Raw genomic sequence first — 461,373 nt, 5'->3', positions numbered from 1 at the left:
TTTCAAGCGCAGTTTAAACCAAGCCCACCCCACTCGCCTAATGCCCCTTCGCTTCGCTCTGGGTCATAAGGCTCCGTTGCCCCTCCCGCAGGCGGGAGGGGACGGGGGACGGCCTGTTTGAAGGGATGAAGGTGCTCGTTCAAACGAACCTCTCTCGCATATCTTGCCTCTCCTCGCTCAATGTAGTAACGTTGCTACATTGAGCGAGGGTGCAGGCAGGAGGAGGCCGGTTATGGGCAAGATTATATCCAGCCGCGAATTTAATCAGGACGTATCGCGCATCAAAAAAGAGGCCCTCAAAGCTCCAGTCATCATCACCGACCGCGGCAAACCCGCCCATGTGCTGATGAGCATCGAAGAATATCGCCGCCTGCGCAACGAATTGGGTAAGAGCGGCAAAAAGCGATCTATTATTGACGCGCTCAGCCATCCCGCGTCAGCGGAAATTGACGTTGAATTTCCACGCTCGCGCAGCCTCCCCCGCGAGATGGATTTCGATTAATGTATCTGCTCGATACCAATATCCTGTCCGAACTCCGCAAGATCGAATCGCATCGTGCGGATGCGAATGTGCGCAACTGGGCTGCGCAGGAAAATGTCGAACATCACTATATTTCGGCGATGACAATGTTCGAAATCGAGATGGGCATTCTACGGCTTGCCCGCAAGGATCCGGAGCAGGCGACCTTGCTGCGCGATTGGCAGCAAAACTATATTCTTCCCGAATTTGAAGACCGCACGCTGGCGATGGACACGGATGTGGCGTTGCAAGCGGCGGCCTTGCATGTGCCCGACCCCAAGCCGGAGCGCGACGCGATCATCGCTGCCACGGCGCTCGTGCATGACATGGTGCTGGTCACACGCAATGTCGCGGATTTTGTCGCAACGGGCGTGCGGCTTCTCAACCCGTGGGATGCGGCGGAAAGTTAGCTCCCCTCCCGTAAACGGGAGGGGCAACGTAGCCTTAGGAATTTGAAGCGTAGCGAAAATTCTTAGGCGAAGTCGGGGAGGGCAGGTTTACGCTGACTATTGACAGACCCTCCCCGAACCCAGTGAGCTTGAAACTGCCCCCGGCCGTTTCAGATTATGCCGGGGGCATAATCTCGCTCACTCGCACGCGGGAGGGGAGTGGATTTTACCGCGTCGGGACCGGCGCCTCGCCCGAATAATCGTAAAAACCGCGGCCCGTTTTGCGGCCATACCAGCCCGCTTCGACATATTTGACGAGCAAGGGCGCGGGGCGGAATTTGGGGTCGCCGGTGCCTTCGTGGAGCACGCGGGTGATTTCAAGGCAGGTGTCTAAGCCAATAAAATCGGCGAGCGTCAGCGGCCCCATCGGATGGTTCAATCCCAGCCGCACGGCGGTGTCGATATCGGTCACATTGGCGACGCCCTCGCCCAGCGCGAAACAGGCTTCGTTGAGCATCGGCATCAAGATGCGGTTCACGATAAAGCCCGGCGCGTCATTGGCGAGGACGATTTCCTTGCCCAGACTGCGGCCATAATCCTGCACCTTGGCGAGCGTGTCGTCCGATGTCGCCAAGCCGCGGATCAGCTCGATCAAGCCCATAACCGGCACCGGATTGAAGAAATGGACGCCCATGAAACGCGCCGCATCGGGCGCGGCTTGCGCGAGCCGCGTAATCGGGATCGACGAGGTGTTCGACGCCAAAATCGCGCTGTCCGATAGATGCTGGCCGACGCTTTCAAAGATTTTGCGCTTGATGTCCTCGCGCTCGGTCGCCGCCTCGATGACGAGATCGGCAGGCGCGAAAGCGGCATGGTCGGCGACCGGTGTGATGCGCGCCAATATCTCGTCGCGCTGGGGGGCGGTTATCTTTTCCTTGTCGACAAGACGGTTAAGCTGTTTGGCGATCCCCGCCTTGCCCTTTTCCGCCTGCTCCAAGCCAATGTCGCCGAGCAGCACCTGATAGGCGGACGCCGCCGAAACCTGGGCGATCCCCGCCCCCATCTGCCCCGCGCCGATGACACCGATGATTTTCACACTAAATTCCTTCGCGTTACGTACGGACCCAATCGCTTGAATCGCCATGAATCGTCGCCTCCGCCTCTAGCGCCAAGCGCAGACGGACGCCAGCCTGCTTGCGCGCCTTAGGTAGCGGCGAAGGGAGGATGCACGTGCATCCGCGCCGGAAGAGTTGCACACTCTTTCGTATCTCCACGTCTTCGCGTCTTCGCGTGCATTTCCCATTTTTCGATGGCCTCGAACGTAGCGATATAAGGAATCACGCGGAGGCGCGGGGGCGTGGAGCTTTTTTAAGTTCACGCGAAGACGCGAAGATTTTTTGGTTAGCGCAGAGGCGCAGAGATTGAGGAGGCGCAGAGGGGAGAGCTTAAAAAATCCGTTCGTGCTGAGTAGCGGCGAAGCCGCGTATCGAAGCAGTTTGTTCCTCCAAACGCCCTTCGATACGGCCTACGGCCTACTCTGGGCGAACGGGGTCGGGGGAGGCCCCCAGTTTTTTTCCAGCATCCTGCACCGCACATTCCAACACGCCCTCTACCCACCAAATCTCCGCGCCTCCGCGCCTCCGCTCGAACCTTTACAAAAACCACGCCTGATGCGGGGCACGAGCATAGCGGTTCGTGAAGCCCCTCTGCGTCTCCCCAACCTCTGCGTCTCTGCGTGAACCCCTTCCCATTTCTGCATCGCGCGCGCCCGACCGCACACTCCTAATCTTCGCGCCTCTGCGGAAATTTCCCGCTTTCCTACACAAACAATCTTTGTTCCATCCTTTGAAATGGAACAGAAATATCTCCCTTCACCCCGGGCGGCTGTTACGGATGGCGGCCCTTCCTTTCCTCTTGATGGCTTTGCTCTTGATGAAACGGGCGTAACTGGTCCCGACCATGGGGCCGATCCGCACGCGCGCGCCAATGGCTGGAGCGGGGCGCGGCAGCGGCGCTTTTGCGAATATCTGGCCGAAAGCGGCAATGTGTCCGAAGCCGCCCATGCGGCCGGCATGAGCCGCGAGGGCGCCTATCGCTTCCGCCGCCGCGCCGCCGGTCGTGCATTTGGCGTGGCGTGGGAGGCGGCGCTACGCCTTGCGCGCAAGCGGCTGGTCGATGATGTGTTCGAATTGGCGCGCACCGGCATCCACGAAACCGTTTACAAGGATGGCGAGATTGTCGCCGAACGCCGCCGCCGCGACCCGCGCGTGCTGCTCACCACGATCGAACGGCTCGCCAAACTGGAAGCGCGCGAGGATCATGTGACCAAATGTGTTGCCGAAGAATTTGACGGCTTTCTCGATTGCCTGTCGCCCGAATATGGCGAAGCGGCGCAGGGCCCGCGTGATGGTGCCCCTCACAATATCGACCCGTCTGATGCCGACTTGTGTGATGCCGACCCGTCTGATGGCGGCCCGTGCGCCCCCGCGCCCGTCCCCGAAGCTGCGAGCGAGGAGGACCGCACGGTCGCGCGCGCCGCTGCCCGCTTTTTCGAAGCGCATATGCCGTGCAAAGGCACCGACTATTATGCCGCGCAGGCGTTTGAAACATTGGTCATCGCGCTGGAAAGCTATGGCGGCGACAAGGCGGCGGCGGCGCGGGTGCGGCAACGCTATCCGGACTTTAACAATATGGGCGCGGGCATGGATATGAGCATGATGCCCGACTGGCTCGCCGCAGATGCGGGGGAGGAGGAATGAGCGTGGCGCCACGCCGGTCGCTGCGGGACACGTCACCCGCCCGCATCCCCCGCACAAAAAGCGCTTAGCGTGTGACTTATGTGAATTTGTAAAATCGAAAGGCCTGCCTACCGTCCCATAGCCGCTTTTCCTTTAGCGCATTTTCCCCCTTGCCGTCCGCGTGCGCGCGCCGCACTGTTGCGTCCGGTATCAGGGAGCCTGTGTTGTTTATGAAAAAATCCATTGCCTTGTCGGCATTGTCTGCGTCGTCCGCGTTGCTGGTCGCCGCGTCTTTCCTCATGGGCGCGCCCGCCGTGCTGGCGGCCCCCAAAGCCCCGAAAGCTGCAACACAAACAGCAGGAACGCTTAAGATTTTCACCGACTGGGCGGTCGGGTGCGACAATGAAAAAGCCTGTCAGGCCAATGGCATGATGCAGGTCGATCAAGACCCCACCATCTGGGTCGCGCCCAGCGTCACGCGGGCAGGCGGCGCCGATGCGGCGGCGGTCTTGCGGCTCGTCATGACCGATGGCTGGCCCGATACTTTCCCGCCGCGTGGTGCCGTGCGCTTCATGACCGATGACGGCACGCCGCTGGCGATTCGTCCGATGGAGGGGGAAGCGGAAGGGCGTCAACAAGGCTGGACCGTGGCGCTCGATGCGGCGCTGGCGGCACAGTTGCGCAATGCCAAGGAAATCTGGTTGCAGGGCGATGATGGCCGCACCCACGCCAAAGCCTCGCTTGCCGGGCTTAATGCGGCGCTCGTCTATATGGATGACGAACAGGGCCGCGCCGATGGTGTGACCGCGTTGGTCGCGACCGGTCCCAAGCCCGCAAGCACGGTGCCGACCCCGCGCACCGCCCCCCGCTATAAGCGCGCGGCGGCTTCATCGGCGGCCGCCTATCAACCAAGCGCGGCGGAATGGGACGCGCTCGCCGCCCGTGCGGGCTGCGAAAAGCCCGACACTTCGGCGGGGCCGGACCATTATGAGCGCAACAGCTATCGCCTTGACGCCAAGACCAGCCTGCTCGCCATCGGCTGCGGCGCGGGGGCCTATAATGTGGCGGACGCTTATTATCTCGCGCGCGGCAAAGCGGGCGCGATGCGCTTTACGCCCGCCCCGTTCGACCAGGGCCTGGGCGAACTCAAGGCCGGAGGCGACGCGCCAGTGCTGGTCAATAGCGGCTATGATGCGGCCACCGGCCTCATCACGCACGACAATAAAGGGCGCGGCATGGGCGATTGCGGCACCAAGGCAAGCTGGCTGTGGGACGGCACCCGCTTCCGCCTTATCCGCCTCGCCAAAATGGATGAATGTCGCGGGGTGCGCGATTGGCCTTCATTGTGGACGGCGGCTTATTGAGGGGGAGCGGAGACGGCTGCGTATAGGGAGCGGAAATGTGCGTCGGCCCCCGTTCGCCCTGGTTCCGGACGCGCCGCATCCCCGCCTCTGCGCCATGTCTAAATCTGCGTCATCCCCGCCTTCGCGCCACGCCAAAACATTCGTCATCCCCGACTTGATCGGGGATCCATCTCCCGACCGGCCGGTTTGCGGAAAATGTCAGGAGATGGATTCCCGCCTGCGCGGGAATGACGAAGGTTTTGGTTGTAGGGGGTGATTATTATTGTGAGGGATTTCCGGAATCAGAGTCTCAGAAAGATGGCCCACACCCCTCTATTACCCTTCCGGCTTGACCTTCAGATCGTGATAGGCTTGCGGCTTCTTCCTTGCGCGGGCAGCGACAAATTCGCGCACGCTCGCCAGCCCGAACAGTGCGGTCGCCCCCCATTGCCATGTTTCGACCGCCACATGTCCCTGCCGCGCATAAGCGAGCATCGCACAGCAGCAGGCGAATAAAATATAAACGACCGGTCCCATAACGCCTCTTTTTTTGTGCGGGTTCGGGCGCAAGTGTAGGCGGCGAGTGGTGAAGACGGGGTTAAGATATTGGCGGCAAAGGAAGACGGAGGCGCCTTCAATATCCTCCCCTGACAAGGGGAGGTGGCGCGCGCGCAAGCGCGTGTCGGAGGGGTATTCCCCTCTCGATAGCGCGTCATCCCTCCGTCATATGCGAGCGCAAATGCCACCGCCCCAAAACAAGCTTGGGGCGGAGCTGGCGTGCCTCAACATTATCAGAATTTTACCGCGATGCGCCGGGCACCCATAAAATATCGCCGGAGCCTTCGGCGTTGATCGCGCGGGCCATGACGAACAGATGGTCGGACAGGCGGTTGATATAGCCGAGCGCCGACGGATTGAGCCGGTGGCTTGCGCCTGCCGCAACAATCGTGCGTTCGGCGCGGCGCACGGCGGCGCGGGCGATGTGGACCGATGCTGCCGCTTCGCTCCCGCCGGGGAGGATGAAGCTGCGCAGCGGCGGCAGATGTTCGTTCATCGCGTCAATCTGGCTTTCCAGCCGCTCAATCTGCGTCGGGATGATACGCAACACCATTTCGGACGGGGCGAAATCATCGCCCTCGCCCGCAGGGGTCGCCAGATCCGCACCCAAATCGAACAGGTCATTCTGCGCCATTTTGAGCATCGATCCGAAGATCGGATGATAAGCGAGATGGACGACCGCCAGACCGATGGCGCTATTGGCTTCATCGACCGCGCCGATGGCTTCCATCAGCGGGTCGGCTTTGGCAACGCGCGAGCCATCGACAAGGCCGGTGGTGCCGTCATCGCCGGTGCGGGTGTAGATTTTGTTGAGCTTGACCATGAACAGGGACCGGAAACAGGGACAGAAAAAAGCGCGGGCGAAAAGCGGGCTTAATTGCTGCCGCCAGCCGCGAGCATCCCCAGCACGATCAGCAACACGATGGTAATCGCCTGCCATTTGACGCGCGCGAACATCATCTGGTTCTGCTTATGGTGCATGGCCATGATATCTTCGCCGTTGCGCGCCGCTTCATTGGTCTGGACGAACGCCATCAGGCCGCGCGCGAGCGCATAAACGACCATCAGCGCCGATCCGATAATGGCGATAACAAAGAGGAAATTCATAAGCGTCGCGACTCCTTAAGCGCCCATATAGGCATCAGGCGAGCGAATATCCAGCAGGAAGAACACCGCGTCTTAAGTCTTCGACCAGCGCCCAGCCTTCAAAACCCTGCGCACGCAAAGCGGCAAGTTCGGTCGCCTGATCGCGCTTGGCGAGCCGCTTGCCCATACTGTCCACCACCAGCGCATGATGGTGGTAGAGCGGGGTCGGCAGGCCCAGCAAAGCTTGCAACAGCCGGTGGATATGGGTCGAGGCGAACAGGTCGCGGCCACGGATCACATGGGTGACGCCCATATCCGCATCATCAATGGTCGACGCGAGATGGTAGGAAGCGGGCGCATCCTTGCGCGCCAAGATGATGTCGCCCGCTTTTTCCGGCATGGCAAGGATGATGCCCTCGCGCTCGTCTTCCCAATGGAGCGGACCGGCCAAAGCCACCGCCTTGGCCATATCGAGCCGCCAGCTATGCGGCTGGTGCGCGCGCGCCAGCCTCTCCGCGTCACTTAAAGACCGGCAGGTGCCGGGATAGACCGGCCCGAAATCGCCATGCGGGGCCGACGCGCTCGCGGCGACCTCGGCGGCAATATCGGCGCGTGTGCAGAAACAGGGATAGATAAGCCCCGCCGCGCTCAACCGGACGAGCGCGGCTTCATAAAGGGCAAGCCGCGCCGATTGATAGACCGGCGCATCGTCCCACATCAGCCCGAACCAGCGCAAATCCTCCATCGCAGCGGCAACATAATCATCGCGCGAGCGCGCGCCGTCTATATCGTCGATGCGCAGATAAAAGCGCCCGTCAGCGCCGCGCGCACGGTCATGCGACAAGAGCGCCGACAGCGCATGGCCCAGATGGAGCCGCCCCGTCGGGCTTGGTGCAAAGCGGGTGATAATCGTCATGCCCTCATCGTCCGTTCCTATCCTTCGCCCGCGCAATCCACCTAGCGCCAACCACCCTATATAGTGGTGCCATCGCGTCACAGCCCCCACAATATGCGCATCGGACCGCCGCACCCGACAAAATTTATCCTTGACGCCCTTTCCCGATCGCGGTGTAACAGGCGCGTCATCTTTTGACGCCAGGAGAGGCTCAATAGCAAGGCCCGCATGATCGCCCTTACCGGTCCATCGTGCGGCGGTATCGACAAAATGGACGAACAAGGGGGACTATGTATCATCCCGACCTGATCCGCCATCCAGACGCCGGGGTCCGGCACCCCGATAGCTGTCCTGCGCTGGTCCTTAATGCGGACTATACGCCCTTATCCTATTATCCGTTGAGCCTGTGGCCGTGGCAGACCGCGATCAAGGCGGTGTTTCTTGACCGTGTCGATGTGGTCGAAAGCTATGAGCGCGAGGTGCATAGCCCTAGCTGGGCGATGCGCATCCCCAGCGTCATCGCCCTCAAACAATATGTGAAGCCATCCGAATATCCCGCATTTACAAGGTTCAACCTGTTTTTGCGGGATCGTTTTTGCTGCCAATATTGCGGGACAAGCAAAGACCTTACCTTTGACCATGTGGTCCCGCGGCGGCTGGGCGGTAAAACGACATGGGAAAATGTCGCGACCGCCTGTGCGCCGTGCAACCTCAAAAAAGGCGGGCGCACCCCCAAGCAGGCGCATATGCCGCTCCACGTCCAGCCGATCCGCCCGACAAGCTGGCAGTTGCAGGATCATGGCAAAAGCTTCCCGCCCAACCATCTCCACGAAAGCTGGCGCGACTGGCTTTATTGGGACGTGGAACTTTTACCCTGACAACGCGCTTTTGCGTCATATGCTGATGCGCTCCGCACCGGATTGCCAAGGCGTTCCGCTGCCCGCTCCGTCTATAGCATATTTATATGGAGGAAAATTATGACCCGTATTGCCCCTATGCTTGCGCTGGGCGTGGCCGCGATGACGCTGACCGGCTGTGCGACGATCATGCCGACCGAACAGGCCGTCACGGTGCAGGGCGAAATCGCCTATCGTGAACGCATCGCCTTGCCGCGCACCGCGCAAATCGAAGTGAAGGTGGTTGATGTGAGCCTTGCCGATGCGCCTGCGCGCACCGTTGCGGAACAATCTTTTTCCGCCAATGGCCAGCAAGTGCCGATCCGCTTTTCGATAACCGTGGACCAGCGCCGCATCGACGCGCGCGCCCGCTATGCGGTGTCGGCGCGCATCACCGATTCCGCAGGCCGCCTGATGTTCATCACCGACACCCATAATAATGTGCCGTTCGATGGCCGCACGGTCGTCGATATGGGCACGATCAATCTGGTCAAGACGCGGTAGGAGACTAAGGGCGCGCACAACCCGCCCTATATCGCCCCTATAATGTCACGTCCCCTATCGTCATTGCGAGGAGCGTAGCGACGAAGCAATCCATAAGCGGTGCAATCCATAACGGTGCTATGCGACTCTGGATTGCCGCGTCGGCTTCGTTTCCTCGCAATGACGGATTTGGCTTATGCCTCTGCCCCTTACTAGAGGGCCTTAACTCGCAGGCGTTGCGAACTTCATTACGGCAATGCCGGTAACGATGAGCGCGGCGGCACCGATGCGCATTGCATTGGCCGGTTCATTCAGCGCGACCACGCCATAAATGAATGCGCCGATTGCGCCGATTCCGGTCCAGATCATATAGGCTGTGCCCAGCGGTAACTGGCGCATCGCGGCGGCGAGCAGGCCGAAGCTGATAATCATCGCGCCGAGGGTAATCGCGCTCGGCCCCAATTTGGTAAAGCCTTCGGAACGTTTCATTGCCGACGCCCAAATGATTTCAAAAATGCCGGCTACTACAAGTAAAATCCAGGCCATGAAGCGGCCCTCCTTTCAAAAGGGCCGGGCCGTCCCGGCGGTCAATAATCCCCTTGGCGGGGAAGAGGTCGTCCTCTTGTCCAGCGCAAATAAGGGGCCGATGCGCCAAGGTCAACTGCTGTAACGCCCCTTTTCCGCCGGTACGCGAGGGACGCGCGCGGGGGCAGCGTCAATCCTTGTCGGTAATCACCACATGGCCATTGGCCTTGCCGCCGCCAAGGTCGGAAATGGTGAGCGTGAACGCATCGCCATCATCGGTGGTGCCGCTGAGCGTATAGCCCGAACGGGTGAAGGTAAATTTTTCCTTCTTCATTTCCGCATCGAACCAGTCGGCCAGCGTCTTGGCGTCGGTCGGGCTTTCAAAGCTCGCCTTGACCGTCGAGATTTTGGCTCCGCCCTTGTTGACCGCATCCACATTCATCGCGCGGATATGCGATCCGGGATAGAGGTCCACGCCGTCAATGTCGAAATCATCGCCGTCAATATCAATGCCCGACGCGCTCGCACCCACCGCGCCATTGGTGGAACTGGTAGCGGTCGCGGTCGCGCCTTGCCCCTCGCGGGCGGCAGGTGCCTCGCCCGCAGGCTGTTTGTTGCACGCAGTGAGTGCAAGGACGGCGGTGAGTGGGAAGGCAAGCAAAATAGTGCGGTTCATGGGACGACTCTCCGTGGGATAATGCCCAGTGTAGCGAAGAGAGAAACCCTGTCCATCCTCTCTCTCTCCTTCGTCATCCCCGGCTTGACCGGGGATCCATCTCCCGACCGTCCGGTTTACGGGCTCGGTCGGGAGATGGACTCCGCCCTGTGTAACGAATTTTGTGTAGCGAATTTCGGGCTAGCCTGTCCAATTTTCCGTAAGGCGGAAAAAACATATCGCGTCATTCCCGCAAAAGCGGGAATCCATCTGCTGCCCTGTAATTTTAAGCGTCTGGAGATGGATTCCCGGTCAAGCCGGGAATGACGAAGGTGTGAAATCCATCCTCAGGCGTCGATACTCGTCTTTAAATCCGCGCTGACCAGCCCGCCATCAATGGTAAGCGTTTCGCCGACCACATAATCGCCCGCGCGACTGGCGAGATAGACCGCTCCTGCGGCCATATCTTCTGCCGTGCCGATGCGGCGGGCGGGGATGCGTGCGCCGACGGCTTCGGCATGGTCGCGCGCGGCCTTGTTCATCTCCGACTGGAACGCGCCCGGCGCGATTGCCGTCACGACAATATTGTCGGTGATAAGCCGCGCGGCGAGACGCTTGGTGAGATAGAGGATCGCGGCCTTCGACGCATGATAGCTATAGGTTTCCCACGGGTTCAAACGCTGGCCGTCAATCGAGCCGATATTGATGACCTTGGCCGGACGTCCGTCCGCGCCGCCCGCTTTGAGGAGGCCATGCAGCGCCTGCGTCAGGAAGAAAGGCGATTTGACGTTGAGGTCCATCACCTTGTCCCAGCCCTCTTCGGGAAATTCTTCGAACGGAACGCCCCATGCCGCGCCCGCATTATTGACCAATATGTCGAGCTTGCCCTCGCGCGCGGCGATGTCGGCGGCGAGAGCGCGGCATCCTTCGACGGTCGAAATATCCATGGGCACGCCGATGACCTTGCCGGGGTAGCGATTGTTAAAATCCGCGACCGCCTCTTCAACCTGCGGGATTTTGCGCGCGCTGATATAGACGCGCGCCGCACCGGCGGCGAGAAAGCCTTCGACAATCATCTTGCCAATCCCGCGCGATCCGCCGGTGACAAGCGCAATGCGGCCATGGAGTGAGAAAAGGTCGGTGAGGTTCATGGGGTTACTCCTTTCGATCATATCTCCCCTCCCGCTTGCGGGAGGGGTCGGGGGTGGGTGTGGTCGTAATGTCGGTGCTAACCGGCCCATCCCGCTCGCCTAATTTCGTTGACGCTCATTTAGCGCCGTAAAGCCCCTCCCCTTTAGGAGTTTATCTCCTGCGGGTCGGGACTGCCCCCGGCAGTCCCTCAAACAAGCTGGGAGCTTGTTTGACCCGCCGGAGGTAAACTGGGTTGGGGTGGGGGTTGTCCACATCGGGCAATGTGTGTGCTGCAAGACCCCACCCCGCTCGCCTAATTCCCCTTCGCTTCGCTTCGGGTCATAAGGCTTCACTGCCCCTCCCCTGAAGGGGAGGGGTTGTTTAATATCCGCTCAATTCCGCCACGCGATTGGCGTGGTAGTTCGCATCGCCGAAAAATTCGGTGAGCGCGCGTTCGCGTTTCATGTAGAGGCCGATATCATATTCGTCGGTCATGCCGATGCCGCCATGCATCTGCACGCCTTCGCGCACAGCCAAATTGGCGGCCTTGGCGGCTTTGGCCTTGGCGACCGAGACGAACAATTCGGCCTTGGCATCGCCTTCGTCGAGCAGTTGTTGGGCTTTCATCACCGCCGCGCGCGCAATTTCGATTTCCGAATAAAGATGTGCAGCACGGTGCTGGAGCGCCTGGAATTCACCGATCAGCCGGTCGAATTGCTTGCGTTGCTTCAGATAATCGGTGGTCATGCCGAACGCGCCAAGCCCGACGCCGACGCTTTCCGCCGCCGCGCCGATGCGCCCCGCCGCAAGCATTTTGGTGAGCGTGGTCCAGCCGCCATCGACGTCGCCGATGACCGCACCCGCATCCACCTCGACATTGTCGAAGGTAACATGGGCGGCCTTGCTTGAATCGACCAGCGCCGCATTGTCGCGGGCCAGCCCCGCTGCATCGGTCGGCACGGCAAAAAGGGTAAGACCATCGGTTTCGCCCGCAGCGCCAGCGGTACGCGCGGCAACGATGAGCATATCGGCCGAGCCGCCCTGCACAACAAACTGCTTCTTGCCATTAAGTTTGAAGCCATTGCCCGCGCGCGCCGCTTCCATTGCGATATGCGCAGGGCGGTGCTTGGCGCCTTCATCAATCGCAATGCCGAGCACCGTATCGCCCGCAATAATGCCGGGAAGCCAGCGCGCCTTGGTGTCGGCATCGGCGGCCTTGAGCGCCGTCACGCCGACCACGCCGGTGGTGAGGAAAGGCGAAGGCGTCAGATTGCGGCCGATTTCTTCCAGCACAATCCCCGCTTCGACATGGCCCATGCCAAGCCCGCCATCGGCTTCATCGGCGAGCATCCCGGTAAAGCCCATTTCGGCAAATTGTTTCCACAAGCCGTGGCCGAAACCATCCTTGCAGTTAATGTCGCGCCAGTGGCGTAGCTGCTTTGCGATACTGCCTTCTTCGGCCATGAAAGGCTTTGCGGTGTCGGCCAGCATCGCCTGATCGTCGGTATGATATAAGGGCATTATATTGTCTCTCCAACTTAAGCCCCTCCCCTTCAGGGGAGGGGTTGGGGTGGGGTCTGTCCGTCTGGCACAGCCAAGGCCGAAAAACCCCACCCCACTCGCCTAATTGCTTGCAGCAATAAGGCTCCGTTGCCCCTCCCCTGAAGGGGAGGGGGTAATATGTTTTACGCCCCCGGCAAATCGAGGATGCGTTTGGCGATGACGTTGAGCATGACTTCGCTCGTGCCGCCTTCGATGCTGTTGGCTTTGGTGCGCAGCCATGCGCGCGGTTTGCCGCCGCCGCCCGATGCTTCGCTATCCCATTCCAGCGCGTCCGAACCGCCCGCTGCCATCACCAGTTCGTGACGCTGCTTGTTGAGTTCGGTGCCTGCATATTTCAGCATATTGGGCTGGGCGGGATGGCCTTTGCCGACTTTGATTTCGTCGATGAATTTTTCCATCATCGCCGCAAAGGCCAGCGCATCCACGTCGAAATTCGCCATTTGCGCGCGCAGCATCGGGTCGTCAGCGACCACCGCTTTATAGGCTTTGCCGAGCGAGCCTGCGCGGTCGCCGCCGCCGGTCGCGGAAATCATTTCGCGTTCATGGCCGAGCAGATATTTGGCGACGTCCCAGCCGCGGTTCAATTCGCCGACAATCTGGTCCTTGGGGACTTCCACATTGTCGAAGAAGGTTTCGCAGAAAGGCGAGTTGCCGGAGATTAGCTTGATCGGCTTGGTCGAAACACCAGGGCTTTCCATGTCGAACAGCAGGAAGCTGATGCCCTGATATTTATTGCCCTTGTCGGTGCGCACGAGGCAGAAAATCCAGTCGGCCTTATCGGCATAGCTGGTCCAGATTTTCTGGCCATTGACGACCCAATGGTCGCCTTTGTCTTCGCCAAAGGTTTGCAACGATACGAGGTCCGATCCGGAGCCAGGTTCCGAATAGCCTTGGCACCAGCGGATTTCGCCGCGCGCAATCTGGCCCAGATAATGGACCTTCTGTTCTTCGGTGCCGAATTTGAGCAACGCCGGGCCAAGCATCCAGATGCCGAAGGAGGACAATGGCGAACGCGCGTTAATCCGCGTCATTTCCTGCTTCAAAATTTTGGCTTCGGCGGGCGACAGCCCTGCGCCGCCATAAGCTTTGGGCCAATCGGGAACGGTATAACCCTTTGCGACACAGGCTTCGAGCCAGGCTTTTTGCGCATCGCTCTGGAACGTCCAGTTGCGCCCGCCCCAGCAGGCATCGCCTTCCTCGCGCATCGGCTCGCGCATTTCGGGCGGGCAGTTCGCCTCCAGCCAGCTACGCGTTTCGGCGCGAAATTGTTCAAGATCACTCATCGGCTTTATCCATCTCCCGTTATAATTCCGGTCTTGTCCCCGCCACTATCCGTTGCGGGGCGACCTTGTGGCAAGGCTTTTGACTCGATTCGGGGACAGGAAGCAAGAAAAGTTTCGATTCGCAACCTAAAACACTGGACCCGCCCGTCGAACCTTGGTTTAAGGGGGCAAGAGCAGACACAAGATTCTGCCCGTCCGCCGCTAAACCGGCATCGGACATGACGCGACAAAAGGAGGCACAGATGGATTTTGATCTCACCGAACGGCAGACGCATTGGCGCGACCGTGTGCGGGATTTTATCGAAAGCCATGTGCGCCCCAATGACGCGCTTTATCATCAACAGCAACTTGAAGGCGGGCGCTGGAAGGTGCTGCCGGTCATCGAAGAGGCCAAGGCCAAAGCCAAAGCGGCGGGCATTTGGAACCTGTTCATGCCGCCTTCGTCGGGCCGCCCTAATGTTGATGACAGCGTGGCGTTTGAAGGGCCGGGCCTCACCAATCTTGAATATGCCCTCTGCGCCGAAGAAATGGGCCGGATTGAATGGGCGAGCGAAGTGTTCAACTGCTCCGCGCCCGATACCGGCAATATGGAAGTGTTCATGCGCTATGGCACGGCGGCGCAAAAGGCCAAATGGATGGTGCCGCTGATGAATGGCGAAATCCGCTCCGCCTTCCTCATGACCGAACCGCAAGTGGCCTCGTCCGACGCGACCAATATCGAATGTCGTATCGAACGCGATGGCGAAGATTATGTGATTAACGGCACGAAATGGTGGTCGTCGGGCGCAGGCGATCCGCGCTGTGCGGTGACGATCCTCATGGGCAAGACCGACTTTGAAGCGAAGAAGCACCAGCAGCAATCGATGATCCTTGTGCCGATGGACGCCAAGGGGCTGACGGTCAAACGGCCGCTCACCGTGTTCGGTTATGATGATGCGCCGCACGGCCATATGGAAATCGAATTGAAGGATGTGCGCGTCAATGCCGAAGAAGCGATGCTGCTCGGCGAAGGGCGCGGCTTTGAAATTGCACAAGGGCGGCTTGGGCCGGGCCGCATCCACCATTGTATGCGCACGATTGGCGCTGCGGAAAGCGCGCTGGAAGCGATGACCAAGCGGCTCTTGTCGCGCGTTGCGTTCGGCAAGCGCCTCGCCGACCAGAGCGTGTGGGAACAGCGGGTTGCCGAAGCGCGCATCGACATTGAAATGACGCGGCTGCTTTGTTTGAAAGCCGCCGACATGATGGACAAGGTCGGCAACAAGACCGCGCAGGGCGAAATCGCGATGATCAAGGTGCAGGCCCCGCGCATGGCGCTGCGCATCATTGATGACGCTATCCAGGCGCATGGCGGTGCGGGCGTAAGTCAGGATTTCAACCTCGCCAAAGCCTATGCGGGGATACGGACATTGCGCTTGGCGGATGGCCCCGATGAAGTCCACAACCGCTCGATTGCCCGCATTGAGTTCGGCAAATATGGCGATATAGCCGCCAAACTCCCCTCGTCGGGTGATATGGGCGTTGCGCGGTGAGTGGAGGCAGCCCTTCCTCCTCTTATTTTTTCCCGTCATTCCCGCGAAAGCGGGAATCCATCTCCCGACCGATGATGAAAATATCAAGCTCCGGAGATGGATCCCCGATCAAGTCGGGGATGACGAACGCCAAATTCTCCCCTCCCGTTTATGGGAGGGCTCGGGGGTGGGTCTGAAATATCGCCTCCCGCTTCCTATACACCCACCCCTAACCCCTCCCGCAGGCGGGAGGGGAATTATCGGTCCTTCAACGGAGTTCGCTTACCCATGAAAGCCGCTGTCCTTACTGCCCCCGGCCAACCGCTGGCCATTGAAACGCTTATGATCGACAAGCCGGGTCCGCATGAGGTGCTGATCCGCACCGCCGCGTGCGGATTGTGCCATAGCGACCTCCATTTTCTGGAAGGCACCTACCCTCAGGCGCTGCCTGCTGTGCCGGGGCATGAGGCGGCGGGGATTGTCGAGGCGGTCGGCTCCGAAGTGCGCACCGTCAAGGTTGGCGATGCGGTGGTCACCTGCCTGTCCGCCTTTTGCGGCCATTGCGAATTTTGTGTGAGCGGAAGGATGTCGCTATGCCCCGGCGGCGATACGCGGCGCGCGAGTGATGCGCCTTCGCGGCTGTCGCGGCCCGATGGCAGTCCGGTCGCGCAAATGCTCAACCTGTCGGCCTTTGCCGAACAGATGCTGGTCCATGAACATGCCTGTGTCGCGATTGACCCCGACATGCCGCTCGACCGCGCGGCGGTGATCGGCTGTGCGGTGACCACCGGCGCGGGGACGATATTCAACACCTGCAAGCTGACGCCCGGCGAAACCGTGGCCGTGGTCGGGTGCGGCGGGGTCGGGCTTGCCACGATTAACGCGGCAAAAATTGCCGGTGCTGGCCGCATCATCGCCGCCGATCCGGTGCCGGAAAAGCGCGAACTCGCCAAAAAGCTTGGCGCAACCGATGTGGTCGATGCGTTCGCTGAAGATGCCGCCGCGCAAATTGTCGAAATGACCAAGGGCGGCGTCGATCATGCGATCGAAGCGGTCGGGCGCGCTGCCTCCGCCAGTCTGGCCGTCAGTGCATTGCGCCGGGGCGGCACCGCGACGATTTTGGGGATGCACCCTCCAGCGGAAAAAGTCGGCTTGAGCGCCATCGACCTTCTCACCGGCAAGAAATTGCAAGGTGCGCTGATGGGCGGCAACCGCTTCCCCGTCGATATTCCGCGGCTGGTCGATTTCTACCTGCGCGGGCTGCTCGACCTTGATTCGATCATTGCCGAAACCATTCCGCTGGAGGCGGTCAATGACGGCTTTGAAAAGATGAAGCGCGGCGATGCGGCCCGCAGCGTGATCGTGTTCGGGTGAGGGCCATAGATGATGCCCCACCTTCCTCCGTTCGTGCTGAATAGGGTTCGCAGAACCCGTATCGAAGCACCGGCGACACAAGGCCCTTCGATACGCAGCTTCGCTGCTACTCAGGGCGAACGGTAGGGGATAATTGGATGCCGGATGACAAGGATAAAATGGACAAAGACCATATCGATGAAGCGGCGCTGACCCGCTGGATGGAGGCCCATGTGGCGGGGTTCCAAGGCCCGCTGACATTGGAAAAATTTGCAGGCGGGCAATCCAATCCGACCTATCGGGTGGATAGCCCGGGCGGCGCTTATGTGCTGCGCCGCAAGCCGTTCGGGCCATTGCTCCCGTCCGCCCATGCGGTCGACCGCGAATATCGGCTGATAGCGGGGCTGCACCCTACCGGCTTTCCCGTCGCCAAGCCTTATGGCCTCTGCGGAGATGATAGCGTCATCGGCGCGGCTTTTTATGTGATGGAGATGGTCGAAGGGCGCACTTTCTGGAACGGCGCAATCCCCGAAGCGGCCAATAATGCCGAACGCACTGCGCTTTATGAAGCGATGGTCGATACGCTCGCCGATCTCCACAAGGTCGATTATCAAGGCGCGGGGCTTGGCGATTATGGCAAGCCCGGCAATTATTTCGAACGGCAGGTGGGCCGCTGGACCAAACAATATCGCGGGTCGCAAACCGATGATTTGCCCGCGATGGAAAAGCTGATCGCCTATCTTCCTGCTTCGCTCCCCGAACAGAAACGCACTGCGATAGTTCACGGCGATTTCCGCATCGACAATATGATTTTCGATTCCCAAAGCCCGCGCGTGCTGGCGGTCCTCGATTGGGAATTATCGACCCTCGGCGATCCGATGGCGGACCTTGCCTATCTGATGATGAATTGGGTGACGCCCGCCGATGGCCGTGCGGGGCTTTCGGGGCTGGATTTGGACGCGCTCGGCATCCCGCCAATGCAGGCGATGATCGAACGCTATGCGGCGCGCACGGGGCTTGACGATGTGCCGGACATGAACTGGTATTTCGCGTTCAACCTGTTCCGCTTGGCCGGGATTGTGCAAGGCATCAAAAAGCGCGTGATTGACGGCAATGCGTCCAATGACAAGGCGGCGGAAATGGCCGCGAAAGTGCCGTTCCTCGCCGATTCTGCCTGGCATTTCGCCAAGGCAGCGGGCGCGGCAGACTGACGTTTCAAAGGAGACAGGATATGGCGGGAGAATTGGACGGACAGGTCGCGATTGTGACGGGAGCCGCTAGCGGTATCGGCCGCGCCACCGCGCTTTTATTTGCAGAACAAGGCGCGCAGGTGGTGGCCGCTGATGTCGGCGATGCGGTCCATGAAACCGCCGCGATGCACGACCATATCGAAGGCGTGCTGTGCGATGCCGGTGATGAAGCCGCGGTTGCAAAGCTGGTTGCCGATGCGGTTGCCAAATATGGCCGGCTCGACATTTTCTTTGCCAATGCGGGGGTTTCGGGCGGGCTTGCCGGAATCTTCGAACAAAGCGCCGAAGATTGGGCGGAAATTTTGCGCGTCAACCTTATCGGGCCATTTCTTGCGATCAAATATGCAGGCCAGCATATGGCCAAGACCGGCAAGGGTTCGATCATCTGCACCGCGAGCGTGGCAGGCTTGCGGTCGGGCGCGGGCGGTCCGGCTTATTCCTCGTCCAAGGCGGGTGTCATCAATCTGGTGCGGGTCGGCGCGCAGCAGCTTGGCGGGCATCAGGTGCGCGTCAATGCGATCTGCCCCGGCCTTATCGAAACCGGCATGACCAAGCCGATTTACGACATTGTTCGCGCCAAGGGCAAAGAGGAATTGCTCGGCCAGCTCAACCCGCTGCAACGCGGCGGGGAGCCAAGCGAAATTGCGCAAACCGCGCTGTTTCTGGCATCGGACCGCGCTTCCTATATTAATGGGCAGGCGATTGTGGTCGATGGCGGCCTGTCCAGCTCGCATCCGGTCAACCGGCAGATTTTCGGCCAGACTGCGGCGTGAGAGGCAGCAACGTGAAAGGTGGTGGCGTGAAAGCCAGCAGCATGAAAGGCAGCGCGTTCACCCCCTCGACTTGTCGGCGCGCGCATTGATAAGAATAAGACATGACACATAACCTCACCCCCGCATCCGACCCGCGTGACTTGGGCTTTGACCCTGCGCGCCTTGCCCGTATCGACGCCCATTTGAAGGCCAAATATCTCGACACGGGCGCCTTGCCCCACAGCGCGCTCCTTATCGGGCGCGGCGACGAGGTTGCGCATCTCTCGCTTCAGGGCGATGCGCGCAAAGGCGAGGCGCTGCAACAGGATGCGATTTTCCGGATCGCGTCGATGACCAAGCCGATCACCTCGATTGCGTTCATGCAACTGGTCGAAGAGGGCAAGCTTGCGCTCACCGATCCGGTCAGCAGCATCATTCCGGAGTGGAAAAATCTGGGCGTGTTTGTCGCGGGCGGCGGCAATGTCCCGTTCGTATCGCGCCCCGTGCGCGAACCGATGCGGATGGTCGATTTGCTGCGTCACACGGCGGGCCTCACTTATGGCTTTCAGGAGCGCACCGCGATTGATGCGGCCTATCGCAAGCAGAAACTCGAAGCTTTTGAAGGGCCGGACCTCGAAGAATTTATCCGTATCCTTGCGGATATTCCGCTGCAATTTGATCCCGGCACAAGCTGGAACTATTCGATTGCGACCGACATATTGGGCGCAATCCTCCAGCGCGTCGATGACAAGCCGCTCGACCAACTGATTGCCGCGCGGGTGACGCAGCCTTTGGGCATGGACGACACGCATTTTCAGGTGCCCGCCAATAAACTCCACCGCCTGCCCGATTGCTATGCGTTCCACCCGCAGCAGAAAATGAAGCTGTTTGACCCCGGAGAAGGCAGCGCGTGGGGCAAGCCGCCGCGCCAGCTTTCGGGCGGTGGCGGCATGGCGTCCACCTTGGCCGATTATCACCGTTTCTGCCGGATGCTGCTCAATGGCGGCGAACTGAACGGCGCGCGCATCATCGCCCCCAAGACGCTGGAACTGATGACCGCCAACCATTTGCCCGGCGGCGCGGACTTGGCGACATTATCGACCGCGCTTTTTTCCGAAGCGGAAAATGCGGGCGTCGGCTTCGGCCTCGGCTTTGCGACCACGATGGACCCGGCCAAGGCGATGATGAACTGTTCTGCGGGCGATTTTTTCTGGGGCGGGATGTTTTCCACCGCCTTCTTCGTCGACCCGCAAGAAGACATCATCATGATTTTCATGACGCAGCTCATGCCGTCGTCAACCTATCCCGTGCGCCGCGAAATCAAGACCATGCTCTACGCCGCGCTGACGGAATAAAAGTCCCCCTCCCGCTTGCGGGAGGGGCTAGGGGAGGGCCTGTAACTCTCCCGCAACACACCGACCCCTCCCGCAAAAGGGAGGAGCTATTTTTGGAGAGAAAGATGACCGAAACCGCCCCGCAAACCGTCACCACCGAACGTCATGACGATGTGCTGGTTGCCATTGTCGATAACCCGCCCGTCAATGCTTTGTCCTGGCATGTGCGCGAGGGGATTTTGAACGCGGTGGAAGAATTACAGCGCGACGACAGCCTCAAGGCGATGGTGCTGCGCTGTGCAGGCGCGACCTATATTGCGGGCGCGGACATTACCGAATTTGCCACCGGCATGAAGGGGCCGGATTTGAACAGCGTCATCAATGCGATGGAATCTTCGCCCAAGCCGGTCATCGCTGCAATTCACGGCACGGCCCTTGGCGGAGGGTTAGAAACCACGCTCGGCGCGCATTATCGCATCGCGGTGCCGTCGGCCAAATTGGGCGTACCCGAAGTCAAGCTTGGCCTGCTCCCCGGCGCAGGTGGCACGCAGCGCCTGCCGCGCCTTGTTGGGGTCGCGCTTGCCGCCGAAATGGCAAGCGGCGGCGCGCCGATTTCGGCGGCCAAAGCCAAGGAAGCAGGCCTTGTCGATGAACTGGCAGGCGAAACCAGCCTTGCCGAAGACGCGATTGCCTTCGCCCGCGCCAAAATCGCCAAAGGCCCGCGCCCGACGCGCGATTTGCCCATTGCGCCCGATGCGGACGCGATAAACGCGCTCAAAACCGCCAATGCGCGCAAGTGGCGCGGCTTTGATGCACCTTATGCCAACCTCGCCTGTGTCGAGGCGGCCACGCGGCTACCGTTTGATGAAGGCATGACGTTCGAACGCGCCGAATTTATGAAGCTGATGATGGGCACCCAATCGGCGGCCCAGCGCCATATCTTCTTTGCCGAACGCAAAGCCTCCAAAATTGACGGCATCGCCAAAGATGTCGCGCTGCGCCCTGTCGCCAAAATCGGCATTATCGGCGCAGGCACGATGGGCGGCGGGATTGCGATGAATTTCCTGTCCAAAGGCCTCCCCGTCACGATGATCGAAACCGCGCAAGAAGCGTTGGACCGGGGCGTTGCCACCATCCGCAAAAATTATGAATCCACCGCCGCCAAAGGCCGCATGACCTCCGAACAGGTCGAAGGCGCGATGGGGCTATTATCCACCGCGCTGGACCTTACCGAACTTGCCGATTGCGATCTCATCATCGAGGCTGTCTATGAAAATATGGAGGTGAAAAAGGAGATTTTCACCAAACTCGATGCGATTGCCAAGGACAGCGCCATCCTTGCGTCGAACACCAGCTATCTCGACATTGACGAGATTGCGAGCGTGACCAGCTGCCCGGAAAATGTCCTTGGCCTCCATTTCTTTTCGCCCGCCAATGTGATGAAGCTGTTGGAAGTGGTGCGCGGCGCCAAGACCGCCGACGATGTGCTGGCCACCGCGATGGCGGTCGCCAAAAAAATCGGCAAGGTCGCGGTGGTTGCGGGCGTGTGCCACGGCTTTATCGGCAACCGGATGCTGACGCCGCGCCAAGTCGAGGCGATGAACCTCCTCATGGAAGGCGCAACCCCGCAGCAAATCGACAAGGTCCATGTCGAATTCGGGATGCCGATGGGACCGTTCCAAATGTCCGATCTTGCCGGTGTCGATATTGGCTGGCACCGTGACCCCGCGCGCATTGAAAGCATCCGTGATGCGCTTTGTGCCGAAGGACGGTTCGGGCAGAAAACGGGCGCGGGCTTTTATGATTATGACGATAAGCGCAATCCCAGCCCGTCGGCGCGGGTGCAGGCGATTATCGACGAATTTGCCGCCAAATCGGGCAAGCCAAAGCGCGACATTAGCGATGAAGAAATCATCGAGCGCACGCTTTACCCGATGGTCAATGAAGGCGCGAAAATCCTCGCCGAAGGCAAGGCCCAGCGCGCGAGCGACGTGGATGTGGTTTGGATTTACGGCTATGGCTGGCCCGTCTATCGCGGCGGCCCGATGTTCTGGGCGGACCTTGAAGGCGCGGACAAAATTGTCGCTGGCCTAGAAAAGCACGGGCTGGAGGTCGCGCCCTTGCTCAAGGAAAAAGCGGAAACAAAAGGCCGGTTTAACTGATAAAAAACGCCCCTCCTTTTTCCGGAAGGCGGGGCGTTTGTTCGGTTAACCAGCTTTTGATCGGGCGGCACCCAATAGCACCATAAGGTCGCGTCTTGCATCTTGCACTTCGCATCGCTCTTGCCATATTCTGCCCATCATGATTTTCCACAATGTATCAACACCCCCTCCGCATGGCATGGCAGGGCCGGACAAGACCCGCGAGGGCGCACCGGCGACCCCCTCCACCGGTCTCGCCACCAAAACCCGTGCGCGTACCAAAAAGCCGCAGCTTTATAAGGTGCTGATGCTCAACGATGATTATACGCCGATGGAATTTGTCGTGCTGGTGCTGCAACAATTTTTCCGCATGGACATCGAAGAAGCGACCCGCGTGATGTTGCAGGTCCATCAAAAAGGCATCGGTGTGTGCGGTGTGTTCAGCTATGAAGTCGCTGAAACCAAGGTCAATCAGGTGATGGACTGCGCGCGCGCGAACCAGCATCCGCTGCAATGCACATTAGAAGTCGCCTAAAACCGGCACAATAAGGGGGAAAGTGACATGACACGGCCCAAGGAAATTTACTGGTTCGCGTGGATCCAGATTGCATTGCTTGCCTTCGGCCTGTTCTCTATCCTGACCAACTGGGACGTGTTGGTCACCAATGCCAATGCAGGCAGCGGATTGTCGTTGGAAACCGCCAAAACCATCACCATCATCGGGCTTTTCTTCGGGTTCGCAGTTAATCTCTTGCTGCTCTTGTTCATCTGGAAGCGCAGCAATGTCGCGCGCTGGATTTATATCATCCTGTCAGGGGCGGGTCTCGTGCTGGGGATACTCGGCCTGTTGCAAGGCGAAGGCACCGGGCCTTTATCCGCGACCATGGGGCAGCATCTCGTCGGCACCATCCTCCTTATCCTGTTATTCCTGCCAAATGTGCGCGCATGGTTTGCCGGTAAACCGGTGGACGAAACCACTTTTAGCTGACGCCATTTCGCACGCCCTCTTGCGCGGATTCACGCTTGCGCTAAGAGAAAGCGGATGGACCAGATTGTCATCCGTGGAGGCCACACGCTCAAGGGCCGCATTCCCATCTCCGGCGCAAAGAATAGCGCGCTCACCTTATTGCCATGTGCGCTGCTGACCGACGAGCCGCTCACCTTGCGCAACCTCCCGCGCCTTGCGGATGTGGACGGCTTTGGCCATTTGCTCAACCAGTTCGGTATTTCGACCACGATTGAAGGCTCGAACCCCGGCGATTTCGGCCGCGTAATGACCGCGCGGGCGAACAAGATTACCTCGACCGTCGCGCCCTATGACATTGTCCGCAAGATGCGCGCGTCGATCCTCGTGCTGGGGCCGATGCTCGCGCGCGCGGGCGAAGCGACCGTCTCGCTTCCCGGGGGTTGCGCGATCGGCAACCGCCCGATCGACCTCCATTTGAAGGCGCTCGAAGCCTTGGGCGCGGAAATCGAACTGGCCGCAGGCTATGTGAAAGCGGTCGCGCCCAACAAAGGCCGCCTCCCCGGCGGTGATTATACCTTTCCCGTCGTATCGGTCGGTGCGACCGAAAATGCGCTGATGGCCGCCGTTTTGGCGAGCGGCACGTCGGTGCTGCGCAATGCCGCGCGCGAGCCGGAAATTGTCGATCTGTGCAACTGCCTCGTCGCGATGGGCGCAAAGATTGACGGTATCGGCAGCGAAACCTTGACCATCGAAGGCGTGGCCGACCTCCACGGCGCGACCTATCGCGTGATGTCCGACCGTATCGAAGCGGGCAGCTATGCGTGCGCGGCGATCATCACCGGCGGCGAACTCGACCTCGTCGGCGCGAACATCGACGAGATGGAAGCGACCGTTGCCGCGCTGCGCGAAACCGGTGCGAGCGTTGAAATGGTCGGCGATGCGATGCGCGTTTCGGCCAATGGCCGCCCCAAAGCGATCACGCTATCGACCGCACCCTATCCCGGCTTTGCCACCGATATGCAGGCGCAATTCATGGCGATGCTGGCGCTGGGCGATGGCGCGTCGATGCTCACCGAAACCATTTTCGAAAACCGCTATATGCACGTCCCTGAACTGGCGCGCATGGGCGCCAATATCGAAGTGCGCGGTCGCACCGCGGTCGTCCGCGGGGTCGACAAGCTGGTCGGGGCCGAAGTTATGGCCACGGACCTGCGCGCTTCGATGAGCCTCATCCTTGCAGGCCTCGCCGCAGAAGGCGAATCCAAGGTCAACCGCGTCTATCACCTCGACCGCGGCTATGAACGGCTCGAAGAGAAGCTCGAAGCTGTCGGCGCCGATATTGAACGGGTAAGCGACGGGTAGGTCGCAGTTTTCTATCCCCGTTCGTCCTGAGTAGCAGCGAAGCTGCGTATCGAAGGACTTTGCGCACGCAACCTGTCCCTCGGCAACCTGTGCTTCGATACGGCGCTTCGCGCCTACTCAGCACGAACGGTGTGGGGAGCAGGCGATATTTTACGGGTAGAGTGGGCGCTATTCCTTCCCCCTAACCGCCAACACTAACCCCGCGATCACCAATATTGATCCCGAAATCGCGAGGCCTGACCAGTGATAGCCTTCAAAGGCGGTCGAGATCAGCATGGCGATGACGGGGATGAGGACGCTTGACCAGGCGGCTGGTCCCGGCCCTACAGCGCGGATGACGGTGTAATAAAGCGGGAAGGTGAGGGTGCTGCCCGCAATCGCGAGATAGGTGACGCCGCCCCAATAATAAGGGTCGCGCGGGAACACGGGCGACCCTTGGGTGATGAGGGCGAAGGTCGCATCCATCACCGCGCCGATCAGCATCGCCCAGCCGACCAGCGCCAGCATCGGCTGGCGGCGCGCGGCGTCTATCCCCTGGACGACATTGGAGACCGAGGCGGAGCAAACGGCGACCAGCGTCAAACCGATGCCGAGCATCACGCTCGCTCCGCCGCCGACCTTGCCGATGCTTTCCGCGACACGATATTCGTGGAGGAGCAGCAAGGCGACACCGCCGACCGCGATACCGCAGCCGATGAGGAAAGCACGGCTTAACGGCGTTTTGAGCCACAAGCGCGCAAACACACTATTGGGGATAATGAGCAGCGCGAACACCACCGCAACCAGCCCCGATGTCACATATTTTTCCGCCGAATAGACGAAATTATAATTGAGGACGAATTGGGTCAGCCCCATCATCGTGGCGATGGCCCACCCCGCTTTGTCGAGCCATAAGGCTTCGCGGCGCACCAGAATCAGCGCGATCATGGCCGCGCCTGCGATGACGAAACGGTAAGTGACCGACCAGACCGGCGGCGCTGCTTCCAATTGCTCGCGAATGACAAACCAAGTCGACCCCCAAATCAACGTCACGATGATGAACGGGATAAGGACGCGCGGCGTCAGGAGCGTTGCGGGGGCCTCGGCGGATTTGGTCATGGCCTAGGCCTTGGCAGAAACATATGGGCGTCACCAATCAAAAATGGCGCAAATATTGATAAGCCTTGCTTATCAGTCTTATAGCGCGGCAATCGCGTCGACGAGCGGACGCACCGCGTCTGCGCCTTGGTCCCAGCTTGTGACCAGCCGCGCCGCGCCTTCTCCCCAATCATAAAAGTCAAAGCCTTGGGCGCGCAAATGGGCGGCTTCTTCAGCGGTGAGGCGGAGGAAAATTTCATTGGCCTCGACCGGATAGAGCAAGCGGTCGCCCGCTGCGGTTGCAATGAGGGCGGCGCTCGCATTGGCGGTGCGGGCATTGTCGCGCCAAAGATCGCCCGCGATCATCGCGAGCAATTGGGCTGCCAAAAACCGCCCCTTGGATTGCAAATGGCCCGACCGTTTGCGCAATTGCGGCGCAAAGCCTGCATCTTCGCCGAAGAACAAGATGGCTTCCGCGCCCATGCCGCCATTTTTGATGCAGCCGAACGACAGCGCATCCACGCCCGCGCGCCATGTGAGGTCAGCGGGCGATGCGCCGTCGCTTACGTGACTTACGACCGCATTGGCAAAGCGCGCGCCGTCCATATGGAGTTTAAGCCCGTGGGCGCGGGCGATGTCACCGATGGCGGCAACCTCGTCGGCGCGCCACACCAGCCCATATTCGCTCGCATTGGTGATCGAGATGGCGGCGGGCTGGACCTGATGCACATCGTTGCGGATGCCCGCAAGCCGCGCTTCCAACGCGCCCGCGTCGATTTTTGCGCCTTCACCGGGAAGCAGCATCAGCTTGGCCCCGCCCGAAAATAGCGCGGGCGCGCCGCACTCGTCGACCTCGATATGCGCTTCTTCATGGCACAAAATGGCGCGGTGTGCCGGTGCAAATTGGGCGAGCGCGATGCAATTCGCCGCCGTCCCGCTCGCGACCCACAGCGTCGTCACCCGCGTTTCAAACAGGTCCGAAAAGGCCGCGTCCAGTTTCTGCGACAGCGCATCGCCATCATAGGCCGTGTCCTGATGATTGGCGGCAATCACCGCCTCCATCACCTTGGGGTGGACGGGCGCGGCATTGTCGGAAAAGAAACGCATGGATTTATCCCCCTTCGCGGGGACACGGTGGCTTACCGGTCCCGCTTGGCCAGCAATTTCAACCGCAGCGCATTCAATTTGATAAAGCCCGCCGCATCCTTCTGGTCATAGGCGCCGGCATCATCTTCAAACGTCACATGGCGTTCGGAATAGAGGCTGTTGGGCGACTTACGTCCGACCACCGAGGCGTTGCCCTTATAGAGCTTCAACCGCACCGTGCCGCTGACCTTTTCCTGACTTACGTCGATGGCGGCCTGCAACATTTCGCGTTCGGGCGAATACCAGAAGCCGTTATAGATAAGCTCGGCATATTTGGGCATCAGCTCATCCTTGAGATGGGCAGCCCCACGGTCGAGCGTAATCTGTTCGATACCGCGATGCGCGCGCGCATAAATTTCACCGCCGGGCGTTTCATACATGCCGCGCGACTTCATGCCGACGAAGCGGTTTTCAACGAGGTCGAGGCGGCCAATGCCATGCTTGCGGCCCAACTCGTTCAACGCTTCAAGCAAGGTGGCGGGCGACATTGTTTCGCCATTCAACGCCGTGCCATCGCCCTTTTCAAAGTCGATGGTGATATATTCGGGCGTATCGGGCGCCTCTTCGGGATTGACCGTGCGCGAATAAACATAATCCGGGGTTTCCTCCCACGGGTCTTCCAAGACTTTGCCTTCCGAAGAGGTGTGCAGCATATTCGCATCGGTCGAAAAAGGCGATTCCCCGCGCTTGTCCTTGGGCACCGGAATCTGGTTCTTTTCGGCATAATCAAGAAGGGCTGTACGGCTGGTCAAATCCCAATCGCGCCAAGGCGCAATCACCTTGATGTCGGGATTGAGCGCATAGGCCGACAGTTCGAAACGCACCTGGTCATTGCCCTTGCCGGTCGCGCCATGCGCCACAGCATCCGCGCCGGTTTCCTTGGCAATTTCGACCAAACGCTTGGAAATAAGCGGGCGCGCAATCGAGGTGCCGAGCAGATAATCGCCTTCATAACGCGCATTGGCGCGCATCATCGGGAAGACGAAATCGCGGACAAATTCTTCGCGCAAATCGTCGATATAAATATGTTCGGGCTTTACGCCCATCAGTTCGGCCTTGGCGCGCGCAGGCTCCAATTCCTCACCCTGTCCCAAGTCGGCGGTGAAGGTCACGACTTCGCAATTATAGGTATTTTGCAACCATTTCAGGATGACGCTCGTATCGAGCCCGCCCGAATAAGCCAAAACAATACGCTTGATCTCGTCTGCCATCTGCACTTTCCTTGGAGAAACAGGGGAAAAAATTTATCGAGTCGCCCCTATGCCGACTGGGCCGATGTTGCAACCGCGAAGGGGAGAAGATGACCGAAACCAAGACAAGAGCGACCGAAATCGACCCGCGCGATTATATCGGCGCGATAACGGATGCTACGAAACGCACAGACGCACAAACATTGCTTACGCTCTATGAGCGGGTCACGGGCGCACCCGCGACCATGTGGGGACCGTCGATGATCGGCTTCGGTTCTTATGACTATGTCTATGACAGCGGCCATAAAGGCACCGCGATGCGGGGCGGTTTTGCGCCGCGCAAAGGCAATATTGTGCTTTATGTGCTGGATTATCAGCAACCCGGCCAAGACGAACCGCTCCTTGCGCGCTTGGGCAAACATAAGGTCGGAAAATCCTGCCTCTACATCAACAAGCTGGCCGACGTTGATATGGAGATTGTGGAACAATTGGTGCGCAAAAGCTGGGAGACAATGAACGCGCGTTATCCGGGATAATATTCCGGTATCAGCCTGCGCCATCCGGCATCGGCCCTTACCCTCCGTTCGCCCTGAGTAGCAGCGAAGCTGCGTATCGAAGGGTGTTTGCGCAAGCCGGCGCTTCGATACGGCTCTAACGAGCCTACTCAGCACGAACGGATTATTTATAGTCCGGAATAATCCAAACCCTTCAGCGTCGTCAGAACCCATTAGTTAACCCGCACCCCTCAACCCAATCCATACCCCTCTGCGCCTCTCCAATCTCTGCGCCTCTGCGCGAACCCCTTTCTCGCCGCCAAGACACGTAAAATCGCCGCCCCTAAACCCCCGCCGTTACAAGGTAACCTTATATCATGGGTGGACAAAAGGACGGTTTTGGCTAGGGTGCCCGCCATCACGTCCGCTAATCAAGCAGGACGGTCCCCAGGAGATATTGGTCCCATGATGAAGCAAATTTTATACGCCACCACCGCCGCTGCGCTTGCATTGGCGTCCACCGCCGCGCGTGCGGATGAAGGGATGTGGACGTTCGACAACTTCCCTGCTGAAAAAATGCGCAAAGATTATGGCTGGGCGCCCGACCAAGCCTGGCTCGACAATGTGCGCGGCGCGGCGGTGCGTTTGACCGGCGGCTGTTCGGCAAGCTTTGTGTCCTCGACCGGCCTTGTGCTCACCAACCATCACTGTGTGGTAAGCTGTTTGCAGGACCTGTCGACCGGCGATAGCGATCTTGTCGCGAACGGCTTTAACGCCCAAGGCGACCGCGCGCGCGAACGCGCTTGCCCCGGCCAACAGGCCGAGGTTGTGACCGCGATCACCGACGTTACCAAGGATGTAAAAGCCGCCTTTGCAGGTCTCAGCGGTGAAGCGCTTATCAAGGCGCGCGACGCGCAAATTGCCAAGATCGAGCAGGAAAATTGCACCGACCGCGACAAGACGCGCTGTCAGGTCGTGACGCTCTATGGCGGCGGCGAATATAAGCTTTATAATTACCGCAAATATAGCGATGTCCGCATCGTGTGGGCGCCCGAATTTGCGGCGGCTTTCTTTGGCGGCGACCTCGATAATTTCAACTTCCCGCGCTATGCGATGGATGCCGCGTTCCTGCGCGCTTATGAAAATGGCAAGCCGGTCGCGACCCCTGCGCATCTTAAATGGGACGCCCGCGCGCCCAAGGATGGCGAAGCGACTTTTGTGGTCGGCAATCCCGGCTCCACCTCGCGCCTTTACACCACCGACCAGATTGCGTTCGAACGCGAAGTGCGCCTGCCCGTCACGCTCACCACGATGAGCGAATTGCGCGGGCGGCTCATCACCGCGATGGAGCAAAGCCCCGAGAAAAAGCGCGAGGGCGGCGATACTTTGTTCGGCATCGAAAACAGCCTTAAAGTCTATATCGGTCGGTCGAAGGCGCTGAATGACGCGACCTTCCTCAAAACGCTCGCTGACAATGAAGCGGCGTTGAAGGCCAAGAGCGCCGGAAAGCTGGGCGATCCGTGGGGCGATATCGCCGCCGCAATGGGCAAATATCGCGACAATTATATGGCGGTGCGCTTCTCCAGCCCGTCGAGCGACCTTTACAGCTATGCCAAGACGCTGGTGCGCGCCGCCGAAGAGCGGACCAAGCCGAACAGCGAAAGGCTGCGCGGCTTTACCGACAGCGCGCTGCCGTTGACGCAAAAGACATTGCTTGATGCGAAGCCGGTTTATCCTTGGCTTGAAGAACTGACCTTGGAATGGTCGCTGTCCAAAGCGCGTGAATATCTGGGCGCCGACAATAGCCAGACGCAACTTATGCTCGGCAAGGAAAGCCCCGAAGGCTTGGCCAAGCGGCTGGTGACCGGCACCAAGCTCGCCGACCCTGCTTTCCGCAAGCAGCTTTGGGAAGGCGGCGCGGCGGCCATCAAGGCATCGGATGACCCGATGATCCAATATGCGCTGAAGCTCGACAAGATGGACCGCGATTTGACCAAGCTTATCGACGAGCAGGTCAATGGCCCCGCAACGGCAGCGGGCGCAAAGCTGTCCGACGCGCGCTTTGCCGCTTATGGGTCGACCCAATATCCCGACGCGACCTTCACCCTGCGCATCAGTTACGGCAAGGTCGAAGGCTGGAAGGAAAATGGCCAGATGGTCCCGACCACCACCAAAATGGGCGGCACCTTCACGCGCGCGACCGGCAATGAGCCGTTCGCGGTCGCCAAGGCGTTCGCGGCCAATGAAGCCAAAATCAACAAGAACCGCGTCTATGATTTTGTCACCACCAACGACATTATCGGCGGCAATTCCGGCTCCCCGGTCATCGACCGCAACGGCCGCGTGATCGGCACCGCATTCGACGGCAATATCCACTCGCTCGGCGGCAATTACGGCTATCAGGGCGAAGTGAACCGCACGGTCGCGGTATCAACCGACGCGATTCAGGAAGCGTTGACCAGCATCTATCCGGCCCCGGCGCTGGTGGCGGAACTGGCCGGTAAGGGTAAGAAATAAGCCTCAATCGGCTTTGAAAGCCGAGGTTATGACAAAGGCGGGCGGGACAGCAATGCTCCGCCCGTTTTTTGTGGGTCCGTTATTTTCCCACCCCGTATTTTTCTACCCCGCATTTTACCACATACGTCATCCCCGACTTGATCGGGGATCCATCTCCCGCCCCCGCCGAAAACCGGACGGTCAGGAGATGGACTCCCGCTTTCGCGGGAGTGACGAGGCTTTTTGGCCTCTGCCCGATTTTACAAATTCACATAGTTCACACCCAAACGCAGTTTATTTTCACAAGCGTGTGGTCGGTCACGCCGCAGGCCGTCCCTTCCACATATTCAGAAATCGACTGTGGCGGCATCTGGATTGTGTAGGACAGCGGGAAATATAGGGTGTGACTTCTTCTCCCTTGATGGGAGAAGGATACGTAGTCTTGGCGACGAAGGAGCCTAGACGTAGTTGGATGAGGGTGTGCTCTCCACCAAACACCGTGCCAGACGGAGAGAACACCCTCATCCAGCTTCGCCTAAACTCAACTTCGTTTCGTTAAGGCTCCACATCCTTCCCCCATCAAGGGGGAAGGATTAACCGATTCACCCCATCGCGCGATACTTCAATTCCGCCTCGGCGATATAGTCGCGCGTTAGCGGAAGCGCGTCGCGGCTGCGGGCGAATTGATATTGGTAATTGACCATGCCGCCGCTTTCGAACGCCGCCGTCGCGCCTGCAAGGTAGAAGGTCCACATCCGGTAAAAACGCTCGTCATAGAGCGCGACAATCGCGTCCTTGTTCGCGACGCAGCGTTTATACCATTCGCGCAGCGTAAACGCATAATGGCGGCGCAGCGTTTCAAGGTCGGTCATGATCAGCCGGTTGGGTTCGGACGCGGCCAAGGTTTCCGACACCGACGGGCTATAACCGCCGGGGAAGATATATTTGCGCGTCCAAGCGTCCGTCGTCCCCGGAGGATTGATGCGGCCAATGGTGTGGAGCAGCATCACGCCGTCTTCGGTCAGTAAATTATGGCATTGGCGGAAAAATTCATTGTAATTGGCAGGGCCGACATGTTCGAACATGCCCACGGATACGATGCGGTCAAATTTGCCCTGAACGTCGCGATAGTCGATCAGTTCAAATTTCACCTTGTCGGCAACGCCCGCTTTTTCCGCCCGCTCGCGCGCGACTTTAAGCTGTTCTTCGGACAGGGTGACGCCGAGCACCTCGACACCCGCGACGCGGTGCAAATAGAGCGCCATCCCGCCCCAGCCGCAGCCGATATCCAGCACCCGCTGCCCCGGCTTCAGCGCCAGTTTGGCGGCAATATGCGCTTTCTTGTCGCGCTGCGCTTCTTCCAGAGTTTCGTCTTGCGGATGCGTCCAATAAGCACAACTATATTGGCGGTCGGCGTCGAGGAACAGGTCGTAAAGCCGGTCGCTTAGATCATAATGATGCGCGACATTGGCTTTGGCGGCGGCGTGGCGGTTGATGCGGTTGACGCGCCCGACCACGGCCTTGCCGAGCTTTTTGAGCGGGCCGTCATCTTCCAGCTCCTTATTTTTTTCCCACGGATTATTGGCGCGGATGAAGGTGACGAATTCCATAATATCGCCGCCTTCAATGGTGAAGCGCCCGTCCATATAGGCTTCGCCCGCGCCTAGCCGCGGGTTGCGCGCGATGAAATTTGAGACTTTATCATCCCCAAGGCGCAAGATGAGGTCGGGCCAGCCGGGTTCGGCCTTGCCATAGACATGGGATTTGCCGGACGGTTCGATCACCGTCAGCGTCCCGTGCTGGACCAGTCGCTTCAACGCCTTGTCCATCAACCACATAAGCGCCTCCTTGGATTATGCCCCTGTCCCGATATGCTTTGGCACAGTGGGACAGGAAAGGGCAAGGCGCGCACCAGCCGCGTATCACATTTCGGCGGCTTCAATCCCTTTGGCTTCGAACAAGGCGCGGAAGCGGTTGCGTAGCGCGACCTTGTCGATCTTTTCGGTGCCGAGGCGCGGGAGCGCGGTTTCGGAAATCCAGATATGCTGCGGCACTTTGAATGCGGCGACATGGCTTTTGAGGAAGTCGCATAATTCCTCGCTGGTCATATGCGTGTCGGGATGGAAGTGGACGACCGCGCCCGGAATTTCGCCAAGCCGCTCGTCGGGAAGCCCGAATACCGCACATTCGGCGACATCGGGATGCGCATAAATCGCCGCTTCCACTTCCTGACAGCTTATATTTTCGCCGCCGCGGATGATGATGTCTTTCTTGCGGTCGACGATGAACAAATAGCCGTCTTCATCGACATAGCCCAAATCGCCGGTGCGGAAATAACGGTCCTTGGTGAAAGCTGCGTCGGTCGCTTCCTGATTATTCCAATAGCCTTCGAAATTGGCAATCGAGCGGATGCACACTTCGCCGACCGATCCTTGCGCGACCTCGTTGCCCGCTTCGTCCATGATGCGCAGATCAACCAGCGGCTTGGTGGCGGGGCCGGTGCTGGTCGGTTTGGCGAGATAATTTTCATTGATATTACCGCAACCGATCGCGTTGGTTTCGGTGAGACCATAGCCGAGCAACGGCTGGCCTCCGCCCATCCCTTCGGACAATTTCTTGACATGTTCGGGGGGACGCGGCGCCCCGCCAGCGGCAAAGCTGGTGCAGCTCGACAGGTCATAATTGCCGCGATTGGGGTGGACCAGCATTTCATAGCTCATCAACGGCACACCGACAAAATAGGTGACTTTTTCTGCCTCGATAAGCCGCATCGCTTCTTCGGCATCCCATTTGGGCATCATCACCAGCTTGCGGCCCATCGCAAAGCTTTGCAGCATGACGGGGATTTCGGCGGTGACGTGGAATAACGGCACATTGAGCAAGGTCGAAGGCTGGCCGGTCGGGGCCTGACCCGCCTTGGTCAAAATGGTGAGGACCGAAAGCGTTTGCACCAGATAGTTGAAAATCCCCTGAGTCACCGCGCGATGGGTGGACCAAGCGCCCTTTGACTGGCCGGTCGAACCGGAGGTGAACAGGATGGTCGCCAGATCATCGCCCAAAATCATCGGCAGCGAGGAATCGACGCTACCGCCGCGTTCGGTGAGCGGGGCAATCGCTTTCATGATCGGCAGCGATACGTCGATGGTCACGACCTCCGCGCCATGATCGCTGCCGCTCGTCGCCAGACGCTGGGCGCGCGGCGAATCAGCCAGCACCAGCCTTGTTTCGGTGTCGGCTATGCCGTCGGCCAGTTCTTCGCCCTGCCACCAGCCATTGAGCAAGGTCGCGACCCCGCCCGCCATCACCACGCCCATATAGGTCACAATCCACGCAGGCGCATTGCGCATCGCGATGCCGACCCGCTCGCCGCGCTGGAGGCCGAAGCCGTCGACAAGCGCACCCGCAACCGCGCGCGCCGCGGTATAAGTGTCGGCAAAGCTTAAACGTTCATCGCCGTCGACCAGAAAAATCGCATCGCCATGCTGCGCACAAAAATGCGCAAAATAGAAAGGAAGCGACGGCGGAGCATTGGTGATAATCGGCACTTTATGGCCATGATAGTCGACCTCGCCGACCTCGATCTGGCCGCCCGGACCGGTGACAATCTGGTACGCTTCTTCAAGTTTGCGATCGAGCTCCGTCGCCATTGTTTCTACTCTCCTATTGGTTCTCGTGTTTCTTGACACTATGGAGGGGAAAATTCGAAGGGAAAAGCCTTGTTTCTGACATTCGCGAGTGCCGTCGCCAGTGCCGCTACGGAATATACCAATTTTGCCAATCTCGGTTTGGATCCGGTCGCGCTGCAACTGGGTCCGCTGTCGATCAAATGGTATAGTTTGGCCTATCTGGCGGGGATTTTCCTCGCTTATTGGCTGCTCCTCAAAATGATTGCACAGCCCGGTGCGCCGATGGCCCGGCGCCATGCCGACGACCTGTTATTCTATGGAATGTTGGGCGTCATATTGGGTGGCCGGTTGGGCTATGTGCTTTTTTATAATCCACAATATTATGCCTCCAATCCGGCGGAGATTGCCAAATTATGGGATGGCGGCATGTCGCTCCACGGCGGGGTCATCGGGGTTTTGCTCGGCATCCTGATTCTCGCGCGCAAAAACGGCCTCAGTTTCCTGCGAATCTGTGATTATGTCGCCTGCACCGTGCCGTTCGGTCTGTTTTTCGGCCGCCTCGCCAATTTTGTGAATGGCGAATTATGGGGCCGCCCGACCGATGTGCCTTGGGCGATTATCTTCCCCACCTCCGGCACCAATGACCCGCGCCACCCCAGCCAGCTTTATGAAGCGGGGATGGAGGGCATCATCCTGTTCCTCATCATGAGCTTTCTGTTCTGGAAAACCGGTGCGCGCAACAAGCCGGGGCTGCTCGTGGGCGTCGCTGCGGTCTGGTATGGCATTTCGCGCTTCACTATCGAAAATTTCCGCGAGCCGGACGCGCATCTCGGCACCATGTCCTGGGGGCTGACCATGGGGCAGACCCTGACCGTGCCGATGCTGCTCATCGGCATCTGGCTGATCTTCACCGCGTCGCGGCGCAAGCCGATCAATGTGGCACCAGAGGGCGATAGCACGGGGGGCGACAGCGCTGGGGGAGAAAGCGCAGGCAGGCGTGCTTGAACGCCAAGCGCTGGCCCGCAAACTATTACGGCTGATTGACGCGACCGGCCCGATTTCGATTGCCGCTTTCATGGCCGAAGCCAATGGCCATTATTATGCGACCCGCGACCCGTTCGGTGCGGCGGGCGATTTCATCACCGCGCCCGAAATCAGCCAGATGTTCGGCGAGCTTATCGGCCTGTGGTGCGCGGATTTATGGCTGCGCGCGGGCAAGCCTGATCCCGTCCATTATGTCGAACTCGGCCCCGGACGCGGCACGCTCGCCAAGGATGCGTTGCGCGCGATGCAGCAGGTGGGGCTCAGCCCTTCGGTCCATTTTGTCGAAATGAGCCCGGTGCTGCGCGGGCTACAGGCCGAAGCGGTGGCGGATGCGACCTTTCATAATGATGTGGCGAGCCTGCCCTCCTCCGGCGCGCTGCTCCTCATCGCCAATGAATTTTTCGATGCGCTTCCCGTGCGCCAGTTGGTGATGACCGGACAGGGCTGGCGCGAACGGATGGTGGCCGAACAGGAGCGCCATTTCCTCCCCGTTGCGGGGCAAATCCCGATGGATGCCGCCGTGCCAGCGGACCTTAGACGCGCGGCGGTCGGCACTATTTTGGAAACCTGCCCCTCGGCGAGCGCGATCATGCACGACCTTGCCGCACGGCTGGCGGTGCAGGGCGGCGCGATGCTGACCATCGACTATGGCTATGAAGGGCCACAGGCGGGCGACACGTTGCAGGCGCTCTACCGGCATAAAATGGTGTCGCCGTTCGACAATGTCGGCGAGCAGGATTTAACCGCCCATGTCGATTTTTCGGCGCTTGCCGATGCGGCCAGAAGCGGCGGGGTGCAGGTGGCAGGACCGGTCGAACAGGGCGCATGGCTCAAGACACTCGGCCTTGAAGCGCGCGCGCAAAAGCTGATCGCGGCACGGCCCGATCAGGCCGACACGATCAACGGCCAAGTGGCGCGGCTGGCTGGCGGCGACCAGATGGGCCGCCTGTTCAAAATCCTTGCAGGCTATGCTCCGCGTTGGCCCGCCCCCGAAGGCTTTGGCTTATGACTATCCAGTTTGAAGCGCCGCTGATGGCCGATGCGACGGCCATTTCCACGCTGGCCGAAACCACGTTCACCAAGACCTTCGCGCATCTTTATCCGCCGGAGGATTTGCAAAGCTTCCTCGCCACATGGATGCCGCCCGCCAAGGTCGCCGCGCAAATCGAAAGTCCCGATTGGACGTTCCGCATCGCGCGGGGCGGTGATGGCAGTCTGCTCGGCTATATCAAGCTCGGTCCGGTCGAATTCGATCTCCCCGACAGCGAACCCGATCCCGCCGACGCGACCGAATTGCACCAGCTTTATGTCGCCCCCGCCGCGCAAGGCAGCGGCGTTGCGGCATCGCTCATCGGCTGGGCGCTCGACCATGCGCGCGAACAGGGCAATCGCCGCATCTACCTATCGGTCTATATCGACAATCTGCGCGCACAGCGTTTTTATGCGCGCTATGGCTTTTACGAAGTCGGCAAGAATCCGTTCGAGGTCGGCAGCACGATTGACGATGACCGGATATGGAGATGCGATCTGTGAGCGAGGCCCTCACCCTTACCCGCGCGGCCGCTTTGGACGGGGTAGCGCATGGCTTTTTGGGGCGCACCGGCGGCGTATCGACCGGCGGCTTTGCGAGCCTCAATGCGCGGCTGGGGTCGGGCGAGGACCCGGCGACGATCGCGGAAAACCGGCGCATCGCGGGCGACGCGGTGCTGCCCGGCGCGGCGCTCGCCTCGCTCTATCAGGTCCACAGCAATATCTGTGTGACGGTCGAGCGCGGCAATGCCCCCGATGACCGCCCGCAAGCCGATGCGCTGGTGACCGCAACCCCGGGCCTGCTCCTCGGCATCCTCACCGCCGATTGCGTGCCGGTGCTGTTTGCCGACCGCGACGCCGGTGTGATCGGCGCGGCCCATGCCGGATGGAAGGGCGCGCTTGCAGGCGTCACCGACAGCACGCTTGCCGCCATGGAAAGCTTGGGCGCAGACCGTAGCCGTATCCGCTGCGCCATCGGCCCGTGCATCGCGCGCGCCAGTTACGAGGTTGACCAAGGCTTTTACGAACAGTTCATGGCGTCGGACGACGCCAATGACCGCTTCTTTTCCGCCGGAAAGCCGGGGCATCACCAGTTTGATGTCGAAGCCTATGTCGTCCATCGGCTGGCATTGGCAGGCGTGCGGGTGATCGAGGCGGCAGGCATCGACACCTATGCGAACGAGGACCGCTATTACAGCTACCGCCGCGCCTGCCATCGCGGCGAGGCCGATTATGGCTGCCAGATTGCGCTAATCGGGCTGGGATAAGTCCGGTTGGATAAGCCCGATGGGGATAAGCCCGGTTGGATAAGCTGGGTCGGGGCGAACGGCGGGTTGGAAACGCCGCCTGTCTCTACCGCAGCCTGTTGGCGGGAAAGGCTTAATTTTTAGGCGGGACCGGTGCGGGGGCAGGGGCGGTTTGTTGCTCCGCCTTGGCCTTTTGCCGTTCCTCTTCGGCGCGGACGCGCGCTTCGATGGCTTCGGCTTCGGCGTCGATTCTGTCGAGGCGCTTCTGGCGCTCTTCGGCGGTCAGCTTGGCCCAATCGACATTATCCTGTTGCCGTTTTTCGGCATAGGCGCGGTTGATAAGGTTGCGGGTGCAACCGGTAAAACCGCCCATCCCTGCGGGCGAGCAGCTATCGGTGCCGAAAGCGCCAGCCCGTTCCAGTGCGACCACACGGTTGGTCCAGGCCTGTTCGGACGGCTTGTTGGGATCGTTGCGGAACATTTCGGGGATGCGGTAGCGTTCGCCTTCGGGCATCCGCGCGCACACCACAATTTCTTCGTCATTCGCGCTTTGCGGGCAGGGGTCTTCGCCATAGACGATGACCTGGCTCACTTTGTCGCCTGCACTATCCTGCGCTGCGGCAGGGGTTACGCCCAGCGCCGCCAGTGCGGCAAGCGGGGACAGGAGGAGCGAACGGGAGAGAATCTGGTGCATGGCGCATCCTTAGCAATAATGACCCTGTCCGGGCAATGAACGAGCAGATTAATAACGACCGGATTAATAACGAAGCGCGCGGATAAAGGCTCCGCTCATATCCGTTTGGAAATTTCGATGGCCGCACGGCATCCGATGCGGATCAGCCCCGCAAGCAGCGGATAAGCGGGCGCGCGTTCGGCCCCTGCGGCGAGCGCATGGTCGCGATGCTCCAGCTCTTCGTCACGGAATTGCGCGATTTTTGCGGCAAGTTCGGGTTCGTGTGCGCCTAGCTCTTGCAATTGTTCCTGATAATGTTTGTCGATTTCGGTTTCGACCGCCGCGGTGCAGGCCATCGCCGCTTCCGGTCCCAGTGCCGCCGTGGTCGCGCCGAGCGCAAAGCCTGCGACATGCCAGAAAGGCTGGAGCGCGGTCGGGCGCACGCCGCGCTTGGCGACCTCGGCATTGAACCAGGCGAGATGCTCTTCTTCCTGCGCCAACATTCCGGCAATCGCGGCAGAGCCGGGCGCACGGTCGCCCATCACCGCGCGCTGCCCGGCATAGATGCGGGTTGCGCCAAATTCTCCGGCCTGATCGACACGCAGCATCGCGTGGAGCGCCTTGCGGCTGGGGGGCATCGAGCGTTTACGCGGCATAAACAGGGGCCTTGTTTTTCATAAGCAGCACGGCAATCCAGACCGCGCCTGCAACCGAAAAAATCGCGTTGAACCCGGCAAGCGAAATCCCCGCCAAGGTCCAAGGCGCTACATCACAGCGCACAAGTGGCGCGCTCATAATATCCTTCATAAAGTCCCCGCTGCTGCCCGCATTGGAGGTGCATTGGGTAAAGCCCTGCCACCACTGATATTCGACGCCCGCATGGAACAGGCCGATTGCACCGCTCACCGCTATCGCCAGCGCCGCCAGTGCAACGAGGAGGCGCGACACCGGCTGGTTGCGCACCAGCAAAGCGATCAGCCCCAAGGCCAGCGCCGCCATATGCGGCCAGCGTTGCCACATACACATTTCGCACGGGAACAGCCCGAACCAGCGCTGGGCGACCAAAGCCGCGCCGCCCCACAGCAAAGCGGGGATCGCTATTGCGGAAAAGAGCGCGGTGCGGCCCGCTTTATCTGCCATCACTGCCTGCATCGCTTTGCCCTTTTAGTATCGCGTCAATATTTATGGCGTCAGTTTTTCTTGGCCGGAGCCGCAGGCACAGGGGCCTTGGGCGTCGGCACTGCAGGCGCGGCGCCGCTGGTTGCCATTTTCGGCCCCGCCGCAATGCGCGTCAGCGTTTTGAGCGCATAATCAAGCTGGAAATCTTCGATGCCCTGCTTTTTAAGCTGCTCAGCGGTCATGTTGAAGCGCGGATCTTCCTTGGTGTCGGATTCGAGCACACTATTATCCACCTTCTTTTCATTGATGAGGTGGCGCTGCAAATCGGCTTCGCGGAATTTCGGGCGGTTCTTATAATCGGGGTCCGAAATTTGCGGCACCTTCACATCGGGATCAATCCCGCCTTCCTGCACCGAACGGCCCGAGGGCGTGAAATAGCGCGCGGTAGTGAGGCGCAGCGCGGTGGTTTCGGTAAGCGGCAACACGGTCTGGACCGATCCTTTGCCGAAACTACGCTCGCCCATGATGAGCGCGCGATGCTGGTCCTGCAATGCGCCCGCGACAATTTCCGATGCCGACGCCGATCCTGCATCAATGAGGACGATGATCGGGCGGCCCTCCGCCATATCGCCTGCGCGCGCATAATAGCGTTCGATATCATCGGCGCGGCGGCCGCGTTGCGACACGATCTCGCCCTTGTTGAGGAAAGTATCCGACACGCCAATCGCTTCGTCGAGCAAGCCGCCGGGGTTCGAACGCAGGTCGATAATATAGCCGGTCGGCTTGCGCCCGCCCAAACTTTTGTCGATGGCGGTCATCGCGCCGCGCAAATCGCGCGTCGTGGTTTCGGAGAAGCTCGCAATCGAGATGACCCCGATATTATTCTTCACTTCCCATTTGACCGGCTTGATGATGATGACCTCGCGGGTCAACGTCACATCAATCGGCTTGTCGCGGCCCGGACGCACGAGCGTCAGGCTGATTTTGGTGCCGGGCGTGCCGCGCATCTGGTCCACCGCTTCATCGAGCGAGGAGCCGAAGATAAGTTTGCCATCCAGATGGGTGATATAATCGCCCGCCTTGATGCCCGCGCGGTCCGCAGGAGTATCGGCGGTCGGCGCGATGACCTTGACCGCACCATCTTCCAACGTGACGCTAAGGCCAAGCCCGCCATATTCGCCTTCGGTCTGGGTGCGCAGCTGTTCAAAATCGCGCGCGTCGAGATAGCCCGAATGGGGGTCGAGGCTGGACAGCATCCCCGAAATCGCGCCGTCCATCAGCGTATTGGCATCAACCGGCTCGACATAATTGGCGCGCACTTCTTCGAATACTGCCATGAAGCGGGCAAATTCATTCTGCGTCTTGGCGTCCATCGCCGCAATTGCGCCGGTCGTCACAGGAATAAGCGCCAGCACGCTCGCCGCAACCGCGGTCCGTGCAAAGGCAAGGCTATTGGCACCGAATTTTTGAGCCATAAGATATTCAGTCCGTCCAATCGTGCAAGGCGGCTTGATATAGCGGCCTTCTCTTTCCTTCCCTATGATGGAAAGCGCGGCAAAACGCAAAGCGGATAACGCGGTTTCCCCAAGAGTCGGAACAAGATTTTTCATGGGGCTTGCAAGCTTAACGTCCGATGGCCGGAGCCTTGGGAGGCCTTGCGAGTCTCACTTGTTACTGCCCTTATATTTATCGGGAATCCGCGCCGGTTTTTCAACCTCTGCTTCGGGGTCGACGATTTTGGTGATGAGCTTGATGACGGTTCCGGCGAGCGACATCGCATTCAGCCCGCCTGTGCATTGGTTGGTCTGACCGACGACCGAACAGCCATAGGTGGACGGCGCATTGGCATTGGCGCGTGGAATATCGCCGCGCACCCGCTTTCCGGCCAAATCCTCGCGCTCGTCGGGGAGGGGCAGGCGATTGGGATCTTCCCCGCGCCGCCCGCACACGATAATCGCGCCATCCGCGTCCGCCTTGCCGCAATCTTCGCGCACGGTGAGCCCCATATTGCGCTTGGCCTGACGGATATAATCCTGCGCCATATCCGCCTCTGTTTGCGTGCCCGCATCTATGCCCGCATCCGCGCCCACATCCGTTATGCTTTGCGCATAGACCGGCCCCGCCGCCGCCAGCGCAAAAACCGTCCCCATAAGCATCGCTGCCCCCGCAACATCTCTCGACATTCGCGCCTCCCTCGCCTAACGGAGCGGCATCTTTTGAAATTCCCGCTATGCTGCCCGCCAGCATGAGCATTTCAACCAATGAGGATGGCCAAATTATGACTGCCACGCAAACCGCATCGAACAATCTTGACCGTGTGCTCGTGCTTGAAATGGTCCGTGTGACCGAAGCGGCGGCGATTGCTGCCTCCAAGCTTATCGGGCGCGGCGACGAAAAGGCCGCCGATGCGGCCGCCGTCGAAGCGATGCGCACCGCGTTCAACAATCTCTATATGGACGGCACGGTCGTCATTGGTGAAGGCGAGCGCGACGAAGCGCCGATGCTCTATATCGGCGAAAAGGTCGGCAATGCGCCGGGCAAAGGCCCGAAAATCGACATTGCGCTTGATCCGCTGGAAGGCACGACCATCACCGCCAAGGCCGGTCCCAATGCGCTCGCGGTGCTTGCCATTGCCGAAGAAGGCAATCTGCTGAACGCGCCCGATGTCTATATGGAAAAAATCGCGGTCGGCCCCGGCTATGACGAAGGCGTTATCGACCTCAACAAGAGCGTCAGCGATAATGTCAAATCGGTCGCCAAGGCCAAGGGCGTCGAACCGTCCGACATCATTGTGTGCGTTCTCGACCGTCCGCGCCACGAAGCGATTATCGACGAGTTGCGCAGCCTTGGCTGCGGCGTGATGCTGATTCCCGATGGCGACGTGGCGGGCGTGATTGCGGTCACCAACCCCGACACCACCATCGACCTTTATATGGGCACCGGCGGCGCACCCGAAGGCGTGCTGGCGGCGGCGGCGCTGCGCTGTGTCGGCGGCCAGTTCCAGGGACGTCTCGTATTCCGCAACGAAGATGAACGCGCCCGCGCCCGCAAATGGGGCGTCGAAGATCTCGACAAAATCTACAAGCTTGAAGAATTGGCCAAGGGCGACGTGATTTTCGCCGCCACCGGCGTCACCGATGGCTCGCTCCTCGAAGGCGTCAAGCGCCTGCGCGGCGGCACCATGACCACCGAAAGCGTCGTCATGCGCGCCTCGTCCGGCACCGTGCGCTGGGTCAAGGGCGAACATCGCGGCTAGGGTGAAGATCGCGGTTGGGGTGAAGATCGCGGCTAGGGTGAAGATCGCGGTTGGGGTGAAGATCGCGGCTGGGGCGAACATCGCGGCTGGGGCGAACATCGTAGCTAGGGCGCACCCTAAGCTGCTGCGGGATGCCCGATATCAAACCGTCATCCACTTTTCCCATATGTGTCAGGAAAACAGGCCGGAAAGATGGTGTCCCACCTCCCGGCCCATCCGGATAATTAGTTGATCGTCGTCTTGGGCGAGACGGTCAGGGTGCCGTTAAATTCGCACACCGGCGGGATAAAGGTGCCGACTGGAAAGGTCACGCTGGAAGGCGTGTCGTTTGTCGCGTTTACCCAATCGAGTACAAGATTGTTCACCGAACAGTTGCCCAGACGGGTTGCGATGGTGAGGCTTTGTACTTTGACTTTGGTCGGAGACACAGCATCAATCCGGACCGGAAAAACGATCGAATCTTCGCAAGCGAGCGGACCACCATTGATGTTGGTGCCAGTGTAAGAAGTCAAGGTGAAGCCGGTTGCATCGGCGGTACCCTGAAACACAACATGGCATTGGGTAGGATATTGCCCCCCAACAGCGATTGATTGAGCGTGCCTTCAACGCTGATAGCGCCGGTCGGCGAAACGGTCGGGGTCTGTGCCGAAACAGCGGTAGCGCCCGTCATCGCCACAGCAGCGGCAATCGCGAAAACAGCTTTAAAGATAATTTCCATTATATTAATCCTCACAATTAGATTGAAAAGAAAAATGCAAAGAATCCAAATACGACTCGATGCGATTCATTGTGTAACGGGCGAATGTTTCAATAGTGATATTGCGAACAATAATGATTATATGATAGATATGACAAAATATTCCACGCAAATTATGCGCAGAATATTTCGCCTGATATGAAAATTACTTTAGAATTTCTTCTTTGCGGACAAGCCTATAATACGAGGGTCGAGTGTAAATACATTGGTAAAATTGCCTAGCTCGTCCGGTCCTGTATAAGCGTCGGTAAGCGGGGTGTGGTTGAAGATGTTTTTCACATAGAGTTGAAGCGACACACCCGCATCGCGGCCCGACAGGGTCATCGCCATATTGGCATTGCTCCACCCTTTGAGCCGGTCATAATCACTATTATAGACGCGGGCGAAGCTGGAGGATTGGTGATAAAAATCGCCGCGCACGGTAAGGTCCCACCCTGTCCAAAGGGCAAAGCGTTGCTGCGCGCCGACATTGAAAGTCAGTTTCGGCGCATTGGGCAGGCTATGGCCACTCAGGTCAGCAGAAAAGCCGCGTCCCTGATTGGGGCCATCTTTGACCGGGTCATAGAGGAGGGAACCCCATTTATCTTTTGTAAATGTGCTGATCAGGGAGCCGGGAAGGAATCCGCCGCCAAAGGAAAGGGGGCCGGGGCAGAGCATCGAAATGAAAGCGCTGCCGATACCCTCGCGCTGGTCATATATAGACATAAACCGTCCGAGTACTTCATTCGGTACGACGCAATTTGCCGGACTGGTCGGCCAGGAATGGAGCAAGGTATAGTCGGTACGACCCTGAAGCCGGTCCATTACGTCAAGGGACGATTCTCCGTCGGCGAGCCGGGTCTTGAGCAGTCCTAGGGTCGCATCCAGACGGAAATTGCGGGTAGGCGCCCAAGCCGTTTCAAATTCGACGCCATAAATATTGGCGTTGAAATTTTCCGTATGGTTCATCCGGTCGATAAGCTGTGAAATCTGGTAGCCTTTATAATCATAGAAAAAGCCGGTGGCATTGAACATCAGCTTGCCGTTGGCGGCACTATTTTTTATCCCCACTTCAAAGGCGTTGACATATTCGGGCGCGAATTTGTCGCCAAGCAACGGATAATTAGAGATGGCGGGATTAGCGTCTGCGCCGACCGGATTGACGCCGCCCGCTTTATAACCGCGCGAATAAGAAGCATAAATCAAGCTATCGTCGGTGAAGGAAATATCCGGTTTCCAATCAACCGAAAAACGACCGGTAATTGCCGCCCATTTTTGGGTAACATCCGGGTCTTGTGGATAGCCTTTTCCGACTTTAGCGCCGCTCAATACATGGCTTGATGCAAGAAGCTGTGACGGAACAGGCGTGGTTATTTTGGTGTCATCGGTAAAACGGAGGCCCATCGTCATCCGCACCGTATCGGTCAATTTCATATAGGCTTCACCGAACGCAGACCAGGATTCTATCTTTGACGGGCTGAGTTTGCGGTAATAATTATGCCCCTTATTATCTAAAGAATCGATCGGGTTAGGATCGATGTGAATACAGGCATTCGGGTCAGGTTTGCTAAACCCAAGGTATTTATTACATTCTGCATTCCAAGCGGCTGCTCCGTTTTGTGCAATCGCAATAATTGTAAAGGCATTGCTGAAAACATAATAATTTTCTTCGGTTTTGAACCGGAGATAATTTGCGCCAAGATTGAAATTGAACGGCCCGTCAAAAGACGAGGTCATGCGTATTTCTTGCGAAAACTGGTTGCTTTTCGACTGGCTGATATCGACAGCGGCGAGACGATCCAACTCGCCCAATTGAGGGTCTTTGAATGTGCCATGCCCCGCAGGAGAAACGCCTAAATAAGCATCCCATGCGGCATTTACGACACGCGGTTTTCCTGAAATTTTGCCGATTTGGGCGCGGCTGTACATCAACCCCGGATCAGGGCTGAAACGGAAAAAATCCTGCGACCCGTAATAGCTATCCTCCATATAGAGGGACTGGGAATAAAAAGTGACCTGACCCGGAATATCATATTCCAGATTGAGCTGGAAAACGTCATTTTCGGCTTTGAATTTGGGATCATAGAAAGTCGCGATTTCGCGTAAATTGGCGGACTGCCTATTGCCCTTAACCGCAAACGGGTCAATATCGGTCGGCATAATATAATTGCCGTCATATCCGTTGCCCGGTGCGTTCCGGTCATTAAAGGGTGTGGCCAGAATAAGCCCGATCACCACCGGGAAACCGCGCCCGTTCGGAATGCCATAGGCATCGTCCGTATACAGGCTTTTATTCTGGCACCCGCTTGACAATAAAGCGGTCGTCCAACGGGTATGGACCGCGTTGCTGCGTTGGTTGCCGTCGGGGTCGGTCCAGTTGATGTGCGAAGGGGCTTCGCCGCGCGTACATAATTGTTTGCCGGTGCGTGAGCGGTTATCATCTTCGCGGAACCGTTCCCAGATGGCATGGGCTTTGAACCGGCTGGTCGGCTCCCACAATAAGGAACCACGGATCGAATAAAGGTCGCGCCCGTTGACGCGCTTTTCGGTGAATGTGTTATAATCAAACCCGTCGCGCTTGGTATAGGCGCCGGCAAAACGCAACGCCAATGTATCGCCTACGGGCAGGTTCACATAACCGCGCGCACGGCGGGTGTTGAAATTGCCGCCTTCAATCTGGAGGTCGCCCGACAGATCTTCAAGCTTGGGCAGGTTGGGCAGCATATTAACGACGCCCGCGGTCGCGTTGCGGCCATAAAGTGTGCCTTGCGGCCCGCGCAGCACCTCGACGCGCTGGACGTCGAAATATTCCTGCTCGAACAAGCGGTTGCGCAGCAAGGTCGTATTGTTGAAACTGATCGCAACGGCGGGGTCGGTCGTCACCGAAATCGCCTTGGTCCCGATGCCCCGGATCGAGAAATTATAGCCGGTGAAATTATCCTTGGAAAAGGACACGTTCGGAATGGCGCGCAGCAGTTCCGAACCGCCCTCGATTTTAAGATCGCTCAGCCTTTCTGCCGAAAAAGCGGAAACGGACACCGGCACGTCGATAATCTTTTCGGTGATGCGCCGCGCGGTCACAACAATGTCCCCGCTGACATCCCCCGTCGGCGCGCTCACCGGCGGTTTGGGCTGGGCCTTATCCTTTTGGGCCGCATCTTTCTGGATTGCCGCGCTATTATCCGGGGCCGTTTCTTGGGCAGCGACGGGCGCGGCGACAGGCAACAGCATGAAAAAAGCGGCACTTGCGTACAAATAAAACTTTGAACGGGCAAAATAATCAGTCGGTTCAGGTGTCACGTCTATCCCCTTTTTGATGGAAAAATCAGGATTTGGGGGGGATAGGCGGCAATGATTTCATCGTAATTACATTGTTGTTAAAATTAAACTACGTGTATGCGAAAGCCTTATGACAAAATTACGGAAATTTTCGAGGAGTCATCATTGTTAATAATAAGGGTAACATGGATAAAGACCGTAACTTCAATAAGAAGCTGCAATGACGTTACGGTTTTCGGTATTTTATGCGGCGGCGCCCTCGGTCAAACACGCTTCGCGCGACAGGGCGGCGAGCAGGGGTAGCGGCGGGCAATGCGCGACTCTGCGGCGCGCCGATCCCCGCCCCTACTTCCACCACCATGTTCCCCCGCGAAGGCGGGGGTCCAGTGTTGCCCAGCGCCTAGCTACCCTAGGCCCCCGCCTTCGCGGGGGAACAAGCAGAGGTAAGGACAAAGTTGCTCATCCCTCCTCCGCACAGCGCGCGATAATTGTGTCGAGGAGCCAGCTTGTGGCGGGGCCGGGGCGGGCGTCTTTGCGCCATAGGGCATAGAGGCGGTAATGGACGGGACCGGCTTCTGGGAGCGCGAGTTCGACCAGCCGACCGGCGGCGAGATCCTCTTCGACCATATGGCGCGGCATATTGCCCCAGCCAATGCCTTCGAGCAGCAGCGCATGTTTGGCACCAAGGTCGGCCAGCCGCCAGGTGCGTGGACTTAGCACCGAAAAATCGCGGCCCTCGGTGAGCGGGGAGCGGTCGGTCAACACCAGTTGCAGATGTTGCGCGGTCGCCCCCGGCGCAATTCGGTCTTCCTTTCCGGCGCGCGCAAGCGGATGGGTCGGGGCGGCCACCGGCACCAGTTCGACCGCGCCGACCTGACGCCGGTCCATGCCCGCAATCGCGATCATATCGGGGCCGGAGATGGCGAGATCGGCGCGGCTTTCCGCTACCAATGCCGCGACCGCGCCCAAGGCTTCGACATGGAGCCGCAAATTGGTGATCGGGAAGGCAAACTGGAAATCGCGCATCACGCTCGCAATCATCTTCATCGGCACCATGACATCGACCGCAAGCGAGACTTCGGTTTCGAGGCCCTGCCGGATGCCGCGTGCGCGCGCGACCAGCCCGTCGGCCTCGTCCTTCACCCCGCGCGCATCGGCTAGCAGCGCGCGGCCCGCATCGGTCAGCACCGGACGGCGCGACCCTTCACGGTCGAACAGCATGACGCCAAGCTGCGCCTCCAGGGTCGAAATGCCATAGCTTACGACCGACAGCGCCCGGCCGAGCTTGCGCGCGGCCGCGTTGAAACTCCCCTCATCGGCAACAGTGAGGAAGATGCGCAATTGGTCCAGTGTGGGTTGGCCGACATCCATGGATTCACCTATATTCTACTAATTTGAACATTATGTCCCGTTTTATCGCAGTTTTCAGATTGCTCATCAACTGCCAATTAGGGGCCAACACAAGCCACCCCGATGATGAAGGGGAGGCACAACAGCCCCTCCTCCTTCAGGGGAGGGGCAACGTAGACTTAGGTCTTGAGCGATAGCGAAAGGCCTTAGTCGAAGTGGGGTGGGGTCTATCTGTCTGGCGTTGTGCTTGCGGACAGGCCCCACCCCAACCCCTCCCCTGAAGGGGAGGGGCTTAGTAAGGAGCAATATTATGATTGAACATCGCCCTTTTAACAGCCTCGGTGCGGCCAATCATGGCTGGCTCGATGCCCATCACCATTTTTCTTTCGCCGATTATCATGATCCGGCGCGGACCAATTGGGGGCAGTTGCGCGTGTGGAATGATGACACGATTGCGCCCAAGACCGGCTTTCCGCCGCACCCGCACCGCGACATGGAAATCATCACCTATGTCCGCAAAGGCGCGATTACCCATGAGGATAATCAGGGCAATAAAGGTCGCACCGAAGCGGGCGACGTGCAGGTCATGTCGGCAGGCAATGGCATCGCCCATTCGGAATATAATCTGGAAGATGAAGATACGCAGATTTTCCAGATCTGGATCATTCCGGACGAGCGCGGCGGTGAACCGCATTGGGGCGCACAGCCTTTCCCCAAAGGCGACCGCGCCGGCAAATTTGTAACGCTGGCATCGGGCATCGAAGGCGACGACAGCGCGCTCCCGATCCGCACCGACGCCCGCGTTCTGGGCGCGACCATCAAGGCGGGCGACAGCGTCACCTATGACACCAATGCCAGCCGCCACCTCTATCTGGTGCCCGCGACCGGCAAGGTCAAAGTGGCCGATGTCGAAGCGGTCGCCCGCGACGGCATCGCCATCACCGGACAGGCGAGCGTCACCATCACCGCGCTGGAAGACAGCGAACTGGTATTGGTGGACGCGCGGTAACGCAAATCTCCCCTCCCGCTTGCGGGAGGGGTATTTGAGACAGCCCCTCCCCTGAAGGGGAGGGGAGATGTTGCCACTCAAAACTTTACCTCTAATCAAATTCCACCTTTCTTCCATCCTCTCCCAACCATAACAACACCAAGGAACTTCATCCCATGTCGAACGCCGTCAAAATCGCCGTTGTCATTGGCAGCCTGCGCAAGGACTCTGTCAGCCGTAAGGCTGCGCAGGTGCTGGCGAAGCTTGCGCCCGCTTATGCCACGCTCGACATTGTCGAAATCGGCGATCTGCCGCTTTACAATGAAGATGTCGAAGCCGCGGGTGCGCCCGAAAGCTGGACGCGCTTTCGTGAAGAGATTGCCGCGCATGATGCGGTGCTGTTCGTGACGCCCGAATATAACCGCTCGCTCCCCGGCGCGCTCAAAAATGCGATTGATGTCGGATCACGGCCTTATGGCGAGGCGGTGTGGAACGGCAAGGCCGCTGCGGTCATGAGCCTGTCCCCCGGCGCGCTCGGCGGGTTCGGCGCGAACCATCATGTGCGTCAGGCATTGTCCTTCTTTGAAATGCCGGTAATGACCCAGCCCGAAGCCTATGTCGGCAACGCGTTCGGCCTGTTCGATGACAGTGGCGAATTTGTTTCGGACAACAGCAAAGCCTTCTTCCAGCTTTTCATCGACCGCTTCGTCGAATATGCCGGGCGTCACCGGAAGGCGCACGCCTGATCAGCGGATAAACGGGCATAATCCCCGTCAAAAGGGGCGCAGAGGCAACAGGCTTCTGCGCCCCTTTTTCATATGCCCCCAACCGGACAAGTGAATATGTCCGGACAACTATGGGTAAAATATATTTTTACGTACGCTTAAAAACAGGCAATTTTCCGTGCAATTCCTAACGGAAACTATCCATTTTCAGCTCCTATATTTTGGCATCATTTTGATGCGACGGGTTGCGAAGCAGGGGCTTTATGGTCCAAAGGGCGACCGAATCTTATCGTTTGGAGGTCGTTTTGAGCAAGATTGATGAAAAATTGCAGCCCGTTCTGGACGAAGTATTACGCCGAAATGCGGGCGAGGCGGAATTTCATCAAGCGGTGCGCGAAGTGCTGGAAAGTCTGGGCCGCGTCGTTGCCAAACATCCCGATTATGCCGACCATGCGCTGATCGAGCGGATTTGTGAACCCGAACGCCAGATTATTTTCCGTGTGCCGTGGGTCGATGATGCAGGGCAGGTGCAGATTAACCGCGGTTTCCGCGTGCAGTTCAACTCCGCGCTCGGCCCCTATAAGGGCGGCATCCGGTTCCACCCGTCGGTCAATCTGGGCATCATCAAATTTCTGGGCTTTGAACAGATTTTCAAAAATGCGCTGTCGGGGATGCCGATCGGCGGCGGCAAGGGCGGGTCGGATTTCAACCCGCGTGGCCGCTCGGATGGCGAAATCATGCGCTTCTGTCAGGCGTTCATGACCGAATTACAGCGCCATCTGGGTGAATATACCGACGTTCCGGCGGGCGATATCGGCGTTGGCGGGCGCGAAATCGGTTATATGTTCGGCCAGTATAAACGGCTCACCAACCGCTATGAAGCGGGCGTCCTCACCGGCAAAGGCCTGGTCTATGGCGGGTCGCGCGCGCGCACCGAAGCGACCGGATACGGGCTTGTCTATTTCGTCCAGCAAATGCTTGCGACCAAGAAGGATACGATGGAAGGCAAGCGCGTGATCGTTTCGGGATCGGGCAATGTCGCCATTTATGCTGCGGAAAAAATCCTCGAATTTGGCGGCAAGGTTATCGCTTGCTCGGATTCCAACGGCTATGTCGTTGATGAAGACGGCATTGACCTCGACCTCCTTAAAGAAATCAAAGAAGTGCGCCGCGAGCGGCTCTCCGAATATCCGGCCTTACGCGGCGGCCGCGCCCATTATGTCGAAGGCGGCACCATCTGGGATGTGCCGTGCGACATTGCGCTCCCGTGCGCGACGCAGAATGAACTGACCGGCAAGGATGCTGCAACGCTTATCAAAAATGGCGTGAAGGTGGTCGGCGAGGGCGCAAACATGCCCTCGACCCCTGATGCGGTCGAACTGTTCCAGCAAGCGGGCGTGATGTTCGCGCCGGGCAAGGCCGCCAATGCGGGCGGGGTTGCGACTTCGGCGCTCGAAATGCAGCAAAATGCGTCACGCGATAGCTGGTCGTTCGAGCAGACCGAAGAAAGGCTCGCGCAGATTATGCGCGACATTCATGACCGCTGCTGGGAAACCGCCGACGAATATAGCTCGCCGGGCAATTATGTGCTGGGCGCGAACATCGCCGGTTTCGTGCGCGTTGCCGAAGCGATGCGCTCGCTGGGGGTGATTTAGGACGGGTATTTTGACAGATAGCGGCACGCCCGCGTCCTCGGACGCTTATGGGCCAGGATGCTGCTAAGTCATGGATTCCCCGTCATAAAGGCGGCATAATGTCGCTTTTATCCTATACAGGCGGGCAGCAACTGGTCATGCTTCCCGACAGCCTGAATGGAGACGAAAACCAAGAGCGCACCCACCTTTTTTGCGCTCTTTTTTCCGGACAGGGGGATCCGGTGGCGGACAGGGCCAACGCCTGTCCGCCACCATTTATTTCGGGTAAGCTTGCCGCCAAGGCGCTGACCTTGTTTGCCCGATGATGGCACTCCCGATGATTACGCTAAGGTGCTGCCGCGCTGCCCGACCAATCGGCGCTAACTGTCGATGGCGCGCAGAAACAGGCTGTTGAGCACGCGCCGCTTTGCCTGTGAGACATCATAGTTTTTGTCATATTCTATCAAAGCGGCGCAGGAAAATTGCGTGCTGCGATCGGATGCGTCCTTGGCGCATTGCTTGAGCCAGCGCGCGTTGCGCGCGGCTTCCCGCTGGTAGAGCGCGCGCCCTTCCGCGCACACGGTTTGCGCATTGTCGCTGCACCCCATTGCGAGCGCAATATAGGCCGCATAATTGGCCATATCGCGATGTCTGGGGGCCTGCCCGTATTTTTCCAATGCGGTTTGCGCGAAGAAATGACAGCCTTCCGCGTCGATCATCAAAACATCATTATGGAGAAAACAGGCTCGTGCGAGCAGGCTCCATGCCTTGTCATAATCGCGCGGCATCCCGGTGCCGGTAAGCGCCATCCAGCCAAGATATTTACACGCATAAGGGCCTTCGCCGGGATCGGTTCCGTCGCATGCACGGGTAAAGCGATCCTGCGCGCGGGCATAATTGCGCAGCTGCCGGTTGTGCAAATAAAATTTGCCCGCATCATAGCAACCCGCCGTGTTAAATTTGGCAGCGCAGGACATATCATAATGGCCCAAGGCGGCGGCGAGGTCGCCCGACCGCTCCATTTCGGCCCCGCGGCTCCAGCAGCTATCGACGTTGAACGTCTGTTCGCATGGCGGCGATTGGCGCGCGGGTGCGGGATATTGGATCGTATAATTGGGGAAGGTCTCCCCGGTCGAATCGGTCTTGCGGCCCTCGGCAATCATGACTTGCGTCAGTTTTTCGGGGATACGCTCGATAGTCGCTTCGCGGCAGACAAGCTTGGCCAATATTTTCCCCGCACGGCTGACGGTCACATGACCGAAGCGGTGGTAAGCGGTCGGGTCGGGTTGAAGCTTGTCCCGGAATCCGGTGGTGAAGCGATAAAAAGTGTCGTGGTTGCGGAATGTGATGGTTTCATCAATCGTCGAACCGATACCCCGCGCGCGGCGATAGTCCAGGTCCATCAGCCGCTCGCGCAAGGTTAATTCGGGCGCTTGTCCCGGCGTGCCAAAGCGGTAAACGGCCTGCGTCCCGGCAAGGGCAATCGTGGCTTCCCGGCTGCTGCCCTCCATCTGGCAGCGCAGGATGACCTGCTCCGTTTGAGGCGTGTCCGCCCGCGCGGGCGTTCCTGAAAGGAATGTGGCAATCAGCATCAGCATCAGCACCAGCGCCAAGCCCAGTCCAAGCCATGCGCTGCTTTTGTCCGCTCCGTGGGCAATATATCGCATCCCGTCCCCTCCGCCTTGGCTATGCTAGCGCGAATTATGGCGACGGACATGGCAACGGGCAAGCGTCATTTGATGTTTTGCATAGCCCTTCCACGTTCTTAAATCCCTGAAACAAAATAGCAAAAAAGGCCGCCTCCTTTGCGGGAAGCGGCCTTTTCTTTAGCGATGATGCGTGCAGAGTTTAGAAGTGCATCACCACGCCGCCCATCGGGCGGATCGAGTTAAAGTCGGTGGTATTGGCTTCAAGGCGCAGGCGGATGCCCGAATTGCCCGTCACCCCGCCAAGGCCGATATCCTTGGGGCCGACTTCGACACCCACGCCATAAACGGGGTTGCCGATCGACTTTTCGCCGGGTTTCATAGCGGGGCGACCAACATTGTCGCGGTCGAACGTCACCCATTCGCGGCCATATTTGCCGTAGATCATGCCGCTTTCGCCCGCACGGACACCGGCACGGCCAGCAACGCCATATTGCCAGTTAATGTCGCCAGCGACGCCCTTGGCAACACTACCTTCCACGCCGACAAAGACGGGACCAAGCGGCACGTTCACACCAGCAACGCCTTCGACCAAGGTGCCGCTATATTTGCCGCCATTAGCCTTGGGATAAATGTCCGATCCCGTGGTATCGCGGTCAAACATCGCATGGCCGCCCTGAATGCCGATATAGGGTTCAATGCCGAACGCCTTGGTGCCGTCGGGAGCGGTCGGTTCGGCTTCATAGGTGGTAGCGGTTTCAGTAGTATCCTGGGCCATTGCTACGCCCGGCACAGCAAAAGCAAGCGTTGCAGCGACGGCCGAGAGCGGAGCCAAAAATGTCTTACGCATAAAAATATCCTTATACTTTCTTCATCGTAGCGGGCGCTGATCCGGCTTTCGGACCGGGCGCCCGGTTAGCAAGCACAGCTCTCCCGTCCGCCGGAACGCCCTTTTAAAAGAGCCTTCCGGCGCCACTCTTTTGGCGAGTGACAGAAGAACCATAGTCGCCGCCGACCGTTAGTTGGCGCGGGGATAAATTGCGCACCAAGTGTCACGGCGGTCGATACTGTACAAACGATATGGGGCTGCGGAAGTTTCCTTCAACCCGTCGCATTTATTGCATTGCAGCAAAAGCGGTGAAACTGTCTCTTTAGGGCAACAGTTTCTTAACCTCACATAAATCTGCGATAAACGGAAGATGAACAGAGGGGGGCTTGGCTTAACGCAGATTAATATTGTGCAAGGCAGCATGAGACGGATGGGGTATGGAGAGCGATGGGCCGTGGACTTCGATAAACGGAAATGGCGGGGTGACCGGCAAACAGGAGGGTCGTCGGCGTCTCCATTTTATGTCGATCGAGACGCTTTATAATGCGGTGGACGGAGCGGGAATATGCGCCGAACGAGCGCCGATATGCGGGAACCGCGTGCGCAGAGCAATCGTTGAAGCCCCATGACCAGAATCACAGCCCCGCCCGCTTTTTCTCGCCCTACGCCTTATCCGGATGGCCGTGCGTTGCGGCGCTTGGCGCTGCTCGGCATCGCGGCATCAAGCAGCCTTGCGCTTGCCGCCTGCCAGCAGCAAGCCGCGCCCGCACCGGACGGGTCGGATGGCAGGGGCGATACGCCCGATACTATAGCGCCGGATACGGCAACCCCTGCCGCCTCGGTTGGCGGCGCGGCGTCTGCTGATAATGGGGCGGGGGCAGGTGCGGTGCCGGAAGGGCAGGGGGCGGGCGACACACCGCCCCCGGCGACACCCCCCGCACCTAAAGGCGAAACCGCGCTTGATCCGCCAGCGCCCGGCGAAGTCGGCGGGCTTCCCGACGACCGCACGCCGGTTGCGGAAGGCAAGATCGACCCCAAAAGCCCGCAAGGCGCGGCGCAGCGCCTGCAAAATTATGCCGCGCTTTTGGAAGAGGGCAAATATGGCGATGCCTTTGCGCTGTGGGGCGATAGCGGCAAATCCAGCGGCATGAGCAAACAGGCCTTTATCGACAGCTTTGCCAAATATAGCGAGGTCCATGCGCTGGTCGGCGGCCCGCAAAATCCGGAAGGCGCGGCGGGGTCCATTTATGTGACCGTGCCGATGCAGCTTTATGGACGGTTAAAATCGGGCGACACCTTCAACATGGTGGGGCCGGTAACGATGCGGCGCGTCAATGATGTGCCGGGCGCCTCATCCGCCCAGCTTCGCTGGCATATCACGGACAGCAAACTCAAACCGGCGGGTAAGGTTAAGGAAGTTCCGCTCAAATAAGCGCGATAGATTGCGAATCGGTACGAATCGCTTTTTGCGAGTCGCAGGCCGCGATTATCCTCTATTGTCGCTCGACTTCACTTGTTCTGAAGGCGCGATAATCATGGCTTGCGTGCAATAAAAAACGGGCCCGAAAACCGGGCCCGCCTTAGGATAAATTGAAGTAAAACCGTTGTTTAGACCCGGCGACCGGTTTGAGCGGAACCACCGCCGCAAACCCAATCCCAGAAGTCCCAACGCGTGCCCTGATCGGGGCGTTTGCCGTTGTTCATAAAACCCTCCGTTATGAAACACAGCATCTCTGCTGCACATCAATGTTAATCTTAACAGATAAGGTTTACAACTTATTAAGGATATTTATTAAGCGGCCTCAAGGCCTTGACTTACAAAGGCAAGAAATTCCTTTTTTGTCATAGCTTTGGCAAAATGATAGCCTTGTGCCCTGTCGCAGCGCAGACGGTGCAGAAGTAACGCCGTCTCCTGATTTTCAACACCTTCGGCCACGACTCGGAGGCCCAAAGCATGGGCCATCATGATAGTCGAGCGCACCATATGATATTCGGGATTGCCATCGCGCATGGTCAGCACAAATTGTTTGTCGATCTTCAATTCGCGCACTTGCGAGGATTTCAGATTTTCAAGCGTGGAGACCCCGCTACCATAATCATCCGCCGATAGTTCGACGCCAAGACGGCGCAACGCACCCAATTCCCTTTCGAAATTGGGAATGTCGGCCAGACTGGCGGTTTCGGTAAGTTCGATAGTAAGCCGCGCCGGATCTCCGCCCATTTGGACAAAATGGCGCGCAACCATGACACTCACGGCATCGTCGGCCAATTGGCGCGGGGAAATATTGACGCTCCATTGCAAGGCGGGGGCCTTGCGGGCGAGCGCGCGCATCATCTGTGCAACATCGCCCAGCACAAATTCGGTGAGCGCACCAAGCTCTCCGGCCTTTTCCGCAGCACTGATAAACAGCGCAGGGTTGAGCAGGCCTTTGTCGGGATGGTTCCAGCGAATGAGAGCTTCGGCTCCGACCACCATGCCGGTCTTGCAATCAAGCTGGGGTTGATAGGCAACCCAGAAATCGCCGCGCGCCAGCCCTTTGTTAATCTCGCTCGACATGGTGAGGCCCCATAAAGCCTCGCTGCGGTCTACCGGATTATTCTGGACAATACGCACGCCCAAACCGTCACGCACCGCCGCCATTGCGCCTGCAATACGGGCGCGTAAAGGCAGCTCTTTCTGCATATCGACGCCGAAAAAGCCTTCGACCTTCACATCATCGCCATTAATCCAGGTCGGCATCCGCACCACCGCATGAAGGCCATGCAAACGGTCCCGGATTTCTGTAAAACTCGCGGCCTCCTCGCCCCAGAACAGGCAGTTGGCCTGACGGTAAACCGGATGGTTGCCGATCGCGAAGGAAACACGCCGATGCAGACTGTCCCAGATTTTCTTCTGGTCTTCGGCTGTCAGCGTCGAGCGGATTTGTGCGTCATTATTGATAACAAGGCAAACCAAGGCCGCAGCGCCTGAAACCCCTTCTTCTTCTGCGCGCGCAACACTACCAAGCCCGTCAATCTCGTCGTCCAGCGCCTGCTTCTTGATGCGGTCAAAGCTCCATGCGGCGGATAATAAGGAAAAGACGAGAAGCGCAGGCAATATCTCGATATTCAAATTCAGATAAGTGGCTGCTACCGGCAAAAGTATAAGAGCCGTAATCCATCCGATCCGGGCAAGAATTTGCATACGACGCCGTTTGAAGCTGCCGATAGCATAAGCAATGCCGATGGAAAGCATAAAGGCCGGAAGCCATCCAATGGCGAAAGGCTGGCCGCGCTTCAAAGTTTCCGCACCTGTAATGGCGATGAACATACCCGCCGTACGGTCTCTCAAAGGCGTCGCAAATATGTCGCCGATCCCGGCATCATTGGCACCAATCAGTACAGTACGACCTTGAACCTTGCTGCCCAACCGGTTGCTTAAAACATCAGCGGCACTCAAATAAGGGATAGTGGCCGGATCGATAGCATAGTCGATCATGACCTTATTGTTAGATTCAGGTTGGATGAAGTTGTCGCGCGCAAGCACGACAGGCAAAGCCGGACGCTCCACCCCTCCTATGCGAACGGAAAGATCATAGGACTGGACAAGACTTCCAAACCAAACATTAGACGTTGCAGATGCGAACCGGGCGTGGTCGCCAAATCGCCGCTCGCCATATTGGGAGTCCGCACTATCAACAGAAGGCATGATGAGTAGCCATGTTTTTTTGTTGTTTCGGGCTAATGCGTCTGAAAACGCAGCATTGCCTTCAGGGGTGCCAGCCGCGTCAAACGCGAAATCGAATACTACGCGTTTTGCCCCCGCTGCATAGAGATTGTCCATTAGCTCCGCATATCGCGTGCGGTTCCACGGCCAAGCACCAGCTTGCACCAAGGCTTTTTTGTCGATGCCGACCGCGACAATATCGCCCGATGCCGGAACGGGGTCAAAATAATAGCGGCTCGCGTTCAATATCTGGTCCAGCGGTTTGCCCAGCCCTATCAGGCCGACAACGCTGCTCAGCACCAGAATGATTACCAAAGAACGATATTTACGCCACATATTATGCCCAAACCGGTTGCGGTCACGGGCACATTAGTTTTGATAGTTTACTATATACTTAATATGATATTAGGGAATAAAATCAAACTGATGGAGCATATCGGTAACTATAAGGCGCGTGATTTAATCGTATAAAAGCCATGCCTTACGCCGTTCGGCAAAGGCCGAAAGCGATTCTTGCCAGCTTACGATTAACCTTTGTGCATCAGCCCCCTTTTGCAAAGCGGTGCGCAGCCTGGAATCGCCCGACAAAAGGTCGAAAAAGGGGGGTGCGCCTTCCAAAAACTGCATCTTGTCAGGATAAAGCCGCAGCAAGGCGGCGATAAGCGTCACCGCCGCTTCCACCGGACGGTAACGCGCGGGGTCGGTGATGCGAAGGCGGATCGCGCCGCAATTCTGCTGTTTATATCGCGCGGCGACGGGCGTGACTTGGCCATAGTGCAACACCGCTCCCGCCAGCGCATCCGCGCCGATATGCGCAGCGAGGCGGTCCGTTTCCAAAAAGGGCGCGCATAAGGTCAGGAAAGGCGCATCGGTGCCGCGTCCTTCGGACATGCTCGTCCCTTCAAACAATACAGTTCCGGCATAAGCGCGGATCGCCTTAAGGCTGCGCAAATTGGGGGAGGGTGCAACAAAGGGAAGGCCGCCTGCACCAAAAACCTCTGTTTCCATAGCGCGCCGCCAGCCCTGCATCGGCAAGACCGTGAGCGCGGCATTGATGGCGGGTTCTTTTGCGCGCGGCTCGCCATTCATCATCCGCGCGAGTTCGCCCAGCGTCAGCCCGTGGCGCAACGGAATTGGCCAGACGCCGACAAAAGAAGCGAGCGCCGGATCCAGCACTGGCCCTTCCATGACAACCCCGCCGAGCGGATTGGGCCGGTCATTGACAAAAACCGGAGTGCGGGCCGCACGCGCGGCTTTCAACACTTCGAGCATGGTCGACGCATAAGTATAGGGCCGCGCGCCGACATCCTGTAAATCGACGAACACCGCATCCACCGCATCGAGCATCGCGTGGCTAGGGGTTTTGCGCGCGCCATAAAGGCTATGGACCATAAGACCGGTTACGGCATCACGGTCATCGCCCACATGGTCACCAGCTGCCGCCATCCCCGCCAACCCATGTTCGGGCGACCAGATAGCGGCAAGCTTAACCCCCGGTAGCTGCGCCAACACATCAATCGACCGCCGCCCTGCGCGGTCCACACCGGCGGCATGGGTGAGGATAGCAACGCGCTTGTTCCGGAACAAAGTTGCCAGTTCGTGCGGTCGGTCAAGGGCTGTGGCGAGCCGGACAGGCTTGCTGTTCCCGGTAAAGCCCATGGGCGCACAGGCCGCGACAGACATGGACCCTGCAACATATGCAGCCCCTGCGGCATATAAGAAGCGCCGACGCGGGACAGCATGGTCCATTAAACCTGTTTCGCTGCTCTTGGCCAAAACTTATACATCTCCTTGGAACATGTGCGAAAGATAGGCTTGCTCCGCCGCATCATCGCGAAGGGAGACGAGGAAATCGTTCCATGCGCGCGCTTCGAACGCGACAATGCCCGTTTCCCACACGCAAAGGGTCGGGCGCAGAGCTGCAGGCGGGCCGGGATTGGCGGGTGCAAAGGGTGCAAATCCGTCCATGCCTTTATCGGTATAATAGACCGCCTCCCAGATTTCATTCGCCCCGCGCCACAATTGCAGCAACAGGAAATGGAAATCCGCGCCACATTTGTGGAGGACAGCAAAGCCCAGATCATCGGCCTCTGCCACAGCGGGCAGTGCATGGCTTTCGAGATAGGCCCGTGCCTGCGCCTCTATTTCCGGCAGGATGCGCGCATCATCCGCATAAAGAGCATAGCATTTGACCCGCGCCCGCGATGCCTCCAGCACCGTACGCGGCTGCGCACATTTCTGCTTGTGCCGATAATCTGCCGGAACCGCTATCATAGCCTCTTTTTCCTTCGATCCATGCGCTTGGGGTTGCAATATGCCGACGATGCCGACATCGCAATTTTTAACAAGGAAAAAGGGCAGGATCGATGAGCTTCAACACTTTCGGGCGGGTGTTCCGCTTTACCACTTGGGGGGAAAGCCACGGGCCAGATTTGGGCGTGGTGATTGACGGCTGCCCGCCGGGGATTGCGCTCACCGAAGCCGACATCCAGCCCTTCCTCGACAAGCGCCGTCCGGGGCAATCGAAGTTCACCACCCAGCGGCAGGAAGCCGATCAGGTCCGCATCCTGTCCGGCGTGTTTGAAGGGCGCACCACCGGCACGCCGATTTCGCTGATGATCGAAAATACCGACCAACGCTCCAAAGATTATAGCGAGGTCGCGCTCGCTTATCGGCCCGGCCATGCCGATTATGCCTATGACGCCAAATATGGCTTTCGCGATTATCGCGGCGGCGGACGGTCGAGCGCGCGCGAAACGGCGGCGCGCGTGGCGGCGGGGGCGGTTGCGCGGCTGGTCATCCCCGAAGTCAGCATCACCGGCTGGGTGAGCGAAATTGGCGGCGATGCAGCGCAAGGCTTTGATGCGGCCCTTATCGACACCAATCCCTTTTTCGCAGCCGACGCGGACGCTGCCACGCGCTGGGAAGCCTTGGTCGATGGCGCGCGCAAAAATGGCTCGTCGTTAGGTGCGGTCGCCTCCTGTATGGCAACCGGCGTGCCTGCAGGATGGGGCGCACCGCTTTATGCCAAGCTCGACAGCGAACTCGCCTCGGCGATGATGAGCATCAATGCAGTGAAGGGCATCGAAATCGGCGACGGTTTTGCAGCCGCAACTTTGCGCGGCGAAGACAATGCCGACCCGATGCGCCCCGGCGCGGATGGCAAGCCGGTGTTCGAGGCCAATCATGCGGGCGGCATTGCGGGCGGTATCTCGACCGGCCAGCCCGTCACCTGCCGCGTCGCGTTCAAGCCGACCAGCTCGATCCTCACCCCCGTCCCCACCATCACGCGCGAAGGCGAGGCCACCGAAATCCGCACCAAGGGCCGCCACGACCCGTGCGTCGGTATCCGCGGTGTGCCGGTGGTCGAGGCAATGATGGCGCTGGTGCTGGCCGACCAAAAACTACTCCACCGCGCGCAATGCGGCTAGGCTGAGCGCCGCGAATTGCCGCGCTCCACCTCCCCTTGTTAGGGGAGGATGCGGGCACACAGATACGCATTTCCACCCCTTCCGATTTGCATAATCGGCCCCGAGCCGACATACTCAGACCCAAGCCCAAAAAGGGCCTATCCCACGATAAGGGAAGTGAGCGGGGGCGCAGGAAAGGAATGCGCATGACCGGACCGGTGCCGATGGACGCGGCTGTGGAAACCGAAGAAATGATTGTAAGGGACGGCCCGGATGGTGCTGGCCCGGATACGCCCAAGGCAGGCGGGCTATCGCTGCAATGGCAGATGGTGATCGGCTTTATCGTCGGGCTGGTCGGCGGTCTTATCGTTTATTTTACCGCACAGGATGCCGCGTGGGTCAAATGGGTAACGACCTATATTACCGGCCCCATCGGCCAGATTTTCCTGCGGCTCCTGTTCATGCTGGTCATCCCCTTGCTCTTTTCCGCGCTCGTCATGGGCATTGCGGAAATGGGAGAAATCCGCTCGTTAAAGCGCGTCGGCATCCGCACCTTGCTTTATACAGTGGTAGTATCGACCATCGCGGTCGCGGTCAGCCTTGCCTTTGTTAATATATTGAAACCCGGCAAGGGCGTGGACCCGGTTGTCGCCAATGAATTGCTCGCCAATGCGGGCGATGGCGCGCGCTCGATCATCCAGCGGTCGGGCGATGCGCCGACCGGCATAGACGCGCTCGTCAATATCGTGCCGTCCAACATCGTCACCGCGATGAGCGCCAATGACATATTGGCGGTGATGTTCTTCGCCCTGTTTTTCGGCATCGGACTGGTGCTGGTCAATACGCGCGCGACCCGCACCTTGAAGGATGCGGTCGAAGGGATTTTCGACATTTCGATGCGGCTTATCGGCATTGTCATCCGCATGGCGCCGGTTGCGATTGCCTGTTTCATGTTCAATTTGGCCGCCGTGTTCGGATGGGATTTGCTGGTGCGCTTGTCGGCCTTTGTCGGCGTGGTGCTGGCGGCGCTCGGCTTCCAGATGTTCGTAGTGTTCCCGCTCATCCTCATGCTGCTCGCCAAAAAATCACCGGTCGCCTTTTACCGCGAGATACGCGATGCGATGATTATCGCCTTTTCGACCTCTTCATCTAATGCGACCTTGCCGACCGCGTTGCGGGTGGCCGATACCGAATTGAACCTGCCGCGCCGCATTGCGCGCTTTGTCCTCACCATCGGGGCGACCGCCAACCAGAATGGCACTGCGATGTTCGAAGGCATTACCGTGCTCTTCCTCGCGCAGTTTTTCGGGGTAGATTTGACCTTGCAACAGCAAGCGATGGTGATGCTGGTGTGCATTTTGGGCGGCATCGGGACGGCAGGCGTGCCGGCCGGATCGCTCCCCGTCATCGCGCTCATTTTAAGCATGGTCGGGGTCCAGCCCGAAGGCATCGGCTTGGTGCTGGGGGTCGACCGTTTCCTCGATATGTGCCGCACCACGCTCAATGTCACGGGCGATCTGGTGGCAGCGCAGGTCATTTCCTCATGGGAGGAAAAGGATGGCGGGGAAGCCCCCGATACCGCGCCTGATTATCTACCGGACATTCCGCCCACCCCCGCGCCGTCCGTCGCAAAAGCACCGCCGCCGTAACGCAGTCTGTTGCAATTCCTTAACGCTTCCGCCAAACCCCGACGATTGGACCACAATATAAGCGCATAAGGAACGGGGGAGCGATGGATCGCAAACTGACATGGTGGATTTTGGCCGGGATGGTTCTTGGCGTAATAGCCGGATATGCGGTCAACCAGTCGGTCGATGCCGAACTCGCCAAAGTCTGGGCAAGCTGGTTCAAGCTATTGTCCGACATTTTCCTAAGCCTTGTCAAAATGCTGGTCGCGCCGCTGATTTTGTCGACCATCGTGGTCGGCATCGCGCATATGGGCGATAGCGCGGCGCTGGGCCGCATCGGTTTCCGCGCGATTACCTGGTTCATTCTGGCCAGTTTCATCTCGATCGGTCTGGGGCTGTTGCTGGTCAATCTGTTCCAACCGGGCGTCGGCGCACCGGTCGGCGCGCATACGATTGCAGACCTTGGCGAGGTCAAGAAACTCGACGGGCGCGAATTCATTCTCCATGTTTTCCCGCACAATATTTTTGAATCGATGGCGACCAACAATATCCTCCAGATATTGGTGTTTTCGCTGTTTGCGGGTGTTGCCTTGTCGGCGCTCGGCGAAAAGGGCGCGCCCTTAGTGCGCGGCGCGGAAGCCTTGGCCGAAATGATGCTGCAAATCACCGGCTATGTGATGCGTTTTGCGCCGTTCGCGGTGTTCGGCGCGCTCGCCAATGTGGTGGCGATTAACGGCCTTGGCATCCTGTTGACCTATGGCAAGCTGGTATCGGAATTTTATTTCGGGCTGATGCTATTGTGGTTGATCCTGTTGGGGATAGGCGGGATTTTCCTCGGGCGGCGTATTCTTGACCTTGTGCGTTATATCCGCGAGCCGGTGCTGATCGCCTTTTCGACCGCCTCGTCCGAAGCCGCCATGCCCAAATTGTTCGAACAGCTTGACCGTTTCGGCGTGCCGCGCCGTATTTCGGGCTTCATGCTGCCGATGGGCTATAGCTTCAACCTTGACGGGTCGATGATGTATTCCAGCTTTGCGACCATCTTCATCGCGCAAGCCTATGGCATGGAGTTGAGCTGGGGCACGCAGATCATGATCCTGCTCACCTTGATGATTTCGTCCAAGGGCATTGCCGCGGTCCCGCGCGCGAGCCTTGTGGTCATCACCGGCACGCTGGCGATGTTCGGCCTGCCGGTCGAAGGCGTGGCGATTATCCTGGGCATCGACCAATTCCTCGACATGGGCCGCACCGCGACCAATGTCGTCGGCAACGCGGTCGCCACCTCGGTCATCACCAAATGGGAAGGGATGCTGGAAGTCGAAGAACCAGCCGAACAAGACCTCCCCCACGCCCCCGCCCACACCGTCCATGACGGCGCACGCGGGCTGGACCTCGACCCCAGCAATTTCGAGGATGAACGCAGCAAGCCGGTTTAGGGCAGGCAAGGGGGGCGGCGGAGGTTTTGTTCTTCTCCGCCCCTACTGCTTGGTTTTTTCTGCTGTGCCGGAATTGGGGCTTTGGAGAAATAGGGATTCACGCGAAGACGCGAAGGCGCGAAGATGTTCGGGTTCACGCGGAGACGCGGAGGCGCGGAGATTTACGGGCTCGCGTGGAGGCGCGCAAAGAGTCTCGCAGGCCAAACGGAACGTTTTCTCCGCCCAAAATCCTCCCCTGACAAGGGGAGGTGGCGCGCCCGAAGGGCGTGACGGAGGGGTGATGCCCTATCGATAGCGTGACACCCCTCCACCATTTGCCTGCGGCAAATGGTCCCCCTCCCCCTATAGGGGAGGATTCCGGATAGAGATGCGACGGATTTTTTTAAGGGGAAATGGTGTGCTGCTCATCCTCGACGATCTTCGCGGCTTCGCGCCTTCGCGTGAATCCTTTTATATTTGCGGCGGTTTCTCGCAAATCTTCCCGGAGAGATGGTCCGGGATACTCCAACCCAAAACCGGACAGCGCTATTTTTGTAAATGCAACATCCTGCACATCCGATAGGCGTGCAAATAAAGCGTCCCTACAAACCCGATACGCCCGCACCCCCACAATCCCCAAATGAGAGGGGCCGCCGGAGCGGGTGCATCCGGACGGCCCATCAACATGGTCAGCGGACGATCTCCCGTCTGCTTTCGGAAAAATGGTTCTTCGCGCTAGTGGATTAGCAGCGCATTCCCCGAACGGACTTGACCGACCCCCATACTGAACCATGAGACATCGGATCACCTCCTTTCGCTACGTGTGGCGCTCGGTGCGGGATGAAAATCATCGCTGCACGCCATCTTTGTGAGTCATTGTGATTCGCGGATCAAGTCTTGATTTTCAGGAAAATATCGGGATAATACCTGCCTCTTGCAAAGCGAATACCGATGTAAATTCATCCGCTATCCGGGCCGCTCTTATGCGGCCTTTTTTGCGCGGTTTTTGAAAGGAAGGGCGTGGCCTTTAACCGGCCGCGACTAACCATTGTCGGGCGCTAGCGGTCTGGCGCTATTTACTTTTTCTCCGACTTGAAGGCTGCGCGCACGGCTTCGGTAATCGTGGTCGGCATGGTCGAACCATGATCCTCGCCCGACAAGATGCGGGCGCGCACAGTATAGTTTTTGGCGGTCAGTGCGGCGGCGAAACGGTGCAGCGGTTCGGGTTTTTCCTGCTCGCCCACGGTGAGGATGAGCGCGGGGAGGCGCGGCGCATTTTTGGTGTTCCCGGTGCGGACTGGTAAGGTTTGGGGCAGGTTTTGCGGCAGGTTTTGCGGCAAATTCTGCACTTGGCGCAGCATCGCTTCGTCGGCGAGCCATAGCGACGGGCTGGCGGCGGTCACATTGCTGAACATGGCGGGCCGCGTCAGCGCCGCATGGAGCGCGAGCGTGCCGCCGAAACTATGGCCGGTGATGCTGATGCGCGCGGGGTCGATGCGCTGTTCTTTGGCGAGCGCGGGCTGCACAACATAAGCGATAAAGTCGAGAAAGGCGTCCGCGCCGCCGGTCGGCAAACCATGCCCCGGCTGCCCCTCGCGTGTCGCGGGCCGGTCGAAACGCGGCGTATAATCGCGCGCGCGGCGCTGGAGGGTGCCGGAATCAATGCCGACAATGATGCCCGGCTCGACCCCGCTACGCGCCCCTGCCCGCGCGAGCCGCAATGCGGTCGCCACCGCAATCGGAAAATTATCCGCCCCGTCGAGGACATAGAGCAAGGGGAAGCCTTGCGGCGGCGGCGGGCTGTCGGGGATATGGACGAATAAGCGATATGCCTCGCCGCCGGGTGCGGTGACGATGCGGGTGGTGGATCCGGGGAGGGTGTAGGGGGTGGGGGTGGTGGTTGACTGCGCGGGGGTGGGTTGCGCGGTGGCAGTCGTGGCACTGAAGGCCAAGGAGAGCGGAAGAAGAAAATATTTCATCGCAAGATTCCAGTCTAGTCTCCCCTCCCGCTTGCGGGAGGGGTCGGGGGAGGGCCTGTCCGTCAAGAGCGGACCCGCCCGCAAGCACAGCCTAAACCATGCCCTCCCCGACTACGACTAAGAGCCTTCGCTACGCTCATGCTCCTAAGTCTCCGTTGCCCCTCCCGCAAGCGGGATGGGATAAGAGGGCACTCTCCTCCCGCCTGCGCGAGGATGATGGGGTGCGCCTAAATAGCCCCTCCCCTTCAGGGGAGGGGTTGGGGTGGGGTCTGTCCGTCTGGCACAGTGTAAACCGCAAAACCCCACCCCACTGCGACTAAGAATTTTCACTAGCGTTCAAATTCCTAAGTCTCCGTAACGCCTCCCTTGAAGGAGGAGGGGTGAAGGGGTGCGCTATTTTCCGTACAGCCAGCCCCGGCTTCTCGTCATTGCGAGGAGCGAAGCGACGAAGCAATCCAGTGTTGGCGCAAAGCGACTCTGGATTGCCGCGCGCCTTCGGCGCTTGCAATGACGAAGGGGGATTTTGGCCCCCTTAAAAACTCACCGTGGCCGTGCCCCAGAAGCGGCGGCCTTCGTCGAGCATCCAGTTGCCGTCCAAGCCTTCAAACCGGCCGCGTTCGTCGACGGGGATGATCTTGTCGGTGACGTTGAGGACGGCGGCGCGCAGGGCAAAATTATCGTTGACCTTGAAGGTCGCGCCAATGTCATAGGTGGTGCTGGCGGGGCGCAGGCGGCTCTTGGTTGCGCCGTTGCGGAACGCCGACCAATATTGTTTGCCGGTGTAGAATGCCGACGCATAGAGGTTGACCTGATCATCCACATCCCAGCCGATGCGCGCATTGGCCATATGTTCGGGGCTCTTGTCGAGCGGGAAGCCGTCCAGCGAGCTGCCGTCAAACGCCGGTTCGCCGCCGCCTTTGCGCTTGGAGTTGGTGTAGGTGTAATTGGCGCTCACCAGGACCGACGGGCCGACCGGCACCGCGACCGTGGCTTCGATGCCCTTGATCCGCACGCGGTCGACATTGTCATAGACATAGATCGGACGGGTCGGGTCTTTGGGGTCCATCTGGTCGGTGACATAGCTCACCACCTTATTTTTGAAGCGCGTGTCGAACAAAGTGAGGCCCGCCATCAGCTTGTCGGGACCGTCATAGCGCAGGCCGATTTCGGTCGTGTTGCTGGTTTCGGGCTTCAAGTCCGGATTACCGCACAAAGGTCCGCGCGGCAGCACGCCGCCGCCCGAGGTCATGCAATAGCCCGCTTCGCTCTGGCGGATGGTGGGGGCTTTAAAGCCGCCCGCATAGCCGCCGCGCAGGGTGAGGCCCGGAACAATCGTATAGTTTGCATAAACGCGCGGGGTGAAGTGCGACCCGAACTGGTCATAATGGTCGACGCGGCCGCCTACGGTGATGATCAGCGGTTCGACCGGACGCACTTGCCCTTCGCCGAACAGCGCCCAGCTTTCGCGCACTACCTTGTCGACATTGACATAGCCCGACACGCTATCCTGACGTCCGATGCCGGTCACTTTGGCGTGGATATATTGGCCGCCGACCGTCACATTATGCGCGCCGAACGGCACGTTGAGGCTGGCATCGACGGTGGTGTTGGTCAGTTCCGGCTTGTTGAGAAGATTGCCGTTGCTGAAGGTCGCGAAATCTTCATTTTCGCGATAGACCGAAAGGCGCGAGGTGCCGAAATCCCATTTGCCTTCATAAGCGAGGCTGTAATAATCGCGGTTATGGTCGTCGTCGGCGCGCGCGGCGTTGGGCGCAATCGACAGGCCCGGCGTGTCACGATATTCAAGGTCGCTATGGCCGCCCGCCAAGGTGATGCTGTGGTCGGGCGTGATGAGGAAGCTCAGCTTCGCGTTGATATTGCGGTCACGGATGCGGTTGGAGCCGCTGGTCAGCGACTTGGGGAAATAAATATCATCTTCGGCGCGGTTGGCGATGCCGCCATAGACCTGGACGCCGACGCGGCCATCGAACAAGGGCGTGCCGACCCAGAAATTGCCGAGCGTGGTGTTGCCATAATCGCCATCCTCCTGAACGATGCCGCCCAAGGTGATGGTGCCCGCTGCGCGTTCCGGCACTTTGCGGGTGATGACGTTGATAACGCCGCCCATCGCGTCCGATCCATAGAGCGAGGACATGGGGCCACGCACGACTTCGATACGCTCGATAGCGGCGAGCGGCGGCAACAAATGCGATTGCACCCCGCCGGTGCCGCGGTTCATGGTTTCGCGCGTGGTCTGGCGGCGGCCATCGAGCATGATGACGGTATATTCGCCGGGCATCCCGCGAATGACGATGTCCTTGGCGTTATTTTCGCCGTTGATGCTCACCCCTTCGACATTGCGCACCGCATCTTCCAGCGAGGTGAACGGGCGGTTTTCGAGCTCTTCGCGGTCGAGGACCGAGATGCTGGCCGGGGCCTGCGCGATTTTCTGTTCGCGGCCCGATGCGGTTACAACAATCGCGTCGCCATTGTCTGCCGCATCATAGGAAGCATCCGGAGCAGCTTCGGCAGCAGTCTCCGGGGCAGCAGTCTCCGGCACGGCGGCATAAGCGACCGCAGGCATGGCTGCGGTGGCGAGCAAAACGCCCAAAGTGATGCGGAAACTGGTGACGGTCATTGTTGACAAATCCTTATTTGTTGTTGATTCGGACGGCGCACTAGCAAATGCGAGTCATTCGCACTAGAGAGATAATGATATTAATTCGCAATAAGGGGTGAATATGGCCGGAATATTGTTTGCAGGCGGGCTGTTATGCGCGCTGTCGGCGCTGCTTTTTTACGCAGGCGGACGTAACCAGCGCCTGTTGGACCGCGCGCTCGACGGCAAGATTGCGCTGGGCGCAGGCTTTATGACGCTGATCGCCGGCACCGCCTTGCTGCTGCGCCATATGGGGAGCGCGTCGGCGATTTTTACCGCCGCGACCATCTTGATGACCTTGTTCAGCCTGTTACCCTTCCTCGTCCTCATCCGCCCCGATGCAGGCGATACCAAAGCGAAAGGAGCGCGCCGCAATGGCTGATGCCGCCCCCCAACTCAGCAGCAAAAACTGGTTCGGCAAAACGAGCGCGGGGGTCATCTTCGGCTTTGTGCTGGCAATTGGCCTGTGCGGGATATTCGCCGCTTACGGCCCCGGTTCGGTCAGTTTTGAATCCGCACAAGGGCAGGTAACGATGTGGCTCACCGCGCCTTTATGGGCGGGGATATTGAGTTTCAGCTTCCTGTTCCGCGACGGCTGGCGCGCCTGGGGCTGGTTAGGCCTTGCAAGCCTCCTTGTCTGGGGCCTCCTTTTCGCAACCGGTTTTGCAGGAGCCAAATGATGCGCAGCGATATAATCCGCATGTATAAGGATGTGCATAGCTGGGTCGGAATCATTAGCGGCCTGTTCCTGTTCATCGCCTTTTACGCCGGTGCGATCACCATGTTCGAGGTGCCGTTGCAACGCTGGGCCTCGCCCCCCTCTCCGGCCATGCCCGGCTATAGTCAGGCGGTCGCACTCGAAGACACGGACAAGCTCGTCGCGGCGGTCATTGCCGAACATCCGGACGCGGCCAAACGCTATACCATCCATGTCAATGTGACGCCCGAAACCCCGGCGCGGATGAGCTGGACCACCGGCCAGCGGGGCGAGCCGGGGCCGACTTATTATGCGAGCTTCGACAAAACAGGCGAGGTCACTGTCACCGAACAAGGCCCGTCTCCGGTCGCCGAATTTGTCGATATATTGCACCAGCAAATCGGCCTGCCGCTCCCGCACGAACCGGCGATGATGCTGATGGGCGCGGTGTGCCTCCTTTACGCGATTGCGCTGGTGTCCGGCACTTTCGTGCTGATCCCCAGCCTTATCAAAGATCTGTTCCTCGTCCGCCTTGGCAAGAATGTGAAGCGGATGTGGTTGGATGTGCATAATGTGCTTGGGCTGTTTTCGCTGCCCTTCCATATCGTCATCGTGCTGACATCTTTGGTGTTCGCGTTTCACGACCAGTTTTACGAAGTGCAAGAAACCGTGTTCGCACGCTCGATTGTGGCGGAGGAGCATCATGACGAGCCCAAAGCAAACGGCCCGCTCATGGCCCCGCATCTCTTGGTCAAGGAAGTGAACCGGCAACTGCCCTCCTTCACCCCCGAAACCTTGCTTTATGCGCAGGACAAAAAGACCAAGGCTTACGGTCTGCGCGTGCAGGGTGTCGACCCGATGCGCGGGCTGCGCGGGCCGACCTTTGGCGTCGGCATTGTCGATCCTTATAGCGGCGCGATTGTCGGCGATGATTATCTGCCGGGCAAGCAGAGCGGCTGGTTTGCCACCGTCTCCAGCTTCTTCTCGCTCCATTTCGGCAATTTCGGCGGCGCGCCGGTGCGCTGGATGTATTTCGCATTGGGATTAGCGGGCGCATTCCTGTTCTACACCGGCAATTTGCTGTGGGTGGAATCGCGCCGCAAGAAAGAGCGTAAGGCGGGGGCGGTCGAACAGACCCGCTCGACCCGCGCGCTCGCCAGCCTCACCATTGGCGTGATGACCGGCAGCATGGCGGGCATCTCGCTCACTATCGCGGCGGCCAAATGGCTGGGCGGCGGCGCGACCGAGGGACAGCATAGCCTCATTTATTATGCGCTGTTCCTTGGCATGACCGCTTGGGCGTTCGTGCGCGGCGCGGCCAAGTCTGCGCCCGAATTGCTGATCCTCACCGCGCTTGCGACGCTCGCCATTCCGGTGACGAGCCTGCTTGGCGAAATCATGGGCGCGTGGAATCATGGCGGTGCGACCTTGCTGGTCGATGGCGTTGCGCTGTTGGGCGCGGCCTTCTTCCTCTATGCCGCCAAACGCGCCCGCACCCGCGCCCTCCACGGTCCGCGCGATAGCGTCTGGTCGGTCAAGGACGGCCAAGCCCCTGCTATCCCGCAAGAGCCGGTCACGGTCTGAGCGGGCGGGGGCTTTAAGGACTTGGCTTAGCGCCGGAAGCTAGGTCCTGACCCTAGAGCGACGGCCCTTGGAATTGCTGCAAAAGGCGGATATTTACCCGCTATATTTTGCAGGAGAGCCAGATGCGATGCAGGCGAAACGCCAAGGGCCGCACGCTTGAAGGACGCGACCTTGAAGCTGGAAGGGCAATGTCGGGCGCGGGCAAGCGATGGGGGGTGGCGGCGAGCCTCCTCCTCCTCGCAGCCTGCCAGACCGGCACGGCGCCTGACCCGGCGCCTGACCTAGCGGGTGAGCGCGGGCAAGGCTATAGCGTCCATTTTCCGGATAATCAGGCTCCCGAAAAGGGCAGCACGCCGCGCCCTGCACCTTTTGTGATGCCCGCCCCGGCATGGGTTGCCGATAGTGCGGACATCCTCTCGCCCGAAACCGAAGCCGCGCTTATTGCGGATCTTCAGGCTTTGGAGCAGCGCACCGGCCACCAGATGGTCGTGGTGACAGTGCCCAGTTTGGGCGGCAAGGACGTGTCCGATGCAGGGCGCGAAATCGGGATATGCTGGCAGGTGGGACGCAAGGACCATGATGACGGCACGGTGCTGCTCGTCGCCCCTGTCGAACGCAAACTCAGGATATCATTGGGCTATGGCCTTGAAGCCTCTATCCCCGATGCGCGCGCAAAAGCGATTATCGACACCGATATTGTCCCGCATTTGCGCAAAAACGCTTATGATGCGGGCATCCAAGCAGGGGTGGCAGCGCTGATCGCAGAACTCGACCGCGTGCCGCGCGATACGCGCAAGGCGTCGGCAGCCGTCAGGTCGCGACACGCTCAAACGCCGGACGCGGGAAACTGTCCGGCGTTTTAGGGGGGAATTAGGAAAGGTTTAAGGCCGCGGCGGTCAGCGCCCCGATTTGCGGAAATAGCGCCCGCTTTTCCGTTTCCCGTCCGACATGGTGTAGGCTTGCCAGTTGGTGACAAGCCCGCGCGGGGTCTTGGTCAGGGTGAGCAAGGGGGTGCCGCGCCGATATAATAATGTGCCATATTGGTTGCGCATCGAACCGTCACCATAGCTATAAAAGCTGATGACAAGGCTCTGCCCGCGAATCCGCGCCGTGCATTTGATATTCTCGTCGGTCATCACCCCCTGCGCCCGCAAGCGGCACCCGCCATTATTGACCGTAAGCCGCGTGGTGATCGAGCCGGTCAGTTCTCCGCGCGGGACCTTTTCCTGCGCAACATATGTGCCATACCAGCCGCGCGCGGCGGCACTGGGCCGCCCTTGCGCGGCGGCAGGGCTGGCGAGCGTCGCGGTGGCTGCGGCCAGCGCAAAACCGGCCGTCAAAGCGCGGGCAAAGGGGCGGGGTAAAGCAGGCTTCAAGGTCAACATAACAGGCTCCTCCTCATTATCGCGGGGCCCACTCCGGCATGGGGGTAAGCGCCGGAAGGAAAAACGGACACCGCGCACGCCGAGACAAGCATAAGCCGGATAACGCCAAGCTGAACAATATGTTAGGCGCAGGTTTAGATTGAAGGGAGCGGGGGAGGGAGGCGGTGCTATATGCACCCTTCCTAGCGAGAGAGGGGCAAAGGGCATAGCCTGTCGGGGGGTTGGTAAATGTCGGACATCCCCAACCCCTCCACACCCGCAATCTCTCTGCGCCTCTGCGCCCCTCCCAATCTCTGCGCGAACCCGCAGCCCTATCGGCCCACGCCACCCCTTCGCGCCTTCGCGCCTTCGCGTGAATCTGCTTCCTGCAGACCCTGTGCAAGGCTGCAAGGCGTTATGGTTTCACGCGAAGGCGCGAAGGGATGTGGGGCTATATGTAACAAGGCCTATAATAACCAAATAGGTAAAAATAGCTTGACACCATAACGCTGATATGGCACAGAAAGTGCATCGTCGGGAAATGCGCGAGTCGCACCTTGTTGGCGGGGCGCTCGGTCAAGCGGATGCCAAATCCGCTCCATCCTGACCATATTTCCCGCCTGCCGCGTCCCTCCCCATCATCATAAAGGATAGTTGCCATGACCATGGTTTATGCGCGCATGTGGCGGTTGCGACCGGCGGGCGCGGTGCTGCGCCGCGCGATGCTGCGGCGGGCGACGCGGTGGGAAAAGCGGTTGCCGCCGTCGATGCGGGCGGCTCCGGCGCGCGATTGTGCCGGTGAGGCCGCTTCTGCCCCCGTCCCCGTGACCACCTCCGCCAGCCACACCCGTCACGCCTCCCCCCGTCAACCTTCCCCCCGCCCGCGCGCCAATGGTCCGGTGTGGAGCGGGCGGCTGCGTCATCATTTTATCAAAGGGCTTGCCGCGACCGGCAATGTCCGCCGCACCGCGCGCACGCTCGGTGTGCATCACACGACTTTTTATGCGCGCCGCAAAGCCGATCCCGGCCTTGCCGTCTTATGGAAACAGGCCATGAAACTCCACATCAATACCGTGATTGACCAGCTCATGTTCCGCGCCGCGTTCGGCTGGGAGGAAGATGTCTGGTATCGCAACGAGCATCTGGGCAAGCGGCGCGTCTATGACCACCGCATGGCGATGCAGCTTGTGCTATTCGTCGATAAACGCGACCGCGAGGACCGCGCCGAAGCGGCCGCCTTGGCCGCCGAAACTGCGCGTATCGCCGAAGCCTCTGGCGGGCGGATCGGGCGGGCTGGCGGAGGGGCTGGCGGGGGCGGCAACGGGGAGAGCGGCGCGGGGGAGGAGGGCATCAGCCCCAACCACGCGCTCATGCTCGACCTCATGCACCGCCACCGCAACCGCCATCCGCAAGAATGGGACGGCGATGTGCATATCCAAAGCGGGTTCGACTTTGGCGACTGGGAAAGCTGGGTAGCAGGCTATGAAGCCCGCCGCCGCAAAGGCGAAGGCCGCGCGCTGGACGACGGGGCGGGGTGACGGGGGGGTGTGGGGCAAATAGTCCCATCCATCCACGTGGCTTCCATACACGCGCTTCCCCTCTGCCCCTCCTTTTTCCTCTGCGCCCTCTGCGTGGAATAAAGGGGCGGCTGTATATCGAGGGCGTGCCGACAATGGATTCACGCGAAGGCGCGGAGGCGCGAAGGGCTTGGGGTGGGTTGAAAGGGCCACGGGTTCACGCAGAGATTAAGGAGGACCGCAGAGGCGCAGTGAGGGAGGGCTGTGGGGTCGGGTCCGCTATATCGCCTGCTCCTTTTCAGCGGGATTGCGGCTTATCAGGAATAAATTTGCTGGCAGGCCACAGTAAGTCAGGGCCCTTATGCCGAGGGAGAAGAAGCCATAGCGGAACCTTAATCTCGTGGCCTCACCCACGCGCGATCCCTTAGCGTCCTCCCTTCCTCTCACGTCTCTGCGTGCACCCAAATCCTCCCCTCAAAAGGGGAGGTGGCATTTGCGTAGCAAATGACGGAGGGGTGATGTCCTATCGAGAGGGTGATACCCCTCCGTCACGTGCTTGCGCGCGCGCCACCTCCTCTTGGCAGGGGAGGATTATGAGGAATTCCGCTCTGACGCCTTTCCGGAAACGCCCTAAGCCTTCCCCAAACCGGACCGCAGCGCCCCTATCTCCGCGCCTTCGCGTCTCCGCGCGAACCTTCAAAATGACGCCACAAAAAAATCACCCCGGCAAAAGTGCCAAGTCACACCCCCGCCGCACTTACCCAGCCGGACCTACCCCGCCGGACTATGCTCTTCTTTACCGGGCCTTTCCTTGTTCGCCAGTGCGAGCATGGTTGCCAGTTGGAACGCGACGAGGACCGCGCCGATGGCGATTGCGTAGACCCCGTCCGGCCCCAGAAACCAGGCGGTGAATCCGGTCAGCGCGACAAGGAAAAGCAGGCCGGGGAGGAGGTCTTGCCAGCGGTCGATATGGCCGCGGCGGCGGTTGGGATTGCGCAGTTGGCGGCCGATGGCAAGGCTGTTGACGCCTTGCAGCCCCAGCACCACTATGCCGCCGACCGCCAGCGCGAATTGCGGGATGGTGAGCGCATAATCGGGCGCATGGCCGAGCGCATAAAATTGCGCCATCGCGCCGATACCGATCAGCGTCAGCACGACCATTTGCGTGCGGTGGATCCAGCGCGCGCGGGTGCGGCAAATATCCTGCGCTTCGGCGTCGGCGCCGCACGCCGCGTCTCCGGTCGGATCGCGCGCAAGGCAGAGCGCCATCGCGCCCAGCACCAGCCCCGTCACCACCAGCGCCGCAAGCATATCGCGCGCGGCAATGATCCGGAAAATCAGGCCGCAAAAGAAGAGGACCGGCACCAAGGCGGTGAGGCTCAACGTCCAGCGCCCGCGAAAATGGCGCGCGGTATAGGCCGCATCATCGCGCCAGCCGACAAAGGCCTGACCGATCGCGGCGGCGATACTGACGATGAATAGCGCGAAAGGCGCTTGCGGCGCACTGGCCGCCACACCCGGAACAAAGCTCAGGGCAAAGGCGATGATCATCACCGCGATTAAAATCTGGCGCATACGGTGCGCCGGTCCGGTCGCTGGCATCGGGGCCAGCCCAGCCGTCATTTCTCCCATAATTCAGGGAGTTTGTCATAAGGCGGGCGATTATGCAAGGGGCGTCCTGTCCGGACAAAAATGCCCCCGCGCACGCCGTGGACGCAGGTGCGGTAAGCGGTTGATGCGGGGGCGCTTGCATGGGGTGTGCGGGGGTGGCGGATAGGTCGGGTTGCATGGGTGGGTGACGGGTTTGGCGGGGGTGTGACTTGGCGCTGTTGGTGGGGTGATTCTTCGGACGTGTCTTTTAGTAGGTTCGCGCGGAGGCGCGAAGGCGCGGAGATTGGGTTCGCTGTGGTCCGGTGAGGGCGTACAGAGTTCCCGTGAGGGCGTTAGAGCGGCATTCCAAAAATCCTCCCCTCAAAAGGGGAGGTGGCATTTGCGTCAGCAAATGGCGGAGGGGTGACACCCTATCGAGAGCCGGACACCCCTCCGTCACGACCTCCGGTCGCGCCACCTCCCCTTCACAGGGGAGGATTATGAACCGCGCGGGCCGTTGCCCCAACGTAGGTCGCTCCACCTTTCTTATCAGGGGAGGATTAAGCGGCTCACGCAGAGGCGCAGAGGAAGGGAGGGCGCAGAGGGTGGTGTTTGCGTGGACGGGCGCGGGTTATGTCGTCGGATATTTTGCTTTCCCCTTCGGGCGAAGCGGGCCTTCAGAGCGAATGGCGCTGCATGCGGTGCAGCGCGCATGACATCAATTTAACCCTGCTCGCTTATCTGTTGGGCAAAGGCAGGTAATGATGAATGATGCAGAAGATGGACGCTGAGCGTTTGAGCCTCCGTCTGGGCCTGCCGGGTAAAGCCTGTCGGCGCGACCACGCAAGCAATATTGCCATTATATAATCTGACAGCAGCATTGATTTCCTGTACTGCTTTATTCCCTACAGGTTGAGAATAGCGTTTGCATTGGACAACCATCCGCCATTGATCCTTCTCGGCAATAAAATCGGCCCCACCGTCTCGCGTGGCCGGTGTCATTTTTATAACCCATCCGGCTTCGTGCAGGATGGCAGCGCAATGCCGTTCATATTCCATCGGCGTCAGCGTCGCTGCATCCACACAAGCCAGCGGATTCGCTTGCCGGTGCGCCTCAACCAGAGCAACGGTTTTTGCGTGCACAAGATGAGCGGCTTGCTGTCCTGAAGAAGTAAGCCGCCATTTCGTAAAATGCTGAATTTCGGGCACGACATTGTTTTTGAGGAAGATATTGATCTTTTCCTGCCATTTTGCATCGTCGATATTGCCGAATAAATCTTCGCGCCGCGATTGGTGGAAATAGGAGATAAGCGCATTTTCATGGGCTGCGATCGCGCAAATCAGTCTTTCATGCAGCATCTCGCTTTTTTTGCGCTTCCGCATTTGATGCCAGAAAAACCAAATCACCGGAACGATTAGAAGCGCGAGTAGAACCGGAAGCAATTTTTCAATATTGCCAAGGATAAGGCCAAAAGCGCAAAACCCGGCAAGGGGTATGGCAATCTTTTCGACGCCATCCAAAGGCCCATTCTTCTGTTTGCGATTTGTGGTCATATTTCCTCCGTCGCGGTCTTGGTAAGCGGCAAAAGTTAATATGCTGATAGGGGCAGGGATTTTTAATCCGCTTGAAAGAAATAGGGAAAAGTGAGCGAAAACGCGGTGGCGTTCAAAGTGATGCCATGCGCTTTGCTGCTGGCGGCGCTCCCTGCATTTTATGATTTTCTCTGCCCATCCGCATGAGCCCCTAACCCTTCTTCCCCCCACATAAAGGAATCCGTTCCATGCCGCGTCTACCCCATGATCCGCGTCCGAGTTTTCTGGATGCCAAGGTCGAGCCTCAAGATATTGCGACCGCGCTTGCCTATGCGCTGGACGCAGCGCCCGACGAGGCGGCGGCGGTGCTGGGCAGTTGGGCAATGACCGCGCGGCGCTCGCAAATTCCGCACCGGCGCAACTGGGATGTGTGGGTGATGATGGCGGGTCGCGGCTTTGGCAAGACGCGCGCCGGGGCCGAATGGGTGCGCCAGCTTGTCGGCGACCCCCATCATCGCGGGCCCAAAAGCCATATGCGGATCGCACTTGTTGCCGCCAGCCTTCACGAAGCGCGCAGCGTCATGGTCGAAGGGGAAAGCGGGCTGCTCGCCCTTTATGCCGCGCATCCCGACGATGCGCCGACCTGGGAGCCTAGCCTGCGCCAGCTCAGCTGGCCCAATGGCGCACGTGCTTTCATTTATGGCGCGGCAGAGCCCGATGCGCTGCGCGGGCCGCAACATCATTATGCGTGGTGCGACGAAATTGCCAAATGGCCGCATGGCAAGCGGGCGTGGATGAATTTACGGCTGGGGTTGCGGCTGGGCCTGCGCCCGCGCGTGCTGGCGACCACCACGCCGCGCTATTGCACATTGGTCAGCGATCTGGTGCGCGATGCCGATAACAAGGCTTCGGTGATTATCAGCAGCGGTCGGATGGACGATAACCGGACCTGCTTGCCGGTGTCGGCCCGCACCGCGCTGCGCGACGATTATGGCGATAGCCGGATCGGGCGGCAGGAGCTGGATGGCGAGCTGTTGGAGGGCGCGGACAATGCGCTGTGGACGCCCGCTTTGTTGCAAGCGGCGCGCGCGCGCTATGATCCGGGCTTGCCTTGGCGGCGGGTGGTGATCGGGGTCGACCCGGCGACGACAGGCAATGGCGATGCGTGCGGGATTATTGTCGCCGCGCTGCTTGATCCGGCAAGTGATGACGGGGACGCGCTGCAAGGCGGGGACAGCCGCTATGGCGCGCCGCCGGGCCTGTTACCGGGCCTGTTACCGGCTATTTCGCCGCATCCTTGCCGCGCGGTCATCCTGTCCGATGAAAGTGTGGGCCACACCGGGCCGAGCGGCTGGGCCGCGCGCGTCAATAGCGCCGCGCAAAAATGGGGCGCGGGACTGGTCATCGCCGAAAGCAACCAGGGCGGCGAGATGGTGCGCAAGGTGCTGGAAGCGGCAGGCTGCTCCATCCCCATCCGCCTCACCCACGCGCATAAAAGCAAGACCGCGCGCGCCGAACCGGTGTCGGTCTGGTATGAAACCGGCCGCATCGCCCATGCCGACCTCTTCCCCGAACTGGAAGCCCAAATGTGCGGGCTTACCATGACGCAAGGCTATATCGGCCCCGGCACATCCCCCGACCGCGCCGACGCCCTCGTCTATGCGCTGACCGCTTTATTGAGCGACGGTATGGCGTCAGGCCCGAGGGTGCTGGGGTGGGGGTGAAGGGGCCGCGGATTGTTGTCGCACGGCCCCTTGTTTGCGGCTTATCGCTTATAGGAAAGGCGTGCTGCTGTGGCCTCCCTTATGGTAAGAATGGCACCATCTTCCGTGTGCCACTCGCCCTTGTCTGCCGGATAAAAAACGGTGTTTACCGGCACAGCGGGAGGAGGCGCAGCAAGATTTGATGCGACGAAAATGACATATTGTGCGCGATGGTCGGCGTGGCGCATTTGTGTATATTCGTTCGGCGTCAATTCGCAAATTCCGAACGGCCCCGACAGGCCTTTAACTTCAACTTTCCATTGCACCTTTCTGTTAATCAAGACTTCCAGATCCCATCCCACAGCATCCCGTTCGACCGATACGATTTTGCAACGGGGGTAGATGGCCTTAAAATGTGCAGCGGCCGATTTAACGGCTTTCTCCTCGATAATCTTGCGGGCTTCCGGGTCCATATTGCGTGGTGATTTTCCGCTACCGGATTTATTCTTTTTGGCGTTCGCCATGCGCGCATCATAATTGTCGATATAGCGGATGACTTTTTTGTCGACGGCAGGGGCACCATACCATGTCGGCTTTTGGCCGAATCCTGCACCGGGCTTTTGGCGGCTGCTCATGATTTGGAAGCTGCGTGCATCTTCGGGAATACAATAGGCGTCCTTGTAGGCACAGGTTGCAGCATGATAGACACGAGATCCGTTTATCGTGAATTCGCCTTGGCGACAGTGGCGGTAAACGGTTGCGTTGCGATACCATCCGACAATTTGCGTGACATTGGATTTCGGATGGCGCGCAATCCAGACGACAAGCACATTGTCGATTTTTTCGTCTGACGGCTTCGCGCCCAGCCTTTTGATATTTACGGCATCATCAGTGCCGGGAGGGCGATATCCCTGAGCCTTATTATCTGACGTTTTTTTAAAGTTCGACGCTTCATGCCCATGCTTTTTGTCGGCGAGATAGCCGTGCGCGCCCAACGTCGGATCATCTGCAGCCGGGCCGTTATAAAATTTCATCCAGCCAATATTGAAATAAATAATCTTCTGCATCTGTTACGCCCCCTTTTTTGCGAATTCTACATATGTGTTAATGTCCGCATATTATTTTTATTTCAACAAAAATAACATCTTATGTCCATATCGGGTGAAAAGGATTTGCGGTGTGGAATTGGTGCAAAAATAGAAGAAGAGAGAGAATGAGCTTGGTGATGCGTGCGTGCGGATAATTTTCGTGGTCTGTGCAGCCTGCGCAGCCGGTAGCGGGACAGCGCGTTATAGGTTAAAATAACCAAAAAGGTTATTTTAACCTTGACAAATTAACCTTGTTCTCTTATATCAGGGGAACATTCAGACATGGTGATTCCGTGGGTCGGGGCAGTTTTGTGGCTGCCGTCGGGGGCGGGCTTTATCCTTATGTCCGGCTTTTTCTGCTGTGCCGCTTTGGGGTGGCGCAGGGGAGGGGCGGGCAGCGGGGTGTCGGCCTGTGCCTTTGACCGGTTCCGGTCCTGAACGGCCTGTATCAGGCGGGCCGTGGGCGCGCCTTTTTGCGCGCCGCGACGGGCGGGGAGCGGCGAGTATCAAAATGTCCGGATGTATTGTCCGGACCATGCCGTCTGTCCGCGACCCCCGTGGGGGCGGGCGTCATGGTCGCTTACGCTTCGATGGAGAAACGCATGAGTACTCCCGTAACATCTACCTATAATTTCGCCAATGCGACCGGGCCTTTTGCGCCGGTGCAGAGCAATGGCGGTGCGACCGGCACGTCGCTTGCCATTGTCGGTTCAGGGGCGAGCTATTCGGCGGGGCGCTTGTCCTTGCCGGTCAATTGTTATCTTGATGGCGGCAATGTCGGCATCAATCTGCCGACCAGTTCCGACCTAGCTTTGACGCAGACTCCTGCGTCGATGACGCTGGAATGGACCGGTATCCTTCCGGCGGACGATGCGCCGCTGGTCAGCCTTCAGGAATGGAACAAGGCGAGCATGAATTTATGCGCGCACTGGCAACCGGGCCGCGTGCGCATCTATGTCGAACGCGAAGGCTCGCCGTTGGAAATGATCGAAAGCATTAGCGGCTATTCGATGACCAGCGAAGAAGTGGTCGGCGTGCGCTATGACGATAATCCCGGCGGCGCGGGCGGCACGATTACCTTCCTGCGTAACGGTGCGCCGTTCGGCCCTGTGCAAAATCTGGCCTATAAGGCACGGGTGACGCCGCAATGCCAGTTCCAGTGCAACGCATCATTGGGCAATACGTCCGATTCCGCGCTGCAACAGGTTAAAAGCATCGCGCTGACCGTCAAGGAAACACAGGATGGCGGCACCGGTGGTCCGGATGACCTCACCGTTTATGGCGATCCCGGCACGCGCTTTCCGCTCGACATTGATATGCAGGGCGCAAGCGGCAATTATACGCTGTCGGTGCCTTCCGGGCTGTCGCTGGTCAAGCGCGTGGTAACGCCGACCCCGACCGACAAGTCGAGTAGCTATGTGCTGGACAGCAATAGCAGCAGCTTTACCCCCGTGCAGACCAATGGCGGTGTGACCGCCAACAGCTTGACGGTCGTGGGAACGGGCACAAGCTATTCGGGCGGTTATTTCAACCTGCCTGCCGGTACATATCTGTCCGCTGGTGCCGCCGGGATTGCGCTTCCCACCACCAATGATCCTGCAACCACCCAGACCCCGCTTTCCTTTACGTTGGAATATACCGGCATCGTTCCGGTGGGGAGCGCGGTGCTGGTGTCGCTTTATGATTATAATAAAGCCTGCTTCCAGTTGAACACGCATTGGCAAGCCGGGCGGGTTTCGGTCAATATCGACCGTGGCACCACCAATATCACGCTGCTCAGCGATACCGGCCTTTCCAATAGCGCGGAAGAACGGATCGGCGTGCGTTATGATGATGATGTGGCGGGACCGGGCGGCACGGTTACGTTCCTGCGCAATGGTGTGCCTTTTGGCGCGCCGCAGTCCATCGGCTTCAAGCTGCGCATGACACCGGCGGCGGAATTGCAGTGCAATGCGTCGATCGGCAACACGTCCAACGCGCAAAATCTGCAAGTGAAGTCGGTGCGCGTGACGCTCAATGAAATTGTCGGCGTGGAATCCTTTGTGCCGGTCACATCGGGCACGGTGAGCGCGGCGGATATTGAAGAGCTTTATGTCGATGCGCTTGCGGTCGGCACGGCACAACCGCCCCGCACTATCAGCTATACCCCCGCAGGCGGCGGCACGGCTTCGACCGTCACGGTCATTGTCGGTCCGCTCGATATTGCAGCCGGTGTCGCCTATCGCGCGGTGCTGGAGGATTGGTCCAGCGGTGCGGCGGTAAGCCATGCCAATATGCTGGTGATGACGCGCCCGGCGCGCCAGAATTGCCAGTTCGAAGACAGCGTGCTTGGCGCCAACCAACCGCGCTGGATGGAATGTCTGCCGCAAGGCGCGGTGCCGGTCATTGGCGGTATCGCTTATTATTGCGAAGCGGTGCGGATGGACGATTATGTCCAGTTCCAGTTCGGCTATGACTGGACGGCGGCGGAAATGCCGAGCAATCCGTTCGGCGATCCGTCGGGCAAGGAAAGCTATATGGTGCCCCATAAATGGCGCATCGAGGACAAGAATGGCGTGCTGCTCGGCATGATCGAACGTCCTGATGGCGGTCCGCTCAACGGCACCGATGTTCCGGGTATTTTTGAAGGCAGTTATGATGGCCGGGACGTTCCGATCACCAATGCGACCGACAAATGGTATCCGCGCGGCACCGTGCGTTCGGGGATTATCTGGCGGTCGAAAGCGCCCGATGCTTATGACCAGACATTTATCAACACGCATCTGCCGCGTTATGATGTGACCATCGGCTATGCGTCGCACCTTGGCTATTCGGTCAATGGCGGGGATATGCGTCTGGGTGGCGCAGGCCAGCTTAACGGCTTTGCCAATTGTCGCTCCATGCCGTACGAACCGACCGATTATGCCACGCTGCAAACCCAAGTCGGTGTGACCTCGGATCCGTGGAAGGGCCTTTATCATTCCGATGCGTTGATGCCCAATGCTGCGGTGTGGCTCAAATATACGCCGTTCAACCAGTCGGGCCGGTCGCCGGTTACGGGGCCGGGCGGTGCGCGCGATGACCGTGCGGCCTTCCCCGAACCGGTGGGGCAATATATGTATGATGTCGCCGCAACCCGTCCGCATGACGGCCGCCCTTGGGCGACCATCGCGCTGGATTATATGACGGCTTATGCCAGCGATCCTTACCACGCTTTTGAAGGCGGGCGCTGTGTGCCGGTGTTCAAGGGGGTTCATGCCAATCGCGATGCGGGTCTGCGCAACCATTATTACGGCTATGGCGAAGCATCGCGTCCGGCCAACCGGAGCTGGTATATCGAAGGCGGTCGTCCTTACGAGTTTGCCGACGGTTACAGCCCGCTCACCTGCAAGGTGCCGCGTGGCGGTTCGGCGGCGCGCAAGCCCTATTTCGGCACCAACCAGATCGACCTGCTCCACGCGCACCAATTCCCGCACTGGGGGTCGTTGCTGTGGAAAACCCCGGAATTTGCGTTCCTCGGCCATCGCTTCAGCGATCAGGCGCGTCTGTATGAAAATATCATCCTCAATTCCGGAAACGGGTATCCGGGGATGTTTGCCGAACGCTCGGCGGCGTGGCAGTTCCTCCACCGCGTGATGTGCTGGAAAACCGGGTCGAAAAATTCGGACCGTTTGTACAGCCGTGCCGAAACGCTGGATTTTGTCGTCAAGGATTTCGAAGCCTTTAGTGACCGTTTCAAAACGAGCACGCCCGGCTTTGACAATCCGCCTGCGAATATCATGACGAACGGGCAAATTGATCAGGCGCTTGCGATCTATGCTGCGACCCACCGTTTCGGTCCCTGTGTCGGGGGTGATAATGATTCGATTGCCCAGCATGATTTCTACATCGGTTACTGGCTGACCGCTTTGGCGATCGGCGAACGGTTGGGCTTTAATGCGGCGGTCCGGGCAGCGTCTGCCAAAGCAGGCGCGGTCATCGACTGGCTCATCGCCCAGCACCGCAAGCGCATTGTCGGGCGCATCAATGATGCTGCGCGCGCCAATACGGGCAGCACGGTGGAATATTATTTCATCCTGTGGAGCGGAAGCGCGCTGGCATCGTCGGGCGGAAATGTCGCCGCATTGCCGCAAAATTATGCGGATGTGGAGATTCAGAACGGCACTGTCGCAAGCTGGGATATTTTCACCACCGGCGGCGCGACCTACACCAAAGACGGGCAGGCGATGGACCAGATTATTGCAGGACCGTCCATCCTGCGTGCGCAACTGGGACAAAGCGGCAGCGACCTTGCGAATGCCGAGGCCAGCGCGACTGGTTGGCGTAACCAGAAAAAGACCGAGCAGGAAGCGCTGGGCGCTTTTGGTGCGGGTTCGACCTGGTTCCGCTATCTGCAAGCGGCGAATAACCCGGCCATTTCATAAGGCCGTGCGTAAATATTGGCCCGTTTTGCAAAAAACGGGTCGATATTTTGCCTAATCACTTATTAAGAGAGGCGGGCTATACGGTCCGCCTCTTTCTTTTTTCAAAGGGCAACCGGACCAGCATGGCCGGGATGGGAGCTTTGCCGATATGACATTCCGTTTGTTCCTGCTCATTGTCGCAAGTGTCAGCCTGTCCGCGCTGGCGCAACTGGCGCTGAAAATCGGCACAAGCGCGGCGAAAAGCGGCGCATCGGGGGCGGCCTCTGCCTCTGCTTCTGGCGCGGGTCTTGGCGGCGAAATGGGCGCGCTGCTCCAATCGCCGATGGTATATGTCGGGCTGGGGCTTTACGGGTTCGGGGCGCTGTTATGGCTGTTCGTGCTGGGCCGCGCGCCTTTGTCGCTGGCTTATCCTTTTGTCGGCATGGGTTTCATCCTGACTATGGCGGCGGGCAGCTTATATCTGGGCGAACATTTGAGCGCGGGGCGTTTGATCGGCACATTGCTGATCGCTGCCGGATGCGTTCTGGTGGCGCGGTCGGCATGACGCTTTTGCCCCCTCGCGGGCGCGTGACGGCGCTTCTTATCCTGCTCGCGCTCATTGTGCGGGTGGCGGCGATACTGGTGCTGGACCAACCGCTCGAAAGTGATGGCCTTGCCTATTTCACCATGGCGCAAGGCTGGGTCGCGCGTGGTGAATGGGCCGATATTTACGGCCAGCACGCTTTTTACAGCGCAGGCTATCCGATGCTGCTCGTGCCTTTTTTCGCGCTGTTCGGGGCGAGCGTCGGCGTGGTGTTGGCGGTCAATTTGCTCTTATGTGCGCTCACCGTCTGGCTGCTGGTGCGGCTGGGGGAGAGGCTGACCGGCACGCCGCGCGCTGGCTGGTTGGCGGCGGGCGTTTATGCGCTGTGGCTTCCGGCCATCTGGAATGCGACGATGGTGGCAAAGGAAAATCTGTCGACGCCGCTCCTGTTGGGCATGACGCTCGCGGCGCTCGCGATTGCGCGCGGGGAGAGGCCGATGCGCCATGCAGCGATTGCGGGGCTGTTGTGGGGCGCAGGATTGCTGGTAGGCGGCTCTTCGCTTTTGCTGTGCGCAGGCGTAGCGGTCGCGCTCTTATGGCTATGGTATCGCAAAAATGCGGGGCTGGCCTTGAAAAGCGGGCTGTTGTTCAGCCTTGCCGCCCTACTCATCCTGTCGCCCTGGCTTTATGCGACGCAGCAGATGGTCGGAAAAGCGGTGCTGACAACCAATGGTGCGTTCAACCTCTATCTCGGCAATAATCCGGCTGCGACCGGCAAATTTATAAGCATTGCCGATACGCCGTTGGGCGAAGGCTGGAATGAAACGCGCGTGGCTTTGGGCGAAGTCCGCAATGCCGAAAGGTTACAGGCGGCGGCGCGCGAATGGATTACTGCCCATCCGGTAGAGGCGGGTAAACTTGCGATTGCCAAGCTTGGCTATTTTTGGGAGCCGAATATGCCCGACGCTGCCGATTTCGCTGCGTCCAAAGCGGTCGCGAGCATCCGGCTGGTTGATATTGTCCAATATGCGTTCATCCTTCTGTTCGCATGTGCCGGTTTTGCCGGACGGACTATCGCGCGTGCCGACAAGACGGTCATCGCCGCAATGGTTGCCGGCTTCTGGCTTATCCATGCCGCGGCTTATATCATCATGCGCTACCGCGATCCGGTGATGCCCTTGCTGATCGTGATGGCGGGCGCTGCGCTGGCGCAAGGCTGGCAGCGTTTCGATGCGCGCCGCGCGCATAAGGGGGCCGGATTTGCAACATTATCGAGCGTAGGATCGGGCGCCGGATCTGGCGCAGGGCGGAACTGACGATTATGGCTCAACAGGATAATATCGCACCCCAACAGGGCAGCGGCACGGGTTCTCCGCTGTCGCCCCAGTCTCAGCAGTCTCAGCCTCCGGTGCCGCTATTCGTCGATGTGGACGGAACGCTCACCCGCGCGGATATTTCGCTCGAAAGCTTTGTGCGGCTGGCCAAAGCGGGGCTGGGACCGTTGCTGTTGTTGATTTTATGGCTGTTCAAGGGCCGCGCGGTTGCCAAAACCATGGCCGCGCGCCGCGCGCCGGTCGAACCGGAACATCTGCCCTATCGCGACGAGGTGCTGGCCTTGATGGCCGATGCCAAAGCCGAAGGGCGGCCTGTTATTCTGGCGAGCGCGAGCCACCATCGCAATATTGTCCGCATCGCGCGCCATTTGGGCCTTGATGAAGCGGTTATCGCCACGCGCGGGCGAGACAATATCAAAGGGCGCGCCAAGCTGGCGATGATCCGCCGCCGCATCGGGGAAGGACAGGCGTTCGATTATGCGGGCGACAGCCGCGCCGATACCAGCCTGTGGCGCGCCGCGCGGCGTGGCTGGTCGGCTGGCTATATCCCGCCGCGGTCGGGCGAAGCGCCGCAGGTCGAACGGCTGGGGCCGCCGCGTCGTTCCTTTGCGCGCTCTTTCCTGAAAGCGATGCGCCCGCACCAATGGGCGAAAAATGCGCTGGTGCTGGTGCCTGCCATTACATCGGGGCAATTTACCGATCCGCGCGTGCTGCTGGTGTCGGTGCTGGCGGCGGTGGCCATGTCGCTCATCGCTTCGTCCATCTATCTTATCAACGACCTGCTCGACATCGATTCCGATCGCGCCCATCGCACCAAATGGAAACGCCCCATCGCGCATGGCGATGTGAGCGTGCCTGCGGCGGTGGTCGGGGCGGTCCTGTTAGCGGTGGCGGGGCTGGTCGGCGGCTGGATGACAGGCGGTGCGCCGCTCGTTTTCTGGCTCGGTGTCTATATGGCGATTACCACCGCTTATTCTTTCCGTCTGAAAGCGGTGATGGTGGGCGATGCGATTATTCTGGCGGCGCTTTATACCATCCGCATCTGGATTGGCAGCGTGGCGATTGCTGTGCCGTTGAGCTTCTGGCTATTGTTATTTTCGGTCTTCCTGTTCCTCAGCCTTGCCTATCTCAAACGCTATATCGAAATGCGCGATGCGGTGGAATCGCACCGTTTGCTGAGCGGACGCGGCTATGTCGGCGGCGACCTTGATGTGGTGATGACGTCGGGTGTGTCGGCGGGGATGGTGTCGATTCTCGTGTTGGCGCTGTTCGCACATGATCCGGCGACGGTGGCGCAATATGCGGCGCCGGACTTGCTCTGGCTATTATGTTTGCCGTTGCTTTATTGGCTCAACCGCATCTGGATGATGGCGCGACGCGGGGAAGTGGACGGGGACCCGGTATCCTTTGCCATCAAGGACCGCCGCAGCCTCTTCATCGGCATCATCATGGCCGCTATTTTCCTTGCAGCGCGGATAGGTTGGGCGTGGTGAGGGCGGCTTTCTTTGCCGCGCTCCTCTGCAAAGCCACCGCCCCTGTGGCGCTTCATGCGGGGCATATCAGCATTACAAATATGTGAGAATATGAAGGCAAATTTGTGACATAATTGCCACGACCACTTGAAAATCCGGCGAAAAATAGCGGTTTCCCTTTACGAAGCGGATGGCCGTTGCAATGACGGCCCCAGACAGGGGGCGTCATATGCGGCTAAGATTCGCCTCCTTTGTGACGCCCCTTTCTATCTATAAGATAAAAAAGGGAAATTGACCGTGACAAGAATTTCAGCGTTCAAATCGACCTGCGCCAGTGCGGTGTTGGGCCTCGCGCTCGTCTCCGCACCTGCTTTTGCGCAGGACGTGACGGAGACAGTGGACAGCACGAGCGCGGACACTGCGCCGGCACAGGAAGAAGCGATTATCGTAACGGGTTCGCGTATCGCGCGTCCCGAACTGGCATCGCCCAACCCCGTGCAGATTATGAGCGCACAGAATATCCAGCAAACGGGTAATGTGAACCTCACGGATTTCCTTGTCGAAAGTCCGGCGCTGCTCGGCTCGACCACCAATATCAACGTCGCAGGCACCAACCTGTCAAGTTCGCAGATGGTCGGCGTCAATACGCTTAACCTGCGTAACCTTGGGTCAAGCCGCACCCTGGTGCTGGTCGATGGCCGTCGCCATGTTGCCGGTGTTCCGGGCAATGCTGCGGTCGATATCAACACCATCCCGACCGATCTGGTCGAGCGCGTGGACGTGCTGACCGGCGGCGCGTCGGCTATTTATGGTGCGGACGGCGTTTCGGGCGTGGTCAACTTCATCATGAAAAAGGATTATGAAGGGCTGAACCTGCGTGGCCAATATGGCATTTCGCAGCGTGGTGATGCGGGCGACCGCTATATTGCGGCGACCTTCGGCAAAAATTTCGCCGATGGACGTGGTAACATCACTTTGTCCTATGAATTTAACGAAAGCGATCGCTTCCGTCAGACAGAACGTCTGAATTATGGCCGCACGGGGCCTTCCTATGCGTTCATCCGCAACAATCAGGATTTCCCGGATGATCCGAATGTGCCCGACCGCGTCCTTTATACCAACCTCACCTGGGCGGATAGCTGGATGGGCGGCGCAATCGACCTTGATTTCGATTATTCGCCCGACTTTACCGGTGAAGGCGGCGTTTATGACCATGGCATCGCGCTTCCCGGCGGCGGTGGCCTTGCGATTGGCGGCACCAACACCCCGCGCGAAATCTATTATGGCGACTATACGCCTTATTCGCGTCGCCATATCGCCAACATCATGGCGCGCTATGAAGTCAGCCCTGCGCTCGAACTTTATGCAGAAGGCAAATATGTGCGCTCGAAAGCCGACACTTTCGGTCAGCCTTCCTATGACTTTTTCACGGAATTGCTTCCCGGAAACCCGTATCTGATCGAACGCTTCGGGGCGGCAGGTGCCAATGGCGCCTTGTTCAGCCGCGACAATTTCGACTTTGGCGTGCGCCAATATGAAATGCAGCGCGAATTGTGGCGCACCGTTGTCGGCGCGCGCGGCGACATCGGCTCGAACCTGAAATATGACATTTCCTATGTCTTCGGCCAGTCGACCCAAAAAGCGACCGATTATAATGCGCGTGTCACCGACCGTTATTATGCGGCGATTGACGCGGTGCGGGATGCCAATGGCAATATCACCTGCCGCATCAACCTGCCGGGCGAAACCGATATTTACGGCTATAATGACGGCGGCCTGCCGACATTCAACGGCCCGCCGGTGACGTTCAAGCCGGGCGAATGTGTGCCGCTCAACATTTTGGGCAATGGCACGCCGAGCCGCGAAGCTTTGGACTTCATCACGGTTGACCATCGCGACTGGGCGCGCGTGCGCCAGCATGTCGTTTCGGCCTCGTTGTCGGGCGATACCGGCTCCTTCTTCAATCTGCCCGGTGGTCCGGTCGGCTTTGCGGTCGGTGCGGAATATCGCAAGGAAAGCAGCCACACCATTCCGTCCGAATTCACCCAGAATGGCTGGATTATGGACAGCTCGCAATCTGCTCCCGAAAAGGGCAGCTTCGACGTCAAGGAAATATTCGGCGAAATCAACCTGCCCATCCTCAAGGATGTACCGTTCGCGCATATCCTGTCGGTCGGCGGCGCGGTGCGTCTGTCGGATTATTCGACCATCGGCACCACGACCACGTGGAAAGTGGACGGCACTTGGGCTCCGGTCCGCGACATCATGTTCCGCGGCACCTATTCGCAAGCCGTCCGCGCGCCGAACATTACCGAATTGTTCGCGGCAACGTCGGGCACCTATGACTGGATTACCGACCCGTGCGGCGTCGATCGTCTGGGCGAAGGCACCGAATATCGTCAGGCCAATTGCGCCACGGCGCTGAACGCGCTCGGCATTGATCCGACCACGTTCAACCCGGCCACCGACCCGACCTCGCCTGCCAATAGCAGCCTGCTCGGCACGGTCGGCGGCAACCGCAACCTGAAAGAGGAAACCGCGAAAACCTGGACCGCAGGCGTTGTGCTGCGCCCCGGCTTCGCGCCCGGCCTGTCGATTACGGCGGACTGGTATGATATCCGTTTGAAAAAGGCGATCCAATATTCGACCGCCCAAGATATTGTCGACCTGTGTTATGACCAGCCGACCCTCGACAATGCCTATTGCTCGCTTATCTCGCGTGGCGGGCCAAAGGGGTATATCAACGATTATACCGTGATCCCCCAGAATGTCGCCTCGTTCAAAACCTCCGGTCTGGACGTTGCGGTCAATTACAGCTTTGAACCGTTCGACAATGCGGGCAAGTTCAATGTGCGTCTGGCGGGCAACTATCTTAAGTCGCTCTCCTTCGTGCCGAGCCTTGGGGCGGACCCGGAAAATGAAATGTATTCGGCAGCCTATCCGGCTCCCAAATATAGCGGTACGTTCGATATCGGTTGGACCAAGGGCGCGCTCACGCTGAACTATGGCATTGACTGGTTCTCCAAGACCCGCCGCGTCAGCCGTGAATCGCAAGAAGCCAACCCCGATTATATCGAACCCGGCTATTTCTGGTATCGCAACAAGTTCAACCAGCGCCTTTATGCCAACGTCAATGTCGATGACCGGTTCGACGTTTATGCGGGCATCAACAACCTGTTTGACCGCAAGCCGGACGTGGGCGCCACCGCCTACCCGATCAGCGCAGAAGGCCGCGCCTTCTACATCGGCGTCAAAGCCAAGGTGTTTTAATCACCCCTGCATTGGCGCTAGCGTCAATCAGGACAGAGCGAACAGAAAAGGGCGGCCGCGGTGCCGCCCTTTTTTATGCGCGTGTGTGGAAGCGTGCGCTTTTGGGGGCTGGCCTTGGCGGCGCAATCCGGCTTAAATATCCACGCGTTACGGCGGGAGACTATTTATGGCGGACTTCATTTATGGCGGATAATAGCGGCGATCATGCGTGGGACCGGGTGCCGATTGATGCGCAAAGTGCCGATGCGCCGCTTTCCTCTTCGGCGATTTTTCTGGTGGTGACGGTGCCGGATAGCCCGCAAGCGGTGGTGACGGTGCGCAATACGCTGGGTGCGATCGATGACTTGGTCAAAAATGTCGCCTTCCGCGATCTGGACGCGCGGCTTTCCTGTGTGGTCGGCATCGGCAGCGATTTTTGGGACCGGCTGAAGCTTCCCAAAAAGCCCAAGGAGCTGAAACCTTTTACGGCCATCAAGGGCGCGGCGCATGATGCGCCTTCGACGCCGGGTGACCTGCTCTTCCATATCCGCGCCGAGCGGTATGATTTCTGTTTCGAATTTGAACGCATCCTGCTCGATACGCTCGGCGATGCGGTGAACCTCGTCGATGAAGTGACGGGCTTCCGCTATTTCGACGCGCGCGACCTGCTCGGCTTTGTCGATGGCACCGCCAATCCGGTCGGCCCCGACCTTAAAAAATCCGCCCAAGTCTCGCGCGAGGATGACCCCGACTTTGCGGGCGGCGCTTATATTGTCGTGCAAAAATATATCCACAATCTGGCCACTTGGAAAAAGCAAAGCACCGAGGCGCAAGAGGCGATTATCGGGCGCACGAAAATCGACAATGTGGAAATTGACGATGACGCCAAGCGCCAGAAATCGCACAAAAGCCTTGCCACCATCACTGATGATGCGGGCGTTGAACATGACATATTGCGCGACAATATGCCGTTCGGCAGCGCGGGCGCGGGCGAATATGGCACCTATTTTATCGGCTATTCGGGTAAGCTCTGGGTCACCGAAAAAATGCTCGAACGCATGTTCATCGGCGCGCCCGAAGGCTTATATGACCGGCTGCTGGACTTTTCCGAAGCCAAAACCGGCACCACCTTCTTCGCGCCCTGCCGGGGGGTGCTGGAGGAGATTTCGGAGGGTTAACCCGCCAACCATCCGCGCACCATCAGCCCTAACGGGTTTTCCGGGTCGGCGAGCAGTTTGACGGTGAGCGCGAGGCAGATGGTGACGAGCAGGGGACGCACCGCGCTCGCGCCGAAACGGAGCGCGAGATGCGCGCCTAGTTGGCCGCCCGCGAGGCTGCCGATCGCCATGGTGAAGCCGATAATCCAGATGATCTTGCCGCTGGCGATAAACACCGCGAGCGCCGCAATATTGCTCGCCAGATTGAGCAATTTGGTGTGGGCGACCGCGCGGGTGAGGCCCATCCCCATGATTGCGACCAAGGCGGTCGTGAGGAAGGATCCGGTGCCGGGCCCGAAAAACCCGTCATAACAGCCCAGCGTTGCGGCGATAATGAGCAAGGTCACAGGGCCGCCTGCGCCCTTGCGGTCCTCTTCGGTCATTTTGGGCGCGAGCAGGAAATAGCCTGCCATAGTGATGAGCAACAACGGGATCAGCGCCGACAGGAAATCGGGCGCTATTTGCGTGAGCAGCCAGGCGCCGAGCGCGGACCCCAGCAAGGAGGCGATGATCGGCCGCGCAAAACTGCGCACATCGATGAGCCCCTTGCGCGCAAAGGCGAAGACCGCACCGCCGGTGCCAAAGGTCGATTGCAGCTTGTTGGTCGCGAGCGCATTCACCGGTGGTATCCCCGCCGCCAGCATCGCCGGAATGGTCAGCATCCCGCCACCCCCCGCAATCGCATCAATCGCCCCCGCGACAAAGGCGACCCCCATAAGCAGCATGATAATGTCGAAACCGAATTCCATGCGGGCAGGCTTTAGGCCGGGCGGACGTGGAAGGGAAGGGGGTGGGGGGATGGTGGTCGCTGTGCGGTTGGGGCCATGTTTATAAATGTTCACGCGAAGGCGCGGAGGAATTTGCTTAGGGGGCGGAGGGGGTGGAGGGGTTCACGCAGAGGCGCGGAGGGCGCAGAGATACAAGGGGAATAAGAAAAGGCCTGTGGTCTTTTTTGTGCCTCTCTTATCCCTTCGCGTCTCCGCGTCTTCGCGTGAATCTATGGACGTTAGCGGTCCTTCGATACGCCTGCTTGCGCAGGCTACTCAGGACGAACGGAGGTGAGGAAGAATGGATGAATCTTTGGTCCTAATCCCTAAGCCAAGCCGGACAATTTTATCCCCTTTATCGCGCGCATATCCCTCAAAAAACCGTTAGTCCTGAGCTTGTCGAAGGACGTGTTTCAGTATTAGCGCATCCTTTAAGCCCGTCCTTCGATACGGGCCTTGCGGCCCTACTCAGGACTAGCGGTTATAATTCGCGCAATCTGGCTCAGGACTAACGGTTAAAATCCACACAATTTGGCTCAGAACTAACGGAGGGGAGGGAGGAAAGCTTTTCATGCCCGTCACGCCTCTATCCCACGCGTTGCACCCTGCACCGCGCACACCGCATCCTGAACGATGCAGCACCCTTGTTCCGCGCGATCAACTCACGCTGGCAAGGCCAGGGTAGGCGGGGGCGGTGTCGCGCGTTGTGTCGCCATCCCGCGCCTCACCCAGCGCGCCATCATCGCGCGCGACATCCAAGGTCGCGCCGGGCTGTTTGGTCCGGCGGATGAGACTCCAGTCATAGCCCATATCCTTGACCTTGCCCTCCAGCATCGCGAGCATGGCGGGGGTCGGGTTGCGGTCGCGGGTGAGGATCCACAGGAAGCGGCCTGACGGTTCGCCGACGATCGACCAGCGATAATCGTCGCAATGGTCGAGGACCCAATAATCGCCCCAGAACGGGCCGAAAAAGGAGACTTTGAGCTTGGCGTTGGTTTCGCTGTCGACCACTTTGGCCTTGCCGACCGATTCGGCAAACGGGCCGTCAACGCTGCCCCGGCGCGCTTGATTATCGACGCGGATGGAGCCGTCGTCCTTCAACGCATAATCGGCGCTGACCGCTTCCATGCCTTTCTGGAACGGGGCTTCATAGCGATATTGTTCATACCAGCGGCCAAGATAGCGGTTGAGGTCTACGCGCTTTAAGGGTTCGGGGACATGGCGATTGCCGACCGGCCCGCCGCGCGGATTATATTTGGCGAACAGATAGGCGGCAACGCCCACCCCTGCGCCCAAAGCAAGGCCAGCAATGCCCAATCCGGTTTGCTGGCGGCTGTTAAGATCGTTGAAATTCGGCATCGGATGGCTCCTTTGTGGATGAATGTTCGCGCGTCATTCAGGTGCTGCTGTTTGGCGGGCATAAGGCGGGGCGGTGCCTCGCCTGCGGTTTTAACCAGCGCGTTCCCGGGCGCTCCTGTAAGAAAATACGAAAGCCCCGCCAAAGGGTTGCGCTCTTTATCGCGCGCTGAGGGCAGACGGGCGCGGGGACGACGCGCGTGCGCGGGCAAGTAAGGCGCTTGGCCTTATGCCCCGTCAGCTTTTGACCGGCTCTTTCGGCCCGCCTTCGATGCGTTCAAAGCCGGCGCGTTCGAAATAATAAATGACCGGCCCCATGCAGCGATAAGGGATTTTGGTGTCGGCATGGATGGCGACCGGACGGGTCTTGCTCAATTTTTTGAGCGCCTCGTCAAGCGCATCTTGGGCTTCGGGGAGCGGATAGCGCGCATCGCCCATTTCGACCCCGCAACTGGCGGGCGCTTCAAAATGGACGGTGACGGCGATCGGCTTGCGCGCTTCGGCCTTGGCGCGCGCTTCAGCCGCGCTCGCTTCACCCCGGTCGCATCCGCTCGCCGTTAACCCCATCATAAGGCAGGATATTACAGCAAAGAGGGGGCGCGACGTCATGGCCGCAATCTACGCTGTGCGCGCCGCGCTGGCAATGGGGTAGAAGGGGGGCGAAAGGCTGATGACCGGATAAGGCCGGAGCCTTGCCCGGCACCCTCTCCGCCCGCGCGGGTTCAACCCGTCGCGCGCAACAGGGCATTGGCCGCGCGCGCAATTGCTTTTGCCCGCCCGCTTTCGCAAGGCCGAAACGGGCCGGAGCAGGGCGGCCCCTTTGATATAATAGAAAAGTTCCGGGGAGCTTGGCCTTGCTATGATCGGTTTTTCGCGGCGGTTGATGATGCCCGCCGACAGCGCGCATTTGCTGTTGTTCCACCCCGATGACCTTGCCCATGCCGCCGGATGGCCGCGCCATTGGTATCGCGACGCTTTTGCGTGGGGGCCGGAGACGGCGGCGGGCACGTTGGTCGCTTGGGCAACCGGCATAGCGGGGAGCTTTGCGGTGCGGCTTACCACCGGCGCATTGAGCGCGCGCGAGCAAGCTTTTGCGGGGCCGCATTGGACTTTCCCCTATCGCGTGCGGCATGGCCGCGTCTATTTCGACAATGGCGATGCGCTCCCTTCCGAAGCGCGCACCGCCAGCCCGTCCGACAATGAAGAATATTGGGTGAAGCTCCCCGATGGCGATTATGCGGTGACGGTGACGGGCATCGAATGGCAGGCCGAGGAGGGCGCAGCGGACGCGCCCGACAAGCTCCCCAACTATGTCGTGCAATTTGAAGAGGCGCGCGGGGTGCGGGTGGGGCTGGCGTTACGCCCGCCCGATATTGTCGCGCTCAGTGATGCGGTGGCGAGCGATGCGCTGTTCGGGACGGTGGCAGAGGGGGCGATGCAAGCCGTGCAGGTCGATAGTGCGGCTTATTATCCCGCCTTTGTCTGTGCCGATACGCCGCGCGCTGGCCGGTATTTTGCCGTGGGGGCAGAGGTGCCGCTCGCTGCGGTGTTAACGGATGGCGCGGGTGAAGGGGGCGTGCGGAACCATAATTTGCGCAACCATTATTTTATCGCCGCGCCGCGCTTGGAGCCGGGTGCGGTCGGGATGCTCTGTGTGCTGGCGGATGCGGGCGAGACGCGGGATGCGCCGGAGGATAGCACGCCGCCGATGTTCCACGCGCTCGCCCCGGTCGAACTATTGGCGCTGGACGGCGTCTATCAGGCGGGCTGCTATCGCGCATTGAAGCGCGAAGGCTGGCTGCGCAAACGATATGAGGCCAAGCCGGAGGATGCCTTATGGGCGGTGCGGTGCCGCGCGTGGGCGGTGGCGGATGATGATGCGGGGGCCGATGCTAGTGGGTCTGGCGATATAGGGCCTGACGCTATGGCGCGCGATGCTAGTCCTGATGCGACAGCAAAGGCGATGCGCGCGCTGTTGCTGGACCTATTGGCGGAAGAAGGGACCGGCGGGCATCCGCGCCCGCTCGCCGCTCGCTTGGGCGCCAAGGCCGGTTATCACCGCCGCTGGATCGGTTTCCAGAACGACCCCGCCGCGCTTGCCGACTGGATCAGCGACCATGTACTGACCCCGGCGCAAGGCCTCACCCTCTCGACCCTCTCGCCCGCGCGACGCTACGCCGAGGCTATGCGATTGTTGCGGGAACAGTGGGGTTGATGGCGGGATCCGGGTTCACGCAGAGGCGCAGAGGGAGGGGAGAGCGCAAAGAGGGTGTGCGCGCGGAGGGATTGGCTGCGCTATCCGGGATTGCTGCAAGGGTGCCACGCCTATAGCGATGGGTGATGGCAGGTGGGTTGTTCTGGTTTAGGTTCGCGCGGAGGCGCGGAGGCGCGGCGATTTTTTGGTTTCCATCGCGCGTATTAGGAGAGGGAGCTTCGCGCCTTCGCGCGAGCCCAGTCCGACAAAACAGCATCGCGCCTACGCCAAAAAACTCAGCGCCTCCGCGCCTTCGCGTGAATATTGTTAAACAACACCTATGCATCCCCGGCAAACTTCTTTGTGCACTCCCCTCCCTCTGCGCCTCTGCGTTAAACCAAACATATCGACAATGAATAACCAAATCGGTAAAAATAGCTTGACAGCGCAACGCCGATATGGCACAAAACAGGAACAGTCGGAAATTGCGATTCGTGCGGAGCGGACAAGCCTGCTTGCTCGGACCGCCGGATGTTACCGGCCCGACTTTTCCTGTTTTCACTTCGCTTCACCTGTTCCGGTGTTCCGGGTCTTTTGCGCCGTCCAGCTTGATGGGCGCGCCCGCATGGCCCGCGCCATTTTGCCTCTCTCTTTCCATAGGAACCCTGCCATGCCTTTTCTCAACCTTGATTTTGCGCGTCTGTTTACCGGCACCAAAGCCGCGCCCGATATGGTGCGGCCTGTGCAATCGCGGAGTGGGGCGGGGGTGGCTTTTGCGTTGTTTGGTTCGGGCGTCGGCGATGATGTGCCGCAAAGCTATGAAGCGCAGGTGCGTGGGCTTTTTTGCAAAAATGCGGTGGCGCAAGCCGCGCTCCGGCTTGTGACCGATGCGGTTGGCGAGGTCGACATTGCCGCAAGCGACGCGCGGGTGGCGGCGTTGATTGCCGCGCCGTCCGCGGGACAGGCGCTGCTCGAAACGCTCGCCGCGCATTTGTTGCTGCACGGCAATGCCTATGTGCAACTGGTCGAAGATGGCGCGGGCGGGATCGCGGAACTTTACGCGCTGCGCCCCGAACGGGTGACGGTGGAGGCCGGTTCCGATGGCTGGCCGCGCGCTTATTTGTACCGTATTGGTTCTTCCGTGTCCCGGCTTATGCCTTATGACGCAGCGGGTCTTGCGACCATCATCCATTTGAAATCGGTTCATCCGGCGGACGACCATTACGGGCTGGGCTGTCTGGGCGCGGCAGCGGGCGCGATGGCGATCCATAATGCGGCGGCGCGGTGGAACAAGGCGCTGCTCGACAATGCGGCGCGGCCTTCGGGTGCGCTCATTCATGACAGCGCCAATGGCAGTTATCTGACCGCCGACCAGTTCGAGCGGCTGAAATCCGAGCTTGCCGCGCAATATGCGGGCGCGCCTAATGCCGGACGCCCGTTGGTGCTGGACGGCAATCTTAAATGGCAGACAATGAGCCTGACCCCCGCCGACATGGATTTTGTCGCGCTCAAAGACGCCGCCGCGCGCGAAATTGCGATGGCATTCGGGGTGCCGCCGATGCTGCTCGGCCTGCCGGGGGACGCAACCTATGCCAATTATAAGGAGGCTAACCGCGCGCTGTGGCGCAACCGCATCGTCCCGATCGCGAACCGCCTGCTCACCGGATTGGCGCATGGCCTGTCGGACTGGTTCGCGGATGAGGGTACCAATGGCGACACGCCCGCGCCGCTTTCATTGCGCGTCAATATGAACCATATTCCTGCGCTTGCCGAAGAACGCGAACGGCTATGGACGCAGGTCGGCGCCGCCGATTTCCTCACACGTGAAGAAAAGCGCGCGATGGTCGGAATTGTGGATTAAATAACCTTAACGGTTAAAAATACTTGACAGCACAACGCTGATACGGTACATAAAAAGAACAATCCGTAATTGCGAGTCACGGGCATGGCGGGCATTTTCCCTATCCTGGATAGGCCTCGGTTACTCTTTGGCCCTTCTGCCTTCATTTGGGCGCCGCGAAGCATCGCGCGCGCTGTCAAACCAAGTACTGCGTTGCGGGGAAGGGGGAGGAGCGTCTCATACGCACGCTTATTCCGTCCATTTTCACAGGAGATTTGCCATGCCCTCCCATCCGGAATTCGGGAATATGCTGGAACGTATGGTGGCCGACACAAGCGGGCGACCGGTTAGTCTGGTGGAGATTCGCGCGATGATTGAAGAGGCGAGTGATCGCGGCGCGGTGCGGGCGCTGGAGCGGTTGGGTCTTGGCGATGATGATGCGAAGGCGGACCTGGACGAGTTACGCGATTTGCTGACGGCTTGGCGCGATGCCAAATCATCGGCGCTGAAGGGGCTGATCCATTGGGTGCTGCGCTTCCTGTTGGTGCTGGCGCTGTTCGGCCTCGCGACGCGCTTCGGTGTGGGGGAAGGGGCGGTCAAGGAGTTTTTGCCGTGAGAGACGGGGCGCGCGCTGCGTTGCTCATAAAACCCTCCCCCAAATCCTCCCCTGAGAAGGGGAGGTGGTGCGACCGAAGGTCGTGACGGAGGGGTGATACCCTATCGAGAGGGGGACACCCCTCCGTCTTGCGCTACCGCGCAATCCACCTCCCCTTGCAGGGGAGGATTTTTTTTGCGTGGATTCGGCCTCACTTATGCGGCGGCAGGTTCATCGTTCGGCCGGGACCGGATCGGCCCTTAGTGGGAATGTCGTCGAGTTTGGCCAGTATATCGGCGGTGCAGCCCATGCGCGCCAATTCGGCGGCTATTGCGGGATTTTTGTGCAGCGGGGCGATGGCGTAGGGGAAAAGATCGTTGGCCACACATGGCTTGCGATCATCTTGGGTAAGGGCATAGCGGCCAAGCGTCTCAAGCGCCATGTCGCTATCCCCGGCGCGCGCGGCGATATAGAGTTTATAGGAAAGTAAGGTGCGCAATTGCTGGTGCCGCATCATGTCGCGGGTTTCTTGCGTGCGTGAAGCGCGCGCGGCTTCACCATAGCGCGTGATAAACTCATCGACCCATAAGCGCGCCTGGCCATCTTCGCGCGCGAAAATGGCGTCTTTGACCATCATTTCGCTGTGCCGCCGGTCGGGGCTGAAGATTACAAACAGATCTTTGGGGGCGGACATCGCAACGCTCGCTTCATAATTGGCTTTGGCGGCGGCGCGGTCTTTTTTGTCGAGCAATAGTTCGCTTTTGTGAAGATAGGCCTGCGCGCGCGACGTACTGGCGGAGATGGCGCTCGCCGACACACGTGCCGCCATGCCATAGCGGTCTGGCCCCGAGAGCAAGCGGATGACCGCGTCCTGATCGGCAATCGCTGCATCAAGGGCGCCCCATTTTTTGTGAAGCTCGGCGCGCTGCTTATAGCTTCTGGCGAGCAACATATATTGAAGCGGATATTGCGGCTTGGCAAAGCGGGCGATAATTTCGTCCGTCACAGCAATGGCTTCGGCGCGGCTTGCGTCGGCGCGGGGGCGATCCTTGGAAAAGTGTGTCCGCGCGTCATTAACCGCGAAGTCAAGCTTTGTGGTGAGCTTGGCCATAGCGAGCAACGGCGCGCACGTCGCGGCGGCGGCCATCAGCGCACTGGTGTCGCGTTCGTCGCAAGCGATCGCATAACCGCTCCATCGGGCCGGAATTTCATAATCGAGGATCGGCGGACGCGCCCATTGGATGAGCTTTTGGCCCGGTGCCGGTTCGGTTGAAGGCGGGATGCCATCCGGGATGACCGGATAGCCCTTGATACGCGCATAATCGGCAAAATAACGGTCGGTGTCGATGGTGATCTTTTTGGTCGGGCCGGTTTCGGTCGGGCTTTCCTGGCTCGGCGGCGGCGGCGTGCTTTGCGCGATGACGTCCGGCGGCAACAGGCTGGCTGACAGAAATGTTGCGGCCATCAAGGCGAAGCTTTTGGTGATCCTCTGCATGAGCCGGTGATAGCGCAAGGTGGCGCAAAACCCAAATGCGCACGGACGCGCAATAGGCTCCTGCACGACGGGGTGCGCCTCACATAATGGAGAAACAGGATGACAGATGAGGCAAGGGCGCCGCACGATGCGGGTGCGCGGCGGAAATCCGTGCGCTTTGCAGGCTATGCGGCTTTGTTCGATCAGGTGGATCGCGGCGGCGATGTGGTGAAGCGCGGCGCGTTTATACGCAGCCTGTCAGGGGCGCGGAGCGGGCCGGGCGACAAGCGTATCCCGCTTCTTTACGGCCATAATCCGCTGAAACGCATTGGCGAGATTGAATTGCTGGCCGAGGACGATAAGGGCCTGCGCGTGATCGCGTCGCTCCATGACTGGACCCCCGCCGCGCGCTCGGTCGCGGCGATGGTCGAAGCTGGCGCGCTCACCGGATTAAGCTTTGGCTATCGTGTGCAACAGATGGAGCAAGGCCCGCGCGGCACCCGCATGTTGACCGATCTGGACCTCATAGAAATCAGCCTCGTCCCCACCCCGATGCAGCCCAAAGCGCGCGTGCATATGGTGGGGTGAGGGGGGGGGCTTGCATTGCGTTACGAACCGCCCCGAAATCCTCCCCTGACAAGGGGACGTGGCGCGCGCGTAGCGCGTGTCGGAGGGGGCTCTCTGCCGGACGCAGGCCTTGCCGGTTGGCGTAAACCTCCAGCCCCCTCCACCATGCTGCGCATGGTCCCCCTCCCCGCAAAGCGGGGAGGATTGGGAAATCCTTGCGTCCGGTGGTCCCCCGTAAACCTTCTCCCCTTGTGGGAGAAGGATAGGAAGGCTTGGCGCGGACGCGCCTAGCCGGACTTGGATGAGGGGTGTGCGAGCCATAGGCTCGCGCGAGCCGTCGGCTCGCTTACCCCTCACCCAGCTCCGCGTAAGCTCGTTCCTCGCTAACGCTACACAACCCTCTCCCACAAGGGGAGAGGGACGTTCGGTTTTACGCAAATATTTGAATATCCCCGAAAACATTTTTCAAACAGGAGAGACTATCCATGTCCCATATCCCTACTTACCAGACCAAATCCCTGTCGCCGGGGATGCCGCCCGCAAAGTCCGGCGATCCGCTCGCGGCGTCATTTGATGCGCTTGCCGATGTCGCGACGTTGAAGCGCGATGTTGCGGCGCTCAAAGGGCGGTTGCGTGCAAGCAGCCGTCCGGCCTTGAGTGTCGACGGCGTCAAAGGCCTTGCCGCACAGGATGACCCCGCGCGCGCGGCTTTTGTCGACCGCTATTTGCGGCGCGGGCTTGAAACCGGCGTGGAATTGAAAAGCTTTACCGGTGCGACCGGCGCCGAGGGCGGCTATGCGGTGCCGCGTGAAATTGATGCGGTGATCGACGCCGCGCTCAAATCCGTATCGCCGATCCGCGCGGTTGCTAATGTGGTGCAGACGGGGAGCGCGGGCTATCGCAAGCTTGTCACCACCGGCGGCACTCCGTCGGGCTGGGCGGGTGAAACGGCGGCGCGGCCTTTGACCGCGACCCCGACCTTTCAGGAAATCGCCCCGCCAATGGGCGAGCTTTACGCCAATCCGGCGGCCTCGCAAGCGATGCTCGATGATGCCGCTTTCGATGTCGAAGGCTGGCTGGCGAGCGAAATCGCGACCGAATTTGCACGCGCCGAAGGGGCGGCGTTCATCACCGGCGATGGCGTCAACAAGCCCAAAGGCTTTCTGACGCTGCCGACGGCTGCCACCGGCGATGGCGTGCGCGCGTTCGGCACGCTGCAATATGTGGCATCGGGCGGGGCGGGGGCATTTGCCGGCTCCAATCCCGGCGACAAGCTTATCGACCTGGTGCAAGCCTTGCGCGCGCCTTATCGTCAGGGCGCGGTGTTCGTGATGAACGCGGCCACTTTGGCGGCAGTGCGCAAGTTCAAAACATCGGACGGCGCGTTTCTGTGGCAACCGGCTCTGTCCGAAGCCCAGCCGCAGACTTTGCTCGGCTATCCGGTGGTCGAGGCCGAAGATATGCCCGCCATGGCCGCCGATAGCCTGTCGATCGCGTTCGGCAATTTCAAGGCAGGCTATGTCATCGCCGACCGCGGCGAAACCGCCATTTTGCGCGACCCTTATACCAATAAACCGTTCGTGCATTTTTACGCCACCAAACGCATCGGCGGCGCGGTGACGAATAGCGAGGCGATCAAGGTAATGAAATTTGCCGCGACGTGATGGACGGCGGTTAGGGGCGAGGGGTGTGTGTGCGTGACCCAAGCTCCTCCCCAAGCTTGCTCGGGCCAAATGCCTTAAGATCCTCCCCGAGCTTGTCTCGGGGAGGTGGCGCGCGCGTAGCGCGTGACGGAGGGGTTATGCGAGGCTTTGCCTCGCGCGATTGCGAAGGCAATCGCATGACCCCTCCACCATTCGCCTGCGGCGAACGGTCCCCCTCCCCGAGCAAGCTCGGGGAGGAGCTTTTATGGAAGGCTCATTTCTCCCCTCCCGTTCGTGCTGAGTAGGCTCGCCAGAGCCGTATCAAAGCACCGGTTGCGCGCGCAAAGTCCTTCGATACGCAGCTTCACTGCTACGCGGGACGAACGGTGGGAGCTGCGGTCCCCGCACGCCTAAACGCCCCCGCACTGCCCGTTCACCCGAAAATAACGTCCCATTGCAATATCACGCACGCCACCACGCACATGCCCGCAAGGACGCGCATATGGAGGCGGGCGGTGTCGGGGTCGGACCAGCTTGGGTGGATGCGCGCGAGTTGCTGGCGGGCGATGAGCGCGGATTCGTGGGTGCCGCTGGCAAAGGCGTAGAGCTTGTTCGAGCCGACCCATAGCAGCACGCCGATAATGAAGAGCGCGGACGAGCCGACAAAGGCCCATAAGATGAGCATAGGGATGCCGATAAGGACGGCAATCGCCAGCGCATAGCTGCCATCTCCTTTGGAGCCTGTCCCCGAAGACGCCCCCTTTTTTTGCGCGTCGCGCATACGATGGACAAGCTGTTCCAGCCATTCATCGCCATTTTGCGGCGTTGCATGGCGGGCAGACATGTTGCGCGTGGAGGGAGGCGATGAACTGGCGGTCAGTGGCGGCTTGGGCGTGCCGCGATGGTTGCGCGGTTGCGGGCCAGCCGCCGGCGCTTCCGGTCCCCGGCGGTCGGCCTGCATCGCGCGTTGGCGCTCCAGTTGTGCGCGCAAGCGGCGCTGGCGTTCGCTCATTTGCGCCTTGGGCTGCATCGCCTGTGCGATGATCGCATCGATTGGCGCGGGGCTATCAGGCCCGCTCCGGGTGGATATGGCCTCTTGCTGAAATGCGTCCAGTTCGCGGCGCGTTTCGGCGCGCTCATAAGGCCGCACCGGCGCGGGCGGCAGAGTGGACCGCGCAGGGCTTGCCCCGAATAATCCGCCCCTTTTGGGGGCTTCCAATGTTTTTCCGGCCATGCGGCGCGGCACTTCCAGCGTGCCCGAAGCGGGTTTCGGATCCTTCATATCCCGCTCTTTAGCAAGGAATTATCAAATGACTCCATCCTATTTTGAAGGCGTGCAGCCGCCGCCTGCCGCAACGCCCGCGCTCGCGCTCGCCGACGCAAAGGCGTGGATGCGCGTTGAGCTGGACGAGGAGGATGCTGTGATTACAGAGCTGATCGCGGCGGCCACCGCCAGTTGCGAAGCCTTTGTCGGGCAATTGCTTATCGCGCGCGCCGTGACCGAAATCCTGCCTATCCAGACAGGCAACTGGCAGCGGCTGGGCTTTGGCCCGGTGCGCGCATTGACCAGTGTGGAAGGCGTGCCCGCCGACGGCGCGCCCTTCGTTTTTCCGGTCGAGCATTATGGTATCGACGTGGATGCGAGCGGCGAAGGCTGGGTGCGGGTGACGCAACCGGGGGCTGCGGGGCGGATGCGCGTTACCTATATGGCGGGCTTGGCCGAACAGGCCGACGCGCTCCCGCCCGATGTGCGGCAAGGCTTGTTGCGGCTCGTCGCCCATCTTTATGCCGCGCGCGATGATGCCCGCGATGCGGTCCCGCCCGATGCGGTGACTAGGCTGTGGCAGCCCTGGCGAAAGCCGGTATTGTGAATAAGGCGCGTGTGGAGAGCGATGCTCTCTGGCGCACGATCGAAACCGAAGCGGTGCAGCGCGGGGCGGCAGAGGCCGAACGCGCAGCAACGCGGCTGGCCGATACCCTCGCGCGCGATGTGCCGGATATTGCGGTGACACGGACCGGCGCAGGGCTCCAAATCCGCGGGCGCAATTTACGCGCGCGGCAGGCTGACGATGCGCGGCTGCGCTGGTTGGCACGTTAGAAAAAAAGCCCTGCCCTTCAGGAGAGGCGCTCCTTAAAGCCCCTCCCTTCAGGGAGGGGTTGGGGGTGGGTCTATCCGCAAATGCTGCGTAGGCGGACAGACCCCACCCCGCTCGCCTAAATTCCCCTTCGCTTCGCTCCGGGCCATTAAGGCTTCACTGCCCCTCCCCTGAAGGGGAGGGGAGAGCGGGGCTTAAAGCCCGCCTTTCCTGAACAGGAGGCGCGACCCACTTTTTTGCGCGCCACTTTCGCCGCGTTGCATCTCCTTCCTCCGCGCTCCCTCTTCCTACCCCCTCCATCCGAAAGCAAAACCTCCATGCCAACCCTTACCTCTCCCGAACTTGTTGTGCGCAGCGCCTTGCTTGCTGCGCTGCGCGGTCATGCGCCGTTGATGGCGCTCGTAAATCGTGTCGAGGACGGCACGCCGGGGCAGGCGGCTGCGCCTTATGTCGTGCTGGGCGAAAGTCTGGGCAGTGATTGGGGCAGCAAGACCGCCGAAGGGCGTGAGCTTCTTCTCGGCCTCAGCTTTTATGTGCGCAGCGGTGACAGTATCCGCGTCGCCGCTGCGTTGCGCGCTGCCGAACTGGCACTGGCCAGCCTCCCGCGCGAAGTCGAAGGCTGGCAGATCGCCTCCGCCCGCATCGTCCGCACCCGCATCGCAGGCTCTGCCGCCCTCATGAAACCCCCCGGCTGGGCCGCATTGATGGACGTTCGGGTCAGGGTGATGGCGGCTTAATCTCCCCTCCCGTTTACGGGAGGGGTTGGGGGAGGGCCTGTTACTTCTTTCGGCAAGCACAGCATAAACCATGCCCTCCCCGACTTCGACTAAGAATTTTCGCTACGCTTCAAATTCCTAAGTCTTCGTTGCCCCTCCCGGAAGCGGGAGGGGTTCGGATGCCCCCACACAAACAAGGAACCTCATATCATGGCTATTGAAAAAGGCAGCGCCTTCCTCCTGAAGGTCGGCAATGGCGGGTCGCCGCCGACTTATCAAACCGTCGCGGGGCTGCGCACGACGCAGCTTTCGGTGAACGGCGATCCGGTCAATGTGACCAGCAAGGATTCGGGCGGGTGGCGCGAATTGCTGTCGGGTGCGGGCGTGCGCTCGGTGTCGGCGTCGGGGGCGGGGATTTTTACCGGTTCGGCGGCGGAAGTTCGCATCAAGAATAATGCGCTTGCCGGGACCATCGACGATTATGAACTCGCTTTCGAAAGCGGCGAGAAATTGCGCGGGCGGTTTCTGGTTACGCGGCTCGATTATGCGGGCGATTATAATGGCGAGCGCAGCTATGCGATGAGCCTTGAATCGTCCGGCCCCGTGGTGGCGTCATGAGCGCGGCGTGCGATATGAAGGGCGCGCGTGACAGCATCGCGGCCAATCCGGCGCGCGGTGAAGCCCGGCTGGTGATAGCGGGGCGAGCGTGGAAATTGCGCCCCGGCTTCACCGCACTGGTGGCGGCGGAAGAAGAGTTAGGCTCGCTGTTCGCACTGGTCGAGCGCGCGGCGGGCGGAGGCATGAAACTGGCCGAGCTGGTCGCGCTGTTCTGGCATTGCTGCGAACCGCAAGACGGCGTCCGCCCGGCGCGCGAGGACATTGGCGAGAGCGTTGCGGCGGCAGGGCTGGCCAGCGTTACTCCGCAACTGCGCCTCCTCCTCGAAGCGATATTGAAAGGCAGCGGGTGAGCGATTTCACCGCCGCTGCCAACCGCCTCTCCGGCCTTGTCGCGCTCCTCCTCCACTGGCCCCCCGACCAATTCTGGCACGCAACCCCCCACGAAGTAGAAACGATTTTCCGCGCCTGGCAGGACATGCAAGCGGGGGAAGGGGACAGCGCGGTCACACCGCCGGATGCCGACACACTGGCAGCATTGCGCCGGGCGTTTCCGGATAAAATATAAGATAGGCCTTGTGTTTCGTTTATAGCGTTTCGTTTATTGCGTTTGTTGCACTTATTGCGAATTTGCGATATATAGGCCAGCACGTCGGAAAGAGGATATAGTGATGACATTGCCAGCATCTGCACAAAAATTGGGTGGGCGTTTGCCGTCCGAGCAGGAGCGCGCCATTGCCGACCAGTTGCGACGGATTGTTGCTTCCAACAAGAAGTTGAAACTGGTCGATGGGGACAAAAACACAATGGAAGTTGTGCTGACCCCGATGTTGTCCGAAATGTTGCTCGATCTGCTGCGTCATTTCAGCAAAGGCAATGCGGTGACGCTTGTTCCGGTGACCCAGAAGCTGTCGACACAACAGGCGGCGGATTTGCTGAATGTGTCACGGCCTTATCTGATCGGTTTGCTGGAAAAAGGAGAACTGGCCTTTGAACTTGTCGGGCGGCACAGACGCATCCGGGCCGACGATTTGTTTGCCTATAAGGAGAAGCGGAACGGGAAAAGGCGTGAGGCTTTGGAATCTTTGGCGAAGCTTGACGGGGAAACGCTGTAACCGATGTTTGCCAACCGCTATACAGCCGTTGTCGATGCATGTTCGCTGGTCGGGACATTGCGGCGCAACCTGTTACTGACATTGGCGGAGGCGGAATTTTTCCGGATCCGGTGGTCAGGGGTCATTCTCGATAAGACCGAAAAAGCCATTGCTGCCATCTTGCATAAAAAGCAGATGGAAGATTACCAACAAAGAGCCAAACGGGCGCGTGACTATATGGAAACCGCGTTTGAAGAGGCGATGGTCACAGAGTTCGACCAATTTATTCCCGTCATCCATTTGCCCGATGCCAAGGATCGTCATGTCGTTGCAGCCGCATTAAAGGCGCAAGCAGCAACCATTGTCACGGAAAATTTGAAAGATTTCCCCGATGATGAACTGCAACGCTTCAATCTTGAAACCCGTTCGGCCGACCAGTTTATTGCCGACACCATTGCATTGTCTCCGGAAACTGCAGTGGCGGCGATCAAGAAAATGCGCGAGCGGCTAAATCGCCCGCATAAAAGTGCAGACGATCTCTTACGCGATATGGATGCGGAAGGTTTGATCGAGACAGTGAACCTGCTCAGCACACGGATAGAATTGCTGTAAAAACAGCCCCTATCCCGCTTTCAACAATCCTTCGACCTCTTCGGCGCCAACGGCTTTGCTGAACAGAAAGCCTTGGCCATAGCCGCATCCCAGCGCGATGAGGGTGCTTCTTTGTTCTTCGGTTTCAATGCCTTCCGCGACCACGTCGAGCGACAGGCTGGGGCCGAGTTGGGCGATGGCGCGGACGATGGCGAGGATTGACGGGTCGGTCACAATGTCGCGGGTGAAGCTATAGTCTATTTTGAGGCCGTCGACCGGATAGTCGCGCAAATGGGCGAGCGAGGAGCGGCCCGTGCCGAAATCGTCGAGCAGCACACGGATGCCCGCCGCGCTCAGTTCCTCGACCGCGCGCACCACCAGTTCGGAGCCGCGTTCCGACAGCATATGTTCGGTAATTTCAAGCTCGACCAAGGCGGGCGGAATATGATGGTCCTTCAACCGTTTGAGGAAATTTTCCGCAAAGCGGTCGTGGAGAAATTCCACCGGCGCGGCGTTGATCGACACCGGCATCAAGGTCATGCCCGCATTGCGCCAGCGCACCATGTCGGCAAAGACTTTGCGCTGCATCACATCGCCAATCTGGCTGGCCAGCTCATAGTTGCGGAACGCGCCGCAAATGGTGGCGGGCGACTGCATCCCGTTGGGGCCATCGTCCCAGCGCAGCAAAGCTTCAAAGCCGACAATGCGGTTGCTCGCCAGTTCTACCTTGGGCTGGTAATGCGGGACGATGAGATTGTCGCGCAGCATATGGCGGGCGGTGGCAAGCTGGGTCGCCGCCGCAGCCGCCAAGTCCATCATGCGCTGGCCGAACAGGCGATAACCGCCGCGTCCGCGCGCTTTAAGGTCATTGAGCGCGGTATCGGCACAGCGTAGCAGGCCCGACACATCCTGTGCATCGCGCGGATAGAGTGCGCAGCCAATGCTCATCCCGCCATTAATCGGGCGGTTGGAATAAGTGACAGGCTTGTCGGTTTGCTGGAGGATAAGTTCGGCAAACGCGCCCATTTCACTGTCGTCATTGCCGATCGGGCAGACAATCGCAAATTCATCGCCGCCCAGCCGCGCGACAAAGCCGTCGGGCGGCAGGATGGCGGTCAGACGGCGCGACAGGACGCGCAGCAGATAATCGCCCGCCGCATAGCCGAGCGCGTCATTGACATGCTTGAAATGATCGAGGTCGATAAGGAACAATCCGACCTTACGGTCTTCGATGCGGCTCTGGTTGAGCATCCGGTGGAGGCGGCTGCGGAACGCGCGGCGGTTGAACAGGCCGGTAAGCGGATCATTTTCGCTCGCCGACCGCAACCGCATTTCGGCTTCGCGCTGCACCGTGATGTCGCGCGATACGCACAGGATCGCGGTTGCTTTACCCTGTCCGTTAAGGACGGGGGTGAGGATGTTTTCCATAAACATCGTCTTTTGTCCGCGTAACATGCGCAGGCCCGAAAATTGCGCTTTCTGGCCTTTGCGCGCGCGCGTGAGGGCGCGCTTGCCATTGTGGCGCACGGAAGCGGGCATGAGCGAGAGCCAATCCATGCCGAATACGGTTTCGCCCACCGGAACCCCGAGTGCGATGCAGCCCGACCGGTTAATATAGCGCACTGTGCCGTCAAGATTGAGCAGCTTTATGCAATCGACGCTGACATCCAGCATCTGTTTGTAAAAATCCGGGTGATCGGTGGGATCAGATACATGTTCAGCACTATAGTTTTCGCGCGCCGAGCCCGGTTCGCCATTATCCATAAAAGATGAATTCATATGGTTTAATAATATTTCCAATCGGTTGCGCCCCGTGCGCTCTACCCATGGAATCTCCCCACCTTCCGCATAGTCCAAAGGGGCGAAATTTACAAGTTATACTTACGTAAAACCTATGTAAGAGCCGCAGAAACAAGCCGTTTTTTGGGAAAAGTTAATCATGTCAGACACTATGGAAACATTGCTTATCGCGGTGCGCGCCGACACACAGGGCTTTGCGCGCGATGTTGCGCAGATGCGCGGCGAGTTGGAAGGGCCTTTGGCCGCCGGAATGGACAAAGCGGGCCGCGCTTTGGAGGCGAGTCTCAACCGCTTCATCCAGACCGGAAAATTCGGTTTTGAAGATTTGAAGAAGGTCGCGCTGTCGGTCATGTCCGAAATTGCGCGCTCCGCGATTCAGGCGGGCATCAATGCCATCGGACAGAATGGCGGCGCGGGCGGGGCAAGTGGCGGCGGGGGGTCTGCCGGGCTTATCAGCGCGGGGATCCAGCTTGCGGGCCAGCTTGCGGGCGCGTTTATCGGCGGCGGTGCGCCCGGACGCGCGACCGGCGGGCCGGTCACACCGGGGCGCGCCTATCGGGTTGGCGAAAATGGCCCGGAACTGTTCGTGCCGACGACCAGCGGGCGGGTCGAGGCGCATGGAGGCCAAGCGGCGCGCGACATCCGCATTACCATCAATGTCCAGGGCGGCGCGGCGGGGCAATCACCCGACCGGATGCAGGCGACGGGACGCCAGATTGCGCGGGCGGTGCGCGCGGCGGTCGAAGGGGCTGGATAAAGCCGCTATCAAGTCTTGCGCGGGCCAGAGCGATTTTGCACTATATTTCCAGTATGACGGTTGCGGATAATGCCGTAAAATCGGGAGGATGGATGCGCAAACTATGGTTCGGGGTGATCGGCTATATCTGCGCGGCGCTTGCGTTCATCGCTGGCATCGCGCTGACGGACGCACCCGCTTCGGCGCGCTCGTCAAGCCGGTATAAAGCGGGCGTCACCGCTTTCCAGAAAGCCTATGCGGCCTATGAAGCGGGCGATTATGCCACCGCGCAGCGCGAATATGGGAAGGCGTGCAATTTAGGGCAGGCGGGGGCCTGTTATAATCTGGGCCTCCTCCATGCCAATGGCAAAGGCGTGACCGCCGATTATGCCCAAGCGGCGCGCTATTTTGAACGTGCGTGTGACAAAGATGATGCGATGGCGTGCAATGATCTTGGCGTATTGTATCAAAATGCGCGCGGGGTGAAGCTGGATAAAGCGCGGGCTATTATCCTCTATCGCAAGGCCTGCACGCTGAAACCGGGGCTCGGCTGTGCCAATCTGGGCGATATGTTGAGCGACGGGCTGCCTGAACCCGGCCCGTCAATCGACCCGCGCTGGGTCGAGGTGACGGCGCTGTTCCGCACCGCCTGCGCCGAACATGCCTATGGCTGTATGCGCTATGGCTATAGCCTGCATGAAGGGTTGGGGGTCGAAAAGGATCTTGAGGCGGCGGCCGCCGCCTTTGATACTGCTTGCGAGGATGAACGGTCGTCGGCCTGTTTCAACTTGGGCATCGCTTATGAAAAAGGCGAAGGCGTCGGGCGCGACCTGATACAGGCGGCCCAATATTATGGGCGGGCTTGCGCTATGAATAATGCGGAAGGGTGCAATGCGTTCGGGGGCATGACAGTCACCGGTCGCGGTGTCGCACAAAATGGTTCGGAAGGGGTCGACCTCCTGAAACAAGCCTGTGAGGGCAATGTCGGGCAGGCCTGCGGACGGGTCGGCTTGCTTTTGCTGGCAGGCGATGGCGTGCAGGGTGATCCAGAGGGCGCGCAACGCTTTGCCACCAAAGGCTGTGACCTCAAGGATAATGATAGCTGCGCGCTCCTCCCGCTGCTCGCGGAGGGAGCCAAAGCGCTCTCCGATTATGCCGCACGGTTGAGGGTGATAAGACTGAAAATTTTTGGAGAATAAGATAGGTACTCGAGAAAAGCATCCTTCCATCGCATTGGCATGTAAAGGTGAACAGGATATGCCCAGTGTAACGGTGGCTTGAGGCAAGAGAGTCGTGAGGGGAGAAATTATGCGCTTTGCATGGACAATGATGGTGGCTCTGACAGCATTTCTGGTGTCGCCGACGGCTATGGGTATCGCTGCTGCGCAAAATAGTGCCCAAAATAGCGCTGAGGCCACGCAAACCCCGCAAGAGGCGAGCTTTGAGCGGGGTGTTGCGGCTTTTGACCGCAAGGATTTTGCGACCGCACGCAAAGAATATCTCAGTTCCTGTGACGGGAATTACGTAGATGCTTGCTACAATCTTGGTTATATGAACCATTATGGCATGGGTAGCGCGGTAAATTATGCGGAGGCTTCGCGGCTTTACACGCTCGGATGCGACAGGGATGAAGCACAGTCATGCAACAATCTCGGCGCGCTTTATGAAGCGGGCGACGGCGTAAAGAAAGATGCGGCGCGCGCGGATATTTTATATCGCAAAGCCTGTAGCCTCTCGGATGGTTTGGGATGTTCCAACGCGGCGGATATGCTTGTTGATGCGATTAAAGATAAAACGAGCAAGACGGATCCTACCCGAGTGAAGGCGACTGCCTTGTTCAAAGAAGGGTGCGACAAAGCAAGCCCGACCGCTTGCCTGCGCTATGGTTATGCGCTGCATAATGGTCTTGGAGTCACCCAAGATCGCAACCGCAGCCGCCATTTTTATTTCATAGCCTGTGAAGAAGACCGAGGCGCGGCTTGCTTCAACTTGGGCGATATCTATGAAAATGGAGTGATGGTGCGTGTCGATCTTGCTCGTGCTGCGCGCTATTATGATAAAAGCTGTACGTTTGGCGATATGGAAGGATGTGCCATTGTCGGTAATTTTTACGCGCAAGGCAAGGGCGTCGAGAAAAACGGGCTGATCGCAGCAAGTCGGTTGGACAAAGCCTGTGATGCCGACCAAGCTATAGGTTGTTTCGACCTTGCAGACCTGTATTTACAGGGCGATCTTGTGCAAGAAGACATGGCACGCGCGATGAAATTTTTTCAAAAATCCTGCGATCTCAAAGATGGAGATGGTTGTTTAGGTACAGCCTTGGTGAGCTTGGCGGTCGAAAAAAGCAGACCCGTCGAAAAAGCGAAGGCGCTTCTGGCGCGGGCGCGGTCACTCGATGCAAATGCAGATTCTATGAAAAAGGTTGAAGCGCTGATCACGGCCTTTGAAAAAGATGGCGCGCAGGCTTTGCACGGCTCCAGCATGACCGAACGGGTCTTTTTTCCAGCAAACTGATGTTGTCAGGATAAGCGAATATCAGGCGGGGCGCATAAACGCTCCGCCATTTTTTTAAGCGAGATACCCATGACCCATTTCCTGCATGAGCGGGGAAGCGTTTTTGCTTCGCCTGCGCCTTTTGCGTGCGCGTCTATGAAGCGGTTTGATGCGCGTTATTGGACCGTCGATTTTCCGCGACCGGCGATGGCGGCGCTGACGACGCCGGGGGCGCCGGACACGCGCGGGCGGACCATGCGGGTCGATTGCACTTTTTATAACCGTCAGGAACTGGTCGGGCTGATCTGGGAGGCGGAGGACCGGTGGGACCATCCGCTCTGCGCTTATGAAACTGCGCGCGATTTCCGGGCGTGTCGTTTGTCCTTCCGCTGGCGTTCGGCGGGGATGAAGCCGCTCGATGAACGCCACGGCCCGACGCTCACCATCGAAGGGCGCGATGCCAGCGGGGCGGCCAAGGCCTGGTATGTCCGGCTATGGAATTATGCGAGCGGCACCCCCACCGACGCGCGCATCACGCTCGATTTCGCGGCGCTCACCGGCGGTTATTTATGGCCCGATGAAGCGGACCCTGTGTGGGCGGGCGATATTGACCGCATGTTTATCAGCCTCGTGCCGCCCGATTATGACAAGAGCGAAGGCGTCTTGCCTGCGCCCTTGGAGGCGTGGGCGGAACTCACCGACATTATGTGCAGCGGCGCAGGGTCGGTGTTGCGCATAGGCGATGCGATGCTTCCCGAAACCGGCCTGTCGGTCGCGACCGGCTATGATGATTGCTATCATATGACGCCCGCGCGCGTGGTGCATAATGCGCTGACCTTGGGCTATCGCGGCGACCTCAACCATTATGTCGGGATGAGCCATTATTTCCGGCTCGAAGCCAATAGCGGCGGCTTTTATATCAGCCTTGCGGGCGGCACACTGAACGGGCCGTGCGCCGCATGGCACCGCGATTTTTGCATGCGCGCCAAGGCGGCGGGCTATGGCATCATCTGGTCGCTATCTTACGAGTTGTTTGCGCAGCATTGCTGGAATGACTGGATACAGCGCGCCGCCGACGGATCGCCTGCGCTCACCGGATGGGAACCGCCTTCGGCCTTGCTGTCGCCCGCCAATGCCGGCGCGATGGGCTATTTGCAGTTGGTGGCGCGCGCCTTTGTCGGCTTTGCGGTCGAAGCGGGCTTGGCCCCCAAATTCCAGGTAGGCGAGCCTTGGTGGTGGGTGAGGAGCAATGGCACGCCTTGCCTTTATGACGGCGCGACCAGCGCAGCATTGGGGAGTGCATCGGTGCCGATTGCGGATATGCGCGCTAGTTTGACTGCGCCGCAAAAGGCGATGCTTGACCGTTGCGGGGAGATGCTGGCCGCGTCCACGCTCGCGCTGGCAGCGGCGGCCAAGGATGCCGCAGGCGCGCAAGGCTGCACCACCCATTTGCTCATCTATCTGCCCACCATATTGGACAGCAAAATGCCCGAAGCAAGCCGCGCCAATGTGCCGGTCGGCTGGCATCAGGCGCGGCCCGGCGCGTTCGATATATTGCAACTGGAAGATTATGACTGGGCCGCCGAAGGCTTGACCGTGGCGAGCGCACGCGGGGTTGCGGTCATCGAAGAACGGCTCGGCTATCCGGTGGAGCGGCAACATTATCTGTCCGGCTTTGTGCTGAAGGGCGAGGATGCCGCGCGGCAATGGCCCGCCATTATGGCGGCGGCGCGCACGGCGGCGCGGCGCGGCGTGGCCGCGACCTTCCTGTGGGCGCTCCCGCAAATCTGCCGCGATGGCCTCACCGCTTACCCCCATGCTTTGGAAGAGGAGCAGAATATGCTGCATTTTGACAATGTCCGTTTCCCGATAGCGATTGGCCGCGAAGCCAGCGTGCTGACCGAATTTTCAACCGCTGTGGTCGAAAGCGCGTCGGGCCATGAACAGCGCATGGTCGATTGGTCCAATGCACGGATGCGCTATGATGCGGGGCCGGGCTTGCGATCGGAAGCCGATGTTGCCGCGCTCACCGAATTTTTCCGGGCAAGGCGCGGTGCGGCGAAAAGCTTCCGCTTCCGCGATCCGTTTGACGGCAGCTCGTCGCCGACCGGCGCGCCGGTGACGCCGCTCGATCAGCCTTTGGGGACGGGCGATGGCCTCACCACGCGCTTCGGCCTCTATAAACATTATGGCCCCGGTGCCGAAGCACAGCGCCGCCCGATTACCCGCGCGGTGGTCGATACGGTGTGCGTGGCGGTGAATGGCGTGGAAGTCACCAACTGGTTCCATATGGGGCTGGGCATCATCCAGTTTGACGAAGCGCCGCCCAGAGGCGCGGTGCTGACGGTCGGTTATGAATATGATGTGCCGGTGCGTTTTGCGAGCGACCGGCTGGAGGTCAGCCGCGCAACTTTCCTTGCGGGCGAAATCGCGTCGGTGCCGCTCGTCGAAGTGCGGGAGTTTTAAGCCATGAGCGGTGCAATAGCTGCTTGGCTGACCGCGCCGATTGTGCCGCTTGCCTGGGCGTGGAAAATTGCGCGCAGCGACGGCATGGTGCTGGGTTTTACCAGCCATGACCGCGATCTGGTGCGCGGCGGTATGACCTATGTGGCAACGCCGGGCATTGCCCCTTCCGCGCTGTCGCTGTCGGCCTCGCTCGATGCCGATACGATGGATATAGCGGGCGCGCTCACGGCGGATGCGATTAGCGAGGATGATCTCGATGCAGGGCGCTGGGACGGGGCGGCGGTCACACTCCATATCGTCAATTGGGAGGATGCGGACGAGCCGATGATATTGGTGGCGCAGGGGAGTTTGGGCGCGGTCGAGCGCAAGCGCGGGGCCTTTGCGGCGGAACTGCGCACGCTCGATGCGGGACTGGACGCGCCCGTCGCGCCCGAAACCGCGCCGGGGTGCCGCGCAAGGCTGGGCGATAGCGCCTGCCGCGTCGATCTTGCCCCGCGCACAAGACTGGTGCGGCTGGCGGGTGTCGAGGGGCGCATGGTGACGGTCGAAAGTGCAGGGGATGGTGCAATAAACGGCGCAGCCTTTGCTTATGGACGCTTGCGCTTTGTGACCGGGCCGAACGCAGGGTTGACGGGGTTGATTGTGGCGGGGGCTGGGCAGAGCCTCACGCTCGCCCGCGATCCGGTCTTTCCGGTGGATGCGGGGACGCGCGCGGAAATCATCGAAGGCTGTGACAAACAGCTTGCGACTTGCGCCGCGCGGTTCGGCAATGCCGTCAATTTCCGGGGCGAGCCTTATTTGCCGGGGATGGATTATGTCACGCGCTATCCGGGGGCATGAGGTGTATGATGGGAGTGTAAAGCCGCAAGCACGGGAGTGCGCTGCGCGCACAACCCCTCCGTCTTGCCCTGACGGGCAATCCACCTCCCCATCGCTGCGCGATAGGGAGGAACTATTTGTTATGGCCAGCAATTTTGTTGGTGCACGCTTTCGCTTACATGGGCGCGAAGCCGAAACCGGCCTTGATTGTATAGGCCTCGTCATTGCGGCTTACAGGCAGGCGGGCATAGAGATTGCTCCGACATTTAATGACTATCCCCTGCGTGGGATGAGCTTACCCGATATTATATCGACCTTTACTGCATCCGGTTTGACCTTCCGCCAAGGCGCCCCCCAGACCGGAGACATTGCGGTGATCGCCTGCGGGCATGGCCAATATCATGTCGCCTTGCTTGGCCCTGATAGCCATATCCACGCTCATGCGGGCCTCCGCCGTGTAGTCGAAACCCCCGGTTGGCCGGACGGGGTTGTGGGTGTGTTTCATCTGCCCCTATCTCCTCCCCTGTGAAGGGGAGGTGGCGCGCCCGAAGGGCGCGACGGAGGGGTGATGCCCTCTCGATAGCAAGACACCCCTCCGTCTTGCGCTACCGCGCAATCCACCTCCCCTTCCAGGGGAGGATTTTGCATAACTGAAAGTATTTCTCCCATGGCGACCCTTGTTCTTACGACTGTCGGCACGATTTTTGGCGGCCCTATCGGGGGCATGATCGGTGCGCTGGCGGGGCAATATATTGACCAGAATATCCTGTTCAAACCCAAGACCGTGCACGGCCCGCGCCTCACCGACCTTGCCGTGCAGACATCGAGTTACGGCACACAAATCCCGCGGCTTTACGGGAGGATGCGGGTGGCGGGGACGGTCATCTGGGCGACCCCGCTCAAAGAAAGCCGCAAAAAGCATAAGGCCAAGGGCCAGCCCGATCAGGTGACGTATAGTTATAGTGCCTCCTTTGCGGTCGCCTTGTCGTCGCGGCGGATTGCGGGCGTCGGGCGGATCTGGGCGGACGGAACGCTGATCCGCAGCGGCGGCGGGCGCTTTACGCTCGATACCGGCTTTCGTGTGCATCTTGGCACGCCCGATCAAGCGCCCGACCCACTTATTGCCTCGGCGCAAGGCATAGGCGTGACGCCCGCGCACCGCGACCTTGCCTATGTGGTGTTTGAAGATATGCCGCTCGCCGATTTCGGCAACCGCATCCCCTCGCTCAGTTTTGAACTGATTGCCGATGCGGGCGCGATGGATGGCAGGGCGATCCTCGCCGATCTTTTGCCTGACATGGTGGATAGCAGCACGGGCGGTTTTACCCCCGGCGGCTATGCGGCGAGCGGGTCGAGTGTGCGACAAGCGGTGCAGCCCATCCTTGATGCAAGCGGGCTTGGCCTTAGCGCAGGGCGGCTGACGGGTGAAAGCGCGCCGGTCACATTGCCGTCCGACGCGGCGGCCTCCGCTGATGGCAAGCCTTGGCCCGAAAAGAAGCGCGAGCCTGCCGCGAACCTTCCGGCCACCATGGCGGTGCGCCATTATGACCCCGCGCGCGATTGGCTCATCGGCCTAGAGCGCGCAGGCGTTGCGGGGAGTGCAGGGGGCCGCGAAACCATTATCGACTGCCCGATGGCTTTGGGGCGGCTGGTCGCGCAAAGCCTCGCCGCGCGTTTTGCGGTGCGTGCGCTTGAAGCGCAGGAGAGCCTGACGCTACGCGTGGGGCCGCTCGCCTTTGCGCTTCCGGCAGGCAGTTTGCTGCGCTTTCCCGACCAGAGCGGCTTGTGGCGGGTGCGGCAATGGCAATGGCGCGGCGGGAGCGGTGATCTCACCCTTGTGCGTCATTCAGCGGAGAAAATATGGCCGGTCGATCCGGTGGTGCCGCCGGTCGATGACAGTCCCGGCGCGCTCCATGCGGCTTTGTTCGACCTGCCGCGCTGGGGGAGTGCCGAGCGCCCCGCCGCTGCGCTGCTCGCTTTGGCGCAAGCCAGCGAAAGCGGCGGCGGAGCGGTCGAGGTTGGTATCCGCCTCGCCGGAAGTAGCGAATCGGTTGCGGTCGCCCGCGCCTTTGACGCGCCAGTGCTGGGCTTTGCCGATACTATATTGCCGTCGGGCAGCGCGTGGCTGTTTGATGCGGTCTCGACTGTGACCGTCACGCTCGTCAATCCCGATATGATGCTCGCCCATGCAAGCGATGCGGCGCTCTTTGCCGGAGCCAATGCGGCGATGCTGGGCGGGGAGCTGTTCCAGTTCGGCCGCGCGGACGCGCTCCCGCCGGACGGCGAGGGCAAGCCGCGCTATCGCCTGTCGCGCCTGTTGCGCGGACGTGGCGGCACCGAGGACCGGATGGCGGACCATGCGGCGGGCGACGCCTTTGCCTTGCTCGATGATGGTGCGGGTGATCTCGCGCTCACTCTGCTTCCCGACCGGATCGGTTTGCAGCCGGTAAGCAGCGACACAATTGTGACCTTGCGCCGTCCGGGGAGCGAGGGGCTGGTGGCTTTGTCGCCGCCATCGGTCGGACGCGCGATCAGGCCTTTGGCACCCGTCCATCTTGTGGCTGCCCGCGATAGTGCTGGCCGGATTGCCCTGAACTGGGTCCGTCGCAGCCGCGATGGCTGGTTGTGGGTGGACGGGGTTGATGTGCCGCTGGACGAGCCAACCGAGGCTTACCGCGTTGCGCTCGCGCCCGATGTCGGGGCGACGCAGCTAGTGGAAAGTAATGCGCCGGGCTTCATACTGGATGCGACCCTCATCGCCTCCTTTACCGGTGGCGGCGCCCATTCTTTGTCCGTTTCGGTGCAGCAGGTCGGCCAATATGGCCTGTCGTCCCCTGCATTGATTGCGCTTCCGCTCGTTTAATCCTCATTCGCTTTATCAAGGCCTTTATCAAGGAGAGTCATCATGCCCACCGGTCAATCGCCGCGCTTTGCGCTCCCCCTGCTCGCCGCGGGGCAGGCGCAAAAAGAAACCACTCATAATGAAGCCCTCAGCCTGCTCGATCTCCTCACCCATCCGGTGGTCGAAAGCGCAGAGCTGACTGCGCCGCCTGCAACGCCGCAAGCGGGACAAATGTGGCTGGTTCCGGATGCGCCCACGGGTGTCTGGAGCGGTCAGGCCGGCCGACTCGCAGCGATGACGGAAGGCGGCTGGCGCTATATGGATCCGTTCGAAGGGCTGATTCTATGGGACAAGGCGCGCGCAAAAATATATCGCTTCCATGAAGGCGACTGGATTGTGCCGAATAATATAACTGAACCAGTCGGCGGCACGGTGATTGACACCGAAGCGCGCGCAACCATCGCGAATATTGCGGCTTTGCTTGTAAAATGGGGTCTGGCCTGATTGCAACGAAACTGAAATAGTTGATGGTGAATATACTGAAAAGTCCCGCTTTCGTTGAAAAAACTGCGACATTTTGGCAACAGATAAGAAAAACTCTAGTTGCGTGGAAACTTTCTCCGGTTTAGGAGGTTCAGGCAGAGTTTCGTGTCTCTATTGAAAGGGGAATATAAAATGAGGAAGTTAGCCATTGCTATGGCGCTCGCCTCTACTGCTATCGCGTCGCCCGCACTTGCGCGCAACGATGCATGGTATGTAGGCGTTGATGGCGGCGTTATGCTTGTTGAAGATATGGATCTCGACATCACGGCAGGTACCACCAAGTACAAAGATGCAGTTAGCATTGACCACGACAAGGGCTTTGATGCCGGCGGCGTGATCGGTTACGACTTTGGTGCGTTCCGTCTGGAAGCCGAAGCTTCGTATCGTGAAGCTGGCCACAAGAGCACCGTTGCCGGAGCTCCCGGTGTTGGCGCGCCGCTTCCGGGTACCGGAAGCTTCCCGTCGAACAGCGAAACGACCGCTTTGTCGTTCATGGTCAACGGTTTGCTCGACTTTGGTGACGACGAAGGCCTTCAGGGTTCTGTCGGTGGTGGTGCGGGTATCGCCCGCGTCATGGTTCATGACACCATCGCTGCTCCGAGCTGGCTCAAGGATTCGGACACCGGTTTCGCATGGCAGGCTATTGCCGAAATCCGTGCACCGCTTTCGGATAACTGGGACGTTGGTCTGAAGTATCGCTTCTTCAACGCACCGGGCGTTGACCTCGTTGACCGCTTCGGTCGCGACGTTGAAACAAAGATGCGTTCGCACTCGCTGATGGGTTCGCTGCGCTATAACTTCGGTGCGCCGGTTGAAGCTCCGCCGCCGCCGCCGCCGGCCGTAGAACCGCCGCCGCCGCCGCCGCCGCCGCCGCCGCCGCCGGTTGAAGTTGTTTGCCAGCCGGGACCGTATATCGTGTTCTTCGACTGGGATAAGTCGGACATCACGTCGGAAGCTGCTGCAACCCTCGACAACGCCATCAGCGCCTATAACGCTGGTTGCTCGGGTACCACGATCATGCTCGCTGGTAACGCCGACCGTTCGGGTAACGCACGCTACAACGTCGGCCTGTCGCAACGTCGTAACGACTCGGTGCAGTCGTACATGACCTCGCGCGGCATTCCGGGCAGCGTGTTCAGCGCACAAGCGTTCGGTGAAAGCCGTCCGCGCGTTGAAACCCCCGATGGCGTTCGCAACGACCAAAACCGTAACGTGCAGATCACCTACGGTCCGGGTTCGGGCATGTAAGATTTGCGCTTGGTCCCTTTATCGGGGCCGGACGGAAACAGGATTTGGGCGGTGTCGAAAGGCACCGCCCTTTTTCTTTGTCTGCAATCCGGCGATATTCATGCGCGGTGGAAAGGCTAAATTCGGCAAGCTTTGGTGCGTGTGGCAGGATGGGCAATAGCTCTGGTCATTAGCCTAGGCTTTCGTTGCGCGTTTGGTTCGCTTTATCCGGCCGCGCCGTGCCGACCGCGCCGCGCCGACCGATTGGCGCAGTTCGTCCGCTTTGTGCCTGAACCCCCTCCGTGCATCCTTTCTCCTTTTGCACTGCAGCGCAAAGCAGGGTAAAGCGCACCCATGTCTTCCATCCGTCCCTGGCGCGATATTATGCGCCGTCAAAGCCGCCAGATCATGGTTGGTAATGTCCCCGTTGGCGGCGGTGCGCCGATTACGGTGCAGACCATGACCAACACCCCCACATCCGACGCCAAAGCGACGATCGACCAGATTCGCCGCTGCGAAGAAGCGGGTGCGGATATGATCCGCGTGTCCTGCCCCGACGTCGAATCGACTGCTGCTATGGGCGAGATCGTCCGCGCGGCGGCTATCCCGATCATTGCGGACATCCATTTCCACTATAAGCGCGCGCTTGAAGCCGCCGATGCAGGTGCGGCCTGTTTGCGCATCAATCCCGGCAATATCGGCTCGTCCGAACGGGTTGCCGAAGTGGTGCGCGCGGCCAAAGCCAATGGCTGCGCAATCCGTATCGGTGTCAATGCGGGCAGTCTCGAAAAAGACTTGCTCGAAAAATATGGCGAGCCATGCCCCGAAGCTCTGGTCGAATCCGCGCTCGACCATATCAAGCTTTTGCAGGACCATGATTTCCACGACTATAAAGTCGCGGTCAAAGCCAGCGATGTGTTCTTGGCGGTCGCCGCCTATATGCAGCTTGCGGACGCGGTCGATTGCCCGCTGCATCTTGGCATTACCGAAGCGGGCGGGATGATTGCGGGCACCGTCAAATCCTCGATCGGCATCGGCAATCTTCTATGGGCGGGCATTGGCGATACATTGCGCGTGTCGCTGTCCGCCGAGCCTGAACAGGAAGTGCGGGTCGGTTTCGACATATTGAAAACTTTGGGCCTGCGCACGCGCGGTGTCCGCGTCGTGTCCTGCCCAAGCTGCGCACGCCAAGGCTTTGACGTTATCCGCACGGTCGAAAAACTGGAGGAAGCTCTCCAGCATATCCGTGTCCCCATGTCGCTTTCGGTGCTGGGCTGCGTCGTCAACGGCCCCGGTGAAGCACGCGAAACCGATATTGGCATCACCGGCGGCGGCAATGGCAAGCATATGGTCTATCTGTCCGGCCTCACCGACCACCATGTCGAAGATGCCGATATGATCGCGCACATCGTCAAGCTGGTCGAAGCCAAGGCTGCCGAAATCGAATCCGGCCAATCGGTGAGCATGGATACACTTCACGGCAAGGCGGCGTGACAGGGATGCGGGCAGAGATTTTGCTGGCGGTTTTGGCATTATCATTGCCCGTGGCTGGCACCGCACAAGCGGAGCCGGTTATCGCCGACCAACAAGCCCGGGCAAAATGGCGCTATCTTGATGGTGCAGAAGCCGAACAAATGGTGTCGGCAGCCCAAGAGGAGGCCGCCGCCTTGGGCCGTAATGTCGCGATTATTTTCGGCACAGAACGCTGCCCCGACACGCGCGCTTTATTGCAATGGCTTGACCAGCTGGAAATTGCGCAGGCTTTGAACCCTTCCTTTGACTTCATCTTGGTCGAAAGCGGTCCGGCGAGGGACCGCAACCTCGCGCTCGCCCGCAAATTCGGCGTTACGCGCATTGAAGGCACGCCCACACTTCTCATCCTGTCGGGCCGCGACGGTGCGTTGCTGAATAGAAAAACGATGTCCAAATTGCGCACCGCTGCGCGCCAGACTTCGGCGCAGCGCATGGATTATTTCCGCAAATACCGGCCCGTGCGTTAAGCGCGACTTGCCCGGACAAGTGGGCGCTGCAATAGAAGCATGCGTCATGCCCGTATCGCGATCCCCCATCTTCTTGCCTTTCCTCGCAGCCTGCCTTGGCATCGCGCTGTTTTCGGTGATGGACGGGTTTATGAAGGGGCTGTCGATTGCGTTCGGGGCCTATAATGCGATGCTGTGGCGCACAGTGACGGGGAGCGGGATCGGCATTGCGGCTTTTGCGGTCCGGCGAGGGAAGTGGCCTGCGCCGAGGGTGCTGCGCCTCCACATCTGGCGCGGTTTTGTCGTGATGGTGATGGCGCTTTGCTTCTTTTGGGGAATAGCGCGGGTGCCGCTTGCCGAAGGTATTGCCCTATCCTTTATCGCACCGTTGGTAGCGCTCTACCTTGCGGCGGTATTGCTGAAGGAGCGCATCGGCGGCGCGGCGATTATCGCCTCGATGCTGGGTCTGTGCGGCGTAGGCATCATTCTTCTCGGCAAGCTGGGCGGCACCTATGCGCCCGATGCGCCTTATGGGGTTGCGGCAATCCTCATGTCCGCGCTTTTTTACGCCTATAATCTCATCCTCCAGCGCCAGCAGGCGTTGATCGCGGGGCCGACCGAAATTGCGTTGTTCCAGAATTTGACGATAGCCGGGATGCTGCTTTTGGCCGCGCCCTGGTTTGCGGTTCTGCCAACCAATGCGCAATGGCCCGCCGTACTGGCCTCCGCCTCGCTCGCCTTCGCATCGCAAATGTTGCTGAGCTGGGCCTATGCGCGCGCCGAAGCCCAAAGGCTGCTGGTGGTCGAATATACCGCCTTCATCTGGGCGGCGATTGTCGGCTATATCGCGTTTGACGAAGCCTTGACGCCCGCCATCCTTGCCGGAGCCGCGCTCATCGTTGCAGGATGCCTGATCGTCGCGCGCATCCGCCCGCGTCTCGCCGCACCGGTCAGCGAAGCGGCGGTCTGAGGGGCGCTCAGCCGATCTGCCGCCCGGTCCAGATCACCCGCCCGATAAGCATCACCTCGCCCAGCGGCAAATGGCCGGGGCTTGGAAATTCCTTATTGTCGCTGGTGACAAGGATATGATCGGTCCGGTCGGATTTCTGCACGCGCTTGACGATCAATTCATCGCCGTGGCGCAGGACATAAATTCCCTCACGCCGCGCTTCGAAATGGTCGGCTTCATTGACAAGAATATGGTCGCCATCGGCGAGCATCGGGGCCATCGAATTACCCATCACATCAATGATCGACAAGCGGTTAGGGTCGGCTCCCAGCTTGCGCAGCCATTGGCGGTTGAAGGTCAGACTGCCGCGCTCATAATCCATATCCGCCAGCGCACCCGCGCCTGCTGACGCGCCCACATCGCGCCGCCGCACATAGACAATATTATCGTTCGCACCCGCATGGCGTTCGGGTCCGCCCAACCGGCTTTCCGGCACATTGAGATAGGCGGCCAGCTTGGCGCGGTCCTCCTCGTCAAGCTTTTTGGGGCTGCCGCGTTTGATATATTGCTGGATATAGGCCGCGTTGCGCCCGAGCATCTTGGACAGCGAAACATAATCTTCGCCGCGTTCCTGGATGATGGCGTCCAGCGCCTCTCTTGGGTTCTGTTCCATGGATAGGATATATAGCAGGAAATTTCCTCTTGCCAAGTAGGAAAATTCCTGTGATAGGATATTTCCTCAATCGGGAACAACCACCGAGTCGCTTCCCGTCCAGCACAAGACGGCAATAAGGAGACCGCGCCCATGACTGCACCGCTTATCTGGCATATCGAAAAATTCCTGCGCGTGACGGGGATGCGTCCTTCCAATTTCGGGCGCGAGGCGGCGAAGGATCCGCGGCTGGTGTTCGATTTGCGGCAAGGGCGCGAGCCGGGCGCGCGGCTCGCGACACGGGTGCAAGACTATATGGAAGAGCGTGGCACCGATCCGGTTATCAAGCCCGAACGCCCCGCTTATATTCCGCGCCGTCCGCGCCGGACCAGCTATGTGCGCCCGTCATCGCCTGCGCGCGCGGATGCGGCCAAAGCGTTGCGGCCTGTGCTGGTTGCACTGCTGGGCGGCGAGGCCGAAATGCTCGCCCATCGCGAACGGCCTTGGGCGAGCGCGACCTTTACCGGTGCGCGCCATTATTGGACGTTTGCGGTAACGGGGGAGCAGCATAGGGCATGGGCGCAGCGGTTGGAAGCTAGCTTGCCCGAACAGGAATTTACCCTGCGCGGGCATTTGGTGGCGGATGCGCTTGTCACCGATTATCGCGCCGAAACGCTTGAGGATGGCCGTGACGCCACCATCATCACGCTCGAAATATTGACGCTCGAAGAGGATTGAGGCGGAGAGATCGGGGCAGAAGGATTTAGGCAGGGACTGCGCGCGGGGAAATTAGCCCGCGCGGCGGTTCATGCGTTCGAGCGTGCTTAACGCCGCGCGCAATGCCTCATCCACTTCGGCTTCCTTGTCCGCCAGATTGGCGAGCGGGTCGATGGCCGCAAAGGGATTGGCCGACGGTGCGGGTGCAGGCTGCGGTGTGGGCGTTTCTGCGCCAGTCATGGGCGCGAGAGGTGCCGCAGTAACGGGGGGCAGAACCTCTTGTTTCACCACAGGTGCAGGCGCGGCGGCTTGCAGTTCGGCCTTGCGGACGGCCTCAGCGCGCTGGGCTTCGCGGCGTGTTGCGCGGCGGGCCATACCGGCTTCAAGCCGGGCCATCAGCATATCGACCGACTCGCTGCCGATTTCGGTTTTAGCGAGTTCGGTTTCGAGCCATTGCGCCTGCGTTGCTTCCGGCATGGCTGCTTGCGGTATGGCTGCAACAGGGGCGGCGGGCATGTCCGGTTCGACCGGTTCGGGCGCGGGAGCGGCTTCCGCAAATACCGGCATTTCGGGCGCGGGCATTTCAGGCACCGGCGTGTCAGCAACCGGATTCAAAATGAACGGACGCGCATCAACAACAGGCTCCGGCGCAAAAGCGGCAGGCTCTGCATAAATTTCCGACGCGGGCATGATCTGCGGTTCGGGTTGGGGTTCAACCTGTAGCTCCAGCGGCTCGGCCGCTAAGGAAGCCGCTTCAAGCTGGTCTTCCAGTTCGCGTTCGCGCGCCTCTTCGGCTTGCGATTCCATATATTGGTCGAACGCACTCGGATCATCCCAATCGGCAGTTCCGGCACTGCCCGGCGCGTGGGTGAAGGAAGGCTGATCGCCGTTCTCCGCCGCAGGTTCGGTTGCCGACAAAACCGGTTCGGCAACCGGTTCTTCAACCGCTTCGGGCCCCGCGACACGTGCCGCATGGCTTTCCGCCGCCAAACGCGCGGCCTGACCGCTAAGGTCACATTTTTCCTCATACGCCCAGCTCGGATATTTGGCAGACGGCGTGCTGCCGAAGGGCGTCGGCGCAGGCGTTGCCGATGCGGGCATGTCGATTACCGGTTCGACGCTATCCAGAGTCTTGCCTGGCAGTTCGGCGTCCGCGAACAGCGGGCGACGCGCGGGCGCATCGGGGTGGAAATCGCGCCGCCGCAGGTTCGGCATATTTTCCAGATCAATCTCCTCCTCTTCTTCCACCTTTTTACGGCGGAAACGGTCGAGGAAAGAGGCTTTGGACACGGCGGTTTTTTCTTCGTCAGCGACGTCTGCGGTAGCCGCAACGGGAGCAGCGACAGGCGCCGCACTTTCCGCACTGGCAGGGGCGATCACCAGCGCGGCCAATGTATCGCTCTGGCCCATGCCGCGACGGCGACGCCGTTTCTTGGGCGTCGTCAATCCCGAAAATTTCCAAGCGAGCAAAGCGGTAAGACCGGCTGCAAGTGCCGCCGCAGCGATGGCGACGAGCAAGCGTGCGGTGCCGCCCAGCGGCGGCTGTGCTGCGGGCAATATGGTATCAAGCCGCGTCTGCCACACCATCGCTTCCAGCACGGATTGCGGCATGATCATGAACGCGCCCAAGGCCATAACACCGGCCAACCCTGCGGCAACGGGTATCAGGGGAAGTGTGCGACCGTTTATTGCCACCTTACTCATCCGCTCTAAGCTCCAACATATTCGATTCGTTTCGAATCATGTAGCAAGCTTTGGTAAACAGGTTCGTAACGCACGATATTGGCGGACCAATTGCGTTCCCGTTCTACATAAGCGCGCGCCACGGCTTTTCGTTCCGCCCAGCGGCTACGTTCCGCCAGCAAGGCCGCCAATGCATCGGCTATACCCGAAGGATTATCGGCGGGAAAGAGCGTGCCGGTGACACCATCGTCGATCAGCTCGCGGTGCCCGCCAACATCGGAGGCCGCGACCAAGCGTTGCTGGGCCATCGCTTCCAAAGGTTTAAGCGGCGTCACAAGATCGGTAAGACGCATTTTCTTGCGCGGATAAGCCAGAATGTCGATGAGGCTGTAATAGCGTTCGACCTCCTGATGCGGCACGCGCCCGACAAACAGGATATGGTCGGCGACCGGCGATTGTTGTGCAGCGGTGCGCAAGGCTTCTTCCATCGGCCCGCCCCCGACGAGCAGCAATTTTGCGCGCGGATTGCGCGCGACAAGCGCGGGCATGGCGGCGATCAGATCATCGAGCCCCTCATAATCATAAAGGCTGCCGATATAGCCGATGACATCGGCATCATCGAGGCCAAGCTGCGCCCCCAGCACATCATCGCGCGGCGGCGGATCCCCGAACAGGTTCAAATCCACGCCATTGGGCGACACGATAATCTTGTCCGCCGGGACACCGCGTTTGACAAGGTCGCTGCGCAAGCCTTCGCAGATGACAGCGACCGCATCGGCCTTGCGCACCGCATAGGTTTCGAGCACACGGGTCGCGCGATATTTGAGCGAGCCTTCGCGGCCCGTCCCATTGCCGACCGCCGCATCTTCCCAAAAAGCACGAATTTCATAGATGAGCGGCAGCCCGAGCTTTTTGTTCGCGCGCAAGGCCGCAAGCGCGGTCAGCACCGGCGAATGGGCGTGGAGGAGGTCGGGTTTAAACTCTGCTGCGACTGCCTCGACGGACGCGGCGAGTGCCTTCACCTCGGCTATTTCGCGTAACGGCGCGCGTCCGTCGGCAATGGCGGGGGTGCGGTAAAAGGTGAGGCCGTCGACCGTTTCGACCGCAGGTCCTGCAAGCGGATGGCGCACGCTGGTCACGCCCGCAACCGCCCACCCCTTCGCCGCTTGCGCTTTCATCAGCGCGCGCGTGCGGAAGGTATAGCCGCTATGCGCGGGCAGGCTGTGGTCCAATATATGAAGTATCCGGGTCATGCTTGCCTCATAACCGCCAAAGGATTAACGCGCCGTCAACCCAAATACGCTACATGCTCGCTCATATCGTAACGGTTTAACACTGGCTCAACCGCAAATGCCAAGGGTATAAAGCAAATATGGTCGATAATTTATCCATAGCGGTCAGCCATATATTGTTAGTGTTCATGCTGTGGCGCCTGTATCACAGCCCGAATCTCGACCATGACACAGGCGATGTGAAACGCGGTTTCCGGAAATATAGAAGCGATCCCATCGGAAAGAAATCCGACTCCGATGCGTGACCTTGCGTTTGCCCTCTTTCTGCTGGTCTTTATTGGCATTGGTTTGCGCAGGCCCTTTTTGCTGGTTCTCGCATATTGCTATGTCGATATAGTTGCACCCCAGCGTTTATCCTATTTTCTGGTCAATTCGCTGCCGATTTCGCTGATCGTATTCGGTCTGGCGGTCGGGGCGTGGCTGTTTATAGACGAAAAAAAGGATGTCCGCTTTTCGATGCGGCAATTCCTGTTGGTGCTGCTGTTGATATATTGCGGTTTGACGACGCAAAGCGCCGATTTTCCGATAGAAGCCGCCGCCAAATGGTCGTGGGTATGGAAAGCCTTGTTGTGGGGCATTTTCCTTCCGCTCACCTTGCGGACGAAATTGCGTATCGAAGCCCTTGCGCTGACCATGATCCTGTGCGCGTCCTCGATTATCATTACCGGGGGCATCAAAACTTTGGCGGGCGGCGGCGGCTATGGTGCCATGCAGCTTTTGGTCAATGACAATAGCGGGCTGTATGAAGGCAGTATCATTTCCTGTGTCGCCATCGCCATCATTCCGATCATCCTGTATCTGGCAAAATATGGCACTATTTTTGCGCCGGATTGGCGGGTCAAACTCTTCGCTTATGCCTTATGCTTTGCCTGTCTGCTGATTCCCATAGGAACCCAGGCGCGCACCGGATTGGTATGTATTGCCGCACTCGCCATTTTGATGTTGCGTTTTACCAACCATCGTTTCGCTTATGTCGCCATCGCGTGCGGGGCGTTGCTGGTTGCGATTCCCTTCCTGCCGTCCAGCTTTACCGACCGCATGTCCACCATCAAGGAATATAAGGCCGACGAGTCCGCCTCTACCCGTGTCGCTGTTTGGAAATGGACGTGGGATTATGCGAAAGAGCATCCGTTTGGCGGGGGCTTTGATGCCTTTCGCGGTAATGTCATCCGCTATGACCGCGCGTCTACAAAGGACGAGGGTTCGGGATCGCAAGAGGTTAATGACAAATCGCGCGCTTATCATAGCAGCTATTTTGAAATGCTGGGAGAACAGGGTTATCCCGGCTTCATGATATGGTTTTTGCTGCACATATCCGGTCTGGTTCAGATGGAAATATTGCACCGCAAATATAAACGGACCACGCGCGAGGATATGATGTGGGTGTCCCCGCTCGCAGTATCCTTGCAAAACGCGCAGATCATCTATCTCGTCGGATGCCTGTTTGTCGGTATCGCCTTCCAACCCTTTGTTTATATGATTATCGCGCTGCAAATCGGGTTCTGGACCTATATGCGGCGGCGCGAGCACGAGGAAAACTGGCGGTCCATCGCAGACCGGCTAGTCAGTAAACCGAAAATTGTCTAAGTGCGCGCGCCATGAGTGCGACAAAAACATCTTCTGCAGCCGGTGCGGCCGAACCCTTGATCCAACCCAAGGTCGATTTCATCCCTGATGCCGTCCAGCGCCTGCCGCTGGAAAAGCAGCTCCAATTTTATTGGGACTTATCCGTCAGTTGGGTCGAAAGCCATACGCTGTCGATCCTGATTGCCACGGTCATCGGTGTCCTCATCTATCTCGGCCTCAATGCGCTGAAGGGCCTCGCGTCGCGGCGGGCGGACAAGCATGAGGATGAAGCGAGCCTTGCCTATATCGCGTTGAAGGCACTTGCGCGCACCAGCCAGTTTTTCATCATCATGGTGCCGTTGAAATTATTGTCGCGCTATGCGGGAACGCCCGCAATGGTGGATGCGACGATCAACTTCCTGTTCACCGTTGCCGCCGTGTTCCAGGTGGCAATTTGGGCGCGCGAGATTGTGCTGGGCTTCATCCGCCGCCGCACCTTGACCGGCGAGCCGGGCGACCATGAAACGCTGAACAATGCGATGGGCCTCATCAAGATGCTCATCACCTTTGTCCTGTTCGGGATTGCCTCGATCATGGTGCTGGACAATCTGGGCGTCAACGTCACCGGCCTGATAGCGGGTTTGGGGATCGGCGGTATCGCCATCGGTTTGGCCGCGCAGGGCATTTTCTCCGACCTTTTTGCCGCATTGTCGATCATCTTCGACAAGCCGTTCCGCAAGGGCGATACGGTCCAATATGACCAGACCACCGCGACCGTCGAAAAAATTGGCCTCAAATCGACGCGCCTGCGCGCGGTGACGGGTGAACAGAAAATCATTTCGAACACCAATTTGCTCGGCAAGGAAATCACCAACCTGACGCGCCTCTATCGCCGCCGCGTCACCTTCCTGTTCGGCATCATCTATGAAACCGCATCCGACAAAGCGCACAAAGTGCCCGAAATTTGTAAGAAGCTGGTCGAGGATGCGGGCCATGAACTGGTGCGCTGCAACTTCATCAATTTCGGCGCGAGCGCGCTTGAATATGAACTTTTGTTCGACGTGATGAGCGATGACCTTAATTATGTGGCATCGGAGAAAAGCCGGTTGGGGCTGTTGCTGTGGCAAGCCTTTGCCAAGGAAGGGTTGAGCTTCGCTTACCCGACCCAGACCAGCTACACCGCCGCGCCCGATGGCAAGCTTGTCCTGCCCTATGCGGTGCGCAAAGCCGATCCGGCCAAGGACGCGCCGCCCACAAGCTGAACGCCCTTCACGAATCAGCGCGCGGGCCTTTGCAAAAACCCGCCTGATTCGCCCGGCGGGGCGCATATGCCGTTACGGTATCCTTGGCTCGACAATTTGCGCTTGTTTACGTAAACGTAAAGTGGCAAATTGAGGGGGATAAGGGCGCTATCCAAGGCGCCCGTCGCTATGCTCAGCTAAGGGAAGGATATGCGCATGACGCCGCAGGACATGACCGCCAAGATCGGTGAAAATCTTGGCACTTCGGATTGGGTCACGGTTGATCAGGAGATGATCAACAAATTTGCCGACGCGACCGGCGACCACCAGTTCATCCACGTCAATGAAGATATGGCCAAGATGACGCCCTTTGGCGGCACCATTGCGCATGGCTTCCTGACGCTGTCGCTCTTCCCGATGCTCGCGGAAAAAGCCAATCTGCCGCACCCCGATGGCGTCAAAATGGGCATCAACTATGGCGGCAACAAGGTGCGTTTCTTAACGCCGGTGCGTTCCGGCAAGCGGGTGCGCGGCCATTTCAAGCTGCTCGATTTTGCGGAAAAGCGCCCCGGCCAGTTCCAGCAGACCATCGAATATACGCTCGAAATCGAAGGCGAAGACAAGCCCGCCTTGATCGCCGAATGGATCAGCCAGATTTTCGTTTGAACCCGTCCCTTTTTACCGGAAAGAGAATTTCATCATGCGTGATGCAGTAATTGTTTCGACCGCCCGCACGCCGATTGGCCGTGCATTCCGTGGCGCTTTCAACATGACGCCGGGCGCGACGCTTGGCAGCTATGCGATCAAGGCCGCTGTCGAGCGCGCCGGGATTGACGGCGCGGAAGTCAATGATGTGGTGTGGGGCGCGGCGCTCCAGCAGGGCGCTCAGGCCCCCAACATCGCCCGCCTTGCGGCGCTGCGTGCAGGTTTGCCTGTGACCGTTTCGGGCATGTCGATTGATCGCCAGTGCGCGTCGGGCCTCATGGCGATTGCGACCGCCTCCAAGCAAGTCATCACCGACCGCATGGACGTCGTCGTTGCCGGTGGTCAGGAATCGATTAGCCTTGTGCAGACCGCCGAAATGCGCGTCATGCCCGACCCGCAACTGATCGCGATGCACAATGCCATCTATATGCCGATGCTCCAGACCGCCGAAGTGGTCGCCGAACGCTATGGCATTTCGCGCGATGCACAGGATGAATATGCGCTCCAGTCGCAACAGCGCACGGCCGCCGCGCAAGCTGCTGGCAAGTTTGACGACGAAATCATCGAAGTGTCGACGGTGATGGGCGTCAAGAATAAGGAAACGGGCGAAGTGTCGCAAACCGACATCACGCTCAAAAAGGATGAAGGCAACCGCGCCGATACGACGCTGGAAGGCCTGCAATCGCTTCAGCCGGTCATGGGACCGGACAAGAATATCACGGCGGGCAATGCCTCGCAGCTTTCCGATGGTTCGTCGGCCGTGGTCGTGATGGAAGCCGAAACCGCCGCGAAGAAGGGTCTCACCCCGTTGGGCCGCTATGTCGGCATGGCGGTCGCGGGCACCGAGCCTGACGAAATGGGTATCGGTCCTGTCTTCGCCATTCCGAAATTGCTTGAACGCTTCAACCTTAAGATGGACGATATTGGTCTGTGGGAATTGAACGAAGCTTTTGCCGTGCAGGTTCTTTATTGCCGCGACAAGCTGGGCATCCCCAATGACCTGCTCAACGTTAATGGCGGGGCTATCTCGATCGGCCATCCTTATGGCATGTCGGGCGCCCGCATGACCGGCCACGCGCTCATCGAAGGCAAGCGCCGCGGCGCGAAATATGTTGTCGTGACGATGTGCATCGGCGGCGGCATGGGCGCAGCCGGACTGTTCGAAGTGCTGTAAGCACTGCCACTATTCTTCAAAAAGGGCCGCGCCGTCTCACCGATGGCGCGGCCCTTTTTTTGTGCCTTTTTTCCGTCCGCGCTTCGCCGTCTATCCCGGCACGTCCATATCGGTGGCCATGTCGCTGACAAGATAGCGCGGGCCCGCCCCCAGCGCGGCGGCGCGATCCTCCTTATTATATAATTGGCACCGCGCCAGCGACAGGCATCCGCAGCCGATACATTGGTCAAGCCGTTCGCGCGTGCGCACCAGCATAGCGATTTGCGCATCAAGCCGCGCGCGGATGGCGGTGCTGATCCGGTGCCAATCCTGCGCCGACGGGGTGCGGCCATGCGGGAGTTTTGCCAGCTCCGCGCCTATTTCGGCAATGCTCAACCCCATTTGCTGCGCGATCAGGATGAAGGACACGCGGCGGATGTCCGCGCGAAAATAGCGCCGTTGCCCGCCATTGCTGCGCCAAGGTTCGAGCAAACCCTTCGCTTCATAGAAACGCAGGGCGGATACCGATGTGCCGGTGCGTGTTGCGACCTCGCCAATCGTCAGAAGGTCACTCGCTTTCATGTCCCGTCCTGTTTCATGCTAAGCCCTGTCCATTTTTATCTTGACCTCAACTTAGGTTGAACTTTTATGAACACAAGCGTCGCTTCGCATAATGCGGTAAACCGGCGCAATGTCATGGGGAAAAGGCGAATGGTTAGCGTCGCTTCCGTCCCATCCTGCGCGCCGTCACAGGAGAAACAAGATGACGCAAGCCTATCTGGAACATGCCAATATTACCGTGCGCGACCCCGAGCGCGCGGCTGAAATGCTAACCGCCTTGTTTGGCTGGAAAGAACGCTGGCGCGGTCCTGCCAAAAATAAGGGCTTTACGATCCATGTCGGCAGCGACAGCCATTATATTGCGTTTTACACAAGCGCGGGCGGTATCCATAAAGAGGTGGATTTTGCGCCCGGAACGGCGCTTAATCATTTGGCTTTCGTCGTTGATGACCTTGACGAAACGGAACGCCGCGTGATTGATTTCGGCCTCCAGCCTTTCAATCATGGGGATTATGCGCCGGGCCGCCGCTTCTATTTTCTCGATGAAAACGCCATTGAATATGAAATTGTGAGTTATGCTGCTCCAGGTGATGCAGGGCAGAAAATGCCATGAGCGCCGAACATGACGATAGCAATTTCGACCAAAGCGATGTCGATGCGATCAACGCCTTGTTACGTCGTACGGGCGAATTTTTCACCCAAGGCGATATGGAAAGCTGGTCCGGCCTTTTTGCGGAAAAGGCGGATTTTATCAGTTGGGGCGGGCTGTGGTGGACGTCGCGCGCGGCGATCCATCAAGGCCATGACGCGATAGACACGGCGATTGCCGCGCAATTACCGGCCTACCGCTTCGAACCGCTTAAATGGGAGGCGCTTGCGCCCACCGTCGCCCTCGCACACGGGCGATGGGATTGGCCGGATTTCCGCGAAGGTGATGCGCCGGCTGAGGACAGGGCAGGCCTGTTAACGCTGACCTTGCTTAGAATCGCGGGCATCTGGAAAATCCGTGCGGCGCAAAACAGCCGGACGGCTGTGGGGGTGAGGCAATTGCCAACATAATCGCACGGCCGGCGCTATTTTTTACCAAGGCATGTCTCCGGCCCATGACACCACCATAGACTCGAGTGCCGCGCATCGCTGTACGCTCGCCGATCTATATATAGGGTGGCTGAACGGCTGCGGCGAATGGGCCGGTCAGGGCGAGATGGTTCCTTTTTCGAAGATAAACCCGCCCGGGCGGTCCTGTTTCAGAAGGGCTGGTCCATCCAAATCCACCCACCGTGCTTTTTGCGCCAGCGCGAAAGCAGGGCGGATGCCGAGCGAGGTGGAGAGCATACAGCCGACCATGATGTCGAGCCCGCGCGCCTGTGCTTGTTCGGCAAGCAATAAGGCGGCGGTAAGCCCGCCTGTCTTGTCGAGCTTGATATTGATGGCTTGAAACGCACCGTCGATGTGGTCGAGATCGTCAAGCGTCTGGATGCTTTCATCCGCGCAAAAAGGCACGGGCGAGCGGACGCCGCGTAGCAAATGTTCTTTCCCCACCGACACCGGCTGTTCGATCATTTCTACGCCGAGCGCCGCAAGCGCGCCAGCGGCTTCCCCTATGTCGATAGCGTCCCAGCTTTCATTGGCATCGACAATGAAGCGCGCATCCGGCGCGCCCTTACGCACCGCGCGGACCCGTTCGAGGTCGCCTTCCCCCGACAATTTCATCTTGAGCAGGCGATAGCCGTTCGCGGCCGCCTTGCGCGCGGCACCTTCCATTGCGTCCGGCGCGTCGAGCGAAATGGTGATGGCGGTCACCAGCGGCTTGGGTTCGGGCAATCCGGCAAGCTGCCACAAGGGCTGCCCTGTCTGCTTGACCTCCAAATCCCATAACGCACAATCGAGCGCATTGCGCCCCGCGCCTGCCTTCATGCTGGTCAGCAAATTGTCGCGCGATACGGGCGTGTCCCCGGCCATGCGCGCGCGGATAGCCTCGGCGCACAGCTCCGCCGTTTCCCCCTCATAATAAATCGGCGTGCCTTCGCCCGAACCGACATGCACGCCATCGCTCACCGCGCACGTGACCACATCCACAAAAGTCTTGGCCCCACGCGCTATGGTGAAATGCCCGTCTACATCAAACCGTTCAACACGCACATTTTGGAGAGTGATAGTCATGCGCGGGTCATAAGCGAAAGCCCCGCCTCTTTCCAGAGACAGGGCTTTCCCGATTCATCACACCGCGTCCAGGGCCGCAGCGAAATCGGCGATCAGATCGTCGGCATCTTCGACCCCGATGGAGATGCGGACCAGATTGTCGGTGATGCCAAGTGCCTGTTTGCGCTCGTCGGGGACCGACAGGTGGGTCATGGCGGCGGGCGCGGATGCGAGCGTTTCTGTGCCGCCTAACGATACGGCGAGTTTGGCGATTTTGAGCGCATCGAGGAAGGCGAAGGCCTCTTTCTCCCCGCCCTTAAGATAGAGCGAGAAGGTCGAGCCTGCGCCGGTGCAGTGGCGCGCATAAATATCGGCCTGCCGTTTATCGTCGCCATCGGCAAGGAAGCCGAGATAGCCGACCTTTTCCACCTTGGGATGGCCGCGTAAAAATTCGCATACTTTGACGGCATTTTCGCCCGCGCGGCTCATGCGCAGTTCCAGTGTTTCAAGGCTGCGGAGCAACATCCAGGCGGTGTTGGGATCGCAGATGGTGCCGATGGTGTTGCGCATCAGACGGATGGTATTGATATGCTCCTTGGAGCCAAGCACGCCGCCCGCGACCAGATCGCTATGCCCGCCGACATATTTGGTGAGGCTATAAACGACCAGATCCGCGCCTTGCTTGAGCGGCTGCGCCCAGAGGGGGCCAAGGAAAGTATTGTCGATGGCGATGGGCGGCTTAGCGTCGGCATCGGCAAAGATCGCATCGCGGCTTGCGGCGACCGCCTCCACATCGACCAGCGCATTGGTCGGGTTGGCGGGGCTTTCCAGATAGATGAGTGCGACATTGCCGGAGGACGCTGCCTTGCCCAGCACCGCGTCGATTTCCTCGCGGGTCGCGCCAGCCGGAAAATCGACCCAATTCACGCCGAACTTGCCCAAAATGCGCGCAATCAGCGTTTCGGTTGCGGCATAAAGCGGGCCGGAATGGACGATGGTATCGCCGGGTTTCACCATCGCGAGGAACAGAGTCGCAATCGCCGACATGCCGCTGGAAAAAGCGAGCGCATCTTCGGCCTCTTCCCATACGCCCAGCCGGTCTTCCAAAATCTCCTGATTGGGACCGTTGAAGCGCGAATAGACCAGACCGTCCGCGCCGCCGGGGCGCTTTCCGGTTACGCCTTCAAAATGGCGCTTGCCTGCGGCGGCATTGGGGAAAACGAAGGTGGAGGTCAGGAAAATCGGCGGTTTCAGCGACCCTTCGGACAGCATCGGATCAAAGCCGTGGCCCATCATCAGGGTCGACGCCTTTAATTTGCGCCCGCCAATTTCGTCCACTTGCGGCTTGGGGGAGATACGCGCTTCCACGCGAGGCGTGCCTTCGGTCGGCTTTTTGGCCATGAGCGATGTCCTTCAAATCAGATTACGATTGAAACCATCTTATCATCCCCGCGGAAAAAATCGCGCACCAAAATGAAGGGGCCGCGTAAAATGACCGCCAGCCAAACACCCTCTACCGCACAGGCATACAACGGGCGGTGCCGACCCTTAAGCTGAACAGGCGCGGGCCGGGATTGGCGCGCGGGCGGGTGACCGTCTGCACCGGCACACGGCATTGGTCGCTGCGCACCTCATAGCGGTTATTGCCGACATAGGTGACAGCAGTAATCGGCTGGTCGTTAAGCTTTTTCTGGACATCATCATTGTCCAGAATTTCACGGATTTCGGCGGTGCGCTGATGATAGGGCGGGAGCGCGGCTGCGGCAGGCAAGGCAATCGCGGCGACAAACAGACCGGCAGATAATTTCACAACGCATTTCATAGCTATTCTCCTTGCACAAGGAGAATAGGCCATAGGATTTCAACTGTATAGAGCGGTGCGCACAGCCGGATAATCACGATCCGGCTGACGAAAGCCAAGCTTGTCAGGCTTATTTATCGTGCGCGCGGATCCAATCTTCCAGCACCGGCGCAATCTTGTCGCGCCATTTGCTGCCGTTGAAAATGCCATAATGGCCGACACCCTTGGCGAGATAATATTTCTTATGCTCGGCGGGCAGATTTTTGGAAATTTTGAGCGCGGCTTTGGTCTGGCCGATACCCGAAATATCGTCGCGCTCGCCTTCGACCGCGAGGATGCCGATATCGGTAATCGCGCCGGGGTCGATTTTCTCGCCGCGATGGAGCAATTCGCCCTTGGGGAGCGCGTGGGTCTGGAACACCACATCGACGGTTTGCAGGTAGAATTCGGCGGTCATGTCGCACACCGCGCGATATTCATCGTAAAATTCCTTGGTCGCCTCGGCGCTTTCGCCGTCGCCCGACACCAGATGTTTGAACATCGCATAATGGCTCATCATATGGTTGCCGAGGTTCATCGACATAAAGCCCGCCAGTTGCAGGAAGCCGGGATAAACCTTGCGGCCCGCGCCTGCATATTGGAACGGCACCGTCGCGATGACATTTTGCTGGAACCATTCATGCGGGCGCTGCATCGCCATCGTGTTGACGGTGGTGGGGGCTTCGCGCGTATCGATCGGCCCGCCCATCATGGTGAGCGTTTTGGGGCGGCACGGATGCTTTTTCTTGGCCATGACCGCAGCGGCGGCATAGCTTGGCACCGAAGGCTGGCACACCGCCAGCATATGCGCGCCGGGACCGATGGTTTCCAGAAATTCGATGAGATAGTCGATATAATCGTCGAGATCGAACCGGCCTTCGCTGGTCGGGACAAGCTTAGCGTCGGCCCAGTCGGTGATATACACATCATGGTTCGGCAGCATCCGCTCGACCGTGCCGCGCAGCAGCGTCGCATAATGGCCCGACATGGGCGCAACGATGAGCAATTTGGGCGCGCCGACAATGCCTTTATGGACGAAGCGCTTCAATTGGCCGAACGGTTTGCGAAGGACAATCTCCTCCTTCACCGGCACAATTTTGCCATCGACCATCGTGGTATCGAGGTCGAAACGGGGTTTTCCGCGCGGGGCTGCGGCATGGGCGAATACATCAAGCGCATGGGCGAGAACCGGCCCTCCGCCTAGATAACCCACAGGATTTGCGGGGTTTTGCAACCATTGCGACCCCATATTGGCGAGCGCCCCAATGCCGGCAAGCCAGCTACGCTGCATTTCATAAGCATCATAAAGCATGAATGCGAAACCACCCGAATTTTATGTTTGACCCCCCAATGTCTCACAACCGGTTGCGTGTTGCAACGCAATAAAATTGGCCGGAAGGGCGCGGGGAGGCGCGCGTCGCAAAGGGCTTGGCGGTCATCGGGTGTGCTAGTGTCGCGAAAATTGGCGTGAATTTAACTGCAAATTGCGTTGAGGCGCTCCTGTAGCGCTGCTAAGGGCGCGGGATATGGCACAAGAAGGCACCGCGTCGAGCCGCGACACTCTCCCGCATACCGCATCGGTTCCGCAAACCGCTCCGGTGGACACGCCATCCGTCAAGGATGACGCCAAGCCGGGCGCACGGCGCATCGGCAATCTCAAGATGATATGGGCGTTTGCGCGCCATTATCCGATGCAGATATTGGGCGCGGCGCTTGCGCTGTTCGTCGCTGCGACCGCGACCATGACCATTCCTGCAGGCTTTATGGCGGTTATCGACGAAGGTTTTGGCGCGCATAGTATTGCGAGTCCCGCGCCGGTTAATCCTATGGGCAATATGGCCGAGGCCGCAGGCGTCCCACAAAGCGTGTCGGCCAGCTCGATTATCGCGAGCATCATCCGCAATATTTATGGCGGACAGCCGGGCGATATTGCGCCCTATTTCTATTTCCTCCTGACCATCGTGGTCATTATGGCGCTTGCGACGGCGGTGCGTTTCTATTTTGTAAGCTGGCTTGGCGAGCGGGTGGTGGCCGATGTGCGCATTGCAGTGCAGCGCAACTTGCTCCGCCTCCATCCCGGCTTTTTTGAAGAAAACCGCCCCGCCGAAATCGCCTCGCGCATGACATCGGACACGACGCTGATCGAACAGATTGTCGGCACCACCGTGTCGGTGGCGCTGCGCAATGTGGTGATTGCGATTTTGGGGGTCGCCTTTCTGCTGTGGGTCGCGCCCAAGCTCACTTTGATGATGCTCGGCGGGATTGTGCTGGTGATTGCGCCCATCGTGTTGCTTGGCAAAAGATTGCAAAGCCTGTCGCGCACCAGTCAGGACCGCATTGCCGATGTCGGCGCGATGACCTCCGAAACTTTGGGCGCGATGAAAATCGTGCAGGCCTTCGGGCAGGAAGAGCGCGAGGGCGACCGTTTTGCGGGCGCGGTCGATGAAACTTTCGTCGCGGCCAAACGCCGCATCCGCTTGCGTTCGGTGATGACCGCAACAGTGATGGGTCTCATCTTCGGCGCGATTACGATGCTGATGTGGTATGGCGCAGAAGCGGTGCGCTCGGGCGATATGACCGGCGGGTCGATCTTTGCCTTCGTGCTGACCGGCGGCTTGATTGCAGGCGCGTTCGGTGCGCTGACCGAAGTGTTCGGCGATCTGGTGCGCGGGTCGGGGGCGGCGAGCCGCTTGGCCGAATTACTGGCCGAACAGCCGGTGATTGCCCCGCCTGCGCATCCGGTGGCCCTGCCGCTTCCGGCGCGCGGTGCGGTTTCGTTCGATCATGTCGAGTTCCGCTATCCGACGCGCCCCGAAGTGGCCGCGCTCAAGGATTTTTCACTGGCGATCCAGCCCGATGAAACGGTTGCAGTGGTCGGTCCGTCGGGTGCGGGCAAATCGACCTTGTTCCAGCTCATCCAGCGTTTCTACGATCCGGAATCCGGGGTGGTGCGGATGGACGGGGTTGACCTCAAAACCGCCGACCCCGCCGATATTCGTGCGCGCATTGCGATGGTGCCGCAGGAAACGGTGATTTTTGCAGCCTCCGCGCGCGACAATTTACGCTATGGCAATTGGGGTGCGAGCGACGAGCAGCTTTGGGAAGCCGCGCGCGCAGCCAATGCCGAAACCTTCCTGAGGGCGCTGCCGCAAGGGCTCGATACTTATATGGGCGAAGGGGGCGCGCGGCTGTCCGGCGGCCAGCGCCAGCGTGTCGCAATTGCGCGGGCACTGCTCCGCAAAGCGCCGTTGCTGTTGCTCGACGAAGCGACCAGCGCGCTCGATGCCGAAAGCGAGCGGCTGGTGCAGGATGCGCTCGAACATTTGATGGAGGGGCGCACCACCATCGTCATCGCCCATCGCCTTGCAACCGTGCGCGCGGCCGACCGGATCGTGGTGATGGATGAAGGCCGGATTGTCGAACAAGGCACGCATGACCAGCTCGTCAAACAGGACGGGCTTTATGCACGCCTTGCACGGTTACAGTTTGACGCCTGAGTTTAACGCCGCGCGCTCAACCTTCGCATAGCGCGGCAAGCTGCGCGGCGGCGGCGGTCCAGCCGGGTTCGAACCCCATTTCCTTATGCTTTTCCATCGCCTCTTCGCTCCAGTGGCGGGCTGCGGCGCGGTAGCGCGTGCCGCCTTGTCCGTCCGGGGCAAGTTCGAAGGTGCCGATCATGAACGCATCCTGCGGCATATGGTCGCTCGAAATCGCGTCGGTAAAGACGAACCGCTGGTTTGGGGTGACTTCAAGGAAGATGCCGCTGCCGCTAAATTCTTCGCCATCGGGGCCTTTCATGGTCGTGTCGAACGCGCCGCCAGCGGACCAGTCAATCTTGTCCACTTCCCCGCGCCAAGGCTGTGGCACCCACCATTCTTCCAGCCGGTTGGTCATAATGTCCCACACTTTTTCGGGCGGGGCCGCAATAGTGCGTTCAATCGCAAGTTCAAACGGGGCTTCGGCCATATTATGTCTCCTGATATATAAAAAAATTCAATCGCGGTCGGGGGCGCCGAGCGGAAAGAACGCGCGATAAGGCCGCGCTTCTTCGACCACGCGCGCGACCGACGGGCGGGCGAGCAAGCGCGCGCGATAGGCGGTGAGGGTTGGTCGCGCCGCGCTTATCGGCTCGATCCAGTCGGCATAGAATAGGGCAGGCGCGGCGGCGCAATCGGCAAGGCTGAAGTCCCTGCCATTGGCCCATTCGCGTCCCACGAGGCGCTGTTCAAGCCAGTCATAGACGATCCGCAACTGCCGTAAGCCCTTGTCCACACTATAAGGATCTTTGGGGACATCGGCAGGGCGTAACGCATTGTCGACGGATGGCTGCGCTTGGTTCATCACCCACAGGTCGAACACACGGTCGAGCAAGCGGGTTTCGAGGGCATCGACGGGGTTGACCGGAATGAGCGGATGATCGGTTGGCGCATTGGCGTCGAGATGTTCGATAATGATGCTGGTTTCAAAATAATCCTGCGTCCCGTCGCGCAGCAGCGGGAATTTGCCGAGCGGCCAACTATTGCGCAATTCCGCCATATTTTCCGGATGGTCGGGGTCGAGTATCCGGTAGGTGAACGGCAATTGCTTTTCATAAAGCGCGATCAGCACTTTCCAGCAATAAGAGGAAAAAGGATGGGCGAACAGTTCCAGCGCCATAGCTTGCTCACGCGCCCTTGCGAGCGGCCTCGATGGTTGCAATGTCGATTTTCTGCATCGTCATCATCGCCTCCATCGCGCGTTTGGCCGCTGCCGGATCGGGGTCGCCCATCGCTTCCATGAGCGCGCGCGGGGTGATTTGCCATGAAAAGCCCCATTTGTCCTTGCACCAGCCGCAATCGCTTGCCTTCCCGCCATTGTCGATAATCGCGTTCCAATAAAGGTCGGTTTCTTCCTGCGTGTCGGTATAAATGACAAAGCTCACCGCTTCGTTGGGGGTGAAGGCGGGGCCGCCATTGAGGCCGAGATAGGCCTGTCCCAACAGCGTAAATTCGACCATCAATTCGCCGCCCGCTTTCATTGAGGGATTATCGGCGGGCGAGGTGTAGATTTTGCCGACATGGCTGTCTGGGAAAAGGCTGGCGTAAAAGGCCGCGGCCTTGCTCGCTTCGCCATTATCGAACCACAGGCAGGTCGCCATTTTAGAGTCGGGCATGATGAAAATCCTTTCCTATACTATATTTACCGCCTGATTTACCGCCCTGGCAGTTTCTTCACCCATTCCCGCATCAAGGTCGCGACAAAGGCTTTGGGGAAAGTCGCATAAGTGGGCGCATCGTCCGGATAGGGGAGCGGTGACCGGCGGGCCACCGCCCTGCCTTACGCTTTGGCGCCGATCAGCGCGAAGTGTGCGCCTTGCGGGTCGATGCCGTTCAGCACCCATTCGCCGCCGGGGACTTCGGTGAGGTCAAGCGTGATCGTCCCGCCATTGGCCGTGACCGCAGCCTTGGCCGCTTCTATGTCGGGCACGCGGAAATAATAGCTCCATGCGGATACGGGCATTTCCTTGGGCTTTTCCATGACGGCCCCAATTTGCGTGGCACCTTTGGTGAGCAGTTGATAGCTCCCCATCGGCCCCATATCCATCGCTTCGCCCAAGCCCCAGCCGAACAGGCCGGTATAAAAATCCAGCGCCTGTTTCTGGCCGTTCGCGCATAATTCGTTCCACGCACAGCTTCCGTTTTTGGTCGGGGAAAAGGCCGTATTTTCGGCATTTTCATTTTCGGCATTTTCCATCCCCGGCGGCGGGGTTGGCGTCATGATATAGACATGCGCGCCGCAAGGGTCGGCGATCATCGCAATGCGTCCGGCCATTGCGACATCGCGCGGCGGCATAACGGTCTTGCCGCCCGCCGCTTCGATGGCCTTCAAGGCGCTATCGACATCATCGACGCCGATATAGCCCATCCAGCATGGCCGCGCGCCCTGCTCGCACATGGCTTCATCCAAATGCAGCACACCGCCGGTCATCGACCCGTCGGGGTTGGCGATAAAGCCATAGGGCGTTTCGCCCGGCGCATTGCCCTCCGCGCCGCCGCCGTGGGTGGTCTGGATATTCCAGCCCACCACCTTGTCATAAAAGGCTTTGGCCCCATCGGCGTCGGGGGTCATGAGTTCATACCAGACCCAGCTACCTTGCATATCGGTCATCTTGTTTCTCCTTTATTCGTGGCTGGCGGCGACGATTATTTGTCGAGTATCGGTTCAAACCCGCCCCAGAACATACGCTGGCCATCGAACGGCATGTCGCCGCCGGGCTGCATATCGGGGTCGGCCATGATCTTTTCCCATGCACTGTCGCGGGTCGCCTTGTCGGGCCATTCGATCCAGGAATAGACGATATTTTCGTCCGGTTTGGCCTGCACTGCGCGCTGATAGTCGGTGACTTTGCCTTCCGGCACATCATCGCCCCAGCTTTCCATCACGCGCACCGCGCCATGTTCGCGGAATTTGGCCGACGTTTTCTCCGCCATCGCGCGATAGGCATCCTTATTGCCGTTCGGCACAGGGACGACGATGCCGTCTATATAGCCGGTCTTGCCGCTGGCCTTATCATCGACAATCGCGTCGAACCCGCCCCAGATCATGCGCTTGCCGTCAAACGGCATGGAGCTGCCCATCGCTTCCATGCGCGGGTCTTCCATCATTTTCCGGTTGGCGGCATCGCGCGCGGCTTTGTCGGGATATTCAAACCAGCTAAACACCACTTCTTCGTCCGGCGTGGCCTGCACGGCTTTGCGGAAATCGGTGGTTTTGCCTTCGGGCACATCATGGCCCCAATTTTCGACCATGCGCGTTAGCCCCATATCCTTGAACAGACCATAAGCTTCCTCGGCATGGGCCTTATAAGCGTCCTTATTGGCCTTGGGGACGGCGGTGATAAATCCTTCAACATAGGTCATGCTATTCTCCTCAAAATAAGACCCTGTTCCTTTTTTTCGGGTTCGTTTTTTCGGGTTCAGTTTTTTCCGGTTCAGGCGGCTTTGGGCGGATGGGCGGCAAAGACCGCAAGCTGGGCGGACAGCGCGCGTTCGAAAGCGGGACGGGCCATGCCGCGTTCGACATAGGCGGCCAATCGCGGGCGATCCTTGATGACGGCATCCTCCTTGCCTTCGCGCAATATGGTGACCATCGCGATATCGGCGACGCTGAAATCTCCGGCCAGCCATGGCTTGTCGCCCAGCGCCTCGTCGAGCCGGTCAAGCCGCTTTCCCAGAAATCCAACCAACCCCGGACGGCGAAGTTCCGCCCATTGTTCCTCTTTTGAAAACACGTCGATATTGCCCAGTTCGAAGAAGCTTGGTTCGATGCTGTTAAAGGCGGCAAACAGCCAGCTTAAAACGGTTGCGCGGCCTTGCGGATCACGCGGCAACAGCCGTTCATCCTTCTCCGCAATATGGAGCAGGATTGCGCCGCTTTCGAACAGATGGATGTCGCCATCCTTGGCGGTGGGAACCTGCCCCCACGGCTGGTCGGCAAAATGGCTTGCGGCGCGTTTGACCGCCGAGATGAGCCGCTCGTTATAATCGAGGCCGATTTCCTCGCACGCCCAGCGCGGGCGCAGATCGCGGACAAAGCCTTGGGCAAAGTCGGGCACCCAGTTGAAGGCGGTGATTTCAAGCGGGGCTTGCGGGTTGATCGGCATGGGGATTTCCTTTCCGTGGGGGGAGGGGAGAGAAGGGTGCGCGTATCAGCCCTCGGCAGGCGGGCCGTTGGTCGCGGCGGCAGGGTCCATCCAGAACGGCTCCCACAAATGGCCATCGGGGTCGATAAAGCTGCGCTGGAACATGAAGCCATGATCCTGCGGCGGGTTGATGTCCGGCGTTCCGCCCGCTTGTCCGGCGGCGGCCACCATCGCATCCACCTTTTGTCTGGTCGCACAAGTGAGCGCGAGCGAGACTTCGCTGGCTCCGCTATCGGGGATCGGGCGGTCGGTGAAGCTGCGCCATTTGGCGTGGGTCAACAGCATGACAAAGATGGTGTCACTCAGCACCATACAGGCCGCCGTTTCATCGGAAAATTGCGGGTTATTGGTGAATCCGATCGCCTCGTAAAAGGCCATCGCCTTGGCAAGATCGCGCACCGGAAGGTTCACGAAGATCATTTTTACATGGGCTTGCTGGCTGTCATTTCCGGTCATCATTCCAAGCCTTTCCGTCTGTTTCGGGTGCGCTGCGTGCCTCTGGCTCAAGGCGTCCGACTCGTTCGATACTTGCCTTATGATGCTGCATTAGTTATAAAAAGCAACTATGAAGTTAGAAAAAATAACCAAACGTTCCAAAACTGCGATGAACCGTCGTTATGGCGATGCCTGCGCCGCTGCCCATGCGCTAGAATTGATCGGGGATCGCTGGGCGCTGCTGGTTGCGCGCGAGCTGATGCTCGGTCCTCGCCGGTTCAGCGGTATCCGGCGCGGCCTGCCCGGCATTTCGGCCAATGTGTTGACGCAGCGGCTTGAGGAACTGGAAGCGATGGCGGTCGTCGAGCGCGTCGAAGAGGATGGCGTCATCCGCTATGCGTTGACCGCGTGGGGGCAGCAGCTTGAGGAGGTGACACAAGCCTTGGGCCGCTGGGGGGCGCGCTCGCCCGCGCATGATCCGACCCTGCCGTTCGGGGCGTCCTCGCTGATGCTGTCGCTGCGCACGATGATGGATAGCGACGCGGCGCGCGCGGGCGGTGATTATGAAGCCGCGATTATCGTCGGCAAAGATGCGTTCCGCCTGGTCATGGAAGATGGCGCGCTCCGTATCACACGCGGTAAGGCACCCGCGCCCGCCTTCACCCTAACCGTTGCCACGGCCAATGCGATTTTGCCGTCACTGTACGGCAGCCAGCCGCTCGCCATTTCGGAAAAACAGGGGGCGATTGCCGTGCAAGGCGACCGTGCCTTGGCGCAACGCTTCCTCAACCTGTTCGCGCTTCCCGAACAGATTGGCGGCAATAATCGGTAGAGGATGCTCTTTATACCTGCCTTTCGTCATTGCGAGCCGCTGCAAGCGGCGCGGCAATCCAGAGTCAAACAAAGGGACGTTGCGCCCAACGGCTCTGGATTGCCGCGCGCCTATCGGCGCTCGCAATGACGAGCGGGATGGGAGAAGCTTCCGGCCCTTACCCGTAGGCGCGCAGGAAAAAGACGATTGTTGTCGCGCCGGTAACGAACAGCGTCCACAGCCGTACCGCGCGTGGCGGGAGCTTCTTGCCGATGATCGCGCCAAGCCAGCCGCCGATAACCGACCCTATCAGCATCGGAATGACGGCGAGAAACACCACCATGCCGAACGCGAGAAACACAAAGGCTGCCGCAAAATTGGCGGTGGCGAGCATCAAGGTGCGCGGCGCGAACAATGCGCGCGGCGAATGGCCTGCGAGCAAGCCATAGGTGGCGGTGGTCATCAACCCCACGCCGCCCCCGAAATAACCGCCATAAAGACCAAGCAAGGCTTGGACGACCATCAAGGTTTTGCGGCCAATCGCGACCCGCTTGCGCAGCCACTCGCTCGCCGTCTTGCCGAAAGCGAGCACGACAAAGGCGTAAAGCACGAGCCAGGGAATGATGATGTCGAACATATCACTCGGCGTCAGCACGAGCAGCGCGCTCCCGACCAGCCCGCCGACAAAGGTGATCGCCGCAAGCGTGCGGATCGAGACACCGGACAAGGGTTGCAGTTCATCGCGAAACGCCCATGCGCTCGTCGCCGCGCCCGGCAACAAGGCTACATTGGAGGTCGAATTGGCCAGATTGGCGGGCAGACCCATAGCAAGCAAGGCAGGCAAGGTCGCAAAAGTCCCGCCGCCCGCCAGCGCATTCATCGCACCGCCGACAATTCCGGCAGCAAAAACAAAGGCGAGCGAGGCGGGCGAAAGATCCATAATGTCCCTCTAGAATAAGCGATTCGCGGTGGATAGCCGCGCGGGCGAAAAAGTTTCGCGGGGCCATGTTTGCGCCCCTGTTCCCCCGCCACGTGCCTTATGACTAAAAGAAAAACTGCCCGCGTAAAGGATTCCCCAATAGGATTGTGCGACTATACCCGCATGGCATATGAGATCGACATTATGACGCGCGCGGACAGGAACAGCATAACCGGCGTGATAAAGCTGGAATGTGTACGGGTAGAAAAGCCGTGGGGGCGGGATCGCTTGCCCGCGCCCTTCGCGCATGACCAAGGCGCGCGCATCGGTGAAATATGGTTCCCCGCGCCCGAAGACGCGCCCACGCCCTTGCTGGTCAAATATCTGTTCACCGGCGAAGCCTTGTCGGTTCAGGTCCATCCTGATGATAGCCAAGCGCACGCGCGCGGGCATTCTTCGGGCAAGGAAGAGTGTTGGTATATTGTCGATGCCGAACCCGGCGCGACGCTGGGCATCGGCACCAAGCGCCCGCTTGCTCCCGAACAATTGCGGGCGGCTGCGCTGTCGGGCGAGATTGAAAGCCTGATGGACTGGTATCCGGCCAAGGCAGGCCAGATATATCACATCCCGCCCGGCACGATCCACGCGATCGGAGCAGGGATTTCGCTCATCGAAGTGCAGCAAAATAGCGACATCACCTATCGCCTCTATGATTATGGCCGCCCGCGCGCGCTCCATCTGGACGATGCGGTTGCGGTCGCCAAGGCCATACCCTTTCCGCCCGATGCGCGAAAAGCGGTGGACGCACAGCAAAGCGGGGTTTTGCTCGATGCCGCCCATTTCACCCTCGCGCAGATTACCGACGCGGATCAAATTGTGCTCGACGCAGCAAGCGGCATGATGAACATCATCCCCGTGCGCGGCAAGGTGGCCCTCGGCGCTATCACCCTCCACCCCGGAGAGTGCGCGCTCGCCCCTGCAGGCACACAGATGCACCTCGCACCCGACACCCAATGTCTGGTCGCTTGGCCGAAATAAGACGAATTACGCTACGCGTCTAAGGCGAAGCCGCCTGAACCGGCGTCACACCCGCACCGCTTTTTCGACCATGCCTTCCGCGCCGAAAATGCGGCGATAGCGGGCTATTTCTGCCGGATCGCCGGTCGCTTTTGCGGGGTTATCCGACAATTTGACCGCCGGACGGCCATTGGCGCGGGTGACTTTGGCGACGAGCGAGATCGGCTCCAGCCCCGCGCCGCCTTCGGGATCGCAATCGCGGAAATCATTGGTGAGGTTGGTGCCCCAGCCAAAGCTCATCCGCACTTTGCCGTGAAAGTGCCGGTAGGTCTGCTCAATGCTGTCGACATCCATGCCGTCCGAAAAAATCAGCAGTTTTTCGCGCGGGTCGCGACCCTTTTCCCGCCACCAATCCATTATCTGTTCACCGCCTTCAACGGGCGGCAGGCTGTCGGGCCGAAAGCCGGTCCAGTCCGCCACCCAATCGGGCGCATGGCGCAAAAAGGCGGTGGTGCCATAAGCATCGGGCAGCACGATGAGCAGATTGCCGTCATATTGGGTGCGCCATTCTTCAAGCACGCGGTAAGGCGCGGCGGCTATGCCCGCATCATTATGGGCAAGCGCGGCCAGCACCATCGGCAATTCATGGGCATTGGTGCCGATCGCCTCCAGATCATTGTGCATCGCAAGCAGCACATTGGAGGTGCCGATAAAGCGGTCGCCCAATCCTTCTTTCAGCGCTTCGACGCACCATTGCTGCCATAGGAAACTATGCCGCCGCCTTGTGCCGAAATCGGAAAGCGCAAGGTCGGGAAGCGCCCGCAGGCGCTCAACCTTGTCCCATAATTTCGCCTTGGCGCGCGCATAGAGAATATCGAGTTCAAACCGCCCGCGATTTTTTAACGTCGCGCGCGAACGCAGCTCATTGACGATGGCGAGCGCGGGAATTTCCCACAGACTTGCTTCAGGCCAAGGGGCATCGAAGTCGAGTTTATACTGGCCATCGACCACGCTCAATTCATAGTCGGGCAGGCGGAATTCGGCGAGCCAGGCGATATAATCAGGCGCGAACATCCGCTCCTGGCCGTAAAAACTATTGCCCGCGAGCCAAATCAGTTCGCGGTTGGTGAAGCGCAGGCTGCGCGCATGGTCGAGCTGTTCGCGCAATTCCTGCTCGTCGATAATCTCGGCAAGCTGCACCTTTTTGCTGCGGTTGATGAGCGAAAAGGTCGTGCGCACATCGGGATGCAGCCGCCAGATCATCTGCTGCATCAGCAATTTATAGAAATCGGTGTCAAGCAGGCTGCGTATGATCGGATCAAGCCGCCAGCCATGATTATAAACGCGGGTGGCGATGTCGGTGGCGGGCATGATGTCTCCTTGGGGGGCTTTCTTCTTGGCCGTTTCTGCACTCTCTTTTGTGCTGCGTCCGGCTTTTGTGCGGTGTCTGGAAAGGGTTTTCAACCGACTTTGCAGGAGCGAAAGTCCGGCTGCGCGGCTCCCGATTTTCGCCCTCGCACATTTTCGGTCACGATGTTTGCGATTTTGCTTCTTGACAGGCCGCCTGTCGCGTGTCAGTTTTTTGACACCGGTGTCTTAAATCAAATCCGGACAAGATCGCAGGACATGCGGCGGAATATTTTGGACATGGTTTGTAAAAAACTGTGCCGGAGGAAGACCGGGGCAAAAACCTGGGAGAAGGGTGTCGTTGGATGTTCACGCAAAAATCCTGGCCGGATAATTGGCTGGATGAAGGGCCAAATAAAGGAATGGGGCCTTATACCCCCTTGCATCTCGCGCGCGCCCCGTCTTTGGCGAAGCAGCAGGCGCAGTCAAAGGAAGCGTGAAGGGATGGGGAAGGGAATGACCGTACATGGGTAAGTGCCCGCATCATCCGGCAGGCCTCAAGGCAGGCCTTTTGGCTGGTCTTGCACTTGGCCTTGTGGCGGGTGTTGCGACACCGGTAGCGGCGAATCAGGCTGTGCCGGATGCGGCGCCTGTGACCACAGCCCCGCGCGCCTTCAATCAAGTGGTGCAAAAACATATCGACCCGCAAACCGAAAAATTGCTGCTCGCGCTGGTCAAGGACGGCAAGGCGCTCAAAATTGACGGCGTCGATGTTTTCAACAGCAATGACAAATTCCTGCCCGGCAAAATTGCTATCGGCTTGGCTGAATATCTTGATGCGCTCCCTGCCAATGATCCGCGCCTCACCACCTATCTCGGCCATTTCCGCAAAATCGCAAAGCTGACGGTCGATGATGCCAATGATAGCTGGGGCATATATTATTATCTGACGGCGCTCGATATTTTGCACCGGCGCGGCTGGTTGAACCAAGCGATCGATCCGCTCACAATGGCGAAATTGCGGGTGCGGCTGGATTGGCGCAGCTTTGTCGATCGTGACACTTATGTGCTGATCGACCATCCCAATAATTATCTTGTCGTCGCTTTTTCGATTGCGCGGCTGCGCCATGCGCTCGGCTGGGAAGATGATGTTGCGGTTGGCAAATTATATGACGCGACCGCCAAACATTATCGCGATTATTCGGCGTACGGCTTTGCCGACGAAACCGACGGGGAAGGGCGGTTTGACCGTTATTCAATTCTGCTCGCAGGCGAAATAGCCGCGCGTTTTGTGCAAACCGGTGACACCCCGCCCAAAGAGGCGCTCGACTGGTTGCGCAAGTCCGCCGACCTCATGCTTTTGCGTGTGAATGGCGAGGGCGTAGGCTTTGAATATGGCCGCAGCATCGGCCCTTATGGCGAAACCTCGATCATCGAAGTGCTGACAGCTGCTGCCGCAACCGGCGTTTTGACGCAGGCGGAAAAGGATGTGGCTTATGCCTATGCGTCGCGCGCGGCGGAACGCTATGTCGATTTCTGGACGGATCCGCGCACCGGCTCGGTCAATCTGTGGGACAATGGCCGCCGCACCGATGCCTATCGCGGGAAATTCCGCATCTTGGGCGAAAATCTGAGCCTTGCGCACCAATATAGCTACACCAATGCGGTGTGGAACAAGCTGGGCTATAAGGACCGCGTGCCGTCGGTCGATTGGGCCAAGGTGCAGACCGCCAAGCCGCGCCGTGATGTGACCTGGTTCGCGCGCGGCGATTATGACCGCTTGCTGGTGACGATGCAGGATGGGGCGCGGCTGGTCAGTTTGCCTATCATCAATGGCGGGGCGAGCCAGCATGACCATAGCCCCTATTTTCCGATTCCCTTCTCGCCCGGCATGTTGGAGGGCGTTGCTGATGGCGGTGCGCCCTTGCTCGTGCCGCAGCTTATTTTAAGCGATGGCAGCAAGCTGATGCCGCTCGCCTTCCAGCGCGGCGTCAAGGTGACGGGGAAGGGCAAAGCGACCAAAATCGTCTGGCACCAGAGCGAGCTGGACCGCATGGGCGAACGCGCGCCGGTTGCCGACAAAAGGGTGAGCGTCGAAACGCGCTACAGCTTTGCGCCGGGTCGCATTACGCGCACCGATATTTTCACGCCGCAAGCCGGTGTCACCATTACAGAAGCGCGCATGGAATTTGCCAGCTTTTCGGACGCGGCGGTGCAGCAGGGGGCAAGCACATCCTTTGGCCAGGGCGCGGTGCGCCGTTTCACGGTCAGCGGGATGGAGCGCTGCACCGCTGCGCCCACGGGGGGCAAGGAAGCCTATCGCGCGCCGCACGGGGCGATGCAAAGCCTTGTGCAATGCGAAGGCATCGCCGCCAGACAGGGTGCGGTGCGGATCAGTTGGACATTGGAATATCGGTAAGGACAGCAACGCTAACAGGGTGACAAAGCGCGGGATCGGGGGACCAAATCTTCGCACAGGAATAGAAAAAAGTTTCGGGACGTAATTTAAGGATATAGGGGCGCTTAGGCGGTCCGGGAGGAGGATGAGACGATGAACTATATGAAACAGAATGGCAAAATTCGCCTGCGCACGGTGCTGCTTTTGTCGGCGGCACTGTCGACCAGCACAATGGCTTGGGCGCAAGATAGCGCGACGGTGGAGCAGCCTGTCCCTGTGTCCAATGATGACACCGGTAACACTGCAGATAACGCCGAAGATAATAGCGAAATCCTCGTCACCGGTGCGCGCCAGACGCAGCGTAGCTCCAATGATATGAAGCGCAACGCGACCGTCATTGTCGACGGACTTATCAATGATGAAATCGGGTCGATGCCGGACAATTCGGTCGGTGATACGCTGGAGCGTCTGCCGGGGGTGACGGCGGACCGGTTCAAGGGCAATGCCAATGAATTGTCGGTGCGCGGCCTTGGTCCGACGTTGAGCTTTTCGACCTTTAACGGCCGTGAAGTATCCACCGCCGGTCCCGACCGTTCGGTCGCCTTCCAGCAATTCCCGTCCGAGCTTATCAATGGCGTTTTGGTCTATAAGTCGCAGCAGGCCGATTTCCTTGAAGGCGGTATAGCGGGCGTCATCGAACTACGCTCGATCAAGCCGCTCGATTATGGCAAGCGCCGGTTTCAGGCGGAATTTCGCGGCGTGTTCCAGCCCAAGGATGACGAAGTACTGGGACGCGGCGGCATCGGCTATCGCGCGAATATTTCCTATACCGACCAGTTCAGCACGGGGCTGGGCGATATTGGCGTGAGCATCGGCTATCAGCGGCAGGATCAGGCCGCGCCGGAAGATTATTATATCACCAACTCGTCCTTCGTGCCTTGCACCACCTCGGCGCGCAATCCCACGGTGATTACCGGCAACCAGCAGAGCGCGGCGGGATCGAACGTCAATTGTTCAAACGCGGCGGCGGGCACGACGCTGACCGGACGCGATATTGGCGACCGCTATTATGCGACCTCGGCGCGCACATTCCAGAACCGCGTGACCTCCGAAAAGCGCGATGCGGTGATCGGTGCGCTGCAATGGCGGCCCGCGCCCAATCTCGACATCAGTCTTGACGGCCAATATTCGAAGCGCAGCAGCCTTGAAAACCGCAAGGCGTTCGCGATTACCGAAGGGCTTCGCGGTATCCAGCCGCTCGTCATTGGCGGGGTCGGCAATGATTTTAGCGACGGGGCGCTGCTCAAATATACCGGCAACTCCAATCTGGAAATCCAGATGGAAGACCGTCTGCGCGAAGAAAAATATTATGGCGGGGGTTTGAATATCGGCTGGGAAGCAGGGCGGCTCAAAGTTGATGCCGACCTTTCCTATTCGGAATCGCGCCGCACCGAAGTGCAAAAAGCCACCAATATGCGCTCTGGCCGCCGCGTCGTGTATACGCTCGACGCGACCGAAGGCGAGGTGCCGTCCGTCGACTTCCTCAATTTCGACATTAACGACCCGAATAACTTTCTTATCGGGACGCCTACCAATAACAGCAATTATGCGCGTTATCGTTTCGTCACAGATCGTCGCGACAAGATTGCCGCGGCGCGGGTGGATGCGACCTATGAATTGGATGGCGGGTTCGTCCAGTCGCTGAAATTCGGCGCGCGCTATTCGCAGCATAACCGCACGATGGACGCGAATAATAATAATGATGTGCCGATGCCCGTCCCTTATGATGACCGGACGGCGGCGCAACTGGTTGCGGCGGCCAACGCGAATTGCCGCGTGCCTTTCTCCTCGACCGATTTCTTTTCGGGGTCGGGCACCAATCTTAAATCCTTTGCCCTGTTCGACAATGATTGCGTGTTCCGCACCTATACGGGGCGCGACAGCAACCCGATCCCCGATTCCGCACCGGGACCGGAGGATAGCAATGTGCGTGAACGCATTTTTGCCGCTTATGTTATGGCGAACTTCAAGACTGAACTCGGTAGCCTGCCGGTCAGCGGTAATGCGGGCGTGCGTTATGTGAAGACCAATGTGTTCGCGCGCGGCTATCGGGCGCCGGTCAATGTGGTCGTGTCGGTCGATGGTTCAGCAGCGACCGTAACGCGTGTCCCCGGCTCTGCGCTTGAGGAAATTTCGGGGAGCGGCAGCTATGATTATTTCCTGCCCAGCGTGAACCTTGCATTCGACCTGTCGAATGATGTGAAGTTGCGTCTGGCAGGCTATAAGGCCCTGTCGCGGTCGGGCATTGAAGATTTCAACGTCGGCATTACGCCGGGCGCTGATACGACGGGGACGACGGTGCAGCAGGTCTTGTCGCGCAGCACCACCGGCAATCCGGAACTGAAGCCGATGCGCGGCTGGAACCTTGATGCCTCGCTCGAATTCTATCCCTCGCGCGATACGATGTTCGCGCTGGCGGGCTATACCAAATGGCTGAAGGGCGCGGCCTTTACGGCGGAACAGCCCTTCACCACCTCGATTGTCGCCAATGGCCAATTGGTCGAATTTAACGCGATTGCACCGGCCAATGATCCGAACACGCGCTTCCTTTACGGCTTTGAGCTGAGCGGGTCGCACTCCTTCACCTATCTGCCGTCACCGCTTGACGGGTTCGGGGTGGCGGGGAGCTACAGCTTTACCGACGCGGATTTCGAATTCCCCGATCCGACCTCGGTTGGTCCCTATATGGAGCCGGCCAATCTGATGGGCCTGTCGCGCCATCTTGCGACCGGGTCGGTGTTCTGGGAAAAATGGGGCGTGTCGCTGCGCGCCAATTATCGCTACCGGTCGGGCTATTATAAGCCGACCTTCGGCAGCACCAACCGCACCGTCAAGGGGTCGGGTTATCTGAACCTGTCGGCGCAATATAATGTGAACGATAATATCCAGCTCAAAATACAGGCGCTCAACGTCACCGGCGTGCGCGACATCATGTACCGTGCAGGTGAAGATTCGATCACCGAAGTGAGCGAAAGCGGTTCGCAATATTATGCGGGCATCCGCCTGCGTTTCTGACCGGAACACGATAGGGAGCCGCGCGATGAAGCCTTTCCTCCGCCCCGCAAGCTTGGCCTTTGCGCTGATGGTTGCGGGCGGGGGGGCGGGCGTTCATGTGGCGGCTCCTGCATCCCCCGCCAAACCCGCTTCGACCTGCAAAGCCGAAGCGGGGCATAGCGCCGCCTTTGGCGGGCGGCGCACTTTCTTTCTGGACCCCCGGATACTGGAAGCATTGAAGCGCGATGCGGCTAGCGATCCTGTGCTGGCCGACGCCAAGGCGGCGCTTGTTTCCCGCGCCGAGGCGGCGCTCGCGCGCGGGCCTTATGCGGTGACGCAAAAGCGCGTGCTGCCGCCTTCGGGCAAATTGCAGGATTATCTCAGCATCGCGCCTTATTGGTGGCCCGATCCGGCCAAGAAAAACGGCCTTCCTTATATCCGCAAGGATGGCGAGATTAACCCCGACCGCGACAGCCCCAAATATGATCTGGCGCGGCTCGAAGCGATGCGGACCGACATCGAAACTTTGGGCTTTGCTTATTATTTCACCGATGATGCCCGCTATGCGGCGCAGGCGGCGAAGCTGTTGCGCGTCTGGTTTATCGACAGCAAGACGCGGATGAACCCGCACCTTAACTATGCGCAAGCCGTGCCGGGGCGCGAGGAGGGCCGCGCGGAAGGCATTATCGACACACGCCGCTTGCAAGGCGTGGTCGAAGCGATCGGCCTGATTGGCCCCGCGCAGGTGTTGAACGTTGATGAGCAAGCGCGCCTTGAACGCTGGTTTGGCGACTATAGCGACTGGCTGCTGACCAGCCGGTTGGGCAAGGAGGAAGGCGCGGCCGCCAATAACCATGCGCTCTGGTATGACAGTCAGGTCGCGCAATTCGCACTATTTGCGCGCCGTCCGGAGGTTGCAAAACGCATCGCGACCAACTTTGTCGCGCGTCGCATCACGCCGCAATTTGCCGATAATGGCAGCCTGCCCAAGGAATTGGCGCGCACCCGTTCGCTCCATTATTCGGTGTTCGCGCTGGCGGCGGCCTATGATGTCGCGGATCTTGGCCAATGTGTCGGCGTCGATATTTGGGATGCGGGCGATGCGAAGGGGCGGGGTTTGCGCAAAGCGACCGATTTTCTGCGGCCTTATGCCGGGCAGATTGACCGTTGGCCCTATCCGGAACTGCGCCCAGATGGCGAGCCGCTCAATGACCTGCTTGTGCGCGCCGCCGCGCAATGGCCCGATGGCGGCTATCCGGCGGATGCGAAGCGCGCGAGCGTGCGGCGCTATTTCAAGACGCGGGCGATGTGAGGGACGGGGGGCCCCTTCGGGTGCCGCTCGTCCGCTACCCGTCCGGTGCGCAAATATGGCTAACATCACGCACATCAGCTTCGCGCGCTTATGACCGGGTATCGAATGGCAGGATGTTCATTGACACCGGTTTCCTCAAGCGATAGTTTGACCCCATAATCCATCTAAGCTTGCGACCTTGAGGAGCCTTTTATGTTCGCCAAAACCTATCACGCCACCCATCCCGACATGATGGAATGTGTCGACAATGATTCGCTGCGCGACCGTTATCTGGTGTCGGGCATGTTCGAAGACGGCAAGGTCACGCTTAACTATTCGCACAATGAGCGTTTCGTCATTGGCGGCGCGGTGCCGAAGGGCGGGGCGATCAAACTGCCCGAACAGGCAGAACCTGCCTCGGCGGCGGGGCATCCTTTCCTTGAGCGGCGCGAAATGGCGGCGGTCAATATCGGCAGCGATGGCGCAATCACCGTCGATGGCCAGCGGTTCGAAATGAAGAATAAGGAATGTCTCTACATTCCGATGGGGTCCAAGGATGTGGCCTTCGAAGGCGATGGCGCGCGTTTTTACCTTGCTTCGCTGCCCGCACATAAAGTCTGCCCGATCAAGCATATCACGCTTGACCAAGCCAATCCGCTCGCGCGCGGCGACCTCGCCAATTCCAACCAGCGCACCATCTACCAGCTCGTTATTCCGGGTGTATGCGAAAGTGCGCAATTGCTGCTCGGCCTGACGGTTTTGGAAGAAGGCAGCGTGTGGAACACCATGCCGCCGCACCTCCATGACCGGCGCAGCGAGATTTACCTTTATTTCGACCTGCCGGAAGAAAATGACCGCATTTTCCACTATATGGGCGAACCCGAAGATATGCGCCATATCGTCATCGCCAATGAAGAAGCGGTGATCAGCCCGCCTTGGTCGATCCATATGGGATCCGGCACCAAAAAATATGCGTTCATCTGGGCGATGGGCGGCGAAAATCTCGACTATACCGACATGAATGTCCTCGACATCTGCCAGTTGAAGTGAGCGCGGCGGTGAGCAATTTATTCGATCTATCGGGCAAAGTCGCCCTCGTCACCGGGGCCAATACCGGCATTGGTCAGGGCATCGCGCTCGCACTCGCAGAGGCGGGTGCAGACATAGCGGCGGCGGGGCGCTCCCCGGCCCTGGAAACGCTCGACAAGGTGCGCGCAATGGGCCGCCACTGCGAAATGTTCCGCGCCGATCTGTCCAGCGTTGCCGCAGTCCAGCCGCTGGTTGATGAAGTGCTGGCCGCCTTTGGCCATATCGACATATTGGTCAATAATGCGGGCATCATCCGCCGCGCCGATGCGGTTGATTTCACCGAAGCCGATTGGGACGCGGTGATGGACACCAACATCAAAACGCTGTTCTTCCTGTGCCAAGCGGTCGGGCGGCATATGATCGAACGTGGGTCGGGCAAGATTATCAACATTGCCTCGATGCTGACTTTTCAAGGCGGCATCCGCGTGCCAAGCTATACCGCGTCCAAATCGGGTGTCGGCGGTCTTACCAAGCTGCTCGCCAATGAATGGGCGGGCAAGGGCGTTCAGGTGAACGCGATTGCGCCGGGCTATATTGCGACCAATAATACCGCCGCGCTGCAAGCCGACGAAACCCGCAACCGCCAGATTATGGAGCGCATCCCCGCGGGCCGGTGGGGCGATCCGGCAGATATTGGCGGAGCGGCGGTGTTTCTCGCCTCGTCTGCATCGGACTATGTCCAAGGCCATATTCTCGCCGTTGATGGCGGCTGGCTCGCGCGCTAAGCGGGGGGTGATGGCAGACCGGCTTGTTTTCTTCGGCGAATTGCTCTTGCGCCTGACCGCGCCGGGGCATGAATTGCTGATGCAGTCGCCCAGCCTCAATCTCCATGTCGGCGGTGCGGAGGCTAATGTCGCGATAGGCTTGGCGCATTTGGGTCACGACTGCGCGATGATAAGCTGCGTGCCGGACAATGCGCTGGGGCGCGGGGCGATAGCGGGCGTGCGCGGCGGCGGTGTCGATTGCGCCCATGTCGTGCGCGGGGCCGGGCGGATGGGGCTTTATTTCCTGAGCGTGGGCGCAGGCTTGCGCGCCTCCGAAATCGTTTATGATCGCGCCGGGTCGAGTTTTGCGACCAGCGCGGCCGGTGATTATGATTGGGATGCGGCGCTGGCGGGGGCCAAGCTGCTCCATCTGTCAGGCATTACGCCCGCCTTGGGACCGCAATCGGCAGACTCCGCGCTGGCGGCGGCGCGGGCGGCCAAGGCGCGGGGCGTCACCCTGTCGTTCGACGGCAATTATCGCGCGCTATTGTGGGACGCTTGGGACAGTAATCCGCGCGCCATCCTCACCGAGCTGATCGGCATGGTGGACATATTATTCGGCAATCATCGCGACCTGTCGCTGGTGCTGGGCCAGCCATTTTCCGGCGATGGTGAAGCGCGACGGCGCGAGGCAGCGGAGGCGGGTTTTGCCGCTTTTCCGCAGTTGCAACTGATCGCCTCGACCGCGCGCCATGTCGTTACCGCCGACCATCACCGCATTTCAGCGCGCGTCGATCTGCGCGGCGGCGGCCACCAGAGCGCGGACCGCGACGTGACCGGCATTGTCGACCGGATCGGGGCAGGCGATGCGTTTGCGGCGGGCGTGCTGCACGCTTGGACCGAAGGCGGCGACGCGCGTGCTATGGCCGAAACCGGTCTTGCGCTCACCTGCCTCAAACATTCGCTACCGGGTGATGCGAGCCGGTTCGGGGTGGCCGATATTGCTGCGTTTGAGGGCGGCGGATTGGATGTGCGGCGGTAAGGTTTTTTGGGGGAGGGGTGCGGGGAGCGCGCGCGACCTATCAACCATCCCGTTAGCCCTGAGCGTGTCGAAGGGCGCCTTTCAGTTTTACGCCAGCCAACACTGATGTCCGTGCTTCGACAAGCTCAGCACTAGCGGTAAATTTAGGGCCTGAAACTATATTATGCGCTTTGCATTTTTGGCTGAACTCAACGCCTTGATTTATTCCATACGCCCCGCACTTACGGGAAATTGGGGGGGCTTGAGCCATACTATGCGTCTAACGCTAACGGGTAAATTTATGGCCCGAACTATCCTGCGCGCGCAACGCTAACGGGTGCAAAATAGCGCAGCCCTTATTCAGGACATTGCACGCCAATCCACCCCCATCTTACCCCTATCTTATCCCTCGGGCGCGCGGGCGACGGATTGGCGTTCGACGAAGCTGGAGGCGAGCACCGGACTGTCCTCGGCACCGTCCGTCTCTCCCAAAAAGTCCGGCACGAGTGTGCGGGCGGCTTGGGCGCCCATTTCGCGGATCGGCCAGCGCACCGTACTTAAGGCAGGCCAGATATGGGTGGCGGTCGGCGAATCGTCGAAGCCGATGACCGATAATTGGTCGGGCACCTTGATGCCCTTTTCATGCGCGACGCGAATCACCCCCGCTGCCATTTCATCATTCGAACAGAAAATCGCGGTCGGTGGCGTGGCGAGCGACAGGAGGTTTTCGCCCGCTTCGACCCCTGCGGTATAGCGGTAATTGCCCGGCGCATAATGGTCGTCGGCAAGGCTCAGCGCTGCTTCGGCAAGCGCCTCGCGGAAACCGGTTTCGCGTTCGGCGGCGGAGCGGAATCCTTCAGGACCACGGACAAAGGCGATGCGGGTATGGCCGAGTGCAATGAGTTTGCGCACTGCTTCGGCGACGACCTCGCGGTCATTGGACGAAACGCAATGTTTGGCGTCATCGAGCAGCGCCGATCCGACGCGCACATAGCGCACACCCAATTCGTCGCATAGCTGCGCCAGCGCGTCATTTTCCGAAATAGGCGGGAGCAGCATCGCGCCGATGGGCCGCTGTTTTTCAAGAAAAATACGCACATCTTCAAGAATATGATCGGACGCGCGATCGACCGGACGGACGAGCAGCGCCAAGTCGCTATCCTTGATCGCATCCAGCACACCCTGCTGGAAATTCAGCACGGTTTGCGCGTTCGGATTGTCGTGCAACAGCGCAATCAGGAAGTTGCGCCGGAAGGCGAGCGCGCGCGCTTGCGGGTTCGGCACAAAGCCGAGCATTTCGATTGCCTGCTCGACTGCCTGCCGGGTCTTGGTCGAAATCAGTTCGGAGCGGTTGATGACGCGGCTGACCGTCTTTTTCGACACGCCAGCCAGCGCCGCTACATCGTTGATCGTCGGTTGTTTGCCGCTTTTGTTCCGCGTGCGTGGCGCCATTTATTTTATCTCTTTGCTCGCAAAAATCCGGTCCGTGAACCGGGCCTTGTCCATAGTGGCGGGAGACAGGAATAATATCAACTCGCCTGCGCCAATTTTCTTGCCTTTGACACCGGTGTCTTATATTGGACAGCAAGAGAGGGTAACAGATAATATGCAAGCTGACGGTGATTTCGACGCGATTGCCCATATATTGCTCGCCGCGCGTGCCGGAAAGGTTGCGCTTGACGATTACCCCGGTGTCATTCCGCAAAGCATGGCCGAAGCCTATGCGATTCAGGACAAGGCAATTGCGCTCGATGGGCGGCGGATCGGCGGGTGGAAAGTCGGCCGTATCGCGCCGCATCTGGTTGATCAATATGGCGATACGCGGCTGACCGGTCCGATCTTTGCCGACGAGATTGTCGATGCGAGCGATGGGCAAGTGCCCGAAATGCCGGTCTATGTTCCGGGCTTTGCGGCAGCCGAGGCGGAAATCCTGCTCTGCTTCGGCGCAATGGACGCGCGCGATTATGACATAAAGAGCGTGCGCGATGTGATTGTCGATGTGCGCGCGGGGCTGGAAATTGCAAGCTCGCCCTTTGCTGCGATCAACACCCACGGCCCTGCTGTCACTGCGTCCGATTATGGCAATAATAAAGGACTGGTGCTGGGCCCGCGCATCCCTGACTGGCGCAATGCGGACCTTATCCGGATGCCGGTGGAGCTCGCGATTGACGGGGTGCGGCTTCATCAAGCGACGATGGAAACGATGCTCGACGGGCCGTTCGGCTCGGCACTGTTCCTCATCCGCACATTGCGCAAGCGCGGCATCGCTATCCCGCCCGGCACCTGGGTATCGGCCGGAGCCATTACCGGCATCCACGAAATTGCGCCGGGCCAGCGCGCCGATGCGCTGTTCGACGGCCATTTGCGGGTCAGTTGCGCCGCGCGCCGCTTCGGAGCGGCGGCATGAAAAATAACAAAATAGAAAAGTTCGATATGAGAGGAATTTTGCTATGGCAGAGGCACCCCCTGCTAATGGAGCATCGCCACCGGTGGAAAAAACCGGACGTTATCGCTGGCTGATTGTCGCGCTGCTATTTGCGGCGACCACGGTCAATTATATTGACCGCACCATGCTCGGCTTGCTTGCCCCCGAACTGGGTAAGGAGCTCCAATGGAATGAAAATGACTATGGCGACATCGTCATGGCGTTTCAGGCAGCCTATGCGATAGGCTTCCTCATCATGGGCTGGATGGTGGACCGGTTCGGTCCCAAAATCGGTTATGCGATTGCCATCAGCATCTGGACGGTTGGCCATGCCGCGCACGGCTTTGCCTCGTCCGTCACCTCCTTCATGGCCGCGCGTGTGGTGCTGGGCGTCGGCGAAGCAGGACATTTCCCTTCGGTCGTGCGCGCGAGTAGCGAATGGTTCCCGCAAAAGGAACGCGCTTACGCCATTGGCTGGGTCAATAGCGCGACCACCATCGGGGTCATCCTGACAGCGCCGACCATCTGGCTGTGCATGACTTTGCTCGGCCCCGATTGGCGCCAAACCTTCCTTTATACCAGCTTGCTGGGCGCGCTGCTGCTTGGCTTATGGCTGTGGCTCTATAGCAATCCGCGCGAAAGCGGGAAGGTGAGCGATGCGGAACTCGCCTGGATCGAACATGATCCGCCCGAAAAAATCGAAAAAATCGGCTGGGGGCGCATTGTCACCAAGAAAGAGGCGTGGGCTTTTGCCGTCGCCAAATTCCTGACCGATCCGGTGTGGTTCCTGATGCTGTTCTGGCTGCCTAAATATTTCAGCACCACCTATGGCGTCGATATGAAGATCGTCGTCTTGCCGATGATTATCATGTATCTGATTTCGGATGTGGGCAGCATTGCGGGCGGCTGGCTGTCGTCGCGGCTTATCCATAATGGCCACACCCCCAATGTCGCGCGCAAGGTGACGATGATGATAGCGGGCGCGTGCGTGCTGCCGCTCCTGTTCGTCACGGGCATAGAAAATATGTGGGTCGCGGTGTTCATTATCGGTCTGGCTTTGGCGGGGCATCAGGCCTTTTCGTCGAACCTGCTGTCGATCCCGCCCGATATGTTCCCCAAGCGCGCGGTCGGATCGGTGATCGGCCTTGGCGGCTTCATGGGCGGCGTTGGCGGTATGATTATGGCCAAGTCCACCGGGCTGGTCCTCGATGCGACCAAGGGCAATTATACGGTGATTTTCGCGGTCTGCACCTGCGTCTATTTCCTCGCGGTGCTCGCCATCCATCTGCTGAGCCCCCGATTGGCGCCGGTGACGATGGACGCAGACGCGGCGACATGACACAGTGCGGACATAGTGCGGGGGAGGGCCTAAGCGTCCTCCCTCCGCTCATCCCCTTTGAACCGACCGGACAGGACGCCTGATGAACCGCACCATTGACCAGATCATGCGTATAGCGCCCGTCATTCCCGTCATTGTGATTGACCGGGTGGACGACGCCGTGCCGCTCGCCCAAGCCTTGGTCGCGGGCGGACTTAAGGTGCTGGAAGTGACATTACGCACCCCCGCCGCACTCGAAGCCATCACCGCGATGAAAGCGGTGGACGGCGCGATTGTCGGCGCAGGCACGGTGCTGAACCCCGCCGCACTGGATGCGGCCATCGCGGCAGGCGCGGAATTTATCGTGTCGCCGGGGCTGACCGAAACGCTGGGCCAAGCGGCGCGCGCTGCCGCCATTCCGTTCCTCCCCGGCATCGCCAATGCGGGCGATATTATGCGCGGACTGGATTTAGGCTTTGACCGCTTCAAATTCTTCCCCGCCGAAACCAGCGGCGGCATAGCGGCACTCAAAGCTCTGGCCGGACCCTTTGGCGATATCGGCTTTTGCCCGACCGGCGGCATCCGTTATGAAAGCGCCAGCGACTGGCTTGCGCTGCCCAATGTACTGTGCGTCGGCGGGAGTTGGGTGGTGCCGTCAGGACCGTTCGAAGCGGACAAGGCCGAAACCCTCGCGCGTCAGGCCAGCCAGTTGGCGGTTTAAGCGGGGGCGCATCTACTCAGCCGCTACCTCCACTCCGCATCCCCCGTCCGTCATTGCGAGCCGCGAAGCGGCGCGGCAATCCAGAGCAAAGCGCACGCGACTCTGGATTGCCGCGCGCCTACGGCGCTCGCAATGACGATGAAAAGTAGGGGAACGATATGGGTTAAAACCGCTCACCCATGCGCGCCAAAATGGTTCGCGATGCTCACGCCGATTTCCAAAATCAACCGGTAACTTCGGTCAATCGGGTTGATATAGCGTTGGTGGATGTCGGCATAGGTTTGCGCCTCACCTTCGGGATAATCGCTCGGCTCGTCCAGATGGAAGTCGGCAACACGCGGCCCACTATTGGGGAAAGCGCGGCGCAATTGGGCGAGCGCATCATCGACGCGCAGCGACAGGATCATATCCAGCACATCGCTGCGACTAATATCATTGGCGCGCGAAAAAGGCGGCACGCGCACCGCGAGCAGGAACATATGCTGCATCAAAGCGAGCCGCAATGCGTGCAATATGCCGAGTGAGCGCCGCCGCTCCTCGCGGTCGGGACCGGCTTCAAAAGCAGGCAAACGGTCGAGCAGGCGATGCAGTTTCAGCCCGTCTATCCGCAACCGGCTCGCGAGCCTCCTGAACGCACCAAGCCGGTCATCGGCCACCAGATGTTCCGACAAAGCAAGGCAGGCATCGGCGATCCGCTCTTCATTGCCACGATAGGGCCGCGTCGCCCAAAAGGCGCTGTTGAACAATTCGCCATAGGCCGCGACCGTCTTGATGCTGGCGGGGACATTGGCGCTTTGCACCGTCGCGATGACCTGCTGCGCGCGCGGGCTCGCCCCGATCAGATCGACAATCGCGTCCAGCTCATTGGCCGCCGCCGTGCCCGCGCCCGCAATCACATTAACCGGATAGCCAAGCTGTTGCAGCACCGCATTATGCGGAATCGCGCGGATTTGGCGCAGGCTAATTTCGCGATCGGCGGCGAGGTCCGATTGTCGCCGCGACTTGCGCGACCCTGTTTCGACTAACAGCCCCAGCCCGAATGCGGTGATTGCGCGCGCATAGCTTTTGGATACCAGATGGTCGCGCTGGACATGGCGGATTTGCCGGTAATAATCGAGTGACAGGTCGGTGCGCTCGTAAAAGGGATCACTAACCGGCCCCCAATTTTGCGCTTCCACCTCGGCAATGCGGGTGAGCGTTGCGAGCGCGAGCACCTTGGTGCGGAACGGTAGAAACCCGTCACCCCCTTGAAAGCTGACCTCCGGTTCCAGCCTTATCCCTGCGCCTGCAAATTTGCCGCGCGCCCACACGCTCATCGGGTAGGTGAGGCGGTTTTCCATGTCCTTGGGGTGCGCGCCGCGGCCCATCGATTCGCCATGCGTGTTGAATATCAGCGCGGCAACACCGGTCAGTTCATGCGCGACCATCAGCTCGGCCAAGCGGCTGTGCAGCCTTTCAATGCCAAGCGCCGCCGGTATCTGCCCGACAAAACGCCCCGCATCGGAAAAGCCGGTCTGGATCGCAATGCGTCCGCGCCGCTGCACATAATCGCGATAATCCGGCTCCCGTAGCAGCGCGTCGATAAACCGCCCGCCATGCTCCATCGCGCTTTCGGTTTCGAACAAGGGTGAAATATCAACGCGGTCGTCAATGCCGAACAGCTTTGAAAAATAGAGCGCGGCCAGCACCGTATGCGGGGTTTCACATTCGGCAATCAGCATCCGGATCGGCGCGTCGGCATCAATATGGCGCAGGATTTGCGCCATGGCGAGAAATTGGCGGACAGCGGTGGTGCTTTCGACCGCGAGCGCGGCGATATTGCTACGCAGCGGCTGGGCGCCCGCCAGCAAATCGCGTAGCCGCATCAGCGCCGCACCGCCGCTCATATCAAGCTGGTTGTCAGGGTCGATGCGGATGCGGATTGCGTTCAAAAGCTGCGCACTGTTCACGCGGAAATGGATCCAGCCCATGCCCAGCCCGTCCGCTTCCATCGCGGCGGCAGTGATGAGCAGGGTTTTGGCATCGGTATCGGTCGCATCAACGGCAAGCGCGCGCAACTCTGCGATCACGGGCTTGAGGCTGGTGAGCCGCGCCGGATGGTCGGCGGTCAGATGATTGGCGGCTTGGGTAAGCGTGCCGGCCTCATCAAGCCGGTCGGTGAATAGCGGGATCAGCGTTTCACAATAAGCGGCGCTGGCGGCGAGCGTGTCGCAAATCTGTTGTGCGGGCGTTACGCCCTCCAGCGCGGCGGCATAGCGGCGCAAGCGTTCGGCCTTTTCGATAAGCCGGTGGCGCAGGCTGGTCGGCCAGCCAATATCGGTGCGCCCGTCCATGTCATAACCGACCCAGGTCGCAAAACGGTAAGGGACCGGAAGCAACTCGCGCCATTGGTCGGGAAAGCGCGCCCGAGCGGCGTCTAGGATAGCACCGACCAGCATATCGCGCGCATCCTGCGCATGTGCCAATGCGGTTAAAACGTCGCGATGCTCATAGGCCAGAGTGATCGGTTTGCGCTGCGGATACGCCACGCACATATCCGCATCAATCCGCCCTACACCCGCACGCTCTGCAACCGCATCGGCCTCGTCGGGCGTCAGCAAGAATGTCGGGTGGGCGGTAAACACAATATGTTGCAAAGGCCGCGACCAGCGCGCGGAAAATCCTGCAAAAGTCTCGGATTCCGTGTCTTGATCGAGCGTTGCCACAAGGCGCGCAAAGGCCGTCTCATTGTCGGCAATGGCAGTAGGGGCGAGCAAATGATGCAGCCGCAACGCGCGTGCCTGCAACGCCTCGCACCCCAATTCCGCAACCATCCCCTGAATCGCATCGAGCGACAAAGCCCCGCTCTCCACATCGCGCGATAATTCCAGCGATAACTGGAACACCGGGTTAAAAAGCGGCGTTTCCACCGTGCGCTGATGCAGCTCAACCAGCCGCTCCCGAAGACGATTGCTCATAATGCAATCGTGCTGGAAGAAAGCAAGGAATGCAACCGCAGATTTGTTTGAAAAGACAATGTTTCAAACAGGAAAAAGTCTCCGGATTGCTCGCTGGAGAGCGGGTGGTGGATGGAGACAAGTTGTTTGCCTGTCCACATTTTTTCTTCACTTGCCCGTATCGAACAATCCGTCCTGCGCGCCTGCTGGCGGGTTGAGGCCTAGATGCTTCCACCCGTTGGGGTTCAAACAGCGCCCGCGTGCGGTGCGGGCCACTAGGCCGAGCTGGATCAGATAAGGCTCGATCACTTCCTCGATTGTATCGCGCGGCTCAGACAGCCCTGCCGCGAGCGTTTCGACGCCCACCGGTCCGCCGCGATAGACGTCGGCGATCATCGTCAGATAGCGCCGGTCCATCGCGTCCAAACCCAGCGCATCGACCTCCAGCCGGGTGAGCGCCTTGTCGGCGATGGCGGCATGGACCACCGCATCGCCCGCAACATTGGCAAAATCGCGCACCCGTCGGAGCAAGCGTCCCGCGATCCGCGGTGTGCCTCTAGCGCGCCGCGCAATCTCTCGCGCGCCATCTTCGGCAATGCCAAGGTCGAGCAGCCCCGCGGCGCGGGTGACGACGCTTTGCAATTCTTCCACCGTATAAAAATTCAACCGCACCGGAATCCCGAACCGGTCGCGCAGCGGCGTGGTGAGCAAGCCCTGCCTTGTGGTCGCGCCGACCAGCGTGAATTTGGGGAGGTCAATCCTGACCGAACGCGCGGACGGCCCTTCGCCGATCATGATGTCGAGCGCGCGGTCCTCCATCGCGGGATAGAGGACTTCTTCGACCGCCGGATTCAAGCGGTGGATTTCGTCGATGAATAACACATCGCCATCTTCCAAATTGGTGAGCAGCGCGGCCAAATCCCCCGATTTGGCAATCACCGGCCCCGATGTTGCGCGAAAGCCGACGCCCATTTCCTTGGCGATAATTTGCGCGAGCGTGGTCTTGCCCAGCCCCGGCGGGCCAAAGAATAACACATGGTCCAGCGCATCCCCGCGCGACCGTGCCGCTTCGATAAAGATGCGCAAATTTTCGCGCGCCGCCTTCTGCCCGACAAATTCGTCAAGGTTTTTGGGGCGCAACGCCGCATCGACATCTTCGGGGCGGCGGGCGGCAGTTAGGAGGCGGTCGGGGTCTGTCATCAATAATGCTCGATAGTATCACCGACGATCGCAACCCAGCTATGTTTTCGGTTTTCATAAACCGAATAGTCAGGCGGGCGAAAAGTCGGGTCGGCGAAAGCGCCGATGGCGACCGCAACGAGGTCGGGCTCGGCGGGTAACCGGTAAAAGACATTTGAACCACAGGTCGGGCAGAAATACATATGCCCTTCACCGCCCTCGTCACCGAACCGCGTCCAGAATTGCGCTTCACCGGTGATGATGACGCTGTCAGCGGGAAAGCGGGCTTGTGCGGCAAACGCGCTGCCGGAACGTCGCTGGCAATCAAGGCAGTGACACACCGACACGCGCACCGGTTCGCCAGTACAGGCGACCGCGAGTTGACCGCATTGGCAGGTGGCGGTGCGGCTGGTCATCGGATGATCCTTACCCAATCCATCACGTCCATTTGTCCAGACTATGCTCCCAGATCCAGAACGGATCGGTGGAGGTGTCCGCATCCATATCCGCAACCTCTCTTACTATATCGCTGGCGCGGTCGGGGATGGTGGTGTCAAATGTGCGGCACACCCAGTCCCGCAACGCATGAGGCGGCGCGGGCGGCGCAGGCTTCGGCTCGCCATAATCCTCCTCATATTCTTCTGCATCCCCGTCACCATATTCTTCCTCATAAATTTCCATCGGCGTGAGGTCATATTGGTCGGGAAAACTATATTCTTCATAGCCGATGGCGATAAGGCGGAGGAAATCGACCGCATTGGCCGTCAGCACACCCGTCGAACCGGACCCGAGAATGACAATCTGGGTTTCGCCCGCATCATCGCGCCATAGCGCCGCGTGGGTGCCGTTACCCCCTAGGCGGAAAAAGGGCGCGAGCCGGTTATAAACCGCTGGATCATCGCTTTGCGTCCAGCTTTTCGCATCCTCCATGTTCACCGGGGCGGCATAGAGAAGATAATTGTCCCGTGCCGCATCAATGAGAGCGCGCGCGTTACCGTTGTTGCCGTCAAAATCGCGGTAGAGATTTTGCGTGTCGAGCCAGTGGAAAAAAGCGACCAGCGCGTCGGGGATCTTCATGCCTTCGGGGAAGGAGGCCAGCATCTTTTCAGCATAATGGGTCATCTCAATTCTCCTTTGGCTGGCTTTGCGGGGCGACCTGTTTTTCGCGGCGGCGCTCTTCGGCAGCCTTGATGAACGCGAAATAAGCGGACGCGCTGGCAAAATGTTCGGGGGCGTAGCGCACCGCACGGCTCGCGGTTTGGACGCCATAATGAAGCGGGTCGATGCCGATTTTCTCGCTCCCTCTTATGCCACCGCGCGAACGATAGACATAGCCGACCATATAAGCGGTTTTGAGCCTGCGGTTTTCGGGCAGATTGACCCATGCGCCGCACGTCGGCCAGCGCGAGGGGGTGATGCTCGCGACCTTGCCGCGATCCTTGCCGCTCAAAATGACCGCGCGCACGCCCGCTTCGGGGGGCAGGCTTTCGTCGATGAAGGGCATCCGCACTTGCACGACCGACGCGCCTTCGGGAATATTTCTGGGCGCGGTTTTGAGGAACACATAGCCATAGCTTTCGGAAGTGAGGCAGGCCTGCGCCGCGCCCGGCACCAAGCTTGCTGCCGCCAAGCTTCCGAAAAAGGGGAGAAACTGTCCCGCGCGCATCATTTCGCCGCCTTTTTGAGCGCCAACCGCACTAGCGCGTCCAAGGTTGCATCCGCGCCCAGTTCCGCATCCGCTGCCGATACCGCCGCGCTGGCCTCTGCAGGTTTGAAGCCCAAGCCGGTGAGTGCGGCCATCGCGTCCGCCTGATGCCCGCCGCCTGCAACCGGCGCAGTCCCGCCCGCGCTGCCCAGCCCCGGCACCACGCCGCCAACCTTATCCTTCAATTCGCGCACGATGCGTTCGGCAAGTTTCGGTCCCACGCCATTGGCGCGCGCGACCATCGCTTTGTCTTGGGCGGCGACTGCACGGTGGAGGTCGGCGGGTTCAAAGCCCGACAGGATCGCCAGCGCCACCTTCGCGCCCACGCCTTGCACGCCGGTGAGCAAGCGGAACCAGTCGCGCTCCTCGCCGCTCGCAAAGCCGACCAGCCGCATAAAATCTTCACCGACCAGCATTTCGGTATGGATGGTGACTGCCTCACCCACAGGGCCAAGCGCGCTCAAAGTCCGCGCCGACGCACTCACCAGATAGCCAACGCCCCCCACATCAATGACCGCATGGTCAATCCCTACGCTATCGAGGCGGCCTTTCAATTTCGCAATCATACCCCTTCATAGCCGCTGGCGGGGGCAAGTCTATACACCTTTTGTTCTTGGGAGTGCGGGGAGGGCGATCCGTCCCCCGTTCACCTCGAGCGAAGTCGAGAGGCGTTGGCCCACCGGAATTGTCCAGTGGGCCAAATCCATTATGCGTATTGGATCAGTTCCCAGTAAATGGCCTGCCCGACGGAGGGCGGTAAAGGGGTGCCTTTATAAGGTGGCATACGATTGCCTTTGGCGATCGGTGCTGTTGTGGAAGGCGTTGACAGAGCTTTCCATACGCCTGATTCCGGACATACTTCTCCCGTGCGCGCACGGGTGCCGATTGGCTTTTTCATAACAACTATACCTTTCAAAGCCCGCCCAGACACCGAGAGCAGGTTGAAAAATATAAAAAGGCCACTACACTATCACGCGCTCCTTCAAGGGCGTGAAGGGTAGGAGTGTCTACCATTCGAATTGGCTCGCTGCCCTGCAAGGCAGCGGGCTAATTTTTTATCTATACCTAACATAAGTGGCGTGCAACACATTTTAAGGAATGTACTGTTTGAGAATATGGCTCGAATGTACTGTGTGAAAATATTACGTATTTACTGTGTAAGGGTAATTGAATGTGAATGGCGTAAAACATATATATGACGAAGCACGCAGTGAATGTGTGATGTACTGTGTGTTGCAGCTGGGCTGTGATTTCTGAAAGGAGGGCGGAGAGGGTACTTTCCGCCCTCGACCCATAAAATCCTTTTATTTCACCCCAACCGTTTCGCGCTTTGCGCGTGATGGGCGTGGGTGATGGCGACGGCTAGGGCGTCGGCGGCGTCGGGGCCGGTGAGTTTGACGCCGGGGAGGAGGCGCTGGACCATCGCCTGGATTTGCGCCTTGTCCGCATTGCCGACACCGACCACGGCTTTTTTGACCGCGCGCGCGGCATATTCGCCGACCGGGACGCCATAGCGCGCCGCGCCGAGCAGCACCACGCCGCGCGCTTGCCCCAGCTTTAACGTCGATTGCGGGTTGGTGTTGCTGAACACTTCCTCGACCGCGACCGTGTCCGGCGCATATTGCGCGAGAATGTCGGTCAATTCCTTGTCGAGCCGGTAGAGCCGTTCGGGGAGCGCGAGCTTGGGGTCGGTCTTCACCTGCCCGTTGGCGATATGCGACAAGCGGTTGCCTTCCGCCCCAATCACGCCCCAACCGGTCGTGCCAAGCCCGGGATCAAGGCCGAGGATGATCATGGGTTAAGCCCCTCCCCTTCAGGGGAGGGGTTGGGGTGGGGCCGTGCCGACCAGCGATTTGGTAATTGGGCCAGTCGCGCCGCAATCATGCTAAGCACCCCTTCAATATTCTCTCCCACTTCGCAGTTGGTGAACCGAAGTGTTGAATAGCCTTGCTTCAACAAACTCGCATCCCGGCGCTCGTCCCGGCTTGCATCGTGCGTATCTCCATCCACTTCAATTATCAGCCCCTTCGCGGGACAAAAGAAATCACAGATAAAGTTATCTACAACATGCTGTCGCCGGAATTTATACCCACCAAGCTGGGATCGGGAAAGATACGCCCAAAGCTTTGCCTCGAATGGCGTTGGCTCTTTTCGCATTTGGGCCGCGTAAAGGAGCAGGTTTTTGTCTTGGTCCATGACGGCCCCACCCCAACCCCTCCCCTGAAGGGGAGGGGCTTTTAGGGCCTTATCCCAACTTCGCCATAATATCGTCGGGGATGTCGTAATTGCCCCATACGGTCTGGACGTCGTCATCATCGTCGAGTGCATCGATGAGTTTGAACAAGGTCGTCGCGGTTTGCTCGTCGGTGACTTCGCTCATCAAGGTGGGTTTCCACGCGAGTTTCGCCGATTCCGCTTCGCCAAGGCTGGCTTCCATCGCTTTGGCGACTTCGTGAAGGCCGTCCTGCGCGGTCCAGATTTCGTGGCCGTCTTCGCTCGATTCCACATCTTCCGCGCCCGCTTCCAACGCGGCTTCGAACACCTTGTCATGGTCGCCGACGCTCGCCGGATAGGTGATGAGGCCCATGCGGTTGAAGCCGTGGCTCACCGCGCCCGATGCGCCCAGATTGCCGCCATTCTTGCTGAAGGCGGTGCGCACGTTAGTCGCGGTGCGGTTGCGGTTGTCCGTGAGCGCCTCGACGATGATCGCGGTGCCGCCGGGGCCATAGCCTTCATAGCGCACTTCTTCGTAATTTTCGCCGCCCGCTGCTGCGGCCTTGTCGATCGCGCGCTGGATATTATCCTTGGGCATGGATTGCGCCTTGGCGGCATTGACCGCGAGACGCAGACGCGGGTTCATGTCGGGATCGGGCATCCCCATCTTGGCCGCCACGGTGATTTCGCGGCTCAGCTTGGAGAACATGGCAGAACGTTTTTTGTCCTGCGCACCTTTGCGGTGCATGATATTTTTGAATTTTGAATGGCCGGCCACGGGCTCAGCTCCTGTCATGATAGGAATAAAATAGGTGGCTTGCCCTTACATCATCGTTTCCGGAGGCGGCAACTGCTCGTTTCGACTTTTTGTTGGAGTAAAGATTTTTGAGATGCCAACTATAATTCCAACAACGATGAGCCCTCCCATGAGAGCGCCACAAAACGAGAAAATTTCGCGCTCCATCGATATGGGATCCAAGCGAGTAATAAATAATAGCCGAGATAATAGGTATGAAATCGATATCCCGACCAACGAGTGCCACCACGTCTTTGTAACCACGCCCGTAATGAGACTACCTATCAACATTGATGGCATTAAGATCATAGCCGTACCCGTACCCGCTACCACAGCGCTTAAGTGCGGCGACAAAATAAATAGTATTCCATAACCCAAAATGCAGGTTAGTGTCGGCCCAGCAGGCCCTTTCAAAATCTTCGTAAGTTTCATTGCCCCCTCCCCGAATGGCGTTGATTAATTAAATACTCACCGCGGTGCCGCTCACTGACACCATCAGCATTGATCCGCTGTTGCCCAGCACTTCATAGTCGAGATCGACGCCGATCACGGCATTGGCACCCAGCTTGGTCGCCGCTGCTTTCATCTCGTCAATCGCTTCCACCCGCGCGCGGGCAAGCACGTCTTCATACGCGCCCGAACGGCCACCGACAATGTCGCGCACACTCGCAAACAAATCGCGGAACAGGTTCGCACCCACAATCACCTCGCCGGTGACAATGCCATAATAGTGGCGGACAGGCTGCCCTTCGATAAGGGCGGTGGTGGTGACAATCATGCGCGGAGGCTCCTATTGTGAGATTATTAGCCCGTCATCCCCGGCTTGACCGGGGATCCATCTCCCGACCCGACGGTTTGCCGCAGGGTCCGGAGATGGATTCCCGCTTTCGCGGGAATGACGAGATTTTTTATTGACGAGTTACTCGATACCCAGCGCCGCCTTATAGGTTTCCAGAATGGCTTCCATTTCCATGCGGTCATGCGGCTGCATTTTGCGCAGGCGGACGATCTGGCGCATGATTTTGGGGTCATAGCCTTGCGCTTTGGCTTCCAGATAGACGTCGCGAATATCGTCGGCGATGCCTTTCTTTTCTTCTTCCAGACGCTCGATGCGCTCGATGAAAAGACGCAGTTGGTCGGCGGCGACATTGCCCTCGCTCATATGATATTCTCCATTATGAATTAGAATCAGTTGGCGACGCGATAGGCGGGCGGGGCGGGGGCGGCAAGATATTTGCCTCCTGCGGGAGGCTATTTACCCGCTCGCTGGTCATCAGGATGACATGAACGCGCGTAAAATACCGGCCGACATCAGGCCGCGCGCGGGAAACTTGCGTTCGACCGGAGGCTGCGCCATGAGCAAGCAAACTGCAAGCGACCCGCAGGCGACCCGAAATTGCCCTGCACGCACCCGGCAAGCGCCTCTACGTCAAAAGGATTTATGGTGGTTCAATATTTCAGCCCACGCAGCCGCAAGGTCAAAATTCTGGCAACTTTGGGGCCGGCGAGCGCCAATCCCGATATGATCCGCACGCTTTTTCTGGCTGGGGCCGATGCGTTCCGCGTCAATATGAGCCATGGCGAGCATGACATCCATGCCAGTGTCATCCAGTCAATCCGCGCGCTGGAAAAGGAATTGCATCGCCCGACGACCATCCTTGTCGACCTTCAAGGCCCCAAATTGCGCGTCGGCAAATTTGCGGACGGGAGCGTGATGCTGGAGACGGGGCAAAGTTTCCGCCTCGACCGCGACCCTGCACCGGGGAACGCCAGTCGCGTCACCCTCCCGCATCAGGAAATTTTCGACGCGCTGGAAACCGGCGCGCGGTTGCTGCTTGATGATGGCAAGCTGGTGCTGCGCGTCACTGAAATCCACCCCGACCATGTGCTGACAACCGTTGAGGTTGGCGGCAAATTGTCCGACCGCAAGGGGCTCAATGTCCCCGATGTTGTGGTGCCGATCCCCGCGCTGACCGACAAGGACCGCACCGACTTGGCCTTTGCGCTGGAACAGGGCGTCGATTGGGTCGCCTTGTCCTTCGTGCAGCGCCCTGAAGATGTTGCCGAAGCGCGGCGCATCATCGGCGGCAAAGCCGCGCTGCTCGCGAAAATCGAAAAGCCTGCCGCCATCGACCGTTTGGAGGAAATTATCGAGCTATGCGACGGCGTGATGGTTGCGCGCGGTGATCTGGGCGTCGAGTTGCCCCCTTGGGCGGTGCCGCCGATCCAGAAACAGATTGTCGCGACCGCGCGGCGCATGGGCCGTCCGGTGATTGTCGCGACGCAAATGCTCGAATCGATGATTGTGACGCCTACCCCGACCCGCGCCGAAGTGTCGGACGTGGCCACCGCCGTTTATGACGGGGCGGATGCGATCATGCTGTCGGCGGAAACTGCCGCGGGCAGCTATCCGGTCGAAGCCGTCACCATTATGGACCGGATCGCAACGCAGGTGGAGCAGGATCCCGGCTATCAGGCGCGGGTCAATTTCACCGAAACCAAGCCCGATGCGACCACCGCCGATGCCTTGTCGGAAGCCGCCGCCAAGATGATTCCGGTGATCGGTTCGGATGGCATCATCTGCTTTACCGTATCGGGATCGACCGCGCGGCGCATTGCGCGCGAACGCCCGCCAGTGCCGATCCTTGTGCTTACACCGCGTCAGGAAACCGCGCGGCGCTTGGGGCTGCTATGGGGCGCCCATGCGGTGCGGACCAAGGATATTGATAGTTTTGAAGAAATGATCGCCAAGGGCAAGCGCATGGCTTTGCGCCACCATATCGGCACGGCGGGGTCCAAGCTTATCATGATGGCGGGTGTGCCGTTCGGGACGCCGGGATCGACCAATGTGTTGCACGTCGCAACGCTAACCGGCACGGAGTTGAAGGAGCATAAGTGAGTAACGCCGCCTTTGAGCTAAGCTTCACCGCAGGCCCCGACGATATTGACGAGCTGGGCCATGTGAATAACGCCGTCTGGGTCAAATGGATTCAGGACGTCGCGACCGGCCATTGGCGCGCCCATGCGCCGCAAGATGCGGTCGATGCTTATGTGTGGGTCGTGGTGCGGCACGAGATAGACTATCTGCGCGCCTTACTCCCCGGCGAGAGCGTGACCGCCCGCACCTGGATCCCCGATCCGCCCAAAGGCGCACGCTTCGACCGTATCGTCGAAATGGTCGGACCCACAGGCAAAGCCCATGTCCGAGCGCGCACCACCTGGGCGATGCTGGACAGGGAAACCGGACGGCCGTTGCGCGTGCGGCCGGATATTATCGAGATATTTTTGGGGGATTGAAGAGGGCGGGATAATGGTCCGCAACGGGTTAAAACATCCGTAGTCCTGAGCCTATCGAAGGACGGAGTTAGGTTTGCGCTAAGGCTGATAGACGTCCTTCGACAGGCTCAGGACTAACGGTTCCGATTTGATCGCCATGCCCCCAACCCCCCCCACATCAACGCCCCACACCCGTCATTGCGAGCGTCGAAGACGCGCGGCAATCCAGAGTCGCGTAAACCGCCCTGGATTGCTTCGTCGCTTGCGCTCCTCGCAATGACGCTATGCTAGGGGATACGCCGCCGTGCATCGGCGAGGCAATCGATCACCGCGTCAATCGCGCGCTGGTCGAAGGCGAAGCCCATATGGCCGCAATTGACTTCGAAACTCTGGTCGGCCTCGCCCTCGCCGCCATGCGATCCGTAATGCGATACGACACCGTCCTGCGGCGACCATAAGGCATAAGTGGGGACGGGCGGCTTTGCGCTTTCATGGAGCGCGATGGGAAGTTCCTCAACCTTGTGCCGCGCGACCAGTTCATAGAGCCGCCAAGCGTGGTTGGTCTTGAGCGACCCTGAAAACGGCGACCCCAAGGTCACGACGCTCGCAATCAGTTCGGGATGCCATTTGGCATATTCGCGCGCCATGATGCCGCCAAGGCTCCACCCGACCAGATGGACGCGGCGCCCGGTCTGCTGGTGGATATAGCGCACACGCTTGTCGATGCGCTCGATCGTATCTTCGCGCGCGCCGAAATTGCGGCCCAATTTCCAGCGTTTGGCCGAAAAGCCGACCGCGTTGAGGTTAAGCCGGAGCTGCTTCATCGAATCATCGCTTGCGCACAGTCCGGGCAACGTCAGCACCGGATCGCCATCCGCCACTTGCTCCCGCGCACGCACTTCCGGCGCATGACGCGCCCGCAACAGGTTCGGCAACCAGCGCGCCTCCTGCAACAACAGGTTCAGCGGCGGCGCGCTATCTTCCAACGGAAGCGCAGATGATTTGGGACCGGATGCCATAGTCTTAGCATAATAGATGAAACGCATTTCGGTTCAATGAATAGGCGTTTTTCTGGAAGGGGTCGGGGTGAGAGACGAAAATAAAGCGGCTCTCACCTTTTCGGGGGTGTGCGCGGGGAGAAGGGCAAATGCACCCTTTCTCCTTCAGGAGTGGAGGCGCGGGGCGTTAAACAACCCTTCAACCGCATCCGTTAGCGCCGCACAGGTAAACGGCTTTTCCAGCAACATATGCCCTTCCAGCCGCCGGGGGTCGGTATTGCCGATCTCGGCGCTCATGAACAGGATGGGGAGGTCCGGGACGATGGCGAGCGCCGCATCTTTCAGGTCCGCGCCGTTGATGTGCGGCATGATGATGTCGCTCACCAGCACATCGGGACGCTCGCCCGCGGTGAGGCGCGCGAGCATCTCGCGCCCGTCCTCGAAGGTTACGACCTTATGGCCGCAATCTTCGAGCAGGTCGCCGGTCGCCGCCAAAATGCGCGGGTCATCATCGACGATATAGACGGTGCAGATCATGCGTTTACCTTCAGATTATCCCGGCTTTCTTGCCTGCCGCTTCAAACATGCCCAAAATTTCCTGAACCTGTTCGGCGCTATGTTCCGCGCACAGCGAACAGCGCAGCAGTGTCATATTGGCCGGCGTTGCGGGCGGGCGCGCTAGGTTCACATAAAGCCCTTCGGCCAGCAAGGCTTCCCACATCATCGCGCCGCGCTCCAAGTCGGGCATGATGACCGCGATGATGGCCGATTGCGGGGTTTCGGTGCCAAGTTCGAAGCCCAGCGCCTTCAAACCGCTATGCAGCGTCTTGGAGTTTTCCCACAAATGCGCGCGCTTGTTCGACCCGTGCATGAGCTTGCGGATAGAGGTTTCGGCGGTCGCGACAACGCTCGGCGGGAGCGAGGCGGTGAACACATAAGGACGGCACACCAGCCGCATAATTTCGAACTTCGGATGGTTCGACACGCAAAAACCGCCGACCGTGCCGACGCTTTTGGAGAAGGTGCCAATGACGAAATCGACATCATCGAGGCAACCCTGATCTTCGGCCACGCCGCGCCCGTTGGGTCCGATAAAGCCCATCGAATGGGCTTCGTCGACCAGCACCATCGCGCCATATTTTTTGGCGACAGCGATCATCTCCTTGAGCGGCGCAATATCGCCGAGCATCGAATAGACGCCTTCCAGAACGACCAGCTTGCCCGCGCCTTCGGGAATACGGCGCAGACGCTTTTCCATCGCGTCGATGTCATTATGCTTGAACGGCACGATTTCGGCATTGCCCATCGCGCAGCCGTCCCAGATCGACGCATGGCTATCAATGTCGAGCACGACATAATCGCCCTTGCCCGCAATCGTCGAAATAATGCCGAGATTGGCCTGATAGCCGGTGGAAAAGACCATCGCATGGTCCATTCCGTAAAATTCCTTGAGCGCCTCTTCGCACTCTTTATGGCCCTGATAGGTGCCGTTCAGCACGCGGCTGCCGGTGGTGCCGGAGCCGAAATCGTCCAGCGCCTTCTTGCCCGCCGCGATGACATCGGGGTCGAAGGTCATGCCCATATAATTATAGGTGCCAAGGAGGATAGTGCGCTTGCCGTTGCAAATCGCGACGGTCGGCGATTCCACTTTTTCCATGACGAGGCTGAACGGGTCTTTGACGCCGGTTGCAAGCAAGCCTTCGCGCTGCTGGATCAGCGGATCAAATTTGGAAAAAAGATCGCCCGCCTTTTCCGGCCCTAAAGGCTGGTTGGCGGGATTATCGGGGGTGGCAATGGAGTCTGACATCATAATACCTGACTGGAATTTTTACCGGAATTTTCAGGCGGATTCTCGCGAGAATGACCGCCGGGATTATCTAAAACTGGTTCTGCCTGTCCGTTCGTCCTGAGTAGCTGCGCAGCAGCGTATCGAAGGGCCGGTTTCAACAACCGCAATGCTTCGATACGGGCCTTTGCAACGCCTTGTTCCGCACGAACGGCAAAGGGATTTACCCCTTCAACTTTTCCACCGCATCGACGAGCTGGCCGACATTTTCGATTTCGGCCTGCTGGTTCATCGAAATGATGATGTCGAATTCATCTTCGATCGCCGCGACAAAATCCATGACGGTCAGGCTGTCCCACTCCAGATCGCCCGCAAAAGTGGTGGCTTCGCTAAGGTCCACACCCTTTTTGTTGAACGGTTCAATCTGGGTTTTGATCGCTTCATAGGTGGCAGCGCGGTCGCTCATGCAAAAATATTCCTTGATAAAAGCTTTTTAACGATGCGCGACCATGCCGCGATTACCCCCGCTATGGCAAGCGATTGCGGCGATTTGTGGGCGATGTGATGTGCGATTTTACTGTCCTACAGCCCGAAGGCGCGGGAGTATCCGGTGCGGCGCGTTGCAAGCGGCGCGGATGCGGATGGTCGATTTAGGGCGGGAGAAAAATATGCCGGTTTGCCCGAACTTTGCGAAGCTAAGGGGGTGTTTTTGGCAGAATATGGCGGTTTTTGGGTGTGGAAGGAAAAATGGCGGAAATGCGCGGGTTCGGTGATTCGGGGGTGGGGCGGAGCAACGCTTCTTCTCCCTTGATGGGAGAAGGATATGGAGCCTTATGAGCGCAGCGAATTAGGCGCAGTTGGATGAGGGTGAGCCGTCAATCAAACGCAGCGCCAGACGGAGAGCACACCCTCATCCAACTACGACTAAGGCAGCAAGCTGCCAAGTCTCCGCATCCTTCTCCCATCAAGGGAGAAGGGAAGAGGTCACTTCATCCAACCTTCGGCTTTATACCAGTCTGCCGTGGCTTTCAGCCCGTCTTCGGTGCCGATCTTTGGCTCCCACAAGCTGGCAGGTGGTCGCTTTGCGGGGTCGACGACCCAGTCGGGATGGCAGAAATAGGCCACGCGGTCCTGTGTCAATTTGGCAGCGCCGCGCCGCACCAGCCGGTCGCCTCTGGCACCCCAATTGAGCGCCCAGCGGGGGACCGAGAGCGTAGAGACACGGCGGCCCACGGCCTTGCCCAAGGCCGCGGCGAAATCCTGATGGAGCCAGCCGCCGGGGTGGCCGTCATCGACTTCGAATATCGCGCCGGTGGTTTCGTCGCGGTCGGATGCGAGTGCGAGGAGAAGCCGCGCCAGATCGCTCACCTCGATCGCCGACATCCGCCCGCCCGGCGGCAACAGCACAACGCCCTTGGCCGCCATTTTGAACATTTCAAAAATCTCGGTGTCGGCGGGGCCATAAATGGCGGGAGGGCGCACAATGGTCCAGTTAAGGCCGCTTGCCTGCACCACGGTTTCACCGCGCGCCTTGGACGCGCCATAATCGGAAAGCTGCGGCTCACGGGCCGACAAAGAGGAAACATGAACGAACCGCTCGACCCCTGCCGCCTTCGCCGCCTCGACCATCGTGAGCGTACCCGCGACGTTGCCCGCCTCGAACCCCGCCTTGTCGGGCGCGTTGACGACGCCCGCAATATGGATGACCGTATCGGCCCCTTCGGCCAGTGTTTCGAGCGCCGCCCCATTGTCGAGCGCGCCTTTGACCCAGGTTATGCCCTCGCGGGGCTCCTGATCGCGGCGGGTGAGCGCGCGCACCTGATAGCCTTGCTCCAGCGCCAGCCGGATCACCGTCTTGCCGACAAATCCGGTGCCGCCTGTAATCGCCAAAATCATCGGGTTACGCCGGGCCCCGCCCTTATTCTTATCGTTCATAGCATGACCATATGGTCGCGATGGATGAAAGCTGCACGGGGGGGAACGCCGAGCCGTTCCGCAATAGCGGCGGTTGATAGGCCGGTGATGGCGGCGGCCTCGCGGCAATCATATTCGGCCAACCCGCGCGCAAGGGCGATGCCCTGTTCGTCGACTATATCGACAACATCGCCGCGCTCGAATTTGCCTTCAACCGCGGTGATCCCGGCGGCGAGCAGGCTTTTGCCGGAGCGCAGCGCCTTGGCCGCACCTGCATCGACAAGGATGCGGCCCTTGGCGGTGAGGCGGCCAGCGAGCCAGCTCTTTTTCTTGCGGCCCGCTGCGCTCGCGACAAAGAGCGAGCCGCAATCGGCTTGCGCCATGCGGGCGAGCGGATGATAGTAGAGGCCCGACAGGATGAGGAGGTCTGCGCCCGCCATTGTCGCGATTTTCGCGGCTTGCAGTTTGGAGGCCATGCCGCCCGATCCCATGCCGCTTGCGCTGTCGCTGCTCGCCATTGCTTCAATATCGGGGGTGATCGCGTCGATTTTGGCAAGGCGGGTAGCATTGGGATCGCGGTGCGGGTTGGCGGTGTACAGCCCGTCCACATCGGAGAGCAGGACGACGCCGCGTGCCGACGCCGCCTGCGCTACCCTTGCGGCCAGCCGGTCATTATCGCCGAAGCGGATTTCGCTGGTCGCAACCGAATCATTTTCATTGACCACCGGCACTACGCCCAAGCTGAGCAAGCGGTCCAAGGTCGCGCTCGCATTGAGGAAGCGGCGGCGGTCCTCAAGATCATCGAGTGTCACCAGCATTTGCGCGGCTGTCAGCCCTTGCGCGCCGAGCAATTCGGCCCACACGCCCGCCAGTGCAATCTGGCCGGTCGCCGCCGCCGCTTGCGCATCTTCAAGGCTCGCGCGCCCGCCTTTGGGGAGTTTCAACCGCCGCGCGCCCAAGGCTATCGCGCCGGACGAGACCACCACAATCTGCTGTCCGCCCCGCACCCGTTCGGCAATATCGGCGGCAACGCTCGCGAGCCAGTCACGCCGCACATTGCCCGCGCTGTCCACAAGCAGCGCGGAACCGATTTTGACGACAAGCCGGGGGCAAATGGCGGGAGCAAAATGCGACATAATGCCCCCGCGCTTAGCGGTTGGCGGGCCGCTTGTCAGCCATGTTTCAAATGGAGGAGGGGATAAGGCCGTCCTTGACCGTCAAGTGTAGACCGTCCGGTCGGAACAAATCCGAGATGCCGGTAAAAACCGACCGCTTGGCTATTCTGCTCGTTCACGTCGGTGGTGAGTTCGGGCACCATCGCCAGTGCATGATTGACGAGCGCCCGCCCGACGCCGCAGCCGCGATGCGCCGGGTCAATGAACAGCGCCTCCATATGCGTGCCGTCGAGCAGCATGAAGCCGGTCGCTACATCGTTGCCATCGACCGCAAGCCACAAAGGAGCAGCAGGTAGAAAGTCGCGCACTTCCGCTTCGATTGCTGCACGGTCGGCGGCGCTCAGGAAATCATGCGTCGCATCGACAGCGGCGCACCATATCGCAACCACCCGCGCGCCATCTTCTGTCCGCGATTGACGAATATCGGGTGTCAGAGCGGCGACCAAGGGGTGGGTTCTTCCGGGTCATCCTCGTCAAGGTCGGCCTGTTTGTCGCTCTCGATATAAGTCGAAAGCTTATCCAGCACCGCGTCCAGCCCCGCACCGGTCGCACCGGACAGTGGCAGCACATCGGCTGCGCCTGCTGCGACCAGTTCCGCCGACAAGGCTTCGACCAGTACGGCATCGAGCAAATCCGCCTTGTTGAGCGCGACCACTTGCGGCTTATTCTCAAGCCCTGCGCCATAGGCTTCCAGCTCGCCCTGCACGATGCGGTAGGCTTCCGCCGGATTTTCGCCATGCCCGTCGATGAGGTGGAGAAGCACGCGGCAGCGTTCGATATGGCCCAGGAAACGGTCGCCAATGCCAGCGCCTTCCGCCGCGCCTTCGATCAGGCCCGGAATATCGGCGATGACAAATTCCTTGCCGCGATGTTCGACCACGCCCAATTGCGGGCGGATGGTGGTGAAAGGATAATCGCCGACCTTTGCCTTGGTGTTGGTCACCGCATTGATGAAGGTCGATTTGCCCGCATTGGGGAGACCCACCAGCCCCACATCGGCGAGCAGCTTCAGCCGCAACCACACCCACATTTCCTCACCCGGCCAGCCCGTGCCATGCTGGCGCGGCGCGCGGTTGGTGGAGGTTTTATAACTGGCATTGCCGCGTCCGCCATCGCCGCCGACCAGAAAGGTTTCGCGCTGCCCCGCTTTGGTAAAGTCGGCCAGCACTTCTTCCTTGTCTTCGGACAGCACTTGGGTGCCGACGGGGACATGGATGACCAGATCTTCGCCGCCCGCGCCAGTGCGATCGCGGCCCATGCCGCCATGACCGCGTTGCGCCTTGAAATGCTGGGTGTAGCGAAAGTCGATGAGCGTATTCAGCCCTTCAACGGCTTCGAAAATAATGTCGCCGCCCTTGCCGCCATTGCCGCCGTCGGGACCACCATATTGGACATATTTTTCACGGCGGAACGATACCGCACCACCGCCGCCCGCGCCGGAGCGTAAAAAGATTTTTGCCTGATCGAGAAAATGCATGGCACGCTATTTAGGAGATAAGGCCCGCAAGCGCCAGTGGGGGAGCAGGCTAATCTTTTCGGGGCGTTAGGGCGGGGGTGCGGAAGGCGTTTTCACACGGACGTTCAGTGCGTCGCCTCGATCGAGCGTTCCAGTTCCTGCCGCGCAATTTCGCGCGCGCGGTTGCGCGGAAGGCCTAGGGTTTCGGCCATTTGCCGTCCCATCAACGCATCACCCAGGGCCATCAGCACCAGTTGCAATGTATGGTCGTGGATCGGCTTGTCGGCATGGCCTTCATCGGCAATTTCATCGACGAGTGTGTGGATTGCCTCGATAATCGGGGTCAACGCATCATCATTGCCGGACAGGATCATCCAGCTTGCCAGCGCGCCTGCGCCGCCCTTGTCAAACGCTTCGAAGGTGAGATCGACCACGGCCTGCGGGTCTTCCTGTTCGGTCGCGCGCGCATGTTGGATGGTCTGGCGGATCGTCTGGCACACGCCATCCGCGATATAAGCGGCGAGCGCGCGCTGCAAATCGAGCGCGCTGCCGAAATGGTGGAGCAGATTGGCGTGGGTCCGCCCGATTCGTGTGGCCACCGCTTTTAACGTCACCGCTTGCGGTCCTGCCTCGACCAGCAAATCGCGTGCGGCGTTAAGTGCAGCAAGTCTGCTTTCCTCGGGGCTCAGGCGTTTTTTTAATATTGACATGTATGTAAATAATTCCCTATTTGCCCCAATGATAATCCCTTTTCCGGAGCAATCAAATGACGACGCCTTCCGACCTTGTGATTACCCCGCGTGACCGCCGCTTTGGCCGGACCATAGACCAGAAAAAATGGTGGCTGGGTGGCGACCCGATTGCAACGGCTTTCTTCAATGCGTTATCCATCACCTTCCCTAAGGGCGAGGCTTTTTTCATCGACAGCGTGCGTAAATATCGCGATGGCGCGTCGCCCAAGCTCGAAGCGGAAATTAATGCGTTCATCAAGCAGGAAGTGATTCACAGCCGCGAACATATCGCGTTCAACAAGCGGGTGAGCGCGGCGGGCTATGATGTGACCGAGCTTGAAATCGAAGTGCAAAAATCGCTCGATATGACCAAGGGGCGTCCGGAAATATTGAATCTCGCGGTCACGATGGCGCTTGAACATTATACCGCGATCCTCGCCAAATTCATCTTGAACGACAAAAGCCAATTTGCCGCCACCGAGCATGAACTGGCCGATATGTGGCGCTGGCACGCGATCGAGGAGATCGAGCATAAGGGCGTCGCTTATGACACCTGGCGTCATGCCACCAAGGATTGGACGCGCTTTCGCCGCTGGAAGGTGAAGACGATCATGATGCTTCTGGTGACGCGCGATTTCTGGCGCAAGCGTATCCGCGGCGCGGAAGATTTATTGCGGCAGGACGGCATTACCGGCTGGAAAGCGCGCGGCGGCATCCTCAAATATCTGCTGCTGTCGCCGGGGATGCTGACCCGCATGATCCCCGAATGGCTGAGCTATTTCATGCCCGGTTTCCATCCGTGGAACGAAGATGACCGCCATTATGTGCAAAGCTATGACAGCGCCTATGAAGCCGCGCGCATGGATGCGCCGGTAGCGGGCAATGCGGGTAAGGCGGGCGCGACGCCGTCTGCGACCCCCGCCACGGTCTGAATCGATACCCGCTGCGTTTGTGGCTGCGCGCTTTAAGGGCGCAGCCACAGGAACAGGTGCGCTTAGGTGCGGGCCGGATTTTCCGGCGGCGGGGCTTAAGGCCTCACGCGGCCATTATTCGACCTCACGCGGCCATAAGCCGAATCGCGCGGCGCGGATCGGTGCCGTCTTGCGCGGCGAAGGCGCATCGGTTGTCTTGAATACATACATCCTCGTCGCTTTCGGCATATTCGACCATCGCGACCTCTTCGCCGCGCGCGAGGCTGAACCGCTTGACGATGCGGCCCGTTGGCCGGAAGCCGATCTTGCGCAAAACGCGGCCCGATGCGGGATTATCGACCATATGCGAGGCGACAAGGGGCGGGAGGGCCATCGCGCGCGCAATGCGCAGCACCGCGCCAGCGGCTTCGGTGGCAAAGCCCAAGCCCCAATAGGGCCGTGCGATCCAGTAACCGAGGTTCAAATCCCCATCGAGTTCGGAAATACCGACACCGCCGATTACGCGCGGTGCGCCGCCGGTGCGGAGGCTAATGAGGAAGCTCGGTTCCGCCGCATCACGCGGCAGCGACAGGAAAGCGCGCGCATCGTCCATCCCGTACGGCCAGGGCACGCGCGCGAGATTCTTCGCAATCGCTTCATCATCCATGCCCGTATGAACTTCGCTGGCATCTTCTATCCAGCCGGGCCGCAGCAACAATCTTTCGGTACGCGCAAACATATCCTCGCTCCTTATGCAGCGCCGCTATCCAATTTGGATGACGGCTTTGTGAAAGAAGGAGAATTTTTGTGCCGGGCCGTTCTTTTTGAAGCATGGATGCCCGTGCAGGACAGCCAATAAAAAAGGGAGACCGGGGGTGGCCCGTCTCCCTCTTTCGATTCTGGTTTCGGCATTATCTGCCGCGACCCCGGGCCATCCCTTGAAGGACAACCGGGCGACGATTGTCCGATTATTCGGCAGCTTGTGCCATCATATCTACCGATACATATTTGCGGCCAAGTTTACCGTCGTGGAACACCACGCGGCCTTCGGTAAGCGCAAACAGGGTGTGGTCCTTGCCAATACCCACATTGCGGCCCGGATAGACCTTGGTGCCGCGCTGACGCACGATAATGTTGCCACCGACGACGGTTTCGCCGCCGAATTTCTTCACGCCAAGGCGACGACCGGCTGAGTCACGACCGTTACGCGATGAACCGCCTGCTTTTTTATGTGCCATGGTTGATACTCCTGAACTTCGATTATGCCGAGCGCTCCAAGCGGCTCAGGCGGGGGTGATTACTTGGTGTCTGCCTTCTTGGCCGGAGCCTTCTTAGCAGCAGCGGGCTTCTTAGCAGCAGCTTCCTTTTTGGGAGCGGCTTCCTTCTTCGGTGCAGCAGCCTTGGTTTCAGCAGCCTTGGTTTCAGCTTTGGCTTCGGCAGCCTTGGGAGCCGCTTCCTTCTTCGGAGCCGCCTTCACCTTTTCGGTGCCGACGCCCAAAATCTTCAAGATCGTGTGCTGCTGGCGGTGGCCATTCTTGCGGCGATAATTGTGGCGGCGCTTCTTTTTGAAGACGATGACCTTGTCGGCCTTTGCCTGTGCAATGATTTCAGCCGAAACGGTGAGGCCCTTGGTATCCTTGGCCTTGCCTTCGTCGCCCGCGAACAGGACATCATCCAGCGCAATCGTGTCGCCAGCTTCGCCAGCCAGCTTTTCAACGACAATTTTATCACCAGCGGCAACGCGATATTGCTTACCGCCCGTACGCACGATTGCGAACATGGGTCTATCCATCCAATCAAAAAAGTTCATTTGAACCCGCGCGAACAGCCACGCCCAAGAGCATTGGGTCATGCGGGAAAGCAGCGCAACTATAACGGGAGGCCCCTCCTGTCAATGCCAAAAATCGCGCATTCTTGCGATAATTGCATGATTTTGACTCGACAATCCGGTGCGAGCGGGGCGAATCGGTGCAAGCTGCATTGCAAGGGGCCAAGGGCTTGTTTAAAGACAGCAACCATGTTTTCGCGCCTTCCCCGCACATTGTTGATGACGACCGGCCCGCTTGCGTTGCTTGGCACGCTGCTGGGCGGCTGTGCGAGTAGCGGGGAGGGGCAATTCCCCTCGCTCGCCAAGCGCCCGATCGAAGATATGGGCCTCACCCGCATTCCCGATGCGATAGAGCCGCCGCCCGCTGCGCCCGCAGATGGCGCGCTGACGGGGCAGATAGCGGAGCTGCGCGGGCAAGCCAATCAGGGGCAGGCACGCTTCAATGCCGAACTCGCCGCGACCCGCGCGCGCGTTACCGCTGCCCGTGGTTCTGCCCCTGCCAGCGATGCGTGGATGGAAGCACAAATGGCCATCTCCGGCCTTGAAGCCGCACGGCGGCCCTCGGTCGAAGCTTTGGCAAGCCTCGACCAGCTAGCCGTCGCGCGCCAGAATGGCGGCCAGCGTGCCGGTGAGGGCGAATTGGTTGAAGCCTCCGATGCGGTGCGCGCCCTAGTGGCTGCGCAATCGGAGATTTTGAAGGGGTTCAAGGGCAGCTTGCGGCAGCCTTGACCCGAATTTCGTCATTCCCGCGAAAGCGGGAATCCATCTCCAAACCTATAGGTTGTAATCATCCGCGCCGGGACGTCCAACCCTCGTCATTCCCGGCTTGACCGGGAATCCATCTCCGAACCTTTAAATTGGAACCGTCCGCTCCGGAGTGCCCTGCCGTGCGGTCCGGAGATGGATTCCCGCTTTCGCGGGAATGACGAGATTTATTGGCCTAGTTCTTTTTGGTCTAGTTTAATGCACAAGTTTTAATGCACAAACCGCGCCACCACATCGCGATACGACCGGCTGACCTTCACATCTGCGCCCGAATCGAGGACGAGGAAACATTCGCCGTTAGTGTGCGGTTTTACCTGACGCACATGGTTGAGGTTCACAATCCATGAGCGGTGGACGCGCTGGAACACGCGGGGGTCGAGCCGCTTTTCCAGATCCTTCATGGTTTCGCGCAGGATGAGGCTGTTATCGGCGGTATAGATGCACATATAATCGCCCGCCGCTTCGATGCGTTCGATTGTATCGACATCGACGCGGAAAATCTGGCCGCGATCCTTGATATTGATGAGCTTTTCAAAACGGCTGGAGGCGGGGGTGTCGTCCGCCGTTGCCACTTCGATTGCCTCGACCGCTTCGGGGGAGACTTCGGCGAGCTTTTCCTTCAAGCGTTCGGCTTCATCAATGCTGCGCTTTTCGGCCAAACGCTGGCGCACGCGCTCGAGTGCATCGGCAAGGCGCTGCGGCTCGACCGGCTTCATCAGATAATCGACCGCTTCCACGTCAAAGGCGCGGATCGCATGGTCGGAATAAGCGGTCACAAAGATGAACAAAGGCGGTTCGACCTCCATCACCCCTTGCACGACCGAAAAGCCGTCAAAGCCGGGCATCTGGATGTCTAGGAACACCAGATCGGGCTTGTGCGTCTTGATTTTGCGGATCGCTTCCCGGCCATTTTGGCAGGTGTCGATAATCTCTACATCATCATGGGCTTCGAGCCGCAGTTGCAGCCCCTGAATGGCCAGTTTTTCATCATCAACCAATATGGCGCGAATGGTCATGCGGTTGCTATACTTTCATGTCTGTTTGCGGGCGGGGCAGGTGCCACCGCGGGCGTTGTCTCGACACTATATGGGAATTCGATGACAACTTGAAAACCTCCGCCCGGAGTCGTGCTGGTTTCAAACCGTTGGTTTCCGCCATAGGCTTGGGCCAACCGGTCACGGATATTGGCGAGCCCCACGCCGGTCGAGACCGTGGAACGGTCGACCACTGCGTTCAATCCCGGCCCTGTATCCGACACGATGATCCGAACATTTTGTCCGGCAAGCTGCGCTTTTATCGAAATATCGGCGCCATCTTCCTTGGGCGTGACCGCATATTTGATCGCATTTTCGACCAAGGGCTGGAGCAAAAGCGAGGGCAACCGCGCACGCGCGACCGCCGGATCAATGTCGAAATGCGGACGCAAGCGGTCCTCGAACCGCATTTTTTCAATCTCAAGATAGAGTTTGAGCGTTTCAATCTCCTGTGCAAGCGGCACTTGCGCGGTCGGCTCATTGGCCAGCGTATAGCGCAGGAAAGCGGACAGGCGCGACAGCATTGCATTGGCCGGCTCGGTCTGCTTCATCAGCACCAGCGTCGAAATACTGTTCAACGTGTTGAACAGGAAATGCGGGTTAAGCTGGTAACGCAGCATCGCCAATTGCGCCGAGGTGGCCTGTGCGTTCAAGAGCATCAACTTGTCGGCTTGTTCTTCGACCCGCAGATAATAGTTGATTGCGAAATACAGCGCCGACCACGCCCCCAGCACCATCGCATCATTATAAAAAGCGCCGAGGAATAAAGTGGCAAAGCTCGAATCGGGGTTGCGGCTTTGCAACTGGAACACCCAGGCATCAATGAAGGCATAAAGGATGGTGGCCGCTGCCAGCACCGCAATCGCGACCGTCCACATCACAAAGGGTCGCTTGTCGATGAGCGTGCGGAACGCGACCGACATGATCAGCGTCAGCGAATAGCCGGTAATCATCGATATGAGCAGCGGTATGAGGAAGCTTACCGGCTGGTCATTGGCAAAGCCGCTAATCACGCGCTGGAAGAAAATAGCCGCCCAGCCTGCCGCCTGAAGATTCCAGAAGGCACGGTCCTTATTGTCGAAAAAAGGTTGGGTAGGACTGGCGATGACGGCCAAGGGCTTTGCTTTCTGTATGTCGTTGGTCAACGGTCCGCCGCGGACAGTTCCGCTTCGTCGGCTGGCGTGGAAGCGGTGCCACCCAAAGGTTGCACTTGTTCGGCATGGACCCAGCATAAATCACGCGGTCCCAAAACGCGCCCGTCATGGGCTTGGATGCTGAGCGCGCGGATCGGCTGCAAATCCTGTTTGTCGGCAAGGATCGGGGTTGCGGGCATCCCCGACACCCATTTTTCGCCCCATTGGCGCAGCGCAAGCATGGTAGGGAGCAGGTCCAGCCCTTTTTGCGTCAGCCGATATTGCACCTTGCGCCGGTCTTCTTCGACGACATGGCGCTCCATAATGCCATGATCGACCAGCCGCCCCAGACGGTTCGACAATATATTGCGGGCAATGCCGAGTTCGGACTGGAATTCTTCAAAATGCAAAAGTCCGTTAAACGCGCCGCGCAAGATGAGGAAAGACCAACGCTCCCCCATCACTTCCAGCGCGCCGGATAAGGTGCAATCTGCTTCCGAGAAGCGCAACGGTTCGCGAAGATTCATAAGTAAAAAGCCTAAACCAGAATATCGCAAAGGTGAAGCAGGCGATTTGCAACCGGAACAGGGCGTTACGGGTCAGCCATCATGGCCGTAAAAACTTTGCAAAAACAGGCTTGTCATTGTCCGCGAATCTTATTAGTTTCAATTCGCTACTTACATTAATGTAGGTTGCTTTCCTCTCCCCAACACTAATCCGGAGCTTTCCATGCCCCTCCCCACTCTCTTTTCCCGTTCTTTTCTGGCTGTTGCAAGTGCATCGGCGGTGCTGGCGCTCGGCGCAACCCCGCTTGCAGCGCAAGGCAATGGCCGCCAGACCGCCACATTGGAAACGCCGTCCACCCATGCCAAGGTCATGGGCAAGGATGTGGTGTGGAATTGCGCAGGCAATGCGTGCAACGCTCCGCGCGGCAATGCGCGTCCCGCCATTTCCTGTTCGGCGCTGGTCAAGCAGGCCGGCAAAGTGACCGCGTTCGCGGTTGGCGGTGTCGCGCTGGATGAAGCCGCGCTCACCCGCTGCAACAGCTTTGCACGCTAATAAAAGGCGGCCCTCGGGTTAAGGGCTACCGCTTAAAACCGGATGCAAAGATAAAGGCCGGGCCAGTTTCCATGAGGGACAGGCCCCGCCTTTTCCATCGCCATTTGAAGCACACGACCACAGGGCAAGCTGCATAACCTAACCTTTTGATTGTCGCTCTTTCCCCACAAAAAATAACCCGTCCGCGCGCCGCACATGATTTTCCTGTTGCAATGCAGCAGGCTTCGCTCGCAAGTAGAAACCATGTTGCGCCAATATCAACTGGTCGAAAAAGTCATGTCCTATGACACGGACGCGGATGAGGATTTGCTCAACCGCGCCTATGTCTTTACCGTCCAGAAACATGGCAGCCAGAAGCGCGCGAGCGGCGATCCTTATTTCAGCCATCCGGTTGAAGTTGCGGGAATTCTGACCGACCTCAAGCTCGATCAGGATACGATTATCACCGCGCTTCTCCACGATACGCTGGAGGATACGCTCACCACGCCCGAAGAAATCCAGCGCCTGTTCGGCGATGATGTCGCGCGGCTGGTCGATGGCGTGACCAAACTCAGCCAGATCGAAGCGAAAGAAATCGCCGCCGAAACCGCGACCGAACGCGCGGCGGAAAATTTGCGCAAATTCCTGCTCGCTATGTCGGATGATATTCGCGTGCTGCTGGTGAAGCTCGCGGACCGGCTCCATAATATGCGCACGCTCCACCATATTCCGAAGCCCGAAAAGCGCCGTCGCATCGCCAAGGAAACGATGGATATTTATGCGCCGCTTGCCGAGCGTATCGGCATGTATGAATTTATGCGCGAGATGCAGTTGCTTGCGTTCAAGGAGCTGGAACCCGAAGCCTATGAAACGGTGACGGGCCGCCTTGAAAAGCTGGCCGCGCGTGGCGAGGATCAGGTCAAGAAAATCGCCAAGCAATTTATCGACCTGTTAGCCGAGCATGACATTGCTGCCGAAGTGTCGGGCCGCGAAAAACATCCTTATTCGATCTGGCGCAAAATGGCCGAACGCCACGTCAATTTCGAACAGGTGACCGATATTATGGCGTTCCGCGTGATCGTCAAAAATACCGAAGATTGCTACCGCGCGCTGGGCTTTATCCATGACAAATGGAAAATGGTGCCGGGCCGGTTCAAGGATTATATCTCGACCCCCAAGCGCAACGGCTATCGTTCGCTCCACACCACGGTCATGATGTATGACAATATGCGGGTGGAAATCCAGATCCGCTCGCGCGAGATGCACCAGCATAGCGAGTTCGGACTGGCCGCGCATTGGGCCTATAAACAAGGCGGAGAGCCGGACGGGCAGGCGGGCTGGATCCGCGACCTCATCGAAATTCTCGATACGGCGAGCGATGCCGAAGAATTGCTCGAACATACCAAAATGGCGATGTATCAGGATCGCATTTTCGCCTTCACCCCCAAAGGCGCGCTGCACCAGTTGCCCAAAGGCGCAACGCCGGTGGATTTTGCCTATGCGGTGCATACGGGGCTGGGCGACAAGACGGTGGGGGCCAAGGTCAACGGGCGGCTGGTGCCGCTGCGCACCATCCTCAATAATGGCGATAGCGTCGAAATCCTCACTTCGGTGACGCAAGAGCCGCAACCGGCCTGGCTCAACTTTGTCATCAGCGGCAAAGCGCGCGCGGCCATCCGCCGCCATGTGCGCTTGAAAGAGCGCGAGGAAGTGGTTGAACTCGGTCATAAACTCTATGACGAAATCGCTGCGCGGCTACCCGGCAAGGTCGGCAAAAAGGCGCTTGCGGCGGCGATCAAACGGTTGAAGGCCGAAGATGAAGCCGATTTTTATTTCGGCATCGGCCATCGCAAATATAGCGATGTCGAGGTGATGGAAGCGCTTATGCCGGGAAGCGTCAGCCAAGCGCGCGACCTTGACCATGTGAAGGGCCAGACCAGCGCCATTTCGATCAAGGGCCTCACCCCCGGCATGGCCATCCGCTTGGCCGAATGTTGCCATCCGGTGCCGGGCGACCGCATTGTCGGGTTACGGCGCGAAGGTGATGCGATTGAAATCCATGCGATTGATTGCAACACGCTGGGCGAGGTGCAGGATGCCGATTGGGTGGACTTGGCGTGGAACGAGCGCACCGAAGGCGGCACCGCGCGGCTGTGCGTCGTGCTGCACAACGAGCCGGGAACTTTGGGCGAAATGGCGGGGGTATTGGGGACGCATAAGGCCAATATCCTCAACCTCAAACTGACCAGCCGCGAAGGCAATTTCCACACCTTCCACGTCGATATCGAAGTGCATGATGTGCAGCATCTGATGCGGATATTGTCGGCGTTACGTGCGTCCGACGCGATTGCGCAGGCGGAGCGGTTGTAAAATAGCGCGCGGGCCTATTTGCCGCAATAAACCTCACCATTGCCGGTATTTTTGACGTTACAGGCGGCGGTCCCCGCCACATCAATCACGCCAAGGCCCGTTGCGGTCACGCTGGCGCGGCGCGTCGCGTTGAAGCTGCCGCGTCCTGTGCCTTGCGCAGTTACGTCGAGATCGCGCGTCACCAAAGCGGTGGCGTCGAGCGAGGCAGCCCCCGTCAGCGCAGCGTTCAACGATTGCGCGCGTCCGCTCATCACGATGCGGCCCGCCCCGTCAATCATCGCGCTGGCACTGCTCACATTGATGCCGCTCGCGGTAATTTCCCCATTGCCGCGCAGGAACAGGGCGGCACTTTGTTCGCGAAGGCCGGTGACGCTGACGCGGCCATTTCCGGCGAGGCCCACTTGTTTCAATCCCGTCGCGCGGATGGTCAGAACCACCGGACGGCTTGCCCGCGTCGATGCCCCCCGTTCATTGCTCAGCCTCTTTTCGCGGATGGTGAGCGTGCCATTATTCACAACGACATCGAGCCGTTCCAGCGCGTCGGTATCGCCATCGGCAATCACGCCTGCGCCCGTGGTCACGGTGATGCTGGCATTGAAATTGCCGACCAGTTCAACTCGCTCGAAACTGACCGTGCCATATTTGCGCTGCGCAGAGGCGGCGGGGCTGGCGGCGAGCATTGTCATGGCGCCAAGCAGCGCCGCACGGGACAAAGAGGCAAAAGAAAGGGCTGCGTTCATAGCGCAGCCCTAAGCTTTTTTGGTTAATAATCCGGTAAAGTCGTTACGCTTTTAGCTGCAATGGATCGAGCCGGACCCCATTTTGCGGTTGTCGCACTGCGCGCCGCCGGTGAGGGTGACATTGCCCGACCCCATAACGGTCACTTTGGCGCGTCCGGTCACATGGCTGGCGACATTGCCCGACCCTGCGACCGAAATATCGGCGGAATCGACGGCCAGTTCGGCGGCTTTGACATTGCCGGAGCCTGCGACCGAGACGGACGCCTGTCCTGCTTTGCCTGCTGCCATAATATTGCCCGACCCGCCAATATTCATGCGCACCGATTGTGCGTCGAGCGCGGCGACGTTGATGTCGCCCGACCCGCCGATGGACAGATTGGCGCTGTCGGCGGCCATACGGTCTGCGCTGATTGTGCCGGAGCCGCCCAGCGACAAGCCTTCAAGCCGGGGCATGACAATCGCGATGTCGAGCGGGCGGCGGTGCGACATCCAGCCCGTATTCTGCTTGCGGCGGATGGAGAGGCTGTCGCCCTTCACTTCAATGTCGAGGTCATCAAGGTCGCGGGCCGCTCCGCGCGCTATGACCGAAAAGCCGGAGCCTTGTTTGATGGTAACACGGTCCAAGCCGCCAAGGCCCACAGCTTTAAAGCCGGATGCCGCAATCGTGCGGCTTGTCGCGGAACCGGAAGGGTCGGGGCCGCCCGCTTCGCTTTGGCGCGCATTGCTCGCGGCGCTACAGGCACCGATGGCAATAGCGGCAATGACCGCGATGACCGTTGCGGGAATATTTGCCTTCATCCTCATTTCCTTCCTGCGGAGTCGCTTGTGTATTGTGTCAACCATACACCTTGCTGTTTTATCTGTCTAGCACAGTCTGTTCCGCACAAAAAAAGCCCGCCGGACAATGGCTGTTCGGCGGGCTTTAAGCTTTGCCAGTGGAGGCAAATCCTTATCGGTTAAGCGGGCTTACTCCGCTTTTTCCGCATAATATTGCGGCGCATATTTGTTGAGGATTTCAAGAATCTTCTTCAATGCGCTCGGCTCGTCGGTTTCTTCCATCGCTGCAAGTTCGCGCGCGAGGCGGCTCGATGCAGCTTCGAAAATCTGGCGTTCCGAATAGCTTTGCTCCGGCTGGTCGTCGGCGCGGAACAGGTCGCGGGTCACTTCGGCAATCGACACAAGGTCGCCCGAATTGATCTTGGCTTCATATTCCTGCGCGCGGCGCGACCACATGGTGCGCTTGACCTTGGGCTTGGTCTTGAGGACATCCAACGCTTCCTTGAGCGTTTTGTCCGAAGACAGCTTACGCATACCGACGCTTTCCGCCTTATTGGTCGGAACGCGCAAGGTCATTTTTTCCTTTTCGAAACGAAGGACATACAGTTCCAACTGCATCCCTGCGATTTCCTGGTTCATCAGTTCGATCACGCGGCCGACCCCATGCTTGGGATAAACTACATAATCGCCCACGTCGAAAGACAGCGCCTTGGCAGCCATATTCGATAAACCTTTCTGTTATGATAGAGCCGGGAAGCAACCGTATACCGCCCCGCAAATGCAGGGGGTTGAAGCTGTATACATCCGGCAAAATGACAAATTGCGACTCCCGCACAGACAGTGACAAGTCCATGCACTTGCGAGTCTTTTAACAGATTCGTCATAAAATTTCCACCCCCCGCATTATTCGTGCGCGGTGACGGGAAAATGGTTGGTTTTAAGAGGTTTGTTTGAAGGCTCCCCTCCCGCTTGCGGGAGGGGTTGGGGGAGGGCATGTCAGTAACCTAGCTTAAACCAAGCCCTCCCCGACTGCGCCTAAGAATTTTCGCTACGCTTCAAATTCCTAAGGCTCCGTTGCCCCTCCCGCAAGCGGGAGGGGGGAGGTATTTCACCCATATTCGTCAAAAACCCGATCTCAATCGCCCTTGCCGGGTTCGGCGGAGAAAAATTGTTCGAACTTGTTTTCGACGCCCTTAAATTCGTCGGCATCGGCGGGTTGTTCGCCCTTGGTGGTGATGTTCGGCCATTGTGCGGAGTAAGTGTTATTGAGCTCCAGCCATTTTTCCAGACCATTTTCGGTGTCGGGCAAGATCGCTTCGGCGGGACATTCGGGTTCGCACACGCCGCAATCAATGCACTCGCTGGGATTGATGACGAGCATATTTTCGCCTTCATAGAAGCAATCGACCGGACAAACCTCGACGCAATCCATATACTTGCACTTGATGCAGGCTTCGGTGACGACATAGGTCATGGGATACTCCTGTTATTCTGGCGCACACTTGCGTATTTCTTCGCACCTATGCCTGTGATTTCCTCCCGTCAACGGGGAAGGGCTTGTTGCGAATCACTTTCAATTTGAAACCGCATTTCCCCTGCGTCAGGCCGTTTCGGCGGAAACAATCGCCCGCAACACCGTTGAGCTTGATGAGGAGGCAGACCCATGACAGAAAGGTTCAAGGTCGGCGACCATGTCCGCTGGAATTCCGAAGCGGGTTTTGTGTCGGGTGTCATCGTCAAAGTCCATACACGCGATTTCGACTATAAAGGCTACACCCACCATGCGCGCGAAGATGATCCGCAATATGAGATAAAGAGCGACAAAAGCGACCATATTGCCGCGCATAAAGGCGGCGCGCTGACGTTGATATGATGGCGCGGTTGTGATGGCAGAGGCATTGCCTTTTTATACGATCGGCCATTCCAACCGGACCTTGGCGGAGTTTGTCGCGCTGTTACAGCAGGTGCCGGTGGCACGCCTCGTTGACGTGCGCAAAATCCCGATGTCGCGCGCCAATCCGCAATTTAATGGAGAGGCTTTAGATCGCGCGCTCGCAGCCTTGCAGATTGGCTATGTCCATAACGTGGCGCTGGGTGGATTGCGGGGAAAGACGCGCGATGTGCCTGCCGCCCTTAACGGTTTCTGGGACAATCGCAGCTTTCACCATTATGCCGATTATGCGCTGACGGAGGCGTTTCGCGAAGGGCTGGAGCATTTGATGGCCGACGGGGCAGCACGGGTTTGCGCGGTCATGTGTTCCGAAGCCGTGTGGTGGCGTTGCCACCGCCGCCTGATTGCCGACAATCTGCTGGCGCGTGGCAAAAGCGTGTTCCACATTATGGGTTTGGGCAAAATTGTCCCTGCGACCTTGACGTCCGGAGCGGTCATCCGGCCCGACAAGACGGTCATCTATCCGGCAGAAGAAAGCGCGGCCTGACCCCGTGATGGGCTAAAATTCAGGTCAAATTTGTTCGTAACAGGCCTGTGCCTCGCTTGGCGGACCACGGCGGGCGGGGAGGGTGCGCAGGCGGATGACGCGCACCTCCTCGCCAAGCGGCAGGGTCAGCACATCGCCCGCGCGCACCGCGCAACTTGCCTTTTCAACCCGCCGCCCGTTGAGCCGGATATGCCCGCGCTCGGCCATCGCGTGCGCAACGCTGCGGCTTTTGGCGAACCGGAGGTGCCAAAGCAGCTTGTCGAGGCGCAGCGACGGGGCGGTCGGGGGAGCGGCAATCATTCGGTCGTGGGTTCAGCCTTTGGTTCGGAAGCACCGGCTTGCGACTGGGCCACGCTGTCGGGTGCCGCATTTCCGGTTGCAGGCGTGTCGCCCTTGGGCTTCGGTTTTTTAGGCTTGGCGCGCTTTTTGGCCTTGGCCGGTTCGGCCGCTTTGGCCGGAAGCAATGCGGCGAGCGCGGCAAAGGGGCTATGCTCGATCGGACGCGGCGGGGCAGCATTATGCGCGGGACGACCGGAGCCGCCGCGCGGATTGGCTTGCCCCGGCTTGCCACCCCGGCGCGGCCCCGAAGGCCGGTCACGGCGCGTGTCACCGTCCCGGCGGTCCCCGCGCGCTTCATGCTGGCGCGGATTGCGGCGCGGCGGCCCTTTGCGGTCGCGGCCGAGATGCTCCTTGACGCGGCCATGCCAGGCCCAGCCCATGACGGGTTCGGCGGGTGCGTCTGATGCAGTTGTGTCGGCGGATTCGCCAGCATCCGGCGCGGTGTCCGCTGCAACGGGGGCGGCCTCTTCTGCGGGCGCGGTTTCCGGCACCGTGTCAGCATCGGCTTCGGGGGCAGGCGTTTCCTCCGCCTGTTCCGCTACAGCTTCTCCGGCACCGTCCGGCGTCGCTTCAACCGGCGCTTCTGCCGCATCGCCCTGCGGCGCGTTCACCATGTCCGCAGCCTCCATCGGCGCGCGGCGGAAACCGAGCATCGACAGCAGTTTCGCATAAGCTTCGGCATCAAGTCCCAGCGAGGTTGCGAACGCCGGATCGAGTGCGACCACCACACGGGTGCGGCGGTCGGTAGGTGCGCGGGCGGCTTCGGCCTTGACCCGCGCTTCATGGGCGTGGCGCGCAACACGTTCGATCATGTCGATACGCAAAAGAAGCGGACCCAAGGAGCGGAAGCCTGCGCGCTTCGCCCCGCCACGCACCGCCGGATCGTCGCTCACCAGCCGCACTGCGCCTGCGGGCGGAACGGTCCCCATAGGCTGACCATGCCATAAGGACATGAGTGCCATGCGCCAGCGCGCGGGTTCGGGTTTCAGCACGGCGGGCTGGAACAGGTCGAGCGATCCGACGAGCAGCCCGATGGGCTTCATCGCCGCGCGGTCCTCCGGCGACAAAGCGGCCAAGGCGCTATCCAATTCAGCGCGCGGCATAATCCCGCCCTGATCGGCAAAGGGCGCCAAAAACCCGCGCAAGGCCGCGCTGCTGGTCGCATCACCGGCAAGCGCCGCCGTCTTGGCGAGCGCGGCCAGATGCGTGGCAATCTGCGCCTCCAGCCAAGCGGTCAACCGCTGGCGGATTGCGTCTTGCTGCTGGTTATTGGTGACGCCGCGCAAATTGCGGTCAATCTGCACGGTGGGCGCCAGCAAGCTCCCGCCTTTGGCGAGTTCGGCCACCACATCATCCTGCCACAGGATGACCGGCGCAGCATCAGGCTCGGTCTTGAGGATAAGTTCCTTATCCGGGGCTTCGGCAAGGGCCGCAGCCCGCTTTGCATATTCTTCCGACAAATGTTTCTCCGCAGCAGCGAGTAATAAACGATGGTCCGACGCGCGCGCTGCCTTGTCCGCGACAAAACGGAAACCGTGCAACACGCCTATTTCTTCACCTTCAACCAGAACTGCATTATCCGCAGTTACCGTCACCGCCAAGGCTTTGTTGTTTTCACCCAGCGCGCGCAGCAGCACCGAGGTGCGCCGGTCAACGAAACGCTGGGTCAGCCGTTCGTGCAGCGCATCGGACAGCCGCGCTTCAACGAGGCGCGCACGGATGGCCATATCTTCGGCGTTTAACAGCCAGCCGGGGCGGTGGGCGATATAGCACCATGTCCTGACGCCCGCGATACGCGCCGACAGGGTTTCGACATCGCCATCGGTGCGGTCAAGCCGTGCCAACTGGTCGGCAAACCAGCCGCCATCGACATGGCCGCCAAGCCCGCCACCATTCTGGCCGCTCCGATATTGCCACAAGCGGTGGACGAAGCGCGCATGATGGTCTGCGCCCATTTTGAGGAAGTCGGGCACGCCGCACACATCCCAGAGCCGCGCGACCATATTGGGATTGCGGGCGTGGGAACGCACATCATCTTCATCGGCAAGCCGTTTGAGGACGGCCAAGTCAATTGCTTGCGGAGCAGGCATGAGTTCGGGGCGGTCGGGCGCTTCTTCCAGATCGGCGATCAGCGCGTCGATACTGTCCATCGCCGGATCGCCGCGCCGCCAGTAAAGCTTGTCGAGGCGCGGGAAGCGATGCTCTTCAATCGCTTCAATCTCTTCGGGCGTGAAGGCCGCGCCCGCTGCATTGCCGACCGTGCCGAATGTGCCATCCTGTTGGTGACGGCCTGCGCGCCCGGCAATCTGCGCCATTTCCGCGATGGTCAGCCGCCTTTGCCTGCGCCCGTCAAATTTGCCGAGCGAGGCAAAAGCGACATGGTTGACGTTGAGGTTCAACCCCATGCCGATGGCGTCGGTCGCGACGAGATAATCCACTTCGCCCGCCTGGAACATTGCGACCTGCGCGTTGCGGGTGCGCGGGGAGAGCGCGCCCATCACCACCGCCGCGCCGCCGCGCAACCGGCGCAAGGCTTCGGCAATCGCATACACTTCCTCGGCGCTGAACGCGACGATGGCGGAGCGGCGGGGGAGGCGGGACAGTTTCTTATGCCCGGCATAAGTGAGCGTCGAAAAGCGCGGGCGGCTGATGATTTCGGCATCGGGGATCAGCTTGCGAACAAGGCTCCCCATGCTGTCCGACCCCAAAAACATGGTTTCGGCATAGCCGCGCGCGCGCAGCAAGCGGTCGGTGAATATATGGCCGCGTTCGGCATCGCTGCCCAATTGGACCTCATCGACCGCGACAAAAGCGGCTTGCTGTTCCATCGGCATCGATTCGACCGTGGTGAGCAGATATTTGGCCGTTTTGGGGAGGATTTTTTCCTCACCCGTAATGAGGCCGACCTGTGCTTCGCCCTTGATGGCAACCACCCGGTCATAAATTTCGCGCGCCAGAAGCCGCAACGGAAAGCCCATAATCCCGCTCGCATGGGCGCATAAACGCTCGACAGCGAGATGGGTCTTGCCGGTGTTGGTGGGGCCTAGGACTGCCGTGATGGGGCTGCGCGCGAAATTCGACATGGTCTTGGCCCTTATTGGGGCAGGCGCGCGGCGGCTGCAAGGTCCGGACAGGGGGCATATCTCTTTTAACCTGCTTTTAATCTTGTTTCTTTACTGCGCTGGCCGGGGTTGAACAAAGGGCAACAGGGTTTGTATCTGAACCGCGATCAGCATTTATTTTCCGCAGGCGGCGGCGCGGGGGCGCTACGCATGGAGGACCGTGCGTGGGGCACAATGCCCTATGGTGGCGACGGCCGCGCCGCAAAACCTTCACGTGGATTCGGCCTCAAAGGCACATCTGCCGCAAAGCCGATACGGCTCAAACTTCATTGGCGCGACCGGCTGGCAACGCTCGATAGCGCGCCCGACCTTGCACAGAATATATTCAGCCGGACATGGTGGCGCGGGGTTGTAACGGTGGTCCTGCTATGCGGCAGCGCGCTCGGATTTGCGCCGGGTTTTGGACCGCTTCAGGCCTATGCCGGACAGCCGATGGCGGCGGGCGACTGGCAGGATGCGCAGGCCCAGATTATCGCACCGCTTGCCTATGGCGGTGATATAGGCGCGCGCATGGGGCCGACGGCGGCGGTGCGCCCGCTCGCGAACGCGCCCGAACGGCCTGAACTTGCGCTGACCGCAACATTGGGACAGGGCGATAGTCTGGTGCGGCTGCTCGCGCGCTCCGGCGTGGGAGCAGAGGATGCGCGCGCGGCGATGACGCTGATTGCAGGCGCAGTCTCCCCTTCCGACATAAGCCCCGGCACGCGCATTGATGTGCGGCTGGGCCAGCGCACTTCGTTGGAGGACGCGCGGCCGTTGGAGCATATCGCCTTTCGTGCGCGCTTTGATATGCGGCTGGAACTGGAGCGCAGCAATGGCGCGCTCACGTTGCGCAAACAGCCGATTGCGGTCGATACGACCCCTCTCAGGATTCGCGGCACAATAGGCGAACTGGGCCTTTACCGCACCGCACGCGCCGCGGGTGCGCCAGCGAGCGCGGTGCAGGAATATCTGCGCGTCCTTGCCAATAATAATCCCGACGGCACCGAATTTTTCGCGTCCGACCGGTTTGACATCATCCTTGATTATAAACGCGCGGCTACCGGCGAAGTGGTGGTCGGCGATCTGCTTTATGCGGGCCTGTCGCGCAATGGCGCCAAAGAAGTGCAGATGCTGCGCTGGCGCAAGGGCGACCAGCCGGTCTGGTATGAAGCCTCCGGCGTCGGCAAAAGCAGCAGCGGGCTGGCAGCGCCGGTCCATGGCCGCCTCACCTCAAGCTACGGGATGCGCGTCCACCCGATCTTGCGTTTTGCACGGATGCACGGCGGCGACGATTACGGCGCGCCTTATGGTGCGCCGGTCTATGCGGTGTCGGATGGCGTCATCAGCTTTGCGGGGCGCAAAGGCGGTTATGGGAATTTCATCCAGTTGAATTTTGCCGGAGGATTGGCGTCCGGCTATGCCCATTTGTCGCGCATCGCGGTGGCGCCGGGCCAGCGCGTGGCCCGCGGCCAAGTGCTGGGCTATGTCGGCTCGACCGGTCTTTCGACCGGCCCGCACCTTCATTTTGAAATGTACCGCAACGGCGCGCGCATCAACCCGCGCAGCATCAGCTATGTTCAGCAAGCCACGCTAAGCGGCGGCGATCTGGCGGCGTTCAAGGCAAGGCTTGCGGAATTGAAAGCCGTGCCAGCGGGCGCGGGGCGGTAGAAGCTTGGTTTAACCCGCTAACTTTTCAAGCCTCGGCCCAGCGGCGTAGCAGGTTATGATAGGTACCGGTCAGGCGCACCACATCCTTGTCGCCTTGCCCGTGCGTGGCGGCGAGCGACTGGATGGTCTGGTCGAGATCATAGAGCAATGCGCGGTCTTCGTTCGAGCGCACCATCGACTGTATCCAGAAAAAGCTCGCCACCCGTTCACCGCGCGTCACCGGGGTGACATGGTGGACGGTCGAGGCGGGATAGAGCAGCAAATGGCCTGCGGGCAATTTGATGCCGGCTTTATCGCCCTCTGGCGCATCGCCAATCACCAGTTCGCCGCCATCATAGCTGTCCGGTTCGCTCAGGAACAAGGTCGCCGACATGTCCGAGCGGATACGAAAATCGCTGCCGCGCCGGTGACGGATGGCATTGTCGATATGGTCACCAAAGCCTTCGCCAACGCCATAGCGGTTGAACAAAGGCGGATAGACTTTAGCCGGAAGCGCGGCGGCCATGAAGGTCGCCGACCGCCCCAGCGCCGCCATCACCAGCGCGCCCGCTTCATGCGCGGCATCGCCCAGTTCGGGAAGCTGGCGATTGCGCTTCGCCAGCCCCGATTGCGGCCCCGATGTCTCATTGCCATCCACCCAGTCGGCGGCGTCCAAGACGGCGCGCACCGCTTTCAGCGTGTCGGCATCAAGAATATCGGGGACGCGATATAACATGGGCGATGCTCTAGCAGCCTTAAAAGCTGTAGAACAGGCTCAACACCGCCGAGCGGCCCTCACCCGGTGTCGCCCAGCCGCCGGTGATCGCACCGGTGGACGCGTTCGCATTGTTACGCACATTGGTGTAGTAAGTTTCATCCGTGACGTTCTGCACATTAAGCTGGGCGGTGAGGCCGTCCATCAGCTTGTAGGACAGGAAGGCACGGTGGATGAGATAATCGGGCACGCGGAACTGGCGCGGTTGTTTCGCATTGGGTGAATGGGTCGCATAGCTGCCCTGATAGGTCAGGCCATAGCCGATTTCGAGGCCGAAGGGCAGGGTGTAGCTGGTGTAGAGGCTCGCCGCATGTTTGGGGATTTGCACCAATTCGCTGCCGCGCTGATAGTCAATCACGCCATGCTCCAGGTCATAGTCCGACACGCTTTGCAGCACCTTGCTCTTCAGATAGGTGTAATTGCCGAAAAATTTCCACGCCGGGGTGATATTGCCCGACAGGCCGAGCGAAACACCATCGACGCGCGAGCGACCGTCCAGCACCTGCAAGCCGGGAAGATCCGGATCATTGGAGGGCAGGCGGAAATTGGTGCGCTCGTTGCGGAACGCGGCGATGGTCGCAAACAAAGCGCCATCCATCAATTCCGCCTTTGCGCCGATTTCGATATTGCGCGCGGTTTCCGGCTTCACATCGCACGGGTCGGCGGCCGCGGAATTGGCGGGGAGGCCGCAACCCAAGCGCACGGTTGCCGATGTCGGCGTCTTGGCATTGGCGATGGACGCATAAAGCGCGGTTGCTGCGGTCGGTTTGAACACCGCGCCCAAACGCCAGGAGAAGAGATTTTCATCGCTCGTCTGGGCGACATAAGTGGCGGGGGTTGCCGGAGAACCGGGATAAGGCACGGCGCGGAAGGTGCCGCGGTTATTTTCATAGCGCACCGCGCCGGACAGCTCGAACATATCATTAATTTCGAGCGTATCGAACGCATAGATGGCTTTGTTCATCGTGTGGCTGCGCGAACGGCCGGTAACGGTGAAGTTGATCGGGCCGGTATAGACGGTGTCGGGATTAGCCATGTTGATCTGCGGAAGCAGCATCGCTTGGCCAAGGCTATTGCGGATCAACGAAGCGGAGGTGATCGAATAATCCTCCCATGTGAGCGCAGCGCCGATGACGAGCGTATTATGGAGACCGCCCTTTTGGCCGCTCACAAGGCGCAGGTCGGTCTGGTTGACGATAAGGTCATTGACCTGATCGCGCACCAACCCGCGCGGGCCGTTGGGTTGGAAATAGCCGGGCGCTACGTCGATTGTGATGCTATTCCGAAACACACCGGTAGAATCGACAACATTGTTGATGGTCGTGCGGCAAGCCGTGCCCGTGGTAGCATTACCATCCGCGCCGACCGGTTGCAGTCCGGTGGCCGACAGACAGAAAGTGCCCTGCGGCGCGCTCGTCACACTATATTGTGCCACACGCTGCCAGCGGGTGAGATTGCGCACCGACAGGCCCTCGCTGAACTGGTGCGAGAAAGTTGCGGTCAGGCGATCGACATTTATCTTCTGCTTGTCGAGATTGGCGATGCCATAATAATCGCCGGGTTCGACATCAGCGAGCGGGCCGTCATTGACGAGGCTCTTATAATAAGGAACGCCATAAACCGGCGTGTTACGGTCCTGCTGGTGGACATAAGACAGGATGAGGCTGGTCGGGCCTTCGACGCCAATCTTGATCGACGGCGCGACGCCCCAACGCTTATATTGTTCGACATCGCGGCCCGGCACATCATTGCGATGGTAAAAGCCGTTCAGGCGCACTGCGACCAGATTGTTAAGCTGCTGGTTGCTGTCGATGCTCGCGCGGTAATAATTGTCGGTGCCGATACCGGCCTGCGCGATGGTGAGGTCGCCGCGCACTGCCTGTTTCGACACCAGATTGATCGAACCGCCGACCGAGCCGCTGCCCGATGATGCGGAGTTTGCACCGTTATAGACTTCAATTTGTTGCAGGTTGAACGGGTCGGTGCGGCTATATTGCGCACTGTCGCGGATGCCGTCGATGGTGATGTCATTATTGGCCGAAAAGCCGCGCAAATTGATCGAATCGCCATAACCACCGCCGCCTTCGCCTGCGCCGAAGGTGATGCCGGGAACGGTGGTCAACGCGTCGCGCAAGGTGAGGAGGTTTTCATCGCGGATACGCTGCGCGCTGATAACCGTCACGCTTTGCGGCGTATCGAGGATCGGCGCAGTCGATTTGGGATTATCCTTCAGCACCTCGTCATCATGGCGCGCGCCGGTGACGATGATGTCGCGCTGCGGCTCGGCTGCACTATCGTCTGCGGCCGCTTCGACGGCATAGGCGGACGCTGCGGCCTTATAGGCAGCATCGGGCGCGGCATTGTCGGCGCCGTCAAAGCTGTGCGCGGCGGCCGGTGCGGTAGCGAGAAAGCCCAGAAAGCCCAGTGCAGCAATCGTGCTGCGCGACGAAGATGGAGCCGGTTTCGGCACGTTTATTCCCCTTGAAATATATGATCCGGCGCGCGGTCTATTGCGAATGATTATCAGAGTCAACGATTATGATAATCATTCGCAATATTGTAGCAAAACTATGTCAAAGTGACGCGGGGAAGATTAGGGGAGAATATCCTTTATGGTGCATTATCGCCTGCGATTATCACTCCCGTTTTCCATCTGTGCGCGGCTTTGGAGCCAAAAGGGGGGACGGGCGTTGGCTGGGGGAGGGTTGGTTTGCGGCGGTGCTGCTTTTGTCATGGCGGCGTCAAACCCGGCCCTGACAAGAATAAGCAGCACAGACAAAGAAAGATTTTCGATGCGGGTGAAGGCCGGTCCAGTCCATGGTTGACCTTGCCGAGCGCCGTCCGGCGATGCTGGAGGACGAGCCTGCGCCGCCTTTTTCCTACCCCATTTTCCGCAATGTATGGATGGCCAGCATGGCCTCCAATTTTGGCGGGCTGATCCAGGGGGTAGGCGCGGCCTGGTTGATGGTGTCGCTGGGCGGCACCGCAACGCAAGTGGCTTTGGTGCAGGCATCGGCGACCTTGCCGATCATGGTTCTGTCGCTTTTTGCGGGCGCGATTGCCGATAATCTCGACCGCCGCCGCATCATGATCGGCGCGCAATGCTTCATGCTGGTCGTATCGGTGGCGCTCTCGCTCGCCGCGTTCGGCGATTATCTGACGCCGGTATCGCTGCTGTTATTCACCTTTCTGATCGGCTGCGGCACCGCGATGAATTCGCCCTCATGGCAAGCCTTGGTCGGTGATATGGTGCCGCGCCCGACATTGCCCGCCGCGGTTGCGATGAATTCGATGGGGTTCAATATTGCGCGCAGTGCCGGACCTGCCCTTGGCGGCGCGATTGTTGCGCTGGCCGGAGCGCCCGCCGCTTTTGCGGTCAATGCGCTTTCCTATATTCCGTTGCTCGGCGTGTTGTGGCGCTGGGAAAGGCCGGTCGCGGCGCAAGCCTTGCCGCGTGAACGTATCGGCGCGGCGATGGGCGCGGGCTTACGCTATGTTGCCGCTTCGCCGCGTATCCAGATGGTGATTGCGCGCGCGGCCTTGTTCGGGCTGGCGGCGAGCGGCATCCCCTCGCTCCTCCCGCTGATCGCGCGCAATCTGGTGGGCGGCGGGGCGCTGACCTTTGGCATATTGTCCGGCCTGTTCGGCATCGGCGCGGTGCTGGGCGCTTATGTAACCTCGAAATTGCGAGCGCAATATCCACCCGAAACCAAGATCCGCGTGGCGATGGCCTTGGTTGCGGCAGGCGCGGCTTTGGTGGGCCTCAGCCGCAATATGCCGATGACGATGGCGGGCCTGTTTCTGGCGGGCGCAGGCTGGGTCGCGGCGCTATCGACCTTTAATGTGTCGGTGCAGATGGCGGCACCGCGCTGGGTCGTCGGGCGCGCGCTTTCGCTCTACCAGATGGGGACGTTCGGCGCGATGGCAGCGGGCGCGTGGATGGCGGGCAGCATCGCGCAGCATTTCGGCATCCCGCTCGCGCTTTATACCGTGTCCGGCATCATGCTGCTGGGCATTGTGGCGGGGCTGCGTTTTCCGATCCGCTATGAAGCGGGCCTCGACCTTGACCCCGCCGATATGTGGCATACGCCCGATACGCTGGTGCCGATCCAGCCGCGCAGCGGGCCGATTGTGATCGCCATCCATTACCGCATTGCCGATGCCGACACGATGGCTTTCCTTGCCGCGATGCGCGAGCGGCGGCGCATCCGCACACGCGACGGGGCGCGGCAATGGGCGCTGCTGCGCGACCTTGGCGACCCGGATTTATGGATCGAGCGGTATAAGGTGCCAAGCTGGACCGACTATATCCGCTTCAACCAGCGCCGCACGCAGGCCGACATTGCCAATTTCGACGAAATCCGCCAGCTCCACCGGGGCAGTTGGCCGCCTGAAATCCACCGGATGCTGGAGCGCGAACCCGATGCGCAGGCAATTCTCCCCGCACCGCCCAAAGAGCCGTTAACCGACCCCGGCCGCGCCAGCTAAACCGGTCACCGGTGTCAGCATGGCAAGCGTTTGAATCTACGCCGCTCCTTATCACGACATGGCTTTTCCGTAACGGATTTGCGCTAAAATATGGCGCATTTCTGATACATTTTGCGACAATTTTACAATGATTTTGACAAAGTTCCGGCACAGACAGGCCCGATAAGGGCATCCTCAGGGAACCCCCCTTTGTTCCCGCCTTGGCGGGTGACGGTACTGGTGCGTATCTTGCGTCCGTCACCCGTGATTTTTGTGAGGACCGTGAAGCGGTTTTTGTGAGGATAGTGACGGTAATGACGATGAAGAATAGTTTCTGGCTTGGTGCCGCAGCGATTGCCTCGCTTGCGCTGGGCGGCGTGGCTGTCGCGCAAACCGCTGCGGGCGATGCGCCCAAGGCGCCGCGCGGACAGCGGGGCGGCGGCATGATGATGATGGCCGACACCAATAAGGATGGCACGATCAGCCGCGCCGAAGCAACGGCGGCGGCGGCCACCAACTTCCAGAAAATGGATGTGAACAAGGACGGCAAGGTTGACAATGCCGACCGGAAGGCGCGCCGTGAACAGTTTAAGGACCGTGCGTTCGACCGTATGGACGCCAATGATGATGGCGCTGTCTCCAAGGAAGAATTTGGCGCACCGCGTGCTGACCGCGCCGATCGTGGTGAACGCGCCGGGCGCGGTGACGGCGAGCGTGGCCCCCGCATGGGTGGCCGTCGCGGCGGTCATCGTGGTGGCGGTTTCGGGGGCGGCTTTGGCATGGGCGCGGCCGACAGCAATGGCGACAAGGCGATCAACGCGGACGAATATCGCACCGCCTATCTTGCGCTCTTCGATGCGATGGACAGCAATAAGGATGGCAATGTGACCAAGGCCGAAATGGACGCGCACCACGCGACCATGAAGGCGGCGCGCGATGCCAAGCGGGCAGCCTCTCCCAAAGCCGCGCAACCGCAAACCCCGCAACCCGACACACCATAAGGATTTTATGGAAAACAGCAGCGCGACCTGATCCAAACGGGCTGCTGTCGGTTCGGTATCCATGCTCCCTTTGAGGGAAACCGTACCTTTGGATGCTGAACAAAAAGGAAGAGCCGGGCCGCATCTCTCTCCCCTCTGGCCCGGCTCTTTTCATATCTGTCGCGTAAGACTAAGCTGGTCCCGCCCGCGCGGGCTTGAAGGATGATGTGCAACCCGATGCCCGACCATAATCTGCCCCGTATCCTCCCCCATAGCCTCCCCCATATCCTCATTGTCGATGACGAACGCTCGATCCGCGAACCTTTGTCTGAATATCTGGAAGGGCATGGTTTCCGGGTGAAAGATGCGGCTTCCGCCGATGCGGCGCGCACCTTGCTGGCGGCGAATAATTTCGACCTTGTGATTTGCGACATCATGATGCCGGGCGAGGACGGGCTGGCGCTGACCCGCCATATCCGCGAGCGCGGCGATTTGCCGGTGATTTTATTGACTGCGCGGACCGAAGATACCGAACGGATTGTCGGCCTTGAAATGGGCGCGGACGATTATCTGGGCAAGCCCTTCAACCCGCGCGAGCTGGTTGCGCGCATCAAGGCGGTGCTGCGCCGCACCGCGCTTGCGGGCGAGCGCGTCAATGGCGAGGATGGTGAAAGCTTTGCCTTTGGTGACTGGGTGCTGAAAACCACCGAGCGCGCGCTGGTCGGCAAGGATGGCGTGACCGTGCCGCTTTCGACCGGCGAATATCAGTTGCTGCTCGCGCTGGTGCGCCACCCCAATCAGGTGCTGAGCCGCGACCGGCTGCTCGACATGACACAGGGACGCGAGGCCGAAGCGTTTGACCGCGCGATTGACAATCAAGTGTCACGCCTGCGCCGCAAGATCGAACCCGACCCCAAAAATCCGACGCTGGTGCGCACGGTGTGGGGCGGCGGCTATACGCTGGCGAGTGACGTCAAGCGGATCATGGATTAAGCGCGCGCCCGATGAACCAAGAGGCCCCTCCCTCCCTGTTTTCGCGTCTGCTGCCGCGCAGTCTGGTCGGCCAATTGGTGTTCGCGACCGCCATTGCGCTGTTCGTTGCGCAGGCGGTGAGCTTTTATATGCTGGCGCGCGAACAGGGCGAACAGCGGATCATGCGCATTGCCATTCCCGTCGCCAACCGCATCGTCGAAGTATCGGACCGTATTTCGGTCGGGCAAACCCCCGTGGCCGCCCGGCGCTCCGGCCGCACGCCGCGTATTCTCGTCGATGTGTCCGACCAGCCGATTGTGACCGATGCGATGATCGAGCATGAGCGCGCTGCCGCGCAACTGCGCACGCTGCTCGCCGAAGCCAATGCCAATATCAAAACGGTGCGCGCGAGCGAACTCACCGGTCCGCCGCATCTCCAGCCCTTGCCGCTAATGCGCAAGATCAAGGATGAAAAAGAGCGCGAGGAGCGCGAGGATGCCGCCACCGCAAGGCGGGCGCTCGCCAAAGCCGGACTATCCGGTCCCAATGCGCGGCGCAGCGCTTTGTTCGATGACGGGCGCGGGCGCGTCCATTATAATACGGTGCTGGTGTCGGCGCAGTTGGAAGATGGCCGCTGGATCAATATCATCCTGCCCGCCGCCAAGACCGACCCGATGCTGTCGGGACTGCTTATCGGCCAGACTTTGCTCCTCTATCTGATGCTGCTCGCGCCGATTGCGTGGATCGGCTGGCGGGTGTCGCGGCCTTTGAATGCGCTGACGGTCGCCGCGCGCAGCACCGATGTGGGCGAGGCGGTGGACCCCATTCCCGAAAGCGGCCCGGCGGATGTGAGCGACCTCACCCGCGCATTCAACATGATGCGCGCGCGTATTTTCGGGATGCTTGGCGAAAAGGACCGGATGCTCGGCGCGCTCGGCCATGATCTGCGCACCCCGCTGGCGTCGCTCAGGGTACGGGTCGAATCGGTCGATAATGATGCTTTGCGCGCGAAAATGACTGGCACGATGGATGAAATGGCGGTGATGCTCGACGATATTCTTGCGCTTGCACGGTCGGGACAGGAAAAAGAAGCGATGGTCGCCACCGATGTGGGCGCGCTCCTGTCGGCGGTGGTCGAAGATTATCGCGACGTCGGCGCGGATGTGATGCTGGGCGAAATGCCCGCGCATATTGTGCGCTCGCTCCATCCGGTGCCGATGCGGCGCGTGCTGCGCAATCTTATCGACAATGCGCTCAACTATGGCACGCGCGCGCGGGTCAGTTTGAGCGATGAAGGCGGGCGCGCGGTCATCCGCGTGGCCGATGACGGCCCCGGCATCCCGCCCGACCGCATCCCCGAAATGCTCGAACCCTTTGCCCGCGCCGAAGAATCCCGCAGCCGCGAAACCGGCGGCGCAGGTCTCGGCCTTGCCATTGCCAAGACGATAGTGACGCAACAGGGCGGCAAGCTCAGCCTCTACAACGCCCCCGACGGCGGCCTCGTCGCGCAGGTGGTGTTGGGGTAAGTCCCGAATAATCCTCGCCGGAACAAGAGCGGATGGGATTAGCGGACGGGATGAAGAATATATTTTCGCTCCTCCTCTTCAGGGAGGGGCTTTTAGTTCAGGGGAGGGGCTTTTAGGGTCCGGTCAAACAAACACGCCGACGCCTTGGCCGCCGCTGGCGATGGGGTCGCCGTCGCGGTTCCACAGCATCATTTCCTGCGCGCTGAACCCGCCGCTGACATAGCGGCTATGGCTATGGAGCAGCCACCAGCCGTCGCGGGTTTCGGGCTTGGCGGTGAGCATATGGACGGTCCAGTTCATCGAGCTGATCGGGCCGAGCTTGGTGAAGAGCGCAATCGCGGCGGGCGGGAGCGCATCGCCGAGCGCGAGCAGCGCGACCGCAGGATCGCATTGCGGTTCGTCGATAAACCGCACCCAGACGAGCAATTCAGCCTTTTCCTGTCCGAAGTCGATAGCAGGACCGGTGACGGGGCGCATATCGAATTGCCGTGTGAAATTGGGCCGTGCGGGATGGTCGGGGATTGGCTCCAGCGCTTCGGGCGGCGGCACATCGGGCATCGGCATCCGCACATGGTCGACATGGCTGTCACGCGCGCCAGTGAAGGTGAACAGCGCATGGGTGCCGAACCCGGCTTCGGACGTGACTTCACAGGTGATAAAGCGGCTGGATTTACTTTCCCGCACCAGATTGGTTTCGACCGTGCAGTCGCCCGACACCGGCCCGACAAAGCTGATTTGCGCGCATTTGAGCGGCTGCGGGCCGGGTTCGGCATCGAGCGCCGCCTGCAAGGCAATCGCTGCGGAAATGCCGCCATATGCGGTGCGCCCCTGCATCCATTCATCGCCAATATGCGCGTGGAACAGCCCGCGCTCGTCCTGGTCGAGCGCGACCACCGCATCAAGATTGCTCATCCGGCCCATCCTTCATGTGCGCGTTCGGGATGCGCTTCTTCGGTTGCTTGCAATACCCAGCGGTCGGTGCCTTCAAGGCCGAGCGCGGATAATTTGCCGGTGCGATAAGCGCCGGTATCGACGCCGATGCGGTTGGGCTGTTCATCGACATCATCAAAAATAGTATGGCCGTGGACGATCATTTTGTCATGCGGGCTATTATCGTTGATGAAGCCTTCACGGATCCAGCGTAAATCCGCTTTCTTCTGATCCGCGACCGGCACGCCCGGCTTGATGCCCGCATGGACGAAAGCATAATCGCCGATAACGATGCAATCTTCGAAATCGGCAATGAAATCGACATGCGCGCGCGGGATGAGCGTGAGCATCCGCTGCGCCAGTTCCTCGATGGTCAGCCCGTCATATTCGTGTTGCGCGATGGGGTAGCTCAATATGGTTTCGCGTCCGCCCATGCGGATGAAGTGGCGCAACGCCTTGTCGTCACCGCTTGCCGCGCGCTGGAATACTTCTTCATGATTGCCCTTGAGGAAGCGCACGGCGGGGCCGCCTTCTTCTGCATTGGCCAGCGCCAGCGCGGCATCGACCACGCCCGCGCTATCGGGGCCGCGGTCGACCAGATCGCCCAGAAAGATGATCGTGGTGCGCTTGATCGGGCGCGCGGCATTGTCGGCATCAATCTGCATGACAAGGTCACGCAGCAGGTCCAGATTGCCATGCACATCGCCAATCGCATAAACCCGCTCGCCTGCCGGTATGGCGGGCAAAGGGCGCGGCGGCGGGGCGACAGTTTTGCGGAAAAGACGTCCTAACATTTGCGCGCTATCTAGGCTTTTGACGGGGGCAGCACAAGAGCAGACCGCCCGTCAAAAGGGGTAAAAAGAGGCGGTGACGGCGTGTGCGTAAAGAAACGTAACGTCACCTCATTCCGCGTAACGCCGCCGCTCAATGTTTGACGTGGTGGGTTTCGCTTTGCGTATCGACATGGACGCGCTCGCCGGTCGCGGGGTCGCGTTCGATATAATGATCGCGCTCGACCACCACCGTATCATCCTGTTTGCGGCGCAGACGGTCAAGGCTGCCGCGCGTATTGCCATAAGCAAACAACATCAAAAGCCCGCCCGCAATAGCAAGCCACATCAGCAATAATTGCTGGTGAATAGGCTCGGCCACATTGGCGAGGTGAAGGTAAACCGCCGTCAACACCGCATAAATCGCCGCCACCAGCGCGGTTGCGCGGGTCATAAAGCCCAGCAAGATGAGGATACCGATAACCAGCTCGAAAATCCCCAGCGGCACCGCCATCGTGCCGGGTGCGGCCATCCAGTCCAGATAGGGGTTATTGGCATAGCTTTGATTATAGGCATTTTGGTACATGAGCTTGCCCGCGCCCTGCAAAATGAAAAGCGCGGCCAGAAAAATACGACCGAATAAAGCGGCGATACTGCTCATGATGACATCCTTCTCCCGTTATAAGCTGTGCGAAGGCAACGCTTCGGGAGTGTCATGGGTTCCGGCATGGTGGTCCGGCATGGTGGTCTGACAGACCTATCCCCATGTCGTCATACCTGCGAAAGCGGGTATCTATCTGCGGACCTATCGGTAAACCGCACATTCGGGAGATGGATCCCCGATCAAGTCGGGGATGACGTAAGTTTGTTTTTCAGGCGCGCGCCTCATGCGAACATTCACAATTCCGACATCATAATTCCGGCCCATTATACTCCGGCCCATCACAACTTCGGTAACGTCACCCCGCGCTGGCCCATATATTTGCCTGCGCGGTCGGCATAGCTGGTCTCGCACGGCTCATTGCCTTTCAAGAACAGGAACTGGCACGCGCCTTCATTGGCGTAAATTTTGGCAGGCAAAGGCGTGGTGTTGGAAAATTCCAATGTCACATGGCCCTCCCAACCCGGCTCCAGCGGGGTCACATTGACGATGATGCCGCAGCGCGCATAGGTGGACTTGCCCAAGCAAATGACCAGCACATCGCGCGGGATGCGGAAATATTCGACCGTTCGGGCCAGCGCAAAGCTGTTCGGCGGGATGATGCAGACATCGGTCTTGCGATCGACAAAGCTGTTCGACGCGAAATCCTTGGGGTCCACCACCGCGCTATCGACATTGGTGAAAATCTTGAACTCGTCCGCCACCCGCGCGTCATAACCGTAAGAGGACAGGCCATAGCTGATACAATTTTCGCGCCGCTGGCTCTCCACAAAAGGCTCAATCATCTTTTGGGTGGTCGCGGCCTCGCGAATCCATATGTCGGAAAGTATGCTCATGGGGTGATCCTTGGCGGGAGGGTGCGAGCAAAGTCAAGGCTCGCGGCGTTCCAGTCAACGCGGCCTTCAATCCCGTCGATGGACCGGAATTGCGACATTTGCCAAATGGACCAATTGCGCGCTCCAAAGCTGGGTTTGATGATAATGCTACGTAGCCAGAGCGGGCGGTCATTTTTGGCGCTCACCGCATATGCTTCATCAAATTCACGCGTGAGATAGAGGATGGCAGGCTTGCCGCTATGCGCCTCAACGATGGATAGAAAATCGTGCAATTCCTGCTGGAAATTTTCCAGTTTCGGCCGGCTCGAACAATTGCCCAGATATTCAAGGTCAACCACTGGCGGCAATGCGGCAGGATCAGCGGGCACAATTTTCACAAAATTGGCGGCTTGTTCTTTGCCGGGTCGGCATAGGGTGAAGAAATGATAAGCGCCACGCGGGATGCCGACGCGTTTGGCTTCCGCCCAGTTGATGGCGAAACGGCTATCGACATGGTCGCCGCCTTCGGTCGCTTTCATAAAGACGAAATCAACCTCGCTTGTGGCCGCTACTTTGTCCCAGTCTATCACGCCTTGATGGTGCGATATGTCCAAGCCTTGCGCGGGATAACTGGTATCGGACGGGTGCCAATGCGGTGCGTAAAGGAAAGCGGCGATGGCGGTGACAATAAGCATGCCGCCGCTCAACAATCCAATTGCCCACCCGCGCTTCATCCCCTCACACCAACCCCAAATCCTTCGGCCCGAAACTATGTGGCAACAGTTCGGAGATAGTATAGCTGGCAATCTGTGTGCCATCGCCCGACCCGCAATGGACGGGGAGGTCTATGCCGGTCAGTTCTGCGGCTTCGTTGATGATCTGGCGGCAGCGGCCGCACGGGTGGCAGGTGTCATTGCCACCAATCTCTCCGTCCGTGCCTTTCAATCCACCGATAATGCCGATCGCGCGCACTTCGCGCAATTTGCCCGCTGCATTGGCGGTGCCGAGCGCTACGGTTTCGGCGCATAGGGTGAGGCCATAGCTTGCATTTTCAAAATTCGCGCCGGTGATTACGCTGCCATCAGCGAGCAACAGCGCGGCCCCTACGCCATAGCCCGAATAGGGCGCATGGGCGTTGCGAGCGGCGGTGCGCGCGTGGGCGATTAGGACTGCCGGGGTTATATCCTTGCTCATGTGCGCGGATTAATCACAATCCAGCGCACATTACCATCCGCCCCGTCGATCCGCGCGCGATTATTTGCGAGCCACATACGCCACACGCTGCCCTCTTCGGGCGGGAAATAATTGCCGGTCAGCACCAGCGGGCGGTCGAGCGCGGTGAAGCTATAATCCCCGGCAATAGCGGGCGAGGGCATCAGTATGGCCTTGCGCCCCATATGGGTTTCGACCTGATTGAGGAAAGTGGTGAGTTCGCCTTCCAGCATCGCCTGCGTCGGATGGTCGGTGCAACCGTCGCGATAGGCTATCGCGATGGCGGGCGGGAGCGCGTCGGCATCGCGCGGCACCAGCCCGTCAAAATTGCCCGCCTGATCGCTGGCGAGCGCGCACAAATCATAATGGTGGATCGCGCCGAACCGCATTTTGAGCGCGCGGGTGCGGTTGCGATTTTCGACAAAACGCAGGTCGCGCCGCTTGCTGCCATAGGTTGCGTCCAGATAGACAAAATCCGCGCCGCCTGCACGCAATTGCCCGAAATGGACCAGCCCGTTGCGCGCGCCAATGGCAACGCCTTGCACCGGATAATCGGCGCGGTCGGGCCGCCAGTCATGGATGGTGCGCAATATAAAGGCACCGCCGAGCAAGATTATCATGAGTAGCACCAGCCCGCGCCACACGGGCCAGCCTCGTCCGCCTGCTGTTTTTCCGGCCGTTCCCCCCGCCATGCCCAGCTATCCCTTGATGTGCAGCACGCAGATGAGCGTGAACAAGCGCCGCGCGGTGTCGAAATCGACCTCGATCTTGCCCTCAAGCCGTTCGATCAGCATATCGGCGGCTTCATTATGGATGGCGCGGCGGGCCATATCGACGGTTTCGATCTGCTGCGCGGTCGATTGGCGGATGGCTTGATAATAGCTGTCGCAAATCGCGAAATAATCGCGGATCGGGCGGCGGAACCGGCCAAGGCCCAAAATTACCGATTCGAGCGGGGTGCCATCCTCGCGCGCCATATCGAGCGCCAGCCGCCCCTCCTCGACGCGCAAGGCCAGCTTATACGGCCCCGCATAGCCATCGGGATGGACGCGCAGGGGCTTGAAGACATTGCCTTCAATCAGGTCGAAAATCGCAATGCGCCGTTCCTGCTCGACATCGGCATTGCGCCAGATGATCGTCGCTTCGTCCAACTGGACATCTATGATGCGGGGATCGGCCATGATGCCGCCTTGTTGCCGATGAAGCGGCGGGGAAGCAAGGGGAATTGGTTTGGGGAAAGGCGGCCCAGCCTAAAAGGTCCTCCTCGGGCTTGTTTGGGCCTTATCGCAAAAGTTCCTCCCCGAGCTTGCTCGGGGAGGGGGACCGTTCGCCGTAGGCGAATGGTGGAGGGGTAAAGCGATTGCCTTAGCAATCGCGCGCGCCGTTGGCGCGCATAACCCCTCCGTCACGCGCTACGCGCGCGCCACCTCCCCGAGACAAGCTCGGGGAGGAACTTAGGGCTCTTGGCCCGAGACAAGCTCGGGGAGGAGCTTAAGGTTTAGGCCCGAGACAAGCTCGGGGAGGAGCTTGGCATTTATCCACAGGGCGCAATATGTCGTGGATAAGCCGCCTCGGCTCTTGCACTTGGCGCGGGGTTGGCCGAAGGGTTTTAGTCATGATCGACATCGTCCGCCTGCCCACCGCCCAAGCCCCTGCCACCGACGAGCAAGTCCAGTTGCCGCGCAATGTCGAGGCGGAAGCCGCGTTTCTGGGGGCGATTCTGATCGACAACCGGGTCAATGAAGATTTGCCCGTGCGGCTGGAGCCGGATCATTTTTTCGAACCCGTGCATGGCCGTGTCTATCAGCAGATATTGACGCTGCTCGACCGCAATATGGTGGTGACGCCGGTGACGTTGAAGCCGTTCTTCGAAGCGGACGAGGCGATGAAGGCGCTTGGTGGCCCGGCCTATCTCGCGCAACTGACGGGGAGCGGGGCGGGCCTCATCGGGGCCAAGGATATGGCCGCGCAAATTTATGATCTGGCGCTGCTGCGCGAGTTGATCGGCGTCGGGCGCGGGCTTGTCGACCGCGCGATGGACACGAGCGAGAGCGTCGACCCCAAGAGCCAGATCGAAGAGGCGGAAACCGCGCTCTACAAGGTGGCGGGCGGCGAATCCGAAATGGGGTCGGTCAAAAGCTTTAGCCAAGCCGCACTGGAAGTTATCAAAAATGCCGAGCGCGCGTTGCAATCGGGCGGGCATTTTTCGGGCGTGACCACGGGGCTTACCGCGCTCAACGGCAAGACCGGGGGCTTGCAGAAAAGCGACCTTCTGATCCTTGCCGGACGTCCCGGCATGGGCAAGACCGCGCTTGCCACCAATATCGCGTTCAACGCCGCACAACGCTGGCGGCGCGATGAGGAGGACGGCATTGTCCCTGAAAAAAATATGGGCGCAAAGACCGCTTTTTTCAGCCTCGAAATGTCGGCGGATCAGCTCGCCACCCGTATCATGGTCGAACAATCGGGCATCAGCGCCCACGCGCTGCGCATGGGTAAGATTAACCGCGAAGAGTTTCAAAATCTGTCACGCGCGTCGCAGGATTTGCAGACCTTGCCGCTTTATATTGACGATACGCCGGGCCTCACTATTGCGGGCCTGCGCACCCGCGCGCGGCGGTTGCAGCGGCGGCACGGCATCGGCCTCATCATCGTCGATTACCTCCAACTGCTCCAAGGGTCGGGCAAGGGGGGCGATAATCGCGTGCAGGAAATTTCGGAAATTTCGCGCGGGCTGAAAACGCTCGCCAAGGAATTGAACGTGCCGGTGCTGGCGCTGTCGCAGCTCAGCCGTGCGGTCGAGCAGCGCGATGACAAGCACCCGCAACTGTCCGACCTTCGCGAATCCGGCTCTATCGAGCAGGACGCCGACATCGTATTGTTCGTGTTCCGCGAAGAATATTATGTGCTGGGCCGCGAACCCAAACGCCCGCGCGACACCGACGCACAGGAAGTGTTCGACGCGCATAAACGCTGGGAATTGGAAGAACTCGCCCCCGTCGCCAACCGCGCCGAGGTGATTGTCGCCAAACAGCGCCACGGTTCCACGGGGACGGTCGAATTGAAGTTCGAAGCCAATATCACGCGCTTTTCCGACCTCGCGGATGAAAGCTATGCGGGGATTATGTGAGGGGTGGGGGCGCTTGCCGCTCTCCGCTCGGTCTAGGAGGCGTGGGTGTATTGCAAGACGATCCGCGCGCATCCTGTCCTTCGATACGGTCCTTGCGGACCTACTCAGGACGAACGGGAAAGGGCAATCCGGTTTATGGTCCATTTGCTATAATGACGGCTTATCCCGCACCCCAAACCGCTAGCCCTGAGCGTGTCGAAGGGCGGGGGTAAGGTGGGCGCCATACTGAGGGGCGTCCTTCGACACGCTCAGGACTAGCGGTTATAGTGATGCCAACCCTGTCTATCATACCGACCGCTAACCTGCCTCTCCACCCGCCAACCACACCGGCCACATTACCCCCATGACCCGCATCCGCCCCGCAACGCCTGCCGACATCCCTGCGCTTCATGCGCTGGTCGAAAGTGCCTATCGGGGGGAGAGTGCCAAGCGGGGGTGGACGCATGAGGCGGACTTGCTTGGCGGACAGCGCACCGATGCGGACGCGCTCGCGGCCTTGCTCGCCAATCCGGAGGTGATGTTGCTGGTGGCCGAAGAGGAAAGCGGCACGCTTACCGGCTGTGTGCAGGGAAGCCGCGTGGGTGCCGGGAGCGCCTATCTGGGGCTTCTTACCGTCGATCCGGCGCTCCAGACGCAAGGGCTTGGCCGCCGCCTGATCGCCGCGATTGAAGCGGCGTGCGCTGCGGATTTCGGCGCTTATGTCATGGAAATGACGGTCATCCGCCAGCGCACCGAGCTGATCGCTTATTATGAGCGGCGCGGCTATGCGCTGACCGGCGAAGCACGGCCCTTTCCGCTCGATGATGCGCGTTTCGGTCTGCCCAAAACCCGCGCGCTGGAATTTGTCGTGCTGGAAAAAGCGTTGCGGTCTTAACGCCTGCCCTAACGCTCGGCCTAACGCCCGCCTTAACGGACAATGCGCAGACTGGTGCGCGCGAGCATTTTGACGAGCGCGGCAATCGCCATTGGCCGTGCGACATGATGGCCTTGCGCAATGTCACAGCCGAAACGGGTGAGGATGCCGAGCGCCGCTTCATCTTCGACCCCTTCCGCAACTACGCGCAGGCCGAGCGAGTGGGCAAGGTCCACTGTCGCGCGCACCAAGATGGAATTGCGCTGGTCGGCGGCAATGTCGCAGATGAAGGACTGGTCGATTTTAAGCTCGTCAGCGGGTAGGTTGCGCAGATAGGCGAGCGAGCTTTGGCCGATACCGAAATCGTCAATCGAGATCGCAAAGCCGCGGTCGCGCAGGGTGCGCAAATTGGCGAGTGCCTCGCGCGAATGAACCATGATCGCGGTTTCGGTGACTTCAAGCGTCAGTCGGCGCGGGTCGCCGCCGCAGCGGTCGACCACCCGCATCAGCCGCGACAGGAATTGCGCATCGCACAGGCTGCGCGCGGAAATATTGATCGCCATGTTGAGCGTCACGCCGCGTTCGTCGAGCGCCTGCTGCCCCTTGATCGCCTGTTCCACCACCCAGTCGGTGAGCGCGTCGATAAAGCCGGTTTCTTCCGCAAGCGGAATGAAACGGTCGGGTCCTACGGGGCCATAAAGCGGGTGGTTCCAGCGCAGCAAGGTTTCCGCGCTGTGGATTTTGCCGCTGCGCAGGTCAAGTTTGGGCTGGAAACTCAGCCATACATCGCCATTGGTCAGCCCCGCGCGCAGGTCCGACAACATGGTGAGGCCGCTCGCTGCCTGCCGTTCTGCCGCCGCATCAAAAAAGGCGATGTCGAGGTTGAGCTTGCGCGCCTGGACCGCCGCCGCTTCGGCCTGATGGACAAGGGTGGAGGCTTCATCGCCTTCGGCCACGCCGATGATGAAATGCACGTCGATATTATTTTCATCGACCCATACCGGCACCGAAAACAGCGCGCGCACAAGGTCAAGCTTGACCCGCGCCGCGTTGCGGTCGGTGGCATAAAAAGCAATCGCCAATTCGCTGGGCGACAGGCGCGCAATCGGCGTGTCGGGCATTTGTTCGGCAATGCGCGCGCCGACCTGTTGCACCAACTGGCTTGCGCGGGTCGACCCTAACGCGGCGCGGAACGAGGAGTAGCGGTCGATTTCCAGCGCGGCGACATGGATGGTGCCGTTGAACGAATGGACCAGCCGTTCGGCGACTATCTGTTCAAAGCCGACGCGGTTGGGAAGGCCGGTTTCGACGTCATGAAAAGCCACGCGGCGCAATTCGGCTTCACCTTCGCGCACTTTGGCAAGCGCTGCGAGCGTGTTCATATGTTCGCGGTCGGCGCGGCGTTGGGAGCGCGCTTCTTCACAGCGGAACGCGCCGAGCGGCAACACAATCGCCATGGCCGAGGCTGCAAAAAACTGGAGCATCGAGAGGCGGTAGAGGATGGATTCTTCCACCGCGCCATGCCGCAAGATGCGGTCGGGAACGAGGCTTAACGGCCCCCAGCCTTCTGCGGTCGCAATGCTCGCAATGAAGATGAGGACGGTTGCGGCTATCATCGACTGGACCGCGCTGGTGCGGAACGAAATCCAGATGAGCGGCAACAGCGCGACGAACAATAAGGGCAGGCGTGACTGGCTGAACACGATGAGCGCGGTGCACACCATCAGCGCAAACAGGCCCAAGGCTTCGCGCAAGGAGCGGTCGGGATCGACCATCTGGGAGGGCTTGCGGAAGATTTGCAACAGCAGCGGCACAAGCAGGCCCATCGACACAAAATGCGAGGCCAAGATGGTCGCGAGATTATCGCTGAACCCGTTGACAAAGCCCGTGCGCGCAAAGCTTTCGACTAGGCCGCGCAGCAAGGTTGCGGGGATAACCGCGCATATGAAAAAGGCGGCGAGCCTGCGCGGGCGCGTGAGGTCCAGTTGCGCACCGCAAAAACGGCGCGCCAATATTACCGCAACACAGGCTTCAGCGACGGACAATAAGGGGAAGATGGTGGCTTTGGGCTGCGGCGCGCCGACAAAAGGATAGCTGACGAGCGCAACCACGGTGGTGGTAAACAGGAAACGGATCGCATTGCGCCGGTCAAGCAGCAGCAACCCGGCTACGGTCACACCCAGAACAGGGCGGAAAAGCAAGTCATTATAAAAATGCGCGGACGCCACGCTGATGAGGACCGCCAGCACGAAAATGGCGAACAGCACCAGCCAATGCGGTCGTTCGACGCGCTTATTGTCCGGCGCGAAGAGCGCCCATCGGCCTAGCCGTTGCGATGCTGTCAGATCCATACACCGCCGATTCGCAGTTGTTGTTGCCAGATTGTGCGCCGTGCAAGGTTAATATTTGCTTATGTCCGGACAGCCCAAATCCGTGTGTTTGGCTAAGTGCTTGTTAGTAGCTTAGAAAGCAGGTTCTTCGCCGGGGGTGAGCGGCACATGGATGCCACATTCGACCTTGTCCCAGCCTTTCCAGCGGCCCGAACGCGGATCTTCGCCCGGCGCGACCTTGCTGGTGCAGGGCGCGCAGCCGATCGACAAATAGCCTTGCGCTTCCAACGGATGACGCGGCAGCGCATGGGCTTCGAAATAAGCGTCGAGTTCGGGCTTGGTCCAGCTGGCGAGCGGGTTCCATTTGATGCGGCCGGTCGCGCCGTCGAGTTCAAAACGCGCCAAGCCGCTGCGTGTCCCCGACTGGAAGCCTTTGCGTCCGGTAATCGACGCATCATAAGCGCCGAGCGCCTGTTCGAGCGGCAATACTTTGCGAATATCGCAGCAGCCGTCCGGGTCATAGGACCAACGCAGGCCGGTTTCATCGCGCGCGGCCAGACTATCGGTGTCGGGCTGGAGATTGACGGGGGTAAAATCCAGATGGCTGGCGAGCGTGTCGCGATAGGCCAAGGTTTCGGCGAAATGCTTGCCGGTATCGAGGAATAAAATGTCGGTATCGCTGCCCGCTTCGACGACCATATGGATCAGCACCGCCGATTCCGCGCCGAATGAAGACACCAATGCGACTTTGCCGAGCAAGCCTTCGCGCAGCAGCTCGCGCACCATTTGTGCGGTCGGCACCGCGTCGAAACGCGCGTTGAGCGCGGCGACATCCGCGCCGGTAAAACGCGGGGCAACATCAATCCGGTCCAGCGCGCGCAGCGGTTCAGCCATGACGCAGCTTCCAGATCGGCACCGGCTTGTCGGCGGCGCTTTGGTAGAAAATGTCGAACCGTGCGAGCGTATCTTCGACGACCTTGGGGTCCATCGGTGCGTGCGGCGCGAAACTGTCGAACCCGCAGCGGCGCATGAACAAAAGCTGGTCGACCAGCACGTCGCCTTCTGCGCGCAATTCGCCGGTATAGCCATTTTCGCGCAGGATTTGCGCCGATGAATAGCCGCGCCCGTCGCGGAAACGCGGGAAGCTCACCTCGACCAGTTTAAGCCGGTCAAGGAAGGGGAGCAACTGGCGCGCATCATCGCCCGCTTCGATGCGGACGGCGGTAGCGTCGGGCTGTTCGAGGAAGGCATCGAGCGTGACCGAAGGCTCTTCCAGCGGCTCGTCATCGCGGAAACGCAGAAAATCAGCCATAAATCGCCTCCTTGAACGGGTCCATGCCAACGCGGCGATAGGTGTCGAGGAAGCGTTCGCCATCGGTGCGGACTTCCCGATATTTGTCGATGGTGCGCTCGATAGCGTCAACAATGCCGTCCTCGTCGAAGCCGGGGCCGGTGATTTTGCCAAGGCTGGCATCCTCCGCGCCCGACCCGCCGAGCAGCAATTGGTAATTTTCGGTGCCTTTTCGGTCCACGCCAAGGATGCCGATATGGCCCGCATGGTGGTGGCCGCACGCATTAATGCAACCCGAAATTTTGAGCTTCAATTCGCCCAGATCACGCTGGCGGTCGAAATTTGCGAAGCGCGCCGCGATTTTCTGCGCAATCGGGATAGAACGCGCATTGGCGAGACTGCAATAATCGAGGCCGGGGCAGGCGATAATGTCGCTGATAAGGTCAAGATTGGGTGTGGCCAAACCGGCTTCATCCAGTGCCTGCCACAGTGTATAAAGATCCTGCTTTTTGACATGCGGTAGCACGACATTTTGCGCGTGGGTGATGCGCAATTCGTCATGGCTATAGCGGGTCGCCAAATCGGCCATAAGGTCAATCTGGTCGGCAGTCGCATCGCCCGGAATCCCGCCAATCGGCTTGACGCTGATATTGACGATGGCATAGCCGGGGGCCTTGTGGGCAATCACCTGTTGCTTGACCCATACCGCAAAGTCGGGGTCGCTAAGGTCGAGATCATCGCTCAACTCCGTTTCAAAGGCGGGCGGTGCGAAATAGGCGGCGATGCGGTCAAATTCGGCCATCGGCACGTCCGAGCCATTGGGCAAAATTGCCTGCCATTCCGCTTCGACCTGACGGGTAAATTCTTCCTGCCCTAGGTCATGGACGAGGATTTTGATACGCTGTTTGTGGATATTATCGCGCCGCGCCCAACGGTTCCACACGCGCAAGGTCGCTTCCAGATAGGAGACGATATTTTCAACCGGCAGGAACGGGCGGATCAGCGGGGCGACGAACGGTGTGCGACCCATGCCGCCGCCGATATAGACTTCAAAGCCATGCGCGCCCGCGCCATTTTTAACCAGCTTCAGCCCGACGTCATGAAGGCGGATCGCGGCGCGGTCTTCGTCCGCTGCGGTTACCGCAATTTTGAACTTGCGCGGCAAATAGCTGAATTCGGGGTGGAAGGTCGTTGCCTGCCGCAACAATTCGGCCCAAGGGCGCGGGTCGGCGATTTCGTCGGCAGCGGCGCCCGCATATTGGTCCGACGACAGGTTGCGGATGCTTTCGCCCGACGTCTGGATCGCGTGCATTTCGACCTTGGCCAAATCGGCGAGAATGTCGGGTGCATCTTCCAGCTTGATCCAATTATACTGGATATTCTGGCGCGTGGTGAAGTGGCCATAGCCGCGATCATATTTGCGCGCGATGTCGGCAAGGACGTGCATCTGCGCGCCTGACAAAGTGCCATAAGGAATGGCAACGCGCAGCATATAAGCGTGGAGTTGCAGATAAAGGCCGTTCTTCAGGCGCAGCGGCTTGAACTGGTCCTCCGTAATCTCGCCCGCAATGCGGCGCGCTACCTGATCGCGAAATTCATCGACGCGCGCATCGACTATCGCTTGGTCATATTGGTCATATTTATACATATCAGATCACCCAATCGCCGGCATCGGGGTCGGCGGGTTTCAAGGTCAGGTCGGGGCGCACGGTCGGGCCGAGCGCGCGGATGCGGTCTTTGATGTGCGCAGGGCGCGGGCCTTCATCGGTGGCAATCGCGTCGATGATGTAAGGCGAATTGACGCGGCGCGCGCCTTCTTCGCGTTGCAGGATAGCCTCGCCGCTCTCGCCGACATCGACCGCATCTTCGACATGGATCGACCACCAACTTCCGGCCCACCATGTGACCGCGCCGCTTTCCAGATTATTTCCGGTCAAAATTTTCATGACGCATCTCCGAAGCTTTTCAAATCCTCCCCTGTAAGGGGAGGGGGACCGTCGGCGCAGCCGATGGTGGAGGGGTGTTCCGAGTTCCGTGAGGGCGATACCCCTCCGTCTTGCCCTGCGGGCAATCCACCTCCCCTTGCAGGGGAGGCATAGAAATGGTCGAACATTTCAACGGCATTCGAGCGCGTCACCACATCGCCGACCACAAGGAGGGCGGGGCTTTGCACCTGTTGGCGCGCGACCAGTCCGCCGAGGTCCGCGAGCAAGGTTTGCATTGCGCGTGAATCGCCGCGTGTGCCTTTTTCCAGCACCGCGACCGGGGTTGCGGGGGAGACGCCATCCTCGATCAGCTTTTCGGCGATACGTTCAGCGGTCGCGATACCCATATAGATGACGAGCGTGCGGCCATGCCCTGCAAGGCCTGACCAGTCCTGATCGGACAAATCCTTGCATTGTCCCGCAACAAAGCTGACCGCACTGGAGGCCGCGCGGTGGGTGAGGGGGAGGCCCGCTTCGGCGGCGCAACCGATGGCGGCGGTGATGCCGGGGACGGTTTCGCACGCAATGCCCGCCGCACGCGCAGCTTCCTGCTCTTCGCCGCCGCGTCCGAAGATGAACGGGTCGCCGCCTTTCAAACGCACGACATTGCGCCCCGCTTTGGCTTCGCGCACAAGAAGCGCGTTAATATCGTCCTGCGCCATCGTGTGCCGGCTGCGCGCCTTGGCGACCGAGATACGCTCGGCAGTTGCGGGGGCGAGCGCGAGGATCGACGCATCAACCAACCCGTCATGGACGATAAGGTCCGCTGCCCGGATAAGGCGCAGCGCCTTGACGGTGAGCAGGTCGGGATCGCCCGGACCTGCCCCCACCAGCCAGATTTTTCCGGCTTGGGCGCGGGGGGCCGAATCGCTGTCGGCGCGGGAGGGAAAAGCGGTGTTTGCCATGCGCCTCAAATGCGCAAGGCAGGCCCGTCAGGCAAAACATCCTTTTTTGACAGGCGACAAGTTCAGCTTCATTTGGCCTAATTCATCTGGCCATAGCAAGCGGCATTGGCGATGCGTCGGCATCCTCGGCCATCGGGCGCAGGCCTATGCCGATGGATGCGCGGAGCTGATCGGTTTCGGCAGAAGCGACCGGAAAGGCGCAATAATCGGCGGCATAAAAAGAGGTGGGGCGGTGGTTGCCGGACAGGCCTACACCGCCGAACGGAGCGGCGAGCGCGGCGCCGATCGTGCCGCGATTCCAGTTGACGACGCCCGCGCGCACATTGGCCCAAAATTGGTCATATTGCGCCGCCGTCCCGCCGATGAGCGAGGCACACAGGCCATAGCGGCTGGCATTGGCCTCGGCGATGGCTTCTTCGAAGGTCGCGACCTTGACCACTTGCAATAAGGGGCCGAGCAATTCGATATCGGGGCGTTCCTGCATCGCGGTCACGTCGATAATGCCGGGGGTGAGGAACGGGCGTCCGTCAATCGGGCGGGTCATATGGCGGATGACTTTGCCGCCATTGGTCATCAGAATGACAAAGCTTTCGACCATCGCGTCGGCGGTCTCATTGTCGATCACCGGTCCCATGAAGGGCGCAGGGTTGCTGTGCGGTTCGCCGACAATCAAGCGCCCGGCGAGCGTTTTAATCTCGCCCATCAACCGGTCATAGAGTGTATCGCGCACGATCAGCCTGCGCGCCGAGGTGCAACGCTGTCCCGCGGTAGTAAAGGCCGATTGCGCGACAATGATCGCGGCGGTGTGGATGTCATGCGTGTCCCACACGACAATCGGATTATTTCCGCCCATTTCGAGGACGAGCATCTTGTCGGGCCGGTCCACCAGATAGCGGTTGAGCATGATGCCGGTGCGCGCCGAGCCGGTGAATAATACGCCATCAACGCCGGGATGGGTGGCCAAAGCCTTGCCTTGTTCCGGCCCGCCAAAGACACCACGCAAAATGCCGGTCGGCACACCTGAATCATGCAGGGTGCGCACCAGCAATTCGCCGACAGCGGAGGCTTTTTCGGACGGTTTGAATATGACCGCATTGCCTGCGAGCAGGGCGGGGATGATATGCCCCACCGGCACTTGCATTGACGGGCTGAACGGGCCGATGACCGCCATCACACCATGCGGCTTGTGGCGCAGCGCATTGCGCGCTTGGTGCGCGCCTTCGACCAGACGCTGCGAGGTGCGGTCGGCATAGGATTTGACCGCAATGTCGATTTTGGCGACGACATTTTCAACTTCGTTGCGCGCTTCCCACATCGGTTTTCCCGATTCGCGCGCGATGAGGTCGGCGATGGTTTCGCTATCCTGTTTGACGCGGTTGGCAAAGCGGCGGATGATTTCGGCGCGCGCAGTGAGCGGCTGGGCAGCCCATTTCGGCCAGTCCCGACGCGCATCGGCGATCTCGGCGGCAGGGTCTCCGACCCGACCGCTCCACAGCCGCGCGCCCGTTGCGGGTTCGTACGAAAAAATTTCGTCAGCCATGTCTGGTAGCACGTTCCCTGAATTACACCGGCCGCCCTCATGACCACCGGATTCAAGGCTCTAGCGCGATATGGTAAAGAGTTTCTTTGCGATGACGCTAAATTTACGCAACTATTGGATTTTTTCGCGCAAAGCGGCGCCCATGCTGCGTATTTTTTCGACCTTTTGATAGAGCGGCGCCCACTCATCGCGCGCGTCAATCGCACTCCAAAGGGCCTCCACCGTGTCGATGCCCATCGATTCCGGCGCGGAATTCTGCCAAAAATCATGGGTGTCGGGGGCCACGCGGCGATATTTTCCGAACAAAGCGGCGAAAGCCTGATGCGATTCGCTTTTTCCATCATTTGCGCCAGTGACACCGTTGTCGATTCGCTTGCGCCAATCGAAGAAGAAACGGTCAATCGGAATTTGGTCCGTCACCATCAATTTTTCGCCCGCTTCGACGAGCGCGCGGTCGCTTTCGGGGGAGACGCTGGCAAGGCCCAAGCGCCACAGGAAACGCCGCGCGACCGCGGCCTGATAGCGCGGCCCGAATTGTTCCAGCACCGCAATTAACGGTTCGGCCTCGCTCAGCGGGCGCAGCGATATTGCAAGCTGCGCACAATTCCAATGGATCGCTTCGGGCTGGCGTCCGAACGCATAAAGCCCCGCTTCGTCAAAATAAGCGGCGGTAAAGGCCGGATCCCAATAAGGGGTGAAGCGCCACGGCCCATAATCGAAACTTTCGCCCGATATATTGATATTGTCGCTGTTGAGGACACCGTGAACAAAGCCTGCGACCATATAAGAGGCAGCAAGGTCGGCGGTGCGTGTGACCACCGCGTCGAGCAAATCGACCGCCACTTGGGCCGCATCTTGGGCGGCAAGCGCATCGGCGTCGCGGTCATAATAATAGCGCAAAGCATAGCGGGCGAGCGCAGCAATGCGCGCCGTATCGCCCAAGGCTGCAAGGCGCTGGAAGGTGCCGATGCGGATATGGCCGTGGCTCATCCGCACCAACACGGCGGAGCGGGTGGGGGATGGCTCATCCCCGCGCCATAATTTTTCACCCGTTTCAATGATGGAGAAAGTGCGCGAGGTCGGAACGCCCAGCGCCTCCAGCATTTCGGTCGCGAGCAATTCGCGCACTGCGCCCTTGAGCGTCAGCCGCCCGTCACCGCGCCGCGACCAGGGCGTCGTCCCCGATCCCTTGGTGCCAAGGTCAATGAGGCGGTCATCGCCATCCCGCATCTGGGCAAACAGAAAGCCGCGCCCGTCGCCAAGGTCGGGATTATAAACGCGAAACTGGTGGCCATGATAACGGAGCGCCAAAGGCTCTGGAAGATTGCCGGGGAGCGGTTCGAACCGCCCGAAATGGCGGAGCCACGCCGCATCATCCAACCCTCCAAGGCCAATTTCTGCCGCAGCCCGGTCATTGCGCCAGCGCAACAGGGTTTCGGGGAAATCCGCTGCGCGCACCGCATCGGAAAATCCTTCTCCCAATGTCGGGAAAACAGGGTCGGGGCGATAGCGCGGGGGCAGGGCAGAAGAAGACATGCGCTTGTTATGGGGGCGATGATAGCGCCGCACAAGATTATCGGCTAAGCGGGTTAAAGGCTTGTCTAATGCCCGATAGAGCGCAATAGGTAAGGCCATGACAGGGCAAATAGCGGAGTTAAAGCGCACCCTTATGAGCGATGCACCCCCGGCTCAGGCTCCCGCAGCCACGGAAAATGACAATTTCAACGGCCAGTGGCGTGATCGTTACTGGTGGTCGAATGATGGCGTGCGCCTCCATTGCCGCGACTATCCGGCGCCACAAGGGGCGGAAAGCCTTGTGCCGGTTTTCTGTATGCCCGGCCTCACCCGCAATGCGCGCGATTTTGAAGGGTTGGCCGAGCATCTCGCCAAAAGCCGCCGCGTTATCACGATAGATTTTCGCGGGCGCGGCGAAAGCGGCTATGCGAAAGACCCGATGAGCTATGTCCCGCTCACTTATGCGCAGGATGTGCTGGGCCTGTGCGCGGAATTGGGAATAGACAGGTTCGTGTCGTGCGGCACCTCGCTTGGCGGCATCGTCACCATGCTGCTCGCGGCGATGGCGGGAGACAAGCTGGCGGGCGCGGTGCTGAACGATGTCGGGCCGGTCATTGAAGCCGAAGGGATAGAGCGTATCCGCGGCTATGTCGGCCAAGCGGGGAGCCAGCCCACTTGGGTCCATGCCGCGCGCGCCGCACAGGATATGCACGGCGCTTATTTTCCCGGCTGGAAGCTTGATGACTGGCTGCGCATGGTGAAGCGTACCAATAAGCTTACCAAGGAAGGCCGCATTGTTCCCGACTATGACAGCAAAATCGCCGAACCTTTCCGCGTGCCGGGGGGCGAGGCAGGGGTTGATTTATGGCCCGCGCTGGCGGCTTTGGGCGATAGGCCGACCTTGATCCTGCGCGGGCGTCTGTCCGACATATTGAGCGGAGCGACGGCGGAGGAAATGGTTGCGCGGCTGGGGCAGGCACAGCTTGTGACGCTTGATATGGTCGGCCATGCGCCGAGTTTGGACGAGGCCGAAGCGCAAGCCGCGATTGATGCGCTGCTTGCCGAAGTGGACCAGCGCGAAAAGGCGCGCGCCACCGGAGCGGCTCCGGCCTGATCCATGCCGCAACCAGCCGCACCTGACAGGCGCAATCCCGTCCGCATCCTCCACTTGCACAGCACTTTTTCGCTAGGCGGCAAGGAAGCGCGCGCGGTGCATCTGATGAACCGCTTTGGCGGCCATGCGGTCCATACCATCTTGTCGGCCATGCCCGAAGAAATGGGGGCCGCAGATGCGATCAACCCCGACGTTGCCGTGGCTTTCCCCGACAATGCGCCATCCTTGCAAGGCAAGCCAAGCCCCGACCGCTACCGCGATCTCGCGCGTTATATGCAGGATTTCGATCTGGTATTAAGTTATAATTGGGGCGCGATGGACGGGGTGGGGGCGCACCGCTTGTTCGCGCGACTGATGAAATTGCCGCCGATCATCCATCATGAGGACGGCTTTAATGCCGACGAGACCGACCGGCTCAACCCCAAGCGCAACCTGTTCCGCCGCATGATGCTCCCGACCGCGCGCGCGCTGGTGGTGCCATCCCAGCGGCTGGAGGAAATAGCGCGCAAAATATGGCGGCAACCGGCACATAAAATCCGCCGCATCCCCAATGCGATTGACGTTCCGGCCTATGCCGCAGACCCCGACCCCGACGCTATTCCCGGCTTTGAAAAGCGGCCCGGCATGGTGGTGGTCGGGACATTGGCGGGCTTGCGCGCGGTTAAAAACCTGCCGCGCCTTGTCCGTGCGGTCGCCGCGCTGCCGGTCGAAGCGCGCGAAAAAGTGCAGCTTGTCATTGTCGGGCAGGGGCCGGAGCGCGATGTCATCCTTGCCGAAGCGGCGCGCCACGGCCTGTCGGACCAGCTTGTCCTCCCCGGCTTTCTGCCTGCGCCCCACCGCTATGTCGGCCTGTTCGACATATTTGCGCTATCGTCAGACAGCGAACAATTCCCAGTTTCGCTGGTCGAAGCGATGGCCGCGGGCTTGCCTGCATTATCCACCAATGTCGGCGATGTTGCGCATATTGTCGCGCCGGACAATCTGCCGTTCGTGACGCCGCTGCGCAATGAACCGGCTTATGCCAAGGCGCTGCGCGATCTGGTCGCGGACGCAGATTTGCGCGCGGGGATCGGCGCGGCCAATCGCTTGCGCGCACAGGCCGACTATGATGATGACGATATGGTTGCGCGCTATGCGGAGCTTTACGGTGTGTCGCTCGTTTGACCCCATATGTTCGCGGAATTCACCAAGGATAGTTTCAGCATCGGCCCGCATCTGGTCGCGCTGTTGATTGCTTATGTGCTGGCGTTGCCTTTGGGCTGGGACCGCGAAAAGGAAGAAAGAAGCGCCGGATTGCGCACCTTCCCGCTGGTTGCGATTGCCAGTTGCGGCTTTGTGCAAGCTGCCGAAAGCCTGATGGGCGACAGTCCCGAAGCCATGTCCAAAGTGATAGAGGGGCTGATTACCGGCATCGGCTTTATCGGCGGCGGCGCGATTTTGCGGATGAAAACATCGGTGCGCGGAACGGCGACAGCGGCGAGCCTGTGGGCCACTGGCGCAATCGGCACCGCAGTCGGTCTTGGCGCGCTGGACGTGGCCGTTGTGCTGGCGATTGTCACCTTTGTGACATTGAAACTTTTGTCCCCGATCAAGGCCGCTGCGGGGCTCGACAAAGATACGGACAACCCGCTTGAGATGGATTAGCCTTTCCCCTAACGGAAAAAGCCCTATAGGCGGGTGCTGATGTTCGAGTTCGGGTAAGTTCGGGAGAATATAGTTGTTCAAGGGTCTGAAGCCGATTACATATGCGGGCCGCGAAGTCTGGCCGCTGGTTGAAGGGGGCAAGGGGGTAGCGGTTTCGACGGGCGAAAGTGCTGGCGCTTGGGCGGCAGCAGGCGGCATCGGCACGGTTTCTGCGGTCAATGCGGACAGCTATGACGCCGATGGCAATATCATCCCGCAAATCTATCACGGCAAAACGCGGCCCTTACGCCACGAAGAATTGGTCGAATATGGCATTGCCGGTGGCATTGCGCAGGTCGAGCGCGCGCATGAAGTTGCGGGTGGCAAGGGCGCGATCAACGTCAATGTCTTATGGGAAATGGGCGGCGCACAGCGGGTGCTGGAAGGCGTGCTTGAAGCCACCAAGGGCAAGGTGCAGGGCGTAACCTGCGGGGCAGGGATGCCGTATAAGCTGAGTGAAATCGCGGCCAAGCACGAGGTTTATTATCTCCCCATCATTTCGTCGGGCCGGGCTTTCCGCGCCTTGTGGAAGCGCGCTTATTCCAAAGTGCCCGAATGGCTGGGCGCGGCGGTTTACGAAGATCCCTGGCTTGCGGGCGGGCATAATGGCCTTTCTAACGCCGAAGATCCGCGCGACCCCCAAGACCCTTATCCGCGCGTGGCCGAATTGCGCAAAGTCATGCGCGAAGGCGGCATTCCCGACGAAACCCCCATCGTTATGGCGGGCGGCGTGTGGGCGCTTAAAGATTGGGATAACTGGATCGACAATGACGAGTTGGGACAGATTATGTTCCAGTTCGGCACGCGGCCTTTGCTGACGCAGGAAAGCGAAATTCCGCCCGAATGGAAAGCGAAGCTGATGGATATTCAGGAAGGCGATGTCCTGCTCCACCGCTTTTCGCCCACCGGCTTTTATTCGTCAGCGGTGCGCAATCCGTTTTTGCGCAGCTTGGAAGCGCGCTCGGAACGTCAAATTCCGTTCACCGACCATGCGGACGAAACCCATACGCATAAGCTCGATGTGGGTTTGAAAGGCAATAAAAGCTGGTTTGTCACCTTGGATGACCTCAAAAAAGCGCGCGAATGGGTGGGCTTGGGCTTTGATGTCGCGATGAAAACGCCTGACAATACCGTGATTTTCGAACGCGCCGATATTGCGCGGCAAATCCAGAAGGATCAGGCCGACTGCATGGGTTGCCTGTCGCATTGCGCCTTTTCGGCATGGAAAGACCATGACGATTTTACCACCGGCTATAATGTCGACCCGCGCAGCTTCTGCATCCAGAAATCGTTGCAAAATGCGGTGCATGGCGAACCGATGGACGAAAACCTCATGTTCGCAGGTCATGGCGCCTATAATTTCCGCCGCGATCCCTTCTACTCGAACGGATTTGTGCCTACAGTCAAACAGTTAGTCGACAGGATATTGTCGGGGGAATAAGCCGCTTTTTTCGCCGTCATTGCGAGCGTAGCGAAGCAATCCAGTGTTGCGCCAAGCCGACTCTGGATTGCCGCGTCGCTACGCTCCTCACAATGACGTAGAGAGGTTTGGATTAAAGGCGGTTGTAAGGAAATTGAGGGTGCGGGACTGCAAGCCCGTGCTTCGACAAGCTCAGCACTAACGGATTTTATAGTGCGTGGGGTTTGCTGTCTTTATCGTTCGCTATGTTGGAGATTACTTACTTCACCGGCACACCCAAAGCAGGCACCTGCTCCGCCGCGTCTGCCGGTTTAATCCCGGGCGCTGGTGCGGCGGCGAGGATTTCTTCGCCGCGCATTACGCGGCCTGCGCGGTGGATGGCTTTCCTGATACGCGGATAGGTGCCGCAGCGGCAGATATTGGTGATTGCTGCATCAATGTCCGCATCGGACGGATTGGCGTTTTTGGCGAGCAAAGCCGCCGCTGCCATAATCATACCCGACTGGCAAAAGCCGCATTGCGGGACTTGTTCGGCGACCCAGGCCTGTTGCGCGGGATGGCTGCGGTCGGGCGAGAGCGCCTCGATGGTTGTGACCTCGCGGCCCGTGCATTGCGACAGCGGCAATTGGCAACTGCGCACCGCTTGTCCATCGACAATCACCGTGCAGGCTCCGCACTCGCCCGTGCCGCAGCCATAGCGGGTGCCGGTGAGATTGGCCGCATCGCGCAAAGCCCACAAAAGCGGCATATCGGGATCAAGGTCGAACGCGAGCGCGCGGCCATTTACGGTGAATTCGGTCATAGCCCCCCGTTTAACGGGACTTAATCGCGCCAGCTAGGGTCGATTTTGTCGATGATGCGGATCATCGCGGCAAAATCGGGGACGCCTGCGCCGACCGGCATCTGGATTTGGCTCAAATCGCGCTGGTGGACCGCGACCACATCGTCGGAAACGACGACCGGCTGGCCCATCGACATGGTGGCAAGCTGGATTTCGCACGCGCGTTGCAGCGCCCAATGGACGATGAACGCTTCGGGAAGGGTGCTGCCCATGACCACGGGGCCGTGGTTCCGCAGCATCATCACGCGCTTGTTGCCAAGGCTTTCAAGGAAGCGCGGGCCTTCCTCCTCGCGCACGGTAATGCCTTCAAAATCATGATAGGCGATTTGCCCGATAAAGTTGCACGCATAGAAATTGACCGGCTGCAACCCGCCTTCAAGCGCGCTCACCGCCATGGTCGCGGTGGTGTGGGTGTGGATGATCGCATGGACATCGGGCAAGACGCGGTGGAACAGGCTATGCTGGGTAAAGCCCGCTTTATTGACCGCATAAGGGCTGTCGTCGAGCTTGTTACCGTCAATGTCGATCTTGACGAGATTGGAGGCGGTGATTTCGCTGAAATGGAACCCGAACGGGTTGATGAGGAACGCATTATCCTCGCCCGGCACTTTGAGCGTGATATGATTATAAATCATCTCGTCCCAGCCAAGATGCGCGAAAATGCGGTAACAGGCGGCGAGTTGCTGGCGCGCGCCGGTTTCTTCATGGCTCCGGTTGGAACGGCTCTGGTCCGTCATTCTGCTCTCCATATTTACATCATTGATAATTACTTCTGCCACAGTCTTGCGCGCGTGAAAAGAGGGTGTGCGCAAGCTTGTTTTCTTACCTATGCTCCCCTTATGCTCGCGCGAGGCTTCGCGTGGGCGCGCCGCATTTCGTCGAAAAATCGGGCTTTAGGCTTGTCTCTGGGTGATTCTGCTGGTAGAGGCGCGGCCTTACGGCGCGGACAGGGATTCGCGACGGCCCCTTTCATATGCCTTTTAATTTGCGGGTGAATGATGGGAAATGCCCGTGTTTGTGCGGGCTTTTCGGGGTCGGCAACTTGATGAATTTACGCTTGGAGTGTGGTTTTTTATGCAGATTATGGTTCGCGATAACAATGTCGATCAGGCCCTTCGTGCGCTCAAGAAGAAGTTGCAGCGGGAAGGTGTTTATCGCGAAATGAAGCTGCGTCGTCATTATGAAAAGCCCAGCGAAAAGAAGGCTCGCGAAAAAGCGGCCGCTGTTCGCCGCGCGCGCAAGATGGAACGCAAGCGCATGGAACGTGACGGTATCCGGTAAGGATAACGCGCCGCTATGAAGCGGTAACGGATATGCGAATCGAATAAGGGCGGCCTTTTTCAAGGTCGCCTTTTTTCTTGGGCGCGATTCACGCCTCGGCCTTTTGCCGCCGCTTTTCTTGCTTTGACCTTTGCCGCGCTATGGGTATAGGCCGCGCACAGCATCCATGCCATTTTTGCCATAAAGGTTATTGCCCATGTCCACCGTTACCGCCGTTCCGTTGCAGCCGGTCAAAAAGAGCGCGCTTACCACTTTGTGGGTCGGCATTATCGCGCTGGCGGTGCTGGCGCTCGCTTATGGCTGGTGGACAACGCGCATCCCCGCGATCGACTTTACCGTGGTGAAGGAAGGCACCGGTCCCAGCCCGACCGACACCGACATTGCGCTTATCAAATATAAGGGCGCACTGGCCGATGGCACCGTGTTCGACCAACAAGAGCAAGCCCCGATGCCGGTCGGCTCGGTCGTCCCCGGCTTTTCGCAGGCGTTGAAGCGCATGAAAAAGGGCGGCTCGTACAAAATCGTGATCCCGCCCGAACTCGGCTATGGCAAGGAAGCCAAGCATGACCAGAGCGGCAAGGAAGTAATCCCCGCCAATAGCGACCTCCATTTCGACGTCGACCTGCTCGACTTCCGCTCGCAGGCCGAAGTCGAAGCGATGCAGCAGATGATGCAGCAACAGATGATGCAGCAAATGCAGCAACAGGGCGGCCAGGGTGGTGGAGCGCCTAAGGGGCAGTAAGCCTGACACTTATCCGCCAATCCCGAGAGATTGAACAAGCGCCGGAGCCTTAAGGTTTCCGGCGCTTTTTTGTTGGTTGGAGGCAAGGCTCACCTTCATTCTCCTTCGTGGAGGAAGGTGATTATATTTGCGGGGTCGGGTGCTCGGAATTTGGCGAAATCGGCGTTTAGGAAAGCAGGGGGCCTTCCTTCGCCGTTCGTGTCGAGCGCAGTCGAGACACGAGAAAGGGTGCGGCCTCTCGACTTCGCTCCAGGCGAACGGATGTTGGGGGAGGTACAGGGGCAGAAAAGCGGAGGGCCGGAAAGGCGCAGGGATAGAAAGGGGTAAGAGAGGGGGCAGGGCGAAGCCCTCACCCCCCCAAAGCTTATTTCGCAGCTTGCGCCGGTTGTTCCGCCGGATGGACGCGCAAGCTGTCGCCCGCGCGGCCCGAGCGCATCGCGGTGAACCAACTGATCGGATTATACCATTTGGCATTGCCATCCATCGAGAAGGTGATGAATTCCGCGCGTCCGCCCAGATTTTCCCACGGCACCGGTCCGCCAAGGCCGTCGCGGTCGAGGTCCACGCGGCTATCCGCGCTGCGGTCGCGATTGTCGCCCATGACGAACACATGGCCGTCGGGGATGGTGGTCGGCGGATAATTATCGACATCGGTCATGCCAAGGTCGATCGTGTTATAGCTCACGCCATTGGGGAGCGTTTCACGGATGATCGGGAGGTCGCAAACCTGTGTGCCATCAGCCTTGGTAATGCGGCGGCCAAAAAACTGGCGCTCGTCGCATGGCGCATTGGCATCGACCGGGATCTGCAAATTGGGCATGACTTGCTGTTTGACCGGCGTGCCGTTCAAAATCACCGTGCCGCCGCGCACTTCGAGGCGATCACCGGGCAGGCCGATGACGCGCTTGATATAATCTTCGCGCTTATCGGTCGGCTCAAGGATTACAATATCGCCGCGTTCGGGCAGCTTGCCCATGAAGCGGCCTTCGGTCGGCGGCATCACGTGAAAGCTCGGCGCGGTGAAGGACCAGCCATAAGGATATTTGGTCACCACCAACCGGTCGCCGACGAGCAGGTTGGGCATCATCGATTCGGACGGGATGTAAAAAGGCTTCACGATAAAGCTATGCACCACCAGCACCGCAAGGATGAGCAGCGCGATGCTTTTGATTTCGCCCAGCCAATCAACCTTATCGTCCTCCTTCTTTTTGTCGGCGGAGGCGGAAGTGGCTTCGGTGCTTTGCAGGTCAGTCACGTAACAGGATACTCGCTTTAAGGAACGGAGCGCGGATGCGCTTCGATGATGACAAAGGCTTGTGCCCAAGGATGGTCGTCGGTCAAGGTTAAATGCACGATGGCGACCATGCCGGGCGGGGTGATGGCGTCGAGTCGGGCCTTGGCTCCGCCCGTCAACGCGAGGGTAGGCGCGCCCGAAGGCGCATTGATGACGCCAATATCTTTCATGAATACACCGCGCTTGAAACCGGTGCCGACCGCTTTGGAAAAAGCCTCTTTGGCGGCGAAACGCTTGGCATAGGTGCCCGCGCGGGTGAACGGGCGCTTGGCCGCCTTGGCGCGCTCAAGGTCGGTGAACACACGATTTTCAAACCGCTCGCCAAACCGGTCGAGCGAATGTTGGATACGCTCGATATTGCAGAGGTCAGAACCGAGGCCGATGATCATAAGTCTCCCCTCCCGCTTGCGGGAGGGGTCGGGGGAGGGAATGTTATTGTTAGAGCATTCTCGTCCCTGACAAGCCCTCCCCTAGCCCCTCCCGCAAGCGGGAGGGGAATTGGCTTGGCGTTCGTCCTCACCGCGCCGTGTCCATGAGCGTCCGCATCTTAGCCACGCTTGCATCGAGCCCGTCAAAGATCGCCTCGCCGATGAGGAAATGGCCGATATTGAGTTCGGCGATTTGCGGGATCGCGGCGATCGGCACGACATTATCATAAGTGAGACCATGACCCGCGTGCGGTTCAATACCGTTTTTCGCTGCGAGTGCCGCCGCATCGGCAATGCGCTTCAATTCATCCGCGCGCGCTTCGCCTTCCAGATGGGCATAACGCCCGGTGTGGAATTCGACCACCGGCGCTTTCAGCCGGATCGCCGCTTCAACCTGCGCGGGGTCGGGTTCGATGAACAGGCTCACCCGGATATTGGCGTCATTAAGCCGCGCAATAAAGGGTTTCAGATGATTATCCTGCCCCGCCGCATCGAGGCCACCTTCGGTGGTGCGCTCCTCGCGCCGTTCGGGGACGATGCAGGCGGCGTGTGGCTTGTGGCGCAGCGCAATCTCCAGCATTTCCTCGGTCGCGGCCATTTCCAGATTGAGCGGAATGGTGAGCGCATCCATCAGCGCGGCGATATCTTCATCGCGGATGTGGCGGCGGTCTTCACGCAAATGCGCGGTAATACCGTCCGCGCCCGCTTTGGCAGCGATAAGCGCGGCCTTGACCGGATCGGGATGGTCGCCGCCGCGCGCGTTGCGGATGGTCGCGACATGGTCGATATTGACGCCGAGGCGCAAATGCTGGGGCGAGTGCGTCATGGGATCAGGCGGCTTCCGCTTCCTTGCGGCTGCCGGGCTTGGTGGTCGGCACTGCCGCCAGGGCCGCCGGAACCTCGTCCGCCGCATAGGTCGGGAAGTTCAGCTCGACGAGCGGATAAAAGGGGACGCCCAAATCGACCTCGCCGCCGGTGCGGTCCACCAGCGATGCCGCCGCGATCACCTCGCCGCCCGCTTCATGGATCGCCTTGATTGCTTCGCGCGAGGACAGGCCGGTGGTGACAACATCTTCGACCATCAGGATTTTTTGCCCCGGCTTGATGTCGAACCCGCGCCGCAATTCGAATGTGCCGGTCGGGCGTTCGAGGAAAATCGCATCGACGCCGAGCGCGCGCCCGACTTCATGGCCGATAATGACGCCGCCCATTGCGGGCGAGACGACCAGTTCGATCTGGTGGCGCACATCGCGCGGCAGCTTTTGCGCAAGCGCAACCGCAAGCTTTCCGCCGCGTTCGGGGTTCATCAACACGCGCGCGCATTGCAGATAATGGGCGCTATGACGCCCGGACGATAAAATAAAATGCCCCTCAAGTAGCGCGTGGCAGGCGCGGAATTCCGCTAAAACTTCATCTTCGGTCATCGGATATATCGCTCTTTCTTGTTATCGTGGCACCCTATGCGCCCGAAAAAATGGGGTGCCAACGGAAAATAGTGCGACGAGACGCTTGAGACAAGCGGCAAGCGCGGTTATAGGCGGCCCGATAACCGGATTTTTGCCCTGAATTTCGGGGCCGGAATCTTATACCAAACAGGTAATGTCCGGATTAATGCCGGACGGCACCTCGCACAGCACCGGCGGTTGTGTGAAAAACAGGGTAAAATCGGGACGATATGATGAAAATTAAAGGGATTTTATTGGCGGCATCGCTGATGGTCGCCCAAGCTGCGGGAGCCCAGACGGCGGCCCCTGCTGCTCCGGCCGCGACTCCGGCAGCCGCGACGCAGGAACAGGCTGCGGCCCCTACTGCTGCCCCCGCGCAATCGGCGGCGACCGACGCGGTGCCCGCCACCACGGCGGCGACTCCGGCAACGGCGGCCCCTGCTGCTGACGCTGCGGCGGCTGATGCAAAGCCTGCGCCCAAGGGCAGCTATGTTCCGATGAAGCCCACGCCGGGCATCGGTCAGCCGATTGATGGTGGTCTCGACTTCCAGCATCAGGTCACTGCCAATGGCGAATATGCCTATTGGTTGTCGAATATGATCCTGCTCCCGATCATCGTCGCGATTTCGTTGATGGTCTTGGGGCTGCTGCTCTGGGTCATCATGCGCTACCGTCAGGGCGCGAACCCCACGCCGTCGAAAACGTCGCACAATACGCTCATCGAAGTTTTGTGGACGGTCATTCCGATTTTCGTCCTGCTGCTCGTTGCAGTCCCCTCGATCAAGCTGATTGCCAAGCAATATCAGCCCGCGCCCAAGGATGCGGTGACGATCAAGGTGACGGGTTACCAATGGTATTGGGGCTATCAATATCCCGATCATGGCGGGTTCGAGCTTATCTCGAAGATGCTGACCGAAGACCAGGCCAAGGCCAATGGCGAGCCGACCCACCTTGCGGTCGATAACCGTATGGTCATCCCTGTCGGCAAGCCGATCAAGCTCCTCGTCACCGGTGCGGATGTTATCCACAGCTTTGCGGTGCCTGCTTTCTGGACCAAGATTGACGCGGTTCCGGGCCGGATTAACGAGGTGACTTTCACTGTCGACCGTCCGGGTGTATATTATGGACAATGTTCGGAGCTTTGCGGCGTCGACCATGGCTATATGCCGATCGCGGTCGAAGCCTTGCCTCAGGATAAATTTGAACAGTGGGTAGCCTTTAACGGCGGCACCATGCCCGGCACGGCCCAGCCCGATGCTGCGGCACCGGCTGCGACTCCGGCGCCTGCTGCAGACACCAAGGCGGCTCCTGCAGCCGCTGAACCGAAGACCGAGGCTGCGGCTGCACCGGCTGAAAAAGCTGATGCGCCTGCTGCCAAATAAGGGATTGTGACGATGACTGATACAACCGCAAATCCCGCAGATTTCCATGATGCACACGACCATCATGATGCGGATCACAAGCCGGCATTTTTTGCCCGCTGGTTCATGTCCACCAACCATAAGGACATTGGCACGCTCTACCTGATTTTCGCGATTGTCGCGGGGATTATCGGTGGTGCGATTTCGGGCATGATGCGTCTCGAACTGATGCATCCGGGCCTGCAATATCTGCAAGGCTGGGTCGGCGGCACCGATGTGACGCAGGCCAAGCATTTGTGGAACGTGCTGATTACCGCGCACGGCCTTATCATGGTCTTCTTCATGGTGATGCCCGCGATGATTGGCGGCTTTGGTAACTGGTTCGTGCCGATCATGATCGGTGCGCCGGACATGGCCTTCCCGCGCATGAACAATATCAGCTTCTGGCTGCTCATTCCGGCTTTTGCGCTGCTGCTCGGCTCGACCTTCGTGCCCGGCGGCCTGGGCAATGGTGCGGCGACGGGGTGGACCGTCTATGCGCCGCTGTCGACCACCGGTTCGCCGGGGCCAGCGGTGGATATGGCGATCCTGTCGCTCCACTTGGCCGGTGCCAGCTCGATTTTGGGTGCGGTGAACTTTATCACCACCATTTTCAACATGCGTGCCCCCGGCATGACCATCAACAAGATGCCCTTGTTCGTTTGGTCGGTGCTGGTCACCGCATTCCTGTTGCTGTTGTCGCTGCCGGTTCTGGCTGCTGCCATCACCATGCTTTTGACCGACCGTAACTTCGGCACGACCTTCTTTACCGCATCGGGCGGTGGTGATCCGGTTCTTTACCAGCACCTCTTCTGGTTCTTCGGCCACCCCGAAGTCTATATCATGATCCTGCCCGGCTTCGGCATGGTCAGCCACATCGTGTCGACCTTCAGCCGCAAGCCGATCTTCGGTTATCTCGGCATGGCCTATGCGATGGTCGCCATCGGCGTGGTCGGCTTCATCGTGTGGGCGCACCACATGTTCACCACCGGTATGAGCGTGAACACCAAGATGTACTTCACCGCCGCAACCATGGTGATCGCGGTGCCGACCGGCATCAAGATTTTCTCGTGGATCGCGACGATGTGGGGCGGTTCGCTGTCGTTCAAGACCCCGATGGTGTGGGCGCTTGGCTTCATCTTCATGTTCACCGTAGGCGGCGTGACGGGCGTTGTGCTCGCCAATGGCGGCGTCGACAACTATATGCACGACACATATTATGTGGTGGCGCACTTCCACTATGTGTTGTCGCTGGGTGCGGTGTTCGCGCTGTTCGCGGGCTTCTATTACTGGTTCCCGAAAATGTCGGGCCGGATGATGAACGAAGCGTTGGGCCACCTCCATTTCTGGGTGTTCTTCATCGGCGTGAACCTTGTGTTCTTCCCGATGCACTTCCTCGGCCAACAGGGTATGCCGCGTCGCTATCCCGACTTTGCCGAAGGCTATGCGCTGTGGAACTATATCGCGTCGATCGGCTATATGATCACCATCGTGGGCGTCGGCATTTTCTTCGTGAACCTCGTCTGGTCGCTTATGGCTGGTAAAAAGGCTAGCAACAGCCCGTGGGGTGAAGGCGCGACGACGCTGGAGTGGACCTTGTCCTCGCCGCCGCCGTACCACCAGTTCGAAACCCTGCCCAAGATCGCCTAAGCGACGGGCAAGAGATGACAATAGGGGAGGGGGCTGGTCCGGCGGACTGGCCCCTTTTCCAGTAGAGCAAGATTTGACGCGAATTTGATCCGGAATATGGCAACGCCTGTGCTACCTTCTTCAACCCCGTCTGACGGGCAAAGTCCGGCGCTCCCCGCCGACTGGCGCGACTTTTTCGCGCTGACCAAGCCGCGCGTGATGAGTCTGGTGATTTTCACCGCGCTGTGCGGCCTGCTCGCATCGGGCGTGCATATGCCGTTCGTGCTGGGCTTTACCGCGATATTGGCGATTGCCTTGGGGGCAGGCGCCAGCGGCGCGCTCAACCAATGGTATGAAGCCGAAATCGACGCCAAAATGAAACGCACCGCCAAGCGTCCGCTGCCTGCGGGTCGCATGGAGAAAAGCTCGGCACTCCATTTCGGGGTCGGCTTGTCGGTTTTCTCGGTGGCGCTGATGGGGCTTGCGGCCAATTGGCTCGCGGCGGCCGTCTTGGCTGGCTCGATCCTTTTCTATGTAGTCATCTACACCATCTGGTTGAAGCCGCGCACGCCGCAAAATATTGTGATTGGCGGCGCGGCAGGCGCTTTCCCGCCGATGATCGGCTGGGCCGCGGCAACCGGCGACATCAGCTTGCTGCCCTTCTTGCTGTTCCTGCTTATCTTCTTCTGGACGCCGCCGCATTTCTGGAGCCTCGCGCTGTTCGTGCGCTCCGATTATGCCAATGCGGGCATCCCGATGCTGCCCGTGGTCGCGGGGCATCGCAAGACGCGCAACCAGATTGTTGTCTATACCCTCATCATGTCGGCGATTGCGGTCGCGCCTTGGCCGCTTGGCCTGACCGGCTGGCTTTATGGTGTGACCGCCATCATTTTCAGCGCGATTTTCACGCTGATGGCGGTGCGCGTCGGCTTGGGCAATGCCAGTGACCCCGCCGAAATGCGCGCGGAAAAGCGGTTGTTCGGCTTTTCGGTCCTGTATCTTTTCACCCTTTTTGCAGTCGTGGCGATAGACCGCTGGCTGCTCGTTTCCGGGAGCCTCCCCTATGTCGGATCATGAACCCTTTGACGAAGCGGAGTATCGGCGCCGCCAGAAAAGCCGGGCGATTGTCACGGGTTTGATCCTAGGCGCGCTCGTGCTGCTATTTTATTTTATCACCATTGAGAAAATACGGAACGGGATGATGTGATGTTCGCTGCACTCGACAATAATCAACGCACCGGAATTTTGGCCGCTTTGATGGCGGTGGCGATGGTCGGAGTGGGTTATGCCTCGGTGCCGCTCTATCGCCTTTTCTGTCAGGTGACGGGCTTTGGCGGCACGACCCAGCGGGTGGATGAAGTGATGGCGCTGGAGCGTGCGGTGGTGGTCAACAAGACCATGTCGATCCGCTTTGATTCCAACATTTCGCCCGACCTGCCGTGGGAGTTCAAACCCGAACATCCGACCCAGACCGTCCGCATCGGCGAGCGCAACATGGCAATTTTCCTTGCCAAAAACGTGTCCTCGCGTCCGATTGTCGGCATGGCGACCTATAATGTGACGCCGACCCAGGCGGGCCAATATTTCGACAAAATCCAGTGTTTCTGCTTCAACGAACAAAGGCTGGAGCCGGGTCAGGAAGTCCGGATGCCGGTTTTATTCTATGTTGACCCGAAAATTATGGACGATCCGGATACGAAGGATATAGAGGAAATCACGCTGAGCTATACCTTTTATCCCAGTGCAAATGATCCGGGAGCGGCCAAAACGCTGGACGGGCAGGGCGCGGGCCAGTAAGGCGACGCTAATTTGAAGATTCATCCGGGCCACCGGCAAGGCGCAGGGAGCCTTACCGGATAGGTCCAGAAAATATGGGGAAGACCAACATGGCTGGTGCCAAGAACCACGATTATCATATTCTCCCGCCAAGCCCGTGGCCGTTCGCGGCATCAATGTCGGCGCTTGCGCTGGCCTTTGGCGGCATCATGTGGATGCACAAATCCGACTTCGGACAGCTTGGGCCGTGGGTCTTTTTCGCTGGCCTCATCGCCGTATGTGCGTGCGCGTTCATGTGGTGGGCCGATGTGGTGAAGGAAGCCCATGCGGGCGATCATACGCCAGTCGTGTCGCTGCACCTGCGCTATGGCATGATCCTGTTCATTGCCTCGGAAGTCATGTTCTTCGTCGGTTGGTTCTGGGCGTGGTTCGACTTCTCGCTCTTCCCTTCGCCGCTTGAAATCGTCGATGGTGCATCGACCAATATGATCGGTCAGGACATTGCCAGCACACTGATGCAATGGCCGCCCAAGGGTATCACGGTTATCAATCCGTGGAGCCTGCCGCTTCTGAACACGCTGATCCTGCTCTGTTCGGGGACGACGCTGACCTGGGCGCACCATGCGCTCCTCAACAATGACCGCAAGAACCTCATCCGTGGTCTGTGGCTGACGGTTATCCTTGGCGCGATCTTCTCGATCATCCAGGCCTATGAATATGCCCATGCGCCGTTCAACTTCACCGGCACCAACTATGGTTCGGCCTTCATGATGGCGACGGGTTTCCACGGGTTCCACGTTCTCATCGGTACGATCTTCCTGATCGTCTGCTTGGTGCGCTCCTATAAGGGCCACTTCACCCCGAAACAGCATTTCGGTTTTGAAGCGGCGGCTTGGTATTGGCACTTCGTTGACGTGGTGTGGCTGTTCCTCTTCCTCGTCGTTTATGTCTGGGGTGGCTGGGGCGCTCCGGTCCACGGATAATGGCGCGCTGATGCCAGACGCTGAAAAGCAATCCACCGGAGGGCAGCCCGCATTAGTGCAGGCTGCCCTTCAAGGTTTGTGCCCGCGCTGCGGGGCCAAGACGCTGTTCGCAGGGCCGACCCGCTTTGCCACAAGCTGTGGCGCGTGCGGGCTTGATTATGACCAATATAATGTCGGCGATGGCCCTGCGGCCTTTTTGACGCTGATTGTCGGCGGGCTGGTGACGGCGCTGGCGATGGCGCTGGAACTCACCGTGATGCCGCCCTTTTGGGTGCATATCCTCCTCTGGGTGCCGCTCACCGCCTTTCTAGTCGTCGCGACCCTACGCGCGGCCAAGGGGATGCTGCTCATTCAGGAGCATCGCAAAGCGGCGGCGGAAGGCAAGCTGGTTGCGGCATCCGCATCCGCGCCTCCGTCACCGCCTGTGCAGGACGAATAATCATGCCCCGGCGTTGGCCGATCCTTCCGACCCTGTTGGTCGCCGCTGCCATCGCTACGATGATCGCGCTCGGCATCTGGCAACTCCAGCGCGCCAAGTGGAAGGAAGGGCTGCTCGTCACCTATGCCGCCGCCGCGCACAAGCCGCCGGTCGATTTCCCGCTTGATAAAAATAAGCCGCTCGACCCTTATTATTTCCGCAAGAGCGCCGCGCATTGCTATACGCCCTATGATGCAATCAGCAGCGCGGGGCGTAATGCCGCCAAGCAAAGCGGGCTCGCCCATGTCGTCACCTGCAACGCCTTTTCGCCCGGCACGTCAATGGATGAACGCAAAACGCGCATCACATTCCGCGCGGTCCTCGGCTGGTCGGACGATATTGCCGCGCCGGACTGGAAGGGTGGCGAGCTTAGCGGCACGCTCATGCCCGACACACAAACCGGCGTGCGGCTTATTGCCGATCCGCCGGTTGCAGGGCTGCAAGCAAATGAGCCGCCCAATCTGGATGACATACCGAACAACCATCTGGCCTATGCCGGACAATGGTTTTTCTTCGCTCTGGTGGCGGGGATTATTTACGTGCTGGCCCTGAAACGCCGCGCGCGGGATTGAGCCTGCAAAACAACCGCAAGTCCTGAGCTTGTCGAAGGACGTCTATCGGGCTTGTGTATGCCTTATGGCCGCCCTTCGACAAGCTCAGGGCTAGCGGGTTTGGGTGAGGGCATGACGCGATGCACACAAAACATCCCCGTCATTGCGAGCGCCGCAGGCGCGCGGCAATCCAGAGTCGCGATGCGCCAACATTGGATGGCTTCGTCGCTTTGCTCCTCGCAATGACGGGAGGGGCGGATAGAATAGCCGCCCTATCGCCCCGCAAACGCCAAACCGCTTGCCCCGCAAGGCTTGGGGCGATAGGCGCTTTTTCCCATGGACTATATCAGCACACGCGGGGGCGCTCCGGCGCTGGGGTTTGAAGATGTGACGCTCACGGGGCTGGCCAGCGATGGCGGCCTTTATGTGCCGCGCCATTGGCCACAGATGGGCGAGGGCGACATTGCCGCGCTACGCGGCCTTTCCTATGTCGAAACCGCCGTTCGGGTGATGGCCCCGTTCGTAGCAGGAAGCCTCACCGAACAAGAGTTACGCGACCTGTGCGAAGCCGCCTATGGCCGCTTCAGCCATGCCGCCGTCACGCCCTTGAAGCAACTCGACCATCAGCATTGGGTGCTGGAATTATTCCACGGGCCGACCTTGGCGTTCAAGGATGTTGCGCTGCAACTGCTCGGGCTTTTCTTCGAACGCTTCCTCACCAATCGCGACGATCATCTGACGATTGTCGGCGCGACCTCCGGCGATACCGGGTCGGCGGCGATTGATGCAGTAGCAGGCCGCGCCAAGATCGACATTTTCATGCTCCATCCCGATGGTCGCGTGTCCGATGTGCAGCGGCGGCAAATGACCACGGTGATCGCGCCCAACGTCCATAATATCGCGATTGACGGCAGCTTTGATGATGCGCAGGCGATGGTGAAGCGCATCTTTGCCGATAGGGACGTGACCGATAAATTCACCATCTCGGCGGTCAATTCGATCAACTGGGCGCGGTTGATGGCGCAGGTCGTCTATTATTTCTACGCCGCTGTGCGTCTGGGAGCGCCTGCGCGCAAAGTTGCCTTCTCGGTCCCGACCGGCAATTTCGGTGATGTGTTTGCGGGCTATGTGGCGGCGCAAATGGGCCTGCCTATCGAGCAGCTTATCGTTGCCACCAACGTCAACGACATTCTCCACCGCGCTCTGTCGTCGGGCGACTATTCGACCTCGACCGTGACGCCCACCGCGACGCCAAGCATGGATATTCAGGTGAGTTCCAATTTTGAACGCTTGCTGTTCGATGCAGGCGGGCGCGATGGTGCGGCGCTGGCCGAACAGATGCGCGGCTTTGAGGCCGCCAAGGCGATGCAACTTACCAATGCGCAACGTGAGGGCGCGGGGAAACTCTTCACCAGTGCGCGCGCGGACAGCGACCAGATGATGCAGGCGCTGCGCTGGGCCTATGATGCGGCGGGCGAGATGATCGACCCGCACACCGCCGTCGGCCTGTCCGCAGCGCGGCAGGTGGCGCTTGATCCGTCGGTGCCAGTCGTCACGCTGGCGACCGCGCATCCGGCCAAGTTTCGCGATGCGGTGGAACGCTCCACCGGCGTTCGCCCCGCGCTTCCGGCGCGCATCGGCAGCCTGTTCGAACGGGAGGAACGCTATGAAAAACTCCCCGGCACCTATGAAGCGGTGCGTGATTATGTGACCGCCCACGCGACGCCCGGCAAGGGCGCAGCCAAGGACGCAGCATGAGCCAGATCCCGCTGCTTACGATGGTCGGCGAACCGTGGGGCGATTATGGCCTCATAGATTCGGGCCACGGCATGAAGCTCGAACGCTATGGCGATTACCGCTTCATCCGCCCCGAACCGCAAGCCATGTGGGCGCCTGCGCAACAGGGCTGGGACCCCGATGGCGAGTTTATGCCCGCGTCCGATGAAGATGGCGGGGGGCGTTGGACCTATGACCGTCCGGTGCCGCAGGAAGGCTGGCCGCTCCATTGGAATGAAGTGACATTCCAGGCAAGCTGCACCCCGTTCCGCCATTTGGGTTTCTTTCCCGATATGGCCCCGGTATGGGACTGGATGCGTGCGCAAGTATCGGACATGGAAGCGCCCAACATCATGAACTTGTTCGGCTATACCGGCGTCGGCACGCTCGCGATGAGCGCGGCGGGGGCCGAGATGGTCCATGTCGACGCGTCTAAAAAATCGGTCGCTGCCGCGCGCGACAATGCTGCGCTGTCTGACATGGCGGATAAACCGGTGCGCTGGATCGTCGATGATGCCTCCAAATTTGTCGCGCGCGAAGTGCGGCGCGGGCGGCGTTATGACGGCATCCTGCTCGATCCGCCCAAATATGGCCGTGGTCCCGATGGCGAAGTGTGGAAGCTTGAAGAAGATTTGCCGAGCCTCATCGCCAATTGCCGCCAATTGCTCGACGAGGATAGCCGCTTCCTGTTTTTGACCGTCTATGCGGTCCGCATGTCCGCACTCGCTATCGGCGAATTGCTCAACCAGCATTTCGCCGACCTTGGCGGCAAGGTCGAATGTGGCGAACTCACCGTCCGTGAAGAAGCGCGCGGATTATTATTACCCACCGCCATTTTCGCCCGCTGGTCGCGGTAGCGCCTGTGTCCCCGAAATAGGAGCCGAAATAGGCGTGGCGATTAAGCGCGTGCGCCCCGCAACGCCGCGCCTGCCGCGAACGGGCAGATGGCGGTGAGGAAGAGCGAGCTTGCGGCCAGAAATTTGATGGCCGCGCCGCTTTCGCTGCCTAACATGCCCGCACCGAAAATCAGGATGGGGACGGCGAGGGGGAGGAGGAGGAGGCCGCCGATCGCGCCTGCCCCGCGCAATCCAGTGGTGAGTGCGGCGACCATGACGGCGAGGGCTGCCAAAGCGGGCGAGCCGATGAGGAGTCCGGTGAGGAGCAGCGCCAAGCTTTCCCCCGACAGGTTGAGCAGCGCCGAGGCCGGAAAACAGGCGATGAGCAACGGTATGGAAAAGCCCAACCAATGCGCGACGAGTTTGGCGAGGACGACAATCTCGTCGCTCACGCCGCGCACCGCGAGTTGGTCAAGCACGCCCGCTTCCTTGTCGGCCAGGAAAAGCCGGTCGACGGGAAGGAGCGCGGCCAAAAGTGCCGCGACCCACAGCATCCCGCCGCCGGTGCGTGCGAGCATTTCGGGATTGGGGCCGACCGCAAAGGGATAAAGCGTTGCGACCAGCAGGAAGAAGATGACCGGAAGCCATAAGCTGCCGCTGGTTGCGCTGCGCAACAGGTCGCGGCGGATAAGGGCGAAGACAAGGGTGAGGAAGGCGCTCATCGGGCGACCTCCTGCGCGCTGTCATCGACAAAAGGCGCAAGCGTGATATTTTGCGCGCCCGTCATAGCGAGCGGCAGATGCGAGGCGACCAGCACCGCGCCGCCTTGCGCGCGATGATCGGCAATCGCGCGCTCAAGCCGCGCGATACTGTCAATATCAAGCCCGTTGGCAGGCTCGTCGAGCAGCCAAAGGCGCGCGCCGCTTGCCAATGTGCGCGCCAGACCTGCCCGCTTGCGCTGGCCGGTGGAGAGCATCCGCACAGGAATATCGGCCAGTGCGCGCAACGCCATGGCTTCTAACGCTGTATCGACCGCCGCCATCGCTTGCCCGTCGATCATCGCCCAGAAGCGGAGCGCGTTGCGCAGGCTTGCCTCACGGTCGAGCGCGAGATTTTCATCCGCCAGCGACAGGGCGGCGACGCGCGTGGCGGTCCCCGAAAAAGGCTGGAGCAACCCTGCGCACAACCGCAACAGGCTCGACTTGCCGACGCCATTGGGACCCGTCAGCAATGCCGCATCGCCCGCGCCAAGGGTGAGGTCCAGCCCGCGAAACAGCATCCGCCCGCCGCGCACGCACGCGACCTTTTGCAGCTTCAGATAGTGTGGCGATTGACCCGGCTCCATGCCTGTCCCATAGGCTCTCGAACGCGCAAATGCCAGCTAGGGAGAGTGTCACATGGTCAAGAAATTATCCGAAGCCGAACGCCTTGTTTTCTTGGGCGAACATGGTGATTGGGAATATGACAGCGAACGCGACGCGATTGTGCTGGGATTGGAATTTGACGATTTCGTCGAAGCCTTTTCGTTTATGAGCGCGGTTGCGATGCTCGCCGAAAAGCATGACCATCACCCCGAATGGACCAATGTGTATAACCGCGTCGAAATCCTGCTGACGACGCACGACGCCAATGGCCTGTCCGAACGCGACATCACGCTCGCCAAGGCTATTGAACGCCTTCTTTGAGCTATGGAAAGCGGCTTGACATAGTTGAATTTCAAGCAGACATTCATTGTCTCAGAAATCGCGGTTCTGGCTGTTAACAAGCTAATCGCACCAAATAAGGCCAAACGGAATTGACCGTTTGGGAGCATTGCTCCGGGGGCTACGGCCCCCGCTCTCTTTTCTGCCTGCTGTTACGAACGGCTGCTCGCTTCCATCTTGCCGCGCATCTTGCGGATTTGGCCGGGCATCCATTTGGCGGCGAAGGCCAGTTTCTTGGCCGTTTTGCCGACGATATAATGGACCTTCTTGCCATGCACCGCATCCCAGGCGGTTTGGGCAACAGTTTCGACCGGCGTGAATTCAAGCCCTGCCGCACGCACCCGTTCGCGCGAGGTTTCATTGGAACCGGGGACGGTTTCGTTCAGCAGTGGCGTGTCGATAAAGCTCGGCATGATGGTGCGCACCTTGATGCCATAATCCTGGAATTCGATGTCGAGTGCTTCGGTCAGCCCGCGCACCGCAAATTTGGTTGCGGAATAGACGCTGAGGCCCGCCGCGCCATAAATGCCCGCCGCCGAACAGGTGTTGAGAATGGCGCTTCCCGGTGTCGCCTTGAGCAAGGGCAGGGCTTCATAAACGCCGTTCATTACGCCGGTGAAATTGATCGCGATCATGCGCTCGGCGCGTTCGGGTTCAAGCTCCGGAAAATGACCGCCATAGCCGACGCCCGCATTGTTGAACAACACATCCATCCGCTCGCCGCTTGCAGCAGAAAAACGCTCCAGCGCGGCGCGCCATTGCGTGCGGTCGGTCACATCCATGCGATGCGTCGAACTTTGCCCTTTGGGAAGAAGTGCGGCGGTTTCGGCCAATCCCGTTTCGTTCACATCGGCGAGGCCGACAAACCAGCCCTGATTGGCAAAATGGATGGCCACCGCGCGCCCGATCCCCGATCCGCCACCGGTAATGAAAATAGCCTTGCGTGCGTTGCTCATCGCTTTACCCCTCTCCTTGATTTGGTCGCCACCGTCGCGAATTTTTTGCGGGCGTCAAGCAAATTACTTACACAAGTGAAAATAGTGAGCCGGTAGAGAGACTGGTCGCGGATGCGCAAATGCGATGCGGTGCGTCTTTTACCCCAGCGCATCAATATTATAGCTGTGCCAAGCAAAAATTGCCGCAGCCCCGCGATGCGGGCGCCAATTTTCACCGATGGCGCGGGTTTCTTTTTCGGAAGGGCGCGTAGATAAGCCCATGATGCGCTTGACCGCTTCCTGCACTGCAAGGTCGCCAGCGGGCCAGATGTCGGCGCGGCCTTCGGCAAACAGCAAATAAATTTCCGCCGACCAGCGCCCGATTCCCTTGACGCGGGTGAGCATCGTAATCGCCTCCTCGTCATCGGACGGGAGCGCGGCAAAATCGAGCGCGCCGCTTTCGACCAGTTCGGCCAGACTGCGCGCATAGCTTTGTTTCTGGCGCGACAGGCCGCACCCGCGCAGCGCATCCTCTTCGGCGGCGAGCAGGCTAGCGGGCGCACAGCCTTCGCCCAATGTCGCTTCCAGCTTGCGCCATACCGATGCCGCCGCATGGACGCTCACCTGTTGCCCGACAATAGTGCGCAGCAAAGTGGCATAGCCTTTGTCGCGCCGCCGCGTTTCGGGATAGCCCGCAACTTCAAGTGCATAGGCGATGCGCGGCTCGATTTCGGCAAGGGCATCCAGCCCCGCGTGCAACTTTTCGTTGCTCAGTCCCATATTTTACTTGTCCTCATCGCTGACGCTTTTCCGATGTAGGCCTTGATTTCGTCCGGACAGCAAGACATATCCCGCCGCGTATTTTACTCGGGTTATTAAAGAAAAGGAATATTGTGCAATGCCGAAGCTGATAATCGTCACGCGCGATGGCACCGAACATCCGGTCGAAGCCAAGACCGGTTTGAGTGTCATGGAAAATATCCGCGACAATGGCTTCGACGAAATTCTTGCGCTGTGCGGCGGATGTTGTTCGTGCGCGACCTGCCATGTCCATATTGACGGCGATTGGGACGGAAAATTGCCCGCGATCAGCCCCGATGAAGATGATTTGCTTGACAGTTCAAGCCATCGCGACGGCCGTTCGCGCCTGTCGTGCCAGCTTGAAATGACCGATGCGCTCGACGGGATGCGCGTGGTCATCGCCGAAGAAGATTAAACGCGGGGAGCGCGTTCCGGCATGAGACGCGCGCCTCCATAATGAAAAAAAGCCGCGCCAATGATTGGGCGCGGCTTTTGTTTGTCACTGGTTAGCCAAAAAGCCTGACGAACCCACATTAAACCCGTTAGTCCTGAGCTTGTCGAAGGACGCCCCTCAGCCTGAACCGACCCTCACCGCCCGAAGCGGATCAATGCTTCCGGTGCTTTTTTCGATTGCGGGTTCACCGCCCATTTCATGCTGCGCCATCCCGGCTTCGCCGCGTCTGCCGACGGACCATTATCGGTATTATTGGTGAGGATTTCGCCATTGGTGGTGAGGGTGAAGCTGCCATCGGTCTTGCCTTGCGCGCCTGCGCCAAGACCACCGGGCGCACCTGCCCCCATCATCGACCTGCCGTCTATATCCTTATTACCAAAGCCGGGCGCTTCGATGCTAACGCTATTGTCATTACGCACCCGCGCAACCACCATAGGCGGCGACAAGGCGACATCGGGGATCAGCGGAAAGACAAAATCACGGTCCAGCGTGCCGCTGATTGCATAATCGACCTCGAACACGCCGTCGCCCTTCTGGACGACGCTGCGCCAGCCTTTCTGCTTCAGCAATTTGGCGGTGAAGGCCTCAATCGTTTTCGGGTCATTGGGATTAAAGCCCATCATCGCGACCATCGCTTCGCCCTTGTCCCGCGCCTCGTCCGCCTTGGCTTTGGCGCGAACGGCCGCGCCTGCGTCCCATTCCTTGCGCTGCTCGGCGACTTCCGTAGCCGTGCAGTCACGCGGCGCGTCATCTTCGGTAACGCAGCTTGCTTCGAATGTTTCGTCGGTCTTGTCCGTCGATCCACCGGTCGGCTTGTCGCCCGAAATAGCGACAATTTCGCCCTTATAGGCAAAGCTGAACTTGCCGTCCTTGGTGACCTCCATCGACGATGCGAACTTGCCGGGAATGAAGAAGCAGGCGGCAAGGAGGAGCGGCAGGACGAGCGCCGCTGCAAGCTTGACCGGATTGGATATGTGCATGGAAAAATGCCCCTTTTCGTGAATGAACGACGCGCCGAGTCCGGCCCTAGACCCAATGTGCCAGATTATTTGGCGGTGGCAACCGCATAGAGTGCGATCGCGGCGGCATTGGAGACGTTCAGGCTTTCCATTGCTTCATTGATCGGCAATTTGGCGATAATGTCGCAATGTTCGATAGTGTTGCGGCGCATCCCTTCGCCTTCTGCGCCCAGCACAAGGCAGACGCGGCTGGTGCCGATGGTTTCGGCAAGCGTGCGCTCCGCTTCGCCATCCAGCCCGATGCGCCAAAAGCCTGCATCTTCAATCTCTTCCAGCGCGCGCGCCAGATTAACGACGCGCACCCAAGGCACAATTTCCAGCGCACCCGCCGCCGCGCGCGCAATCGTGCCTGATTCGGCAGGACTGTGGCGGTCTTGCGTGACAATGCCGATGGCATCAAAGGCCGCCGCCGACCGCAGGATCGCGCCGATATTATGCGGATCGGTGACCTGATCGAGGACGATGAGCGGGCGCTGGTTATCCGCATTCTGGTCGAGCAATTCGGCGAGCAGCATATGTTCCAGCGGATCGACCTCTGCGACAATCCCCTGATGCGGCGCATCGCCCGGCACCATCCGGCCCATATCGCCCGCATCACAGAAATTGACCGGAATGTCGGACGGAATTTCGAACACCGCAGCGGTTTCGCGCGTTGCCCAGATTTTGCGCACGCGGCGTTCCGGATTATCGAGCGCGGCGGCGACGGCATGGCGTCCCCAAAAGCGGGGTTGTTGGCTCGGCTGGCCACTTTTATTACGTTGCGGGCGGCGTCCTTTGGCCATGGCGGCGGGCTTTCTTGCAAACAGGATGAAAAATTGCGCGTCTTTTGGACGTGCTTGCCTTGACAGGCAAGCTTCCTTTCGCCATTGAGCCGCCTTCGCCAGCCGCATCAGCGGCATATCGGCGCCAATGGACAGGTGGCCGAGTGGTTAAAGGCAGCAGACTGTAAATCTGCCCGGGTTTCCGTACGCTGGTTCGAATCCAGCCCTGTCCACCACCTTCTATTCCCGCACCATCCGCTAAAATCCCTAGAAATCCCGGAAAACCTAGGGTATTGTCATCTGCATAGTCCGCTTTCGACCACTCCCGTCCACTTGCAGCCGGAATGCAGTGTGGGAGGGATGTGGGAGGAGATTGACTTACTCCCACACTTCACTTCTCCCACAAGGGCGGCAAAGATGTGGGAGTAACTGATGGGCAAACTCACGGCGGTTGCGGTTAAGGCCGCTTTCGCAAATCCGGGCACCTATCAGGATGGCGACAGATTGGTTCTCAGAGTCGACAAAAGAGGGGGAGCTTATTGGCTGCTGCGAATCCAGCGCGATGGCAAACGTCAGGACATCGGACTAGGTAGCCCGAAGCTGGTGACGCTGGCCGAAGCGCGCGCGAAGGCTGCCGAACTCCGCAAGGCGGTAAAAGTCGAAAAGCGGGATGTGCTGACCGAGCGCAAGGATGAGGAGGCAGCCAAAATCACTTTCCGCGAAGCTGCCACACAATATCACTCGGAGAACGAGGCAGGCTGGAAGAGCAATGTGTACGGTCGCCAGTGGCTGGCAAGCCTGGAGAACTACGCCTTCCCAAAGCTTGGCGGTAAGACGACGGGCGGAATCACCGCTGCCGACATCATCTCAGTCCTCACGCCGATCTGGCAGGAAATACCCGAAACCGCCCGGCAGGTGCGAAACCGGATTTGTGCGGTGCTGGACTACTCCCATGCCAAGGGATGGCGATCAACCGAAGCTCCTTCCGGCAACAGCAGCCTGAAAGCTGGACGCGGGCTGCCACGTCAGGTGAAGCAACGCGAAAACCGCAAGGCGATGCCTTATGTCGCTGTGCCTCCGTTCCTGACGGCTTTGCGGCGCAGACCTTTCTTCGGACGGTTGGCATTGGAACTGCTGATCTTGACCGCAACGCGGTCGCAAGAGGTTCGGCTGGCAACATGGGACGAGTTCAATCTCGATGATCGTCTGTGGACGATTCCCGCCGATCACATGAAGCGAAACAGGGCGCACGTCGTACCACTATCTGACGCTGCGCTCGTAGCGTTGGCGAAAGCGGCCGCATTGCGAAGGGAAGGAACTGACGTTGTCTTCCCCCGCGTGTCGGGCAAGCCGATGTCTGACATGACTCTGCTCAAGGTTATGCGCGACATGAGCGAGCCGTTCCACGTGCACGGCTTTCGTTCCGCATTTACCGATTGGGCAGCGAATGAGGGGCTCCCGGATGCCGTGGTTGAGGCTGCATTAGCGCACAAAACACCAGACGCAGTTCAGGCCGCCTATCGCCGTACAACGTATCTCGGTACGCCTGAGAATCCCGGTGCGCGGGTGAAACTCATGGACGCGTGGGTGCGCTATTGTTCTGGTACCGCCGATGGAGTCCCTTCTGTTCTGCTATAAGGGGAATATCGAGCAGAGGCCGACCACTTCCTCCAATGAACATTTTACGAGCGTATTGCCCCCCGGGAAGGGGAAAATCTCTCCTCTCGATGCACCAGTATGACGTGCGCCGACGGCGCGTTTTGAGAACGGCGAACTCCCACTATTTGCGCCAAGAAACCTTTGCTGATTTTGCGTGTCTTCTGCCGTGTGTCCTATCACATTCTGACGCGAAACATTCCATCAACAGGAGGAATTGACAGGACCACTTAACTGACAGGCACGGTACGAGCGAACGTCAATAGGACTGACTTCAAAAACGCGTTGAATTGTCCCGGGGCGCGTGTCCCGCGTAGCGCCTTCACCCAATATATCCTGACCGGTTATGAGCATGGATATATCGGCCTTGATGAGGGCGATTATCGGGCACTTCCGGCTCATCTGAAGGACCGGGTGATTGACCAGATGCCGGGCCATCTTGCCGACGAATATTGATCTCAAAACCACGAGGAGGAATCCATCAGCGCTTCCTCCTTTTTTCCTGTTCGCCCGGCTTGAACAGCTTCCCGGCAGACGATCAGGTTCCCATCACCCGTCCGCTTGCGCCTCTTGCAGGTCCATTTTTCGAGTCCGCTCCCTCCTGGCTTTTCCCATCATCCGGATCGCCGCCAAAAAGCCCGAGAGTGATAGCACACTCCACGCCGCCATGCGGCAGAAAGAGATTATTAAGCAATAGGTTAAGCGAAGTTGTTCCTTTACGAAGAGGAGCAAGTCAATGCAAGCAAATGGCTATCTGCTACCAGAGAATGAAGCCACGAATCAGTTCAGTAAAGGGCGCGGGAGTGGTGAAAAGGCCAAACCGTCGAACCGGGTAAGGCTCAACGGCAACTTAGTCCGCCGCAAACCGGGCAAGCGCATCCGCGAGTATTGGGACATAGACCTGCCTGGCTTTGGCCTTCGGGTAAATCCCGGCGGCAGGCGAACGTGGTTTGTCCTGTTCCGCCAGCGCGGCAAGCTGCGGCGGGTGTCGCTTGGAACTTCCCGCGACATCTCGCCCGCCACGGCCCGACGCCTCGCGCGGGCGAAACTGGCAGAGGTGGCGCTGGATGGGCTGCCGACACGCAAGAAGGCCCGCGCTGCGCAGAAGAGCGATGCGCCGTTGCTGCGTGATTACGCCGAACGCTTCTGGGCTGACTATTCGCGACACTGGAAACCATCGACCCGCAAGCGCAACGAGAGCGCCATCTTCAAGGAAATCCTCCGCGCGTTCGGCGACCGGCGCATCGACGAACTGGCGAAGGGCGACATCCTGTTCTGGCGCGACAGCTTTGTCGAACGCCCCGGCGTGTTCAACCGCACCCTGCCGGTCTTCTCCGTGATGATGGGATACGCGGAGCGACTTGGCCTGCGACCGCGTGGCTCCAATCCGTGCAAAGGCACGCCCCGTTACAAGCGTAAGCCAATGGAGCGGTTTCTGTCGCCGCATGAATATGCGCGGCTTGCCACAGCATTGCGGGATTACGAGGCCGAGCAGCCGCACTACGTCGCGGCGATCCGCCTGCTGATGTTCACCGGCGCGCGATGCGGCGAGATCGAGCAACTGCGCTGGGAATGGGTGCAGGAACCGCGCCTGATGCTGCCCGACAGCAAGACCGGCGCGAAGATCGTCTATCTCAACCGGCAGGCCGTCGATGTGATCGCAGGCCTGCCAAACCGGAAGCCCACCGGCCTGCTATTCCCCTCGTTCCGCAACCCTGACAAGCCGATCAGTCTTGGCATTCACTGGACTAAAATCCGCAACCGTGCGGCCCTGCCGGACGTCCGGCTGCATGACCTGCGCCACAGCTTCGCCTCGGTAGCAATCCGCGACAACATCTCGCTGATGGTGATAGGCAAACTGCTGGGCCATGCGCTGGCAGAAACGACGACCAGATATGCGCACCTCTCCGATGAGATCGTGGCCGATGCCGCCGAGCGCGTATCCGGCTCGATTGCCTGCCTGATCGGAGTCGGACAATGAATGCGCTGACCCTGCGGGGGATCGTCGCAGAGGAGCTGGGCAGCCTCAAACTCCATGTGATTGGCAAGTGCGGTGGCCTGGGAGAGCTGCGCAAGACCTGCTGGACGCGCGAACTGCCAGGGTTCGGGACGCGGCATTATGCCAGCGGACGCAAGGTCTATATCGTCCAGGCACGAATGGAAGGGCGCACCCGCACGGTGACGATCGGCAACGCCAAGGTGCTCAGCCGCGCGCAGGCATTGGATGTCGCGCGCCGCGTTCTGCTCCGCGCCCAGACCGGCGACAACCCGGCTGAGGATCGCAAGCGGTTACGCAAGGTTCCGTCCTACCGCGACTTCCTCAAAACCTATTGGGAGCGGGTTTCGCCCAAATGGAAACCGTCCACGCTCTATACCCATCGCTATTACAAGCGGAAATATCTCGACCGCGCGTTCGAAGGCCTGTTCCTTGACGAGATCGAGGAACGCCATGTGCAGGAGTGGTTCAACCGGATTACCAACACCGGTGGCCCCGGTGCAGCCAATCGTTGCGGTGAAATCCTGCGCGCCATGTTCAACAAGGCGGAGCAATGGGGCGTTCGCCCCGAAGGCTCGAACCCCTGTCTCTACATTCGCAAGAACAAGGGGCGGAAGTGCGAGCGCTTCCTGTCCGATCAGGAGTTCAAGCGGATCGGGGAAGTGCTCAACCGGCACGGCAAAACCTTTCCGCTGCATTGCGCGGCGATCAGCCTGCTGATCCTGACGGGCTGCCGCAAGTCTGAGATCACCTGCCTCAAATGGAGCGAGGTGCGAGGGCGGCGCTTGCTGCTGACCGACAGCAAGACCGGCCCGCGAACGGTCTGGCTGGGCGAGGCAGCAGCGACGATCCTTCACGCCCTGCCACGCCGGGATAAGCAACATTACGTGTTCTGGAATCCGGCGACCCAGCGCCCGATCACCGATATCGGCAATCTGTGGAGCAAGCTGCGCGACGAAGCAGGCCTTCCCGGCGTCCGCATTCACGATCTGCGGCACAGCTTTGCCAGCCACGCCGCCGCCCACTCTGAAACCCTGCCTATGATCGGCAAGCTGCTCGGTCATGCCGATGTGCGGACCACGACCCGCTATGCTCATCTTGACGATGGGCATGTAATCGAGGCAGCGCAGCGGATCGGCGACCTGATCGAGCAAAACATGAGCGGCTCATATTCATTGAGCCGCAACACTAAGTATGATAGTGGACGGTTGCTGCATGACTGAGAACCCGCGCATCTGCATCTACGCCAACCGCTGGTTCGCCAAGTTCGCGGCAAAGGAAAAGATCAGCGATGCCTCGCTTGCTGATGCCGTGCATCGGGCCGAATCCGGGCTGATCGATGCCGATCTTGGCAGCGGCCTCATCAAGCAACGCATCGCGCGCCAGGGCGGAGGCAAATCGGGCGGGTATCGCTCGATCCTGATCTTCCGCTCGGGCGAGCGGGCCATATTCGTGTTTGCCTTTGCCAAGAGCGACAAGGCGAACCTGAGTGCCGCGGAGCTGAAGGTCTATCGCAAGGCTGCCAGCATCATGCTGGAACTGTGCGAAGACCAGATCGAAACGGAAATTGAAGCAGGCCGATTGGTCGAGGTGAAAGACGATGAGCAAGGCTAAGGCAAAGACCTACAAGAGCGAGGCAATGGCTGCCGTCCACGAAATGATGGAAGGCGTCCACGATGCGGGCAACATCGACAAGCGCACCATGCGCGAGTTCGACGAAGCCTGCCTTGCACCTGCGCCGGTTCTGTCGCCCGACGAGATCAAGGCGATCCGCGAGGCAGAGCACGTCTCGCAGCCAGTCTTCGCGCGCTATCTCAACGTCTCAAAGAACCTGGTGTCGGACTGGGAACGCGGCGCGAAGAAGCCGGGAGGACCGGCTCTGCGGCTGCTGTCGATCATTCAGCGCAGCGGGCTGGATGCGGTGGCGTGACCTATACTGGCTAGGACTTCACCGTCTAAGCTAAGCGGGCCCAGAAAAATCGAGTGATCTCTGATCAAAAGAATGGCAGGCATTGCGTATGTCGATTCTCTGGACAATCATCCGCATTATCGGGCTCTACGTCGCCTCTTTCTTTGTTTGCCTAATAATAGCGGCAATCGTATTGGACAGCCTTCCCGACGCGCTTGAAGCTTTGTTTGCGCTTCTCGTACCGATTGCAATTGTCTGGTGGTACGAAAAGCGTCGCAGCTCGAAGCTTGAGATCGAGAGGTCGGCTGAAGACGGGATGCGACCTACTGACGGAGTGTTGCCCGGCCTACCTGGAGGACCCGGAATTCAGCCTCCGACACCTCGCCAAACCCGCTCTAATCTACAGCCGCCTGACAGGACGCCTCAACCGCCCTCCAAAACAACTACTCGCCGAGACCAAGGCTGGATACCTAAAGGTCAAGCGGTCACGATCGCAGGTCGCACGATTGACGGGATGGTCTATGTTGGCACTCCGCCGCGCATTGGCTCACCCTATTATAGCGAGGTCTGTCGAGCCTACATTGATCCATCGTTATCCGTGGCGCGGGTGGGGTCCGACAAGAACGGCGATAACATGTCGTACTGGCCGGGGTATTCAAGCATTCCTGCCGTCTGCAGAGCCACATATCTTGATTGGCTAGCTGGGGGTCGCCAAGATGGATCAATCAACCCCGGCTATATGTTCCTGTTCTTCTATGGTTTGGAGCGGCGCTTTCTGATCGACCAGACCTCGCAGGAAGAAGGGAGAGATATTCTTGCAGAAGTTAGGCGTCTAAAGAAGCTGTTTTCAGAAAGCCATTCCGCCCAAAGATATCTCGGCGAATTTCTCGATATAGCTGGTGTAGCTGGCTTGGGTGAATTTGAATTCGATGATCCTACGTTAAAGCAAATAATTTTGGATAACAGGAGTTGGGATCTACCATTCTCCTTAAAGTTTGCTCTCGGCGGTCTGATTGCAAAGGGGGCCGCGCTTGATGCTGAATGGGTTTACCTCTGGCTTTCTTGTCATCCCGAGCGCCGGATTCGTACACCGGCTCAGCGCTGTGCAAACGAATTTAAGGAGCTGTTTAAGCTCAAGTTTCATGCCCTCTATCCCGATGGTCTAAAAGTCCAACAGCCCCAAAGCGTGCTGGCAGACCGATACAAGGCAGCATCCGGCGAATTTGAAGGTCCCTTAAAGCCAGCACTCAATGGAGAGCCTGTTCCAGATATTTCTGGCCTCATAGAACCAGTGTTGGTTGCTCAGACGATCGCTGATCAAGCAATGGATGAGCTCGATAAATTCAGCCGGTATCTTGGACGAAATCCAGATGGTCGGGGAACCATTGAAGCACAGGCGCTGCTACCTGCTGAGCTTTGGAGCCTGTTCCCGTCGAGCGAGTTGGAAGAACTCAAGGACTGGGCGCGCGAGCGAGTAGCGGCAGGCGGCCTGGTCCCGGCACTTAATGTGATTTCGCGCCTGGAAGGAGAAACGCCGGAGAAGCTTGGCAAGCGGAACTTGACTGGCGCAGCGGATGCACTCGCCCGTATCGGATTCGGTATGGCTCCAGACCCAAGATTCTCGCTCCGTGGACCGAAGATCGACGAGCCCGTTGTGATCTTCGAACTCGGCGAGCCGGTCGAACAGCTTGAAGACGTCACCCCGGCCTATCGAACCGAATTGTTCGAACTAGCGCTGGCGACCTTCGTCGCACATGCCGACAGCAAAATTGTGGAAGCCGAACGCAGAGCACTCCGTGAAAAGATCGAAGCGGTTAGCGGCCTGACTGAGCTTGAGAGAAAGCGTCTCTACGCCAACCTCGAATGGTATCTCGATGTTCCGCCAGACATGTCATGGCTGCGGAGCAAGCTGAAAGACGCAGACGCTGAACATCACCTCGCCTTGCGCGCTGCGGTAGTCGCGATAGCCCACGCTGACAGCGTGATTCAGTCTGAAGAAGTGGCTTGCATCGAAAAGATCTACAAGGCTCTGGGGATCGATGCTGGCCTCGTTTACGCCGACCTCCATGCTGGCGACGTGCCAGACGGCCCTGTTCGCGTCAAAGCCGCCGAAGCTCAAGCACCAGGCGAACAAATACCGGACGAGCCGAAAGCCAAAGCCGCTTCGCTCGATGCAGCGCGTATTGCCGCTATTCGAAATGATACCGAGCGCGTTTCAAGCGTACTGGGTGAGATTTTTTCGACCGATGAAGAAGTGAGCGACGAGACCAACGCAGCACATGCTCTTCCATCATCAATGACTGGTCTCGATCCCAAGCACGCGATGCTTGTGGAGCAGATAATTCAGCGCGAACATTGGACTGACGAAGAGTTTGAGGAGATCGCCGGCAAGCAAGGGCTCATGCCCTCTGGCGCGCTTGAGGTAGTCAATGAGTGGGCCTTCGATAAATTCGATGAAGCCTTGCTTGATGAATATGACGGATATGAGGTATCGCCGGACATAGCCGATACGTTGAGAGCCGAGATGGCGAAGGGGGATTAATCCATGTCGAGACTGAAGCCGCGCGAACGCGACGCTATTGTTCAGGCGCTACGCGCGGGGGTAGTTCCCAAATTGGGTCTTCGGCACATCCAGGTCGGACGAGCGCGTGAGATCGAAGAACTCGTCAAGGACATGGACCGGATCGCCGATGGCGGTTCAGCCATTCGTTTCATCATCGGCGAGTATGGCTCCGGCAAAACCTTCTTCATGAACCTGATCCGGCTTGTGGCGCTGGAAAAGGGACTGGTCGTCATGTTTGCCGACCTTGCCCCGGATCGACGCATCCACGCGACCGGGGGGCAAGCACGGGGCCTCTACGCAGAGATGGCGCGAAACCTTGCCACTCGAACCAAGCCGGATGGCGGTGCATTGCCAAGTGTTGTCGAGCGGTTTGTCAGCCAGGCCCAGCACGATGCCGAGGCGCAAGAAAAATCGACAGATGACATCATTCGCCAGCGCCTTGCCCATTTTGAGGAGCTGACTGGAGGCTTCGACTTCGCGCAGGTGATCCGCCGGTATTGGGAGGGGCACGAAACCGGCGATGAAGAGCTGAAATCGGCAGCGATCCGATGGCTACGCGGCGAATTTGCGACCAAGACCGATGCTCGCAAGGCTCTCGGCGTTCGCTCAATCGTCAATGACGCCAGCGTCTACGACCACCTCAAACTGATGTCGGCATTCGTCTGTGAAGCAGGCTACAAGGGCTTGCTCGTTGGCCTCGACGAGATGGTCAATCTCTACAAGCTGACCTCATCGCAAGCTCGCAATGCAAACTACGAGCAAATCCTGCGCATTCTGAACGATGTGCTCCAAGGGAGCGCTGAGAACCTTGGCTTCCTCATGGGTGGGACGCCGGAATTCCTCATGAACACGCGGCGCGGCCTCTACAGTTACGAAGCCCTTCAATCTCGCCTCGCAGAGAACACCTTTGCGCGCGACGGATTGGTCGATCTTTCCGGGCCGGTCATTCGACTGGCCAGCCTTACGCCTGAAGACCTTTTCGTGCTTTTGGCCAACATTCGTGCCGTCATGCAGGGCGATGAAGCAATTCTGCCAGACAATGCCTTGGAAGCGTTCATGGCGCACTGCTCGGACAGGATCGGGGAGGCCTATTTCAGAACCCCCCGAAACACAGTCACGGCATTCGTGAATCTTCTGGCGGTGCTCGAACAAAATCCCGGCGTCGAATGGTCGGATCTCATCGAAGAACTCGACGTGGCGGAGGATTCTGGTGACGACATGAGCGACGTGGATGAGAGCGTTGGCGCTGTTCCCGAGAGCGACGAGCTAGCCAGCTTCCGACTGTGAGCGCGGCATTCGACAAGCTGGCTCGACCAATCCAGAAATGGATACGTCAGCAAGGCTGGAAGGAATTGCGCGATATTCAGGCGCGCGCAACTCACGTGCTTATGGACGGCAATCGTGACCTGATTGTCGCTGCCAGCACCGCCGGAGGCAAGACCGAAGCCGCATTCCTCCCGCTACTGTCCCAAGTGCTCGACGAACCCAGTGAGGACTCCGGATTTGATGTTCTGTATGTCGCACCGCTGAAGGCGCTCATCACCGATCAGGCGCGGCGACTTGAAGACATTTGTCGCGATACAGACATGCCTATCACGCCGTGGCATGGCGACGTTTCGTCATCGGTGAAGGCTAAGGCTACCAAGCGACCGAGGGGCGTGCTGCTAATCACCCCGGAGTCTCTTGAAGCGCTATTCATTCGACGCGGATTGGAGATTCCGAGGCTGTTTGGCGCAACGCGCGTAGTCATTCTCGATGAATTGCATTCGGTCCTCGACAGTGAGCGCGGCATCCAGATGCGTTCACTCCTCACGCGCCTGGAAATTGCTCTAAAGAGACCTATTCGCCGGGTTGGTTTGTCGGCCACACTCGGAGATATGGAGCTGGCGAAGGCTTATCTTCGTCCAGACAGTCCGAGTGAAGTCGAACAGGTCATTGCCGAGGGCGGATCAGCCGAATTGCAGCTTCAGCTCCGTGGCTACGTCGCTGGCGACAAGGACGACGAAGGCCCTTCAGCGACAGATGCCATTGCGCAGCATCTATTCGAGCACCTGAGAGGCAGCGACAATCTCGTCTTTGGCGGCGCTCGGCAGTCCGTCGAAATCTACTCAGATCGGTTGCGCGCACTTTGCGAAAAGGAACACCTGCCGCAGGAGTTTTACCCTCACCACGCCAGCCTATCGCGCGAGCATCGAGACTTTGTCGAACGCCGTCTGAAAGATGGTACTACGCCAACGACCGCGGTCTGTACTTCCACGCTGGAATTGGGAATCGACATTGGCGATGTGACCTGTGTCGGCCAGATCGGCGCACCGTTCAGCGTCGCCTCGCTCAGGCAAAGGCTTGGCCGATCAGGGCGGCGACCGGGCAAGCCAGCCATCCTTCGACAGTACGCAGTCGAGGCGAAGCTTACGCCGACGAGCAATTTCTCGGACCGTCTTCGCTTAGGCATAGTGCGGGCTATTGCGATGATCGAATTGCTTTTGGAAGGATGGTGCGAACCGCCGCAGCGAGAGGCCCTGCACCTTTCGACCCTCGTTCACCAGATCCTCTCGGTGATCGCCGAGCGGGGCGGAATACGTGCGCAACAATTGTATGGGATTCTCTGCCAGATTGGGCCATTCCGCCAGGTCGATCCCCAGCTGTTCCTGGATGTCTTGCGAGCACTTGCGCAACCTGAGGTCGCGCTGATTGAGCAAGCCAGCGATGGACTTCTGTTGCTCGGTGCCAATGGCGAAAAGCTGGTCGAGCACCATAGCTTCTACGCCGTATTTCAGACACCCGAGGAATACCGGCTGATTTCCGGTGGTAAGGTGCTTGGAACACTTCCCATCGACAACATGATCGCGCCCGGGATGCTTCTCATTTTTTCGGGCAGGCGCTGGCTGGTGCAGGAAGTTCTCGACCGGGATCGTGTCATTATGGTTGTGCCGGCGAAAGCCGGAGTGCCGCCCATCTTTGGGGGCGACCCTGGTAACATCCATGACCGGGTGATCCAGCGTATGTTCGATGTTCTGGAGGGACAAAAGCGCCCGATCTATCTTGATACGACTGCGCTGGAGCTACTCGACGAGGCACGCAGCAATTACGGCCAACTGCAATTTGCCCCCGGCAGGATTGCGCAGCTCAGCGACAATGCCGCTGTCATAGCGACCAAAACAGGTTCCGTTCGGACAACGACCTTGGCACTCGCCCTTCGCGCGAGCGGCTTCACCGTGCAGACTCACGACGGCTTTCTGGAAGTGTTCGGGAAGGACGAAAGTCCGGAGTTGATCGACGCACTTTCTGCTCTCGCAGATGGCAAAGAGGTGGACCTATTTGCTCATTCACCGAACCTTTTGTTCGAGAAGTTCCATCCGCATTTGACAGAGGAGTTGCTGCAAAAGGACGCTTTGTCTGCGCACCTTGATGCGAGTGGATTGGCCGAACTTTGCCACCTGATCTTGAATGAAGCCTAGACAAAGTCGAAGGGCAATCGTTCACTGACCTTGCCACATTTTGAATACCTTCAGTCCGACGGCTAGCGATGGCCATCTGCTACAAATACACCAGTTTGCGAGTGGGTTTGCTTGCAGGAATTGCTATCACTCAAGCGCCGGATGGGCTAGGAAATCCATGTGAAACCAAGGCCTTTGCCATCGAAAATCTGGCCGGGAAGTGGTCGATCACAACAGTCCAGATAGGGAACAACTTCGCGCACACTCCACGCGACGGAGCGCAAGGGTTAAATAACAGAATATAAAAGATAAACGACCGTTTTTAACCCCTTGTCATTTCTCACTCGCGGAAGAGTGATGCGGCAATTTCGCGAGTGGCAGGGGAGTGATGCGGTGCATTGAGGCGCAGAAACCTGCGGCACACAAATGTTCTTGACATGTTCTCATGAGCGAGTATAGGGGAGTTGCCTTTCGCAAGCTGTGTCCAGGCTCCTTTGTTCAAAAGGAGTGGGCCATGGTACGCCTGTCCCGTATTCAGATTTACGTCTCGCGCGAGCTTTTTGCCCGCGTCCAGTCCGCCGCGCGCAGGCGCAAGCTTTCCATCAGCGAATGGGTGCGACTCGAACTTGCCGCGGCCCTTGATGCCGATGATCTCACCCACAATCACGGACACGCATCGCCCGGATCGAGCGCCAGTCGCTGTTCGCTTTTGTCGGCATCGATGCCCTGCTTGCAGGGCACAGCGACCCCGGCTTGCGCGACCGTGCGCACCAGGCCTTTGCCCGCAAATGCCGCGAAGCGGATACTGAAATCGCGACGCACGAAGGGGACGAGGCATGAAACAGGCGCTCGTCAATTTCACCCGCGCCAGCCAGCTCCTCGGGCATTTCATTTTCATGTTTGCAGCAGGTATGAAGGGGCCGTTGCTTGTCTCGCTGGGGGTTGTCGCTGTGCTTCTGGGCCAGAGAGCCCGACGCGATCATGATCGACGCCACCCACCTCAAAGCCCATCGCACCGCCGCCAGCCTCTTAAAAGCGGGGCTGTTCTCAGACGTATCGGGCGCACCAAAGGTGGGCTGAACTCCCAGCTCTATGCCGTCTGTGATGGACTGGGCAAGCCGATCATCCTGCTCCTGACCGAGGGCCAGATGAGCGACCATACCATCGTTATCGGGGCAACACCCACCACCACAAGAAGTTGGCGCGGTCGAAAATGTGGGGGAAGATACTCGATACCGATAAAAATCGATTAAAACTCAAACTCATACGAACCTTGTTCGATTCAAGCCCTGCCACCACCTTTCTCTCCTCCGACATATCATCACAAGAATGGTTTTGCCGTGTCGCGTTACGTGCGTCATCGCATGGGCTTGCAGATTGCGCGCCGAATCTCTTGACCTTGACGGCGAGCCGTGGCAATCGCCGCGCTCCACTGGCGGCGGACCTTAAGGGAACGCTACGGCCCTTGAGCGGGTATAGCTTAGTGGTAAAGCACCAGCCTTCCAAGCTTGTGATGCGGGTTCGATTCCCGCTACCCGCTCCACTCTTCGCACTATTCCGCGCACCCCATTATTCGGTTTTTGCCGTATTTTTCAGTTTCCTGACAATCCTGGCCATCAAGGGTTCAGGCGCATCGCCTATGCTGTCCACCTTCGAACGATAAGCATAGATGGAGTGCGGAAAATGAAAGGCTGGACCAACAAGATCATCTTATGTGCAGCGGCGCTCGGACTGACCGTGCCGCTGGCAGCAACACCGGCGGCGGCGCAATATCGCGGCGACCGTTACGAGCGCAGCGACCGCTACGAGCGCGGGGATCGTTATGAACGGGATAGGCGCGACCGCTGGGACCGGCGTGATCGCTGGGACCGTCGCGACCGCCGTTATGATAACCGCCGCTACAACCGCTATGACAATCGCCGGTCGAGTTGGCAGCGCCATGTGCGCGCGTGCCAGCGGGCCTATCGCAGCTATAATGCGCGCTCCGACACCTATCGCACGCGCTACGGGCAGGTGCGCCGTTGCAGGCTGTAAGCGTTGCGGCGCGCGCGCGGTGAAAAGCGCGCGCCGCAGCACATAGTCTCAATATATGGCCCATAAAAAAAGGGCGGCCCGTTCCCCGACGCGCCGCCTTTTTTGCGCCTGAACCACCGCCACCTGCGCCAAAATTGATAAGGGAGCAGTTGAAAATCCGCCGCAAACAAATATCTTGGACCGGCACGCGGCATCCATCGGGGGTGCCGTCATCGGGGCGGATGCCCCTCACGGAGTATCGCCGGGTTGAAAAAGACATGGCAGGGATTGCGCGACTGGATTTCGCCGCCCAACGAGAATGAAATTCTCGTGCGATTGGCCTGTGCGCTGCTCACCGAGCGCGCGCGCGAATGGCATTTTGTGCGCGACAATTTCCTCAGCAAAACGCTGATCCATAATGGTAGTGGCATTGCGCTGGATTTCAGCTTTTCGTCCTGGCGCACGATGAATTTTTTCACCGAAGCCAAGCTTGCCGACCATAACCGGCCTGCGGGTAATCGCATCGAACTGACGCGCGCACAAAAGCGCCGCCTCAAGGCCGCCTATCAGGCCCGCAGCAATGTCGACTTGCGCAGTCTTGAGAAAACGCTGGATCGCCTCACCGAGCCGCAATGAGCGCAACGAGGCGCGGTGTGACAGCGTCAAGCACCTGTTTTCTATTGCTTTCGTCGCCGAATAAATTGTCGAGGGCTAATCCCGCCAGTCCGTGCACGAGCGCCCAATGTGCCATGGTGCGGTCCATTGCCGGGTCTTCGAGCGTGACTTGCTCTGCATCTTCGCCCCGCACCACATGATCCAGTGCGACAAAGGCACGCTGTTTGGCTGCGAGTAAAGCAGCATCCTCCATATCAAGGCGGGCGCTACGCCACATCAGGCCGAAAAGGGCTGGCGCGCCGAGGGCGAAGCGGATGTAGGCGGTTCCTTGTGCTTGCAACCGCAGCGCATCGTCCGGCGGGGCATCCATATTGGCTTGCTCCAGTGCAGAGGCGAGGTCGGTAAAGGCCGATGTCGCAAGCGCTGTCAAAAGCGCGCGGCTATCCGCGAAATGATGTTTGGGCGCTGCGGGTGACACACCGGCACGCCGCGCCGTTTCGCGCAGGCTGAACCCTTCGACGCCCTTTTCGGAAATGAGATTGATGGCGCTGTCGAGCAGCGATTGGCGCAAATTACCATGATGGTAGCTCTGCCCCATCTTGACACTGTTAAGATTGTCCGTCATGAAGGCAATCTATTCACTGTAAAGATTGAGTGCAAGAGGATATATGGACAAGGTTCTGGTAACCGGCATTTCCGGCTTTCTTGGTGGTCATGTGGCGCGCACCTTGCTTGAGCATGGCTATCAGGTGCGTGGAACGTTGCGTGATATTGAGCGGTCACATGCGGTGCGCACGGCCCTGACCCGCGCCGGAGCAGATATTAGCGGGCTCGAATTTGTGGAGCTTGACCTTCTTGATGATCATGGCTGGACCGAGGCAGTGCAGGGGTGCCGCTTTGTCCAGCATATTGCCTCACCCTTCCTGCTCACTGTGCCGAAGGACGCGCAGGAGCTGATCCGGCCCGCTGTCGAAGGTACGCAGCGGATAGTGACTGCGGCGCTGAAGCAGGGGGCGGAGCGCATTATCCTTACCTCCTCGCTTGCAGCGATTGATGGCGGGCATGACGATTATGACGTCCTGTTTGACGAAACCATCTGGACCAATATCTCAGGCCCCTATGTCAGCGCCTATGCCCGGTCCAAGACGATCGCAGAACAAGCGGCGTGGAATATAGTGCAGCAAGCGGGACAAGATACGCGGCTTGCCGTTATCAATCCGGGGACAATGTTGGGGCTGCTGCTTGATGAAGATGTCGGAACCTCCGCCCGAATTGTCCAGCAATTGCTCGAAGGGGCAATGCCGATGCTTCCCGACCTTATCCTGCCTTATGTCGATGTGCGGGATGTCGCCGATGCACAGGTCGCGGCAATGACGGCCACAAATGCAAGCGGCAAGCGGCATATAATCACCAATGCTTCGATGTCGCTGCCTGCTCTTGCACAGATGTTGAACGCAGAATTAGCCCCCGAAGGGCGCAGCATAAAAATAAGGCCTATGCCGACATGGTTGGCCAAATTATTTGCGCATTTCGATGCCGCCCTCAAAGGGAGCCGCACCTATCTTGGCGTTCAGCGCCGATATGACGGGCATAGGGGCGAACAATTGCTTGGTCGGCCGTTGAGAACGACAAGGGAAGCCGTGCTGGCGACCGCAGCAAGCTTGGTAAACCTATCTTCCGATATTTGACCCTATTGCGGGGCTATGGATTAGCGGTCAGCGCCGGAATGACCCACACCAATGTCATCGCGATAATCGCCAAAACAAGCGATATGCCAAGCACATAGCGCACGATATGCGGAGTCGACCCGCCGCGCGCTTCGGTGGGGGTGAGTTCGACTTCGTCTCCATGGCGTTCCATCGAAAATCTTCCTCGGTTGTTATAAAGCTTAGGAATAACGTGCGGGGAGGGCCAAGGGTTCCGCGCGCGTCGCGCTGACGGAATAGATATGTAGAATCAATGCGCCGCCCGTGCGTAAATTACGCGACGGGGGCGGAAGCATCCAGCCAGCGGTTGAGCGCCGCTTCGGTGTCGCGGTCGAACCGCTCGACCAATACCAGTTCGCCGCTTGCGCGCGTCGGCACCTTATAAGCGTCCCAGTCCATCCGCTCTTCGCGGTAAAGCTTGTCGAGCCGTTCCGGAAAATGTGGTTGCACCAGATGCTCGTCGAACGCGAATTGCGCCGGGGCAAAGTCTTCGGCTTCGAACCGGCCCGCAATATGTTCGGCCAGATCCGCAACCAATAGGTCATGATCTTCGGTCGGCTCGGCATCGCCAAAGGGAAGATAATCTTCCGCCTCGCCCGATGCCCAGAACAGCATCGCCGCGGTTCCGGCGTCACAACGCGGATGCTGGGCAATCCAGGCCAAGGGCGCGATGCCGCGTTCCCAATCCCAATGCGCGGCAAAATAATGCCATACCGCAGGGTTTTGGGCTTCCAGCCAGTGGATGAGTGCATCATGGTCGCCCGCTGCCGTTGCCGCCGGTGCCGCCATCGGCTCCAAGCTGTGCGTGCGCGCATCACCGGTCGGGAAAGGCGCAGGTGTTGCCATGCGCGGCGGAGAGGGCGTCGCGGCTTCTTCTGCGGACAGATCCTCCGCCAAGGCTTCCACTGTTTCCTGGGGTGCAGGCGTAAAGCCTTGCGTTGCCGCACGGCGGCCTTCGGCATCATTGGCAAGCGCGGCTTCGCGCACGCGCGCCAAGCGGCCGGTCATATCCGACGGGGCTTGCGCTTCGGGCGCTTCGTCCGTTTTCGCGCGACCAAAGCCGCCAAATGATTTCAATAGCCGTGACGAACCAAAATCCATCGCATAGTCCCCCTGTGCGGACCGGCTTTAATCGCTATTGGTTTACATTAGGTTAGTCGCGAAAATGATGGTTTAAAGGTGGCGAAAAGGAACGCGCATATGGCAGGCACGACAAAAAGCGGAACGATCCGCAGCGGAACCGGCGGGTGGAGCTATGAACCTTGGCGCGGCGTATTTTACCCCGAAGGCTTGCGGCAAAAGGACGAGCAGGCTTATGCGACCGCGCATCTGACCGCGATTGAAATCAACGCGACCTATTACCGGCTGCAAACACCCAAAAGCTTTGCAGCTTGGGCCAAGGTTGCGCCGGACGGCTTCCGCTATGCTTTGAAAGCATCGCGCTATGCCACCAACCGCAAAATCTTGGCGGAAGCGGGCGATTCTATCGCCAAATTTATCGGGCAGGGCCTCAGCGAATTGGGGGACCGGTTGGGGCCAATCGTGTGGCAATTTGCGCCCACCAAATTATTTGATGCGGAGGATTTCGGTGCATTTCTCGACTTGCTACCCGCTAGTGTCGACGGCCTGCCGCTCGCCCATGCGCTTGAGGTGCGGCACCCAAGTTTTGATTGCCCCGCTTTTGTCGCGCTTGCCAAAAAGGCCAAGGCGGCCATCGTCTATGCCGACCATCCCGACTATCCGTGCATCGACGCGGACACGGGCGGCTTCCGCTATGCGCGGCTGATGCAGGCGCGCGAGGCGGAACCGACCGGCTATGCGTGGTCGGAAATTGCGGATTGGACTGAAAAGGCGTATGATTGGGCCAAGGACGGCAAGGACGTCTATATGTTCTTCATCAATGGGGCCAAGCTGCGCGCGCCCGCCGCAGCGATGGCGCTGATTGACCGTATGCGGGCGGAGGAAGAAACATGAAACGCGCAATATTAGCAGCAACCGCTGTGGGATGCGGGCTCATGCTGTCCGCCTGTGACAAGGCCCAAGCCCCTGCACCGGCCGCAGAAGGGGCGACCACCGGCCCTACGGCCCTCACCCCTGCGGAACAGATACGCGAGGCGGAGGATAAAAAGGACGCGGCAGAACCTTCCAAAACGGAACAGCCGAAAATGGCGGCCGCGCTGGGAGCGGTTCAACGCTTCAAGGCGCTGGGCACCGAGCCTTTCTGGAATTTCGACATTGACGGCACTACAGCCAAATATGTGACGCCCGAAAATGAAGCGGGCACCAGCTTCAATGTCGAGCGCACCGATTCCGCGCAAGGCGTCGCTTTTGCAGGGGCGATGGATGGCAAGCGGGTGACCATCCTCATCACGCCGGAAAGCTGTTCGGACGGTATGTCCGACCGCACCCACGCTTATACGGTAAAGGCGATGATCGACGGCAAACCGCTCAACGGCTGCGCGAACCCTGGCTAATCCCGTGATGGAGCGCGAGGCCGTCAAACAAGGGTTGGAACTCGGTCAGCGTGAGCAGCCCGCCTGCATCGCGCGCGCCATCGTCGACGCTCCCGCCTACCAGTTTGCGCGCGAGTAATTCGGCGGCAAGGGTCGGGATTTCCGGCCCGTCGCCCTGTTCTGCGATCAAGGTCCAGCGTCGTTCGACCGGCTCTTGGTCCCGCCACCCTGTGACGATGACGTGCATCGCCGACCGGTCGCCGCCCCAATGGCGCGTTGCCTGCACAAAGGGCAGGACCAGCGGCGCGAACGGGGTGAGCGCCCGCATGAGCTTTGCACGCACGAGGAAGCTTGCCAGCCATAGCCCGATCATCTGGAATCCCAATTCGGTGCCTGCGCGGAATGTGACGGCGGGGCGTCCGGCGACGCGGGTTGGAAGGAGGTCATGGTCGGGAATATCGGCGAGCGCGATCCACCGCCCGTCAAGGCGCGTGCCGTCCGGTGCTTTGAAATCGACGCGGCCCAATGCGCTCCATCCGGCTTTGCGCACTAGGCGCTCGCCATCCCATAAGGATAGCGGGCGTCCGGCATAAGACAGGATCGCGCGCGTCACCGATTGGCCGGCGCTCGCTTTGTTGGAGGCGCTGATCGCCATGTCGATGCGGGTAGCGGAGGTGAGGCCCTCCATCAATGCCCGCACGACCGCGCCGGACAAGGCGGGGACACTCGACGCGCCAGTTACAAGCGCCACGCCTGCGGCCTTGGCCTTATCGTCCAGCGCCGCAAAGCCGGTGACAAATTCGCGCGCATCGGCAAGGTCGAGATAGGGGATGCCCGCCGCGATGCAGGCCAGCGGCACCGCATAGCTGCTCCCTTGAAACGGCCCCGCCGCGTCAATGACAAGATCGGGATGTTCTTGCGCAAGAAGTGCGTCCAGCGGCTGGTTGCGGTCGACCACAAGGCCGCACGCATTGGGGAGCGTTGCGGCGAATTGCGCGGCTTTTGCACCATTGCGCCCACCAACCAACAGGCGCGTCCCGCTATCCGACAAGCGCCTCGCGAGCCGCGCGCCAAAACCGCCATAACCGCCGATGAGGAGAATATGCTTCACAGCAAGCGGTCCTCCCATTCCTTGCGCGGCACAAAACATTGTTCTTTCCGGCCGAACAAGCGGTAGCGGTTGCGCGCTACCCAGCGATAGGCGGCATCGCGGATCGGCGCGGGGATGAGTCGCGCGGCCCCCGCCAGCCGCCAAGGCCAGCCAAGCTTTTCAAAAATGGCGATGACCGCATCGCTCTGCCGCCGCACGCGCGCGCCGTCGAGGAGGATAATCGTGTCGGGGTTGGCCGCATCAACGCCCGCATCGCGCATCAGTGCTGCCCCCGCTTCGCCCTGCATCGCCGCCAGCCGGAACAGGCCGCGCTTGTCATGCCGCAACACAAAGTGCGCATTGGCCGAACATAGCACGCAATCACCATCAAAAATGAGGATAAGCGGGTTCACGCCGCTTCCCCTTCCGGATCGGCGAAGAGCGCGAGTTGGTGGAATAATTCCCCGAACAAAGGATGCGCGAGTTCCAGCACGAAGGCAAAGCGCCCGCGCCCCTGTTCGTCCGCGCCGCAATCAATATGGCTGACCGTCAATTGGCCTGGCTCCATCCAGCGCGGGAGACGCACACGCACCCCGCCGAGCCGCACAAAATAATGGTCGCTAACGAACAATAAGGCTTGCTCCGCAACCTCCAGCCTGAGCGCGATGCCGATGCCATAACCTAAATATTCTTCCAGCCCCGTGGGTCCGGCAAAACGTTTGACGCTATGGATGGTTTGGGGAAAATCGCCCGCGCGGGCATAGCTGCGCGTCCAATATTGGGAGAGGCCCGACGCATCGCCCGTTACCGAAACCTGTGCCGCGCCGCCCGCATCCTCGCCGAGCGGGAGCGGTGCGCCGACAAACCGGGCAAGTTGCGCAAAGATTTTGCCGATCAGGCTCATGCGGCAGGAGACGACTTCACCGACATAGGAAACACAGGCCCCGCCCGCGACCTTGCGGGCAAAGCGGGCTTGCACGGCCGGCGGAAGCGCGGCCCATCCGGCGGCTCCGAGCAGGCGGCGGAACGGGTGGGCATCGGCGGCGGCGCGCGCTGCCGGGACCGGATGCCAGCTTGCAAAGCGGTGACGGATTGCGATGGCAGCGCCCTTGTCCATAATATTCCTCCCTTTCCTCTTTGTTTCGATATTTCTGTATTGAGTGAAATCGTCAGTTAAAATTTTTTGCCCCGGACATAAGCGCCGGGGCAAGGCGGTTATGGCGGGCCTAAGGCGTTTTGCTCCCCGGCAGGAAGTTCAGCACCTTGCGGCCCAATTTGATCGCGGTGAGCAATTTGGCGGGCGGGACATTGATCATGTCATCATGCCACTGGTCCATGGTCGTCACAAATTCCTGCATCGCCTCGATCCGCTTGCGCGCGACCGGGCTGATCGAGCTATCCTGCTCGGCCTCGGCGCGGCAGATTTTGAGCGCGGCGACCGCCGGGTCAACCTCGCGCTGTTTGCGGCCCTTGGCGATGGCGGTGAGCATCTGCCACAAATCCACTTCGGCTTCGAAATGTTCGCGCCGGTCGCCGAGCATCGGCACGCGGCGGATAAGCTGCCAGCCCATCAATTCCTTGAGGCTGTTCGACGTATTGCTGCGCGCAATGCCCAACCTGTCGCTAATCTCTTCCGCATTGAGCGGGCGTTCGCTCAGATAAAGCAGCGCGTGGATTTGCGCGACCGAGCGGTTGACGCCCCATTGCGTTCCCATCTCGCCCCAATGCAGCACAAACTGGCGGACGGCGGGGGGGAGCGGTGCGCTGTCGGCTGAGGCCGGAGCGGCGTTGAGGGCGGAATCATGTTCAACAATTTCTGTCATGACAGAAATATGTGACATTCAGACATTTCTGTCAAGAGAGAAATTTGACCTTTGCAAGCCGCCGGGAACTATGCGGCAAATATTTGCGTTGGCTTGGCTTATGGACAAGGATCATTCTCCCGAAACGAGCGCATTGGCGCTCACCGAAACCCGCGATTTGCGCAGCGGCGATGTGGCTTGGACGCCGCTTGCCGCTTTTGCGCGCGAGCCGGACCCGTTGCCGGACAAGGCGGATATTGTCGTCATTGGTGCAGGCATTATGGGCGCTACGCTCGGCGAGCGGCTGAGCGCGGCGGGGCATGATGTGCTGTTTCTCGACCGGCATCCGCCCGCAACCTCTTCGACGGCCGCCTCCACCGCGCAGGTGATGTGGGGGATGGATATGCCGCTCACCACATTGGCGGCGCGTATCGGTGAAGAGGCCGCAGCGCAGCGGTGGCGTGATGTTTATGCGGCGGTGCAGGGCTTTTCCGACTATATTGACGCCTTGGGTATTAATTGCGGCAAAGCGGATATTCCGACGCTCTATCTCAATGGCAATAAGCTGGATGCAGCGGGACTGGCCGCCGAGGCCGCCTCGCAACAGCGCCACGGATTGCCGGTGCGGTTTGAAGCCGCAGAGGCGGTCGCGGCACGCTTTGGCATAACCCCGCGTCCCGGCACTGTGTCCGATGGCGGTTTCGAAGTGGATCCGGTGCGGCTCGCGCTTGGCCTTGTCGATACCGCACGGGCGCGCGGGGCAAAGCTCTGCTTTCCCCATGATGTCACCGCGCTGGCGGCGGATGCGGACGGTGTGACGCTGACATTGGCACAAGGCACCATCCGCGCGCGCCATGTGGTGCTGGCGAGCGGCTATGAGCGGCCGCTTTTTTATCTGCCGCCCGCTTTTTCGCTCCTGTCCACCTTCGTCATCGCGACCCCGCCCGATTTTGCAGAGGCGCACGAACAGGTGATGATCTGGGAGGCAGCCGATCCCTATCTTTATGTCCGCACGACCGGTGATGGCCGCATTGTCGCGGGCGGCGAGGATAGCGACCAGCAACGCGCGCGCGTGCGGGACAGCCAAATCGCGGAAAAAAGCGGCACCATCCTCGCCAAACTCGCCGCCCTTCTGGAGCGCGACGATCTGGTGGTCGATAAAAGCTGGGCCGCGACATTCGGTACCTCGCCCGACACTTTGCCAGCCTTGGGGCCAGCCAAGGGCGGGGCAGGGCGGGTATGGCTGAGCTATGGCTTTGGCGGCAATGGCATCGCCTTTGCAGCCCTTGCCGCCGACCTTCTCCCCCGCGCACTTGCAGGCGAGCCGGTGCCGGAACTGGCCCGCTACGACCCTTACCGTTTTTCGTGAAACGTGGGACCGGCTTTAGGACGCCCCCTCCTTATGCGGAACCATGTCTGGCAGTTGCTTGATCCATTGTTTCAATAACGCAACGCCTTCGTCATGCACACTGTTGCGGCCGAGTTCGGGCATGGAGATGCCGGGATCGAGGCTTTCCATGCGATAGATCATGATCGACTGGTCGGGGTGGCCCGCCGCTATGTCGAAATCAAAGCCGCCGGATGCGCGGCCCGCTGCGACGGGGCGCTTGCCAAGGCCTTTGGCGACCGGGCTTTTCTCGTCCCAGTTGAGGTTCAATCCGCTATTGCTCGCCGGGCCTTGGGGGTTGTGGCAATGGCCGCAATTGGCATCAAGATAGGCATGGGCGCGTGCGTCCAGGCTGCCGCTTTTGGGATCATTCCACACCGGCACCCGCGCCACCGTCGGCATAAGGCCGAACGGATTGCCCGCAAGATTGCGCGCCTTGGGGCCAATGGGGATGATCGCCCCGCTCACATCATGACAGCCTTTGCACTGGTTGCTGTTCGGCACCGCATAATTGACCGTGCGCGGCTTGCCGTCGCTATGCGTCCATGTGACGTCCGTGCGCATCCCTGCGCGCTTCAAATCCGCATCCGACCCGTCCGCGCGCCACACATAGGGGAGCGCGACCCAGCCCGACTTGCGATGCAGCAACAGCCGGGTTTCAATCATCCGGATATTGTCATCGGGCCGCCTTATGTCCGCCGGAAAGCCGAAGCTTTTGACCAGCACCGCGCCGACCGGAAAGTCGGGCAGGCCTTCGCCCTTCCACGTTAATTGTGTGCCTTTGGGCAGATAAAGATAACGCCATTTTTCGGCATAGTCCGAAAAGAGCGGCGTGTTGAGGCTATAGGGCATGACGCGCTGGTTCGCCTTCATCCCTTGCTTGCCGATGAGCAGACGGAATTCGGACAGGGTTGCGGGGAGCGTATCCCCGCTAATCAGCGCATCATTGACGGGCGCGGTGCCGACTGCGCTGGCGAGCAACAGCCAGCCGAGCGGCGTTACGGCCAGCGCAAGGATTTTTGCGCCTTTCTTCACTTGATCGCATCCTCCATCGCCTGCGGCAAGGTGATGCGCGTCGGCTTCACCACATCCACTGCGCCTGCAGGGGCTATCGGTTGCGGCTTGATGGTCGAAAGATCCGCGCTCGGCGAGGCGAGGCCAAGGCTGAGCGCCGGGCTTTCATGGATGTGGATCCCGCTGCCGGTGCCGTCCCAGATGACCGGAGGGAGCTGCCCTCCGAAGGCAGAGGCCAATTCCGCCCCGCCCGGAAATTGCGGTCCCGGCGCCCAACCGGCGCGGCCTAGCTTATTATTATAGACGACCACATTGCGCGACACGGGATTATAATTTTTATCCTCGAACGGCGCGCGATAGCCTGCGATCAAAATATTGGTCGTGGCATTGTCGCTAATCTCGTTATCGAAAATATGCACATTTTCGTTCGCCATGATGAGCACACCCGTGCCGTTGGGAACGGTGGCGACGATATTGCCTTTGGGCGCGAAATTGGGCGTGTCATTATTGCTGATCTTGTTCGCAAACACATTAATATTGCGCCCGCCCATCTGCGGCAGATTGGGGAGGTCGAACACAAGGATACCGCCCGTATTATGCGTCGCGACATTATTGTGGACGTCGGCGTCATAGCTGTTTTCAATCTCGATCCCCGCCACATTATAATGGGCGGTCGAATTGCGCACGATGATGTTTTTGGACTGGCCGACATAGATACCCGCATCCGACGCGCCGCTCACCGTGACGCTATCGACCAGCACATTGGTCGAGGACACCGGATAGACGCCATAAGCGCCGTTGGTTTCTTTCGGGCCGCCGGTCCAGGTCACCGCAAGCTTGTAGAAAGTGATGTTGGTCGAGCCTTTGGCCTTGATGCCATCGCCCTTGCTGTCCTCGACCGCAAAGTCGCGCAGCAGCACATCGTCGGATGTCACGAGCAGGCCTTCGCCCGACCCTTTTTGCCCCTTGAACGACAGGATGGTCTTGTCCGCACCCGCGCCGCGCACCGTGACTTTATCAACGTCGAGCGACAGGCCATCGGTAAATTCATAGCGCCCCGCGGCCAACTCCACCACATCGCCGGGCTGCGCATCAATGAGCGCGGTCTGCACCTTCTCCTGCGCATTACCGCCAGCGGTAACCGTGATGGTCTTGGCCGCAAGCGGAGCCGCCAGACTGGCCGAGCCAAGCAAGGCAACAAGCATAAGGCCGCGAATAAGCGGACGGGGGGTGATAAGGTTCATAATAAAGCGATCCTCTCCAAATCTTGCCCCTATCCAGCCAGCAAGCGGGGGGTAAGTCAACGGTCTTTTTAACACATGTGTCAGTGAGAGGGTGGGGGGCGGGGAGGGGTGGGGGAGTGGTGGAGGAGAAAGGCGATTATTTTATAGAGGCTTGAAGCTATTCTCCCTCTCCCCTTGTGGGAGAGGGTTGCGCAGCGTTAGCGAGGCACGAGCTTACGCGAAGCTGGGTGAGGGGTAAGCGGACGGCACGACCGCGCGAACCTTCGGTTCGCATCACCCTCATCCAACTGCGCCTAACGCGCGTACGCGTAAGGCTTCGTATCCTTCCCCCATCAAGGGGGAAGGTTTTTGGGAGACGGGGAGAAGGTTTAAGTGGGGTCTGTCCTTTATCTTCTTTTCCCCATCCCCATCCCCATCCTAGTCTCTCCACCCCCACCCCCACCCACTTTCCCTATTGCGTGCGCCTGATAAAGTTTGCAGCATCAACATCATGATCAAAATCATCGCAGGCATCGGCCTTATCGGCCTTATCGCATTGGGCTTATGGTTGCGTTTTGCGCGCAGGCCGCAGCGGCTGGACCATCTGGACCGCTTGTGGGGGAGCAGTGCGGGGCGGCGGATTGCGGCGGATATTGCCTATGGCGACCATCGCCGCCAGCGCCTCGATTTTTACGCACCCAAGGCGGTAGACGCAGCGCAAGGCGAGGCACCCAAGCCGTTGCTCATCTTTTTCTATGGCGGAAGCTGGAACAGCGGCGACAAATGCGATTATGCTTTTGCTGCCAAAGCCTATGCCGAACGCGGTTTCATCGTGGCGCTGCCCGATTACCGGCTGGTGCCGGAAATCCGCTTTCCTGTCTTTCTTGAAGATGCCGCCACCGCCGTTGCCAAGGCGCGCGCCGAAGCGCAAAAATATGGCGCCGACCCCGACCATATCCTGCTCGCAGGCCATTCGGCGGGCGCGCATATAGCGTTGATGCTCGCGCTCGACCCGCAATGGCTGGAGCGCGCAGGCGTTCCGGCGGAGGCCATCAAAGGCGTGGTCGCCTTGTCCGCGCCCGCCGATTTCCACCCCTTCACCATGCCCGCCGCGATTGCCGCAATGGGCCATGTCGAGCCGCCCGACCTCACCCAGCCGGTGCGTTTTGCGCGCGCCGCAGCCCCGCCTTTATGGGTCGCGACCGGGACCAATGACACGCTCGTCCATGCGCGCAACAGCCGCGCAATGGTCGCCGCACAACAGGCCGTGGGCGGCACCGCCACCTTGCGCGAATATGAGCGGCTCAACCATGTCGAACCGCTCATGGCCATCGCGCGCACCTTTCGCAACAAAGCGCCGGTGCTGGACGAAAGCGTGGCCTTTTTGAAGGGACTGGCCTGAGCTGCATAGCCTTACGCTTTGCACCATTATGAACCCAACTCCGGCTCGACTTGCGGGGGGCGTGGTCCATAGTCGGTCGAGCCGGTGCAACGGCGCACCGGGGTCAACAGGAGAGGTGCTATGAAAAAATTTGCCAAACGCGCGGCATTGGTTGCAATCGGTTCGACGATGATGCTGACGGCGGCCCACGCCGGGTTAACCGATCGCGTTTATGTGCATCAATATATTTATTATAGTGACGCTTCCAAAACGACGATGGTGGGGTCGGCCAATGGCTATTGCGGGGGCAATGGTAATGAAGAATGGATCCATATCACCGGTCAAACGACCAGCCATTATGACAAGGTGGCGTTCGGTTATTGCGACAATGGCATGATTATTTATTTCTAATTCCGCGTAAAAACACAAAAATAAGGGGATCAAGCCGTCGGGCCCGATCCCCTTTGATTATCGGGTTACGCCGGACGGGACCGGCGCATTTGGGCTTATTGCGGGGCCTTATTGCGCGGGCGCGAGTTCGATGACTGTGCCATCGGCATTGGCCAGCATGACCTTGCCCGCATCGCCCGCCGTCACGGTGAGCGGCTGGCCAAGCATCTGGCCGAGGCTGGTTTCGCGCTCGGCAAGGCCCGGTGCGGGGCAGGCCATGCGGGTCATTGCGACGGGGCCGAACGTCAATGTCGCCCCCTCTTGCGTATAGCTGCCGTTCATCAGGTTACAGCCTGCGGTCGCGCTGATATTGCCCTGTTCGAACTGCATGGTGGCGGGGCGGACATCGCCTTCGCCGCCGGTGGCGCTCCCTGCGATCGACACAATTTTCCACTTGGTCCCGGCGAGCGCGACCGCTGCGGGGGCGCTGGCGTTCGGGGTGGTGTTGCTGTCTGCCGACGTCGTCGTGCATCCGGCAAGGGCGAGGGCACCGGCAACGGCGCCAATCAGATATTTTGTCATAATGATCACGCTATAGCGGGGCGAATCTGTGTGTTTGCTGAATGAAAACAAAGAGACATGGTGCGCGGTGCAATGGGAAAAGCCTGTCCTACGCTGGTGGCGCGCAGCTACCCTTGTCCACGATTCGACAAAATTTTGACGTTTTTAAAGAGGCGGAGCGGCATGGCGGGACAACAGATTGCGGGCGGCGGCGCGGGCAGGGCGCGCGATAGGCTGACAGGCGGTGCGGGGATGCCCCATATATTGTGCCTCGCACCTCCTACAAAAAAGGCCGATTTGCCTGAACTTTGCGAAGCTAAGGGGGTGTTTTTGGCAGAAAGCCGAGGGTTTATGGATTTTATCCTACCGACCACAATATATGGGGGGGGATGGCACCGAACGGGCTTTCCGTCGGGGAGGCGGGCCGACATAAAAAGCCGTTGCGCGGACGCCGCTTTCAAGGCAACGGACGGGGCATGACTGACGCCTTGCCCGCTCCCGTTACCGCGCTGTTGCTCGCCGGACGCCGTCCCGGGATTGACCCTTTGGGCGCAGCTTATGGCGTCGAGGACAAGGTGCTGATCCCGATTGCGGGCGAGCCGATGCTGTCGCGCGTCGCCAAAATTTTGGTATCGCATCCGCGCATCGCCAAGCTGGTCGTGGTCGCGCAAGATCCCGCCGCCTTGTTCGGCGAGGAGGCAACCCGCTGGATGGCGATCCACCATAAGGTCGCGACCCTGTCCGGCCCGTCGTCGGTGTCGGCGGCGGTCGAAGCAGGGCTGGCGCAACAAGGCGGGCCGCTGTTCGTCACGACCGCCGACAATGCGCTCCTGACCCATGCGATGATCGACCATTTTCTGGCGCAAGCGACGGGCCATGATGTTGCGGCGGGCGCGGTCGAACGCCGGATTTTGCTGGCCGCCTATCCCGCATCGGCGCGCACTTGGCTCAAGTTCAAACAGGGCTGGTGGTCGGGCGCGAACCTGTTCTGGTTCGGCGGCCCCAAGGCCAAGCCCTTGCTCGACCTGTGGCGCGGGATTGAACAGGACCGCAAAAAAGGCTGGAAAGTCATTGCGAGTTTCGGGCCGATCTTGCTGCTCGGCGCGGCCTTGCGCCTCATCACCGGTCCCGATGCAGTCGCGCGGGCCGGGCGCAAATTGGGACTGGACGCAAAGCTTGTCGCCATGCCGCAAGCCGAAGCGTGCATTGACGTGGATAAGCCTTCCGACGTGGAGCAGGTGGAAGCTATATTGGCCGCGCGGGCTGCGGATAAGGGGGCATGATTGCCCCGCGCTCAACCCTTCGGCGTGAGTTTCAGCAAACGCCCTTGCGAGCCTTGTGCGCCGTCTTCCAGTAGCCAGATGGCGCCATCGGGGCCTTGTTCGACTTCGCGGATGCGCGCGCCCATATCCCATTGGTCGCCTTTTTTGGCGTTGGTGCCGTCAATATCGACGCGGATAAGCGCCTGACCCGACAGGCCGCCGATAAACGCATCGCCCTTCCATTGCGGGAACATAGCGCCCGAATAGATCATCAGCCCGCCCGGCGAAATCGAAGGATTCCACCAGACTTTTGGGGCTTCAAATCCGTCGCCCGGCGCATGATCGGGGATGGGCTTACCGTCATAATGGTCGCCGTTCGACACTTTGGGATAGCCATAATTCAAGCCCGGCTGGATGAGGTTGACCTCGTCGCCGCCTTTGGGGCCCATTTCCTGCTCCCACAAATTGCCCGCCGCATCAAAGGCCAGCCCGAGCAAATTGCGATGGCCATAGGACCAGACCGCCGGATGGAAGCCCTTGGCCGCGAGCGGATTGCCTGCTGCGGGCGTGCCGTCGGGGTTGAGGCGCAGCACCTTGCCAAGCGTTACTTTGGGGTCTTGCGCGGGGTCGAATTTCTGCCGCTCTCCATTGGTGAAGAACAGATATTTGCCATCGGGCGAGAAAGCGATGCGGCCCGAATAATGGCCATCGCCCGACACATAGGGCGTCGCGCGGAAGATGGTTTTGAGGCCGGTGAGCTTGGGCGCATCGCCGCTGGTGTCGAGCTTGGCGGTTGCAAGCGCAACGCCCTTGCCGCCTTCGCCCGTCTCGGAAAAGCTCAAATAAATAAGCCCGCTGGTGGCAAAGTCGGGCGACAGGACAACGTCCATCAACCCGCCTTGCCCCGCGCTATCCACCTTGGGTGCGCCGCTTACGTCCAAGACCGGACCGTCGGCCTGCCATAATTTGAGCGTGCCCGCTTTCTCGGTAATCAAAGCGCGGCCATCGGGGAGGAAGGTCATCGCCCAAGGCGCGTTGAATTGCGCGACGTCGGTCACCGTGAACGGCTTGTCGGCGGACGTCGTAGCATTGGCCTCTTTTGTCTGCGCATTTTGTGTGTCTGCATCCGTGCCGGGGGTGGCGGCATTACAGGCGGTGAGGCTTAACGAAGCGGCGGTAAGCAGGAAGGCGGCGCGTATCATCATGATTATATCTCCGGCTGGCTTTGGCATATCACTATCTCCCTAACGCGGATGCTTCGCAAGGGTTGCCATCGGGCATAAGGCCTGCGCGGGGATTCCACTTGCGCAAACAGACGCGCTCGCTTATATGGCTTTCCATCTCTCGACATCGGTAGCGAAGTTGGGGTCGGGGCCACACGGTTCCGGCAACAAAGGCGCTTGGTGTTTTTCGGGGATATTTACTGGTTTTTGGATATGCCCGCTCTTTTTGGAAATGAAAGTCGTTGATGGCCGATATTGCCGATCTTGTTGCACTGGTGGAGCCCGAAGCCAAGGCGCTCGGATTTGATCTGGTGCGCGTGATGCTGTTCGGCAGCGATGATGAACGCACGCTCCAGATTATGGCCGAGCGCCCCGATACGCGCCAGCTTAATATTGACGATTGCGCCGATTTGTCGCGCCGTATTTCGGAAAAGCTGGATGCGCTGGAAGAAGCGGGCAATGACCCGATTGAAGGCGCATACCGGCTTGAAGTGTCGTCGCCCGGCATCGACCGTCCGCTGACGCGCGCCAAGGATTATAATGACTGGGCGGGGCATGAGGCCAAGATTACGCTCACCGAAAAACTGGACGGGCGCTTGCGCTTTAACGGCACGATTTTGGGCATGGATGATGAAGGCATGGTCGCCGTCACCGACCGCGAAGGCGTGACCCACGGCATCCCCTTTGCCGCTATCGACAATGCCAAGCTTGTGCTGACCGACAAATTAATCGCCGCAACCGTGCCGCTCGTGGCGGACGGGGCGGACGAAGAAGAAATTGAAGATAGCTCTGACGAAGAAGGACAGGATTGATGGCCAACGCCATTTCTGCAAACAAGGCTGAACTGCTTGCGATTGCGAACGCGGTTGCGACCGAAAAGATGATCGACAAGGCCATCGTGATCGAAGCGATGGAAGAAGCGATCCAGCGCGCCGCGCGCGCGCGCTTCGGTCAGGAAAACGACATTCGCGCAAAGCTTGACCCGATGACCGGCGACTTGCGCTTGTGGCGCGTCGTCGAAGTGGTCGAGCAGGTCGATGACTATTTCAAACAGGTCGACCAGAAGCAGGCCGATAAGCTGCAACCCGGCTCCAATGTCGGCGACTTCATCGTTGACCCGCTGCCCCCGATTGATCTGGGCCGCATCGACGCGCAATCAGCGAAGCAAGTCATCTTCCAGAAGGTGCGCGACGCCGAGCGCGAGCGCCAATATGAAGAATTTAAGGACCGCGTTGGCGAAATCATCACCGGCGTCGTCAAGTCCGTCGAATTCGGCCATGTCGTCGTGAACCTTGGCCGTGCAGAAGGCGTTATCCGCCGCGACCAGCAAATCCCGCGCGAAGTGGCGCGCGTTGGCGACCGTGTCCGCGCGATTGTCTTGAACGTCCGCCGCGAAAACCGTGGCCCGCAGATTTTCTTGAGCCGCGCGCACCCCGAATTCATGAAGAAATTGTTCGCGCAGGAAGTGCCCGAAATTTACGATGGCATCATCGAAATCAAGGCCGCTGCGCGCGATCCCGGCAGCCGCGCCAAGATTGGCGTTATCAGCCATGACAGCTCGATTGACCCCGTCGGCGCGTGCGTCGGCATGAAGGGTAGCCGCGTCCAGGCGGTCGTGCAGGAAATGCAGGGCGAAAAAATCGACATCATTCCCTGGTCCGAAGATACCGCGACTTTCGTGGTCAACGCGCTCCAGCCGGCAACCGTTGCCCGCGTGGTGATTGACGAAGATGAAGGCCGTATCGAAGTCGTCGTTCCCGACGATCAATTGAGCCTTGCCATCGGTCGCCGCGGCCAGAATGTGCGCTTGGCCTCGCAACTGACCAGCTCGGCCATCGACATCATGACCGAAGCCGATGCGAGCGATAAGCGCCAGAAGGAATTCGTCGCGCGCTCCGAAATGTTCCAGAACGAACTGGATGTGGACGAAACGCTGGCGCAGCTTCTCGTGGCCGAAGGCTTTGGCGAGCTGGAAGAAGTCGCTTATGTGTCGCCGGAAGAAATTTCGTCGATCGAAGGCTTTGACGAAGAATTGGCGGTCGAATTGCAGAGCCGCGCCGCCGAAGCCTTGGAGCGCCGCGAAGAAGCTTTCCGCACCGAACGCCGCGAACTCGGCGTCGATGATGCGCTTGCCGACATTCCGCACCTCACCGAAGCCATGCTGGTGACGCTCGGCAAGGCGGGCATCAAGACGCTTGACGACTTGGCCGACCTTGCGACCGACGAACTGGTGCAGAAGCGCCGCGTCGATCCGCGCCGCCGCGACAATGCGCGCACCGAACGTCCGGAAGATCGCGCCGGTGTGTTGGCCGAATATGGCCTGTCGGACGAGCAAGGCAACGAAATCATCATGGCCGCCCGCGCGCATTGGTTTGATGACGAACCCGCCGCCGCTGAAGCGGCTCCCAGTGAGGAGGCCGCCGATGCGGAAACCTCACAATGATAGCGTAAGCGCATCCGACATCACGAACGGGGACCGTGCTGGCAAGGCCAAGCACACCCCCGAACGCAAGTGCATCCTCACGGGCAAGCATGACGCGCGTGACACGCTGATCCGGCTCGCCATCGGGCCGGACGGGCAGGTCGCGCCGGACGTGCGCGCCAAGGCTCCGGGACGCGGCGCGTGGATAAGCGTGACCAAGGCCGAACTCATAGAAGCGCAGGCCAAGGGCAAGCTGAAAGGCGCGCTCGCGCGTGCGTTCAAGGGCGCGGCGCTGTCTGTTCCCGACAGCCTTGCGGATGATATAGAAACCCAGTTGCAACGGCTGACGCTTGACCGGCTGGGGCTGGAGGCACGCTCCGGCTTCCTCGTGTCGGGTGCGGAAAAGGTCGATACGGCCTGCCGGTCCGGACAGGTCGCGTTGCTCCTCCACGCCTCCGACGCGAGCGAGGATGGTCGCAAGAAACGCGACCAAAGCTTGCGGGTTGGCCTTGAAGAAGAAGGGTCGGGCAAGGGCGGAACCATCTTGCCTGTGGACCGCGGCCCCCTATCTATGGCATTAGGGCGCGATAATGCGGTGCATGTTGCGATTACCGATCGCGCCGCAGCCCAACGGATTTTGTCGGCACTCACCCGCTGGCAGTTTTACACCGGATGCGATACAGGCGCGAACGCCGACGACGGACCTCCCGTTGCGTCGGCTGTCAGCGATTGACCGCAGCGGTGGATAAGGCGGACTTTTTAATAAAGCCCGCAACGATGAATTGATACGAGATTAGAAGTAAGCAGGACGATAGATGAGCGACGATAACAACAAGCCGACACTGGGCCGCAAGCCGCTGGGCCTCAAACGCACCGTGGAAACGGGGCAGGTGCAGCAGCAGTTCAGCCACGGACGCAAGAACACCGTCGTTGTCGAGGTGAAGAAGAAGCGCGTGTTCGGTAAGCCCGGCGAAGCGGCCCCCGCGCCTCAGCCCGAACCGGTCGTCGAAGCGCCCAAGCCTGCCGCGCCCGCACCGGTCGCGCCCAAGCCTGCTGCCCCTGCGCCGCGCGTGAGCGAAGTCGAGCAGACCTTGACCCGCAAGGAAATGCAGGAAAAGCTGCTGCGTGAAGCCGAAGAAGCGCGCCTTGCGCTCGCCGAAGAAGCGCGCCGCCGCGAAGAACAGCAGCGCCAATCGGCCTCCGAAGAAGAAAAGCGCCGCGCCGAAGAAAATCGCAAGGCCGAAGAAGACGCGCGTATCGCTGCCGAAAAGGCGGCTGCCGAGGACGACAAGCGCGCGAGTGAAGCCGCCAAGGCTCCGTCCGCGCCTGCTGCCGAAGAGCCCGCCAAGGCCGAAGAAGCGCCTGCCCAACGTGGCACGACCGAACGCTTCCCGCCTGCGCGTAAATTCACGCCGGTCGAAGCGCCCAAGCGCCCCGAACAGCCCAAGCCCAACCGCAATCGTGGCGGCGATGATCGCCGTCAGGGCAAGCTCACCGTTACCCGTGCGCTTGACGAGGGCGATGGCGGTGCGCGGGCGCGCTCGCTGGCTGCGTTGAAACGCGCGCGTGAAAAGGAACGCCGCGCGCATATGGGTCCGGCTGGCCCGCGCGAAAAGCAGGTGCGCGACGTGGTCGTGCCCGAAGCCATCACCGTGCAGGAACTGGCCAACCGTATGGCCGAAAAGGGCGCGGACCTTGTCAAAGCCCTGTTCAAAATGGGCATGATGGTGACGGTCAACCAGACGATTGACGCGGACACCGCCGAATTGCTCGTGACCGAATTCGGCCACAATATCACCCGCGTGTCGGAAGCCGATATCGACATCGACACCGCGACCGATGTGGACGCGGAAGACACGCTCAAAGTGCGTCCGCCGGTCGTCACCATCATGGGCCATGTCGATCATGGCAAGACCTCGCTGCTCGACGCTTTGCGCGGCGCGAACGTCCAGTCGGGCGAAGCGGGCGGCATTACCCAGCATATCGGGTCGTACCAGATCACGACCAAGGACGGGCATCAGATCACCTTCCTCGATACGCCGGGCCACGAAGCTTTTACCGAAATGCGCGCGCGCGGTGCCAATGTGACCGACATTGTCGTGCTGGTGGTGGCAGCGGACGATGGTTTGATGCCGCAGACGATTGAGGCCATTAACCACACCAAGGCGGCGGGCGTCCCCATGATTGTCGCGATCAACAAGATCGACAAGGATGGCGCCAACCCGCAGAAAATCCGCGAACGTCTGCTCGAACATGAAATCATTGTCGAGGCCATGTCGGGTGATGTGCAGGACGTCGAAGTGTCGGCCAAGACCGGTCAGGGCCTTGAAGACCTCATCGAGAAAATCTCGCTTCAGGCCGAATTGATGGAATTGAAAGCCAATCCCGACCGTGACGCCGAAGGCACTGTCATCGAAGCCAAGCTCGACAAGGGCCGCGGTGCGGTCGCGACCATCCTTGTTCGTCGCGGCACGTTGAAGGTCGGCGATATTTTCGTCGTCGGCACCGAAAGCGGACGTGTCCGCGCGATGGTCAATGACCAAGGCAAACAGGTCAAACAAGCCGGCCCCTCGATGCCGGTCGAAGTGCTGGGCCTTGGCGGTGTGCCGATGGCCGGTGACACGCTGACGGTCGTTGAAAATGAAGCGCGCGCGCGTGAAGTGGCGAGCTATCGTCACGAACAGGCGACGCTGAAACGCACCGCGATGGCGCCTGCCAGCCTTGAAAATATGTTCTCGGCGCTGGCAGACAAAGCCAAGATCATCGAATTCCCCGTACTCGTCAAAGCCGATGTGCAAGGGTCGGTGGAAGCGATTGTCAACGCGCTCAACAAGCTGTCGACCGACGAAATCCGCGTGCGGGTTCTCCATTCGGGCGTCGGCGCGATTACCGAAAGCGATGTGACGCTGGCGTCGGCATCGAGCGCGCCGATTATCGGCTTCAACGTCCGCCCCAACGCCAAGGCGCGCGAAGCGATCGAGCGCAACAAGGTGCGTTTGAAATATTTCGATGTCATCTATCACCTCACCGAAGACATCGCCAAGGAAATGGCGGGCGAGCTGGGTCCGGAAATCATCGAAACCGTGGTTGGCCGTGCGGAGATCAAGGAAATCTTCAACGCGGGCAAGAAGGACAAGGCGGCTGGTCTGCTCGTCACCGATGGCTACATCAAGAAGGGCATCCACGCCCGCGTTACGCGCGACGATGTTATCGTATCGAAAACCATCATCGCGTCGCTGCGTCGCTTCAAGGACGATGTTGCCGAAGTGCGCGCTGGCCTTGAATGTGGTGTGGTGCTGGAAGGTACCAACGACATCAAGCCGGGCGACACGCTGGAAGTGTTCGACGTTGAAGAGCGTGCGCGCACGCTTTGAGGCGCATCGGAATGATGGTGAAGTGCTAGGCTGCACTGGGTCCCCGCCTGCGCGGGGACACGGTTTGGTATCAATTCATTGTTCCCCCGCGAAGGCGGGGGCCCAGTGCGGCACAACTCTACCGTTAAATGGAGCCGCATTGCCATGACCTTCGGCGCACCCATCCCGATCCTGCGCAGTTTCGATGAACCCAAAACCAAGGAATTCTATTTGGAGTTCCTTGGCTTCGCCCTAGAATTCGAACATCGCTTCGAACCCGAAACCCCGCTCTATATGGGCGTCAAGAAAGGCGATTGCGTCCTCCATCTGTCCGAACATTTCGGCGATGCGACCCCCGGCGCGGCCTTACGTATCCCGGTCGATAATGTGACCGCCTATATGGAAGAACTACGCGCCAAAAATTATCGCCATGCGCGCCCCGGTATGCCCGAATTGCAACCGTGGGGCACACACGATATCACCATCCAAGACCCGTCCGGCAACCGCCTGACCTTTTATTCCGGCGCATAATCGCTTCAAATAATTAGCACTTGCGCGCAGGTTATCCATATCCGATAATTGCCTATGGATATCCGACTCTCGAAAACGGCCCATCGCGCGCTTTTGAAGAGCAATAAAAGGGAGGTTATCCGCAAGAAAATCGCAGAATTGGCGGAAGACTGGACCAGTCAGGCGGCCAATATAAAGAAGTTGCAAGGCAGGCCGGAATTTCGCTTGCGGGTGCAGGATTGGCGGATTTTGTTCCGCATCGAAGATGATATTGTGTGGATCGACGATATTGCGCCGCGCGGATCGGCTTATGAGGATAAAGCATGACGGTTCAGATTGTTAAAATTGCGGGGCAGAAAATAGCGATGCTTCCGTTTGAAGAATATCGAAAACTGATGGATGTCGCCGAGGACAAGGCCGACGAACAGGTGGCGGACGCGCTTGCCGCACGGCGCGATGCGGGCGAAGAATATCTGCCGGTGGAACTGGCGGACCGCATCATGGATGGCGAAAATCCGTTGCGTGTGTGGCGCACCTATCGCGGCCTTACCCAAGGCCAGTTGGGGCAGGAAGTTAACCGTCAGGCGGCGTTCATTTCCAAACTGGAAAGCGGCGAGGCTGAAGGCGGCGTGGGTTTATGGGCGCGTCTTGCCGATGCGCTCGGCGTAACAATCGAAGATATAGCACCGGTGCAATAATGGCGAAGCATAATGATACATCTCCCGAAGGCCGGTCGGTCCGCGTGTTGCGCGTGGGCGAGCAGGTGCGGCATATTTTGTCGGACATTTTGATGCGCGGGGACGTGCATGATGATGTGCTGGCCAAGCATCAGGTGTCGGTCACCGAAGTCCGTATGTCGCCTGACCTGCGCCATGCGACGGTGTTTGTGAAACCCTTGCTTGGCAAGGATGAGGAAGTGGTGCTGAAAGCCTTGCGCACCAACACCGCTTACCTTCAACGCGAGGTCGCGACCCGGGTGAAGATGAAATATGCGGCGAAACTCAAATTCCTCGCCGATGAAAGCTTTGACGAAGGCACGCATATTGACCAGCTTTTGCGCGACCCCAAGGTTGCGCGCGATCTGGACGACGCAGACACGGACGAGGTCTGAGTTAGAGGAGGGGGTGACATGAAACGGACGGGAATATGTGAAGGGGTTGCGGCTTGCATGTTGGCAACCATAGCAACGCCTGCTTTGGCGGACTCCGATGATTTGCTGCCTGCGCCGGTTCCCGATGTTCCGACAATGGCCCGCAGCGCCTCTGGCTTTGTGCCGCCGGGATGGGAACTCGAACGCACCGCGCGCGGGGATTTGAACGGGGATAAACGTCCCGACCTGGCGTTGGTCATCCGCAGCACCGATAAAAATCTCGTCATTGCGAACCCGAACGGACTGGGCGCGGACTCCTTCAATTCCAATCCCCGCGCGATCATTGTCGCTCTCAACTTGGGCGCGCGGGGCTATGGATTGTCGGATGTGAGCACCAAGCTCATCCCCCGCATTGATAACGCCATTATCGACGACCCGTTTGGCGAGAGCGAGATGGTAATCAAAAAAGGCGTGTTGTTGGTCAGCATCCGCTTTTGGGCGAGCGCGGGGAGTTGGTCGATGAGCAACACCACCTTCACCTTCCGTGACCAGAATGAGGCGGTCCAACTCATCGGCTATGATCAAACCCATATCCATCGCGCGAGCGGCGAAATGACGACCACCAGCGTCAATTATATGACCGGTCGCATGAGCATCGGCAAAGGCTCGATCGAGCATGATCGGGTCAAAAAGGCATGGAAAAATATCGGCAAAACGCCGCTTCTCCGGTTGTCCGAAATGGAGAATGGGTGGGATTTTGACCCCGCGCGCGGGAGCGACAATTAGGGACGATCATGGCCAAGCTTTATTTTTATTATTCGTCGATGAATGCGGGCAAATCGACGACCTTGCTGCAAGCCGATTTCAACTATCGCGAGCGCGGGATGCGGACCATGTTGTGGACCGCCGCGCTCGATAACCGTTATGGCGAAGGCTCGATAACCTCGCGCATCGGATTGAAGGCCGACGCGCATCTGTTCGATCCGGAAACGGATTTATTTGAAGCGGTGATGGCGGATGTCGCCACGCATGGCGCGCTTGCTTGTGTGCTGGTCGATGAAGCGCAGTTCCTCACCAAAGCGCAGGTGTTCGGCCTCGCGCGGCTTGCCGATGAAAGCAATATTCCGGTGCTGGCTTACGGCCTGCGCACCGACTTTCAGGCCGAACTGTTTCCGGGGAGCGCGGCGCTGTTGGGGCTTGCCGACGCGCTCATCGAGATTAAGGCGGTGTGCCATTGCGGGCGCAAATCGACGATGAATTTGCGCGTCGATGCGCACGGCAAGGCGGTCAAGCAGGGCGCGCAAACCGAAGTCGGCGGCAATGACCGTTATGACGCGCTGTGCCGCAAACATTTTATGGAAGCCTTGGGTGGATAGCTCCAAGCGGCCGGACATAGCGGCGCTGATGGTGCCGATGGGGGAGGGCGATCTATGCCTCATCCCCATGACCGCCAATCATCGCGAAGGCTTGCGGGCCTGTTGCGACGCGGACCCCGATATTTGGGATATTTACCCCGTCAATATGGGCGGCGCGGCGTTTGACAGCGCATTTGATACCTTCCTCGCCAACCCCGCGCGGCATATTTTTGCGGTGCTGCTGGACGGGCAGGTTGTGGGCATGACCAGCTATCTCAATCTGGCGCTGGAGCGGCAGGCATTGGAGATTGGCGGCACCTTCATGGCCCCGCATGTGCGCGGCACCGGCCTTAATGCGCGCGTCAAAAGGCTCATGCTCGCCCGCGCGTTCGGCGAAGGCATACGCCGCGTGCAATTCCTCATCGACGAGCGCAATAAGCGCAGTCAGGCGGCGGTGTTGAAATTGGGCGCAACCAAGGAAGGCGTGCTGCGCGCCGAACGCATCACCTGGACCGGCCATGTGCGCGATACGGGGGTGTTCGGATTGCTGCGCGAGGAGTGGGAACAGGGGATGCCCCCGCGCGTTTGATAAGCTAATACAACAACTTCCGTTCGTGTCGCGCGAAGTCGAAAGACGCACAGTAAAAGACGCACTGCATAGGCTAATATGTTCCGGCAAGTGCGACGCGAGTTGAGGTCGCTTCCTCTAACCTGCATCTGGATCCAGACGATGATGAAATATCCGCTTAGCCTATTGGCCTTTGCAGTCTTGGCCGTTCCTGCCACGGCGCAAAATACCAAGCCCACCCATAGCTGGCCGCAACTGGGCGTCGAGGCTTCCATCCCCTTTGCCAATCATCGCGGCGTCCGCAATTTTGAACCCGATGGCGATGACGGCATCTGGTTACAGGATATGCGCGACCGCTGGTATTATGGCAAGATTATCGGGCCTTGCACCGGCCTCAATTTCGCGACCGCTATCGGCTATGAAACGCGAGGAACATCAAGTTTAGACAAGTTCAGCGCAATCCTTGTCGATGGGCAGAAATGCCAGTTGGAAAGTCTTGTAACATCCGACAAGCCGCCCTCCAAAAAGCAACGCGAAAAAGCGCGGGCCGAGCGGCGTGCGGCGGAAAAGCAGCAGGCCGAAACGCCGCGCTAAAATTGACAAACCCCTCATGCTCCCGCAAGGGCGGCGCGGTTGATATAAGCGCGAGGGACGGGTTTGGATAATCTGGCGGAGACAATTTACACGATTGCGACATGGCTGGTGCCGCTCGCTTTTGCGATTGTGTTCCATGAAGTCGCGCATGGCTATGTCGCGCGCCATTATGGCGACCCGACGGCGGCGAACCTCGGGCGGTTGACGCTCAACCCGGTCAAACATATCGACCCGATTGGCACGGTGGCTTTGCCGACCTTTCTTGCAGTCATCGGCGCGCCGATTTTCGGCTGGGCAAAGCCGGTGCCGGTGATCGAGCAACGCTTGCGCAATCCGCGTTGGGATATGGTCAAGGTTGCTGCCGCCGGGCCTGCCAGCAATATCGCACTCGGCATTATCGCATCGTTAGTGACGGGGCTGTTCCTGCTCGCGGTTCAAGGAAGCGCGCCGACACCGGTGACCCAATTTCTGTTCGATAATCTGCGCAATTTCATCATCATCAACGTGTTTCTGGCGGTGTTCAATATGCTGCCCTTGCCGCCATTCGATGGCTCCAAAGTGCTGGCCGGTTTTCTGCCGCCCGCACTCGCCGAACCCTATAAGGCGCTCGACCGGTTCGGTTTCCTGTTTCTGCTTTTGCTCATCCTCCTTGTGCCGCGCGTAACCGGCGTCAATGTGGTGAGCGCGGTCATCCTGCCGCCGGTCGAATGGATTATGGGCGTTATGGGGCAGATTATCGCTGTGATTGCGGGTTAGGGCGCGGGGACAGGGTAAGCGATGCACGGCTGGATCATCATCGACAAGCCTTTGGGGCTGGGCTCGACCCAAGGGGTCAGCGCGGTCAAGCGGGCGCTGCGCGAGGGCGGCTATCCCAAGGTCAAGGTCGGGCATGGCGGCACGCTCGACCCGCTCGCGACCGGCGTGTTGCCGATTGCGTTGGGCGAGGCGACCAAGCTTGCGGGGCGGATGCTCGATGCCAGCAAAATCTATGATTTCACGATTAGCTTCGGCACCGAAACCGACGGGCTTGACGCCGAAGGGGCGGTGGTCGCAACCAGCGATGTGCGCCCGACTTTGGCGGAAGTTGAAGCGATACTGCCGCGCTTCACTGGCCCGATTGCGCAAATCCCGCCCGCTTATTCCGCGATCAAGATAGACGGGAAACGCGCCTATGACCGCGCGCGCGCAGGCGAAGTGGTCGAGATGAAAGCGCGGGAAGTGGAGGTATATTCCTTACAATTCCTCCCCGGCACGGGGAGGGGGACCGCCCGCGTAGCGGGTGCTGGAGGGGGCTCTCCGCCCGCGCAACAGGCGTTGGACAATGCTGATAGCCCCCTCCACCAGCCTGCGGCTGGTCCCCCTCCCCGTCCCGGGGAGGAATTAGGAGACATCACCCTTACCGCCCATGTGTCGAAAGGCACCTATATCCGCTCCCTTGCGCGTGATATATCCCACGCCCTCGGCACGGTCGGGCATGTTACCATGTTGCGCCGCACCAAGGCGGGGCCGTTTGGCCTTGACCGCGCGATTTCGCTGGACATTCTGGAAAATCACGCTAAAGCCCGCACGCTTGAAGACATATGCTTGCCGCTGGAGGCAGGGCTGGACGACATCCCGGCTCTTGTTCTCACCCCCGATCTGGCAAGGCTGATCCGTCAGGGTCGGGTCTTGGACGGGATTGCCGCTGATGAAGGACTTCATTGTGCCTGGGACGAACATGGCCCGGTCGCACTGGTGAATGTCGAGGACGGGAATGTCCGCGTCGTCAGGGGCTTTAACCTTTAGGATGTTCGAAGGAATAGATTATGACGATTACGACGGAGCGCAAAGAAGCGCTGTCCAAAGAATATGGCCGTGCAGAAGGCGACACCGGTTCGCCGGAAGTCCAGGTTGCGATCCTCACCGAGCGTATTACCAACCTCACCGACCATTTCAAGAACAACCACAAGGATAATCACAGCCGCCGTGGTCTGTTGATGATGGTCAACAAGCGTCGTTCGCTGCTTGACTATCTCAAGAAAAAAGATGCCGGGCGTTATACCACGCTCATCGGCAAGCTGGGTCTTCGCAAGTGACACAAATGCTCGGCTCCCGTTTTCGGGAGCCGATTGTTTTTTGTGTCATCCCCGCGCAGGCGGGGATCCAGCTTTCATAACGCACGTTTGATAGCTGGCATTATACAACACTGGGCTCCCGCCTACGCGGGAGCACGTTAGAGGGGCACAGGCCCCGACCGCAACCGGAAGCGGTTTGTTCCGGCAATATGAGGCCCCGCTGCGCAATAGGGCGGGCGGGTCATAAGGAAATATTATGTTTGATGTGAAAAAAGTATCGATCGAGTGGGGCGGCCAGACGCTGACTCTCGAAACGGGCAAGGTTGCCCGCCAAGCCGACGGGGCCGTGCTGGCCAGCCTTGGCGAAACGGTCGTTTTGTGCGCGGTGACCGCTGCCAAATCGGTCAAGGACGGACAGGATTTCTTCCCGCTCACCGTCCATTATCAGGAAAAATATTCGGCTGCCGGTCGTATTCCGGGCGGCTTCTTCAAGCGCGAACGCGGCGCGACCGAAAAGGAAACCTTGGTTTCCCGTTTGATCGACCGTCCGATCCGTCCGCTGTTCCCCGAAGGTTTCTATAATGAAATCAACGCCATTGCTCAGGTGCTGAGCTATGATGGCGAAAATGAACCCGACATTTTGGCGATGATAGCCGCATCGGCTGCGCTCACCATTTCGGGCGTTCCGTTCATGGGTCCGATTGGGGCCGCGCGCGTCGGCTATATTGACGGCGAATATATTTTGAACCCGACCGACGAACAGGTTGCGGAAGGCGATCTCGACCTTGTGGTTGCGGCTACCTATGACGCGGTGATGATGGTGGAATCGGAAGCCAACGAGCTTTCGGAAGAAATCATGCTCGGCGCCGTGCTGTTCGCGCATGACGCTTGCCGCGAAGTCGTCAAGGCGATCATCGAGCTTGCCGAACAAGCTGCCAAGGATCCGTGGGAAATGGCCGCGTCGGACGATAATGCCGCGCTTAAAGCCAAGCTCAAGGACCTCATCGGTGCCGATATTGCCGCAGCCTATAAGCTCACCAGCAAATCGGACCGTTCGGATGCCCTGAACGCAGCGCGCGACAAGGCGAAGGACATGTTCGTCGCTGACGAACTTAACCCGCAACAGGTCATGGCTGGCATCAAGCTTACCAAGAAGCTGGAAGCTGACATTGTGCGCGGCGCGATCCTTAAGGATGGCACCCGCATTGATGGTCGCACGACCACGCAAATCCGTCCGATTGTGGCCGAAACCCACTTCCTGCCCCGCGCGCATGGTTCGGCGCTGTTCACCCGTGGTGAAACGCAAACCATCGCCACCTGTACCCTTGGCACCAAGGATGCAGAGCAGATGATCGACGGCCTCAACGGCCTTAGCTATCAGAATTTCATGCTGCACTATAACTTCCCGCCTTATTCGGTCGGTGAAGTCGGCCGCTTCGGTGCGCCGGGCCGCCGCGAAGTCGGTCATGGCAAGCTTGCATGGCGTGCGCTGCACCCTGTGCTGCCCTCGAAGGAAGAATTTCCTTACACCATCCGCCTGACCAGCGACATTACCGAATCCAACGGTTCGTCGTCGATGGCGTCGGTGTGCGGTGGCTCGCTTGCCATGATGGACGCAGGCGTTCCGGTGAAGCGTCCGGTTTCTGGCATCGCTATGGGCCTCATCCTCGAAGGCAAGGATTATGCAATCCTGTCCGACATTCTGGGCGATGAAGACCATCTTGGCGATATGGATTTCAAGGTGGCTGGCACCTCCGAAGGCATCACCACCATGCAGATGGACATCAAGATTGCCGGTATCACCAAGGAAATCTTTGAAGCCGCTCTGACCCAAGCCAAGGAAGGCCGCGCGCATATCCTCGGTGAAATGGCGAAGGCGCTCAATGAAACCCGCAGCGAATTGTCGGCGCACGCACCGCGCATCGAAACCATGTCGATCCCCAAGGAAAAAATCCGTGACGTGATCGGTACGGGCGGTAAGGTGATCCGCGAGATCGTCGCCACCACCGGCGCGAAGGTCGATATTGACGATGAAGGCGTGATCAAAATCTCGTCGAGCGATCTTGACCAGATTGAAGCCGCAAAGAACTGGATCCTCGGCATTGTCGAAGAACCTGAAGTTGGCAAAATCTATAACGGCAAGGTCGTCAACATTGTTGATTTCGGCGCATTCGTAAACTTCATGGGCGGCAAGGACGGTCTCGTCCACGTCAGCGAAATGAAGAATGAGCGCGTTGAAAAGCCGACCGACGTTGTTGCTGAAGGTCAGGAAGTGAAGGTCAAAGTTCTCGAAATCGACAATCGTGGCAAGGTGCGCCTCTCCATGCGCGTTGTTGATCAGGAAACCGGTGAAGAGCTGGAAGACACCCGTCCGCCCAAGGAACCCCGTGAAGATCGTGGCCCGCGCGGTGATCGCGGCGACCGTGGCCCGCGTCGTGACGGTGGCCGTGGCGGCGACCGTGGACGCGGTGGCCGTGGTGGCGACCGTGGTGATCGTGGCCCCCGCCGTGAACGCTCGGACGATCATGGTCCCGAAGATCAGGGTCATGTGCCGGACTTTCTGAAGGACTAATCCGGTCCTCATAAAAGCGTAAAAAGGCTCCGCTTTCAAAAGCGGGGCCTTTTTTATTGCCTGAATCCCGTGCGTTACACGGCGCGCAGTTTTGATAAGGTCCGGACAAGATATTCTTCGCTGCATCGCAGCACAGGCCTGATTATCTATCGCAAAGATAGAAATAAGAGCAGTCCGCATTTTAGTCCGGGCTGCCCCAGGGACTAAGAAGGATAAGAATATGACCGGTTTCCGCACCCAATTGCTGCTGTCCGCCGCCTTGTTCGCGCTTGTGCCGGCGCAGGCTTTTGCGCAAGACAGTGCGCAATCCGAACCTGCCGCCGCCGCGAGCGTTGACGATAATGGCAATGAGATCATCGTCACCGGCACCCGCGCTGCGGGGCGGACCAAGCTGGATTCGGCTGCCCCCGTCGATGTGCTGTCGGCGGATTCGCTGAAGCGCCAAGGCACGAGCGAACTTGCCGCCTCGCTCTCCAGTGTTGCCCCTTCGGTCGTTTTTCCGCGCTCCTCGGCGGTGGACGGGACGGACTCGATCCGTCCCGCCACTTTGCGCGGCCTGTCGCCGGACCAGACGCTGGTGCTGATTAACGGCACGCGCACCCACCCTTCGGCGCTCCTCAACATTAACGGGTCGGTCGGACGCGGCGCTGCGGCGGTCGATCTCAACACCATCCCGACCGTGGCGCTCGACCGGGTCGAAGTGCTGCGCGACGGCGCATCGGCGCAATATGGGTCGGATGCGATTGCGGGCGTGATCAATTTGCGCCTCAAGCAAGCGAGCAGCGGCGGCGGCGTGACCGCCAGCTATGGCCAATATGTCACCGATGTCGAGGCCGCCCGCTCGTCGCGCAAGGAACGCGACGGCGAAGCGTTTCAGGTCGCCGCATGGCAGGGTTTCAAACTGGGCGCAGAGGGCTTCCTCACTTTGAGCGGCGAATATGTGGACCGTAACCCCACCAGCCGCGGTGACATCGACCCGCGCACCTTGCCTGCCAGCCCCGCCGTCTTGCGTTCGCGCTTCGGCGATCCTGACGTCAAGCAATATACCGGCTATTATAATGCCGCTCTCCCGCTGGGGGATAATATCGAATTTTACAGCTTTGGCGGCTACCAGCATCGCAAGAGCGTCAGCGCCGCTTTCCCGCGCGTGCCGGGCAATGCCAATAATGTGCTCAGCATCTACCCCGACGGCTTCCTGCCGCTCATCAATGTGAAGTCGAACAATTATAATATCGCAGCGGGCCTGCGCGGCGAAAGCGATGGTTGGGACATTGATTTCACGCTTGCTTATGGCCGCAACGCGCTCGATTTCCGCACGACCAATTCGATCAACTCGACCTATGGCGCCAATTCGCCGACCAGCTTTGATGATGGCGGGCTTGTCTATGACCAATGGGTAGGGGGCGTGGATTTCACCAAGCAATATCCGCTGGGTGATGGCAATCTCAACGTCGCAATGGGTTGGGAATTCCGTCAGGAAGGCTATAAGATTATTGCGGGCGAGGACGCATCGCATGACCGTGGCCCGTTGGGCGACGATTCTTCGCTGGGCAGCGGCGCGCAAGGCTTCCCTGGCTTCCGCCCGTCCAACGCGATTGAAAAGAACCGCCAGAATGTCGCGGCCTATCTCGATCTCGAAGCGCGGCTTGCTGAAAGCTTCACCATCGGTGCGGCGGTGCGCGGCGAACATTATTCGGACTTTGGCGCGATTGCGACCGGCAAGATTTCGGCGCGCTATGATATTGCGCCCTGGCTTGCGCTGCGCGGGACGGCCTCGACCGGCTTCCGTGCGCCCTCGCTCCAGCAGCAATATTTCACCTCGACCGCATCGGTCTTTGTTGCGCCGGACATCGTTGAAACCGGCACCTTCCCGTCGGTCAGCGCGATTGCGGTAGCGCTTGGCGGCTTGCCGCTGGAGCCGGAAAAATCGACCAACCTGTCGGTCGGCACGGTCATCCGCACCGGCGGCTTCAGCCTTACGGTTGATGCCTACCAGATTAAGCTGCGCGACCAGCTTGGCTTGTCGGAAAATATCGCGGCAGGCTTCAGCGAACAGGTGCGTGACATTCTAGCGCCCTATGGTGTGTCGGCGGCGCGCTTCTTCCTGAACGGGATCAAGACCAAGACGCGCGGCATTGATGTGGTCGCCAATTACAAGCTGCGCACCGATAGCGTCGGCACGTTCGATCTTACCGCTGCGGCGAATTTTAACGATATCAAGGTGCAGGAAGTGCCGACATCGACGGCGGTTAATCTTGATCCGGTCCCGACCCTGTTCACCCGCCAGCGCATCGTGAGCATCGAAGAAGGCACGCCGCGCACCAAGATTGTCGGGACAATCGACTGGACGCTCGGCGGCTTTGGCCTCACCGCGCGCGCATCGCATTATGGCAATGTGACCCAGCCGTCGAACAATCCGGCGGACGATATTTTCACCGGACGCAAGACGATTTTCGATCTTGAAGGCCGTTATCAGGTGACGGACAATGTCGGCTTGGCGCTGGGGGCGAACAATCTGTTCGACACCTATCCCGACAAGGTGCCCTTGCGGTTGAATTCCAGCGGCGTGGTGGCCTTCCCTTATTATTCGCCGTTCGGCTTTAACGGCCGTTATCTTTACGGCCGGGTGAATGTGACCTGGTAAGAAAAAGGAGGGGCGGACCGGTTTTTCAAGCTGAAAGCTTGGGTCCGCCCCCAGTTATGCACGCGTTAAAATGTGACAAGGGCAGGGATGTCGCCCCCTGAAACCGCGTGCGCTCGGGTCTGGTGAAAAGGGTTAGAGCGGGGTGCCAGTCCTTATTGATATTAAGAATGAGTTGCATTTGCGCTTGAAGGGGCGGAACGTCAAGGGGGCATCGGGCAGAAATTTACGGCTGCTTGATTTTTTGGCGGGAAAACGTGCCGAGGCCGGGAATAGGGCTGCGCCCATATGGGTAAGTTATGCCCCATGCGCGGGCCGCTCCCACGTCTATGCGCGGGGCATGGGGCCTGACACGATCTAATCCGCAGGCATTGGGCAGGCACGACGCTGGCGACCGGCCTATGGCCCGCAGCAAAGCCGCCAACACGCGCTTCGATTTCTCCCCTCTTTTCATCACCCATTTGCGCGATAAGATGGGGCGCATGACCAGAATCATCTTTGCATCGCTCATAGCATTGGCGCTCGCCCCCTTGTCGGCGACGCCCGCGCTCGCCCAGAAAAAGGCCGCCCCGCGCGCCAAGGCAGCGGCCAGCAAAACCCCCGAACCGGCCATTGCGGCTTCCTGCCCGCTTCCCGGCGGAGAGGTTTTGGTCACAATGCTGACCTCGCTTGGGCCGGTCGAGATTGCGCTCGACGAGAAGCGCGCGCCTGTGACGGCGGGCAACTTCCTGGCCTATGTCGACCAGAAGCGGATGGATGGCGCGACCTTTTACCGGGTGATGAAAACCGGTGATCCGGCGAAAAATGAAGGCGTGGTGCAAGGCGGACAGCGCATAGCGGGCAAGCCTTTGCCGCCAATTGCGCATGAGCCGACCAGCGTCACGGGCCTGCGTAATGTTCAAGGTGCGATTTCAATGGCGCGCGGAGCTCCGGGCAGTGCGACCAGCGATTTCTTCATCATGATGAACGATATTCCGGCCTTTGACGCCGATCCGTCGAAGCCCGGCGATAATCTGGGCTATGCCGCCTTTGGCCATATCGCCAAGGGGATGGCGCTTATCCGGCAGATTTACGGCCTCCCCATCGATCCGGCCAAAGGTCCGATGACGGGGCAGATGCTCGCCGATCCGGTCACCATCACCGCTGCGCGCCGCACGCCGCTGCGCAAAGCCGATGATCCGGCCTGCGCCGCGCCCGTTCCCGCACCCGCCGCAGCTCCCGTTCCTGCCACAACCCCTGCGCCGGTCCAATGAAGGCAAGCCTGTGCTGCAAATATAGTGGTCTTGTGTGTATGACTTCATATTCATTCGGATTGCGTTCAGGCACGGCTATTGTATAGGTGCGCTCCATGACCCAGAAATCCCGTCTCCGGAAAAACCAATTCCGCTCACTCGCGCTGGTCGCGCTTACCATAGTTGCCATTCCGGCTTTGTCGGCGTGCGCGTCGCTGGGCGGCGGAGGCGGCGGGAAGCCCGGCGATACCAATTATGTCGCGCGCGATGTGAACACGCTTTATGCCGCCGCCAAGGACCGGATGGACCGCGGGCGCTATAAAGAATCGGCGGCCTTGTTCGATGAAGTCGAGCGCCAGCACCCTTATTCGCCCTGGGCCCGTCGCGCGCAGCTTATGAGCGCATTCAGCTATTATCTGGCGAATATGCACAATGAATCGATCGGGTCGGCGCAGCGTTTTCTGGCAATCCACCCCGGTAACAAGGACGCGCCTTACGCTTATTATCTCATCGCGCTGAACTATTATGAGCAGATGAGCGATGTCACCCGCGACCAGAAAATCACCCAATCGGCGCTGCAATCCTTGGGCGAAGTCGCGCGCCGTTATCCGAACACCGATTATGCGGCGGACGCCAAGCTTAAAATGGATCTGGTCAACGACCATCTTGCGGGCAAGGAAATGGAAATCGGCCGTTTTTACGAACGCAGCGGCAAATGGCTCGCAGCCTCGATGCGTTTTCGCGAAGTGGTTGATAAATACCAGACTACCAGCCACGCGCCCGAAGCGCTGTTCCGTCTCACTGAAACCTATCTGGCCTTGGGTGTGCCGCAGGAAGCGCAGAAATCTGCCGCTGTGCTGGGGCGCAACTATCCCGGCTCTAAATGGTATGACCGCGCCTATCAGCTCATGCAGAAACATGCGCCTGCGCAAGCCGCCGCGCCTGCCAGCGGAGCTGCCACAACCGGGGCGTAAGCCTTTTGCGGCTGGAGCGGCGCGATGCTGACGGCACTTTCCATTCGTGATGTGGTGCTGATCGAGGCGCTGGACCTTGATTTTCTGGAAGGGCTGGGCGTCCTCACCGGCGAAACCGGTGCGGGCAAGTCGATCCTGCTCGATTCGTTGGGGCTGGCGCTGGGCGACCGCGCCGATAGCGGTTTGGTGCGCCAAGGGGCCGAGCGCGCGCTGGTCACGGCGAGTTTCGATGCGCCGCCCGTCGGCCACCCGCTTTATGCGCTGCTCGACGATCAGGGGCTGGAGGTCGAGCCGGGCGAACCGCTCATCATCCGGCGGCAGGTCAAGGCCGATGGCGGCAGCCGCGCGTTTATCAACGACCAGCCCGCCTCTGCCGCATTGCTCCGCGAAGTGGGCGGCTTCCTTGTGGAAATCCACGGCCAGCATGATGATCGCGGGTTGATCAATCCCAAAGGCCATCGCCTCCTGCTCGACAGTTTCGGCGCGCTCGATGTCGGCGAGGTGGCGAACCATTACCGCGTCTGGGTCAAGGCCGAAGCCGCGCTTGCCGAAGCGCGCGCGCGGGTGGAATCCGATGCACGTGACCGCGAATGGCTCGACCATAGTATCGCGGAAATCGAAAAATTCGCGCCCGAAGCGGATGAGGAAGCCGAACTGGCCGGCGCGCGCGCGGATATGCAAAAAGGGGAGAAGCTCACCGAAGAACTCGGCGCGCTCGACCAGCTTTTGCAAGGGTCGGACGGAGCGATGGCGCAGCTTCGCCAGGCCGCGCGGCGGCTCGACCGGATTGGTGGCGAGCATGACTATCTGGGGCAGGCGCTGGAAGCGTTTGACCGCGCGCTGATCGAGGCCAGCGAGGGCGAGGATTTGCTCGCCAAGGCCGCCGATGCCTTGCGTTATGACCCTGACACGCTCGACCGTATCGAAACGCGCCTGTTCGACCTGCGCGCGCTGGCCCGCAAGCATCAGGTGCAGCCCGATGCGCTGGCCAGTTTACTGAGCGACCTGCAGACCCGCCGCGATGCACTGGACGCGGGCGAGGAAGGCTTGGCCAAGCTGGCGGGCGAGGCCAAAACGGCGCGCGCAGCTTATGAAGCGGCGGCGCAGGCGCTCCACCATGCGCGGGTGGCCGCCGCCATCCGGCTTGATGCAGCGGTTGCCGCCGAACTTGCGCCGCTCAAGCTGGAAGCCGCCAAATTCCGCACCGCGGTCGATAGCCTCCCCGACGACCAATGGGGCGCATCCGGCATGGACCGTGTGGCGTTCGAAATCGCCACCAACCCCGGCGCGCCCTTTGCGCCCTTGATGAAGATTGCGAGCGGCGGCGAATTGTCGCGCTTCATCCTCGCCTTGAAAGTCGCGCTCGCCCAGAAGGGCGGGGCGGACACGATGATCTTTGACGAAATCGACCGCGGCGTCGGCGGCGCGGTGGCGTCGGCCATCGGCGAACGGCTTGCGCGTCTTTCCAAGGGTAAGCAGCTTTTGGTCGTAACCCACAGCCCGCAAGTGGCCGCGCGCGGCGACCATCATCTGCTCATCGCCAAAGCATCGGACGGCACGGTCGCCCGCACCGGCGTCCGCCCGCTCGACACCGCAGAACGCCGCGAAGAAATTGCGCGGATGCTATCGGGCGCAGAAATCACCGACGAAGCCCGCGCGCAGGCGACACGATTGCTGGAGAGATTATGACGCCCGATAGCGGCCAACCCGCCGAAAAATCGCGCCTGCCTTATATTATCGCGGGCATATTCTATCTGCTGCTGGTGCCGCTCCTGTTATTCATCTCATTCCTCACCGTCCTCATGTGCGTGTCGGATAAATGTGTGCGCGACAATCTCAATTTCCCCTTTCTGGGGAGTTTGGTGGCCGCCGCTATCGCGTTGCTGATTGCCATTTTTGCTTTTATCTGGCGCAAATATAAGCCGCGATGGTTTAGCTGGTTGATGATTTTATTCCCCTTTCTCTACCTCGCATTTTATATTGCAGGGCTGCGCGCTTCCAATTTGCTATGATGCGCGGCTAAGGCGGCACGGCTTGCAACACCGCTTTCATGGGCGCAGGCTGGAACAAGAATTTTTTTCGAGGACAAATGACCCAGATTTCCGAAGCCGATGCTGCCAATGAATTGATGCGCTTGGCCAAGGAGATAGCGCGGCATAACCGGCTCTATCATGCCAAGGATGCGCCCGAAATTTCCGACGCGGATTATGACGCGCTGGTGCGGCGCAATAATGCGCTGGAAGAAGAGTTCCCGCACCTTATCCGCGCCGATAGTCCGAACAAGGCGGTGGGCGCAGCGGTCGCCGATTCCCCGCTTAAAAAAGTCCCCCACGCCAAGCGGATGATGAGCCTCGACAATGCGTTCAGCGCCGAGGAGGTCGCGGAATTTGTCGCGCGGGTGCGCCGCTTTTTGAACCTGCCCGAAGGGACAGAGGTTGCGCTCACCGCCGAGGACAAGATTGATGGGCTGTCCTGTTCGCTGCGTTATGAAAAAGGCGTGCTGGTGCAGGCCGCGACGCGCGGCGATGGCACAACGGGCGAAGATGTGACTGCCAATGTGCGAACGATAGCGGATATTCCGGAGCGGTTGGGCGACATGAAAACTCCCCTCCCCTTTAGGGGAGGGGCTAGGGGTGGGGGCTGTCAACCAGACGCGGCTTTTGCGGACAACCCCCACCCCAACCCCTCCCCTGAAGGGGAGGGGCTATTTGATTTTATGAGTGACGAGACAGACCCACCCCCGACCCCTCCCGCAGGCGGGAGGGGAAATTATGGCTCCGTCCCCATCCCCGACATTTTCGAAATTCGCGGCGAAATCTATATGGCCAAAGCCGATTTTGAAGCATTGAACGCGCGTTTGCTTGCCGATGCCGCCGATCCTGAAAAAGCGCGCCAGTTTGCCAATCCGCGCAACGCGGCGGCGGGATCGCTGCGGCAAAAGGATGCGTCCGTTACCGCATCGCGCCCGCTGCGTTTTCTTGCGCATGGTTGGGGCGAGGTGAGCGACCTTCCCGCCGACACACAATGGGGCGTGATGCAGGCGATTGCGGGGTGGGGTGTGCCGGTCTCGCCCTTGCTCGCGCGGGTCGAAAATAGCGACGCGGCGCTCGCCCATTATCGCGAGATTGAACAGCAGCGCGCCGACTTGCCTTATGATATTGACGGCGTCGTCTATAAGGTTGACCGGCTCGATTGGCAGCAACGGCTGGGCTTTGTCGCCAAAGCGCCGCGCTGGGCGATTGCGCATAAATTTCCGGCAGAACAAGCCGAAACCACGCTTGAAGCTATCGACATACAGGTCGGGCGCACCGGCAAATTAACCCCGGTCGGGCGGTTGAAGCCGGTCACGGTCGGCGGCGTGGTCGTCTCCAATGTGACGCTCCACAATCGCGACGAAATTGCGCGGCTCGGCGTGCGGCCCGGCGACCGGGTACAGATCCAGCGCGCGGGCGATGTGATCCCGCAAATCGTCGCCAATTTGACCCGTGACGAAGCGCGCGCGCCCTATCTCTTCCCCACCGAATGTCCGATGTGCGGTTCCGATGCGGTGGCCGAAGAGGGCGAGGTCGATGTGCGCTGCACTGGTGGCCTCATCTGCCCCGCCCAGCGCGTCGAACGGCTCAAACATTTTGTCAGCCGCGCCGCGCTCGATATTGAAGGCTTGGGCGAAAAGAGCATTGTCGAATTTTATGATCTGGGCTGGCTCCACACTCCCGCCGATATTTTCCGTTTGCATACGCACCGCGCGGAGCTGGTCGGGCGCGAAGGCTGGAAGGATAAATCGGTCGATAACCTGCTCGCCGCGATTGAAGCCAAACGCGCGCCCGATGCTGCACGGCTACTGTTTGGGCTGGGTATTCGCCATATCGGGGTAGTGACGGCGCGCGAACTGTTGAAGACGCTGGTCACATTGTCGACGCTGCGGAAAGCAGTTGAGCAAATGAATGAAATGTATCGGGTGGAAGGCGGAGCACGAATTGCCGCGCCGACCAACTATTTCGCAATCGACGGCGTTGGCACCGCAGTGAATGAAGCATTGCGCGACTTCTTTCATGAAGAACATAATATCGAGGTCTGGGACGACCTTTTGAGCGAAGTCCATCCGCCTGCGTTCGTATCGACCGCGCGCGAAACCGAATGGACCGGCAAGACCATCGTCTTCACCGGCAAGCTCGAAACCATGAGCCGCGACGAAGCCAAGGCGCAGGCCGAAAGCCTGGGCGCAAAAGCCGCCGGTTCGGTGAGCGCCAAGACCGACCTTGTGGTGGCAGGGCCGGGGGCCGGATCGAAACTGAAAGACGCGCAAAAACATGGCGTGCGCGTGATCGACGAAGCCGAATGGGCGGAGATTTTGGCAAAGAGCTAGATGAGAACAAGCAAGAGGGGGAGTGTATGCGTAACGAAGAATTCAATAATATTGTAGGTGGCGAGCGGATCGCATCTCGGCAAATCGATGAGCTTATAGGATTATGTCGAGGGCTTGCGGCCGATGGGCAAATCAATCAATTGGAGGCAGAGTTTCTTCAAAAATGGCTTGCTGCGAATGAAGTTATCTGCGGACATCCTGTGATGCAGACTCTATATTGCCGTGTGTCAGAGGTGCTCAAGGATGGTCATCTTGACGGTGAAGAGGCTAAAGATTTGCTTTCGGTCATGGATCAATTGTCGAGTAGAGATTTTGAGCATGGAGAAATATTGAAATCTTCGGATCTTCCATTATGCGACCCTCTTCCAGATTTAATTTTCGACAACAAACAATATTGTTTTACCGGCACATTCAATTTCCCGTTTATCCCCTTGACGCAGGTATAGCATTATGCCATTAAGATGGCATGACGAAGAAAAGCTCCTCTGCCAGCCCTGAATTTTCGGTCCGCGAGTTTTTCCAGCGCTTCCCAGATGATGACGCCTGCCTTGCCCATATTATGCAAGTGCGGTTTGGCGGCACGCGCTTTGATTGTCCAAAGTGCGGCACGGTTGACGTCACGTTTCACAAACTGAAAGAGCGCCGCACTTATTCGTGCGCTGCGTGCGGCCATCATATCAACCCCACCGCTGGCACCATCCTGCATGACACGCGCACGCCGCTGGTAAGCTGGTTTTATGCGATCTACCTGTTCTGCACCACGCGCCATGGCGTGAGCGGTAAGGAACTGCAACGCCAGCTTGGCGTGACGTATAAGACGGCCTATCGCATCGGCCAGCAAATCCGCGATCTCACTATGAAGGCGCAAGGCTTTGACGCACTTCTGGCTGGCCATGTCGAACTGGACGAAGCCTATGTTGGCGGTCGCCGTTCTGGCGGCAAGCGCGGGCGTGGCGCGCCGGGCAAGACGATTGTCATGGGCCTTGCAGAGCGCGGCGGCAACATGAAGGCGGTTGTCATCCCCAACGTCAAGAAAGACACGCTGCGTGACGTGGTTCTGGAAAACGTAGAGGCCGGTTCAGTCGTCTCGACCGATGAGCTCTACAGCTACAATTTACTCACCGGCGATGGCTATCAGCATGGTGTTGTGAAGCATGGTCGCAAGGAATATGCGCACTATGACTATCGCAGCGGTGAGACGTTCCACGTAAATACCGTGGAAGGCTTCTGGCGGCTGTTCAAGGCGTCGGTGCGGTCAACCCATGTCCAGATCAGCGCCAAGCACATGCAGCGCTATCTGTCGGAGTTCACTTTCCGCGCGAACCACCGCGCGCGGGTGAACGGGATGTTTGATCTTCTGGTTGGGGCGCTGTGACACGGCCTAACATTGCATCGAATTGAGCGCGATCAGCGGGGCCAACGCCTTCAGCTTCGGCTTGCATGACAAAATCAGAGAGACGCCCGCTAGCGAGCGCATCCGATAAGGATAATCGAGCGGGCGTCTCCATCTTATGCCGCCTCTTCGTCGTTATCAAAGCGCAATTCACGGGGAACAACCGCCAGCAAGTCGTCGTTTTCGTCAATGCGTAGCATACGCATATCCTTCACGACTTCCCAGAACCAGGGAAACTTGCGGTGTATCTCCAGAACTGCCTTAAAACAGTGAGAGGCTTGTGTAGCCGGGGTTCCAAAGAACACGGACCCCTGCTGGCGGTTGAAGCCGTGCTGCGATAGGACGCGGGCAATCTTATCCCACGCACCATGTCGCAAAGCCGCTTCCGCGTTTAGGTCGTATGCGATGGCATACACTCTGGAATTTGTCCTAACGTAGTCTGTCCGGCCTTTCGGCGGGAACTGTTTAACGGACATAAGAAGGCCTCTCGGAAAACGTGAAACGCATCTTCCGACTAGACTATCTTGTCGATATTTGCTAGTCGAGATGCGCCGGAAGGGATTTCCAACCGGCGCAGCGCTCGACTTATTTAGGTAAGACGGCCTGCCACATAGGGTTACTCTCTTTCTAGCCGATGAGCTTATCTAGAGATTGAGAACTTGGAGAAGCGGGCGCGGCAACGCCCCATCCTCCGGCTTCTGAAGCGCTGGCGGCTTTTGCCTCCGGCGCTTCGTTCTTTTGGCTTTCGGCCATCGGTTGTCCAATGCCATCATCGCCAAATTCTCTAAGCGGCTCTCGCCAATAACCGCGCTGATCGCGACGGACGACGTATTGCCCGTCTGGCAGGTCGTAATGCTTATCGGCCATACGCCATATCGTCGTGCGGAACGTTTCGAGCGCTATTTCCTCTCCGCCTGCTGCGGAATACATCTTATGAGCGTCACTGGGTGAAACAGGGCTTTCATGCCCAATCGACAAAATCAATGCTATGAGAATCTGTCGATCTAGCGTTGTAGAAGCGCTCGACTGCGCTGTAGGCGACGTATCCACACCTGCGATTCCCTGCATAACACGCAAGGCAATATCGAGATCATTCAATTCGTTTTTGGCAGATTTCAGCGACTTTTCAAGCCGGGCAACCTTGGCTTCTGCTTTTTGCTGGCGCTCTTGAAGTGCTGTTATAGCGTCTATCATGAACTCTGTAATGGCATAACAACGCGAATAACACAATCCGCGCCATAACAAATTTCACAATTCCGCTAGGCATACAGCGACATACAGCATCGTTTCACCGCATATAAAGAAACCGTTATGTTGCAAACGATAGGCGACTTACATGCGTCAAGGGGATAAACGGGTTCAATTTTGGTAGAAGAAATATATGCGAAGAGGCGGTTGTCAAAAAAGGTGCAATATGTGGGAGTCTTACCAAGAAAACGCAAGTATTAGTGATCGGCGTTTACGCAACAGAGTCTTGGAAACACTCTAGTTTTGGCAATAAGATCATAAAAGCGTGCGAAATGCGAGATTCTGGGGTTCCGATCTCTATAGTCTCCGAAAACCATTGGATTAAATATTTGTAGGCCACGCAGAGCTTTAGTGTAATGATGTGAACGTTGCGGGGCATAATGGTCAAAAAACGCGGATTCCTTGAAAAGCTTGAAGCCGATTTGCAATCGCCGATCGAGGTGCGTGGCTTTGGCAGCGGATGGTTTTCCGGCTTTTTCGGGCTATTGCTCGCGCTGGCCGGATTGTTCATGGTGATCGCGCTGCGCTTTCCGGACTGGTTTGCAACGCCGGAGTTGAAAACGCTCAAAGACTGGACCGGTTTTCGTGCGGCTGTCCATATTACCTTGCTCGCCTCATACGCGCTCGCTTTATTGAGCCTGCTCCTTCGCCCGCGCAAATCCTTGGGGTTTAGCGCGCTGGTCATCGGTATATCCGCGGCCTTGCTCGGCGGGGCCAATGTCCAGCCGCAGGAGACGCGCGATTGGGGCATTTTCTTCGGCCTCGATTTCTTTGTCGTCAACCTGATCGCAACCGGCCTGATGTTCGCGCCGCTCGAACGCTTTGTGCCGCATCGCGCCAAACAACGCCTGTTCCGCATCGAATGGCGCGAGGATTTATTCTATTATCTGGTGAGTTCGATGATGGTGCAGGCGCTCACTTTTCTTGCGCTCGCGCCGTCCAAATTTGTCAACGCACATACCAATAGCTGGGACATGTTCCGCGACAATGTGGCAAGCCTGCCGTGGGCTGTGCAATTTGTCATCGTGCTGTTCCTCACCGATTTTGTGCAATATTGGTTCCACCGCACTTTCCATCGTTACCCGTTTCTGTGGGGTTTTCACGCGGTGCATCATAGCGCCAAGGCGATGGACTGGCTGGCGGGGTCACGGATGCACTTTATCGAGATCATCCTGCTGCGCGGGATTACCTCGCTACCGATGATGGTGCTGGGATTCGCGCCGTCGGTGCTGCAAGCCTATATCGCTTTTGTTTACGTCTATTCCTCGCTGCTCCATGCCAATGTGCGCGGCGATTTTAACTGGCTCGGCCACTGGATTGCGACACCGCGTTTCCACCATTGGCATCACGGGCTGGAGCGCGAAGCGTTTGACGTGAATTTCGCTATCCACTTCCCGATTATCGACAAGATGTTCGGGACATTCCATTTTCCGGAATCTCGCTGGCCCAAAGATTATGGCGTGCCCGAACAAGTACCCAAAGGCTATGCCGCGCAATTCGTCTATCCGTTTGTCAGGAAGCAGCCCGATTATGGCACCGACGCGGAGGCTTCCGCCGATTGATCGCGCCAGCGCATCACCCCGCCTTGGAACGGTGTCCATTGCCCCGTTCTAATCCCGGCCTGCTTCAACAATTTGTTGGTCCACACATTGCAGGTTTCAAACATATGGTAACGGCCCTTGGCTTCATAAAAGCTCTCGGTGGGCGTGTTGCCTGGGATGGGCTGGACGGACCCGTCCGCATTATAGGCAAATTTGTTGCGGATCAGGCGGACGGTGAGCTGATATTGTTCCGGTGTCACCATGATCCGTCGCACATCCGCCGACGGGATGGGCGGCAAGGATTGGTCAACGTGCATTGCGCTTGGGGCAGGGGTGAACAAGGCGCGCAGCACAATCGGCGCGGTTGCATCGTTTAGCGTCGGCACGTTCCGGTAAAATTCCTTATTGCCCCAGCCAAAACGGTAATGGGTCGCGTCCGCATAAGGCACCGCAAAATGTTCGGGCCGGATGATGTCGCGCCAGTCATTTCCGCCACCTTCTATCGGCAACACCAAACCGGCATGGAGGCCGTTGGTTTCGACATAGATAGGGATGCCTTCTACGGGTTCGCGCCAATCGGGGTTGGCGGGGAGAAAGGCTCCGGCTAAGACGCTGGCAAAATAACCCAGCGCAAAGCCTGCAAAACCGATCAGAAAGGCCTTGATCGGCAGGAATAGCGCGCGGGTCAGATTTGATTTCAAATGAAACCTTCTTATATGCTATAGAGCATGGCTATGGATCCTGAACCTACCGACCTTCATGTCTATGACAGCCCGCCGCCCGGTGCAAATGCCGATTGGACCATCCCGCAAGATTGGGAACGGTTCACGGCGGAAGAACATGGCGTGTGGGACACGCTGTTCGCGCGTCAGGCGGCGATGCTGCCGGGCCGCGCGTGCGATGCGTTCCTGCGCGGGATTGACGTATTGAAGCTGGAAAAGCCGGGCATCCCCGACTTTGCCGAACTCAATAAACGCTTGATGGCGGCGACGGGGTGGCAGGTTGTCGCGGTACCGGGACTGGTGCCGGACGATGTGTTTTTCGACCATCTCGCCAACCGCCGCTTTGTGTCGGGCAATTTCATCCGCCGCGCCGATCAGCTTGATTATCTGCAAGAACCCGATGTGTTCCACGATGTGTTCGGCCATTTGCCGATGCTCGCGGACCCTGTCTTTGCCGATTATATGGAAGCTTATGGCAAGGGCGGTTTGCGCTCCTTGGAATTCGGCTCGCTCAAAAAATTGGCGCGGCTTTACTGGTACACGGTCGAATTCGGGCTGATGCGCGAAAATGGCGCATTGCGCATTTATGGCGCGGGGATTGTGTCGAGCTATGGCGAAAGCATTTTCGCGCTTGATGATGATAGCCCCAACCGCATCGGTTTCGATCTGGAGCGCGTGATGCGCACCGAATATCGCATCGACGATTACCAGCAAAATTATTTCGTAATCGATTCGCTCGACGATTTACTGCACACCACGACAGACACGGATTTCGCGCCTTTATATGAGCGGCTGGAAAAGCTGCCCGACATCGCGATTGCCGAGATTGTGGACGGTGATGACGTGCTGACACGCGGAACGCAGGATTATGCGCTGGCAAAAGGCGGCGCGGCGAGCGCGGTTTAGTTATTGAATTTGTTTTTGCATAAGCTAATCAGTTTGAATGGATCACGAGCATCGCTTAGATCTGTCTCTCAGAACGCAGTTGATAGCTGCGGCAATAGTGGTTTTAATCGCGAGCGTGTTAAGCGTCTATGGGCTGTCATCTATAGCTCTGAGTAATTTTGGGTTTATACTGACATTCTTAGGTCTAGCAGTTTCATTGTTGGGTTTTCATTATACGATTCAGCAACTCCGAAAGACGGCATCCGCATCTGAGGCCGCCAATGATGCGGTGAGGCGATTGCAGCAAAATCTTAAAAATCTTGAAATTATGCGAGAGATTGAGGCTGCAACAAAATCTTCCCAAGAAACACAAAGCAATCTTCGACGTAAGCAATGGAAAAAATCAAGGGATAGCCTAGAGAGTGTACGAGATTGTTTAAACAAAATAAACGCAGCCAACCTAAAGTTGGAAGACGAATTAAAAGAAACCGTTAAAGACTATTGCGCTATTGTTGTTGGAATAAGTAGTGAAATTGATTCAGTTATCGATAAAAAAATAACGGCAAATTTTATAAATAGTATTGAAAATCTGATGAAGATGGACACATTTTTGCTCGAAATTCGAGATCGCGTGAAAGGCAAAATCGGTGAAATCTAACCCATTGCAAATTTCACAACTAGTGGACCGGCTGTATGTGCAGACGAAGAACGGAAAGCTCTCTTGGGAGCAACCTTCGGATCGAGATAGTTTTCAAACTCGCATGGGAGACTTTGTTGTTGGCCTTTCCGGGTGGCTTCCACGTGGGCATGGAATAGGGAGCTTAGCTTTTGGTTCAGGCAAGGCTACTCTCACAATCCGCAAGTTAAATGGGCAAATCATTGCAGAGGTCAGTGCTGGCAGCGAATTACACGGAGCCGTCAGAGACTTAGTGCAAGGTGCGGCTGTAGATGGTAAGGCCGAGAAAAAACTACTAGAACTGTACGCATTTCTATCTGATCGGGATAGTGATCTCGACGAATTAATTAAACTGATTGGATAATTACCAACTCCCGAAATCGCCCGGAGGCTGGCTTGTCCGCCCACTCGCGCGCACTGGTCGCCGCCAGCCTAGCTTGTGCCGCTTCACCAACCGCAAAGTCGGCCAATCGCCATTGGGGGCGCTTTCGGCCAAGCGGAAGCCTTGGCGGCGATAGGCGCGGGCGACGGCTTGTTGCTGGCGGTCCAGCAATCCGGCCAAAATCAACGTGCCGCCCGGTGCTGTTACTTCGGCGAGCGACGGCGCGAGTTCGATCAGCGGCCCGGCCAATATATTGGCGATCACCAGATCATAAGGCGCGCGGCGGCGGATCATTTCATGGTCGGTGCCGGACGCGACGCACAGCGCCACGCCGCCCGGCTGCTGCGTCATCGCAACGCCATTGATGCGCGCATTGTCACTGGTGACGTCGATGCTGACCGGGTCAATATCGGACGCGGTGGCATAGCTATGCGGCCATAAATGGAGCGCGGCAAAGGCCAGCAGGCCGGTGCCGGTGCCGATGTCGGCAATATGGCGGAAGCTTTCGCCGCGCGCCCTCATGCCGTCAAGCATTGCAAGGCAGCCAGCGGTGGTTTCATGCGTGCCCGTGCCGAACGCCAGCCCCGCATCAATGCGGATGGGGTGCGCGCCCGCAGGCACATCGCCCTTATTCTGGCCGGTGTGGACATAGAAGCGCCCCGCATGGACCGGTTCGATGCCGGATTGGCTCAATGTGACCCAATCTTCTTCGGCCATCTGTTCCAGCACCGGTTTTGCGTTGGCGGCGCTTGGAATTTCTTGCTGGATGAGCCCAATCACCAGCCCGTCCGGCTCTGCGTCAAAATAGGCATCCATGCGCCAGATATCGGCGTCCTCATCAACCTCGCTGGTGACGATCACCGGTTCGGGGTCGAGCAAGGATAAAGCGGGCACATCGCCCGAAATATATTCGGCCTCGGCGCGGTTACAGGGGAGGGTGAGTTTCCAGCTCATAGCGGCTTATCGCACATAGCTCGCGCCATTCACATCCAGCACTGCGCCGGTCATGGAGGCGGGGGCATGAAGCGCGCAGAAAGCAACAATTTCCGCGACCTCTTCGGGATCGGCGACGCGGCCCAGCGGAATATCGGCGAGCAATTTGTCGCCGCCGCGGCTTTCCAGATAGTCGTCGGCCATGCCGGTCATGGTGAAACCGGGGCAGATCGCAAAGGCATAGATATTGTCGCGCGCAAAGCCCCGCGCGATGGTCTTGGCCATCGCGACCATGCCCGCTTTGGAGGCGGCATAATGCCAATGTTCCGGACTATCCCCGCGATAGGCGGCGCGGCTCGCCATATTGATGATGCGCCCGCCGTCAAACTCTTGGAAATGGCGCACCGCCTCGCGGCATAAAAGCGCGGCGGCGGTGAGGTTGACGTCCATCGTATAATGCCAGTTTTCCAGCCATTCGACATCGCTCAGTTCGACCGGATTGGCTTCGAACACGCCCGCATTATTGATGAGGATATCAATGCGGCCATCAAGCTGGTCCAGCGCATCGGCCCAGATCAGGCCTGCGGTCGAAGGATTGGACAAATCCCCGCTCGCGCTGGAGGTGGATACCAGCCGCACCCTGTCTTCATTGCCCAGCCGCTCGGCAATCGCCGCGCCAATGCCCCGGCTCGCACCGGTCAGGAGGATGTGAAGAGGTTCGCTCGAAGGGTCGCTGTCCATCCGCTTTCCTTGCCGCGCCATTATGACGTTGGCAAGATGATATGGGGGGTGAGGGGGGTAAGGGGAGGGGCAAGAAGTTTCATCTTACCGTTCGCCCAGAGTAGCAGCGAAGCTGCGTATCGAAGGGCTTGGCTGAAACCGGTCCTTCGATATGGTGCAGCGCTTGGCAGCGCAGCCCCTACTCAGCAGCGAAGCTGCGTATCGAAGGGCTTGGCTGAAACCGGTCCTTCGATACGGTGCAGCGCTTGGCAGCGCAGCCCCTACTCAGGACGAACGGATCTTGTAAAGCTATTCCCGCGCGGCCGCCACACCCACCGGATAGCCGTTCCAATTCTTGATCGTGCGGATGGTGAAGCGGCTGTGCATTGCGGATACGCCGGGGAGGCGGGCGAGGCAGGTGCGGTGGATGCGGTCATAGTCGGCGACGCTGCTCGCCGCGACGCGCAGCAGATAATCGGACTGGCCGGACATTAAATGACATTCCAATATATCGTCAAAATCGCGCACAGCGTCTTCGAATGTGTCGAGTGCGCGCTGGCTTTGCGAGGTTAAGGTAATTTCGACAAATACGTCGAGGCCGAGGCCGAGCGCCTTGCCGTCGAGCAGCGCGCGGTAGCCGGTGATGATGCCCGCTTGTTCGAGCGCCTTGACGCGCCGGTGCGCGGCGGACGGCGACAGGCCGACCGACTCTCCGAGTTCGGCGACCGACATTTGGGCATTGTCTTGCAACAATTTCAGGAGAAGCCGGTCGAATTTGTCCATAAAATTGCTCCGATTGCCATTTTCACGCGATAATATCCCGAAATGCGCGGCGCGCAAGCTTGAAGAAAAGCAAGATTTTCCACATATTCTTTGCTAAAAATAGCGACGACGACGCTACGGAACCGGTAGCGCGACCATAGAAAATGACTGATAAAGCAACCACGCGTCGGGGCTGACGTTATGAGCCTTGTAACGGGCGAATATCCCGTGGCGCCTGAAAAGGATGAGGAGAGCGACAATGTTGATCGGCTGCCCCAAGGAAATTAAAAATCACGAATATCGCGTCGGGCTGACCCCCGAAAGCGCGCATGAGCTTGTATCGCACGGCCATGAAGTGCTGATCGAAACCGGCGCGGGCAACGGCATTGGCGCGACCGATGATTTGTATGAAAAAGCAGGTGCGCAGATTGTCAAAATCGCCAAGGAAATTTTCGAGCGCGCCGACATGATCGTCAAGGTCAAGGAACCGCAAGCGGTCGAACGCGCGATGCTGCGCGAAGGGCAGATCCTCTATACCTATCTCCACCTCGCCCCCGATCCGGAGCAGACCAAGGATCTTATCAAATCGAAAGCGGTGTGCATCGCTTATGAAACCGTGACTGGTCCCGGCGGGCAATTGCCGCTTTTAAAACCGATGAGTCAGGTTGCGGGTCGCATGTCGATACAGGCGGGCGCTACCGCATTGGAAAAGGCCAATGGCGGGCGCGGCGTGCTGCTCGGCGGGGTGCCGGGCGTGCTGCCGGGCAAGGTCGCGATCATCGGCGGCGGTGTGGTCGGGTTTAATGCCGCGCAGATGGCGACCGGATTGGGCGCAGACGTCACCATCCTCGACCGCAGCCCCGAAGTCTTGGAAAAGCTGGGGATGCACTTTGAAGAACGCGCCAAGACGCGCTTTTCCAATAAGGCCAATCTGGCCGAATGTGTGGCGGAAGCCGACCTTGTTATCGGCGCGGTACTGATCCCGGGGGCCGCCGCGCCCAAGCTTGTGACGCGCGATATGCTCAAGACTATGAAGCCGGGCGCAGTGCTGGTCGATGTTGCGATTGACCAAGGCGGCTGTTTTGAAACCAGTCACGCGACCACCCACGCCGATCCGACCTATATCGTCGATGGCATCGTCCATTATTGCGTCGCCAATATGCCGGGCGCGGTCGCGCGCACGTCCACCTATGCGCTCAACAATGTGACCCTGCCGCACGCGCTCAAAATCGCCGATCTCGGCTGGAAAGAGGCGCTGCGCCAAGACCCACACCTCGCCGAAGGGCTGAATGTGTGGGATGGCCATGTGACGTTCAAGGCGGTCGCCGAGGATTTGGGGCTGCCCTACACGCCGGTGGAAGAGGCGTTGAAATAAGGGGGTAAAAATCTCCCCCCCCGCGTGCGGGAGGGGTGGGGGGAGGGCCTGTCCTAAAGCGCGGCGTAAACCAAAGCCCTCCCCGACTACGACTAAGGATTTTCGCTAAAGCTCAAATTCCTAAGTCTTCGTTGCCCCTCCCGCAAGCGGGAGGGGAGAGTTGTCCCCAGTTCATCCTGCCGACAGGGCGGAACCTTTAGGCAGGGACGTAGATTTAAGACTTGAAGCCCGGACGCGGATTGGCCACGTTGGGCTGTTGGGTCGCAATTGTTCGTCGCTCAAGTTTTTCTTTACTCAAATTTTTCGTCCCCAAGGAGAGTTTACATTATGGCGAAGAAGCCAAGTCCTACCCCGCCCGACACGCCCGACAGTAAGGGCGCGGAAAATGAAGTGCTGCGTGAAGTGCGGCGGCAAAACGAGCTGGCTGCGGCAAAGGCGCGCAATGCCAAGCGTTCGCGCGGCGGCGCAGGCGGCGATCAGGGCGACAAAAAAGGGCTGGACTGGAAAGCGGCCGCAGGGCTTGGTATCGGTTCGGCGGCGCTGCTCGCGGCCTTGCTCTACTCCAAGAGCGACAAGAAATAGCAATTTTTCACGTCTGACAGCTTGCATGAAGCGTTTCACGCGCTAAACGGGCCCTGACCGCTATCGGGACAGGGCCTTAAATCACGAGTCCTGCCCGTGCAGACAGGGAACAGGAATCAAACATATGGCCAAGCCCGGCAGCCGTCCGATTTCACCGCATTTGTCCCATTATAAATGGGGCCCCGCGATGGCGTCTTCGATCATGCACCGCATAGCAGGCGATGGTCTTGCGATTGTCGGCACTTTATTGTTGCTGTGGTGGCTGGGCGCGCTCGCGACGGGCGAAGATGCTTATGCGCTGTTTCTGACCTGCATGGGAAGCTGGCCGGGCAAGGTCGTCCTCATCGGCCTCACATGGGCGGTCTTTTCGCACGCGACCACCGGTATCCGCCACTTGGTGCTGGATACGGGCGCGGGCTTCGAGCTTAAAGCCAACCGTATGTGGGCGACGGTCACGCTGATCCTGCCGGTCGTGCTGACCGCAGGCTTTTGGCTCTTCATTTTCAGCAAAGGACTGTAAGCATGGGCACCGGAACCGAACTGGGTCGCGTTCGCGGCCTCGGCAGCGCCAAGGCTGGCGCGCATCACTGGCTGGTCCAGCGCGTTACCGCTTTCGGCAATCTGGCGCTGGTGAGCTGGCTGCTCATTTCGCTGCTGCGTCTGCCGGTCTATGACTATAAAGCCTTGGCCGCATGGCTCGGCTCACCGCTTGTTGCGGTGCCGATGATGCTGATGATCGTGTCGATTTTCTGGCATATGCGTTTGGGGCTGCAAGTCCTCATCGAAGATTATTTCCACGGCGAAGCCTCGAAAATTTTCATGCTGATGCTGCTCAATTTCTACTGCGTCGCCGGAGCGGTCTTTGGCCTGTTTTCGGTCGCTAAACTTGCCTTCACTACAATTGCACCGGCCGTGGGAGTCGCGGGATAATGTCTGAAAATACTACACAGCCCGCCTACAAGATTATTGACCACACCTATGATGTTGTTGTCGTAGGGGCAGGGGGCTCGGGCCTCCGCGCAACGATGGGCGCCGCCGAAAAGGGCCTGCGCACCGCGTGCGTGACCAAGCTGTTCCCGACGCGCAGCCATACGGTTGCCGCGCAAGGCGGCATCGCGGCCAGCCTTGGCAATATGGGGCCGGACCATTGGACCTGGCACATGTATGATACCGTCAAAGGCTCCGACTGGCTCGGTGACCAAGACGCGATCGAATATATGGTGCGCGAAGCCCCGGCGGCGGTTTACGAGTTGGAACATGCGGGTGTGCCCTTCTCGCGCACCAAGGACGGGCTGATTTACCAGCGTCCGTTCGGCGGCATGATGCAGAATATGGGCGAAGGCCCGCCGGCGCAGCGCACCTGCGCCGCTGCCGACCGCACCGGCCACGCGATGCTGCACGCGCTCTATCAGCAGAGCCTCAAATATGACGCGGATTTCTACATCGAATATTTCGCGATCGACCTCATCATGGAAGATGGCCCCGACGGTCCGGAATGTCGCGGTGTTATCGCACTGTGTCTGGAAGATGGCTCGATCCACCGTTTCCGCAGCCATGCGGTCGTGCTGGCGACGGGCGGCTATGGCCGTTGCTATTTCACCGCCACCTCGGCGCATAGCTGCACCGGCGACGGCGGCGGCATGGTGCTGCGTGCGGGCCTTCCGATGCAGGATATGGAATTTGTCCAGTTTCACCCGACCGGCATTTATGGCGCGGGCGTGCTCATCACCGAAGGCGCGCGCGGCGAAGGCGGTTATCTGACCAACTCCGAAGGCGAACGCTTCATGGAGCGTTATGCGCCCTCGGCCAAGGATCTGGCCTCGCGCGACGTTGTGAGCCGTTCAATGGCGATGGAAATGCGCGAAGGGCGCGGTGTCGGGCCGGAGAAGGACCATATCTATCTCCACCTCGACCATATCGACCCCAAAATCCTTGCCGAACGCTTGCCGGGCATTACCGAAAGCGGCAAGATTTTCGCAGGCGTCGATTTGACCCGTCAGCCTTTGCCGGTTACCCCGACCGTCCATTATAATATGGGCGGTATTCCGACCAACTATCATGGCGAAGTCGTGACCTTGGGTAAGGATGGTCCGGACACGGTGGTCCCCGGCCTGTTTGCCGTGGGCGAAGCGGCGTGCGTTTCGGTGCATGGTGCGAACCGTCTGGGGTCGAACAGCCTGATCGATTTGGTGGTGTTCGGCCGCGCGGCGGGGCATCGCCTTGCCGAAACGATCAAGCCGGGCGCGGCGCACCGTCCGCTGCCTGCCAATTCTGCCGACATGGCCTTGGGCCGTCTCGACCATTTCCGCTATGCCAAGGGCGGGTCGCCGACCGCGCAAATCCGCGTCGAAATGCAGAAGAATATGCAGGCGCATTGCGCTGTATTCCGTACCGACGAATTGCTGCGCGAAGGCATGTCCGAACTCAGCAAAACCTATGCGCGCATGAATGACATCGGCATCACCGACCGTTCGCTCATCTGGAACACCGATCTGGTGGAAACGCTGGAGCTGGATAACCTCATCAGCCAGGCGACCGTCACCATCACCGGCGCCCAAAACCGTCAGGAATCGCGCGGCGCCCACGCCCGTGAAGACTTCCCTGACCGGGACGACACCAATTGGATGAAGCACACCGCGGCTTGGTTCGAAGGCTGGGGCGGCAAGGGCGGCAACGTCAAAATCGACTATCGCCCCGTGCATGAATATACGCTCTCGGACGAGATCGAATATATCAAGCCGAAGAAGCGGGTGTATTGATGGGGATAGACAGAAAGCTGCCAATTGCTGGGGCTTTCGGTTTTTTAATCGCGGCCTGTGCAAGCGCGCATGCGGTTGATACACATGTCCAGTCCCTCATAGATAAAACACGCAATACGCGGGCGACCTATGCGCTCTATAGTTGGAATGTCATCACCAAACCGGGTGAAAAAGAGATTCAAGAATGGAGTGCCGAATTTCATCAGGAAACGAAGCATCGGGTTGAAACTCCACGCGATCGTCTAATTGCTGATTGCGCAACGATGGAAGGCACTTATCTTGAGGTCGCAACTAAAGAGATTATTCGCGGACCTCAGGTCGCGCGGGCAGCTTGTGGCATTCAAGCAAACTCAAAAATTGAGTCAGCCCGAATATTGGGTGACCTTCAGACGCGCTTTGGCTTGGCACAGCAGATCGAAATTGTCGATCCCGAGTATATCCGTACCTATGATATTAGCTCGGAGGGCATTTTATTTGGTGCCACAATTTCCGCCAAAGGCGATCATCGAAATGTCCTCGTGAGAGGTCAGGCGGTCGCGGTTGAAAAAACACTGCCAGCGCGGGACATCTTCAGCGAAGAGTCGCTTAATCAAACTTTTGTCCACGAAAAATATAGGACGGAATCATTGTCGCAGTAGCCGATCACTGCACCTCTTGTCCCTTCTTCCCCAACAAAACTTCCCGCTGCCATTTCCCCGGCGCTTTGTCGGTGCGGTGGATGCAGCCTGCCCAGCAGCAGGGGCGTTTTTTGCCTTCGGTTAATTCTTCGATTGTGCGGCGGATGCGGCGGGCGCGGGTGGCGGCTTGTTTGGCGTCATCGACCCAGCAGATAAATTCGTTGCGGCCCAAGGGGGTGAGATTTTGCCATAGGGCGAGGATGGCAGGATCGGCGGTGAGCGCCACGCGCATATCGCTTTGTGCCTGATGCACGGTGCCTTGGGCAAAATCATCGCGCATGGCTATCATCCTTTCAACTATACAGGGTGCGCTTTTGCTGTGCAGGTCCGCCCGGATTATCTCTCCCCTATCCGGTGGACAAGCGGTTCCGGTTGCAGCCCGTCCGGGAAACTATTTTCTTTTGTCCCGCTTGGCCATATCATAATCGGTGGATGAAAATGCTTCGGGCTCTGCACGAGGGGGAGGATTTATGAAAATGCAATGGATATTCAAGGCGTCCGTAGCGGCGTTGCTGGCGGTTACACCCCATATGGCGTTGGCCGAATGGCGTGAGGCCAAAACAAAACATTTCCATGTTTATGCCGATATGTCGGAAAAAGCGCTGGACGAATATATTGATGCGCTGGAACGTTATGATGCAGCGCTGCGCACTTTGGTGCAGCCGCGCGAAACCCTTCCTCTCACTATTTATATCGTTTCGGAGGTCGGGGATGTACAGCGTTTGAGCCGGAGTTCCACGACCGCCGGCTTTTACCGGCCCACTTATACCGGTCCTTATTTTGTCGGTCCCGAAAATTTCCGTGGCGGCGAAACCATGACGGCGCGTAGCATATTTTTCCATGAATATGCCCACCATATCCTATTGAGTAACGCCGACCAATTTTATCCCGGTTGGGCCAATGAAGGGCTCGCCGAATTTTTCATGAGTGCCAAGCTTGGCAATGATGGCAGTGTCACGTTTGGCGCGCCCAATAGCGACCGTAAATATTCGATGACCGGGATGAGCCGCTGGACCGCCAAAGATATGCTGGAAAGCGACCACCGCAAATTGGGACGCTGGGAGGGAATAGAACGTTATACCCGCGGCTGGTTGATGGTCCATTATCTGCTCTTGGGCGGGGAGCGCAACGGGCAGTTGACGCAATATATCAACCGGATCAACGCTGGTGAAGCTCCGCTCAAAGCGGGTGAGGCAGTATTCGGTGACCTCAACAAACTTAACAGCGATCTGGAACGCTATATGCGCCGGTCTTCTATCAAGACGGTCACGCTGCAACCCAAGGATTTTAAGACAGAAGCGGTGATTTCCAATCGTGCGCTCAGTGCCGGTCATGCGGCAATTATGCCTTATCGTATCCAGTCGGCGAGCGGCGTCACCGAACCTGAAGCCAAGATATTGGCGCAGCGGGCCGGGCCTGTCGGAGCTCAATATCCTAATGATGCGTTCGTCCAGCGAGCGATGACCGAAATTTATTTTGATGCGAAAGATTATGCCGCCGCTGAAGCCGCTGCAGATCGCGCTTTGGCGGTCGAGCCGACCAATGTGGACGCGCTGGTCTATAAGGGCAGAATCATTGCGCTCAGGGCTAAAACATCCGGCGCGGAGGCCGAATGGAACAAGGCAAGAAGCCTGTTTTTGAAAGCCAATAAAGCGCAACCGGATAATCCGTTACCGTTCGTCCCCTATTATGACAGTTTCGTCGCGCAAGGAAAAACGCCGCCGGAAGGCGCATTGAACGGATTGTTACGGGCCGTTGTCCTGGTGCCACAGGACGATAGTCTGCGGCTGCGTGCGACGATGGCAATGATCAATGCCAATGACCTCAAAACCGCCCGGCGCCTGCTCGCCGCTGTCGCTTTCTCCGGCCATCGCGGAAATGAAAATCCTGCATTTGACCTTTTGGAAGCGATTGATCGCGGTGACACCAAGGATCAGCTTCTTAAAATCGCGCAGGATAAAAAGTTTAATTTAGTAAATGAATTTATCGACCCGCCTGTCGAAAATGCTGACAAAAAGGACGATAAGCAGAAAGAATAAGTTGCGCGCTTTTTTAACCGGATTTTTTAGGTGAAGATATTTGCCGCAATTTCCAAGCTCTTTTTGCGCGCCGCATGGTCATACATCGAACAAGCGATGATGATTTCATCGGCGCGGGTGCGGGCGAGGAAGCTTTGGACGCGGGCCTTGACGGTTGCCGCGCTGCCGATGGCGCTGGCGGACAGAACATGATCGAGGAGGGCATTGCCTTGGCCGCCCAATGTCGCGCGATAATCGCGGACGGGTGGGGGTAAACGGATGGATTTGCCGGTGCGGATCGCGACGAAGGCTTGCTGCATCGAACTTGCCAAATATTCGGCTTCGTCGTCGCTATCCGCGGCGAAAATATTATAGCCTGCGATTACATAAGGCTCGCGGAGTACCGCACTCGGGCGGAAGTCGCGGCGATAAATCTCCAACGCTTCGTCGAGCATTTGCGGCGCGAAATGGCTGGCGAAGGCATAAGGCAATCCGAGCGCCGCAGCAACCTGCGCACCATAAAGACTGCTCCCCAATATGTAGAGTTGCACATCCGCGCCCGCGCCGGGGGTTGCGCTGATGCCCGTCTGGCCGTCATCGGCAAAATAGCTTTGCAACTCCATCACATCGCGCGGAAATTCATTGGGATCGCTGTTCAATGTGCGGCGGAGCGCGGCGGCAACACGCTGGTCACTCCCCGGCGCGCGGCCTAGCCCCAAATCTATCCGCCCCGGATAGAGCGCGTCGAGTGTGCCGAATTGTTCGGCAATGACCAGCGGCGCATGATTGGGCAGCATGATACCGCCCGCGCCCACGCGCATGGTCGATGTTGCCGCCGCGACATGCTGGATCACCAGCGAGGTTGCCGCGCTCGCAATCCCGGCCATGCCATGATGTTCGGCGGCCCAATAGCGGGTGAAACCCAATTGTTCGGCATGGCGCGCTATATCGGCGGCATTGGCAAGGCTTTGGGCAACCGAACCATTTTCGGTTATCTGGGCGAGGTCGAGTAGCGAATAACGGGTCATCGGGCCGAGATGGGGGCGGGGCGCGTTGGCTGCAAGATGTTATTTCTAAACGCGCACCAGTATAAACCGTTAGTCCTGAGCTTGTCGAAGGACGGCTATCAGCTTGGCGCTGGTCAAAAACCCGCCCTTCGACAAGCTCAGGGCTAACGGTGAAAAGTGGCCCTTACCGCCCCGGTCCTTGCGGTTTGGGCGTAGCGGGGCTGGGCGCATCGGGCGTCGGGAAGGTCACGCGGCCCGCCTGCCAGGCAGGTCGGCCATCAATCCATGTCTCCAGCACCTTGCCGTTCCAGATTTGCTGCGGGGTGGCTTGCATCGGGTCGACGTCGAGGATGACAAAATCCGCGCGCATACCGGGGGCGAGGATGCCGAGGCGGTCCTCCGCGAAGGCGGCGAAAGCGGCGGTGCGGGTGAAGCCGTCCAATGCAATTTCGCGCGTTACTTTTTCCTGCGGCTGCCATCCGCCGGGTGGCTGGCCGCTTGCATCTTCGCGTGAAATAGCGGCGGCAAAGCCTGCGAGCGGATTGGGGCTTTCGACCGGAAAGTCGGAGCCGAAGGCGAGCCGCGCGCCGCTTGCACCAATCGAGCGCCACGCATAAGCGCCCGCCAATCGCGCCGCGCCCAGCCGTGTTTCGGCCATCACGCGGTCGGAGGTTTCATGCACCGGCTGCATCGAGGCAATTGTGCCATGTCTGCCGAACCGCGCAATGTCGGCGGGATCGACAATTTGCGCATGTTCGACGCGCCAGCGCCGGTCGTCGGGATAGGTGCCCGCAACGCTTTCAATTGCTTCCAGCACATCGTCATTGGCCTTGTCGCCAATCGCGTGGATGGCGACCTGGAACTTGTCCATGCTCGCACGCACCAACTTGTTGCGGAGCTGCGAATAAGACAGGAGCGGCAGGCCCGAATTGCCCGGCGCATCGCTATAGGGCGCTTTGAGCCACGCCCCGCGCGAACCCAGCGCGCCGTCGAGATAAAGCTTTACCCCGACCATGCGCAGCTTGTCATTATAAAGCCAAGGCGTCGGGCGCGGGCCGCCGATGACCGCCATATCGTCAATTTCATGCGCGTAGGACAGGATGCGGATACGCAGTAGCCCCAGATCACCCGCGCGGCGATAAGCGTTCCAGTCGGCCACGGTCGTACCCATATCGGTCGCTGTCGTGATCCCGTTTTTAAGCAGGATCATCTGCGCTTCCTGAAGCGCGCGGTCATAATCGCGCGCGGCGGGTTGCGGCACATCTTTGGTGATGAGAGCCATCGCGCCGTCAACAAACACGCCAGCAGGCTTGCCTGCCGCCATGTCGATCTTGCCGCCAGCTGGTTCCTTGGTGGTTGCGGTCACGCCTGCAACCTGCATCGCGCGGCTATTGGCCCAGCCTGCATGGCCATCGACGCGGACCAGCCAAGCCGGACGCCCGCCGGTCACGCGGTCCAATTCGGCGGCGGTCGGGAAGCGGTTCAGGCCCCATTTTTCCTGATTCCAGCCGCGCCCCAAAATCCACGGATTATCCGGATTTTTGGCGGCATAGGCTTGTATGCGTGCCAGCGCATCGTCAAGGCTGGACGCCTCGCTAAGATCAAGCATCATCGCGTTGAAGCCCAAGCCGGTCACATGGCCATGCGCGTCGATAAAGCCAGGCAGCAAGGTGCGGCCCTTGCCGTCATAGGTGAAGGTCAGCGGCTTGGTTGGTTCGCGCTGGTCTTTTTTGCGCTTTTTATTGTTGCGCGTGTCGGTGGCGGGGCGTTCCTTGCCCGCCAATAATTGTTTCACTTTGCCGTCATCGCCGATGAGGATGCCGGTGAAATGGATGGTGCGCCCGTCCTTGTCGAGCGTGATGCCGTTGACATTTTCGATGAGGCCATCGGCATAAGCGGGCGCGCCGGTCATCAGCGCGGCCCCGCCTAACGCAATCGCGATTTTTCTATTCACTTCGGTATTCTCCGCACAAGCGCACTGGTATCCTGACGGCTACCGCCCATTTTCTGAACGTCGGCATAATATTGTTCGACCATCGCGGCGAGTGGCAGGGTTGCGCCGTTGGCGCGCGCTTCGTCAATAGCAAGGCTTAAATCCTTGCGCATCCAATCGACCGCAAAGCCGAAATCAAATTCGTCTCGCGCCATCGTCGCCCAGCGGTTGGTCATTTGCCAACTGGACGCCGCACCGCCCGAGATGGCTTCAAACACCTTATCGGTATCAAGATCGGCCGCTTGAGCGAAGCGCAACGCTTCTGCGAGGCTTTGGATGACGCCCGCAATTGCAATCTGGTTGACCATTTTCGCGGTTTGCCCTGCGCCGGGGCCGCCGATATGGGTGATGCGCGACGAATAAGCTTCCATGATCGGGCGGGCGGCTTCGACCGCTTTGGGCTTGCCGCCGCACATGATCGACAAGGTGCCGTTGACCGCGCCCGCTTCGCCGCCTGTTACCGGCGCATCGACGAACAGCAATCCCAACGAATCGGCCTCGACCGATAATTGCCGGGCTATGCGCGCCGAAACGGTTGCATGGTCGATATAGAGCGCGCCCTTCTTCATCGCCCGGAATGCGCCATCGCGGCCCAGGGTGATGGAGGCGAGATCATCATCATTGCCTGCGCAACTGATGACAACATCAGCGTTGGTCGCCGCGCTTTGCGGACTGTCGGCGACGGTGCCGCCATAAGTAGCGGCCCAGCGTTCGGCCTTTTCGCGGGTGCGGTTATAGACGATGAGCGAATGACCAGCCTTGGCGAGATGCCCGGCAATCGGGCCCCCCATCACGCCGGTACCGATAAATGCGATAATTGCCATGCGCCTTGTCATAGCCAGCATAAGTGCGAAGCGCCAGATGACATTGGGGGCCAATCGCATTAGGACGGCGGGCATGGATACAGAATCACATGATCGCCCCGCCTCCGACCTTTTGACGCTTGCCGATGTGCGGGCAGCAGCGGAACGGATTAAAGGCGCGGTTGTGCGCACGCCCACACTCCGGTCGCAAACCCTGTCTGAAATGGTCGGCGCGAATGTGTGGCTCAAATTTGAAAACCAGCAATTTACCGCCGCTTATAAAGAGCGCGGGGCGTTAAATGCGCTCTTGTTGATGGACCCCGACCAGCGCGCGCGCGGCGTGATTGCGGCGTCGGCAGGCAATCATGCGCAAGGGCTCGCCTATCACGGGCGGCGCTTGGGCGTGCCGGTCACGATTGTCATGCCGCGCACCACGCCGACGGTCAAAGTCTATCAGACGCAAAGCCACGGCGCGGAAATCGTCCTTTATGGCGAAAATTTCGATGAAGCTTATGCCCATGCACGCAAGCTGGAGGTCGAGCGCAATTTAAGCTTCGTCCAGCCTTTCGATGACCCCAATGTCGCGGCGGGGCAGGGGACGGTGGCGCTCGAACTGTTGGAAGATGCGCCCGAAATCGACACGCTCATCATCCCGATTGGCGGGGGCGGGCTGTTTTCCGGCATGGGAACGGCGGCGCGCGGCATCAAGCCGGAAATCAAGCTGATCGGTGTGCAGGCGGAACTTTATCCGTCCATGTATGCCTATATCAACCATGTCGATATGCCGTCCGAGGGCGATACGCTCGCCGAAGGGATTGCGGTCAAACAACCCGGTGCGTTCACCTCCAAAATCGTCGAAAGCCTTGCCGATGATATTGTGCTGGTCGGCGAACGTCATTTGGAGCGTGCGGTCAGCCTGCTGCTCCAGATCGAGAAAACCGTGGTCGAAGGCGGCGGGGCGGCGGGTCTTGCTGCGCTCCTTGCTCATGCCGACAAGTTTGAAGGCCGCAATATCGGGCTGACCTTGTCGGGCGGCAATATCGACACGCGGTTGCTCGCTAACGTCCTGCTGCGCGACCTTGCACGCTCGGGCCGCCTTGCGCGCCTGCGCATCCGCTTGCAGGACCGCCCCGGCTCGTTGTTCAAGGTCATGCGCGCCTTTGACGAACATCAGGTCAATATCATCGAAATCTACCACCAGCGTGTCTTCACCACGCTACCCGCCAAGGGCCTCATCACCGACATCGAATGTGAAACCCGCGACCGCGACCATTTAAACCGCCTGATCGCAGGCCTGCGCGAAGATGGATATCAGGTGACGTTGGTGGAGTTGGCGTAAGGGTTGGCCTTGTCTTTCAGCGCGTTAACCTCTTTTCATGGTAAATATACTTTTAAAGGGGCGCAGGGCGCGCCATAATAAGGCTTGACGCAAGTGGGTGGTGGAGGATTGAAAGCGTAGCATGACGGCCCCGTTTCGTTTTCCCCGATTCTTTGTCACCAGCCCCAGCCCTTGCCCCTATTTGCCGGGTAAGCTGGAGCGCAAGGTGTTTACCGAACTGAACGGTCCCAATGCGGTGGAGTTGAATGATGCGCTGGGCCGCATTGGCTTTCGCCGCAGCCAGAATGTCGCTTACCGTCCAAGCTGCCTCCATTGTTCGGCTTGTATTTCGGTGCGCGTCGTCGCGAATAAATTTGTTCCCAATGCGAGCCAGAAAAAGACGCTGCGCCGCCATGCCGACCTTGAAGTGACCGCGTGCAAGCCGTGGGCGACCGAGGAGCAATTCGACCTGTTGCGCCGCTATCTCGCCGCGCGCCACCCGACCGGCGGCATGGCCGATATGGACGAGCATGACTATGCCGACATGGTGCAGCATAGTTCGGTCGACAGCTATGTGGTCGAATATCGTGAATCCTCTGTCGATGGACGCCCCGGCAAGCTGGTCGGCGCTTGCCTGACCGACCGGCAGGCGGATGGCCTGTCGATGATTTACAGCTTTTTCGACGCGTCCGAAGAGGCGCGTCCCGGCCTCGGCACCTTCATCATCCTCGACCATATCCAGCGCGCCGCGCATGTGGGCTTGCCCTATGTCTATCTGGGTTATTGGGTCGAGGGCGCAAAGCGGATGGAATATAAAATGCGCTTTCAACCGTTGGAAAGGCTGGGGCCTGAAGGCTGGAGCCGGTTCGAGGGCACACAAATGGCGATGCCCGAAGCGCAGTTGGCGTTGTTGTGAGATTTTATGGCCCCTCCTCCTTTAGGGGAGGGGCATACGGAGCCTTGTGAGCGTAGCGAATTAGGCGAAGTGGGGTGGGGTCTATCCGTATAGCATGGGGCAATCCGACAGACCCCACCCCACTACGACTAAGAATTTTCAGCTACGCTTCAAATTCCTAAGTCTTCGTTGCCCCTCCCCTAAAGGAGGAGGGGCGTTCATTATCCCACCAATTTTTTCAGCACCCGCCGATACTCGCTCTCAATCGCCGCGCGCGCGATGTGGCGGCCGTCTTGCACCTGATGGCGTCCGGCGCTCCATACGTCGGTGACAAGCCTGTCATCGCCTGCGAATATCCAGCTATCAATGAGCTGATCGCCGCTGCGGCCGAGTAGATTGGTGGCATTGCCGTCGAGCGCCAGCAGGTCGGCGAGTTTGCCTGCTGCAATCGCGCCGCTTTCGCGCCCGCTCGATACCGCGCCGCCCTTGGCGGCTTCCTCGAGCATCAACCGTCCTGCCGAACGGCCTTCGGTGGCGAGCATCGCGCGGCCTTTGTCGCGCAGGCGCTGGCTATATTCGAGCGCGCGCAATTCATGGGCTAGGCTGATATGGATATTGCTGTCCGATCCGATGGCGAAGCGCCCGTTTGCGCCCAAATAGCGCACTCCGTCGAAAATCCCGTCGCCCAGATTGGCCTCGGTGATCGGGCATAGCCCCGCGACCGCGCCCGAGCTTGCGACCATTTCGGTTTCGTGTGGTTCCATTTGCGTTGCGTGGATCAGCGTCCAGCGACTATCCACGGCTTGATGGTCATAGAGCCATTCAATCGGGCGCTGGCCCCAAGCCGCGACGACTTCATTCACTTCGCCCACTTGCTCTGCGATATGGATGTGCATCGGGTCGGCGGGCGAGAGGGCGGCGCACAGCGCAAGACTATCCGGCCCCACCGCGCGCAGGCTGTGCGGCGCAACGGCCATGCGCGCATCGGCAGGGAGGGCAGCGATGCTGGCCCGCGCCTCCTCCCACAACCGCGCAAAACGGTCAAAATCATTGCCGAAGCGGACTTGGCGCTCATTCAAGGGCCGTTGGTCACAGCCGCCATATTGGTAGAGAACCGGCGCGAGCGTGAGGCCGATCCCGCTGGTCGCGGCGGCGGCGGCAATGCGCTCGCTCAATTCGCCCAGCTTGGCATAAGGCGCGCCGCCCGGTTGATGGTGGAGATAATGGAATTCGACCGACCCGGCATAGCCTGCTTCGAGCATTTCCATCTGCACAAAGGCGGCAATCGCCTCGACATCATCAGGGCCGAGTTGCTCCATGAAGCGGTACATGAGCTTGCGCCATGTCCAAAAACTGTCCGACGCATCCGGCCCGCGCCCTTCGGTAAGCCCCGCCATCGCGCGCTGGAACGCATGGCTGTGGATATTGGCCGGTGCGGGGAGGAGGATGGAAATGCGGGTATCGCCCGTCTCTGCCGTGCTGTTCGGCGTAACGGAGGTGATGCGGCCATCCGCAACCGCAACGCGCACATTATGCGCCCAGCCTTCGGGTAATAAAGCGGTGTCGGCAAAGATGGTCATGCTGGTCATTTATCATTCCTACCCGAATGTTTCCCCGCGAAGGCGGGGATCCAGTGTTGGGTTGCGCTATGCTGCCCTTGGCCCCCGCCTGCGCGGGGGAACAAGTTATGTGACGGATTAGAGAGTTTCGGTTTCTATGGAAACCAATATTGCCCGCGTCGCGCAACGCTCCTATGGTCGGGGCCTCAACTTCATGCAGGAGACCAGCTTGATGGCGGCCAACGCCACGCCTTTTGTCATCGCCCATGCGCGCGTCGCGACGATGGATGGGGCGCAAGGTGCGTCCGGCATAATCGAAGATGGCGCGGTGGCGATTGCGGATGGCCGTATCCTGTGGGTCGGCGCTAGCGCGGACCTCCCCGCCGACTATCAGCAATGGCCGCGTGAACATGAAGAAGGTCGCCTGCTCACGCCTGCGCTGATCGACTGTCACACCCATATCGTTCACGGCGGCGACCGCGCGCGCGAATTTGCGATGCGGTTGGAAGGCGCAAGCTATGAAGGCATAGCGCGGGCAGGCGGCGGTATCATCTCCACCGTCAAAGCGACACGCGCGATGGATGATGATGTGCTGCTCGCGGTCAGCCTGCCGCGCATCGACGCGCTGCTGGCTGAAGGGGTCGGCACCATCGAGATCAAGTCGGGCTATGGTCTTACCGTCGCCGATGAAATCAAGATGCTGCGGGTCGCACGGCATGTTGCCGATATCCGCCCCGTCCATATCCGCACGACCTGGCTTGCCGCCCACGCCTTGCCGCCCGAATATGCGGGGGAGGCGGACCGTTATATTGACGATGTGTGCATTGCCGGATTGCGTGAAGCCCATGCGCTTGGTTTGGTCGATGCGGTCGATGCTTTTTGCGAAAATATTGGTTTCACCCGCGACCAGACCCAGCGTGTGTTTGAAGCGGCGCACGCGCTCGGCCTTCCGGTCAAGCTGCACGCCGAACAGCTTTCGGACATGGATGGTGCGGCTTTGGTTGCGCAGTTTGACGGGCTTTCCGCCGATCATCTCGAATATCTGTCGGATAGCGGCATAAAGGCGATGGCGGCGCAAGGCACGGTTGCGGTCTTGCTCCCCGGTGCTTTTTATACATTGCGCGAAACCAAACTGCCGCCCATCGACAAGCTGCGCGCGGCGGGCGTACCGATTGCGGTATCGACCGACAATAATCCCGGCACCTCGCCGCTCTCCTCGCTCATCCTCACGATGAACATGGCCTCGACCCTGTTCCGCCTGACACCCGACGAGGTGCTCGCGGGCGTCACCGTCCATGCGGCCAAGGCGCTCGGCATGGCGGACAATGGCCGGATTGCACTGGGGATGCGCGCGGATTTGTGCCTTTGGGATGTCGATGACAGCGCGGCCATCGCTTATCAATTGGGGCAGAACCGCCTTTGCAAACGCTATTTTAACGGACAGGATTTGGGACATATATGACCGCAGCCATGACATTGACCCCCGGCAAGGTGACGCTGGAGGATCTGGAAAAAATCTATCGCGGATCGCTGGCAGTTACGCTTGACCGCGCCGCCCAACCGGCGGTGGAGCGCGCGGCGGATGCGGTCGCCAAGGTCGCGGCGGGCGATGTTGCAGTTTACGGCGTTAACACCGGCTTCGGCAAATTGGCGAGCATTTCGATCCCGTCCGAAGACACTGCAACGCTCCAGCGCAACCTCATCTTGTCGCATTGCTGCGGCGTGGGCGAGGCCACCGAAACGGCGATTGTGCGGCTGATGATGGCACTCAAATTACTGTCCTTGGGGCGCGGCGCATCGGGGGTGCGCTGGGAGATTGTGACGCTGATCGAAGGCATGTTGGCCAAGGGCGTGACCCCGCTGGTGCCCGCGCAAGGGTCGGTCGGCGCGTCGGGCGATCTGGCGCCGCTTGCACATATGGCTGCCGTCATGATCGGATCGGGTGAGGCGCTTTATGACGGCAAGCGCATGGCCGGGGATGCGGCGCTTAAGGCGGCGGGCCTTACGCCCACCACGCTTGGCCCCAAGGAAGGGTTGGCGCTCATCAACGGGACGCAGTTCAGCACCGCTTATGCGCTCGCCGGTCTGTTCGATGCGTGGACTAATGCGGAGGCTGCTATCGTCACATCGGCACTGTCGACCGATGCGATCATGGGATCGACCGCGCCCTTGCTTCCCGAAATCCACGCATTGCGCGGGCATCGCGGGCAGATTGAAGTGGCCGCTGCGATGCGCGGCTTGTTGGAAGGCTCGGTCATCCGCGAAAGCCATCGCGAAGGCGATACGCGCGTGCAAGACCCTTATTGCATCCGCTGCCAGCCACAGGTGACGGGCGCATGTATCGACTTGCTGCGTCAAGCAGGCAGCACGCTTGAAATCGAAGCCAATGCCGCGACCGACAATCCGCTGGTGCTGGTTGATGAAGGGCGCATTGTGTCGGGCGGTAATTTCCATGCCGAACCCGTCGCGTTCGCCGCCGACCAGATTGCGCTCGCCATTGCCGAAATCGGTTCTATTGCCCAACGCCGCATCGCGCTCATGGTAGACCCGACCTTAAGTTTTGACCTGCCGCCCTTCCTGACGCCCGCGCCGGGGCTGAATTCGGGTTATATGATTGCCGAGGTTACAACAGCGGCGCTCATGAGCGAGAATAAGCATCTCGCCCACCCTTGCGCGATTGATTCCACTCCCACCAGCGCTAATCAGGAAGACCATGTCTCGATGGCCGCGCACGGTGCGCGGCGCCTCATGCGGATGAACGCGAACCTGTCCAATATATTGGGCGTCGAACTTTTGTGCGCCGCGCAGGGGATAGAATTTCGTGCCCCCTTGACCACCAGTGCGCCATTGCAGGCAGCGATAGCGGCCCTTCGAGACTGCGCGGCGCGGCTCGAAGAAGATCGTTATTTGGCGCCGGATTTGGAATCGTCGGCAGCTCTTGTTTCGTCCGGGACTTTATCCTCGGTCAGTCTGGTTTGCGTGGCGCGGCGTTGACTAGGACGAGATTGTTCACTGCCATAATTATAAACATATGAATATTTACGCCGGTAAACTCTACGACCCGATAGAAATTCAAATAAGAAAATAAACAGGGATTTTGCTAACTTGGCGACTTTAACAACCGCTTGAAAAACAATAAATATTGGCAAGAGCAACATCATTGCAAGGTTTCTTCTGATGCGAATAGATATGTCAGAGTATGGAGATAATCTAATTATCAGAATTGCCAGTATTAAATTGAAAAAACCATATGCGATGAGCGCATAGAAATAATTCATCTTTGCCCCGCGGAGATATGTGTTGCCGGACCGCTATATATAGATTTTGTAAACGAATGTAAATGTTAATGTAAACATTGATTTAGTTGAAAAAATAAGGATTTGTGACGATTTGACGACAGTTTCTACGATAAAAGGCGATGGCCCGATTCTTTTGGGGATGCCGCATGGCGGGACGCACCTGCCCCATCAAATAAGCACCCGGTTGAACGCGCGCGGGCGTTTGCTGGCGGATGCGGACTGGCATATCGGGCGGCTCTACGAAGGGCTGCTCCCGTCCGCCACGGTGGTTGCGGCCAATTTCCACCGCTATCTGATCGACGCCAATCGCGACCCTTCGGGGCAATCGCTCTATCCGGGGCAGAATACGACCGAAATTTGTCCGACCATCGACTTTGATGGAGAGCCTATCTGGCAGGACGGCCACGCGCCCGATGCCGCCGAAGTGGCTCGGCGCATCACCGATTGGCACCGCCCCTATCATGCGGCGGTGGAGGCCCAGCTTCAACGCATCAAGGCGCGGCACGGCATCGCTATCCTTTATGATTGCCATTCGATCCGTCCGGTCGCGCCCTTCCTGTTTGAAGGGCGGCTCCCCGATTTCAACATCGGCACCAATGGCACCACGACCTGCGCGCCTGCGATAGAACAGGTGGTGGCCGAGACGTGCACTGAAATTTGCGCCGCTACCGGCCGGACAATGGTCGTCAATGGCCGCTTCAAAGGTGGCTGGACCACGCGCCATTATGGCCGCCCGCACGACGGCATCCACGCCATCCAGATGGAACTTGCCCAAGATCTTTATATGGACCTCGACCCGCCCTTTGCCTTTGATGCGGTGAAAGCCGGACCCTTGCAAAAGGGGCTCGCGACCATCCTTGCCCGCCTCGAACAGCTTGCCCTTTCAGGAGCCCTTTGATGACTGACCCCGCTAACGACCCCCGCCATAACAGCCGCACCGTGACTCCGCCGACCGGCACGGCGCTCAACGCCAAAAGTTGGATGACCGAAGCGCCCTTGCGGATGCTGATGAATAATCTCCATCCCGATGTCGCGGAAAACCCGCATGAGCTGGTCGTCTATGGCGGGATTGGCCGCGCGGCGCGGACCTGGCGCGACTTTGACCTCATCGTCGATACGTTGAAGCGGCTGGAGGATAACGAAACTTTGCTGGTCCAATCGGGCAAGCCGGTGGGCGTGTTCAAAACCCACGAAAATGCCCCGCGCGTCCTTATCGCCAACAGCAATCTCGTGCCCAAATGGGCGACATGGGAGCATTTTAACGAGCTCGATAAAAAGGGCCTCGCCATGTATGGGCAGATGACGGCGGGGTCGTGGATTTATATCGGCACCCAAGGCATTGTGCAGGGCACTTACGAAACCTTTGTCGAAGCGGGGCGCCAGCATTATGAGGGCAACCTCACCGGCAAATGGATTTTGACCGGTGGCCTTGGCGGCATGGGCGGCGCACAGCCGCTCGCGGCGGTGATGGCGGGGGCGTGCTGTCTGGCAGTCGAGTGCGATGAAACCCGCGTCGATTTTCGTCTGCGCACCCGTTACCTCGATGAAAAGGCGCATACGCTGGACGAAGCCCTCGCGCTCATCGACCAATGGACCAAAGCGGGCGAGGCGAAATCGGTGGGCCTCATCGGCAATGCGGCGGATATATTCGCCGAACTGGTCGCGCGCGGCGTGCGGCCCGATATTGTCACCGACCAGACCAGCGCGCATGATCCGGTCAACGGCTATCTGCCCCAAGGCTGGACCGTCGCCGAATGGCGCGCCAAACGGGAAAGCGATCCGGCCGCCGTCGCCAAAGCGGCCAAAGCCTCGATGAAGGTGCAAGTCAAAGCGATGGTCGATTTCTGGAACGCCGGCGTGCCGACGCTCGATTATGGCAATAATATCCGGCAGGTCGCGTTTGACGAAGGCTTAGGCGATGCGTTTGCGTTCCCCGGCTTCGTGCCCGCTTATATCCGCCCGCTTTTCTGTCGCGGTGTGGGGCCGTTCCGCTGGGCGGCGCTATCGGGCGATCCGGAAGATATTTACAAGACCGACGCTAAGGTGAAGGAACTTATCCCCGATGATGCGCACCTCCATCGCTGGCTCGACATGGCGCGTGAACGCATTGCGTTTCAGGGATTGCCCGCGCGTATCTGTTGGGTCGGCTTGGGACTGCGCGACAAGCTCGGCCTCGCCTTCAACGAAATGGTGCGCAACGGCGAATTGAGCGCGCCGATTGTTATCGGCCGTGACCATTTGGATAGCGGCTCGGTTGCCTCGCCCAACCGCGAGACCGAGGCGATGATGGACGGGTCGGATGCCGTATCCGACTGGCCGCTATTGAATGCGCTGCTCAACACCGCATCGGGCGCGACGTGGGTGTCGCTCCATCATGGCGGCGGCGTCGGCATGGGCTATTCGCAGCATAGCGGTATGGTGATTTGCTGTGATGGCAGCGCAGAAGCCGATGAACGCATCGCCCGCGTGTTGTGGAACGACCCTGCAACCGGCGTGATGCGCCATGCCGATGCAGGCTATGACATTGCCCGCGATTGCGCGCGCGAAAAAGGGTTGGATTTGCCCGCGATATTGGGGTGAACAAATATTCCTTCCCCCTTGATGGGGGAAGGATGTGAAGACTTGGCAGCTTGCTGCCTAGTCGTAGCTGGCTGAGGGTGATCTTTCCGTCTAGCGCCGAGCTTTGCTGAGGGAACACCCTCATCCAACTCCGCCTAATTCCCCGTCGCTTCGCTCTGGGTCATAAGACTCCATATCCTTCTCCCATCAAGGCAGAAGGAAGGTGTCGGCTCTCTGCATCGGCCTCCTCACGCCCCCGTAAAATTCGCCGGGCGTTTGGTCAGGAAGGCCGCTGTGCCTTCCATCGAATCCGCTGTCATGCACACTTTGCTCTGTGCTTCAGCTTCGGCGGCGAGGGCGGTGGGGTAGCTGCTGTCGAGGCCTTCGCGCATCAATTTGCGCATTGCGCCCAATGCCAAGGTCGGCCCGTTGGCCAGCCGCATTGCAAGCGCGCGCGCTTCGGCGGGCAGAGCGTCATCTTCCACCGCTTTGTAGATAAGGCCCCATTCGGCGGCTTTGGTCGCGGGGATACGTTCGCCCAGCATCACCATCTCCATCGCGCGCGCAACGCCGACAAGGCGTGGCAGCATCCAGGTTGATCCGCCATCCGGCACCAAGCCGATATTGACAAAGGCTTGCAGGAAATAGGCGCTCTTGGCGGCAATGGTGAAATCGCCCGCCAGCGCAAGGCTGCACCCGATGCCCGCAGCGGCCCCGTTGACGGCGGTGACAATCGGAATGGGAAGCGCGGCAAGCGCCATCATTACCGGATTATAGCCCTCATTGAGCGCCTTCAATATATGGTCGGACATCGGCCCTGCCATGCTCGCATTACTAGCAAGATCGGCGCCAGAACAGAAAGCGCGCCCTTCGCCGGTAATCAAAACCGCGCGCGCGCCATCATCGGCGGCGAGCATGGCGGCGGCCCTGATTTCCTCGAACATTTGCGGCGGGGCCGCGTTCAACCGTTCGGGCCGGTTGAGCGTTATCACCAATAAAGGTCCGTCGCGTTCGACCCGGATCATTTCAAATGCGCTCATGCCTTTATTCCCTCTTACGTAAACGTGAACCCACTATTTAAGGCACATATAATCGACCCATGCAAGCGCCGAATCCGCGCGTTTTGACACAAATATCTTCACGGTGAGACGGCAAATGTGACGGAAGCGATAAAATTCCACCGCTAGGGTGCGATCCCGGAACCCGTGCAATCCGCCCTGTAATCCTACCATATCTGGCGCCATCGACCGGGTTGAATGAGGAAATCCTCCTCCCAATCGCAGCGCCTTACCCCCGATATTGAATATTTGTCCGGACAACCTTGTTTTCTCTGTGCGCGGGGCTAGTGTCCGTAGGCGTAGAGAGAAGGGAGCGGGCCGCGCGGCTGGGTGACAGCGCGCACGGGCTGGACAGGATGATGGAACGCAACGTGGGCAGAGCGATGGTGCAACCGGGCGAGGGCGGCTTTGCGCTTTCCGAAGGGACGCGTTCCGGCTGGACGCGTTCAGATTGGGCGGGTGCGGGGTACGCGGTGGTGACGCGTATTGCGGGCGCGCAAGGCTCTGTCGGGCGGCGGCGGTTTTTTGCCAATCTCGTGGCGCTGCTGGTGCTGCCCTTGGGGCTTGCGCTGATTCTCGGCTGGAATGGCGTCGGCATGATAAAGCCCTGGCCCGCGCGCTGGGTCGGGATGCTCTATTGGCTGATTGTGACGATGAGCCTGTGGTGGATAACCTCGCTCGTTGCGCTGGGCGTGCGCCGCCTGTTGGGCGAGCCGCGGCGGCTTTCATGGTTTATCCTGCGCCATTGTGTCATCGCGCTTATCGGCATCAATATTTTCCGCCCGCTCAACATCGGCGCGGCTTGGCTGTTCGCCGGGCATTTCGGCTTGACCACCGATCGTATCGCGCTGGCGGTGCCGGATAGTATGCGCAATTTTCTCGACTGGCAGATTGCCTTCATTCCGTTCGTGATCCTGTGGCTCGGGAGCGCGCTGGCGGTGCGCTATGTCATAGCGCAACCGACGCCTGCGGAGCGGAGCGCAGGGGATAGCGACGCGGCGGCGGCCTCGTCCGCTGCCAGCCTTGGCGACTATATCGAAAGCCTTGCCCCCGGCGCGCTGGTGTCGGTGTCGGCGGAGGATCATTATGTGCGCGTCCATGACATAAGCGGCGCGGATATGCGTTTCCGGTGCAGCTTTTCCGAGGCGCTGGAGTGCCTCAAGGACAAGGATGGCTTCAAAGTCCACCGCTCGCACTGGGTTGCGGGCGCCCATGTCGAAAAATTGGAAAGCACACCTACCAAAGCCAGCGTCCTGCTCAGCAACGGGCGCCGCCTGCCGGTGAGCGCACCCAATCGCGATACGGTCCTGTTAACCCTCGCTCGCCGCCCCGGCTGAGACACGCCTTAGTGGTGCGTCGAAGCCTTTCAAACACACCATAAAATTCGCGACAGGCCTGTTTCGCGAATTTTTATTTCCCGAATTGTCGCCTGTTTTGCGTGCCTTTCGTCGGCAATCGGGCAGATATGCCGCCCATTCGGGAGAGAATTTTCAGAAAAGATAATGGTTCAATGACGGACGTTAAACAGACGCACAGCCAGCAGGGACAGCCGGAAGGCTTGGACAAGATTGCACCTGCTCATGGTGAAGCTACCGGAAACGGTTTCAGCCGCCGTGGCTTTATCCGCAGCGGATCGGCGCTGTTGGCAACGGGCTTGGCCGCGAGCGCAGCGGGGGCCAAAAGCTTGGCTGCTGCCAAAGCACAGGGCAAAGGCCAGAGCAAAGGCCCGAAACGCCGCCCCGATGTGCTTGTCATTGGTGCAGGCCTGTCCGGCCTCCATGCCGCCTTGCTGCTCGAAGAAATGGGTGCGGATGTTCAGGTGCTGGAAGGTCGCCAGCGCTCGGGCGGGCGCGTTTATACGCTGATGGATGTGCCGGGCCGTCCCGAAGCTGCGGGCGAGCTCATCGGTGGCAATTATGCGCGCATGATCGACCGCGCCGAATCGCTCGGTATGAAAATCATCCCCGCGCGTGGCAGCAATATCAAACGCGAATGGCTGTTCAATATTCGAGGGGAAACGATCCGCGAGGCCGAATGGCCCGACCATAAGCTGAACCCGCTGGTCGGCGATGACCGCAAGATTTTGCCCAACGCCATGCTGCCGATACTGTCGAACAAGGATAATCCGCTGGCAGATTTACCGCTTGATGCGTGGCTCAGCCCGGAACTTGCCCATCTCGACATTCCCCATTCCGACTATCTGCGCGCACGCGGGCTTTCGGACGAGGCGATCCGGTTGATGGATGTGGTCATCCATACCGGGCGGATCGATACGACATCGGCGCTCCATGAACTGCGCCGCTATAATGTCGGCAATTTCAATACCAAATTGTCCAAGGACAAAAGGCAGCCCGAAGCCTTGATGATCGAAGGCGGCAATTCGCGGTTGCCCGCGGCGATGGTCGATGCGCTCCAAAAACCGGTCTTGTTCGGCAAGACGGTCGTGTCGATTTCCGAACGGGGCGATCATGTCGAAGTCGGCTGCGCGGACGGGACGCGCTATGAAGCCAAACAAGTCGTCTGCTCCGCGCCGTTCAAAATATTGCGCAACATCGTGTTTGATCCGCCGATCAAGGGCGAACATTGGCGCGCGATTGAAGAAGTGGATTATGGCCTGTCGCTTCAGGTTTTCTTCAAATATCTGAAGCCTTGGTGGCCGCACGCGGACAGTCCGCGTTCGCTCTGGACCGATACGCCGATTGAACGCTTTGCCTCGCTGGAATGGGGCGTCGCCGAAGGGCAGATGCCCAATGTCGGCCTTGCGTTCATCAATGGCGAACAGGCGCTTAAATTCAGCTTCATGAGTGATCGTCAGGTGTTTGACTGGACGATGAAGACGCTCGCCGAGGTGCTGCCTGCAACCCGAGGCGCGCTCGAACCCATCACCATTCAGGCCTGCCACCGCGATCCGCATGGGTCGGGCGATTGGGTCTATTGGCAGCCGGGCCAGATTAAACGCTTTGCTCCGCTGATGCGTGACCGCCACGGCCGCACCCATTTTTGCGGCGAGCATACCGCCATTTTGGAACGCGGCATGGAAGGCGCGTTTGAATCGGGCGAGCGGGTTGCGCTGGAAGTGGTCGAACTTTTGTGAAACCGCTCTCCGCTCTTTTGCTGGCGTCGGCAACGGCGCTGGCTACCCCTGCATCCGCGCCTTTGTGGGCCAATGCGCCCACGGGGCTGACCGACGACCGCAATGCGCGCGACCTCGACCTGCTGCTCGGCTGGTTTGAAGGCGTGTTCGATAATGACCTGCAAATCTGGTTTGAAACGGATCCGCGTTCGGCAACGCCAGCCGATGCACGCCACGCCCGCTTTCATGCGGTGCATAAGCGGCTCCCCGACAGCCTGTTGGGCCTTCCCGCCTTCCATGTCGTCGAAACGCGCGGCGATGCGGTGCTCGCCGACCATGTGGTTGCGTTCCAGACCGAAAAGCCGCGCGATGGCATCCGCCTGCGCTATTTCCGCATCAACGGGAAGAACAGTGAAGGCGCGGCGCTAACCAGTAGCCAACTCACGCTCATGCCAGATTGTGATGTGCTGCTCGAACGGCGCGGCGCGCAGGTGGAAGGACGCACTCTATCATCGGGCTGCGCACTTGCGGGCGGTTCTGCGGCACGGGCGGTGCGCGAAACATTATGGATTGGCCCCGATGTTTATACGCGCCTGCGCACACCGGTTGGTGCGGCTTCCACGCCAGCGCGCGCGTCCCTTGGCCCGGTCGCTTTTTACAAGGCGCGGCCGTTTGACTGTTCGGTCGATATGTTCGCCGACAGCTATCTGAAACGCTCGCCCAACGACCGCTCATACAGCTTTAAGGGGCGGCATGACCTCGGCGACATGATGCAGGTCGAAAGCCCGCGCGACGGCAAACGCTATCAACTGCAACTGCGGCGGCAACGCTATCCTTATTACCGGTCGGGCGGCGAGTTTCTGCTGCTGCGCTTACGCGAAGTGGGTGCGCCCAGTTCGGTCGCCATCGTCACCACCGACACCGCCAATGAAAATATCACCCTCAATCTGGGCTGGGTCGCCGCAAGCTGTAACGCGCGCAAGGATGACCGGAAATAATATTTGAAAACAAAGATTTGAATAAAAGGGGAGTAGTATCAATGCAAAAATTATCCATTCGCACCTTATCCGTGGCGACCAGTTTGGCCGCACTTACCATTGCGGCGATGCCGGTTGCGGCACAGGAAGTTGCAGCAGAACCGGTGGCGGTTGCCGATGCGGCGAGCGACGACATTGTTGTCACCGCCCGCAAGCGTGCGGAATCGCTTCAGGATGTGCCGCTCAGCATTACCGCTGTCGGCGCACAAAAGCTGGAAGATGCCGGCATCGCCAATGTCGAGCAGCTCACCCAGTTCACGCCGGGCTGGCACTTTGAAAATTCGGGATCGCGTCAAGGGAGCGCGGCGCGGATTCGCGGCCTCGACATCAACACCAATAATCCGACGCGGCAAAACGCCTCCTTCTTTGTCGATGGCGTTTATTTCCCCGGCACGGTGCAGTCGCTCGACTTTAACGATATTGCGCAGGTCGAAGTCATCAAAGGCCCGCAAAGCGCCTTTTTCGGACGCCAGACATTTGGCGGCGCGATCAACTTTACCACCAAAGCGCCAACCAACCGTTTCGAAGCGCGCGTCACCGGCACTGCGATTACCAGCGGGCAACAGGAAATAGCAGGCAGCGTTTCGGTGCCGATTATCGACGATAAATTATTCGTCCGGGCCTCCGCCCGCTATTATAATAATGACGGTCCGTTCCGCGACAATAAGAGCGGGGTGCGGCTGGGCGCACAGGAAAGCACCAGCTATAATGTCTCGCTCATCGCGCGGCCGGTCGATAATTTCGAAATTAAGCTGCGCTATATCAATATACAGGATGATGACGGCCCGATTGCTTCGGCGCAAATCGGCGCCAGCCAGTTGAATTGCGGCCCGTTCGGCACCGGCAAGCGCAAATTTTATTGCGGCGAACTGCCCGTCATCCGCAAATTCGAACTGAATACGGTGGTCGGCAAAAATAGCTGGGGCCTCACCAAATTCGGCTTCAACCGCGATGCTGATATGTTCAGCGCGCAGGCCAAATGGGACTTTGGCGGCGGCTATTCGCTGACCGGCAGCTATGCGCAATATTCGGATGACAATGTCGATGTGATTGACGCCGATCTGACCGCGCAGCCGCTTTATGGCATTGCGACCTTCCAGACGTTCAACGACAAAAGCTATGAGTTGCGGCTCGCCTCGCCTGATCGCGGGCGGCTGACATGGCTGGTCGGGGCTTATTTTTACGACGGCTATTTTTCGCAAAATGCGGTCTATTCCTATGGGCCCGACTTTACCGTGACGCCGGTAGGGCAAACGCCCGACATTGCGCGGGTGGAAAATCTCGCTTTTTATGGCTCGGCGACCTTCAAGATTCTCGACAATCTTTCGCTGAGCGGTGAATTGCGTTGGCAGAGCGATGATGTGACTAATGAAGGCGGGCAAAATGCCGCGCGCCGCACCTTGAATGGCAAGACCAAAGCCTGGCTCCCGCGCGTCATTCTCGACTGGAAGCCGACGCGCGACATCATGGCCTATGCGATTTTCAGCCAAGGCAATAAACCCAAACAGTTTAACGCCAATATTGCGGGGCTGAGCGACACCCAGCGCGCCTTTATCGAAAGCGAATATGGCGTGACGGTCGCGCTCGATGAAGAGCGGCTCAACAATTATGAACTTGGCCTCAAGACCAAATGGTTTGACGGCAAGCTCACCGCCAATTTTGCCGCCTATCAGATGGACTGGGCTGATCAGGTGTCGCGCGTACAGGTGTTCCGTTCGGCAAGCGATGCGGCCAATCAGGTGGGCCAGCTTGACGTGGCAGGCAATAGCGGGTCGTCGCGTATCCGCGGGCTTGAAATTGAAACGGATTTGGCCGTGACCCCGCGCCTACGCCTCGAAGGCAGCTTTGCTTATACCGACGCCAAATATACCAGCTTTGATTCGGTCTATATCGAACAGGTAACGGGCAATCCCGATGCGTCGGGCCACCGCGCGCCGCGCTTCCCCAAATATCAAGGCTCGTTCGGCGTGTCGCATATGACGCCGGTAGGGCAGGATTGGAGCATCATCGCGCGCGCGGATATGAGCTATGTCGGCCGCCGTTATACCGATGAAAGCAATCTGGCATGGATGCGCGAAAATCTGCTCGTCAATGCGCGGCTGTCGGCGGAAAGCGATGATCTGCGCGTCAGCCTGTTCGTCGAAAATCTGTTCGACCGCAAAGGCTTTGCGGCGGCGCAGCGCTATCGCGACATGACCGCAGGCGGCATCCCCTTTGCCTTTGCCTATACGCTGCTCACCCCGCGCCGCGCCGGGATTACGGCGTCCGTCAAATTCTAAAGCGCCTACCGCAAAGGCGCCCCATCACAGGAGAGTTATCGTGATTAAAAGCTGTTCAGCCATTGTCGTTGCCGCAGGAGCTATCGCCTTGAGTGCGATGGCGTTGCCGGCATCGGCTCCGGCCCAGACTGCCCCCGACAATGGCGCGCGAGCATGGCTTCAGTGCCGCGCCTGCCATACGGTGAAGAAGGGCGAGCCTAACAAGGTCGGCCCCAATCTCAACGGCCTGTTCGGCAAGCGGGCGGGAACAATGCGTTCCGATTTCCGCTATTCCGACGCGCTTAAATCGTCGGGAATTGTGTGGAACGATCAGACACTCGACCGCTGGATTACCAACCCCGCTACCCATGTGAAGGGCAACCGCATGGCCTATGGCGGCAATGCCAATCCGGCGACCCGCGCGTCGATTATCACCTATCTCAAACGCGAAGCCAAATAATGGCAGTCCTGGATATGGGAGCCAAGATATGGGGACCAAGATGACAGGATCGGGGCCCGTAACCCGTCGCTCTGCGCTGCAATTGGCAGGGCAGGCGGCAGGAGCGGCGGCATTGTTGCCGCTCCTGCGCACCGGCACCGCACGGGCTGCGACACAGGAGCAGGCGGATGTCATCATCCTTGGCGCCGGGCTGTCGGGGCTTCAGGCGGCGCTGCTGCTCGAAGAACAAGGCTATAAGGTCGCGCTGGTCGAAGGGCGCACGCGCGTCGGCGGGCGGCTTTATACGATGGACGATGTGCCGGGCCATCCCGAAGCAGGGGGCAGCGGGGTTGGCAGCGGCTATGCCCGGCTTGTCGACCGTTGCCGCGAATTGAATGTTGCGTTTGAAGGCCATCGTCCGCGCACCGAAAGCAGCCACACCAACACCGCCATCCATGTGCGCGGGCAAACGGTCAAGCTTGCCGACTGGGCGCAAGCGGCGGTCAATCCTTATGCGGGCAAGATGCGCGAAACGCCGCCTTGGCTGGTCGGTCCGACCGCCTTGCTCGGCGATAATCCACTCCCCGATATTTCAAGCTGGCGTGACCCTGCGTTCCAGAAATTCGACCGCTCGGTAGCCGCCGTGCTGACCGAAAGAGGGTGGACGCCGGAACAGCTCCACCTCGCTTATTCGGTCAACCCCAGTTACGGCAATTCTGCGCACGACCTGTCGGCCATCATGATGTGGCATATCGGGCGCAACGCCGAAGTGATGGCAGGCGACGGCAAAGTCTATGCCAGCGTCGGCGGCAACCAGCGTATGCCCGAAGCGATGGCCAAAGCCGTCAAAGGCCCGATCCATTTCGGCCGCCAGATTATCGGCATCCGCAGCGATGCAACCGGTATCGAAGCTGTCGCGCTCGACGGAAGCCGGTTTCGCGGCAAGGCACTGGTTTGCACCATTCCGGCCTCCGCTTTGCGGTTGGTCAAGATTGAACCGGGCCTTCCGCCTCTTGCCCAGAATGCGATTGATACCATCGCCTATAACCGCGTGTTCCAGGTGCATTTCGTGCCGACGCGGCGCTTTTGGGAACAAGATGGCCTGCCGCCATCGCTCTGGACTGATACGCTGGCGGGGCGCTTCATGGGCCTCCAATATGGCAGCGACCCCAATGATGTGACGACCTTCCTTGCCTTTGCCAACGGTTTTGCCGCCGACCGGCTCGACCGGATGAAGCCCGACGATGCGGTTGCGGCGATATTGGCCGATGTCGAGCGCATCCGCCCCGCTGCCAAGGGCGCTTTGCGTCCGGTCAAAATGTGGAGTTGGCAGCGCGATCCGTTTGCGGGCGGCGCATATGCCTGTTGGCAACCGGGGCAGGTCGGCAAGATTGCCGCTGCCTTCGACCAGCCGGTCGGCCGTCTCTATTTTGCGGGCGAACATACCGCCGCGATCGCGCGCGGGATGGAAGGTGCGATGGAATCGGGCGAGCGCGCGGCGCTGCAAATCATGGAAAATCTCTAAAAAAAAAGGTGCGACAATGACAAAGGGAATGATGATGGACCGCCGCCATGCGTTGATGGGCATGGGGGCAGCAGCCGCAGGCCTGACCACGGCAAGCCTGTCGGCGGGTGCAAAAGCACAATCTTTGCCCGCCGCTTTGTCGGTTGAAGAACAATTGCGCGCTTTACGCGATCCGATGCCTGCCGCGCGCACCCTTGCGCGGTTGCAAAGCGACCTTTCGGGCCGCACCATCTATGCCTATTCGGCGGGGCAGGTGTTCGGGCTGAGAGCCGGACGCGGGCTGGAAATCGCCGATTATGGCAAACGGCTTTACGGCTATGAAGGGTGCAGCGTGCGCCGCTCGGTCGTGCGCGCGGACGGCAAAATCGAAACCACATCGCGTTCATGGCTTTTCTATAAGGATTTGGAACGCGGCACCTTCATGGACCGTTTCACCAACCCCTATACCGGCAAGACCGTGGATGTGCCGGTGTTCCGCGCCGGTATTTCGGGCGAAATATTGGGCGCGAACGGGCTTGAACTCAAAGCCAATTTCGGCCTCAAATCAAGCGTGTTCGGCAAGCCCGTGCAGCTTGACATAGTGCAGGTCGGCGACCGTGCGGTGGTCACGCGCCACGGCTTTACCCAATGGACCCCGCCCGACACCAAAAAGCCACGCACCGAATTTACGATGGATAGCTGGGCCTGTTCGGTCAAGGATTTGCTCGACGCCGACGCGCCTGCCATTCCGGCAACCTATGCGTGGACCAGCCAGACCGAATGGCAAAGTTGGCTCGCTATGCCCGCCGATATGGACGGGTCGCTCACCTGGCGCGCGGAGGGCACGAATGTCTATGCAATCGAAGATCTGCCGCAAGCCTTTGTCCAGCATTGCATGGCGCGTGATCCCAATCTGCTGACCGCACCCTTGGCGTGAAATATACGATAGGAATGGAATGGAGGCATCATATCGCCAATATATCGGACGGCAATGCCGGACCACAATATCCGGGCGGGAGCGGACATGCTGCTTTCAAGATCGGTTATGTTCGGGGTCGACCCCGTCTTTCGCCTGAAAGGATTTGAAGCGGTTTGGCCTAGTGCTGCGTGGACCAAACCGCTTCAAATCTTGATCCGGGCCGGAGCGTGGATGGAAATCCGGCGTCGGTTATTCTTGGTCGTTATAATTTATGCGCCGTTACGGTCCTTCATAAATTTGCGACGCGCGACCAGACCGGCTGCGGCGGCGCCGAACAGCAAGATCATCGGCGGCGCGGGCACTTCGGACGGATCGCCGGAGCTGCCGCCGCCCGACGTCGTCGTGCTGTTGCCGCCCGTTGTGGTCGTGGTCGAACTTGTGGTCGTGTTGCCGTTGGACGAACTCGATGTGCTGGTTGTCGTATTGCCGTTCGACGTGGACGAGGTCGATGTGGTGGTCGACACATTGCCACTGGTGGTGGTCGACACATTGCCGCTGGTCGTCGTGGTCGAGCTGGTGCTGGTCCAGCCGCCACCCGTCGAGGTAACAGACCCGCCGGTGGTCGACACATTACCGCTGGTCGTCGTGGTCGACGTATTGCCGCTGGTTGTGGTCGTCGAGGTCGAGTTACCGCTCGTCGTTGTGGTCGAATTGCCACTGGTCGTCGACGTGGTGGACGTCGAGTTGCCGCTGGTCGTCGATGTCGACGTTGAATTGCCGCTCGTCGTGCTGGTTGTCGTCGAGCTATTGTCGGTATTGCCGCTCGTGGTCGTTGTGGTTGTCGTCGTGGTGGTGGTCGACGGATCGGTGCCGCCGCTGCCGCCCGAGGACGAAGAGGAGGATGACGACGAAGAAGAGGAGGATGAGGAGGAAGAACTCGACCCGCCGCCGCCGGTCGTGCTGATCGTGACGCTGCCGCCACCGCCGCCACCGCCGCCGAAGAATCCGCCGAAGAAGCCGCCGCCGCCCCAGCCGCCGCCGCTGCTGCCGCCAATGATGATCGGAACGCCGCTGCCGCTCCAGTCACCACCACCGCCGCCATAAACGGGCGGGGGCGGCATCGGGATAGCGCGCGGTGCGGTCGAGACCACGGTGCGCGGCATGATGCCCTGGGTGACGGTGCGGGTCGTGACTACGCGGCGCGGACGCTTGATCGGCTTGACCGCTGCATAGCGGGTTGCCGCGCGCTTCTTGGCTTTCACATAGCGGGTGCGTTTGCACATCGGCAGGCGCTTGTTGGCCGCGGTGCGCTTGGTCACACAACGGACCGCATAACGCTTGCGCGCTTTTTTCTTCTGAACCTTGGACGCAATCTGCTTTTGCGGCTTGGGCGTTTCGGACACCTGCATCGCGCCGGTGCCGATCAACGCGCCGCCGCAAGTGCAGGCACAAAGTTTAGCAAGAGCCATCCGTACTGACATAATCACTACTCTTTCAAAATCGGTTCCGGGGGTATGTGCCGGAAATGACCGATCGCAAGATCAGCATAGCTCATTACCCCCTGAGTACCCGCATCACTGAACAGACCTTAGCGTCCAGTGCAATTCCGTTAACTGTGTTTCATAGCTCTGTGACGTAAAATGTTCACGATTTTAGGCACTAAAGCTGTGATTGTCCCATTATTGCACGAAGAATGGCGCGGTTCATAACAGAATTGCGCCACCATTCCTAATGGTTATGGTTAACGACGCTAGCGCAGCAGAAGCGGTGCGCCAAGTGATTCTCTTTGGGCTTCCGGTACGAATATACGCTAATTTACACACCTCTTTACAGCAAATCGCTCTATCCTCCGTGAAATGCTTGTGCGTCATGAAACGGCTGTCTATAGGCCGCCGCAAGCCAGCGAATGGCAGCACGGAAAAATACGACTCCGCAAAACAAGGTGGTGCGTGTTTTTAGGAAATTGAGGATTTCAGATGGTCAAGACGGCGTTGGAACTGGACAGCCTCAAACAGGCCACCGAAGCAATGGACGGCGAATATCGCCCGCGTGAAGACGAAGAATTTATGAATCCGCGGCAGTTGGAATATTTCCGCAAGCTGCTGTTGCAATGGAAAAAATCCATTATCGAAGAAGCCGAGCAGGTGCTGGCGCAATTACAGGATGAACCGATGCGCGAGCCCGATCTTGCGGACCGCGCTTCATCCGAAACCGACTGGTCGATCGAATTGCGGACGCGCGACCGCCAGCGCAAGCTTATCGCCAAAATCGACGCGGCGCTGCGCCGGATTGACGAGGGCGAATATGGCTATTGCGAAGTGACCGGCGAACCGATCTCGCTCGGCCGGCTTCAGGCGCGCCCGATTGCGACCATGACCATCGAGGCGCAGGAACGCCACGAACGGCAAGAACGGGTGTCGCGCGACGATTAACCTTTTGAGGCTCCGGCGCGGGCAAAAGTTAACGCGCCGGGCAATTTTGGCCGCTCTATTTTTGACGCGGATTAAGGAACGGGGCTGCGCCAGGGCGTGCGCCCCGTTTCCTATTGCGCTTCGGTCCATGTTACTCACCGGAAAGAGCGGGGGCGGACGATACGGTTTCAGCGCCAATATTTTGTGCGTTCGCGCCGCTTTTCCTGCATTTTTCGGCGCGATGTTTACCAATTTACAATGAGTTTGCCGTTATACCGTCTGCACGGGACCATGAAGTTCCGGCGCTATTGCACCCAACGCTATTGCACATGGAAATGACAGGAATCATGGACAATTTCGACCGCACCCCGCCGCAGGAGGACGAAATACCGGTTTCGCCCGACCCGCAAGGCGCGGCATCCGGAGCCGAGGCTGCGCCGGATAAGGTGCGCGAAATGGATCGTGACAGCCTGTTCATGCAAGGCGTCTTATATCTGCCGGGGCAGGGGCAACCGGTGACGGTGCGCGTGCGCAACCTGTCGGCGGGCGGGTTGATGGCCGATTATGCGGGCGATATTGCCAAGGATAGCGCGGTCGAAATCGAATTGCGCAATGTGGGGCGCATCGCCGGACGGGTGGCATGGGTGTCGCCCTCGCAATTCGGTCTGGCGTTCGATACGCTGATTGATCCGCTTGCGGTGCGCCGCCCGATTGGTGTCAAACGCGACGATCTGTTCCGTCCGGTAGTGGTCGACCGCTATCTGAAGCGCCCGCTCTAAGGCGCGAAAAGCCGCTTTCTGCTTTGCGGGCAAGCCATCCGGCACGTCAGTGCCAATTTCCCGTAATCCGGCCTTTCGAATCAGGCACACTAAATCCGGCTCAACGACTCCGGCTCAACCACTCCGGTCCAAACGAAAACGCCGCGAGAAAATTCCTCGCGGCGCAACTGGTGCGATGGCCTGTCCTTATGGACCGCTATCGTAAAAGGAAGCCCCTCAATGGGCGGCGGCCATCTCTTCTTTCAGGCGAAGTTTGCGTTTCTTGAGATCGCTCAGCACGGCTGTGTCCGGATTGGGTCGCCGTTCTTCTTCGGCGATTCTGGCATCGAGCCCTGCATGTTTGGCTTGAAGAGAAGCGATATGCGCGTTTTCCATTGGCAATACTCCTTTGGTGGGGAAAAATTCCCTCATTGGCAAATCCCTAATAAGGCCGGGTTTATACCCTGCCTTTGACCCTGAACCTGTGACGTTAGCGGCGCCTGTCCTTTCCTGTCCTTTCTGTTTGCGCGGCCTTTGATACGTCCGGTTTACTGTCGATGGACAAGCTGTGGCAGCGCCCGTTTTCGGGTGAGTCGCAACCAAGCTTGTAACAGGAATGAAACATATATTTCCGCCTTTGTCTCTATCCATTATCGCCCCCTTCGACAAAGCGCCCATCGGGCATGACGAGGCGTGGGGGCGTTGGTTTTTTTCTTGCCGGCTTGTCGCGCATCCTTGGTGCCACCTTCGCGCTTGGCCCGCGCACCAATGCTTGCCAGCCGACCCGCCATTGTGGATAAGGGGCCATAAGAGAGAGGCGCTGCGTCGGAACGCGGGGCGGGGGCGTTGGCATGACACAGGAAGAAATCCTTCACCGGCTGGAAAATCTGAAGGTCGAACATCGCGATCTGGACCATGCAATCCACGCGCTCGGCACCGGCGGGGTGCCCGACCAGTTGCAGCTTGCGCGCCTTAAAAAACGCAAATTATTGTTGAAGGACGAGATACGCTGGCTCGAAGACCAGTTACTCCCCGATATTATTGCGTGAAGGATTATAGCGAAGCGGGGCAGCCGTGCGGGCGCGGAGTCTTTGGAAAAACTAACCCTTTTTGGGACAAAGGGAATTTACCATCTTATTTTAGCTTTTGTTTGCTTGCCCGGAGTCCTGCAAAGAGGCACTAGACCGATGCGATGATGGATGATTTTACCGATCAGGGCGCGCCCGGCGCCATATCATCCGGCTCCGGCTCCGGTTTCGACCGGCAGGAGGCGGAAGGCATTGTTGCGGCCATGCCCGTAGCGCTGCGTCGCTCGGTCATCGAAAGCCTCTATACAGAAGCCATGCTGCTCGCCGACGAAGTGCGCGCTTATTTTGAAAGTTCGGGGCTGGAACAGCGCCAGACTCTCGATCCGTTATTGCGCATCGGCTTTAGCTGTGAATCGCTGAAAACCACGACGCGGCTGATGCACATCATTGCCTGGCTGTTGACACAACGCGCGATAAATGCGGGCGAAATTACCGAAGCCGAAGCGCGCGCGCATGACCGGATGCTGGATGAAGCGGTGCCGAGCGATGCGGGCATTTGCGCCTCGCTCCCCGATCAGGCGCGGCTTCTAATCGTGTCGAGCGAGCAGCTTTATAAACGCACCTTGCGGTTGCAGGAGCAATTTCTCCAAGGGGTGCCGCCGGTCGATAGCCCCGTCCATCATCTGTTTGCGCGGCTTTCCCAAGCTTATTAGAGCCATAGCGTGTGCCTGTTGCCTTACGCACACAGTCCGTCGCATTCCAACCCAAGTTAATGCAATGCATATTTGCGTTAATGAAAACTGCAGTATAGGGTTGCGCGTGAGGGTCCAAGGAAGATGGCGGCGCATTGCCTGCCTCCATCCGAAACGAAAAGGCTTTTTTTGCTCGTGAACGCTCAGTGGACGGATCGACACGTGCGAATGACTGTCCGGAATATACGTCATGCCCTGATGGGCGGTGCGGCCATATTCTGTATGGCGGGCATAGCCGTGCCTGTCACCGCGCAAACCGCTCCGCAAGCCGAGCCTGCCCAGCCCAGTTCGACGCCGCCCGCCAATACGCCGGGTCAAGGCAATATTGTCGAAGTCACGCTGCCGACGTTCAGCGACCTCACGACGCTTGACCCCGAAGCGCCGCTTGACCCGATGCCCGATGTGCCGGTGACCTGGCCCGACATGGCGCAGCCGATGGCCGCGCTCCCGCCGAGCCTCAGCGACGAGGCGCTCGCTGCCGCTGCCAATCGCGGCAATATTCCGGGCCTCCCGCCCATCGAGCTGGCCCAGCCCGGCACCGGAAATGGCGCAGCCCCCGGCACTCCGCCGCCGGTCGATATGGCGCAGACAGATGCGGAGAAAGACCGCGATGCGCTCTTTTCCGATGCCGCGACCGAACGGCGCTATGGCGTCAAGGTCGAAGGGCCGGAGCCTGCGGTCAATGATGCGTTCAAGGCGCGCTTTGCCGGGCTTTCGGAACTCGACGCCAAGGATGGCGATGAAGCCAATATCGCCCAGATCAACCGCCGCGCGCGCAATGACCATGAAACGCTCATGCAGATGCTGCGCACCGACGGCTATTATGGCGGCAAGGTTGATGTCGCCATCGAACGCCCTCAGGGATCGAACAAGATTGCTGTAACCTATACGGTAACGCCGGGCGAACGCTTCGCTTATGATGAAGTTAAGGTGCGCGGGCTTGAAACCACGGGGCAGGATGAACCCCGTTTCCGCGAAGCCTTTGGCGTCAATGTCGGCGATCCGGTCGATGCGGACGAATTGAAACTCGCGCAAAATTCGCTGCTCACCGATATGCAGGAAAATGGCTATCCGTTCGGCAAGGTCGGCGAAGAAAGCGTTGTGGTCGATCATGCCAAGCAAGCGGGCCAGCTTGACCAGCCGGTCGAACCCGGCGGCAAGCGCAATTTCGGCAATATCGTGTCGAGCGGCACCAAGCCGTTCGGCGCGGACCATATGCAAACCATTGCGCGCTTTGATCAGGGCGAAGTCTATAAAGCCTCGATGGTCGAAGATTTACGCCGCGCGCTGATCGCGACCGGGCTGGCTTCTTCGGTGCAGATCAAGCCGGTCGAATCCGCTTCGCCCGATCAGGTTGATATTGAAGTGGCGATGACACCTGCGCCGCCGCGCACTATTTCGGGCCAGCTTGGCTATGGCACCGGCGAAGGTTTCCGCGCCGAAATCGGCTGGGAGCATCGCAATATGTTCCCGCCCGAAGGGGCGGTCTTGGTGCGCGTGGTCGGCGGGACGCGCGAACAATTAGGCTCGCTGCGTTTCCGCCGCAATAATTTCGGGCAGCGCGACCGTGTCTTTTCGGTCGAAGCCTTGGCGAGCCATCTCGACCGCGATGCCTATGACGCGCGCACCGTGTCGCTGAGCGCCTCGCTTGAACGCCAGTCGAACCTCATCTTCCAGAAAGAATGGACCTGGTCGCTGGGCGCTGAATTGATTGCGACCGACGAACGCTCTTATGTCGAAGCGATTGGCGGGGATTTGCGGCGCACCTATTTCATCGGGGCAATCCCGATGAGCCTTTATTATGACAGCACCGACGACTGGCTGGACCCGACCAGCGGTTTCCGTTTGGGCGGGCGCGTGTCGCCGGAATTGTCGTTCAAGGGCGGCACCTTCCCTTATGTCCGCGCGCAAATTGACGGCAGCTATTATTATCCGGTCGGCGAAAATATCGTGCTGGCAGGGCGCGCGCGTTATGGCACGATTGTCGGCTCCGGCGACAATGAGCTGGCACCCTCGCGCCGCTATTATGCGGGCGGCGGCGGGTCTGTGCGCGGCTATGGCTATCAATCCATCGGCGCGCGTGACATTGACGGCAAGCCGTTGGGCGGCAAGGGCTTGGCCGAATTGTCGATCGAAGCGCGCATCCGTCTGCGCGGTATTATGGGCGGCAATCTTGGCATTGTGCCCTTCTTTGACGCGGGCAATGTTTATACCAATGCCTATCCCGACCTGTCCGGTTTCCAGATGGGGGCGGGGATAGGGCTTCGCTATTATAGTATGTTCGGGCCGATCCGTATCGACCTTGCTACCCCAATCAACCGCCGCCAAGGGGATCCCTGGGTCGCGGTCTATGTGTCGTTGGGGCAGGCCTTTTGAACGACATAATCGACGAGATCATTCCGCCGGGGCCGCCAGAAACACCGAAAAAGCGTCGGTGGCGGGTGCGGGTTGCGCGCTGGATGCTGTTTTTCGGCTTGCTGCCATTGCTGCTGATCGGCGGGATTGCGTTCCTCCTCGATACGCAACCCGGCCACCGCTTCATCATCGACCGCATCGAAGAGCAAAATCCCAAATCCGGTTTGAAGATAAAGATCGGGCGGATCGACGGCTCCATTTATGGCCGCGCGACCATCCGCGATCTGCAATTGGGGGATCCCGAAGGCATTTTCTTCACCGCCAATGAAGCCAAGCTGGACTGGAATCCGGTGCGTTTCGTGTTCCAGAACACGCTCGACATTGACGATTTATGGGTCGCCAAAGCCGATCTGTTGCGGATGCCCGCGCTCATTCCGGACGACGAGAAAAAATCGATCCTGCCCGGCTTCAACATCCGTCTTGGCCATTATAAGGTCGACCGGCTGGTTCTCAATGAATCGATTGCGGGGCGCTTTTATGCGGTCGGGCTGGAGGGCAAGGCCGATGTGCGCGGGGGCCGCGCCGATGTTAATCTGGCGGTGCAGTCGCTCGACACCAAGGATAATGCGCGCATCGCGCTGATCGCGGTGCCGGACGAAAATATCTTTGATATTGATGCCAGCCTGTCTGCGCCCGACAATGGGATATTGGCGGGGATGACGGGCATCAAAAAGCCCATTGGCCTTGCGCTCAAGGGCAATGGTAGCTGGGCCAAATGGACCGGCGCTTTGTCCGCCAAAACCGACAAGCAGGAACTGGCGTCGCTGTTCCTGACCGCTACCGAGGGCCGCTATACCGCCAAGGGTAAAATCCGCCCCGAATATGTGGTCGCGCCCGGCATGATCCAGCGCATCACGCGCGGCGGTGTCGATGTCGATATTAATACCCTTTATAAGGATAATGTCGTCGATGGCCGCTTTGCGTTCAAATCGGCGGCGCTGTCGGCGACCGCAACCGGAGTTGCCAGTCTCAAGGACCGCCGCTTTGTCGGCATGAATATCGACAGCCGCGTCACCCGGCCGCAAGCCTTGATGACGTCGATGAAGGGACGCGATCTGCGCGCAACCTTGCGGCTCGACGGGCCGTTCATGGCACCGCGCTTTAATTATCGCATCACCTCGCCGCGCATGGAATTTGGCCGTAATATATTGAATACAGTCGATATTCGCGGCACCGGCAACTGGTCGGCTGGCACTATCCAGTCGATCCCGATGCGCGCGAGCGTTGCGAGCATCACCGGCAATGGTGAAATGGCCGACGCGCTCACCCGCAATGTCACTGTAGATGGCACCTTCCGCCTGCGCGGCAATGAATTGTCGAGCAATTTGATGCAGGTGCGCACCAGCCGGATTAACGGCCAGATGGTCGTTAATGCCGACCTGTCGAGCGGGCGCTATAATGTCGGCTTTGATGGCCGCTTGCCGGGTTATGAAATTCCGGGGCTGGGCCGCGTCGATATTGTCAGCAAGTTGAAAGTCTCGCCGCTCGGCAGCGGCATCAATGTCGTCGGCAATGCGGTGGCGCAGGTAACGCGCCTCGACAATAGTTTCTTCAAGACTTTGGCGGGCGGCAATCCGCGCCTTACGACTGATTTGGTGATGACGCCGGACGGGCGCTTGGCGCTCAACAATTTGCGCATCACCTCGCCTTTGCTCACAGCAACAGCGAACGGCTATCGCCGCCCCGACGGCACATTCCATTTCACCGGAACCGGTACCCATCGCCAATATGGGCCACTGAAAATCACTTTGGACGGCGATATTACGCGGCCCAAGGTGGACCTGTTCCTTGCGCGGCCGATGGATGCGGCGGGCTTGGCCGATGTGGAGGTGCATCTGCTCCCCAATGCACAAGGCTATCGCTATACCGCACAAGGCCAGTCGCGGCTTGGCCCGTTCACCAGCAATGGCGCGATTTTGCTGCCTGCCAAGGGCGATACGGTGATTGACATTGTGGCACTCACGGTTGCCGAAACCACCGCGAGCGGCAAGCTGCGTCCCGTCACCGGCGGCATGGCCGGAACGCTTGCGATTACCGGCGGCGGACTTGACGGCACACTCGACCTTGGCGTGCGTGGCGGGGTGCAGGAAGTGGTGATGGACCTCACCGCCAAGGATGTGAATTTCCCCGGACCTCCGCCGGTCAGGATTGGCGAAGGCACGATCCGCGGGACTGCGCGTCTGCTCGACAGCGGGCCGGTGATTGTCGGTCAGGTTGACCTCACCCGCGTCGAAGGCTTTGGCTATAAGGCGCGGCACTTGAAGGCCGATATTCGCGACCTGCGCGGGCTTGGCGATATGACCAAGCTCACCATCGACGCTACCGTCGATGCCGAGGGCGTCGAAGGCAGCGGCATCCGCTTTTCGACCATCAAGGGCGAAGTTAAAATGGTCGATGGCGTCGGCGGAGCGACCGGCCAGTTTGTCGGCGTCGGCCCGCGCGGCATCAGCTTTAGCGGCAATGCGCAATTCAGCCCCAATGCAATCCGCGTGACGGGTTCGGGTACGCTCGCAGGCCGTCCGGTGACGTTCAAATATCCGCTATTGCTCGAACGCGAAGGCGCGGGCTGGCGCTTGGCGGCGACCGAAATCCTTTATGGCGGCGGCTCGATCCGTGTCGCAGGCCTGTTCGGCGGGGAGACAACCGAGATCGATGCGGCGCTTAAAAATATGCCGCTGTCGCTGCTCGATGCGATCAATCCGACCTTGCAGCTTGGCGGCATCGCCAATGGTGTGGTGCAATATCGCGCGCCCGCGCGCGGGGCGCCGACGGGGCAGGTGGAATTGCGCGTGACCAACCTCACCCGCTCCGGCCTTGCGCTCGCTTCCAAACCGGTGGACGCGGCGATCAATGCGGTGCTGGACAGCGACAGCGCCTCGATGCGCGGCGTCATTGTAAGCGACGGGCAGACGATTGGCCGCATCCAGGCCAAGGCGACCCCGCTCGGCGGCAGCAATAATCTGATGGAGCGGCTGATGAACGCGCCGCTGTTTGCGCAGGCCCGCTATAATGGCGCGGCGGATACGCTGTGGCGCTTGACCGGCGTTGAAGCGGTAGACCTGTCCGGCCCCGTTGCTATTGCGGCGGATGTGTCCGGCACGCTTGCCAATCCGGATATTGACGGGGCGGTGCGCGCGAAAAATGCGCGGCTGGAAAATGCGGTGACCGGCACCGTCGTCACCAATGTTTCGACCGTGGGCCGCTTTAACGGCTCCAAGCTGGAACTGCGCGAATTTAGCGGCGAAACCAAGGATGGCGGCAAAGTTACCGGCAGTGGCACGTTTGAACTGTCGGCTGAACGCGGCTTTGCAATGAACCTCAACATCGACGCGGAAAAAGCCTTGCTCATCGACCGCGACGACATGACGGCGGTTGTGACCGGGCCCGTCCATATGCAAAGCGATGCGAGCGGCGGCATTATCGAGGGCAATCTGATCCTCAATGAAGGATCGTTCGTGCTGGGGCAGGCGACCGCTGCCGAAGCCTTGCCTGTCATCAATGTGCGCGAAATCAACAAGCCGGGCGAGGAAGGCTTTGACGACCAGCAACTCGCGCTGACCCCAACTATGCCTTGGCGCTTCGACATTACCGCCAAGGCCGATGACGGCCTGCGCGTAACCGGCATGGGGCTGAACAGCATCTGGGCGGCGGACCTTCTTATCAGCGGCACCGTGACCGAACCGCGCATATTGGGATCGGCAACACTGATGCGCGGCGATTATCAATTTGCCGGCCGTCTGTTCGAACTGGAAAAGGGCGATATCACCTTTACAGGCACCGTCCCCGCCGACCCGATCCTCGACATCACTGCGGTCAGCGATGTGAGCGGACTTAATGCGACCATCTCGATTGCGGGCACGGGGCAAAAGCCGGAAATCACTTTCTCGTCCGTGCCTGCACTCCCCGAAGATGAACTCCTCTCGCGCATCCTGTTCGGCGAATCGATCACCAATATTTCGGTGACCGAAGCTGCACAATTGGGCGTTGCGGTTGCGAGCCTGCGCGGCGGCGGCGGGCTGGACCCGATCAATGCGTTGCGTGATGCCATCGGCCTTGACCGCCTGCGCATCCTGTCGCCCGATGAACTGACGGGCCGCAAAACCGCGATTGCCGCGGGCAAATATATCACCCGCAAACTTTATGTAGAGGTCATCACCGACGGGCAGGGCTATAGCGCAACCCAAACCGAATTCGCGATCACCCGCTGGCTGTCGATTTTGGGGTCAGTGTCAACAATCGGTCGCCACTCGATCAACCTCAAAGCCGAGAAGGATTATTGAGGAGGGGTTTCGAGGGGAAGCGACGATAGGGAAGGGGTGCGGTAAGAAGTGAGGGGAGAGATAAGGCGTTTCACCGGCATTGTCCGTGTCCTGCCTTGCCAAAACCATTCCGGCCCCCCCCTCCGTTCGTCCTGAGTAGGCTCGAAGAGCCGTATCGAAGGACAGACAAGATATGCGCGTAAGCCCTTCGATACGCCCCTTGCGGGGCTACTCAGGACGAACGGGTGAAAAGGGTAGCGCTTTCACTAGAGCGGCTAGGCAGCCTACAAAAAGATTTCACGCAGAGGCGCAGAGGACGCAGAGAAAACAGACTTAATGGAGATCGCACTCCTCTGGTTCTCTGCGTCCTCTGCGCCTCTGCGTGAACCAATCCCCTTTCTTCGCGCCTCCGCGCCTCCGCGTGAAATTCTCAATTCTTTTAGGGGATACCCCACCTCTCTGCCTCCGCATTACGCCCATGCAGAGAGCAAGAAAATTTACTCTGCCTTCTCCCGCGACAGTCTTGTCATAAAAATTGCCGCGCGTTTGGCTTGGCGTTTGATGCTGTCGAGGTCGACTGTTTCGCCCGGCGCATGGTCGCCGCGGCTCACGGTGCCAAGACCGACCAGTCCGTCCACATCTTGCGCGACAAAGCTGATGTCACCTGCGCCGCGTTTTAACGGGTCCAGCGCGGCCATTTCGGGCAAACCCATATCGCGGTTGACCCCGTTCAGCTTAGCGAGCAGCGCCTTATTGCCTGTGGTCGGCGCCATTGCCGGATAAGCGCCTTGATCGAACTGGATGTCAGCGCCGGTTTTGGGCGCATGGGCCGCCACAATCGCTTTCATCTTGGCGACAACGCGGTCGGTCTGCTCTTGCGACAAAGTGCGGAAATCGCCGCGCGCAATCGCGATAGAGGGGATGATATTGGTCTTGCCCTTGGCCTCGATGCGGATGCCATCCTTGTCGAGCGTCGCCTCCTGCCCCCCTGCAATCAACCCGACATTGAAGGTCAGATTGGGTTCGGGCAATTCGGTGCGGAAGCGCGCGATAATCCGCGCCATTTCATAAATCGCACCGTCACCGGCTTCGGGCGTGAAAATGCCGGAGCTATGCCCGGTTTCGCCGCGTGTCGTCAGCCGCCAGCTATTTGACGAGCGCCGCGCGATGCTCCCCATATCCTTGCCGCCATCGACCGACAGCCCTTCAAAATCAAGCGCCACATCGGCGCGCTTGCCCGCCGCGATCAGGCTCGCGCGCGCGGTTTCGATGGGGTCGCCGGAATCTTCCTCATCGCCCGTCAGCACGATTTCGATATTCGCATCTTTAAGCGTTCCGGCGGCCTGCATCGCGCGCAAGGCCGACACAATTACGACCATCCCGCCCTTATCATCGCCAGCGCCGGGTCCTTCGGCTTCATCCTTGCCTGCCTCTTTGCGGCGGGTGAATTTTTGGAACGGCGAATCCGGCTCGAACACCGTATCGAGATGCCCGATGAGCAGCAATTTTTTGGTGCCCGCGTTGCCCTTTTTGGTTGCGATCAAATGGCCCGCACGGCCCGTTGTGGTCATATCTTCCCAGCGCACGGTAAAACCCAACGGCTCCAGCTCGGCGCGCATCATTTCGGACACCGCTTTGACACCCGCCATGTTGAGGCTACCGCTATTCTGGTTGACCAGCTTTTCAAGCAGCGCGACCGAGCGTTCATATTCGGCATCGACCGTTGCGGCCATACGCTGTTCGGGTGCGGTCAGTTGCGCCGAGGCAGGCATCGCCGCACCTACCAGCAACAAGGCCATCAAGGCGGTGCGCACTATCATCCTCTCAAACTCCCTGTTTTTGTATCCGGTCTATGATGTGCGCCGACCCTAATCCGTCGTCATGCGCTTGGCTATGCCCGAAACGGCGCTCGCGCGAAAGGAGAGAGGCTGCATACAAAACGCCCCGGAAAGTGTGGACTTCCGGGGCGTATGTTTAGTGCTAATGCGGGCGATTATCCGCTATAATACATGTCGAATTCGACCGGGCTGGGGGTCATGTCGAAGCGGTAGACTTCGTCCCATTTGATGCCGATATAGGCTTCGATCTGGTCCTTCGAGAAGACATCGCCTTTGAGCAGGAAGTCATGGTCCGCTTGCAGCGATTCCAATGCTTCGCGCAGGCTCGCGCATACGGTCGGGACTTGCTCCAACTCGGCGGGCGGCAGGTCGTAGAGATTCTTGTCCATCGCATCGCCGGGATGGATCTTGTTCTGGATGCCATCCAGCCCCGCCATCAAAATCGCAGCATAGCAAAGATAGGGGTTCGCCAGCGCATCGGGGAAACGGAATTCCACGCGCTTGGCCTTCGCGCCCGCACCATAAGGAATACGGCAGGATGCCGAGCGGTTGCGGCTCGAATAAGCGAGCAGCACCGGCGCTTCAAAACCCGGAACCAGCCGCTTATAGCTATTGGTCGTGGGGTTGGTGAAGGCGTTCAGCGCCTTGGCATGCTTGATAACGCCGCCGATAAAATAGAGCGCCATGTCGGACAGGCCCGCATAGCCATTGCCCGCGAACAAAGGCTCCTTACCGTTCCAGATCGAGATATGGGTGTGCATCCCCGACCCGTTATCATCCTTGATGGGCTTGGGCATGAAGGTCGCCGATTTGCCATAAGCATGGGCGACTTGATGCACGACATATTTGTAAATCTGCATCCGGTCGGCGGTTTCGGTGAGCGTGCCAAAGGTCATGCCAAGCTCATGCTGGGCAGCGGCGACTTCATGATGATGCTTGTCGCAAGGGAGCCCCATTTCGAGCATCGTCGCGACCATTTCGCCGCGAATATCGACAGCGCTATCCACCGGCGCCACAGGGAAATATCCGCCCTTGGCGCGCGGGCGGTGGCCCATATTGCCGCCTTCATATTCGCGGCTGGTGTTGGTGGGCAGTTCAATATCGTCGAGATGGAAGCTGCTATGGTTATAGCCGCTGGAAAAACGCACATCGTCGAACATGAAAAATTCGGCCTCGGGGCCGACATAGACGGTGTCGCCAATGCCCGTGGTTTTGACATAGGCTTCGGCGCGTTTGGCGGTCGAGCGCGGGTCGCGGCTATAGAGTTCACCGGTTGCGGGATCGACCACGTCACAGAAAAGGATGAGCATAGGGGTTGCGCTGAACGGATCGACATAGACGGCTTCCAAGTCGGGCTTTAGCACCATGTCGCTTTCGTTGATCGCCTTCCAGCCTTCGATGGACGAGCCGTCGAACATCAGGCCGTCGGTCAGCTCATCCTCGCCCATCGCGCTCGCGCACATGGTGAGGTGCTGCCACTTGCCCTTGGGATCGGTGAAGCGGACATCGACCCATTCAATCTCTTCATCCTTGATGCGGGCGAGAATGTCTGCGGGTTTCACTTTTGACATGGAAATTGGAGCCTTCCTGCGATGTGGGTTTGTTGGTTTGTTCGGGTAAATATAGGAAAATACGTTTGATTAAGTCCGGTTGATTATTTCCGTTAGCCCTGAGCCTGTCGAAGGGCGTTTATCGGTATCACACCCCGTCCTTCGACAAGCTCAGGACTAGCGGGGTTGGGGGCATCAATAGACGGGTTCGGGCGGGCATCAATGGATTGCCCTTTAAATCGCGTCACTGTCACGCTCACCCGTGCGGATGCGCAGCGCGCTTTCGACCGGGAGCACGAAAATCTTGCCGTCGCCGATGCGGCCGGTTTGCGCGGCTTGGGCAATCGCTTCGACGACGCGCGGGGCGAGGTCGTCATCGACCACGACTTCCAGCTTCACCTTGGGGAGGAAATCGACGACATATTCCGCGCCGCGATAAAGTTCTGTATGGCCCTTCTGACGGCCAAAGCCCTTGGCTTCGGTGACGGTGATGCCGCTCACGCCGACTTCATGCAGCGCCTCTTTGACCTCGTCCAGCTTGAACGGTTTGATGATCGCCTCGATCTTCTTCATTATCGTCCCCTTTTCGAGCGCGCCCCGCAAGGGAATGGAAGCGCGCGCATATATGCTGCACCGCACTATGCGAAGAGCGTGCCAAATGACGAATCGTGGAGGGTTGGGGCCGATGTCAAAGCCACACGGCGATAGCTGCCTAAAATTTAGGCAGATCGGCCAAAGCGAGCCTAAATTTTAGGCACTCGCTCAATAAGGCGGCCTATGCTTCCCCGCCGGACTTTCGGTGAAGATTTCGCAGCCGGTTTCGGTGATGCCGATACTATGTTCAAATTGTGCCGAAAGGGTGCGGTCGCGGGTGACGGCGGTCCAGCCATCGTCTAATATTTTGACACCATCCTTGCCGATATTGATCATCGGTTCGATGGTGAAGAACATACCGGGGCGCAGTTCGGGGCCGGTGCCCGCACGGGCGGCATGGACGACTTCGGGGGCGTCGTGGAAAATGGTGCCAAGGCCATGCCCGCAAAAATCGCGCACCACGCCATAGCGGTATTTGGACGCATAATCATAAATGGCCGCGCCAATATCGCCGAGGAAATTGCCGGGTTTGGCCTGCTCAATGCCAATCATCAGGCAATCATAGGTCACATCGACCAGCCGCTTGGCTTTGATAGACACATCGCCGACCAGATACATACGGCTGGTGTCACCGTGCCAGCCATCGACAATCGGGGTCACATCAATATTGATGATATCGCCCTCCTTTAACGGCTTGTCATTGGGGATGCCGTGGCAGATGACATTGTTGATCGAGGTGCAACAGCTATGCGCATAGCCGCGATAACCGAGCGTTGCAGGGATGCCGCCGCCCGCCAAGGTCATTTCGCGCACCTTGTCGTCTATCTGGGCGGTGGTGACGCCGGGCTGGACGAAATCCGTCATGGCGTCCAATATTTCCGCCGCTAATCTACCCGCCTTGCGCATCCCGGCAAAGCCTTGCGCATCGTGGAGTTTGATTGTCCCGTCGCGCTGCGCAACGGCGTTTCCTGTCATCACCTGATATTCAACCATCCACGAGATATAGCGATGAACGGATGACTTTGCGAGAGGGGAGAAACGGGCTAAGCCTAGTAGTCATGACTGACGCCCCATCCCCTCCGAGCGGCTCGCCGCGCATCTGGACCGCCGGCATCGCCATTATCGGCGATGAAATCTTGTCAGGGCGTACCCAGGATAAAAATATCGCGCAAATTGCAAGCTGGCTCAATGTCCAAGGCATCCGCTTGCGCGAGGTGCGCGTGGTGCCGGATGTCGAGGACGAGATTGTTGCTGCCGTCAATGCGCTCAGGGCGCGCTATGATTATATTTTTACCACCGGCGGGATCGGCCCGACGCATGACGATATTACCGTCGATGCGATTGCCAAGGCGTTGGGCGTGGGCGTTGTCATCCACCCCGAAGCGCGCGCGACGTTGGAACGATATTATACCGATAGAGGCGGACTTAACGAAGGGCGGCTCAGAATGGCGCGGGTGCCGGACGGTGCGGACCTTATCCCCAACCCGATGTCAGGCGCGCCGGGCATCCGCATCGGCAATTTATTCATCATGGCAGGGGTGCCGCATATTACCGCAGGGATGCTCGCGGGGCTGGACGGGAGCTTGGAAGGCGGCGCGCCGTTACAGTCGGTAACTTTGGGTGCCTTTGCCCCCGAAAGCGAAATCGCCGCGATGCTGGAAGCGGCCGAGCGCAACCATAATGGTTGTCAGGTCGGGAGCTATCCTTTCTACCGTCAAGGCAAGGTCGGCGGCAATTTCGTGGTGCGTTCGACCAGTCTGGCCGACGCGCAGGCCTGTGCGGCGGAAATCGCGGCGGGCTTGGTCGCCTTGGGCTATGATTATGTGGCAGGAGGTATTGAATGAAGACCATGCGTATGATGGCGCGCAGCGCGCTTATTGTCGCTGGCTGTGCCGCGCTTGCGGGCTGTGCGACGCCGGAAACCCGACTGCGCAACGGACTGTATAATGCAGGCCTGTCCAAGCCCATGTCCGCCTGTATGGCCCAGCGCATGGTCGACCGGCTTTCGCTCGAACAGTTGCGCAAATTGACCGCGCTCGAATCCATGCGCGGCAAAAATATCGGTGATATGAGCATCGACCAGTTTCTCCACCGCGTGCGTGCGCTTAAAGACGGGGAAATTTTGGGTGTCGCCACCTCCTCGGCGGCAATTTGTGCGGTGCAACAGCTTTAGAGCCACCATTAGACCAATTTCCTAGGCCCAAGGCCTTTTCATCCGCGTCCTGCTGTGCTTAAGCGCGGGCAAGTTTTTATCGGACTCGAAACATCCGCCCTTCAAGCAGGAGACAGTTTTCATGAACATTCACGAATATCAGGCCAAGGAATTGCTCGCAAAATTTGGCGTGCCTGTACCCGCCGGTGTGGCCGCGATGACCGTGGAAGAAGCGGTCAAGGCCGTCGATAGCCTGCCCGGCCCGCTTTATGTGGTCAAAGCGCAAATCCACGCCGGTGGCCGCGGCAAGGGCAAGTTCAAGGAACTCGGCCCCGATGCCAAGGGCGGTGTGCGCCTTGCCAAGACCAAGGAAGAGGTTGAAGCGGCGGCCAAGGATATGCTCGGCAACACGCTCGTCACCATCCAGACCGGCGCCGAAGGCAAGCAGGTGCAGCGCCTTTATGTGACCGACGGTGTGGACATCGCCAAGGAGTTTTACCTTGCGCTGCTCGTCGACCGTGCCAGCGGTCGCATCGCATTTGTCGCCTCGACCGAAGGCGGCATGAACATCGAAGATGTTGCGCATGACAGCCCCGAAAAAATCCACACCATCACGATTGATCCGGCCACCGGTCTCCAGCCGCATCATGGCCGTGCGGTTGCGGCGGCGCTCGACCTCACCGGTGACCTCGCCAAGCAGGCCGCCAATGTTGCGGCCAAGCTTTATGATGCGTTCATCGGCACCGATGCCGAACAGATTGAGATCAACCCGCTCGCCGTCACCGACGATGGCAAGCTGCTCGTCCTCGACGCCAAGGTCGGTTTTGACGGCAACGCCATGTTCCGCCACCCCGACATTGCCGAACTGCGTGACCTTACCGAAGAAGATGCGATGGAAATCGAAGCGTCGAAATATGACCTCGCTTACATCAAATTGGACGGCAATATCGGCTGCATGGTGAACGGCGCAGGCCTTGCGATGGCGACGATGGACATCATCAAGCTGAACGGCGAATTCCCCGCAAACTTCCTCGATGTTGGCGGCGGTGCTTCCAAGGAAAAGGTGACGGCGGCGTTCAAGATCATTTTGAACGACCCGGCGGTCAAGGGCATCCTCGTCAACATCTTTGGCGGCATTATGAAATGCGACATCATCGCCGAAGGCATTGTGGCCGCAGCCAAGGAAGTGAATCTGTCGGTTCCGCTTGTGGTCCGTCTTGAAGGCACCAATGTCGATTTGGGCAAGGAAATCCTCGCCAATTCGGGTCTGCCGATTGTGCCTGCTAACGACCTTGGCGATGCCGCGCAAAAGATTGTGGCCGAAGTGCGCAACGTCGCCTGATCCGGTTTTACGGTCCGGCGGGGGGTGAGGTTTGGCAACCAGCGTTGAACCAAAGCTTGCCTCCACCGGACGGTCAAATATTGACGTTAACGTGAACGTCAACTACGCTGTCTCTAGTGAAGCGCGATTCATTGGGAAAGGATAGGAAAGATGAAAGTCCTGGTACCCGTAAAACGGGTGATCGATTTTAACGTAAAGCCGCGGGTCAAGGCGGATGGCACGGGTGTTGACCTTGCCAACGTCAAGATGAGCATGAACCCGTTTGACGAAATTGCGGTGGAAGAAGCGATCCGCCTCAAAGAAAAGGGCGTTGCGACGGAAATCATTGCCGTGTCGGTCGGTCCGGCCAAGGCGCAAGAAACGCTGCGCACCGCGCTTGCGATGGGTGCCGACCGCGCTATCCTCGTCGAAAGCGACGCCGAAGTCGAGCCGCTGGGCGTTGCCAAATTGCTGAAAGCGATTGTCGATGAAGAACAGCCCGGTCTTGTCATCCTCGGCAAGCAGGCGATTGACGATGATTCGAACCAGACCGGCCAGATGCTCGGCGCGCTGACCGGCTGGGGCCAAGGTACGTTCGCGTCCAAGGTCGAAGTGTCTGGCGACACGGTGGCCGTGACCCGCGAAGTCGATGGCGGTCTTGAAACGGTGAGCCTCAAAATCCCCGCGATCATCACCACCGACCTGCGTTTGAACGAGCCGCGCTATGCCTCGCTCCCCAACATCATGAAGGCCAAATCAAAGCCGCTCGCGGCCAAGAAGCCTGAAGATTATGGCGTCGACATCGCGCCGCGTCTGAAGACCTTGAAGGTCAGCGAACCGCCGGTGCGTCAGGCTGGCATCAAGGTCGGCAGCGTCGATGAACTGGTTGCTAAACTCAAAGCATTGGGAGTCGCATAATGAAAACGCTGGTTTGGGTTGAACATGACGGTAACGCCGTCAAGGACGCAACGCTCTCGGCTGTGACGGCTGCGGCAAAGCTTGGCGAAGTGCATCTGCTCGTTGCGGGACAAGGCGTTGATGCGGTGGCCAAGGAAGCTGCCGCTATCGAAGGCGTGGGCAAGGTCCATGTTGCGGACGATGCGGCTTATGCCCATGCGCTCGCGGAAAATGTCGCGCCGCTTATCGCTGACCTTATGGGCAGCCATGATGCGTTCCTTGCGCCCGCTACGTCGAACGGCAAGAATATCGCGCCGCGCGTTGCGGCTCTGCTCGATGTGATGCAATTGTCCGACATTCTTTCGGTCGAAAGCGCCGACACCTTCACGCGCCCGACCTATGCGGGCAACGCGATTGCAACCGTGCAAACGTCGGACCCGAAGCTTGTCATCACCGTGCGCGGCACCGCGTTCGACAAGGCGGCAGCCAGCGGCGGTTCGGGCACCGTAGAAGCGGTGGGCACGACCGGCGACAAGGGTGTGTCGAGCTTTGTATCGGCAGAAATCGCCAAGTCCGAACGTCCGGAACTGACGAGCGCCAAGGTCATCGTATCGGGTGGCCGCGCTTTTGGCAGCAGCGAACAATTCCACGCTTTGCTTGACCCGCTTGCGGACAAGCTGGGCGCAGGCGTTGGGGCAAGCCGCGCGGCGGTCGATGCAGGCTATGCGCCGAACGATTATCAGGTCGGCCAGACCGGCAAGATTGTTGCACCGGAAGTCTATATCGCCATCGGCATTTCGGGCGCGATCCAGCATCTTGCGGGCATGAAGGATTCAAAAACCATCGTCGCCATCAACAAGGATGAAGACGCCCCGATTTTCCAGGTGGCGGACATCGGCCTTGTCGGCGACCTATTCCAGATCGTTCCGGAACTGACGCAAAAGCTGTAAGCTTTCGGCGCATTATGTAAAAAGAAAGGCGGTCCGGTATGGCCGCCTTTCTTTTTTATGGTGCAAAATCATCCGACCCTTTTAAGCTGCAGCGATTCGTGAAGGGGAATGAAATTGCGTTTGATTCACCACCTGACTTTGGCTTTTTTGACCATGCTTCCCGCCACACAGGCTGTTGCTGGCGAAGAACAGCCCGTCCGGCTCCAGTCCTCGTCAAAATGGGTCGTGAATTATGCGGACAATGGTTGCCGTCTGCTGCGTCAATTCGGCGCCGGGGACGAGATGGTTACATTAATCATGAACCGCTACGGTCCGGAGGACGACTTCCAGATGACTCTGGCTGGAAAGCCCCTCCGCAAATTTTTCGGAGCCCGCGAAGTCCTTGTCCAGTTCGGACCGAAAGAACAGGCACAGGAAAAGGAATTTGAAGAAGGTTCACTTGGAGATGTCCCGGCGCTGATATTTTCTTATATGGGCGTTGAAAAAATTGAAGGTTATACGGTTGCGGATGCTATTGCACGGTTGAGCGCGCCCAAAGAAATCGCGCCGGAAAGATTTGCAGCCATTTCCTATCTTTCAGTCGGAAAAAAGCAGCAGGCGCCGCTCATTCTGGAAACCGGAGCGCTGCAAAAACCTTTTGCGGCCTTGTCGGCCTGCACCGACAATCTCGTCGAATCTTGGGGTTTTGACATTCAAAAGGAAAAAACGCTCCAGCGCCGCGCAACGCCTAAAGACAATTATACTTCCTGGATAAGGACAATTGACTACCCAACGGATATGTTGCGTGCGGGCCAACCGGCGATGGTCCAGTTCCGGCTGGATGTGGATGCAACAGGTGCCGTAACCGCATGTCATATATTGGAAACAACCCGCCCCAAAGCCTTTGACGATGCGGTATGCCATTCGATGGTGAAGCGGGCGAATTTCGAACCGGCTATCGACCGCGAAGGCAAGCCCGTCGCATCTTATTTCCGGCGTACAGTACGTTTCCGGATTCCGTGATCCGGCGGATTTTATATCTCTGATGACAGGAAAGCGCTCAATCATGCCGAGGCCCGGTGTTGCAGGCTTTAATGCCGGTGGACGCCGGGCTTCCGCCTCTCGCAAGGCGGGGGCGGATGATAATAAAGCGCGTGCACGGGACGATGGTCACGGGCGCGCGTTGATTTTGGCGAGCGTTGCGCGTGATGCGCGGCTCGACCGCAAATTTTTATTGCTCATCCTTTTGTCCGCCGCGATTGCGACCTTGGGGCTACTGCAAAATTCCGCAGCCGTGGTGATTGGCGCGATGCTGGTATCGCCCCTTATGGGGCCGATCATGGGTATGGGCTTTGGCCTTGCCACGATTGACAGCACGCTCATCAAGCGCGCGCTCACGACATTGGGCGCAGGGATGGTGGTTGCGATACTGGTCGCGATGCTGATCGTGTGGATGTCCCCCATACAGGATGTAACCAGCGAAATCAGGGGCCGCACCCAGCCAAACCTGCTCGACCTTGGCGTTGCCTTTGTCGGCGGGATAGCGGGTGGCTATGCGATTATGCGCAAAATGTCGGGCGTGATGGTGGGGGTCGCAATTGCGACCGCACTGGTGCCGCCGCTCAGCACCGTAGGGTTCGGTTTGGCGACGGGGCGGATGGATTTTGCGTGGGGCGCGATGCTGCTATTCCTTACGAATACGCTCGCCATCGGCCTGTCGGCGACCGCGATTGCGCGCATCAACCGCTTCGGGCCTCACCTGACGCGGCAGCACACCATGATGCAAGTGCTGGGTATATTGGCGACGCTCGGCATCCTGTCCATCCCGCTCGCTATCTCGCTCAACAATCTGTCGCGCGAATATCGCGCGCGCATTGTCGTCCAGAATGTGTTGCAGGAAGAATTATCGAATGGCGAGCGCATCGACGCGCTCAATGTGCGCGGGGTCGATGGCAAGGTGATGGTCGACGGCGTGGTGCTGATCGACCGCTATCATGGCAAGCTTAACGGCGACCTTGCCGCCAAGATTAGCGAGCGGCTGGGCCGTCCCGCCGAAGTGCAACTAGCCCAGCTTCGTCAGCAAACCAATGAGGTCGAGCAGGCCGAAGACGGTCTTACCCGCCGCATCACCGCTTTGGAACAGCGCGCGCAGGAAAGCGGCGCGCTGGTGGAACGGTTAATGCTCGGCGGTCTGGTGACGCGCGACCGCATCATGGTCGACCCCGACACCCGCACCGTCATCATCGCCCGTGCGCGGGATAGCGAACAGCCCGCTATCCGCTTTGCTACCGACCGCATCATCGAAAGCGCGGCCCAAGCCTATCCTAGCTGGCTGGTGCGGCAGGGGGCTTTATCGCAGACGCTAACCCCGCAGTCGGCTTCTAGGTAAGGGGCGGCGCAACAGCTTCGTTTTTTACAGCGGCACCATCCAGCGCACCGAGCGTAACCAAAGGCCGGTCGTCGGATTGCCATCCTTGTCTTCGGCGGGTTTGAATTTGGCGCGCGCCATCATGAGGGCGCAGGTGGTTTGGTCCAGCGCCACAACGCCGCTCGAGGCCAGAATATTACAGCTTTTAGGTTTACCGGCAGGATCGACGACAAGCGAAAATTGTGTCGTTCCCGATTGGTTGGCGGACAAGGCCGAGCGTGGATAATCATCGGTAGTTATCCACCAGTGCGGTTGGCCTACCGGCTCCGGCAATTTGCCGAGCGCGTTCAACGCGGCCAGATCAAGCTTGAAGACGTTTTTCAGTAAATCTTCATGACAGGTTTTGAGCGCCTTGATACCTTTGGCGAGGCCCGGCGTCCTGATCTTCACATCCATAGTGCGTACGCCGGTAAAGTTCAGCGTCTGCTGATCGTCCAGCCGTTCGATAAAATCCGCCTCCAGATTAAACCAGCGCCAGATCCGCAACTTGGAATCCTTGATTGTGTAAGGCAATGCAGACACTTCGGTTGTGAGGTTGAGCGGCGTGGCTGTGAGGCTGATATCGGCCGGTCTTGTGCTATAGGGCAATGTATAGCCTGCAAGAATGACATCATAAGTGTCGAGTGTCGCGCCGCGGGCAATCCGCAGCGCTACCCGATTATTCCCTGTGCCGAAATCGCGGACCAGCCGACATTCCGTGTCGCCATAATCCAGAGTCCACGGACCGGACGGTTCCAGCGGCGCGGCCAAAGCCGGTTGGGCTGTTCCTGTCAAAAGCGCCATCAAGGTCAGTTTGGTGATCAATGTTCGATGAAACATCGGCAATGTCCTCTCCCTCTGGACGAAGCATAGAATATCGGGAAAGCTGTGCAAGCGGGAACGGGAAGCGAGAGTATAAGGTGCGACGATTAGGCAAATTTTTATTGGCGGTGTTGGGGGTCGTGGCCCTATTCACCGCCTATATGTATAGCGCGGCCCTGCGTGATCCGGTGGTGCGGCAGGATAGGGTACGGGTTGCAGGTTGGCCTGACGCTGCGCCGCCTGCCCGTATCCTCCTACTCTCCGACCTTCATGTGGCCGGGCCTGATATGTCGCCCGCTCGCGTGGCGCGGTTGGTGGCGCAGATCAATGCGCGAAAGCCTGAACTCATTCTGTTTGCGGGCGATTTTGTCTCCGACAAGTTGGCCGCGACGCACCATTATCCGGGAGCGGAAGCGCTTGCGCCCTTGGCCGGATTGAAGGCCCGCTATGGCACCATCGCGGTCTTGGGCAATCATGATTATTGGCGCGACCAGCATGAGATAGAAGCCGCGCTTGCCGCATCAGGTATCATCGTGCTGCGTAATCAGGCGATGCAGGCTGGTCCCTTTGTCGTCGGCGGGGTCGATGATGATTTCACCGGTCATGCGCGGGTGGACAGCACGCTTGCACAAATGGAGAGGTTGGAAGGCTTCCCCGTTATCGTGTCGCACAGCCCGGATATTATGCCGGAAGTGCCCGACAGTGTGCCGCTCATCGTTGCAGGCCATACCCATTGCGGGCAGATTAATTTTCCGGGGCTTGATACATTGGCATCGGTGACGCGCTTCGGCCACCGTTATGCGTGCGGCAAGGTGCGCGAGGGGCGCAAAACCCTCTATGTCAGCGCAGGTCTTGGCACCAGCATCCTACCCTTACGCTTTCGCGCGGACCCCGATATGTGGCTGTTGACGGTCGGGCCATGAGCGTAAGCGGATGATTAAAAAAGCCGTTGTTGCGGACAGGGCATATGTAAAAGAAAGATAGGCTCTTGTGCGCAGGATAAGCCGTGATATGCCATGCTTTATGCGCCATCCCATCTCGCTCGCTCTTGCTCTTTTGGCCTCATCAGCGCTTGTCGCCCAGCCCGTAGCGGCAAAGGATGAGGCACATATTATCAAGCCTTCTTCCGCTTGGGTAGTCGACTATAAGGAAGAGAGTTGCCGCCTGATGCGCCAGTTCGGCCAAGGCGATGATGTGGTGGTGGCGATATTCAACCATTATGCGCCTGGCCCCTATTTCCAGCTTACCCTCGCAGGTAAGCCGGTCGCGCGCAATTTCGGGAAGACATCAGGACGCGTATCACTGCGCTTCGGCCCTGCCGAGCATGCGCAACAGGTCGAGTTTCTGTCCGGCGAAACCGGTGGCCTTGTCGCCATGATCATGCCGCGCGCGATGACGGTGGCCGCGCGGGAAGCCGAAGTTCCGGAGGAGGACGAGGCCGCACAGGAAAGCGAGGCACGCGCGCGTCCTGTGCCTATCGTGAGCCCTGAACGCATGGCGGCGGTGCGCACGCTGACGGTGGACAGGCATATGATGAAACCGGTTACGTTGGAGCTTGGCAATATGGGCAAAGCCTTTAGCGCGCTCGATACCTGCATCGACGATCTCCTCAAAAAATGGGCGATTGATCCGGTGCATTACAAGACGCTAAGCCGCTATGCGCGCGCGCTCGAAAGCCCTTCAGAATGGCTGACGACCTTCGATTATCCGGACGAGATGCTGCGCGAACGGCAAGGCGCTCTGGTGCAGTTCCGCCTCATTGTCGGCGCAGACGGGATACCGCGCTCCTGCCTGATTCAGGAAAGCACGCGCCCCGAAGCGTTTGACGATGCGGTTTGCGGCGCGGTGATGAAACGTGCGCGCTTTGCCCCCGCGCTCGACGGCGAGGGCAAGGCGATGGATTCCGTGTGGCAACGCTCGGTGCGGTTCAGGATCCGCCGCCCGGGCTGAGGCTGATGGCGCACCCGTGACGCAGCGGCAACTTGAGTATGAGAGCCGCTTGCCGCAGCTTTTCACAAATGTTATAACATTTGTATGAACAAGCCGCTCAAAATCATCAAGGTCGGCAATAGCGCCGGTGTCATTCTCCCCAAAGAAGTGCTGGCGCATCTGCGCGTGGCGCAGGGGGATAGCCTGTATCTTACCGAAACCGCGAACGGTTATCATCTGACGCCTACCGATCCCGGCTTTGAAGCAAAGATGGCGCTGGCCGAAACGATTATGCGTGAAGACAGGGACATTCTCCATGTCCTCGCCCAATAGCGGCTGACGCTTTATGACCGTGATTCGCATAGAGCCTTACTGGCTCGACGCGCGCGATGCGCTTGCTATCCATGACCGGCAGATTGCCGAACATGGCGGGATTGCGGGCGTGCGCGATGAACGCCTGCTCGATTCGGCTTTGGCAAGGCCAGTTAATCAATGGCACTACGGGCTGGATGATGCAGCCGCGCTGGCGGCGGCCTATGCGTTCGGCATCGCGCGCAACCATCCCTTTGCCGATGGCAATAAGCGGACTGCTTGGGTGTCGGCGCGTTTGTTTCTCGCGCTCAACGGCCATGTTCTCGAATTTGTGCAGCAGGATGCGATTGAAACCGTCATTTCCCTTGCCGCAGGCGAGCTTAGCGAGGAGGAATTGGCCGACTGGTTCCGCCAGCATCTGGTGGCGGGTTAATGCGGCGGCATTTATGGACAGGGTCGGGCTGGGCGTCGCTGGGCCTTGGCGCGATTGGCGTGTTTGTGCCGCTGCTCCCTACCGTGCCGTTCGTTATTCTTGCCGCCTTCTGCTTTGCGCGCGGCAATCCCAAGGCCGAACGCTGGTTGGTCGAGCATCCGACCTATGGCCCGCATATCCAAGCTTGGCGCACACGCGGGGCGATCAGCCGCAAGGGCAAGGTCGCCGCTAGTTTAGCCTTTGCGGTCAGCGTTGGCATCGGCCTATGGCACTTGACCACGCCGTGGGCGCTGATCCCGCTCGCCGCCGCGCTGATTGGCGGCACATGGATTTGGACACGGCCCGAATAAGCGCGCAAGGCTAATCGGGGCGCGGGGCTTTTTTCTCGACAATATCGGCAACATCGCCGTCGGTTTCGATTTCCCCGCTGGTCTCGGCCTCGACCTCGGCATGGAGCGGGTGCTGCGGGGCAAAGCGCAGAATGAGAAAGCCCGCCAGCGCGGACAAAAGCGACCCGGTCAACACGCCAATTTTGGCATCTTCGATCCGTTGCGGATTGGAAAAGGCCAGGCCGCCGATAAACAGGCTCATCGTAAAGCCGATACCGCACAGCATCGCGACGCCATAAACCTGTACCCAGGTCGCGCCGCGCAGCCGCTGGGCAAAGCCGCTTTTGACCGCAATCCAGACGGCGGCAAAAATCCCCGCCTGCTTGCCTAAAAATAACCCCGCCGCAATGCCGAGCGGGAGCGGGGCAAGGAGGTCCGAAAACTGCATCCCGCTAAAGGACACGCCCGCATTCACAAAGCCGAACAGCGGCACGATGAAATAGCTGCTCGCAGGGTGGAGCGCATGTTCAAGCCGGTGGAGTGGCGATTCCGTGCTGTCGGGCGCGCCGGGGGTTGCGCGGATCGGGATAGTGAACGCGGCGAGAACGCCTGCAATCGTCGCATGAACGCCTGATAATAACACCGCATACCAAAGCAAGGCTGCCAGAATCAGATAGGGCGCGAGATGGCGCACGCCGCCGCGGTTGATCACATACATAAGCGCGAAAATGAGGCCTGCGACCACCAGTGCGACCATGTTGATCTCGGCGGTATAAAAGAGCGCGATAATCGCGACCGCGCCCATATCATCGACAATTGCGACCGTCACAAGGAATAGCTTGAGCGAGGTCGGTGCGCGGGATCCAAGCAGCGCCAGCACCCCCATCGCAAAGGCAATGTCGGTTGCCGCCGGAATGGCCCAGCCCTTGACCAATAGCGGATCGCCGCCCGCTATCAATATATAGAAAAGCGCAGGAGCAGCCATACCCGCAACGGCTGCGAGAACCGGCAGCCGGCGCTGGTTCCATGTTGCCAAGCGCCCGTCAATCAGTTCGCGTTTAATCTCCAGCCCGACGAGCAGGAAGAAGATCGCCATCAGCCCGTCATTGACCCATAAATGCACGGTCATCGGCCCCAATTTATCGGTCAGAACCGGCCCTGTTTCAAAATGGGTGAAGGCGAAATAAAGGTCGGCCCATTCGGAATTGGCGAGCATCATCGCAAGCGCCGCTGCAAAAATCAGCAATATCCCGCCCGCAGCTTCGCCATAGAGGAAGCGACGCAAAACGGAAAAAGGACGAAGCGGGAGGTCTAACGGATGATTCACCGGGGGACGATAGGGACGTAACCCGTGGTCTGGCAAGACGATCAGGCGGGTTTTTCATGTTTTAGCGGGATTTTCGACTCGGCGCGCGAGCCGTTATTAATGGTGCGCGCATAGCACACGGTTGGCTGTCAGAGACGGCCCTGAAAGCTTCCCTGATAGGTGCCAACGCATTGGAAATTTTGAAGGGGAAGGCGTCGTCAAAGGCTTCAACATTGTTGTAAATGCAAGTCTTTCTGCCGCGCTTTACGTTTTGGAGGCCTATGTTCTTTGTACATCTCCATAATGGCCATTGTCCGGACAATATTATGAGAATGTAACATATTGTCAAATGCTTAGCCTTCCTCCATAATGGATATATCCTTTGGGGAAGGGATTTCGGGCCTATGCTTTCGCTACTACAGGGTGCAGCTTATGAAATGATGCTGTTCGCCTGTTGCGGGATGATATTGACCGGTGGCGATGATCTGCTTTTCGATATTTTGTGGCTGTCGCGGCGGGTGCGCGGTAAGTGGAAGGCGGTGCCGCTGGCAAGCCTGCCCGACGCGCCGCCGACCCGGCTCGCCATCTTTACGCCGCTTTGGCAGGAAGCCGGGGTCATCGGCACGATGCTGCGCTGGACGCTCGCGCAATGGATAGAGGCGCCGGAGAATGGGCGCCGCAGCGGTCCGGATTTCTGCCTCTATGTCGGCTGCTATTGCAATGATGATGCGACCATTGCGGCGGTGCAGGCGGTTGCGGCCGAGCACCCCGCACATGTCCGCATCGTCATCAATCCGGTGCCGGGACCGACCACCAAGGCGGATAATCTCAACACCATGTGGCAGGCCTTGCTTGCCGATGAAGCGGCATCGGGTGCGCAGTTTGATGCGGTCATCCTCCATGATGCGGAGGATATTGTTCACCCGTCCGAGCTTCTCCTTTATGCTAAATTGCTGCCCGCGTATGAGCTGGTGCAAATCCCCGTCGTGCCGCTGGTCAACCCGCACAGCCGTTGGGTGAGCGCGCATTATGCCGATGAATTTGCTGAAGCGCATCAAAAGGAAATGCCGATGCGCGATTGGTTAGGGGCGCCCATTCCCTCGGCGGGCGTGGGCGTTGCCTTGCGCCATGACTTGCTCGACACGCTCGCGCGCGGCAATGCGGACGGGCTGCCGTTTGACCGCAACAGCGTGACCGAAGATTATGAACTGGGCGTCAAGGCAAGCGCATTGGGCGCGCGCAGTATCTTCATCCGCGCGCGTGCAGACGATGGCAGTCTGATTGCGTCCAAAGGCCTGTTCCCGGCGGATGTGGGCGCGTCGATCCGGCAAAAGACGCGCTGGGTTCTGGGGATTTCGCTGGCTGGATGGGACCGGTTGGCGCTCTATCGCGAGCCTTGGCTTGGCGCGCATAACAGCCCCTTCGCGCAGGTGAAGGCGCGCTTTGTCTGGCGCTGGATGCGCTGGCGTGACCGGCGCGCGTTGCTCGCGGCCTTGTTGCTGCTGACCGCTTATGGTGCGGCGCTCGTCAATCTGTTGTGTATCGCCCTCTATCATGCGCTGGGGCTGGATGTGGTGCCGGTCACGGGGCTGTGGTTCGACGCAGAGGCTTTGTTAGCGGTGACGCTGTTCCTCCTGCTGTGGCGCATGGCGATGCGGGCGGGCTTTACCACGGCGCAATATGGGGTGGGCGAAGCGTTGCGTTCGCTGCCGCGCGCGCTCCTCGCCAATGCGATAGCGATTGCGGCGAACAGCCGTGCCTTGCTGCGCTATGTCGCCTTGTGGCGCGGCGGGGCGTTGGTGTGGGACAAGACCAGCCATGACTTTCCTGTACTGGAGGACACGCCAGCACCGGCTGGACGGCAGGACAAAACGGTTTGAGCCATCCCACCGATGCTGGCGGGTATCGCGGGCGTCCGGTGGTGTTTTTGATAGGCGTGCTAAGCCTGTGGGTGACAGGCCGCGCAAGTGTCATGATGTGGAATGATGGCGCAGCGGCGCAGGATGTGGCGGCGACGGGCGCGACTTGGGAAGGGGTGAAGCTGGTCCCCTTGGCATCAGTTGCCGACAGGGTGACTTCGATTAAGCTAGAGCCTCAAGGCCTAGGCGCATATGATCTTCCCGCGCGGCCAAGCCCTGCGCACAAACCGGCGATGGTCGCCAAGGCCAAACCGCCATTCTTACCATTGCCCGCCTCCATGAAGGTCGCCGACAAAGGCGGGGCCGCACCCTTGCCCTTTCTGCATCTTAAAGGCTTTTCGCTGGCAGAGGTTCGCGCGACCCCGCCAGTGTTTGTGCCTGCCCGTAGCTTTGCGCGCGTGACGCCGCAATCGGAGCCGCCCGCCTCGCGCTGGTCGGCAAGTGTGTGGGCGCTGTGGCGACCGGGCGAGCGGGCAGGGGAAAGTGATGCGGCGCTACCGCTCTATGGCGGCAGTCAGGTCGGCGCGCGGATCGCCTATCGGGTGGACCGCGCAAAGGCGGTGGACCTTTATGTCCGTGCATCCGCACCGCTGGTTGCGCGCGGCGGCAAGGAGGTCGCGCTGGGCGCGTCGGTCAAGCCGCTTGCCCGCATCAATGCGGCGGTCGCGGTCGAACAGCGCATCCGTGTGGATGGCACGGGGAAACGCCATGCGCCCGCCTTGCTCGCTTATGGCGGCTTTGGTCCGCGGGCGATTGGCGGGCTTGAGGCGGAAGGCTATGCGCAAGCCGGGGTCGTCGGCATCAAGGACGCGATCCCCTTTGCCGATGGCGCGCTGACGCTCACCAAGCCGCTGGGCAAGATTGGCTCTATCCCGCTGCGGTTCGGCGGGGGAGTTTGGGGCGGCGCACAAAAAGGCGCGTCGCGGATCGACCTAGGCCCGCGCTTCAGTGCGGATATTGCGCTGTCGAAGCGGCATCGGCTGCGCGCGGCGCTCGATTGGCGACAACGTATAGGCGGAGCTGCCCGCCCCGGTTCCGGCCTTGCGCTCAGCCTCGGCACGGATTTTTAACCCGCCCTAGCCCCGCAACTAACCTCGTGCCAACGCGTCCTTGTTTTTGGGTGGCTTTGCCGGGGGCAGGGCGATAGGAAAGGGGGTCATGGATTTATACCTTCCCGTCGCCAACCTTTCGGTCAATGCGTTGGTCATCGTCCTGCTCGGTGCAGGCGTGGGGTTTTTGTCCGGCATGTTCGGCGTTGGCGGCGGCTTTTTGACCACGCCCTTGCTCATCTTTTACGGTATCCCGCCGACGGTCGCGGCAGCATCGGCGGCAACGCAGGTGACCGGCTCAAGCGTGTCCGGCGTCATCGCCCATATGCGGCGCGGCGGCGTCGATTTCCGCATGGGCGCGGTGCTGGTCGTCGGCGGGGTGATAGGGTCGGGCGTCGGTGCGATCCTGTTCCGCTGGCTGCAAAGCGCGGGGCAAATCGACACGGTAATCGCGCTTGTCTATGTCATCATGCTGGGCTCTATCGGCTCGCTGATGGCGCGCGAAAGCCTTAATGCGGTGCTGGCCTTACGGTCGGGCGAGGCGGTCAAGCCCAAGAAACGCCGCCACCATCCGCTCATCGCCAGCCTGCCGATGCGTTGGCGCTTCTATCGCTCCGGCCTTTATATTTCGCCCTTCGGCCCGCTCATTCTGGGCTTTGTGACCGGTATATTGACGATGCTGCTCGGTGTTGGCGGCGGCTTCATCATGGTGCCAGCGATGCTCTATATTCTGGGCATGGGGACGCAAGTGGTGGTCGGAACCTCCTTGTTCCAGATCCTGTTCGTGACGATGGTGACCACTATGTTGCACAGCGTCACCACGCGCGCGGTCGATATTGTGCTGGCGGTGCTGCTGCTCGTCGGCGGGGTGGTCGGCGCGCAATGGGGCGCGCGTTTTGCGCAAAAGCTGCGGCCCGAATATCTGCGCCTGTGCTTGGCCGCCATCGTGTTGCTGGTCGCGGCGCGCATGGCGATGGGGCTGGGCTTCCGGCCGGACGAAATCTATTCGGTCCAGCATTTATGATGCGCAAGGCCGCCTTCCTCCTGCCGATGCTGGCGATGGCTGCCTTGCCCGCCGCGCTCCATGCTCAAGCGCAAGAGCCGCAACTGGTCCCCGATGTGTCGACCAATGCGATCGACATCCAATATAGTTTTTCGGGCGAAGATTTGCTGCTGTTCGGGGCGATCCTTTATCCCGGCGGGCGCTTGCCGGACAGTCAGGCGGACATTGTTGTCGTGCTGAAAGGCCCGTCCGGTCCCGTCACCTTGCGCGAAAAGCAGCGCATCGCGGGAGTATGGATTAACGCCGAAAGCGCGCGCTTCCGCAGTGTGCCGGGCTATTATGCGATAGCATCGTCGCGGCCCATCGACCGGCTGGTGGATGAACGCACCGCCGCCATTTACGAGCTTGGTCTCAAAAACCTCCAGCTTTCCCCCGGGGGCACCAGCGACGCCAAGGAATCGGCGCGTTTCGAACGCGGCCTCATCCAGCTTAACGAAAGCCACCAACTGTTTGACGAACAGCCCGATGCGGTCGAAATCCGCGAAGGCGTCTTGTATCGCGCGCGCATCGCCATCCCCGCGCGGGTGCCGGTCGGCCATTATACCGCCGAAACCTTCCTCGTCAGCAAAGGCCGCGTGCTGGCGGTCGCCTCGCGCGATATTGTTATCCGCAAGTCGGGTTTCGAGCGGTTTGTCGCGGACTCCGCGCAGCGTTACGGCTTTCTTTACGGCCTTGTCGCAATCCTTGTGTCGCTCGCCTTCGGCTATGCGGGGGCGTTCCTGTTCCAGAAGCGCGGCTGATTTTTTCGCGTTAACCCTAAGCCTTTCTTTACCCTTCGGGCGTAAAAATCCGGACAAATGTGCGTGAAGCTTTCGCGCGCGGTTGGGGGGTATCAATGGATTTGTCGGGTCAGAATAATTTCCAGCAAGGATTTGCGAGGGTTGAAGAGGCGCCGGTGACGGTCAACGCGCCGCCCGCCAACCAGCATCTTATCGGCGAGGTGATGGAAGTCACAGGCTCCGGCGCGCGGGTGTTGCTCGATGCCAAATTGCTTAGCCAATATGCCCTGTCGTCCGATCCGGCGCTCGCCATGGCGGGGCAGGTCGGCGCGCAGATCAAGATCCGCGTGGGCGCGGTCTGGCTGCTCGCGAGCATCCGCACCCAGGCAATGTATGAACGTGGCGAGGGCATGATTGTCGCGCAGATCGACTTTATGGGCGAAGGTGACGAGGAAAAACTTACCGGTAAAATCTATAAATTCCGGCGCGGTGTGACCCGCTATCCGGTGCCGGGGTCGGATGTGTTTGCGGCGACCAGCGGCGATTTGAAGCAGGTCTATTCGACCGACGACCGCGCCCATGTCAAAATCGGCACCGTCTATCCGACGCGCGACATTCGCGGCGCGCTTTATATCGACGCGATGCTGGGCAAGCATTTCGCGCTGCTGGGGTCCACCGGCACCGGTAAATCGACCAGCGCCGCGCTCATCCTCCATCGCATCTGTGAAGCCGCGCCCGAAGGCCATATCCTGATGATCGACCCGCATGGCGAATATGCGGCGGCCTTCCAGAGCATCGGCGCTTTGTTCGATGTCGATAATATCGCCATGCCTTACTGGCTGCTCAATTTCGAAGAACATTGCGAAGTGTTCGTGACCTCCGAAGGGCGCGAGCGGCAGATGGATTGCGACATATTGTCGAAATGCCTGCTGCAAGCGCGCGCCAAGAGCCGCCTTGCCGAAGGAATCGGTAAGATTACGGTGGATTCGCCGATCCCCTATCTTTTGTCCGACCTCCTCAACATCTTGCAGCTTGAAATGGGCAAGCTCGACAAATCGACCTCGTCCGCGCCGTTCATGCGGCTCAAGAACAAGATTGAAGAAATGCGAAACGACCCGCGCTACAGCTTCATGTTTTCGGGCATGTTGGTCGGCGACACTATGGCCGCCTTCCTCGCCAAAATCTTCCGCCTGCCGTCCGATGGCCGTCCGATTTCGATCATCGACGTGTCGGGCGTGCCGTCCGATATTACATCGGTGGTGGTCGCGGTGCTGAGCCGGCTGGTGTTCGATTATGCGATTTGGGCGCGCAATGAACCGCAACGTCCGGTGCTGCTCGTGTGCGAAGAAGCGCATCGCTATATCCCCAATTCGACGGTAGGCGGCGGCCAGTCGGTGCGCAAAATCTTGGAGCGCATCGCCAAGGAGGGCCGTAAATATGGCGTATCGCTGGGCCTTATCACCCAGCGCCCGTCCGATCTGGCCGAAGGCGTATTGTCGCAATGCGGCACGATTATTTCGATGCGCCTCAACAATGACCGCGACCGCGATTTTGTGAAGGCGGCGATGCCCGAAGGCTCGCGCGGCTTTGTCGACAGCATCCCCGCGCTGCGCAACCGCGAATGTATCATCTGCGGCGAAGGCGTGTCGATCCCGATCCGCGTCGCGCTCGACAATCTGGAAGAGCATAAACGCCCCGCCTCGACCGACCCCGTCTTTTCCGAATTGTGGAAACAAACCGGCGGGGAAGCCGAGATATTGGAGCGCGTCGTGCGCCGCTGGCGCAGTCAGGGCCGGTAAGGCGGGCTACCCACCTCCATCTCGCATCTCCAAATCCTCCCCTGCAAGGGGAGGTGGCATTTGCGTGAGCAAATGACGCGAGGGGTGTTGCCCTCTCGATAGCTTGACACCCCTCCGTCACGCCCTTCGGGCGCGCCACCTCCCCTTGCCAGGGGAGGATTTATCCTTGTTCCATGAGGATTTGTCTTTGTCAGGCGGGGATCGGCCTTGTCGGGGGAGGATTTTGGAGTGCGTTCCATTCTCCGGTTCCGCACCCCTGTCATCGCTAAAGTTAAGGGGGTATGTAACCTTTGGCGCGAAGAGGGCGCATGGGATAGCGGGGGCAGGCGGCGCGAGCAGCGCAAGGATAGGCGCGACAGGTGCGGGAAGGCTGGCGGCATGGGCGCGGCTGACTTGGCGGGCATGGTTGTGCGCGGGCCTTGGCTCTATGTCCGTTTCCGCGCTCCGTTCGGAGACGAAGCCCGGCTCCGGTTGCGGCTGAGGGCTGGGCGCAGATTGTGGCGGCGCATCCGGTCCCGCACCTGTCCTCTGTCCCGCCGCCGCCCGTGCGCGTGGCAATTCCACATCGGGCGTGCCGTAAAGATCGGCAATGTCGAGCGCGTCGAGCCGCTCTTCTATTTCATCCATAATATGCGCGGCCTGTTCACGGTGGCGTGCGGCGAGCATGGTGCGCAAGGTCCGTTCGCTGTGCGGCATGGCGCGCTTGGGCGGCGGGGCGGGGCAGATATTTTTCGGCCCGCGTGGCGGCGCGGCAATCTCCATGTCATAGCGGGTGAGCAGGAACATCAGCATCGTGCAATCAAGCCGGAGATGGGTGCCGACCTGTGTGCCGTGCGCGTCGAATATCGGACGGGCAAGACCTTGCCGAGCGCGGGCATGGGCAATGTCGCGCAGCAGCATCACGCCTTCGCGCTGACGGGCTTTGCACGCCGCGTCAAAGCCGGGATCTTCGACCCTCAACCGCCACACGCTCATCCGGCTGATGCCGACCTGTTCGGCGGCATCCTTGAAGGATCCGCTATGGCCGAGCGCATCGAGAAAAGCCGCGCGCCGCGTGGCGGTCCATCCGTCGCGGCGCTGGCGGCGGGGTCGCAATGGCGCGAACAGAGCGGCTTCGGGGCCGGGCGAATCGTGGCCGGGTGAATCGGGGCGGGGCGAATCAGGGCTGTTTAAGGTCATGAGGTCGAAATTGACGAACACGCATGGCTGTAGGAAAGCGGAAAATCTTCGTAGAAAAATGTGGGGTATCAAGCGGAGAGCCGGACTTAAATTGCTCCCTTCAAAAGAGAAGGTGGCATTTGCGTCAGCAAAGAAGCAAGGGGTGTCGTGTTGTCGGGTGAGGCGGGTTGTCGCGGGCTGCCGCTATAGAAAAGAAGCGCGTCTTGGCAGCAAATATCTTGTGCTATCGGGAGGCTGTCACCCCTCCGTCACGACCTTCGGTCGCGCCACCTCCCCTTGTCAGGGGAGGATTTTCAGAGGCTTAGCCTATCTTTCCGCCGCGCCCCAGTGCCGCCGCACACACCCCGCATATAAGAAAACCGCACCATGGTTTCCCATGATGCGGCCTTCCGGGTCTCCCCTCCCAAACTATATATTTTTACGGATGCTATCCTTTATTATTTGCAGATGCAAGCGGGGCGTTTGACCGCCGGACGCTTGACCGCAGGCCGCTTGGCGCGCACGCGCTTCTTGCCCAGCACGCGGCTGGTGCGGGCTTGCGGATAGCTATAATCATAGCTGGTTTCGGTCGTGGTGACCGTGGTGGTGTAAGGCACATATTCGGTCCGCACCACGGTTTCGGGCGCGGCATAGCTGCTGCCTTCATAATAGCCATAACCATTGCCGTAATAGCCATTCCCATAATAGCTATTTCCGCCATTCTGGTCGCGATAATAGCGGTCATAATAGTCGCGATATTCGCGCTCATAGGCAACGCGCCGCTGATATTCGCGGCAGCGTTGGCGGTCTTCTTCCTTGTCCGCGAGCGCGCCTGCGACCGCGCCGACGCCAGCGCCGATGATCGTGCCTGCGGTGCGGTTGCCGCGTCCCGCAACCCGATTGCCCACAACCGCGCCTGCGACGCCGCCAATCGCCGCGCCGCCCACGCCGTCATCGCTGCGGCACATGCGCGCCATTTCGGCATCGCTATAGCGCCGGTCATAGCGGTAGCTGCGGTTGGGGTCATAATCTTGCGGATAGGGCGGGGGCGTATAGCCATCGCCTTCATAGCTTTCCGAATAGCTATAATCAAAACCGGCATCTCCGCGATAGGGGGAGCCGCGATAAGGGGAGCCGCGATCGGTATCGCCGCGATAGGCGGGCGGGGTGTAATCGGTGCCCGATTGCGGGCTATAACCGGCGGGGCTTGCGAGAGGATTTGAGAGGGGAGCGGCGTGGGCCGCGTCCGAGTCGCCAAGGCCGGTTATTGCCGATTTGGCAGGCTGGCTCGACAGGGCCGCAACGGCTGCAACACCTAGCAGCAACAAAGTTCGCATGGTTAACTCCTCTCTGGCCGACCACACGGAAAATTGCGGGCCCAGCGCAATGGTTAACAAATTATTAGCAAATTTTATCGGCTATGGCGACCCCATGAAAAGCGGCAAAATGTCTCTTTTCGGGCCAGTGTAAAGCCATGAAAAATTTACCTTTTCCGTTAAGGACGAAAAGGTTAAATTATACGCGGAATGCGTGGGAAATCCTGTCCTGCGGCACCGGTAACCGGCGCCGGCAAGCACAGGCGTCAAGCGTGGATGTAAAAGCTTTCAGGCGGTTAGGCGGTCCGCGATACGCGCGCATAAAGCGGTGCAGCCTTCTGCATCTTCCGCACTGAACCGTCCCGGAGTCGGGCTGTCGAGATCCAGCACCGCGATGACCTTGCCGTCATGGATGACGGGGACAACCAGTTCGGACCGGCTTGCCGCATCGCAGGCGATATGGCCGGGGAAAGCATGGACATCGGCGACCAGTTGCACTTCGCCGCTTGCCGCCGCCGCGCCGCACACGCCCTTGTCCAAGGGGATGCGGATGCACGCGGCCTTGCCCTGGAACGGCCCCAACACCAATGTCTTGCCCGCCGCGTCCATGCGGTAAAAACCCGCCCAGTTGAGGTCGGGCAGGGCTTGCCACACCAAGGCCGCAACATTGGCCATATTGGCAATGCCGTCCGGCTCGCCTTGGGTTACGGCGTCGGCGGCATCGGCAAGATCGCGGTAGAGGGTCGGGCTATCGGCGGCGCTGAGGGCAAAATCATACATGCCGCTTTCTTACGTCATAAGCCGCGCGCGCCCAAGAGGGCATAAATGTCATGGTTGACAGTTTTGCTTTGCTGGTGGAGCGTCGCGTCCGGACATAAAAGGGAGGATGATATGCGGCGCAAGACAGGCTGGATGCTGGCGGGGATGATGTTGTGCGCGGCCCATCCGGCGGGCGCGCAAAATCAAAGTCAGGACCAGAGCCAAAATAAGGGCCAAAGCCATCCGGTTGCCGAAGCGCAGGCGTTGGAACTTGCCAAACAGGCGATTGCGTTGCGTTCGGTCGCGGGGCCGGGCAATGAGACCGCAAAAGTGGCGGCCTTGTTCAAAGCGGCGCTGGTCAAAGGGGGCTTTGCGGCGGAGGATGTGGAAATCCACCCGCTTGACGATACCGCTTATTTCATCGCGCGCTGGCGCGGCAAGGCGGCGGCCGCCAAACCGCTCGTCATTTCCGGCCATATGGATGTAGTCGAAGCCAAGCCGAGCGACTGGGCGCGCGATCCGTTCACGCCGATAGTCGAAAATGGCTATCTATACGGACGCGGCGCGAGTGACATGAAGCTGGACGCGGCGCTGGCGATTGCGGCGCTCATCGAAATGAAGCGGCAGGGCTATACCCCGCGCCGCGACATCATCCTCCAATTTTCGGGGGATGAGGAAACCACGATGAAAACCAGCCAGATTATCGCCGAGCGGTTCAAAAATGCGGAGCTGGTGCTGAATATCGACGGCGGTGGCGGATCGGTCGACGAAGCGAGCGGCAAGGCGCGTTACTTCACCTGGCAGGGCGCGGAAAAAACCTATGCCGATTTCGAATTGAGCGTGACCAATCCGGGCGGCCATTCCTCCGCCCCGCGCAAAATCAATGCGATCAACCAGCTTTCGGCGGCGTTGGTCAAAATCGGCGCATACCGCTTCACGCCCGAACTTAATGACATCAGCCGCAGCTATTTCGATGCGGCGTCCCATTATGAGGATAAGGAGATAGCCGCCGCGATGCGCCGCTTTGCCGCCAATCCGGCAGATGGCGGGGCGGTTGCGACGTTGGCGGATAATCCGGCGATGGTCGGCAAGATCGGCACAACCTGTGTGACGACGATGATGAATGGCGGCCATGCGCTCAACGCGCTGCCGCAACGCGCGACGGCCAATATTAACTGCCGCATCTTTCCGGGGCATAAGCCCGCCGACATTATGGCCGAGTTACAGCGGGTAGCGGCAGACCCTGCTATCCGTTTCAAGGATGTGAGCGAAGGTTCGACTGCTTCGCCTGCCTCGCCGGTGCGGGCGGATTTCGTCGCGGCGGTGACGAAAGCGATGCATAAAATCCACCCCAAGCTGCCCGTCTTTCCCAGCATGGCATCGGGGGCGAGCGACAGTATGTGGTATCGCGCGCTGGGCGTCCCCAGCTATGGCGCAAGTCCTCTATTCATGAAGGATAGCGATGATTTCAGCCACGGCCTCAACGAACGGGTGCCGGTCGCTAACATTGCGCCTGCCATCACTTATTATCTGTCGCTGTTCACCGATTTGTCGCAATAGACAGGCGGCGCATATGAATGGCGCGCCCATAAAAGCGCACATAAAAAAAGGAGCGGAAGGTTGCCCTCCCGCTCCTTTTTTTCGGTTTTTCTCTTCGGGTAAGTGAAGGCCAGTATCAGGCGACTTCGGCAGCGATCGGGCTGCCAGCCGTTTCGTCATCCATGTCGCGCAGCACATAGCCGCGACCCCACACGGTTTCGATATAATTTTCCCCGCCACAGGCGAGCGCGAGTTTCTTGCGCAGCTTGCAGACGAAAACGTCGATAATCTTGAGTTCCGGTTCGTCCATTCCGCCATAAAGATGGTTCAGGAACATTTCCTTGGTGAGCGTCGTGCCCTTGCGCAGCGAGAGCAGTTCCAGCATCTGATATTCCTTGCCGGTTAGATGGACGCGGTTGCCGTCAACCTCGACCGTCTTGGCATCGAGATTAACCGCAAGCTTGCCGGTACGGATGACGCTTTGCGAATGGCCCTTGGAACGGCGCACTACGGCATGGATGCGCGCAACCAGCTCGTCGCGGTGGAACGGCTTGGTCACATAATCATCGGCGCCAAAGCCGAACGAGCGCACCTTGCTGTCCATTTCCGAAATGCCCGACAGGATGAGAACCGGCGTCTGCACCTTGGCGTTACGCAGCTTTTTCAGCACATCATAACCATGCATATCGGGCAGGTTGAGATCGAGCAGGATGATATCATAATCATAAAGCTTGCCCAGATCGAGGCCCTCTTCGCCCAGATCGGTCGTATAGACGTTAAAGCCTTCCGTCGACAGCATCAGTTCGATGGCTTTCGCGGTTGTCGGCTCGTCTTCGATCAGCAAAACGCGCATATGATACCCCTTAAAATTACCCCCGTCGCACCCCGATACACCTATTCGCACGGGGCGCAGAACTATTAACCATGAAACTTATGAACGTGAAAGGTTAATTTTTCGTCAATGCTTAATTTCTGCCGAGTCGCATCTCGTTGAAAGATAAAGCCAGCCCCGTAAAAGCGCCGTTCCAAGGCGGTTCACCTTCCTGCGCGCGGCATCGTTGTTAATGTAAAATCGAAGCGCAAAAGCGTCAGGATTCTTTACAGATGTTGTTATCGTTAACCAGTGAAATTGGCCGATAACTGCGGTTGGCACGGTGTTTGCTTTTTGTTGACGTGCATAATTTACAAATTTTTTGTTTCGTCACGTTGGAGAATTTTATGAAAAAGCTCGCCTTGGTCGCAATCGCGGCCCTCGCCTTCACCGGCACCAGCGCAAACGCCACCGGTTCGTTTTACGAATCCTATTTCGGCGGCAAAAAGGGCCACAAACATTATTATGATTGCGGCCACTGCTGGAACAATAATTGCGGTTCCAGCACCAGCGGCGGTTCGAGCGGCGGCACGACCACGGGTGGCACCACGACCGGCGGCACGACTACGGGTGGCACCACGACGGGTGGCACCACCACGGGTGGCACGACGACTGGCGGCACCACGACAGGCGGCACCACCACCAGCGGCGGTACCACGACCAGCACCGGCGGCACGCAGGTTCCCGAACCCGGCCTGTTCGCACTGTTCGCTGCAGGGGCGGCTGCCATCGGCGTCGCGCGTCGCCGCCGCCATAACGGCTAATCGTTCCGGATTAGGCAACGGGGAAGTAGGCGACAGGGGCTGACCAGCCCTGCGCTACCCGAAGAAAAAGGCCGCTGGGGGCAGCGGCCTTTTTTGTGTCTATAGCTTATAGGCGGTCTTGAGGCCTCAGGGCGGTCACAGCAAAGGCTGAAGCGCCGCCGGAATATCGTCGCGCGCCGCAACGGGAGCGAGGACCGTGCGTGCGCCATCGGTGTCGCCATCCTTGACCAGCGCGCTGGCCAGCTTGTAGCGCAGTTCCGGCGCGTCGGGCCGCTGGTTCACCGCCTGCCGGTAATGGCGCGCGGCGGTGGCATAAAAGCCTTTGCGAAATTCCAGATCGCCCTTGATGCGCAAGCTGGTCGGGTCATTTTCAAAGAAGGGAATGGTCGTGCGCATCAGTGCAAGCGCCTCTTCTTCCTTGCCCGCATCGGCAAGGTCGGTCGCCTTCATCATGATCGCGACCGGACTTTTCGGGTCTTTCTTCAGCACCTCGGCGGCAATGGCGAGCGCGCCCTTGCGGTCATTGCGCTCCCACAACACCGTCGCCTTGCCCAGCTTGGCCGGAAGGTCGAGCGGATAGGCCGCAATCGCCTTGTCGAACCAGATTTGGGCATTGGCCAAATCGCCCTTGGCGAGCGCGACATCGGCGTTCATCATCTGCACGTCGAGTAATGCGGGCGCAATCTCTGCCGCTTTGGCCGCCAGTGTTGCAGCCTCATCCAATGCGCGTTCGGAATGGCGCAGCCGTGCCATATTCACCAGCAAGAGCGGGTCTTGCGGGAAAGCGGCCAGCCCTTGTTCAAATTGTTGCGCGGATTGCGCATCCTTGTCGAGCGCACCAAAAGCCTCCCCGCGCAGCCGGTATATCTCCGCGCTATCGGTATCGCTTGCTTGTTCGCCGAGCAGGTCGAGCGCCTTGGCGGGCAGCATTTGCTGTAAATAAGCGCGGGCGAGGAGCGGGCGGGTTTCGACCTCACCGGCCCCGCCTTCACGGGCGAGCGCGATTTCGCGCTCCGCCGCAACGCCATCGCCCAATTGGATCATCACCTCGGCAGCCAGCAGCCGGGCTTTGACATTTTTGGGATCGGCTTGCAGTGCGTTCATCAATTCGACGCGCGCGGATTGATAATCATGCGCAGCGTGGAAGGCGACCGCCTTGGCCATCGCTTCTTCGGGATTTATGTTCCGGCATCCGGCTATCAACGTCAATGTGCAGGCGGCGGCCAGCATGAGCGCGCGGCGATCCATGTCCTTATCTCCTGTGCGGGTGAGGGCAATTTCCAATTAAGGTCAATTTTACATGGATTGGTTTTTACATGGATTGGTGAAAAAAATATTATTGTTGCGGCACGGGCGGCGGATTTTTTGCGGACGTGGCGGCAAGAAGCGGACGCAAATCCGCCGGAATATCCCTAGCATTGGCGAGCGGGGCAAGCGTGCGCTGCGCACTTTGTCTATCCCCTTCAGTAAGATAGGCGCGCGCGAGCAGATAACGCGCCTTCACAATGTCCGGCGTCAGATTATTTGGCGCCGCATTATTTGCTGCCGCATTATTTGCCGTAAGCCGCAAAATCTGTTCGAAGCGGTCAATCGCGAGCGAGAGATAATTTTGTTGCAAAGCAATCTCGCCCGCCGCGAGCAGCATATCGGGACGCTGCGCAATAATCGCCGATTTTTCGCGCAACAGCCGGTTGGCCGCTTCCATATCGCCATCCGCCACCAGTTGCCGCGCTTTCATCAAGATGACATCGGGATGGTCGGGGGCCTGTTCGACCAGTTCATCGAGCAAGGGGGCCAGCGCATCGTCATCGCCTTGCGCGGACAATATTTTCATCATGCCGATTTTGGCGGCAATATTGGCGGGCCGGAGTTTGAGTGCCGCGCTATAATAGGTGCGTGCGCCGGCCATATCCTTGGCCGCGCGGGCGCTGTCGCCTGCAACCAGCATCGCGGCGGCATAGTCAGGATCAGCCGCCACCGCGCGCTTGGCATAATTTTGCGCGTCGCCAATCTGGCCCTGTTGCAGCGCCAGCCGCGCGCGCATCGCAAGCAAGGGCGCGTCCTTGGCATATTTGGTCAGCCCGCCATCAAATTCATTTTGCGCTTTGGCGGGGTCGCGCAGCAACAGCCAGGCCGCGCCGCGCATCCGGTAGGCCGCAGCACTATCTTGCGCGCCATATTCGGCGAGCAGGGCTTCGGGCTTTTTCTGTTGCAGCAAGGCTTGGGCGAGCAACGGCGACACTTGTGCGTCCGGCGTGCCAAGGTCGCGCGCGCGGCGGGCGCTCGCTTCGGCCTCCGCCCCTTCGCCCAGCGCCAGATGGACGCGCGCGTTGAGCAGATATAATCGCGCATCATCGGGCGCGCGTTGCAAAGCGCCTGCCAATTCGATCCGCGCCTCGCGATATTGATGCCGCTCGAACAAGGCTTGCGCGGTTTCGAGCGGCGGCTTTTCGGGCGCGGGGCGACAGGCGGACAGGCCGAGGGTGGCGGCGGCCACAAGCAGCATATAGGCTGTTTTCTTCGCTCTTGCTGTCACGCTTTTTGCCAATCGTCCTCGACCCCTATGCGGTCATCTTTACGCGAGCGGCACCGGTCCCGCCAACTCTTTTCGCTTCCCCTGATGCGGTGTAGCTGGCATGGCGGCGGCGCTATGCTTGACCAGCGCATCCTCTTTATCGACGCCGAAGCGATTATCCTTGATAAGCCCGCAGGATTGGCGGTTACGCGGCCCAAACAGGGCGGGCTCAGCCTTGAAAATTATCTTGCCAGCCTGACCTTCGGGTTCCAGCGTTGGCCCGAACCTGTGCATCGGCTCGACCGCGATACGTCAGGCTGCCTGTTGCTCGCGCGTAACCCCAAGGCGCTGAAACGCTTTGCCCAAGCGTTCGAGCAACGACAGGTGGGCAAAGACTATATCGCGGTGCTGGAGGGTGTGCCGGACGGCACAGAGGGCAGCATTGACAGCCCCTTGTTCAAAATATCGACCAAGGAGGAAGGCTGGCGCATGGTCGTCGATGCACGCGGCAAGGCGGCGCGCACCGATTGGGAAGTGCTGGCCGTTAAGGAAGGCCGCGCGCTCGTCCGCTTCCGCCCCGAAACCGGCCGCACCCACCAGATCCGCGCCCATGCGCTCTATGGCCTTGGCCTGCCGATTGTCGGCGACAGGGTTTATGGGGGTGCCGCCACAGGGACTACACCGATGCTGCTCCATTCAAGCTTTTTGTCGGTCATGCGCGCGGGCAAGCCGCCGGTTGCCGCGCGCGCGCCTTTGCCTGACCGCTTCATCGCGGCAGGCTTTGCCGATCCCGACACGCCCGATACCTATGTCGATCCGCGCGCGCACCAACGGCCAGTGGCGGATGGCTGACCCTTATATCCTGCCCGAAGATCTGATCGAGGAACGCTTTATCGCCGCGTCCGGACCGGGCGGGCAGAATGTCAACAAGGTCGCCACTGCCGTCCAGTTGCGCATCAATATTTATGCGCTCGGCCTGCCGCTCCATGCGTTCCGCAAGCTTAAACAATTGGCGGGCAGCAGGCTCAACAGCGAGGGCGATCTGGTCATCACCGCGCGCCGTTTCCGCACGCAGGAAGCGAACCGCACCGATGCACGGGCGCGCGTGACCGCCCTTATCGCGCAAAGCTTTGAACGCGATCCCCCGCGCATCAAAACCAAACCCAGCAAAGCCGCCAAGGCCCGCCGCGTCGACGCGAAGAAAAGCCGCGCCAGCGTCAAACAAGGGCGCGGCAAGGTGCGGCCGGATTAGAAAAACCATGACTGCAAAAACGGCCCCACCCGTTTTTTCCGTCAAATTGTAACAATTGTGATTATGGAGCTTTTTCTAGACTATCGGGCTGCCCCTTCACGGGAGAAGGGCGGCGATAGCGACACGACCGGGCTTGGATTGGAACCGGACGATCATGACGTGGATAGATGCGCTGGATGCGGAAGGGGCGAAGGCATTGACGGCAAGGCTGACCGGCCTTGCTGTCCGCACTGGCGTTGCCGCGCAGGATGCGCCCGATCTGGTGCAGGACGCCTTCGGAAAATTCCAGCGTTATGCGGTCAATAATAGCGTGGAGAATCCCGAAGGGATGCTCCGTCGCATCGTGGTCAATCTGGCGATAGACTATACGCGCGCGCGCAGACGCAACCGGATTTCGCCGATTCCTGTCGAAGATTATGACATCGTCGATAAAAATCCGCTCCCTGATGCGGTTTTGATGGGGCGGCAACGTCTGAAACTCATAGAGGCCGCCTTTGCCGCGCTCGATCCGTTAACGGCTGCAATCATTCGCGAGCATAGGATTGAGGGCATCAAGCTGGCGGAGGTTGCAAAACGGCATGGCGTGAGTTTGAGTACGGTGGAAAAGAGGTTGGCCAAAGGATTGAAGCAGTTGATTGACCGGGTGCATAAGGCCGCGTCCGAAGGGTGAGCATGATGGCAAACAGCATATCCGACCCTTTGGCGGCGGTGCGCGACCATGGACTTGCGCTGATGCTGCGCGAGCAGGCGGAGGGCATGGGGACGCAATCCTTCCCCGAACTCGATCAATGGCTGGCCGAAGATATGGCCCATGCCGAATTTTATGCCGAAGCACGCATGATGTGGGATGACCTCGCATTGGTCACTGCAACAGAACCGGCTTCTGCACCTGAAGTCGACACTGAAATTCCGGCTAAAATTCCGGCCAATGATAATTGGTTCAAAATGGCGCTGGCGGCGAGCGTTGCGCTTTTTCTGTGCGTCGGAAGTGCCTTTTATCTGTGGCCTTCTGGCGGGTATGAAACCGCCGTGGGCGAACAGCTTGCCGTCACGTTGGACGACGGATCGCATGTCGCGCTCAATACCGACACCTTCATCAAACCCGAATTTACCCGTGAGGCGCGAGTCATCGAAATCAAACGGGGCGAAGCCTTGTTCGATGTTGCACATGACACCAGCCGCCCCTTCATTGTCCGTTTCGGGGATGATTATGTCCGCGCGACCGGCACCCGCTTTGCGGTGCGGATTGACCGCGGCAAATTCGAAGTGTCGCTGATTGAAGGCGGTGTGGTCGCCGGACGGGACGGTAAGCCGACAACGGTGCGGCATCTTGTGCCGGGCGAGCGCATCAGGCTGGTCGATGCACGGGCGCCGCTGGTGGACCGGCCCGACCTTGATTCGCAACTGGCTTGGCGCTCCGGCGAAGTGGTGTTCGACAATGTCCCGCTTCACGCGGCGATCCGGGAAATGAACCGGTATAGCCACACCAAATTGGCCCTTGCCGACCCCGCTATGGGAGAGCAGCGGTTGAGCGGCGTTTTTGCGGTGACAAATAATAGCGAGTTCGCTGCCGCTGCGGCCGGCCTTTACGGATATAAGGTGCGGCAACAAAAGGGCCTTATCCTCTTGGCGCCCCGTTGAGCGCCAGAGAAATTTTTTTCCATACCCGTTACGGGATTGGGGACGCCCTATCGTCTTTACCGTCAGGACGACGCAAAGCGTGGTGTTATCCACATATGCCGTCATCCATCAGAATATAAACATAGGCCGCTTCAATATTAATGAAGTAAAAATCCATATAATTTGGATGATGCTGCGCTATGTTTAAATCTCATTTAAATAAAATATTAAAACTATAGCAAGACATTCGAGTCTGGCTCTAATTATATAGTTATAATAATCTCATAAATAATTATCATATGTAACATTAGAGTCATATTATCTCCCTATTCGGACGCTGCGTTGAGGGGTTTACTTTAAGAATCCACGCGCAAGGAAAATGGCAAAGATATTTTGCCTTCAAGGTTTAGGGGGTTCGATTGCGTATCCGGATTCTTGTTGCGGGCATTTCTGCGGCGGCATTATTGCCGACCGGTGTTCAGGCGCAGCAATCGGCTGCCACCCCGCCGGACGCCGGACAGGCATTGCCGTCCGTTGCGCAGGCCTCGGTCGCTGGTCAGCCCGTAGCAGTGCCGCCCGTCACCGATGCGCCTCCAGCGCCGCCCGCGCCGCCTGCCGAAGATGCGCCGGACATATCTGCGCCCGCGCCTACTGGTGCGACGGGCCAAGCATCGCCGTCCAAACTTGTCGATATTCTGAATTATCGGATCGAGGGCAATACGGTGCTTTCGGTGATGGATGTTGAAAAAGCCGTCCTGCCGTTTTTGGGGCCGCAACGTCCGGTTGCCGACGTCGAAAATGCGCGTGCGGCGCTGCAGGCGGCCTATCGCGAAAAAGGCTATGAGACCGTTGCGGTCGAAATACCCGATCAGGATGTGCGCGGCGGTATCGTGCAACTGGATGTGATCGAAATGCGGGTCGGGCGTCTGCGCGTCGCCGATGCCAAACATATCTCGCCTGAACGTATCAAAAATGCGGTCCCCAGCCTCAAGGAAGGGGGCGTTCCCAATTATCAGGATGTCGCGAAGGAAATGGCGGCGATTAACCGTTCGCCGGACCGTACCATTTCGCCGACATTGATGGCCGGTGACGCGCCGGGCACGGTTGATGTCGTTCTTCAGGTCGATGACCAAAGCTCTGTTCATGGTTCGCTGGAACTGAATGACCGTCACAGTGCGCGCAGCGAGCGGCTGCGCGTGGCGGCGTCGGCGCGCTATGCCAATCTTTTCCAGCGCGGGCATAGCGTGGGTATCCAGGGCCAATTCGCCCCCGAAGATCCGGGGCAAAGCTGGATCCTTTCCGCCTCCTATGTCGCGCCGATCCAAGGAACGCCGTGGACCATCGTCGGCTATGGCGTCCATTCGGAAAGCGACGTTGCCGCAATTGGCGGCGTCGGTGTTCTGGGCAGCGGCAATATCTTTGGCCTGCGCGGTATTTACAGCTTTACCACCGGTGAGGGGACCAGCCCTCTGCAGCACCAGATTACCGCCGGTATCGACTATAAGGATTTCGAAGAAAATCTGGTGTTGGGTTCCGACACCGCCAAAACGCCGATCACCTATATACCGTTCAGCCTTGCCTGGGCCGTATCGGAAGCGGGCGATAAAGATAGTTTCGAAGGCGGTATCGGTCTGCATTTCGGTATTCGCGGGTTCGGGGCTGATGAACGGGCTTTCCGCGACAAACGCTGGAATGCGAGTGCAAGCTGGCACGCTATCCGCCTCAACACCGCCTATCGCCATCGCTTTGCGGAGGACTGGTCTGCCTCGGCGCGGATAGACGCGCAATTTGCGGGTATGCCGCTCATCTCCAACGAGCAATTTTCGGCAGGCGGGCTTGAAAGCGTGCGCGGCTATCTCGAAAGCCAAGAGCTGGGCGATGACGGTGTCTCCGGCCAGTTCCAAATCGAAACGCCATCGCTGATTCCGCTCAGCAAGGATCAGGAATTGCGCCTGTTCGCGTTCGCCGATGGTGCGCTGTTGCGTATCTATGACCCGCTTTCGACCCAAGCCGCCCGCATTGATCTTGCGAGCACGGGCGCCGGGTTGCGGCTGCGTTTTCTGGAGCGCTTCAACGCGTCCGTTCTCATGGCCACGCCGCTTTTGAACAAGGGCGGCGCAACTTTCGACATCGACAGGAAATTTCGCATCCAGTTCCGTCTCTGGACGGAATTTTGAACGGTTTGAACAGGAGGAATAGTTCAGTGAAGCATCCCATTTTAGCTTCTCTTTGTGCCGCATTGGCCATGGTTGTTGCAACGCCTGCAGCGGCCTGGTGGAATGATGGCTGGACCGAACGCCGCGCGGTGACGCTGGATAGCGGAACCGTGGCCGGGGTTAAGGAAGGTTTGCAGCGCCAGCCCGCCCTTATCCGTCTGCACAATGGCGTCCTCGACTTTTCAAAGGTCAAGGCGGACGGCAGCGACCTGCGTTTTGTCGCAGAAGATGACAAGACACCGCTCAATTTCCACATCGAAAAGTTCGACCCTACCGCCGGTCTGGCGTTGGTCTGGGTCGATGTGCCGACGGTCGCGCCTGCATCGAAACAGAAAATCTGGCTCTATTATGGCAATGCAGGCGCAAAGCCGGGGGCTGCGTCCAATGCGACCTATGACGCATCGCGCACGCTGGTCCTCCACCTCAACGAGGATGCACCGGTCGACGCGACCGCCAACCGCAACCAGATCGTAACGGCGGGATATAAGCCGATTGCCGATGGTCTTATCGCGGGTGCAGCCAAGCTGGACCAAAGCGGATCGATGCAGGTTGCGGCGAGCCAGAGCATGGCAGCGGCAGCAGGCGCGGGCACCAGCTTTTCGGTCTGGGTCCGCCCTGCCGCAGCGCAAGCCGACCAAGCCCTTATCTATACCCGCAAGGCGAGCGCCGGTGGCGCGGATGTGCTTCAGATCGGCGTGCGTGCAGGCGTGCCTTTCCTCAAACTAGGCGCGACCGAAGCGGCCGCGACAACCCCGCTCGCCCCCGACGCGTGGAACCATGTCGGCGTATCGGCAGGGCCGGAAGGCGCGGAACTATTCGTCAATGGCGTGTCGGTTGCGCGCATTGCCGGAGCATTGCCGGCCATTGCCGGGGAAACCATCATCGGCGCGTCGGGCGACATTGCCGCGCTGGCGGGCGATTATGACGAGATCAGCCAGAGCAACAAAGCCGCGCCTGCCTCGGCTTTTGCGCTCGCAGCAACCGCACAGGGACGTTCGTCCAACTTTGCCAGCGTCGCATCCGAAGCCGAAGGCGCCGGGTCGGGTGGGCATAATTATTTCGGTATCCTGTTCGGCGCGCTGACGCTCGATGCCTGGATTGTCATCGCAATCCTCGGTGTCATGGCGGCGATTTCCTGGTTTGTGATGATTACCAAGGGGATGTTGTTCGGGCGCACCGCCAAAGCAAACAGCGCCTTCCTTGCGCAATATCGTGAGGAACTGGCCAAGCGCAATGACGCCGAAATGTTGGTGAAAACCAATATCGGCCAGACCGCGCCCGATTCCTCGCTCGCCAAACTGTTTGAAACCGGCCAGAGCGAATTGCGCAACCGCGTCGATGAAACCCCGCGCGGTCATGGTCGTCCCGCCGTCGCGCCGGAATCGGTGGCCGCTATCCGCTCGGCACTTGATGCCACCCAGGCCCGCGAAATGCAGCGGCTGAGCAAATCCATGGTGCTGCTTACCATCGCGATTTCCGGAGGGCCGTTCCTCGGCCTGCTCGGCACCGTCATCGGGGTGATGATTACCTTTGCGGGCGTTGCCGCAGCAGGGGATGTCAACATCAACGCGATTGCGCCGGGTATTGCCGCCGCATTGCTCGCGACCGTGGCCGGGCTTGCCGTCGCGATCCCCGCGCTGTTCGGCTATAACTATCTGCTGGGGCAACAGAATAATATCCTGACCGACAATCAGGTATTTTCTGACGAACTCGAGAAGAAATATCTCGAAACGTATCGCTACCAGACCCATCACGCCGTCGCTGCTGAATAGGAGGATGTGATGCAGGTCCACAGCCAGCCCAAACCTTATGACGAGATCAATATCACCCCGATGCTTGATCTTGCTTATGTGTTGCTCATCATCTTCATCGTCATGACCACCGCGTCAGTGCAGGGGATCAAGGTCAATGTCCCCAAGGCCAGCTCTTCGGTGAGCCTTGCCAAGCCGACCACCAAAGCGATTACGATCGACAGTGATGGCCAGATCTATCTCGATACTTTTCCGGTAACGACCGACGAACTGGAATCGCAACTGCGCGCTTTCAAAGCGGTCACGCCGGAATTTCCGGTCGTCATCAAGGGCGATCAGGTGAGCCAATATGGCCGCATCATGGAAGTGCTCAACATTTGCGCGAGCCTCGGCATCACGCAATTGGGCCTCGTGAGCGAACGGCAGAAGAGCTGACCCATGGCTTTGTCCGCTTTCGACACACCCAAGCGCAAGCGTGTGGATGACCGGCTTATCGGGCTAGGCTTTGTCCTGCTTGCCGTGTTGGCTCTTGCGGCGGCGTGGTGGTTCATAAGCAATAGTGATGGCCAACCCGTCAAAGTCGAGCGGGTTATCCAGGAAATCACCGTTGTCGAACCGCCGCCGCCGGTCGAACCCGAGCCTGAAGAAAAAATCATGGAGGAAGAACCGGAAATCATCGAGCCGGAAGATACGCCGATCGAAGATAAGCCGGTGGAGCAGCCGACGCCCGACGAGGCACCCGCGGCGTCTTCCGAGCCTTCCCCCACACCGACCGCAGCGCCTGCCGGACTCGACCGTGCAGCCGATTCCGGTTCGGACAGCTTCCGGCTCGCAGCCGGTGGCGGCGGTGGTCTTTACGGCGGCGGTAGCGGGCGTTTCGGACGGGGCGGCGGCGGCCTTGGCGGCTGGCGCAATACGGTTGAAGCCCATGTCCGCCGCGCACTCCAGCGTGACCCGCGCACCAAAGCGGCCAACGGGTCGGTCAATGTAAATATCAGCATCGCCGAAAGCGGCACCATCAACGGCGCGCAGCTTTTGAGCTCGTCGGGTGACGCCAAGCTTGATGCTGCCATCCGGGAGGTTCTCGCCAACCTGCCGCCTCTATCCCAGCGTCGTCCGGACAATGTGGGGGCGTCCACTTATGCGACGATCAACCTCAAACGTCCGGGCGGCTAGCCAGATTTTTCACGGAGAAAATTCAATGTTTCGTTCCAAATATATCATGCGGTCCTTGGCGGCAATTATGGTTCTGGCAACGCCGGCCGCTGCGTCGGCACAAGCGAATGACGAAATGGGAGTAGAACTCCTCCAACTGCTGGTCGATGAAGGCGTCATTCCTTATGACAAGGCGCAGGAGCTGCTCAACCGCGCGCGCCAGAAGGCTGAAGAACGCAAACAGCGCGACACCCATAATGCGGCATCGCAACCGATAAACGTATCCTATGTGCCGGAAACCGTCCGCGCGCAGATCAAGGAAGAGGTCAAGGCCGAAGTCATGGCGTCGGCCAAGCAGGAAGGGCTGGTAGCCCCCGGCGTGTTGCCCAAATGGATGGACGGGTTGGAACTTACCGGCGATTTTCGTGCGCGTTACCAATATGAAAATTTCGATAAGGATAATTTCCCTTTTTTCCCCGATCTCAACCAGATTATCAGAGATGGTGGGGCGCCGCTTAAATTACCGCCATCCATGAACTCGACACAGGATCGCGGGCGTATGCGTTACCAGGCGCTGTTGGGCGTCAATGCGCAGATCAGCAAACAGGTCAAATTCGGTTTGCGTCTGGGCTCGGGCGATGCGCCCGGCATTGTATCGACCAACCGCACGCTGGGCGATTTTTTTGCGCATGACGGCGTATATATCGACCGCGCTTATGTCGAACTCCGTCCGGTGGACCAAGTCGCACTTGTCGCGGGCCGGATGCCCAATCCTTTTTATTCGACCGACATGATGTGGGACGGCGACGTTAATCCCGAAGGCGCGGTCCTTGTGGCCAACCATAAAATCGGCCCTGCGCGCCTGTTCGCGACAGGTGGCTATTTCCCGATGCAGGAACGGGAACTTTACTCCGACCGGTTCATGGTCGGTGGTCAGGTCGGCGTCGATGCGGAACTGGAAAGCGGGCTGAGCTTCAAGCTTGCGGGCGCTTATTATGATTTCGAGCGGATGCAGTCGAAGAAAAATACGGTCAATTCGCGGCTTAACGATTATACGGCCCCCGTTTATCTCTCGCGCGGCAACTCGATTTTCAATATCCGCAATGACGGGCTGACATCCTTGCCGGGTCTTGCGTCCGAATATGATATTCTCGCTGTTACGGGGAGCGTAGGTTATCGCACGCCCGATATCGCAATCGGCGTGACCGGCGAATATATCCAGAATCTTGCTTTCGATGCGAATGAAATCAAAGCGCTGCGCGTCGAACCCGGTGTCGAGCCCGGCGACAAGGGTTGGCAGGTGCGGCTTGATGTCGGATCGGAACTGCCCGGCCGTCGTCTGACCAATCCGGGCGATTGGCGGCTTGCGGCAGCCTATAAGCATCTTGAAACCGATGCGGTGCTGGACATTTTAACCGACAGCGATTTCGGTCTCGGCGGCACCAACGTCAAAGGCTATTTGCTTGAAGGCGAATATGCGGTGTTCCGCAACACAACGCTTGGCCTTCGCTGGTTGAGTACCAACCAGATTGCGGGCGCGCCCTATGCGGTGGACGTGCTGCAAGTCCATGTCCGTACCGGATTTTGAGGAGGATGGCCGCTATGAACCGTCCTTTCCACTTTATCGTCGCGCTTGCTGTCGTATCCTTGGCGGGCGGCACCGGCGCATCGGCGCAGGTCACTACTGCCCCCGCGACAGCAACCGCCAGCAAAGACGCATCCGATGCCCAAAGTCTTGCGGCTGCCGAAGCAGTGCGGCGGGATGCCGTCGCGCTCGACAATGCCCGCAAAGAGGTCAGACGACTGCGGACGGAATTGGCGCTGCGGAACGAGCTAATAGAACTTGGACGCACGCGTAATGCCGAACTTTACGAAGTGGCCCAGGCGATGCTCGACCGGCTGATGAAGAATAAAAGCTATGATCCGTTTTTCCAGACCGGGCGGGTCCGGATGGAAAATCTGAAACAGGAGTATGAAGACAAACTCCGTGCGGCCCGCATTTACGAGCATACGCTCCCGCCTTCCGTGCAAAAGCGCATGGACGCAGACCTTGCCCGGCAACGCGAGGCTGCGGAGGCCAAACAACAGCAGCAACAGCAGCAGCAGGCCACTGATCCGGCGACCAAGCCCGCACCCCCTTCAACTCCCCAATAATATCGGCGCTTCACCGAGAGGATGATTGTCATGTTCACCACCCCCCAAAGCAACCCCAAGCCCTCACGTCGCACCCGCCATATGCTGCACCATGTCAGTATCGGTGCGCTTGCGCTTGCGTGTCTGCTCGCCCCCGTCACGGCGAAGGCGCAAGAGGGACAGGTTTTCGGGACGATGGTGGGCTTGCAGGCGGGCCGCACGATGGATGCCAGCGGGCGCGTATCGGTCTGGCAGGGCGCGTCGGCTCCGGTCATCGGCAAGGATGCCGATGGTCGCCCGTTGATGGTGATCGACCAACATAAGCAAAAGGCTTTGCTCGATTGGGAGGATTTCCGCCTTAAAACCAACGAAATTCTGGAATTCCGCCAGCAGGCGGCGGACTGGATTGCGGTCAACCGCGTTCATGGCGCCCATGCCGCCGAGGTGAATGGCGAAATCCGCGCCAAGGGCAGCGTCTATATCCTCAACGATAATGGCGTGATGATCGGCAAGGATGCCAAGATCAATGTCCGCCAACTGGTGACGGGCACGGGCGTTGCGGATGTTGATTCCGCCAATGGCGTCACCACGATTACCCAAGCGACAGAGAAAGCAAAGCTCGATTGGCACGGCTTCCAGCAACAAACCGGAGAGTTGTTGCGGATCCAGCAGGAAAAATCCGATTGGATCATGCTCAACCGTTTCCACAACCAAGGCGTGACCAAATTTGACGGGGACATCAAGGCGGACGGCCATATCTATCTCGTTGCGCCGCAAGGGCTGGCCGTAAACGGGAAAGTCGATGCACAGCAGGTCATCTTCTCCTCGCTCTATATGCGTGATGACCAGTTTGACGAAGGCATCCTGTCCTATGCGCGCGATTATAACGGGCGTTTAGAGCCGGTCTTCAGCAATAGCTGGACCTATGCTTTGGGGCCGAACCAGTCGGGCGGTATGATGACGCTGCTCGGAATCAACAATCCGGTTCCGGTGACTGATGATCCCAATGACCCATTGCGTTTCAAAGTGACGCTTGGCCGCGATTCGGTGGTGACGACCGGTAAGCTTGGCAAAGCCATGCTGTTCGGCCCGACCGTGACCAATAACGGCAAGATTAATGCGTCTGATGAAGGTCAGGTCATCTTGGCGGCGGGCGACAATATTTACCTGCGCAAAGGGGCGATCAATGGCCAGCTTCTCGCCACAGTCGGGGCCTATAATCCGATCGGCTTTTCCAAAGCGACGATACCTTATTATTGGCCGCCGCAGACGGTAAGCGATGAACGCTGGCAGGCTTTTTATGCAAAGATTTTAGGCCAGACGTTCGAAATTGGTGAAACCGTTCCCTCTGACCTATATTCGGGCATCGGCGCCAAGACCGTGCAATATATCCACGAAATCCAGGCGGAGCGCGCAAAGCATTTCAACGCGGTCAATAACGGGATCATCAACGCCAAGCGCGGCGGCAGTGTCGATTTTGTTGGCTGGAACATGATCCAGAATGGCGCGGTGGACATGACCTCCACCGCATCTTTCCGCGCGTCAATCCGCTTTGCCGGGACCGTTCAGGATACGTTGGAAAATTTCAACAACGAATATGATGGCGCGCTTGTGCCCGGCAACGGTACGGTCATTTTCGGCAAAAAAAGCCTCACCCAAATAACGCCTGACCTTGAAGCAACCGACACAATCCCGCTGACCGAAGGCAAGCAGCGCGTTGGCTCGCTCAAGATCAATGCGGGCAAAGTCCATTTGCAGGAAGATGCGGTCATTTATATGCCGAGCGGCACCATGCAGGTGCTGCTCGATGCGGGTATTCATGTTTGGAACAACCGCGGCGCGGGCATGAATACGGACAATGAGGACGGCACGCGCTTCCTCATGGACAAAGGTTCGCTCATCGACCTGTCCGGCTGGAAATCCACGGTGCTGCCGATGGGGTATCATCAGGTCACGGGCAAATTCTTTGCAGCCCAATTTGCCGATTCTCCGGTGCAGCGCGACGGCCCGCTCGCGCGCAAGGAGATTAATATCGACCGCCGTTATGGCACCGATATTGCCAATTGGGAGGGGCTGGACAATCTTCGGCAAGGCACGCTTGCACAGTTTCTGACCGAAGGCGGCACGCTCAATATGGATATCGGCGATGATTTTATCATGGCGCCGGGATCGGTCATCAACGTGTCAGGCGGCATGACGACCTATGAGGCGGGCTATGTCTATTCGACGCTGCTGCGCCGTCTGGATGGCACAGTCATTGATATTCGCGAAGCAGACCCCGATGAATTATATATGGGTCTGGCCAATGAATGGACCCGCTATGATAGCAAATGGGGCAAGCAGCAAAGCTATTATATCCCGCTCTTTTCCAGTTCGGTCGGGCGCTATGAAACCGGTTATGTCGAAGGCGGGAAGGCTGGGGAAATCAATATTCTCGCGCCCGATACCTTGTTGCAAGGCACGCTCAGAGGGGAAACTGTTGCGGGCCGCTACCAGCGTAATAAAATCCCCGCAGGCGGCATTTTCCGGCTAAACCAGGCAGGCGAGAGCGAAACCGAATATGTCAGCAACAAGGTGCTGATTTCCGCCATCGAAATGACGCTCCCGACCAATTTTACACTCGATACCAACCTGTCCGGCGTGTTCGGTGACAAATTCGGCGAAGAATATGAGCCGGGCGATGCGCAGGTGAGAACGTCGGACAATATGACGCTGGCATCGGACGATTTTTTCAATCGCTCGACGATGGGCAGCTATGCCTTGCGCTCTTCGGGCGTGTATAAGCCGGACGGGTCACTGGACCCCGAGGATGGCACCACCTTCACGTTGGAAAAAGGCGCTGACCTTGATCTCAAAAATGGTGCGTCGCTGGACTTTGCGGCCGACCACCGGATGAAGATATTGGGCAATATCCGCACCGAAGGCGGCAATGTCGCCTTGGGCGGCATGGCGCTCGAGCTGGGTGAAGGCACCAGCATCGACACACATGCCAAATGGTATAGCGATTATGAAATTGACGAACCCGTCGCGCTCGACACGCTGCCGCGCATCCATGGCGGCTCTATTACGCTAGGGTCAGGGGGCAGTACGGAAACATATGAAACAAATCTTATCTTGCCCGATTCGGTACGGCTCGACACGTCCGGCGGAGCCTGGCTCGACCGTGATGGCAAGCTAAACCTCGGCAAAGGCGGCGATCTCAACATCTTTGCCAATGTCGGCCAAAAAGATATTCTGGATCTCGGCGCGCTTCCCCATGCGCGTGCTTTTGGCATGGGCGGGAATGGCAAGTTCAGTCTCAGCATCAGCGATGCGGTCTTCATTGGCAATGCCTTGCCTCCGATAGACAGTGGGGCGAATGACGGTGACCCTGCCGCATTGCCGCGCCAGTTTTTAATCACTCCAGATTTTTTTGAAAAAAGCGGCTTTTCTTCTATCAGCCTGATTGCGCCTACTGTGACGCTGATGGAAGGTGCCAAGGTCCATGCCACCAGCGCGGTAATGAAGCTGCGCGACGGTTCGATCAATGCCAGCACCATACCGTCAATCCTCGCGCCTTCGGGTACGGATATTTACGCGATCACCGATATTGTTTCGATGGCCCCCGAAGACCGGCCTGCCGCTTTGCGCAATGGCATGACCCTGTCCTTTGCGTCCACCACGGCCCTGGTCAATAGCGGGGGGGCCAATCCGGGTATTTTCACCGGCAAGGACAGCCTGCTTTCTACCGAAATCGGTGGCTCTATCAGCCTTATCGGCAATAGCCGCGTCGCCGGCAGTATGGTCGCGCCCGCAGGCTCCATCCTTCTGGGAACGGGTAGTGTCAAAGACTCGGTGGTTGAATTGCTTGACACCGCGCGCCTTTCGGTCGCTGGCGCAACACTGATTACCTCGCGTCAGAGCGCCAGCAACGGGCAGGACCTTGTCGATGGCGAAGTCCGCAATGGCGGACGTATCGCGATAGACGCTTTTGATATCACGCTTGCCAAAGGAAGTGTCATTGATGTGTCGGGCACCAGTTCGTTGCTGGATTTGCCGACCATAGGAGAAGACGGCAATATTTACCGCACGCCCACGCGCATCGATTCCGATGGCGGGACGGTTCAGATCACGGGCAGTGCGCTCGACATTAATGACGCCACCTATATCGGCGCGGCAGGCGGCGCAAAAGCGCGCGGCGGCCTGTTCGATATAAGCTGGAAGGGCATTTATGGCACGGGCGGCGCGGCGGGAACCACCCCGCTCAGTGTTGCAGAACAATTGGAAATGTATGCCAATTGGGGCAGCTTTTATGACCTTGATGGCAATATGGTGGCCAGTCCGTACGGCGTGGATTTCAGCAAGATCAACTGGGCATCGGCGCTGGGCCAGAATTTTGAATTTCCGGCCGGTTTTATTGTCAATAATCGTGACGAACTGATAAAGGTATTTAACGATTATACTGCCGCAGCGATGGGCGTTCCCCCGCTCTTTGTAATCGGCGATGCGCTGTCGGTTCCAACCGGGCCGATTGAATTGCCCGAAATTGAACCGGGTCTTGTGAGCCTGTTCGGCTATTTCGGTTTCAAACTCCCCGATGCGCCTGAGGGCAAACCCCAAATCGCGCAGATCACGCCTTCCACCTTTACCGATGGTGGGTTTTCCCGCCTGTCGCTGGCCAGCGATAGCGGTATCATTTTTTCGGGCGATGCCAGAATTGGCGGGGCAGGGAGCAAAGGCGGTAAGCCGCTGGATCTCATCCGTATCCAAGCTCCTCGCATTATCGGGCGAGACAATGCCAATATTCTGCTTGAAGCCAAACAGGTCCAACTTGGCGCGATGGATAATGACGGCTTCAAATGGACCGAATATTATGGTGCCGTTGCCGATTATGGTATTCGCCCGGTCGGCGTGAACAGCAAGCTGCATGTCAAAGCCGATTTTGTGGAAATTATATCGGCGCGACTGGACGGCTTTACCGATACTCTACTGCAAAGCAGTGGTGATCTCCGCTTCCGTGGGGTGGATCCCGTAGGCTATTCTGAACAACGCCCCGGCGGAAAGCTTTATGCTTCCGGCTTGCTCCGCTTCCAAGCCGACCAGATTTATGCCGCGACCGGACGTGATTTCAACGTCATCTCCGATACCGCTATTATTAATCTGGGTCAGGTTGCAGGCGATCGGATTAACGGATCGCCTTATGAAGCAGCGGCGGCACTGACTTTGCGCGCGCCGGTGATCGAAAATCACGGCACCATCCGCTCGCCGCTCGGCACGATCACGCTGACAGCCCTTACCACCGATGCCGAAGGGTCGGGCCGCCTTGTTCTTGGAGCAGGAAGCCTGACGTCGGTGTCTGCGGAAGGCAATATCATCCCTTATGGCTATCTGCGTAACGGGGATAGCTGGATTGACCCGTTTACGCTGAAAGAATTGGTCAGCCTGTCGCCCAAAACAGTCAATTTGAGCGGCGACCATGTGGATGTGGCGGTCAATTCGGTCATCGACCTTGCGGGCGGCGGCGATTTGTTCGCGCGCGAATTTTCGCCCGGCATTGGTGGCACAAAAGATTGGCTCACCGGCTATCGCAATTCCGATCTGGAATGGGTCGATGCGCCCAAGGAGATTTTTGCGGTATTGCCAGGCTATGACAATGACACCGCGCCCGTAGGCTTTGGCGCGTCGGCTGTGGGCGTGGGCGACAAAGTCTATCTGGCGGGCGGAAGCGGTCTGCCGGCGGGCTATTATACGCTCCTACCGGCAGAATATGCGTTGCTCCCCGGCGCGTTCCGCGTAACCGCCAACCATCGTGTTGCTGGCACCGAAACCATGATCCCCGGCGCGGTGCAGGATCTGACCGATGGATCGAGCATCCAGTCCGGCTATAAAATTGACGGCTTGTCCGGTGCCGCCGAACAGCGCAGCCACGGCTTCCATGTCATGCCGGGCGATACGTTGCGGATGCGCAGCAAATATAACCAAGCCTTTGCAAACAGCTTTTTTACCTCGCCCGATTATCTCAAAAAACGGGTCCGGGTGAATCTTCCTGTGGGAGAAGTGCCCCGTATTCCGATGGATGACGGCAGCCTGAAACTGGACGTGCGCAAATCGCTGACACTCAAAGGCAAGCTTGAAACCGGCAAAGAGGAAAAGGGCCGCGGCGCTTTTGTCGATATTTCCGCGTCCAAACTGGTGGTGACCGGCACGAATACCGATAGATCCAAATATGACGGCTATTTGCTGGTCGATAGCCAGCAGCTCAATGATTTCGGCGCGGAAAGCCTGTTGCTTGGCGGCCTTCGGGATACTAGCGGCACGGACATTGTCATGAATGTCGCAGGGGTCGATGTGGTTGTCGACAATGCCGGATCGGAACTGGTGGCACCCGAACTCTTATTGGCATCAAAGGGTGATATCCGCGTCACGACGGGCAGCAAGATGGCGACACGGGGCAAATTGTCCGGTGAGCCGAGCAACTATGTGGTTGCCGCTGCCTATCAAGAAGTCATCGACACCAGAGGCACACCGTGGACATCCGACGATGTTCTTATCAATCCGGCCCTTGATCAGGGCGGCGTTGTGCGTCTGTCGGATGGCGGGCTGATAGCGTTGAAGCGCGATGCAGCGGCGCTGGATCGCATGAAAGAATTATTGTCCGATCCCGACAAGCTGGCCGCAATCAACGCCTTGCGTGCAACAAAGGGTCTTGAAGCCATACAGCCGGGCGGCAATATCTATATCGAAAGCGGCGCGACGCTTGAAAGCAGCAATTCGGTCAATCTGGATGCGACCGACCAGATGCTATTAAACCCCGACGCGACGCTGCTGACCCGCAGCCTTGGTGCTGCGGCCGGGAAAATCAGCTTTGGTGCGGTCCCTGATAGCGTGGATGGTTTGGTGTTTTCCAACAATTCGTTGGGCGCTTTGACCAATGCCGCAGAACTACGCCTCAAAAGCTATTCGTCGATTGATTTTTATGGTCCGGTGACCCTTGCATCCGATCGCACGATAACGCTCGACAGCCGCGCTTTGCGCCTGATGGACGCGAGCGACGCCAAGGTCGATATTCGCGCTAAAAACCTGACGCTTGCAAACAGCATCGGGGCTGGCGGCGCTGCGACAGAAGGGGCAGGGAGCCTGTATCTGTCAGCGGATAATATTTATCTTGAAGGTGCGGACAAGGCCCTGACCGGTTTCGGATCGACCACGATAACGGCGACGCAACGGATTATCGGTCGCGGCATCGGTACATTTTATGCGGCCGGTGCGCTCACGCTCAACGCGCCGCAAATTACGGCGGAAAGTGGCGCGCAGCTTTATTTCGATACCACGGGCGCGCTCATTGCCAATGGCGGTGTGGACGCCGGACTCCAACCCTTCTCCTCATCGGGTGCAACCGTCGGGTTGACCGGCGCGTCGGTGGATTTTGTCGGCAATACCAAGCTTACCGGAGGCACGTTCAACCTGCATGCGCGTCAAGGCGATGTACGCATCGGGGACGGTGCGCGGATTGACGTGACGGGCGGCGAGGTCACGCTGTTCGACAAAAAGGTCGGCATTGATGCGGGCGCGGTTAATCTGACAGCGGACCAAGGCGATTTGGTCCTCGCCAAAAATGCGCTCGTCAATGTTTCCGGCTCCGAGGCGGGAAGCCATGCCGGTGCGCTCAACATCAGCGTCGGACAAGGCGAGGCGCTGCTCCACGGCACAATCAAAGGCGATGCGTCCGGCGGGTTTAATAGCGGCAGCTTCCGGTTGCTCACCAACCGCATGGCCGATTTTGCAGCGTTTAACGCAACGCTTGACCAAGCGGGCTTCCGCCAGTTGCGCAGCTTTGAAATTGCCAATGGGGATGTTGCGCTGACCGGCACCGTCAAGGCGCGCAATCTGGAAATCATCGCCAATAACGGCGCGCTCAATATTGCCGGAACCCTTGATGCAACGGGCACCGATGGCGGCAATATCCACCTCGCCGCAGCCGGAGGGCTGACCCTTGTCAATGGCTCCAAATTGCTTGCCCATGCGCTCGATGCCAAGGGCGCGGGCGGCACCGTGCTGATCGAAACGCTCGGCCAGAACGGAGCGGGCATTGCGATGCAGCAAGGGGCGCTGATCAATGTATCGGGGACCGGAGAGGGCGGGCGAACCGTCCGTTTCCGTGCCCCGCAAATCGGCGCTGATATGGCTATCGACCGTATCGACGGGACCATAACCGGTGCAGCCTCGGTCTATGCCGAAGCCTATCGTCTTTATGAAAATGTGGAAAAAATCGATCAGGCCGGGATTGACCGTTATACGAGCGACGCGATCCGCTTCATGGATAATGCAGGGGCCGTCCAAGCGCGGCTTGGCAGCGGCGTTTCGCTGGTGGCCGGTATCGAACTGCGCAGCGGCAAGGATATGGAACTGGCCGAAGATTGGGATCTTTCGGGTCTGCGCTTCAATGGTGCGCCGGGTGTCCTTACCCTACGGTCGGTCGGCGATCTTCTTATCAATGCCAATCTTTCGGATGGCATCGTCGATGGCAAATTGATGAAGGGCGATAGCTGGTCCTTCAACCTCACCGCAGGTGCCAATCTTGATAGCCCGTCCAGTGCGGCGGTGCTGGCCGGAAGCCGCCTCGCGGCTGGCAAGGGGTCGGTCATTGTCGGCGGTACGCCCGACACAATCGAATATTTTTATGACCCGGCCTATGGCAATGAACATCGCCTCTATATGGTCGGTCCGGACGGCAAATTCGTTCGCAGGGAGGATGAAGGCAATTACCACATCGGCTGGGTGGAATTGCAACGCAATGACGATGGCAAATATATTGACCCGCGCACCGGTGCCGTCATTGAAAAAGACCCGGTCACCGGCGATTATGCCGATACACAATATTATGCGCGGCGCCCGCTCGCATGGATCCTGTTCGGAACGGGTGGCGGCTATGGCCAGGAAGCGGCAGACGGAACCGTCGGCTATGTTTCTGGCCCCTTTGATTACCGCGAATATATGCAGTGGAACAATGCCACCGGCTATCATGTGCGCACTGGCACAGGGGCCATCGAAGTGGTCGCAGGTCGCGATCTGGTCCTCGCAGAGCGCCCGTCGGTAATCTACACAATGGGTCGCCAAAGCGCCGATATTGCAGGTTTTGATAAGCCTGAAACGGCTCAATATGGTGAACGCGGCGGGGATATTTCGATCAAGACGGCGGGCAGCATCCGGGCGAGCTATGATGTTCCGCAATTGCCCAACGGCTATATGGGACGATCAGGCGCAACCAACGAGGCGACCGGCCTGTTCTTCCGTCAAAAAGACGGTAAATATAACCAGACGAGCTGGTGGGTTAATCATGCCGCATTCGAAGGCGGGGTAGGCGCGCTGGGCGGCGGTAATATCAGGATGGACGTCACGGGCGATGTCCATAATCTGAGTGTTTCCATTCCCGACAGCGTCCGCGTCACCGGCGGCACCGACGATGATGTTGTGCGGGTCGCGCATTATAGCGGCGGCGGCGATCTTTCGATGCGCGTTGGCGGCAATGTCTATGGCGGGGTCTATTTGGTGGGCAATGGCGTTGCCGACATGAATATCGGCGGCGCGATGCTCCCCGGCGGGACCATCTCCCGCTTTAACTATGACTGTAGTTACCTGACATGTTATCTGCATACCGATGGCCGCATTGCGTCCATCCCCTTCCGGCTCAATCCGATGATGCTGACCAGCACGGGCAGTTTTAAAATTCGGACAGGTGGCGATCTTTACATCGATTCGATTATGGACCCGGTCCTCATCAATCCGGTCATGTATCGTCAGGAAGAGTGGGAAGATTATCGGTCGCACGCTATTATCAGCTATGGCGACAACGCGTCTGCCGATCTTTTTTCGGCCGGTGGCAATATCATCATGAGCAATTCCGGCCATAATACGGAAATGGTGCGTTATTCGTCGGTTCCCGGCCCGCGCTTTTTCCACGGGACGGATGAGCGCCCGGGCGATTTCGCGCAAGGCACTCTCTACCGGTTACGTCCCCCCACATTCTCGGCTGTTGCGGCAACGGGGGATGTCCGGATTTTGGGCGGGATGATAATTTCCCCGGCCCCCAAGGGCAATCTTGATATCCTGGCCGGACGCAATGTGCAGATCGGTTATACGACCGATGCGTCAGACCTGAGGGAATCGGGAAGAATTTATCTCAATCCCGAATATCGTGGGGAGTCCGAAGGCATTTATATGAGCCAGGCGCTGCCGGAACTGCTCAATACCGTGACCAATTACCGCAATGCGTCCGCTTATTGGAATATAGCGGCTCTTGCGGCGGCGGGTATCGGCACAGCCTATCCCGGAACGCAGCCGTTCAATGAAACATTCCGCGCCGAACTGCATAAAGGGGATTTGGTCCCTGCGCGTATTTATGCGGGGTCGGGGGACATCGTCAGCTCGTTCGCTGCCGGGATATATCTGCCCAAACAAACCTGGTTCCAGGCAGGAGGCAATATCTATTTCCCCAGCTTTGAAACCCAGCATAATAATCCCAATGACGTGACGTTGGTGCGGGCGCACAAAGGCATTTATTTTGACCAAAGCCATTACGGCTTACCGACAGTGTCGGTGGATAATGGTGGGACGACCAGATATGGCTATCTTCAGGTGAAAGGGCCGGGCCGTCTTGAATTGGAGGCGGGCACGGATATTTATCTCCCGGACAATAGTATCGGCATCGTCACCGAACGGACGCCTTTCGGGGTGGAAGGGGGCGCGGATATTGCGGTCAGCGCAGGCTTTAACCAACTGCCTTCTTATGAGGCCTTTGAAAAAGCCTATATTGACCCGCACGGGACGCTTGCCGATTATCTGAAAGGTGAGGATGGCCTGTCGATTTACCTGTTCGATCGCGAATATCCGCGGGCGGCAGGGGCAACCGGCGAATTTGCCAAGCCTGAACCGCGCGAAGGGCTGGTCAATTATGTCCGCCGTTTGCAGGGGCTGGCACCCTTTGAAACGCTGGCCGAACAAAAAGCCTATCTCGACACGGCATGGACCTATTGGAACGGGCTTTCGACCGATTATAAAACGCCTTTCTACCGGAGTGTCCTGTTCCTTGAACTGCGTACGACGGGCCGGGAAACCAATGATCCCAAGAGCGACCGCTACAACAGCACCAAGCGCGGATATGACGTAATCGCGACCCTGTTCCCCGGCGCGGAAAAGGAAAAGAGCGAAAACTGGGCTGGCGATTATGAAACCTTTGCCAGCCGGATCATCTCGAACGCGGGCGGCAAGGTCGAACTGGTAATACCGGGCGGTCAGGTCGAACTGGTCAATGTGGTGGCGTCCGCCGCGCAGACCGGCCAGCCTGCTGCCGAAGGCGACCGCGGTAACGCGCTGCGTTCCGGTATTGTCACCACCAATGGCGGAGAGATTAACATTCTCACCCATGATGCGGTTACGCTGAATGAATCGCGTATCCTCACTACCAAGGGCGGCAATGTCATGATCTGGTCCTCTTATGGCGACATCGCGGCAGGTAAGGGGGCCAAAACGTCGATCAGCCCGCCCTTCTTCGACTATCTGTTCGACAATTATGCGCGGATCGTGCGGGAGCCTGCGGGTCTACCGACCGGTGCGGGCATCGGGACGCTCGCGACGGTTGACGGCACACCGCCCGCCGACGTCGATCTGATTGCCCCCAACGGCATTATTGACGCGGGCGATGCAGGTATTCGTGTGAGCGGCAACTTCAACGCGGTGGCCGTGGAAATATTGGGCGCGGATAATATCGAGGTTGCGGGTGTCGTCACCGGCCTTCCCGAAAAGCCCGCGGCGCCGCCGACATCGCTCGATACCGGTGATCTGGCCGCCCGTGGTAGCGGGCTGGAAAAAGAATTGGCCAATGCCACCAAACAGGTGCGCGAAGGGGCTGCGGTGACCACACCGTCGCTTATCGAAGTGCTGGTTACCGGTTTTGGCAAAGGCTGTCCCGATGGTGAAACCTATCGGGATGGCCGCTGCGTCCCGGCGGCCGCACGTCCCCGTCCGCAAACCCGTTCGATGCAGGACGCCACGCCGGTTGCATCCCGCCCTGCGGCGCAGCGTCCCGATGCTCCCGCACCTGCGCCCAAATTGGTTCGCTTCAACGTCCCGGCGCAGCCGACCGATGATGCGATCCGCGCGGTAGGCAAGCTGGCGAAGATCAATATCCTGTTCGATGCGAAGCAGGTCGGCAACCGCATTGCGCCTGCGGTGCGGGGCACGATGGCACCGGAGCGCGCGCTCCAGATGCTGATCGAACAGAATGACCTTCAGGTGGTTCAGGTAACGCCGAACAGCTATACCATCCGCCCGCGCGCTTGAAGGTAAAACGGGGGGTATGCCTCCGGATGGGCCTGCCGATCAGGGCCCGCAATAACGGGATGACGGGAGCATGGCGCGCAAAGCCATGCTCCCGTTGCCATTTGGAGGACAGCGTACGCGCAAGGCCGTTCCGGCTTAATTTTTAGGAAAACATGGAGCGGGTAGCGGGAATCGAACCCGCGCGTTCAGCATGGGAAGCTGACAGGCTACCATTACATCATACCCGCCTGTGGGTCGCGGCTTTAGCTTTATGCGCGCGCGCTGGCAAGCGGGTTGGTGGAGGGCTTTGGCTGCTCAGCCAAGGTTCAGGCGGGGCGGCGCACAAAAAGCCAGGGGAGGGCAGTGCGGATAATCAAGGAGGCCTCATGCCAAAATCCCGTGCGGACAGGACAATGCGGCTGGTCAATCGCCTCGGCCTTGGCATGAAGGCCAAAGGCAGCGCGCCGCGCTGGCTTGATGATCCGTCGGCGGGCTATGTGGTCGAACCGCCCGCACTCGCCCGCTTGCCACGCCGTGCCGATGCGGCAGCGGCGCTGGGCGAATTCCAGCAAAGCCGCCGCGCGCAGCGTATGGCGAAACGCGCCGAAGGGAGCGATGACCCCGCGCTCAAGCAGGACTATCGCGCCGCGCGGCAGGATATTGTCGCCATGTATCGGCAGCAGGTTGCTGCGCGCTATGCGGCGGCGGTTGCGGCGGACAATGATTTTGCCGAGCGGCTCGTCCATTTCTGGTCGAACCATTTTGCGGTATCGGCAGACAATGTGCTGATGACCGTGTTCGCGGGATTGCAGGAGCAGGAAGCGATCCGCCCGCATATTTTCGGGCGCTTTGCCGATATGCTGATGGCGGTCGAACATCACCCCGCGATGCTGGTCTATCTGAACCAATCCACCTCGATCGGCCCCAACAGCCCCGCCGCCAAGCGCCGCGCCGGGGCGGGCGGCAAGCCGCGCGGCCTCAATGAAAATCTGGGCCGCGAGATTTTGGAACTGCATACGCTCGGCGTGCAGGGCGGCTATAGCCAGAGAGACGTCACCGAATTCGCCCGCGCGCTCACCGGCTTTACGATTGCCGGTGCCAATGCCGGAGCCAATGCCGGGGCCAATCCCCGCCAACGCGCTACGCCCGGCGATTTCCGTTTTGCACCCGCACAACATGAACCCGGCCCGCGCATGATCCTTGGCAAAAATTACGCGCAAGACGGCGAGGGGCAGGCTAATGCGATCCTTGCGGACCTTGCGGTGCATCCCGCGACCGCCAGACATTTGTCGTTCAAACTTGCGCGGCATTTTGTCGCCGATGATCCGCCGCCTGCTTTGGTCGAGCGGCTGACCAAGCGGTTTTTGGCGGGGCAGGGCGACCTTACGCCCTGGTATGCCGAACTGATTGCGGCGCCGGAACTCACCGCCGCCGGGGCTGGTAAATATAAAGCGCCGTGGGAGTGGCTGGTGTCGGCGGGGCGTGCGACCGGCCTTGCGCACTTCCCGCGCCCCGCCATGCTGGTCAATCTGATGAACGAACTCGGCCATCCGGTGTGGAAGCCCAAATCGCCCGCTGGCTTTGACGATATTGCGGCAAGCTGGCTCGCGTCGGACGCGCTGATGCGGCGGGTGGAAGCGACGCCGCGGCTGGTCGCGTTGGTGCCCGACCTACCCGATGCCCGCGCGCTTGCGCCGCTTGTGCTGGGGGACGCGCTGCGCCCGCAAACCGCCGAGGCGCTCGCCCGCGCGGAGGATAATGGACAAGCGATGGCGCTGCTCCTTGTGTCGCCCGAATTTTTGCGGAGATAGAAAATGACCCTCAACCGCAGACAATTTTCCGCCATGTTGGCGCTGGCCGGTGTCGGCACGATGATGGATGCGCGCATCGCCCATGCCGCGCTCCCCACCAATAAGCGGCTGGTGTTTATCATCCAGCGCGGTGCGGCGGACGGGCTTGCAACGCTCATTCCGACCGGCGACCTCGACCTTTTGCGGCAAAGGCGCGTGCTGGTAGCGCCCGATGCGGTCAAGCTTGATACCATGTTTGCGCTCCATCCCGCGCTTGCCGAAACCGCTAAGCTTTATGCGGCCAAGCAAGCTTTGTTCGCCCATGCCGTCGCCTCCTCCTATCGCGAGCGATCGCATTTTGACGGGCAGAATATCCTCGAAACCGGAGGCCTCGCCGCTTATGCCGCCAAGGATGGCTGGATGAACCGCGTCATCGGCCTGTTCGGGCGCGATACGCCCAAGGCGATTGCGCTCGCGCCCACGGTCGCGACGGCGCTGCGTGGGCCCAATCCGGCTTCCTCTTATGCTGCCTCCGCACTCCCCGACGCGAGCGCCGATCTGGTCCAGCGCACCGCCGCGCTCTATGAGGCCGACCCCGCGCTTCATGCCGCTTTTTCGCAAGCCCTTGCCAACCGTGCGAGCGTCGGCGCGCTTGCCAAGGAGGGGCAAAATGGCACCGCCATCGGCGCGCTTGCGGCCAAGTTGATGACCGGTTCCGATGCCGCGCGGCTGGTTATGATCGAAACCACCGGCTGGGATACGCACAACCAGCAGGCGGGCCGCTTGGCGACCCAGCTTAAAAATCTCGACGCCATCATTGCGAGCCTCAAAGGCGGGCTGGGCGCGGAGTGGGCCGATACGCTGGTGCTCGTTGCGACCGAATTCGGCCGCACCGTTGCGGTCAATGGCACCGGCGGGACCGATCATGGCACCGCGAGCGCAGCGATGCTGCTCGGCGGCGGCGTCGGAGGCGGGCGCGTGCTGGCCGACTGGCCGGGCCTTGCGCAAGCGGCGCTCTATGAAGGCCGCGACCTTAAACCCACCGCATCGCTCGAAGCCCTGATCTCGGGTGCGGTCGCCAGCCATTTCGCGCTCGATCCGACCCGCACCGCGCGCGCCCTATACCCCGCGCACAAGGCGCTGAAGGCCATGACGGCCTTGGCGTGATCCACCTATATTCCGACGCGGCGCGCGGTTGCTGGAAGGCGAAAACTTACAAGAAAAAACAGCATCTTGCTATTGCGAACAAGATGGTTTTCACATGCCCTACCCCGCAAATAAATGGCTGCGCGCGGCGCGCCGGAGCATGAGCATCCGGACGATCGCGCTCAGCAAGGTTGCCATCGCCGCGCCCATCGCGCCCCACCAGGGCAGTAGGAGTGCAAGCAGCAGGACAAGCAGCACCAGCCGCGCAATCTGGATATTGAGCGCGGTGCGGGCGCGGTTTCCGGACATCAGCACCGGCTCGAACATCGCCCCTGCCAACTCGACCGAGGCGGCGGCGGCCAGCACAAGGAGGAGCGGATAAGCGGGCAGAAATTCGCGGCCCGACATGAGGAGCAACACCGGCTGTCCCAGCACCGCGACCAGCAGCACGACAAGCAGGCTGGTATAAACCAGCGCGCGGGAGGCTTTGCGGAACAGGGCTTGGAGCGATTCTTCGCCTTCTTGCGCGCGCACCAGATTGACTTCGGCAAAAATAGTGCGCGACAGGAGGCCCGAAATCTTGGTCATCGCGCCGCTCAACTGGTTGGCGAGGCGATAGAAACCGGCAGCGGCGGGGCTGACGAAAAAGCCGATCAGCATCATCCCCAGATTCTGCGACAGGCCGGTGACGGTCGAACTTAAATTGGTCACCAACAGGAAGGAACCGATATCGACATTTTCCTTAAACGCGCGCGCCGGTTTGCGCGCCGCACTGGCGGGCACCCGTCCGCGCAATTGCCATGCAGCCAAGCCCCAATAGACGAGCGCGCAGGCCAATTCAGCGGCCGCCCATGCCCACAAGAAACCGGAGATGGACGGGCCGATGGCGAGCACCATGCCTGCGCCAATCATCCGCGTCAGCGGGATGACGGCATCGGCATAAGTGGACAGGTCAAAGCGGTTTTCAACGCGCAAAATGCCCATCGGTGTCGATTTGATCGACAGCAGCATGACACAGCAAAAGATGAGCGCATGGCGGGAAAGCTCTGCGTCCCAGCCGAAATAGGGGGCAAGCCAATAGACCCCGCCCCATGCGATGAGGCAGCCCGCAACCGCGCCGACTACATCGAACAGGCTCGCCAGCGCAATGAGCCGGCCATAAGGCCCGCTCGCCGCGCTGTTTTTGACATAGGTGGCGGCATAGCGCACCACCACTTGCCAGGTCTGGAAGGTCACGACCGCCACAATCATCTGCGCGGTGCCGACGATGAGCGAAAATTGGCCGAACCCCGTCACCCCCAAGGTGCGGGTGATCAGGCCGAGATAGACAAAGCTCAGCACACCGCCAAAGCCTTTGCCCGCGAGCAGCCAGACGGTGTTCGCAACAATGCGCTGCAATCCGGTCTTGCCGGACGCGCCATTTTCCGTCTGAGGTTCGTTGCTCGTCAAAAGGCCATTTTCCCCCGCTATATTCCCCACTGGGCCAAAGCCCCGCATTGTGCGGCGTCAAACTTGGGGCTAGGGAAACTCCAAGACAAGAGCGCGCATTTCCTCCCGCGCCTTATCATCGGGATAAACATATGATCAAGAACGCTATCATCCTGAGCGCCGGACAAGGCTCGCGGCTTTTGCCGCTGACCGCCGAGCGGCCCAAATGCCTGATCGACTTTTCCGGTCGCTCGCTGATTGCCTGGCAGATTGATATGTTGGCTAGAAGCGGCGTCGAACATTTCCATGTGGTGACGGGCTTTATGACCGATCTGGTCGAGGCCGAACTCGATGGCCTGCGCGCGCAAGGCTATGACATCACCGTCCATTTCAACCCTTTTTACAAGGTTGCGGATAATCTCGGCAGTTGCTGGATTGCGCGCGAGGTGATGGTCGATGATTTTCTTATCCTGAATGGCGACACGCTGATTTCACCCGAAATCGCCGAAAAGGTGCAGCTCATTGCGGGCTGGCCGATTACCGTCACCGTCGATGTCAAAGCCAATTATGACAGCGATGATATGAAGGTGAACCGCGTTGGCGAAAAATTGCTCGCCATCGGCAAGACATTGACCGCCGCGCAGAGCAATGCCGAATCTATCGGTTTTCTGGCCTTTCGCGGCGAAGGTGTGCGCTTGTTCCGCGATACGGTCGAAGCCTTTATGCGCACCCCGGCGGGCGTGGAAAACTGGTATCTGAAAATCATCGATTCCATCGCCCCCACCGGCAAGGTCGGCACGTTGAGCATCGAGGGCAAGGGCTGGGCCGAGGTGGATTTCCTCAACGATATTGAAGCGGCTACGGCGCTGACCGACCAGTGGAGCGCAGCCGCGCGTTAATCTGGTCGCCGACCAGCCGCGCGGTATGGAGGCTGGGGCTGTTGCCGATAATCCGCCCGAAGGTCCGCCGCGCGCCATCGCGCTTGTGCGCGACTAGACAGGATTGCGCCCAGATCAGGCCAAGCACGCCGCGCATTGCTTGCGGGTCATAAATGCCCGCCTGACGGTTCGCTTCAAAAAGCGCGGCCATCCATTGCCGCGCCCAGTCGAGATAGTCGGGCCAGCGTTTCAAATCCGCCTTTTTGAGCCGCGACAGCCGGTAATGCCTCTCTATATCCTCTGCCGCATAATCCATGCCGAGCCGGTTCAACTGCGCCTTCATAATCGCGCTTTTGGTAAGAAAACTCTCGCCCCCATGCTGGCGCGTCGTGCGACCGTCATGCTCCAGCATATAGGTCATCACATCGGGGAGGTTGGCGATCCTGTGATGAACCGCCAAGCGTGCGGCAAGGTCATAATCTTCCGATACGACAAAGTCCGCGCGATAGCCATGCGCGCGCAAAATATCGGTGCGGCCCATCAAGGTCGTATTGGCAAAGGCATTGCGGAATAACAGCCAGACATGGACATCTTCGGGGCGGCGCGGACGCACCAGCCTTCCGGCAGTCCGGCCATCGGGACGATATTTCTGCACGCTCCCGCCGACACACGCGATAGACGGACGGCGTTCCAGAAAGGCGATCTGCCGCTGGAGTCGCTGGCGGTGCATCCAGTCATCGCTGTCGAGCAGCGCAAAATAACGCCCGCGCGCTTCTTCAAGCCCGCGCTGGCGCGTGACCGGAATCCCCTTATTGCCGTCATTTTTAAGCAAGCGGATGCGTGGGTCGTCATAGGCTTCGACCGCGGCAACGCTCTCATCGCTCGAGCCGTCATCAATGATAATCAGTTCAAAATCCGTGAAAGTCTGTGCCAGCACGCTGTCGATGGCGCGCCCGACCAAATGGGCGCGATTATAGACGGGGATGAAAACGCTCAGCGTCGGGGCCGCCTGTTGCAAAGGCATTTGGGGCATGGGGCAAGTCATTTCTTGGTCGAACGGCTATTGTTCAGCGGGCGCGCAACAGCACGCCCAATAGCTGCCTATAGCGCGTCAATGTTACAGCCAGATCAAACGCCTCGGCCCGCTTTTGCGGCAGGATGCGGGACGCCGGATCATATTGGGTAAGGATCGCGCGGGCGATTTCTTCCGGGTCATTGGGGTCGATTAACAGGCCAAAGCGCCCGCCATCCAATATTTCGGCAGCATTGCCTGCGCTCCATGACGCGACCACCGGAACACCGCACGCCATCGCCTCCAGCAAGACATTGGGCGAGCCTTCCCAAAAGGATGGCAGCGCAAACAGCCGCGCACGGGCAAGCCATGCGAACGGGTTGGCCACGGTGCCGGGGAGCGCAACCTTGCCGGTCAGGCCATTCGCCGCAATCTCCGCTTCAAGCCAATGGCGCGCGCGCTCGGACCCCGCGCCCAATATGATCAGCCGTAAGTCGGTGCTGCGGTTTACAATGGCGAGTGCAGACAACAGGTTTTTCCAGTTTTTCTGCCGCACAAAGCGCCCGATGCCCATCATCACCGGGGGTGCGCCGTCTTGCAGCCAGGGATGCTCGCATGGCTGTTGCGCCGCTACGCGCACCTTTTCGACCGCGACCCCGTTGGGGATGACGGTGATTTTGGGATCATCGCCCATCACATCGCGCAGCCGCTGTGACACCGTTACAATCCGGTCGGCATCGCTAAGCAGCAACATCGCAATGCGGTGGCGCAAACGGCTCTTCATCGTGCCTTTTTCATCGGGGCGGGCGAGTTCGTTGCTGATGCGATAGATGCGCTGGATGGAGGACATTCCGCGCAACGCGGCCCAGACCAGAAGATGCCCGTGATTGCCTGCCGACAATATGAGCGCCGGTTTTTCGGTCCGCAAATAGCGGCGCAACGGCAAGAGTGCGCGCGCCAATTCGCTTCCCCGCCCGCTCGCAATGCCCGACCTGTCGAGTGTGACCAGCCGTATCGCGGGATCAAGGCTGTCCGCCAACGTGCCTTCCGCGCGCCACACGACCAGATCGACCGCATGGCCATGCTGCACCGCCTCGGTCGCAATGGCGATGGCATTGCGCACGACCCCGGTGGCGGCGAGATTATGGACGAATATGGCGATGGGGGGACGTTGCATGGTGAGTTCTACAACGCCGTCTTACTCCTTATTGTTGCAATAATATGATCGGCGGCAATTTCATCGGCTCCGCGCGCCTCTCCGTCGAGCGAAGCCGCGCCGAGTGCCTGCCGCACCGCTTCGACCTGCACCGGCCCATAGCCAGGATGCAAGGACGGCGCGCGTTCCAGTGCGGGGATTATATCTTCAATCCGTTCAATCACTTCACCGAAATGCCACATCCGGTAATTCTTATCCTCCTGCCATGCGACATGATGGGCATTCAAGAAAATCGCAGGGCGCGGGTGCGAGAGAAATTCGTAAATCTGGCTGCTGACATCGCCGATATAAATATCCGCCGCGCGCGTATAGCTCATGTCGCTCGACAGTTCGGAGCCCAAGTCGATATGCACATGATCGGGCGTGACCAGATCGGTCCAGCGTCGGCGCGTCGCGGCATCCGCGTCCTCGAACAAACGCACATGCGGCGCGACGATGAGATTATAACGCCCGTCAGCGGCAATCCGGTCGATAAGCGCGCGCGCCATAATGTCCCAAGACCCTAAAGACTGGTCGAAATGCGGATTATAGAGGATAATCGGCCGGTTATTGTTGAAAAAGCGTGGCGGTTGCGCTTGCAGGCGGCGGATACCGGCAAGTTTGACCGATCCGGATACCGAAATCTGGTCGGGGCTGAGGAGCTTTTCCTCGATCATCCGCGCCCGGTCTTTGTCGCCCGCGACAATCACATGGTCGAACAGGGACAGGCGGCGTTCAAAGCCTTTGGCGCGATCGCCCGCGCCATGCGGGATATGCAGGATAGGCGGGCATTTGCCCGGCATCCGGTGCAATTGGGTGGTCGTACGCTCAAGGCAGACAAGCGCATCATGTCGTTTCAGCCTGCGGTTCCACCACAAAAGACGCGGCGTTTTGAAATGGCCGCTTTTGTCGAGCCGGGCGAGCCGCTTGACCAGCCAATCGGGGAGCGCCAGTTCGATGATAGCGAGCGTGCCCGCGCCCAGCGATTGCAACATATCGGCCAAGGCCACCGCATCGGCGCGGTCGTTGACATAAGCGGTGATGCCGACATCGGGGCGGCGGCTTAACGCAGCAGCGACCGGCGCGCCGTGGAGAAAATGATGCTGCCCGCCAATGAGCAAAAAGGCGATGTCTAGCGGAGGGTCTAGCGCGGGGTCTAGCGCGGGGTCAGGTTCTGGCTCCGGCACCGGATCAGGCGGGGCAGGATCGCTCATCGGCTTTCAAAGGCGAGAAAATCGCGCAAGGCGTCAATCTGGTCGGGCGTCAACTTGACCGCGCTGCCAAGATCGGGAACCGCGGGCCATCCGGCATCGGCAAACGCCACGCCCTGCCATGTGCGCACGCCTTCATAGCGCGGGATGACATGGAAATGGACGTGCGGATCGACCATCATCAGCATTAGATAGTTGATCTTCCCGTAATCGACCGCGCGCGTCAAAATCTGTTCGATCTCGGCGGTGATGGTTGCCAGTTCGGCATGGGCCGCAGGGGCCAGCGCACCGAACGCGGTCGCATCGCTTTTGGCAGCCAAAATGCACGATCCCAAGGTCGGCTGGGCGGGGCGGAGCAACAGCAGCCAATGCTCCCATTGTTTGAGCAAGGTTGCGGGATAGCCGAATTTTTCGATAGTCGCGTTGATGCTCATACTCGTTGCTCCGCTACGGGCTTTTGCTCCATCCAAGATGTGATTTCATGGCCGCGCGACACGCGATATTCCGCCTGCAAAAGCTGGACGAGATGGAAGAGCAGCGACAGCGCGGTCCATACGGCTACGGCAAAAAGGCCGAGATCGGGCCGTTTGAACAGCATCGCGATAATCAGCAAAACCATGTTGGGATTGCGCCGCGCGGTAATCAGACGGAACCAGCTATCAATCGGCCGCCATGTGTGGACATCAAGCTTATGGCGCTGGAGGAAGCGGCCTTCGACAAGGCGTTGCAGCACATAGCCCGCAAAAATCACGACCATCGTCCACAGAAAGACCGGCGGCGCGAGCGCGAGGCCCCATGTCTTGAGACCCAACCCCCAAGCCAGCCACCAGAAGGGCGGATGGACAAGATCAATCCCGTGATCGAAGACATTGCCCCATTTGCTCGAAGTTATGGTGCATCGCGCGAGTTTGCCATCAACCGTATCGAGGACCATGAAGACAAATCCTGCGGCAATGCCGGGCCAATATTGGCCGATTAAAAACAGATAGAGCGCCGCCACACAAAAGGTCGCGCCGATGCCCGTCACCATATTGGGCGTCATCCCGATTTTAGCCGCGCCGCGCGTCAGCAGGAGCGCCAGTTCGGGCCATAAATATTTGGTGAGGATGTCGGTCACGCCCTTATAGGCGCCATAATAGCTTTTGCGCTCGATTCCGGCGGCGCTGGCGGGCGTTAGCGGCTCGAAGAACGGGTTTTCAAGCTTGCGGAGCTGGCTGTTATAAAGCTGCGGCTTGCTTTCCAATGTAACCATGTGCGCGCCCGCAGGGATAGTGCCGGCCTCCAGCGCCGCCGCTTCGCCGCGCGGCATATGCGCGAGCAGCGGCTTTCCGCCATGCGTTACAATCGTGCCGGGATGCGCGATGACATAAGTGAACCACAAGGGATCAAAAGCATAATGGACATCGGCCCAAATCACGTCCGCGCTGTCATCGCTGCCGGAAATGTCTGATTTTTCAGCAAGACGGCGGATGCGCTCGGCATTGGACATGCCCCAGACAAGGGTGTCATTATGGCCGGATAGCATAAGCGCCGGGCGGGGGCTGGTGATGGTCATACAGGCCTTGTCGCTACTGGAATAGCGGGGGATTTGGCTCAAAAATGCAGCTTTTGCAAGCTATGCGGCAAAGGTGGCTTTTCTATACTGTTCGCACCCCCGATTACGGAAAACACATAATTCGCCATTGAGCCGCGCGCCGCTTTTGGCTAACGCCCGTTCGAGTGCCGGAGTTTGACCGGAAAATTTCAAGTGGGGACATAATTGCGTCATGGCTGAATTTACATTGCCCGCCAACAGCAAGATCAACGGCAAGGGCCGCACGCACGCTGCGACCGGCGCGGGCAACCGCACCAAAAAATTCAAAGTTTATCGCTATGATCCCGACAGCGGCGAAAACCCGCGTTACGACATGTTCGACATTAATCTCGACGAATGTGGCCCGATGGTTCTCGATGCGCTCATCAAGATGAAGAGCGATCAGGATTCGACTTTGGCGTTCCGCCGGTCGTGCCGCGAAGGCATTTGCGGTTCCTGCTCGATGAACATTAACGGCAAGAACGGCCTTGCCTGCACCACCGCAATTGAAGATTGCAAAGGCGATGTGACGATCACGCCGCTGCCGCACATGGAAGTCATCAAGGATCTGGTCCCCGACTTCACCCATTTTTACGCGCAATATGCGTCGATCAAGCCTTGGCTCCAGACCGTCACCCCGACGCCTTCGTCGAAGGAACGCCTGCAATCGCCCGAAGACCGGTCGAAGCTTGATGGCCTTTACGAGTGCATTTTGTGCGCCTGCTGCTCGACCTCCTGCCCCAGCTATTGGTGGAATAGCGACAAATTTTTGGGTCCGGCGATTTTGCTTCAAGCCTATCGCTGGCTTGCGGACAGCCGCGATGAAGCAACTGGCGAGCGCCTTGATGAGCTGGAAGATCCGTTCCGCCTCTATCGCTGCCACACCATCATGAACTGCTCCAATGCCTGCCCCAAGGGGTTGAGCCCGGCGCGCGCGATTGCGGAAATTAAAAAGATGGAAGCCGAGCGGATTGTCTGAACCGCAAAGCCCTCCTCCCGCTTGGCGCGGTCGCCTTGGGCGATTGTCTCCTGCGCATGGATGGCCCAGCTTTTTTACCGAACTAGTTACTGTTATTCTTGGTGTTTTTCTCGCCCTAGGGGCGCAGCAGGCGGTGGACTGGTGGAACAACCGCAATGATGTGATCGCCTTCCGGGCGGCGCTGGACGACGAGGTGGCGGGAAATCTGGCCCAATATCGTGAACGGATGAAGCAGAATGAGTGCATCAAGAACCGGCTTGATATGCTCGATGCCTGGCAGCGCGATTGGCGCGAGGGTAAGGGCCGCACCATAGACGGCGAATTCGGACGCCCGCTTGCTTATCCTCCGGTCAATGTCATTTGGCCGATGGGTGCGAACGGCGTTGCCAACCGCATTCCGCTCGAGCCGCGTTCTATCTATTCCTATCTTGCCAACCAGTCGGACGGCATCGTCAAACTCGCGACGATCGAAATGGAGATATGGCAGGGCCTGTTTGCTTATGAGGGCGCGACCCGGCTCTCGCCCGAGGAAGTGAACCGGTTGCATGGCTTGATCCGCAGCGCGCGCAGTATAGACCGGTCGATACGGCTGAATATAGAATCGTCGATGGAAGCCGCGCAGCAAGGACTGAACATAAAAGCGGCGGAGGAACCGACCTACCCGCTTTCGCTCAGCGGCGTATGCGAACCTTTGGTTTTCAAAGACTGAGCAATGAGAGGATAGAGGCGCGTGCTTTTTGTGCGCGCTATGGTTATTTTTAATCGGATTAGTTTGACGGGAAGGTGAAAAATCTACGGGATGCGCGGATAAAACCGTCTGTTTTCCCAAGTGCTTACTTTCTCCTCGGAAGGAATTTTCATGCGTTACATTATGGCAACCGCCTTTTTCTTGATGCTTGGTGCTTGCGGGAGCGGGGATACGGTCGCGGTGCCGGACGGCAAGGGCGGCGTAACCACGGTCCAAAGAGATGGCGCCAAAGCGAGCTTCACCGATTCCGAAGGCAATACCACAACCGTTGATAATAATGCGTCGCGCGCGGATTTCCCCGATTTTGCGCCGCAGTATCCGGGCGCGAAAATCACCAGCGTGGCAAGCGTGGCCAATGACGAGGGCAAAAGCCTCATCGTCAATCTGGTGACACCCGACGCGTCGCAAAAAGTGCGCGATTTTTATAAGGCAGCGATGGAAAAAGCGGGTAAAAAGGTCGACGAGATCAACGGGGATGGCCATTTCCTGCTCTCGACCGAGGATGAGGATCCCGGCTCGCTTATCACCATCACGAGCGAAGATGATGGCAGCGGCACTACCATCGCAATGGTCCTCAACAGCAAGCCTTAAGCGGCACGGGGCCTGACGGAACGGCATGACCCCGCGCGACCGCATCCCGCCGCCTCCGCGCAAAGGCCGGACAAGAGGTACGCAACGCCTGTCGTCGCGCCATGTAGCAGCATTGATGTTGCTGGTCGGGCTGGGCTTGCTCGCTGGGCTTTATTTTGCGCAAGGCAATGGCTGGATCGCAGGTGGCGGGGCAGGCAATGCGCCGGTCTATTACCCGCCCGAAAAGCCCGAAAGCCAGCTTTATACCGGCACCGGCAGTGCACAATTTTCGCTCTATGCCCCGCAATATCCCGGCTCCGACGTGGTCGAAGCGGCGCGCTTTGAAGATGCGGTGGGCGGCACGATGATGGCCGTCATGACCAGCCGCGATGATCCGGTGGAGGTGGCCGAATTTTACCGCGCCGCGCTTGCCGATAAAGGGTTCCGGCCGCGGGTGCGGGGCGAAGGCGAGCGCACTTTGGTCAGTGGCGGGCGGCCCTCGGCGGGGCTGGACGTGATGATAAGCATCACAAAAACGGCCGATGGCTTGACGCGCATCGAGCTAGCCGACAATGCGAATATGACAACGGGCGATGGTCGCCCGACTGACCTTCTCTTCTTACCTGACGGTGAAACCTCCCATGTCCGACACGCGCCTGATTATCCATGAACCCGATCCTGCCAATCCGGGCTGGATGACATGGAATGTGCGCGATGCCCACCGCTTCAACGCGGTGGCTTTGGGGCAGATTATCGTGCGCAAGGAAGATGCGACCCATGCGGTTGTGCGGATGTTCCCGACCGTCACGCAAAGCAATCTCAACAATGTCGTGCATGGCGGCGCGACCATGACGTTCATAGATGTAGCGATGTTCGCCAGCGCCACCATCCTCGGCTTTGACGATCAGGCGGGACACGTGACCGTCAGCCTCGACACGCAATTTGTCGGCGCGGGCGCGATTGATGTGCCGCTTGATGCGCAGGTCGAAATCGTGCGCGCGACCCGCCGCCTTTTATTCCTGCGCGGTTTGGCGGTGCAGGGCGATGCAGTGATTGCCTCCTTCAGCGGCATATTGCGCCGCGCCAGTTTGACGGCGTGAGGGTGAAGGGCGCAGCGCGATGACCGGAGTTTTAAAAGCTTATGAGGCGCTGGTAGCGGGCAGCGAATTGCGCCCCGATGCCGATCAGGCGGCGGCGGCGGCGCGGCTTGACGATTTGCAGCGCGCGCTTGAAGGCCCTGCTCAAAGCGGCGGTTTCTTAAGTAAATTATTCGGCAAAGCACCGGTAACGGCCCCGCGCGGCATCTATATGTGGGGCGCGGTCGGGCGCGGCAAGTCGATGCTGATGGACCTGTTTTACGACAAGCTTGCCATTTCTCAAAAGCGCCGTGTCCATTTCCATGCGTTCATGCTGGAAGTGCATGAGCGGCTGCGCGAGGCGCGCAAGAGCGAAGCGGGCGACCCGATTTTACCGGTAGCGGATGCGCTAACGGATGGCCTGCGCTTGCTCGCTTTTGACGAAATGGTCATCAATAACAGCGCCGATGCGATGATCCTATCGCGACTGTTTACTGCGATGATGAAGGACGGGCTGACCGTGGTGGCGACCTCCAACCGGCCGCCGAAGGATTTATATAAGAACGGGCTGAACCGCGAGCATTTCCTGCCCTTTATCGACCTTATCGAAGCGCGGCTCGATGTGCTGAGTTTGAACGGGCCGACCGATTATCGCCGCGACCGGCTGGGCGGCGGCAAGCTTTGGTATGTCCCCAACGGCCCCGCAGCGACGCGCGCTTTGAGCGATGCTTTTTTCCGCCTCACCGACTATCCGGTCGAAGATGCCGCCAATGTGCCTGCGGCGGACCTGGAGGTAGGCGGCGGGCGCACGCTCCATGTGCCAAAGTCGCTCAAAGGCGTTGCGGTCTTTTCGTTCAAGAAATTATGCGGCGAGGCGCGCGGGGCGAGCGATTATCTTGCGATTGCGCGCACCTATCATGCGGTGATTTTGGTCGGCATCCCCAAACTCGGCCCCGAAAACCGTAACGAGGCCGCGCGCTTTGTGACGCTAATCGACGCGCTCTACGAATATAAGGTGAAACTGCTCGCGGCGGCTGACGCGGAACCCGACCAGCTTTATGAAGCGGGCGATGGCGCTTTCGAATTCGAACGCACCGCAAGCCGCCTCATGGAAATGCAATCGGACGAATATCTGAGCCTCGGCCACGGCGCGGAGTGAGATATGGGTGGCAGAGCGTAGCAGGTAGCAGCTAGCAGATAGAAAAAACCGCTAGCCCTGAGCCTGTCGAAGGGCGTTTCTCAGTACGGCACGCCCGTGCTTCGACAAGCTCAGCACTAGCGGGTTGTAATGATGCACACCCGCCGTTGACCTACGGTCGCCTTCAGTCCGACAAGCTCAGGGCTAGCGGTTCATTTTGCTATATTTGGTCGCACAGCCATATGGATAGCAAGAAAGGCCGGGGATAATCCCGGCCTTTCCTTTTGGGTAATCACCCCTAACCCGCAGCCCTTAAAAAGCGGCCCGCAGGATTTCGCGGATCACATAGGTGGTCGGGTCCACGCGATAGACATAGCCATCATAATAGCGGTAATTGCCGTTGGTATAATAGTTACGATATTGGCGCGGGATATAATTATCGCGATAGGATAGCGGCAGGCGCTGGCCTACGCCCCAGCGTGCGCGGGCCTGTCCCGGGGGCAGACAGCCATTACGCTTTTTGGCAAGTCCCGGCGGGCAGTTGCTGCCATAATAGCGCCCGTCGCGATAATAGCCGCCATCATACCAATAGCCACGGCCATCACCATAGCGCACACGGCTGGAATCCCAGCGGCGCTGTTGCGCGCGGCGGTCATAACGGCGGTCGTCGCGGCGATCATAACGATTGTCGTAACGACGGCCATCCCGGCGATCATACCGGTCATTATGCTTGCTCTGGCTTACCTTACCGTGGCCGCGATTATGATGGTCGCTATTGCCGCGCCCTTGGGCGAGCGCTGGTGTCGTGACCGCCATGGCCCCGACGGCTGCTATCAAAAATAGTTTCTTCATAGTTCGTCTCCTCATCCGACGATGATGTGGAGCAAACGGGTGGCGCGGCACTTTGTTGCATGAACCAAAAACAACATCCGGTTCAGGAAAATGGCAAGTTTGTAACGTCTTTGCGAGGGCTTGCCGCGAAGGTCAGGGGACCAGCGTGGTGAACAGGAAGGCGGCAAAGATGACCAGATGGATAGTTCCTTGAATGACCGTGGTTTTGCCTGTGCCGAGCGACAGGCTGCTCACAAATAAGGTGAGCGCGAGCAGGGTCATCGACTTGGGGCTAAGCCCCAGCACAAGGTCAAGGTCGAGCATGAGCGAAACCACGGCCACCACCGGAATGGTAAGGCCGATGGTCGCAAGCGCCGATCCGATGGCAAGGTTGAGGCTGGTCTGGAGCCGGTTCTGCCGCGCCGCGCGCACTGCGGCGAGCCCTTCGGGAAGCAGTACCAGCGCGGCGATGATGATACCGACCGTTGCAGCAGGCGCACCCGCACTTGCGACCGCTTCCTTGATCGCGGGCGACAGCGCCTTGGCGAGCAACACCACGCCGACCAACGCTGCAATCAACAGGCCGAATACGGCGGCGAGGGTCATCCCCTCCGGCAACGGCCCGTCATGCGCATGGGCGATGTCGTCATCGTCAATATCGTCATAGCTTTTGGGCAGGAAATAAGAGCGGTGGCGGATGGTCTGCGCCACCACATAAGTGCCGTAAATGATGAGCGAGATGATGCCGACAAAGATAAGCTGCTTGGACGAATAAACCGGCCCCGCCTCGCTGGTGGTGAAATTGGGGAGGACCAATGTCAACGCCGCCAAAGTGGCCAGCATCGCAATCCCTGCGGTCACGCCATATTGGGTGTAACGCTGTTCGGTATGCCGATGTCCGCCAACGAGCAGGCACACACCGATAATGCCGTTCAACACGATCATCAGCGCGGCAAAGACGGTGTCGCGCGCAAGCGCCCGCGCGCTCTCTCCGTCATTGAGCATCATCGACACGATGAGCGCGCCTTCGATAATCGTGACCGCAAGCGCGAGGATGAGCGTGCCATAAGGTTCGCCCACCCGATGCGCGATGACTTCGGCATGATAGACGGCGGCCAGCACGGCGGCGCCCAATATGAGGCTGAGGAGCGCGGTGAGCAGCCCGCTTTCGGGAACGCCTACAAGGCTCGCAATCACGCCTAATATCGGCACCACAATCGCCCAGATCGGCAAACGAAAGCGCAGCGTTTCGGCCGGGGGTGGTACAGGGGGAGATTCAGGGGGCGGGGCGGGGGTTGCGGCAGTTTCCATGCGGGTTTCATACCGGATGACGTCAAATTTTCCACCCACTAACCGCATCACCGCGCGGTTTTTTATAAAGGCGCGGGGGCGCGAAAGCGTAACGGCACACGCGCACGGCTTGCACCTGCGCTGTCATGCTTGTTAAGGACGGGCTTGATAAAAACAGGAGGAGCCGGTCGATGGCCGCATATGTGAAAGCGCACCCCGCAACCCGATTGGCGCTTGCCCTGCTGCTCGCCGGGGCCGCTATGCCTGTCGCGGCGCAAGACACGCAAGCTACACGCTGGCACGACACCGCGCGCACGATCATGGAAAAGAGCGTCGCGTTCGACACGGTGCAGGGCCATGACAAAGTGCCTGCCTATGCCGCCTATCTTGCCGGGCTTTATAAGGATCCGGGCATCCCCGAGGCCGACATCCATATCCTGCCTTATGGCAAGACCGCCAATCTGGTGGTGCGCTGGCGCGCTGTGGGCAAGCCTTCCAAAAAGCCGATGCTGATGCTCGCCCATATGGATGTGGTCCCGGCCGACGCAAGCGATTGGGGCGGGCATGATCCGTTCAAGCTGCGCGAAGAAAATGGCCTGCTCTACGGGCGCGGCGTGTCCGATAATAAGGCGGGGATTGTCGGCATTACGACCGCCTTGCTCAAATTAAAGGCCGAAGGGTTTAAGCCCGGACGCGACCTTATTGTCTTTTTCTCCGGTGACGAAGAAACCGAAGGCGATGGCGCAAAGCTTGCCGCAACCAAGTGGCGCAACCTGATTGATGCCGAGTTCGGCCTCAATTCGGATGGCGGCGGCGGATCGTCGCGTGCGGACGGGACGGTCGAAGGCTTTGACATACAACTTGCCGAAAAAACCTATGCCGATTTCGAATTTCTGGTGCGCAATGATGGCGGGCATAGTTCGCGCCCGCGCCCCGACAATGCGATTTACCAACTGTCCGACGCGCTCACTCGCCTCAGCCAATATCGTTTCGCACCGGTGCTGGTCGAATCCACCCGCGCCTATTTCACCGAACGGCAAAAGGCCGAACAGGGCGCGCTTGGCAATGCGATGCGCGCCTGGCTTAAAAATCCGCAAGATGGCGCGGCGGCGGATCTGGTCGAAGCGGAAGAGGTTGGCATGACGCGCACGCGCTGCGTTGCGACCATGCTGAATGGTGGGCGCGCACCCAATGCTTTGCCGCAACTGGCGCGCGCGGTGGTCAATTGCCGCATCATGCCGGGCGTTGAGCCGGAAACCATCCGCAAGGAACTGGAGAAAATCGCCCTCGACCCCAATGGCAAGGCGCAGATTGAAGTCAAGCAAATCGGCACCAGCCAGATGTCGCTCGCCTCGCCGCTGCGCGCGGATGTGATGAAGGCTTATACCGATACCGTCCATGCGCTGCATCCCGGCGTTCCTGTCATCCCGCGCATGTCCACCGGCGCCAGCGATGCGCGCCCGTTCCGCAATGCGGGCATCCCCGTCTATGGCGTCAATGGCAGCGTGAGCGCGCCCGCAGGCAGCAACGCGCATGGCAAGAATGAGCGTCTCCCGTTAAAATCGCTGCATAATAATGTCGATCATTGGGTGTTGCTCCTCCGCAAGCTGGCGGGGTGAGGGCGTTTGCCGCTGCCGCGCGCCCCATTAAATGATAATGCGAATTAATTGCAAAAATAGTTTCATATACGACTTTTGTTTCAGTTGAATATCACAGCTTAACGGCCTATGCGCGTGGGCGGCTGGTGCTTATGCACTCGACGGATTCGAAAGTTGCGGGCTTCCGGGAAGCATGAAGGCGGACCGGCAGGGCGTAAAGCTCTGGCAAATGCGGCCCAATCACTAACGGTTAGGAGTTTTGGTTCATGGCTCGCAAGAAAATTGCCCTTATCGGTGCCGGCATGATCGGGGGCACGCTCGCCCACCTCGCTGCGAAGAAGGAAATGGGCGACATCGTCCTGTTCGACATCGCCGAAGGAATGCCGCAAGGTAAGGCGCTTGACCTGAGCCAGTGCGGCCCGATTGAAGGCTTTGACGCCAATATCAAGGGCACCAATGATTATGCCGATATTGCAGGCGCGGATGTCATCATCGTGACAGCCGGTGTTCCGCGCAAGCCCGGCATGAGCCGCGATGACCTGCTCGGCATCAACCTTGGCGTGATGAAGTCGGTCGGCGAAGGCATTAAACAATATGCGCCCGACGCTTTTGTCATCTGCATCACTAACCCGCTCGACGCGATGGTATGGGCGCTGCGCGAATTTTCCGGCCTGCCGCACAATAAGGTTGTCGGCATGGCGGGCGTTCTCGATTCGGCGCGCTTTGCGACCTTCCTTGCGTGGGAATTCGGTGTATCGGTGAAGGACGTCAATGCGTTCGTCCTCGGCGGTCATGGCGACACGATGGTGCCGGTCACCAAATATACCACGGTTTCGGGTATTCCGGTTGATGACCTTGTGAAGATGGGCAAATCGACCAAGGAAAAGATTGACGAAATCGTTGCGCGCACCCGCGCAGGCGGCGGCGAAATCGTTGGCCTCCTCAAGACCGGTTCGGCTTATTATGCGCCCGCGACCAGCGCGATTGCGATGGCCGAAGCCTATCTTGGCGACCAGAAGCGCATCCTGCCCTGCGCGGTCTATGTCGACGGCCAATATGGTCTTGATGGCCTTTATGTCGGCGTTCCGACCGTGATCGGCGCGAATGGCGCGGAAGAAATCGTGGAAATCGACCTTGACGATGAAGCGAAGAAGAATTTCCAGGTGTCGGTGGACGCGGTGAAAGAACTTCTCGTCGCGTGCAAGGGTATCGACAACACGCTCGCCTGATAGACAGGCGGACGGCAACAGGGGCTTGTCAGGAGATATATCCGTGATGAAGCTGCAAAAGAATATTTTCTTGATGGCCGCGTTTGCGGCCACTGTTGCGCTGTCCGCTCCCTTTGTGGGTGCGCAGGCTGTGGCCGCGCAAGCCGCCAAGGCTCCGGCCAAAAAGGCTCCGGCCAAAAAACCTGCCGCCAAAGCTGTGGCCGCCTCCTCTGCGCCCAAGCAGGTGAAGCTTGCTTCGCCCGCCGATCTGGTCGCGGCGATCAAATCGTGCAGCACGGCGGTGAGCGCGGAAGGGTTGGTCCCGGCCAATCTCGCCAAAGCCGGATGGAAAGCGGCGACCGCCAAGACGGTATCGGGGAAAGCGGTGACGCTGCCGATGCGCGTCTATAGCCATAGCGATAGCCAAGCGACCGTCATGCTCCCGCAAAGCGATGGCCCTGATGGCGGCTGCATCGTCATGGCAAAGCTTGCTAGCGCACAGGATATTGCGCTCGCGGGCAATGTCCTGTCGTCCGAAATGGGCGTCCATCCGGTGCAAGGGGCCAATGGCGTGCCGATGTGGCGCACCGGCGAGCGCGCGATCCAGCTTCAGGCCGAAGGAACGCCGCAACAACCGGCGGTCCGTGCGGTCGTCATTTATGTCAAGGCGGGGGGATAGGCTCATGGCCGCAACACCGCTCTCCGCCTTGCTTTTTCCAACCAACCAGATGATTCAGCAGAACGCCGGAAAAGAATAAAGGATCAACCTCTTATGAGCATTCTCGTCAACAAGAATACCAAGGTAATCACACAGGGGATGACGGGCGCCACCGGCACCTTCCACACCGAACAGGCGCTTGCCTATGGCACGCAAATGGTCGGCGGTGTGACGCCGGGCAAGGGCGGCACGACCCATATCGGCCTGCCCATGTTCAACACCGTTGCCGAAGCGAAAGACGCGACCGGCGCGGATGCGAGCGTCATTTATGTTCCGCCGCCATTTGCAGCGGATTCGATCCTCGAAGCGATTGACGCGGAAATCCCGCTCATCGTTGCGATTACCGAAGGGATTCCGGTGCTGGACATGGTGCGCGTGAAGCGTGCGCTGACGGGTTCCAAATCGCGCCTTATCGGCCCGAACTGCCCCGGCGTCCTCACCCCCGGCGAATGTAAGATCGGCATCATGCCCGGCTCGATTTTCTCGAAGGGCAGCGTCGGCGTTGTGTCGCGTTCGGGCACGCTCACCTATGAAGCGGTGTTCCAGACCACCAATGAAGGCTTGGGCCAGACCACGGCAGTCGGCATTGGCGGCGATCCGGTCAATGGCACCAACTTTATCGACGTGCTGGAATTGTTCCTTGCCGACGATGAAACCAAGTCGATCATCATGATCGGCGAAATTGGTGGCGATGCCGAAGAGCAGGCTGCGCAATTCCTCATCGACGAAGCCAAGCGCGGCCGCAAAAAGCCGATGGCCGGTTTCATCGCAGGCCGCACCGCGCCTCCGGGCCGCCGCATGGGCCATGCCGGTGCGATCGTATCGGGCGGCAAGGGTGACGCGGAATCGAAAATCGCGGCCATGCAGGAAGCGGGCATCGTCGTAGCGGACAGCCCCTCGGCGCTCGGCACCACTTTGGTTGAAGTCCTCAAGGGCTAAAAACACAGATTCCCTCGCTTGCGATTGGCGGGCGAGGGTGTCCCCACCAGATTCGCATCTCGGCGCGTGCTATTTCTAGTGTAATATCAGGCACTCGCCGATTCCCCAGGAGCGTAAAATGGATTTCGAAGGTCTTTCCACGGCAGATTTGAACGAAGCGGAACCGCTGCCGAGTTGGGCACCCAAAAACTGGCCGCTGGACGAGTTGGACGCACGCGATTCGGGGATGGACCCGACGCGGATGCAGGTTGAACTGAAGGAAGCGATCAAAGGCGCTGCCAAGGCGGCAGGCACCCCGCTGGATGCGGCTGGCGTGGAAGCGGCGGCTGCCGACGCCATCCGGGCGATGATGCTGGTGCGCACCTATCGTGTGCGTGGCCATATGGCGGCCAATCTTGACCCGCTGGGCCTGTCGCACCGCGAGCTGCCCGCAGACCTTACCCCCGAATATCACGGCTTTACCGCCGCCGACCTCGACCGCAAAATCTATCTGGGCGGCGTGCTGGGCGTGCAATGGGCGACGGTCAAGGAGATCGTTGCGATCCTGCGCGCCAATTATTGCGGCAATGTCGGCCTTGAATATATGCACATCTCGGACGTCGAGGAGCGCCAATATCTTCAGGAACGCATGGAAGGTGCGGACAAGCACATCGAATTCACGCCCGAAGGCAAGCGCGCGATCCTGACCAAGGTCATCGAAGCCGAACATTATGAAAAATTCCTCGCCAAAAAATATGTAGGAACCAAGCGTTTCGGCCTTGATGGCGGCGAAGCAATGATCCCGGCGCTGGAAGCGGTCATCAAATATGGCGGCGCGCAAGGGGTGCGCGAAATCGTGTTCGGCATGGCCCACCGTGGCCGTTTGAACACGCTCGCCAATGTGATGGCCAAGCCTTACCGCGTGATTTTCCACGAATTTTCGGGCGGTTCGGCCAACCCCGATGATGTCGGCGGGTCGGGCGATGTGAAATATCACCTCGGCACCTCCACCGACCGCGAATTTGACGGCATCAGCGTCCATATGTCGCTGGTCCCCAACCCCTCGCACCTTGAAGCGGTCAATCCTGTCGTCCTCGGCAAGGTGCGCGCGCAACAGGTGTTCCGCGACGACCTTGCCAATCATGAGCAGGTTTTGCCCGTCCTCATCCACGGCGATGCGGCCTTTGCGGGGCAGGGCATTGTGTGGGAGTGCCTCGGCTTTTCGGGCGTGCGCGGCTATAATACCGGCGGCTGCGTCCATTTCGTCATCAACAACCAGATCGGCTTTACGACAAGCCCGCAATTTGCGCGCTCCTCGCCCTATCCGTCGGATGTGGCCAAGGGCGTTCAGGCACCCATCATCCATGTGAATGGCGATGATCCCGAAGCAGTGACGTTCGCGTGCAAACTCGCGACCGATTTCCGCATGAAGTTCAAGCGCGATATTGTGATTGATATGTGGTGCTACCGTCGCTTCGGCCATAATGAAGGCGACGAGCCTTCGTTTACGCAGCCGCTCATGTACGCCGCAATCCGCAAGCATCCTGACGTATCGACCATTTATGGCGAACGGTTGAAAGCCGAAGGCGTGGTCGATGATGCGTGGATCGAAAAAGCGACCGGCGATTATACCGCCAAGCTGCAAGCCGAATTTGATGCGTCCAAAGACTATAAGGCCAATAAGGCCGATTGGTTTGCGGGCCGTTGGTCGGGGCTCAATAAGCCTGCCGATCCCGAAACCGCGCGCCGCAATGTCGAAACCGGCATTTCGGAAAAGCTGTTTGACGGGCTGGGCCGCACGCTGACGTCGGTTCCGGCGGACCTCACCATCCACAAAACCTTGGCGCGTATTTTGGAAGCCAAGGCCGCGATGTTCAAGGATGGTGTCGCGTTCGATTGGGCAACCGCAGAGGCGCTCGCTTTCGGTAGCCTTGTGTCCGAAGGCTATGGCGTGCGTCTGTCGGGTCAGGATTCGGGGCGCGGCACGTTCAGCCAGCGTCATGCTGTGTGGGTCGACCAGACCAATGAGACAAAATATGTGCCGCTTTCGACCGTGCCGCATGGCCGATTCGAAGTGCTGGACAGCCCGCTCAGCGAATATGGTGTGCTGGGTTATGAATATGGCTATGCGATGGCAGATCCCAAATCGCTCGTCCTGTGGGAAGCGCAATTTGGCGATTTCGGCAATGGCGCGCAGATCATGATCGACCAGTTCATTGCGTCCGGCGAAGCCAAATGGCTGCGCGCGAACGGCTTGGTGCTGTTGCTCCCGCATGGTTATGAAGGGCAGGGGCCGGAGCATAGCTCGGCGCGTCTGGAACGCTTCCTGCAACTTTGTGCGCAGGATAATATCCAGGTGTGCAACATCACCTCGCCTGCAAACTATTTCCATGTGCTGCGTCGCCAGATGCTGCGCCCATTCCGCAAGCCGCTGGTCATCATGGCACCCAAATCGCTGCTCCGGCACAAAATGGCGGTGTCGGTGCGCGAAGACTTCCTTGGCGATACGCATTTCCGCCGTATCCTGTCCGACCCGTCAGCTCCGGCTGACAAGGACACCAAGCGCGTCGTGATGTGTTCGGGTAAGGTCGCTTATGACCTTATCGAAGCGCGCGATGCGGCCGGGATTACCGACACGCAGATCATCCGCATCGAACAAATTTATCCCTTCCCCGGCGAAGCGTTGAGCGTTCGTTTGAAGAAGATGAAAAATCTGGACGATGTGGTGTGGGCGCAAGAAGAACCCCGGAACAACGGGTCATGGTTCTTCGTTGAACCCGAAATCGAAAAAAGCCTTGCCAATGCAGGGCTTAAGGGCAAGCGGGCCCGTTATGCAGGGCGCGCGGCCAGCGCGTCGCCTGCAACGGGCCTGATGAGCCGCCACCAAGCAGAACAAGGCGCACTTGTCGCCGATGCGCTGGGCCTTTCGGTCCGCGCCGAAATTCGCCGCCAGAAGAAGGGATAAACATCATGGCAACCGAAGTCTCCGTGCCTACCCTCGGTGAATCCGTCACCGAAGCAACCATCGGCGAATGGCTGAAACAGCCGGGCGATCCGGTCAAGGTTGATGAACCGATTGCGAGCCTTGAAACCGACAAGGTGGCGATTGAAGTGCCCTCGCCAGTGTCCGGCGTGCTGGGCCAGCATCTCGTCAAGGTTGGCGATACCGTCAATGTCGGTGCGGTCATTACGACCGTCGAGGATGCGGTTGCGCCTGCGGGCAATACCGAAGTCACGCCGCGCGATGACAAGGCTGTCGAAGCCAAGGAACAGGCCGCCGACGCGCAGCCCAAAACGCTTGATGCCGCGGCTGCCAAGACGGTGTCGGACGCGGTTGAAAATAGCGCCAAGGCGGATGCGGCTGCAACCGCCGATGCGCAAGCGGGCAGCGACCTTACCATGTCGCCCGCCGTGCGCCGCGCGGTGCTGGAATATGGCATCGACCCGACCAAGGTTAAAGGCACCGGCAAGGATGGCCGCCTGACCAAGGAAGATGTGGTTGCGGCTGCTAAAGCTGGCACCGCCAAACAGGATGCCGCAGCGCCTGCATCAGCAGAAGCGGCACCGGCCGCTGGCAATGCCCGCAGCGAAGAGCGTGTCAAAATGACCCGTCTGCGCCAAACGGTCGCCAAACGCCTTAAAGAAGCGCAAAATACCGCCGCTTTGCTCACGACCTTCAACGATGTCGATATGACCGAAGTGATGGCCGCGCGCGAAAAATATAAGGAATTGTTCGAAAAGAAGCATGGCGTCCGCTTGGGCTTTATGAGCTTCTTCGCCAAGGCCGCCTGCCTTGCGCTCAAAGACATTCCGGCAGCGAACGCGCAGATTGTCGGCGATGAAATCGTCTATCATAATTATGTCGATCTGTCGGTCGCGGTGTCGGCCCCCAACGGGCTTGTCGTGCCGGTCGTGCGCAATGTCGAAAGCATGAGCTTTGCCGACATCGAAAAGGCCATCGGCGCTTATGGCAAGAAGGCCAAGGAAGGCGCGCTCACCATGGACGATATGAAGGGCGGCACCTTCACCATCTCCAATGGCGGCGTGTTCGGCTCGCTCATGTCGACGCCGATTATCAACCCGCCCCAGTCGGCGGTGCTCGGCCTCCACCGTATCGAGGACCGTCCGGTCGCGATTAACGGCGAAGTCGTCATCCGCCCGATGATGTATCTGGCGCTGTCTTACGACCATCGCCTGATCGATGGCCGCGAGGCGGTGACCGCGCTCAAAATCATCAAGGAAGCGATTGAAGATCCGACCCGCTTGCTGATCGACCTTTAAGGGCGACCGGGCTTTTTCGAGGAGACCAAAGATGCGTGCAAAATTGGCAACCCTGATGCTGCTCCCTTTGTCGCTTGCCGCGTGCGGCGAGGTCAAAAAGGGCTTTGACAAGGGCGTCGAGGAAAATTTCGTTCGGGAATTCGTCAATGGTTGCACGACATCCGCGGTGAAAGCGGGCAGCCCTCCGGCGATTGCCAGCAAAATGTGTAGCTGCACAGCGGACAAGCTGGCCGAAAAATATGAAGGCAGCGCATTGCTTGGCGTGTCGCAAGACGAAATGCTCGCGGCGGGTAAGCAATGTCTGCTGGAACAGGCGGCGAAATAGGGTTCGCTGGGCACCGCTTCGCGCAAGGAAGGAAAATGATATGATGGCATCATCCTATCGCATTTTCGGGGCAGCCTTGCTGCTCGGCCTTGCCGGATGCGGACAGGCTGCGGAGTCTGTCAAAGACAGTTTGAGCCAGGAATTTCGGGCGGAATATATCAAGGAATGTACGTCATCGAGTACAGCCTTCGGGATGGACAGTTCCGAAACGCAGGCTTTTTGTACGTGCAGCGTCGATAAAATCCAGCAGGATTATGGCTTGAAAGAGCAACTGAATCTGTCCGATGAACAGATGGACAAGGTGTTGGATTATTGCATGGATCAGGCGGACCCGGAGGTCGGCTGAACGCCCCGATCCCGCCGGACTATAATTAAGGAAATAACATGGCTGACTTTGATTTTGACGTTATCGTAATCGGTGCAGGGCCCGGCGGGTATGTGGCCGCGATCCGCGCTGCGCAATTGGGCCTCAAAACCGCCTGCGTTGAAAGCCGTGAAACCTTGGGCGGCACCTGCCTCAATGTTGGCTGTATTCCGTCAAAAGCCTTGCTCCATGCGTCTGAACTTTATGAAGAAGCGGCCAATGGCACGCTCGCCAAACTCGGCGTCAAAATCGACAAGATGAGCCTCGACCTCGACACGATGCAGGGCCAGCGCAAGGATGCAGTCAAGGGGCTCACCGGCGGTATCGAATTTTTGTTCAAGAAGAATAAGGTCGAATGGCTGAAGGGCCATGCCGCCTTCACCTCGCCGACCGCGATTGATGTTGGTGGCAAAAGCTATACCGCGAAAAATTTCATCATCGCGACGGGTTCGTCGGTGACGCCGCTCCCCAATGTCGACGTTGATAATGCCAAGGGCATCATCGTCGATTCGACTGGCGCGCTGGAGCTTTCGAAGGTGCCCGAAACCATGGTCGTCATCGGTGGCGGCGTGATTGGTCTGGAGCTTGGCAGCGTGTGGCGCCGCGTCGGCGCGAAGGTGACGGTCGTCGAGTTCCTCGACCAAATCCTTCCCGGCATGGACGGCGAAGTGCGCAAAGACGCCAACAAGATTTTCAAGAAGCAAGGCTTTGATTTCAAGCTTTCGACCAAGGTGACGGGCGCTACCGTCAAGGGCAAGAAAGCCATCCTCACGGTCGAACCCGCAGCGGGCGGCAAGGCGGAAACGATTGAAGCCGATTGCGTGCTGGTGTCGATCGGCCGCAAGCCCAACACCGAAGGATTGGGGCTCGACAAAGCGGGCATCACACTCAACAAGCGCGGCCAGATTGAAACCGACCATGATTTCCGCACTTCGGTCGATGGCATCTGGGCGATTGGCGACGTCATCCCCGGCCCGATGCTCGCGCATAAGGCCGAAGATGAAGGCATTGCCTGCGCGGAAAATATTGCAGGGCTCACCGGCATTGTGAACCATGATGTGATCCCGTCGGTCGTCTATACCTATCCCGAAATTGCGGGCGTGGGGCTGACCGAAGAACAGGCGATTGAAAAAGCCGGTGGGGAAAAGGGCGCGGTCAAGGTCGGCAAGTTCCCGATGATGGCCAACAGCCGCGCCAAGACCAACCATGAACCGGATGGCTTCGTAAAGGTCATCGCCGATGCCACCACCGACAAGGTGTTGGGCGTTTGGGTCATCGCCAGCGTTGCCGGCACGATGATCGCACAGGCCGCCCAAGCGATGGAATTCGGCGCGACCAGCGAAGACATCGCCTACACCTGCCACGCCCACCCGACGCACAGCGAAGCCATCAAGGAAGCCGCTATGGCGGTCACGGGCAAGCCCATCCATATGTGATTGTGGGCGGGACAGCCGGACATAACAAAAGGGCCGCGCGGGAAACCGGGCGGCCTTTTTTTGTAGGGTTGGGGGGGATGCTTAAGAAGTTCGCGCAACCTAAGCCCCTCCCCTTCAGGGGAGGGGTTGGGGTGGGGTCTGTCCGTCTGGCGCAGGGCTAACCGATAGACCCCACCCCACTTCGACTAAGAATTTTCGCTTGCGCGTAAAATTCCTAAGTCTCCGTTGCCCCTCCCCTGAAGAGGAGGGGCTTAGAGGTGCCTCCCCGGCTCGCTGATGCCCTTTCTGACAGGGCTAAAACAAGGAGGGCTTAGGAAGCGCACCCCACCGCAACTGCGCATATTACCTCCCGCCCCCTAAACCGCGCGCCGCATAAAATATGTGCCTGCACCATAGCCCGGCAGGGGGCCGCCATCCTTGGTGGCCTCGACCGTTTCAAAGCCTTGGACTTTCCAATAGCTGTCCGCGCCATTCACCGCGACAAGGCTGATATGGTCGAACCCTGCTTCTTGGGCATGGGCCAGCACATAGGCGGTGGCGCTGCGGCCCGCGCCGCTGCCGCGTGTTTCGGGGAGGAGGGCGATGTCGTGGAGGTAGAAATTGTCGCGTGCGTGGGGGAGGCTGCCAAGCCGTGCGCCAAGCGCGGGGGCATCGTCATCATGCCAGGGGTGGGCGACAAGAAAGCCTTTCACCACGCCCTCCTGTTCGAACACGATGCAGCCCGCCGGATAGAGCGCAAGCCGTTCGGCATAAACGTCGCGCGATTCTCGGAAATCGCGATGCACCATGTCGGAAATGGCGGAAACGGCGTCCAGATCATCGTCCCGCATGGCGCGCCAGCCTTGCCCGTTTGTCATGTTTTGCTTTCCTGTCTTAACGATAGTTCCAATCACTCCTCCCGATGCATCCCTTAGCATCCGCGCCCGCGCGGGGCCAGTTGTCACGCAAACAGTTGACCGCCGCCGCGCCTTGCGCCAACTAGCGCCGCGATGATTAACACCGCCTCCGTTGCCCAGCTTCCTGCCCATCTGGCCCCCGCCTTGCTGCCGGCGCTGGACGTGATCGGCATTGCCGTGTTCGCGCTGTCGGGCGCGCTAGCGGCGGCCAAGCGCGAGCAGACATTGGTGACCTTCGTGTTTTTCGCGGTGGTCACGGGTGTCGGCGGCGGGACGGTGCGCGACCTTTTGATCGGCGCGCCGGTTTTCTGGGTCCATGCAAGCTGGGTGCCCTTTGTGTGTTTGGCGATGGCGCTGCTCCCTTGGCTTTCGCCCCGCCATTTCTGGTTCGATACGCGCGGCAACAGCAAGGCGCTCGACTGGTTCGACGCGGTAGGGCTTGCCTCCTATGCCGTGTTCGGCACCGCCAAGGCGCTGGCCTTCAATGTCGAGCCGCTGCCCGCTGCGATGATGGGCGTAATTACCGCTTGTGTCGGCGGCATCATCCGCGATGTGCTGGCGCATGAACCGTCGATCATCATGCGGCCGGAATTATATGTGACCGCAGCCGCGCTGGCGGCAGGCGGCTTTGTCGTCCTGCTTTTGTTGGGCGCGCATTTTTGGGTAGCCGCGAGCGTCGCGGCGTTGGCGGGCTTCACGCTACGCGGTTTGGCGATCCATCGCGGGCTGGCGCTGCCGACCTATAAATCGGGCGGGGAGTGAGGCTGTCGGGAAATAGCGCCAGACGGACAAACCCCACCCCACTCCGACTAAGAATTTTCAGCTACGCTTCAAATTCCTAAGTCTCCGTAGGCCCCTCCCCTGAAGAGGAGGGGCTGATGTCAGCTTACCCGAACAATGCCATCAGTTTCGCCCACACACCTTCCGCCTGATCGGCTTTCAGCGTCTTGGGTGCGACCATGTCGCCACATTCGAGGCAGCGCGCCTGCACATTGCCGCCGCTGGCGAGCAGGCTGAGCTGGTCGACGGCGGCGGCCATACGGGCTTTTTGCTGGAGCGCGACCTGTGCGAACAGGCCTTGGGCCGCATTGTCGCTCCATTCATCGCCATTGTCGGCAGGCGCATTGAGGGTGGCGAGCATTTCGGCGAGCGCGTCGGGTTCATTTTCAAAATATTTGGGATAGACGCTCTTGGGGTCGAGCTTGGCGAGTTTCGCCGCTTCCGCGACCGCCTCGTTCAAGCCGCCAAAACCATCGACCAAACCAATTTGGTGCGCGGTGCCACCGGCCCACACACGGCCTTCGGCGATTTCCTGCACCTTTTCGATGGGCAGTTTGCGCGACTGGGCAACAAGGCCGGTAAAGCGCGCATAAATATCTTCGACCGAGGCTTGGGCGAGTGCGTCAAATTCGGGCGAGAAGCCCTTGAACACATCCGGTTCCCCCGACAGCGGCGTCGTTTTGATGCCGTCGGCATTGACGCCCCATTTGGCAAGCGTGCCTTCAAAGCTGGGGATGACCCCGAACACGCCGATCGAGCCGGTGATGGTGTCGGGTTCTGCAAACACTTTATCGCCCGGCGTCGACACCCAATAGCCACCGCTTGCCGCCAAGTTCGCCATCGAGACGACCACCGGTAATTTCTTCGCCTTGGCCTGCAAAATCGCCTGACGGATTTGTTCGGAGGCCAGCACCGATCCGCCCGGCGAATCGACGCGCAGAACGAGCGCCTTGACGCTATCGTCCGCGACCGCCTTCATGATGTGCTTGGCGACCGTATCGCCGCCCGCAGTGCCGCTCGGTTGCTTACCGTCCACAATGGTGCCGATAACGGGAACCACCGCAATCGGTGTGCCGCTGGTGGGCGCGGGGTTATTGTCGACCCATGCCTTGTAGGGGATGGATTTGAACGCCCACGGCTTTTTGGTGTCACTCGTGCCGGTCACTTCGGCGACGCGGCGCGAAAAGGCGATTTTGTCGCCGAGCTTATCGACCAGCTTCATCGATAAGGCGGCCTTACCCATATCATTGTTAAAACCTTTGGCGACCGTCACCGGATCGGCCATATAGGCATCTATCTGCGCCGAGGGCCGCGCTTTCTTGACCTGATCGAGCCATTGCGTCCACAGCACATCGGCATAAGCGCGCGTCGCTTCCTTGGCTTCGGGCGACATATCGCTGCGCATGAACGGCTCGACCGCGCTCTTGAAGGTGCCGACGCGATAGATATGCGCCTTCGCGCCCAACTGGTCGATCAGCCCTTTGAAATAAAGGTTCGACCCGCCGGGGCCGGTGATGACCGCTTGGCCGAAATCATTCATCCAGATTTCCGACGCATGGGCGGCGAGTTGATAGGCATCGTCGGTATAAGCGGTCGCATAAGCAAAGACCGGCTTTTTCGCCGCGCGCACCTTGTCGATGGCTTGGCCGACATCGCCCAAGGTCACCTGACCGCCGCCAAGAAACGAATCAAGGTCAAGGACCACCGCTTTGACGCGTTTATCGGTCGCTGCGGTTTCGAGCGCGCGGATCACATCGCGGGCGCGATATTCCTGCGGCATATTCTCGCCGCCCTGAAGCGCGGTCATAAGGTCGATATCGGCGGGCTGTTCGGTAATCGTGCCTTTGAGTTTCAGCACCAACGCGCCGTCGCTGACTATGCTAGGATTGGGCGTGCCGCGCAGAAAGCCGAACAGCATGACAAAGAAAACCAACAGGAAAAGAAGCGCGAGCGCATCCTTGATGCCAACCAATATGCGCCAGGCTTTGCCCATAAAGGCACGGTTGGAGCTTTTCGCTGCCCCCGCATCACGCGGCGCGCTTGCAGGAACGGAAGGGCGGGGGAGGGGCGCATCATGCGCAAGGCTGCTGTCGGTCATGAAACCCAAAATATGCCGGGACGCGCGCTAACACAAGGGCGTTTTAGGATATTAATACAGTTTGGGGTTTGGGGGAGGGTCTGTCGGAAATTTTCATGTAAACCTCTGCCCTCCCCGACTACGACTAAGAATTTTCAGCTACGCTTCAAATTCCTAAGTCTGCGTTGCCCAGCGAACGTGAAACCGCCCCCGGCGGTTTCGGTTGATGCCGGGGGCATCAACCAGTTCGCTCGCAGGCGGGAGGGGATGGGTGGCAATTCCTTTCTAGTTTGGCGCGACGCAATCCCCCTCCCGCTTGCGGGAGGGGTTAGGGGAGGGTCTGTGGGCTAAGAGAGGGCCTGTAGCGAGAGCATGAGTCGATAACGCCATCCCCCATCCCAATTTTTCCACCCTACACACGCTTGTCACATGCCGATGCTTCCTGCATGGCGGATCGCTTATGGATACAGTCGCTTACTCTCCGTCTGAAAAGCTTGTTGCCGCGCCTGCCGGGTGGGGGGCGGAGTTTCGTGCGACGTTGGCGCTGGCTTGGCCGCTGGTGCTGGCGAACCTGTCGCAGACCGCGATTTACGCGACCGACGTGCTGCTCATCGGCAAGCTGGGCGCGACCGAATTGGCGGCATCGGCGCTCGCGACCAATTTGATTTCGGTGCTGCTGTTCACCGGCACCGGCCTTGTCACCGCTGTCGCGCCGCTTGTCGCGAGCGAGTTGGGCGCGCGCTCGAACAGTGTGCGCGAAGTGCGGCGCAGCGTGCGTATGGGGCTGTGGGCAGCAATCCTGTTCGCGCTCGCCGGCTGGCTGCTCCTGTGGAATGTCGAATGGATTTTGGTGAAATTGCTTGGCCAGGACCCTGTGCTGGCTGCCCATTCCGCAGAGTTTATGCGCTGGCTCCAATGGAGCCTGCTCCCCGCAATGGGCATTGTCGTATTGCGGATTTTCGTCGCGGCGCTGGGCAAACCCTTATGGGCGCTGCTCGTCGTATTGATTGGCGTGGGCGTCAATGCGGCGCTCAACTGGGCGCTGATTTTCGGCCATTGCGGCTTTCCCGCGCTCGGCCTGCAAGGGTCGGGAATTGCCAGCACCCTCACGACGACCTTCATGTTCCTCGTGCTGGCCGCCATTGTGTTGCTCCAGCGCAATTTCCGCCGCTACCATATTTTCGGGCGCTTTTTCCGCTGGGACGGCGAACGGTTACGCGAAATTTTCCGGCTCGGCACCCCGATTGCGCTGACCTTGGCGTTCGAGGTTACGGTATTTTCGGCGGCCGTCATGCTGATGGGCCTCATCAACACGACCTCGATTGCAGCCCATGCAGTGGCGCTGCAACTCGCCGCGATCAGCTTCATGGTGCCGCTCGGCATTTCGCAAGCGACCACGATCCGCGTCGGCATGGCCTATGGCGCCAAGGACCATGAATGGATCACGCGCGCAGGCTGGGCGTCGTTCGTGCTGGCGATGGGCTTTATGGCGGTCGCCGCCGCGATCATGTGGCTATTCCCGCGCGAGCTGGTCGGCCTGTTCGTCGATGTGACCAAGCCCGGCAACCCCGAAGTGTTCGCGCTGGCCGTGAGTTTCCTCGGCGTTGCAGCGATTTTCCAACTGGCGGACGGCGCGCAGGTCGTCGGCGCGGCGATGCTGCGCGGCCTTCATGATACCACCATCCCGATGATTTATGCCGGGCTTGGCTATTGGCTGGTAGGCTTAGGGTCGGGTGCGGCTTTGGCCTTTTGGGCCGGATGGGAAGGCGTGGGCGTATGGACCGGCCTTGCGCTCGGCCTCACCGCCGTGTCCATCCTCATGCTGACGCGCTGGTCGCGGCGCGAGCGGTTGGGGTTGTTGCCTTAGGCTTTGACGCGCTCTCATGCCCCATAGTCCGTCATTGCGAGCGCCGTAGGCGCGCGGCAATCCAGAGTGGCCCCACCCTCTTCCGTTCGTCCTGAGTAGCAGCGAAGCTGCGTATCGAAGGACATTGGCGCGGTCATAACCTGTCCTTCGATACGGCTCTTCGAGCCTACTCAGGACAAACGGCAGGAGGGGCAAGACGCATGGGCATCGTCGCAACCACCCCGCATTTCCATCACCTTGCCGCTAGGGCAAAATATTCCCGCTGCATGGACTTGACGCTGTCACATTGGCGAACCATATCGCGGCTCGTTAGCACTCAAGATTGTTGAGTGCCAAAAATCCATTTCATTTGCATCAGGCAAACAGAAAGCAAGGGAGCTTATTATGAAATTTCGTCCGTTGCACGACCGTGTGCTGGTCCGCCGTGTCGAGGCCGAGGAAAAGACCGCTGGCGGCATCATCATCCCCGACAATGCCAAGGAAAAGCCTGCTGAAGGCGAAGTGATTGCTGTCGGCGAAGGCGCTTACAATGAAGATGGCGACCGCATCAAGCCGGACGTCAAAACCGGCGACCGCGTGCTGTTCGGCAAATGGTCGGGCACCGAAATCAAGGTTGATGGCGAAGATCTGCTCATCATGAAAGAATCCGACATTCTCGGCATTTTGGGCTGATTTTAATTTTTCGTCATCCCCGGCTTGACCGGGGATCCATCTCCCGACCGGTCCGCTAGGCGACGCGCTCACGAGATGGATTCCCGCCTTCGCGGGAATGACGGGGTGAATTTTTGAAAGGACATTACAATGGCTGCTAAAGACGTAAAATTCGGCCGCGATGCGCGCGAACGTATTTTGAAGGGCGTGGACGTCCTCGCCGACGCCGTGAAGGTCACGCTTGGCCCCAAGGGCCGCAACGTCGTGATCGACAAAAGCTTTGGCGCACCGCGCATCACCAAGGACGGTGTTTCGGTCGCCAAGGAAATCGAACTCAAAGACAAGTTCGAAAATATGGGCGCGCAGATGGTGCGCGAAGTCGCATCCAAGACCAACGACATTGCCGGTGACGGCACCACCACCGCGACCGTTCTTGCGCAAGCTATCGTGCGCGAAGGCATGAAGTCGGTGGCTGCGGGCATGAACCCGATGGACCTTAAGCGCGGCGTTGATCTGGCTGTCGGCAAGGTTGTTGCAGACATTCAGGGCCGTTCGAAGCCGGTTGCCGGTTCGTCGGAAATCGCGCAGGTCGGCACCATCTCGGCTAATGGCGACAAGGAAGTCGGCGAAAAGATTGCCGAAGCCATGGACAAGGTCGGCAAGGAAGGCGTGATCACGGTTGAAGAAGCCAAGGGTCTCGAATTCGAACTCGACGTTGTTGAAGGGATGCAGTTCGACCGCGGCTATCTGTCGCCCTACTTCATCACCAATCCGGAAAAGATGACGGTCGAACTGAACGACCCTTACATCCTCATCCACGAAAAGAAGCTGTCGAACCTCCAGGCCATGCTCCCGATTTTGGAAGCTGTGGTCCAGTCGGGCCGTCCGCTCCTCATCATCGCGGAAGATATTGAAGGCGAAGCTTTGGCGACCCTCGTGGTCAACAAGCTGCGTGGTGGCCTCAAGGTTGCTGCGGTCAAGGCACCGGGCTTCGGCGATCGTCGCAAGGCGATGCTCGAAGATATTGCCATCCTCACCAAGGGTGAAATGGTTTCGGAAGATCTTGGCATCAAGCTGGAAAATGTCACGCTCGGTATGCTCGGTCAGGCCAAGCGCGTCACCATCGACAAGGACAACACCACCATCGTTGACGGTGCGGGTGAAGAAGATGCGATCAAGGGCCGCGTTGAAGCGATTCGTGCGCAAATCGAAAACACCACGTCCGATTATGACCGCGAAAAGCTGCAAGAGCGTCTCGCGAAACTTGCTGGCGGCGTGGCCGTGATCAAGGTTGGCGGCGCGACCGAAGTTGAAGTGAAGGAACGCAAGGACCGCGTTGACGATGCGCTCCACGCTACCCGCGCAGCGGTTGAAGAAGGCATCGTCCCCGGCGGCGGCACCGCGCTTCTTTACGCGACCAAGGCGCTTGACGGCGTCGATGGCGAAAATGACGACCAGACCCGCGGCGTGGACATTGTCCGTCGCTCGCTGTCGGCCCTCGTTCGCCAGATCGCGGAAAATGCGGGCCATGACGGCGCGGTCGTTTCGGGCAAGCTGCTCGATCAGGACGACAGCTCGTTCGGCTTTAACGCGGCAACCGAAGCCTATGAAAATCTGGTGTCGGCGGGCGTGATCGACCCGACCAAGGTGGTCCGCACCGCGCTCCAGAATGCAGCATCGGTCGCTGGCCTGCTCATCACCACCGAAGCGGCTGTTTCGGAACTGCCCGAAGACAAGGCCCCGGCTATGCCGATGGGCGGCGGCATGGGCGGCATGGGCGGTATGGATTTTTAAGTCCAAGCCCAACGCTGAAGCACAAAAAGAGGCCGGGGGGGAAATCTTCCGGCCTTTTTTGTTCGGGCGTGGGGGCCGCCGGTTCACCAAGGCGCAAGCCGCCATGCTTTACGGCTTTCCTACCGGTCTTTTGTCTGCATCCTTGTGCGTCCCGCGGTGAAAATCGCGGGTCTTTGATATTGTTGATGGCAAGGTGCGGGGTATAAGGTGGGCGGAATTAAAGGCGTGATGGTGTGACTCTATGCGACTTTAAGGAAGGGGACGGGACGCGGTTATGATGATATTGGCCCTTGCATTGGCTGCCGGACAGGCGCCGGTTTCCGCCGATACACCTGCCGCCACGCCACCCGTCTGCGGCTATGAAATCATACGCGACTATCCGCATGATCCGCGCAGCTTTACGCAAGGCCTGTTCTTCCATGACGGGCATTTATATGAAAGCACGGGGCAGTTAGGGCAGTCGCGGGTGGCGAGGGTCGATCTGGAAACGGGCGAGGTGCTGGCCGAACGACGGCTCCCCGCTGAGCAGTTTGGCGAAGGGTCGGTGCGCTGGAAGGACCAGATCATTTCGGTCACTTGGCAAAATGGCGTCGGCCATCGCTGGCGACTTAAGGATTTAAAGCCGCTGGGCAGTTTTCGCTATGCAGGCGAGGGCTGGGGGCTAGCGCTGCTGGACGAGCAATTGGTGTGGAGCGATGGCAGCGCGACCTTGCGCTTTTTGGACCCTGCAACGATGGCCGAGATGCGCCGCGTGACGGTCACCTATGCCGGGCGTCCGCTCGCCATGCTCAACGAGCTGGAGGCGATTGACGGCGAGATTTGGGCGAACATCTGGATGAGCGAGCTGATTGCGCGGATTGATCCGGTAAGCGGCAAGGTGACGCGCATCGTCAATCTGGCAGGCCTCAGGGCAGCGTCGGGTGCGCGCGGGATGGATGGGGTGCTGAACGGCATTGCGTGGGACGCGCATGGCAAAAGGCTGTTCGTCACCGGTAAAAACTGGCCGAAATTATACGAGATCAAGCTGACCGGTTGTTGAGGGATGGCGGCGGCTGGGGTTGACCATATTACGCGAGGCCGGTGCTTATTGCGGCTTGTCCGCTGCCTTGGGCTGGCTCGCCCGTCCGATGCCGCCAAGCGAAGGGCGCTGAGAGGGGGCGGCTTGGGGTTGTGTTTCGGCTTGTCCCTGTGGCTGTCCCTGTTGAGGGGTGCTTGCCGCCGGAGGGGCCGAGGTAGGCGATGTAGCCCCGACGGGCGGAGCCGGGGCTTTGGGCCGCGCGTCCAACTCTGCGGCGGCGGCGTCCAATTCCTTATTTTCGCCGATGGTCAGCCCGCCCTGACCCGGATCATTTTCGTGGCGCAGGCAGCCTGTAAGCGCGAGTAGGCACAGCGCCCCGCCTAGCGGAAGGGCAAGAAGGGTGCGCGCGGAAAAGGTCATGGTTCCAAGGCTTATTGCTTTTGCTCCAAATAGCAAGCGGGTGCGGGCTGGCAGGCGTAGGGCTGGTCGCACAGTCAAGAAGGGATGCTTAAAAAACCGTCTGCGAAAACGGGGATTAAAAGAAAACGGGCATTAAAAAAGGGCCGCCTCTTGCGAGACGACCCCTCTTTAATTCGAGAAACGAAAAGTAAGAAACTTACTTCTTGATTTCTTCAGCAGTTGCCTTCGCAGCGTCGCCAGCGGCGTCAACAGCCGAAGCAGCAGCGTCCTTAGCCGAGTCACCAGCCTTGGCAGCAGCGTCCTTGGCGTCGCCAGCAGCAGCCTTCGCGGTGTCAGCAGCAGCGTCGGCACCAGCAACAGCAGCGTCGGCACCAGCAGCAGCAGCGTCACCAGCAGCGTCGCCAGCAGCAGCAGCAGCGTCTACAGCCGAGTCAGCGGCGGTGTCAGCCGAAGCAGCAGCAGCGTTGGCGTCAGCAGCAGCCTGGTCAGCAGCGGGCTGCGAGCAAGCAGCGAGGCCGAGCGAAGCAGCGAGAACGAGCGAAAGAGAAATCGACTTGGTCATTTGGGAACACCCCTAATACAAGAGAAAAACCGTTGCAGGCAGAGGGAAGGGTAAGCAAAGCCGCCTCCCCGCGTCCAGCAAACCGGTCCCTAACGACTCGTGATTCAACATGCAATGGCACTTTTTTTGCTACTCGCCGCATTTTTTCCGCGACATTGCAAATTTATGACCAAGTCCAAGCTTTCTGCCACTTTTCCTCCATTGACCACATATAAAGAATTCTTTATATCTTAAACAATCATGACCCAATTGATAGACATTCTCCGGTCGCTGGCGGACCCCACAAGGCTGCGAATCATCGCATTGCTGCGTGTTTTGGAGCTTTCGGTCGGGGAAATCGCGCAAATATTGGAGCAGAGCCAGCCGCGCGTTTCGCGCCATGTCCGCATCCTTGCCGAAGCGGGACTGGTCGAGCGGCGTAAGGAAGGAAGCTGGGTTTTTCTGCGTTTATCGCCGGGAAAGGCGACCGATGCGTTGCGCGAATTTCTGGGCGCTGTGCCTTTGTCGGCGGCGGAACAGAATATTGTCGATCTTGACCTGGTTGCGCTGCGCACCGTGCAGGCCGAACGCGCGGCGGCGGCGAGCCGCTATTTTGCCGACCATGCCGAACAATGGGATGCGATCCGCTCGCTCCATGTGGCCGAAGCCGAAGTCGAACAGGCGATGTTGCGCCTGATGCAGAACCGCCGCTTGGGTCATGTGCTTGATGTCGGCACGGGGACGGGGCGGGTGGCCGAACTGTTCGCGCCGTCCGCGCGGCGCGTGACCGCGCTAGACCGCAGCCCGGAAATGCTCCGCCTCGCCCGCGCGCGCCTCACCGCGCATGACTGGCCGGTCGAATTATTGCAGGGCGATTTTTATGCGCTGCCTTTGGGGGCCGAAAGCGCTGACACGATCATCTTCCATCAGGTTCTCCATTATGCGCAGGCCCCCGATCAGGTGATTGCCGAAGCCGCGCGCGTGCTGCGCCCCGGCGGCCATATACTGATCGTCGATTTCGCCTCGCACGACCGCGAAGAATTGCGCACCCGCGATGCCCATGCGCGTCTCGGCTTTTCCGATGCGCAAATTCGCGGCTGGTTTGCCTCGACCGGCTTGCTGGTCGAAGCAAGCGACGCGCTGAGCGGGGGCGAACTCACCGTGCGCCTGTGGCTTGGCCGCCGCCGTTCCGACGATAATCCCGCCCGCCAAGAAGAAGCGCAGCGCAACGCCGCCTGACGCCCGGAGATAATTTATATGAGCAATCCGCCGAACACTCCCCTCTCCGAACAATATCGCGCCAATGCGAGCCCGCTTTTTGCAGGGCTTGGCGGCGATATTGATGTGAGCTTCGAATTTTTCCCGCCCAAGACGGAGAAAATGGAAGCGCAATTATGGGACACGTTCGATACGCTCGCGCCTTTGGGACCGAAATTTGTCTCGGTGACCTATGGCGCTGGCGGCACAACGCGCGAGCGCACCCATGCGACAGTCGCCAAAATTGCGCGCGACACCGCCATTCCGGCAGCGGCGCACCTCACCTGTGTCGAAGCGAGCAAGGACGAAATTGCCGAGGTCGCCCATGCTTATTGGGAAGCGGGCGTGCGCCACATCGTCGCGCTGCGTGGCGATGCTCCGGCGGGCGGCAAATTTGTCGCGCATCCGGACGGCTATAATAATGCCGCCGAACTTGTGGCGGGATTGAAGGCGCTGCATGATTTTGAAATTTCGGTGGCCGCCTATCCCGAAGTCCATCCCGATGCCGATTGCGCGGACAGTGATATGGATAATCTGAAGCGCAAGCTTGATGCAGGGGCGACCCGCGCTATCACCCAATTTTTCTACACGCCCGACGCTTATTTCCGCTTCCGTGATGCGAGCGCAGCGGCGGGGATTATAGCGGACATCGTGCCGGGCATCATGCCGGTGTCGAACTTTGCAGCGATCCAGCGCATGTCGGCGATGTGCGGCACTGAAATTCCGGTGTGGATGGCGGGGCTGTTCGACGGTCTTGATGACCATCCGCAAGCGCGTCAGCTTGTATCGGCAACGGTTGCCGCTGAAATGTGCCGCCGTCTTTATGCGGGTGGCGTGCGCAATTTCCATTTCTACACCTTGAACCGAGCGGAGTTGAGCTATGCGATTTGTCATCTGCTCGGCCTGCGTCCGCGCCAACACTCTTCGGGAGCAAGCCTATGAGCATCCGCGAAACCTTATTGAATGAAGCCAAAAAGCGCGTGCTGCTCACCGACGGCGCGTTCGGCACCCAAATCCAGAATTATAAGCTGTCCGAAGAAGATTATGCCGGGGATTTGGGCCTCAGCCACGATCAAAAGGGCAATAATGATATATTGGCGCTCACCAAGCCGGAGGTGATCGACACAATCACCCGCGCCTATCTGGAGGCGGGATCGGACATGGTTTCGACCAACACGTTCAGCGCCAATATCATCAGCCAGGCCGATTATGGCGCGGAACATCTGGTCAAGGAAATCAACATCGCCTCGGCGCGAATTGCGCGCAAGGCGGCGGATGATTTTGCCGCGAAAGATGGCAAGCCGCGCTTTGTTGCGGGCGCAATTGGCCCGACCAACAAGACATTGTCGCTGTCGCCCGATGTCAACGACCCCGGCTATCGCGAGATTGATTTCGACTATCTGGTCGCGGTCTATCGCGAACAGGTCGAAGCCTTGGTTGAGGGCGGCGTTGATTTCATCCTCATCGAAACCGTGTTCGATACGCTGAACGCCAAAGCGGGCGTGATGGCGGTGCGCGAAGCGGAAGCCGCGCTGGGTCGCGAAATTCCGATGATGATCTCGATGACCTTGACCGACCTTTCGGGCCGCAACCTGTCGGGTCATACGGTCGAGGCTTTCTGGTATGCCGTGCGTCATGCCAAGCCCATCACCATCGGCCTCAACTGTTCGTTCGGCGCCGACCAGCTCCGTCCGCATGTGCAAGTGCTGGCCAATCTCGCCGACACGCTCATCATGGTCTATCCCAATGCGGGACTTCCCAATGAGCTGGGCGAATATGACGAATTACCCGACCAGACGGCGGCGCTCGTCAAGGAATGGGCGGATAAGGGGCAGGTCAATATATTGGGCGGCTGTTGCGGCTCCAGCCCCGCGCATATCGCCGCCATGGCCAAGGCGGTCGCAAATCTGCCGCCGCGCACGCTGCCCGATGTGCCGGTGAAGACTCGGCTTGCGGGGTTAGAACCGATGACCGTAGCCGCCTGATACAATCTTCGTCATTCCCGCGAAAGCGGGAATCCATCTCCGGACCCCCAGTCTAAATCTGCCGGTCAGGAGATGGATCCCCGGTCAAGCCGGGGATGACGTTATTAAAGAAGTAAAGAATATGACCGACCAACCTGTCCGCACCGCAACTTTCGTCAATGTCGGCGAGCGCACCAATGTGACCGGCTCTGCCGCGTTCAAGAAACTCATCATGGCCGATGACTATGCCAAAGCGGTCGAGGTCGCGCGGCAACAGGTTGAAAATGGTGCGCAAGTTATCGACGTCAACATGGACGAAGGGTTGCTCGACGCCGAAAAGGCGATGACGACCTTCCTGAAGCTCATTGCCGCCGAACCGGACATTGCGCGGGTGCCGGTGATGATTGACTCGTCCAAATGGACCGTCATCGAAGCGGGCCTCAAATGCGTGTCGGGCAAGCCCATCGTCAATTCTATCTCGATGAAGGAAGGCGAGGAGCAATTTCTCGACCATGCGCGCAAATGTATGGATTATGGCGCAGCGGTTGTCGTCATGGCGTTTGACGAAGTCGGGCAAGCGGACACGCAGGAACGCAAGGTCGAAATTTGCGAACGCGCTTATAAGCTCCTCATCGGCATCGGCTTCCCGCCTGAAGACATCATCTTCGACCCCAATGTGTTCGCGGTCGCGACCGGTATCGAAGAGCATAATGGTTACGGCGTCGATTTCATCGAAGCGACGCGCGAGATCAAGCAACGCTGCCCGCACGTCCATATTTCGGGCGGGCTTTCCAACCTGTCGTTCAGCTTCCGCGGCAATGAGCCAGTGCGCCGCGCGATGCACTCGGTATTTCTTTATCACGCCATTCCGGCAGGCATGGATATGGGCATCGTCAATGCAGGGCAATTGGATGTCTATGACACGATTGACCCCGAACTGCGCGAAGCGTGCGAGGATGTGATTCTCAATCGGCCCCAGCGCAACCCCGAAGAAACCCCGACCGAGCGGCTCATCGCTCTGGCGGAAAAATTCAAAGGCACCGATGCAGCAGCGGAAAAAGCCGCCGAAGAATGGCGCGGCTGGACTGTCACCAAGCGCATCGAACATGCGCTCGTTAAAGGCATAGACGCGCATATCGTCGCCGACACCGAAGAAGCCCGCGCCGCGCTGGCGGACTCCGGTGGCCGCCCGATTGAAGTCATTGAAGGTCCGCTGATGGACGGCATGAATGTCGTTGGCGACCTGTTCGGCTCGGGCAAAATGTTCCTGCCCCAAGTGGTCAAATCCGCTCGCGTGATGAAGAAAGCGGTGGCCCACCTCATCCCCTTCATCGAAGCGGAAAAGGAAGAAGGCGCGAAAGCCAAGGGCCGGATCATCATGGCGACGGTCAAGGGCGATGTGCATGACATCGGCAAGAATATCGTCGGCGTCGTCCTCCAATGTAATGGCTATGAAGTGATCGACATGGGCGTGATGGTGCCTTGGACCGACATCCTCAAGGCCGCGAATGAAAATGATGCGGACATGATCGGCCTGTCCGGCCTCATCACGCCGTCCTTGGACGAGATGGTGACGGTTGCCGAAGAAATGCAGCGGGCGGGCATGACCATGCCGCTCCTCATCGGCGGCGCGACAACCAGCCGTGTCCACACCGCGCTCCGCATTGATCCGGCCTATGAAGGTCCGGTCATCCATGTGCTTGATGCAAGCCGCGCGGTCGGTGTTGCCTCGCAACTCCTGTCGGATACACAGGCGGAAGGCTTTATCGGCTCGACCGCAGACGAATATGAAAAAATCCGCGTGGCGCGCGCGAATAAGGGGCAATCGGAACTGCTGCCCATCGGCGTCGCGCGCGATAACGGCTTCGACGCGGATATGAGCTTGAAGCCCGCCATGCCGAAACAGCCGGGCATCCATATCTTCCCCGATTGGGATTTGGCGGAACTGCGCGACTATATCGACTGGACGCCTTTCTTCCGCGCATGGGAGTTGGCGGGGGTCTATCCGGCAATCCTCGATGATGAAGTGGTTGGCGAAAGTGCGCGCTCGCTATTTGCTGACGCCAACAAGATGCTCGACACGCTGATCGCTGAAAAATGGCTGACCGCGCGCGGCGTGGTCGGCTTATGGCCGTGCCGTCGCCAAGGCGATGATATCATCGTCCATGTCGAGGATGAAAAGCATGTGACCCTTCCCATGCTGCGCCAGCAAATTGCCAAGCGCGAAGGCCGCGCCAATATGTGCCTTGCCGATTTTATCAGCAAGGATGGCGACTGGATTGGCGGCTTTGCGGTATCGCTCCACGGGATCGAACCGCATCTGGCGCGTTTCAAAAATGCGATTGATGATTATTCCGACATTTTGCTGAAAGCCCTCGCAGACCGCTTTGCCGAAGCCTTTGCCGAACGGCTCCATCAGCATGTCCGCACGACCTTGTGGGGTTATGCCGAAGGCGAGCAACTCACCAACGAGGCGCTCATCAAGGAAGAATATCGCGGCATCCGCCCCGCGCCCGGCTATCCCGCCTGCCCGGAACATAGTTTGAAGCCCTTACTCTTCAACATGCTCGACGCGCACCACGCGACGGGGATTTCTTTGACCGACAGCTTTGCAATGCTGCCGACGGCGGCGGTTTCGGGCTTCTATTTCGGCCATCCGCAAGCCGAATATTTCGGCGTCGCCCGCGTCGGTCCGGATCAGCTTGAAGATTATGCGGTGCGCCGCGGCGTCGATGTGGAAACCGCGACCCGCTGGTTGCGGCCTAATCTGGACTAATGGCAAATTCCTTCCCCCTTGATGGGGGAAGGAGGATGCTCCACCCGATGATAGTTACTCGACTCCCTTTCCTCCATTCGGCATAACCCTCGGCAAACCGAAAGGAATCCCCATGCCTCGTTTGCTGTCAGCCCTTCTTGCCGGAACGCTTATTCTGACCGCCAGTCCGCTGGCGTCTCAGGGGGTGGACCAGCCTTTTTCGCTGGAAGGGTCGGGGCAGAAATTTTCGCGACTTCAGGATGCGGTCAATGCGATTGGCGAGGGCACCGGAACCATCCTCGTCGCCCCCGGCACTTGGCGCGATTGTGCGGTGCAGACGGTGGGGAGCGTGACCTATAAGGCCGCCGAACCCGGCACCGCCATTTTCGACCGGCGTGTGTGCGAAGGCAAGGCGGCGCTGGTGCTGCGCGGGCGCGATGCGACTATCGACGGACTTATCTTCCAGAATATGAAAGTGCCTGAAGGCAATGGCGCGGGAATCCGGATCGAAAATGGCAATCTTACCGTGCGCAATTCCACCTTCCGCGAAAGCGAGGAGGGGATTTTGAGCGCGCCTGACCCCGCAGGCAATATATTGATTGACCGCTCGACCTTTTCGCGGCTGGGGCGCTGTGATCGTGGGTTATCCTGCTCGCACAGTGTTTATATCGGCGATTATGGCGCGCTCACCATCCGCAAGTCGCGCTTTGAAAAAGGCAATGGCGGCCATTATGTCAAAAGCCATGCCGCGCGTATCGAGGTCACGGATTCCACCTTTGACGATGTACAAGGCAGCACGACCAACTATATGATCGACCTGCCCGTGGGCGCGAGCGGCCTCATTGCGCGTAACCTGTTTGTGCAGGGCGAAAATAAGGAAAACCATTCCGCCTTCATCACGGTTGCACCCGAAGGCCGCCAGCGCGATTCATCGGGCCTGAAAATCGTCGATAATGATGCGCGCATCGCCCCCGGCATCAACCGCACATCAGCCTTTGTGGCCAATTGGACTGGGGATGCGGTGCAAATCGGCGCGAACAAGCTGGGGGCGGGCCTTACCAAATTGGATGAGCGGTGAGGAGTGGCGTTGCAACAACGTTTCCCTCAAAACCGCTATATTTCCAAAACCGTTAGCTCTTAAGTCTCCCCAAACCCGTTAGCCCAGAGCCTCCCCAAAACCGCTGCCCCTGAGCTTGTCGAAGGGCGTGTGCAAGGCTCACACTATCCCATCCTGATAGCCGTCCTTCGACAAGCTCAGGACTAGCGGGGAATAGATAGGATTTGGCTTAATAGCGCGCGGAAACAGGCAATGCGCGCCTTACTTACACGTGGTCCCCGGCCCATTATCCAGATCGAGGCAGCGGCCATCAATCTTGCTGGTATCCACCGGCAAGCCGATAAGCGCGGCGAGGGTTGGCATAATGTCGGCGGTGCTGACCGGTTGCGGCTGTTCGAACGGGGCGAGGCCTTTATACCAGAAAGCCAGCGCCACGCGGCGATCATAGTCCCACGGGCTGCCATGGGTCGCGACCGATCCGCCCGCTTTGACCGTGCCGATCGGCGTAATACGCGGCTTTAACATGATGAGGAAATCGCCCGACCGCTGTGCATTGAAGGACGCCCGCGCGCGTTCGGCAAGGCTCCATTCGCGCGGCGACCCGGTCGGCATCGGCATGGCGGCAAGCTCTGCATGGGTGAAGGTCGCGGCCACTTGCGGGTCGGCCTTCACATAAGCGAGCGCGGCGGCGAGCGCCTTTTGCCGGTTCTTGCCGTTGATGGTGGGGTTGAGATATACTTCACCAGACGCGATTTCGACCGCATTTTCCGGCAGCGTCAATTTCGTGCGCGCGGCAATCGCTTCGGTGATCGCCTTGCGGTTCAAGGTCGGCTGGACGCGGGTGGCGTCGGGCATCCCTTGCTGGCGCGCGCGTTCGGGCGTGTCGAGCCCGCCATGATCGGCGCTCAGCACGACCGCATAATGGATGCCTTTGGCGTCGAGATGGTCGAAAAATTGCTTGAGCCGCGCATCGACTTCGGAAAGCTGGATGCACATTTCAACGCCTTCGGTGCCAAAGCCGTGGCCGACATAATCGGTGGCGGACAGGCTGACCGAGAGCATATCGGTTTGCGGGCCTTGGCCAAGTTTCATCTCGTCCACCACGGCGGTCGCAAGGTCGAGCGTAGCCTTGTCAAAATCGGGCGAGGCGCGGAACGCTCTGGCATCGCCTGCCTTGCGTTCAAAACGCCAGCGCCCGACGCTATAGTCGGCGGATACCGGCACCGCATGGTCGCGGCTCGCGCAATGGGCGGGGAGCGCACTGGCCGCGCGCGGAGCGGCAAGGCTTTGCCCCAATGTCTGGTTGAACCCGGCGAGCAGCGGCAAGGGTGTGCGCCCCGGAAGCGTTGTGAAACCGTTCTTACCGTTCCAATAATAGACTTGCTGCACGGTCTTGCCGCCCATCATCAGCGCGCCGCGATCCTTGCCCGAAACCGCGACATTGCGGGTGCGTGGGTCGGCTTCGACCATGCGTTCGCCCAAGGTCGGCATGAGCAGCATATTGGGCGATGTGTAATAATCGGACCCTTGCGGCGCGGGCTGGCCCGCATCTTCCGAACAATAGATTTCCTTATTTTTGCGCGGGAGCGACCAATCAATCCAGTCATTGGCGATGATACCGGTGCGGCCCGGAAAGCTTCCGGTCAGCAAGGTCGAGTGGCCGGGGCAGGTTTCGGTCGCGGCATGGCCTTGGAAAGCGGCGGAAAAGACAGCGCCGTCAGCCATGCGTTTCAATCCGCCGGTAAAATGCTGGCGATATTCGGTGAACAAATCGCCCGAAAACTGGTCCATCGAAATGGCAAGGATGAGCGTCGGACGCGGCGCGACCGTGGGGGTTGCGGGTGCGGACGTGGTGGCAACTGGCGCAGCGGGCGCAGAGGCGGCAGGGCTGGGCACCGCCTGTTTCTGCTGGGCGCTTGCGGGCAGGGCCGCGACCATCGCCAAAAATGCTACGCTACCGACCAAGCCAAACCTGTTCATGGAGATGCCCTTCCTTTTTCCCTGCTGTCTCTTTGCGCCTTTGGGCCTATAGAGCAGGCCATGCAACTGCGAAACCATTCTGTGCCTTTTCATTATGACGCCTTATTGACGATCCTGAGGATGTGGGCAGGCGCGTTGCTGCTGGTTCTGGCAGGACCAGCCACCGCCCAGCTTGGCGGCGGTTATGAGCGGCATCTGGCGGGCGAGCTCGTCGCCGAAACCTATAGCCCCGCGCCGGGTGACACAGTGATGCTCGCTTTCCATATGCGCCCCGATGCGGGCTGGCACGGCTATTGGGAAAATCCCGGCGATGCGGGGCTTGGCATGACGGTGGAGTGGAGCTTGCCGGACGGCGTGACCGCAGGAACCTTGCAATATCCGGTGCCGGGAACGCTCATCCTGTCGGGTCTGATGAACCATGTCTATGAGCGCGATTATGCGGTGCTGGTGCCGGTTACGATCCCTGCCAATGCCGCCAAGGGCACGGTATTGCCGGTGCGGGTCAAGGCATCGGCGCTGGTGTGCGACGATAAATTATGCCTGCCGCAAGATTTCAGCCTCGCCACCGAATTGACCGTCGGCGACGGCGCG

Annotated in this window: 420 protein-coding genes, 3 tRNA genes and 1 pseudogene (1 of these 424 cut by a window edge); 252 read left to right on the top strand and 172 right to left on the bottom strand. The window is 59.4% G+C overall.

What is annotated here, in order from left to right; translation table 11 throughout:
• Positions 1-232: 232 nt before the first annotated feature.
• Positions 233-502: a type II toxin-antitoxin system Phd/YefM family antitoxin gene (locus DMP17_RS09650; protein ID WP_337828864.1), complete on the top strand. Its 270-nt coding sequence runs from the start codon at positions 233-235 to the stop codon at positions 500-502.
• Positions 502-930, top strand: a complete 429-nt coding sequence (locus DMP17_RS09645) for a type II toxin-antitoxin system VapC family toxin (RefSeq protein ID WP_337828863.1) — start codon at positions 502-504, stop codon at positions 928-930. The genes DMP17_RS09650 and DMP17_RS09645 overlap by 1 nt, the downstream gene beginning before the upstream one ends.
• Positions 931-1,135: 205 nt before the next feature.
• Here DMP17_RS09645 and DMP17_RS09640 read toward each other — a convergent pair whose 3' ends face one another.
• Complete coding sequence (locus DMP17_RS09640) at positions 1,136-2,005, bottom strand: 3-hydroxyacyl-CoA dehydrogenase NAD-binding domain-containing protein (RefSeq protein WP_337828862.1); 870 nt, start codon at positions 2,003-2,005, stop codon at positions 1,136-1,138.
• A gap of 754 nt (positions 2,006-2,759) precedes the next feature.
• Here DMP17_RS09640 and DMP17_RS09635 point away from each other — a divergent pair.
• Together DMP17_RS09635 and DMP17_RS09630 are read left to right on the top strand one after the other, a co-directional pair.
• Positions 2,760-3,668 carry a hypothetical protein gene (locus DMP17_RS09635; RefSeq protein WP_337828861.1) on the top strand — a complete coding sequence of 303 codons (909 nt, stop codon included), beginning with the start codon at positions 2,760-2,762 and terminating at the stop codon, positions 3,666-3,668.
• Between the two features lie 209 nt (positions 3,669-3,877).
• Positions 3,878-5,011, top strand: coding sequence for a DUF1176 domain-containing protein (locus tag DMP17_RS09630; RefSeq protein WP_337828860.1), 1,134 nt, complete (start codon positions 3,878-3,880; stop codon positions 5,009-5,011).
• 315 nt (positions 5,012-5,326) lie between these two features.
• On the opposite strand, the gene DMP17_RS09625 is transcribed toward DMP17_RS09630, so the two are convergent.
• The 4 genes from DMP17_RS09625 to gluQRS form a co-directional block, all read right to left on the bottom strand.
• On the bottom strand, positions 5,327-5,527 hold the full coding sequence (locus DMP17_RS09625; protein ID WP_337828859.1) for a hypothetical protein: 201 nt from the start codon (positions 5,525-5,527) through the stop codon (positions 5,327-5,329).
• Between the two features lie 262 nt (positions 5,528-5,789).
• Entirely contained in the window at positions 5,790-6,371 is a 582-nt protein-coding gene (locus tag DMP17_RS09620; protein ID WP_337828858.1) for a cob(I)yrinic acid a,c-diamide adenosyltransferase, read from the bottom strand.
• A 50-nt stretch (positions 6,372-6,421) separates the two neighbouring features.
• On the bottom strand, positions 6,422-6,655 hold the full coding sequence (locus DMP17_RS09615) for a hypothetical protein (protein WP_337828857.1): 234 nt from the start codon (positions 6,653-6,655) through the stop codon (positions 6,422-6,424).
• Positions 6,656-6,689: 34 nt separating this feature from the next.
• Positions 6,690-7,550 (bottom strand): tRNA glutamyl-Q(34) synthetase GluQRS, encoded by an 861-nt coding sequence (gene gluQRS / locus DMP17_RS09610; protein WP_337828856.1) that lies wholly within the window; start codon positions 7,548-7,550, stop codon positions 6,690-6,692.
• A gap of 269 nt (positions 7,551-7,819) precedes the next feature.
• Here gluQRS and DMP17_RS09605 point away from each other — a divergent pair, with 269 nt between their 5' ends.
• Positions 7,820-8,407 carry an HNH endonuclease gene (locus DMP17_RS09605; protein WP_337828855.1) on the top strand — a complete coding sequence of 196 codons (588 nt, stop codon included), beginning with the start codon at positions 7,820-7,822 and terminating at the stop codon, positions 8,405-8,407.
• 99 nt (positions 8,408-8,506) lie between these two features.
• Positions 8,507-8,929 (top strand): YbaY family lipoprotein, encoded by a 423-nt coding sequence (locus DMP17_RS09600; protein WP_337828854.1) that lies wholly within the window; start codon positions 8,507-8,509, stop codon positions 8,927-8,929.
• A gap of 201 nt (positions 8,930-9,130) precedes the next feature.
• Here DMP17_RS09600 and DMP17_RS09595 read toward each other — a convergent pair whose 3' ends face one another.
• From DMP17_RS09595 to DMP17_RS09575, 5 genes are all read right to left on the bottom strand, one after another.
• Positions 9,131-9,454 carry a DMT family transporter gene (locus DMP17_RS09595; RefSeq protein WP_337828853.1) on the bottom strand — a complete coding sequence of 108 codons (324 nt, stop codon included), beginning with the start codon at positions 9,452-9,454 and terminating at the stop codon, positions 9,131-9,133.
• Positions 9,455-9,623: 169 nt separating this feature from the next.
• Positions 9,624-10,109, bottom strand: a complete 486-nt coding sequence (locus DMP17_RS09590; protein ID WP_337828852.1) for a hypothetical protein — start codon at positions 10,107-10,109, stop codon at positions 9,624-9,626.
• A 326-nt stretch (positions 10,110-10,435) separates the two neighbouring features.
• Positions 10,436-11,239, bottom strand: a complete 804-nt coding sequence (locus DMP17_RS09585) for an SDR family oxidoreductase (RefSeq protein WP_337828851.1) — start codon at positions 11,237-11,239, stop codon at positions 10,436-10,438.
• A 361-nt stretch (positions 11,240-11,600) separates the two neighbouring features.
• Positions 11,601-12,740: an acyl-CoA dehydrogenase family protein gene (locus tag DMP17_RS09580; protein WP_337828850.1), complete on the bottom strand. Its 1,140-nt coding sequence runs from the start codon at positions 12,738-12,740 to the stop codon at positions 11,601-11,603.
• 164 nt (positions 12,741-12,904) lie between these two features.
• Positions 12,905-14,065: an acyl-CoA dehydrogenase family protein gene (locus DMP17_RS09575; RefSeq protein ID WP_337828849.1), complete on the bottom strand. Its 1,161-nt coding sequence runs from the start codon at positions 14,063-14,065 to the stop codon at positions 12,905-12,907.
• Positions 14,066-14,307: 242 nt separating this feature from the next.
• On the opposite strand from DMP17_RS09575, the gene DMP17_RS09570 reads away from it, so the two are divergent.
• From DMP17_RS09570 to murA, 9 genes are all read left to right on the top strand, one after another.
• Complete coding sequence (locus tag DMP17_RS09570; protein WP_337828848.1) at positions 14,308-15,594, top strand: acyl-CoA dehydrogenase family protein; 1,287 nt, start codon at positions 14,308-14,310, stop codon at positions 15,592-15,594.
• Between the two features lie 267 nt (positions 15,595-15,861).
• Positions 15,862-16,947: a Zn-dependent alcohol dehydrogenase gene (locus DMP17_RS09565; protein ID WP_337828847.1), complete on the top strand. Its 1,086-nt coding sequence runs from the start codon at positions 15,862-15,864 to the stop codon at positions 16,945-16,947.
• Between the two features lie 137 nt (positions 16,948-17,084).
• Complete coding sequence (locus DMP17_RS09560; RefSeq protein ID WP_337828846.1) at positions 17,085-18,137, top strand: phosphotransferase family protein; 1,053 nt, start codon at positions 17,085-17,087, stop codon at positions 18,135-18,137.
• 32 nt (positions 18,138-18,169) lie between these two features.
• The gene (locus DMP17_RS09555; RefSeq protein ID WP_337828845.1) at positions 18,170-18,949 is read left to right on the top strand and encodes an SDR family NAD(P)-dependent oxidoreductase; all 780 of its coding nucleotides are present in this window, start codon (positions 18,170-18,172) and stop codon (positions 18,947-18,949) included.
• A gap of 101 nt (positions 18,950-19,050) precedes the next feature.
• The gene (locus DMP17_RS09550; protein WP_337828844.1) at positions 19,051-20,283 is read left to right on the top strand and encodes a serine hydrolase domain-containing protein; all 1,233 of its coding nucleotides are present in this window, start codon (positions 19,051-19,053) and stop codon (positions 20,281-20,283) included.
• 104 nt (positions 20,284-20,387) lie between these two features.
• Positions 20,388-22,424, top strand: a complete 2,037-nt coding sequence (locus DMP17_RS09545) for a 3-hydroxyacyl-CoA dehydrogenase NAD-binding domain-containing protein (protein WP_337828843.1) — start codon at positions 20,388-20,390, stop codon at positions 22,422-22,424.
• 139 nt (positions 22,425-22,563) lie between these two features.
• On the top strand, positions 22,564-22,938 hold the full coding sequence (gene clpS / locus DMP17_RS09540; protein WP_337828842.1) for an ATP-dependent Clp protease adapter ClpS: 375 nt from the start codon (positions 22,564-22,566) through the stop codon (positions 22,936-22,938).
• Between the two features lie 27 nt (positions 22,939-22,965).
• Positions 22,966-23,391 (top strand): hypothetical protein, encoded by a 426-nt coding sequence (locus tag DMP17_RS09535; RefSeq protein ID WP_337828841.1) that lies wholly within the window; start codon positions 22,966-22,968, stop codon positions 23,389-23,391.
• Between the two features lie 54 nt (positions 23,392-23,445).
• Positions 23,446-24,732 (top strand): UDP-N-acetylglucosamine 1-carboxyvinyltransferase, encoded by a 1,287-nt coding sequence (gene murA, locus DMP17_RS09530; RefSeq protein WP_337828840.1) that lies wholly within the window; start codon positions 23,446-23,448, stop codon positions 24,730-24,732.
• Between the two features lie 168 nt (positions 24,733-24,900).
• Here murA and DMP17_RS09525 read toward each other — a convergent pair whose 3' ends face one another.
• The 3 genes from DMP17_RS09525 to DMP17_RS09515 all read right to left on the bottom strand — a co-directional run bounded on the left by DMP17_RS09525 (position 24,901) and on the right by DMP17_RS09515 (position 28,166).
• Positions 24,901-25,830: a DMT family transporter gene (locus DMP17_RS09525; RefSeq protein WP_337828839.1), complete on the bottom strand. Its 930-nt coding sequence runs from the start codon at positions 25,828-25,830 to the stop codon at positions 24,901-24,903.
• A gap of 78 nt (positions 25,831-25,908) precedes the next feature.
• Positions 25,909-26,916, bottom strand: a complete 1,008-nt coding sequence (locus DMP17_RS09520; protein ID WP_337828838.1) for a threonine aldolase family protein — start codon at positions 26,914-26,916, stop codon at positions 25,909-25,911.
• Positions 26,917-26,948: 32 nt separating this feature from the next.
• Complete coding sequence (locus DMP17_RS09515; protein ID WP_337828837.1) at positions 26,949-28,166, bottom strand: argininosuccinate synthase; 1,218 nt, start codon at positions 28,164-28,166, stop codon at positions 26,949-26,951.
• 89 nt (positions 28,167-28,255) lie between these two features.
• On the opposite strand from DMP17_RS09515, the gene DMP17_RS09510 reads away from it, so the two are divergent.
• Positions 28,256-28,681, top strand: coding sequence for a DUF1801 domain-containing protein (locus tag DMP17_RS09510; protein ID WP_337828836.1), 426 nt, complete (start codon positions 28,256-28,258; stop codon positions 28,679-28,681).
• Positions 28,682-29,104: 423 nt separating this feature from the next.
• Positions 29,105-31,156, top strand: coding sequence for a S46 family peptidase (locus tag DMP17_RS09505; protein WP_337828835.1), 2,052 nt, complete (start codon positions 29,105-29,107; stop codon positions 31,154-31,156).
• Between the two features lie 581 nt (positions 31,157-31,737).
• Here the strand turns inward: DMP17_RS09505 and DMP17_RS09500 are convergent.
• Positions 31,738-32,973: a cyclopropane-fatty-acyl-phospholipid synthase family protein gene (locus DMP17_RS09500; RefSeq protein ID WP_337828834.1), complete on the bottom strand. Its 1,236-nt coding sequence runs from the start codon at positions 32,971-32,973 to the stop codon at positions 31,738-31,740.
• Between the two features lie 84 nt (positions 32,974-33,057).
• Complete coding sequence (locus DMP17_RS09495) at positions 33,058-34,782, bottom strand: class I adenylate-forming enzyme family protein (protein ID WP_337828833.1); 1,725 nt, start codon at positions 34,780-34,782, stop codon at positions 33,058-33,060.
• A gap of 69 nt (positions 34,783-34,851) precedes the next feature.
• Here DMP17_RS09495 and lgt point away from each other — a divergent pair, with 69 nt between their 5' ends.
• From lgt to pgeF, 4 genes are read left to right on the top strand one after another with little or no spacing between them, the layout of a single operon-like run.
• Entirely contained in the window at positions 34,852-35,766 is a 915-nt protein-coding gene (lgt, locus tag DMP17_RS09490; protein WP_337828832.1) for a prolipoprotein diacylglyceryl transferase, read from the top strand.
• Positions 35,759-36,814: a class I SAM-dependent methyltransferase gene (locus DMP17_RS09485; RefSeq protein ID WP_337828831.1), complete on the top strand. Its 1,056-nt coding sequence runs from the start codon at positions 35,759-35,761 to the stop codon at positions 36,812-36,814. Before lgt ends, DMP17_RS09485 begins: the two co-directional genes overlap by 8 nt.
• Entirely contained in the window at positions 36,811-37,338 is a 528-nt protein-coding gene (locus DMP17_RS09480) for a GNAT family N-acetyltransferase (protein WP_337828830.1), read from the top strand. Before DMP17_RS09485 ends, DMP17_RS09480 begins: the two co-directional genes overlap by 4 nt.
• Positions 37,335-38,102: a peptidoglycan editing factor PgeF gene (gene pgeF, locus DMP17_RS09475; protein ID WP_337828829.1), complete on the top strand. Its 768-nt coding sequence runs from the start codon at positions 37,335-37,337 to the stop codon at positions 38,100-38,102. The genes DMP17_RS09480 and pgeF overlap by 4 nt, the downstream gene beginning before the upstream one ends.
• 112 nt (positions 38,103-38,214) lie before the next feature.
• Here pgeF and DMP17_RS09470 read toward each other — a convergent pair whose 3' ends face one another.
• The 5 genes from DMP17_RS09470 to DMP17_RS09450 all read right to left on the bottom strand — a co-directional run bounded on the left by DMP17_RS09470 (position 38,215) and on the right by DMP17_RS09450 (position 42,056).
• Positions 38,215-38,775, bottom strand: a complete 561-nt coding sequence (locus DMP17_RS09470) for a hypothetical protein (RefSeq protein WP_337828828.1) — start codon at positions 38,773-38,775, stop codon at positions 38,215-38,217.
• A gap of 95 nt (positions 38,776-38,870) precedes the next feature.
• A complete protein-coding gene (locus DMP17_RS09465; protein ID WP_337828827.1) occupies positions 38,871-39,362 on the bottom strand; it encodes a demethoxyubiquinone hydroxylase family protein in 492 nt (163 codons plus the stop codon).
• A 37-nt stretch (positions 39,363-39,399) separates the two neighbouring features.
• Positions 39,400-39,906 carry a disulfide bond formation protein B gene (locus DMP17_RS09460; RefSeq protein ID WP_337828826.1) on the bottom strand — a complete coding sequence of 169 codons (507 nt, stop codon included), beginning with the start codon at positions 39,904-39,906 and terminating at the stop codon, positions 39,400-39,402.
• 38 nt (positions 39,907-39,944) lie between these two features.
• Positions 39,945-41,348, bottom strand: a complete 1,404-nt coding sequence (locus tag DMP17_RS09455) for a S41 family peptidase (protein WP_337828825.1) — start codon at positions 41,346-41,348, stop codon at positions 39,945-39,947.
• Positions 41,349-41,537: 189 nt separating this feature from the next.
• A complete protein-coding gene (locus DMP17_RS09450; protein WP_337828824.1) occupies positions 41,538-42,056 on the bottom strand; it encodes a hypothetical protein in 519 nt (172 codons plus the stop codon).
• 47 nt (positions 42,057-42,103) lie between these two features.
• Between DMP17_RS09450 and glpX the strand changes: the two genes are divergently transcribed.
• Positions 42,104-43,129, top strand: a complete 1,026-nt coding sequence (glpX, locus tag DMP17_RS09445) for a class II fructose-bisphosphatase (protein ID WP_337828823.1) — start codon at positions 42,104-42,106, stop codon at positions 43,127-43,129.
• A gap of 224 nt (positions 43,130-43,353) precedes the next feature.
• Here glpX and DMP17_RS09440 read toward each other — a convergent pair whose 3' ends face one another.
• The 4 genes from DMP17_RS09440 to DMP17_RS09425 all read right to left on the bottom strand — a co-directional run bounded on the left by DMP17_RS09440 (position 43,354) and on the right by DMP17_RS09425 (position 48,515).
• A complete protein-coding gene (locus tag DMP17_RS09440) occupies positions 43,354-43,677 on the bottom strand; it encodes a hypothetical protein (protein WP_337828822.1) in 324 nt (107 codons plus the stop codon).
• Positions 43,638-43,847: a hypothetical protein gene (locus DMP17_RS09435; RefSeq protein ID WP_337828821.1), complete on the bottom strand. Its 210-nt coding sequence runs from the start codon at positions 43,845-43,847 to the stop codon at positions 43,638-43,640. Before DMP17_RS09435 ends, DMP17_RS09440 begins: the two co-directional genes overlap by 40 nt.
• 189 nt (positions 43,848-44,036) lie before the next feature.
• Entirely contained in the window at positions 44,037-47,165 is a 3,129-nt protein-coding gene (locus DMP17_RS09430; protein ID WP_337828820.1) for a TonB-dependent receptor, read from the bottom strand.
• A 438-nt stretch (positions 47,166-47,603) separates the two neighbouring features.
• Positions 47,604-48,515, bottom strand: coding sequence for a LysR family transcriptional regulator (locus tag DMP17_RS09425; RefSeq protein ID WP_337828819.1), 912 nt, complete (start codon positions 48,513-48,515; stop codon positions 47,604-47,606).
• A gap of 289 nt (positions 48,516-48,804) precedes the next feature.
• On the opposite strand from DMP17_RS09425, the gene DMP17_RS09420 reads away from it, so the two are divergent.
• From DMP17_RS09420 to DMP17_RS09405, 4 genes are all read left to right on the top strand, one after another.
• Positions 48,805-49,503, top strand: a complete 699-nt coding sequence (locus DMP17_RS09420; protein WP_337828818.1) for a pirin family protein — start codon at positions 48,805-48,807, stop codon at positions 49,501-49,503.
• Positions 49,504-49,658: 155 nt separating this feature from the next.
• Positions 49,659-50,228 carry an NADPH-dependent FMN reductase gene (locus DMP17_RS09415; protein WP_337828817.1) on the top strand — a complete coding sequence of 190 codons (570 nt, stop codon included), beginning with the start codon at positions 49,659-49,661 and terminating at the stop codon, positions 50,226-50,228.
• Positions 50,229-50,521: 293 nt separating this feature from the next.
• Complete coding sequence (gene gdhA, locus DMP17_RS09410; protein WP_443217877.1) at positions 50,522-51,862, top strand: NADP-specific glutamate dehydrogenase; 1,341 nt, start codon at positions 50,522-50,524, stop codon at positions 51,860-51,862.
• Positions 51,863-51,960: 98 nt separating this feature from the next.
• The gene (locus tag DMP17_RS09405) at positions 51,961-52,167 is read left to right on the top strand and encodes a hypothetical protein (RefSeq protein ID WP_337828815.1); all 207 of its coding nucleotides are present in this window, start codon (positions 51,961-51,963) and stop codon (positions 52,165-52,167) included.
• 54 nt (positions 52,168-52,221) lie between these two features.
• Here DMP17_RS09405 and DMP17_RS09400 read toward each other — a convergent pair whose 3' ends face one another.
• Complete coding sequence (locus DMP17_RS09400) at positions 52,222-53,508, bottom strand: hypothetical protein (protein ID WP_337828814.1); 1,287 nt, start codon at positions 53,506-53,508, stop codon at positions 52,222-52,224.
• 181 nt (positions 53,509-53,689) lie between these two features.
• Positions 53,690-54,337 (bottom strand): hypothetical protein, encoded by a 648-nt coding sequence (locus DMP17_RS09395; RefSeq protein WP_337828813.1) that lies wholly within the window; start codon positions 54,335-54,337, stop codon positions 53,690-53,692.
• A gap of 604 nt (positions 54,338-54,941) precedes the next feature.
• Here DMP17_RS09395 and DMP17_RS09390 point away from each other — a divergent pair.
• Positions 54,942-55,748, top strand: a complete 807-nt coding sequence (locus DMP17_RS09390; protein WP_337828812.1) for a hypothetical protein — start codon at positions 54,942-54,944, stop codon at positions 55,746-55,748.
• A 360-nt stretch (positions 55,749-56,108) separates the two neighbouring features.
• Here the strand turns inward: DMP17_RS09390 and DMP17_RS09385 are convergent, their stop codons facing one another.
• The 3 genes from DMP17_RS09385 to DMP17_RS09375 form a co-directional block, all read right to left on the bottom strand.
• Positions 56,109-58,337, bottom strand: coding sequence for an EAL domain-containing protein (locus tag DMP17_RS09385; RefSeq protein ID WP_337828811.1), 2,229 nt, complete (start codon positions 58,335-58,337; stop codon positions 56,109-56,111).
• A 144-nt stretch (positions 58,338-58,481) separates the two neighbouring features.
• Positions 58,482-59,705: an exo-beta-N-acetylmuramidase NamZ family protein gene (locus DMP17_RS09380; protein WP_337828810.1), complete on the bottom strand. Its 1,224-nt coding sequence runs from the start codon at positions 59,703-59,705 to the stop codon at positions 58,482-58,484.
• Between the two features lie 96 nt (positions 59,706-59,801).
• Complete coding sequence (locus tag DMP17_RS09375; RefSeq protein WP_337828809.1) at positions 59,802-60,296, bottom strand: hypothetical protein; 495 nt, start codon at positions 60,294-60,296, stop codon at positions 59,802-59,804.
• Positions 60,297-60,388: 92 nt separating this feature from the next.
• Here DMP17_RS09375 and aroC point away from each other — a divergent pair, with 92 nt between their 5' ends.
• From aroC to DMP17_RS09360, 3 genes are all read left to right on the top strand, one after another.
• Positions 60,389-61,453, top strand: coding sequence for a chorismate synthase (gene aroC / locus DMP17_RS09370; RefSeq protein WP_337828808.1), 1,065 nt, complete (start codon positions 60,389-60,391; stop codon positions 61,451-61,453).
• A gap of 185 nt (positions 61,454-61,638) precedes the next feature.
• On the top strand, positions 61,639-63,081 hold the full coding sequence (locus tag DMP17_RS09365; protein WP_337828807.1) for a dicarboxylate/amino acid:cation symporter: 1,443 nt from the start codon (positions 61,639-61,641) through the stop codon (positions 63,079-63,081).
• An 83-nt stretch (positions 63,082-63,164) separates the two neighbouring features.
• Entirely contained in the window at positions 63,165-64,496 is a 1,332-nt protein-coding gene (locus tag DMP17_RS09360) for a dicarboxylate/amino acid:cation symporter (RefSeq protein WP_337828806.1), read from the top strand.
• Positions 64,497-65,551: 1,055 nt separating this feature from the next.
• Here DMP17_RS09360 and DMP17_RS09355 read toward each other — a convergent pair.
• A complete protein-coding gene (locus DMP17_RS09355) occupies positions 65,552-66,454 on the bottom strand; it encodes an alpha/beta hydrolase (RefSeq protein ID WP_337828805.1) in 903 nt (300 codons plus the stop codon).
• Positions 66,455-66,986: 532 nt separating this feature from the next.
• Complete coding sequence (locus DMP17_RS09350) at positions 66,987-69,092, bottom strand: TonB-dependent receptor domain-containing protein (protein WP_337828804.1); 2,106 nt, start codon at positions 69,090-69,092, stop codon at positions 66,987-66,989.
• 103 nt (positions 69,093-69,195) lie between these two features.
• On the opposite strand from DMP17_RS09350, the gene DMP17_RS09345 reads away from it, so the two are divergent.
• The 4 genes from DMP17_RS09345 to DMP17_RS09330 all read left to right on the top strand — a co-directional run bounded on the left by DMP17_RS09345 (position 69,196) and on the right by DMP17_RS09330 (position 72,257).
• Complete coding sequence (locus tag DMP17_RS09345; RefSeq protein ID WP_337828803.1) at positions 69,196-69,495, top strand: hypothetical protein; 300 nt, start codon at positions 69,196-69,198, stop codon at positions 69,493-69,495.
• Positions 69,488-69,793 (top strand): hypothetical protein, encoded by a 306-nt coding sequence (locus tag DMP17_RS09340; protein ID WP_337828802.1) that lies wholly within the window; start codon positions 69,488-69,490, stop codon positions 69,791-69,793. Before DMP17_RS09345 ends, DMP17_RS09340 begins: the two co-directional genes overlap by 8 nt.
• Positions 69,790-71,394: a PepSY-associated TM helix domain-containing protein gene (locus DMP17_RS09335; protein WP_337828801.1), complete on the top strand. Its 1,605-nt coding sequence runs from the start codon at positions 69,790-69,792 to the stop codon at positions 71,392-71,394. Before DMP17_RS09340 ends, DMP17_RS09335 begins: the two co-directional genes overlap by 4 nt.
• Before the next feature lie 107 nt (positions 71,395-71,501).
• Positions 71,502-72,257, top strand: a complete 756-nt coding sequence (locus DMP17_RS09330; protein ID WP_337828800.1) for a TPM domain-containing protein — start codon at positions 71,502-71,504, stop codon at positions 72,255-72,257.
• Between the two features lie 33 nt (positions 72,258-72,290).
• Here the strand turns inward: DMP17_RS09330 and DMP17_RS09325 are convergent, their stop codons facing one another.
• Entirely contained in the window at positions 72,291-72,779 is a 489-nt protein-coding gene (locus DMP17_RS09325; protein WP_337828799.1) for a DUF5991 domain-containing protein, read from the bottom strand.
• A 638-nt stretch (positions 72,780-73,417) separates the two neighbouring features.
• On the opposite strand from DMP17_RS09325, the gene DMP17_RS09320 reads away from it, so the two are divergent.
• Entirely contained in the window at positions 73,418-74,296 is an 879-nt protein-coding gene (locus DMP17_RS09320) for a hypothetical protein (RefSeq protein ID WP_337828798.1), read from the top strand.
• Between the two features lie 750 nt (positions 74,297-75,046).
• Here the strand turns inward: DMP17_RS09320 and DMP17_RS09315 are convergent.
• Both DMP17_RS09315 and DMP17_RS09310 read right to left on the bottom strand, forming a co-directional pair.
• Complete coding sequence (locus DMP17_RS09315; protein WP_337828797.1) at positions 75,047-75,898, bottom strand: hypothetical protein; 852 nt, start codon at positions 75,896-75,898, stop codon at positions 75,047-75,049.
• A gap of 690 nt (positions 75,899-76,588) precedes the next feature.
• Positions 76,589-77,419, bottom strand: a complete 831-nt coding sequence (locus DMP17_RS09310) for a restriction endonuclease (protein WP_337828796.1) — start codon at positions 77,417-77,419, stop codon at positions 76,589-76,591.
• 227 nt (positions 77,420-77,646) lie between these two features.
• On the opposite strand from DMP17_RS09310, the gene DMP17_RS09305 reads away from it, so the two are divergent.
• Positions 77,647-79,122 carry a terminase large subunit domain-containing protein gene (locus tag DMP17_RS09305; RefSeq protein ID WP_337828795.1) on the top strand — a complete coding sequence of 492 codons (1,476 nt, stop codon included), beginning with the start codon at positions 77,647-77,649 and terminating at the stop codon, positions 79,120-79,122.
• A 41-nt stretch (positions 79,123-79,163) separates the two neighbouring features.
• Here the strand turns inward: DMP17_RS09305 and DMP17_RS09300 are convergent, their stop codons facing one another.
• Positions 79,164-80,168, bottom strand: a complete 1,005-nt coding sequence (locus DMP17_RS09300) for a protein NO VEIN domain-containing protein (RefSeq protein ID WP_337828794.1) — start codon at positions 80,166-80,168, stop codon at positions 79,164-79,166.
• Positions 80,169-80,791: 623 nt separating this feature from the next.
• On the opposite strand from DMP17_RS09300, the gene DMP17_RS09295 reads away from it, so the two are divergent.
• The 6 genes from DMP17_RS09295 to DMP17_RS09270 all read left to right on the top strand — a co-directional run bounded on the left by DMP17_RS09295 (position 80,792) and on the right by DMP17_RS09270 (position 92,348).
• Entirely contained in the window at positions 80,792-84,592 is a 3,801-nt protein-coding gene (locus DMP17_RS09295; protein WP_337828793.1) for a hypothetical protein, read from the top strand.
• Between the two features lie 148 nt (positions 84,593-84,740).
• A complete protein-coding gene (locus DMP17_RS09290; protein WP_337828792.1) occupies positions 84,741-85,136 on the top strand; it encodes a hypothetical protein in 396 nt (131 codons plus the stop codon).
• Positions 85,133-86,431: an ArnT family glycosyltransferase gene (locus DMP17_RS09285; RefSeq protein WP_337828791.1), complete on the top strand. Its 1,299-nt coding sequence runs from the start codon at positions 85,133-85,135 to the stop codon at positions 86,429-86,431. The genes DMP17_RS09290 and DMP17_RS09285 overlap by 4 nt, the downstream gene beginning before the upstream one ends.
• Positions 86,432-86,436: 5 nt before the next feature.
• Entirely contained in the window at positions 86,437-87,942 is a 1,506-nt protein-coding gene (locus DMP17_RS09280; RefSeq protein ID WP_337828790.1) for a UbiA family prenyltransferase, read from the top strand.
• A 276-nt stretch (positions 87,943-88,218) separates the two neighbouring features.
• Positions 88,219-91,191 (top strand): TonB-dependent receptor plug domain-containing protein, encoded by a 2,973-nt coding sequence (locus DMP17_RS09275; RefSeq protein ID WP_337828789.1) that lies wholly within the window; start codon positions 88,219-88,221, stop codon positions 91,189-91,191.
• A gap of 83 nt (positions 91,192-91,274) precedes the next feature.
• Positions 91,275-92,348 carry a Dyp-type peroxidase gene (locus DMP17_RS09270; protein ID WP_337828788.1) on the top strand — a complete coding sequence of 358 codons (1,074 nt, stop codon included), beginning with the start codon at positions 91,275-91,277 and terminating at the stop codon, positions 92,346-92,348.
• On the opposite strand, the gene DMP17_RS09265 is transcribed toward DMP17_RS09270, so the two are convergent.
• The 3 genes from DMP17_RS09265 to DMP17_RS09255 all read right to left on the bottom strand — a co-directional run bounded on the left by DMP17_RS09265 (position 92,345) and on the right by DMP17_RS09255 (position 95,119).
• Positions 92,345-93,103, bottom strand: a complete 759-nt coding sequence (locus tag DMP17_RS09265; protein ID WP_337829774.1) for a TSUP family transporter — start codon at positions 93,101-93,103, stop codon at positions 92,345-92,347. The genes DMP17_RS09270 and DMP17_RS09265 overlap by 4 nt on opposite strands.
• A gap of 708 nt (positions 93,104-93,811) precedes the next feature.
• On the bottom strand, positions 93,812-94,513 hold the full coding sequence (locus DMP17_RS09260; RefSeq protein WP_337828787.1) for a lipocalin family protein: 702 nt from the start codon (positions 94,511-94,513) through the stop codon (positions 93,812-93,814).
• Positions 94,514-94,747: 234 nt separating this feature from the next.
• Entirely contained in the window at positions 94,748-95,119 is a 372-nt protein-coding gene (locus DMP17_RS09255) for a hypothetical protein (RefSeq protein WP_337828786.1), read from the bottom strand.
• Between the two features lie 274 nt (positions 95,120-95,393).
• On the opposite strand from DMP17_RS09255, the gene DMP17_RS09250 reads away from it, so the two are divergent.
• The 3 genes from DMP17_RS09250 (at position 95,394) to DMP17_RS09240 (ending at position 99,160) form a co-directional block, all read left to right on the top strand.
• Positions 95,394-96,725: a hypothetical protein gene (locus DMP17_RS09250; RefSeq protein ID WP_337828785.1), complete on the top strand. Its 1,332-nt coding sequence runs from the start codon at positions 95,394-95,396 to the stop codon at positions 96,723-96,725.
• A gap of 391 nt (positions 96,726-97,116) precedes the next feature.
• Positions 97,117-98,565: a phage portal protein gene (locus tag DMP17_RS09245; RefSeq protein WP_337828784.1), complete on the top strand. Its 1,449-nt coding sequence runs from the start codon at positions 97,117-97,119 to the stop codon at positions 98,563-98,565.
• 259 nt (positions 98,566-98,824) lie between these two features.
• Entirely contained in the window at positions 98,825-99,160 is a 336-nt protein-coding gene (locus tag DMP17_RS09240) for a DUF6127 family protein (protein ID WP_337828783.1), read from the top strand.
• Between the two features lie 190 nt (positions 99,161-99,350).
• Here the strand turns inward: DMP17_RS09240 and DMP17_RS09235 are convergent, their stop codons facing one another.
• Positions 99,351-100,634: a hypothetical protein gene (locus DMP17_RS09235; protein ID WP_337828782.1), complete on the bottom strand. Its 1,284-nt coding sequence runs from the start codon at positions 100,632-100,634 to the stop codon at positions 99,351-99,353.
• A gap of 99 nt (positions 100,635-100,733) precedes the next feature.
• On the opposite strand from DMP17_RS09235, the gene DMP17_RS09230 reads away from it, so the two are divergent.
• Together DMP17_RS09230 and DMP17_RS09225 are read left to right on the top strand one after the other, a co-directional pair.
• On the top strand, positions 100,734-101,201 hold the full coding sequence (locus DMP17_RS09230) for an HK97 family phage prohead protease (RefSeq protein ID WP_337828781.1): 468 nt from the start codon (positions 100,734-100,736) through the stop codon (positions 101,199-101,201).
• A 464-nt stretch (positions 101,202-101,665) separates the two neighbouring features.
• Entirely contained in the window at positions 101,666-102,844 is a 1,179-nt protein-coding gene (locus DMP17_RS09225; protein ID WP_337828780.1) for a phage major capsid protein, read from the top strand.
• A gap of 412 nt (positions 102,845-103,256) precedes the next feature.
• Here DMP17_RS09225 and DMP17_RS09220 read toward each other — a convergent pair whose 3' ends face one another.
• Positions 103,257-104,105, bottom strand: a complete 849-nt coding sequence (locus tag DMP17_RS09220) for a hypothetical protein (RefSeq protein ID WP_337828779.1) — start codon at positions 104,103-104,105, stop codon at positions 103,257-103,259.
• 52 nt (positions 104,106-104,157) lie between these two features.
• Between DMP17_RS09220 and DMP17_RS09215 the strand changes: the two genes are divergently transcribed.
• The 8 genes from DMP17_RS09215 (at position 104,158) to DMP17_RS09180 (ending at position 107,956) form a co-directional block, all read left to right on the top strand.
• Positions 104,158-104,694, top strand: coding sequence for a head-tail connector protein (locus DMP17_RS09215; RefSeq protein ID WP_337828778.1), 537 nt, complete (start codon positions 104,158-104,160; stop codon positions 104,692-104,694).
• Positions 104,664-104,921 carry a hypothetical protein gene (locus DMP17_RS09210; protein WP_337828777.1) on the top strand — a complete coding sequence of 86 codons (258 nt, stop codon included), beginning with the start codon at positions 104,664-104,666 and terminating at the stop codon, positions 104,919-104,921. The genes DMP17_RS09215 and DMP17_RS09210 overlap by 31 nt, the downstream gene beginning before the upstream one ends.
• A 315-nt stretch (positions 104,922-105,236) precedes the next feature.
• A complete protein-coding gene (gene gp17 / locus DMP17_RS09205; protein ID WP_337828776.1) occupies positions 105,237-105,656 on the top strand; it encodes a tail completion protein gp17 in 420 nt (139 codons plus the stop codon).
• A gap of 189 nt (positions 105,657-105,845) precedes the next feature.
• Positions 105,846-106,253 (top strand): phage tail protein, encoded by a 408-nt coding sequence (locus DMP17_RS09200; protein ID WP_337828775.1) that lies wholly within the window; start codon positions 105,846-105,848, stop codon positions 106,251-106,253.
• Positions 106,250-106,603 carry a gene transfer agent family protein gene (locus DMP17_RS09195; RefSeq protein ID WP_337828774.1) on the top strand — a complete coding sequence of 118 codons (354 nt, stop codon included), beginning with the start codon at positions 106,250-106,252 and terminating at the stop codon, positions 106,601-106,603. Before DMP17_RS09200 ends, DMP17_RS09195 begins: the two co-directional genes overlap by 4 nt.
• Positions 106,600-106,818 carry a phage tail assembly chaperone gene (locus DMP17_RS09190; protein WP_337828773.1) on the top strand — a complete coding sequence of 73 codons (219 nt, stop codon included), beginning with the start codon at positions 106,600-106,602 and terminating at the stop codon, positions 106,816-106,818. Before DMP17_RS09195 ends, DMP17_RS09190 begins: the two co-directional genes overlap by 4 nt.
• 103 nt (positions 106,819-106,921) lie before the next feature.
• Entirely contained in the window at positions 106,922-107,365 is a 444-nt protein-coding gene (locus DMP17_RS09185) for an excisionase family DNA-binding protein (RefSeq protein ID WP_337828772.1), read from the top strand.
• A 3-nt stretch (positions 107,366-107,368) separates the two neighbouring features.
• Positions 107,369-107,956 carry a PIN domain-containing protein gene (locus DMP17_RS09180; protein WP_337828771.1) on the top strand — a complete coding sequence of 196 codons (588 nt, stop codon included), beginning with the start codon at positions 107,369-107,371 and terminating at the stop codon, positions 107,954-107,956.
• Positions 107,957-107,965: 9 nt separating this feature from the next.
• Here DMP17_RS09180 and DMP17_RS09175 read toward each other — a convergent pair whose 3' ends face one another.
• Positions 107,966-109,714, bottom strand: a complete 1,749-nt coding sequence (locus tag DMP17_RS09175) for a putative bifunctional diguanylate cyclase/phosphodiesterase (RefSeq protein ID WP_337828770.1) — start codon at positions 109,712-109,714, stop codon at positions 107,966-107,968.
• 160 nt (positions 109,715-109,874) lie between these two features.
• On the opposite strand from DMP17_RS09175, the gene DMP17_RS09170 reads away from it, so the two are divergent.
• The 12 genes from DMP17_RS09170 (at position 109,875) to DMP17_RS09115 (ending at position 123,810) form a co-directional block, all read left to right on the top strand.
• Positions 109,875-110,492: a hypothetical protein gene (locus DMP17_RS09170; protein ID WP_337828769.1), complete on the top strand. Its 618-nt coding sequence runs from the start codon at positions 109,875-109,877 to the stop codon at positions 110,490-110,492.
• A gap of 53 nt (positions 110,493-110,545) precedes the next feature.
• Complete coding sequence (locus DMP17_RS09165; RefSeq protein ID WP_337828768.1) at positions 110,546-111,670, top strand: tetratricopeptide repeat protein; 1,125 nt, start codon at positions 110,546-110,548, stop codon at positions 111,668-111,670.
• A 109-nt stretch (positions 111,671-111,779) separates the two neighbouring features.
• Positions 111,780-112,985, top strand: coding sequence for an SEL1-like repeat protein (locus DMP17_RS09160; protein ID WP_337828767.1), 1,206 nt, complete (start codon positions 111,780-111,782; stop codon positions 112,983-112,985).
• 135 nt (positions 112,986-113,120) lie between these two features.
• On the top strand, positions 113,121-115,430 hold the full coding sequence (locus DMP17_RS09155; protein ID WP_337828766.1) for a DUF2460 domain-containing protein: 2,310 nt from the start codon (positions 113,121-113,123) through the stop codon (positions 115,428-115,430).
• A 3-nt stretch (positions 115,431-115,433) separates the two neighbouring features.
• The gene (locus DMP17_RS09150) at positions 115,434-116,270 is read left to right on the top strand and encodes a DUF2163 domain-containing protein (RefSeq protein WP_337828765.1); all 837 of its coding nucleotides are present in this window, start codon (positions 115,434-115,436) and stop codon (positions 116,268-116,270) included.
• A 121-nt stretch (positions 116,271-116,391) separates the two neighbouring features.
• Complete coding sequence (locus DMP17_RS09145; protein ID WP_337828764.1) at positions 116,392-116,778, top strand: NlpC/P60 family protein; 387 nt, start codon at positions 116,392-116,394, stop codon at positions 116,776-116,778.
• A gap of 138 nt (positions 116,779-116,916) precedes the next feature.
• On the top strand, positions 116,917-119,112 hold the full coding sequence (locus DMP17_RS09140) for a phage tail protein (RefSeq protein WP_337828763.1): 2,196 nt from the start codon (positions 116,917-116,919) through the stop codon (positions 119,110-119,112).
• Between the two features lie 42 nt (positions 119,113-119,154).
• Positions 119,155-119,595 carry a DUF2793 domain-containing protein gene (locus DMP17_RS09135; RefSeq protein WP_337828762.1) on the top strand — a complete coding sequence of 147 codons (441 nt, stop codon included), beginning with the start codon at positions 119,155-119,157 and terminating at the stop codon, positions 119,593-119,595.
• Positions 119,596-119,766: 171 nt separating this feature from the next.
• Positions 119,767-120,882, top strand: coding sequence for an OmpA family protein (locus DMP17_RS09130; RefSeq protein WP_337828761.1), 1,116 nt, complete (start codon positions 119,767-119,769; stop codon positions 120,880-120,882).
• 333 nt (positions 120,883-121,215) lie between these two features.
• On the top strand, positions 121,216-122,355 hold the full coding sequence (ispG, locus tag DMP17_RS09125; RefSeq protein WP_337828760.1) for a flavodoxin-dependent (E)-4-hydroxy-3-methylbut-2-enyl-diphosphate synthase: 1,140 nt from the start codon (positions 121,216-121,218) through the stop codon (positions 122,353-122,355).
• Positions 122,356-122,405: 50 nt separating this feature from the next.
• Positions 122,406-122,861 carry a thioredoxin family protein gene (locus DMP17_RS09120; RefSeq protein ID WP_337828759.1) on the top strand — a complete coding sequence of 152 codons (456 nt, stop codon included), beginning with the start codon at positions 122,406-122,408 and terminating at the stop codon, positions 122,859-122,861.
• 46 nt (positions 122,862-122,907) lie between these two features.
• Positions 122,908-123,810, top strand: a complete 903-nt coding sequence (locus DMP17_RS09115; protein WP_337828758.1) for a DMT family transporter — start codon at positions 122,908-122,910, stop codon at positions 123,808-123,810.
• Positions 123,811-123,817: 7 nt separating this feature from the next.
• On the opposite strand, the gene DMP17_RS09110 is transcribed toward DMP17_RS09115, so the two are convergent.
• Positions 123,818-124,462: a S24 family peptidase gene (locus tag DMP17_RS09110; RefSeq protein WP_337828757.1), complete on the bottom strand. Its 645-nt coding sequence runs from the start codon at positions 124,460-124,462 to the stop codon at positions 123,818-123,820.
• A 132-nt stretch (positions 124,463-124,594) separates the two neighbouring features.
• On the opposite strand from DMP17_RS09110, the gene DMP17_RS09105 reads away from it, so the two are divergent.
• A complete protein-coding gene (locus tag DMP17_RS09105; RefSeq protein ID WP_337828756.1) occupies positions 124,595-125,179 on the top strand; it encodes a hypothetical protein in 585 nt (194 codons plus the stop codon).
• Between the two features lie 51 nt (positions 125,180-125,230).
• Here the strand turns inward: DMP17_RS09105 and DMP17_RS09100 are convergent, their stop codons facing one another.
• Positions 125,231-126,862 carry a hypothetical protein gene (locus DMP17_RS09100; protein ID WP_337828755.1) on the bottom strand — a complete coding sequence of 544 codons (1,632 nt, stop codon included), beginning with the start codon at positions 126,860-126,862 and terminating at the stop codon, positions 125,231-125,233.
• Positions 126,863-126,867: 5 nt separating this feature from the next.
• A complete protein-coding gene (locus tag DMP17_RS09095; RefSeq protein ID WP_337828754.1) occupies positions 126,868-128,094 on the bottom strand; it encodes a TIGR04063 family PEP-CTERM/XrtA system glycosyltransferase in 1,227 nt (408 codons plus the stop codon).
• Positions 128,095-128,370: 276 nt separating this feature from the next.
• On the opposite strand from DMP17_RS09095, the gene DMP17_RS09090 reads away from it, so the two are divergent.
• The 4 genes from DMP17_RS09090 to DMP17_RS09075 all read left to right on the top strand — a co-directional run bounded on the left by DMP17_RS09090 (position 128,371) and on the right by DMP17_RS09075 (position 132,819).
• Entirely contained in the window at positions 128,371-129,720 is a 1,350-nt protein-coding gene (locus DMP17_RS09090; RefSeq protein WP_337828753.1) for a putative O-glycosylation ligase, exosortase A system-associated, read from the top strand.
• An 11-nt stretch (positions 129,721-129,731) separates the two neighbouring features.
• Positions 129,732-130,961, top strand: coding sequence for a mechanosensitive ion channel family protein (locus DMP17_RS09085; protein WP_337828752.1), 1,230 nt, complete (start codon positions 129,732-129,734; stop codon positions 130,959-130,961).
• A gap of 195 nt (positions 130,962-131,156) precedes the next feature.
• On the top strand, positions 131,157-131,606 hold the full coding sequence (locus DMP17_RS09080) for a MaoC family dehydratase (protein ID WP_443217843.1): 450 nt from the start codon (positions 131,157-131,159) through the stop codon (positions 131,604-131,606).
• Between the two features lie 34 nt (positions 131,607-131,640).
• On the top strand, positions 131,641-132,819 hold the full coding sequence (locus DMP17_RS09075) for an acetyl-CoA C-acyltransferase (protein WP_337828750.1): 1,179 nt from the start codon (positions 131,641-131,643) through the stop codon (positions 132,817-132,819).
• Positions 132,820-132,909: 90 nt separating this feature from the next.
• Here the strand turns inward: DMP17_RS09075 and soxR are convergent, their stop codons facing one another.
• Positions 132,910-133,380: a redox-sensitive transcriptional activator SoxR gene (gene soxR / locus DMP17_RS09070; protein ID WP_337828749.1), complete on the bottom strand. Its 471-nt coding sequence runs from the start codon at positions 133,378-133,380 to the stop codon at positions 132,910-132,912.
• A 181-nt stretch (positions 133,381-133,561) separates the two neighbouring features.
• On the opposite strand from soxR, the gene DMP17_RS09065 reads away from it, so the two are divergent.
• Both DMP17_RS09065 and DMP17_RS09060 read left to right on the top strand, forming a co-directional pair.
• Positions 133,562-133,972: a VOC family protein gene (locus DMP17_RS09065; protein WP_337828748.1), complete on the top strand. Its 411-nt coding sequence runs from the start codon at positions 133,562-133,564 to the stop codon at positions 133,970-133,972.
• Positions 133,969-134,418, top strand: coding sequence for a YybH family protein (locus tag DMP17_RS09060; RefSeq protein ID WP_337828747.1), 450 nt, complete (start codon positions 133,969-133,971; stop codon positions 134,416-134,418). Before DMP17_RS09065 ends, DMP17_RS09060 begins: the two co-directional genes overlap by 4 nt.
• Before the next feature lie 135 nt (positions 134,419-134,553).
• Here DMP17_RS09060 and DMP17_RS09055 read toward each other — a convergent pair whose 3' ends face one another.
• The 4 genes from DMP17_RS09055 to DMP17_RS09040 form a co-directional block, all read right to left on the bottom strand.
• Positions 134,554-135,522: a dipeptide epimerase gene (locus DMP17_RS09055; RefSeq protein ID WP_337828746.1), complete on the bottom strand. Its 969-nt coding sequence runs from the start codon at positions 135,520-135,522 to the stop codon at positions 134,554-134,556.
• Positions 135,523-135,579: 57 nt separating this feature from the next.
• Entirely contained in the window at positions 135,580-136,902 is a 1,323-nt protein-coding gene (locus DMP17_RS09050) for a cystathionine gamma-synthase family protein (RefSeq protein ID WP_337828745.1), read from the bottom strand.
• 112 nt (positions 136,903-137,014) lie between these two features.
• Positions 137,015-137,323: a hypothetical protein gene (locus DMP17_RS09045; RefSeq protein WP_337828744.1), complete on the bottom strand. Its 309-nt coding sequence runs from the start codon at positions 137,321-137,323 to the stop codon at positions 137,015-137,017.
• Between the two features lie 109 nt (positions 137,324-137,432).
• Positions 137,433-138,590: a polyhydroxyalkanoate depolymerase gene (locus tag DMP17_RS09040; RefSeq protein WP_337829773.1), complete on the bottom strand. Its 1,158-nt coding sequence runs from the start codon at positions 138,588-138,590 to the stop codon at positions 137,433-137,435.
• 277 nt (positions 138,591-138,867) lie between these two features.
• Here DMP17_RS09040 and DMP17_RS09035 point away from each other — a divergent pair, with 277 nt between their 5' ends.
• The gene (locus DMP17_RS09035) at positions 138,868-140,838 is read left to right on the top strand and encodes an ABC transporter transmembrane domain-containing protein (protein WP_337828743.1); all 1,971 of its coding nucleotides are present in this window, start codon (positions 138,868-138,870) and stop codon (positions 140,836-140,838) included.
• A 16-nt stretch (positions 140,839-140,854) separates the two neighbouring features.
• On the opposite strand, the gene DMP17_RS09030 is transcribed toward DMP17_RS09035, so the two are convergent.
• The 7 genes from DMP17_RS09030 to DMP17_RS09000 all read right to left on the bottom strand — a co-directional run bounded on the left by DMP17_RS09030 (position 140,855) and on the right by DMP17_RS09000 (position 145,478).
• Positions 140,855-141,307: an SRPBCC domain-containing protein gene (locus DMP17_RS09030; protein WP_337828742.1), complete on the bottom strand. Its 453-nt coding sequence runs from the start codon at positions 141,305-141,307 to the stop codon at positions 140,855-140,857.
• A 27-nt stretch (positions 141,308-141,334) separates the two neighbouring features.
• Complete coding sequence (locus DMP17_RS09025) at positions 141,335-141,997, bottom strand: glutathione S-transferase family protein (protein WP_337828741.1); 663 nt, start codon at positions 141,995-141,997, stop codon at positions 141,335-141,337.
• Positions 141,998-142,004: 7 nt separating this feature from the next.
• Positions 142,005-142,493, bottom strand: a complete 489-nt coding sequence (locus DMP17_RS09020) for a VOC family protein (RefSeq protein ID WP_337828740.1) — start codon at positions 142,491-142,493, stop codon at positions 142,005-142,007.
• 164 nt (positions 142,494-142,657) lie between these two features.
• The gene (locus DMP17_RS09015; protein ID WP_337828739.1) at positions 142,658-143,449 is read right to left on the bottom strand and encodes a VOC family protein; all 792 of its coding nucleotides are present in this window, start codon (positions 143,447-143,449) and stop codon (positions 142,658-142,660) included.
• Positions 143,450-143,523: 74 nt separating this feature from the next.
• Positions 143,524-144,240: a DUF1428 domain-containing protein gene (locus DMP17_RS09010; RefSeq protein WP_337828738.1), complete on the bottom strand. Its 717-nt coding sequence runs from the start codon at positions 144,238-144,240 to the stop codon at positions 143,524-143,526.
• A 71-nt stretch (positions 144,241-144,311) separates the two neighbouring features.
• The gene (locus tag DMP17_RS09005; protein ID WP_337828737.1) at positions 144,312-144,983 is read right to left on the bottom strand and encodes a glutathione S-transferase family protein; all 672 of its coding nucleotides are present in this window, start codon (positions 144,981-144,983) and stop codon (positions 144,312-144,314) included.
• A gap of 45 nt (positions 144,984-145,028) precedes the next feature.
• A complete protein-coding gene (locus DMP17_RS09000) occupies positions 145,029-145,478 on the bottom strand; it encodes a VOC family protein (protein ID WP_337828736.1) in 450 nt (149 codons plus the stop codon).
• A gap of 109 nt (positions 145,479-145,587) precedes the next feature.
• Here DMP17_RS09000 and DMP17_RS08995 point away from each other — a divergent pair, with 109 nt between their 5' ends.
• Entirely contained in the window at positions 145,588-146,289 is a 702-nt protein-coding gene (locus DMP17_RS08995) for a helix-turn-helix domain-containing protein (RefSeq protein ID WP_337828735.1), read from the top strand.
• A gap of 157 nt (positions 146,290-146,446) precedes the next feature.
• Here the strand turns inward: DMP17_RS08995 and DMP17_RS08990 are convergent, their stop codons facing one another.
• Positions 146,447-147,208 (bottom strand): sulfite exporter TauE/SafE family protein, encoded by a 762-nt coding sequence (locus DMP17_RS08990; RefSeq protein ID WP_337828734.1) that lies wholly within the window; start codon positions 147,206-147,208, stop codon positions 146,447-146,449.
• A 162-nt stretch (positions 147,209-147,370) separates the two neighbouring features.
• On the opposite strand from DMP17_RS08990, the gene DMP17_RS08985 reads away from it, so the two are divergent.
• Complete coding sequence (locus DMP17_RS08985) at positions 147,371-148,225, top strand: class I mannose-6-phosphate isomerase (RefSeq protein WP_337828733.1); 855 nt, start codon at positions 147,371-147,373, stop codon at positions 148,223-148,225.
• Between the two features lie 45 nt (positions 148,226-148,270).
• Here DMP17_RS08985 and pncB read toward each other — a convergent pair whose 3' ends face one another.
• Complete coding sequence (gene pncB / locus DMP17_RS08980; RefSeq protein WP_337828732.1) at positions 148,271-149,575, bottom strand: nicotinate phosphoribosyltransferase; 1,305 nt, start codon at positions 149,573-149,575, stop codon at positions 148,271-148,273.
• 502 nt (positions 149,576-150,077) lie between these two features.
• Here pncB and DMP17_RS08975 point away from each other — a divergent pair.
• From DMP17_RS08975 to DMP17_RS08950, 6 genes are all read left to right on the top strand, one after another.
• The gene (locus DMP17_RS08975; RefSeq protein ID WP_337828731.1) at positions 150,078-151,970 is read left to right on the top strand and encodes a hypothetical protein; all 1,893 of its coding nucleotides are present in this window, start codon (positions 150,078-150,080) and stop codon (positions 151,968-151,970) included.
• Positions 151,971-152,102: 132 nt separating this feature from the next.
• On the top strand, positions 152,103-155,024 hold the full coding sequence (locus tag DMP17_RS08970; protein WP_337828730.1) for a TonB-dependent receptor: 2,922 nt from the start codon (positions 152,103-152,105) through the stop codon (positions 155,022-155,024).
• A gap of 25 nt (positions 155,025-155,049) precedes the next feature.
• Positions 155,050-156,315: an alginate lyase family protein gene (locus DMP17_RS08965; protein WP_337828729.1), complete on the top strand. Its 1,266-nt coding sequence runs from the start codon at positions 155,050-155,052 to the stop codon at positions 156,313-156,315.
• A 192-nt stretch (positions 156,316-156,507) separates the two neighbouring features.
• Complete coding sequence (gene kduI / locus DMP17_RS08960) at positions 156,508-157,344, top strand: 5-dehydro-4-deoxy-D-glucuronate isomerase (RefSeq protein ID WP_337828728.1); 837 nt, start codon at positions 156,508-156,510, stop codon at positions 157,342-157,344.
• Positions 157,341-158,108, top strand: coding sequence for a 2-dehydro-3-deoxy-D-gluconate 5-dehydrogenase KduD (gene kduD, locus DMP17_RS08955; RefSeq protein ID WP_337828727.1), 768 nt, complete (start codon positions 157,341-157,343; stop codon positions 158,106-158,108). Before kduI ends, kduD begins: the two co-directional genes overlap by 4 nt.
• A 10-nt stretch (positions 158,109-158,118) precedes the next feature.
• A complete protein-coding gene (locus tag DMP17_RS08950; RefSeq protein WP_337828726.1) occupies positions 158,119-159,129 on the top strand; it encodes a sugar kinase in 1,011 nt (336 codons plus the stop codon).
• 381 nt (positions 159,130-159,510) lie between these two features.
• Here the strand turns inward: DMP17_RS08950 and DMP17_RS08945 are convergent, their stop codons facing one another.
• Positions 159,511-160,491 carry a LacI family DNA-binding transcriptional regulator gene (locus tag DMP17_RS08945; protein WP_337828725.1) on the bottom strand — a complete coding sequence of 327 codons (981 nt, stop codon included), beginning with the start codon at positions 160,489-160,491 and terminating at the stop codon, positions 159,511-159,513.
• On the opposite strand from DMP17_RS08945, the gene DMP17_RS08940 reads away from it, so the two are divergent.
• From DMP17_RS08940 to eda, 3 genes are all read left to right on the top strand, one after another.
• Complete coding sequence (locus DMP17_RS08940) at positions 160,463-161,515, top strand: 2-keto-4-pentenoate hydratase (protein WP_337828724.1); 1,053 nt, start codon at positions 160,463-160,465, stop codon at positions 161,513-161,515. The two genes, DMP17_RS08945 and DMP17_RS08940, sit on opposite strands and share 29 nt — an antisense overlap.
• An 82-nt stretch (positions 161,516-161,597) precedes the next feature.
• Positions 161,598-162,872, top strand: a complete 1,275-nt coding sequence (locus tag DMP17_RS08935; protein ID WP_337828723.1) for an MFS transporter — start codon at positions 161,598-161,600, stop codon at positions 162,870-162,872.
• 82 nt (positions 162,873-162,954) lie between these two features.
• The gene (gene eda / locus DMP17_RS08930) at positions 162,955-163,572 is read left to right on the top strand and encodes a bifunctional 4-hydroxy-2-oxoglutarate aldolase/2-dehydro-3-deoxy-phosphogluconate aldolase (RefSeq protein ID WP_337828722.1); all 618 of its coding nucleotides are present in this window, start codon (positions 162,955-162,957) and stop codon (positions 163,570-163,572) included.
• Between the two features lie 173 nt (positions 163,573-163,745).
• Here the strand turns inward: eda and DMP17_RS08925 are convergent, their stop codons facing one another.
• From DMP17_RS08925 to DMP17_RS08875, 11 genes are all read right to left on the bottom strand, one after another.
• On the bottom strand, positions 163,746-166,529 hold the full coding sequence (locus tag DMP17_RS08925) for a phosphoenolpyruvate carboxylase (RefSeq protein ID WP_337828721.1): 2,784 nt from the start codon (positions 166,527-166,529) through the stop codon (positions 163,746-163,748).
• A 147-nt stretch (positions 166,530-166,676) separates the two neighbouring features.
• A complete protein-coding gene (gene ruvB / locus DMP17_RS08920; protein WP_337828720.1) occupies positions 166,677-167,708 on the bottom strand; it encodes a Holliday junction branch migration DNA helicase RuvB in 1,032 nt (343 codons plus the stop codon).
• Positions 167,708-168,103, bottom strand: a complete 396-nt coding sequence (locus DMP17_RS08915; protein WP_337828719.1) for a GFA family protein — start codon at positions 168,101-168,103, stop codon at positions 167,708-167,710. The genes ruvB and DMP17_RS08915 overlap by 1 nt, the downstream gene beginning before the upstream one ends.
• Before the next feature lie 22 nt (positions 168,104-168,125).
• Complete coding sequence (locus DMP17_RS08910) at positions 168,126-168,809, bottom strand: hypothetical protein (protein ID WP_337828718.1); 684 nt, start codon at positions 168,807-168,809, stop codon at positions 168,126-168,128.
• A 1-nt stretch (position 168,810) separates the two neighbouring features.
• Positions 168,811-169,356 carry a hypothetical protein gene (locus tag DMP17_RS08905; protein WP_337828717.1) on the bottom strand — a complete coding sequence of 182 codons (546 nt, stop codon included), beginning with the start codon at positions 169,354-169,356 and terminating at the stop codon, positions 168,811-168,813.
• Positions 169,353-169,958, bottom strand: a complete 606-nt coding sequence (gene ruvA / locus DMP17_RS08900) for a Holliday junction branch migration protein RuvA (RefSeq protein ID WP_337828716.1) — start codon at positions 169,956-169,958, stop codon at positions 169,353-169,355. Before ruvA ends, DMP17_RS08905 begins: the two co-directional genes overlap by 4 nt.
• 743 nt (positions 169,959-170,701) lie before the next feature.
• The gene (ruvC, locus tag DMP17_RS08895) at positions 170,702-171,187 is read right to left on the bottom strand and encodes a crossover junction endodeoxyribonuclease RuvC (RefSeq protein ID WP_337828715.1); all 486 of its coding nucleotides are present in this window, start codon (positions 171,185-171,187) and stop codon (positions 170,702-170,704) included.
• On the bottom strand, positions 171,184-171,588 hold the full coding sequence (locus DMP17_RS08890; protein ID WP_337828714.1) for an endonuclease domain-containing protein: 405 nt from the start codon (positions 171,586-171,588) through the stop codon (positions 171,184-171,186). Before DMP17_RS08890 ends, ruvC begins: the two co-directional genes overlap by 4 nt.
• A gap of 49 nt (positions 171,589-171,637) precedes the next feature.
• Positions 171,638-172,384: a YebC/PmpR family DNA-binding transcriptional regulator gene (locus tag DMP17_RS08885; RefSeq protein ID WP_337828713.1), complete on the bottom strand. Its 747-nt coding sequence runs from the start codon at positions 172,382-172,384 to the stop codon at positions 171,638-171,640.
• 478 nt (positions 172,385-172,862) lie between these two features.
• A complete protein-coding gene (locus tag DMP17_RS08880; protein ID WP_337828712.1) occupies positions 172,863-173,180 on the bottom strand; it encodes a heavy metal-binding domain-containing protein in 318 nt (105 codons plus the stop codon).
• A gap of 141 nt (positions 173,181-173,321) precedes the next feature.
• A complete protein-coding gene (locus tag DMP17_RS08875; protein WP_337828711.1) occupies positions 173,322-173,564 on the bottom strand; it encodes a DUF2312 domain-containing protein in 243 nt (80 codons plus the stop codon).
• A gap of 279 nt (positions 173,565-173,843) precedes the next feature.
• On the opposite strand from DMP17_RS08875, the gene pyk reads away from it, so the two are divergent.
• Positions 173,844-175,301 (top strand): pyruvate kinase, encoded by a 1,458-nt coding sequence (gene pyk, locus DMP17_RS08870; protein WP_337828710.1) that lies wholly within the window; start codon positions 173,844-173,846, stop codon positions 175,299-175,301.
• Positions 175,298-175,699, top strand: coding sequence for an acyl-CoA thioesterase (locus DMP17_RS08865; RefSeq protein ID WP_337828709.1), 402 nt, complete (start codon positions 175,298-175,300; stop codon positions 175,697-175,699). The genes pyk and DMP17_RS08865 overlap by 4 nt, the downstream gene beginning before the upstream one ends.
• Positions 175,700-175,965: 266 nt before the next feature.
• Here DMP17_RS08865 and DMP17_RS08860 read toward each other — a convergent pair whose 3' ends face one another.
• From DMP17_RS08860 to DMP17_RS08820, 9 genes are all read right to left on the bottom strand, one after another.
• Positions 175,966-176,697, bottom strand: a complete 732-nt coding sequence (locus DMP17_RS08860) for an alpha/beta fold hydrolase (protein ID WP_337828708.1) — start codon at positions 176,695-176,697, stop codon at positions 175,966-175,968.
• Between the two features lie 144 nt (positions 176,698-176,841).
• Entirely contained in the window at positions 176,842-177,213 is a 372-nt protein-coding gene (locus tag DMP17_RS08855; RefSeq protein WP_337828707.1) for a response regulator, read from the bottom strand.
• A gap of 10 nt (positions 177,214-177,223) precedes the next feature.
• A complete protein-coding gene (gene spt, locus DMP17_RS08850; RefSeq protein WP_337828706.1) occupies positions 177,224-178,486 on the bottom strand; it encodes a serine palmitoyltransferase in 1,263 nt (420 codons plus the stop codon).
• Between the two features lie 199 nt (positions 178,487-178,685).
• Positions 178,686-178,928, bottom strand: coding sequence for an acyl carrier protein (locus DMP17_RS08845; protein ID WP_337828705.1), 243 nt, complete (start codon positions 178,926-178,928; stop codon positions 178,686-178,688).
• Positions 178,929-179,446: 518 nt separating this feature from the next.
• Positions 179,447-180,397: an NAD-dependent epimerase/dehydratase family protein gene (locus tag DMP17_RS08840; protein ID WP_337828704.1), complete on the bottom strand. Its 951-nt coding sequence runs from the start codon at positions 180,395-180,397 to the stop codon at positions 179,447-179,449.
• The gene (gene proB / locus DMP17_RS08835; RefSeq protein WP_337828703.1) at positions 180,394-181,512 is read right to left on the bottom strand and encodes a glutamate 5-kinase; all 1,119 of its coding nucleotides are present in this window, start codon (positions 181,510-181,512) and stop codon (positions 180,394-180,396) included. Before proB ends, DMP17_RS08840 begins: the two co-directional genes overlap by 4 nt.
• Positions 181,513-181,547: 35 nt before the next feature.
• Positions 181,548-181,997, bottom strand: a complete 450-nt coding sequence (locus tag DMP17_RS08830; RefSeq protein ID WP_337828702.1) for an acetyltransferase — start codon at positions 181,995-181,997, stop codon at positions 181,548-181,550.
• Positions 181,982-183,028, bottom strand: coding sequence for a GTPase ObgE (gene obgE / locus DMP17_RS08825; protein ID WP_337828701.1), 1,047 nt, complete (start codon positions 183,026-183,028; stop codon positions 181,982-181,984). Before obgE ends, DMP17_RS08830 begins: the two co-directional genes overlap by 16 nt.
• A gap of 104 nt (positions 183,029-183,132) precedes the next feature.
• The gene (locus tag DMP17_RS08820; protein ID WP_337828700.1) at positions 183,133-183,717 is read right to left on the bottom strand and encodes a TetR/AcrR family transcriptional regulator; all 585 of its coding nucleotides are present in this window, start codon (positions 183,715-183,717) and stop codon (positions 183,133-183,135) included.
• Positions 183,718-183,773: 56 nt separating this feature from the next.
• Here DMP17_RS08820 and DMP17_RS08815 point away from each other — a divergent pair, with 56 nt between their 5' ends.
• A complete protein-coding gene (locus tag DMP17_RS08815; RefSeq protein ID WP_337828699.1) occupies positions 183,774-184,670 on the top strand; it encodes a metal-dependent hydrolase in 897 nt (298 codons plus the stop codon).
• Between the two features lie 124 nt (positions 184,671-184,794).
• Here the strand turns inward: DMP17_RS08815 and DMP17_RS08810 are convergent, their stop codons facing one another.
• The 3 genes from DMP17_RS08810 to rplU form a co-directional block, all read right to left on the bottom strand.
• Positions 184,795-185,388, bottom strand: coding sequence for a GNAT family N-acetyltransferase (locus tag DMP17_RS08810; RefSeq protein WP_337828698.1), 594 nt, complete (start codon positions 185,386-185,388; stop codon positions 184,795-184,797).
• A gap of 229 nt (positions 185,389-185,617) precedes the next feature.
• Positions 185,618-185,887, bottom strand: coding sequence for a 50S ribosomal protein L27 (rpmA, locus tag DMP17_RS08805; protein WP_337828697.1), 270 nt, complete (start codon positions 185,885-185,887; stop codon positions 185,618-185,620).
• Between the two features lie 59 nt (positions 185,888-185,946).
• A complete protein-coding gene (gene rplU / locus DMP17_RS08800) occupies positions 185,947-186,429 on the bottom strand; it encodes a 50S ribosomal protein L21 (RefSeq protein ID WP_337828696.1) in 483 nt (160 codons plus the stop codon).
• Between the two features lie 237 nt (positions 186,430-186,666).
• Here rplU and DMP17_RS08795 point away from each other — a divergent pair, with 237 nt between their 5' ends.
• Positions 186,667-187,206 (top strand): hypothetical protein, encoded by a 540-nt coding sequence (locus DMP17_RS08795; protein WP_337828695.1) that lies wholly within the window; start codon positions 186,667-186,669, stop codon positions 187,204-187,206.
• Between the two features lie 245 nt (positions 187,207-187,451).
• Here the strand turns inward: DMP17_RS08795 and DMP17_RS08790 are convergent, their stop codons facing one another.
• From DMP17_RS08790 to DMP17_RS08780, 3 genes are read right to left on the bottom strand one after another with little or no spacing between them, the layout of a single operon-like run.
• A complete protein-coding gene (locus tag DMP17_RS08790) occupies positions 187,452-188,258 on the bottom strand; it encodes a LytR/AlgR family response regulator transcription factor (protein WP_337828694.1) in 807 nt (268 codons plus the stop codon).
• Positions 188,255-189,421 (bottom strand): sensor histidine kinase, encoded by a 1,167-nt coding sequence (locus DMP17_RS08785; protein ID WP_337828693.1) that lies wholly within the window; start codon positions 189,419-189,421, stop codon positions 188,255-188,257. The genes DMP17_RS08790 and DMP17_RS08785 overlap by 4 nt, the downstream gene beginning before the upstream one ends.
• Positions 189,418-189,936, bottom strand: coding sequence for a winged helix-turn-helix transcriptional regulator (locus tag DMP17_RS08780; protein WP_337828692.1), 519 nt, complete (start codon positions 189,934-189,936; stop codon positions 189,418-189,420). Before DMP17_RS08780 ends, DMP17_RS08785 begins: the two co-directional genes overlap by 4 nt.
• Before the next feature lie 202 nt (positions 189,937-190,138).
• Between DMP17_RS08780 and DMP17_RS08775 the strand changes: the two genes are divergently transcribed.
• Positions 190,139-190,468, top strand: a complete 330-nt coding sequence (locus tag DMP17_RS08775; protein ID WP_337828691.1) for a CC_3452 family protein — start codon at positions 190,139-190,141, stop codon at positions 190,466-190,468.
• Positions 190,469-190,663: 195 nt separating this feature from the next.
• Positions 190,664-192,817: a RelA/SpoT family protein gene (locus DMP17_RS08770; protein WP_337828690.1), complete on the top strand. Its 2,154-nt coding sequence runs from the start codon at positions 190,664-190,666 to the stop codon at positions 192,815-192,817.
• 14 nt (positions 192,818-192,831) lie between these two features.
• Here the strand turns inward: DMP17_RS08770 and DMP17_RS08765 are convergent, their stop codons facing one another.
• The 4 genes from DMP17_RS08765 to fdxA all read right to left on the bottom strand — a co-directional run bounded on the left by DMP17_RS08765 (position 192,832) and on the right by fdxA (position 195,808).
• Positions 192,832-193,557 (bottom strand): GIN domain-containing protein, encoded by a 726-nt coding sequence (locus tag DMP17_RS08765; RefSeq protein ID WP_337828689.1) that lies wholly within the window; start codon positions 193,555-193,557, stop codon positions 192,832-192,834.
• Between the two features lie 51 nt (positions 193,558-193,608).
• Positions 193,609-194,355 carry a head GIN domain-containing protein gene (locus tag DMP17_RS08760; RefSeq protein WP_337828688.1) on the bottom strand — a complete coding sequence of 249 codons (747 nt, stop codon included), beginning with the start codon at positions 194,353-194,355 and terminating at the stop codon, positions 193,609-193,611.
• Between the two features lie 168 nt (positions 194,356-194,523).
• Positions 194,524-195,054: a CarD family transcriptional regulator gene (locus DMP17_RS08755; RefSeq protein WP_337828687.1), complete on the bottom strand. Its 531-nt coding sequence runs from the start codon at positions 195,052-195,054 to the stop codon at positions 194,524-194,526.
• A gap of 415 nt (positions 195,055-195,469) precedes the next feature.
• Complete coding sequence (gene fdxA, locus DMP17_RS08750; protein ID WP_337828686.1) at positions 195,470-195,808, bottom strand: ferredoxin FdxA; 339 nt, start codon at positions 195,806-195,808, stop codon at positions 195,470-195,472.
• A gap of 189 nt (positions 195,809-195,997) precedes the next feature.
• Here fdxA and DMP17_RS08745 point away from each other — a divergent pair, with 189 nt between their 5' ends.
• A complete protein-coding gene (locus DMP17_RS08745; protein ID WP_337828685.1) occupies positions 195,998-196,207 on the top strand; it encodes a DUF2945 domain-containing protein in 210 nt (69 codons plus the stop codon).
• 13 nt (positions 196,208-196,220) lie between these two features.
• A complete protein-coding gene (locus DMP17_RS08740) occupies positions 196,221-196,772 on the top strand; it encodes a DUF488 domain-containing protein (RefSeq protein ID WP_337829772.1) in 552 nt (183 codons plus the stop codon).
• A 24-nt stretch (positions 196,773-196,796) separates the two neighbouring features.
• On the opposite strand, the gene DMP17_RS08735 is transcribed toward DMP17_RS08740, so the two are convergent.
• Together DMP17_RS08735 and DMP17_RS08730 are read right to left on the bottom strand one after the other, a co-directional pair.
• A complete protein-coding gene (locus DMP17_RS08735) occupies positions 196,797-197,072 on the bottom strand; it encodes an RNA-binding S4 domain-containing protein (protein WP_337828684.1) in 276 nt (91 codons plus the stop codon).
• The gene (locus DMP17_RS08730) at positions 197,069-200,194 is read right to left on the bottom strand and encodes a helicase-related protein (RefSeq protein ID WP_337828683.1); all 3,126 of its coding nucleotides are present in this window, start codon (positions 200,192-200,194) and stop codon (positions 197,069-197,071) included. The genes DMP17_RS08735 and DMP17_RS08730 overlap by 4 nt, the downstream gene beginning before the upstream one ends.
• Before the next feature lie 129 nt (positions 200,195-200,323).
• Between DMP17_RS08730 and DMP17_RS08725 the strand changes: the two genes are divergently transcribed.
• Positions 200,324-201,883: a M23 family metallopeptidase gene (locus DMP17_RS08725; protein WP_337828682.1), complete on the top strand. Its 1,560-nt coding sequence runs from the start codon at positions 200,324-200,326 to the stop codon at positions 201,881-201,883.
• Between the two features lie 25 nt (positions 201,884-201,908).
• Here the strand turns inward: DMP17_RS08725 and DMP17_RS08720 are convergent, their stop codons facing one another.
• Together DMP17_RS08720 and DMP17_RS08715 are read right to left on the bottom strand one after the other, a co-directional pair.
• Positions 201,909-202,598, bottom strand: coding sequence for a Fe2+-dependent dioxygenase (locus DMP17_RS08720; RefSeq protein ID WP_337828681.1), 690 nt, complete (start codon positions 202,596-202,598; stop codon positions 201,909-201,911).
• 19 nt (positions 202,599-202,617) lie between these two features.
• Positions 202,618-205,107 carry a TonB-dependent receptor gene (locus DMP17_RS08715; RefSeq protein WP_337828680.1) on the bottom strand — a complete coding sequence of 830 codons (2,490 nt, stop codon included), beginning with the start codon at positions 205,105-205,107 and terminating at the stop codon, positions 202,618-202,620.
• Between the two features lie 347 nt (positions 205,108-205,454).
• Here DMP17_RS08715 and DMP17_RS08710 point away from each other — a divergent pair, with 347 nt between their 5' ends.
• The 4 genes from DMP17_RS08710 (at position 205,455) to DMP17_RS08695 (ending at position 210,582) form a co-directional block, all read left to right on the top strand.
• Complete coding sequence (locus tag DMP17_RS08710) at positions 205,455-207,125, top strand: MFS transporter (RefSeq protein ID WP_337828679.1); 1,671 nt, start codon at positions 205,455-205,457, stop codon at positions 207,123-207,125.
• Between the two features lie 200 nt (positions 207,126-207,325).
• On the top strand, positions 207,326-208,105 hold the full coding sequence (locus DMP17_RS08705) for an EF-hand domain-containing protein (protein WP_337828678.1): 780 nt from the start codon (positions 207,326-207,328) through the stop codon (positions 208,103-208,105).
• A 216-nt stretch (positions 208,106-208,321) separates the two neighbouring features.
• Complete coding sequence (locus DMP17_RS08700) at positions 208,322-209,077, top strand: response regulator (protein WP_337828677.1); 756 nt, start codon at positions 208,322-208,324, stop codon at positions 209,075-209,077.
• Positions 209,078-209,088: 11 nt separating this feature from the next.
• Positions 209,089-210,582 (top strand): ATP-binding protein, encoded by a 1,494-nt coding sequence (locus DMP17_RS08695; RefSeq protein WP_337828676.1) that lies wholly within the window; start codon positions 209,089-209,091, stop codon positions 210,580-210,582.
• Positions 210,583-210,705: 123 nt separating this feature from the next.
• On the opposite strand, the gene DMP17_RS08690 is transcribed toward DMP17_RS08695, so the two are convergent.
• From DMP17_RS08690 to DMP17_RS08655, 8 genes are all read right to left on the bottom strand, one after another.
• A complete protein-coding gene (locus DMP17_RS08690) occupies positions 210,706-211,494 on the bottom strand; it encodes an acyl-CoA thioesterase (protein WP_337828675.1) in 789 nt (262 codons plus the stop codon).
• Positions 211,491-212,306 carry a metallophosphoesterase gene (locus tag DMP17_RS08685; protein WP_337828674.1) on the bottom strand — a complete coding sequence of 272 codons (816 nt, stop codon included), beginning with the start codon at positions 212,304-212,306 and terminating at the stop codon, positions 211,491-211,493. Before DMP17_RS08685 ends, DMP17_RS08690 begins: the two co-directional genes overlap by 4 nt.
• A 130-nt stretch (positions 212,307-212,436) precedes the next feature.
• Entirely contained in the window at positions 212,437-212,943 is a 507-nt protein-coding gene (locus DMP17_RS08680) for a DoxX family protein (protein ID WP_337828673.1), read from the bottom strand.
• Between the two features lie 281 nt (positions 212,944-213,224).
• Positions 213,225-213,779, bottom strand: a complete 555-nt coding sequence (dcd, locus tag DMP17_RS08675; RefSeq protein WP_337828672.1) for a dCTP deaminase — start codon at positions 213,777-213,779, stop codon at positions 213,225-213,227.
• The gene (locus tag DMP17_RS08670) at positions 213,776-214,492 is read right to left on the bottom strand and encodes a GH25 family lysozyme (RefSeq protein ID WP_337828671.1); all 717 of its coding nucleotides are present in this window, start codon (positions 214,490-214,492) and stop codon (positions 213,776-213,778) included. Before DMP17_RS08670 ends, dcd begins: the two co-directional genes overlap by 4 nt.
• 4 nt (positions 214,493-214,496) lie before the next feature.
• Positions 214,497-214,952, bottom strand: coding sequence for a cytidine deaminase (locus DMP17_RS08665; RefSeq protein WP_337828670.1), 456 nt, complete (start codon positions 214,950-214,952; stop codon positions 214,497-214,499).
• Positions 214,949-215,590 (bottom strand): GH25 family lysozyme, encoded by a 642-nt coding sequence (locus DMP17_RS08660; RefSeq protein WP_337828669.1) that lies wholly within the window; start codon positions 215,588-215,590, stop codon positions 214,949-214,951. Before DMP17_RS08660 ends, DMP17_RS08665 begins: the two co-directional genes overlap by 4 nt.
• Before the next feature lie 78 nt (positions 215,591-215,668).
• On the bottom strand, positions 215,669-216,151 hold the full coding sequence (locus DMP17_RS08655; RefSeq protein WP_337828668.1) for a UPF0262 family protein: 483 nt from the start codon (positions 216,149-216,151) through the stop codon (positions 215,669-215,671).
• Between the two features lie 434 nt (positions 216,152-216,585).
• Here DMP17_RS08655 and DMP17_RS08650 point away from each other — a divergent pair, with 434 nt between their 5' ends.
• Positions 216,586-218,100 (top strand): replicative DNA helicase, encoded by a 1,515-nt coding sequence (locus tag DMP17_RS08650; RefSeq protein ID WP_337828667.1) that lies wholly within the window; start codon positions 216,586-216,588, stop codon positions 218,098-218,100.
• A gap of 343 nt (positions 218,101-218,443) precedes the next feature.
• Positions 218,444-218,974: a GNAT family N-acetyltransferase gene (locus DMP17_RS08645; protein ID WP_337828666.1), complete on the top strand. Its 531-nt coding sequence runs from the start codon at positions 218,444-218,446 to the stop codon at positions 218,972-218,974.
• Positions 218,975-219,006: 32 nt separating this feature from the next.
• Here the strand turns inward: DMP17_RS08645 and DMP17_RS08640 are convergent, their stop codons facing one another.
• The 8 genes from DMP17_RS08640 to DMP17_RS08605 all read right to left on the bottom strand — a co-directional run bounded on the left by DMP17_RS08640 (position 219,007) and on the right by DMP17_RS08605 (position 228,639).
• A complete protein-coding gene (locus DMP17_RS08640; protein WP_337828665.1) occupies positions 219,007-221,304 on the bottom strand; it encodes a putative bifunctional diguanylate cyclase/phosphodiesterase in 2,298 nt (765 codons plus the stop codon).
• A gap of 111 nt (positions 221,305-221,415) precedes the next feature.
• A complete protein-coding gene (locus DMP17_RS08635) occupies positions 221,416-222,177 on the bottom strand; it encodes a phosphoadenylyl-sulfate reductase (RefSeq protein WP_337828664.1) in 762 nt (253 codons plus the stop codon).
• Positions 222,170-222,595, bottom strand: coding sequence for a DUF934 domain-containing protein (locus DMP17_RS08630; protein ID WP_337828663.1), 426 nt, complete (start codon positions 222,593-222,595; stop codon positions 222,170-222,172). The genes DMP17_RS08635 and DMP17_RS08630 overlap by 8 nt, the downstream gene beginning before the upstream one ends.
• On the bottom strand, positions 222,588-224,222 hold the full coding sequence (locus tag DMP17_RS08625; protein ID WP_337828662.1) for a nitrite/sulfite reductase: 1,635 nt from the start codon (positions 224,220-224,222) through the stop codon (positions 222,588-222,590). The genes DMP17_RS08630 and DMP17_RS08625 overlap by 8 nt, the downstream gene beginning before the upstream one ends.
• Before the next feature lies 1 nt (position 224,223).
• Positions 224,224-224,520 (bottom strand): DUF2849 domain-containing protein, encoded by a 297-nt coding sequence (locus DMP17_RS08620; RefSeq protein ID WP_337828661.1) that lies wholly within the window; start codon positions 224,518-224,520, stop codon positions 224,224-224,226.
• Positions 224,517-225,464 carry a uroporphyrinogen-III C-methyltransferase gene (cobA, locus tag DMP17_RS08615; protein ID WP_337828660.1) on the bottom strand — a complete coding sequence of 316 codons (948 nt, stop codon included), beginning with the start codon at positions 225,462-225,464 and terminating at the stop codon, positions 224,517-224,519. The genes DMP17_RS08620 and cobA overlap by 4 nt, the downstream gene beginning before the upstream one ends.
• Before the next feature lie 82 nt (positions 225,465-225,546).
• Positions 225,547-227,004, bottom strand: coding sequence for a succinylglutamate-semialdehyde dehydrogenase (locus DMP17_RS08610; RefSeq protein WP_337828659.1), 1,458 nt, complete (start codon positions 227,002-227,004; stop codon positions 225,547-225,549).
• 111 nt (positions 227,005-227,115) lie between these two features.
• Positions 227,116-228,639 carry a protein adenylyltransferase SelO family protein gene (locus tag DMP17_RS08605; RefSeq protein ID WP_337828658.1) on the bottom strand — a complete coding sequence of 508 codons (1,524 nt, stop codon included), beginning with the start codon at positions 228,637-228,639 and terminating at the stop codon, positions 227,116-227,118.
• A gap of 34 nt (positions 228,640-228,673) precedes the next feature.
• Between DMP17_RS08605 and DMP17_RS08600 the strand changes: the two genes are divergently transcribed.
• The 4 genes from DMP17_RS08600 (at position 228,674) to DMP17_RS08585 (ending at position 232,757) form a co-directional block, all read left to right on the top strand.
• On the top strand, positions 228,674-229,633 hold the full coding sequence (locus DMP17_RS08600; protein WP_337828657.1) for an alpha/beta fold hydrolase: 960 nt from the start codon (positions 228,674-228,676) through the stop codon (positions 229,631-229,633).
• A gap of 3 nt (positions 229,634-229,636) precedes the next feature.
• Positions 229,637-230,797: a glycosyltransferase gene (locus DMP17_RS08595; protein WP_337828656.1), complete on the top strand. Its 1,161-nt coding sequence runs from the start codon at positions 229,637-229,639 to the stop codon at positions 230,795-230,797.
• A gap of 6 nt (positions 230,798-230,803) precedes the next feature.
• Positions 230,804-231,277 (top strand): MgtC/SapB family protein, encoded by a 474-nt coding sequence (locus DMP17_RS08590; protein ID WP_337828655.1) that lies wholly within the window; start codon positions 230,804-230,806, stop codon positions 231,275-231,277.
• Between the two features lie 73 nt (positions 231,278-231,350).
• Complete coding sequence (locus DMP17_RS08585; RefSeq protein WP_337828654.1) at positions 231,351-232,757, top strand: NAD(P)H-dependent flavin oxidoreductase; 1,407 nt, start codon at positions 231,351-231,353, stop codon at positions 232,755-232,757.
• Positions 232,758-232,995: 238 nt separating this feature from the next.
• Here DMP17_RS08585 and DMP17_RS08580 read toward each other — a convergent pair whose 3' ends face one another.
• Both DMP17_RS08580 and DMP17_RS08575 read right to left on the bottom strand, forming a co-directional pair.
• Positions 232,996-233,538, bottom strand: a complete 543-nt coding sequence (locus DMP17_RS08580; protein WP_337828653.1) for a (2Fe-2S)-binding protein — start codon at positions 233,536-233,538, stop codon at positions 232,996-232,998.
• Between the two features lie 20 nt (positions 233,539-233,558).
• Complete coding sequence (locus DMP17_RS08575; RefSeq protein ID WP_337828652.1) at positions 233,559-234,314, bottom strand: class II aldolase/adducin family protein; 756 nt, start codon at positions 234,312-234,314, stop codon at positions 233,559-233,561.
• Positions 234,315-234,582: 268 nt separating this feature from the next.
• Between DMP17_RS08575 and rpsU the strand changes: the two genes are divergently transcribed.
• Together rpsU and DMP17_RS08565 are read left to right on the top strand one after the other, a co-directional pair.
• Complete coding sequence (gene rpsU, locus DMP17_RS08570) at positions 234,583-234,858, top strand: 30S ribosomal protein S21 (RefSeq protein WP_337828651.1); 276 nt, start codon at positions 234,583-234,585, stop codon at positions 234,856-234,858.
• A gap of 196 nt (positions 234,859-235,054) precedes the next feature.
• Positions 235,055-235,600: an FKBP-type peptidyl-prolyl cis-trans isomerase gene (locus DMP17_RS08565; RefSeq protein WP_337828650.1), complete on the top strand. Its 546-nt coding sequence runs from the start codon at positions 235,055-235,057 to the stop codon at positions 235,598-235,600.
• 364 nt (positions 235,601-235,964) lie between these two features.
• Here DMP17_RS08565 and lepB read toward each other — a convergent pair whose 3' ends face one another.
• The 4 genes from lepB to pyrE form a co-directional block, all read right to left on the bottom strand.
• Complete coding sequence (gene lepB / locus DMP17_RS08560; RefSeq protein ID WP_337828649.1) at positions 235,965-236,924, bottom strand: signal peptidase I; 960 nt, start codon at positions 236,922-236,924, stop codon at positions 235,965-235,967.
• The gene (gene acpS, locus DMP17_RS08555) at positions 236,873-237,283 is read right to left on the bottom strand and encodes a holo-ACP synthase (RefSeq protein ID WP_337828648.1); all 411 of its coding nucleotides are present in this window, start codon (positions 237,281-237,283) and stop codon (positions 236,873-236,875) included. The genes lepB and acpS overlap by 52 nt, the downstream gene beginning before the upstream one ends.
• Before the next feature lie 127 nt (positions 237,284-237,410).
• Positions 237,411-238,148, bottom strand: a complete 738-nt coding sequence (locus DMP17_RS08550; protein ID WP_337828647.1) for a pyridoxine 5'-phosphate synthase — start codon at positions 238,146-238,148, stop codon at positions 237,411-237,413.
• 4 nt (positions 238,149-238,152) lie between these two features.
• Complete coding sequence (pyrE, locus tag DMP17_RS08545; RefSeq protein WP_337828646.1) at positions 238,153-238,746, bottom strand: orotate phosphoribosyltransferase; 594 nt, start codon at positions 238,744-238,746, stop codon at positions 238,153-238,155.
• Between the two features lie 251 nt (positions 238,747-238,997).
• On the opposite strand from pyrE, the gene coxB reads away from it, so the two are divergent.
• The 9 genes from coxB (at position 238,998) to DMP17_RS08500 (ending at position 248,217) form a co-directional block, all read left to right on the top strand.
• The gene (gene coxB / locus DMP17_RS08540) at positions 238,998-240,149 is read left to right on the top strand and encodes a cytochrome c oxidase subunit II (RefSeq protein WP_337828645.1); all 1,152 of its coding nucleotides are present in this window, start codon (positions 238,998-239,000) and stop codon (positions 240,147-240,149) included.
• 12 nt (positions 240,150-240,161) lie between these two features.
• Positions 240,162-241,817 (top strand): cytochrome c oxidase subunit I, encoded by a 1,656-nt coding sequence (gene ctaD, locus DMP17_RS08535; RefSeq protein WP_337828644.1) that lies wholly within the window; start codon positions 240,162-240,164, stop codon positions 241,815-241,817.
• A 96-nt stretch (positions 241,818-241,913) separates the two neighbouring features.
• On the top strand, positions 241,914-242,873 hold the full coding sequence (locus DMP17_RS08530; RefSeq protein WP_337828643.1) for a heme o synthase: 960 nt from the start codon (positions 241,914-241,916) through the stop codon (positions 242,871-242,873).
• Between the two features lie 129 nt (positions 242,874-243,002).
• Entirely contained in the window at positions 243,003-243,593 is a 591-nt protein-coding gene (locus DMP17_RS08525) for a cytochrome c oxidase assembly protein (RefSeq protein WP_337828642.1), read from the top strand.
• Between the two features lie 74 nt (positions 243,594-243,667).
• A complete protein-coding gene (locus DMP17_RS08520) occupies positions 243,668-244,555 on the top strand; it encodes a cytochrome c oxidase subunit 3 (RefSeq protein WP_337828641.1) in 888 nt (295 codons plus the stop codon).
• Positions 244,556-244,565: 10 nt separating this feature from the next.
• Positions 244,566-244,994 (top strand): DUF983 domain-containing protein, encoded by a 429-nt coding sequence (locus tag DMP17_RS08515; protein ID WP_337828640.1) that lies wholly within the window; start codon positions 244,566-244,568, stop codon positions 244,992-244,994.
• Positions 244,995-244,996: 2 nt separating this feature from the next.
• The gene (locus tag DMP17_RS08510) at positions 244,997-245,605 is read left to right on the top strand and encodes an SURF1 family protein (protein ID WP_337828639.1); all 609 of its coding nucleotides are present in this window, start codon (positions 244,997-244,999) and stop codon (positions 245,603-245,605) included.
• 315 nt (positions 245,606-245,920) lie between these two features.
• Complete coding sequence (gene thrC / locus DMP17_RS08505) at positions 245,921-247,342, top strand: threonine synthase (protein ID WP_337828638.1); 1,422 nt, start codon at positions 245,921-245,923, stop codon at positions 247,340-247,342.
• Positions 247,339-248,217, top strand: coding sequence for a class I SAM-dependent methyltransferase (locus tag DMP17_RS08500; protein ID WP_337828637.1), 879 nt, complete (start codon positions 247,339-247,341; stop codon positions 248,215-248,217). Before thrC ends, DMP17_RS08500 begins: the two co-directional genes overlap by 4 nt.
• Positions 248,218-248,258: 41 nt before the next feature.
• Here DMP17_RS08500 and DMP17_RS08495 read toward each other — a convergent pair whose 3' ends face one another.
• Entirely contained in the window at positions 248,259-248,918 is a 660-nt protein-coding gene (locus tag DMP17_RS08495; RefSeq protein ID WP_337828636.1) for a heme exporter protein CcmB, read from the bottom strand.
• A complete protein-coding gene (gene ccmA / locus DMP17_RS08490) occupies positions 248,915-249,541 on the bottom strand; it encodes a heme ABC exporter ATP-binding protein CcmA (protein ID WP_337828635.1) in 627 nt (208 codons plus the stop codon). Before ccmA ends, DMP17_RS08495 begins: the two co-directional genes overlap by 4 nt.
• A 52-nt stretch (positions 249,542-249,593) precedes the next feature.
• Between ccmA and DMP17_RS08485 the strand changes: the two genes are divergently transcribed.
• Complete coding sequence (locus DMP17_RS08485; RefSeq protein WP_337828634.1) at positions 249,594-249,881, top strand: 4a-hydroxytetrahydrobiopterin dehydratase; 288 nt, start codon at positions 249,594-249,596, stop codon at positions 249,879-249,881.
• A gap of 170 nt (positions 249,882-250,051) precedes the next feature.
• Here the strand turns inward: DMP17_RS08485 and DMP17_RS08480 are convergent, their stop codons facing one another.
• Complete coding sequence (locus DMP17_RS08480; RefSeq protein ID WP_337828633.1) at positions 250,052-250,855, bottom strand: SDR family oxidoreductase; 804 nt, start codon at positions 250,853-250,855, stop codon at positions 250,052-250,054.
• A 138-nt stretch (positions 250,856-250,993) separates the two neighbouring features.
• The gene (locus DMP17_RS08475; RefSeq protein WP_337828632.1) at positions 250,994-251,614 is read right to left on the bottom strand and encodes a DNA-3-methyladenine glycosylase family protein; all 621 of its coding nucleotides are present in this window, start codon (positions 251,612-251,614) and stop codon (positions 250,994-250,996) included.
• 118 nt (positions 251,615-251,732) lie between these two features.
• Between DMP17_RS08475 and DMP17_RS08470 the strand changes: the two genes are divergently transcribed.
• Positions 251,733-252,050 carry a 2Fe-2S iron-sulfur cluster-binding protein gene (locus tag DMP17_RS08470; protein ID WP_337828631.1) on the top strand — a complete coding sequence of 106 codons (318 nt, stop codon included), beginning with the start codon at positions 251,733-251,735 and terminating at the stop codon, positions 252,048-252,050.
• Between the two features lie 173 nt (positions 252,051-252,223).
• Here the strand turns inward: DMP17_RS08470 and DMP17_RS08465 are convergent, their stop codons facing one another.
• Both DMP17_RS08465 and rlmB read right to left on the bottom strand, forming a co-directional pair.
• Positions 252,224-253,069, bottom strand: a complete 846-nt coding sequence (locus DMP17_RS08465; RefSeq protein ID WP_337828630.1) for a hypothetical protein — start codon at positions 253,067-253,069, stop codon at positions 252,224-252,226.
• A 65-nt stretch (positions 253,070-253,134) separates the two neighbouring features.
• Entirely contained in the window at positions 253,135-254,007 is an 873-nt protein-coding gene (gene rlmB, locus DMP17_RS08460) for a 23S rRNA (guanosine(2251)-2'-O)-methyltransferase RlmB (protein ID WP_337828629.1), read from the bottom strand.
• A gap of 12 nt (positions 254,008-254,019) precedes the next feature.
• On the opposite strand from rlmB, the gene DMP17_RS08455 reads away from it, so the two are divergent.
• The 9 genes from DMP17_RS08455 (at position 254,020) to DMP17_RS08415 (ending at position 265,451) form a co-directional block, all read left to right on the top strand.
• Positions 254,020-254,105, top strand: a tRNA-Tyr gene (locus tag DMP17_RS08455).
• 196 nt (positions 254,106-254,301) lie between these two features.
• Positions 254,302-255,507: a tyrosine-type recombinase/integrase gene (locus DMP17_RS08450; RefSeq protein WP_337828628.1), complete on the top strand. Its 1,206-nt coding sequence runs from the start codon at positions 254,302-254,304 to the stop codon at positions 255,505-255,507.
• Between the two features lie 754 nt (positions 255,508-256,261).
• Positions 256,262-257,506 carry a tyrosine-type recombinase/integrase gene (locus tag DMP17_RS08445; protein WP_337828627.1) on the top strand — a complete coding sequence of 415 codons (1,245 nt, stop codon included), beginning with the start codon at positions 256,262-256,264 and terminating at the stop codon, positions 257,504-257,506.
• Entirely contained in the window at positions 257,503-258,744 is a 1,242-nt protein-coding gene (locus DMP17_RS08440) for a tyrosine-type recombinase/integrase (protein WP_337828626.1), read from the top strand. The genes DMP17_RS08445 and DMP17_RS08440 overlap by 4 nt, the downstream gene beginning before the upstream one ends.
• Positions 258,737-259,135, top strand: coding sequence for a type II toxin-antitoxin system RelE/ParE family toxin (locus DMP17_RS08435; RefSeq protein ID WP_337828625.1), 399 nt, complete (start codon positions 258,737-258,739; stop codon positions 259,133-259,135). The genes DMP17_RS08440 and DMP17_RS08435 overlap by 8 nt, the downstream gene beginning before the upstream one ends.
• Positions 259,122-259,451, top strand: coding sequence for a helix-turn-helix domain-containing protein (locus tag DMP17_RS08430; protein ID WP_337828624.1), 330 nt, complete (start codon positions 259,122-259,124; stop codon positions 259,449-259,451). The genes DMP17_RS08435 and DMP17_RS08430 overlap by 14 nt, the downstream gene beginning before the upstream one ends.
• A gap of 88 nt (positions 259,452-259,539) precedes the next feature.
• Positions 259,540-261,972 (top strand): TerB N-terminal domain-containing protein, encoded by a 2,433-nt coding sequence (locus DMP17_RS08425; RefSeq protein ID WP_337828623.1) that lies wholly within the window; start codon positions 259,540-259,542, stop codon positions 261,970-261,972.
• A 3-nt stretch (positions 261,973-261,975) separates the two neighbouring features.
• The gene (locus tag DMP17_RS08420) at positions 261,976-263,280 is read left to right on the top strand and encodes an ATP-binding protein (RefSeq protein WP_337828622.1); all 1,305 of its coding nucleotides are present in this window, start codon (positions 261,976-261,978) and stop codon (positions 263,278-263,280) included.
• The gene (locus DMP17_RS08415) at positions 263,277-265,451 is read left to right on the top strand and encodes a DEAD/DEAH box helicase (RefSeq protein ID WP_337828621.1); all 2,175 of its coding nucleotides are present in this window, start codon (positions 263,277-263,279) and stop codon (positions 265,449-265,451) included. Before DMP17_RS08420 ends, DMP17_RS08415 begins: the two co-directional genes overlap by 4 nt.
• Before the next feature lie 319 nt (positions 265,452-265,770).
• On the opposite strand, the gene DMP17_RS08410 is transcribed toward DMP17_RS08415, so the two are convergent.
• A complete protein-coding gene (locus tag DMP17_RS08410; protein WP_337828620.1) occupies positions 265,771-266,103 on the bottom strand; it encodes a hypothetical protein in 333 nt (110 codons plus the stop codon).
• Positions 266,094-266,252 carry a hypothetical protein gene (locus DMP17_RS08405; protein ID WP_337828619.1) on the bottom strand — a complete coding sequence of 53 codons (159 nt, stop codon included), beginning with the start codon at positions 266,250-266,252 and terminating at the stop codon, positions 266,094-266,096. Before DMP17_RS08405 ends, DMP17_RS08410 begins: the two co-directional genes overlap by 10 nt.
• Positions 266,253-266,390: 138 nt before the next feature.
• Between DMP17_RS08405 and DMP17_RS08400 the strand changes: the two are divergent.
• From DMP17_RS08400 to DMP17_RS08385, 4 genes and pseudogenes are all read left to right on the top strand, one after another.
• Positions 266,391-266,593: pseudogene (locus DMP17_RS08400) on the top strand (IS5/IS1182 family transposase); the annotation flags it as partial.
• 306 nt (positions 266,594-266,899) lie between these two features.
• Positions 266,900-266,973, top strand: a tRNA-Gly gene (locus DMP17_RS08395).
• Between the two features lie 140 nt (positions 266,974-267,113).
• Positions 267,114-267,464: a BA14K family protein gene (locus DMP17_RS08390; protein ID WP_337828618.1), complete on the top strand. Its 351-nt coding sequence runs from the start codon at positions 267,114-267,116 to the stop codon at positions 267,462-267,464.
• Between the two features lie 246 nt (positions 267,465-267,710).
• The gene (locus tag DMP17_RS08385) at positions 267,711-268,079 is read left to right on the top strand and encodes a hypothetical protein (protein ID WP_337828617.1); all 369 of its coding nucleotides are present in this window, start codon (positions 267,711-267,713) and stop codon (positions 268,077-268,079) included.
• Here DMP17_RS08385 and DMP17_RS08380 read toward each other — a convergent pair.
• Positions 268,063-268,683: a TetR/AcrR family transcriptional regulator gene (locus DMP17_RS08380; RefSeq protein ID WP_337828616.1), complete on the bottom strand. Its 621-nt coding sequence runs from the start codon at positions 268,681-268,683 to the stop codon at positions 268,063-268,065. The genes DMP17_RS08385 and DMP17_RS08380 overlap by 17 nt on opposite strands.
• A 43-nt stretch (positions 268,684-268,726) precedes the next feature.
• Here DMP17_RS08380 and DMP17_RS08375 point away from each other — a divergent pair, with 43 nt between their 5' ends.
• Positions 268,727-269,746 (top strand): NAD-dependent epimerase/dehydratase family protein, encoded by a 1,020-nt coding sequence (locus DMP17_RS08375; RefSeq protein WP_337828615.1) that lies wholly within the window; start codon positions 268,727-268,729, stop codon positions 269,744-269,746.
• Between the two features lie 13 nt (positions 269,747-269,759).
• Here DMP17_RS08375 and DMP17_RS08370 read toward each other — a convergent pair whose 3' ends face one another.
• Together DMP17_RS08370 and DMP17_RS08365 are read right to left on the bottom strand one after the other, a co-directional pair.
• A complete protein-coding gene (locus DMP17_RS08370) occupies positions 269,760-269,918 on the bottom strand; it encodes a hypothetical protein (protein ID WP_337828614.1) in 159 nt (52 codons plus the stop codon).
• A 119-nt stretch (positions 269,919-270,037) separates the two neighbouring features.
• Complete coding sequence (locus DMP17_RS08365; RefSeq protein WP_337828613.1) at positions 270,038-270,865, bottom strand: DUF4274 domain-containing protein; 828 nt, start codon at positions 270,863-270,865, stop codon at positions 270,038-270,040.
• 99 nt (positions 270,866-270,964) lie between these two features.
• Between DMP17_RS08365 and DMP17_RS08360 the strand changes: the two genes are divergently transcribed.
• Both DMP17_RS08360 and DMP17_RS08355 read left to right on the top strand, forming a co-directional pair.
• Positions 270,965-271,738, top strand: a complete 774-nt coding sequence (locus DMP17_RS08360; protein WP_337828612.1) for a DUF72 domain-containing protein — start codon at positions 270,965-270,967, stop codon at positions 271,736-271,738.
• A 41-nt stretch (positions 271,739-271,779) separates the two neighbouring features.
• Positions 271,780-272,238 carry a COG3650 family protein gene (locus tag DMP17_RS08355; RefSeq protein ID WP_337828611.1) on the top strand — a complete coding sequence of 153 codons (459 nt, stop codon included), beginning with the start codon at positions 271,780-271,782 and terminating at the stop codon, positions 272,236-272,238.
• Here the strand turns inward: DMP17_RS08355 and DMP17_RS08350 are convergent.
• The 4 genes from DMP17_RS08350 to DMP17_RS08335 form a co-directional block, all read right to left on the bottom strand.
• Positions 272,213-273,328, bottom strand: coding sequence for a saccharopine dehydrogenase family protein (locus DMP17_RS08350; protein WP_337828610.1), 1,116 nt, complete (start codon positions 273,326-273,328; stop codon positions 272,213-272,215). The genes DMP17_RS08355 and DMP17_RS08350 overlap by 26 nt on opposite strands.
• Positions 273,325-273,720 carry a thiol-disulfide oxidoreductase DCC family protein gene (locus tag DMP17_RS08345; protein WP_337828609.1) on the bottom strand — a complete coding sequence of 132 codons (396 nt, stop codon included), beginning with the start codon at positions 273,718-273,720 and terminating at the stop codon, positions 273,325-273,327. Before DMP17_RS08345 ends, DMP17_RS08350 begins: the two co-directional genes overlap by 4 nt.
• Positions 273,717-274,424, bottom strand: a complete 708-nt coding sequence (locus tag DMP17_RS08340) for a DUF4166 domain-containing protein (protein ID WP_337828608.1) — start codon at positions 274,422-274,424, stop codon at positions 273,717-273,719. Before DMP17_RS08340 ends, DMP17_RS08345 begins: the two co-directional genes overlap by 4 nt.
• A gap of 109 nt (positions 274,425-274,533) precedes the next feature.
• Entirely contained in the window at positions 274,534-275,130 is a 597-nt protein-coding gene (locus DMP17_RS08335) for a GbsR/MarR family transcriptional regulator (RefSeq protein ID WP_337828607.1), read from the bottom strand.
• A gap of 100 nt (positions 275,131-275,230) precedes the next feature.
• On the opposite strand from DMP17_RS08335, the gene DMP17_RS08330 reads away from it, so the two are divergent.
• The gene (locus DMP17_RS08330; RefSeq protein WP_337828606.1) at positions 275,231-276,478 is read left to right on the top strand and encodes an NAD(P)/FAD-dependent oxidoreductase; all 1,248 of its coding nucleotides are present in this window, start codon (positions 275,231-275,233) and stop codon (positions 276,476-276,478) included.
• 15 nt (positions 276,479-276,493) lie between these two features.
• On the opposite strand, the gene DMP17_RS08325 is transcribed toward DMP17_RS08330, so the two are convergent.
• Positions 276,494-277,531, bottom strand: a complete 1,038-nt coding sequence (locus DMP17_RS08325; protein WP_337828605.1) for a hypothetical protein — start codon at positions 277,529-277,531, stop codon at positions 276,494-276,496.
• Positions 277,528-278,754, bottom strand: coding sequence for a parallel beta-helix domain-containing protein (locus DMP17_RS08320; protein ID WP_337828604.1), 1,227 nt, complete (start codon positions 278,752-278,754; stop codon positions 277,528-277,530). The genes DMP17_RS08325 and DMP17_RS08320 overlap by 4 nt, the downstream gene beginning before the upstream one ends.
• 490 nt (positions 278,755-279,244) lie before the next feature.
• On the opposite strand from DMP17_RS08320, the gene DMP17_RS08315 reads away from it, so the two are divergent.
• Both DMP17_RS08315 and DMP17_RS08310 read left to right on the top strand, forming a co-directional pair.
• A complete protein-coding gene (locus DMP17_RS08315) occupies positions 279,245-280,135 on the top strand; it encodes an alpha/beta hydrolase (RefSeq protein WP_337828603.1) in 891 nt (296 codons plus the stop codon).
• 120 nt (positions 280,136-280,255) lie between these two features.
• Complete coding sequence (locus tag DMP17_RS08310; protein ID WP_337828602.1) at positions 280,256-280,525, top strand: hypothetical protein; 270 nt, start codon at positions 280,256-280,258, stop codon at positions 280,523-280,525.
• A gap of 108 nt (positions 280,526-280,633) precedes the next feature.
• Here the strand turns inward: DMP17_RS08310 and DMP17_RS08305 are convergent, their stop codons facing one another.
• Positions 280,634-281,086: an META domain-containing protein gene (locus tag DMP17_RS08305; RefSeq protein WP_337828601.1), complete on the bottom strand. Its 453-nt coding sequence runs from the start codon at positions 281,084-281,086 to the stop codon at positions 280,634-280,636.
• A 455-nt stretch (positions 281,087-281,541) separates the two neighbouring features.
• Here DMP17_RS08305 and DMP17_RS08300 point away from each other — a divergent pair, with 455 nt between their 5' ends.
• Complete coding sequence (locus DMP17_RS08300; protein WP_337828600.1) at positions 281,542-282,348, top strand: nucleotidyltransferase family protein; 807 nt, start codon at positions 281,542-281,544, stop codon at positions 282,346-282,348.
• Between the two features lie 11 nt (positions 282,349-282,359).
• On the opposite strand, the gene DMP17_RS08295 is transcribed toward DMP17_RS08300, so the two are convergent.
• Entirely contained in the window at positions 282,360-283,532 is a 1,173-nt protein-coding gene (locus tag DMP17_RS08295; protein ID WP_337828599.1) for a PQQ-dependent sugar dehydrogenase, read from the bottom strand.
• A gap of 263 nt (positions 283,533-283,795) precedes the next feature.
• Here DMP17_RS08295 and rimP point away from each other — a divergent pair, with 263 nt between their 5' ends.
• The 24 genes from rimP to DMP17_RS08175 all read left to right on the top strand — a co-directional run bounded on the left by rimP (position 283,796) and on the right by DMP17_RS08175 (position 308,656).
• The gene (gene rimP / locus DMP17_RS08290) at positions 283,796-284,362 is read left to right on the top strand and encodes a ribosome maturation protein RimP (RefSeq protein WP_337828598.1); all 567 of its coding nucleotides are present in this window, start codon (positions 283,796-283,798) and stop codon (positions 284,360-284,362) included.
• On the top strand, positions 284,362-285,993 hold the full coding sequence (nusA, locus tag DMP17_RS08285; RefSeq protein WP_337828597.1) for a transcription termination factor NusA: 1,632 nt from the start codon (positions 284,362-284,364) through the stop codon (positions 285,991-285,993). Before rimP ends, nusA begins: the two co-directional genes overlap by 1 nt.
• On the top strand, positions 285,974-286,705 hold the full coding sequence (locus tag DMP17_RS08280) for a DUF448 domain-containing protein (RefSeq protein ID WP_337828596.1): 732 nt from the start codon (positions 285,974-285,976) through the stop codon (positions 286,703-286,705). The genes nusA and DMP17_RS08280 overlap by 20 nt, the downstream gene beginning before the upstream one ends.
• 82 nt (positions 286,706-286,787) lie before the next feature.
• Complete coding sequence (infB, locus tag DMP17_RS08275; protein WP_337828595.1) at positions 286,788-289,346, top strand: translation initiation factor IF-2; 2,559 nt, start codon at positions 286,788-286,790, stop codon at positions 289,344-289,346.
• Between the two features lie 144 nt (positions 289,347-289,490).
• On the top strand, positions 289,491-289,856 hold the full coding sequence (locus tag DMP17_RS08270; protein WP_337828594.1) for a glyoxalase superfamily protein: 366 nt from the start codon (positions 289,491-289,493) through the stop codon (positions 289,854-289,856).
• 54 nt (positions 289,857-289,910) lie between these two features.
• Positions 289,911-290,162 (top strand): type II toxin-antitoxin system RelE family toxin, encoded by a 252-nt coding sequence (locus DMP17_RS08265; protein WP_337828593.1) that lies wholly within the window; start codon positions 289,911-289,913, stop codon positions 290,160-290,162.
• Complete coding sequence (locus DMP17_RS08260) at positions 290,159-290,533, top strand: helix-turn-helix transcriptional regulator (RefSeq protein ID WP_337828592.1); 375 nt, start codon at positions 290,159-290,161, stop codon at positions 290,531-290,533. Before DMP17_RS08265 ends, DMP17_RS08260 begins: the two co-directional genes overlap by 4 nt.
• Complete coding sequence (gene rbfA / locus DMP17_RS08255; RefSeq protein WP_337828591.1) at positions 290,473-290,946, top strand: 30S ribosome-binding factor RbfA; 474 nt, start codon at positions 290,473-290,475, stop codon at positions 290,944-290,946. The genes DMP17_RS08260 and rbfA overlap by 61 nt, the downstream gene beginning before the upstream one ends.
• A 57-nt stretch (positions 290,947-291,003) precedes the next feature.
• Positions 291,004-291,711, top strand: a complete 708-nt coding sequence (locus tag DMP17_RS08250) for a hypothetical protein (RefSeq protein WP_337828590.1) — start codon at positions 291,004-291,006, stop codon at positions 291,709-291,711.
• An 8-nt stretch (positions 291,712-291,719) separates the two neighbouring features.
• Complete coding sequence (locus DMP17_RS08245) at positions 291,720-292,301, top strand: thymidine kinase (protein ID WP_337828589.1); 582 nt, start codon at positions 291,720-291,722, stop codon at positions 292,299-292,301.
• A 28-nt stretch (positions 292,302-292,329) separates the two neighbouring features.
• Positions 292,330-292,869 (top strand): GNAT family N-acetyltransferase, encoded by a 540-nt coding sequence (locus tag DMP17_RS08240; RefSeq protein ID WP_337828588.1) that lies wholly within the window; start codon positions 292,330-292,332, stop codon positions 292,867-292,869.
• A gap of 141 nt (positions 292,870-293,010) precedes the next feature.
• Positions 293,011-293,442 carry a DUF6491 family protein gene (locus tag DMP17_RS08235; protein ID WP_337828587.1) on the top strand — a complete coding sequence of 144 codons (432 nt, stop codon included), beginning with the start codon at positions 293,011-293,013 and terminating at the stop codon, positions 293,440-293,442.
• 63 nt (positions 293,443-293,505) lie between these two features.
• Positions 293,506-294,198 (top strand): site-2 protease family protein, encoded by a 693-nt coding sequence (locus tag DMP17_RS08230; protein WP_337828586.1) that lies wholly within the window; start codon positions 293,506-293,508, stop codon positions 294,196-294,198.
• A 21-nt stretch (positions 294,199-294,219) separates the two neighbouring features.
• Entirely contained in the window at positions 294,220-295,227 is a 1,008-nt protein-coding gene (gene truB / locus DMP17_RS08225; RefSeq protein ID WP_337828585.1) for a tRNA pseudouridine(55) synthase TruB, read from the top strand.
• 20 nt (positions 295,228-295,247) lie between these two features.
• Entirely contained in the window at positions 295,248-295,517 is a 270-nt protein-coding gene (gene rpsO, locus DMP17_RS08220; RefSeq protein WP_337828584.1) for a 30S ribosomal protein S15, read from the top strand.
• Positions 295,518-295,752: 235 nt separating this feature from the next.
• Positions 295,753-298,068 (top strand): polyribonucleotide nucleotidyltransferase, encoded by a 2,316-nt coding sequence (gene pnp / locus DMP17_RS08215; protein WP_337828583.1) that lies wholly within the window; start codon positions 295,753-295,755, stop codon positions 298,066-298,068.
• Positions 298,069-298,309: 241 nt separating this feature from the next.
• Complete coding sequence (locus tag DMP17_RS08210; protein WP_337828582.1) at positions 298,310-300,712, top strand: TonB-dependent receptor plug domain-containing protein; 2,403 nt, start codon at positions 298,310-298,312, stop codon at positions 300,710-300,712.
• 398 nt (positions 300,713-301,110) lie between these two features.
• On the top strand, positions 301,111-301,962 hold the full coding sequence (locus DMP17_RS08205) for a peptidylprolyl isomerase (protein ID WP_337828581.1): 852 nt from the start codon (positions 301,111-301,113) through the stop codon (positions 301,960-301,962).
• 95 nt (positions 301,963-302,057) lie between these two features.
• Positions 302,058-302,915, top strand: a complete 858-nt coding sequence (locus tag DMP17_RS08200; protein WP_337828580.1) for an outer membrane protein assembly factor BamD — start codon at positions 302,058-302,060, stop codon at positions 302,913-302,915.
• Between the two features lie 24 nt (positions 302,916-302,939).
• Positions 302,940-304,604, top strand: coding sequence for a DNA repair protein RecN (gene recN, locus DMP17_RS08195; RefSeq protein ID WP_337828579.1), 1,665 nt, complete (start codon positions 302,940-302,942; stop codon positions 304,602-304,604).
• The gene (locus DMP17_RS08190; protein WP_337828578.1) at positions 304,601-304,927 is read left to right on the top strand and encodes a hypothetical protein; all 327 of its coding nucleotides are present in this window, start codon (positions 304,601-304,603) and stop codon (positions 304,925-304,927) included. Before recN ends, DMP17_RS08190 begins: the two co-directional genes overlap by 4 nt.
• Before the next feature lie 77 nt (positions 304,928-305,004).
• Entirely contained in the window at positions 305,005-307,281 is a 2,277-nt protein-coding gene (gene ligA / locus DMP17_RS08185; RefSeq protein ID WP_337828577.1) for an NAD-dependent DNA ligase LigA, read from the top strand.
• The gene (locus tag DMP17_RS08180; protein WP_337828576.1) at positions 307,254-307,727 is read left to right on the top strand and encodes a hypothetical protein; all 474 of its coding nucleotides are present in this window, start codon (positions 307,254-307,256) and stop codon (positions 307,725-307,727) included. The genes ligA and DMP17_RS08180 overlap by 28 nt, the downstream gene beginning before the upstream one ends.
• A gap of 20 nt (positions 307,728-307,747) precedes the next feature.
• The gene (locus tag DMP17_RS08175) at positions 307,748-308,656 is read left to right on the top strand and encodes an IS1595 family transposase (protein ID WP_337828575.1); all 909 of its coding nucleotides are present in this window, start codon (positions 307,748-307,750) and stop codon (positions 308,654-308,656) included.
• Between the two features lie 134 nt (positions 308,657-308,790).
• On the opposite strand, the gene DMP17_RS08170 is transcribed toward DMP17_RS08175, so the two are convergent.
• Both DMP17_RS08170 and DMP17_RS08165 read right to left on the bottom strand, forming a co-directional pair.
• Positions 308,791-309,090 (bottom strand): hypothetical protein, encoded by a 300-nt coding sequence (locus DMP17_RS08170; RefSeq protein WP_337828574.1) that lies wholly within the window; start codon positions 309,088-309,090, stop codon positions 308,791-308,793.
• Positions 309,091-309,301: 211 nt separating this feature from the next.
• The gene (locus DMP17_RS08165; protein WP_337828573.1) at positions 309,302-309,868 is read right to left on the bottom strand and encodes a hypothetical protein; all 567 of its coding nucleotides are present in this window, start codon (positions 309,866-309,868) and stop codon (positions 309,302-309,304) included.
• 434 nt (positions 309,869-310,302) lie between these two features.
• Between DMP17_RS08165 and DMP17_RS08160 the strand changes: the two genes are divergently transcribed.
• On the top strand, positions 310,303-311,484 hold the full coding sequence (locus tag DMP17_RS08160) for a sterol desaturase family protein (protein ID WP_337828572.1): 1,182 nt from the start codon (positions 310,303-310,305) through the stop codon (positions 311,482-311,484).
• On the opposite strand, the gene DMP17_RS08155 is transcribed toward DMP17_RS08160, so the two are convergent.
• Positions 311,451-312,164 (bottom strand): TIGR02117 family protein, encoded by a 714-nt coding sequence (locus DMP17_RS08155; RefSeq protein WP_337828571.1) that lies wholly within the window; start codon positions 312,162-312,164, stop codon positions 311,451-311,453. The two genes, DMP17_RS08160 and DMP17_RS08155, sit on opposite strands and share 34 nt — an antisense overlap.
• Before the next feature lie 27 nt (positions 312,165-312,191).
• On the opposite strand from DMP17_RS08155, the gene phhA reads away from it, so the two are divergent.
• Genes phhA through DMP17_RS08140 form a run of 3 tightly spaced genes read left to right on the top strand, consistent with a single transcriptional unit; the run spans position 312,192 to position 314,110 of the window.
• Positions 312,192-313,091 (top strand): phenylalanine 4-monooxygenase, encoded by a 900-nt coding sequence (gene phhA / locus DMP17_RS08150; protein ID WP_337828570.1) that lies wholly within the window; start codon positions 312,192-312,194, stop codon positions 313,089-313,091.
• A gap of 37 nt (positions 313,092-313,128) precedes the next feature.
• Complete coding sequence (locus DMP17_RS08145; protein ID WP_337828569.1) at positions 313,129-313,728, top strand: hypothetical protein; 600 nt, start codon at positions 313,129-313,131, stop codon at positions 313,726-313,728.
• 37 nt (positions 313,729-313,765) lie between these two features.
• A complete protein-coding gene (locus tag DMP17_RS08140; protein WP_337828568.1) occupies positions 313,766-314,110 on the top strand; it encodes a hypothetical protein in 345 nt (114 codons plus the stop codon).
• On the opposite strand, the gene DMP17_RS08135 is transcribed toward DMP17_RS08140, so the two are convergent.
• The 3 genes from DMP17_RS08135 to DMP17_RS08125 form a co-directional block, all read right to left on the bottom strand.
• A complete protein-coding gene (locus DMP17_RS08135) occupies positions 314,111-315,082 on the bottom strand; it encodes a 50S ribosomal protein L11 methyltransferase (protein WP_337828567.1) in 972 nt (323 codons plus the stop codon).
• A gap of 6 nt (positions 315,083-315,088) precedes the next feature.
• A complete protein-coding gene (locus DMP17_RS08130) occupies positions 315,089-315,802 on the bottom strand; it encodes an SDR family NAD(P)-dependent oxidoreductase (protein WP_337828566.1) in 714 nt (237 codons plus the stop codon).
• A gap of 288 nt (positions 315,803-316,090) precedes the next feature.
• The gene (locus DMP17_RS08125; RefSeq protein WP_337828565.1) at positions 316,091-316,564 is read right to left on the bottom strand and encodes an Lrp/AsnC family transcriptional regulator; all 474 of its coding nucleotides are present in this window, start codon (positions 316,562-316,564) and stop codon (positions 316,091-316,093) included.
• 238 nt (positions 316,565-316,802) lie between these two features.
• Between DMP17_RS08125 and ald the strand changes: the two genes are divergently transcribed.
• The 6 genes from ald (at position 316,803) to DMP17_RS08095 (ending at position 321,897) form a co-directional block, all read left to right on the top strand.
• Positions 316,803-317,918, top strand: coding sequence for an alanine dehydrogenase (gene ald, locus DMP17_RS08120; RefSeq protein ID WP_337828564.1), 1,116 nt, complete (start codon positions 316,803-316,805; stop codon positions 317,916-317,918).
• A gap of 327 nt (positions 317,919-318,245) precedes the next feature.
• Positions 318,246-318,500 (top strand): hypothetical protein, encoded by a 255-nt coding sequence (locus DMP17_RS08115; RefSeq protein WP_337828563.1) that lies wholly within the window; start codon positions 318,246-318,248, stop codon positions 318,498-318,500.
• 124 nt (positions 318,501-318,624) lie between these two features.
• A complete protein-coding gene (gene sdhC / locus DMP17_RS08110; protein ID WP_337828562.1) occupies positions 318,625-319,020 on the top strand; it encodes a succinate dehydrogenase, cytochrome b556 subunit in 396 nt (131 codons plus the stop codon).
• 2 nt (positions 319,021-319,022) lie between these two features.
• Entirely contained in the window at positions 319,023-319,430 is a 408-nt protein-coding gene (gene sdhD, locus DMP17_RS08105; RefSeq protein ID WP_337828561.1) for a succinate dehydrogenase, hydrophobic membrane anchor protein, read from the top strand.
• Positions 319,430-321,259: a succinate dehydrogenase flavoprotein subunit gene (gene sdhA, locus DMP17_RS08100; RefSeq protein ID WP_337828560.1), complete on the top strand. Its 1,830-nt coding sequence runs from the start codon at positions 319,430-319,432 to the stop codon at positions 321,257-321,259. The genes sdhD and sdhA overlap by 1 nt, the downstream gene beginning before the upstream one ends.
• Entirely contained in the window at positions 321,259-321,897 is a 639-nt protein-coding gene (locus tag DMP17_RS08095) for a hypothetical protein (RefSeq protein ID WP_337828559.1), read from the top strand. Before sdhA ends, DMP17_RS08095 begins: the two co-directional genes overlap by 1 nt.
• A gap of 4 nt (positions 321,898-321,901) precedes the next feature.
• Here the strand turns inward: DMP17_RS08095 and DMP17_RS08090 are convergent, their stop codons facing one another.
• Complete coding sequence (locus DMP17_RS08090; RefSeq protein ID WP_337828558.1) at positions 321,902-322,216, bottom strand: YdeI/OmpD-associated family protein; 315 nt, start codon at positions 322,214-322,216, stop codon at positions 321,902-321,904.
• Positions 322,217-322,406: 190 nt separating this feature from the next.
• Between DMP17_RS08090 and DMP17_RS08085 the strand changes: the two genes are divergently transcribed.
• Positions 322,407-323,975: a hypothetical protein gene (locus DMP17_RS08085; RefSeq protein WP_337828557.1), complete on the top strand. Its 1,569-nt coding sequence runs from the start codon at positions 322,407-322,409 to the stop codon at positions 323,973-323,975.
• 26 nt (positions 323,976-324,001) lie between these two features.
• Here the strand turns inward: DMP17_RS08085 and DMP17_RS08080 are convergent, their stop codons facing one another.
• The 3 genes from DMP17_RS08080 to DMP17_RS08070 form a co-directional block, all read right to left on the bottom strand.
• Entirely contained in the window at positions 324,002-324,982 is a 981-nt protein-coding gene (locus DMP17_RS08080; protein WP_337828556.1) for an LLM class flavin-dependent oxidoreductase, read from the bottom strand.
• Between the two features lie 163 nt (positions 324,983-325,145).
• Positions 325,146-326,915, bottom strand: a complete 1,770-nt coding sequence (locus DMP17_RS08075) for an amidohydrolase (protein WP_337828555.1) — start codon at positions 326,913-326,915, stop codon at positions 325,146-325,148.
• Positions 326,912-327,778, bottom strand: coding sequence for an NAD(P)-dependent oxidoreductase (locus DMP17_RS08070; RefSeq protein WP_337828554.1), 867 nt, complete (start codon positions 327,776-327,778; stop codon positions 326,912-326,914). Before DMP17_RS08070 ends, DMP17_RS08075 begins: the two co-directional genes overlap by 4 nt.
• 73 nt (positions 327,779-327,851) lie before the next feature.
• On the opposite strand from DMP17_RS08070, the gene DMP17_RS08065 reads away from it, so the two are divergent.
• Entirely contained in the window at positions 327,852-329,096 is a 1,245-nt protein-coding gene (locus DMP17_RS08065) for a threonine ammonia-lyase (protein WP_337828553.1), read from the top strand.
• Between the two features lie 121 nt (positions 329,097-329,217).
• Complete coding sequence (locus DMP17_RS08060) at positions 329,218-329,991, top strand: arginyltransferase (RefSeq protein WP_337828552.1); 774 nt, start codon at positions 329,218-329,220, stop codon at positions 329,989-329,991.
• A 200-nt stretch (positions 329,992-330,191) separates the two neighbouring features.
• On the opposite strand, the gene DMP17_RS08055 is transcribed toward DMP17_RS08060, so the two are convergent.
• Positions 330,192-331,559: a formimidoylglutamate deiminase gene (locus DMP17_RS08055; protein WP_337828551.1), complete on the bottom strand. Its 1,368-nt coding sequence runs from the start codon at positions 331,557-331,559 to the stop codon at positions 330,192-330,194.
• A gap of 127 nt (positions 331,560-331,686) precedes the next feature.
• Between DMP17_RS08055 and hutI the strand changes: the two genes are divergently transcribed.
• The 4 genes from hutI (at position 331,687) to hutU (ending at position 337,408) form a co-directional block, all read left to right on the top strand.
• On the top strand, positions 331,687-332,991 hold the full coding sequence (hutI, locus tag DMP17_RS08050) for an imidazolonepropionase (protein ID WP_337828550.1): 1,305 nt from the start codon (positions 331,687-331,689) through the stop codon (positions 332,989-332,991).
• A complete protein-coding gene (gene hutH, locus DMP17_RS08045; RefSeq protein ID WP_337828549.1) occupies positions 332,988-334,523 on the top strand; it encodes a histidine ammonia-lyase in 1,536 nt (511 codons plus the stop codon). The genes hutI and hutH overlap by 4 nt, the downstream gene beginning before the upstream one ends.
• A 396-nt stretch (positions 334,524-334,919) precedes the next feature.
• Entirely contained in the window at positions 334,920-335,726 is an 807-nt protein-coding gene (gene hutG, locus DMP17_RS08040) for an N-formylglutamate deformylase (RefSeq protein ID WP_337828548.1), read from the top strand.
• Positions 335,726-337,408 carry a urocanate hydratase gene (gene hutU / locus DMP17_RS08035; RefSeq protein ID WP_337828547.1) on the top strand — a complete coding sequence of 561 codons (1,683 nt, stop codon included), beginning with the start codon at positions 335,726-335,728 and terminating at the stop codon, positions 337,406-337,408. Before hutG ends, hutU begins: the two co-directional genes overlap by 1 nt.
• Before the next feature lie 227 nt (positions 337,409-337,635).
• On the opposite strand, the gene DMP17_RS08030 is transcribed toward hutU, so the two are convergent.
• The gene (locus DMP17_RS08030) at positions 337,636-338,427 is read right to left on the bottom strand and encodes an enoyl-CoA hydratase-related protein (protein WP_337828546.1); all 792 of its coding nucleotides are present in this window, start codon (positions 338,425-338,427) and stop codon (positions 337,636-337,638) included.
• 377 nt (positions 338,428-338,804) lie between these two features.
• On the opposite strand from DMP17_RS08030, the gene DMP17_RS08025 reads away from it, so the two are divergent.
• The 10 genes from DMP17_RS08025 (at position 338,805) to DMP17_RS07980 (ending at position 350,865) form a co-directional block, all read left to right on the top strand.
• Complete coding sequence (locus DMP17_RS08025) at positions 338,805-339,782, top strand: LytTR family DNA-binding domain-containing protein (protein ID WP_337828545.1); 978 nt, start codon at positions 338,805-338,807, stop codon at positions 339,780-339,782.
• Positions 339,783-339,883: 101 nt separating this feature from the next.
• Positions 339,884-341,539, top strand: coding sequence for a flavin monoamine oxidase family protein (locus DMP17_RS08020; RefSeq protein ID WP_337828544.1), 1,656 nt, complete (start codon positions 339,884-339,886; stop codon positions 341,537-341,539).
• Complete coding sequence (locus tag DMP17_RS08015; RefSeq protein ID WP_337828543.1) at positions 341,536-342,516, top strand: hypothetical protein; 981 nt, start codon at positions 341,536-341,538, stop codon at positions 342,514-342,516. Before DMP17_RS08020 ends, DMP17_RS08015 begins: the two co-directional genes overlap by 4 nt.
• 41 nt (positions 342,517-342,557) lie before the next feature.
• Positions 342,558-344,834, top strand: a complete 2,277-nt coding sequence (locus tag DMP17_RS08010; protein WP_337828542.1) for a TonB-dependent receptor — start codon at positions 342,558-342,560, stop codon at positions 344,832-344,834.
• Between the two features lie 40 nt (positions 344,835-344,874).
• Positions 344,875-345,273, top strand: a complete 399-nt coding sequence (locus DMP17_RS08005; protein ID WP_337828541.1) for a c-type cytochrome — start codon at positions 344,875-344,877, stop codon at positions 345,271-345,273.
• Between the two features lie 28 nt (positions 345,274-345,301).
• Positions 345,302-346,777, top strand: coding sequence for a flavin monoamine oxidase family protein (locus DMP17_RS08000; RefSeq protein ID WP_337828540.1), 1,476 nt, complete (start codon positions 345,302-345,304; stop codon positions 346,775-346,777).
• Positions 346,725-347,693 carry a DUF1838 family protein gene (locus DMP17_RS07995; protein ID WP_337828539.1) on the top strand — a complete coding sequence of 323 codons (969 nt, stop codon included), beginning with the start codon at positions 346,725-346,727 and terminating at the stop codon, positions 347,691-347,693. The genes DMP17_RS08000 and DMP17_RS07995 overlap by 53 nt, the downstream gene beginning before the upstream one ends.
• A gap of 108 nt (positions 347,694-347,801) precedes the next feature.
• On the top strand, positions 347,802-348,779 hold the full coding sequence (locus tag DMP17_RS07990) for a hypothetical protein (RefSeq protein WP_337828538.1): 978 nt from the start codon (positions 347,802-347,804) through the stop codon (positions 348,777-348,779).
• 872 nt (positions 348,780-349,651) lie between these two features.
• Positions 349,652-350,107, top strand: a complete 456-nt coding sequence (gene dksA / locus DMP17_RS07985) for an RNA polymerase-binding protein DksA (RefSeq protein WP_337828537.1) — start codon at positions 349,652-349,654, stop codon at positions 350,105-350,107.
• A gap of 326 nt (positions 350,108-350,433) precedes the next feature.
• Complete coding sequence (locus tag DMP17_RS07980) at positions 350,434-350,865, top strand: PilZ domain-containing protein (protein ID WP_337828536.1); 432 nt, start codon at positions 350,434-350,436, stop codon at positions 350,863-350,865.
• A gap of 216 nt (positions 350,866-351,081) precedes the next feature.
• On the opposite strand, the gene DMP17_RS07975 is transcribed toward DMP17_RS07980, so the two are convergent.
• Positions 351,082-351,276, bottom strand: a complete 195-nt coding sequence (locus DMP17_RS07975; RefSeq protein ID WP_337828535.1) for a YdcH family protein — start codon at positions 351,274-351,276, stop codon at positions 351,082-351,084.
• A 419-nt stretch (positions 351,277-351,695) separates the two neighbouring features.
• Here DMP17_RS07975 and DMP17_RS07970 point away from each other — a divergent pair, with 419 nt between their 5' ends.
• The 4 genes from DMP17_RS07970 (at position 351,696) to DMP17_RS07955 (ending at position 359,319) form a co-directional block, all read left to right on the top strand.
• Positions 351,696-351,893, top strand: coding sequence for a YdcH family protein (locus DMP17_RS07970; protein ID WP_337828534.1), 198 nt, complete (start codon positions 351,696-351,698; stop codon positions 351,891-351,893).
• A gap of 143 nt (positions 351,894-352,036) precedes the next feature.
• Positions 352,037-352,585 carry a DUF1465 family protein gene (locus DMP17_RS07965; protein WP_337828533.1) on the top strand — a complete coding sequence of 183 codons (549 nt, stop codon included), beginning with the start codon at positions 352,037-352,039 and terminating at the stop codon, positions 352,583-352,585.
• A gap of 123 nt (positions 352,586-352,708) precedes the next feature.
• The gene (locus DMP17_RS07960; RefSeq protein ID WP_337828532.1) at positions 352,709-355,000 is read left to right on the top strand and encodes an autotransporter assembly complex protein TamA; all 2,292 of its coding nucleotides are present in this window, start codon (positions 352,709-352,711) and stop codon (positions 354,998-355,000) included.
• Entirely contained in the window at positions 354,997-359,319 is a 4,323-nt protein-coding gene (locus tag DMP17_RS07955) for a translocation/assembly module TamB domain-containing protein (protein WP_337828531.1), read from the top strand. The genes DMP17_RS07960 and DMP17_RS07955 overlap by 4 nt, the downstream gene beginning before the upstream one ends.
• A gap of 476 nt (positions 359,320-359,795) precedes the next feature.
• Here DMP17_RS07955 and DMP17_RS07950 read toward each other — a convergent pair whose 3' ends face one another.
• The 4 genes from DMP17_RS07950 to map all read right to left on the bottom strand — a co-directional run bounded on the left by DMP17_RS07950 (position 359,796) and on the right by map (position 364,255).
• A complete protein-coding gene (locus DMP17_RS07950) occupies positions 359,796-361,112 on the bottom strand; it encodes a M20/M25/M40 family metallo-hydrolase (protein WP_337828530.1) in 1,317 nt (438 codons plus the stop codon).
• 179 nt (positions 361,113-361,291) lie between these two features.
• Positions 361,292-362,698 carry a type I glutamate--ammonia ligase gene (glnA, locus tag DMP17_RS07945; RefSeq protein ID WP_443217837.1) on the bottom strand — a complete coding sequence of 469 codons (1,407 nt, stop codon included), beginning with the start codon at positions 362,696-362,698 and terminating at the stop codon, positions 361,292-361,294.
• A 222-nt stretch (positions 362,699-362,920) separates the two neighbouring features.
• Positions 362,921-363,259 (bottom strand): P-II family nitrogen regulator, encoded by a 339-nt coding sequence (locus DMP17_RS07940; RefSeq protein WP_337828528.1) that lies wholly within the window; start codon positions 363,257-363,259, stop codon positions 362,921-362,923.
• 189 nt (positions 363,260-363,448) lie between these two features.
• Positions 363,449-364,255 (bottom strand): type I methionyl aminopeptidase, encoded by an 807-nt coding sequence (map, locus tag DMP17_RS07935; protein WP_337828527.1) that lies wholly within the window; start codon positions 364,253-364,255, stop codon positions 363,449-363,451.
• Positions 364,256-364,296: 41 nt separating this feature from the next.
• Between map and DMP17_RS07930 the strand changes: the two genes are divergently transcribed.
• From DMP17_RS07930 to DMP17_RS07900, 7 genes are all read left to right on the top strand, one after another.
• Positions 364,297-365,124: a competence/damage-inducible protein A gene (locus tag DMP17_RS07930; RefSeq protein WP_337828526.1), complete on the top strand. Its 828-nt coding sequence runs from the start codon at positions 364,297-364,299 to the stop codon at positions 365,122-365,124.
• Positions 365,121-365,453: a hypothetical protein gene (locus tag DMP17_RS07925; RefSeq protein ID WP_337828525.1), complete on the top strand. Its 333-nt coding sequence runs from the start codon at positions 365,121-365,123 to the stop codon at positions 365,451-365,453. Before DMP17_RS07930 ends, DMP17_RS07925 begins: the two co-directional genes overlap by 4 nt.
• A 121-nt stretch (positions 365,454-365,574) precedes the next feature.
• Positions 365,575-366,774 carry an ADP-forming succinate--CoA ligase subunit beta gene (sucC, locus tag DMP17_RS07920; RefSeq protein WP_337828524.1) on the top strand — a complete coding sequence of 400 codons (1,200 nt, stop codon included), beginning with the start codon at positions 365,575-365,577 and terminating at the stop codon, positions 366,772-366,774.
• Between the two features lie 150 nt (positions 366,775-366,924).
• Positions 366,925-367,671, top strand: a complete 747-nt coding sequence (locus tag DMP17_RS07915; protein ID WP_337828523.1) for an electron transfer flavoprotein subunit beta/FixA family protein — start codon at positions 366,925-366,927, stop codon at positions 367,669-367,671.
• Positions 367,671-368,600 carry an electron transfer flavoprotein subunit alpha/FixB family protein gene (locus DMP17_RS07910; RefSeq protein WP_337828522.1) on the top strand — a complete coding sequence of 310 codons (930 nt, stop codon included), beginning with the start codon at positions 367,671-367,673 and terminating at the stop codon, positions 368,598-368,600. The genes DMP17_RS07915 and DMP17_RS07910 overlap by 1 nt, the downstream gene beginning before the upstream one ends.
• A 108-nt stretch (positions 368,601-368,708) precedes the next feature.
• On the top strand, positions 368,709-369,602 hold the full coding sequence (locus tag DMP17_RS07905) for an energy transducer TonB (RefSeq protein WP_337828521.1): 894 nt from the start codon (positions 368,709-368,711) through the stop codon (positions 369,600-369,602).
• 22 nt (positions 369,603-369,624) lie between these two features.
• On the top strand, positions 369,625-370,968 hold the full coding sequence (locus DMP17_RS07900) for a DUF389 domain-containing protein (protein WP_337828520.1): 1,344 nt from the start codon (positions 369,625-369,627) through the stop codon (positions 370,966-370,968).
• A 24-nt stretch (positions 370,969-370,992) separates the two neighbouring features.
• On the opposite strand, the gene DMP17_RS07895 is transcribed toward DMP17_RS07900, so the two are convergent.
• On the bottom strand, positions 370,993-371,811 hold the full coding sequence (locus DMP17_RS07895; protein WP_337828519.1) for an energy transducer TonB: 819 nt from the start codon (positions 371,809-371,811) through the stop codon (positions 370,993-370,995).
• Between DMP17_RS07895 and DMP17_RS07890 the strand changes: the two genes are divergently transcribed.
• The 5 genes from DMP17_RS07890 to DMP17_RS07870 all read left to right on the top strand — a co-directional run bounded on the left by DMP17_RS07890 (position 371,811) and on the right by DMP17_RS07870 (position 374,832).
• Positions 371,811-372,731 carry a metallophosphoesterase gene (locus tag DMP17_RS07890; RefSeq protein ID WP_337828518.1) on the top strand — a complete coding sequence of 307 codons (921 nt, stop codon included), beginning with the start codon at positions 371,811-371,813 and terminating at the stop codon, positions 372,729-372,731. The two genes, DMP17_RS07895 and DMP17_RS07890, sit on opposite strands and share 1 nt — an antisense overlap.
• A gap of 100 nt (positions 372,732-372,831) precedes the next feature.
• A complete protein-coding gene (locus DMP17_RS07885; RefSeq protein WP_337828517.1) occupies positions 372,832-373,758 on the top strand; it encodes an energy transducer TonB in 927 nt (308 codons plus the stop codon).
• Positions 373,759-373,842: 84 nt separating this feature from the next.
• Entirely contained in the window at positions 373,843-374,070 is a 228-nt protein-coding gene (locus tag DMP17_RS07880) for an AbrB/MazE/SpoVT family DNA-binding domain-containing protein (protein WP_337828516.1), read from the top strand.
• 13 nt (positions 374,071-374,083) lie between these two features.
• A complete protein-coding gene (locus DMP17_RS07875; protein ID WP_337828515.1) occupies positions 374,084-374,482 on the top strand; it encodes a type II toxin-antitoxin system death-on-curing family toxin in 399 nt (132 codons plus the stop codon).
• Positions 374,482-374,832 carry a YbaN family protein gene (locus tag DMP17_RS07870; protein WP_337828514.1) on the top strand — a complete coding sequence of 117 codons (351 nt, stop codon included), beginning with the start codon at positions 374,482-374,484 and terminating at the stop codon, positions 374,830-374,832. The genes DMP17_RS07875 and DMP17_RS07870 overlap by 1 nt, the downstream gene beginning before the upstream one ends.
• A 10-nt stretch (positions 374,833-374,842) precedes the next feature.
• On the opposite strand, the gene nhaA is transcribed toward DMP17_RS07870, so the two are convergent.
• Positions 374,843-376,138 (bottom strand): Na+/H+ antiporter NhaA, encoded by a 1,296-nt coding sequence (nhaA, locus tag DMP17_RS07865; RefSeq protein WP_337828513.1) that lies wholly within the window; start codon positions 376,136-376,138, stop codon positions 374,843-374,845.
• Positions 376,139-376,521: 383 nt separating this feature from the next.
• On the opposite strand from nhaA, the gene DMP17_RS07860 reads away from it, so the two are divergent.
• From DMP17_RS07860 to DMP17_RS07840, 5 genes are all read left to right on the top strand, one after another.
• Positions 376,522-377,997: a glycosyl transferase family protein gene (locus DMP17_RS07860; RefSeq protein ID WP_337828512.1), complete on the top strand. Its 1,476-nt coding sequence runs from the start codon at positions 376,522-376,524 to the stop codon at positions 377,995-377,997.
• 272 nt (positions 377,998-378,269) lie between these two features.
• A complete protein-coding gene (locus DMP17_RS07855) occupies positions 378,270-379,106 on the top strand; it encodes a hypothetical protein (RefSeq protein WP_337828511.1) in 837 nt (278 codons plus the stop codon).
• An 88-nt stretch (positions 379,107-379,194) separates the two neighbouring features.
• Positions 379,195-380,109, top strand: a complete 915-nt coding sequence (locus DMP17_RS07850) for a sulfite exporter TauE/SafE family protein (RefSeq protein ID WP_337828510.1) — start codon at positions 379,195-379,197, stop codon at positions 380,107-380,109.
• Positions 380,106-380,888, top strand: a complete 783-nt coding sequence (locus DMP17_RS07845; RefSeq protein WP_337828509.1) for a TIGR02186 family protein — start codon at positions 380,106-380,108, stop codon at positions 380,886-380,888. Before DMP17_RS07850 ends, DMP17_RS07845 begins: the two co-directional genes overlap by 4 nt.
• Positions 380,889-380,947: 59 nt before the next feature.
• A complete protein-coding gene (locus DMP17_RS07840) occupies positions 380,948-382,666 on the top strand; it encodes an ATP-binding protein (protein WP_337828508.1) in 1,719 nt (572 codons plus the stop codon).
• A 117-nt stretch (positions 382,667-382,783) separates the two neighbouring features.
• On the opposite strand, the gene DMP17_RS07835 is transcribed toward DMP17_RS07840, so the two are convergent.
• The 3 genes from DMP17_RS07835 to DMP17_RS07825 form a co-directional block, all read right to left on the bottom strand.
• Positions 382,784-383,866 carry a hypothetical protein gene (locus tag DMP17_RS07835; RefSeq protein WP_337828507.1) on the bottom strand — a complete coding sequence of 361 codons (1,083 nt, stop codon included), beginning with the start codon at positions 383,864-383,866 and terminating at the stop codon, positions 382,784-382,786.
• A gap of 416 nt (positions 383,867-384,282) precedes the next feature.
• Positions 384,283-385,221, bottom strand: coding sequence for a glycine zipper 2TM domain-containing protein (locus tag DMP17_RS07830; protein ID WP_337828506.1), 939 nt, complete (start codon positions 385,219-385,221; stop codon positions 384,283-384,285).
• A 207-nt stretch (positions 385,222-385,428) separates the two neighbouring features.
• Complete coding sequence (locus DMP17_RS07825; protein WP_337828505.1) at positions 385,429-385,920, bottom strand: GAF domain-containing protein; 492 nt, start codon at positions 385,918-385,920, stop codon at positions 385,429-385,431.
• Positions 385,921-386,031: 111 nt separating this feature from the next.
• On the opposite strand from DMP17_RS07825, the gene DMP17_RS07820 reads away from it, so the two are divergent.
• The gene (locus tag DMP17_RS07820; RefSeq protein WP_337828504.1) at positions 386,032-387,459 is read left to right on the top strand and encodes a M20/M25/M40 family metallo-hydrolase; all 1,428 of its coding nucleotides are present in this window, start codon (positions 386,032-386,034) and stop codon (positions 387,457-387,459) included.
• Positions 387,460-387,574: 115 nt separating this feature from the next.
• On the opposite strand, the gene ctrA is transcribed toward DMP17_RS07820, so the two are convergent.
• On the bottom strand, positions 387,575-388,291 hold the full coding sequence (gene ctrA / locus DMP17_RS07815; RefSeq protein WP_337828503.1) for a response regulator transcription factor CtrA: 717 nt from the start codon (positions 388,289-388,291) through the stop codon (positions 387,575-387,577).
• Between the two features lie 365 nt (positions 388,292-388,656).
• On the opposite strand from ctrA, the gene DMP17_RS07810 reads away from it, so the two are divergent.
• A complete protein-coding gene (locus tag DMP17_RS07810) occupies positions 388,657-389,073 on the top strand; it encodes a PEP-CTERM sorting domain-containing protein (RefSeq protein WP_337828502.1) in 417 nt (138 codons plus the stop codon).
• Positions 389,074-389,208: 135 nt separating this feature from the next.
• Here the strand turns inward: DMP17_RS07810 and DMP17_RS07805 are convergent, their stop codons facing one another.
• The gene (locus DMP17_RS07805) at positions 389,209-390,321 is read right to left on the bottom strand and encodes a tetratricopeptide repeat protein (protein WP_337828501.1); all 1,113 of its coding nucleotides are present in this window, start codon (positions 390,319-390,321) and stop codon (positions 389,209-389,211) included.
• 88 nt (positions 390,322-390,409) lie between these two features.
• On the bottom strand, positions 390,410-391,579 hold the full coding sequence (locus DMP17_RS07800; protein WP_337828500.1) for a tetratricopeptide repeat protein: 1,170 nt from the start codon (positions 391,577-391,579) through the stop codon (positions 390,410-390,412).
• A 144-nt stretch (positions 391,580-391,723) separates the two neighbouring features.
• Between DMP17_RS07800 and DMP17_RS07795 the strand changes: the two genes are divergently transcribed.
• From DMP17_RS07795 to DMP17_RS07745, 11 genes are all read left to right on the top strand, one after another.
• Positions 391,724-392,440, top strand: a complete 717-nt coding sequence (locus tag DMP17_RS07795; protein ID WP_337828499.1) for an RluA family pseudouridine synthase — start codon at positions 391,724-391,726, stop codon at positions 392,438-392,440.
• Complete coding sequence (arfB, locus tag DMP17_RS07790) at positions 392,397-392,840, top strand: alternative ribosome rescue aminoacyl-tRNA hydrolase ArfB (protein ID WP_337828498.1); 444 nt, start codon at positions 392,397-392,399, stop codon at positions 392,838-392,840. Before DMP17_RS07795 ends, arfB begins: the two co-directional genes overlap by 44 nt.
• Before the next feature lie 154 nt (positions 392,841-392,994).
• Positions 392,995-393,510, top strand: coding sequence for an RNA polymerase sigma factor (locus DMP17_RS07785; RefSeq protein WP_337828497.1), 516 nt, complete (start codon positions 392,995-392,997; stop codon positions 393,508-393,510).
• A 2-nt stretch (positions 393,511-393,512) separates the two neighbouring features.
• The gene (locus DMP17_RS07780; RefSeq protein WP_337828496.1) at positions 393,513-394,481 is read left to right on the top strand and encodes a FecR family protein; all 969 of its coding nucleotides are present in this window, start codon (positions 393,513-393,515) and stop codon (positions 394,479-394,481) included.
• 398 nt (positions 394,482-394,879) lie between these two features.
• A complete protein-coding gene (locus DMP17_RS07775; RefSeq protein WP_337828495.1) occupies positions 394,880-396,637 on the top strand; it encodes a ShlB/FhaC/HecB family hemolysin secretion/activation protein in 1,758 nt (585 codons plus the stop codon).
• A gap of 26 nt (positions 396,638-396,663) precedes the next feature.
• Positions 396,664-398,448: a DUF2341 domain-containing protein gene (locus DMP17_RS07770; RefSeq protein WP_337828494.1), complete on the top strand. Its 1,785-nt coding sequence runs from the start codon at positions 396,664-396,666 to the stop codon at positions 398,446-398,448.
• A 9-nt stretch (positions 398,449-398,457) separates the two neighbouring features.
• Positions 398,458-398,862: an ExbD/TolR family protein gene (locus DMP17_RS07765; RefSeq protein WP_337828493.1), complete on the top strand. Its 405-nt coding sequence runs from the start codon at positions 398,458-398,460 to the stop codon at positions 398,860-398,862.
• Positions 398,863-398,865: 3 nt separating this feature from the next.
• The gene (locus DMP17_RS07760; protein ID WP_337828492.1) at positions 398,866-399,603 is read left to right on the top strand and encodes an energy transducer TonB family protein; all 738 of its coding nucleotides are present in this window, start codon (positions 398,866-398,868) and stop codon (positions 399,601-399,603) included.
• A 55-nt stretch (positions 399,604-399,658) separates the two neighbouring features.
• The gene (locus DMP17_RS07755; RefSeq protein ID WP_337828491.1) at positions 399,659-401,170 is read left to right on the top strand and encodes a putative porin; all 1,512 of its coding nucleotides are present in this window, start codon (positions 399,659-399,661) and stop codon (positions 401,168-401,170) included.
• Positions 401,171-401,184: 14 nt separating this feature from the next.
• On the top strand, positions 401,185-401,736 hold the full coding sequence (locus DMP17_RS07750; protein ID WP_337828490.1) for a hypothetical protein: 552 nt from the start codon (positions 401,185-401,187) through the stop codon (positions 401,734-401,736).
• Positions 401,737-401,766: 30 nt separating this feature from the next.
• Positions 401,767-414,033: a filamentous haemagglutinin family protein gene (locus tag DMP17_RS07745; RefSeq protein WP_337828489.1), complete on the top strand. Its 12,267-nt coding sequence runs from the start codon at positions 401,767-401,769 to the stop codon at positions 414,031-414,033.
• A gap of 153 nt (positions 414,034-414,186) precedes the next feature.
• Here DMP17_RS07745 and DMP17_RS07740 read toward each other — a convergent pair.
• Positions 414,187-414,260: transfer RNA gene (locus DMP17_RS07740), tRNA-Gly, on the bottom strand.
• A 138-nt stretch (positions 414,261-414,398) separates the two neighbouring features.
• Here DMP17_RS07740 and DMP17_RS07735 point away from each other — a divergent pair.
• Positions 414,399-415,823 carry a DUF1800 domain-containing protein gene (locus tag DMP17_RS07735; RefSeq protein WP_337828488.1) on the top strand — a complete coding sequence of 475 codons (1,425 nt, stop codon included), beginning with the start codon at positions 414,399-414,401 and terminating at the stop codon, positions 415,821-415,823.
• 3 nt (positions 415,824-415,826) lie between these two features.
• Entirely contained in the window at positions 415,827-416,969 is a 1,143-nt protein-coding gene (locus DMP17_RS07730) for a DUF1501 domain-containing protein (RefSeq protein ID WP_337828487.1), read from the top strand.
• A gap of 99 nt (positions 416,970-417,068) precedes the next feature.
• On the opposite strand, the gene DMP17_RS07725 is transcribed toward DMP17_RS07730, so the two are convergent.
• Positions 417,069-418,397 (bottom strand): lipopolysaccharide biosynthesis protein, encoded by a 1,329-nt coding sequence (locus DMP17_RS07725; protein WP_337828486.1) that lies wholly within the window; start codon positions 418,395-418,397, stop codon positions 417,069-417,071.
• A gap of 131 nt (positions 418,398-418,528) precedes the next feature.
• Here DMP17_RS07725 and DMP17_RS07720 point away from each other — a divergent pair, with 131 nt between their 5' ends.
• Positions 418,529-419,275, top strand: a complete 747-nt coding sequence (locus DMP17_RS07720; RefSeq protein ID WP_337828485.1) for a phosphocholine cytidylyltransferase family protein — start codon at positions 418,529-418,531, stop codon at positions 419,273-419,275.
• Here DMP17_RS07720 and DMP17_RS07715 read toward each other — a convergent pair.
• From DMP17_RS07715 to DMP17_RS07695, 5 genes are read right to left on the bottom strand one after another with little or no spacing between them, the layout of a single operon-like run.
• Positions 419,235-420,278: a glycosyltransferase family 2 protein gene (locus DMP17_RS07715; RefSeq protein WP_337828484.1), complete on the bottom strand. Its 1,044-nt coding sequence runs from the start codon at positions 420,276-420,278 to the stop codon at positions 419,235-419,237. The genes DMP17_RS07720 and DMP17_RS07715 overlap by 41 nt on opposite strands.
• Before the next feature lie 43 nt (positions 420,279-420,321).
• Positions 420,322-421,443, bottom strand: a complete 1,122-nt coding sequence (locus tag DMP17_RS07710; protein WP_337828483.1) for a glycosyltransferase — start codon at positions 421,441-421,443, stop codon at positions 420,322-420,324.
• Between the two features lie 8 nt (positions 421,444-421,451).
• A complete protein-coding gene (locus tag DMP17_RS07705; protein ID WP_337828482.1) occupies positions 421,452-422,675 on the bottom strand; it encodes a hypothetical protein in 1,224 nt (407 codons plus the stop codon).
• Complete coding sequence (locus DMP17_RS07700) at positions 422,672-423,106, bottom strand: HIT family protein (RefSeq protein ID WP_337828481.1); 435 nt, start codon at positions 423,104-423,106, stop codon at positions 422,672-422,674. Before DMP17_RS07700 ends, DMP17_RS07705 begins: the two co-directional genes overlap by 4 nt.
• Positions 423,103-424,227, bottom strand: a complete 1,125-nt coding sequence (locus tag DMP17_RS07695) for a CDP-alcohol phosphatidyltransferase family protein (protein WP_337828480.1) — start codon at positions 424,225-424,227, stop codon at positions 423,103-423,105. The genes DMP17_RS07700 and DMP17_RS07695 overlap by 4 nt, the downstream gene beginning before the upstream one ends.
• 211 nt (positions 424,228-424,438) lie before the next feature.
• Between DMP17_RS07695 and DMP17_RS07690 the strand changes: the two genes are divergently transcribed.
• The 6 genes from DMP17_RS07690 (at position 424,439) to zapE (ending at position 428,777) form a co-directional block, all read left to right on the top strand.
• Positions 424,439-425,224 carry a succinate dehydrogenase iron-sulfur subunit gene (locus DMP17_RS07690; RefSeq protein ID WP_337828479.1) on the top strand — a complete coding sequence of 262 codons (786 nt, stop codon included), beginning with the start codon at positions 424,439-424,441 and terminating at the stop codon, positions 425,222-425,224.
• 133 nt (positions 425,225-425,357) lie between these two features.
• Positions 425,358-425,933 carry a hypothetical protein gene (locus DMP17_RS07685; protein WP_337828478.1) on the top strand — a complete coding sequence of 192 codons (576 nt, stop codon included), beginning with the start codon at positions 425,358-425,360 and terminating at the stop codon, positions 425,931-425,933.
• Positions 425,934-426,083: 150 nt separating this feature from the next.
• Positions 426,084-426,563, top strand: a complete 480-nt coding sequence (locus DMP17_RS07680; protein WP_337828477.1) for a hypothetical protein — start codon at positions 426,084-426,086, stop codon at positions 426,561-426,563.
• 25 nt (positions 426,564-426,588) lie between these two features.
• Entirely contained in the window at positions 426,589-427,212 is a 624-nt protein-coding gene (locus tag DMP17_RS07675; RefSeq protein ID WP_337828476.1) for a hypothetical protein, read from the top strand.
• Complete coding sequence (locus DMP17_RS07670) at positions 427,184-427,642, top strand: PaaI family thioesterase (RefSeq protein ID WP_337828475.1); 459 nt, start codon at positions 427,184-427,186, stop codon at positions 427,640-427,642. Before DMP17_RS07675 ends, DMP17_RS07670 begins: the two co-directional genes overlap by 29 nt.
• A 19-nt stretch (positions 427,643-427,661) precedes the next feature.
• Positions 427,662-428,777, top strand: a complete 1,116-nt coding sequence (gene zapE, locus DMP17_RS07665; protein ID WP_337828474.1) for a cell division protein ZapE — start codon at positions 427,662-427,664, stop codon at positions 428,775-428,777.
• A gap of 291 nt (positions 428,778-429,068) precedes the next feature.
• Here zapE and DMP17_RS07660 read toward each other — a convergent pair whose 3' ends face one another.
• Complete coding sequence (locus tag DMP17_RS07660) at positions 429,069-429,608, bottom strand: hypothetical protein (RefSeq protein WP_337828473.1); 540 nt, start codon at positions 429,606-429,608, stop codon at positions 429,069-429,071.
• A 132-nt stretch (positions 429,609-429,740) separates the two neighbouring features.
• Positions 429,741-430,898, bottom strand: a complete 1,158-nt coding sequence (locus tag DMP17_RS07655) for a calcium:proton antiporter (protein ID WP_337828472.1) — start codon at positions 430,896-430,898, stop codon at positions 429,741-429,743.
• Positions 430,899-431,068: 170 nt separating this feature from the next.
• Between DMP17_RS07655 and DMP17_RS07650 the strand changes: the two genes are divergently transcribed.
• The 9 genes from DMP17_RS07650 (at position 431,069) to lpdA (ending at position 441,725) form a co-directional block, all read left to right on the top strand.
• The gene (locus DMP17_RS07650) at positions 431,069-432,496 is read left to right on the top strand and encodes a M20/M25/M40 family metallo-hydrolase (RefSeq protein WP_337828471.1); all 1,428 of its coding nucleotides are present in this window, start codon (positions 431,069-431,071) and stop codon (positions 432,494-432,496) included.
• 245 nt (positions 432,497-432,741) lie between these two features.
• A complete protein-coding gene (gene mdh, locus DMP17_RS07645) occupies positions 432,742-433,704 on the top strand; it encodes a malate dehydrogenase (protein WP_337828470.1) in 963 nt (320 codons plus the stop codon).
• 43 nt (positions 433,705-433,747) lie between these two features.
• Complete coding sequence (locus tag DMP17_RS07640) at positions 433,748-434,362, top strand: hypothetical protein (protein WP_337828469.1); 615 nt, start codon at positions 433,748-433,750, stop codon at positions 434,360-434,362.
• 93 nt (positions 434,363-434,455) lie between these two features.
• Positions 434,456-435,340, top strand: coding sequence for a succinate--CoA ligase subunit alpha (gene sucD / locus DMP17_RS07635; protein WP_337828468.1), 885 nt, complete (start codon positions 434,456-434,458; stop codon positions 435,338-435,340).
• A gap of 118 nt (positions 435,341-435,458) precedes the next feature.
• On the top strand, positions 435,459-438,284 hold the full coding sequence (locus tag DMP17_RS07630; RefSeq protein ID WP_337828467.1) for a 2-oxoglutarate dehydrogenase E1 component: 2,826 nt from the start codon (positions 435,459-435,461) through the stop codon (positions 438,282-438,284).
• A gap of 5 nt (positions 438,285-438,289) precedes the next feature.
• Positions 438,290-439,600: a 2-oxoglutarate dehydrogenase complex dihydrolipoyllysine-residue succinyltransferase gene (gene odhB, locus DMP17_RS07625; protein ID WP_337828466.1), complete on the top strand. Its 1,311-nt coding sequence runs from the start codon at positions 438,290-438,292 to the stop codon at positions 439,598-439,600.
• Positions 439,601-439,631: 31 nt separating this feature from the next.
• Entirely contained in the window at positions 439,632-439,925 is a 294-nt protein-coding gene (locus DMP17_RS07620) for a hypothetical protein (RefSeq protein WP_337828465.1), read from the top strand.
• 40 nt (positions 439,926-439,965) lie between these two features.
• A complete protein-coding gene (locus tag DMP17_RS07615; protein WP_337828464.1) occupies positions 439,966-440,271 on the top strand; it encodes a hypothetical protein in 306 nt (101 codons plus the stop codon).
• Positions 440,272-440,309: 38 nt separating this feature from the next.
• Positions 440,310-441,725 carry a dihydrolipoyl dehydrogenase gene (gene lpdA, locus DMP17_RS07610; RefSeq protein WP_337828463.1) on the top strand — a complete coding sequence of 472 codons (1,416 nt, stop codon included), beginning with the start codon at positions 440,310-440,312 and terminating at the stop codon, positions 441,723-441,725.
• 356 nt (positions 441,726-442,081) lie between these two features.
• On the opposite strand, the gene DMP17_RS07605 is transcribed toward lpdA, so the two are convergent.
• Positions 442,082-442,582, bottom strand: a complete 501-nt coding sequence (locus DMP17_RS07605) for a GNAT family N-acetyltransferase (protein ID WP_337828462.1) — start codon at positions 442,580-442,582, stop codon at positions 442,082-442,084.
• Positions 442,583-442,714: 132 nt separating this feature from the next.
• On the opposite strand from DMP17_RS07605, the gene DMP17_RS07600 reads away from it, so the two are divergent.
• A complete protein-coding gene (locus DMP17_RS07600) occupies positions 442,715-443,383 on the top strand; it encodes a trimeric intracellular cation channel family protein (protein WP_337828461.1) in 669 nt (222 codons plus the stop codon).
• Positions 443,384-443,507: 124 nt separating this feature from the next.
• Here DMP17_RS07600 and sppA read toward each other — a convergent pair whose 3' ends face one another.
• Positions 443,508-445,499 (bottom strand): signal peptide peptidase SppA, encoded by a 1,992-nt coding sequence (sppA, locus tag DMP17_RS07595; protein WP_337828460.1) that lies wholly within the window; start codon positions 445,497-445,499, stop codon positions 443,508-443,510.
• Positions 445,500-445,938: 439 nt separating this feature from the next.
• Here sppA and DMP17_RS07590 point away from each other — a divergent pair, with 439 nt between their 5' ends.
• The 4 genes from DMP17_RS07590 (at position 445,939) to DMP17_RS07575 (ending at position 450,829) form a co-directional block, all read left to right on the top strand.
• Positions 445,939-447,345 carry an MATE family efflux transporter gene (locus DMP17_RS07590; protein ID WP_337828459.1) on the top strand — a complete coding sequence of 469 codons (1,407 nt, stop codon included), beginning with the start codon at positions 445,939-445,941 and terminating at the stop codon, positions 447,343-447,345.
• Between the two features lie 384 nt (positions 447,346-447,729).
• Positions 447,730-448,017: a co-chaperone GroES gene (groES, locus tag DMP17_RS07585; RefSeq protein ID WP_337828458.1), complete on the top strand. Its 288-nt coding sequence runs from the start codon at positions 447,730-447,732 to the stop codon at positions 448,015-448,017.
• Between the two features lie 129 nt (positions 448,018-448,146).
• Positions 448,147-449,790 carry a chaperonin GroEL gene (gene groL, locus DMP17_RS07580; RefSeq protein ID WP_337828457.1) on the top strand — a complete coding sequence of 548 codons (1,644 nt, stop codon included), beginning with the start codon at positions 448,147-448,149 and terminating at the stop codon, positions 449,788-449,790.
• A gap of 274 nt (positions 449,791-450,064) precedes the next feature.
• Positions 450,065-450,829, top strand: a complete 765-nt coding sequence (locus tag DMP17_RS07575; protein ID WP_337828456.1) for a glutaminyl-peptide cyclotransferase — start codon at positions 450,065-450,067, stop codon at positions 450,827-450,829.
• A gap of 595 nt (positions 450,830-451,424) precedes the next feature.
• Here DMP17_RS07575 and DMP17_RS07570 read toward each other — a convergent pair.
• Positions 451,425-451,790 (bottom strand): hypothetical protein, encoded by a 366-nt coding sequence (locus DMP17_RS07570; RefSeq protein WP_337828455.1) that lies wholly within the window; start codon positions 451,788-451,790, stop codon positions 451,425-451,427.
• Between the two features lie 240 nt (positions 451,791-452,030).
• On the opposite strand from DMP17_RS07570, the gene DMP17_RS07565 reads away from it, so the two are divergent.
• The 5 genes from DMP17_RS07565 to DMP17_RS07545 all read left to right on the top strand — a co-directional run bounded on the left by DMP17_RS07565 (position 452,031) and on the right by DMP17_RS07545 (position 458,823).
• Entirely contained in the window at positions 452,031-453,008 is a 978-nt protein-coding gene (locus DMP17_RS07565; RefSeq protein WP_337828454.1) for an ArsR/SmtB family transcription factor, read from the top strand.
• An 18-nt stretch (positions 453,009-453,026) separates the two neighbouring features.
• Entirely contained in the window at positions 453,027-453,968 is a 942-nt protein-coding gene (gene metF / locus DMP17_RS07560; RefSeq protein WP_337828453.1) for a methylenetetrahydrofolate reductase, read from the top strand.
• Entirely contained in the window at positions 453,965-455,011 is a 1,047-nt protein-coding gene (locus DMP17_RS07555) for a homocysteine S-methyltransferase family protein (RefSeq protein ID WP_337828452.1), read from the top strand. Before metF ends, DMP17_RS07555 begins: the two co-directional genes overlap by 4 nt.
• A gap of 121 nt (positions 455,012-455,132) precedes the next feature.
• Complete coding sequence (metH, locus tag DMP17_RS07550; RefSeq protein WP_337828451.1) at positions 455,133-457,766, top strand: methionine synthase; 2,634 nt, start codon at positions 455,133-455,135, stop codon at positions 457,764-457,766.
• 112 nt (positions 457,767-457,878) lie between these two features.
• Positions 457,879-458,823, top strand: a complete 945-nt coding sequence (locus tag DMP17_RS07545) for a right-handed parallel beta-helix repeat-containing protein (RefSeq protein WP_337828450.1) — start codon at positions 457,879-457,881, stop codon at positions 458,821-458,823.
• A gap of 240 nt (positions 458,824-459,063) precedes the next feature.
• On the opposite strand, the gene DMP17_RS07540 is transcribed toward DMP17_RS07545, so the two are convergent.
• The gene (locus tag DMP17_RS07540) at positions 459,064-460,740 is read right to left on the bottom strand and encodes an alkaline phosphatase family protein (protein ID WP_337829771.1); all 1,677 of its coding nucleotides are present in this window, start codon (positions 460,738-460,740) and stop codon (positions 459,064-459,066) included.
• A 102-nt stretch (positions 460,741-460,842) separates the two neighbouring features.
• Here DMP17_RS07540 and DMP17_RS07535 point away from each other — a divergent pair, with 102 nt between their 5' ends.
• Positions 460,843-461,373 carry the 5' portion of a protein-disulfide reductase DsbD family protein gene (locus tag DMP17_RS07535; RefSeq protein WP_337828449.1) on the top strand. The gene runs 1,599 nt beyond the window's last position, so the window shows 531 of its 2,130 coding nt (coding positions 1-531); its start codon is at positions 460,843-460,845; the stop codon falls past the right edge of the window.

The organism is Pseudonocardia sp. TMWB2A (genome assembly GCF_017312135.1).
This window is presented reverse-complemented; position numbering and strand designations above follow the sequence as displayed.

Excerpts from the sequence above, each read along its gene's own strand:
- DMP17_RS08440 (WP_337828626.1), top strand. The coding sequence starts at position 257,503 with ATGAATGCGCTGACCCTGCGGGGGATCGTCGCAGAGGAGCTGGGCAGC.
- DMP17_RS07680 (WP_337828477.1), top strand. The coding sequence starts at position 426,084 with ATGCGTTACATTATGGCAACCGCCTTTTTCTTGATGCTTGGTGCTTGC.
- DMP17_RS09560 (WP_337828846.1), top strand. The coding sequence starts at position 17,085 with ATGCCGGATGACAAGGATAAAATGGACAAAGACCATATCGATGAAGCG.
- spt (WP_337828706.1), bottom strand. The coding sequence starts at position 178,486 with ATGATGTCAGACTCCATTGCCACCCCCGATAATCCCGCCAACCAGCCT.
- ctrA (WP_337828503.1), bottom strand. The coding sequence starts at position 388,291 with ATGCGCGTTTTGCTGATCGAAGACGAGCCGACAACCGCGAAAGCCATC.
- DMP17_RS07700 (WP_337828481.1), bottom strand. The coding sequence starts at position 423,106 with ATGAGCATCAACGCGACTATCGAAAAATTCGGCTATCCCGCAACCTTG.
- DMP17_RS07650 (WP_337828471.1), top strand. The coding sequence starts at position 431,069 with ATGGCCGCATATGTGAAAGCGCACCCCGCAACCCGATTGGCGCTTGCC.
- DMP17_RS08650 (WP_337828667.1), top strand. The coding sequence starts at position 216,586 with ATGATCGACATCGTCCGCCTGCCCACCGCCCAAGCCCCTGCCACCGAC.
- DMP17_RS08090 (WP_337828558.1), bottom strand. The coding sequence starts at position 322,216 with ATGCGCGATGATTTTGCCCAAGGCACCGTGCATCAGGCACAAAGCGAT.
- DMP17_RS07705 (WP_337828482.1), bottom strand. The coding sequence starts at position 422,675 with ATGAGCGATCCTGCCCCGCCTGATCCGGTGCCGGAGCCAGAACCTGAC.
- DMP17_RS08115 (WP_337828563.1), top strand. The coding sequence starts at position 318,246 with ATGGCGAAGAAGCCAAGTCCTACCCCGCCCGACACGCCCGACAGTAAG.
- DMP17_RS07570 (WP_337828455.1), bottom strand. The coding sequence starts at position 451,790 with ATGACCAAGTCGATTTCTCTTTCGCTCGTTCTCGCTGCTTCGCTCGGC.
- DMP17_RS09060 (WP_337828747.1), top strand. The coding sequence starts at position 133,969 with ATGAGCGCCGAACATGACGATAGCAATTTCGACCAAAGCGATGTCGAT.
- DMP17_RS08000 (WP_337828540.1), top strand. The coding sequence starts at position 345,302 with ATGGGGACCAAGATGACAGGATCGGGGCCCGTAACCCGTCGCTCTGCG.
- murA (WP_337828840.1), top strand. The coding sequence starts at position 23,446 with ATGGACCAGATTGTCATCCGTGGAGGCCACACGCTCAAGGGCCGCATT.
- DMP17_RS09425 (WP_337828819.1), bottom strand. The coding sequence starts at position 48,515 with ATGGATGTCGGCCAACCCACACTGGACCAATTGCGCATCTTCCTCACT.
- DMP17_RS09345 (WP_337828803.1), top strand. The coding sequence starts at position 69,196 with ATGGCCGGAATATTGTTTGCAGGCGGGCTGTTATGCGCGCTGTCGGCG.
- rpsU (WP_337828651.1), top strand. The coding sequence starts at position 234,583 with ATGCCCGTGTTTGTGCGGGCTTTTCGGGGTCGGCAACTTGATGAATTT.
- DMP17_RS08770 (WP_337828690.1), top strand. The coding sequence starts at position 190,664 with ATGATTTTCCTGTTGCAATGCAGCAGGCTTCGCTCGCAAGTAGAAACC.
- DMP17_RS09055 (WP_337828746.1), bottom strand. The coding sequence starts at position 135,522 with ATGACTATCACTCTCCAAAATGTGCGTGTTGAACGGTTTGATGTAGAC.
- DMP17_RS08125 (WP_337828565.1), bottom strand. The coding sequence starts at position 316,564 with ATGGACAAATTCGACCGGCTTCTCCTGAAATTGTTGCAAGACAATGCC.
- DMP17_RS09355 (WP_337828805.1), bottom strand. The coding sequence starts at position 66,454 with ATGAAATATTTTCTTCTTCCGCTCTCCTTGGCCTTCAGTGCCACGACT.
- hutH (WP_337828549.1), top strand. The coding sequence starts at position 332,988 with ATGACCGCAGCCATGACATTGACCCCCGGCAAGGTGACGCTGGAGGAT.
- DMP17_RS07745 (WP_337828489.1), top strand. The coding sequence starts at position 401,767 with ATGTTCACCACCCCCCAAAGCAACCCCAAGCCCTCACGTCGCACCCGC.
- DMP17_RS08995 (WP_337828735.1), top strand. The coding sequence starts at position 145,588 with ATGAAGTTAGAAAAAATAACCAAACGTTCCAAAACTGCGATGAACCGT.
- DMP17_RS08970 (WP_337828730.1), top strand. The coding sequence starts at position 152,103 with ATGAACTATATGAAACAGAATGGCAAAATTCGCCTGCGCACGGTGCTG.
- DMP17_RS08600 (WP_337828657.1), top strand. The coding sequence starts at position 228,674 with ATGAGCGATGCACCCCCGGCTCAGGCTCCCGCAGCCACGGAAAATGAC.
- DMP17_RS09065 (WP_337828748.1), top strand. The coding sequence starts at position 133,562 with ATGACGCAAGCCTATCTGGAACATGCCAATATTACCGTGCGCGACCCC.
- DMP17_RS09525 (WP_337828839.1), bottom strand. The coding sequence starts at position 25,830 with ATGACCAAATCCGCCGAGGCCCCCGCAACGCTCCTGACGCCGCGCGTC.
- DMP17_RS09025 (WP_337828741.1), bottom strand. The coding sequence starts at position 141,997 with ATGGCGCTGGAACTGTTCGCCCATCCTTTTTCCTCTTATTGCTGGAAA.
- DMP17_RS09600 (WP_337828854.1), top strand. The coding sequence starts at position 8,507 with ATGACCCGTATTGCCCCTATGCTTGCGCTGGGCGTGGCCGCGATGACG.
- DMP17_RS09075 (WP_337828750.1), top strand. The coding sequence starts at position 131,641 with ATGCGTGATGCAGTAATTGTTTCGACCGCCCGCACGCCGATTGGCCGT.
- proB (WP_337828703.1), bottom strand. The coding sequence starts at position 181,512 with ATGTCGCATTTTGCTCCCGCCATTTGCCCCCGGCTTGTCGTCAAAATC.
- DMP17_RS09080 (WP_443217843.1), top strand. The coding sequence starts at position 131,157 with ATGACGCCGCAGGACATGACCGCCAAGATCGGTGAAAATCTTGGCACT.
- cobA (WP_337828660.1), bottom strand. The coding sequence starts at position 225,464 with ATGGCAAACACCGCTTTTCCCTCCCGCGCCGACAGCGATTCGGCCCCC.
- DMP17_RS08320 (WP_337828604.1), bottom strand. The coding sequence starts at position 278,754 with ATGAACCTTATCACCCCCCGTCCGCTTATTCGCGGCCTTATGCTTGTT.
- DMP17_RS08340 (WP_337828608.1), bottom strand. The coding sequence starts at position 274,424 with ATGGACAAGGGCGCTGCCATCGCAATCCGTCACCGCTTTGCAAGCTGG.
- DMP17_RS08520 (WP_337828641.1), top strand. The coding sequence starts at position 243,668 with ATGGGGAAGACCAACATGGCTGGTGCCAAGAACCACGATTATCATATT.
- DMP17_RS07905 (WP_337828521.1), top strand. The coding sequence starts at position 368,709 with ATGAAATTGCGTTTGATTCACCACCTGACTTTGGCTTTTTTGACCATG.
- rlmB (WP_337828629.1), bottom strand. The coding sequence starts at position 254,007 with ATGCCGCTGATGCGGCTGGCGAAGGCGGCTCAATGGCGAAAGGAAGCT.
- pncB (WP_337828732.1), bottom strand. The coding sequence starts at position 149,575 with ATGCCCGCCACCGACATCGCCACCCGCGTTTATAATCATGGCTGGCGG.
- DMP17_RS08950 (WP_337828726.1), top strand. The coding sequence starts at position 158,119 with ATGGCAGACCGGCTTGTTTTCTTCGGCGAATTGCTCTTGCGCCTGACC.
- DMP17_RS08565 (WP_337828650.1), top strand. The coding sequence starts at position 235,055 with ATGTCCACCGTTACCGCCGTTCCGTTGCAGCCGGTCAAAAAGAGCGCG.
- DMP17_RS09480 (WP_337828830.1), top strand. The coding sequence starts at position 36,811 with ATGACTATCCAGTTTGAAGCGCCGCTGATGGCCGATGCGACGGCCATT.
- DMP17_RS09000 (WP_337828736.1), bottom strand. The coding sequence starts at position 145,478 with ATGACCGGAAATGACAGCCAGCAAGCCCATGTAAAAATGATCTTCGTG.
- rpmA (WP_337828697.1), bottom strand. The coding sequence starts at position 185,887 with ATGGCACATAAAAAAGCAGGCGGTTCATCGCGTAACGGTCGTGACTCA.
- DMP17_RS07655 (WP_337828472.1), bottom strand. The coding sequence starts at position 430,898 with ATGGAAACTGCCGCAACCCCCGCCCCGCCCCCTGAATCTCCCCCTGTA.
- glpX (WP_337828823.1), top strand. The coding sequence starts at position 42,104 with ATGCTGCCCGCCAGCATGAGCATTTCAACCAATGAGGATGGCCAAATT.
- DMP17_RS08840 (WP_337828704.1), bottom strand. The coding sequence starts at position 180,397 with ATGAACGATAAGAATAAGGGCGGGGCCCGGCGTAACCCGATGATTTTG.
- thrC (WP_337828638.1), top strand. The coding sequence starts at position 245,921 with ATGGACTATATCAGCACACGCGGGGGCGCTCCGGCGCTGGGGTTTGAA.
- acpS (WP_337828648.1), bottom strand. The coding sequence starts at position 237,283 with ATGATCATCGGCCTCGGTTCTGACCTCTGCAATATCGAGCGTATCCAA.
- DMP17_RS08375 (WP_337828615.1), top strand. The coding sequence starts at position 268,727 with ATGGACAAGGTTCTGGTAACCGGCATTTCCGGCTTTCTTGGTGGTCAT.
- DMP17_RS08795 (WP_337828695.1), top strand. The coding sequence starts at position 186,667 with ATGTTTTCGCGCCTTCCCCGCACATTGTTGATGACGACCGGCCCGCTT.
- DMP17_RS08810 (WP_337828698.1), bottom strand. The coding sequence starts at position 185,388 with ATGTTTGCGCGTACCGAAAGATTGTTGCTGCGGCCCGGCTGGATAGAA.
- DMP17_RS09050 (WP_337828745.1), bottom strand. The coding sequence starts at position 136,902 with ATGGCCAAAAAGCCGACCGAAGGCACGCCTCGCGTGGAAGCGCGTATC.
- ruvB (WP_337828720.1), bottom strand. The coding sequence starts at position 167,708 with ATGACAGACCCCGACCGCCTCCTAACTGCCGCCCGCCGCCCCGAAGAT.
- DMP17_RS09595 (WP_337828853.1), bottom strand. The coding sequence starts at position 9,454 with ATGGCCTGGATTTTACTTGTAGTAGCCGGCATTTTTGAAATCATTTGG.
- DMP17_RS08330 (WP_337828606.1), top strand. The coding sequence starts at position 275,231 with ATGGACAAGGATCATTCTCCCGAAACGAGCGCATTGGCGCTCACCGAA.
- DMP17_RS08485 (WP_337828634.1), top strand. The coding sequence starts at position 249,594 with ATGGTCAAGAAATTATCCGAAGCCGAACGCCTTGTTTTCTTGGGCGAA.
- DMP17_RS09455 (WP_337828825.1), bottom strand. The coding sequence starts at position 41,348 with ATGGCTCAAAAATTCGGTGCCAATAGCCTTGCCTTTGCACGGACCGCG.
- hutU (WP_337828547.1), top strand. The coding sequence starts at position 335,726 with ATGACTGACCCCGCTAACGACCCCCGCCATAACAGCCGCACCGTGACT.
- ligA (WP_337828577.1), top strand. The coding sequence starts at position 305,005 with ATGACCCAGATTTCCGAAGCCGATGCTGCCAATGAATTGATGCGCTTG.
- DMP17_RS09200 (WP_337828775.1), top strand. The coding sequence starts at position 105,846 with ATGGCTATTGAAAAAGGCAGCGCCTTCCTCCTGAAGGTCGGCAATGGC.
- DMP17_RS08630 (WP_337828663.1), bottom strand. The coding sequence starts at position 222,595 with ATGGCTGATTTTCTGCGTTTCCGCGATGACGAGCCGCTGGAAGAGCCT.
- DMP17_RS08060 (WP_337828552.1), top strand. The coding sequence starts at position 329,218 with ATGACGGCCCCGTTTCGTTTTCCCCGATTCTTTGTCACCAGCCCCAGC.
- DMP17_RS09040 (WP_337829773.1), bottom strand. The coding sequence starts at position 138,590 with ATGGGGTCGCAATGGTTGCAAAACCCCGCAAATCCTGTGGGTTATCTA.
- DMP17_RS09630 (WP_337828860.1), top strand. The coding sequence starts at position 3,878 with ATGAAAAAATCCATTGCCTTGTCGGCATTGTCTGCGTCGTCCGCGTTG.
- groES (WP_337828458.1), top strand. The coding sequence starts at position 447,730 with ATGAAATTTCGTCCGTTGCACGACCGTGTGCTGGTCCGCCGTGTCGAG.
- DMP17_RS07845 (WP_337828509.1), top strand. The coding sequence starts at position 380,106 with ATGATGCGCAAGGCCGCCTTCCTCCTGCCGATGCTGGCGATGGCTGCC.
- DMP17_RS08265 (WP_337828593.1), top strand. The coding sequence starts at position 289,911 with ATGGATATCCGACTCTCGAAAACGGCCCATCGCGCGCTTTTGAAGAGC.
- nusA (WP_337828597.1), top strand. The coding sequence starts at position 284,362 with ATGGCCAACGCCATTTCTGCAAACAAGGCTGAACTGCTTGCGATTGCG.
- DMP17_RS07620 (WP_337828465.1), top strand. The coding sequence starts at position 439,632 with ATGCGTGCAAAATTGGCAACCCTGATGCTGCTCCCTTTGTCGCTTGCC.
- sdhA (WP_337828560.1), top strand. The coding sequence starts at position 319,430 with ATGTCTGAAAATACTACACAGCCCGCCTACAAGATTATTGACCACACC.
- DMP17_RS07800 (WP_337828500.1), bottom strand. The coding sequence starts at position 391,579 with ATGCTGCTTGTGGCCGCCGCCACCCTCGGCCTGTCCGCCTGTCGCCCC.
- DMP17_RS08740 (WP_337829772.1), top strand. The coding sequence starts at position 196,221 with ATGGCAGAGGCATTGCCTTTTTATACGATCGGCCATTCCAACCGGACC.
- DMP17_RS08710 (WP_337828679.1), top strand. The coding sequence starts at position 205,455 with ATGGTTGACCTTGCCGAGCGCCGTCCGGCGATGCTGGAGGACGAGCCT.
- DMP17_RS08250 (WP_337828590.1), top strand. The coding sequence starts at position 291,004 with ATGTTGGCAACCATAGCAACGCCTGCTTTGGCGGACTCCGATGATTTG.
- DMP17_RS09580 (WP_337828850.1), bottom strand. The coding sequence starts at position 12,740 with ATGCCCTTATATCATACCGACGATCAGGCGATGCTGGCCGACACCGCA.
- ruvC (WP_337828715.1), bottom strand. The coding sequence starts at position 171,187 with ATGATCATCCTCGGCCTTGATCCCGGGCTTGGCACGACCGGTTGGGGC.
- DMP17_RS07855 (WP_337828511.1), top strand. The coding sequence starts at position 378,270 with ATGGTCGCCAAGGCCAAACCGCCATTCTTACCATTGCCCGCCTCCATG.
- fdxA (WP_337828686.1), bottom strand. The coding sequence starts at position 195,808 with ATGACCTATGTCGTCACCGAAGCCTGCATCAAGTGCAAGTATATGGAT.
- sucC (WP_337828524.1), top strand. The coding sequence starts at position 365,575 with ATGAACATTCACGAATATCAGGCCAAGGAATTGCTCGCAAAATTTGGC.
- DMP17_RS08670 (WP_337828671.1), bottom strand. The coding sequence starts at position 214,492 with ATGAAGCGCGGGTGGGCAATTGGATTGTTGAGCGGCGGCATGCTTATT.
- phhA (WP_337828570.1), top strand. The coding sequence starts at position 312,192 with ATGGCTATGGATCCTGAACCTACCGACCTTCATGTCTATGACAGCCCG.
- odhB (WP_337828466.1), top strand. The coding sequence starts at position 438,290 with ATGGCAACCGAAGTCTCCGTGCCTACCCTCGGTGAATCCGTCACCGAA.
- DMP17_RS07565 (WP_337828454.1), top strand. The coding sequence starts at position 452,031 with ATGACCCAATTGATAGACATTCTCCGGTCGCTGGCGGACCCCACAAGG.
- DMP17_RS09035 (WP_337828743.1), top strand. The coding sequence starts at position 138,868 with ATGGCACAAGAAGGCACCGCGTCGAGCCGCGACACTCTCCCGCATACC.
- DMP17_RS07715 (WP_337828484.1), bottom strand. The coding sequence starts at position 420,278 with ATGCCTTTGCAACAGGCGGCCCCGACGCTGAGCGTTTTCATCCCCGTC.
- DMP17_RS07630 (WP_337828467.1), top strand. The coding sequence starts at position 435,459 with ATGGATTTCGAAGGTCTTTCCACGGCAGATTTGAACGAAGCGGAACCG.
- recN (WP_337828579.1), top strand. The coding sequence starts at position 302,940 with ATGCTGACGGCACTTTCCATTCGTGATGTGGTGCTGATCGAGGCGCTG.
- DMP17_RS07660 (WP_337828473.1), bottom strand. The coding sequence starts at position 429,608 with ATGAAGAAACTATTTTTGATAGCAGCCGTCGGGGCCATGGCGGTCACG.
- ctaD (WP_337828644.1), top strand. The coding sequence starts at position 240,162 with ATGACTGATACAACCGCAAATCCCGCAGATTTCCATGATGCACACGAC.
- DMP17_RS09470 (WP_337828828.1), bottom strand. The coding sequence starts at position 38,775 with ATGCACCAGATTCTCTCCCGTTCGCTCCTCCTGTCCCCGCTTGCCGCA.
- DMP17_RS08985 (WP_337828733.1), top strand. The coding sequence starts at position 147,371 with ATGGCATATGAGATCGACATTATGACGCGCGCGGACAGGAACAGCATA.
- zapE (WP_337828474.1), top strand. The coding sequence starts at position 427,662 with ATGACCGGAGTTTTAAAAGCTTATGAGGCGCTGGTAGCGGGCAGCGAA.
- DMP17_RS08080 (WP_337828556.1), bottom strand. The coding sequence starts at position 324,982 with ATGACCCGTTATTCGCTACTCGACCTCGCCCAGATAACCGAAAATGGT.
- DMP17_RS08065 (WP_337828553.1), top strand. The coding sequence starts at position 327,852 with ATGGATACAGAATCACATGATCGCCCCGCCTCCGACCTTTTGACGCTT.
- DMP17_RS09400 (WP_337828814.1), bottom strand. The coding sequence starts at position 53,508 with ATGCGATATATTGCCCACGGAGCGGACAAAAGCAGCGCATGGCTTGGA.
- DMP17_RS09520 (WP_337828838.1), bottom strand. The coding sequence starts at position 26,916 with ATGCGTTTCTTTTCCGACAATGCCGCGCCCGTCCACCCCAAGGTGATG.
- truB (WP_337828585.1), top strand. The coding sequence starts at position 294,220 with ATGCACGGCTGGATCATCATCGACAAGCCTTTGGGGCTGGGCTCGACC.
- DMP17_RS07675 (WP_337828476.1), top strand. The coding sequence starts at position 426,589 with ATGACCCCGCGCGACCGCATCCCGCCGCCTCCGCGCAAAGGCCGGACA.
- DMP17_RS09100 (WP_337828755.1), bottom strand. The coding sequence starts at position 126,862 with ATGAGTAAGGTGGCAATAAACGGTCGCACACTTCCCCTGATACCCGTT.
- DMP17_RS07605 (WP_337828462.1), bottom strand. The coding sequence starts at position 442,582 with ATGACAAACGGGCAAGGCTGGCGCGCCATGCGGGACGATGATCTGGAC.
- DMP17_RS09030 (WP_337828742.1), bottom strand. The coding sequence starts at position 141,307 with ATGGCCGAAGCCCCGTTTGAACTTGCGATTGAACGCACTATTGCGGCC.
- DMP17_RS09570 (WP_337828848.1), top strand. The coding sequence starts at position 14,308 with ATGGATTTTGATCTCACCGAACGGCAGACGCATTGGCGCGACCGTGTG.
- DMP17_RS08280 (WP_337828596.1), top strand. The coding sequence starts at position 285,974 with ATGCGGAAACCTCACAATGATAGCGTAAGCGCATCCGACATCACGAAC.
- DMP17_RS09265 (WP_337829774.1), bottom strand. The coding sequence starts at position 93,103 with ATGGGGGTCGCCTTTGTCGCGGGGGCGATTGATGCGATTGCGGGGGGT.
- DMP17_RS08270 (WP_337828594.1), top strand. The coding sequence starts at position 289,491 with ATGACCTTCGGCGCACCCATCCCGATCCTGCGCAGTTTCGATGAACCC.
- DMP17_RS08360 (WP_337828612.1), top strand. The coding sequence starts at position 270,965 with ATGGCAGGCACGACAAAAAGCGGAACGATCCGCAGCGGAACCGGCGGG.
- DMP17_RS07925 (WP_337828525.1), top strand. The coding sequence starts at position 365,121 with ATGAAGACCATGCGTATGATGGCGCGCAGCGCGCTTATTGTCGCTGGC.
- DMP17_RS09090 (WP_337828753.1), top strand. The coding sequence starts at position 128,371 with ATGCGTGACCTTGCGTTTGCCCTCTTTCTGCTGGTCTTTATTGGCATT.
- DMP17_RS09280 (WP_337828790.1), top strand. The coding sequence starts at position 86,437 with ATGGCTCAACAGGATAATATCGCACCCCAACAGGGCAGCGGCACGGGT.
- DMP17_RS09510 (WP_337828836.1), top strand. The coding sequence starts at position 28,256 with ATGACCGAAACCAAGACAAGAGCGACCGAAATCGACCCGCGCGATTAT.
- DMP17_RS09225 (WP_337828780.1), top strand. The coding sequence starts at position 101,666 with ATGTCCCATATCCCTACTTACCAGACCAAATCCCTGTCGCCGGGGATG.
- DMP17_RS08495 (WP_337828636.1), bottom strand. The coding sequence starts at position 248,918 with ATGAGCGCCTTCCTCACCCTTGTCTTCGCCCTTATCCGCCGCGACCTG.
- DMP17_RS08815 (WP_337828699.1), top strand. The coding sequence starts at position 183,774 with ATGACGACGCCTTCCGACCTTGTGATTACCCCGCGTGACCGCCGCTTT.
- DMP17_RS08365 (WP_337828613.1), bottom strand. The coding sequence starts at position 270,865 with ATGGATTTTGGTTCGTCACGGCTATTGAAATCATTTGGCGGCTTTGGT.
- kduI (WP_337828728.1), top strand. The coding sequence starts at position 156,508 with ATGTTCGCCAAAACCTATCACGCCACCCATCCCGACATGATGGAATGT.
- DMP17_RS07885 (WP_337828517.1), top strand. The coding sequence starts at position 372,832 with ATGCGCCATCCCATCTCGCTCGCTCTTGCTCTTTTGGCCTCATCAGCG.
- DMP17_RS09405 (WP_337828815.1), top strand. The coding sequence starts at position 51,961 with ATGTCGCTTTTATCCTATACAGGCGGGCAGCAACTGGTCATGCTTCCC.
- DMP17_RS08465 (WP_337828630.1), bottom strand. The coding sequence starts at position 253,069 with ATGCACATATCCAATCCGGTCAAGCTTGCAGCGGCGCTCGTCCTGCCG.
- DMP17_RS08130 (WP_337828566.1), bottom strand. The coding sequence starts at position 315,802 with ATGGACAGCGACCCTTCGAGCGAACCTCTTCACATCCTCCTGACCGGT.
- DMP17_RS07965 (WP_337828533.1), top strand. The coding sequence starts at position 352,037 with ATGATGGATGATTTTACCGATCAGGGCGCGCCCGGCGCCATATCATCC.
- rbfA (WP_337828591.1), top strand. The coding sequence starts at position 290,473 with ATGGGCGCGTCTTGCCGATGCGCTCGGCGTAACAATCGAAGATATAGC.
- DMP17_RS09565 (WP_337828847.1), top strand. The coding sequence starts at position 15,862 with ATGAAAGCCGCTGTCCTTACTGCCCCCGGCCAACCGCTGGCCATTGAA.
- DMP17_RS09435 (WP_337828821.1), bottom strand. The coding sequence starts at position 43,847 with ATGGAAATTATCTTTAAAGCTGTTTTCGCGATTGCCGCTGCTGTGGCG.
- DMP17_RS09135 (WP_337828762.1), top strand. The coding sequence starts at position 119,155 with ATGCCCACCGGTCAATCGCCGCGCTTTGCGCTCCCCCTGCTCGCCGCG.
- DMP17_RS08940 (WP_337828724.1), top strand. The coding sequence starts at position 160,463 with ATGACGCGGCTGACCGTCTTTTTCGACACGCCAGCCAGCGCCGCTACA.
- ruvA (WP_337828716.1), bottom strand. The coding sequence starts at position 169,958 with ATGATTGCGAAATTGAAAGGCCGCCTCGATAGCGTAGGGATTGACCAT.
- DMP17_RS09010 (WP_337828738.1), bottom strand. The coding sequence starts at position 144,240 with ATGACCTATGTTGAAGGATTTATCACCGCCGTCCCCAAGGCCAATAAG.
- DMP17_RS07600 (WP_337828461.1), top strand. The coding sequence starts at position 442,715 with ATGATTAACACCGCCTCCGTTGCCCAGCTTCCTGCCCATCTGGCCCCC.
- DMP17_RS08445 (WP_337828627.1), top strand. The coding sequence starts at position 256,262 with ATGCAAGCAAATGGCTATCTGCTACCAGAGAATGAAGCCACGAATCAG.
- gluQRS (WP_337828856.1), bottom strand. The coding sequence starts at position 7,550 with ATGACGATTATCACCCGCTTTGCACCAAGCCCGACGGGGCGGCTCCAT.
- DMP17_RS08475 (WP_337828632.1), bottom strand. The coding sequence starts at position 251,614 with ATGGGACTGAGCAACGAAAAGTTGCACGCGGGGCTGGATGCCCTTGCC.
- DMP17_RS08760 (WP_337828688.1), bottom strand. The coding sequence starts at position 194,355 with ATGAAGGCAAATATTCCCGCAACGGTCATCGCGGTCATTGCCGCTATT.
- DMP17_RS08690 (WP_337828675.1), bottom strand. The coding sequence starts at position 211,494 with ATGAGCAATCTTGATGCGGTGGTCGCGCTCGACCAGGACGAGCGCGGG.
- DMP17_RS09185 (WP_337828772.1), top strand. The coding sequence starts at position 106,922 with ATGACATTGCCAGCATCTGCACAAAAATTGGGTGGGCGTTTGCCGTCC.
- DMP17_RS09460 (WP_337828826.1), bottom strand. The coding sequence starts at position 39,906 with ATGCAGGCAGTGATGGCAGATAAAGCGGGCCGCACCGCGCTCTTTTCC.
- coxB (WP_337828645.1), top strand. The coding sequence starts at position 238,998 with ATGATGAAAATTAAAGGGATTTTATTGGCGGCATCGCTGATGGTCGCC.
- DMP17_RS07615 (WP_337828464.1), top strand. The coding sequence starts at position 439,966 with ATGATGGCATCATCCTATCGCATTTTCGGGGCAGCCTTGCTGCTCGGC.
- DMP17_RS08525 (WP_337828642.1), top strand. The coding sequence starts at position 243,003 with ATGTTCGCTGCACTCGACAATAATCAACGCACCGGAATTTTGGCCGCT.
- DMP17_RS09550 (WP_337828844.1), top strand. The coding sequence starts at position 19,051 with ATGACACATAACCTCACCCCCGCATCCGACCCGCGTGACTTGGGCTTT.
- DMP17_RS07810 (WP_337828502.1), top strand. The coding sequence starts at position 388,657 with ATGAAAAAGCTCGCCTTGGTCGCAATCGCGGCCCTCGCCTTCACCGGC.
- DMP17_RS08665 (WP_337828670.1), bottom strand. The coding sequence starts at position 214,952 with ATGAGCAAGGATATAACCCCGGCAGTCCTAATCGCCCACGCGCGCACC.
- DMP17_RS09615 (WP_337828857.1), bottom strand. The coding sequence starts at position 6,655 with ATGAATTTCCTCTTTGTTATCGCCATTATCGGATCGGCGCTGATGGTC.
- DMP17_RS08300 (WP_337828600.1), top strand. The coding sequence starts at position 281,542 with ATGACTGACGCCTTGCCCGCTCCCGTTACCGCGCTGTTGCTCGCCGGA.
- DMP17_RS07785 (WP_337828497.1), top strand. The coding sequence starts at position 392,995 with ATGACGTGGATAGATGCGCTGGATGCGGAAGGGGCGAAGGCATTGACG.
- pyrE (WP_337828646.1), bottom strand. The coding sequence starts at position 238,746 with ATGACCGAAGATGAAGTTTTAGCGGAATTCCGCGCCTGCCACGCGCTA.
- DMP17_RS07975 (WP_337828535.1), bottom strand. The coding sequence starts at position 351,276 with ATGAGGGAATTTTTCCCCACCAAAGGAGTATTGCCAATGGAAAACGCG.
- DMP17_RS08905 (WP_337828717.1), bottom strand. The coding sequence starts at position 169,356 with ATGATGCGCGCGGGACAGTTTCTCCCCTTTTTCGGAAGCTTGGCGGCA.
- map (WP_337828527.1), bottom strand. The coding sequence starts at position 364,255 with ATGACAGGAAACGCCGTTGCGCAGCGCGACGGGACAATCAAACTCCAC.
- sppA (WP_337828460.1), bottom strand. The coding sequence starts at position 445,499 with ATGACCGACAGCAGCCTTGCGCATGATGCGCCCCTCCCCCGCCCTTCC.
- DMP17_RS07850 (WP_337828510.1), top strand. The coding sequence starts at position 379,195 with ATGGATTTATACCTTCCCGTCGCCAACCTTTCGGTCAATGCGTTGGTC.
- DMP17_RS08420 (WP_337828622.1), top strand. The coding sequence starts at position 261,976 with ATGTCGAGACTGAAGCCGCGCGAACGCGACGCTATTGTTCAGGCGCTA.
- DMP17_RS09160 (WP_337828767.1), top strand. The coding sequence starts at position 111,780 with ATGCGCTTTGCATGGACAATGATGGTGGCTCTGACAGCATTTCTGGTG.
- DMP17_RS08700 (WP_337828677.1), top strand. The coding sequence starts at position 208,322 with ATGCCCGACCATAATCTGCCCCGTATCCTCCCCCATAGCCTCCCCCAT.
- eda (WP_337828722.1), top strand. The coding sequence starts at position 162,955 with ATGAACCGCACCATTGACCAGATCATGCGTATAGCGCCCGTCATTCCC.
- DMP17_RS08470 (WP_337828631.1), top strand. The coding sequence starts at position 251,733 with ATGCCGAAGCTGATAATCGTCACGCGCGATGGCACCGAACATCCGGTC.
- sdhD (WP_337828561.1), top strand. The coding sequence starts at position 319,023 with ATGGGCACCGGAACCGAACTGGGTCGCGTTCGCGGCCTCGGCAGCGCC.
- metH (WP_337828451.1), top strand. The coding sequence starts at position 455,133 with ATGACCGACCAACCTGTCCGCACCGCAACTTTCGTCAATGTCGGCGAG.
- ald (WP_337828564.1), top strand. The coding sequence starts at position 316,803 with ATGTTGATCGGCTGCCCCAAGGAAATTAAAAATCACGAATATCGCGTC.
- DMP17_RS08880 (WP_337828712.1), bottom strand. The coding sequence starts at position 173,180 with ATGATTGTCACCACCACCGCCCTTATCGAAGGGCAGCCTGTCCGCCAC.
- DMP17_RS08380 (WP_337828616.1), bottom strand. The coding sequence starts at position 268,683 with ATGACGGACAATCTTAACAGTGTCAAGATGGGGCAGAGCTACCATCAT.
- DMP17_RS09575 (WP_337828849.1), bottom strand. The coding sequence starts at position 14,065 with ATGAGTGATCTTGAACAATTTCGCGCCGAAACGCGTAGCTGGCTGGAG.
- gp17 (WP_337828776.1), top strand. The coding sequence starts at position 105,237 with ATGCCAACCCTTACCTCTCCCGAACTTGTTGTGCGCAGCGCCTTGCTT.
- DMP17_RS09535 (WP_337828841.1), top strand. The coding sequence starts at position 22,966 with ATGACACGGCCCAAGGAAATTTACTGGTTCGCGTGGATCCAGATTGCA.
- DMP17_RS08205 (WP_337828581.1), top strand. The coding sequence starts at position 301,111 with ATGGCCCGCAGCAAAGCCGCCAACACGCGCTTCGATTTCTCCCCTCTT.
- DMP17_RS08645 (WP_337828666.1), top strand. The coding sequence starts at position 218,444 with ATGACCCGCATCCGCCCCGCAACGCCTGCCGACATCCCTGCGCTTCAT.
- sdhC (WP_337828562.1), top strand. The coding sequence starts at position 318,625 with ATGGCCAAGCCCGGCAGCCGTCCGATTTCACCGCATTTGTCCCATTAT.
- DMP17_RS08355 (WP_337828611.1), top strand. The coding sequence starts at position 271,780 with ATGCTGTCCGCCTGTGACAAGGCCCAAGCCCCTGCACCGGCCGCAGAA.
- DMP17_RS09005 (WP_337828737.1), bottom strand. The coding sequence starts at position 144,983 with ATGCCGATCAACCCGCAAGCCCCGCTTGAAATCACCGCCTTCAACTGG.
- DMP17_RS07960 (WP_337828532.1), top strand. The coding sequence starts at position 352,709 with ATGGCGGCGCATTGCCTGCCTCCATCCGAAACGAAAAGGCTTTTTTTG.
- arfB (WP_337828498.1), top strand. The coding sequence starts at position 392,397 with ATGTCGATCCGCGCGCGCACCAACGGCCAGTGGCGGATGGCTGACCCT.
- metF (WP_337828453.1), top strand. The coding sequence starts at position 453,027 with ATGAGCAATCCGCCGAACACTCCCCTCTCCGAACAATATCGCGCCAAT.
- DMP17_RS08620 (WP_337828661.1), bottom strand. The coding sequence starts at position 224,520 with ATGAAAATTTTGACCGGAAATAATCTGGAAAGCGGCGCGGTCACATGG.
- DMP17_RS07890 (WP_337828518.1), top strand. The coding sequence starts at position 371,811 with ATGTTCGATGAAACATCGGCAATGTCCTCTCCCTCTGGACGAAGCATA.
- DMP17_RS07875 (WP_337828515.1), top strand. The coding sequence starts at position 374,084 with ATGACCGTGATTCGCATAGAGCCTTACTGGCTCGACGCGCGCGATGCG.
- DMP17_RS08515 (WP_337828640.1), top strand. The coding sequence starts at position 244,566 with ATGCCAGACGCTGAAAAGCAATCCACCGGAGGGCAGCCCGCATTAGTG.
- DMP17_RS09150 (WP_337828765.1), top strand. The coding sequence starts at position 115,434 with ATGAGCGGTGCAATAGCTGCTTGGCTGACCGCGCCGATTGTGCCGCTT.
- DMP17_RS08915 (WP_337828719.1), bottom strand. The coding sequence starts at position 168,103 with ATGACCAGCCGCACCGCCACCTGCCAATGCGGTCAACTCGCGGTCGCC.
- DMP17_RS09155 (WP_337828766.1), top strand. The coding sequence starts at position 113,121 with ATGAAGCGGTTTGATGCGCGTTATTGGACCGTCGATTTTCCGCGACCG.
- DMP17_RS07860 (WP_337828512.1), top strand. The coding sequence starts at position 376,522 with ATGCTTTCGCTACTACAGGGTGCAGCTTATGAAATGATGCTGTTCGCC.
- pyk (WP_337828710.1), top strand. The coding sequence starts at position 173,844 with ATGGTGGTTCAATATTTCAGCCCACGCAGCCGCAAGGTCAAAATTCTG.
- DMP17_RS09625 (WP_337828859.1), bottom strand. The coding sequence starts at position 5,527 with ATGGGACCGGTCGTTTATATTTTATTCGCCTGCTGCTGTGCGATGCTC.
- DMP17_RS08160 (WP_337828572.1), top strand. The coding sequence starts at position 310,303 with ATGGTCAAAAAACGCGGATTCCTTGAAAAGCTTGAAGCCGATTTGCAA.
- ccmA (WP_337828635.1), bottom strand. The coding sequence starts at position 249,541 with ATGGAGCCGGGTCAATCGCCACACTATCTGAAGCTGCAAAAGGTCGCG.
- DMP17_RS08370 (WP_337828614.1), bottom strand. The coding sequence starts at position 269,918 with ATGGAACGCCATGGAGACGAAGTCGAACTCACCCCCACCGAAGCGCGC.
- DMP17_RS07940 (WP_337828528.1), bottom strand. The coding sequence starts at position 363,259 with ATGAAGAAGATCGAGGCGATCATCAAACCGTTCAAGCTGGACGAGGTC.
- DMP17_RS09340 (WP_337828802.1), top strand. The coding sequence starts at position 69,488 with ATGGCTGATGCCGCCCCCCAACTCAGCAGCAAAAACTGGTTCGGCAAA.
- DMP17_RS09105 (WP_337828756.1), top strand. The coding sequence starts at position 124,595 with ATGACTGCACCGCTTATCTGGCATATCGAAAAATTCCTGCGCGTGACG.
- DMP17_RS09220 (WP_337828779.1), bottom strand. The coding sequence starts at position 104,105 with ATGAAGGATCCGAAACCCGCTTCGGGCACGCTGGAAGTGCCGCGCCGC.
- DMP17_RS09095 (WP_337828754.1), bottom strand. The coding sequence starts at position 128,094 with ATGACCCGGATACTTCATATATTGGACCACAGCCTGCCCGCGCATAGC.
- DMP17_RS09240 (WP_337828783.1), top strand. The coding sequence starts at position 98,825 with ATGCCCTCCCATCCGGAATTCGGGAATATGCTGGAACGTATGGTGGCC.
- DMP17_RS08575 (WP_337828652.1), bottom strand. The coding sequence starts at position 234,314 with ATGACGGACCAGAGCCGTTCCAACCGGAGCCATGAAGAAACCGGCGCG.
- DMP17_RS09395 (WP_337828813.1), bottom strand. The coding sequence starts at position 54,337 with ATGCGTAAGACATTTTTGGCTCCGCTCTCGGCCGTCGCTGCAACGCTT.
- DMP17_RS09170 (WP_337828769.1), top strand. The coding sequence starts at position 109,875 with ATGTCAGACACTATGGAAACATTGCTTATCGCGGTGCGCGCCGACACA.
- DMP17_RS09590 (WP_337828852.1), bottom strand. The coding sequence starts at position 10,109 with ATGAACCGCACTATTTTGCTTGCCTTCCCACTCACCGCCGTCCTTGCA.
- DMP17_RS09620 (WP_337828858.1), bottom strand. The coding sequence starts at position 6,371 with ATGGTCAAGCTCAACAAAATCTACACCCGCACCGGCGATGACGGCACC.
- DMP17_RS08235 (WP_337828587.1), top strand. The coding sequence starts at position 293,011 with ATGATGAAATATCCGCTTAGCCTATTGGCCTTTGCAGTCTTGGCCGTT.
- DMP17_RS09045 (WP_337828744.1), bottom strand. The coding sequence starts at position 137,323 with ATGAAATGCGTTGTGAAATTATCTGCCGGTCTGTTTGTCGCCGCGATT.
- DMP17_RS08855 (WP_337828707.1), bottom strand. The coding sequence starts at position 177,213 with ATGATCTGCACCGTCTATATCGTCGATGATGACCCGCGCATTTTGGCG.
- DMP17_RS09505 (WP_337828835.1), top strand. The coding sequence starts at position 29,105 with ATGATGAAGCAAATTTTATACGCCACCACCGCCGCTGCGCTTGCATTG.
- DMP17_RS08430 (WP_337828624.1), top strand. The coding sequence starts at position 259,122 with ATGAGCAAGGCTAAGGCAAAGACCTACAAGAGCGAGGCAATGGCTGCC.
- DMP17_RS07555 (WP_337828452.1), top strand. The coding sequence starts at position 453,965 with ATGAGCATCCGCGAAACCTTATTGAATGAAGCCAAAAAGCGCGTGCTG.
- DMP17_RS09230 (WP_337828781.1), top strand. The coding sequence starts at position 100,734 with ATGACAGATGAGGCAAGGGCGCCGCACGATGCGGGTGCGCGGCGGAAA.
- DMP17_RS08990 (WP_337828734.1), bottom strand. The coding sequence starts at position 147,208 with ATGGATCTTTCGCCCGCCTCGCTCGCCTTTGTTTTTGCTGCCGGAATT.
- DMP17_RS08070 (WP_337828554.1), bottom strand. The coding sequence starts at position 327,778 with ATGGCAATTATCGCATTTATCGGTACCGGCGTGATGGGGGGCCCGATT.
- DMP17_RS09420 (WP_337828818.1), top strand. The coding sequence starts at position 48,805 with ATGATTGAACATCGCCCTTTTAACAGCCTCGGTGCGGCCAATCATGGC.
- DMP17_RS08845 (WP_337828705.1), bottom strand. The coding sequence starts at position 178,928 with ATGAGCGACCGCGCTGCCACCTATGAAGCGATCAAAACCCAGATTGAA.
- DMP17_RS09290 (WP_337828792.1), top strand. The coding sequence starts at position 84,741 with ATGACATTCCGTTTGTTCCTGCTCATTGTCGCAAGTGTCAGCCTGTCC.
- DMP17_RS08500 (WP_337828637.1), top strand. The coding sequence starts at position 247,339 with ATGAGCCAGATCCCGCTGCTTACGATGGTCGGCGAACCGTGGGGCGAT.
- DMP17_RS07805 (WP_337828501.1), bottom strand. The coding sequence starts at position 390,321 with ATGGATCGCCGCGCGCTCATGCTGGCCGCCGCCTGCACATTGACGTTG.
- DMP17_RS07780 (WP_337828496.1), top strand. The coding sequence starts at position 393,513 with ATGATGGCAAACAGCATATCCGACCCTTTGGCGGCGGTGCGCGACCAT.
- DMP17_RS08680 (WP_337828673.1), bottom strand. The coding sequence starts at position 212,943 with ATGAGCAGTATCGCCGCTTTATTCGGTCGTATTTTTCTGGCCGCGCTT.
- DMP17_RS08095 (WP_337828559.1), top strand. The coding sequence starts at position 321,259 with ATGGGGATAGACAGAAAGCTGCCAATTGCTGGGGCTTTCGGTTTTTTA.
- DMP17_RS08335 (WP_337828607.1), bottom strand. The coding sequence starts at position 275,130 with ATGACAGAAATTGTTGAACATGATTCCGCCCTCAACGCCGCTCCGGCC.
- DMP17_RS09315 (WP_337828797.1), bottom strand. The coding sequence starts at position 75,898 with ATGACGGCTGGGCTGGCCCCGATGCCAGCGACCGGACCGGCGCACCGT.
- DMP17_RS09365 (WP_337828807.1), top strand. The coding sequence starts at position 61,639 with ATGACCGGACCGGTGCCGATGGACGCGGCTGTGGAAACCGAAGAAATG.
- DMP17_RS08295 (WP_337828599.1), bottom strand. The coding sequence starts at position 283,532 with ATGATGATACGCGCCGCCTTCCTGCTTACCGCCGCTTCGTTAAGCCTC.
- DMP17_RS08550 (WP_337828647.1), bottom strand. The coding sequence starts at position 238,148 with ATGACGCACTCGCCCCAGCATTTGCGCCTCGGCGTCAATATCGACCAT.
- DMP17_RS07990 (WP_337828538.1), top strand. The coding sequence starts at position 347,802 with ATGTTCGGGGTCGACCCCGTCTTTCGCCTGAAAGGATTTGAAGCGGTT.
- DMP17_RS08260 (WP_337828592.1), top strand. The coding sequence starts at position 290,159 with ATGACGGTTCAGATTGTTAAAATTGCGGGGCAGAAAATAGCGATGCTT.
- DMP17_RS09465 (WP_337828827.1), bottom strand. The coding sequence starts at position 39,362 with ATGCTGCGTGTCGATCAGGCCGGAGAATTTGGCGCAACCCGCATCTAT.
- DMP17_RS09320 (WP_337828798.1), top strand. The coding sequence starts at position 73,418 with ATGACCATGGTTTATGCGCGCATGTGGCGGTTGCGACCGGCGGGCGCG.
- DMP17_RS08590 (WP_337828655.1), top strand. The coding sequence starts at position 230,804 with ATGTTCGCGGAATTCACCAAGGATAGTTTCAGCATCGGCCCGCATCTG.
- DMP17_RS08765 (WP_337828689.1), bottom strand. The coding sequence starts at position 193,557 with ATGAACGCAGCCCTTTCTTTTGCCTCTTTGTCCCGTGCGGCGCTGCTT.
- DMP17_RS08790 (WP_337828694.1), bottom strand. The coding sequence starts at position 188,258 with ATGACCATTCGCGCCATATTGGTTGATGATGAAAAACTGGCCATTCAG.
- DMP17_RS08730 (WP_337828683.1), bottom strand. The coding sequence starts at position 200,194 with ATGTCGAATTTCGCGCGCAGCCCCATCACGGCAGTCCTAGGCCCCACC.
- DMP17_RS08975 (WP_337828731.1), top strand. The coding sequence starts at position 150,078 with ATGGGTAAGTGCCCGCATCATCCGGCAGGCCTCAAGGCAGGCCTTTTG.
- DMP17_RS08755 (WP_337828687.1), bottom strand. The coding sequence starts at position 195,054 with ATGGCTGCCAAGGCGCTGTCTTTCGACGTGGGCGATTATGTAGTTTAT.
- DMP17_RS07690 (WP_337828479.1), top strand. The coding sequence starts at position 424,439 with ATGGCTGAATTTACATTGCCCGCCAACAGCAAGATCAACGGCAAGGGC.
- DMP17_RS08720 (WP_337828681.1), bottom strand. The coding sequence starts at position 202,598 with ATGTTATATCGCGTCCCCGATATTCTTGATGCCGACACGCTGAAAGCG.
- DMP17_RS09305 (WP_337828795.1), top strand. The coding sequence starts at position 77,647 with ATGCCGCGTCTACCCCATGATCCGCGTCCGAGTTTTCTGGATGCCAAG.
- clpS (WP_337828842.1), top strand. The coding sequence starts at position 22,564 with ATGATTTTCCACAATGTATCAACACCCCCTCCGCATGGCATGGCAGGG.
- ispG (WP_337828760.1), top strand. The coding sequence starts at position 121,216 with ATGTCTTCCATCCGTCCCTGGCGCGATATTATGCGCCGTCAAAGCCGC.
- DMP17_RS09130 (WP_337828761.1), top strand. The coding sequence starts at position 119,767 with ATGAGGAAGTTAGCCATTGCTATGGCGCTCGCCTCTACTGCTATCGCG.
- DMP17_RS07930 (WP_337828526.1), top strand. The coding sequence starts at position 364,297 with ATGACTTTGCGAGAGGGGAGAAACGGGCTAAGCCTAGTAGTCATGACT.
- DMP17_RS08310 (WP_337828602.1), top strand. The coding sequence starts at position 280,256 with ATGAAAAAATTTGCCAAACGCGCGGCATTGGTTGCAATCGGTTCGACG.
- DMP17_RS07750 (WP_337828490.1), top strand. The coding sequence starts at position 401,185 with ATGAACCGTCCTTTCCACTTTATCGTCGCGCTTGCTGTCGTATCCTTG.
- DMP17_RS08135 (WP_337828567.1), bottom strand. The coding sequence starts at position 315,082 with ATGAGCTGGAAACTCACCCTCCCCTGTAACCGCGCCGAGGCCGAATAT.
- DMP17_RS08390 (WP_337828618.1), top strand. The coding sequence starts at position 267,114 with ATGAAAGGCTGGACCAACAAGATCATCTTATGTGCAGCGGCGCTCGGA.
- DMP17_RS09500 (WP_337828834.1), bottom strand. The coding sequence starts at position 32,973 with ATGTGGTTGATGGACAAGGCGTTGAAGCGACTGGTCCAGCACGGGACG.
- hutI (WP_337828550.1), top strand. The coding sequence starts at position 331,687 with ATGGAAACCAATATTGCCCGCGTCGCGCAACGCTCCTATGGTCGGGGC.
- DMP17_RS09180 (WP_337828771.1), top strand. The coding sequence starts at position 107,369 with ATGTTTGCCAACCGCTATACAGCCGTTGTCGATGCATGTTCGCTGGTC.
- DMP17_RS08315 (WP_337828603.1), top strand. The coding sequence starts at position 279,245 with ATGATCAAAATCATCGCAGGCATCGGCCTTATCGGCCTTATCGCATTG.
- DMP17_RS09250 (WP_337828785.1), top strand. The coding sequence starts at position 95,394 with ATGATGCCCGCCGACAGCGCGCATTTGCTGTTGTTCCACCCCGATGAC.
- DMP17_RS09415 (WP_337828817.1), top strand. The coding sequence starts at position 49,659 with ATGTCGAACGCCGTCAAAATCGCCGTTGTCATTGGCAGCCTGCGCAAG.
- DMP17_RS07720 (WP_337828485.1), top strand. The coding sequence starts at position 418,529 with ATGATCAAGAACGCTATCATCCTGAGCGCCGGACAAGGCTCGCGGCTT.
- DMP17_RS08820 (WP_337828700.1), bottom strand. The coding sequence starts at position 183,717 with ATGTCAATATTAAAAAAACGCCTGAGCCCCGAGGAAAGCAGACTTGCT.
- DMP17_RS08580 (WP_337828653.1), bottom strand. The coding sequence starts at position 233,538 with ATGACCGAATTCACCGTAAATGGCCGCGCGCTCGCGTTCGACCTTGAT.
- DMP17_RS08745 (WP_337828685.1), top strand. The coding sequence starts at position 195,998 with ATGACAGAAAGGTTCAAGGTCGGCGACCATGTCCGCTGGAATTCCGAA.
- DMP17_RS09085 (WP_337828752.1), top strand. The coding sequence starts at position 129,732 with ATGAGTGCGACAAAAACATCTTCTGCAGCCGGTGCGGCCGAACCCTTG.
- DMP17_RS08025 (WP_337828545.1), top strand. The coding sequence starts at position 338,805 with ATGGAACGCAACGTGGGCAGAGCGATGGTGCAACCGGGCGAGGGCGGC.
- DMP17_RS08890 (WP_337828714.1), bottom strand. The coding sequence starts at position 171,588 with ATGGACCAAGACAAAAACCTGCTCCTTTACGCGGCCCAAATGCGAAAA.
- DMP17_RS09285 (WP_337828791.1), top strand. The coding sequence starts at position 85,133 with ATGACGCTTTTGCCCCCTCGCGGGCGCGTGACGGCGCTTCTTATCCTG.
- infB (WP_337828595.1), top strand. The coding sequence starts at position 286,788 with ATGAGCGACGATAACAACAAGCCGACACTGGGCCGCAAGCCGCTGGGC.
- DMP17_RS07825 (WP_337828505.1), bottom strand. The coding sequence starts at position 385,920 with ATGTATGATTTTGCCCTCAGCGCCGCCGATAGCCCGACCCTCTACCGC.
- DMP17_RS08510 (WP_337828639.1), top strand. The coding sequence starts at position 244,997 with ATGCCCCGGCGTTGGCCGATCCTTCCGACCCTGTTGGTCGCCGCTGCC.
- DMP17_RS09645 (WP_337828863.1), top strand. The coding sequence starts at position 502 with ATGTATCTGCTCGATACCAATATCCTGTCCGAACTCCGCAAGATCGAA.
- pnp (WP_337828583.1), top strand. The coding sequence starts at position 295,753 with ATGTTTGATGTGAAAAAAGTATCGATCGAGTGGGGCGGCCAGACGCTG.
- DMP17_RS07540 (WP_337829771.1), bottom strand. The coding sequence starts at position 460,740 with ATGGTCGCGGCCCTGCCCGCAAGCGCCCAGCAGAAACAGGCGGTGCCC.
- DMP17_RS08010 (WP_337828542.1), top strand. The coding sequence starts at position 342,558 with ATGCAAAAATTATCCATTCGCACCTTATCCGTGGCGACCAGTTTGGCC.
- DMP17_RS08055 (WP_337828551.1), bottom strand. The coding sequence starts at position 331,559 with ATGACCAGCATGACCATCTTTGCCGACACCGCTTTATTACCCGAAGGC.
- DMP17_RS09310 (WP_337828796.1), bottom strand. The coding sequence starts at position 77,419 with ATGACCACAAATCGCAAACAGAAGAATGGGCCTTTGGATGGCGTCGAA.
- dksA (WP_337828537.1), top strand. The coding sequence starts at position 349,652 with ATGGTCAAGACGGCGTTGGAACTGGACAGCCTCAAACAGGCCACCGAA.
- DMP17_RS07900 (WP_337828520.1), top strand. The coding sequence starts at position 369,625 with ATGACAGGAAAGCGCTCAATCATGCCGAGGCCCGGTGTTGCAGGCTTT.
- DMP17_RS08595 (WP_337828656.1), top strand. The coding sequence starts at position 229,637 with ATGCCGCAACCAGCCGCACCTGACAGGCGCAATCCCGTCCGCATCCTC.
- DMP17_RS07910 (WP_337828522.1), top strand. The coding sequence starts at position 367,671 with ATGAAAACGCTGGTTTGGGTTGAACATGACGGTAACGCCGTCAAGGAC.
- DMP17_RS08925 (WP_337828721.1), bottom strand. The coding sequence starts at position 166,529 with ATGAGCAATCGTCTTCGGGAGCGGCTGGTTGAGCTGCATCAGCGCACG.
- DMP17_RS08200 (WP_337828580.1), top strand. The coding sequence starts at position 302,058 with ATGACCCAGAAATCCCGTCTCCGGAAAAACCAATTCCGCTCACTCGCG.
- DMP17_RS08625 (WP_337828662.1), bottom strand. The coding sequence starts at position 224,222 with ATGTATAAATATGACCAATATGACCAAGCGATAGTCGATGCGCGCGTC.
- DMP17_RS07710 (WP_337828483.1), bottom strand. The coding sequence starts at position 421,443 with ATGCAACGTCCCCCCATCGCCATATTCGTCCATAATCTCGCCGCCACC.
- DMP17_RS09650 (WP_337828864.1), top strand. The coding sequence starts at position 233 with ATGGGCAAGATTATATCCAGCCGCGAATTTAATCAGGACGTATCGCGC.
- DMP17_RS09350 (WP_337828804.1), bottom strand. The coding sequence starts at position 69,092 with ATGACCGTCACCAGTTTCCGCATCACTTTGGGCGTTTTGCTCGCCACC.
- DMP17_RS08635 (WP_337828664.1), bottom strand. The coding sequence starts at position 222,177 with ATGGCTGAACCGCTGCGCGCGCTGGACCGGATTGATGTTGCCCCGCGT.
- DMP17_RS07735 (WP_337828488.1), top strand. The coding sequence starts at position 414,399 with ATGCCAAAATCCCGTGCGGACAGGACAATGCGGCTGGTCAATCGCCTC.
- DMP17_RS08610 (WP_337828659.1), bottom strand. The coding sequence starts at position 227,004 with ATGGCTGACGAAATTTTTTCGTACGAACCCGCAACGGGCGCGCGGCTG.
- DMP17_RS09115 (WP_337828758.1), top strand. The coding sequence starts at position 122,908 with ATGCCCGTATCGCGATCCCCCATCTTCTTGCCTTTCCTCGCAGCCTGC.
- DMP17_RS09245 (WP_337828784.1), top strand. The coding sequence starts at position 97,117 with ATGAATAACCAAATCGGTAAAAATAGCTTGACAGCGCAACGCCGATAT.
- rpsO (WP_337828584.1), top strand. The coding sequence starts at position 295,248 with ATGACGATTACGACGGAGCGCAAAGAAGCGCTGTCCAAAGAATATGGC.
- DMP17_RS08030 (WP_337828546.1), bottom strand. The coding sequence starts at position 338,427 with ATGAGCGCATTTGAAATGATCCGGGTCGAACGCGACGGACCTTTATTG.
- DMP17_RS07670 (WP_337828475.1), top strand. The coding sequence starts at position 427,184 with ATGTCCGACACGCGCCTGATTATCCATGAACCCGATCCTGCCAATCCG.
- DMP17_RS09015 (WP_337828739.1), bottom strand. The coding sequence starts at position 143,449 with ATGACCCCCGACGCCGATGGGGCCAAAGCCTTTTATGACAAGGTGGTG.
- DMP17_RS09585 (WP_337828851.1), bottom strand. The coding sequence starts at position 11,239 with ATGAACCTCACCGACCTTTTCTCACTCCATGGCCGCATTGCGCTTGTC.
- DMP17_RS09140 (WP_337828763.1), top strand. The coding sequence starts at position 116,917 with ATGGCGACCCTTGTTCTTACGACTGTCGGCACGATTTTTGGCGGCCCT.
- DMP17_RS07730 (WP_337828487.1), top strand. The coding sequence starts at position 415,827 with ATGACCCTCAACCGCAGACAATTTTCCGCCATGTTGGCGCTGGCCGGT.
- DMP17_RS08775 (WP_337828691.1), top strand. The coding sequence starts at position 190,139 with ATGCCCCTCCCCACTCTCTTTTCCCGTTCTTTTCTGGCTGTTGCAAGT.
- DMP17_RS08175 (WP_337828575.1), top strand. The coding sequence starts at position 307,748 with ATGACGAAGAAAAGCTCCTCTGCCAGCCCTGAATTTTCGGTCCGCGAG.
- DMP17_RS09380 (WP_337828810.1), bottom strand. The coding sequence starts at position 59,705 with ATGTCTGTCGCGGCCTGTGCGCCCATGGGCTTTACCGGGAACAGCAAG.
- DMP17_RS08480 (WP_337828633.1), bottom strand. The coding sequence starts at position 250,855 with ATGAGCAACGCACGCAAGGCTATTTTCATTACCGGTGGCGGATCGGGG.
- DMP17_RS07870 (WP_337828514.1), top strand. The coding sequence starts at position 374,482 with ATGCGGCGGCATTTATGGACAGGGTCGGGCTGGGCGTCGCTGGGCCTT.
- DMP17_RS08435 (WP_337828625.1), top strand. The coding sequence starts at position 258,737 with ATGACTGAGAACCCGCGCATCTGCATCTACGCCAACCGCTGGTTCGCC.
- DMP17_RS07760 (WP_337828492.1), top strand. The coding sequence starts at position 398,866 with ATGGCTTTGTCCGCTTTCGACACACCCAAGCGCAAGCGTGTGGATGAC.
- DMP17_RS08695 (WP_337828676.1), top strand. The coding sequence starts at position 209,089 with ATGAACCAAGAGGCCCCTCCCTCCCTGTTTTCGCGTCTGCTGCCGCGC.
- rplU (WP_337828696.1), bottom strand. The coding sequence starts at position 186,429 with ATGTTCGCAATCGTGCGTACGGGCGGTAAGCAATATCGCGTTGCCGCT.
- DMP17_RS08240 (WP_337828588.1), top strand. The coding sequence starts at position 292,330 with ATGGTGCCGATGGGGGAGGGCGATCTATGCCTCATCCCCATGACCGCC.
- DMP17_RS07880 (WP_337828516.1), top strand. The coding sequence starts at position 373,843 with ATGAACAAGCCGCTCAAAATCATCAAGGTCGGCAATAGCGCCGGTGTC.
- aroC (WP_337828808.1), top strand. The coding sequence starts at position 60,389 with ATGAGCTTCAACACTTTCGGGCGGGTGTTCCGCTTTACCACTTGGGGG.
- DMP17_RS09295 (WP_337828793.1), top strand. The coding sequence starts at position 80,792 with ATGAGTACTCCCGTAACATCTACCTATAATTTCGCCAATGCGACCGGG.
- DMP17_RS07820 (WP_337828504.1), top strand. The coding sequence starts at position 386,032 with ATGCGGCGCAAGACAGGCTGGATGCTGGCGGGGATGATGTTGTGCGCG.
- DMP17_RS08425 (WP_337828623.1), top strand. The coding sequence starts at position 259,540 with ATGTCGATTCTCTGGACAATCATCCGCATTATCGGGCTCTACGTCGCC.
- DMP17_RS09545 (WP_337828843.1), top strand. The coding sequence starts at position 20,388 with ATGACCGAAACCGCCCCGCAAACCGTCACCACCGAACGTCATGACGAT.
- DMP17_RS08910 (WP_337828718.1), bottom strand. The coding sequence starts at position 168,809 with ATGACCCATTATGCTGAAAAGATGCTGGCCTCCTTCCCCGAAGGCATG.
- DMP17_RS08190 (WP_337828578.1), top strand. The coding sequence starts at position 304,601 with ATGACGCCCGATAGCGGCCAACCCGCCGAAAAATCGCGCCTGCCTTAT.
- DMP17_RS09635 (WP_337828861.1), top strand. The coding sequence starts at position 2,760 with ATGGAACAGAAATATCTCCCTTCACCCCGGGCGGCTGTTACGGATGGC.
- DMP17_RS08530 (WP_337828643.1), top strand. The coding sequence starts at position 241,914 with ATGGCAACGCCTGTGCTACCTTCTTCAACCCCGTCTGACGGGCAAAGT.
- DMP17_RS09020 (WP_337828740.1), bottom strand. The coding sequence starts at position 142,493 with ATGCCCGACTCTAAAATGGCGACCTGCCTGTGGTTCGATAATGGCGAA.
- DMP17_RS08875 (WP_337828711.1), bottom strand. The coding sequence starts at position 173,564 with ATGAGCGAGGGCAATGTCGCCGCCGACCAACTGCGTCTTTTCATCGAG.
- obgE (WP_337828701.1), bottom strand. The coding sequence starts at position 183,028 with ATGCATTTTCTCGATCAGGCAAAAATCTTTTTACGCTCCGGCGCGGGC.
- DMP17_RS08735 (WP_337828684.1), bottom strand. The coding sequence starts at position 197,072 with ATGATTGCCGCTCCCCCGACCGCCCCGTCGCTGCGCCTCGACAAGCTG.
- DMP17_RS08305 (WP_337828601.1), bottom strand. The coding sequence starts at position 281,086 with ATGACAAAATATCTGATTGGCGCCGTTGCCGGTGCCCTCGCCCTTGCC.
- DMP17_RS08965 (WP_337828729.1), top strand. The coding sequence starts at position 155,050 with ATGAAGCCTTTCCTCCGCCCCGCAAGCTTGGCCTTTGCGCTGATGGTT.
- DMP17_RS08655 (WP_337828668.1), bottom strand. The coding sequence starts at position 216,151 with ATGGCCGATCCCCGCATCATAGATGTCCAGTTGGACGAAGCGACGATC.
- DMP17_RS09515 (WP_337828837.1), bottom strand. The coding sequence starts at position 28,166 with ATGGCAGACGAGATCAAGCGTATTGTTTTGGCTTATTCGGGCGGGCTC.
- DMP17_RS09235 (WP_337828782.1), bottom strand. The coding sequence starts at position 100,634 with ATGCAGAGGATCACCAAAAGCTTCGCCTTGATGGCCGCAACATTTCTG.
- DMP17_RS09495 (WP_337828833.1), bottom strand. The coding sequence starts at position 34,782 with ATGGCGACGGAGCTCGATCGCAAACTTGAAGAAGCGTACCAGATTGTC.
- DMP17_RS08145 (WP_337828569.1), top strand. The coding sequence starts at position 313,129 with ATGGATCACGAGCATCGCTTAGATCTGTCTCTCAGAACGCAGTTGATA.
- DMP17_RS09360 (WP_337828806.1), top strand. The coding sequence starts at position 63,165 with ATGGATCGCAAACTGACATGGTGGATTTTGGCCGGGATGGTTCTTGGC.
- DMP17_RS07980 (WP_337828536.1), top strand. The coding sequence starts at position 350,434 with ATGGACAATTTCGACCGCACCCCGCCGCAGGAGGACGAAATACCGGTT.
- lpdA (WP_337828463.1), top strand. The coding sequence starts at position 440,310 with ATGGCTGACTTTGATTTTGACGTTATCGTAATCGGTGCAGGGCCCGGC.
- DMP17_RS09255 (WP_337828786.1), bottom strand. The coding sequence starts at position 95,119 with ATGACGTCGCGCCCCCTCTTTGCTGTAATATCCTGCCTTATGATGGGG.
- groL (WP_337828457.1), top strand. The coding sequence starts at position 448,147 with ATGGCTGCTAAAGACGTAAAATTCGGCCGCGATGCGCGCGAACGTATT.
- DMP17_RS09175 (WP_337828770.1), bottom strand. The coding sequence starts at position 109,714 with ATGAATTCATCTTTTATGGATAATGGCGAACCGGGCTCGGCGCGCGAA.
- DMP17_RS07590 (WP_337828459.1), top strand. The coding sequence starts at position 445,939 with ATGGATACAGTCGCTTACTCTCCGTCTGAAAAGCTTGTTGCCGCGCCT.
- DMP17_RS09145 (WP_337828764.1), top strand. The coding sequence starts at position 116,392 with ATGGCCAGCAATTTTGTTGGTGCACGCTTTCGCTTACATGGGCGCGAA.
- DMP17_RS08860 (WP_337828708.1), bottom strand. The coding sequence starts at position 176,697 with ATGGCATCCGGTCCCAAATCATCTGCGCTTCCGTTGGAAGATAGCGCG.
- DMP17_RS07915 (WP_337828523.1), top strand. The coding sequence starts at position 366,925 with ATGAAAGTCCTGGTACCCGTAAAACGGGTGATCGATTTTAACGTAAAG.
- DMP17_RS09390 (WP_337828812.1), top strand. The coding sequence starts at position 54,942 with ATGACCAGAATCACAGCCCCGCCCGCTTTTTCTCGCCCTACGCCTTAT.
- dcd (WP_337828672.1), bottom strand. The coding sequence starts at position 213,779 with ATGAGCATACTTTCCGACATATGGATTCGCGAGGCCGCGACCACCCAA.
- DMP17_RS08640 (WP_337828665.1), bottom strand. The coding sequence starts at position 221,304 with ATGGATCTGACAGCATCGCAACGGCTAGGCCGATGGGCGCTCTTCGCG.
- DMP17_RS09110 (WP_337828757.1), bottom strand. The coding sequence starts at position 124,462 with ATGGAACAGAACCCAAGAGAGGCGCTGGACGCCATCATCCAGGAACGC.
- DMP17_RS07695 (WP_337828480.1), bottom strand. The coding sequence starts at position 424,227 with ATGACCATCACCAGCCCCCGCCCGGCGCTTATGCTATCCGGCCATAAT.
- DMP17_RS08780 (WP_337828692.1), bottom strand. The coding sequence starts at position 189,936 with ATGAATCTTCGCGAACCGTTGCGCTTCTCGGAAGCAGATTGCACCTTA.
- DMP17_RS09325 (WP_337828799.1), bottom strand. The coding sequence starts at position 72,779 with ATGTTGACCTTGAAGCCTGCTTTACCCCGCCCCTTTGCCCGCGCTTTG.
- DMP17_RS08245 (WP_337828589.1), top strand. The coding sequence starts at position 291,720 with ATGGCCAAGCTTTATTTTTATTATTCGTCGATGAATGCGGGCAAATCG.
- DMP17_RS07575 (WP_337828456.1), top strand. The coding sequence starts at position 450,065 with ATGATGATATTGGCCCTTGCATTGGCTGCCGGACAGGCGCCGGTTTCC.
- mdh (WP_337828470.1), top strand. The coding sequence starts at position 432,742 with ATGGCTCGCAAGAAAATTGCCCTTATCGGTGCCGGCATGATCGGGGGC.
- DMP17_RS09450 (WP_337828824.1), bottom strand. The coding sequence starts at position 42,056 with ATGTCGAGAGATGTTGCGGGGGCAGCGATGCTTATGGGGACGGTTTTT.
- DMP17_RS08660 (WP_337828669.1), bottom strand. The coding sequence starts at position 215,590 with ATGATAATCTTGCTCGGCGGTGCCTTTATATTGCGCACCATCCATGAC.
- DMP17_RS08685 (WP_337828674.1), bottom strand. The coding sequence starts at position 212,306 with ATGTTAGGACGTCTTTTCCGCAAAACTGTCGCCCCGCCGCCGCGCCCT.
- DMP17_RS07795 (WP_337828499.1), top strand. The coding sequence starts at position 391,724 with ATGCTTGACCAGCGCATCCTCTTTATCGACGCCGAAGCGATTATCCTT.
- soxR (WP_337828749.1), bottom strand. The coding sequence starts at position 133,380 with ATGAAAGCGAGTGACCTTCTGACGATTGGCGAGGTCGCAACACGCACC.
- DMP17_RS09335 (WP_337828801.1), top strand. The coding sequence starts at position 69,790 with ATGATGCGCAGCGATATAATCCGCATGTATAAGGATGTGCATAGCTGG.
- DMP17_RS07970 (WP_337828534.1), top strand. The coding sequence starts at position 351,696 with ATGACACAGGAAGAAATCCTTCACCGGCTGGAAAATCTGAAGGTCGAA.
- rimP (WP_337828598.1), top strand. The coding sequence starts at position 283,796 with ATGGCCGATATTGCCGATCTTGTTGCACTGGTGGAGCCCGAAGCCAAG.
- sucD (WP_337828468.1), top strand. The coding sequence starts at position 434,456 with ATGAGCATTCTCGTCAACAAGAATACCAAGGTAATCACACAGGGGATG.
- DMP17_RS07545 (WP_337828450.1), top strand. The coding sequence starts at position 457,879 with ATGCCTCGTTTGCTGTCAGCCCTTCTTGCCGGAACGCTTATTCTGACC.
- DMP17_RS08450 (WP_337828628.1), top strand. The coding sequence starts at position 254,302 with ATGGGCAAACTCACGGCGGTTGCGGTTAAGGCCGCTTTCGCAAATCCG.
- DMP17_RS08605 (WP_337828658.1), bottom strand. The coding sequence starts at position 228,639 with ATGGCCTTACCTATTGCGCTCTATCGGGCATTAGACAAGCCTTTAACC.
- DMP17_RS09375 (WP_337828809.1), bottom strand. The coding sequence starts at position 60,296 with ATGATAGCGGTTCCGGCAGATTATCGGCACAAGCAGAAATGTGCGCAG.
- DMP17_RS08165 (WP_337828573.1), bottom strand. The coding sequence starts at position 309,868 with ATGATAGACGCTATAACAGCACTTCAAGAGCGCCAGCAAAAAGCAGAA.
- DMP17_RS09260 (WP_337828787.1), bottom strand. The coding sequence starts at position 94,513 with ATGCCGAATTTCAACGATCTTAACAGCCGCCAGCAAACCGGATTGGGC.
- DMP17_RS09195 (WP_337828774.1), top strand. The coding sequence starts at position 106,250 with ATGAGCGCGGCGTGCGATATGAAGGGCGCGCGTGACAGCATCGCGGCC.
- DMP17_RS08085 (WP_337828557.1), top strand. The coding sequence starts at position 322,407 with ATGAAAATGCAATGGATATTCAAGGCGTCCGTAGCGGCGTTGCTGGCG.
- DMP17_RS09605 (WP_337828855.1), top strand. The coding sequence starts at position 7,820 with ATGTATCATCCCGACCTGATCCGCCATCCAGACGCCGGGGTCCGGCAC.
- DMP17_RS09165 (WP_337828768.1), top strand. The coding sequence starts at position 110,546 with ATGACGGTTGCGGATAATGCCGTAAAATCGGGAGGATGGATGCGCAAA.
- DMP17_RS07765 (WP_337828493.1), top strand. The coding sequence starts at position 398,458 with ATGCAGGTCCACAGCCAGCCCAAACCTTATGACGAGATCAATATCACC.
- DMP17_RS08180 (WP_337828576.1), top strand. The coding sequence starts at position 307,254 with ATGGGCGGAGATTTTGGCAAAGAGCTAGATGAGAACAAGCAAGAGGGG.
- DMP17_RS09300 (WP_337828794.1), bottom strand. The coding sequence starts at position 80,168 with ATGCAGAAGATTATTTATTTCAATATTGGCTGGATGAAATTTTATAAC.